The sequence below is a fragment of the Pirellula sp. SH-Sr6A genome (assembly GCF_001610875.1).
GTDB lineage: Bacteria > Planctomycetota > Planctomycetia > Pirellulales > Pirellulaceae > JBKCUI01.
The window spans coordinates 5,580,322-6,041,694 of record NZ_CP011272.1 but is presented as its reverse complement, the minus strand read 5'-3'; the positions used below and the strand labels follow the sequence as shown (position 1 = coordinate 6,041,694).

Here is a 461,373-nt window from a genome sequence, read left to right as displayed (position 1 = left end):
CTCGGTCCGAATGACATTGGGCTTTGAATCTTCGTGCCTTCTCGCCCACCGGGTCGTCGCCTCGTATACGGTTCGTGTACCTCGAACCGAGAGTTTGCCTGCTGCTTCCTTCAGATTCAGAGTTGCCCCTGACACCCTTGCAGTCGACTAGGAGTTCCTGTCATCAAGGCCTCCATCGGGACTTGCACCCGACAAGTTACTTCCTGGTTCACTTTCGCTTGCCAGTTGCGAGCGTCAGTCAATGACGCTCCGCGTCATGCCTGACGCACACGAAAGAAGCCGGCGACAGTGCATTACACCATCGCCGGCTTGTTTTTATAACTCGGCGGTCAGCCTTGGTTCGCCGAGAATTGAAAAGTTGAGTGGAACCAACACCTCACGAAACCCGCCTGTTTTCTCTGGACTGGGTTATGGATATTTGGCTGTTTCCGCGAATAACCTGCAGATTTGATCTCGTTCATTGACTAACTTACGTACTATCAAAATGAACGGGTATGCCAGATTCCTATCGCAACGGTCGCAAACCAAAATGAAAGCATCAATCCCAAGTAGGCAAGGTCTAGCCACGTACTCGGCCTGACTTTAAGAATTTCGCAATAGGAAAGAACGACGAAGGTGCTTGCCGCAATCACAACGCCTATGGCCAAAGCTACGCGAGGCTTCCAAGGCGTAATATTCGCTTTCAAACGTCTAATTTCCTGACGCAGCTCTTCGGTGTCGTTGGTTGTCATAGGGATACAATCGTGTTGCTATCAATAGGTTTTCGGTTATGGTAGCTCGCACTACTTCCGCGAAATCAATGAGTAGAAATAGGAAATTAGAATTCCGAAATGAAAGACTCCTACTACATTGGCTCCGATCGAAACTAATGCAAGCATCAATTCTTGATCGCTAGATGATTTACCGAGCGAGCTAATTCCGTTTGCTGATCCACCAATCATCCAGTTCAGTTGGGTTGCTAATAAGACTGGGAATTCCCGCAAACCTAATTGCTCGGTCGCATATAGCGAGTTCACCACCAAGGTAATTCCACAAAAAACGATAATCCATAGCCCGAACGCGAACAAAATTCGATTCAGGCTGACCAAAAGCACTTCTGCATAAAACAAAACACTGTTTAATGCGATACCTATCAAGCTCCACTGAGCCATCGACTGTAACAGTTCAAGTCGCCTGTTATTCCAACGAAAATGGGCAAGACATGCATCCTGTTCTTCTGACTGGCCTGCATCAGAGTAGATTTTCACAAGTTCGTTGCATATGGTCGCTCGAGCATCAAGCTCTGCATAGCTGCGGACGGATGGATGGTACCAGCGGCAGGTTGCATGAACAAACTTATTGATCTCCCTTAAACGATCCTCAAGATCGAAATGAAAGCCCGCTCCTACGAAACCACATTCCGCGCGGACCTCTGCGGCATGCTTAATTTTAATCGCTTCAAGTGATAGAGCCGGCGTCTTGCCACCAAGTAATTCGCATGCGTCATTCGCCAAAACGGCAGATAGAATATTGTCTGACACTGACAGACCGTTCGAAAGTTTATGCCTCGCGCGGTCGATCAATTTTCGAGCAACTAGAGCCAACTTTCCAGGTGCTCCATGTCCGTCGTAAAGATCCTCCATGATTTCAGCGGGTGGCGAGTCGAATCCATTGGCAACTCCGTCCGGCAACAACTTATCAAGCTTCGCCGTCCGCCATAATTCAAACGGACCTCCAACCGGCTTAGACAAAAGACCTCCAACGCCATTTGACTTGTTCTTGAGAAAACCTTTGTTGGTCGTCCATATGTCGTCAGAGCGAGACTCCTGTCCCGTTGAAATCATGAACCGAAAATCCGAATCGTCATTTTCATCTGCCAATCGATTGCAGTGAATTCCGCGTTCCTCAAGGCGTGAAAGATGTTTCTTGGCTGATTTATCAGCGAACTGCAATCGCATATCTTCGAGTATCACTCGATACTTATGCCTTTTCTTGATCGGCAGTTTTAGTCTAGTGTTGCCTGAATTTGTCTGAGCATTTCCTGTCGGATCGATGTGAAATCGCTCCTCCATTTGAATCCATGAACTTACTACGTCCGTACGAAAACCAAACCGATAGGTGGTGTATGCGTGCATCATTGCATAGTCAAGCTCATCCTCTATCACAGCTGATAACTCACGTCGCCGAGGCAGCTGAAATGGCGCATTTAAATTGCCCGCTTCACTTGACATTCTCTCCAGATCAAGATTGGTCTTTAAGCGAATCCAGTCGCGAAGCCCGGTCGCGTCGAAAAGTGGATCGGACCAAACATGAAAGATAGAGTAACGATTATGCCAACAAAATATGCACTCGACGGTCTTGTCGCCCTCCGTGAAATTTGCTCGATCGAGACAACTCTTGTCCTGAACCTCAGGTAGACCGTCGTAGGCGAATGTCCAGCGAAACTCAGGGAAAGTCACCACCAACATCGCGATCAGTGTTTCCCAAGTAGCAGCGTCACTAACCAGGGACAAGTCGTTAGGTCGCACCGAGTCCACCAAGACGGTGACGCAGCGACCGTGGTGATTTTCAATCCGCGATTCGATTTGATGAATGAAGTAATCATACACAGAAATCTCGGGTAGTAGTCGATGTGAACGTTCGTCGAAGACGATCGGATCTGCAACCGTGTCTTCATAGTCTGGCAGTGCTAACAGTCGAGCCCAAGCTTGTAATGCTCTACCACCCACTTCGGATTGTGACAACAAGATATATTTATGCACGATAGATCTTCGAATCTCCAAGCCTACTACTAAGCTGTCGTCTCATTACTAGGCTTGGTGAAGGCCTTCTTCTTCTCCCAAGCTCTCTTGAACTGCTCTCCAACCGGCCCCTCCACAGACAGGCAATGTGTCTCCACGAAACGGTTGAACTTGGTCGTCTTCACATTCGCATCAACCAATAATTGAATCGTCTTCGCGAAATTGAATTCCAGATTTCTAGCGTCACCCTCAGAAACACACTTTTCCAGCGCCAGCAATACCAGCCGGGTAATCGCCGTATTCGACGCGGTTTCGTATCTACCCAACACATTCCTGCCTGAGCCAAACATCCCTCGCAGTTCTTCATCTGAGTCGGCCGTCAAACGTACGTTTGCGAGAAACTGAATGAAATCTTCAACCGACATTTCGGGGTTGGGTGGAACTGCCACTGACGCTGAAAGAGCCCCGTCCAGTGCAAGAGCTTCATGGACGCCAGGATGCTGTCCGCTAACCTGACCAGCGTTCGGCACATCAGGTGACACAGCGACAGGAAGTGGCATGTCACGTGACAAAAGATGCCGACTTTCTTGATCAAGAACACATGCCCGTTCGACCATGTTCGACAACTCGCGGATGTTGCCTGGCCACGAATAGCTCATCAGATATGGGATCAATCCTGCACCAATTTTGCGTGGAATCGCCTGCTTGTCGAACTTGCGAATCAAACCGTTGACAATCAACTCCAAATCTTCGAATCGCTGAGACAACGGCGGCAACTCGATTGAAACCACGTCTAGTCGGAACAACAGATCGTGTAGAAACTTGCCCTCCTGAACCAATAAGTCCAAATCGGCATTTGTCCCACAGATGACCCGCACGTCAACATTCTTGACCTTGTCCTCGTCTTCCCCGAGTCGAGTGAGCCTGCCATCCTCGATGACCTTCAAAAGTCTGGACTGATTTTCCAAGTTCAACCATGACAATTCATCCAGAAACAGATCGCCACCATCCGCGGCTTCAAGCAGCCCCTTTTTGTCCGAAATTGCGTTGGTGAAAGCTCCCTTGACATGCCCAAATAGTTGCGAAACTCCAGTCTCAGTCTTCAACTTTGCACAATTGAATGAAATTTGTGGACCGTTAGTACTCTTAGCACTCCATTGCATCAAATACTCCGCGAGAGGCTGCTTCCCCGTGCCTGACTGCCCCGTAATCAGAACCGGGCTCCTTGTACGACCGACTTTTCTTGCGATGCGAAGCGCTTTCAAGAGTGGTAGTGAATATCCAAGACTCAACCCTAGTTCATCCGGAACTAGTCCCTCCTCCCATATGTAGTTTTGCAATTCCTCTGCGGTACACTGCTTATCGATAAAGACTTTGACTCCTTGTCCTTCATATCGCTCGCTGATGGCGTCCTGATTCTGCTTATTACTCGAGAGGATCACCACAGGCAGATCTGGGTATTCCGTTTTGATCGCTTCAATAATCTTCAAACCGAAATATTCCGTCGCCGCTTGTCCAATCGGACTTTTGCTGGGCGCACCGGCTTCGTCTCGAGAACTCTCTTCAGTAATGATCCCTGTCACAAACTCCATATCGACAAGTACGAGTGCCCATCGGTCTTCAGGCTTGCATACCCAGCCTTCGCGAACGGTTTGAAGGATTGCAGGCAGATCGTTGGAAATTTCATCGCCAATTCCTACCGGCGACGGAGATTGACCGCTGAAAAAAAACGCTCTTGCAACCGTTTCACCTCGTGGCTTGCTCTTTGAAGCACTTGCGTCACCCGTTGCGTCTAGCAATCCGTGAGTCCGTCGCCACGTGTGCCGAAGATCGTTCTGAGTGCCATCCTTCAAGGATCTGCCATATTGATCATCAATGATCAGAATTCGCGGCAGATAATCCGACTCGGTAGTTCGTAAGTTTGTCATAATCTTGTTTTCATTTAGTCAGGTTGCATCACCAGTGCGCACATTTTGGCAAAATCTCTAGTGCTTCTTTTAATTCATTGCAGGCAGCTTCGAATTTGATCGCCAAAGGCGTACAGCGACGCGTTGATGCCGCCGTAAGTGGAACTGAACAGTGCGACAAACACTTGATCAATCGCCGATAAGTCAGATCAACTTGCCGTTTTGCCTTTTCCGCTCGAAGTCGAACTTTCGCAGTCCGTTGCAGCCATAATTGATGGCAAGCATCAGCTACCGGTTCGCGAACCTCGGCGGGTATCTGGCAGAGCGGCATTTGTTCGAACAGATGCTTGGGGCTTATATTCTCGACGGCGTTATCAACGATCCACGCCGCCTCGATCGACCGGTGTTCCCATTGCTTAAGGGTCTTGTTGACAAATTTCTCCTCGAAGTCAACGTCTCCATCGTCGTCCGTAGCTTCCATTTCGGAAACCCAGTACCGCAACTGATTCAAGTAGTTGTTCGTCAGCCATTGATGGCAAAACGAAGAACGGCATTCTCGCCATGTAGTCATACGCGATTCAATGCCTCAATCTCGTCCATCACTTCTTTTACAGAAACGTCATTCAGCCAGCTTTTGCAGGCAGATGGCTCAAGCAATAGTGACAAAAAAGCCGATAACGTCCTTTTCTCGCGAACCGCTGGGTCGGAGAGAAGGTGCTTTAACATGCTCTGATCAAACACAGTCTGCCAACTCTTTTTATCGTGGAAGTAATCACGGCAGATGTCAGATGAAAAAAAACGCCTTCTAGAACTGCTTGATATCAAATTCTCAATTTCGACTGGGTCCATTTCTGTAAGTGAATACCCCACGCAGAACAGGTGAAGGTTTGCTAACAGGTTGTAACGAGAAGGTGAGCTAAACACTGAAGCCAGTTGTGGATCGACTCCAACCAAACGATTCATAACTATGCTTTTTGCCTGATCTACGGACATTGAGCAAAAGCATGTAAGAAACCCATTTCCTATCGAATACTGGTTTCTCGCATTCAACACAACTGAGAAGATTTGCCCATCAATTCCAGCCTCTGCACGCCACTCATCATGAGGTCGCAATCTCAATTCATCTTCGCCGCCGCGAGAAACACGGAGTACTATTAGATTCCTTCGTCCACTCTTCACCCACGCGGATTGCATTCTTCTCATTTCGTCTTCGTCAGCATGAATTATCGCAAAGTCCGCATCGCAGAGATCAGTAGCCTCAACTGTTCCAGTAGGTAAGCACTTCGACGAGAGCCCCTCAATCCCAGCAACAGGTCGCACCAAGCTTGGGGACTCATCCGCGTGATCTGCAAAAAACACACACTTCATTTTAAACTCACAGGACGAGTACTATTTTGGCACGAGAACGTGATTGATCTCTTATTAAAAAGAACTTCGAAAGTGCATGTATCTGCTGGTAGAGAAGGAATCCGGCAGGACAACTGTCGTTCAGTCTGCGCAATGAATCCCGAGATATTTTGGTCAACACCGCAATGTGTGCTAAAAGGCGAGGAAGCAAATCGACGAATCACGCCACAAGTACCGGTATCCTTATTCTCAGCGATAAACGAATTCATAAGTCGATCTATCGGATTATGAAAGTGGAGTTGAACAGCGAGTGAAGGATCGTCAGACAACGATATTTTGATAACTGGATTTTGAGGCGTCACGTCTTTAAACTGCGTTATCAGATACGTCAGTCTAAACAGAAAACGCGCCCCCCCCGGGACATGAAAGCGAAACCTACCCTTCGTTGAGGTTTGAAAGTCGCAGTTGGCCTTTACTCCGCATGAAGCTAAGATCCTTGCAATTACTTGAGTTGAACAGTCGTATCCTTCGCAGCTTGCGAAATAGAATAGCGATTTGAACGATCTTGTCGGAAACCCGTCATCAAGAAAACTATCGCGGAACGGAAAGTCATTTGGTACATCGGTAGAAAAATCATTTGGGTGTCCTGGGTTCTGGCCAATTGCTTGTGCATTCATTATCGCAGAAAGAATCTTTGCACATGCATTTGCTTCGAAACGATCCCACTCAATATTTGCACTTTTCAATGCCCTTTTGGATCTCGAAAGCATTGCCTGCTCATTTCCAGTAACAGCCTCCAGGTGGATTACCTGAGAGTAAAGCGACGGATGCTGTCTGAGCAAATCCTCTCCATCATGCTCGCTTGAAATCAGACAGACCAAGCAATCGGATTCACGTTGGCTGACTTTGATCAGGAAATCATCGACGAAGTTGCTGTTGTCTTGAATTACAGTGCCTACATGTTTAAGCAAGATATCAAGCAATATGATTGCTGGTCCGCTTGAATTCACTATTTCGTTGCGTATCCTGAAAAAGTCATCTCTGCTGGTCACGAGCTTGACATTGGCCCTCTCTGGCGCTTCATTAAGCAGACGGTTATACTCTCGTTGGTCAAAAACAGCCAACACAAGAACGTCGTCCGGAACTTCCGCTAAATGATCTGCAAAGGCAGACACGTATGCGCGCATCTTCGCAATATCGTCTTCAAAGACATACCAAGTACGACAGTTCATCGGGACGTGTCTCCCTCAAAAATCAACCAAGGGTTTGGTTGCTTCAAAACTAGCGGCAGTTCTAAAGACGCTGTCCAGTGATCGAGATCCGTTCCGTTTTGTGATTGCTTTCCTGGACCGAAATAGGCCGTACCAGGTGGAGAAATTGAACTCGCGCACAACTGCAAAACAGATTCGGTTCCGTACTCCTTATCTGGATGCCCCTCAGAGGAGGAGTTTTTCACCTCAATTACAAGCGAACCGCCGCACAGTATTGCGTTTAAATGTATGACTCCACTCGGAGCATGCTTCATTGCATTCGTCAATGACGCGACAACAGCTCGAACCAGCCACGTTTGGTTCAATGACGACTCGCTTGCGACTTTGGCTAACTTGGGTACAACGATTCTATCAACGCCACCATGGCAAGCGATCTGAACTTGCGAAGCTCGAATGCTTAGCCGCTGAGTCCATTCATGGCGAACATACCTAACGTCGTCAAATGAGGAAATCGCGAGGTTTTTTACGTCAGCTACTGCTGCGACTTTTGCAGCACACTCTACGAGCTTTACAAGAAAGTGCTTGAAGTTAATACTGTGGTTCTCTGCAAAAAGGAAGTCGTCTTTTCGTTCTTTCGATGAACTCCACGTAAAGGCTAACCACTGTATGGCTGTTACTGCTTCGGGAAAGAGAATGAGCAGCCCATTTTCGACAAGTTCGATGTCTTGCTTCCTAGCTTCGCAATCATCACCTATGAGCTCAATTTTGACTCTGGTAAGAATATCCCGAAATCGTGTCCCAAGAAGTTTGTCGAATGCGAATTCAAGAAGCTGATTTCTTTCGTGACTTTCTGCCCGGAAGATGTCTAACGCACGCCGCCTGCTTGCTGACTGTCGATTCGAGAGCGTTGTGAATAGGTTCAAAGAACTCCAAAGTGCGTCGCAGTCTCGCACCGTCGGGAACTCCGCAGTTAACAGGTTGCGATCCGTTGACGTCCGTGCGGTTGCAATAACAGTCAGGCTAGCTGCATCGAGCGATAGTGAGGCAACATCATAAGAACGTGTTGTGCTAACCAATAGCGCAAATCTCTTCCCGCTGAATTGCTCCAAAACAAACCTCAGAAAGACAGAGATCGGCTTGTCACGTATTGAAACTGCGCTATTTCCTACTGAACTGAGGACGATGGGCGGAAGTGGACCAAGCACAGGTGGCGTCGATACAGACTCAAGCCAAAGCGCCGACGTCAATCCAAGAGTTTCAGATGGCTGATCGGAGGCTAGATCGTACCACTCAAAGTAATTGCCCCAATCTTTCCCGACGAATAGCACAAAGTCGTCTGGATGGTCTTGATTCGAAAAAACCGCTTCTGAAAGCGTCATATTCTCTGTCCCGAGAAGTCTGGACAGTTTGCTCCTGTCCATCTCCAAAGCATGCACATGGTCAGGCTTGGGGGTAACGTTTATCATCTTGGCGCCAGAGTCGCCCAACTCAACTTTGCCAACACGGATGTTTAGTGAAAATACTTCACCCAACTCCTTCGGTATACATTCAAGCAAGGGTTCGGCAACATAGTAAACGTCATTGTGAATTTGATTATCAGAGTTTGTACCGTTGACCACACCTTCACGCTGAAACCAAATGCGATTGCCCTCAAATGCTGGTAACTTTTCTCTCAGTCGATTGCGAACTTTGCTGTGCAAGCCGATTTTGACATTTTGCATGACCGCCGGACTTAAAGAGCGACTAGAACTTCTATGTATTATTTGCTGGGCAACTGTCATTTTTAACATTGCCCAAAGCTTTCCGTCATGAGTAGTTGAGGATATGCCCAATTCGTCTAGCCTTGGCTTGACGCATATGGATCGAAAGGTTCTTTCCAAGTCTGTTTGCTGGGCGAGAGTGAAACCACGCATAAATATGTGAGAATTGACCGAAGACCATAATGGCCAGATATCTTCTGCTGGAAACCAATGCCATGAAACGCTTGGCATGACAATCGCGGTTGTAAATGTAGAGCCGGAAGATGCGGCAATATCAGTCGTTAGTCTCAGGATATCTTCAGTGCATTCTGGTATCGTCCAGTGCAGTGCGCGCTTTCTAACATATTCGGCGTGAGTCATCGTTCCGAAGTCAGGGAAGGTTGCTTTCAATGCCTCCAGAGCTATCAGCGTAACTTCAGGCATATTGTTGGAAGTAAATAGATGCTGGATCGCCATGATGCCATTTTCGGTGAGAAGGTGGTCAGCATGATTCAGAATCACTTGCGCTTTGTGGAGTTTGACATGTTCATCTGGGCCCCCAACCAGCCAATGGAATCCATAGAAGCACGTTGCGATGTCGAAGCTTTTCGAACGATCAGAAACGGGTGCTAATGATGTAAGATCCGCCGAGATGTATTCAAATGGAGTCGGCAGTGCATTATTAGAACACGGGGCAAGATCAACTCCAAGAATTGTTTTCGCTTGTTTAAAAAGTCCAGAGTTTGATCGAACTAGTAGCCTTTCCCAAAAAGAGACGAAATTCTTCGGAGCGCCGCATGCGAGGTCAATGATAGAATTGCGGTCAGAAAGTTCGCACTTGCGAAATTTCTCTATCAAATTAATCAGCGAGACACCGCGTGCAGCTCGCAGGTCAAGAGAACGCTCATAGCTGGATGCGTTTACGACCTCCATTACTTATGTTCCATTTCGGGATTCAGCTCGAGTGCTCCATCTTTAATCTGAAAGATGTCATAATTCGCATTCACCCCGCCTTGGCGATTAAATTCGAGGGTGCCCATTGCGGTGGACGTCGAACCAAGATCAGCAAACGCCTTTACTGCATCCGGTTCGTCGCGGGTGTTTAAAGACTTCCAAACTAAGTCCATTGCTGAGTAGGCATAGCCAGAAAGAACAAACGAACCATCAGCTCCGTACATGGCGTCATAATCCGTTAAAAACTTTCTACTGGGTCTAACGCCAACTACTCTTACACCATCTCGCATTCCGTTTGTAGCACTTAAGTAACCTGGGTCTGTTAGACTCCAATCCGTAACGAGCATCCCTTGAAAATCAGTCTCAAGCAGCTGGTTGAGAACCGTGAAGTAGCCTGGCCCATACCCCGCAACAAAAATTGAATCTGGTTTCGATGCCAAAAGCTTCTTCCACACATCGCGATAGTCTTTTTGAGTAACCTCAAAGGTCTCAGATTGGACATTAAGACCTTGCTCCTTTGCGAATCGATCTCGGAATGCAATTTCGCATGATCGACCATAATCGTCATTTACGGTTACGACGATCGCGTTAGCGGCTTTTTCATTGAGTAATGTATCAGCGGCTTTCCAGCTCATTTCGTCGGCCGAAAGAAACACGCGGTAGAGTCCAGCTTCCGGTTTAGAAAGCGAGCTATCAGCTACGCAAGTTGCTACAACGAGGCGGCTACCGTCTAGAAGTGGCATAATCGCGTTAGTAACACCACTCATTGCGATTATAGTGGCGTCAGCTTGTGAAAAATCGGTAGCCTTTTGGAATAGAGAGACAGCCGTTTTAGGATTGGCAGCCGAGTCAAGATACTCAATTTGCAACTTACCGCCGGTCGCCCTAATTTCCTTCGCCTTTAGCTCGATGCCTTTCTTTATTCCTTCCCCTGTGCTTGCAGCCGGTCCCGTCAATGGCAGTAGGGCTACTATGGTCTTCATATCCTCCTGTTTTGGAGCACGTTCGTTTTGTCGTGAAAGTACGATTAGGCTGACTACCACGACTGCACTTGTTATTATCCAAAGAATATGTTTTCGTTGCATGCTTGACTCCAATCAAGGAAAAATGTGTGAAAACTGATTTGCCCAGTATGTAATGGTGATATCAGCACCAGCTCGGTTGATGGCAACAAGCGATTCCCTAGCGAGCCTATACAAATCCCCCCACCCTCGTTCCGCTGTTGCATGAATCATGGAGTACTCTCCACTAACGTTGTACGCGGCAAGAGGCAATTGCGTCCTTTGACGTATCTCGCTGATTATATCGAGATAGTGTATTGCCGGTTTGACCATCAGAATATCTGCACCCTCCAATTCGTCTTGGAGCGCTTCGCGACAAGCGAGTTCTTTTGAGTCATACGGAAGGCAATAAGATTCCATTAGTGGGCAAGAGTTGCGAAATGAGCCTGCAGTCTCTTCGCTAGCACCAGACATCCAAACAGGAAAGGTGTCGTACAAGTTAGAAGAGAATTTTGCCGAGTAGCCCATGACGAGCGTCTCTACAAACCTATTTTCTTCTAAAGTTCTTCGGATTTGGTCGACCTGCCCATCCATCATGCAACTTGGTGCAACACAATCAGCCCCCGCATCTGCATGAGAAAGTGCAATTCGTGAAAGCGCACTGAGCGTTTCATCGTTATCAATCTGTTTTGACTTCGCGTTAAGAATTCCACTGTTTCCGTGCGATGTATAGCCACTGAGGCCAACATCTGACATTACCATCAGATCTGGAAATGTTTTCTTGACGATCGCAATAGATTTTTGTAGTAATCCAGACGAGTCCCACGAATATCGTGCGTCTTCCGTTTTTCGCTTATTATCAATTTTTCCGAATAGCAGAATCCCTCCAATCGGGACAGCAAGGCTCCTAATCTCTTCAACAAGTCGGTCTGGTGAAAGCAAGTGCTGTCCTGGCATACTAGGCACCTCTTGCTTCACGTTACTTCCCTCAACGACAACTACCGGCCAAACCATGTTCGTGGATTGAGGCTTAGCTTTCGCGAGTAGAGTCCGTGTTGCTCCGCTGGAACGAAGGCGACGAAGACGTACTATCGAGCTTTTAACTGTCATTTTCTTCCATGCCGATATATGAGGTTGGCACCATGATGAATGTCGCCATTGAGTTAGTGAATTGTAAAATTCTATGCATTATTTCAATCGAAGTTGATTCGTCGAGTGCATTAAACGGTTCGTCAAGTATTAATACATGCGGTGTTGGTTCAAAATGTATAGCTATATCAAGAGCGAGCATCTTACGTTGCCCACCGCTTAAATCACAAACTCGCTTATTCGAAGCAAGCGAGCCACGTGGAATTAAATTCGCTACACGGTAGTTTTCATTTACTCTGAAAGTAGAGAATAAGCTTGGGTCGGAAAGAACGCCAAACGTATTGCAATCTATTCGATGTAGTTGCTTAAGGAATCTTGGCTGAAAACTAACTGGCATTCGTCGTTGATTGACGCAACCGGAATCGGCTTGAGTAAGACCTAGAACTACTTGGACTAGACTGCTTTTCCCCCAGCCGTTGGGGGCTTCGAGAATTGCGATTTCACCGTCGTTGATACGTAGATTGAAGCCGGTTTCTCGGCCTACTTCGTCGAGACCGATAACGGTGCGTTTGCCACGGCGTATGACGAGTTTTTTGATCTCAAGGGCTGGCTTCGGGACGTAACGTTTGTCGATGCGGAAGCGGGTTAGCTTAGCACCCCGCGGGAGCCGTTCAGTAATTATTTCTTCGGCAACATTGGAGAGGAGCTGGAACCAATTGGATTGCTCTGCAGTTTTTGAATCGCGGGTTATTTGGCTGGACTGTTTTGGTTCGCTAATGGCGATCTTTCCATTGGCTAGCTGCCAGCGGGTGGTAACTAGATCATGGAGATGGGTTTGATTGAAGACGTGTTCAATGATGACTATGGTAAGTTCGTGTTCGGCGACCAGCTTCGACAGCATGCCGAGGACTTCGTCGATGCCATTGCGATCAAGTCCGGCCAGTGGCTCGTCAAGAAATAATACCTTGGCTCCAGCGGCAATGGCGCGGGCGATGGCCACTCGCTTGGATTGGCCAAGTGAAATCATGTCGCCCGATGAATGCTCACGACCTTCCAAGCCAAGTTGGGCAAGCATTTTGTCGGGCGAGCTGGTAATTCCAGGACGAGATCCGTTCGGTGCGTAAGTTGATTTCGAGTGATCCGAATTCCCCGAGGGCTCCGTGGTTCTCGGATTGGCACTATCCCGTGAGCAACTGGGCGCTAGCTTTCGTTTTTTTGGTTCATCCTCAATGATGTCACCGGCGACCAGCGAATTGCCGGCCATGAATCTATTGCCAAATCCAAACAAAGCGAAAAGTGGGTTTTCGCCGCGTTGGTCCTGTTGTCCGACGGCAATGTTGTCGCGCAGCGAGAGAGAATCGAACAAGCGGACGTCTTGCCATGTGCGTCCGAAGCCTTGTCGGGCAATGGTGTCAGGCGAGAAGCGGTTGAAGAGGTTGAAGTTTTGAAGCCATGAACGGGGAAAGTGAAAATCCGTGGCGTGGGAGTTGGCGGAATAGCGGATGGTTCCCGAGTCGGCTTCGAGGTTGCCAGTGAGAATGTTTAACAGTGTGGTCTTGCCGGAACCGTTTTCGCCTTCGAGCAGAACGACTTCGCCACGTCGCAGTTCGACGTCAACACCATCGAGCACAGTCTGACCACCAAACGATTTTCGCAACCCCGAGGCGCGCAGAACGACAGCTGATTGTGAGGGTGCGAGATTTGAAACGGTGGCGCTCAAGATTAACTTTTGGCTCTGGTGGATATACCGGGAGGGAATGACAAGTTGAAAGCCTATTTCAGAAGAAGCATTTTGTGCGCCAATCGAGCGACCTCCGGCGAAATCGGTAGCTTTACTTGCAAGTGTTCAGCTTTTGCTGGGGAAACGAAGCATGGCGATTACGGCTTCAAGAATCGGTCGAGTTGCACCTTCTTCGTTTCCGCAACCTCAGGTATCAAAAATGGTACTGGAAGTGTCAGGTCTCGATTATTCCATTCGGTAGTCGCCCGCGATGCCTTGAGGGCGGAACTGCATCATTACGACCAGCAAAACGCCGTAAATAAGCAATCGCATGTTGGCGGCGATGGCATCAGGCAACGCGATGAAGCGTAGGGCTTCCGGCAAGAGTATCAACAAGGCGGCCCCGACAAACGGTCCTCGAAAATTGCCAAGTCCACCGACGATTACCATGCTGAGCATTAAGATGGATTCGTCCAAGCTCGCAGATGACGGGTCCAGGTAGCGGACGTGGCCGGCGTACAGGGCTCCGGCAATGGCAACCAACCCGCTGGCGATGGCGACGACTTGCAGCTTCACAAGCCGAGTATTTTTGCCTAGGCCTTGGGCGGCTAGCTCGTCATCTCGGACGGCTTTCAACAACCGGCCCCACGGAGAAGCGGTCAATCGCCAAACGATCAACGCCACAAAACCGGCGACCATAGTGGCGAAGATTCCGTAGCTGATTTGATTAGAGATTTGCCAGCCAAGCAGCGATGGCCGTGGAATGCCCGTGATGCCAAACGGTCCATTGGTCAAGTTTCTTAGTGATCCGAGTGGTGCGTCGCTGCTGGTCCAGTTGTAAAGCGTGCCGTAGACGAGCGCTTGCACAGCTAACGTCGCTAACACGAAAAAATCGCCGCGTAGCCGCCACGATGGAAGCGACACAATCAGGCTGAGGACGGCCGCGATGAATGCTCCCACCGCCGCTGCGGGAATGAATCCCCAGCCAAGATTGATGGACAAAAGGGCGTAAGCGTAACCACCGATTGCGTAGAACGCGGCGTGGGCGAGAGTTAACATGCCGGTGTAGCCGACGATCAGGTTCAGGCTGAGTGCGACGATCAGATAGATATCGAAGTAGATCAGCAGGTGGATAAGGTAGTTCATTCATTTGCCTCCAAGCGGGCCTTTCGTCCCAACAGTCCGTGGGGCAGCAGCAATAGCACGGCAGCCAGCAATGCGAACGTTACTGCTTCTTGCCACCGAGCTGACCAGTGCCAAACAACTTGTGCGCGAACTAGACCGAGCAATAGCCCACCCAGGACAGGCCCGACGAACGAACCGCGACCACCGATGATAACGGCGACGACCGCCAGCAAAACGGCATGCAGGCCGGTATGTGGATCAAAGCCGACATCGTATGCGGTGACCAGTGAGACTGCAGCTGCGAGAAGCCCGCCGACAACGAAGGAAAAAGTACGATATAGATGAATGTTGTACCCAAATAGGGCGAACTGAATCGGGTTGTCGGCTAGCGCCCTTAGTCGTAGCCCTAGGTCGGACTTCATCAGCAAAGCCCAGAAGGCAGCGATCAGTGCGGCACCGGCACCGAGGGTGCCCCATTGGGCACCAGTGACGATCACGTTGCCAAAGTGGACGACGGAGTCCACCCCGATTCGCAATGACTTGGTATCATTTCCCCAAATCATCGCCGTGATTTGCACCAGTACAATGGAGGCACCAAGCGAGGCGATCAAATGTGCGGCACTAGAGGCTTTCTTCTTTTCCATCGGCAAATGGATCAACCACTCACAAAGCAGGCACAGCATGACCGCAGTGAGCGTTGCCGCCGGGATTGCAAGCCACCATCCACCACCTGCTTTCAGCACGGACCAAGCGACAAACGGCGTCATCGCGTAAACGCCTGCCATGCCGATGAAGAACACGCGGGTTGGGAGGTAGATGCACTGAAAAGCCAACGCCAAAATGGCTATCGCAGTTCCCGAAATAATCCCATTAACAAGAATCTGCATACGTTCAGTTCAACTATGACAACAGTGTAAATGCGACGAATCCGCTTGGAAATTACAGGAAAGACTATCTTAGCAAACTTCGTGCCCTGGCGGGAGGTTTGATACCTCTACGAGCTATGTCTTGAAAAGGTCTCCTGAGAAATCTCTACGTGATACGTCCGGTATCAGGCGTGTTACTTAAAGTATCGGTGTCGGCAACTTGCTCTCTTGTCCGCTGCATTGCGCCACGTCCGACAAATTTCTCAGCCTGGAAAATAACCTCGGCCCCTTTTGTTTGGCACGATGCTTGCTCTAGGCCATTCATGACGCCGGATCATCTTGGAGCTCGGTTGTCCAAACTCACGACGCAGTGATGCTGCCGCAGTTATTCGCAATGGGAACCGCTAAATGGAAACCCGCGATTGTGGCACCAAATTGAAGGAAGTCAGGAGGTATCTGTTCACCTCCGCGCAACTCGCTTTCGTAAGCACCGAAGATCGTTGATCTCTCGGGTCCTTCAAATCGCGTCTCTCAAAGAGTTTGGAGGTTTTGCCATGACAAACGGCAATGATTTGTTCTCGGACGATGTACTTGGTGCAACGCCTGACGATGGCGAGGCTGGCCAAGAGTCTAGTGACTTTGGTCAGTGGTTTGTTCCTGTAGCGGTGACGGTCGGAATCCTTTTGATGGCAACTGCCGGTGTGGTTTTCTGGCCATCCGGTAGTCACAAATTTGGTACCACCAGTATCACAGTTAGCGGGTCCGATGTTGGTTCGTTAAATCCCGGCTCGCCCGTAATGCTCGAGCAGATTCAAGTTGGTGAAGTGGAGTCTGTTTCGATTCGGCAGGGCATTCCTGTTGCGTCATTGAAGATGAGCAAGGAACACATTGGCGAGATTCCTCCCAATAGTCGCTTTGAAGTCGGTTCATTGAACTGGCTACTACCCGGCAATGTCGGAGTAAAGGTGGTCCCAGCAGACACGGTACAAAAGTCAACGAGCAACCGAGCGGTAGAAATCGCTGTTGACGATTCATTGCTACCAATCCACGTACCCACCAACAGTTACTTAGCAATCGCGGTGCTACTGGGGGCCATTGCGTCTGCGGCGGGTGTGATGCTCAAGATTGCGCGCAGCCAGTGGGTTGGGATAACGCTGTTGGTGTTAGCCACGGCGATTTTTGTCTATCTGTTTTGGACCGGAACGCTGCGTGTTGAGCAGATCCAAGAACTACTCCGCGCAATCCCAACTCAGAGCGAACAAGTAAGTAGCGAATCGGCTGGATCAATTGCTCAGCAATGATCCAAGAAGATTGGTATTCAGCGAAGCGTTCACATCGCGTGGACGCTCGATTGTATTTTCAAAATAACCCCATCACAGGTGTCACGATGAATAAAATGTTTGGAATGATTCGGTATTCGCAATCGTTGTTGATTCTTGTCCTTTTCCCTGCGTTTGCAGTTGCAACAACGCTCGCCCAAGAGGGAAAGTACTCAACGAGTTACTTGGTGGTCATTGATACCTCGCCCTCAATGTTCGAGAAGCCTGTTAGTCCGCTGGCGATTAACTGGAAGGAACCGGCCATGGTGGAAGTGCAGCGACAGTTGGGTGAATTCGTCACGAAGCTGCCTGAAGGTACCGAAATGGATCTTGCAAGTTTCGATACAGCGTACCGCAATGGACCTAGCTTGCACGTACGCACTCAAGCCGAACGCGATACGGCGAAGCAGTACTTTCAATCACTCCGCCCCGTTGGAGGCATGACGCACCTTTGGGCGTCCATGGAATTGGCTCTGGAGCAAGCGAGCGATTGGCTTTCCTCGCATCCTGGCGGCACTATCAGAATTTTGTTCTATACGGACGGAACCGATACAGAACACCTGTCGAAAGACGGTATCAAGCGCGATCCGCAGGCCATACTTGCTAAGTACTCAAATTTATTGAAGAACCAAGTTCGATTCAATCTCGTGACTATTGGCTTTGAACTGAAGTCTGAAGTGCTCGAAAAGCTTGAGGCGGGAAACGTGACGGTCACCAAGGCGATTTCTACGCAACAGAATCTAATTCCGCTGGAATCGGCATTCCGGTTGGCACCAGCAACGCCGTTAGCCGGTGAAGTAGTGCGGCTTCATGACGAAAGCCAAGGCTTGGATATCGTAAAGCGAGAGACCGATTGGGGTGATGGTACGATCAACACAGATCAATCCCACGTGTACGCAGCGGAGGGCGAGTTCGTAGTCCGCCATACCGTTACTACGCAAAACAAGCAGGTCGCTGTTTCCACGCAACGGCTCGTAATCGCTAAACCAGCGGTTATCGAATTGCCAAAATTGCAAGCCTCATTTGAGCTCTTGAATGAGACCGTATTCCTTGGGGAGTATCTCCAGGTCATCGACGAATCCGTTTTTTCGGGAACGGTTACTCGAAGTCTGACTCTAAACGGCGCAGTGGTTTCGAATGAAAGGAATCCACGAGTTACGCCAAATAGTATTGGCAGCCACACGCTGGAGTTAGAGCTTCGGGATGAGCATGGACAGGTTTCGCGTTCGTCGCGAAAGTTTGCAGTCAAGTTGCCAATAGCCCCCCAAGCCAAGTTTAGACTATCAAATTCGCAAATTACGGCCGGTGAGACGGTTCAAGCGATCGATGAATCGATGCGTGCGGAGTCCTGGTCATGGAGCACGTCAGCAGGTCACACTTCCAACGAACGGAATCCGGCCTTCTTGTTCAACAATCCAGGCAGCTTTGACTGTTTCCTTGAGGTCGCTGACAGATTCGGACAGAAATCCAAGGTCGCTGCCAAGTTGACTGTGGCCAAACCTGCTGCACCTCAAGTTGACTTCTTTGCCCCTGAATCTGTGATCGCCGACAGCGAGATCCAAATTATCAACCGAGCAATCGGTTTGATCGACTCTCAAAAGTGGATTGTCGATGGGCTGGTAGCGTCGACGGATCGTGATCTGCAACTGAAGGGATTATCGGTTGGAGAACACGCTGTGGAATTGGTGGCGGAAGGGCCTGGTGGTGTATCAAGGGTTGCCAAGAAGTTGGTTGTCCTTCCGTACGCGTTACCCAAAGCGTCATTCACCATCGGAACTGCCCAGCCGTTCGTTGGCGATACCGTCACATTCACGGATACCTCAACTGGAAAGATTGACCGAGTTGAATGGTGGTTCAACGGATCACAATCGGAGCAATCTTGTGATTACACGAAATCAGGATCGTCACGAACAATCAATTTTACTTGCAAGGCGGCAGGCAAGTTGGTTATTCGGGCAATGGCTTACGGCCCAAGCGGCAGCAGCGAATGCGAGCAGGAGATCAACATAGCCTCCCGAACGCAGCCTCCAAAGACCATTGTTTCCGCCGATTCGGCTAGTGGACGCGGCGAATTGACGGTTCGCTTTACGAATCACTCCGAGGGAACGATCTACAGAACGATTGTAGACTTCGGGGACGGTAGCCCATCACTTGAACTCAATGGTTGTGATGGCGCAGCTCACACATATCGTCCCGGAAAGTTCACCGCCAAATTTACCAGCGTTGGACCGGAAGAGTTCGGTGTTAGCACAAGTACTTTGGACATCGAAGTAGCGAAGCCCATTCCCATGTGGGTTTGGCATAGCATCTGGGCGACGCCGCTGGGAATCGGTTTGTTAGCTGGTGTGGTCTTGGCCTTCCGCAAGCGACAGGACAGTATGCTAATGGATGAAGCAGCAAAGCTCAGTGGGATCTTTTCCTACAAGCCAAAATCGGAGATTGGCACGCAATTTGAATCTGTTCCTTTGGATGGATCGAAGGATCAAGCTGAAATCTCCTTGTCGGATGGAAGCAAAGCCGTACTTCGATCGATGGTCGATGATGAAGGCATTCGCTTTGTCCTGACCATTGATGAAAAAGGCAATGAGTTCACTGGAATCCTAAAGGCGGGAGTAGACGAGACGGTTGGGAGCTATGTGGTGAACTACGTCCAATAGCATTCACCTACGTTTTGGCTTGCGGTAGCCGTTTGGCTACCGCAAGTATCAATGTTGGAATTGTGAGTTAAGTGATTGAGAGACCCAGACTGCCAATACGGTGGTTTGCGACTCGCGAACGATGCGACCGCACAATTGCGGCAAATCGGTCGCCAACGTGAAGAATTACTTCACCGGTTCGGATTCACATTTTCCAAAGGAAACTTAGCCATGATTATGCGCAGTGTAAATTCAACGACGTCGTCTGCTCGTACTACCGCCCGCCGCGAGCTTCGTGAAGCATTGAAGATCATTGACCTTCAACCAACAGTGTTAATCGGTTTGGGCGGCGCTGGCGGCGAGGCGGTACGAAGAGTAAAGCATCAACTCGATCGCCGAGGACTCGAATCCCACGTGATCATGCGAGTGTTCGACACAGACCCCAGCGCCATCAAAGGCTCGGGTGGCTTGCCTAGCTTTGACGATCAAGAGTTCTGCCATGTTTCTATGGATCGAATTCCAACGGTATTGGACGATCCAGCCCGTCACGCCTACTTGGCGAAGCGATTGGGATTGGCCAACCCAGAGCATCGCAGCTTTTTGGAGCGGGTGCTCAATACCGGAATCGATCAAGCGGGCCAAGTGAGGCAGTTGGGTCTGCTGAGTGGACTGACGAACTCAAGCTTGATTGGAGATCGGCTTCGAGGAGCGTTAGCCGAGGTAACGCACGTTTTCCGCAGCCTGATCGCGATGCGCGAACGCGAGAACCCTATTCGCCTGCGACAGCGAACGAAGGTAGTCGTTATCTCCTCTGTTTGTGGCGGCTCAGGCGGAAGCCTGTTTTTGGAGCAGATCGCACTGCTGAGAAGCTTGACGCACAACTTGAATGTAGACATCTGCGCGTATCTGCTCCTGCCGAGCGTTTTCGAAAACGTGGCTTGTGGAAGCCAAGAGCAGCATCGTCGTGTTTACGGTAATGGTTCTGCGTGCTTGACAGAGTTCGACGCCTTTAACAGCGGATTCGGACTCGTAAACGGGATCAAGCTAGGGCCCAGTGAATCGCGCTCATACAGCGCTGATGCCGGAATGGTCAATCAGACATTCTTGATTGGACGCCGACTTGCAGATGGTTCTGATTTGCAATCACCTGATGCAGTATTGGACATGCTGGCCCTCCACATCGTGGCTGATTGTGCTACGGAACTGGGTGATCGATTGAATGTCGATGACGACAATTTGGCAACAATTCGCGAATTGTCCGTCGATCCCAAGACAGGGAAGCCACGCTCCTACAGCACCATTGGTGCAAGCGCGGTGGGAATCGACTTCAACCGAATCAACAAAGTGTGTACGGCTTTGACGCTGCACGGACTTTATGATCAACGGATTATGGGTGCCGGTAGCTCTGCAAAGGATGAAGTTGACAACTGGTTGAACGCTAACCAAATCGGGAGCGACGCCTCGGAATTGGTAAGCGGCTTGAAACGCGGAGCAACGGCCAACCAGTCTGTTTACACTAATGGACTGTTCCAAGTCGCAACTGCTCAGCGAACGGTGTATCACAAGAACTCGTTGTTCCCCGCGAAGTTTGAGCTGGTTCGCAAGCAGTTTCGTGATGTCCACCTCAGGACAGTTGAGAATCGTCTTGAAGATATGGTGACTGCGTCCGCCGATAAGTTGATGAAGGACGCCGAACACCGTGTCGCGAGTATCGTTCGCGACCATGGTGTAAAGAAGGCCGAGAAGTTTGTCCGAGGCGTTCTCGATCGCATCAGCCCGATTGTAAAGGGACTTGAGTCACAATCTAAGGCCCGTCACACGCAGGCACAATCTTACGACCTCGTAGCCGTCGAGGCATTGAAACCTCTTGGCCGATTTCCTCGACGCTGGTTTGGACGAACCGCGAAACTTCAAAATCGGGCCATTGAATCGCTTCGCTCCGCATTCGCGGCCGCCTTGGACAGCCTGCTATGCCGCTCGGCACTAACCGTGTTGGAGAGAATGGCACTTCAACTTGAACAGTTGGCAGCGAAACTTCACCGTGCTGTTTCTGGCGCTGAGGCTCGCTTGAAAACGCTGAAGAATGATGTGGACAACCACCATCGCAGTGGAAGCGTTCACACCAGCTCCAAGGTCGAAGTGGACGTCTCATCGGGGGAACTCGATCGCAAGTTGTGTGATCAATTCGGACCAGAATCGTCTGCGTTATTGGAAACGATGGCGAAAGAGCTGGGTTGCTCCATCGCCGAGGCCATTGTCGCATTGTCCAAGGACGAATCGGCGTACTCCACTGTGGAATCGCTGGTCTACAACGATTTCGCTGAAGCTATTGGCGAGGTCTCGGTCCTCGACATACTTGGCGAACAACTGCAATCGAGTGATGCGAGTGTCCAAGCCAAAGCATTTGCGATGCTTCAAGCCGGCATTCAGGCTTGCTCACCAGCGTGGCAAGCGGACAGCGAACTTTTGGACGTCGACTTCGATGGTACGCTAATTATCGGCGTTCCAGCGTTGGGCACCGAAGCGAACCGCGAGGTGGTAGTCGCTGCCGTCACAGCGATTGCCAAGGCCACCGAAACCAATTCGCGGTACCGCAATAAACTGAACGTGACGACGACAGCGGACTTGCACCGCATCTATGTATTGCGCCGGGTACACGGGGCGCGGCCACACTATTTGCCCGAGATCATGGATGCGTGCGTCGCTTACGACGAATGGATTCAGGATGGTGGTCACCCACTGTTCACCTTCACGTCAGACATTGTCGCCAAGATGCCCTCGCTTCGTCCAAAGCGTGAGGCTGCCGAAGCCGAGTTGGCCCTGGCCCTGGGCTTAGCGATGGGCTTTGTTGCCATGCGAGGCTCGAACTTCTACGAGAACCTACGCCGTGAGTCTGCCGAATCGGCCGCTGATTACTCGGTATGGTTGAATAGTCAGTGGAACGGAATCGCGTTTAGCAACGGGAAGCTCACGGTTGCTGCCGGCCCGCTCAAAACCAGTATCGACGCCGGGAGGATCTCGTACCAAGCTCGCGACGACTTCGATGATAAGCGCCGCTTGGGTAATGGAATGGACGCAACCGCTGAAGCTTTGGAAAAGAATGAGGCGCTTGTACGCACGATTTTAAGCGCCTTCGAGACGATCTGCGAGGTCGCAGGAAATCACAACGTCGCCAACGAAATCGAAGCATACGTGGCGGCGTTGGCTAATCGCTATCAAGCCAAGGACACCTATTTTGGCATCGCTATGCGTCAGGTCGAATTGCTTCGCGCGCAAGTTGATACTTTGCGTCATTCGTAGTTTTGAGTGTCGTTGTGACCATTTGGACTCAGCCCTCGGAATTGCCGAGGGCTGTTTTTCTTAAAAAGGGGAAACTAAAAATGAAGAACGGTGAATCAAGCGTGATCAGTCTGGAGCAGAGGATCGAGGACATTGTCGCACGTCAATTATCTCTCCAACGCGAGTTTGAAGAGGCGAAGCAGCAACTGGAGGCGGCTTTTGAGCAAGAGCAGGAGTCGTCGTTGCGATCACTTAAACCTGGCGATGCTGTTTACATCTTCCATGTCCTGGATATTCCCAAACGCGCTCAAGCGAAGATTGGCCAACAAGCAAGGGAAGCGATTGTGGTTGCCCACGGCGACAAAGCCTGCAAGGTATCTGTCCAAGACGTTGAATTCAGCATTCGATACGGAGCATTGCTACTGCCTGGTGGTGTGATCCCGGTAGCTCGAGCCTATTCAATTTGCAAAGAAATTGAAACCAAGCTGCGCAGTCGGGGACGTAAAAAGTCTCGGTGAGTAGCCTGTAACGGCCACGCAGGGGCATATCGATCGATTGCCCCTTTTTCTCATGTTCAAGACGCCCCGCCAATTTTGGCATCAAGTCAACTCTAACCCATCCTTGATATTTCCAAGGCACTCGTTCATCTCCGTCACGATCTCAGGCGCTGGCTTGTGCTGAGCATCGCCGAAGTCGATTTGGATACTGAAGGTCAGTGGAGCATCACATTTGTTCTTGATCTCCAGCAATGTGGCGACGGCTTCACCGAGCTCTTGCAACTCAAACGCTTCAAGTTGCGAAACAGCTCTGACACCATGTTGTTCACTCACGCTTCCTAAACCGAGGCCCGATGGTCCTTGGTAGCCACCACCGGCGGGATCGCCACCGGTAGCACTACCACCGGCGCTTTTGACAATCGTGAACTTGGCTTTTGATGCCATTGCAAAGTCACACGGCCAGTCGCCTGAATCGTCGGACAACGAGAGAAATCGACCTGTGAGCGCTGCGCTGATCGCTGAAGCGACATTTTTCCATGGCAAAGTCAGTCCGCTCTGATGCGACAAAGCTGTGGCGATTGCCGCTGCATTCGTCGAATCATTCTTCCATGCATTTGGTAAGGTTGCCGGCAATAGAGCCGCAGGGGCTATGTTATCGGGAGGTACTCGTAACTTTGCTGCAGGCGTCAGGATTCCCTGTGGTACTTCCTCGGCCCACAGACTTGAGGGCCCGGAAAGCAACCATACGTGACCTGCAGCAACAGCATTCCGAATTGCAAGCTCAATTGCTTCTTGACTTGCTTTAGGAACGTTGACCGACTCCTTGTAGCTGCCACGATCAACCTCAACAGTGTGTTTGCCGTTGAAGTAGTCGAGAAGGCTCTGAGCTGTGATTTCTTCGCCGGCCCATAGCCCTGGAAGTGAACCCGACGAAAGTAATTTCGCTAGTACGTCTGCTAGCTCGGCATGCTCGGGCAAAACGAGCTCGAGCGATGGGTCAGCAAGAGCGGCTTCGTCCGGTCGATCTCGCCACCAAGTGCGAAACGAGCGATCTGGCCGCGTAACTTTCAGGACGAATGAACCCTGCAAACAACCTTCGACAAGCGTTTCAACGATAGCCGAGGACTTTAGCATCTTCGGAAGATGTGGGAGTTGTGCAAATGCGCCAGCCAAGTCCTTTACCCTTCGGCTCTTGTCTCCATCTTGCCATAGGTTGTACGGGCCATCCGGCAACAATGCATCCGCGGTGATTGCCGTATCACGTACGCGCGATCGCGGATCACTCTTGATGGTCTCAAAGTGGTTTTGATCGCTTATGGATAACTTAAAGGCATGCGGCTCATCCTTTTCTGAGACGGTGACCACGATGCAGTAAGCTTGGCGAATCGCATCAGGAACTTTTTCACGAGCCTTATCGATATTGATCTTGAGCGTCTGCATGCGGGCGACGTCGATGGCGCCTTTCTGTTGCTTCTCTTCATCAGTAGTCGGCGTTAGTTCATCGCGGACCAATTGCCACGCCATCGCATCTCGGACGCGGGCTTCTGCCGCGGTCAGTCCATCGCGAGATGGTGTGAGTAGAATCACTGCGTTTCGATGAACACGCGGTTTGTTGGAGCCAGTCGTCTCATCGAGAAAACGCTTCGCTTCACTACTGGGCTTACCCGATTCCGACGCGGCACTTGGGGGCATCACGGCATAGTGGAATAGTCCGTCGTCCTCGATATCTTTGGGCTTGGTCGGCAAGGTATGAACTTTCACACCGGCGGCACTAGCGCCCGCAGTTAGAGCCTTTAGATTTCGTATGTCCTCCTCCAGTCGAGCCTTCACAATCGCATCGTCAATCGTTGCCGCTGCCGCCGATTGCATTTGATTCAGGTTAGGTCTGTTACCTAATTTCCAATCGGATGGAAGCTCGCCTTCTTTAGTGGGCAAGTTCTGGTCGTCGAGCCAATAGCTCTTCCGTGCCCAACGCATTAGCCCCTTCTCGTATTCGATTTTGTCAGGTCGACAGGGACCAACTAGCAACATCAAATCTCGGGTCTTTGCACTGCGCCCAGTCGGCTGGGAATGCAGAAATGTTGCCATCGCTGCTTGCTCAATCTCGCGCAACTTTAGCCCAACAGATTCTTGCTCGACTTGTCTCGCGCACTCTAGCTCGGTTTCCAGAATGCCAGTCCATCGCGTGGCTGCTCCATCTGACACGATCGTATCCGCAATAGAAACCAGCTCACGAGCAGCTTCCGACAGGCCCTGCGTTTTGGGTGCGCTCAAAAAGACTGCGGGCCCAACAAGCGGGCTTTCATCCCATTTCACTGCCTCACGCAGAGCCAGCGCGAAAGTCCGCAACACGCCACGCGTTTTCTGGAATCGTTCGATCCCAGATGACCATTTGGAGTAAAACACCTCGGTTAACTCAGGATGAAACGGGTAGCTCTTCTGGTAACGCTCTTCAGCAACGGAGCCTTTCTTGGCAGTCTGTTCGTCTAAAGCACTGATACCCTTGAGCGCTGCGATAATGTGCGTTGGCCAGGTCCCTTTATGCTGAATTGAATTAGGCCTCAAACAAGCGAACGCTTGTTCGTCTTAGCTTGATTTTCGCTGCGCAGCGGTCACCGAGCCAGCAGTGCTGGTCGCTTTTTTTCAATTGCTTGCTCTCCATTGTTTTATTTTATCTGGGTTAGGCGTTGCGGTTACGGTTCGCTTTGGACTTACGATGCCCCAAGCTCTTCTTGCTAGCTCGTTTCCGTGCTAGCGATTCGATGCTACAGATTGAGCACAGCACACAATCGGAAGAATGCTGATGTGTAGTCCGTCCAGTTCAGGAGCCGATGAATCGTTTTCCTGGCATGTCGTAGAATTTGGCATGGCACATGAATGAACACGGACAGAAACGTTTTAAATTCCATTGTTAGGAGCCGTTTCTTTTCTGCTTGATGTTCTTGCTCTTGACCAGTCACCACGGGGGTCAGTAGTGCAGACCAGGATTTTAGGTTCCACGCAATACTCGTTATCACCATATACGCCCAGTTGCTTTCCAAATTGTCCACCGGAGCGCACAGCGATCGAACTCCACCGGAGAGTTGTGCTATCAAATTTTCTTGGTCGCATCGGTCATTGCAGCCAAAAACAATGTCCTCGCTCGATACCGAGGGCATGTCGTTGCTGATGTAAAAGAAGTAGCGGATCTCGTCGATGAGCCGAACATCGCCCTGCTCTTTGGAGACGTTCTTCCGAACAACCACCATTCGATACGTTTTCTCGCAGGCGTTGGGTTGGTATTCGAACTCGGCCACTTCCTCATGTAGTAACTCCAGATGGACGTAATTGCGTTCCCGAATGATTTGGCGTTTGACATTGGTGGGTTTGGTACGAGTTTCATTGGTCTTGTTTTTTGGCAAGGCGCGGGTGAGTTTCTTCCATGCCGACGCATCCAAGTTGTCTGCGATTTCCTTCAGATTCGCTCGCGCCTCATAACCGAACTGGAAGCGTACTCCCAGGGCGTCCCATCCGTCGAGATACTCCGTCTGCGAGAACTTGCAGTCCCCTCGCATTCGAATGCGCCGGAAGCCTCCAGCGATACAAGTGCAGATCGCCTTATCTAAGTAGGCTGCCGCGTTGTGAGCGCTGTGAACCGAACCGCTGCGATTCACAATCGCAAGTACTTCTTTGGTGTTGGCTAAGCTGACCAGCAAAGGGTGGTATCCCCAACTCCCCTTGTACGAGATATCCATTCCTTCTTTGCACTCGGCTGTAGTTGCCACGATAACGCCATCGACATCGATAAGGGCTTGGTCAAAGAACGCATCATCCTGTTGTCTCCATACGTTGATCCTGGCTTCGTTAATAGCTTGCATCAGGGAGTCGATGTCGGATTGATGGAATCGACGGCAGAAATCGCCTGCCGTGGTTGGATCAGGAATCGAATCGGCACCGATCGCATCGAGGAATGTCGAATCGTTTCGAAGACGCTCCAAATGCTCCAGCCTCGTTCCGTTGCATAGAACATTCATAACCATCGCGAGGACGTGGTCGGATTCATGATAAGGAGCATGTGACTTTAAGAGTTGGACACGATGATTGATGGCATCGGTCAATCCGACATGCCCGGCGAGCTTGAGCATGGCGGAGACACCAGCGTAGCTGATGGCATGGGTGCGATCAGCAAGTTCGTATTTGACAGAGTTGGTAGCGAGAACGGGATTCGGATTCGAGATACCACGAGAGAAGCGATTCTCCCTTGCTACTGCGAGCCTTTTCAGGATTTGCTTCTTGCGTGCACCGATACGTTTTGCGAAACTTGACTTCACCTGAAACCCTCCGTGTGTGTGGCTTAATCGATTTGTTGTTACTTCGTTAAACCGCAAAAACACCGGGAGGTTTCAGGTTTTTTTACGAAAATCTCAAACGAACTCAACCAAGCTTCGCTTGATCGAGGATTAGGATCAAATAGGCGTCGCCGAAGCACCTCAGCCACATCGTCCTTTTCAACTGGTTGCACGGCCTCTTCACGTTGCCGCTGGAAGATATCGTTCAAAGCCGAAACGATATTTTTGCCAAGTGTGTCGGCTTGATCTTTGGGCTCGCTCGACAACAGTGAAGCCACGATGCAACAACGCTCAACTTTGGCTGCCGCCTGAGTAAGGTACTGGAAGAATGACGTTAGGACATCCAGCCACCCTGGTTCGGCATGCACGCGAACTTTGGCGTAGAGCAAAACTTCGTCAAGCAGAATTAGCGTTCCCATGCCATCCTTGAGCGGAAGGGAGAGTAAGTCGGAGAGGACATTCTCTGCCGGTGGCGTATTGCGCTCCTCAGCCTTTTTGTCAGCGTGCAGAAGTTTCAATCCATCTTCCCCTGCGATTTGGTAAGCAAGCAGGCTCCACGGCTCTCGCAGTCGCCGTACTGAGCCATTTGGAGCACGAACATCGCAGCCGGTTTCTACGTCGACTTTGTCGAAGCAAAGTGCGGCCACGCGAGTCTTGGGCGGGTCTTGTCCAATGTGTCCCACAAATTCTGCAACTGCTGGCACTTCGGGTAATTTGGCGGGATCATGAACCAAGTGCCGCATCGTGATCAACGTATGCGTCTTACCTCCGCCATAGTTCAATTCAAGCTGCCGAACGGCTTTGTCGTTCTTGCCCGCAAGCCGCAGCACGACATCGCGCACGAGTCCACGCAGATTATGCGTAGGGTAGGTGAGTGCAAAAAAATCGTCGGCATTCTCGTAAATGGGACGTTTCCCATTCTGCATCATCACTTCGTACAAGTCCGCCGCGAATAAGTGCAGCGGTAAGTCACCCGTCTCTAAGTCCTTTCTGATCTTGACTACTTCGTGCCAGGCTTTCCAAGGTTGCTTTGCCATTGCTTTTAATCTCTTTCTCTTCGCTTATTTCGTTTGATTTGTATGATTCAATGCTTGCGAGTTAACAGGAGCAAGATCCATTATCCATCTCACTCATCCTCTTCGAACTCAAAGGCGAGGAGGGGGCCGCGATCGGCGATTGCGCCCTTAGCTCCGATGTGGTTACTAATGCTCTCCAGCAGCGAACGCTCACCATTCGCGGATAGCTCGATCAACGATTGCACTACACGTTTGAACAACTCATTTCGACGCAATCCATGTTCATCGAGAAACTCATCAACCTTTTGAACGTCGCCACTCTTCCATAGATGCATAACCCGATGGATGCGATCGATTAGTGGTACCGGGCGACCCTCGGGCGCTTCGATTCCCATACTGCGATGTGTCCGGCGATCCCATGCTTTCAACTTCACCTTGCTTCCGCTTCCCGACGGTTCGGAATCGGGATCGTCATCGTCAGGATTGCTTTCGACGTCCTCATCGCCGCTGGAGGTAGCGCGGCCTCGAACTAGAATATCCCAGGTCCGTTCCAACTCAGTATCTGTCAGTCCGCAAGCAGTCGCGTAGAGGATGCAGGCGCCTATAGGAGCTTCGTCCATACGGAAATCGTAGCGGTGGAGAAGATAGTAGGCTGTTACTTCATCAAGTCGATCCGCGGCAACCGTTTCCTTCTCCCTTGCTCCAGTTAGCACTTGGCCAACTACGTAATCGACGACCATCCGGCGGACATGAGTCAGAAACTCGCCTACCGTCATGATTTCGCCATCGACCAAAGCTTTACGAACAACAGGGTGCTTGCTATACGCCTCCATCGCTGGCCCAGTTGCGGCCCACACAAAGTCGGGACCGCGAATTCCTGCATCCCAAAAGTCACGAAGCTGAGTCGCAATTTTGGTACGCATTTCCTCGAGTACTTTGTTGTCCCAACCAGGCTTAGCTGTTACAGGACGTTTCTTGCACACGAGCCAGACTGATGAAGACAATGCGGCTGCTGATTGTGACCGAGTACGAGCAACTCGCTCAGTTTGTATGGGCCAACTGCCATCAACAACGAAACCGGCACGAATCACAGCCGAAACGAGTGTTTCCCATGCATCAGGATGCTTATGTGCAAATACCAACACTAAGCGTCCATTGCTATTCAACGCTTGCCCGCATGCAACAAAAGCTTTTGCCATACCGTTTTCATAAGCGTCTTTTGAGACCTTCTTGTTCCCGCCGAATCGACTCGCATCGTCAACCAGTTCACCATCATTCGTTTCACTGTTCCATTTTGGAGCTAAAGGCTGATCTGAATCGTAGCTGCCGTCCTTGATAATTCCATGCAGCGCTCTTCGGTGCCAAGTATAGAAGAAATCCATGAGCACCGAATATCCAATCGCATCGTAGTATGGTGGATCAGTTATGATTACGTCATAAAGCCCCGTCCCAGGTGGGTTTATGGCGGAACCACGCAAAACAGAAGGTGGTACTGCTTGAAGCGTGGCATTGCATGTATGCTCGGTCGCACGACAGATCCATTCCACGGCGCCCCGATAGTTACCGCTAGTTCCACCCAGCGGATTGCCTTCACAGTAGTCCCATATAAATGGTAAAGCCCATCGGACAAACGTATGCCCTAAGAACTCTCCGCCGGAGGTCCACGTAACGCACCGGCTGGAGAAATCTGCGAGGCGACCGACCGCCAGCGTGAGTAATCCAACTAGTCCCTCGGTCCATTCAGCGTCGTAACTATACTTTCTGCCTTCAATAGAAATCTCTCGGGTGGACAGCACCAATTTGCCAAGTGCAGCCATCTGCCTCGAATTATAAAGTTTGTGAAACTCATTGATTCCATAAAGAGAGCACCAGGTATTTCCCTTGGCATCCAAAATCACAGGCTCATGGAGCATGCCAAATGGAATGTTTGCAAAAATATTGTCTATCTCGCACTCAATTGATGATGAGGCAGATAGGTCGATATCTGTCGGCTTTCTGTACTCTTTCCCATTTCCACCATCGACTACTACAGCGGTGAGAGTTTGGCCAATACGGTCATTCATTCCCTCAATTTGTATGTCGGCCTTGGTCATGAAAACGCCACATGCTGGACATTTACCGCCGGACTTTGTCACCGTTCCCTCACCAACACGTTTGTCATGTTCTCTCTTTTGTGCTGCGTTGCCTCCCTTTGCCGGTTCGTTTTGAATAATGTTGAAGCCAACAACTCTTGTTGCTTTGTCAACCGTTAGTTCGAGCTTGATGCGCTTAGTCTCGGATTTCGCCAGCCAAAGCGTTTTGATCAAGGGAAATACGACGCGGCAATTCTTGCAAGCAACAGTTCTGGCCCAAAGAAAAGCGACAGTTGGCTTAACAACCCATCGAGGATTACCTTCAATTGCAAGATAATCATCAGAAAACTCATCATTAAGAACTTCTATATCTGGCGTGCCGTCTTCCTTTAGTTTGAGCAACTTTGTTGGTTGATACTCGTAAGCGACACTATTCTTCTTCAACGGCTCAAAATCTGCGTATGTCGGGTAGTATTTCGCTAGGTCGCGACGCGTTTGCTGAAGCACCCACTGCCCCCAAGCGCGAACATGCCAAGCAGGATCTGCTTGCAATTCGCCTTCATCCTCAGCACCTTCGTTTACGAATCCAAAGGTCTGTTGCGGTTGGCTGTTATCATTCCACTTTTTTCGCTTCTTCAATCGCTCGTGCAACTTCGTCATTGCCGCCCGAACCTCCGTCTTGGAGTAACCTTTGGCCTTTTTGAAAAAGTCCGTCATGAACTCATCATTGCGCAAGATAAATTCGGGCAGTGGCCGCGTTTGCCCGGCCAATTTTTGCGGATACTCAAGAGTGCATTTCAGGATAAGCCAAGCCACTGGGTTGATATCCACCGCGGTCGCCTCGCAACCAAGTCGCATCGCTTCCAGTGGGATTGCTCCACCACCAGCGAATGGATCGAGTACCTTGGGAGCTCGCCCTCCATAAGCCTTTCGAATCTCGTCACGAAACCACTGCAGCGTTTCCGCGTTTTCTGTTTCACGTCCCCAGTGCAAAATGCCGCCTTCGGTTTCCTTCTTCACTCGCTCGACGATTTGACCATTGGGCATTTTCTTTCGTTCAATCTTCTTGACGACCTTGCCTGCGATCTTCTCGCACAGCTCACGTCGTCCCTCCGCCGTTCCAGGGTCAGGCAGAAGCGTCGCAATCAGCGCCGCGCGACAAGCAGCCAGCGGCCGGCGCGCGGGCCAGAGGTGAAGTGTCGAAATATGACCATGCCGCACATTCTTCTCATGTACTGAGTCGATACCACCAAGCCGTTTCCAGGAAACCTCCGAGGGTTTGCACTAAATGCCCCGCGGCATAAGACAAGATCAAGAACACCCCCAAGCTGCCGAGTGACATGTCCTTCAACGGCACGGTTTGCGCAATCAGAGTCTCAGCCTGCGCCAAGCCAAAGATCAAGATCGCACCAGGCATAACGATTCCAGCAAACTCATAGAAATCAAAATTCTTGTCTGCTTTCATCGATCGTACTCCGAGTCAATGGTTGGTTGGCTGTATGCAGGGATGTTCACTACGATGTCCCCTTTCCATCGAGTTGACCAAACGTTGTTGCTATACGCTCGGTACTTGTTAGATGCATCCGTAGGTGGTTTCTTGCCCACAGAGACGATCGTGTACTCAGGTTTCATCGCGGCGACCGCAGGTTGATAGTAACCCGAGTCGCGACCATGGTGACTGGCCTTCAAAATGTCGCACTTCAAATTGCTGCCATAGTAGTCATGAATAGACTTCCAGACGTCAGCCTCGGCGTCGCCGCCAAGTATGATCCGCGTGCCATTTGCCACCAGATAGAGAACATAGCTGAGGTTATTGTGATTTTTTGATGTGTTAGCCGTTGTGTTTGTCTCTGCGGTAGGTGCGAGAACATAAATACCGTCTCCACCATCTGTCAAATCGGCGTTTTGGTTGAAGTATGGTCTTTTGGTGCCGCGATAGTACCGCAACACCGTCGCGTCGCCTGGACTGCGCCATTCGCCGTTGCGCAATCGTTGGTAGCGACCCCAGTCGATTCGATCGTTGTCTGTTTTGAAGTCTGGGACTTTGGAGTGCCAAGTATCCCAGACGTTGCGGATCTTAATGCCCTCGCTCCACAATGCGTTGAGCCCGCGCATGTGGTCTAGATCTGGATGCGATTGGATGTATCGGAAAATCTCACGGCTAGGAAAATGTTGCTTGAAGTACTCCAGCGGATTGGTCAGTTGAACTTCGTAACCGGCTGTCTTTAATATGCCTTTTCTCTTGATACCGGCAGCCTCGGCCACCGCCAAGTACATGTCGTCGTAGAGTGACGCGGTCTCTGCAGCAATTTCCTTTGCCGAAGTTTCATCAATATCATCACCGTTGTTGATATCGATCATCGTAATGCGACCACTATCATGCTCGATGATGGTGCAGTCACCGTGGCCAACGTTTAAGAAATGAATCTTCATTCCTTCCCTCCTAACCGTTCTGCCCGGAGGACTTCTGCTCTCTTGATCAACACACTTCCCTTGGCACTCGCTAGTAGGTTCCCGAATGGATCTTGAACTCGGGCAAGCTTAGCAGCCCGTTGAAAAAGTCTGGATTCGCGCTACGTTATATCGATCATCGCAGATGCCATGGAGGAGAGCACGATGGCCCTTGGTCGACGCAAATCGGTTCAGCAGCAAGATCTCTTTATTACAGCGGAAGATCTTCCCCGCTCAGTCGGGCATGTTTTTTATACGAAATTAAATCGACTTCTCGATGAGGCAGGATTCGATTCCTGGATCGAGAAGCTCTGCAATCCCTATTACAGCCAAGCCCGCGGCCGTCCCGGTATTCCACCCGGAGTTTACTTTCGAATGCTCTTGGTAGGCTACTTCGAAGGGATTCAGTCTCAACGCGGTATTGCATGGCGATGTGCAGATAGCCTGTCGATTCGACAGTTCCTTGGCCTTAAATTGACCGATCACTCGCCGGACCACTCCTCGCTGACTGTGATCCGTGAACGCTTACCCGATACGGTACACGAATCTGTTTTCGAATGGGTTTTAAAACTCGCTAGCGAAAAGAAGCTTCTCGGAGGGAAGACGGTAGCCGTAGACTCAACAACTCTCGAAGCCGATGCTGCTATGAAGAGCATCGTTCGAAGGGATACCGGCGAAGACTGGCGTTCCTATGTGATCGGCCTGATGCGAGCTGAGGGCCTCGTGAAGGAGAATGAAGAGCCTTCGGATGAAGAGATTCGTCGCTTCGATAAGAATCGTAAGGGGAAGAAAGTTTCTAATGAAGATTGGGTGAGCAGCACGGATCCGAGTGCCAAAATCGCAAGGATGAAAGATGGAACAACCCATCTTGCCTACAAGGCCGAACATGTCGTCGATATGAAATCGGGAATGATCTTGGGGGCGGAAGTGACCTCTGCTGACAACCCCGATTCTCAGTCGTTGGAAGATAGTCTTCACAAGGCTCAAATCCACTTGAACGAGGCTGGAAGCGATACCGAGATTCAAGAGGTAGCAGCCGACAAGGGCTACCATTCAACAGAAACCTTGTCTGAATTGGCTGAGCACACCAACTACCGAACCTATATCCCAGAGCCCAAACTTCCTGGGGGACGTAAGTGGAGTAAGTACACTTGCCAGCAACGCCAAGCGGTTCTTGCAAATAGACGAAGAGCCAAAGGGAACAAGGGCCGCAAGCTTCAACGGTCGCGAAGTGAGAAAGTGGAAAGGACGTTTGCCCATTTGCTAGAGACGGGCGGAGGTCGCCGGTGTCGGTTGCGAGGAACCGTGAAGATCCAGAAGCGATACTTTCTAATGACAGCGGCTTACAATCTGGGGGTAGTCATGCGCATGCTCTTTGGAGTCGGCACTTCGAGAAGCCTGCAGGGGGTGATGCGGGCTGTTTTTTCCTTTTTTACGGCTGTGCAAATGCTTTATGAAGCCTTCCCAATCGATCGAGGCGCACATTACCGCGCCGATCGAAGAATTAGGAACCGCTTTACAAGTTCGGAATGCCCATTTCAAAAACTGAGCAGGTCACCCGAAATCGCGATATCTTCAACGGGCTGTTAGGCGATGGCGTCGCGCAGTCGTACACTACGTAGAGCCAATACTGATCGCGAAGATTAGCGGCTCGAGCCCATTCGTTTGACGAGACTTCAACATCGCCCGTACTTGCGCGACCTTTCACTTCAATAGCTCGTCGACCTCGTGGATCGGTAGATGGGTAGATCGCTAACAGGTCGAAGCCAGGATTGTCTGATAAGCCTGCCGCTCGAGCGAGTTCGGGTGTAGACACATCCTTTACCTCCGCGCCTTGAGCTTCTTCGTGAGCTCTGGCTACATCCATGGCCACGCGTTCGACGTCGGCGTCGTGTCTGGCCAAGTCATCTGGATCGGACGAGGGGACAATCAGGGCATGAGCGACGAAGACCACCTTGCCTGGTCTAATCAACTCTGGCTCTCGATGGATTGTGTCGATCGCTAGTTGTCATCGCCCAGACAGCGATTTTTGTTGATTTCTTATATCAGTGAGTGCCTTGAGTGCACCAGGATTTCCAGCTCGCGCTTTCTCGGACAGCCTGTTGCGAGCTGCTGCCAACTCGCTTTCTTGAAAGCTGAATCCACGCCGAATAAATTGCTCTCGCTCTGCTAAAGTAGCAAGCATCTGATTGCGACGCCCCATAGCAATGTCGCGGGAAACGCGTTCGGTTAGATAGGCTTCAGCCAGTTCGCACATCTTGCTTGCTTCTGCAGCCAAACGCTGGGCGGTTGCCGGTAGTCCTCTACCTGGACCGAGAAGCATTAAGTGCTCAACTGGACATAGTTCAGTCTCAGCGCCTTCATATTGGCGAATGCCAATCAATCGACACTCCAATCGTTCCGGCGTGGCCAAATCTGGAAAGTCTTTGTCGGCAGCGCGATCAACGGTCGCCAACGCTACATGGAACAGATAAGGTTTGCTGGCTGTAGGATCGACAAACACAGCGCCGTTTAGGGCATCTTGTCCAAGCCGATCGGCGACCAAGCCGCGAAACGCTTCAAAGACAGGCTCGCCGGGATGCACCCACACTGCCGCCCCGCGCTCCTGAGGGCGAACGACGGACAGGCACTGCCGTTGACGTGCGCCGTACAGCTCCAGCGTGGGAAGGATTGGGTCTATCGCGCTGGAATAAAGAGGGGTAAATGAGAAACACTTTTGCATGTCGCCTTCCAGCCCAATTCCAGCTGCCGGTCCAGCGCTTTCAAGGTATTGGCGAACATAGCCTGGTAACAATCTGCGATAAGCCTCCTGCATCAAGTCGGAGCGCAGACGGGGCAATTGCTTCTTTACATCGCCACCATCGCCGTAAAGCATTCGTTCTTGGGCCGCGAGTGCTTGAACTTGTTCGGTAGTCAGCTTGCCAGCAAGCTCGCTTATTGCCTGGTCTGCTCCATCGACCACCGCTTGTTCCATATAGGAACTCAGCGATACACCTTCGAACAAACGGCCAATCGAATCGAAGACCTTCTCGCTCCCGAGCGAATCGCGGATGATCTCAAGTTTCGCAAGCAGCGTTTCGATCACCTTGCCTTCGCGAGTGTCGGGCGAAACCAAGTTAATGATGTGGACTGGGTCGTGCTTCTGTCCGTAGCGGTGAATTCGTCCCATACGTTGTTCGAGACGCGCTGGGTTCCAAGGGACGTCAAAGTTAATCATGATCCAGCAAAACTGGAGGTTGATGCCTTCGGCCGCCGCATCCGTGCAAATCATGAATCGGGCTCCGTCCGCTTGGGTATGATCGCGGCGAAAGCGCTCAACTGCTTCGTGCCTGGCCTTGTAGTCCATTCCGCCATGAATTTGCGCAATACGTCCTGTATGGCCCAATCCGCCTAAGCGACCAACTAAGTATTCGAGCGTATCGCGATGCTCAGTGAAGACGATGAGCTTTTCGCCAGCGAACTTAGGGCTATTAAGGATCTCTTGAAGTTTTTCGAACTTCGATTCGCTACCATCGGCTTGAACACGGCGTGCTAGCTGAAGCAGCCCCGCAACCTGCTCTCGTTCCACGTATAGATCCGTCAGCGATGTCGCGATTACACCTGAAAGGAGCTTTCCTTCGGCCACTTCGCTTTCTTCACGGTCACCAATCGTCCGTTCTTCATCAGCTGTTTTAGTGTCAAAGACGTCTTCTTGATCCGAAGCAAGGCGACGCTGCAGAAGATTGATCTCTTCGCCAGTCAAATTATTGTCCTGAACTCGCTGGATCAACTCGTCTAGGTTTTCAATGCGTCGCTCGAATGATCGGGTTAGTGCGTATGTCGAGCTTGCAAGGCGACGCTGCATAACGCTCATTGCCAATCGAGCCGCCGATCGATTGAGCAGCTTGGCACGATTGTAAACGTGCCTCATGTAGTCGGTCGTTTCGTTGTAAAGAACCTGTTCACTGACGGGCCCTTGGCTGAGGCGGAATCCAAGCGTATCGGAAATGCGCTTGGGATAGAGCGGCTCTCCGGACAACAGCACCATTTCCTCCTTGGTGCGTCGGATGAAGTGGGACTGGCGACGCTCGACAGGATAGTTTTCGAACGCCTCGGGCGTAGAAAGCACATCCGGCTCGAGTAACCGCCAAAGACCATAGTAAGGATAAGGCTTGCCTTGGTGAGGCGTCGCGGTCAGCAACAGCAGGTGGTGCGGAGACCAATTTAGCTGCCAAGCTGGATCAAGTCCTCGGACGCCAGCGAGTGATTCAGCTAACTCATATCGGCCCGTCTTTCGGACACGTAGGTCGGTACTTCGATTCACGGAGAGCTTGTGTGCTTCATCGAAGACAACCAGGTCGTATGGCTCGACATCCGGTTCCTGCAATCGAGCGAACATCTTAGGGCCAGCAAGCGTGTCTACGCTTACGACGACTCGATCACTGCCTGGTCCATTGAAGGGATTTCCAACACGCGTCCAAGTACCAAGGCGGTCAACGAGTCAAAATGCCCATGATGTGGGTGCCAGCGGCTGCCATTCTCGAAACGAAGAACGAAGATGATGCCCGCGTGATTCAGGCGGAGGCCAAGTTTCGCTTGAAGCGTGGTTCGGGTATTCGAATTTTTTCTTCGCCCGGAATGCTCGACGACTGGCTTACGGACCAAGGGATCACTCCCGCTAGCCGAGCACACCTTATTACAAATGCAGGCGAAACCGTTCGGGGCTTCTCGCTTGACGATGATGGAGTCGAGTTTTTCTGCCATTCCCCATTTGCAACGAGGTCGGATGAGGGCAAGCTTCTGGACCGCAACAAGGATTCAATTGCTCTACACATTACATTTCGTTCGGGAGGTACCGAATCCAGAGCGCTGTTCTTGTCTGACCTAACCTATGACGTGATTGCTGACATCGTTCGAGTCACGGAATGGCATGCAAAAAAGGATCCGTCTCGTGCAGAACGGTTAATGTGGGACGTGCAGAAGATCTCACATCACTGCAGTTACACGGCTCTCGGCGCTGAGAAAGGCAATACGAAGACGACTCCTGAACAAAAGGTCGATCGACTCTTTAGGCACTATGGCCAAAAACACGGAGTTATCGTCTCGACCAGCAAACCAATTCCAACAGACGACAGCGACAAACAGCCACCGCACCGTCAAGCCGCAAATTATTACAAGGATGTTGCTCAAGAAGAGTTCCGGGAGTTCAAAGTTACCATGGAGAACCCCAACAAAACCAGCCCGAAGCCGCTCGTCATCAAGATCGACTACCTTGGAATTGCGGTCGAAAAAGCAGTGGTGGTTGGGGCTGGTGCGGCTGCAATAACTTCGTCGCCTACACCGCGCGCAGGGACAGCGGATGAATAACAACTCGAGTGTTATCGCCGATGCCGAGCACGCAGCGCCCGGGGAGACGATAGCGATCAGCGAATTACTTCTTCCCAGAGCCATCGAGCTCGCACGTTTCGTTGAGGACGAACGCACCGCCTACTTTTCGTTGGTTGAGTGCCGACGTAATTGCAACAACGAAGTTCTGGTGGTCGAAATTGAACCTGAGGTACCGCAGAAACCAGCCAACGATATTCGCAGGTTGGAGAAAATCTTTGTGGAGTTTGATCACGAAGATCGCCGGCAACCGCGAGTCACCGCTGCGCGCCGGTCGTTTCCACGCGTCATCCATACGAATGTTGGTCTCAAGGACTGGCCTGTCGACCTGTGCCTGTTTGATCGCCCATTCGACGAGCAAAAACTCAATTGGACAGCGGCCAAGTTTGCGGCCCAACTTCATCATTGGCTGTGCCGCACGGCTCGCGGTGACTTACACAATCCCGATCAGCCACTCGAACAGCTCTTCATTGGAGCCGCTGATCGATTGATTCTCCCGAGTTCTTGCTTTGAGCCTATCGATCGCAATCACGAGAGAGTGCTGGAGGTGCATCGGATCGGCGGCCACGAAGAGGCAATGATCTTGTTAGCGCGACAAGTCTCTCAAGAAAAAGAGCGTAACGCCCGACCAGCATTCACCTTGCTGGTCTTCGAAGCAGAAAGCCGAATGCACAGCCGCATGGAGATCCAGCCAAGAACGCTGGCAGAACTGGAGTATTATGCTGGACATGGCGATACGAAATTCATTGACAGGCTGTCCGATAAACTGCGAAGCCTTCAAGATAACGGGACCATTGACCTTAAACTGCCTCTAATGCTTGTGATTTGGTTTCCTTTGTCTCGCGACGCAAAATCAAGACCAGAAAGCATCGACGTGTGGGCGTTCGGTACTGGCCAGAGTGCCTTGGAAGTCGGTGCCTCAATCGGACTATGGGGAGAGTCGACCGATACCCGTGGCGGAGTTTTGCTCAGTCGTGACACTAGCAAGACCGGCGAAGATGTCGAATTGGTTATGCTCAAGCCATCGTCAGTTCTCACACAGAATGATGGAGCAAAATGCAATGGGAGCCAGCCATGTAATCGCAAATACGTATCGGTAGGAGCAGGGGCTTTAGGATCTCAAGTCCTTGAGTTGCTGGTGCGCGGAGGTCACGGGACTTGGACCTTAATTGATGATGACATTCTTATGCCTCACAACGTCGCCCGGCACGTGCTAACAGGCTGGTCGCTCGGGCAACCAAAATCCGAAGCGCTATCGTATCATCTCAACTCAATCTACGAAGACGAGCCAACACGAGCGATCGTCGCTAATGTGATACTGGACCAGACCGAGGAACTAACCGAGGCGTTCAGCGAAACTGATGTAATTGTTGATTTGTCAGCGTCTGTCGCAGTCTCGCGACGTCTTGCAGTCGACGTCGTCTCAAATGCCCGGCGCGTTGCGTCATTCTTATCGCCATCTGGGAATGACTCCGTCTTTCTGGCTGAACCCCTGGACAGATCCTATCGGCTTGACCTTCTCGAAATGGATTACTACCGAGCTCTAATCCTAGACCCGGACCTAGCTGATCACCTCCAGTCGAGCGGTGAGAAGTATCGATACGCCAATTCTTGTCGAGACGTCTCAGTTCAGCTTCCTCATGATTCGGTTGCCTTGCATTCCGTTCTCGCCTCGAAACAGATCAAGTTGCTCGGTCCTATGGCCGTTGCAAAGATCTTTAGGGCCGATGATGAGCTGATTGGCAGCTGCATCAATGTCAAGTTGGGTGGGTTTCACAGATTGACCGTTACTGATTGGACCATATTCATTTCCGACCCAGTGCTGAGAACGCTCTCTGCGGAACGATTAAGACAACTGCCGAAAGAGACGGGTGGAGTATTACTGGGTACTTTTGATGTTTCGCGACGAATTCTGTACGTCGTGCATGACCTGCCTGCCCCCGACGATAGCCAACGCCAACCAACGACCTTTATGCGTGGCCAAAATGGGCTCGCGGAAAAGGTCGCCGAAATTGGTGAAATTTCGAAGGGGCAAATCAGCTATGTTGGCGAATGGCACTCACACCCAGGAAAATCTACCCGCCCAAGCACCAAAGATCACGCCCTGTTCGAATGGCTCAAGGAATTCCGGCACAACGACGGGGTGCCAGCGGTGATGGCGATAGTAGGGGAGACTTCATCGCGTTGGATTGTTGGCGACATCGCCAATGGAACCGAATCGAAGAATACATGACGATTCGCCAACACTTGAGTACTTGCGGAATGTCAGCTTTCCTTTCTCTTCGCGCTTTCTTAACTTCGACTTCGAGTGGTCGATCGCTCGACGAAGTGTACGCGATGGTCTAGGGACCTTTCACGCGCATCCGCATCCGCCAGAACTCTACTGGTAAGCGTTTAGCTGAGTAGCGGCAGTGTTTTCGTCGGTGTTGACGGGTATCAGATTGGATACCGTTGGTTTCGCAGGGCGAACTTTTCTGCGGGCATCGAGGTGGATTGACCTCGTTTTTTCTATAGTTTCACCGCCCGAATCTGAATATTTGTTTTAAACCATACAACTGGCACGCCGCTCGCAAATGTGTTGCTCTCGTTGGGATGCCGAAGCCCCAACGACCGACGGCTTCAATGGTTGAACCGTGGTCCGGTTGATCGAACTTGCCGGGTAGTCCTGGCCTAACATTGCGAGGTCTTCAGTGTTTCACGTCAGTTGTCCAAATTGCAGCCTTTCTATGCAGTCGCGGCAGTACGAGGGCAGGCTTATCTGTCACTGCACTAATTGCCATGGCCATTGGTTGCGTAAACCGCAGTTAAAGCACGTTATTGAAACACGCATCGTTCGTTTCGATATGACGGTGGCGGTAGCACTTGCGAGGACGGCTCCTAGTCGAGACGTTCCCGTTAACGAGTTCAGCAGAATGTTGAGCTGTCCTGAATGCAAGTTGGATCTTGATCCACGTAAGTATGCCGATGACAGCCCGGTCGTCGTCAATCGCTGTGTTTCCTGCGAAGGGATCTGGTTGGATAAAGATGAGCTCGAATTGATTCAGATGCTGATTGAAGCGTTTGATGAGTTGTTGGATCGATAATCCGAAAACGACAGCGGAATGGACTCCGAATTTCTAATGATTGTTTGGTACACGGTAACTTACTACGGAGTCAGCATATGGTTGCACCTAATTGTCCAGAACTTGCTTTAGAGCTTTGCATTAATCAGTCAGCGGCAGACGACATTCTGTCGCAGAGAGAACGCAAGCAGATCTTGCGAGCGTTGCAAGAAGTCGAGATTTCACCCAAAGAATTAATTGAGTATTCGTTTTATCTTGCAGAGCAGGTCTTCAAGGAAGAGCAGCGCCTTGTCACGAACTGGCTGCGAGACTTCGTGATGCTGGCCAATCAGGCAGATCTCCCGAAACCGTTCTTGGCCAAAGGTGTTTGGTTCTCGCCTGGATCTGGCATTCGAAACGTGCTCTTGGAGGCGATTAAGACCGCCGAGAAAACATTGGATGTTTGCGTCTACAACTTAACCGATGATCGGCTAGCCAATGCATTGCTGTCGGCAATCGATCGTGGGGTACAAGTAACGATCCTCACCGAACGAGCCAGCATGTTCCAACGTGGCTCGGAGATTGCCAGCCTTCGAAACCGTGGCGCCAACACAATCATCGTTGAACGCAGCCAACGCCTAATGCATCACAAGTACCTGATCGTTGATCGGGAGTTGCGTGGGTACGTTCTGAGCGGTAGCTACAACTGGACGAACAGCGCGATTAAGAACGATGAAAATCTCGTCTTAGTGTCCGAGGAGTCTCGAGTACGCCAGTACTGCGAAAATTTCCAAAAGATGCTGGAACGCGGCAATAAGAAGTAATCGCGACTGACGGTCATAATGCATAGGGCCCTTATGCGATCGTTGGATCGCGATGGTGGAATTGGATTCTTCTCACAGGGCAGTAGCTGCACTGTGGGATTTCACTGGTCGAGAGGAAGTCGAGGACCTGGAAGTCCGTGGCGGTTGGCGGACAGGCTTGGTAGTCGCGGAAGCGTTGCCAAGCGGGTTCGTTAGCAAGGTTCAGCTTGCGGGACATGATGGCGTGGTAAGCGAGTGCGGGACATTTCCATAAGCAGGTTTTATAGAGCTGGGTGCAGGACTTTTGGAGACAGATGTTCCAGGCGGCTCGTGGATCGCTGTCGAAGGGCATCGGCTTGCCTTCGATCATGCGGTATTGTTGTCGCCAACCGCGGTGGGATTTGCGGATGTTGATTTGCAGATCTGAATACTCGGTCTGCCATTGGCGAAGGTGCTGGCGGATGATTCGAAACCGCTTCATGTACTCCGGCGCACGTCCATGCTGCGACACATCCATGCGGAAGCGGTTGTCGATCAGAACTCGAGGCAAGTCGGGATGACGATCCAGGAAGAATCCGTTCGTTACGAACAGTCCTTCGGCGTTTGGGAACGACTGTCTTGCAAGCTCGATGATTGAAATCAACTCCGGATTGAGCGTTGGTTCGCCACCGAGAATGGCTATCCGCTTGGGCGCGAGTCGGCCTTTCCACGAGTCGAAGTTTGCGCGTGCCTCATCGAGACTGACGATTCCGCCGGCGTGGAAGTTTGAATAATGCGAGCACTGCGCGCAATAGAGATTGCACGCATGTGCTGCATGGAACTCGAGGTTGGGTAGCTCGATCATCAACATCCTTCCGAATTACCAGAGCCAGCTTCATCTCCCGAGCCTTCGCTGCCTGCGTCGCCACTTCCGCCTGGTGGCTTCGGTGGTTTCACGTCGTGGCCTGGATGCCCTGGGGGCAAGTTGTCTGGCCAGTGGTAGCCAGGAGGCAGATGGTATGGATGATGCGGAGGTAGCCGCGGCCTGATGATGTTGGGCAGTGGAGGCGGTATTGGGTTACCGTGCTCGTCGAAGCGAATTCCATCGAGATAGCGATAACTGTCGAAGGCCAACAGCGGCGATGTAACCTGTTCTGCCTCGACGAGTTTCAGATCGAGTTGAACCGGCGAATCGATTCGTGGGTTACTAGTTAACAAGCCAAACGATTCACCGTCCGACACGCGAGCGAGCCGCATCGTGCGTAGCTTTTCTGCCAGGCCAACAGCATCAGCCCAAGCGAAGAACTCCTGCTCAACAAACCGGTTGGCGAACGCATCCGCAGTTAGCATCTGCAATCGAGGTCCAGTACCAACACAGTCGTTAGCAAGAGTCAGCGAGATGCCACGAGCGTAAGAGTTGTTGGCGATCTCGTATCGCGAACGGTTGCGTAACGTGCGGCGCACTTCAGGGCTATTGGCCGCACTGGCCGATAGTCCGTCGGCGGCCGCCCAGTGGCGAACGTTGTCGATCGTGGTGGTGGCAGCGTCGTAGCGTCCAAGCAATCTCACCAACGACCAGGGGTGTCGGGCCGAGCGTCCACGGACGAGCGATCGATCTTTGCGATCGCCGTTCTTGCTCAGAATCCCTGACAACAACTTAAACATCCGTGACTCAATCCCTTCTGTTAAACCCGACACCCCTGCCTATAGAAACAAGCTCAATCAGGCGCGAACGATTAGTCCGCACCCGGTGGCACGAGCTTGTTAAATCGAAGGCCACGCTTCTTTTGGGAGGCAGCCGCCTTAGACGCCAGATACTTGTCAGCAGCGATCTGCTCGGTGAGCTTGTGCTGCTCGACGCTTCCGGCATCTCCAGATGCCTTAGCAGGTGCTTTCGCACTTTCGCGAATCGTCTCTTGCAAGTTGTCTGACATACTGGAAACCCTCTTCGAGTGAAAAAGAAACTCGATAGCCTCTTCCAGTACTAACTATGCAATTTGTCCGAACGACGTCCCAAAGAATTTTGTTTTGGCTGGCTGAATATGAGCCTGAAATGGCCCAAAAGCCACGCAAACAAGGTGTTTTCGTTACTCGTCGGGATCGCGTGATTTTTTGCGAATACGAAGAGTCACCGATGTGACAACGCGGGATCCTGTAACAAAAACAGGTGTGTATTTGTTACAACATCAATGGACAGGAACAAGGCATCAGAGACGGTCCCGGAGTGGCCCTAACTGGCGATCGCCACGGTTTCGTTCATCAGTAGGATTGCGGGAGATGTCCTAGCTGCCGCTTCGCGAACCAGCTCATTGCGATACATTGGGGACGAGAATTGCTTGGGGGACGCAATCTCCCAAGATCAGGTAAGTCAGGAGGAAAGCCAGTGAGCTGTTGATACAGGTTAGCATCACGCTCATTTGCTAAATCGACGATCCGCATCCACATGACTCGCCAGCTTCGCAGCTTTGGAGAGTCGAGGTCGATCTGTGAAATGATACGTTTCGCATCGAGATTGTCGCTGACCAGAGCACCATCTGGTAGCACAACTACGAAGTTAGATGTCAATATTTTAAGTGGATCACTGATGCCTTGATTTAGTTTGACCGAGTTACAACGACTGCATGCGTAGATCAAATTGAAATAGTCGAGTTCGCGATCCGGTACCACCGATTGCGGTTCGAAGTGATCCAACTCAAACTCGCAAGTGACCTGCCCCCACATTTCACGTTTCAGGCAGTAGACACAACGAAAAGTGAATTCATCTCGCAACCAGGGACGATACGATTCGTACGTCGAGTACCCTGAAGGCCCATGAGTTCTTTCCGTTCGCTGGCTGGGATAGTCAAAAATCATTGGTCTGACCCTGTTTCATGAGACCCCAATTCAGTTAGGTACCGATGCAACTTTTGGGCACCTTTAATCGGAAGGTTGAGTTCCGAATCTACGTGTTCACGCATACGTTGCGTCAGACCCGCCAATTCAAGCCTTTCCTCGCATGTAAGCGTTCCTTGAATGTCGCCGTCGATAAGTTCAAATCGCCGCCTATTGAGTTCTGCGGTCCATTCTGGTCTTCTAGATAAAATGTCTTGTTCAAATGCGACCTGCCCAAAAAGACCAATAACTTGTTCTTCGTTGAGTCCAGAGTCCAGCAAGGTCATCTTTACAGCCTGCAGTGCAGCAAGGCCGTAGTCTGCGGGGGTGGCATCGGAAGGAATTGCTTGTCCGATTTCGGACCAAGAGAGTTCGAGGTGCTTTAGAAATTGGCGAAACCAGTCGTTCGCCCCCTCAGAAACTGTTGCGGATTTGGGATCAGGCTGCTTCTTGACGGCCATCGCTTGAATCTGTGCCCTGAACTGCGGTCGCCAACGTCTGCACGGCGATGGTTGCAGCCTGACGGTAGTGACCAAGAGTGATGACGCCTGCAGAGCCACTTTTTTGTGACAGTTCCTTTGCCTTGACGGCAACTTGCTCGGCAAACAAAGCTTTCCATTCAGCCAACGCCTGAACGGCTTGGGCTTCAATCCTACTTGAGTTGCTCTTTTCCATCACAACCTCCTTGCTGTGGTATCGACCAGTAGTTTAGCGAATTCGGGCCCTGCCGAAAACGTCAGTTTTGCCGACAAATAAAAGCTTGATTGAGGAATTCTCAGCATTTCAGGCGTTTCGAGATGCGGCGTTGTTAGTTGACAGCAATTAGGGAACCTCCGAGATTTGGGGTCTTTGAGCAGTAACGAAAGTCGACAAATCGGAAATAGTATGCCCGATCAGTTTCGTTTTTTTTGTTGCATGTCCTTGAAACTGATACGGCCTCCGTTCGCTACCGCGACGGTGTTTGTGCCAAGTAGAATGCAGCCTTGCATCGATGCCGCAACTGCGGAACCCACAAGGCAGTCGAACCAGTGGTTGTCGGGTTGCTCGGGTCGTTGCTTCCATTCGTCGACAATGCGGCCGCGTCCTTCGGTTTTAATAAAATACTCTGACGTTAGATGCTCGGAGAGCATGCGGTGGGTCTCCGGATTGTTTCCAAAGATCGACAAACATCCCCGATCCCCCATGGCGACACGCAGTCGGGCGTTGAGGAATGATTTCCACCAATTGGTATCGTAAAGAACGTGACGAATTGCTCGCTTGCCGTGGATTGTGGGCACGCGCCAGTTGAGTCCAACTCTATCACCCGGCCTGCGTCGATATTCGCTGAACGGTTGGCTTGAGGCACCCACGAATCGCCCGTGGCTGGGCATGATTACAGCGGCGTGCTTGGATTGCCGGCAAAACTGGTAGATCACATCGGTCGACTGTCCCCAGTTGGCGTCGATCAAACAGCGACCAATGCGCATCGCCGCACCATCGTCACGCTGCCACTCGCGATCAAGCAAGCTCGATGTCAATGATTCGAGTCCAGCATAAATCGCACCCTCGAGCCCCGTTCCAACCGCCGTTGTTGCGAGCGTTTGTCGCGCATCTCGCAGGGTGAAATAGGACCTCTGCTGGTCAGGGTAGCAACCGTAATCCAAAATGTAACCAGTGAAATCGTCCTCCCAAGCCGCCACAAGATAGAAGAGCAAGCTCTGCTGGACGTCAATGAATGCCGTCAGGTGATTAGCGGCGATCGATACGGATCCTCGGTCCAAGCGATTGATTTTGCGTGCAACCTCTACAGCCGTAAGCATACCGTCGGTCACGGTTTCTTCCTGCCGAGGATCGTTTTGATACTCCGCAAAGAAGGCAGCTTCGTCTTGCAGTTTCAGGTTCATCGCGTGCTGAATAGCTGACAACTCATCATGGTTGTAACGTTCGGGCCAAGCGATGACTGCCCCTTGATCCATGGTCTCTTTGTTTTGACGATAGAATTCGGTTGCCGATTCACCACCATCCCCGTTTCGCATCCCTTCGGCCCGGATTTCAGCATAGCGCTGCCATAAGGTTTCGTTGGTGGGAAACGAATAGACCATTTTGGTTCGTTCGCCATTCCATTCGGGATGGCGGTTGCGATCCAGAATGTTGTCTGCCATGTCGCCCGGGCGAATGACTGTGCAGGGCATGATTCCTGAAATCTTCTTCCCAAGTCCGGCCAAGCCGAGGACCGCACCCGCGAGAATGCTCTCACGATTTGCACATTGCGAAAGTGAACGGGCACTCTCATCTGTTTGCGGGTCATCGAGCACCACGAGGCTTGGACGCACTGTCCTGCCATCGGGGCGTTTGAACTTCATCCCTCGGATGCGGCCGGTTAGGCCGGCGACTTTGATAATCGCACCGCTGGCACTGCTACCTTCGATGGTCGGCAGCACAACCTCTTTCGCCGTCCATCCGATCTGCGTGCGTTTGCCTTTGTAAAGTTGCCCGTTCGCGCGATTCGAAATTCCATCTAGGGCTTGGATCGGAAAGCAAACCTCGGGAAAGTCGGCTAAGAGCAATTCGTTGCTATCCAGTTCGGTTTTGATCGAATCGAGCATGTCGCAGGCGTGGCCCTCGTCGCTACCGATCAGACAGACGAAGTTACGATGCCCATAGAGAACGGCCCAGATACAAGCGACTTCGGCAATGGAGCTCTTACCACTGCCTCGGGCCATTGCGAGTGCAAATAGCCCTCCGTGCACAACCGCTTGCTCAATCTTGTTGATGACTTTGATATGGTCCGGCGACCAAGCGAGGTGAAATGTCAGCGGAAAGTACGTCTCACAAAAGTATCGGAAGTCACGCGATGCGCGATCTTTACGATCTGTGTTCTCGACCTCTGGTAGCTCACCGATGTCACGGCCGGCTAGCGCGAGCGCTGCATTGCGTGCCCGAGCTCGCTCCTTCATCGCTTCGTATGAATCGACACCTGAGTTTTGTTTGGGAGTATGGCGTACGACGTGCATCCAGGCGCAGTAGCGAAGCAGATCGACCGTCTTGTTATCACCGATACGGGCGCCGGCGCGTTGCCGATGACGATACAACTGCCGCTCGCTGATTACCTCGCCTAGCGGCGTTGAGTTGAGCAAACGACAAAGCTCGCTCGGTTTGAGTTTTCGAGGATCAGATGGCATCTTTTCGGCCTTTCCCTGTGGATGTATCACCAGATACAATGGGATGAGTCGATTTAAAGGATTCCTGGGAGATGTTTATGGCCACCGTCGAAGAAAGACTTGAGCGATTAGAGAAGGAATTAAATCTCCTCAAGCTCTCACAATCTGGCAAAATCGATCTCGCCGCGAAGAAACCAGGCTGGATCGCGAAGATCGAAGGTTCATTCAGAGACGACCCCGAGTTTGCGGAGATTATACGACTGGGGCGTGAAGAGCGACAAGCAGATGTTCTGAATGGCGAGTAAGATCTATGTTCATTCTCGACACAGATCACCTTGGCATTTTGTAAGGCCCACGGAACGATGCCTGCAGTAATGTGCTCAAAAGAATTGCAGATGTCAGCGATTCGAATGTATTCATAACCATCATCTCTTTTCATGAGATTGTTTCTGGTTGGACAAAGTACGTGAAACAATCGAACGATCCTCGGAAGATCGTTGCAGGGTATGCGCGTCTCGAACAAATATTGAATGACTTCTCTTGCTCTCAAGTTCTTCCGTTTAGCCTCGCTGCATCTGAGGTGTTTGAAGATCTCAAGCGAACGAAGATTCGTGTGGCGACGATGGATCTTCGAATTGCCTCGATCGCAATCAGTCAGCAGATGACTGTTGTAACTCGCAATACAGTTGATTATGCGCGTATTCCGGGATTGGTTCTTCAAGACTGGACCACCGCCGTCTCTTGACGTCGGATTGTTATTCGCCACGGCCCATCTCCTTTGCTTGCCACGCGCTATAGTTCACGAGGTTGATTGTGCCGTCGACGTTCGCAGGCGCACCTTCATGGAGATCCTTTCGGATCTTCTCGGCATCGATCCTTTCTCGGTAGGCAGCTGACAGAAGCTTCGCGGCTTGTTCGATCGAGAGTCTTGTTGGATCGACCGGCTGCTTGTCTTCACTCATCGCATTCCTCCGTGACTTGGTAGTTCAAAACGTGGGGCCACCGTCTTCGCCTGGTCGTGTTTCCCCATCCAGTTCGCCTGGTTATGCGAAGCATGTTTGGACGCAACGGTGGCGTAATGTTGGGGCACCGTTTGCCGCTTCGAAAACATGCGAAATTGCTGGAGAAACATGATGTAATTCGCTGGATGATTCCACCCCCGCATGGCTTCATGTGTGTCGTCGCAAAACATGAAACGCGACGAACTACAAACCTTGCACCCAAGAGGAACATCACCATGAACGCAAACGAAATTTTCTTTGGTCTGGAGTTTGAGACGACTCTTCCAAACAGTGACACTACACCCATCGGCCCGTACCACAACGGATACCAAGTCCCTTGGTTGCCAACCGGATGGAAGGCAGAACGCGACGGTAGCATCCGCCCCGAGAACCCATGCCGCAAAGGATGCGAGTTCGTAAGCCCCAAGCTCAAAGGGTACGAAGGCCTGAAGCAAATCGAAGAAGCGATCGATAAGATCAACGAACACGGAGGAAGGGTCAATCCAAGCTGTGGGCTCCACGTTTCGGTTGAGTGGAATGGCGACGCAGCAGCACTCGCACGATTGATCTCCCTGGTTGGCAACCACGAGAAAGCGATTTTCGCGAGTACTGGGACTCGCCGCCGCGAACAAACGATCTACACCAAGCAGATCAAGCAGTATGGCGACAAAGACGCTGCGAAGAACCGATGCGAAGCGGATCGCTACCACCTGCTGAACCTTACCCACCTGGCTGCCGGCAAGAACCGAATCGAATTCCGGGCTTTCGCCGGAACGCTTAACAAAACCAAGGTGGTTGGATACCTGATGATGGTTTTGGGATTGGTCGAGCTCGCCTTGAATACCAAGCGATGTAGCGATTGGGACTACATCAAGAAGGAAGGTACCAAGAGCTGCTGGGATCGACCAGGTGCCGGCCTCGGAGAAACCGAGCTCAACCGATTGTTCTACCGACTCGGGTGGACCAAGGGTTGGTACAAGGGGGCACTTCGCGACAAGGTCTACGGAGAGATCGCAGGGGAAACCAATCCAGAATGGAAGAAGATCAAAAGCAAACTCCTCGAACTTGCCCGCAAATACGACCGTGCGGCCTAAACCGCATAGACAATTAGCGCTGCCGGCAACATTCCATTGCAATTCTTTGGGACTTCGATCGACCTCTTTTGCATAGATAGTTATCGGAGGGCCTGCAGATGCTTCTTCGCCATCTACGAACTTTTGCAAAAGCCGGCTCGGTGGAGCGAAAGCAGCTGAATCTTTCTCGAATTCTCGCATGCTCGGCTTGAGGTTATCGACACCGCATGGCTCCATGGTGTCATCGCGTAAACGATTTGAAACCGAGTTCCAAAGGGAGACACAAACATGACTAACGCAAGCAACCAACACGCAGCGACCGACGCGACCCTTCGCCAAATATTCAAGGCGATGGACGCCCACCAAGCCCAAGAGATTCGCGAAGCCTACTACAAGGCGATCGAAGGCTTGATGACCTTGGCAGAAACCCTCGAGATCGCCGACGCACAACAAACGCCTAGTGCCGGCCCGCTGCTCACCGAACACTTCCACGCGGTTCAAGCGTTGGATGCCATGAAGAACAGCCGCCTCGGAAAGATCCTTTAAACCGCAATACATAACCACGGAGAAACCAACATGAAGCTCGATACCTTGATCGAAATCCTCAACGACTACCGCGAAGAGTTTGGAGGCGACGCGGAAGTGCGATTGATGACCCAGCAGAATTGGCCCTTTGAAAACCGCATCTGCGGGGTCACCAGCGGGCGTGATATGAACGAAACGGACGATGACGATGACCAAGACGTCGCAGACGACAACACAGTCTACATCGTCGAGGGAGGACAGATCTGCTACGGCAGCAAAAGAGCATGGGAAAACTGCCGAGATAGCTGATTGGTGCATTTCGATGGGTTGAAGTTTCCTAACCACATCCTTTGATCGGAATGGCACATGAAAAGAGTAGGTACATTCCAACGCCGCCGAAGTCGCTTGACTTCGGCGCATTTCCTCTTCCAGCAACGTCAATTGCTTGAATCGATTGCGGAGCTTCACTCGATCATCGACGAGCTCCCATTGCTCGCAGCCACCGACCCAGCATTGATGAAAACCCTCTTTGTCGAACTCACCGAATCGCACGCCGCTGTCGTCCGCATCACGCAGAAGTTCGCAACAAACCAGTGCACTGAAGAAAAGATTCGGGATTTCACATGAAACAGTCTTGATGCTTTTCAAACCGTACTGCTCATGTGTTGTGAGGCGAAGACGATTCGCCAAATCCATAATCCCTTCTCGATTCACATAACGGAGATTGATATGCACATCGGGCAACTTCATTTGGTAACCGACCTCGCAGACGGAGAGAGGGCCTATCCAGAGGCGAACGTCTCGTACGAGCTCGAATCGATTGACGACTCTTCGCTCAATACCACCGTCGCGTATGTCGAGCGACGAGGGGATCGGCTGATTGCGAGGGGATACAACGGACGGGATTACGCCGTCTCGGGCATAGATGGTTACGAACTCTACGAAGTACGTACACCACCACAGCGATGATGATTGCCTGCATCGCAACAAAGCCCCCCGTTTGCGACGTGCGGGCGTTCTTTTTTCGATTGGCGTCATTTCCCCAAGATGCAACGCGACGCGACTGTGGCCAAACAGTTGCGAATAGGGGGCTCGGAAACATTCCCCGAAAAAGCATCGAACAACTTTTTGAATTGCCTTGCTGTTTATCAACGTGCATGGCTCATGTGTGTATACGCCCAAACGAATCAACACCCCAAACAGAGAGACGCATAGATGACCCAACACGACCTCGACCTCACGATCACCAAGATCAGCCACCGAACCCCCGGAGCGGGTGGATCTTGGGTCCAAGGCAAGATCAACAACGAATACCGATTCGACGCGTTGGTGTTCTCGGAGCACGCAGAATGCGAATCGTACGAACTGGGACGCAGCAAGATTTCGAAGCTTTGGATCCAACGCCTTTCCGATCGAACCGTGATGTTCAACTTCGACCGCGGGTTGGATGTCGCCGCGGTCAACACCGAGGTTCAGGTAGTGGTCGACTTTCTTTGCGAAGGACTTTCCGACCTGGTCTTTGGTCAATAAGCCGAAACGCGGTAGCGATCCGCGTCGCCGATCGGTGGTTCGATCGGCCTGACGATGGCAGCCAACCACGGACAAGAATTGGGGGATACAAGCATGAAGAAGGCAGATGTGAAGATCGGCGGAAAGTACTACGCCAATGTTTCGGGCAACCGATGCGAAATCCGAATCGAAGCGGAGAAGCCTCGCGGCGGTTGGGATGCAACGAATCTTGCCACGGGCAAGAAGATCCTCATCAAAAGCGCCCAGCGTCTTCAAGGGGAGGTAGTCACACGCGCCGGACAGGCGAAGGTTACCACCGAGGGTAATGTCACCGTAGTCGAGAATGAGCCGGCAGCTGTCGAATCGTTCGGAGAGACTGCGACCAAGGTTGCCGTTCTGAAGAAGCCTCGTAAAGCCAAACCTGCGGCAACCGAATCGACAGCGACCGAAACGGAGGCGACTGGGGAAAAGCGAATGAGTTGTATCGACGCGGCCTTGAAGGTTCTCGCCGAATCCCCCGAACCAATGAATACGCAGGAGATGATCGCTGCCATGGAGGCGAAAGGGTATTGGTCGAGCCCCGGAGGAAAGACACCCCACGCGACCCTTTACAGTGTGATCCTTCGAGACCTTTCGAAAGGGGACGCGAGCCGGTTCGTGAAGACCGAGAGAGGTCGCTTTACTCTTTCCCAAAAGTAAGCCAGAGACAATCTGACCATGCGTATTCGATTGAGAAAGGGAGACCGTATACGGTTGGTCTCCATGCCACACGATCCGGATCCCATTCCTGTTGGAACACTCGGAACGGTCATCGCAATTCATGAACATCAAGATTGGGCACAAGTCGAAGTCGACTGGGACAACGGCCGCTCGCTCATGTTGACGATGCCCGATGATTGCGTCGCCATCATCGAACCCAACCACCAGGAACCATCGAAGTAAGGAAGCCAACCTATGTCCACAAGAGCAACGATTGCCTGCGAGCAGGAAGACGGAGGCTACGCAGCGATCGATCTTCACTTCGATGGCTACCAAGACCACGCCGGCAGAGACCTCAAAAAACTTGACAAATGGACCGATCATGCAATCCCAATCGACGTAGATCAACTCATTTACAATGACTTGGCTAGCGATTGTTGGTAGAATGAAGCGATATCGCGACACAATCATTATCGAGGGTCTTATGTCTGTATCACCCGACGAGATTCTTAAATCTGCTCTATCGCTTCCAGAAGCAGACCGCGTTATTCTCGCGACCGAGATACTGGATTCGGTTAAGGAACCGATGCCAGGCATGTCGATCGACGATCCGAATCTTCTTGATGAATTGAAACGCCGACGTGCATCGATGGATGATTCCGTTTCCGCATCAGAGCTATTCGCTCGTCTCGATGAGATCCGACGCAAATGATTCGGATTCATAACATTAACCTGTACGCCGTCACTCATGAAAGCCGACAGCCCGGGTATTGGAAAAATCGGATATTCTGATCTCAACTCGTTAGGAAGCACGACAGTGCTCATCTCGTTTTCTCCTCACGCGGCTTCATGGGGATTGGTGAGTCCCCCGTCCGTTCTAAGATCGCCGGCTTGCCGGTAAAGCGCTGGTAGCGATCGACGATCACGTCCGCGTAGAGGCAATCAAGCTCCATCAAGAATGCGTTTCGACCGCATTGCTCGGCGCCGATCAAGGTCGAGCCGCTACCACCAAACAAGTCGAGAACATTCTCGCCAGGCACGGAAGAGTACTGCATCGCCCGCACCGCTAGCTCGACAGGCTTTTCGGTAAGGTGGATCATCGATTGTGGATTGACCTTCTTCACTTGCCATAGGTCGGTCGCATTGTTGGGCCCGTAATATTTGTGCCCCGCACCTTCCTTCCATCCGTAGAACGCCCACTCATGCGCCCCCATGAAATCCTTGCGAGTCAAAACGGGATGCTGTTTGTCCCAGATGATCGACTGCGAGAAGTACAAACCATGCTTGGCGAGGAACGGTGGGTAGTTACCGCAATTGGCGTAGCCACCCCAGATGTAGAAACACCGGCCGGGCAACAAGACGTGCGCAATGTTACCGAACCACGCATCGAGGAGTCGATCGAACTCGTTGTCGCTGACAAAGTCATTTGCGAGGGGGCGATCCTTCGGTCGTAGCTTCTTGTGCGTTGCGGCATGCTTCGGTTTGCCTGTCTCATGATCAATACCGAACGAAGCGGCGTTGCCTTGGCCTTGCTTGAGTTTCCCCGACGCAGCGTCGTTCGTGAACGAGGACAAGCCAGCAGCGATCGCGTTGTTCGATCGAGGTTCCACCTTCACATTGTAGGGTGGGTCTGTGTTACAGAGATGGATGGCATTGCCGGCCAACAAGCGATCCAAGTCTGCCGGCGATGACGAATCTCCGCAGAGCAACCGGTGGTTGCCAAGGATCCAAAGATCGCCTGGCTTCGTGATCGCTTCATCGGGAGGTGCAGGAATCTCGTCGGGATCGGTCAAACCTTCGTTGACTGCGGTGTCCATCAGCTTGGCAAGCTCATCGGCATTGAATCCAAGCAACCCAAGATCGTAGTTGGCTTCCTGCAAAGCCGATAATTCGATCGGCAACAGATCGTAGTTCCATTCCGCGATCTCAGCGGTTTTGTTGTCGGCGATCCGGTATGCGCGAACTTGATCGGGAGTTAGATGCGAAGCAACGACAACGGGCACCCGATCCAGCCCGAGCTTCTGCGCAGCTTTCAATCGCGTATGCCCGACAATGATGACGCAATCGCTGTCGACAACAATTGGCTGCGAGAAGCCATACTCCTTAATCGAAGCTGCGACGGCATCGACCGCCTTGTCGTTGTTGCGAGGATTATTTTCGTAGGGACGGACTCGATCGAGTGTCCACATTTCAATCTGCAAAGCTGTGGTAGTCATGAAGCAATCCTTTTTGCTGGTGGTGATGATTAACTGGGACATCGTCACGGACATAAAAAACAAACTGTGATTGATCGCGCGGCTGTTCCCGCTGCCCAAGAACGTGTGATTTCTGGGGGGAGGACCCATCGTCAGGGGCCATTGAGTGCCAAAGTGGCAGACGCGTCGTGGGGGCCACTGTTGGCCCACTGACGCGACGAACGCGATCGTCGGCATGTTGGGCAAGTCGCTAGAGATCTCGCGACGTGGGGCAACGTCGTGCGAAGGTTGAATGCATGGGAAGATGCGGCGATGCAATTCCAAACGCTAGTTGATGGGCTACATCCGATCGTTTGAAACGACTTGCCTAGGCGTTGGCCGGGGCGCGAAAGATAGCTCACTACCAACTGGCGAAAGCGACGAGTGCGCCGGGTTGCGCTGGGTATTTTGGTTGATTCCCATACGCGTGCGCGCATGGAAGATAATGAAACAACCCTGCGCAACCCGGCGCACTTGCGAAAATCCCAACGTTTTTGAAGGTTTCTAGACACGGCTCGATTACTCCAATTCATCCATTTCTGCGACTGAAATGCCCTCGAAGACACGCTTGTTTCGGAGGCGTCCAAAGGTGCGTTTAACGCACACAAACCGCGCCTGCATCGCGGTCGAAAAACGGGTCTGCGACTGCTCACCACCCCACTGCCTGTAGGCGTGATAGAGGTCGCTAGAGACGACGACTAGCTCTGGTGCGACGTTGCAACAGTCGTCGATGAAGCGACCGATCTCATCCGACTTCCCGCGGTAAGACATCGTCTCGTTGATCACCGATTTCGGCTCGATGAACCCGTTGGATCTCCAGTCTTTAAACCCCTCGAGTAGCCAGTTCAGAATCCCTGGCCCTTCTTCGTGTACTAGAAGCTTGTGATAGTCCGGGATGGGCTCGGTGACTTGCCGGAGGTCGACACGGAATGGGATGAGCTTGATGCGCCGCCAGATACCTTCGTCCGTTCCGTTGATCTGCGGCAGATTGTTGGTACTCAGCCAAAACTTATGAGTACGACGGAAACTCCAATAATCCTCTCGCATCCGTCTCGCGGTAATCTGCTCGTCTCCCGTGAGCTCCTTCACTCGGGCTTCGCGCAGCTTTGATCCTTCATCGGGCTCGCTGATAGCCACCAAACGCCGCTGGTAAAGCGATGCGATAACGGTGTCATGTTCGTTCGTAGTGCCTAGCAATAATTTGCTGGGTGCCAGCATGGCGTAGTCGCCCAGCAACTCAACGATCGCGTTCCAAAGCGTTGACTTACCGTTGGCGCCCGAGCCATAGCAAATCGGCAGGATGTGCTCACCGACATCACCGGAGCACGAGTAACCCAACAATGCTTGGATATACCGCTTCGCCTCATCGTCGCTTCCGAAGATCAAATCGATGAACGCTCGCCACTTGGGACATTGCGCTTTGGGATCATACGCCACATTGGCGATCTGCGTGATCGAATCCGTCTGGCGATGGTCTCGAAATTCCCAGTTTGATAGATCAAGCGTTCCGTTTTGGAGATTCAAAAAGTAAGAGTTCTGGTTCAACTGTTCATGATCGATCGTCGTCCTCCCATCGCAGCGGGCTAGAGACACGACATTCTCGATCGTGGTCTTGCGGTTTGCCCAGCGACAGAAATCCGCCCATTCCTTTTGTTGCTTGTCAGTTGGAATGGCCGACAAGCGATCCCAATAGTTTCGAACAAGCCTCCGCGCTAAGCGAGTCGTCCGACTTTGATCGATGTCGACCTTCCATCGCTTCCCGTCCCATGCAAGCCATTTCTTCCACGAGGGAACGTAACGCAGTTTCGCTTGATTCCCGTCGATGAATTCCACAGCCATCGCATTTTCGGTCTGGTCGCTTTTGAAATCCCAATCGATCGCAGTCTTGGGAAAGCCCAGGTTGGATGGCGGCTGAATTCCTTGTTTGGGTGCGGAAGGACGCTTTGTCTTAGGCTCGTACTGCTTCGTGACCTTGCTAAGAGCTTTGGCGATGGTCCGTTGACCATAACTTTCGCTACCATGCTTCTGATCCCACTTTTCCCGCATCAACTGAGAACGCCTGAAGATACGGTCGATCTGAGCAGCATCCTTCGTGAAATATGCCAAGGTGAAGACCATCGATGAGTCGGCTTCGCTGGCGGAGTTGAAGTGCGAGTTCCAATCGCCATTCCATAGGGCTTGAAATTTCATTCCCGTTGAGCGGCGCTTGCAAGCAAGCGCAATGATCTCGTCGTCGCTCAACAACACCGATTCGCTACCACTCGGCTGCGGACCTCGACTGTTACTGGGAATCGCGCTCGTTCCTGGATCGTCATTGCCGAACACCTGCGAGTAAACGGCATCGAGCGACTCTTGGCGAACGTTGACATCTCCAGGAACACTTGGAAGGCGATTTCCGGTCACTGTGAAGAAGCGATCGCGGTCATAAATCTCGACCTCACCATCTTCGTATGCCTTTCGACACCGAGAGCCTGGCTTATTGGCTTTGATGAATACCTTCAAACCCGAACCCGAAGGACTGATCTCCGTATAGCTATCGAGGCGATCAACGATCTGCTGAGCCCACGGTTTCAACTGCCCCGTTGATTCTTCGACCGAATCGTCGAGATCCACACCGCAGTACGGATCGTCAGCCGTGAATACGAAGCCAACGCCGGCCAAAGAACCGTTGCGCCGGCAAGCCTCGATTGCTTCAGCGAAGGTTCCCCAGGTGGATGCGTCGGTTGATGAAGCTAATGAACCGTTATGCGGATTGAGGGGAGCCTTGGTCGGCTTACCTCCGCGTTCGACATACTTCCAAGCAACCCACTGATTGCGATCGCGAATGCATCCGGGACAATTTCGTTCAATGGCTTCAAGAGGTGGTTGCGGTACAGAACTCAAAGCAATACCTCCCAATATTCAAGATTCGCTTTTGCCCAGCGATCCAGGAAAGTGCGCCGCTCGCTAACACTGTTCTTCTTCACCGCATTGCCGAGTCCCCAGCGATCGCCGACCACGATGCAGTACCGCGAAGCGCGAGTGACCGCCGTATACAACCAGTTACGGTCGGCGAAGAAATGCGACTTATGGCAGAGAACAACCACGCACGGGAACTCGCTTCCCTGAGCCTTATGAGCCGTCATCGCATAAGCGAGCTGAAGATTTAGAATCTGCTCATCCTGGATTGGCCGGCGTCCCTCCCCATCGAAATCAACGATGTATTTCGTTCCGTCGGCGGTCTCAATCTCCGACACGATGCCAATCGTGCCGTTCATGATCCCCAAGCCATAATCGTTGGACGTCTGGATGACCTTGTCGCCAACGGCAAACTTTCGATCAACCACGCCATGCAACAGATATTGCATCATCTGGTTGATCGCTTTGGTACCAAGTTGCCCCAAATGCGTCGGCGTGATGATCTGCACGTCGTTGACCGGATCCAGGCCAAGCCGGCCCGGAATGCGATTCAAAACTAGATCACGCAGGTAAACCTGAATTTGCATCGGTTCTTTGAGTGAATCGATAACGCTCCAGGCGGGATCGCTACCAACCGTTGGCATCACTCTCTGTGAGAGTATCGCCATGCTGTTGGTTTTCAGGACGCCCGCTTGGCGTACGACCTCATCCAGAATGAAGGTCGGTACGAGTTTGTGTTCGATGCAGTCTCGAATTACGTTTCCTGGGCCAACAGGGGGTAGCTGATTGTGATCACCGACGAGAATCAATCGCGTCCTGTCGAGATTGATTCGACGCAGTAGCTCTGCCAACAGTGGTACGTCCACCATCGAGAATTCGTCGATGATGATGACATCGAATCCGTCGGAAGAGGAAACGTCTAGACTCCCGTCGTCATCTGGAGGCGATAGACTTTTTCTCTGATACTCATGTCCGTTGTATTCAAGCAAACGATGGATCGTCTTGGCATCTAGCTCGAGGCCTTGGTTCCTCAATGATTCCTCGATCCGTTTGGCAGCTTTGCCCGTTGGCGAACAGAGTGCAATCCTGAGATTCGCATCCTGAAAAGTCTTCGCCAGTCGCGCTAGAGTATGCGTCTTGCCAGTACCGGCTCCACCGGAAATCACAACAATCGAGTGTCTCATGGCGGCCTCGTAGGCAGCCAATTGCGATCGCTTAAGTCCAGCCCCATGCGCGGGCTCGATTCCGATGGGATCTACATCTTGCCCGTAAAGCTCAAAACATTCGTAGATCAGTCGCTCGGCTTCCACATAGCTAGTAAGAGCGACAGCATCGCCATCGATGATGAGCTGGTTCTGATCAACCACCCTCTTGAGCGCACCCTCAATGATCGAGCGACAATCGAGTGAATCGAGCAACAGCAGATCGATCGCCTTGCGAATCAAATCGTCGTGCGCGATCCACGTATGGCCATCGGACGCCTCTTCGCGAACCAGGTAACACAGCGCGGATTCGATCCTGCCCGGGTGCTCTTTAGGTACACCCATTGAGCGAGCGATCTTGTCGACCCGCTTGAAGCCATAGCCCTTGATGTAGCGGATGATCAAATAGGGATTCGCACGAAGAACGCCAACCACCGAAGCGCCGAATTCCTCGAGTAGCGTCTCCATTTGGTGATGGGAGAGCCCAAAGCCGGCCAAATACGATCGGACTTCGTTCTCGGCACTATTGGCGATCCAAGCTTCACGCAGCGAATGGAGGGTTCGTTTGGGAATCCGTAGGGCTCGGTTCAACTCCTGAACGTCGTGGCGAATCACGCGATCCAGGTGTTCCGCGCTGGCGACATACGAAACGATTTTGCGAGCTGTGGTTTCTCCGATGCCAGTAAACGCAGGATGTTTAGCAAGGTACTGCACCAATCCTTCAGGCGTCTCGGGCAAATCGTAACTCACACTCTTCGCGTCGAATTGGGGACCGTACTTTGGATCGCTTTTCCACTGTCCCGTGAGCGTGATCAGTTCACCTTCACTTACACAGAAAGGCCCACGAAATCGCACGCGCTCGCCGTCGTCGCGAACAAGTGAGCCAGCGGAGAATTTCGCGCTGGTGAAGAAAACACGATCGACCGTACCACTGATACGATTACTCACGGTGCAGATCTCCCCCATTGGAGATCACGCGAACGAACGATCGCAGGTAGGTATCCGTGAATCGAGCGGCCGCAGATCGCGATCCGCACCAGTAGACGGGCACCCGAAATCTGGTGTCAATGTAAGCGGACGCCCCCAACAAGGACTGTGGCGTCACAGCACGAAGAGCGTCCGCGTGTTCCCCACAGAGCACTGCGGTTAGATCGGCTTCGACAACGATACACGCCGATTCCATCGCGGACAGCTTGGCAAGTTCACGAGCGAAGCGATCAAAGTCGTGGATGACGGTACCAACGAAATCACGCAGGCTTTTGCGCTCGACGGCCACTCGCTGTTCGAAGCCAACCACCGAGTAATCACCCGCATCCAGCTTGGCATTCACTACCTCGCACGAAAACTTGTAAGGCTCTTGTTCTCGCGAGTCCACAACGATTCGGAAATCCATATTTTCCTGCTATCCAATCCTAGTGATGAAAGAAAAAGAGCCGAGGCAGGCTCGGGGAGTCTGAACATGGAAACTCGATATGGACCCGGCAAAAGAGACACATCGCTAAGAGTTGCTTCCAAGTCACGCCATCCTGCCTCGGCCGCACCCGTTCACAGAGAACGACTAACGCCGGTCAAGCAACCAGCGAGCTAGAACGGAAGATCCTCCTCCGCCACTCCACCACCTGAAGCATGAGCGATATTCAATCGACGATTGAAATACACGTTCGTGTAATCGCCTCGCGTACGCTTGGTGACTTCGACCGTCCTGTCGAGTATCTCTTCGAGCCGGCCTGACAATTCACTGAACTTGGCAAGCTCCAGCCCAAGTGTCTTCAGATCGCCCTTCACGTAGGGGAGCGAAGCCTGGGTAATAATCGAGTTCTTGAAAATGTGCCGACCGGCTTGCGATCCGGAGATGATCACTAGATCGAACTTGATCATCGGGTCACCCTTTTGACTCGATTCAAGCTTTGCCGTTTGGATCTTCACTTGGTATTTACCGTCGGGCACTTCCTCATAGCTCGGTGCCTCTGCTGTCTCATACTCATTATCAAACGACGAGAGGTCGACGGACGAATCGGAAGGTTCGAATGATTCGTATTCACTCATGACTATTTAGCCTTTCCAGAAAGGGTGCTTGCCGGCGTGGAGCTCTTCGCTGCGCTGCTGGAGCCGGATTCCGAGCCGCGAACGGGAGAATTGAAAGCTTTGACGAACTGCTCGTAGTCGAGAGGGAGTAGTTCGGGGAGGCGACCGGTGCGATCACCTGCCTCGTAGGTAGGATGCGGTTTGGTGCGAACAACGCGTTCGATGGTCACATTGCCAGTCGCATCCTTTTTGGCGATCGAATCGCCAAACAGAATGATGTCCACGAGACCTAGTACAACGTTTCGAGCGCGATCAGGAAGACTTGGCGTCGTCTTGGTGTACTCGCCTGTTCGCGTCTCGATGGTCTTGTCGATCGCATGCGAGATCATGATCAAGCCGTAGGACAAGCTGGCCAATCGCGTTAGTACGCGATGCCATTCGTTCTTGACCAAGGCCCGACCTTTTCCGTGGCCCATGTCCCCTTCGTACTCAATGTTGTGTTTGGCGCAGACATAGTCCGAGCACATCTTGAATGCGTTGTCGACAGTGTCGATAACGATCGTTTTGAATTTGTGATCCCCCTTAGCAACGAGCTTGCAAGCCTCAAGAAACGCCTCCCAGGAGTAGGTGGGTACTTTGAAGACCTCCAAGTGATTGAGCCCAGGTTCGCATTCAAAGAAGAGCGAACCTGGAGCCTTACTCGCGAAAGAGCTCTTCCCAAGTTTGGGACTTCCGTAGAGCAGAATCGTTTGTTTGCCGAGTTCGGTTACTGGCTTGGAAGCTTCAGTGGGTAATACGATGGACATTGGTAGTTATTCCTTTCAAAAAACGGGTGCGTCAGAATCGATTGAATTGAGTTCCTCATGGGGTGGACGGATCTCATAAAGGTTGTCCACCACGTTTGGATTGAAGCCGGATTGGCAATAAGGCAGATACTCACACGGTCTCTGGTAGGAGAAGCAGCTCGATGTGTTGAGTAGCCATTTGCCACGACGACGGGCGTCCAGGTATTGCTGCGTGATCTCCCAAACCTCGTCCTGCAACATGGCGAGACGATCTTCGGATAGGTAAATGAACTCGCGATGAAACGCTTCAGGCTTTGCGTACCAGGCTGCGAGGCGACCTTGAAACTCTTCGTTGGTTTCAGGTAGTTGGCGTTTGGCCGTTGACTTGCCACTCTTGTTCTTAGCGGCGAGTTCGGCGCGGCGTGCCTCGAATTCTTCCTGCGTTTCGCCTTTGCTTTGCTTGAGGCGGCTCTTAAGCAGGACGTTGTAAATCACGCCCACGATCGGATAGCCCAATTCACGCAGGTAGTAGCAGTACAGTGCGATTTGCGTGTCGGTCCACAGCTTGTCGAGATAGTTGGAATCGATCGACGCGGCGGTCTTATGCTCGACCAGGTACATACCATCAGAACGCTGGACAATCGCGTCGGCCTTGCCTGCCATTACGAACGTTTGGCTGCAGCGGCCGGTATCTGGGTTGCGAATGCTCCCGATGAAAGACTTCTCGATCTCGACGATGGTGAAGTCCTCGATCGCGTATCGCGAAGCGTAGCCCGTCATGATCGCGCGAGCCAAGTGCCAGTTCGCCAGCTGATTCTCATCGGTCGAACGTTCAGGAAAGCTACGATCGATGAAGTCCAGTACGATCCACACTCGATTGGCATCGTCCACGGAGCGATACCAAATCTCGATGGCGCTATGGATGACGCTCCCGAACGAAAGTGATTCGACTTTGGTACGGGAACGCAAGTTATCGACGTATCGATGTTTGTATTTGCGAGGACAGTTGCGAAACGTGTTGAGCGCTGAGTAGGTCAGCACGTTCTTGTCGCTCGTGTCAGGTGTTAGAGTTGCTTGAGACATAAGACTTTCGAACAGAATTTGGGGTGCGTTTGGTTGGATTTGCCGGCTTATGAGAAGTTCATTTGGTAGGAGCCCCTCTCATCGATCAGAATGCCATTGATACGCTTCCCGCCTCGTTCAAGAGCCATTTGAGCTTCACTCAACCTCAGCGAGGAATTGATCTGAGAGCACTTCTTGCAGATGCGGTTGGCTGCATTCCTGGAGCGGAACACTTCATTGCACTTCAGGCACTTCCTATCACCGGATTCATGGGGTAGGATTCGCGATAACATGGTCAGCGGATCTTTCAGCAATTGGGTCGAAACGGGATGGGAGCGACAGGTTGTGACTCAGACCGTGTCGATGGGTTCGACCTCGAAGTTGCCTTCGTTGTCGCTGGTCACCAGATAATGCTGGTGCTGGATGTTGGCGACGAATCGGCTATCACGGGGAATCGCCTCTCGAATCGCCTGACAGGATTCGTTGAACTCGTGCGAAGCCGCTTCGAAGCCTTCGACCGCTCGCAGGTATTGCTGCAAGGCGAGCGAGAAGGTGATTCGCTGCTGGATATCCATTGAAGATGCATTCATGCCGATCTCTCCATTTCCGATTCTTGATGGATTTGCAAAACGTTGTTCTCTCCAGAACTAGCTATGCAATTTGGTGAGACGGTGTCCCAAAAAAGTCCGGATTCACTCCAATCAACACTCGAGAAATGCTTCCGAACCCCAGCTAAAAGCTCGGAAACTTTTTTTCTCGACAATCCGAGTTTGTTGGCGATCTCCGATTGGTTGTGCGTCCTGAGAAGCCTCGCGATGCAGCGGAATTGCTCGGGCAGAGTTTGGATCTGATGTTCAACGGCATCAGCCAATTCCAGCTGTTGAAGTGGATCGCGCGAGACGATCTGCCGCCGGCGATCTCGGTCTTTGGTAGAGAGCCCCTTCGAGAGCTCTTCGCTCTTTCGGTGAGGACCTGTCACCGCTTTGGAGAGAGACTCTAGGGTGCTTCCCATCGTTGGGTTGCTACGAACGCGATTCGCATTCCGAAGCAATTTGGCTGTTGCCGTCTGGGTCAGATTCGTTGCGAAGGCTTCGATGCTCCCTTTCGACGGGCTGTATTTGCCAGCATGCTCCCAGACATAGGCAAGGAGCTCTTGCTGGATGTCCTCCGGATCAAGATGCCGGAGCGCCGAGCGGTGCTTTACATGAAAGACAATCCTGCCAGCCAATTTGGTTGCGAACGCTACGATCCGTTCACGGTCATCCAATGAAGTCAATTTGCATCCTCCGGCTGGGAGGACGACACCTACCGAAACCGCCAGCCAATTTCCGTGTTGCAAAGTCGCTCTTTGCACGAGAAACACGGGCTGGTCCGTTTCAGATTCCGTCGCATCCGTCAGCCGAAGACACGGCGACTCAAACCTTGAGTCTTTGGCTCAAAACGTGAGCCGACGAAAATTTTTAGAATTACCGCAGAGCGCAAAACCTATTTGCCTCCAACTGCGACCAGAACACTTCCACCTGCAATTGCGAGAATTCCAAACCACTGAATGCTGGAAAGCCGTTCTCCAAGGAATGCGAAGGCAATTACAGCCAGCATGACAACACTTAGCTTGTCGACCGAGGCTACAAGCGATGCTTCACCCACCTTCATTGCTTGAAAATAGCAAAGCCACGACAGACCGGTTGCAAGGCCCGAAAACGTCAGAATGATCGCGGAACGAAAGTCGATTTTTGCACAACTTTCCCACGATCCCTTCGCGGTCACAATCGCGATCAACAACCCAAGCACAACGCATGTCCGAAACAGTGTGGCCGTGCTTGAATCGAGTGCCACAACTCCCATTTTCGCTGAGATTCCCGTAGCAGCAGCAAAAAACGCAGACAGCATCGCCCAAAAGATCCAAGATTGACTTTCCACGATTTCTCCACTCACTCGGCTTGAGTTTCACAGCAGAAAACGGGGAAACGACTTAGCGTGGTCCCACTGGAAATTCTTCCCAGACAGGTACTACGCCATCCGGATCTATTGGATTCTGCCGTTCGTCACGTATAGGGCATTTCACGATACTAGTATCGCATGAGGGGATTCCAATCGCGAGCCGTGGCTCAACGCTTGAGCCAAACTAACTTTTAGAATTGCCACTGGGGATCGATGGTGGGGCGGTAGCAGAATGCATCGCCTTGGAAGGCGATTCTCAAATGCTCAGCAAGCTCGGGAGCGGATTGTTCGATGCGTTTGATATCGCGCTGGACCTGCTGCCGGATTCTTTTGCGAGCGAGCGACGCGTCGGTGGTCACACGAGCTTTGCCACCCTTGCGCGACCCTTTGGTAACGTGATCCACAATCGCTTGCCGATCCTCTTGCAGTTTTTCTAATCGACCCTGATCATTAAATTCGGTTGCCTCGGCAATCTCCTCTTCAAGCTCGGCGAGTTTTTGAGCATATTGCCGGCGAGCTTCGGCATCGAACGATTCCCCCGTGGGGCTTGTGGAAGAGCGCCCCTTCACTCCACTGCGAGATGCCTCGAGTTCGATCGGGTCGAGGGATTGATTCGGATGCGAAAGTAACTCCCGCAGGAACCACAGTCCCACCGAATTCGGCAAGATAATAGGTTTGTCCTGGAAGTAAATCTGGTAACTTTCCCCTACGAGCCTGAATGAATTCCTAATAGAGTGATCCCCCACACCAAGTCGGTTGCGAAGCTCCTCGAGAACGTAGGGGGCGCACTCCAAACCATGATCGCTTGAGAGCAAGAGATCATCGAGCGCGACCACGATGGTTTGGAATTGCTCAGCGAGCGAATCCACATCGATGCGCGTGTGTTGGAGGGTAGGGACAAGCAGAACAACCGTGGTGGAGGTTGCAATCGATCCACATGCAGCCAGCAGCGAGCCACTGTCGGCGCGCACACATAAATAGAGAGGTGCAGAAGCAAGCCTTGGGGGGAGTCTCCCAATGCGATGCGCTTTAGACTCTGGCAAAGGGGCATGGTAGTCGATACGACCACCGAGAACCTCGGTGATGCGCTCGGCCAGTTTTCGAAGGTTCAGTTTGCATACGACCAACCCTTCACGCTGGACATCGAACGAGTCTCCGTTTTCGATATCGATGCCAACGAACGTACCATCGCTATGCTCAATGACTTGGCAGACAGTCACTCCGTCGCTGGCGAACGTCCATGTTGCCAGCTCGGAGGTGTCTGTGAGGAGGGATTGGCACTCGGGCCAATGCTCACCCAATTCGGCTTGCCACAGAAACCTTGGGGCTCTTCCGCTTGGGATGCGAGAGATGGTTTGCCAAAGGGGATGGTTTTTGCAGGTGGGCGGTTGCATGGTTCGGCACCCTCATACCATGATGAAGCATCCATTGGTCGATCGCTGATACGCCAACTTGGCGACTGAGTCGGATCTTGTTGCCAGAGCAAATGGTTACCGTGACTTCGTCGTTGGATTCCAGGGAAATCCGGAACTTGGCACTGTGCAAGCGCCCCGTGGGAGTCAATTGGCGATTGTGTTCTGCTATCGCTTCAAAGATCGCATCACTTCGAAGGGTAATGTGGAGCACCCTTTCGCCAAAGATAACCTCTTGGATCTCCAGGAGCACAATCTTGCGAATCCCGGGGACCATACCGGGCGATTGAATGTCCGGCCCCAATCGATAGATGGCCTCGAGATCAAAGGTTTCTCCATGTTCGAAGAAGGTTGGATCCCGGAATAATTGCTGACTGAATAGTTGGCAGTAGAACTTGCGCTCGCTCACAAGGTCGGCACGGATACGAAGTTCCCCCGAATCGATGTTGTAGACCACCAGATCGTAGCTCACCGGACGACGGATGTCAGGCCGACATAAGTCGTTGTCCATCACTTCGTCTCGTTGGATCGATCCACCGTAGCGAATGAGGAAGGCAACTTCATTCCCGAACTCGTACATCCACACCGCTGCGCCTCCGCAGCGTCGACGCGAGAGGTTGAAATCATCGATCTCTCCCTCGATACGCCGAAGGGTCGGTTCTGTTGGCATTTCGAACAGTGGGGCTTCGAGCGTTCGATTCATGTAGCAATAGAACGATTGGAAACGTTGGACCACGCGCTGGCAGTTTGCACGGCGCAGCAGGTCGGGATCCTGCAGCCAAACAGCCAACGCAAGGTCGGCGGGACTTAGGTCTCCATCGGGCAGTTCGATGCATCGCTTCGAGGCGAGGACCAGCAAGTCTTCCATGCCGGAATCGTCCGCCAGTTCACTGATGTGGAAGAGGGCCTCCATCATCTCGGCTGGCGTGGAGCCATCGTTGCTGTGGAAGATCTCCACAAGGGCACGGAGTTGGGCATCCGAGAGGTTTGGTTCCTCTGGGATTTCGAATCCTTGCGAATGGAGATAGTGGTCGAATCGCTGGAGAAAAACGAGCAATCGACTGGGTTCGATGGATCGCAATAGCGCGACATCGTTGAAACGAAGGGGGTGAAAACGGAGCATGATTACCTTCAAACAGAGTGCGGCTCATTGGTTGCGTCCTTGAGTCAGACATGCCGCCAGCGATTGCTAGCTATTTTTCCTTTTGGCCCTATATCAGACGGAAGGCAAGTGACACGTTTGGTCAAAGCCTCCGGAAAATCGGAAAAACTCTTACAATAAAAGTGAGTGGACGATGTCAGCTAGTTGGTGCTGTCCTCAAGATTTCAATAGACTTTCTGACTAGACAGAGATCGCAGCTTTACTATGAAGCAACGGACTTGATATCGAGGAATATGAGCGTGGCTTCCAGACAGACTCGCTTGTAACCCTCAATGAACTGATGATTCATTGCCAATGAAGCAAGCTAATACACAGCGACAAATTAGCAGACGTCGGAATTCAAATATGGCTGCCAAATTCAGTCCAGGGTTTGCCGAGTAACAATTCGAGCAGTCAGGGGCTCACAACTAGTCACTACATACGCAGTTTGGCCAGCCTCAATCTCCAACGAGAAAACGCCAACACGACGCTGCTGTAAGGCGATCCACTCACTCCATGTTGTGACGGACTATACTATGGATATTGCCATCACCGGAAGTCCAGAGCATGGTGTTATAGACCATCCTTGCGTCCAGCCTGTTTTTCTTGCGGTTCATGAGCATCTTTTCCCCGCCAATTAGCCATACAAGAACAGAATTGTTTTTAGATAGCATCGAATCTATTGCCATACAATCAAAAAGCGCAAAGCTTGGGCCATCAAACTCAAGCGATGGGTCGAAGAATTCCGTTTGCCCAGATGTATTTGTCCATCGATTGAAATTTTTTCGATCAAAGTCCAAATTAAGCGCCTTGCTAAAAAACGGTGAAGGTAGATAGAGGTTAAGGTTCATTTCGGCTGACTCATCACCGCTGCCTTTCTCCCACTCGTATTGTGCATATGGGACAGCATGCGGTGTCTTGATTTGCCATGCGTCATTAGCACCGAAGTTATCTCGAATGGTTACAGACGGATGCCATGGAAACTCTCGCAGAAAGATTTGGTGTCCGGTTGAAGTCGAAGACACAAAATCTGGAGAAATAAAGCTGACTTCCTTTAACTCCTTTTGCAGACAACTGAGTAGGTCTTTGCTTGTGACTATTGCATTGATACGAAACCAAATTTCTCGAGTGAGCGTTGAATTGTCGCCAGTGATTTCTTTTTCTCGCCATTTCGAAAAACCGCGAAGTGAATACCAGTACTTCTTGGATTCATCGGGAATCCGAACGTAACCATTGAATGCGGGCAGATTAGTCGGGTCTTGGCACCAATGTCGTTTGGAATCGTCAGAAGCTCGTTGGAATTTGTACTCAATTGGTCGCCACCAAATATTTTCCCCCCACTCGCCCCATTCAGAGTCTGATGTCTTTCGCATCCAATGCGTTGGATCAATATCGCGTTGCCAAAGTTGCCATGGCCCACGATATCGAGATGGCTTTGGCGTATCAGCATAGCCAGCGTCGTCTTTGTAATGAACATTATCTGCAAGATGAGCAAGGAATTTGTAAAGCGCGATCATTTGGTACTTTTTTCCAATTCGTTCGATACCAGGCCGGTCACGGCCACTCCACTTCAAAGACTCTTCAAAAGCTCCAAAGAGTTCTTTGTTCCAACCAAGATCAAAGGAATGCTTGCAGACCCAGTTCTTTGCCCAATCGCGATCAAATGAAGCTAGAATTTCTCCGTTACGCCAGAAGCTTTGGGCGCAGTCAAATTGTTCTCTGGTCGCATCGTCCAAGGATTCAGTGAACTGCTTCCAGTCGCTATCCGCGTCCTCTTTACTTGGGCAGTGGCTCTCAATTCCCATTGACATTGCGGGAGCCTCTGATGGTTTTTGGTTAATGTCATCGAGTGGAGCAATAAGCTTGAGTAGGTCATCAATCGATTGGGTCTCCTCATCATCCAAAAGAAATTGCTGGAAATCCTTTATCGAGATTCGCCATCTTTGTTCCTCGTACAATTTTGTGGTTGCAAATGCTTTGTAATACAAATCTTTCGAAGCATCACTTAGCTTTGCAACCAACGAGTCCAGCACTTGTGCCTGGGATTCCGGTGCGGGCTCACTCAATGGTGTTGGTGACCATTTTTCGACAACGTTTATCGTGTAGGTACCGAAATCATCTGAGAAGATAGAGTATTCAATCTTCGTACCATGGTTGTTGCACCTACTATCAATCGGGTTTTCCAACGGCCATTCACTTTGGTACGGAGGACGGCACTTTTCGATCAAGACAGCTTCGTCCATGCAACTTCTTGAGTACGCTAACTCGACAATCCCCCGTGCGTAATCACGGAGCAATAAGTGCGAGGTCGGCTTGTCGCCCTTAAATTGTATCTCAAAAACGAGTGCCGAAACGATCTTGAGGGAGTCGTCGTTAGATGCATTGCAAAGCCCACCGTAGACAACTGCGTAAAGCCTCTCTTGCAAGTAAAGGTCATCGACATCGAGAAACTTTTTCAATAGGCGTGCACTCAGCCAATGGCACTTAGCTAGCAGCCTGACGGCGGCCTTTGTTGCTTGATCGCGAGTTTTTCTATTCGTTGTGGTGGTGAACCAAATGAGCGCAATTAGCGTGAGATATATACGTCCTTCTTCGACAGAAGTTAAGTCTGCACTCGTTGCCCAATCGATTACCGAGCGTATAGGAGTCTCGGGCTCACCATCCTCTTCCTGGAAATCGTTCTTGGCAACGAAAATGGACCACCAAGAGTCTCGTTCTGGCATCGTCTGATTGCGGAGCCGTTCATGAAGTCTCTCTGCGTTCCATGGATGCGACGGTTCTGTTGCGAATTGGATCATTATATCGAACTTACGGTTGTAGAACCCGCCACCAAACGACCGTAGCGAATTGAATAGTTCGGTAGTTTGATCAGAAAAGGAACTCGGGGCGCGGAATGGCAACGACGCAAAGAAAAAGTTGTCTGCTGCTTGCGGAAGGGATTTCATTTTGACTGGAAGTAACTGCCAAAATTCGACACCAAACTTCTCCGGAACGATTATTGAAAGCGATTGAAGAATTCCGTGTAATTTGAGGATCTTATTTTCGCTGATGGCCTTTCCCAGAGGATGATCATCTTTGAAAATGTCTTCTGGTTCTTTGATATTGCGAAGCAGCATTTGAGCTACAAATTGGTCGGAGAATCGTTCGTACGCAAATCGGACAATTGGTGTCCCTTTGTGATTCCCTTCGCTAATTTCGCCATTTTGAATGTCTTCTGCGAGTGCTCCTTCATTTAGAAGCGTTTGCAAAAGCGACTCTGTTGGCTTGACACAGGTGTCAATTTCATTGACTATCTTACTTGCTCTTTCCCAAGGCAATCCAAACAAGTGATCCGGAAACATCGCTTTAGCTACGGCCTCAAGTGCCTTTTGGCCAAGCCTATCGTTGGGTTCCGTATGCCGCTTTCTGGATACGACCATTTCCAATGACGACAAATAGATTTCAAACAACCTTGATGCACCGTGGTATCCCTTGGGCCAAGTTGTTTCCCCTTTCTGCTTTAGTGCGGCAGCGCAGGTTTTTAGAAACATAGGGTTCGAAAACTCAGGTGCTGTGATAGGCGTTGTCGGTTTAGAGATGCCCTGTCTCGACAAGTAGATGGAAGCCGCCTTGTGTTCGTAACCTCGAAAACCTTCGTGCGAAACACGAAGAAGCTCTGTCTCACCGAGGCTTTTAGGAACAAGTCGGTCATCGAATCGCGAGCGACAACTTACTATCGTGCTAACGTGCGGAAAACGTTTCATTTCATCAAGGAAGCCAACAAAACGTTCGCTCCATTCGTCGCGATGGGAGCCCTCGTTAATGGCATCCACTAGAACTATTGCGTTAACTCTTGCAGCTTCCCCTGCGGCGTCGATTGCACCAAGAACAGTTTCGTAGGAGTGGCTATTTAAGTCTAATTGGTCAATAAGTTCCTCGAGTGGATTTCCGCCTCGATAGTGTTGTCCAAGCAATAATACTGCGGGACCGTTCTTCTGAGTGTACTTCTTCGCAAAGTCACACAATAAGTGCGATTTTCCAGTTCCTGCATCGCCAACTACCAATAAGGCCTTCGCAATATTCGCTTTGACAAAGTCGCTATCCAGGAAACTTGATAGCTCCGAGTGTTTCCGATGAATAAAATCGGATACCTCATCCTGAAATGAACGCGAATAATGGTTTGGTCTCTTCGTTGCTTCCTCAGATGCTCGGCAGGTTTTTGCAAAATCCTCCAAAGCAGCGTAGGCGATATCAGATTCTTTGCGCAACGCGTATAGACGATTTCGATCTCTTGTCAACATTACTGAAGTAAGGTTGCGACTGCAGTCCTCAAGTCGACTTTTCGTTTCATCAAATCGCTCGATCAAATCGCTAGGCGCTTTGATGCGAAAAAAGGCAGCGAGTTCGTTACTCCATTTCGAAACAGTCTGATTCATTTCTTGCCAGAACTGATCTCCGTTAACGAGCCCATCCAGAGTTCTTGCAATCGGAAGATCCACATGGAATTCAGGCGTGTAACGTTCGCCAAGCGTTTTTTCCTGCTTTGCGATGCATCGTATTAGCTTTTCATTCGTCAAGGCGACTTCGTTAAACCAGTAAAATGCCCGACCAGAATACCTCGCATCGTCCGATTGCAGCGGAAGTAGAATTTCATGAGCCCCCCAATAAACGAAGTCGATGTCCATACTGCGACTAGATGCCAGAGCCTTCCACTTTGTTACGAAATTGTTCCATTCATCCAAGATCGATACAGTCCGCTTTCCTCGAGGTCCCGTAGCTCGAGTGTCCGTGCGATCTGCTGGTAAGCAGACGTAGTATCTTCGAATCTTCGGGTGCTTCTCGAGTGCTGTTTCAACGGATTCGTTTATCTGCGCCCACCGAGCTGGATTTATTTCGTCGACAAAATACTTTGCTTGCCAGGCGTACTCCGAGCCATCGTTCATTACCCAATAGCACTCAACACCTGCATCTCCACCGGCTCCCTCTTTTCGTACGAACGTTTGAGCCTCAGGTGGAGCGGCTAGGTGAGCCAATTGGCATATAAGTTCTTCAAACCCGCCTTGTTGGCTTCCACCATACGGCCTTATTGTTCGGAAACTATTCTTGTCGAGCATTCTTGAACTATCGAAATTGTTATGGACGAAATACTAGGGACGAGCAACGCGTTTGGTGATTCTACCGCATTTTCGTTATACACTTTCGTTGCTTAATCTGCTTTGTGTGGCGAAATTCATTCAAGTATCCCTGGATTGGATGCAGAGCCAAATTGCTTCCACGTTTTTCGTTGTTCGTCCCAATCATCGAGCATGGTAGTTTGGCGGAGGGACTTTTCGGTGATCTCTGGCTTGCCTCGGGAGAGTCGGGGAAGAAAGAGGAGTTGCTCCTGGATGTCAGGAGCGAGCATCGTCAGGCTGAGGATCTGCGAGATTCTTGCTTGGGTGCCTTTTCCGATTTGTGCCAATTGCGTCATGTCTTGCACCTTCCCAGTTCGAATCAACTCATCACCTCGGATCGATAGTCGATCGTGCTCCTCACCGCTGATGAATCAATTGCGAGGATCTAATCGCTCAGGTAATGATTTCTGAACTCCGATCGAAGCGAGGCTGATCAGCTTACGTCAAGCTTCTCTCTGATTCCGCCAATCGAGCATGGCGGCTATGGGGCGGAGTCGCTTTTCGTGGATCTCTGATTTACCGCTCACAGTTAGTGTCATGCGAAAGTGCCCTCGGTTTGTCGGACCGAAGTATTAAGTGCTGATTGCGATGAGTTCGAGCGTCAATACGCGAGGTAGTTCTAATGCCGGCGATATTCGTTTGACCACGGCCCTCTCGTCCGGGTACTAGCTCTTCTGCCCGCTGAGCTCAACATACTCAGCTTCGATGCCGTCCCACAGAATTACTTTGTGGAATGGCGTCTGCTTGACTGCCGCCAGCAGTTCTTCATTCAAGGCAGCCAGCAGACCGGCACGGTTGCTGGATGATTTTCCGCAGGCGCAGATCAAGAGCCAACATTCCTCCGCACTCGCAAGGTTGTACTTGGGAAACTTTTCCGTCTTCTGCCGAACAATCCGAGCAATCTCTGCCGCAGAGACTCCCATAACCTCAAAATCGTCACAGTGCCAAAGCCACTTGTTGGATTCATAACTCGTACTCCACACAGCTATACGCTTGAAGGTGGCTTGAAGTAGAGGATGATACTCGAAATCACCGTAGCGATAGAATTTTGCTTTGCACCCACCCGTTGGCACACTGGAAAGAAGAAAAGAAGCAAACTCATCGGCTAGAGCGACGACGTCACGTTTCGCGGGCAGGCAACTCGTGAACGATACTGACACGTGTAGCTTCCTGAACGCCGCGGCATCCGAGACGTGGCTAATCATGTCACGCCAGATGTCCATTCGTCGCATGGAGAAAGAGCCGCGAGCATCTGAATCCAGGTAGTAGTCCGTCACCTCGAACGCCACTTCCAGCGAAGTCCCCTGCCAGTCTAGTTTGGCCCAGATATCTGGGCCAGCAACACCAAGGCTATCGTACTCGGGAATACGATGAGCTAGCCGTTCCAATTTGTGAACTATGGCATCCTGCTGATCGAGGAATTCTCGGACGAGGAATTCCTCTTGTTCTTCCTTACTACGCTTGACCAAAATGGCACTCCATTAGACGAGATTTGAAGTGTTATAGCACCATGCTCCGCCATTCGCGTTACAGATTAGACGGCCCAGACTGCTGGCTGGTTCGGGATTTCTCTCCCCTCCCTTCGATGAATTGGTCACATCGACCGATGCGAGTTTGGGCACCTCCTAAGAACAGGAAGTTAGACAAACCGCCCCCCAAATGCCGACGGGCTATTCGGCAAAAATGTAAAAGACCGAAGCATTTTTGTGCCCACAATTCATGTGTTCGGCGTGAAAATTCTAAATAGTTTAGGACGATGAAGCCGACGCAGTTTAGGAAGGCGGCTGCCACAACCGCTAGCGCGCTCAGGTCACGCACACGTTATGTACTTACGAGACCGGTGGGCTGGGCTTCGATCGCAGCTTCGGTTGCGTTGTCAATTTGATACTGCGGCTGATGAAGTCAACCTTGCCGCTGGTAAATTGCAGAATCGACTTATCATTGGAAACCTCGCTGATGTGGAATAACGCCTCGATCATGCCGTCCGGCGTCGAACCATCGTGAGCATTGATGATGCCGATCAGTCGCTACAAGTGGGCGTCTGTGAGAACCGCAACTCAGGGATGGTGAATCCTTGGCTGCGTAGATAGTTGTCGAATCGCAACAGAAATGTTCGGAAGCGATTAAGTTCGATCGATCGTAGAATTGCGATGTCGTTGAAATGGGGAAGATGAAAGCTGGGCATAAAACGCCTGATACAAAATGCGGCTCATTGTGTGCGTCCGTGAAGTCAGACCTGCCGCCAGCGATTGCTAGCTACCTTCCCTTTTGGCCCTATATCAGACGGTAAGCAAGTGCCACGTTTGGTCAAACGCCTCCGCAAAATCGGAAAAATCTACGCAATAGTAGCATCTACGTCAGAGGAAAATGTGCTCGGACGTCCTCTGAGTTCTCCAAGAAGGTAAAGCCGGACGAGGGGACCGGTTATAATTGAGCCTGCACACCAGAAACTATGGCACAACGAATAGTCCATTAAGCAAGGACTTTTGCTAAGATCTTGAATGTTAAACTCAAGGCCCACTCAAACAACATGTCCAAAAAACGACTTTCGACAATTCGCAAAGGCATTCGCTACCAAGACTGGATTGCAGCCGAAGCGATACTTGATTTACTCGCGAGAAAACCTGACTCTCCGATTTGGGTTGAAATTGAAAAACCAAGCTCTGGGAAATTCGACGATGTAGTTGTTGGCTATCCGGGTAAGGTTGTCCATCGACAGGTCAAATGGGCGGCAAATCCTGGAGCCGAGCCATTAGCGATCGATGAGTTTTCCAAAGTAAGCGCAAATCGTAAAGTTCCATTGATCAAGTCGTATGTGGAAAGTTGGGCGTTAATTCAAGGAAACGGACAGGTCTTTGAGCTTGAGTATCTTACCAATCGCTCGGCCGACTCTGAGTTTCAGCAGATACTCAACGGCAGCACGTCAAAAATCAAAATCAAATTAAATAGCAAACAGGACTCGAAGCTTGATATCACATGGCGTTCATTGACTTCGCTTAACAAAACAAGCTTCAAGAGGTTTTGTCGTAGCATTTCATTTCTTGTAGGCTCGCCTAGCATTGAAAAGCAAGAAGAGATCGTTAGAGCAAAGCTTGAGGCGTTGGGTGGTAACCGAGACGATCTCAGCCGATTACTGGATAAAATTGAAGATTGGTCAACGGACAGTAGTGTTGGTCGCTTGACGGCTGGAATGGTAGAAAGGGATCTCCAATTGGTTCCTGAGCTGCCAAATAATACCTTTCAACTGGCATCAATCATTGCCGAACGTAATGAGTTGCGTTCCGAGTTGATACAACGAATAAAGAAAATCAAGTCCGGATACCTTGTGGTACTTGGTAGCCCTGGTTCTGGCAAGAGTACCGCCATTAACACAATCTTTGGCTCAGATCGAGTTGATCATGAACTAGACGTTTGCGTTTACAACTGCTTCACTGGCACTACCGATGAGTTTCTTCGAACTCGCGCGCGGCATGCCAATTTTGTGGCATTTCTGGCAAGCGAACTGCGCAGGCTAAGGCTTACGAACCAAATTAAGACGGACGCAGATAGCCTAGAACGTCTCTTGTTGATTGCCTCAAAAAAACTGCCTGCAGATCGAAAGCTAGTCGTCGTCGTCGATGGACTGGACTACGCGAGGCGTTTTGCAAGCAACAACCAACCAAACCTCATCGATTGTTTGCCGCCCAATTTGCCAAGAAATGTAGTCATCGTAGTAACTGCACAGGTTTCCCAGCAACTTCCTCAGTTTCTTTGGAAAGTCGCACAAAAAACACATCTTCTTATACCACCCTTAGATCAGGCAAAAATCAAAGAGCTAGTTCTGAAATTTGGTTTTGAGAGCAGCGAATCGGACAACCTTGTATTGAAGATTAATTCCGCGTCGCGTGGTCATGCACTTTATGTTAGCTACGCCTTGAAGTACTTTAAATCCAAAGTTGCTTTAGGCGAAGCGTCGGCTAGTTCCATGTCTGTCATTCCACCATTCGATAACGATATTTCTAGATACTATTCATCAATATTTGAAGGGTCAAAGCCTACACTTCGTGACGCAATTGCCGCTATGGCGTCTTGTCCATTTCAATTATCTTTCGCGGAAATTGGCAGTTTGATGAGCCCGTCGGTAAACGCGCGCGAAGTTGAAGGGGTGTTTTTCGAAGCAATGCATTTATTCGAAAGGGCCGGTGACTATCTTCAGTTCACCCATGACAGTCTTCGGGTTTTCGCACTCGAAAATCACTTGAAAGGAAAGTTGTCTGCAACCGACCAAGTAGATTTTCTGCTTCAATTGAAAGACGACCCAAGACCCGGTGAGTTTTTGATCCCACTTCTTGTCGAAACGGCGGATTGCTTCCGCTTGGAGCAAATTGATTTCGACTGGATTGTCTATCAAATAATGAATGGCTCAGATACGGCCTTGATCCATGAGGGGCTGACTGCGGCTGCATTGTTCTATCTTGATAAACTTGATTGGAGAAACACTGCAAAGTTTTGGTGTTTAATGGCGTGCTTGGAGCGAGCCACCTTCGATGGCGAGTTCAACGAGACGACGCTCATAAGAGCTTGGTTAGATTTGGAGCAGATCCATTTGGTAAAACGCTACCTTTTCCTTGGGTCGAGATTTTTATCTGTGATCTACCCAAGCGAACAGGCAATGGACTTACTCGAGGAGTATGGCTACTCGGACGTAGCTGCGCAACTACGCGAGCGCGAGACTACACAAACGCCACCCAATGCAATGCTTGCTGGACATGACCTCGAGTTTGATGACTACGTTCGCAAACTTGCGTTGGTGGCCGATCCAACCGACGTAGTTGATGTACTTGTTGAAAGACAAGAAAAAATGCGAATGCAGCGCACCGGTCTAAATTCCCACTTAATGAAGACTCCAGAGAGTATTAGTAAGCATACGCTACTGGCAGCAGAAACCTGTTTGGAACGGCGCGATCATGCGCGCGTTCAAGCTTGGCTTGACTGTAAACGTGCTGAGTTAGGCGAAAAAGCCAGAGCGAATTTGTTTTTGAAGCTTCATCTTGATCTCGACGATCTTGGGCAATTCAAGTCGGCTGCATCCGCTTTGGAACATGTCGACGAGCGTTGGCTACTGGTCGAAGTTGCGAAAAAGAACATTTTTATTCCCGAACTATCGTCGCAGTTTGACCGATTTTACTTACCTCGACTATTGAGAACTGATCTGAAAGGGCAAATACTATTTGATCAAGTAGGAAACATGATTCATGAGTTGAACTCCGACATTTGGCTCTCCAAGAAGCTAAGAAAAACCGAACGATTGCAATCGCTGCTGAATGGGATAAATTCTTTCGAAGGTCCATGTGCTCGACGTTTTCTTGAACTGGTATTTGAAGTCGCCTGTCTAGATGTAGATTCAGGGACGAATTGGAGGCCAATCTTGGCAGAGTTTTGCGATCAATTGCCAGTACTTCGATTGAATGGAAATGCATTCAATAACCCAGAGTTTGAAGTCACAAAGACTGCCTCTTGTATGATCGGTCACTTAATACGTCCATTGATCAATGCTGCAGCTAGGAACTCAGAGACCGATGAGCTGCAAGCTGTGATCAAGGAGAATTTGATACCAACGTTGGAGCGATCCAGAGTTAAGTATACACAAGCACTGTGGGGTATCGCAGAGACACTTATTGAGGCAAAAGTATCGAAATCACTGGCGATTGAACTGCTTCAGGGGATTGAGAAGGATCTCGTCGAGGAATGGACGTATAAATCAGGTGCATTCATTAGCCTGGTCGGCAGTTACGCCCGACTTAAGGACTATGAGTCTTCCCGTAGGGTCTTCCGTCTTGGATTACGTGCATCGTTCTCCTACGGTTATCGTAAAGACACAACGATCAATGAATTTATCATTGCTTTCGATAAGATCGCACCCCATCTTGATGATTGCCTACAGGTTGCTGAGTTCATTACTCAAGTACTTGTTTTGCTTGATACACTTACGGATCTGGCGATGATCTCTGATGCTGCCTCGTATTTCGTTGCCTTTCTTTCGAAACACAATCAAAATTGGGCTTTGGAAGCGGCGTGTCTTTTCGAAGGCAAATGCCGAAGCCTGAAGTGCCGTTCATTACTTCAAGCAGGAAGCGATGAAGGCATTGAAGTTTCAGATCTTGCGAAGCGAATACGTACGCGGATTCCGAACGTCGAATTCGAAGTCGCCGACCCGGAAGCGAATCATCGTGCATATTTCGTAACGTCTGGGCGGCTTTACTTAGAAACACTTTCAGACCTTAGAAACTCCTGTGAAGGCAAGATTTCAGACAGTCGATATTGCAAAGCGTTTTGGTCGTTCGCGTCAATCATCGAAAACTTGATAGGTCTTGGGAATACGGCGGATGCGGTCAAGGTTTTCCGAGAATTCCAAAATGGACTTATTGCTCTGGTGGACTCATACCAAATGCAGGAGGTTTCGTTAAGCATCCCAAACCACGAGAGCGTCAGCGAGAATACAGCAAAGTGATTCATACTCCGGCACATCAGGATTCAGGATTAGATATAAAACAAATTACTCCCCACACCTTTCGCTGTTCATCCCAATCGTCGAGCATGGTAATTTTGCGGAAAGTCTTTTCGGAGATCTCTGGCTTGCCTACGGTGATACGAGGGAGGAACAGCAGCTGCTCTTGGATGTCGGGCGCCAGCATCGTCAAGCTGAGGATTTGCGAGATGCGAGGCTGGGTGACTTTGCCGATCCGGGCCAACTGAGTCATGTCCTGTACCTTGCCCGTTCGAAGCAACTCTTCACCGCGTATCGCCAAGGCCATCAACCTTGTGATACGAGGCAATCGGCCAGGCAACTTTGGATCGTCACATTCGGGACGCTCTTCTCTGCGTGTGCAGGGGATCTCGATCTTTTTCTTTTTACGAACCATCAGGCTACCTCCTCCACGTTTTCTAACAATGCGGAAATGGCCGTTGGGTGATAGTCGATCGAGAGTGTTCCGTCCGTGCGATCGTACTCCACTTTGGAGATCAGTAACCCAAGAAGCTCGTGCCGCTCTCTGGCCTTCATCAGTCCCCAGAGACGATCAAAATCCGTGATCGCTTCTTCCACATCGGTTCTCTCGAACCTGCTGTCCATCAGCCGCTCCAGCTCCGATTCCAATTCCGACAACCGAGCATTCGTTTGGGCGATCCTGTTGACCAATTCTTGCCGGCGCACTTCATTGAGATCGCCAAACTCTCCCTCTGTGGACATACGCTGCAGTTCGGCCTGGTCGCGCGAGCGTTGCATCTTCGATTGACGCAGTTGGATCTCTTGCCTTTGGATCTTGGACTGCCGCAGGCGTTCCGATTGTTCAAAGATTTCGCGTCTCAAACCCTCGTCCGTCACGAGGCATTTGATTTCTTCGATAACCGCGTTCTCGATGGCTGGGGCGGAGATGGAACCCGTTTGGCAAAGCTCCCGCCCTCGTTTGATCGATGTCTGGCAAACGTAGTAGCGATAAATCTTGCTCTTCTTCTTGGTTGGACAATGAACCATCGAGTAGCCACAGTTGGGACAGTACAAAAGTCCCTTGAGCAGCGCATTGTGACGGTTTGTAAGTCGGTTCCCTAACCCTTTCCCATGTTCCTTCAGCTGCGCTTGCACCCTTTGGAACAGTGCCGTATCGATCAACGGCTCGTGCTGACCATCGTAGACTTGGTCTTTGTGTCGAATCATTCCAATGTAGATTTGGTTGGTGAGCAAGGCGTGCAACGAGCATTTGTCGAATGGACGCCCCCCCTTCATTCTCCCTTGTCGAGTGAGCCAGGTTTTGTTGCTCCAACCAAGCTCACTGAGCTTTTGGACCACGGGAAGAAGAGAGCCCAGCTTCAAATACAAATCGAAGATGGTACGAACCATTTCGGCTTCCTTTGCATTGATCACCAGCTTGGGGCTCGTCGAGGATCGATCGACGTCGTAACCCAACACGGGCTGCCCTCCACACCACAGGCCCCTCTGTCGTTGCAGTGCGATTTTGTCACTGATACGTTCGCTAATGATCTCGCGTTCGAACTGTGCGAACGACAGGAGAATGTTCAGCGTGAGACGCCCCATCGAATTGGTCGTATTGAACTGCTGAGTTACCGAAACAAAGGATACTCCATAGGCATCGAATGCTCTCATGGTCTGCGCGAAGTCGAATAGCGAGCGACTTAATCGGTCGGCTTTGTAGACGATGACACAGTCGATTCCCCCCGCCTCGACATCCTTCATCAATTCATTGTACGCAGGTCGATCGAGGTTTCCGCCAGAAAAGCCTCCGTCGTCATAGCGTTTGGGCAAACAGACCCAGCCTTCGGATTTCTGACTCGCAATGAACGACTCGGCTGCTTCGCGCTGGGCGTCGAGCGAGTTGAGTTCAAGGTCCAATCGCTCTTCGGTCGATTTGCGTGTGTAGATCGCGCAGCGAACGATTCGCCGATCCTCTTCTGGTTTTTTACGATTCATTTGGACTCCGTGACTGAGACAAAGGTTATCCCACAGGCTTCGAAGACGCTCATGATGTGGGCGAGGTCCGATGGAGACCGACTTAATCGGTCAACTTGGTAGACGACCAAGCAGTCGATCTCTCCTGCCTCGATATCCTTCATCAGCTCGTTGTAGGCAGGTCGATCGAGGTTGCTCCCTGAGAAACCTCCGTCGTCATAGCGATTAGGCAAACAGACCCAGCCTTCGGATTTCTGGCTTTCGATGAAGGCCTCGGCCGCATCTCGCTGAGCATCGAACGAGTTGAGTTCGAGATCCAATCGCTCCTCGGTCGATTTGCGTGTGTAGATCGCGCAGCGAATGACTCGGCGATCCTGTTCTGGTTTTTTACGATTCATTTGGATTGTCCTAACTTGAAAAAGAGAAAGCCGTTGCAATGGGAGCCGGTGATCGCACGCGCCACGGCTGTTAGCGACTTGTACTGCTGCCCGTCGTACTCAAAGCCATCGGTTAGAACCGTGATGCACAAGGTCTTCCCCTTGTAGGTTCGCTCGATGACATGGCCAGGGGGTGGGAGCCGTTTGTCCCAATTGGCGGGTCGAGCCACCTCCATGGTCGGTTTCTTTGCTCGAGGCGGGGTAACTCGAAAGAGGGACTCTCCCGCAATCGCGTTGGCTCGGAGAAGCGTACGCTCGCTTAGTCCGCCTTCATCATCGGCCTGCAGCTTCCAAGCAAGTCGGCGGTAGATGTAACGCCTGTTTCTCGAACGGCATTGCTCTCCGAAGTGATCCTCGTACTTGGAAACCAGCTGTCGCATTGGAAGCTCGGACAGCTCAATCAATTTCTTCTTCGTATCAGGACTCATCGGTTACCTCCTTGTTGCTGCTCGCTCGTTGTCGTTGCTGCGACGTGGACTTGGCTGCTGCCGCTATCTCGTCTGCCCGCCTGCTGGCTTGTCGCCAAATGGCTTCGACGATCAAGTTCGCGATCCTCTCTCTTTGCTCCTCGTGCATGGTTCATCGGTTTGTTTGCAGTCGTGGAACTGGTCTGCTGGGGGCCCGTTGCCCCGGGTTTTGGACCAGTCACAGAGAGCGAGGAAACCGAACGAGAATCAAGGCGTTCTGGTAAAGAGTCGGAGAGATTCTCCGAGGTTTCTTCCACGAGTTGTTGTTGACGTTTCCATCGCAACACCGCGTGCCCCAACAACGTAGCCACGCGTGTGATCTGGTCTGCAGGGGAGACCGTCTCGCTCATATAACCTCCTGAGGTGGGTTGAAGTCGTTTAAGAACTCCTCCGAACCGGACTAAACCGCTCCTCAGGACTATCTATGCAAATTGGTAGATCGAGCGCCCCAAAAAATCGATTCAAAGATGCCAGAGAGGGACGTCTTGAGCCGAGCTATGGAGAGTCTCTAGCTATTACCCGGAGCTTATAACCTCGCGGTTCGAGAGGCGAGAGAGTGCCGAGAGGTTTGGGCTAAAGGGACGGAAGAAGGGGGGTGACCGTTTTTGTAGAGAGTCTCTCTGCAGAGACGATCCGTCGCGCAAGAGATAGGGGGCGAGTGCGTTCGGCCTTGCAAAACACTGGGGGAATAAATCGGGTAGGAGGCGGGATTACTCCCGCCGTCCTCCCACACCACCGTACGTACGGTTCCGTATACGGCGGTTCAGGTCTAACGACGATTCAGCTCAGTGCCTTTCTGGACGAGGCTTATCAGCCCAAGTTGCGTGAGGTGGCGAGTAGGCAGGGCCTGATTCATGTGGCTAGCGCCAGCATTCCACCAGGGGCCATGACCATTGCCAGCACAGACCCACGCTCGCACGCGGTCAATGCCAAGGCGAGTCAGTTCGCGGGCTCGTTTGGGCGGACGCTTCCATTGGCGCCAGTAGATGGCGCGTAACTTCCTGCGTAACCAGCTATCAAGTTCCTCGAACGTTTTCTTCACTTCACTCTTCCGGTAGTACGACACCCAACCGATCAGGACCGGCTGCAACTGAGCAAGCACCGTACGCACATTGCGACCTCGTGCCTTGCGGAGTTCCTCGCGTAGGCGACCCTTGAAGCGTTTGACCGATTCAGGAGACACCTTAAACTTCGGTTGGTGATGGTGCGTGAACGTATAGCCCAGGAACTTGCGGTTCCAGGGGCGGTCCACGGCACTCTTGGCTCGATTCACTGTCAGTCGCAGTTTCTCGCTCAGGAAGCGTTCGACACCATTAAGCACTCGCTCACCGGCGCGGTGACTGCGAACGTAAATGTTACAGTCATCAGCGTAGCGAACGAATTTGTGGCCTCGGCGTTCCAGCTCCTTGTCCAGCTCATCGAGCAGGACGTTGGACAGAAGCGGTGATAAGGGACCGCCTTGCGGCGTTCCCTCGCTGCGTGGACTCACGATGCCGCCTTCCATGATGCCAGCTTGCAGATACAAGCGGATCAGTTTCAGGATGCGTTTGTCTTGGATCTGACGTGCAAGGCGACTCATCAGGATGTCGTGATTGACGCGATCGAAGAACTTTTCCAAGTCCATGTCGACAACCCAGCGATGCCCTGAAGCAATGTGTTCCTTGGCACGATCCAACGCCTGATGCGTACTCCGGCCTGGGCGAAACCCAAAGCTAGAATCCGAAAACATTGGATCGTAGAGCCTCGTGAGCACTTGCAGTAAAGCTTGCTGGATCAAGCGATCTAGCACTGTCGGTATGCCCAGCATGCGCATCCCTTTGCCACCGGGTTTAGGTATTTCTACCTTTCGCACAGGGCTCGGACGATACGTTCCGCTGAACAGTTCTTCCCGGTGGCGTTCCCAATGCTCTCGGCAGTAGCCTGGCAGTTCATCGACGGTCACCCCATCAACGCCTGCGGCTCCTTTATTACCGACAACACGGCTCAACGCCTGCAACATATTGCTGCGGCTTAGCACCTCCTCCATCGTGACGGTGACTGAATGTTCAGTGTTCTCATTGCATGCCGGAAGTGTTTGACGCGCGTACGAATTACCCTCAGCGGTTCCGCCGCATACTCTTGTTCGCCGCTCAGGCTTCTCAGCCGTCATCTCTGCGTCTACCTCACATCACGAATACTTTGCACCAAACGGTTAAACTTGTTCGGCCCTTCGTCAGCTAAAGCCTCCGACTACTATGGCCTCTGCTGACTTCTACGGTGACATCGTAACCTCTTGCGAGGCAACTAGCTTTGCAGCATCCCCGTAGATCTCTCAGGGTAAGACGCGTAACTTTCCTCTCGTATATTCGCCGCATATACGCCGACTCGGTCCGAATGACATTGGGCTTTGAATCTTCGTGCCTTCTCGCCCACCGGGTCGTCGCCTCGTATACGGTTCGTGTACCTCGAACCGAGAGTTTGCCTGCTGCTTCCTTCAGATTCAGAGTTGCCCCTGACACCCTTGCAGTCGACTAGGAGTTCCTGTCATCAAGGCCTCCATCGGGACTTGCACCCGACAAGTTACTTCCTGGTTCACTTTCGCTTGCCAGTTGCGAGCGTCAGTCAATGACGCTCCGCGTCATGCCTGACGCACACGAAAAAAGCCGGCGACAGTGCATCACACCATCGCCGGCTTGTTTTTATAACTCGGCGGTCAGCCTTGGTTCGCCGAGAATTGAAAAGTTGCGGGAATCACACTCCTCTCGAACCGGAGAAGAGAACTCTCTTCGGCCCCCTCATCGACGAAAGACGTTGGCTCCGAGAGCCCAAAACCAACAAGCTGCTTGGACTTCCATAGGATGCTCCATTTCGAAAATCCTTCGGCAAGAGCTAGGATTCGAAATTGTCCACAGCTGCTTTGAACGCTACGAGTGCATTCTCGAATGTTTTACGACGACTTTCTGGACCTGCTTTAATAAACTTGGAGAATTCTTTCTCTAGCCCTTTCCGACTTTTGAAGAACGCAGAAACATCAATCGCGGATTCTCCCGATCCACGAGAATCCCTGAAGAATCGCAACGCCTCAATGAAACTCAGGTCGATCACCTTGCTTAGTGGAACAACACCGTCTCGAAGCTGACTCTCGCATATTTTTCGAAACGACCTCAAACGGTGAGCTCCACGGAGTAAAGGCTCAATTCGAGTCCAAAGTGAATTCAGCACCAACCACTTCGCGTACGCTCTCTCTGGCTTACCTTTTGAAGACCAAGATACTTCTCTCATCAACCAATACTTGGGAAGATAGAAGTCAGCATCCGAGTTCGGAAACACAGTATTGTAGTATTGCTCAGAGAAAAGCTTTTCGCGACCAGACCGGATAATCGTAGGATCCAACTCACAGCCGGCCACAGCTTGGGCAAGTTCTTCTTTGGTGATCACTCGATACTGACCGCGACCGATTGCTCGTCTCGTCTCGCCTTTGGATTGCCGTTTACGCAAATACATATACCCAACTTTGCGAAATGCTCGCTCGATCTCAATCTGTCTACGGTCATTTGACATCAAGTCAGATTGCTTGATCGCATTTTGCCAGTTAGTTCCTGCAACAATCGCAGAGATTAGTCCATCAAATCCATCTCTTTGATTATTGTCACGTGGCACGACAATCACCTTTACCAAAACGCTCGCTTTCTCAGCGAGCTTCGCGTGTGCAGCGAGAGTTCGTGTTGTTTGCTGACCGTTGATAATCTGAGGATTGTCTACCCTCAAAAGATCTCTACCCTGAGCTCCTTTTCTCTCGGCGGCATCGCAAACTATGGTAATTCCGTTGTTATAGAAAAAGAATTTCTCTGGCTCCGACTCCAACGTCGCAACCATTCCTTGGTTTACTGATGTCTTCTCTCCCATGTACCCGCGAATGTTTCTTGCAAAAAGTCGTAGGCCGGATTTCTCAAAAATCTCCGCAACTGCGGCACCACGCATTGAAAATACCCAAGACTCGACTCCTGTGTTATGGTCGAACCGCTGGGAAATGCCATTCACTTGGATGCCAGCGCCAGCTTCCATCTCCAGGTCAGCAGACGGAATTGGGGGAGCGACTCCGTCAAGATAATCACGGAAAAGCAGCATTGCTCGATGACTGTCGATAATTTCAATTCGTGCTTTCTTAGAAACTTGCCTGACTTGCGTCATGGCATCATCACGAACCGTCGGGCTCACTTTCCCAGTAGTAACAAAAAACAGTCGCGTGTCGTAGCCATGCTTCTGCACAGCATTTCTGGCTTCGCGAAGTCGTTCTGCGACTGCTTCGTCCGCAGTCTTTAAATACGCCATGCAATCATTGTCTGGCCAGGAGTTCAAAAAAGCGGCAAGGTCCAGAAATGCCATCACCTCACTCCGGGGCTCGCTCTTTGATCCTAGGGCCTGTCTATATTTTCCCTGAACTACAAACACACATTGAGCGGCGTGATCAACCAACAGAGCATCAACTCCTTTGTCGTTGGATCCTCCCGTGATCGCATCAGCGGCCGCCTCCTCCGTTTCTGTAATGTAGGCACGCAGAAACCAGAGTACGAAGAGATCATCATCCTTGAAACGATTAAATCGCGAGCTGAGCTCCTTAATTTCAGATTGCAAATCTTTGAAAGTTAAATCTGCTTGTTTGTTCATGGCAATTGCGTTCTGAGAGGAAACAACCTGAGTCTGTGGCAAAATCTAACTTGAAACCGTATCATCGAGTCCCAGATCTCGAAGAGCCGCCTTTGTTTCGTGCATCTTTGCGTCGGCTTGCTCCCGATCCACCTTCGCCTCAAAAACGACCTCTAGTTTCAAGTCTGGCATAGTTGCATACTTGCTCAGCACTTTCGTGTAGAAATTCATCCACTTCTGAGGTGGTACGGCCCCTCGCCATCGCACGTACCGCTCGCCAATCGGAGTCGGTGGGGGTATTTCTTCACTCGTTGTTACACGAACTTCAGCAAGAGCTTCAGCACCATTGGTTGTCGCTTTAACCGAAAAAACGCCCGAGTGCTCGCCAATTGTCATCAGCCCGTTCGAATCAATCGCTCCACCGGTTGCCGACCAGTCTACTTTGTCCAAGGCAATTGGTTGGCCATACTGGTCAGTACCCGCACAAGTGAACGAAACCTGATCGCCGACTTTCACAACTACATGCTCCGGCCGCACAATCAATTGTGTCAATCTCGGAGGCTCACGAAGCTTTTGCGCCTCCTCAGGCCTCAAAATGAAAACATCCTCAGAGATTTCCACGTCTGCATCGAACAAGCTTTCCTTTAGTCGTTCAAGCTTCAATCGCCCCGCAGAGTCTTTTGTTGCATAACCGATCAGCCCCTGTGTCACACCATCGGCAATTGCTCGCTTGATTTGTTCCGGATTTAGCAATCGAGGAAGCAATGGTGACGAGTAGAATGCGTCTCGAACGGACTTTGTTGACCATTCATTGAGCGATGCAGGCCAAAAGGCTTGTAGCTTGCGAGCAGGCACAGACTCAACAATCTCATCGAGGCCACCGCTCGCCCCCAGTCGCTGGAGATAGGCTTCCGCCAAACTTCCAGCGGAGCTAGAAGTAATGTTGCCCAAATCGATATGCCTCAGTTTATTCTGCTTATCAAGCAAATAGAGGTGCTTGTATGCACGGAAGATCGCTTCGTCTAGATCGCGCTGGGCATTCTTCAGATTGCGTTTTAACAGATTTAGCTGATCTTCTTCGATTCTTTTTTTCGTTTCATCATCATCCTCAATATCCTCCCAAGCGAGAACTTCACGTGTCTTTTCGTGAATGCTCTCGTTGGGATCTGCAGCAGCGAATATTAGTGCGGATTTGAATGTTCGTCCGCTTGAACCACAATCTCGTACGATCGACTCCATGAGATCCATGGTAACCCGCTCTTCAGCGAGATGCTCGATTGACATTACTACCAACGTAACCCGTGGCATCTCCTTAACGTCATTGCTACGCTTTGGAAAGAACTCACGCTCGAGAAACTTGCAGGCATCTGAAGAGTTCTTGCGGAATAATTCCTCGGTTCTTTTTCTGATTCGATCTTCAATCGCTGGAACCTCGACACTGCCGCGCCGACTAACAAGCACTTGATTCAAATTCGGCGAAAGCCCAAAACGATATCGGTTTCGCTCCCATTGTAGATAAAAGCATGAGCCAGCAAGAGCTTCGAGCACAGTATCCACGTCCGCTGTGTTGACGTCGGGACTGCATACATTGGTTTTGATTTCTGGTAGCGATGCTTCTGCACGGGCTTGGCTCTGACCTCCATTCGATTCAAAAAAAATGGTTGTTGCAACTTTGCGATGGAGCTGTGCCTTCTTGATTGCATCAGTCGCTTCTTTGTCGAGCCGCAAGCTATGGGATTCACTCGTCTTTCCTGTAATGTCTGCGGTCACCGGAATTTCGAGCTCGGATGATCCAAGCTGCTCAAAGACTGCAGCACGAAAAAGTGGGTTGTCGAGCGGTGCGAGCCCTAATGTGATAAGGGGCTCTTGGCTGTTTTTGCGGTGCTCCTCCTGGTAGTTGTGAGACACCCAAAGAGCCAACAGCCTCAGTACGCCGCGAGTTCGCTGAAATCGCGGCAAGCTTTGCCATTTGCGTTCAAAAACAGAGATTACGGAGGGGTGGAATGGATAGCAAGACTTGAACTGTTCATAAACAGCATCGCGATCGACTCCTGCTAGCTCCTGAGAATGATCTGCAGCCCATTCCGCATACGCAGAGATAGTCGCAAGAGCGTCCTTAGGTAGTCCATCCCACTCAAAGAGACGACGTCGGATAATCTCTTGCATTTCACGATCAGCAGACATCAGAATAGCCTTGCCCGTACGATCACATAGTTTCTTGATCGAATCATGATCTCGCTGGTCATCAGGATTCATTTCAAGGTCAGAACGTGGGATTGAGATGCACATAGCCAGATTGTTTCGGCCTCGAGCCTCTTCGCACAAGTTCTGAAGAAAGTTGAAGAATTGGTCGCGTAGTCCTAGCCTGCGTCCGCTACTGATGTAATTCAGTAATTCGTCCATCAAGATGAGTGTCGGACCTGTCGGCAGCATCTCTCGAAGAACATCTCCTGCCGGAGAAACGCCTTGGGCATCGTGTTCAGCTACTTTTGCGAATGCTTCTGCGCCGCCCAGCTGCCATGCAATTTCACCCCAGGGCGTTTTCCGAGTCGGTTCCCCATCCCCTTTGCGACCGGTGATCGCATCAAACTCCGTTCCGACGAAGACTGCGGTGCGAGCTTTAGGAATCGTTCTGACGCCCGCTTTCTCGAGAATACGCTCCACTCCCTTCCATGATTTCGATTCTTCACCGTGCCGAGCTAAGTGAAACAGTGTCGTAAGTGAGTGAGTCTTTCCGCCGCCAAATTGCGTTGCCATGTTGAAAACGGCTGAGGTTTCCAATTGGATACCGTTCAACCGACGAACAACCTGAGAAGATAATTCCAATAGACTTGCGGTCAGATAAGTACGCTCGAAAAAACGCGCAGGATTGGTGTAGTCCTTCGACACTGTATCGCGACCTGTTCGAATGTGGTCCAGATGAACCGCAAACTCCGATGCTTCAAGCGGTCGATTATCTCGCAAGTCCTCTCGCGGAGTGACTACTTGGTACCAGGGTTTAAGCTTTGCCATAAAAACGCCTTTTGCCTCACGGCTGTTACTAGATCTTCTCGAACCGCCCCACCTTTGGGTCGAGCAGCCACATCTTGAAATATCCCCAGGGGAAGGTCTCTCCCCCCCCTCGATTGCCAATAACTAGCACAGTGTTACCGGTCACCGCGACTCGTTCCGGGACTGAGAGACTGCCAACTACATCGCGACAAATCGCGTCAACCGAACGACGGCTTTCCTCCCAGTCACGACGAAATGCGAACACCACTCGCAGTTCCGTACGCAAACAGAGTACCTTCCAAAGCGAATATCCGACGCGAGCATCTGTTCGGTGATTCTCTAATTCGAAAGCCGCAATTGGTAGTTTCCAACGACCGATCGCCGGCGAAGATGCGAATGCCATCACATCAATACTTAAATACTCTTGTCCGGCCTGAGGTAGCTCATCAAGCTTGTGTCCTTTTGCTGCAGCGAGCCAACCTGACTTTTGGCAGGAGGTGACAACTGCGGAAGTTAAACAACTCGTCCAATTCTTGAGGTCCTCATTAAGGGAAGCTGCCTTGAGATTCGCAGCAATTTCTTGCTCTTGAACAACGTGCAAAAAGGAAGTTCGCCAAAGATCAAATAGACTGGTTTGCGACATCCGCTAGAGCCCTAACCCTTTCTTCCGAGCCAACACGCCTTCGACCCAGCGGCGTTCGTCGGTTGCTGGCGGGTAAAGCTTATTGAGGTTATCCGCTAACTTCCAAAACCTCTCGTCTTTGCCAACACCGTCTTCTACAAGGAATCGCTTCAGCAGTTCTCCCCGGTTTCCTGCGAAAAGAATCATTGCCTGGTGAACACGATCAAGTACGGTGGTGCCGGGCGTGGGCCCTTTCAGATCGATCCAGCCTGCTTCTGCGGCTTCGATTTCGTCGAGTTCTGCAAACAGAGTTTTCTGTTGCATCTTTTTCCGACGTCCTATCCCGAAATTACCTGCCTGAGCTTCTTGTCCGAACAAGTACGTTTTCCGCTCAGCGACGGGGAGCAATCGGGCTTTGTCGCCTTTGACTTCCACCAACGATTCGCATTGCTCCAAATCCACCCCCAATCCCTGAGCGATCTTGCGAGCCGCATCGAATTCCAGCACAAACCCACCTGTCGACTTGCCTTTGCTACCCGATGACAAATCGTCGTCATCGTCCGAGGCATCGTCTGAATCGTCGGCTTCCTCGCTGTTCGCTTTTGGTTTTTTACCTTCTTTGGAGGATCCACCGCCGATTGTCCAAAGCCACATGGCGGACAGGCGAGCATCGGGTTCCAGCCCGGCCGCATTTGCGTCTTTGAAGATCAATGAGAGAGCTTCGGAAGAAACCGTTCCCCAGACGTGTTCCAGATACTCTCGGAGCGTCGCCGTCTCACCGTTGGCTTTCTCAACGCGAGAATACCGGCTGAAAACTTCCAATGCCGGTCCTAGGCACGCAAAGATCGCATCCGCGCCCACCACTCCTTCGGCTGCTAAGCGAGGCATCCATTCATGGATCCGAATCGGCAATTCCCGGAGCACATCTCGCCATTCACCGACTTTTTGAGTTACCGCTCCGCTAGCGTCCTCACGTGGTCGGCAGATGATATGAATAGACGACTGAAGCGATGCGGACTCGTGCGCTTGCGTGCGGTTTGTCATTTCAGTATCGATGGGCCATGACGAAGTCACCATCCATTCGGCATCGATAATTGCTCCCAATATTGCCTCCCAACCTGCGGTCGTCCCTTCAGCATATACTACTACACCGATACCTGAGGGTAGAACGCAATCTCGTGCAGTCCTCAAGGCAGTTGCCATTCCCTCGCGAAAAAACATGTCATCCTTTTGCCGCCCCCCTGGCCCTTTCTGCGCATTTGTGACAATCAATTCGTCATCTTTTTCACTCAACGACGATTTGAAGAGTTCGCCAAATACGTCGCGAAGTCCGCGACGGAACCAAACGTAAAAGAAATCTGAGAGATCAGCATATGGAATGGCTGCGAAATATGGTGGATCAGTAACGAGTGCTGCCGCTGAATCAGTTGGAAGAATACTTCTCGTCGCAGATGAGCGTACAACAGTACCAGGCGATGAAAGGATACTATTTGCATATATGAACTTTGTAACCCATGCAATCGCGCCATCCCAATCTGCGGATCCACCGGAGAATGGATTTGCCTCGGCAAAGTCCCATACGACAGCAAGAGCCTGTTTTGAAAATGCGCCTTTGATTGTCAGTCGGCTTGCATCCCATCTCGACATTGAAGTGTTTTGGGAGACTGATCGGTTGATCGCAAATGCTAGGGCGACTTGCACAGCCTTGAGTAAGTCAGTTTCTAATCCGTGGTCAAGATCTTCAATCTTTGTCAACGCCTCATACAACGTATGAATCGCAAGCGCTTGACGTCGATTGTACAAGTCGCTGAATGTAATACAGCCGATTCGTGTGACGGCACTCAGCCCTCGTGAATTCTTGTAGGGACGAATTGGGTTAATATTTTCGATAGGAAAAGCATCTGGGTTTTTTCTCAAGACTTCTTCCGAAGCCCGTGTGGCTGAATGAAATAAAGTCAAGTCAGTCGAAGTTGCAGTCCGAAAACCACGCGTACTGCTGCGTTCAACGTACATCGCGTAAAGCCTCGCCGACTGAGCACCACCTCTTTGCGTCTTCAGCTGTTCCTTGACTCGTGCCGCAGAGGTAGTGAAGCCTGAGACGGGACATGTCGCGGAGCCACCTTTGACAGTTCCATTCTCTACCTCTGAATCCGACACTGGAGAAAAGATCTCAAGACGTGGTCTTCGTATGCGTTTTGGTTGGTCGCCACTTTGAACCAATACATCGTCCGTTACGACTTTACCTTGCTTGTCCCGAATCCAACGAAGTGCAAATGCGAACCCTCTACGCTTAGACAGCCACATCGTTCTTAATAGCGGCACCTCCACAGGTGCAAGATTTGCATCTGGTGCCTCCGATAGGATCGTCCGTGCCCAGAGATATGCGATCGGGGTCCCGCCGTCGGGGTCATTGGGATAGAATTCGGCGAGTTCCTTTTCTGCATGTTCCTTAATCCACGCTCCCCATTTGCGTACTTCTTCAGCCAGCCGAATTCCGTATTTGGGGATGTACTCGAGTACGACCTTGTTCAGCAGCACAGGAACTGGGTTGAGGTCACTCGCAAACGCATCGGCACCGACTCGCAATGCTTCCAGTGGAATCGAACCGCCACCTGCAAAAGGATCAACAACTAAAGGCCTTGTCCCTGGCTCTCCACCCAACGCTTCGTGAGCTGCTTGAGTAAGTGTTTGACTTGTCTCCAGATATGCAGGAACTGTCGAGTTATCCCAATTTGCGAAGTCGGCGATGAAGTCGAGCAACGCCATCCGCAGATCGCGCATATCAACGGCATCGTCCGGATTCAGTGACAATTTACCGGCCGCCAGGGCTTCCCACCGTCCTCGCGATTCTTCGGACAGAGTCTCCTGTAGTTGGCGCATCTCGGCGGTAATTCGCTCTGGATTGACTCGCTTGGCAAACGCTGTTAGAGCCTCCACCGCGGCCGTCCGAAAGGAAGGTGGACATAATGGATCTGCCGGGTCCGGCCAAAGGGAGGCACAAATTACGGCTCGACATGCGGCCAAGGGCCGCCTTGCCCACCAAATGTGTAGCGTTGAAATATGACCGTGGCGAATCGACTTCTCCCGACGAGCATGGGCCGAGATCTTTGAGATCGGAAGGTCAACTTCGATCAGCCGTTTAGGAAAAGGGTTGGAAGTCATAGCCCCAATCCTTTCTTCCGAGCCAACACGCCTTCAACCCAGCGACGCTCTTCGGTTCCGGATGGGTATAACTTGTTGAGGTTGTCAGCCAACTTCCAGAACCTCTCGTCTTTACCAACCCCGTCTTCTACAAGGAATCGCTTCAACAGTTCTCCACGGTTACCCGCGAACAGAATCATAGCCTGGTGAACACGATCAAGTACGGTGGTGCCAGGCGTAGGACCTTGCAGGTCAATCCAACCAGCTTCCGCTGCCTCGATTTCGCCAAGTTCTTCAAACAACGACCGCTGCTTGAGCTTCTTTTTACGACTAGGTCCATACGTTGTTACGGTCGTCCCTTTACCGAATAAGTATGTTGTCCGTTCTGCAACGGGAATCAACCTTGCTTTATCACCTTTTACTTCAACAAGTGACTCAGATTGCTCAAGGTGAATACCTAGTCCCTGAGCAATTTTGCGAGCGGCATCGTACTCAAGTACAAGACCACTTGCGACTTTTGATTTTCCTGCTTTCGTAGAATTTTCCTCGTCGTCACCGGTCTCTTCGTCGAGACTTTCATCTACTTCATCATTACCGGACTTCTTTCCGTAGCTACTCGCTCCACCGCCGATCGTCCACAACCACATAGCAGTTAACCTAGCGTCTGGTTCCAAACCAGCAGCACTCACATCCTTGAAGATCAGCGCAAGCGCTTCAGAGGAAACAGCGGCCCAAACGTGTTCGAGGTATTCCCGAAGAGTTGCAGTTTCACCGTTTGCTTTCTCAACGCGGCTATAGCGACTGAACACTTCCAACGCTGGCCCAAGACAAGCGAAAATCGCATCAGCTCCAACGACTCCTTCGGCGGCCAATCGCGGCATCCATTCGTGAATACGCCTCGGCAACTCGGCAAGGATATCCCTCCACTCGCCAATGGATTGAACGAGAGCACCCTCAATTGTTTCCCGAGGTCGGCAGACAAGATGGACGGAGGAAGCGAGCACTGCCGAATTCATTCCACGCAGTCTGGTTGCTAGTTCCGTATCGATTGGCCAAGAGGCCGTAATCATCCAACCGGCGGCTATCAATGATTGTAACTGAGTTTCCCACCCTGTAGTTGTTTTGTGTGCAAATACAATTACTCCGACCCCCTCCGGCCTTAGAACTCTTCGTCCTTCTGCCATAGCAGCGGTCATTAGCCTCTCAAAATTTTCCTTTGTCTTGTATGAATATTTTGGATTGCGTTCGGAGAGCTGGACGATTTCCTGCTTCTTTGGTGTAAGCTCAGTGCAGAATGTTGATGGCATCCAATCGACAAGAATTCGTTTAAGCCATACGTAAAAGAAGTCAGACAAGTCAGCATAAGGAACGGCATCGTAGTATGGAGGATCAGTAACAAATAAATCTACTGAATCGTTAGGTAATGGATGTTTATCGGCGGACGCTGCTTCAGAATGCCCTATATGCCACTTGTTTGAGTACTCTCGCAATACAAATACTGTGTTGTCATGATAGACATCCCAACTGCCTCGCGATGCACCTATTGGGTTGCCTTCGGCAAAATCCCAGACGATTCCCATCGCCTGGCGTCCGAAGAGATGCTGAACTGTTACAACATTCGGTTCCCAAGCGCAGAGGCTGTTTGCCAAGTCGGTCAACTTACTCAAAGTCAATGCAAGACAGCTTATCACAGCTAATCGAAATTCATGGTCGTCCGAATCAATTGCCGCATAGCATTTTTTGATCTCGCGGACAAATGTAAGGAGCGCGAGCAGCTGTCTATTGGAGAACAAGTATCTCCATTTGTGAACACCGAGCAAATGGATATTGAAAATGCTTCGTAAATAAGGAAGATCTTCACTCGGTATCTCTCCTTCGCCTTTGACCTCATCGAGTCGTGCAATTTCATTGCCTGCAGCATCGATGGCCTGCAGGTCTTTGACCGTTGGCAACCGAAAAGATCTTCCAACGACACCTGTTTTGACAGTCACAATGCAAACTAATCTGGCATCATTGGCTCCGCCTCGCCGCAGTGCCAACTGCTCTTTAACATTGTTTGCTGGTGTCGTATATCCGCAGCAAGGGCATGTTGCCGAACTACGCTTCATGGTGCCTTCAAACATCGGATTCAAAACACGCGAGGACGGGGAATCTTGCCAGACCCAGCCGTCACGAGTTTTCACGATGATTCGAAAGTCTATGCGAGAATGGGATTGATTTGGAATCAACTGCAGTGCAACCGGACGGACTCCTTTCTTCGACAACCACATAGACCGGATCAGAGGAATCTCGGCACCACAAGCAGGCCCCTCGCACTTGACTGTCCTTGCCCAGATATATGCAATTGGATTCGCTCCGTCTGAATCGACTGGATAAAATGTGGAGAGTGACTTTTGAACTGCAATCTTTACTCTGGCTCCTTGCTTGCTCACTTCGTCAGCGAGTTTCTCGCCATACTTAGGTAAGTACTCAAGGATTATTTTATTTAAGAGCTGTGGAACCGGATTAAGGTCGCTACCAAAGGCGTCGGCACCCACTCTCAATGCTTCAAGTGGAATCGATCCACCTCCGGCGAACGGATCGACTAACAGCGGTCTCGTCCCTGAAACTCCCCCGAGAGCCTCGTGAGCCGCTTGAGTCAACGCTCGACTTGTCTCCAAAAATGCTGGAACTGTGGAGTTGTCCCAGTTGGCAAAGTCAGCAACGAAGTCCAACAAGGCAAGACGTAGTACTACCATATCCTCGGGACTTGAGGCGTCGAAGCTAAACTTTCCACCTGCGATCCCTTCCCACCGTCCTCGCGATTCTTCGGACAGAGTCTCCTGTAGTTGGCGCATCTCGGCGGTAATTCGCTCTGGATTGACTCGCTTGGCAAACGCTGTTAGAGCCTCCACCGCGGCCGTCCGAAAGGAAGGTGGACATAATGGATCTGCCGGGTCCGGCCAAAGGGAGGCACAAATTACGGCTCGACATGCGGCCAAGGGCCGCCTTGCCCACCAAATGTGTAGCGTTGAAATATGACCGTGGCGAATCGACTTCTCCCGACGAGCATGGGCCGAGATGCGGGCAATAGGAAGATCGACTTCGATGAGACGTTTAGGATATTGATTCACTGTCAGTTTAGTTCCTACTCTAGTGTTACCACGGAAGCGAAGACAGCCTCGTCAATGGTTTGATCGTTTGCGGATCTGGCATCCGTAAGGTCCTTGAGTCGCCGTTGCCACAACACGGCATTGCGTTGATACAAGCTAGTTAAATCGGTGATGTGCTCGTGCCTCGCCATTTCGTTCAATGTGAACACCAAGATTTGTTTCAGGTAGAACTCAAGATTGGCGGAATAGAGTGCGAGGCGAAACCGCACAGGTGAGCCATGCACTAGACAACAGCGAATTCGGTAAAGGCGATCAACATGCCAGTTCAGCCTTTGCAAATGAGCGCTCAACTGACTCTCAGTCTTTACTGGCTCAGTTATCCACTCGGTAACCTGTCGTCCCCGGTCCGCGACGTAGCAGCAGTTTGAGATGGACTCCCAGAGACGCTTAGCAAGCGGCTTGTCCCGAATGATTCGAATCAATCCCGGAACATCGACCTCGGTGAAGCTGTCAACCGGCACTACAGCCTGGAAATCGGAATGCCACTCGATCCGTAAATACTTCAGAGTAATCAGCAGGTCGCGAAGGATGCGAAACAAGTATCCGCACAGCATGACGTGCTTGACATTGTCGGCTACGGTACGGCCGATTCTGACGCCTCCTACGCTGGTCAGCGCTTCCAGGCCCATCCACCAATGTAGAAACTTGTCGGAGTAATTGTGACTGTCTCGACCGAACCGGTATCTCCGAAGCGCGGTCTCAATCCGATTCTTTGATTCGGTATCAATCCTCGACGAGGCGAGCACCGTCGCAAGTCGTGCGGAAAAGCTCTTGAAACTCTCCTCATCCAGCTTGTCGACTGGATTGGGAACTGGATTGTCGACGTGAACAAGCATTCTTTTCGCATCAACGTTTCGCGTCACAAACGCCTGCCGGTCGATGCTCAATAATCCCGGTTCGAACTCGAATCGCAATGAATCGAGAAGGGGCTCAATTGCATCGCGAGCCTGGATAGCTGCCGACAGAAAATCGACAGACATAAACGTTCCTTCCGCAAATACCGTATAGCCATCCTCTGATACGAAGCGTTTTTGGTATTCGTGGTCTGGTTGTATGTGACTCTGCGAAGAAAGGGAAAAGCTCCGAAATTCTGTAAGTTGTCGTAGGTTGTTTCCGCCACTGATACGGAGCGTGACTCTGAACTCAGTGGGTGGTCGTTTTAGGCACTCGATCAAGAATTCGAGGTTTTCTGAAAACGTGCGACCGTCAGCAACCAGGAATTTTCGATGCCATCGAAATAACTCGCCAAGTTCCCATCCGCGTGAGACCAGATCGCTGACCACTGTGCCGGTGAGCGGAGCGATATGCTTTATCTCGGGCTTTGAGAGTGATTCAACTAGTCGATTGCAGGCCGTTGAGAAGTAGCGGGACTCGAGCGCCGCAAGCAAGTCCGTTGCTGCAAACATCATCTCCTTTAGCTTTTTTTGGTTCTCCTGACTCTCCTTTTCCTTTTTGTCGTTGCTGCCGGCGAGGTGGGGCGGTGATTCTAGGAATGGCTTGATTGCGGCGAAACCGCGTGAGAACGAAGGACTAATAGCTGGGTCGCCTTGCAGAATCGCAAGTGCTTCACTGCAAAGACCTTGAAACTCCGGTTGGTCGATGCGCCCTTTCGAGATTTCATCGCAAAGCTCGTGAACAACCGTACGTGCGTTCAAGCATTTGACCCGGTAAGAATCGAGGGACTTTTCGTGCGTAAGCCCATACCAGCAATCGAGAAAAAGCAATTCGTGCGGGTGGAACTTCAGATTCGCGATGGCGTTTCTGGGGACAAACCTCATGGGAAACCAACTTGATTTTTCTTCTGGGATAACCGACAATTAAACCATCAATTCCGAAAGAAACGGGGGTAAAGGGGCTCCGGTGCAAACCTTGCGGTTCACCAGACCAAACACCCCCTTAACTTTTTTCTGCACGGTGCCCTCCAATCTTGTCAGCACCGATCTGATAGTGCTCCACAGCCATCACAGGCTTCCAGCCGAGTTCGACCGGATTCTTAACCGTGTAGAGTTGCGGAGTTCCTACGCAGTTGAACGCGACGTAGAGCCAGTAGTCGTCTTTGAGTCGAACAGCGGTCTGGTACTCATTGGAACTCAGCGCTACAACCCCAACACAAGCCCGTCCCTTGACCTCGATAAAACGCACTTCGATAAAAGTCATTGGATCTTCAGGATGCGGGCGACGGGAGATTAAGTCGAATCCCCTATTCTCAGATTCAACACTTTCTACTACCCAGCCACGGGCCTCTTCGTGTGCGATGGCTAATTGAACCGCAATACGTTCAACGTCATCGTCACGAACCATCGGCGCAACTTGTGGACTAGCGCGGTCAGGATGTGGAACGATCCAAGCTCGCCCCAAGTGTCCTATATCTGCAATTGCACAATGTCGCTCAAGCTCAAGTTCCCTACGCCTTGACTCTAGCCGATTGTTTAGATCATCTAGATGCTGTTCCGCCTGAGAAATGATTCCATCTAGCCCAGTTACAGTCTCGCCTTCGACTTGTCGATTGAGGAATTCACCCAACTGATGGTTTTGTCGGTCTATGAGCGAATTGAGGCTTATCTCAACATGCTTAGCAATTCGTGCGACCTCGTTCTCCCGAATGGCCGCTTCTTTCCTAACCCAAGGTTCAAGGACCTTCGTGTAAAGGTACAGTTCGACTTGGCTGCGATCTGGGATCGTGTCTCCAGGGGCCGGAGTACCGTTTGGAGCTGGAATGATATCGTGAAGAAGCGTTGGTTCATGTACCCTCATCTCACCTGTCGCTAGTGTTTCAACTAGAAATAGTCGCCTGTGAAGGCAATGACCACGACCATCCTTAATTGATGCCGCGAAAACGTCGATGAGCCCTGGATAGCTGCGATGTATATCAAAAAAGACTGTGCCCCGCCGCAACGCGTCTTCCGTTCGGCTAACGACATCCGTTCGCACGGTTTCAAAAAGAGGATGCCCAGGAGTCACCCATTCAAGTGTCGGATCTGTACCAAGCAAAGCCTTGTCAAAGACAATCTTGCCGTATTCTCGACCAAGACGACCAAAGCGAGCTTCCTGTCGATCCCCAATGACAACCAGATGCCTAGGCACCTTTCCGATGCGATAGACATTGCAGCGATCAGAAGTTTTGTCTCTGCCTTCCAATCGCTTTGGGTGAAGACTGGTTTCTGGTGCGGCAGCCACAAAAAACAACTCAATAACCTCTGGTACGAGTCGTCTTTCTTTCGCTTCCGTTGATTTGCCGACGATAGCGGAAAGATTGAGCTCCTTCTTTGCGAGCCCCTCAAGTGTAGATTCCGTGATCTCACGGAATCGCTCGGGGCTTACATCACGAACGATGCGATCTTGGATTTGGTGCTCATTCATTTGGCGAGCGTACATCTCGCGAAACAGTTTCTCCAAAAGGTTTGAAGGGAACACCTCGCCAACAACATCAAATACTTGATCACTACCGAGATCCTCACGGATTTCCTTGAGCCGCTCTATGAGTGTCTGAAGGACGCGGCCTTCTCGGGTATTCTGTGCAACAAAATTAAATACAAGACAATCTTTCTCCTGCCCGTAGCGATGGATTCGTCCAACTCGTTGTTCGAGTCGTACAGGGTTCCAAGGGATATCGAAATTGACCATTAGCCAGCAAAATTGAAGGTTGATTCCTTCGCCAGCTGCTTCCGTTGCCACGAGTACCTGAGCTGACTCGCGAAACTCACGTTCGGAATAGATACGACTTCCGGGCGTATCACGGTCGCCAACTTTCATACCGCCATGGATTTGCGTGAGTGTAAGCCCCCATTCACGCAGCTTTCCCAAGGGTCGGTCATCGCGACCATCCCCTGCAAGGTAGTCAAGGGTGTCCTTGTGTTCGGTGAAAACAAGCAACTTCATCTTTGCGTTATCGAAAATTCCTTCTTCTTTCAGGATGGCTTTTAACTTCTGCAGTTTAGTTTGAATGTTTCGATCTTCTAGCTGTTTTGCTTGGTCAATCAATTGCGTAAGTCGCCCAATTTCTGAACGAAGCGCTGCTGGATCAACCGATAGAACCTCGTCTTCTAGCCTGTCAATAATAGACTGACGTTCTTCATCTGTGAGCTCTTCAAAGTCGTCAGGTAACTTGCGTTCAATCAGTTCCTGCCGATAAGCGTCTGGATCGTCAAGAATCTTCTGACGTCGCGCTCGCATCCGCTCTAGACTGCGGCGAACAGCATAGATCGACGACGCCATCCGCCTTTGTAGCATTGCCATAGTAAAGCCAACCGCGCGAGCGCGAGCCGATTCCTGCCCCGCAGCCGCCATCGACTGATCCTCGACATACCGCGTGAGCTCGTCGTAGAAATCCAGCTCTTCGCCGTTCAAATCGAATGCGGCCGTGCGTACTTCGCGTTTGGTAAAAAGCTTGCGTACTTCGCCTGTGTCTGGCGATGGAAACGTTACGAGCGCTTCTTTAGTTCGACGTAAATAGAACGGAGCCTCGTGATCTCGCAATGCATGTTGGAGGCTTTGGATGCTTCCATAGACGTCTGGGTCGAGCAGCGCAAGGAATCGACGAAAGTGGTCAGCGTCACCTTTATGTGGCGTTGCTGTCATCAGTAAATAATGGTCAGTCATCTTAGAGAGCGATTCACCGAGTCGGTATGCGTACGTCTTACGATCTTCTGCCGGAGCGCTCATCTTGTGGGCTTCATCGACAATTATTAGGTCCCATCGCGATCTCAAAAGGCTTTCGCGGGCGTCTTCGATGATTGAAACCCAAGACACCGAAGTAATGACCTGATCTCGCTCCTGCCAAGGGTTCTGGCCGTAGTTCGCTCGGAGTACGTCACCACGAATTACGTCGAACTTCTCCCGAAATTTATCAGAAAGTTCTCGTTGCCATTGGAATGTGAGGTTTGCGGGTGTAACGATCAATACACGGCGCACCAATCCTCTTGCTTTCAGTTCCTTCAGCAGCAGGCCTGCCATGATGGTTTTGCCTGCTCCCGGATCGTCTGCCAGCAGAAAGCGGATGCGAGGTAATTTGAGAAAATAGCTGTAGACTGCTTCCAGCTGATGGGGCAGCGGGTCAACCCTCGCTATCGAAAGGGAGAAGAATGGATCGTACTCGTAGGCCAACCCTAGCCGTTGAGCTTCAACTCCTAATCGGAACAGTCGAGCGTCTCCATCAAATGGCTCACGTTCGGCGGAAACGACAAGTTGCCCAATCTGGAATGGATTTAGAATTGGATCATGCGTCAGACCAGTTTTTTGTCCCCTGCCAATGATCTTGAGCGAATCACCCATGGGGACCACAGCTAATACTTCGATACGCTCAGGCAACGTTGGTCCGCTTACCAAACTCCCTGGTTTTATCAAATGATTAGTGTTCGCTGTCATGAATACGGTTCTCGTTGAACAAGTGGAAGCTATCTTGGCTTTGACAATTCGTTGGGTTCAGCAGCCCCGCCCGACCGCACCCAATCGTCGACTTCGTTGCGTTTGAATTTCCATAAACTGCCAACTTTGTGGGCAGGCATCTTTTTCCGATCGATCCACTTATAGACCGTATCTCTTTTGATCCCTAGGTAATCCGCGATCTCTTCCACAGATAGCCATCGATCCTCTGAAATCAACTTCATCGTTGCGGCTCCTAACACAGCTCCGATAGGCAGTGTCGAATACGTTTACGATCCAGGACGCTTGTCCAACTCATCGGGATTGAACCGGACGCATCATAACAAGTTTGGTAGCATCCAAAAGCTCTTCATCTGTAGCTTAGTCAAAGTCGCGAAGTAGAATGACGTGAGGTCTACCCCCTAAAGAGGGCCGAAATCGTAACACTTCTGGTCATTCGCCAGTATGTTGTGCCACTTTTGTTGCGCAGAAATCTGCCGCACTAGTCCACTATGGCCAGAGAGTACCGCCGTCGACTGCAATAAGCCCCGTTAATTCTGTAGGCCTCTCCTGAAAGTCTTTTCTTATTCGCAGATAACGTCCCACACTCGCAAGACAGCGGCTTGAGGTTTCTTGCCATCCATCGTAACTCATGGACCTGATACGCGCATTCCAGTCACGCGATTCCGGAACAAGTCCAGGAGGATCCAGACATGGCAAATTGGTGGGAAATTGAAGATTTGAATTCGGCTCCATTTCCAGCAGCGGTACGAGCGATCGCTTACTACCGGCACTCAGCACAAGACAGACAGGAAAACTCGATCCCCATTCAACAAGACCAGGTCCGCGAGTGGGCAAAGAACCATGGTGTTGAGATCATCGAAGAGTTTGCTGACCACGGTCGCTCGGGCCTGACCTCTGAAGGCCGACCTGCGTTCACGGACATGATGGAGAACTGGGTAAAGAAAAGAAATGACTTCCAATACATCCTCTGTCTCGATGTGAGTCGCTGGGGGAGATTCCAAGACATCGATCTATCCGCCCAGTTTAGCGCTGAATGCAAGAAGGCTGGTAAGCAGGTCATCTATACGACGATCGGTAAGCCGAGAGAGGACGATCCGCTCTATCCCGTCTACGTTCAATTCGAGCGATTCCGAGCTGCCCAGTACAGCAAAGAGCTGAGCGACAAAGTCTGGCGAGGGTGCGTCAAGATCTCAGAGCAAGGGTATTGGGCGGGCGGACCACCTCCATATGGACTCGACAGACTTCTCCTCGACGAATCCAAACACCCACTGCACCCTCTCGCTCCGGGCCAACGTAAAAGCATCCAGAATCAGCGGGTTACTCTTACCCCTTCGGCGTCAGACGAGGCACGCGTCGTGGCCCGCATCTTTGACGACTTTGTCAACCAAGGCCACTCTGAACGTCAGATTGCTAAAGCGTTAAATCGAGAGGGAATCCTCTCGCCCGGAGGAATGGGATGGAGCAAATCATCGGTCAAAAGCATCCTGCAAAACGAGAAGTACGTGGGGACGATCGTCTACAACCGAACAACGCAAAAGCTGAAAACTCCCAGGCGGGAGAACCCTGAAGAGAAGTGGGTCAAGACTCCTGACGCATTCGATGGAATTATCGAATCCGAACTCTTCTTGAAAGCACAAGAAATCTTCCAGCGCCGTCGAGACAAATACGAGTCCGAGAACATGCTCGCGGGACTCCAAAAGGTTTTCGAAAACAATGATTTCCTGCGTCCAAGTTTGATGCGAGCGGCAGAACTCCCATCAGCAGCCTGTTATGGCCAGAAGTTTGGATCTTTGGATTTTGCCTTCCAACAGCTTTTTACCCCTCTCAGAAACGAAGCTCGACGCGATGTAGAGGCAAAACTTCAAACAGTACTTGGTGAAGTTCTTTCCTACGCTGACTTTCTGGTTCTTGATCGCAAGCTCACTCTTTCGCTTCAGCCGGTTGTTCCCACTCCGCACGGATACGCGGCGTATTGGCCACTACGACGCGATTCACGTGCGGTGATCGACCTGACGCTTGGTGTCCTACTCGCCGAGCCGGCGCAGCTACGAATTCTCGGATACATCGCTCTGCCCAAGTGGATTCAGACCGATCGATCCTTCCGGGTGTTTTGCTCTTCACAGAACATCGAGCTTCTGGGGCATCGCAACCTGGACTTCTTAACCAACCTAGTCCAATGAGGTGATTATGGAACCAGAATCAAACATCATGTCCTTTAGTGACCGCCGTTACGAGGAGGTCCCAGTCGAGTTGATCAAGGTCATCAATTCACGTGATCGCGACAACGACCAGTTCAAGATGAACGTTAGCAGCATCAGCGAACTTGGTTTGATGAAACCGATTCGCGTCAACGACAAGTTCCTTGAGAAAACAGGTTTCTACGAACTGATTTGCGGCGAAGGTCGTCTGCTTGCCCACAAGGAACTCGGGAAAACGCGTGTACTAGCCGAGGTTGTTACCTGCACACGGAAAGAAGCCTACCTTCAATCACTTGTAGAGAACATTGCCAGGACTAAACCGGGGACGATGGACTTCGCTCGCGAACTCAAGAGACTGCGAGACGAAGGATGGGAGTACACCAAAATCGCCAAGGTTGCATGCAAGACAGCAGAGTACATTCGGCAATACATCCGACTGATTGAGCAAGGCGAAGAAAGACTGATTCTCGGTGTAGAGCAAGGAGTGTTCCCGATCACTTTTGCGTTGCAGGTGACCAATTCGGATAACTCACAACTTCAGCATCTGCTGATGGATGCATTTGATCAAGGGATTGTCACTACAGCGAATTTTGCGCATGCGAGAAAGATCATTACGCAGTATGCCAGCAGCGGCAAAAAACGTGCTGCATCGAAGAAAGACTACACGGTCGATCAGCTGAAACAGGACATCGCAGACGCGACCAAGCAGAAGACGAACTACGTCAAGCAGGCCGAACACAAAGAGAATCGATTCCTTACGCTCCTCACCGGGATCAACGCAATCTGGCGAGACGAGGAACTTCGACGACTTCTAGCGGAAGAAGGGTTGGATCAACGTCCTGAACTTATGGGTGACTTCAAGTATGAATAGCAATAGAAACGAGAGGATTACAAATGCCGCCGAACGATGCGTTAATTAAAGGTCTCGACTTACCGATTGTGCGTCTAAAACCAAGAGTTTCTCGCGAGATTTCAAATCGCGAGTTTCAAAGAATCGCAGCAAGCATTCGGTCGGTAGGCCTGATCGAGCCACTCGTCGTATTCCCAGAGAACGGCGACTATGTGATTCTGGATGGTTACCAGCGATACAAGATACTGCTCGAGATGGGAATCGAGCGTGTTCCCTGCATCATCTGGAATGAGTGTGAGGCATTCACCGGCAACCGAATGGTGAATCGTCTCAGCCACTCCCAGGAGATGCGGATGCTGCGAAAATCGCTCGAGGAATTGGATGAAAAGACGATTGCCGCTGCATTTGGTATCAGCAGCATCGGGCACAGGCTGAATCAATCACTTTTGAAACAACTACATCCTTCGGTTGCGAAAGCCTTTGAGACAGGCAAGGTACCAAAGAATGTGGCAAGGGAATTGAGGTATGTAAAACCCGAGCGGCAGATAGAAATCCTTGAGCTGATGGAATCATGCAACGACTTCAGCGTTCCATTCGTTAGAGGGCTCATTCTTAAAACTCCAGTAGCAAAAAGGGCCAAGCTTCCTGCCAACGGCTTTTCACCATGGGAGAAGTCTGAGAAGAAGAACGACGACCTCCTTAAACGCCTACAAGAGGTCGAGGAAAAACAAGAGTTCTATGCTGGATTGTACCGCCAGTACTCCTACAACCTTTTGAAGCTCATCATCTACGTTCGGTCCCTAATGGCGAATGAACGCGTGCATGCGAAGCTTGCCGAACAACATGCAGGATTGCTTGTTGGGTTCCGAGAAATCGTCGAAGGAAGCGAGGGGTAGTGCGCATGAACTCGATTGATACCCAAAGGAAACAAGTGATTCGAAAAATCCTCGAGATGGAGAGCCTGCATCAAACGCTGACCGAAGAATCTGTCAGTCAGTTGCACAAAGACTTGTTCGAAGAAGCATGCTCTCTGTTTGGAACATGGGAGATAGCCCTCGATTACGCCGGGGTACGTTTGCGACCGGTATGCAACAAGGCACTTGCCCCCGGCGCTGTAGTTGGAAAGATACGCAGCCATGTCGCGAAGCTCTATTCCGTGAAGGCGATGAATGTTCGGCGGTCTGACTCTAAGCTCTATAAGGCCGCGATTGCTACATTTGGTTCGTGGAGAAACGCCTTAAAGGAAGCCGGCGTCGACACGACTCGTCTTTACTATGGACCTACGAGTCCAAAACTGAGTGATGAACAGATATTCCAACTGTTGCGTGATCGGTTTCAGCAGGGGAAGCCCATGCGTTTTATCGACTTCGCCTGCGACAACATGGCGGCTGCGAGACTTTTGGAATTGCGGTTTAAGAGTTGGAAGAAGGCCTTGCGATTGGCAGGCCTCACGGATTCGATCGATTCGATCCAAGAGCAGGTTTGATCGTAAGATGTTGATTCCCCCCACCCGTTTTGATCCACAATTCCATGACCACACTTACGCGCGATGCGCCACGAACATTCCCACGGAGTGCGGGTGATTCGGATCGATATTGAACACGTGAGTCTGGCCTAGAAAGCCGGCCAGTAGGAGATTGTCTTTGCGGCTGTGCCACTCGCCACGGATCCATCCAATGCGTTCCATGAGCCCCAAGGCTGCGAATTCAGAGACGATCAAATACTCGGCTCCCTCGCAGTCCAGTTTGAGTAAGTCGATCTCGTCGATGCCGACATCGCCAAGCTTCTTCCAGAGATCTTTCGGAGAGATACAATCGACCTGCAAACCGAAATCAGAATGCCTCGGCTCAATAGATTCCCAGACTTTGGGGACGTACTCGCTTACACGACTATGCGAAACGGGCGACGAGAGGATGCAGCGACCGCTTTCGGGGGCAACTGCGGCGTTAATGAGTGTCAGATTCTCTTCGGGGATATGCTCCGTGTTGCGAACCAACAGTTCGAAGCTTTCTGGATGGGGCTCGACGGCGACGATCCTAGCTTCGGGCCAATAGTGATGACACAGGACCGTAAAGCTGCCCACATGGGCGCCGATGTCCAAGATGGTTCGCACCTGATGGGATCGCAGCACATCGACTTGGTACTCATCTTGAAAGACGGCGTTCGCGAATTGAGCACTTGCAGGCTCGATGAAGAAGTCTCGACCATAGACTTGGTAACAAGCAGGGAACGACATCGCAGTTACTTTCGGGAGTTAGGTATCGAGAAAGACCAGTTCGATCGGCATTCGCTCGTATTCGAGCCATTGCCCCGTCCACGTTTGTGGGTCTCGCTGCCGGAGATGGCAGGTGGGACGATCCACTCGGGAGAGCGTGAGAACCATGCCGCTATCGACTTGGTTCACATGCCAGCAACGTTCGCACTCGGCAGCACCTTCGCCAATCATTCGGTCGCCATCGAATTGCAAAACCCGTTCGTCGTAACCGACGCGTCTATAGATTGCCTTCTTGCCCTGGATGGACTCGATCAAGGATTGTTCGTTCGAGGTTGGCTGTTCGTTTCTCCAGAGAACACCACTCCACATCGAAGCGAGCGAATGGACTAGATCGAAACAGAACTGCTCGTTGGCCAAAGAATCATTAAAGCGATTACCTCCGAATCGCCATTTGTCTTGGCAACGGTGCTGGAAGAGGATCTGACCGCGGAAGTCGTATTGAACAATGGTGTGGACATTCCACCCAGGGCCGGCGCTCGGCATCGCGTATTCCGAGCCCAATCGTCGCCATCCCAGATGGAAACACTCCTTGTCACCATAGACATGTTGGAACGTGAAGTCGGAATGCTCGGCATAGAGTAGAGATAATCGCAGCTCGCGATCGCATCGACGTTTATCGATGAGGTATTGTCCCGATTCGAACGCGCGTTCATGCTCGGCCACTTCCGGTTCGGCCATGTCGGGCATCCCGAAGATGCGCCACACTCCGGGCTTGAGAGTCCAGCATGCGTAGTCGGGCCAGAACACCGCGCCGTGGCGTTTGTACTCGTCGCACTCGAACAGATACGTGGGATCGCACACGACTCCATTGTCGGCGTCGAGGAAGAGAACTTGGGCGAACGGTGAATGGAGCGTCGCAAAAAGTTTTAATTCCCAGCCACATAGGATCCGGCAGGGGTGTTCTTTTTCAACTTCACGCGCGTCGACGCACTCGACGCCGAGGGGCGCGAGCAGTCGCTTCATGTAGGGATCCATTTCGCCATCTCCCAAATACCACAGTTGGATCGGAAGTGTGCATCCGAAATGGCGGAGGAGATTGACGTTCACCCACACGCTTGGGAAGTACTTGAGTCCTCCCCCTGCGATGACGATGCCCCGCTCTTGGGAGTAGGTCGCGTGACTGGGTTTGAGGTTGTCGATGAACTGATCAACCAACCGCTGGTGGGCTTCGATGGTGTTATCCCAGGTTCCCCATCCATTGGGCCAAGGCCCCGGCGGACACTGTGCAATCAGTTCCATCATCGCATCGGGAGTCATCGCGGGATTGGCGTCCATGCAACTTGCCATCATTCACCTATCTCCAAGTCAGAACCGTTACTGCAGCAATTGGGAATGGGATTCAATTCCAGGTAGCATTCGGCAGGAATACCCAAGTCGGCTGCGAGCTGTCTTGGGTCCGCTCCTTGATACCACGTCAACCAGCTAAAGAAGGGATTCGGAAAGTAACAGTTGGTCGGCGGTACTTCCGAGCAGGTAGCCCAGAAGGAATATTCACCATAGATCGCGGAGCATCCATTCAGCTCATTAACTGCGCCGACTTGGGTTACTTCCGTTGACTCGCCGATGGAACAAAGACCACCAGAGGGTCCATTGAAGAACACACCGATCCACAGATTGGGACAGAAGCCTGATGAACCGGATTGGCTTCCGGAAACACTCCCGCTGGGACCACTACTCCCGGAGGGAGCGGAGCCGGATGGGCCGCTGCTACCACTCGAACCTAGGCTTCCACTGCTACCGCTTGGGCCCGAGGAACCGGATGAACCGGAAAGACCGGACGATGCTAGAGAGCCCTGGCTGCCAGAAGGTCCGCTCGAGCCTGATGGGCCGCTCGAACCAATTGTCCCACTGGATCCCGAGGGGCCGCTTGAACCAGATTGACCGCTGGAACCGGAGGATCCGCTTGAGGACTGTTCACAACAGACGAGGGCATAGACTGGCAAGTCGGCCAATCCAAGATAGCGCATGAGGTAGCGTCCCATGTGGGGAAACTCGCAACTCGATACTGCATACAAAGGGCTACCATCGTTCATACCTAGAAAGCGCCCTAGCTGCCGTTTCGCGTTTTGACCGGAGCGTTTTTGCGCACAGGTTGCGGCATAGACCGGGAGGTCATCGACTTTGCCTTGAACAGCAGTAGCGATGTAGCGGCGCGAAGAGAGGGTCATCGATTAGCATCCACCACTTTGCAGTTAAAGACTGTGTTCCAAGTTTGCGAAGCGACATCGAATCGTTGGACCACGCCTGGGTAATAGCCATTGGCATCCGGTATGTTGCTGGTGATGAAGACGACCTCTTCGTAGTTCGCGTTATCGAAGCGAATCACGGCCCAGCGGATGGTACCGGTCGATTCGATCCACATGACCGACGCAGGACCATGCGGGACATTTCGCAGAAAGCCATGTTCACCAGGCACGGTTTCCACACAGTCATAGACTTGCATGCCAACCGAAACTCTTGCGATGACACAGCCGCTCACCACCGCGGTTCCGATCCTGTTTTCCCCAAGGGGCTCCAGCAGAATCCCGAAACGCGATTTTGTATTAGCAGAGGGAAGGAGCCCCTGAAAGTTCGATTGGTTTTTGAACTCGTTGAGATTGTCCGTCGGGGAAACAATGGGAGAGCCAAGTGCAACGATGGAGAATCGATCCAAGTCGACCCCGGTTTGATTGCGAACCTTGGCAAGCGACGTTTGCCTCGAGGTGCCTTCTGTATCGGAGAGCTGATTGTGTCGCTGATTTCTTTGGAATTGAGAGAGATCCATCAACGCGTTCCAAGCCTCCGCTGGAATCCGCAAAGGATCTCCCGGTTGTACTTTTCGAAATGGCTCCGCCATTGATCAGACTCCAATTCCGAGTGTACTGAAGTCACCATAGGGATAGACTTGCTCGACATACGCAGCCACGGGGCGTTTGATCAACGTCTTGGCTGTTGGATCTTCATCATCGACGAATCGCACCCACAGGTATTGCCAACCTTCTTTGCTGACTAAGAGCCCACCATCACCGATCGGTTGGTTGACGACATTGGGGCTGGCAGCGAATTTGTAGGTAATGGCCCAACGCTCGCGCCCACGCTTGCTCCCTGTAGCCCCCAGAAACAGCAGTTCCCCTTTTGCATAGCCCTTGAAAGGCACGCCGTTGACTTTGCCTGTCAGGATAAAGAGGTTGTATTTGAATGCAGGGGTGACGGTCAGGGCATCGAGGTATTTGGTCTCGGAGAAATTGAAGACCGGAACGGTGATGTCGACACCCTCCACTCGGTCTTCGGTAACACCGATGGCTCCTTGATAATTGGGGGCGACGTAGCCAGGCACTGACAATCGTTGCAATGTCGCCAAGCTCGTTGAAATACGCTGCGTCCCACCGGAAGTATCAAATTCATAGTCGCTTGGAAATTCGATCAGTTGGTATCGAGCGGTGGCATACCAAAGATCTCCACCCTGCGGTTCGGTATCGATCTGCACCAAGCTCAGATCAAAGTAGTTCTCGGGTGCATTGGCCTTCACAAGGCTACGCACTTCTGCTTCGTCGTCCGTGCCGCGCACGACATAGATCAAGTCGGCTCGATTGTCGTCCCCTTCGCTGGAAGGGCGCGAGTCATAACGTTCGGCAATCCAAGCAGTCATAGATAGGTGGTTGCTAGAGACGAGAAGCCCATGGGGATTAGCTGTAGGACAAACGAGAATCTGCGACGACTTGAATCAGTTTCCGAGTGTTGGCAGCAGTTTGTTCTGCGGCTTGAAGCTGACGATCAGACAAGCGATCGGCGCCAAGCCCTCGAATGGCAAAGGCATTGAAGGTTGATTTCGCCTCAGCTGTCTGCTTCTCCATGTTCACAGAGGCTCCCGATGCAGAGAGGGCTTGCTTCAATGCTGCCATCGAGGGATCGAGCGGAGAGGGCGCGTTGTCTTTCGATTCCTCGGTATTGAGGTCTTCGATCGCTTTTCGCCATTCCTGTTTGGCTAGTTCGAGCTCCTGCGCAGCGGCATCGATGGCCGATTGACCTTGCTGCTGCCTCGTCGCCGCGTCTGATTGCTTGGCCTGCTCTAGGGCATCGGCGCGCCCTTGCCGCTCGGATTCGATTTGAGCTCGCTGGTTCTTGCGATCTTGGTCTCGCTTACCGATTGCATCGAGCATCGCTTGGTCGGCGTTGTCGTTTAGGGAGGTCGTTTCCTGATCGATACGCTGCACTTCTGCGTTCACATCGATGTCGGAATCGAACATTCCTTTCAGTCGCGTCCAAGCCTTCTTGATAAAGCCGACCGTCGAGTACCATGTTTTAGTGAGGGTACCAGTGAAAAGAGACCAAGCATCCGCAAGGAATCCAATGGTTTCGACCCACGCAACTTCGATACCGGCCCAACCATCGCTTATCCCTTGGGCGATGCCATAAGTCATGGCATCGGTGACAGCGAGCATCGAATCCTTGAATGCTACCCAATACTCGGTGAGAGCTCGGATCCCTCGCATCCATTCCAGTTTGAGCGTCAACCAAAGGATCTTGGCCGCAGTGCTGAGATCTCCTGCCGTAAGTGCTTTGCCAATGGCACCGAGCGCGGTGGAGACATCCGATCGGAGCGTGTCGAATTTCGTACCGAGCCACTGGATAGCTTGCCCGCCCAAGCCCGATGCATAAAGCAGATAGGTTCCCAGTCCGACGACGGCCATCGAAACGAGACCGATCGGGGAAATAAGTGCGGCGAAGAGGGTTCCTATCGCTGACAGGATCCCCGATACGAAACCGAGAGTGGTTAAGAATCCGCTGATAGAAGCTCCAACAAACGAGAACATCGCTCCCAAGCTAACAACAACCGTTCCCATCGCTAGAATGGCGAATGTTACCTTGGCTACGAGCTTGATCGTTTGATGGTTCTTCTCGATCCAAGCGATGACGCCGGTCAACGTTCCCGAGAGGGCATTGCTTAGATATTGCAGTGAACTGCTGAGCGATTCACCGATCGCGATAGCTAGCCCCTCGATCGAGCTTTTGAGAATCCGGAAGGCGCCTCCGATCCCGGCTTCCATCTCTTTGGCGGTCCTCGACGCAGTCCCACCTGCATTTTTCAGGTCTTCGAGGAGAACCCGCGTATCGGCTGCCGACTTTCCAATCGCGCTTGCGGAGGTGATCCCGAGCATCCCAAACACACGCGCGAACTTGGCAGCTCGTTCCCCTGTGGGGAGTTTGCTTGTTGCTTCCGATACTTCACCGAGGATATCGATCAGACGGCGAGAGTTCCCAGCAGCATCCATGGTTGCGACGCCGAATTCCTCTTGGAAGCTTTGGGCTTCGGCTGCACTCAGAGTCAGAAGGCGACGAAGCGAAGTCCCTGCATCGCTTCCTTGAATCCCCATGTTTCCAAGAGTACCCAAGATGGCGAGCGTCTCTTCGAGAGTCATGTTGGCATCGGCTGCGACGGGGGCCGCATACTTCAGAGCTTCCCCCAGGGCCTCCACCGAATTGAATGTTTTATTGGCTGCTACCGTCAGAGCATCGGCCACCCGTGTGCCGTCTTCTCCGGACAAACCAAATTGCTGGATACTGGCAGCCATTATTCCCGCCGCGCGTGTTGCATCCATTCCGGTGGCACGGGCCAAGTCCATGACCGCACCCGTCATGGCGATGAGCTGATCCGGGTTGAAGCCGGCGCGACCTAACTCTGCCATCAGCTTGGCCACTTCGGAAGCGGAATAGCTGGTCGTTGCACCGAGCTGCTTGGCTTTATTTCTCAAGCGTTCGAAATCGACTTCGGTTGCTTGTGTCACCGCCCGCACTTCGCGAATCGCATCGTCGAAGGAAGCGAAGACCGCCATGCTACCTGCCATAGGGAGTGCTGCGGCAGTTCCCATGCTCATCAAGCGTGTACCGAGCAATTGAGTGGACTGACCGAAACTCTGCAGTTGCTTTTGAGCCTGTTGTAGTCCTTTCAACAATTGTGAATGGCGTGTCGAGATTTCAACGTAGGCAGCGCCGGCTTTGACTTGGGACATCGATTAAACCTCCACCACTTGACTGAGGCTTGCTGTCGGAGCGTTGGGAACGTGAATACGAAGGGTGACCATCCCTTCGGTAGGTCTCCGCACTTGCAGGTCGTAGTCTTGGTCACGCAATAGAAGGAGTGACACCAATCCGTCCAAGTCCGTCGCGCCGCTTGTTAGCGTGTTGATGTTGAGCGTTTCTTCGACGATGGCGTATCCTTTGGGGAGTCTCGCATGCACAGGGATCTGCGCGAGCGAGGTACCGAATTGGTCCGCTATATGGATAGTGACGACACAGGTCTCCGGTGTCGGCACTAGACTCGATGTCGCGAGCGTTAGGCCGATCTCTTGCTGGAGGTCTTCGTTATCCACTGTGATGGCGATCTCGGGAATGTCTTCATATCCAGTCGGAGGAATGAAACGAGCGGTATAGAGACCTGGAGTAAGCCAGACTCTCGCCATACCGTTGGTATCACTAAAGAGAGTGCGGCCGGCGACGCGCAGGGCGACGCCTGAGACCGGAGCATCGTTCGCCACAAACTGAAACTCAATCTGGCGAATATCGGGTCCCGATCCGACGGAGGCATCGTTACCGATCTCGAAGCTGTATCGAGGATACAATCGTCCGAAGAATTCGACCTCACCGTCGAGCAATACATCGCAGCGATACTCGTCTTCAGGTAATGCTTCGTCGATGGAGGCTTCAAATCGACCGGATGCCGTTGGGGACTCGACGAACGAATCCCCTCCTGCATTGACCAATACTCCCGCCAAGGTCCAGATTTTGAGGGTAAGGTTTTCGCCCGAGTAATCAGGTCGATGGAGAGTGAGTGTGATCATCCGGCTGGCCCCGCCCTTCCTGTTTCAATCAAACGGTTCCCGTTTGAAATGAACGTGAGAGTAAAGGTCTTCCCAGCCACCGCTCCAGTATTCACCGCGCCAGCGACGAAAAAGTGGGAGGGATTGAAGTTAACGGTCCGAGAGTTAGTGCCCTGAGATTCAATGATCAGAAAGCAAATGGTCCCCGCAGCAGGTACCGATGACGTCAACGTCAGAGGTGCAGACACGGGTAGTTGCACAACGGTAACCGAAGCAAACGGCATCGCAGTGCTGTTAGGACCAAGGAGGCTATAGCTGCCAGCGATGTGACCAGTTGTTTTTATTCCAGTGCTGTCGATTTTGAATCGTTCTGCGCCCTGGGTGAAGAACTGATGAAGTCCATTAACTCCCTGCGCGTCATAATAGGTTTGGCCCGGCGCCATCCCGTCACAAGACAAAACTAAACAGGTCGTGCCGCCTTTCATAAGGACGATGGCAGGGCGCGACGCAGTGCTCGGCACAGTTTGATCGATGACCAATGTTGCGTTGTCTGAACTGTTGTTGTCCAATCTTGCAGCCGCTGCTGCGTTGGAACTCCGAACATGCAACCTCGCTAACGGCACTTCGGCGCCAACAGCGACGTTCCCGTTACCCGTGACTCGGAGTCTCTCGACGAAAGTTCCGTCACCAACGGCGTCGTTCAAGAGGATTGTGTTTCCTGCCCAAGTTTGGATTCGGAATCCCTTGTTGGAATCATTAGAGTCGCGAAGCGTGATGAACGGCTGGAATCCCGTAACACGTAGCCCATCCTGACCGACCACATCGACCCTTGAGGTTGGGTTGATCATGTTCACGCCAAGATTGCAATCCGATGTGAATATCGCCTTGTCAGTGAACGTTCCAGCTCCCGTGGTATCCACCGAGAACACCAAGCTGCTCCCGACGTTTTTAAGCCGTACCCCAGCCAAGAACGCACTGCTATCGCGCATGGTCATGTACGGTTCAACACCGGTGATGCGCATACCATCTTGTCCCACGATATCCAATTTGGATGTGGGAACGCTGGTGTTGATGCCAACACAGATAGTTATTGGATTGAAGACGAATCCGCTCGTTCCCCCAAACTCTCCGTCGTCGTTGAACTGAATATGCGTGTTCGATCCACCCGGTGAACCACCGCCAACACCAGGATCGCCTTGGTCACCTTTATCACCCTTGGGGCCAGGTGTCCCTTGTCGGCCGATCGTTCCGACAATGAGACTACCCAGCGAAGCCGTGATCACATCGGTTGAATTGACAGACGTTACACGCAGGGAAAGCACATCCGATGGTGCAAGCTCGACGAGTGCCTCGGTCGTGAGCTCGACGAGATTCACATCCGGAGTTGTTGGCGATTCCTTCTCGGATGTGTTGATGGGAGTGCTGTTCTTGTAGAAGATCACCCGAAGGATCTTGTTGGTGCCTTGCGTCAAAACGATTGACGCATGCGCTTGCACCAGCAACGTATCGCTGCTTGTGTTCTGAATAGAGAGTCCCGAAGCCCCAGCAGAGAATCCATTGGCGCCCGTCAAGAGAGTTGGTGTACCCGATAGCGCAACATAGTCTCCGAAGCTCGGTGGAGCTGCTGCGCCGCTCGAAAGAGTCACTTGGCCGAAGTAGGCAATACCATCGCCATCGGCACCGCTTGGTCCGGGGATTCCTTGTGGCCCCTGCGGACCTGGCACGCCAGCGGGGCCGGCTGGTCCTGTTTCGCCTTGGATACCCTGAATCCCCTGCGGTCCGGTAGCGCCCGTCGGACCAGCGGGACCGGTCTCGCCCTGTATGCCTTGCAAGCCTTGTGGCCCCTGAGGACCTGTCGCGCCGGTCGGTCCCGTTGGACCTGGTTCGCCTTGAATGCCTTGTATACCTTGCGGGCCCTGTTCACCCTGAGGCCCGGCAGGCCCTATTGGGCCGGTTGGTCCCATTGGACCTGCGTCTCCCGGTTCACCAGGGATGCCCTGCGGACCTTGGGGACCGGTAGCCCCCTGTGGGCCCGCTTCTCCTTGAGGTCCAACCTCTCCTTGAACACCGGGTTCCCCCTGGGGACCAGTCTCACCCTGCGGCCCGGCTGGACCGATTGAACCGGGATCGCCCTGGGGACCAATGGGACCGGTTGGACCTATGGGACCAACATCACCGGTATCACCTTTATCGCCTTTTGGACCTGGTGCGCCAGGTTCCCCTTGCGGGCCAGTTACGCCCTGTGGGCCCGTATCTCCGGTGTCCCCTTTGGGACCTGCCGGTCCCGGTTCGCCTTGGATTCCTTGAATGCCTTGAGGGCCTGTTGCGCCTGTCGGGCCAGGCTCGCCCTGAAGCCCCTGCGGACCTTGTGGGCCTTCCGGTCCTGCTGGACCTACAGCGCCAGGTTCGCCCGGAATGCCTTGCGGGCCAGTTTCTCCTTTAGGTCCCTGCGGACCGATTGCACCCGCTGGGCCTTCCGGACCAGTCGCGCCCGTTGGGCCTGCAGGCCCCGCTGGCCCAGGCTCACCTTGGATGCCTTGAGGCCCCGTTGCGCCTGTCGGACCGGTTTCACCCTGGGGACCAGTTAAGCCTTGCGGTCCAGGTTCTCCGGGATCTCCCTTATCACCCTTCGGACCAGGTTCTCCCTGGATGCCTTGTGGGCCAGGCTCTCCCTGACTACCCGTTGCACCGGTGTCGCCTTTGTCCCCTTTGGGACCGCGAATGGGACCGACGTTATCCCATGTTGAGCCATTGAATACATACCCTTCTCCATCGGCCACGACAACATATAGGTCACCCGTTGTCGGACTTACAATGTCGTCCAGATCAGCAACCGTAGCGACGCTTCCCTTGAGCGTCACGCTGGTACCGGGATCTCCCTTTTCACCGGGATCACCCTTGGGACCTTGTGCGCCAGTCGCTCCAGGAATGCCTTGGGGACCTGATGGACCGATGGGACCGATCTCTCCGGGATCACCCTTGTCCCCTTTAGGACCTGGTTCACCTTGGATTCCTTGTGGGCCAACATCACCGGTATCACCTTTTGGGCCGGCTGGTCCCGGCTCTCCCTGAATTCCCTGGATACCTTGCGGACCGGGCTCACCCTGCGGGCCTTGTTCGCCCTGGGGCCCCGGCGGTCCCTCGATTGCCAGGTCCCATTCACGATCTTCACTAAGATCGTAAGCGACACCATTGATGGTAAGCTCGCGCGACTTCGGAACGTAGTTCTCCAAGTCCGGAGGCAAAGCATTGATTTCCGCTGCGCTGAGTTGACCCGTTGGATCAATCCACAGGGGCATCGGCTCGTTCGGAAACTCAGGGAGTCCCCGCATCGCTTTGCCACCTCGAATTTTCTGCGCGTTGGTCGAACTCATGACTGCAATGGAACGTTGAGTATCTTGGCCAATTGAGAAACGGAACAAGGGATCGGCTTCGGACGAGCGGAGAACATCGGATTGAACTCCTCGGCTCGAAATGGTCTGCGGCGTTTTTTGCGATCGCGATTGATTTCAGCTAAGAGAGCCATCACATGACTTGCCAAACTCCAATCGTGCTCTCGCTTCCCGCGCACCATCCACACCAACTCACGCAGCGTGAATGGCATCGGATCGATCCCAAAGACTCCTGCTAAGCGGAAGATGAGTTGCTCGGTATCGCTTGCTGAAGTTCTTGCTCGAGTTGCTGCATGATCTGCGCCTCGATGTCGGAACTCTCCAGCTTCGTCTCGATCATCTGGAACGCCTTTGTCTGCACCTGGTGAAACTTCGCCGCCGCTTTCTGCAGCAGACGGCGTCGCGGCTCCGGGAAGAAGTCCACCAACGCTTCGATAAGTGCTTTGGTGGCCTCCGATATGGCTTCCCCTGCCAATCCGGTTCCGAAATCCTCATCGGAGACTCCTTCCCGGTCCGCTTGAGGCTTGCAAACAGAGTAGAGAACATCGCAAAGAAGAATCGGATCCGAACTGAGACGTTCGACCAATTCTCCTTCCACAACTTCCAAGAGATTAATGCCAGCAAGTCCTTTCACCCTTTTGATCGTGGCAACGTTGACATCCACTACCCAAGGACGACCTTGCGAATCGATGAACTTCTTCATGGATTAGGTGCCTCCTCCCCCAGGCGCTGGCGTTCCGACATTCACCCCGGTACCGGTGGAAGACTGGGTTGGTTTGAGTGTCACGTCGGCAGCAATCACCTCTTCGAGGTTCTGATTGACGTTGAACTGCATCACCTCGCAAGTGAGCAAGAGAGTTCCCCCCGCGTCGCTGATCTCCACATCGCAGGGATCCCCCGACATGAAGAGAGATTGAATCATTGCGAAAGTGGTGTCCCCTACTTTATTGAGGACGGTGAACTCGATGGAGGCATCCTTGAGAGTGCCAACGGTGGCACGCCACCCGTTATTATCTCGCGTGCTCGCATCGGCCTCCGCCTTTTCAAGCGACACGGTAAGATCTTTGCAGTTTTTGATCTCGTCACCGTCGATTTTGAGAACGGCATCGAGACCGAGTACGACTTCGGCCATTGAGAATCTTCTCCTTTAGTTCACGCTGTTAGCCCAGAACTTTGGCAGTCTGGAGCGATTGGCATCCAATGCGGGTTTCATGAACGGACGTTTGGGGTAGTTTCGAACTTCGTTCTGTCGTAGGGTGTTCTCTTCTTCAATCAACCGCGTCGCACGATTGGCTTGCGCGGGTGTTTGCAATTGGATACGTGCAAACTTGGTATTGAAGCCTCGCTGTTTGATTCGAATCGGTCCGTATTCGCCGACTTGAAATCGATGGGCTTTGAGCAGCCTGCGCCCCTTGGCTTTGCCACCAAATTCATGCAAGTTCCAAATCTTCCCTGCGAACTCATTCACGGGTCCAATGCGAACGTTGGTCTTGTCGTTGGAGACTTCGTAACGGAAGACCCGCTTCAGGTGACCGGTTGGTGTATGTGGAGGTGTTCCAGGTAGTGATGGTTTTTTGCGTCGGCGGATACTTCGGCGCGCTGTGAGTCGGATCGCGCCTCCAGCATGCCGCAGCGAACGGAACGTCGCTTGCTCCGTCTTGCGCTGCAGCTTCCGAGAATCGAATTGTGTGCGAACACTTAACCGGATCATCGCGAAAGCTCAAAGGTAAGCGTCAGGAGACTGGTGAACTGTCGCAACTGCTCCCAATGCTCGCTGGAATAGAGCACTGTGTGCTCCGCCTTAATGCAGCGAGCTGCGTGAAAGGACAATAGCCTTTTAAGCCGGAACTCATCAGCAATCTTTTCGCCCAGATCCACCAAGGCATCGATCTCTTGGTTCGACCCCTGTGAGAACTTCTTCTGAATGGCGATGTCCACGCGGCAGTGGTATCGATTTTGGGATCGATCATGAGGAAGTATCTCCACATCGCGGGGGACGACGCTGACTCGCAGCTCCTTCATGTCTTCTAGATCGAAGTTCGGTACATAGAGGCGTTCCGCCACGAAGTCCTGATCGAACTCTGCTGCGTTGAGCTGCTCGGTGACGCTGTCGGCAACCTGAAGGATCGTAGTCATGAAGGCTGTGAGTAAACCTGTTTGGCGTGAATGCGTAACTTCAAACGGAAGGGATCGCTGTATCGCCAGGGAGGCTCGCTCCCCATCGACATCACCTCGTAGGTGAATTCGCTCTCGTCATCGATCTCCACAATGGTGTCCCCCGCTTTGGGGAGCGATCCGATGATGGAGGTCGTGAGATCGCGAGTGTTGATCAGAAAGTCTCGAACCTGACTGCGGGTAACGATTCCCTCCCCGTCGTCTTGGTCGTACATGGACTTTCCGATAGTGGCTCGGATCAACACGCTCAGTTCATTGCGCCGGTAGATGATCTCTCGCGACATGTGCTGATAGAGTTGACCGGACAGCCACTTTTGCCCTTCGGCTAAGAGATCTCTCATTTGGGATCAGCTAGGAGCTGGGATGCTTTCTGCCGAAGCTCCGCTCGCCAAGCTTCTTCCGCTTTGCGGCGAAACTCATCAGCGATCGCATCCGCTTCCTCGCGGACTTGGCGCACTCGCAAGCTCGACGAGTCCCATGGGTTTGGCAATCCAGACGAGCTTTGGGAGGTGTTTGACTTCTTGGGATAAATAGCAACCGCCAACAATACCAAGACCACAACTAGTGCAATAATCGACGTCGTCACGTTTAGACTCCTCGTTTGATAAGAATGAAACCCAACAGCAAGACAGCAACGACGATCAAGGCAAGCGTGATCATTTCGCCAGCCGAAGCCCAAAGAATGGCGCTGCGGCCATCGTTCACTTCATCGAACAACCGATCGCGAATCCGGGCCCCTGGTCGCAATCGATCGCTGGTATCGATCGGACAGAATCCGTCGGGACAATCTTGGGAGAAGAGCGTCATCGTGGGAGAGATCATTTCATCCCACGAATACCCAGCCGATCGAATAGCTCCTGTCTTCTCCGCTTGAAGGGCTTGCTCGTAGAGTTGGTATCCATACTGCAGATCGGAATAGAGCTCCTCCGGCGTGGAAGGGATCATGGCTCGCCCCGCCGCGTGAATGTGTCCTCCTTTCGCATCTTGCAGAAGTACCACCGGAAACTGTTCACGAGGAACGATGCTTGCGAAGCGTTCTCGGTAGAGTGGGTTCGATTCGGTATAGATTTGGAATTCACAGAGCTCACGTAGCTTGAGAAGCTTCGGATTCGATTCGAACCACTGGATCAGCCGCCGGCTTTGCGAGTCATCGCCCACGAACAATGCCAGTTGGTACGCTTTGCTCTCTGGTGCTTTCACCGGAGTCACCACGAGAGGTGGCTGGATTGGATCCTTGAACGCAGATCCATCCGGCCCTTTGGGAGGAACGATCACAGGTTGCGCAGAGGGACTATTGCCAGAAGCTGGCAATGGACATTTGCTCGGATCAGTGCAAAGGGGAGCCCTTTCGGTAGTTCTTGGAACCGCATAGACGCTCGGATAAACGCTGGGAGTTCGAACAGGAAAGAATCGCCCTGTTCGATTACCAAAGATCCCTTGCTTGATCTCCTGCTGCGCTTGGATGTTCACAGGAAGCGGCTCATCGAGTTTCTCGATTTGGCCAATGCTCGGTTTGCTGGGACGGAAAGGTGGCTCCTTTAGCAATTCCGTATAGCTATCCTTCGCGGGGGAATCATGCAGCGCCGTGAATACCACCCCGACGAGAATCGCGTGGACAACAGCCACAACGAGCAATCCAAGGCTCAGACGAATTCGTACAGTATCGCTCATGGCTTAGTACACCTCGTAACTTCGATACGTGAGAGAAGAAGCTGGATCGTGGATCACGGTTAGCGCGAATCCACCGTAACCGGCCCAGAGTCGAATGAACTGATCGCGAGGGGTGAGTTCGAATCGACCGGGGTAGTTGTTATCAAGAATGGCTGCGTATTGCTTTCCATCACGCATTACCCAGCCAACGAAGGTGCAGCAGTGGGCTGGCTTCCACCAAAGGATCGCACCACGACGTGTGGCGCTGGCCCAATCGAGGAACCGCGGATCGGCTTTAAGCGTGTAGCTATAGTCGATACCTGCAGCATCGAGTCGGTCCCGCAATCGGGAATCCCATTCCCCATCGCTGTAGGTCGCACGCCATCGCTCACCAAGCTCATATTGATTGAGCCATCGGAAGTGGTTCACCAGGGAAGCGTGAACGCAGCTTCCTTGATTGAGCTTGCCAGTCCAATTCCGTTGATGCAGTTCGACCGGCAGATTCGCAGTCGGTTGCTCGGTGGGCGGAGTCGAAAGAGACCTCACCCGAACTTCCTTGGAATCACAGCCGATCGCGAACGACAACAGCGGAATGAATAACAGCATGTATCGAATCGATGGAATCATCTGGGGAGAATCCGTTAGGAATCGAATCAGTGGGTTAGCAACACGCGTGCGGTCGTAGCCCCCGCAGGGGCTGTCGCAATAGTTTTTCCAACCAACTTGTTCCCCGTTGGGAGCGTTACGACCGCTTGGTCGTCGGCTTTCCAATAGACCTTGGTGCCAGCACTGATCACCGCCGCAGGATCTTTCGCGATATCGAAGACACCCGCCACAGCGAGAGAACCGAGGTTGTTCGCCTTGATCTCTGTCCGCGTGATGCCAATCAAATCGCCGACCGCGACGACACTTCCTGATGCCAGATCCGTCTCTGGCGTGTAATTGATGGCGTCGCCATCTTGAACAAACGTTGCTTTCGCCATTTCAAACTCCGTGATTGAATTTCAGTGAGGGTTGCTTACCAGGAACTACGCTTCGCCCTTGGCCTTCACCCCACCACGTGGGTCTTGCAGTGCCACACCGAAGTCGTGGTAACCACGCATTTGGACACCAAGCACGTTGAAGTCCGCTTCGGCGGTTTCAATCGTGGGGGATTCTTGGCCATTGAGGAACGCGACCTCGATGACTGGCAGGTCAGTGGGGTCGGCCAAGAGGTACCATGCCTTCGCCGAGTTGCCGGTGTACTGCGAGTTGGACAGGTACCGACTCACTTCGACCTTGAACTTGTTCTGGTGGGGGTTCGATACCGGGTACTTATTGCCAGCCGTGTTGTCGCGAAGCTCCATCGACTTGTAGAGCTGCGAACCAAGCGCCGAGAGAGAAGGCGGAACCAACAAGATCAGAGGCATCACCCCAATCGGCTTGCCATCCGAGTCGACTTGTTCCATGAAGGTGACTTCCGCTTCGGTCAATCCATCAATCCCCATCGCGGTCGACGCTCCGCTGATGAAGTTCTTGTTCGCGGTCTTGAAGAAGTCCGAGTTGGCCATGAAGATGGACCAGAACACATCGTTGATCTTGAGTCCGGATCCTCGACCGAGCTTGCGCGGGATCGTGGTAATGGCATCGAGATCATCGTTGATGATGTCGCGTCGATCGACAGCCATCATCAAACCATACGTGTCGGCCCGGTTCGTGTAGCTCTCGTTCCCGAGGTTCCCATGCTTGAGCTCACCACCAGGGGCGACCAACTCGTATTGGTCCTTACCGATCAATCGGTAACTGGTCACCGTTTTGAAATCGGAGACGTTGCGAACCGCGCAGATGTTGCGCCAAGTCCGTTCGACGCTGAAGAAGCCATCCAACAGGAACTTATTCGCCACGTTCGACAGGATACCACCGATGTCGATGGTGCTAACCCCACTGGCTTCGACAGAGCTACCAAACGCAGCACGCATCACCGCTCGGTGATCGCGGAAGTTGCGCCCCGAGTATCCGTTGGCCCATGCGGCTTCGAGGAGGAGTTCTTGCAATCCGATTCCCCCGCGGAATCGTCGCGCCGCGAGATCGAGGGACTGCGAGTCAGCGACTTGCTCGACGTTCGAGAGGCCGGCTGCCAGGAAACAAGCTGCCTCCAGAACGTTCGAGTTGATGGTGTTTTGTTGGACATGGATCGCCGGAACCGCAGGGCGGGTTGCCCGGATCTTCTCCAGCTCAGCCTTTTCCACATTCCAACCTTCACGGATGGCACGGGCCTCCAGGCTTGGAAGCGTTCCATTGTAAATCTGACGAATCGCACCGATCCGTTCGAGCTCTGCTGCATGGGCGACTCGCATCGCTTCAATCGCGGCGTTCACCTCGGGGTGTGTTAGTGCGGGCTCGCTCGGTGCCGGCGATGGCGCGACCGTTGCGGTCGAGGTGGTTTGACTGTCTTCCTGCGTTGAGGCTTGCGAATCGTCCATGGAAACTTCTCCTGGGGTTGCAGATGCCTGAGCGGCAACGCTTGCGCTCGTTGCTCCGTCGGCACCAAGGTCTACAAAACTGATTTCACCAAGCGAGGACTTACGGACGACGTTCACCGGACCGCTGTATTGCGTTCCGTTGACGGTTACCTTTTGACCTTCCTTGACGAACTCGAATTCATCCACGCCAGCGCCCACAGAGGCTTGCCACGGGAATCCGTTTTTCGAACTCACCACGACCTCCCTGGCAGCAGGGGTATCGCGAGAGACGATGCCGGTAGCGATGAGCTGGCCACCTTCGACTCGGATCGCATCCGTGTGACCGACACCCGAGAGGGGGTCATGTCCGAAGCGAATGGGTCGCGATTGTGATGGGATCGCAAGGCCGGCCAAGTCGAGGATCACGGGGTATCGCCAACCAGCGACGCGCATCGGCCCGCCGGTGTAGGCCACCATGCGGAACTTCGGTAGCGCGGCTGCACTGGAGCCGTCTGCCGATGCATCAATATCGAGGACCGCGGTAGCGGAGAGGCTCAATTGGCTTTGGTTGTGCTGGGGCTTAAGCGTCATCGGCAGGGACTTCCTCGTCTTCGACATTCGTGGTTTCCTGTTGAGTGGTAGGCATCAGCGTCTCGGTTGCGAGACCAAGCTCTGACATCAGTGCGATTTCCTTCGCGCGTTGGCGAAGCTGAGTCTCCCAGTCTTGGCCTCGCTTGGCGTATTCATCTGCCAATGTGGTGGTATGACTGGCGAGCCGTGTTGCCTGTGCGTTGGCTTCCTTGGCGGGATCGACATGCTCGTGACCATCCCAAAACCATTGATGGGGCCACTGCGCAAAGGGACCGAGTCCGTCTGGTAGCAAACCAGGGATAAGAGCGGCTTCATCAAGCCAAGCGGCGAGAATGCGATCGAGGATGATTCGCTCGAGATGCGATTGTTCGACTCGAATCGCTTTGTAGTACGTCTGATGATCGAGACGACCTGAGGCATAGTTGTAACCCGAACTATTGCCTGCAGCGACGTTGAAAGGCATGTTCAAGCATCGCGCGATCTCGTTGAGCAGTTCATGCTTAAACTCCCCATACGTGGTCGATGGTTGCTCGGCCTGCATTTGAGCCATCTTCCAACCGCCAGGCATCGTTACCAACGCTCGCTTCTCAAGCTCGATCGGCTCGAATGGCTCGGCTGCATCGGCTTCCCCATTGGCAGGGGCATCGGTGTAGAGGATCCCTGCAAAGTCGGCTGCGGTTTCTGCGGCAGCGAGAACGGCCAACGTGAATCGCCGAAGCTGTGCGAAGAGGGGAAGAGCCGGCATGATGTCCGGAATTCCACGCGTTTGACCGGGGCGATCGGCACGAAACCAGTGGAGTACGGATGTTGCGGGGATACGATCGTATTCGCTGCGAGCCGAATAGAAACGGTCCCCCGGGTGATGCCGGAGGATGTGGTACTCGAGCGGATTCCCAGCGGAATCAAAGACGATCCCATCGACCGCCATGGTGGAAAGTCGATCGAGATCGGGCGTCGTGACCTGGTCTGCCTCGACGAGGCGGAGATCGAGTTGGACCTCCGTATTGAGGCGAGGATTGTTCGTGAGGACAGCGAAAGATTCGCCATCCGTGGCGCGAGCCATCCGCATCGTGCGGAGTTTCTCAGGAAGATGCACCGAACGAGCCCACAGCATGAAGGCTTGTTCGATGCGACGATTGGCTTCAGAGTCGCCAGTAAGCATCTGCAACCGGGGGCCGGTACCGACGACGTCATGCGCGAGGGTCAGAACGATCCCGCGGGCATACGAGTTGTTGGCCGTTTCATACCGAGCACGGTTTCGAAGGATTCGGCGAACTTCGGCACTATTGGATGCGTTGGGCGAAAGCCCATCCGCATAGGCCCAATGGCGCCGATTATCGTCGGTGGTCACCGCAGCATCATAACGTGCGCGCACGATGCGACTCGCGCTTAGTTTGTGCGCTCGCACGGATTTGGGTGACCACCAATTGGAAATCCAGGACAACACGGTTACTCGGCCCCCGGTGGAACAATCTTGTTGAAGACCAAGCCACGACGCTTCGACTTCGTGGCATCTCTCGAGGCTAGAAAGCGAGCTGCTTCGATTTGATCAGTCAGCTTGTGCTGCTCAACACTGCCGGCGTCGCCAGAGGCCTTTGCAGGGCCTTGCGCGTTTTGAGTGATAGCTTGTTTCAAATCTTCTGACATGCTTCTTTGGTTATTCGATGAAAGAGGAGTCCGGTCGAGAGGCACCCGGCGATGAGTAGACTTGCTCGGACCGGTGTGGCTCCTCCTCGATTACCTATGCCGAAGAGCCGTGATACTGCGCGCAGATCGATGCGATTCTTGGTGGGGTGCTAGATGTAGCGATCTATTTCTCAGGAACCTCGTGAGTGATCACTTTTCGATCGCAGTTGCGACAACGCTTTCTGCGGCGGATGCGTCCATCACGTAAAGGCTCCGTGTGCGTCGTGATGAAATGACGGCACCCGCACTTGGGACAGATGATCCCTTTCTTCTTCAATGAATCGCAGTCGTTGTTCATCGGCCCCGTTTCCTTTGGAGCTCCGCGAAGCTCACCCGACCTTGCTTCTTGGCAGCCAGACTTTCGGCACCGGGTAAATTGACACCTTGCATCGATGCCGCAACTGCACAGCCGACCACGCAGTCGAACCAGTGATTATCACCGCGCTCCGGTCGCTGTTTCCATTCGTCGACAATGCGTCCTCGACCTTCGGTTCGAACGCGATACTCTGCCGACAAGTGTTCTGCCAAGAGCCGATGGGTGTCCGGTGTGTCTCCAAAGAGCGATAGGCAACCGCGATCTCCCATCGCGACCGCCAAACGAGCATGGACAAATGTCTTCCAGAAATTGGTGTCGTAGACAACGTGCCGTACAGCTCGCTTGCCATGCACGTTCGGAATTCGCCAGTTGTGGCCCACGCGATCCCCCGGCTTTCGTTTGTATTCCGAAAACGGCTGACTGGAAGCGCCTACGAATCGACCGTGGCTGGGCATGACAATTCCTGCGAACTGGCTCTGCCGACAGAACTGGTAGACAACATCGGTTGACGAGCCCCAGTTGGCGTCGATCAAGCATTTCTCGATCCGCAACATGGCACCATCATCACGCCTCCATTCGCGGGTAAGGCAGTCTGCCGTGAGTCGCTCGAGGCCGGCGTAGATACAGCCTTCCAGACCGCCTGCTTTCGTAGCCAGTGCAAGCGTGGTTCTCGCATCCCGCAGTGTAAAGTACGGTCGCTTCTGATCGGGAAAAGTGCCATAGTCCACGAGGTAACCTGTGAAGTCATCTTCCCAAGCGATCACCGAGTAGAACAACAGCGTTGCTTGAACGTCGACGAACATCGTCAGGTGGTTGGCTCCAATCGGAACCAACTGCCGCTCGATACGATTGATCTTGCCAGCGATCTGGTCCGTGGTCAGCTCGTTGTCACTAGCCTTAACTTCAGGCAATGGTTCGTTCTGGTATTCGGCGAAGAACGCTGCTTCATCCTGTAGCTTGAGGTTCATCGCATGCTGGATGGCCGATAGTTCGTCGTGATTGAATCGCTCGGGCCAAGCGATCTCTGCCCCAGCGTCCATGGCAGAACGATTGGATGAATAGAACTCGGTGGCTAGTCGCGTGTCGCCGTACATGCGAAGGCTCTCCGCCCTCAGTTCGCCGTATCGCAGCCAAAGCTTTTCATCCGTTGGGAACGAATAAACCATTCGCGTTCGTTCGCCGTTCCATTCGGGATGCTTTTCCCTCGAGAGAATGTTGTCTGCCATATCCCCCGGTCGAATGACTGTGCACGGCATAATCCCTGAGATCTTTTTCCCCGGGCCGGCCAACCCAAGAATCGCACCTGCGAGAATGCTTTCCCGCGTTGCGCACTGAGACAGGGATCGGGCAGATTCGTCCGTTTGCGGGTCGTCGATCACAACCAACGTCGGCCGAACAGTCCGTCCATCCGCGCGTTTGTACTTCATTCCCCGTATGCGACCAGTAATACCGGCTACTTTGACAATGGCGCCGCTGGCAACACTTCCTGGCATAGTTGGAAGCACAATCTCTCTCGCGGTCCAACCGATATGCGTACGTTGTCCTTGATAAAGCTGGCCATTGCAGCGATTAGCGATCCCGTCGAGGGCCTGAATCGGAAAGACCACCTCGGGATAATCCGCTAACAAAAGTTCATTGCCATCGAGCTCCATCTTGATCGATTCGAGCATATCCATCGCGTGCCCCTCGTCACTTCCGATGAGACAAACGAACTCACGATGTCCATTGAGTGCAGCCCAAATGCATGCGCATTCGCAGATGGTCGTCTTGCCCGAACCACGGGGCATCGCCATAGAGAAGAGACCACCACTCAAAACAGCTTGCTCAATACGATTGATAACCTTGAGATGGTCGTCTGACCAATTCAGATGAAAGGTTAACGGAAAATAGGATTCGCAGAAGAAGCGAAAGTCTCTTGCAGCGCGAGCCTTCCGCTCCGGATCAGCAACGGGCGGCAGCTCGCCGATGTCTCGGCCTGCCAGAGCGATGGCAACGTTTCGCGCACGAGCACGTTCTTTCAGCTTTCCATACGGATCCCCTTCTGGTTCGTTACGAGGTGTGTGCCTTATCTCGATGAGCCACGCAACATAGCGGAGCAGATCTACAAAGCGAGCGTCACCGATACGCATGCCGGCTCGAGTGCGATGGCGATGTAATTGCCGTTCGTTGATAACCTCACCAAGTGGCGTTGAGTTCAACAATCGACATAGATCGCTTGGTCTTAATTTTCTAGGGTCAGTTGCCACGGCCCATCTCCTTCACCATCCATGCTGCGTAATGCATCAAGTTGATCGTTCCGTCTGGATTCCTTGGCGCTCCCGCCTCGATGTCTTCCAGGATTAATTCCGTCTGCACCCGGATCTTTGCAGCCGCTGAGAGCAGCTTGGATGCCTGCTCGACCGTAAGCCGATTCGGATCGATCGGTTTCTTTCCGTCACTCATGCCAGACTCCATTCTTCAATGCTTCGCACAGTCGCGAACGCGGGCCCCACCGGTGCGTTTTCTTTTGAGGTCCGCCCCCTTGGGCAAGCATGTTTTGCATGCCACACGGGCCCATGTGTGGCGTTTGTGGGGGTGCCTGAAAACATGAAAAAAGACTGGGGAAAACATGCTTTATCGGCTGGATGTTCTCTCTGCGGCAGGGCTTCATGTGACACACGCCAGCAACATGGCGATCGCAACCAACCGACCCAACCAACCCAAACAGAGAGACAAAGATGAACGCAAACGAAATCCACTTCGGTCTGGAGTTCGAAACGACGCTGCCCAACAGCGACACCACACCGATTGGCCCCTACCACCACGGCTACCAAGTGCCTTGGCTCCCCACCGGATGGCGAGCCGAACGGGATGCGAGCATCAAACCCGAGACACCCAACCGCAAGGGATGCGAGTTCGTAAGCCCCAAGCTTAAAGGGTACGAAGGCCTCAAACAAATCGAAGAAGCGATCGACAAGATCAACGAACACGGAGGACGGGTTAATAAAACCTGCGGGCTCCATGTGAGTATCTCTTGGGATGGCGACGCAGCCGCCTTGGCCAGATTGATTTCCTTGGTCGGCAACCACGAGAAGGCGATCTTCGCAAGCACGGGAACACGACGCCGCGAACAAACGATCTACACCAAGCGGATCAAACAGTACGGGGACAAAGACACCGCGAAGAACCGATGCGAAGCCGATCGATACCACCTGCTGAACCTCACGCACCTGGCTGCCGGTAAAAACCGAATCGAGTTTCGAGCCTTCGCCGGAACGCTCAACAAGACCAAGGTGGTCGGATACCTGATGATGGTTCTCGGATTGGTCGAACTCGCGATGAACACCAAGCGATGCGCGGATTGGGACTACGCGAAGAAAGACGGAACGACGAGCTGCTGGGATCGACCAGGAGCCGGCCTTGGCGAAACGGAACTCAACCGACTCTTCTACCGGCTCGGATGGACCAAAGGTTGGTACAAGGGCGAGCTTCGCGACAAGCGATTTGGTGAAATCACCGGCGAGACCCAGCGAGATTGGAAGGCCATCAAGAGCAAGCTCCTCGAGATGGCGAGGAAGTACGACCAAGCTGCGTAGTTCAACCCAGAGATCAACAGCGCCGCTCCCACTCGAGCGGCGTTGTCCATTACTGGAATGATTCAGGGGAACCGGACGCGACAGTGCCCCACAAAACGCCATTCTCGGGTATCGCTTAGTAAACCCCCAACCACGCATCTCAACGCGACACATGCGAACGTCGTTGGTTTGTTGGGGCGCGAATGAATCTTTGGAATTGCTGCTGATGGTTTCGGTAATTGACTTGCTGTGTTTCCAACGGCATGGCTCATGTGTGATGACGTTCGTTGGATATCCATTTTCGAAGACACGGGAGAAACAAACATGACGATCGATGAATTGATTGGACGGCTCGGGGAGTACCGAGATGAGATCGGTGGCGATGCCGAGGTGCGATTGATGACGCAGCAGAACTGGCCCTTTGAGAACTCGATTTACGGGCTCGCATCTGGATTGGAGATCAACGACTACGTCGATGACGACGGTGAAGCCGACGAGGGGGACGACGATGACGATGTGGCCGAGGATGCGGTCCTCTTCATCGTGGAGGGTAGGCAGCTTGGTTATGGAACCAAGCGAGCATGGGACGTCGCTCGGGGCAACTAAATGCCTAGTTGTTTTACGAAGCTCGCTCCGATTAGGGCGAGCTTTTTCGCATGTGGGGGAAACCTGAAAACATTTCTGCAAATGAATGCGAATGCTGCTTGCTGTGTTGCGAACCGCATGGCTCATGTGTGTTAACGCCAAACGATTCACCACCCCTTCCGATACGGAAACGCAAACATGACCCACAACGAGAACGACACCACGGACTTCGACCTCAAGATCACGAAGATCAGCCACCGAACCCCAGGTGCCGGCGGTTCTTGGGTTCGAGGCAAGATCAACAACGCATACCGATTCGATGCTTTGGTTTTCTCCGAACATGCAGAGTGCGAAGAGTACGAGCTCGGACGAACCAAGATCTCGAAGCTTTGGATCCAAGACCTCGAAACGAAGAAGACCCTCTTCAATTTCGACCGCGGGTTGGATGTACCCGCCGCGACCACCGAGATCCAGGTCTTGGTCGACTTCCTCGGAATGGGATTGGCCGATTTGGTCTTCGGGTAATAAGCCGAAATCTCGACGCGATCGAGATCGCCGCTCGGTAGTGCGAGCGGCCTGACGATGGCAGCTAACCACGGTTCCTACAGGGGAGACAGGCAGATGAAAAAGGCAGAGGTCAAGATCGGTGGCAAGTACTACGCAAACGTCACCGGCAAGAGAGTCGAGATCCGAATCGATAGCGAGAAAACCGGGGGCGGTTGGTTCGCCACGAACCTGGCTACCGGCAAGAAAATCATTATCCGAACCGCACAGCGGTTGCAGGGGGAAGTCGCACCCCGCAAGGGTTCGGCCAAGGTCACCACGACCGACAACCTCACCGTTGTCGAGAACGAACCCGCCGAGGTGATCGCGTTCGACGGTCCCCAACAGCCGGCGACCAAACCGAAGCGAGTTCTCAAGAAACCCGATGGCGATCAACCCAAACGGCTTAGCGCTTTGGCTGCTGCCCACAAGGTTCTTTGCGAAGCTACCGAACCGCTGAACGTTCAGCAGATGATCGAAGCGATGACCGCCAAGGGGTACTGGACCAGCCCCGGTGGCAAGACACCCCACGCGACGCTCTACAGCGCCATCCTCCGCGAGATCGGAAAGGGAGATGCTTCGCGGTTCATCAAAACCGAACGAGGGCGATTCGCTCCTGCCAACGCGAGCGCAGAGGTAACCCAATGACCAGCGACCCAAGCAACCGAGCCGTTGAGATCGAGCGTTCGAATGCCGAAGGGCTCGATACCCTTTCTCCATCCCATCGCAAACCCAACATAGATTCCTGACATGCACATCGGACAACTTCGCTTGGTTACCGACTTGGCCGACGGCGAGCGGGCTATTCCCGAACCCGATTATTCCTACGAAGTCCAATCCATCGACGATTCCTCGCTCGACACCACCATCGCGTATGTCGAGCGCCGGGGGGATCGATTGATCGCGCGAGGGTACAACGGCCGAGACTATGCGGTCTCCGGCTTTGATGGTTTCGAAATGATCAAGGTTCGAAATTGGCCTCAGCGCTGAGGATCGCCGGCTTCGCACCAACGCCCCACGTTTGCGATGTGTGGGCGTTCGGTCGTGAAATGGCGTCGTTACCCCAACATGCAACGCGACGCGACCGGGGGCAAACGGTGGCGATTGTGGGGCTTCAAAACATTCTCCGAAAAAGCATCGAATCCTTTTTTGAATTGACTTGAGGCTTTGCGCACGGCATGGCTCATTGGTGTTAACGCCCAACGAAAACAGGTTTCCGAACACGGAGCAACAACGATGAACGACGCGACCAACCCCCAACGCAAGATCGACGAAAAGATCCTCCGCGACGCATTCCGCACGATGGACCCGCACCAAGCGCAAGAGATTCGCGAAGCCTACTACAAGACGGTGGAAGGGCTCCACACCTTGATGGAGATGCTTGAGATCGCCGACGCACAGCAACCACAAACGGCCGGCCCTCTGTTGACCGAACACCTCCTCGCATGCGAAGCGATCGATGCGATGAAGAAAAGCCTCCTCGGCAAGATTCTCTAGACGAAGGAAAACCAAACAATGACAAGAATTCCCAACGTCGGTGATCGGATTCGACTGATCGCGATGCCTGATGATCCCGATCCCATACCACGAGGTTCCGTCGGCACGGTTCGGAAGGTCCACCCCCACCATGGCTGGACGCAGGTCGAAGTCGATTGGGATAGCGGCCGCTCCCTCATGCTGACCATTCCCGGTGACATCATCAAGATCATTACCCCCGAGAACTTCCAATCGTAGAGGGACCAAACCATGTCGACACGAGCAACGATCGCCTGTGCGAACAGCGACGGGGGCTACCAAGCCGCCTACCTGCACTTCGATGGCTACCCGGAACATGCTGGGGTGGTTCTCAACCAATGGTACAACTCCATCGAGAAGGCCTCGGCATTAATCGCCGGAGGTGAGCTGCGAAGTTTGAATGCGAGCGATGGGGCGCCCGAGTACTTCCCTCGGGCGCGGCTCCCAAAGCATCTTTGCGACCGAGCGTCGCTCGTCACGTTCGCACGCAACTGCGATGCGAACTATCTCTACGTCTTTGAAGACGGGCATTGGCACTGCCAGAAGATCTAGCGTTACTTGGCGTCCGCAGCCCGCATTGGGATCGGAGACTCGCCGGTTCGCTCTAGGATCGCCGGCTTGCCAGTGAACCTCTGATAGCGATCAACGATCACGTCTGCGTACAAGCAATCAAGCTCCATCAAGAAGGCGTTGCGACCGCATTGCTCAGCGGCGATCAACGTGGATCCGCTACCACCGAAGAGATCCAAAACATTCTCGCCAGGCACGGAAGAGTACTGCATCGCCCGCACCGCGAGTTCGACAGGCTTCTCGGTGAGATGGATCATCGATTGCGGATTGACCTTCTTCACTTGCCACAGGTCGGTCGCATTGTTGGGCCCGTAGTATTTGTGCCCTGCGCCTTCCTTCCAACCGTAAAACGCAAGCTCAAACGCCCCCATAAAATCTTTTCGTGTCAAAACAGGGTGTTGTTTATCCCACACGATGCTTTGGCTGAAGTACAGGGCGTGGCGACTTAGGAATGGGGGATAATTTCCAAGATTGGCGTAACCTCCCCAAATGTAAAAGCATCGACCCGGCAACAAGACGCGCGCGATGTTACCGAACCACGCATCGAGGAGTCGATCGAACTCGCCATCGCTGACAAAGTCATTCGCGAGGGGACGATCCTTCGGCCGAAGCTTCTTATGCGTTGCGGCATGCTTCGGTTTGCCTGTCTCGTGATCAACACCGAACGAAGCGGCATTGCCTTGGCCCTGCTTGAGTTTTCCTGACGCTGCATCGTTCGAGAACGAGGACAAACCTGCCGCGATCGCGTTGTTCGATCGCGGTTCCACCTTCACGTTGTAGGGCGGGTCTGTGTTGCAAAGATGGATCGCATTGCCGGCCAGCAAGCGACCCAGGTCTGCCGGCGATGACGAGTCTCCGCAGAGCAGCCGGTGGTTACCAAGGATCCAAAGATCCCCTGGCTTCGTGATCGCTTCATCGGGAGGCGCCGGAACCTCATCGGGATCGGTAAGTCCCTCGTTGACTCCGGTGTCCATCAGCTTGGCGAGCTCATCGGTATCGAATCCAAGGAGCGAGAGATCAAACCCGTTGGCTTGCAAGTCACCCAGTTCGATTGGGAGCAGATCGTAATTCCACTCGGCAAGCTCAGCGGTTTTGTTATCGGCGATGCGATACGCCTTGATCTGCTCGGGGGTAAGATCCTTCGCAACATGGACAGGGAGCTTTTCGATGCCAAGCTTCTGTGCCGCTTTAAAGCGAGTGTGACCGCAGATGATCACTCCATCTTCATCGACCACAATCGGTTGACGAAATCCGAACTCCTTGATGCTGCCGGCAACGGCATCGACCGCGTCATCGTTGATGCGGGGATTGTTCGGATAGGGTTTAATGTCCGCAATTGATCTTTGCTCGATTTTCATTTTCGATCTTTCAGAAATCTCGTGAGGTGGTCTTTCAAAACAAGAAGGCAAGTTCGCGCGAGTTGCCGAACAAGCCGAGTCGGCTATGGGGTAGGTTCAGCTGATTGCTGCTCATCGGATTCTCCTTTCTCGATAGGGTGTTGCTTGTTGCGAATGCATGGACCACCAAAGAGCACCATGAGCAAGACGCAAAACCAAGCGAGGCTCCAAAAGAATCGCTCCAATCCCTTTGCTGCTGGCACGACCATCGTGTTCCATCGATCACGTTGCTGTTCTGATTGCGTTGACATAACTTTCTTTCTTTTGTTGTTCTGACCAGAAAATAAAACTGTCTCATCAATGGCGGCTGTTCCGGCGTCCCACTCCGGTGACAGATCACGCGGAAGTACCTATTGGGTCTGCCACATTGGCAGGCGTGCCACGGGCCCACGTGTGGCCACGTGTCGCGTTCATTGCCGGCACTTAACCCAATCCCCACTCAATCGCAACGACGCGAACGTGGGCCAACCTTGGCGACGCGGTGGGGTAATGACCGGCCCTCGAATCCTTCTTTCTTCTTTCTCCACCCCTCTCATACACGCGTGTCTATACGCGCACGCGCGGGCATATACGTGGGTGTGGGTGAAGGAAGAAAGAAGGTGTGTGAATGGATATATCTGCGTGACCGGGTGAAAGAAGAAAGAAGCATTTGGTGCAGTGTTTTTCTTGGTCTCTGACTCGCTTCTTTCACTTCTTTCACTGGCGTTTGGGGTGGTTTGGGTTGGTACTTGTTTCACGGGTCTTTCTCCGATTCGAGGCTTCCTTCACCGGTCTAACTTGCCACTTACGGTGGACTTCTTTCACTTTTCACTCTTGGTTTCACCCACTGCTTTCACCCAGCAATCGGTAGTGCCGCTGTGGTCGGCCGGCTGTGGCTTGGATCACCGTCAGCAGGTCTCCTTGCTGCTCGAGCGTCGTCACCAACTCCTGAAAGGTCTTGGCATCGATCTTCATGCGTTTGAGTAGCACGCTGTGGGCAAGTTGCCGGCTGGGTTCCTCGCGAAGCTTTCGAACAAGCTTGAGGCACTCGGCATGGAACGGGTTCTCCGCGACGTGGTTGTGTGCCATGAAGAGCATGCGGCGAGTTTGGTGGAGCATGAACTCCGTAGCCCATCGCACGGCCGCAGCGTCGATTACCGGTGATTGATGGTTCGCGCTGACGGCATAGAGCAGCGCGAGCTTGCGAACTTGCTCAGGTACTCGGCCCCAGACTGTGGTCCCCACCGGATCACCACGTGATTCTGAATTGGCATACTCGGTCTCCGAGGTCCGCCGAGCCTCGGCAAGCAAACCACGAGCTTCTTCGTTCGCCACGACGGTGATGGGCTGCGGATGAAACGACTCCAGGTTTCCTGAACCAGGATTGAACTCCGACCACCACTGCGCTGTATCGATGATGGAAGCCGGGGGGTTGATGATGCCTGGATCCTGCCCGATCGCTCGAGGCCCACTTTCGACGATCAGCATGCGTGCGAAGAAGCCGTTAGTGAGCATTCGCTCCGAGAGGGAGTCGTAATAGTGCGTGGGTATTGCGGTGCCATAGACCACAAGGCACGGCTGGTCGATCACGCCAGGAACTTCCTTGCCGGCCTTACGTCGCATCGGATAAATGCTGTTGGCTGCAGAGTACATCGTGAGCAAAGTGCCCATGATGTTCTCATGCCTCGCATCGCGTGCCTTGTTGATGGACTGCAATAGTCCATCGATCTCATCCGTTTGAAACAGCATCGATGGGGTGAGGAACAGCGAATCTTGGATGCCTTCACCGGACGCGAACTTCTCCCCCAGTGCTGTCACCATCCCCACGCGATGCATAATGTGGGTGTTGATCTTGCGGGGCCAATCTTTGCCGACGGAGGAATAGGCTAGCGCGAGCAGATAGATATTGGTGCGATTGTCGGCCGGGTCACGAACCTTGCGGCCGGCCAGCACGGCCTGAAGGGACAACGCTCCGCAGAACGCCAACGCGGGATTGGGATACGGCGCAGTCTCCAGGCAATGGTCCATGACATCGGAGACGAATCCGGGAATCCGCAGCAATTCCGCCGGCAAAGGACCGGGATCGGGGTAGGCACTCGATTGTGATGCCGGAGCGGTAATTGGGCCCGGAATGAGATGGGAAAGGTCCACGCCAGACTCGTCCGATGTTTGCCCATACCCCTGCAGTCTCAATGCCGTTGCTGCCGCCGCGAAATCACCTCCATGCTCCAGCAATGCGTAGACTGAAAACGGACCGTAGGCTCGGTCCGGTTCAAATGGCGTTGCATTCGATGAGAACACGAACAGTTGGTTGTTACGAAGCGAAGCGCTCCAGCCATGCTCCTTGCCCGGACGTCGCCAATATTCGTTCTCACCACCACGGACTCGCTGCCATCCATGTCGCTCGAGCAGTTGCCGAACATCTCCTCGTTCGTTGAAATCATCTCCCGGCCGGCCTTCACCAATGAGCGATGTTGGCACTCGCGCAGGAGGAGGCGAGGTTTCTGACAAAGCACATGCGGCTTCGATCAGCACCGATCTCTCGGCGTTTGTCAGAACCGGAATCGACTCAAAGGATCCCTGTTGAATGCAATAATTCGGGGTTGGATCACATAGAAAGAGTCCTCCTTCGCCTCGCGTTTCGATGAGGGTCAGCGTAACTTCGAACCGACCGTTGTTACGGCGAGGCACATAACGCTTTCCTGCGATTGTTACTGTGTCGCCTGACTCGGCGACGATTAATCGTTGCGCCAGTTTCCTATTCCCTGGTATCGACTCTTCGCATCGATAGATCGCATGCCGGCCACCAGACTGCGATTCTTCGATCACCAGCCGGTTTACAACGTGGGGAAGTTCATCCGCGACCATGGCTCGCCAACGATCAAACAGTTCTGGCTCGCCATCGAAGTCAATCAATTCCAGGTGGCCTGAAACTACCCCCGTGAGAATACACGTGGCTGATGTCTCTGCGAACCAAGTGCGAACCTGCCGCTCAGTCGGCAGTCGCAGTTGGTATTGCTTCCACCCCGCCAGCGAGGGACGCTTCTCGGATGCAATCGCGGGAAGGACACATAGGCCGGCTCGAAGGTAGGATATTGCGGTCTCGCTCAAACGCCACACTCCTTTGAATTTGCTCGCAGAACAACGACACAGAGATCAAACGCAGACAGGGAATTCACTAGAAGGGGAGCTCGTCATCTGTGAAGACTTCCGATTCGCTCACCGGAATTCCCTCAGGCATTGGCCCCAGCTCATAATCGATGATCCGCTCGTAGGGATCGCCAGCGACACTGCGCACCTTGATTGCCAGCGTGTTTGCGAGACCGCCTCCTTCGATAATCTCGATGGCTCGCTCGATGCTGTCAGGAACTGGATCGGGAGAACGTTTACGCCACCATGCGATTGCCTTTTGACGTGCGTACCCTTCGTGTTCGAAACAAATCCATTCCGACTTGTATTCATGCCAACCAACTCGATAGTCCACTCGAAGGGTGCGAGGATCATCTTCACTCGCGCCTCGTTTGGTATGGATGCCGTAATAGACGTCCTGGACTTCGTATTTCGTTGTCGTGACTTGGCCCGAGAGAATGCCGGCTTCGCTTGCCTTTGCATCATGCTGTTGGCGATCGGGGGGCGGGAAAACGTAACCACATTGCGGGCACGTCGCAAAACCCGCGGCGATGACCGCCTGACAGTGAGGACATTCTTTTGCGGGCGCTTTGCCTTCTATGCGATCCGACGTGGTAACCTTAATTTCATCCACCGGTCCATGACGTAGCACATTGCCACCGAAGTCGAGGACCAGACAATTCTCTTTGCTTGGATGAAGGCGGAAACCACGACCGACCATTTGATAATAGAGCCCCGGCGACATCGTAGGGCGGACGAGCGCGACGCAATCGATGTGAGGCGCATCGAAACCGGTCGTCAGCACATTGACGTTGCACAAGTATTTCAGTTTGCCTGCTTTGAATCTTGCTAACGTTGCATCACGCTCGGAATTGGGTGTATCACCGCTGACAAAGCCACATTCGACACCATGTTCCTCGGCCAATACATTGACGATGTGATGGCCATGCTGGATGCCGGAGGCGAAAATCAGACACCCCTTCCGATCCACTGTATATTCCACAATTTCGGAGGCTGCCGAACGGACTAGTGACTCTTGGTCCATCAACGACTCCACTTCATCCGATACAAAATCACCGCCGCGAACATGGAGCGATGACATATCCGCCTTCACACGGCCGGCCTTGCTGATAAGCGGACAGAGAAAGCCATCTCGGATTAACTCGCGTACACTCACCTCGTAGCAGATGTGGTTTAGAAAACCTTCCGGTGTGCAGATCGGTCCGGTCTTGAGCCGGTATGGTGTGGCTGTAAAACCGACGATTCGCACCTCCGGATTGATCACCTTGGCATCAGCTAGAAACTGCCGATACATCCCATCGCCTTCCAGAGGAATCAAATGGGCTTCGTCCACCATGATTAGATTGAAGGCGTCCAGTTCGCAGGCCCGTTTGTAGATCGATTGAATACTGGCTACGATCACTGGGTTCTGTGTGTCGCGACGCTTGAGTCCGGCTGAGTAGATCCCAAATCCAATCTCAGGACAGACTACCTTCAGCTTGTCAGCTGTCTGCTCAAGCAACTCTTTGACGTGCGCGAGAATTAAGACCCGGCCTCCCCACATCCCGACGGCATCTTTACAGATACTGGCCATGATTGGGGTTTTCCCCCCCGCTGTCGGCACAACCGCACAAGGGTTGTCATCGCGGGAGCGAAGGTGGTCATAGACTGCTGCTTTTACATCTTCTTGGTAAGGTCGAAGTGTAATCATCCTACGACCTCCGCTGTGCGATTGAGAAAACGCAACCTTCATGAGGTCCAGCATGAATGCACTCGATGCTGTCGCCGTTGAGCCGCTTCGTGCCGCGTTGACGTTGGAGCTCCGATTCGGAAAGATCAATCCTTGCATTAACGCCAGAGCACGGTTTACAGATGCGATTGAATGGCCCCGTCGAGCCGAAGACGGAGTTGCATCGCAGACACGTGCGCGGTTGACAAACTTTGCTCCAACAATCGTCTGAGCAGTACCAGTTACGATTCTCGATGCTCAGCAACTGCTGTCGTGTCGGTTTGGTCTTTCTATTCCGAAAGATACGGCCGCAATGTCCGCATTGGTTTTGCGCTTGGTTCTTGGTCATGGTCACGCCTCTCGAATCTGAACGATGGTCTTTCCGCCTTCGACCGGTTGTCCCTTTTCAATCGAAAGGCGAACAATCTGGCTGTCATCGCTGTAAGCACCGCCATGCTGAAGCGCATCGAGCAATGCTTTCTGGACGTTGTCTATGTCGCGTCGTCGACGATCCGGTGGATACACGACAACATCAACGATCAAAGGGCCGCTCAACGGTTGAATCCCCTGTGACGCGAGAAGCGAGCAAACCGCCGCGCGAAATGCTCGCCCTCCGCGTGAAATGAGCGTCCGAGACCCAACATGTCGCCAGTAGTGGTTCACACTTGGCGGATAGGGAAGATGGAACTCGACCATCACGATCGCTTCCAAGGAGGAGAGCTGCTGTTGACCGGAGCCGCTTGAGCCGGCGACGCAACCGACGTTGGTTGCTCACGCTTTGCGTACCCCTTGATCTCGTTGACAATGTCGCCGGTGTCGTTCCGCTTCTTGCAGCGAACGTTGATTACCAGCGGCAAATTGTGTAGCTCGACCGAATCTTTCGGCGAGGGTACTCCAACAGCCCGACAGATGGCGGACAAGTCCGCACGTGCGATTTGCACTGCAACCGCATTCGGGTTATCGAGGTTCAGTCGAGTCCAAATCAGTCGATTCCTGTACTCCCCTTCGATGATTTGAAACGTCAGCTGGAGCAAACTGCCGGTTCCCGCTTTGTTGGGCTTCATCTCGCTGTCGGTGATGACCGCAAGGTATTTGCCCGCAGGAATCGGATCGAAGTCTCCGGTCGGTTCAACTTGGTTAGCATCGAAACCATTGAGGTCAGCCATTACTTTGAGTTCCTTGTGATTGAGAAATTGCTTGAACAAACGCCGCCCAGGAGAGCGGCAACTCTTCGACGATTCCGTACCTGTTCTTTGCGACACATGAAGGGCCGCCAACACACCGCAAGATTCGTTCACCACCACCTTTGCCGATGGCATGAGCGATGGTCCGTTTGCGATTGAAGCCGGCGTCTTCGGATTGGGTACGAATCTTCCGTGTGGCAAACAGTACGGCATCGCACCATTCGCTCATCAGTGCAGCTGCGTGTTTATGCAGCCGTGGAGAATAACGGTCATAAGGCGATGACTCGGGATCCTCGAATCGCTCAACCTTGCTATGAGCGATCAACAACACGACCATTCCTCGCTGATTCCTCAGCGCGTTGAGATGCTCGATGATCTCTCGCCAATAGGTCAGCGCGAGGGTGTAGCCTTTGCTATATCCACCCGCGACCTGTTCAATCGATGTTGCGTTGTGTTCCGCACACAATCGGTCGAAGACCAATCGCTCAAGCCAGTCCAACGAATCGATCACCACGGTTTCGTAGTCGTGCGACTCTCGCTGCAGATCAGCCAAAGCGGAGATCACCTCGTCGTACCTGGTCGCCAACGGAAACTTGTCGACATTAAGCTCATCCAATCCGTCCTCGCATTGAATGAAGACCGGTTTGGGTGCTTGTGACGCAAAGGTTGATTTGCCGACGCCCTCAATTCCGTAACAAAGAATGCGAGGTGGTTTTGCTGTTCGACCACGCTGCAATTTGGATAGCATGCTCACGCGGCCACCTCATGACTGAAAGAGTCATAGGATGGAAGGTTGGTGATTCGAAATGCCGATTCGCCAAACTCTCGCAAGAGCAGGCCTCCAAAAACCTGCGCGACCGCGACACCAACTTCGGTTTCACCGTGGACATCGATGAAATTGTCGAATGGCTGGATGTCGTAGTGAAACTCCATCGCAACGCGTGGTTTGCCGAACAGGCCCTCGGCAGCGAAGATTGCAAGATGCAGAGTCATTTCGGCCTCTTCGATTGGCACAGACTCGTCGAATGTGAACCGGAAAACACCAGCGAACATAGGTAACTCCGTTAACAGTTTTTCATTTGCTTCCCGTTGGTTACCTATGCCGCTGGTGTCTCCGATTGCGCGCCTCGTTACTCAGACGAGAAACCTGAACGGGTAAACTGCTCCCGTATCAGGCTCATTGCCGCTTGGTACTTGCGGCGAGAGAGTTGGCTGTCTCGTCGAGTATCGGTATGACCTCCAGCCAATAACTGCTTGCAGATGCTTCGCAGATCCGGCGGAAGTTGCTCAAGAACGGACGCGATGTCCATTCGAAGTTGCATCGCTTCCGAGTCCGAGAGAGGACGTGATTGATGCCGTCGATGTGCGTCTTGGTCAGAGATCGTGGTCCAGAGCGGAGCCGGTGATCCATCCGCCTTCTCGACCATCTTTTCCAAGGACTCGATCTCGACGCCTTCGCCACCATTTCGTTTGATCCTACCTCGCTCACGGATCAACATCGCTACGGACGAGTTGACAACGCGTACGAAAAAGGTGTTGATGGAACTTCGGGTTGGATCGAAGCGGTCGAGCTGAAGTAGAATTCGAAGCGTAAGCTCCTGTTCAAGGTCTTCCGCTTCGCAAACAGTGAACTCTGGCCGACGGACCAGCTGGCGGGCCTTTACTCGAATAAGAGTCCGAGCGTAATCAGAAAGTACATCCTGTGGTTGTGCCGACATGGCAACCTCCTGAGGGCGGAGGCTGCAGCCTGGCAATTCCATCAGTGCTACAAGAATCTGTGCTGCGAAAATTGCAGAAACGTCACAGGTAACTTTCTGACCGCCGGGTTATGGGCCTCGAAGCCCTCGGAGGTCAGCTGCCGTGTCGCATCTGACGCGGTTGCGCGTCAGCGTGCGACAGTCGAGATTTGCGAATCTCCTTTCATTTCGTGGGTTTTCCTGTTGCTAGATTTTTTCCTTTCCTGTCGCGGTGGTGCGACGCGACACCACGAACGATCGAATTTGAATCCTCCTCGTTGGCCAGCGAAGGAATACCTCCGTAGCGATCGATCGCTCGTTTCACCCTATCTTTAGTGACTATCGCGTTAGTTTGGTCCGAGAGGAATTCCGCTGCCAAACGAAGTGAACCTAATTGGCGATATGCCCTGACGTAAATGTCGTCCGTCAGTTCCGTCTTGTTCTCTGCTTTGATCTGCCGGCGAATCGTCAGCTTCAATTCCTCTTCTGTAACACCCAGAATCGGAGAATCGCCAACCTTCTTGGTTGCATCCGCAATGCAAGCAGCCACTTCTTCCACATCGATTTCGAATCGATCCGCGAACCAAGCGATATTCCGAAGGACCAATTGGGGCGGAGGTGTCTTCCAGTACTCTTCCGGCATCGCGTACGTGGAGCTGATTAGGATCGGCTTTCGTTGCCGAACAATTTGAGCACGAGGCAGCTCGGCATCCGGCCAGCGGAGGCCTCGGACGAACAGCACGTCGCGAGACACTTTGTTCCAGGTAAGTCGTCCCAAACGCCACAGACGTTCTGAGAATAGCTCCTGTGGCTTTCCTTTGAGATTCAGCGACGACGCAAGGAATCGCATCAGCGATGAGAGATCGGGACGCCATTGCCGTCGGTGCTGCTGGGTAACTTCGATCCGCAAGACTTCAGGGCAACGAATGAACAATTGAGTGGAATCGCCGGGGCCATCCATAGCGAAAATCTCCTCCCAATGTTCACCGCACTCAGGACAACGAATCGAGTCGGCATCTTCGGCCGAGACGAGAATCCCCAGATCCGTTAGAGTTTGGAGTACTCCAGTCGGCCACCGAGAAACTTCGTCGTTACCCACAGTCATTTGCTGCGACTCAATCATCGGCAGTAGATATTCCAATGGGTCAACCATTGATGATCCCCCAGCGAACGAAGCAGGCGCGACCAATCAGCTCCTGTTCCTCTGGTTTGAATTTGAGGTCGCAGGTATTGGGGCAACTCACATTGACCGTCATGGTTTTCCCTTTGCGGTCGCCATTACCCATGAATTGGAATTGGATACCGGCTTGAGTCACGCTGATCTGGTCGAAGCCAAGTTGCATGGAGGCTAGTTGCGCCGCAAGAAATGATCGAATGCTTGAAAGATCGGTGGCTTCACGAAACTTGAATTCGATCTGCTCGATGTTGGGTACCTTCACTCGTGGGACAATCCGTACCCGTCGTAGTTTCACATCCTGGATGCGCTCGTTGGCCTCGGTAACAAAAGCGAAACTTGGATCGAGTAACTGATCAAGCTGATACACCGGCTTGACGGGATCTTCGTCATCTACTTCGATTCCAAGCATCGACAGACAAAACGCACGGCGAAGTTCTTTCTGAACCTTCTTTCCGCCTTTCGCAATCAGCTCGATGGTGCCGAGATTTGGTTCGAACACGAAGGCGTTGCTGAAGGCGTATGCATCTTCTCGAGGTGTTAGTTGTTCTTGCTCATCAAAGCAAAGTCGCTTGTCAGGCCAATCGGGTAGGTAAGCAAAGAAGTACTGCGAACCGTCGTGGCGATCATACTGATGGACCTTGCATACTTCGCCCCGCATCTCTCGACCCCAGTAGTAGGAGCGGATTCGCTGCTCAAGGGAGCTGATTTTGTCTGGGGTGACAGCAATGGGTTCCTTTGGCAGGCTGTTCCAGATGTTTGCTTGCTGGCCGTTCCGGAGAGCTTCGGCGCGAGCAAAGATTGCTGCCGCATCGAACGCGTCGGTGGCATTCTGGTAAGCCCAAAGCGCCTTGTCCGCAGTGCCCAACTGTGCTGAAAAGATCGGCAGCTTGTCAGGGTGCCTCCACTCAAGCTCCTCGATCAGTACTTTCAGCGCTGTCGGCTCAGCTAGGTGCTGGACGTCCTGAAGGATAACTTGGTAGTGCCGTTTCCTGGCGTCGTCCATCGCTTCCCATGCAGCGATAAGTGGCGCGATGTTGTTTTTTGGCATCGCAGCCCACTCGATTGCTTGCATCGAGGGTTCATTTCCCAGAAGCTGCTGAAGCAGGCCACGGTCGTGAATCGTTAGTTGTTTCTTCAAGTCGAATGTTGCCATCTTCTGTAGCTCCTTTTGATCGAATCATCTGATTAGTAAGCAGTAAGCAATTTGGGTAAAAAAATATCAGAACAGCAATCGAGGTCGGTTCTCGACGAACAGTTTGAGTTCTTCTAGTCGAATTCGCATCGCTTCCTTCGAGACGCTGAAGCGTTCTGCAAAAGGGGCAGCATAGTGTTCCTTGATTGCGGCATCTCGCTCTTCCGCTGTGGTGGCCAAGCGACCTCGAAGCGAAAAAGACTTGTCCGCACTCGCTGGACGCAAGGTCGCCATTTCCGCAGGCTGATCATCTCCGTCGTGGTGCTCTGCCCATGCCTGGAAGACGAGGGGCTTTGGCATGAGCAGGTTGGCGGCAAACGCATCGGCCTGCCATTCCACAGGTTTCTTGCGTTCGCTGGACCGGCAGACGACATCGGGCACGCGAACACCATCTTCGAACAACATTGGCTGATTGGGATTCTCTTTGTAGAGATGCCGGTGGAGGCACCAATGCCCAAGTTCGTGGGCCAACGTGAAGTGGTATCGCCCTAGCATCAACGGGTTCTCGTCCGGATTGAGGCTTTGATCGATACCGATGATTCCCTCTTCAAACCAGATCGCCCCATGCACGTCAGCAAACGGAAATAAGGACTTCATGTCCTTAAATTCCAGCGTCAACTGCAGCTGGAATTCGGTGATCTTTTCCAACGGAATCGGTGCTGTGACCTTGCGTTCGAACTTGAGCTCGTACTCATCGAGGAGGAAACGAGCCTCGCGCTCGATTTGCTTCTCATGAAGGTAAGGGACCTGGCGATCAACGAGTGAGAATCGCTCGTTCATGACTTTCCCCCTTTCATCTTCTTGGCTTCTTCAGCGAGTCTTTTCAGTTGTTCAGCGGTAAGGCCATTCGCTTCACGCAGAAGCGCCGGCATCCCGATGGGCTCCTTCTGAATGATTCCTTCTAGGTCATCGGGCACTCGACCAGCCAGTGCGATCCATTCGTCGGCATTCTCACCCAAAATCCCAGCCATCTTGGCCGCTCGTTCGGCCGTTGGCGGATCGATATTCTCCTGCTCCAACTGCGAAATATAGGTGGAGCTCACGCCAACCATCTGGGCAAATTCTCGCAGGCCAAAGCCGCACGCGAGTCGCCGTTCACGGAGAACTTTCCCGAAGGTTTTTGCTGTGGAAGCCATGGTTTTCGCCGGGTACCAGTATGGATTGGACGCGATGGCGTTTAATGCTTAGTAAGCATGACGAGACATAACCCGGCGGTCAAGAGGCACGACCAGAAATCGTGAAAACGATCGGATCTCAATTCATTTGCTTGAACAGCAGCGGGCGAAGTGCAATTGTTGGGACCCCCAATCGGTATGTGCACACACCGCTCTAAGCTTCTTTTCGTGAATCGCCTGCTTGCCGGAGGAATGTGGCGGCAGGTGCAGGAGCTGCTCCTGAATGGACGGACTGAGCAAATTGAGATTCAGGATTTGCGTCATTCGTGGTTGAGTGACTCGACAAAGCCTTGCGAGTTCCGTGATGCCCGCCACTTCGCCACGATCAAGCATCCCCTGATACTTGATCGCCAGTGCCATCAGTCGAGAGATTCTGGGAACGCTGCTGGTTGGCTTCACCGGTTGTTCTTCAGGGCGAGGCTCCAGTCGTCTGCGGCCTCGATGGGTTTTCGTGATCGATAGTTTTTGGTGCACCGTTATCATGCGGCATCATCCTTTCTCTTGACTTTGAGGGAACGGAGTGCATCGGGATAGAACGTTACTGCAATCGATGTGTCTTTGGCGTTGAATTCGATCCGCGAGACCATCAAGCGAATCAGCCGGCTCTTTTCGCGGCTGTTGAACGCCTCCCAGATCGATTCGAAGTCGAGTACCGCTTCGGCGATCTCCCCCTTTTCCGTTGCGCGACGCTCCAATTCCGTGAGGCTCGCAATTATGCGGGAAAGGTCTGACTCGCATTTCGTGATGCGGACATGGAGGTCGGCGATTCGTGAGCTCGTTGCACCAGTAGGATCATGCATCACTGCCAGCTTTCCAATTTCGGCGTGGTCTCGTGAAAGTTGGCGTTCCAACTGACGGCGGTTCGTTTGCAGTTCATCGAGTTGCTTGGATTGGGTGGCCTTCATCTGGGCTGCAACCTGGTTCTGAATCTCCACGTCGGCTCCGACGGCTCGAATCTGCTGGATCACCGCTTGCTCGATTTCTCCTGCTGGAAGATTTGGCGATGGGCATTTACCGCGACCGTTTTTGATGACGTTCGTGCATGTATAGTACCGGTAGACCTTCTCGTCCTTCCTCGTGAAGGTATGGACCATCGCTCGATCGCAGGCGGTGCAATGCAGCAGTCCCTTGAGGATCGCTCCGTGCTTGTTAATCAAGTGGTTTCCCTGGCCACGACCGTTATGCTTCAGTTGCTTTTGAACTGCTTCGAATACTTCGGGTTCAATCAGGTTTTCGTGTTCACCTTTGTGGATCAAATCCTTGTGGCGAATCAGACCAGCGTACAACGGATTGGTCAGCAACGAGTAGATCGAGCATTTGTCGAACGCCTTCCCGCCTCGCGTTACACCCTTCTTTGTCTTCCATACTTTGTTTTGCCAGCCGCGTTTGTTGACCTCTTTGACGACGGGGAGGAGCGATCCGAGCTCTCGGTATAACGAGAAGATGCGCCTAACCTGAACCGCTTCCTCGGCGTTGACTACCAGCTTGGGGCTCGCGTTGGAACGGTCGACATCGTAACCCAAGATCGGAATACCACCGGTCCATTTCCCTTTTCGGCGTTGGGCAGCGATCTTGTCTCGTGTACGTTCTCCAATAATCTCCCGCTCGAACTGCGCAAAGGACAACAGGATGTTCAGTGTAAGGCGGCCCATCGAATGGGTCGTGTTGAACTGCTGAGTGACCGAGACGAACGAGACGCCGTGTTTATCGAAGGTCTCCATAATTCGCGAGAAGTCCAACAGGGATCGACTTAGCCGGTCAACTTTGTAGACGACCACACAATCGATGCGTCCTGTCTTGATGTCCTCAAGGAGACGGTTAAGAGCGGGGCGATCCAAGGTTCCACCCGAGAATCCGCCATCGTCGTATCGATCCGGCAAGCATTCCCAGCCTTCGTGCTGTTGGCTCGCAATAAATGCTTCGGCCGATTCTCGCTGGGCATGAAGCGAATTGAACTCTAACTCAAGTCCCTCTTCGCAAGACTTTCGTGTGTAGATGGCACAGCGGTTCTTTGGGCCTGTGCTTTTGGGTTGATTGGTCATTAGGTGCTCCTCAATCGAAAGAACTGAAATCCATTCACGTGGGATCCAGTGATCGTGTTGGCAACTGCAGTAAGAGATTTGAAGAGTTGGCCTTCGTATTCAAACCCGTCCTCGTGGACGAGCACTCGGATTGGTCTACCTTTGTAATCTCGATGAAGCATCGAGCCGGCAGGAGGTAATCGAAGATCGCGAACTGGTTTCGATTCAACGGGTGCAACGACAATTCGGGATCGTTTGTGTTCGCGAGGTGGAGTAACTCGGACTTCCGAGTCGAGTGCGAGCTCGGCCGCACGTTTCAACGCTCGCTCCGAGAGGCCACCTTCCGCGTTGGCCTGAAGACGCCAAGCGATTCGGCGGATGAGGTAACGTTTGTTTCTACTCCGGCACTTGTCGCCGACGAGCGATTCGAATCTCTCGACCAGCTTGGAAACGGTCATCGTGTCCAGCTTTGCAATCTCGGCTGCTGTTACCGAGTCCATAGGGACCTCCATTGGTTTGTAGTTTCTTTGCGAGTTCACTTGGCCTGACCGACGTCGATCATGTTTCGTCGGCGTCGTCTGGTTCCCCGACGTCGGGTTGAGACACAGAGAGCCTCAAGTCGGAGGAAACCTCAAGGCTGGAATCGCCAGAGTTGGCTGAGATGCGGGCTCTTTGATCGAGCACGCGTTGAAGGCCGATCCCGAGGAGAGCGGCAATCCGCTCACGGCGTTGGCTAACGGAGAGATCCGAGAAAGAAAGATTGGTCATGGCATAACCCACCGGGTTCGAAGAGTGTGAGCTGAAGACGTTTCAGCTCACCCGGGTTATGTATGCCGTCAGGGAGAAAATGGGCGCAGGGGCTCGAATGGGAAAACGACTCAGATGAGCGCGGACCCGCATGCCGTGGTGGTATTGTAAGGATGCCCGGAAACGGGGAGCCTTATCCAATTTATGCCGTTTTTAAGCTGAAGCAGCGATCACCGACACGCTATCGATAATTGCCGTTGCATCACAAGCATAAAGGTCAGCACCACCAAACGGGTTCAATTCTAACAGCCGTAATTGATCATTGCACTCACAGACGTCGAGTATGTATACGGTTTCAGGTTCCGAAATCGACGCTGCCACTCTCGACGCGAAGTTCGCAGCGGCTGAGTCCAATTGCGCGAGCAATAGTTTACGTTTTTTAGGATCATAGGCCGATCCTGTGATGACCGTACGATTTGCAATCACGAAACGCCATTCTTTACCAATAATTTGGATGGGTGCGACGACAACCGGAATTGTATCATCATCGTAGTAGAAACCATGATCGAGCTTAGCAAGGGTAAGATCAGCGATCTCCACGACCCGTCCACTAAACGGTTTAAGCGGGCTATCAGGGCGCACGAAAATGCGATCAGTCGCACCAAGTTGTTTTGCGATAATTGGGGCTCTTGCGACTAGTTCATTGGCAGTGCAAATGTGCCAATCTTTATGGACAAGCCATTGTCGGGCGGATTCGTACCATGAAGAGCAGCGAAAAGATTCGACCGGGCAAAACGATCCCGGCGTCCAGTGAAGGTCGCTGGCGATTCGAGCGGCATTACCAAGAGAGCCATGAAACACAATGGATGTACTGGGTACTTGGGCCGGCACGCCGTCGGACCACCAAGCGTCCGACCATTCAACGAGACGATGCCCACGATCACGGATGGCATTCCGGATCGGCACATGTGTCTCAGGGAAGATATCGGGCTCGAGGACCCATATTACGTCAGACATATACTCTTGAGGCACAACGTTTCGCATCAGCGGGTCGGCGCGATACGCGTTAATTTCAAAACCGGCCCGACCGCCGGCTCTATTGCATGCGAAGGTCACGCATTCTGGTGTTGCTTCAGAACCTTCAGGAGTTGTACCTTGCCTCGCTGCTCGGCGATCTCGGCCGTCCGATTAATTTCATGATCGAACCCACCAATTGTAAGCAAACGTACCACAACCGACGAAGCGTCTGCGTCAACAAAGTCTCTGCTGGCTGCACATGAAACAAGGACTGTCTGCATGTCATGCTCAAGGTAATGGACATCCATACCGTTATCGATCAGGAGATGGGCGATCGATGCGTCGGCAAAGGCAATTGCCCAACCCAGTGTCGTCGTGCCACCAAGAATTGCATTAACGTTCTCGCCATCATCAATGGCAGCACGCACCTTTCCGATGTCGCCTGCATGAATCGCAGGAAACAAATTACGGGTGCCTGATCCGAGCGAGACGACGCCATCGTCCTCCTGCCGGCGGTCAACTTGGTCGAGATCAAGGTAGAAGCTCATATCGTCCAATTCGAGACATTCCCCGACACCATCGGACCAAGTACCCTCGACATAGTTTTGAAGAGCGTCAAGTTCCTCGGCTGTTAACATTCGGATTGATCGAAGCGAGGACTTCGCGAGTAAGCTGTTGTTTCGTGAGTTGGCCAAGATTTGGATGTCGCCCGACCGATCCAGCAGGACTGCCACGGGCACCTCGTCGATCGACTGACCGAAGTAGCGGAGAATGTCTGAGTTCTCGAAAGATCGCCCCACAAATTGACTCAAAATCGACCAGTCGGTAATGCGACGGTCTTCAGTGTCAGTGACGATAAGAGGTGCTGTGAAGTCGATACGAGGCATAGTGCATAACCAAGAATTCCCCCGCGACTAGCGGGGCGATAATAAACGTTCTTCATTCAGGAGGTTATCATAAAGCAAAGTTCAGGTCGATTATGCCGCGCAAAATACAGCGGCAAGTAGTACTGCTCGTTGGATGTGAACGAATTTGTCGCTCCACGCTCCGCCACTCGCGGCTCGATCGAGCCGGCTATAACCCGATACTGTTAGTCAAGAACGCAATGCTTGGGGCATCAGGTCGAGAGGGCTCGATGGCTTGGTGCCATCGCGATGTGGCAACCCGATCAAATGTAACGCTAACGGCAATCGCATCACCCAAGACTCGCTGGGTTCGTTAGCTAGGTTATGAACGCGCGACAGAAAGGCAGTCCAAGTGCGCACGGGTTATGTTCCACTTTCGCGTGCTAACTATCATTTTTCAGGCCAAACTTCGAGTTTCCAAAACAGGGTTATGAAGTTAGAGCGATTTCCATAACCCCAGGGTCAAGAGACTTTGAGAGTCCGGAGAGTTCTGGGCGGAGGGAGAGAAATCAGCCCTAGCCAATGTCGCGCCGGCCGTCGGAGAGAAGTCTCGATGGGGAGAGTTCGAGAGGCGAGAATTTCGCGAATGACTGGGAAAAACAAGGCCAGAAACGCAAACAGGCCGACGTTTTAAGGCGTCGGCCTGTCGGTATAACCGGAGGGTCAAACTGAGTTCGATACCCTTAATTCAGTTGCGGGAGCCGGATTCGAACCGACGACCTCGAGGTTATGAGCCTCGCGAGCTACCGGGCTGCTCCATCCCGCGGGGCAAATAGTACTGATCCTTTCCCACACGTCTAGCCCAATTGTCTCTTTTCTTGGGAATCAGACTCCTTGTCAGCCTTGACCAGCCCCACGTGCCCCAGCCCCACGTGCCCCAGCCCCACGTGACCAGCCCCACGTGACCAGCCCTACATAACCAGGCCTACATAACCAGGCCTACATACCTTGCCACACGTAACTAAACCCACTCCACCAGTACGAATTGACAATCCCACTTCGCCGGAACTTGATCGCAGCAACAAGGGCTTGCCATTGCAGTGACAGGGCGCGACGTGACAGTGACAGAGCGTTACATTGCAGTAACAGGGCGCATACGTTGCAGTGACAGGGCGATAAGTGGCAGCGGCGGGGAGGGGCTTCGCCGTGGCAGGGCCTGCCATAGAGCAAAACTCAGCGTTCGGCGGATTAGCAGCAGGAGTAGCCGGGCGAATGAATCAACAAGGTGTTCGGAGGGAGCCAGAAGACGCGGGGGGGGAGCTGGGGGATTGGAGGACGAGAGTGGGTAGGGGCGGAGGGGTAACGGTTGGACGGAAGCGGGGGGGAATTGTGGGGACTCGCAACTTTGCGGTCTACGGGACTTGTTCGCTCTGCCGGGAGCGAAACGGCCGGCGATTTCCCGAGCTTCCCAGGGAAAAGGGTTAGGGTGGTCTCCCATCGTTCAAGGAATCGTCTAGACTAGAGCGCCTGTCCCAGATCAGTCGGGAGCTTACGGAATGTCGTTTTTTCGGTTCTTTACGAGGCAAAAGCGTGCGGCAAGCGTTGATTAGCGATATCCACGGCAATTTGGAAGCTCTCCAGGCCGTCCTTGCTGACATCGCAGCTCAAAACGTGGACGAAATCATTTGCCTTGGTGATATCGTCGGGTACGGCCCGAACCCTTGCGAGTGTTTGGATCTGGTGATGAAACGCTGCAAACTAACGATCATGGGAAACCATGACCAAGCGGCCCTTTTCGATCCAGACGGTTTCAACCCGGTTGCCTTGCGGGCCATTTACTGGACGCGCGATCGGTTGGATGCGGGGCCGACCAATGTGGTGAACCGGCGTTGGGATTTCTTGAGCGAGCTTCCCAAGCTCTACGTGCAAGAGAAGTTCATGTTCGTGCACGGTTCGCCCCGGGACCCTACGAACGAGTACGTATTCCCCGAATTTATCTACGACAAGGCGAAGATGGAGAGCATATTTGCTCGCATCACGCAGTATTGCTTCCAAGGGCACACGCACATGCCTGGGGTGTTCACTCCCGATTTGGAGTTTATCAAACCTAGCCAGTGCGATTGCGTGTTTCCGCTTGGGAAGGAAAAGCTGATGGTCAATGTGGGAAGCGTCGGTCAGCCTCGCGACGAGGACAATCGAGCTTGCTATGCCATCATCGATCACGACACCAAGAAGCTTATTTACCGGCGTGTCGAATACGATTTCGATGCGACCGCGAAGAAGATTTACGGCATCGCCGATCTCGATCGCATGCTCGGGGATCGACTGAGAACCGGTCGGTAAGGCCTTCCATTCAACATGTCAGGGATTGCAGATTAGTAAGGTCCAATCGGAAGTGCGCACGGCAATAGTTAGCGATATTCACGGTAACCTGGAAGCGTTACTGGCAGTTATGACCGACCTTCGTGCGGAAGGTTGCGAACGGATCGTGTGCCTCGGTGACATCGTCGGCTATGGCCCCAACCCCTGCGAGTGTTTGGACGTCATCTCCAACGTCGATGCGTGCGTGCTTGGTAACCATGACTACGGGGCTCTCATCGATCCCGAGGGTTTCAGCGCTGCCGCGGAGCAGGCAATTTTCTGGACGAGAAGGCAGTTAGAGAATCCAACGACTCCTGATGCCTCGAGGAAGCGGCTGGAATATTTGGCTCGTCTCCCTCGAACGATCGCGGAAGGGAATATCCTTTTCGTCCACGGATCGGTTCGCAACCCACTCAATGAATACGTCTTCCCGGAAGACGTATTCAATCGCCGCAAAATGGAGAAGCTTTTCTCCATGGTGCAGGGCTACACCTTTCAGGGGCACACGCACGCGCCAGGCATTTTTACTTCGAACATGCAGTTTCAGCGCCCGGATGAATTGGGGTATCGAACGCAGTTGCCATCGGACAAGGCGATGGTGAACGTCGGGAGTGTCGGGCAACCGCGCGACGGAGACTGGCGAAGTTGCTATGTCATCTTGGACGGAAAAGATTTGGAGTTCCGCAGGATCGAGTACGACATCGAGACGACGATTAGCAAGATCTTTGCGATCCCCGAGTTGGATAATTTCTTGGGGGAAAGGCTGCGCGAGGGCAGGTAGGACGCGCTGCGCGCGAGAGAGTAGATAGTGGTGAGTAGAGAGTAGAGTGTGGGGAGCGGCGGATACGGGGGGGCTAGAAGGATTCGTTCTCGAGGGCTTGCAGGACTGGGTCGATCTTGGACTGGTTCGGGATGACTTGCGTCACGCTGACTTTCGATTTCTTAAGCTCTTCAATCTGAGCAGCCATGCGTTGAATAAGGGTTGCGATTTCGTTACCAGCCGCTTCACCTAAGTGGACGGTCAATGCTTTCCGAGCGCTGTAGGAGAGGCCGAGATCGTCTTTTTTCATGGTCTTGAGAGAATTGGGTTAGGGGCCGAAACCGGGGGGATAACGCCCGCCGGCTTATCAAGGGTGTGTGTGGTAACCGGGGCCAGGTGCCGGCGGTTGACGGGTTTATTCTACCGTAACGCTTTTGGCTAGGTTTCGAGGTTTGTCGACATCGCAGCCTCGGAAGACGGCGATGTGGTAGGCGAGCAATTGCAGAGGGATCGATGCGACGATCGGTTGCAGAAAATCCTCGGCGTAGGGAATTTCGATGTAGTCATCGACTAGCTTTTCCAATTGCGAGTCCATCTGATCTACGATGGCGATCACGGGCCCACGTCTTGCTTTAACCTCTTGGAGATTGCTCATCACTTTATCGTAGACGGTCGAACGGGACATGATGAAGACCGAGGGCGTGTGTTCATCGACCAAGGCAATCGGACCGTGTTTCATCTCCGCAGATGGGTAGCCTTCGGCGTGGATGTAGCTGATTTCCTTGAGTTTCAAGGCACCTTCGAGGGCAGTGGGAAAATTGTAGTTGCGTCCCAGGTACAGGAAATTGTTCGCCCCTTTGTATTTCTCGGCGATCTTTCGGACAGCGGCATCGCATCCGAGGGCATGTTCCACCAGGGTGGGGAGATTCTCCAGCTGATCGATAATGCGTTGGCCTGCTTCGTAGCTCAAATGTCGGAGACGACCGAAGTAGAGGGCTAGCATGCTGAGGACGCACAGTTGCGACGTGAAGGCTTTGGTGGAGGCGACTCCAATTTCCGGGCCGGCGTGCAGGTAGATCCCTCCGTCGGCTTCTTGCGCGATACTGCTACCGATGACATTGCAAATGGCGAGGGTATGGTGACCTTTTCGTTTCATTTCTCGCAGGGCCGCGAGAGTGTCGGCGGTTTCACCGCTTTGGGTGATACCGAAGATGAGAGTGTCATGATCGACGGGAGGGTTACGGTACCGAAGCTCGCTGGCGTATTCGACTTCGACAGGAAGTCGAGCGAGTTCTTCGATGAGGTATTCCCCGACGAGAGCGGAGTGCCAACTTGTTCCGCAGGCGGTGAGAATCAGACGATTCACGCTGCGAAGTTGCGAGGGGGTGAGGTTGAGGCCACCGAACTTAGCTGTTGCGTTCTCGCGGTCGAGTCGACCACGCATGGCATTGCGGAGCGAGTTGGGTTGCTCGTAGATTTCTTTGAGCATGTAGTGGGCAAACCCGTCGGTAGTGACGTCTTGCGAGCGTTCCTCCAGAACGCGTACTTCTGGTCTCACGCGGCCTTGGTCTTTGTGGACGACTTGGATGGAATCGTGGGTCACGACGGCGAGTTGGTGATCAGCCAGGTATATGATGCGTTCGGTGTGACCGACGAGGGGAGAGGTATCGCTCGCAATGAATTGTTCCCCTTTCCCGACTCCGAGAACGAGCGGGCTGCCGCAGCGCGCTGCGACGAGGAGATCGGGACGATCGCGGAACATGACGACGAGTCCGTAGGTGCCACGGAGTTGGGCGATCGTCTCGCGGACGGCTTCTACATAGACAGCGTTCGGTCCTGTCGCGATGGTTGTGAACGACGGGTTGGTCGGGGAATCGAGAAGATCTTTCAAGCGATCGGCGACGAGGTGGGAGATGACTTCGGTATCGGTGGCCGATTGGAAGACGTAGCCTTTCTCGATGAGAGTTTCTTTGAGCTGTTGGTAGTTTTCAATCACTCCATTGTGAACAACAGCAACGATTCCTCGTCCACCTAAATGCGGATGAGCGTTTTCGGTCGTAGCGGGACCGTGGGTAGCCCAACGGGTGTGCCCGATGCCAATACTTCCGACGATGGGTGATTTGTCGATTTGCTCCGCGAGCCGATCGATGCGCCCGACAGATCGAGAGAGTTGGAACCCGTTGGCTTGGGGGGGCAAGGTTGCGATCCCTGCGCTGTCGTAGCCACGGTATTCGAGCCTGCGGAGGCCGGAGAGCAAGAAAGGGGTTGCTTCTTTTCTACCAACGTATGCGACGATACCACACATGGGACGAGACCAAGGATCAGAGTGCTGGGGGAAGAGTCAATGCGGAGGCGGCGCAGGAGCGCAGCACCCCACATCACATGAGGGAGCCTAGGTTACTGATCTATGGTAATGGATTGGCTGGCGAAGCAACTTCCTGAATTTGGGGGAGCTGGAGCGTTTTTAACCGAAATGGCGGCAAAACTGGTACAGAAGGATGCTGCATGGGATCAATAGTGGGGGGGGCGGTCGTCGGCGAGGGTGCGTGGGGAGCGATCGGATTCGAGGAGCGATTGATAGCCAACATCGAGGCGCAGGAAGTGGTTTCGGAGGGCGTCGAGTTCGGTTTGTTGGCGAAAGACCACTTTATTGAGTTCTTCGTAGAGTTTTTGCATATGGGCAATGAGGAACTCGAGGTGTTCGATGCGCTGAGTGTTGTCGATTGTCATGAAGATGGTTTCGGAAGTCGAGGAGTATGGGTGGCTGATGGTTGTAGTTGGCCTGCTGCGTAAGTACGCCCGGGACTGACTGGCAGACGAATTGGAGGTCTCTTGGAAAGCGGGTCAAGGTCGCGGGAAGTAGATCTATGGCTGCCTGTTGAACGAAATCGGCTTTTGCAGGGAGACGTGTCGAGCCGGCGCAACGCCGGCGCACAGAGTATACCGGAAAGGGGAAAGCGATAAGAGAGCTCGCAAAGATCCAGCATGGCGGAAGCGGCAAGCCTTTCGAAGGTCTTGACGATGTGTCACACTATCGGCCTGCGTTTTCCTAGCCGTTGCACGCAGGGCATTTGTGCTGCCAACACGTATCCCAATGCACTGCGGGAAGACACGACCACCCAAAGAACGAAGTCTAGAAGGAGAGAATGGGTTGACCATAGATTCGTCCCCCCCCCATTTCGATGTTTCGCAAGATGGCAATCCAGAGAATGTTGAATTGCTGAGTTCCTCGCAAGCAGGGTGGCTATTGTTTTCGGTTCTTATTGTTGCGATGTGCGGGATCGCATATGAGTTGATTATCGCGGCCGTATCGAGCTATCTCTTGGGGAATAGTGTTGCGCAATTCTCGATCACCATTGGACTGTTCATGTTCTCGATGGGTATTGGGTCTTATTTGACGAAGTTCATCCAGAAGGACTTGGTGATTCGTTTTGTTCAGATCGAGATTGCCGTCGCGTTGGTAGGAGGATTTAGCGCCACGATACTGTTTTGTATCTTTCCTACCTTCGCGTTGTATCGCCCAACGATGTTTTTATTGATTGGAATCGTCGGTGCATTGGTAGGTTTAGAGATTCCTCTTCTCACGCGAATCTTAGCGAACGAGGAGGGTTTTTCTGAGTCATTAGCACATGTTCTTTCGTTGGATTACTTGGGGGCATTGATTGGTTCGGTCAGTTTTCCATTGGTGCTCTTGCCGAGTTTGGGGCTATTTCGGTCGTCGTTTGCCATCGGGTTGCTCAACATCGCCGTCGCTGCGATTGCATTGTGGGTGCTACGGCGTAGTCATCCTCAGTTGCGACCCTATCGATGGGGGACCCTCGCGGTCACGATGGGGTTGCTCGGAGGATTGTTTGCGTCGACTTGGTTGGCAAAATTCGCGGAGGGGCAACTCTTCGCCGACGAGATGATTTACAGCGAGCAGAGTCCTTACCAACGGATTGTGTTCACCAAGCATCCGAGAAACGGAGAGCTGCGACTGTACTTGGATGGCCATTTGCAGTTTGCGGCGTCCGACGAGCATCGCTATCACGAATCGCTGGTACATCCTGCGATGAGTTTGGGGGGAGTCCCCAAACGGGTGCTGATATTGGGGGGAGGAGATGGGTTAGCGATTCGGGAGGTATTCAAATATCCCGAGGTTGCGGAAATTGACTTGGTCGATATCGATCCCCAGATGACACGATTGGCTCGAGAGTTTGGTCCGCTCCGCAAGTTGAATGGGGATTCCTTGTTTGATCCTCGAGTGCGAGTCCACCATGTCGACGCTTTCAATTATGTGATGGATATGTCTCGGGCCAGGCACGAACGGCAGCCAAACGGGGATAGCGAAGACGAATTCGTTTACGACCGCATTTTGATTGACTTACCGGATCCCCACAGCGAGGTCCTCAATAAGCTCTATTCGCGGGAGTTTTATACGATGGTGTCCAACATTTTGGCGCAAGACGGGTGTCTGGTGACCCAGAGTGGTTCCCCGATTGTGACCCGCGAGGCATTTTGGTGTATTCGAAGGACATTGGAGGCCAGCAGGCTGCGGGTCACCCCTTACCGAACTTATTTGAATTCGTTCGGAGAGTGGGGGTTTCATTTGGCGGTGAAAGAGTCTGGATCGACTGACGTTAGTATGGCGGCCCTTCGCGACGTGCCGCTTCGCTATTTGAACGACGACATTTTTCGGAGTTCGCAGGTGTTCGCGAAGGATGATGGCCCCGTGGAGACTCCGGTCAACTCGTTGTTCGAGCCCAAGCTCTATATGCTCTATGAAATGGGTTTAAGTCGATGATTTCAGAAATTGAAATTCGCGGTGCGAGGACGCACAACCTGAAGGGAATCGATTTGGATATACCTCGCGGGAAGTTCGTGGTGATTACGGGCGTGAGCGGGAGTGGCAAGAGTTCGCTGGCGATCGACACGCTCTTCGCGGAAGGCCAGCGTCAGTACTTGGAGAGTTTGTCAAGTTATGCCCGTCAGTTTGTCGACCAGATGGAGCGGCCGGATGTGGATATTATTCGAGGTCTACAACCATCCCTTTGCATCGATCAGAAGCAGGGATCTTTGAGTCCGCGAAGCACCGTAGGGACCGTCACGGAGATTTATGATTACCTTCGATTGTTGATGGCTCGCGTTGCCATTCCTGCTTGCCATCAATGCGGCCGGCCGATCGAACGGCAATCCCCAAGCGATATTCTGCAGGCGGTTTTAAGGTTTCCCAGCGAGTGCAAATTGGTGTTGTTAGCGCCCATGGTATTGGGGCGCAAGGGTTCGCATGCCGACGTTTTCGATCGAATAAGCAAAGCGGGACTGGTGCGTGTCAAGGTGGATGGGACGTTCTACGAGATGGACGACTTGCCAACATTGGCGGTTCGAAAGGAGCACACAATCTCTGCTGTGGTCGACCGGATGGTGTTGAGGCCGGAGCAGTCGGATCGCATTCAGGAGGCGATGCTTCTCGCATTGCGATTGAGCAATGGTTTGATTGAGGTTCATGCAGAGACACGAGGGGATGGGCGAGCGACGGGAGAAACCTTGGAGCAGTTCTTTTCGACTCGATTTGCGTGTACGTCGTGTGGCATCAACTTGCTAGAGGTTGAGCCGCGCACTTTCAGCTTCAATAGTTCCTATGGGGCGTGTCCGGCGTGCGAAGGATTTGGCAGTCAAGATGGCGGCGATAGCATTTGCGACGTATGCCACGGCAGTCGATTGAAGAAAGAATCCCTGGCCATAAAGCTTGAGGGGATGTCGATTGCCGATCTGTCAGAAATGTCCTTGTCGCGAGCGGCTGATTGGTTTTCCTCCCTTTCCTTGGAAGGGAATCGGGGGGTGGTAGGTTCGCCCATTCGCAAGGAGATCGTCACGCGGATGCGGTTTTTGTGCGATGTGGGGCTTGGGTATCTCACGTTGGCCAGGAGTGCGTCGACGCTTAGTGGAGGAGAGTTGCAACGTGTGCGGTTGGCGACGAGTATTGGCACCGGGATGACGGGGGTCTGTTATGTCCTAGATGAGCCGTCGGTCGGATTGCATCCTCGGGACACGAGTTCGTTGATCGAATCGCTTCGGATGTTGCAGCAAAAAGGGAACTCAGTCATTGTCGTGGAGCATGACACAGACATGATGCGGGCTTCCGACTGGATTGTCGATTTTGGACCTGGTGCGGGGCATCGTGGCGGTCGCGTGGTTGGCGAGGGGAAACCGCAGCAATTCTTTCATCCATCGTCGGTAAAGGCCTTCCCTGAGTCCATCACGTCCAGGCACTTGGCAGGCGCTTTGTCACCCCCAGCTGCCATCGGGAGGGCGATCGACAGCCAGCATCCTTGTATCGGGTTAAAGGGCATCCGATTGCATAATGTGCAAGAGTTGGATGTGCATATACCGATTAGACGACTGGTGGGGGTATCCGGGGTAAGTGGTAGTGGAAAGAGCACGATCGTCCACGACACGTTAGCACCAGCGATGAAAGCGGTTTTGCAGGGAGAGTTGGAACTCCCGAATCACCTCGGCGCAATTTCTGGTTACGAGTCCATCGATAAAGTAATCGAGGTGGATCAATCTCCTATCGGAAGGTCCCCTCGGAGCATCCCCGCGACCTACTGCGGTTTTTGGGATGAAATCCGAAAGCTCTATGCGTCGACCAAGGATGCGAAGCAGCGAGGGTTTTTACCGGCCCATTTCAGTTTTAACTCTGGTAATGGCCGATGCGAAGTGTGCAGTGGGCAAGGTAGACAGAAGTTGGAAATGAATTTTCTGGCGGACGTTTACGTCCTTTGTCCTCGATGTCGCGGAAGCCGATTTCAACGAACGACACTGGCTGTGCGTTTCAAGGAAAAGTCGATCGCACAGGTTCTCGATCTATCTATTGAGGAAGCGTGCGAATTCTTCAGCGAGATTCCCAAGATCCATGCGCCGCTCGAGGCACTGTGCCAAGTGGGATTGGGTTATATGCCTCTCGGTCAACCTGCGACGACGATCAGCGGCGGCGAAGCGCAGAGAATCAAGTTAGCGACGGAGCTATCGCGTGCTGGAACAGGAAATACGTTGTACCTGCTCGATGAACCGACCTCGGGATTGCATACGGAGGATGTGCATCGTTTGATCGGAGTGCTCCAGACATTGGTCGACAAGGGTAATTCCGTGTTGGTCATTGAACATCACATGGATGTTTTGGGTGCGTGCGATTGGGTCATTGATATGGGACCAGACGCTGGGGTCGGCGGTGGGCAGATCGTTGGCAGCGGTCCGCCAGAGGCGATCGCGGCGAAGGAGACCCCGACAGGTAGGGCGCTTCGCGCTGCGAGAGAAAACGGCCGGGATTGACCGGTGGGATTGCGACGGACGAAATAACCACCCCTTCACGGGAGCGGTCGGAGTAGAATTGGGAACCAGTAGAATTGGGAATCAAAAGACGATTCAAAGGGGCTTATTCGCGTAGGACACAGAGGTAGTGGACATGTTTCGAGATCGGAACTTTCTTTCGGTGGGTTGGGTGGTGTTTTGCGTAGGGATCGTTTTGCCGGCTGGCGAGATCGTAGCGAAAGCCCCCGAGGATACGAAAGAAGCAGCCGCATTGCAGCGATTCATCGATCAGGTCCCTGATAGCGGTGGTAGTGGTAAGGACTATCGACTTTCGTTGGAAGACTTACGTCGTTCGCCTCATGAGAACCTACCCATTGGTGTGTTCGATTCGGGGATCGGTGGATTGACTGTTTTGGAAACCATTTTGCGACTGGACGCCTATGACAACAGGAGTGCGAAACCTGGAGCAGACGGCATCCCGGATTTTCAGAACGAGACGTTTATTTACTTGGGTGACCAAGCCAATATGCCATATGGGAATTATGAGAGCAGCGGACGCGAGCTCTTTCTTCGTGAGCTTATTCTGCGCGATGCGATGTTCTTGCTAGGGAATCGCTATTGGCCTTCAAGAGATGCGAGGGAGCCGAGCTTCGACAAACCTCCGGTGAAAGCGATTGTTATTGCATGCAACACCGCGACCGCATTTGGTCTCGATGATATTCGGGATGCGTTGCGTCGATGGGATTTGGATATACCGGTGATTGGAGTCGTAGAGGCGGGGGCGAACACGTTGGTACGGGAGCTTACCAGTGTCGAGTCTCCTGGGGCGGTTGCGGTGATGGCGACCGTGGGAACTTGTAGCAGTCAGGCGTATCCCAAAGCGATCGCGAGGATGGCGGGTCAAGCGGGAAAACGGGTACCGATTGTATGGCAGCAAGGGAGTGTTGGATTGGCAGGCGCCATTGAAGGCAATCCTTCCTTCGTCGTATCTCCGTCCCAGGCCGGCAACGAAGTGGAAGCCAAGCAGGCCGTGTATCAAGGGCCTGCGCCCGAGAGTGATTCGGCCCCTCTCCTTCGTGAGCTTGCCCCCGTCTACGACTTTGAGCCGACGGGAATCTTGTTTTCGAATCGGGAGCGGGGGAGTATGCGACTCAATTCCGTGAGCAATTACGTCAAGTACGATGTGGTGACGATGGTGGAGAACTATCGACGCACGGGGAGCGCATCACCTATTCACAGCGTCATCCTCGGCTGCACCCATTTTCCGTTTGAAGCGGAAGCGATCCGTGAGAATCTTCGGCGGCTACGAGACTGGAAGGGGGAGGATGGCACGTATCCCTACCGGTCGATTCTGGCTGAAGAAATTCGTTTGATTGATCCGGCGGAGTGGACCGCGAAGGAGTTGTTCGTCACTTTGAAGAGGACCGGAAGAAATGCAAAACGAGCGGGTTCGGATCGACCTCGGGTAGAAGGGATGTATTGGTCCGTACCATCCCCTTCGGTGCAGGAGCATTGCGACGCGCAGGGCAATTTATTGAGCGATTACAAATACGGAAGGCGGGTCGATGCCGAACGAGAGGAAGACACGCGGTTTGTTCCGCTCGCGCAAGGGGATTTGCCAAGTGCGTTGGCCCAGTTGCTGCAGGAAAAATGTTCGAATGTCTGGATGGAGTTGGGGCAACTTTCTGGGAAGAGCAACGGCAGGGAGTGAAAACCGGTATCGAAAGAACTGGTGCGGCTCAACAAAGTGGATATCAGGGAGTACAATCCCCGCAGGTTTGCGGTTGGGGCCGCATGGAATTCATGAGTCGTTAAAGGAAATCGCTTCAGGATGACGAATTCGCAATCGGTTTCAATTCAACCGCAGGTAGGGGTGATCATGGGCTCCCAATCCGATTGGAGCACCATGCAGGAGGCTTGCAAGATCCTGGATCAATTCGGAATATCGTATGAGGCGAGGGTGGTTTCGGCGCACCGGATGCCCCATGCGATGATCGAGTATGCGACTCATGCGCATGAGCGGGGAATCGAGGTGATCATCGCTGGAGCGGGAGGCGCAGCCCACCTGCCGGGGATGGTCGCATCATGTACTCCGCTGCCTGTTCTCGGAGTTCCCGTTCAGAGCAAGGCACTGAATGGGATTGATTCCCTGTTGAGCATCGTGCAGATGCCGGGGGGGATACCGGTCGCGACGCTTGCGATTGGCGTGGCGGGGGCGAAGAATGCTGGTTTGCTCGCCGCCAGGATACTTGGCGTGCGAGATGCGACATTGAGAGAAAAGATGTCCACGTTCCTACGCGACCAAACCGCGAGTGTGACGGAGAATCAGGTACTACCACCGATTACGCCTTGATGTTCGCGACAGATCGGGAGTGGTGTGCCTAAATGCATGGCGACTGCTACAGAGAGAACGCCATAAATCGAATGCAAAAGAATGGATAAAGATCACGTGCAAGTCATAGAGCCAGGAGCAACGCTGGGAGTATTTGGTGGAGGTCAGCTCGGGCGCATGTTCACCCATGCAGCTCAGAAGATGGGTTATCGCGTGGTTGTTTACACCGACGAGACCGATTCACCTGCGTCGCAAATCGCCAATGAGACCATCCAGGGTGATTACTTGGATCCCGTGGCTGTTCGTGAGTTTGCCGGGAAGGTCGATGTGATCACGTTGGAGTTTGAGAACATTGCACTGGAGGCGGTCGCGAGAGCATCCGAGATCGTGACGGTCCGCCCGGGCAGACAAGTGTTGGCGGTGGCGCAGCATCGAATTCGCGAGAAGTCCGCGTTATCGCAAGCTGGTTTCCCCGTCACGCCTTATTGTGAAATTCGTTCGCTCGCGGAGGCGGAAAGTGCGGCCAAGCAATTGGGATGGCCCATGGTTTGGAAGACCACCAGCTGGGGCTATGACGGCAAAGGGCAGAAGAAGGTTGCGACCCCAACCGAGGCCAAGGAAGCTTGGGAACTGTTAGGTCCAGAACCGGTGATTGCGGAGAAGTGGATACCGTATCGCGCCGAAGTTTCTGTATTGGTAGCTCGATCTCCGCGAGGAGAGGTTGCGGTCTACCCCACCTTCACCAACGCGCACGCGAATCACATTCTAGACGTGACGACTTGCCCGACCGAGGGAGAGCTGGTTCAGATCGAAAGCGAGGCACGGCGGATTGCATGTGGGGTAGCCGAATCGCTTGAACTGGAGGGTCTATTGTGTGTGGAGTTTTTCGTATCCGAGTCCTTCGGTTTGATGATCAATGAGATCGCACCACGTCCGCACAATTCCGGGCATTTGACCATGGAGGCTTGCCGGACGAGTCAGTTTGAGCAACAGGTACGGGCCGTCTGCAATTTGCCCCTGGGTGATACGTCGCTGATTCAACCCGCCGCGATGGTCAATCTCTTAGGAGATGTTTGGGGAGAGGGTTCTCCGCGGTTTGAAGAGGCGTTTGTGGAGTCGGCGAGCTATCTTCATTTGTATGGGAAAGAACAGGCCCGGGTGGGACGCAAGATGGGGCATTTGACCGTGCTCGATCAAACTGCCGAGGCGGCCAAGTCGCGTGCTTTTGCGATACGAGAACGGATGCGATATCGAGTAAAGGGTTAAGACGGAAGGCGAAGCTGCAACGTGATTGGTAAGCGTATGGGATAGGTAGTTTAGGTTACGAACGAAGCCCAAAATGGAACAAGGTGAATGCGATGCGTACAGGAACGATCCCTGCAAAGAAATGGTTTGTGTCATTGTTGTTTGCCTTGATTGGATGTTCTGTTGTTTCGGCGGACATCCTTTCGAACATCAAGACCGCAGACCCCAAGTTGGTAGGTGATTTTCATAGCACCTTGATCCAGTCCGCCTTGGATGAGGCCAAAGGGCGGCTCGCCCAGGGGGATGTGGCGGGCTGCAAGGAGCGGATTGCGAATATCACAGAGACCTACAAAGATCTTCCCCTCGCCGACTTGTTGATTGCGGGTTGGCTATTTGAGTTGAACCAACCAGTGCCCGCGAACCAGTTGATGCAACAGATCGGGTTTGAATATCCGACGCGTCAGGACACTTGCCTACAGTTGGCACGGTTGGCGATTACACAGGGGAGATTGTACGAAGCCAGTTTGCATGCCAGGATGGCCAGCGAGGCGGTGCCTCAATCGGAGTGGAGCGACGCTTACAAAGGTCATATGAAGGAGTTGCTTCAGGAAGTGAACGCAACGATTGAAGAGCGGCGCGGGAGGTGGGATGAGGCGAGAACTCGGTACAGCGAATTGCTGCAGTCCAATTCGAAATCGGTTGCAGCGCTGCAGGGGTTAGCGCGAGCGGCATTCTATTTAAAGGACTACAACGAAGCAGAGGGCAAGTTTCGCGCGCTGGAGCAGTTGCAACCGGGGATTGCACCTCCGACAGAGTTAGCGATGGCGGCCTTGTTTGAGGCGTCCCAGATGGTCACGGAAGCGGAGGAGTGGCTGCGAAAGGGAGCGGAGCGGGAAGGAGGGGATCTCATTCGTCGCGAGTATGCTCGGTTGCTATTGAGGCAGAATCGCGCCGAGGAGGCGAAGGCCGTCTTAACTAAGACCAAACCGAGCGAGGCGTTGAAGACCGATTTTGTGTTCCATGTCGCGCAAGCCGAGCAGATGCTGGGAAATTTTGCCGCTTCTCGTCCCCTTCTTGAAAAGCTTTGGGAACAGAATTCGGGCAATTTGCCCATCGCTAATCATTACGCCTGGGCATTGCTGGAAAGCGAGGAGGGAGCCGACAAGCAGAAAGGGCTTCAGTTGGCTGAGGTCAATGCGCAAAAGTTTGCATACTCGATTGAAGCGATCGCCACCTTGGGATGGGCATACGCCAAGTCGGGAGATGCACAAAAAGGTGAAGAATCCTTTAATCGTCCCACGGCTAACCGAAACTTGTCCCGCGACGCGGCTTATTTCTTGTACCGGATCAAACAGACTCTTGGGAAATCCGCGGAAGCAGAAAACGTCCGGAAGGGGCTTGAGACATCCAAGGGGGAGTTTTATTTCGCTACCCGATTTGCAGAGCAATCCAAACAACCTTAGCGGCATGACCGAGCAACCTCGCAATCTTGACCGAATCCGCTAGCGGCCGCTATATTTCAGCACCGCATGCGAGCACGGATCATGTTGGAAACCCGTGCGGCCCGGTACCTTTCCATTACCTCCTCACCTCCCCATCGATTGGTAACCTAAGTTGGCCGAAGACAACAGGTTGGTCGGCTCGCAAGCTGCCGAGCCACCCCTTTACCCAACAGACGAACTCTTGTCCGACCTCAAAGCGGCCAGTGAGAAGCTGGAAACCGCTTCACCCGAGGAAATCTTGGAGTGGGCGTGGGAGCGGTTTGGAAGTAAATTCACGATGGCGACGGCCTTCGGTCCCGAGGGGATGGTCATTCTTGAAATGATCTCGCGCATTGCCCCATCGATGTACGTATTCAATCTCGATACCGGATATCAGTTCCAGGAGACACTCGACCTGCGGGACAAGGTCGCTGACAAGTACGGGTTGGTCGTGGATTTGCTGAAGCCCGAGTTGGCGGTTCCTGAATACGAAGCATTGCACGGAGGCCCTCTTTATCTGACGGACTCCAATCGCTGCTGCTTTGATCGCAAGATCAAGGTACTAGAAAGGGCGGCGTCGGGTCGTCACGCTTGGGCGAGCGCCATTCGCCGGGATCAAAGCCCGGATCGGGCCGCTGCCCCGATTGTGGGATGGGACAAAAAGTTTCACTTGGTTAAGGTCAGTCCTTTGGCCAACTGGACCAAGAAGCATGTTTGGAACCGGATCTTCGAAAAAGAGATCCCTTACAATCCGCTTGTGGACCAAGGGTACACGAGCATTGGCTGCTGGCCTTGCACGCGTCCTACGAGTTTCGGGGAAGACGAGCGAGCGGGGCGATGGAGCGGGACGGGGAAGACCGAGTGCGGTCTACATACGTCGGACTGATCGATTGATTGGGAAACTCCTTTCGTAATAGGACAGAATCGTGACGCAAGCGACGAATGGGAGTACTGGGCTCTCGTTGGCCAAGGTCCCCAATGTAAGGTCCGAGAATGGAGCATGGCTTTTTGAGCTCTCGTTGGACGCGTGGGGACATGTTCAGCTGGTGGATGCGGCGGGAGTCACCTATTCGAATATCAATATTATCCCGTTGTTTCCGTTGACCGCTCCGGAACGTGGCATTTCAATCCTCGACCAAGAGTTCGAGGAGTTGCTTTGTATCGACTCCTTGAGCGAACTATCGGAGCAAGCATCAGGGTTGCTCAAGCAGGAGCTCAAGCTCCGCGAGTTCATCCCTGTCATCCAGCGAGTTATCAGCGTCTCGGGCAAAACGGAGCCGTGTGAATGGCTGGTGGAAACCAATCATGGTGTCACCAGTTTCGTGCTCAACGCGGAAGAGGACGTTCATCGAGTTTCCAACCAGGCGGTGAACATACTCGATGCAAACGGAATGCGATTTCGAGTCGAAGATCTTTCGGCGTTAGATCGGCGTTCCCGCGCATTCATCGAATGGTATGTCTAGTCATCGACTTTTCAGTCGAGCGATTTTGCCTTCGAGATTCGATTTGCTAGGAGGTGTGCGATCATCATGACAGAGACTTGCGTATTTCCGCAGGGCTGGGATGGAAGGATGGATCCGTCGCACACGTAGAGCCGCGACACACCGCGAACTTGAAAATCGGGATCGCACACTGTTTCAAGGTCGGTGCCAACAGAACAGGTTCCGATGTAATGGTAGAGAGTGGTAGCGAACCGGGCCAACGACGTTGCGATTTGATCGTCACTCTGCCTTTTGTTTCCCGGCAAGATTTCATCACCGATGGAAAGTTCGCATGTCCGGTGCATCGGATGGTTTCGGATCCATTGGATCATTCTCACGAAAACATCGCGATCATTGGGCTCGGCAAGATAGTTCGGATCGATTTCAACTTGACCTGAGGAGGAAATTCGCAGCGAACCACGGCTTTGAGGATGAAGCGGCGTGACACCGATGCTGATCGCCTGGGTTGGTTGTTCCCGAATCGGGTATTCCAGGTAATGGGTGGGAGTCAGATGAAGTTGTCCTTCGAATCGCATCGCTGGGAGGTCCGTGGTTTCGTTTCTTTGCATCGTCAGTTTCCAATCTTCTGGTTGGGTTGGCGACAGGAAAGACCCCATTTCGGCGATGTTGGAGGTCATGAGACCATTTTTGTCAGACAGCCAAGCGTTCCTTTCGTCTCGTGTGAAGCGACTCGGGAGTGTTGGAAGGTTGGAGCGATAGATCACCGGATAGATCAAATGGTCTTGCAGGTTTTGCCCTACTTGCGGTGATTCGACCCGAGGCTCGATATCCGCATCGGCCAGTTCTTCGCGTCGCCCCACTCCGCTTCGAAGTAGGATTTCGGGGGAGTGAAGCGCACCGGCGCACAGGATGATTCCACGGTTGGCAAGAAGGGAGTGTTGCGAGCCAGAGACTGAGTCGGTGACTTCGATACCGATGGCTGTTTGATCTTTGAAAAGAACTCGCATCGCGTGAAGCCCCCTCAGGACCGTCAAGTTCGAACAAGGGGCTGGATGCTTGTTTGCTTGCCAAGCATTCCGTCGCCGTCCCGATCGAATGGTCCGAGGATAGGGAAAGAATATTGGTTCCCCATCGCGGTCTTTGGCATGAAGGAATGGTTTGAGCGAAGGGTGGACGAAGGGCTCCATCGGAGCAGTCGAAGGCTCCTGGAAATAGGCCTGCTCAAGACGCTTGAGTGCATCGCTTTGTTCTGCGAAACCCCAGTTCCCGCCCGTGATCGATTCCCAATCGGAAAGGTTTCGAGGGGTTGGAGGGGACCAGATCATCGCATTGACGAGGGAGGATCCACCGAGCCCTTTGCCCGCGGGAAGGGGAATGCGGCGCTGGGCCAATTGCGACTGCGGTAGGGTAGCAATCGAATGGCAGAGAGGGCTTTCGCGGAAAAGCCATGGATAGAGGATTGGGGTTCGAGAGTTCCGGTGTGTTGCGCGAGCGCCTGACTCGAGAACTGCGACCGAACCTAGTTCACGGCGTGCTATTTCCCAGGCCAATACCGAGCCCGCGGAGCCAGCTCCGACAACGATGAAGTCAAACGACTTGATGGGATCGATCAACGAATGCGCCTAGGGGTTCACGTGCACGGTGCGAATATCCGATTGAATGGTCCGTCCATCCTCTCCGGGTTGTTGGAGCTGCAATCGAATAGGCCCCGTTCCGACCTGGGGCATCGATAGAGTTAGTTTGGATTCCCCCGTCTGGATCGTGCCGATTTTTTCTCGTTCGTGCCAGACTTCGATATCGCGGGTGGTTGCAAATCCCGTGGAGGTGATTGTGAGTTCCGGAGTTTTTTGTAATTCGATGGAATCGGGGCAGCTCCAAGTAACGCGTTCCTTTTTGGAAGGGTTGGTCGATTCGTCGAAGAGATAGACCCAATGGGATTGTTCGAATCGGTGTTGTAGCGGCCCTTTTCCTTTCGCGATGACTCGTAACTCATGCCACCCCAGGGGCGCGCTCGATGTGTTGATTTGGAGTTCGGGTTCGAAGAGGACTTCATTGATGTAAGCGCCATCAATGGTACAGGTAATCGTATCGATGGGAGGAGCATCGGCATCTTGAGAAAAGCGAAGCCCTATGCTTTGGTTTCGAGCGATTTGTTCGGGAGCTTCGACGATTTGGAATCGTGGCGGCTGGGTGAAAGGTTGGCAGAGAGGATCCCCGACTATCAGCAGTTGATAGGGGCATAGCACCGTGCTATAGAAGGCCTCGGCGGAGGTCAATCCATCGGTGTAGGCATCGTGGATAAGAGGATTTGGGAATTTGTTAATGATCGAGTAGGGTTCGGTGACGGCTCCGCTACTGATTGCAGCACCGTGTCGAATGAATTCGGTAGCTTTGGTCTGGGAGGCATCAGTCATGGCTCCACCAAGGCTAGTCAAGTTGTCAGCGATCGAGCCCGGCATGAGTTCCGCGCCGCTTTGAGTCAGCTGAAAGGTGGGGGTACCGATCATGAGCCCTGCGCATTGGACTCGCTTCGTTGGCAATGCCTCCTCGATGACTTTCGCATCGAATCCCTTTTTCTTTAATCGATTGATGGCGAGATCGAAGTAGGGGAGGCGAGTCGTCGTCCGCACATCACCGGTTTTCGCGAATAAGAAAGCGCCCTCGATCGGCCGATAGTCCGATTGCGCACTGCGTTTCAGACCGTCAATCACTTCGAATCGCGTGATCCCGAAGTCTTTTGAGACACCGAGCATCGTCGATAGCAAGTAGGTGGTACCGAAGTTCGGTTGTTTGGTTGCGAGCGAGTTCGGAGCATATGTCGTTCGTGCGTCAAATCCGCGAAAGGGAGTGAAATCAAAGGTTATATCTTTGCAAAGCTTCAGAATCCGCTTCATGCGGGGATCGTTTTGGAGAGATTGGAAGAGTTCATCGTCCACCAGTGCGGATCGGTATTGCCAACCTCCGAGGGCGGCTTGTTCGAGTCTGGCTAAGGCTTCGTCGGCGTTGTCGTTTTTCATCCAAAGCTGGGCAGCGATGATTTGCATCGGTGGTCGAAGGTCTCGGGGAAGTTTTTGTATTTCTTGGTCGAAGATCTTCGCGGCATTTTCCCAATCCATCGCTTGGCTTTTCGCAACGAGATCTTTCATGATTTCGGTATCGGCAATGAGAGGACGAAGGAGGGAGGAGCCGGGGCGAGACGCGTAGCCGTTGGCTTCAAAGCCGAGGTATGCGGGGGAGCCAGCGACGACATATTTGAAGAAGTAGGTCAGGCCGTTGATAGACGCGACCGGGGTCAGGTATTGCGATTTGTCAGGAATCGAGTTGACTTCTGGTGCGACATCAATGGCAGTGGGAAAGTCGACCGAATAAGCGATTCCTTGGAGATGCCGCCCCAAGCCTCGTTGTTCGATTTGGGTCAAGACAGGGAGAAGGATCGAGTTTCGAAAGAACTCAATCGAGACTTTGTCGGTTTCTGGTATTCCGGTCAAGACGATGATGTTATTAGAGGGGATACCTCGCAGGGAGCAGAAGTGATTGGCAACGGTTCGAGAGGAGATCGAGTCGCCGTTGACGACGACGGCCCAATGGCTCGCGCTGGCGCCTGCATGGGATTTTGAGGGAGCGAGAACGATACAAGCCAGCGTGCAAACGATTCCGAGTACCGCCTGGGTGATTCGATGGCAAGGCCCGTGAAAAATCGATTTCAGCAAGCCGTCCTTCGAGATCGGAAAATCCGAAAAGGAGGACGAAAACGGAGTCTGAAAGTTTTCGGTGATCACGCAAAGCCCCTTTAAAAATCTGGCGACGTTGCTACCATGCTCCGTTACATCAGGGCCGGGAAGCCGGTAGTCGTGGAAGCCCCCCGCATGAGGGTGCTCGGTCTTGAGAAACCCAGTCTAAAGAGAGCGTAGCTCAGTCGGTAGAGCAAAGGACTTTTAATCCTTGGGTCGAGAGTTCGAGTCTCTCCGCTCTCATTAACTTCAAACCCGCGTTTTCCTTGGTTTTTCCAGGCGATCCGCGGGTTTTTTCGTTGGCGGCGGTCCTGGTGTGTCGGGTTGCCATACGCGGGGTGGCTCTGGGACTTAATCGTGTCCTCGCGACCACATCATCGTTTGCATTCCGTCCCCCCCATTATGAGATCGTGTGGCGAGTTCCCAGTTCCGGTCGGAGATGGTTGTCGCAAAGAGGAGTGGGGTCAGACACCGACTTTGCTTTTAAAAACGATGCGGAGCGTGCATCGATACACTGGCAGTCTCTAGGTTGCTGATGCCTCGTTCACCCGCCTGAGCTATCGGGTAGGATTCAAGGCTTCGCAGCCCGATTCCCGAGCCTATGGAACTTGCTTACAGGTGGAGGTTGTTCATGACCAAACGCTCCAAGTTGCCAGGAAGGACCTCTGCTTCCCAACACGAACGTACTGAAGCGAGTGAATGCGCATGTTGAACTTCGAGCGACCCAGCTGTCTGGCACTCATGATTGGGGTCCTAGGATTGCTGAATCCTGCAACTGTGGATGGGCAGGATGCTTTAGAGCGATTGACCGAAGGCAATCTGAAGAGAACGCGTGAGTTCATCGAACGGAATCGTGCAATGCGGACCGAAGTGCCGCAGCGAGGGCCGTTGAAGACGGCGCGTGCGAACCTCCACGTCCATTCCGAGCTTTCTCACGATAGTCGTGGCAAGATCGAAGCGATAGTCGCGGCGGCCAAGAGGGCGAAGTCGCAGGTCTTGATGTTCACCGAGCATCCATCCAAAGAGAAAGATTTCTACCTCGACGGTCATCAAGGGATCATCGACGAGGTTCTCTGCATTCCAGGAGCCGAAATGAAGGGGATGTTGGTCTACCCCACCCTTAGTTTGGCACCCTTTGCTGCTGCAGAACCGAAGGAGATTGCTTCCATAGTTCGCAGCCGGGGTGGGCACGTGTTTTTGTCCCATCTCGAGGAGCGTATGGATTGGCAGTTCGCGGGGATCACGGGAACGGAGATCTACAACACCCATGCGGATTTCAAAAAGCAAATGGGCTTGGTTCAAGCCATGAAGAATCCGCTGTGGTTTGTTCGGATCGCGTCGCTGCTTGAGAAGTATCCTCAGGAGGTTTATTCTGCGTTGCAATCCTACCCGGGAGATTATTTGCGCCGATACGATCAATTATGCCAAATACACCCTCACACCGGCGTGGCTGCGAATGATGCACATGAGAATGTTGGGATTCAGATTCGAATGGGCGATACCGATTCATCGATCGTCGTGACCGATGCTCTCGGAGACCAGATTGTGAAGCTGCCCCGATTGGGTATTGAGAAGCTTCTTTCCATTCCACCGAATGCGGCAACCGGGGACGTGTTGTTGAAAGTCCAACTGGACCCCTATGAGAACAGTCTTCGCCATGCTGGGACGTTTCTCTTGGTGGAGACATTGACGCAGCCTGCCGTATGGGATGCGCTCGACCGTGGGCGATCTTTCGTTGCGTTTGATTGGATTGCCGACGCACAAGGCTTTTCTCTTGCCGCCGTCCAGCAGGTTGAAACCCAATCGAAGCGGCATGAGATCGGGAGTCAATTATCTCTGACGGATGGACCGATTCGACTCGAAGGTTTGTCGCCATTGCCGGCTACTTGGAAGCTCTTTCGCAATGGCGAAACCGTGGAGACTTGGACGGGGAGCGATTGCCGGTTCGACATACGCCAGCCAGGCGTTTATCGTGTGGAGTTATGGCTGGATGGATGGGAGGATCCGCAGATTTGGATTCTCACCAGTCCCATATATATCGAGTAATGTATTTTCCTGTTTGGGTTGCTTGCATTGTTCTGAAAGGAAATTCTTTTTGGCTGTGACCAGACGTGTCCCGCCCATTTCGATGATGAAGTGGAGTCAGGGAGACGAGCCTTCCTGACACCGAAGTCATTCGGACAAAGACAGAGGGGAGCTTCGAGAGCCCCCCGTTTTTTGGGAAGGGAATGGAAACATGGCAGCAGCAACTATCGCAGGTCGAGAATCGGGAAAACTGGTTCAAACTCGATTCGACTTTGATTCGGTGCATTCGGAAACGACGCAGCAAGAGAATTCGTTCCGAGCCGAGTTGGGAGCCTTGCGCGGTCGTCCATCTGTTGGGGCGGCGTCTTTGGGGTCCGATCGCATGCGGAGAGGCGAGTGCCGGCATGTTGGGGGAGCGCTCGTGTCAGTGCTTGGGAAGTATGGATTGACCGTCGACGCATTGTTGGATGAGATTGAGCGTCAAAAGGCACTGCAAACGGCGTCAGGGGCTCTTGTCCAATAGGGCTTGGATCTGGATTGCTTTGCGGCCTTTGAAAGCACCTGCGGATGCAAGGAACTTGACCCGATTGGAGACTTCCACCTCGAGGGGTTCGCCCGTATCTTTCTCGGTGGAGATGATGTCGCCGATTTCTAGATCAAAGAGATCGGATGTTTTGATTTTGGACCGAGCGAGAGTGACGATAACTTCTGCTTCCGAGCCATCGAGTCGTTGTAGCAATTGAGTCTTCGTTTCGACGTTGCTTCGCGCGGAGGCGTATCCAATCCAGCTGTTGCTGGTCAATTTGCTGTTCACCCGTTCGATGGTGTTGTACGGGATACAGAGATTGATCATCCCTCGGACTTGCCCAATCGTCAGTTCGAAGCTGACCATCACGACGACTTCGTTGGGCGGAACGATTTGTACAAGTTGGGGATTGCTCTCCACCCGTTCGACTTCGATGTTCATCTCCACGATATTGAACCAAGCTGTTTGCAGTTCGCGGAGGAATACATTGCTAATGCGAGTAGCGAGTCTCAGTTCGATTTCGGAGAGGGGACGTTTGAGGGTAGAGTCGCCCGAGACGCCTCCCCCCAGCATGCGATCGATGATGGGAAAGAGGAGTGCGGGACTGATATCCAGCACCCAGTTTCCTTCCAAGGGGAGGGGTTTTAGAAGATTGAAGCAGGTCGGGATAGTAAGGCTGTAGACGAATTCGCTGTACGTCAACTGATCGACGCTGATCAAGCGGACTTCGACCATCGATCGCAGGACAGCAGAGAGCGATGCGCCAAGGTTGCGAGAGAAGCCATCGTGCAGAGACTGGAGTGCACGCATCTGTTCTTTGCCGACCCGCTCGGGACGTTTGAAGTCGTATGCCAGGATGCGCATTTTTGGCGCACCGGATTTCTTGGGATCGGACTTCTTGGAATCCCCAGAGGGTTTGGCTTGCGGTTCAAGAGATTGGAGCAGACTTTCCACATCGCTGCGACTCAGTACATCGTCTGACATGAAGGGTATCCTTTCCCTATCTCATTGTGGATTGTGTTCATCGTGGCGAGGGAGCTTTGAGCGTTCCCTCAGTTAGCACGAATATGACCGTTCCCGCGAACGATGAATTTGTAAGTGGTTAACTCTCGCAGGCCGCAGGGGCCTCGTGCATGAAACTTATCCGTGCTGATTCCAATTTCCGCTCCCATTCCCAATTGTCCACCGTCGTTGAAACGGGTAGAGGCATTAATCATCACGGCGGCGGAATCGATTTCCCGCACAAAACGGTCGGCGGACTGAATGCAATTCGTCACGATCGATTCCGTATGTCGCGAGCTGTATTGCTCGATGTGATCGATCGCTTCGTCGAGTGACCCCACAACTTTGACGCTCATCGTAGGGCCGAGATATTCAAGGCTCCAATCCGCGTCCGATGCAGAGATAGTCGCAGGGATCAGCCGGCGGCAGTCCGCGTCTCCTCGGTATTCGATATTGTACGCCCGGAGTCGCTGATCAAGCTGAGGCAGAAAGAGATCCGCAACATCTCGATGCACCAATAATGATTCCATGGCATTGCAAACCCCCATGCGTTGGCACTTGGAATTCTCGACGATACTGAGGGCCATTTCCAAGTCGGCGTGACGGTCGACGTAGACATGGCAGTTGCCATCGTAATGTTTCAGGACCGGCATTGTCGCTTCCGCGACAACGCGTCGAATCAATGCTTCGCCACCACGGGGAATCACCAAATCGATCGCGTCGGACATTTTAAGAAAATGACCCACTGCTTCTCTGTCGGTGGTGGCGACCATTTGCAACGCGTCGAGGGGAAGCTTGCAAACACTTGCCGATTCGCGAAGGCATTCGACGATTTTTTGGGAGCTATGGATCGCCTCCTTGCCACCTCGCAGGATGATTGCGTTTCCGCTTTTGATAGCGATAGCCGCGGCATCCGCCGTGACATTGGGCCGGGATTCGTAGATAAAAAAGAGGACGCCGAGCGGAACACGGGTCTTTTGAATTTCTAGACCGTTGGGTCGTCGAGAGCCTTCTATGACTTCTCCTACCGGGTCGGCTAGTGCTGCGACTTCTCTTAGGCCGGACGCAATTTGTGCGATCCGTTCCTTCGTCAGCTTCAATCGCTCTCGTTCGGCCGAGGTCAATCCATACTCGTCCGCTTTGGACAAATCGATTGCGTTGGCGTCGAGGAGCGCGGACTCGTTAGCGACCAAGGCATCGGCCGCGTGGAGCAACCATTGGTTTTTGATGGCGGTAGAGAGGCTCGCCATCTGTCTCGCAGCTCGCTTTGCCCGGTCCGCCACATCGCGACAGTATGAATCCAGTTGGGGGATAGTCGAGAGAATCGTCATGTCGTCGCGGCAGACTCGGTAAATTGGAAAAACAGGTCGTGGGGAGTATCGGAAAAGTTGGAGTTGGGGTCAATCGCGAAGCGAATGCTAGCGTGGTTCTTTTCGCGAGTTATCCGAGCAAGGAGCAAGGAGCAAGGAGCAGGGAGCAGGGAGCAGGGAGCAGGGAGCAGGGAGCAGGGAGCAGGGGGCAGGGAGCAGGGGGCAGGGGGCAGGGGGTTGGTTTGCGTTGGAGATTTGCGACGGTCGCTTAGATGACCGCCACAGCCGGAGCTACTGATTTCTTTTGTCCCCACAGGGCAGCGCCCATGGCCCCGGCGTCGTCGCCAAGCTTGGCCATTTTGACATCGAACATTCCGCTGTAGCAAGGAAGGATGTTTTTCTTTGCGATTCGGTTCACTTCATCGAGATAAAGTCCTTCGAGCGCTTCGACGAGACCGCCGCCGAGGATAATCACTTCGGGGCAAAGCATGTGGACGAGGTTCACGACGGCATAGCCGACGGTTTGGGCGGCTTGGCGCACGACGTTCTCGACAGCCTTATCGCCATCGCGGATGGAGGCAGCGAGGACTTTGCTGCGGATCTGCGCGATATCGGTGCCGACCGCACGCAGCAGATTGGGGGCTTCTCCGCGGTAGGCGAGCTTGGCGCATTCGGCGGCGATCGCGAGCCGGCTCGCTTCGCTTTCGAGTGTGCCGGGCATATCGACGCCGCTGGTGCGATTGGTGGAAGCGATTTTCGTGTGGCCAATTTCCATGCAGGAAGATCGGCGACCTCGGAGAATTTGGCCTTCGTAAACGAATCCGCCGCCGATACCGGTACCTGGAAAAATACCGGCGACGCTGCGAGCCCCGATTGCGGCCCCGGCGCAGTATTCGCCGTAGACTCCGGCATCGACGTCATTCAGAACGGAAACGGGGCAATCGAGGGCGTCTTCGAGCATGGCGGCGAGCGAGACGTTTTTCCAACCCAGGTTGACTGCGACGTTGACGATGCCTTGGTCCATATCCACTGGTCCGGGGCAACCGACACCGAGTGACTTTAGATCATTGATAGGCAGAGCATTTTCGGCAAACGTTTCGCGGACCAAATCGGCGATGCGCGTCACACCCGCTTGGGCCCCTTCGGTGCCCTTTGTTTTTTTTCGTTTGCGAGCCACGATTTTCTGCTTTTCGTCCATCACGACGCAAAGCATCTTGGTCCCACCTAAATCAAAGCCGCAATAGAACTGAGTCATGTAAGTAATTCGGCGAAGGTCGTTGGAAAGATGGGAAACGGTCCTCAAGACGTCTCCCTTCGATTAAAGTATAGTCTACGAATAGCGAGTGTCGTACAACCCAGGATCAACCGATCGAGAGCGATTGGCTAGTGCAATCCATTGGGAGTGCGGTAACCGCCCCACCTACGTAACCCTCCAGCGCCATTCATTGGCCTTCTACCCATTTTTCCCTCTCACCTCACAGAATCGGAATGGATCGTACAACTGCTACCTTGAAGCGCAGACAATTCGCGAGAGTGCTGTTTTCCTCTCTGATCGCCGCTTTGTTGGCCGGCACCGCATCCGCACAGCGAGAACTGACCGATATTCCCGTTCCTGATGCGAAGGAGGAGTTGGCAACCTTTCAGATGGGGGATGGCTGGACCGCGGAATTGTTTGCCGGCGATGAGTCGCGATTGGCGAAGCCGATTCACATGAATTGGGACAATCGCGGTCGGTTGTGGGTCGCGAGCAGCGAAACGTATCCGCAGATAGTTCCGGGCAAACCCGCCAATGACAAAATCCTTGTTTTGGAAGACACAGATGGCGATGGCCGGGCCGACAAAACGACGGTATTCGCCGAAGGCTTGCTGATTCCGACCGGCGTGTTGCCAGGCAATGATGGTTCGATGGCCAGCGCCTATGTCGTCAATAGCGACAAGCTCGAGTACATGGTCGATCGAGATGGGGATCTGGTCGCCGACGAGAAGCAAGTCATCTTGTCCGGATTCGGAACCGAGGACACGCACCATCTGCTGCACTCCCTTCGTTGGGGGCACGATGGATGGCTCTATATGAACCAATCCATCTATATCCACTCGCACATCGAAACACCTTGGGGAGTGGAGCGACTCAATGGTGGCGGCATTTGGCGCTATCACCCCTCGACCAAGCAATTGGAGGTCGTCGCGCGCGGTTTCGTCAATCCATGGGGTGTGCACTTCGATCGGTATGGTCAGATGTTTGCGACCGATGGTGCCTATGGAGAGGGGATCAATTACGTCTTTCCAGGCAGTGTATTTGTAACGGCGGTAGGGGGAACGCGATTTTTGGGAGGTTTGAATCCCGGCAGTCCGAAGCATTGTGGACTGGAGATCCTCAGCGGCGATCACTGGCCCGAAAACATTCGTGGTTCCATGGTCACCAACGACTTCCGAGCGCACCGGGTTTGTCGTTTTGTTGTCACCGACGATCGATCCGGTTACGAGTCGGTTCAGCAACAAGAGGTCATCAAGACCACCCACGTCGCCTTTCGACCGATCGACGCGAAGCAAGGGCTCGATGGCCACCTCTACATCGCGGACTGGTACAACCCGATCATCCAGCATGGCGAGGTCGATTTCCGCGATCCACGCCGCGACAGGACGCATGGCCGCATCTGGCGATTGACACACAAGGATCAGAAAAAATCGAACTGGAAGCCAATCGATGCCAAACTGTCCTTCGATGAGCTGGCAAGTTTGATGACCGACGAAGCCGATTTGCCTCGTCTATTTGCGACGCAAGCGATGCGACTCAAGGCCCCTACGATGGAGCAAGTGCGTGGAGCTTGGGCCGGAGCGGCCCGAGAAGTGGATCGATTGCAGTGGTTGTGGATGCTGGAAGGGCAAGAGGCATTTCCGAAGGAGATGCAGGAGCAGCTTTTGCGAAGCGAGGATGGTCGAATCCGCGCGGCTGCCTACCATTCCTGCCTCAATCAGTTGAGTCGTGAAATTCGATTGGCTCGCGCGTCGGGGCAACCCCTTGCTCCTGCCCAGTGGGACGCTTGGCTGCAGCGTGCGAAACCGGGACTTGCCGATGCGCACCCGCGTGTTCGGTTGGAGACGTTGCGCATTCTCGCTGAAATCCCAACCGCGGAATCCGCTGCATTAGCGTGTCAGGTTCTCGACCAACCGATGGATCGGTTTTTAGACTTCGCGCTGTGGCAAACGCTCCGCGACCTTAAGGATGCTTGGCTGCCCGACTTCAACACGAATCCGAAGGGTCTTAACGGAAAGCCCAACCACATTGCCTTTGCCATGCGAGCGGTGCAGGACCCATCGAGCGTCGATGCGTTGCTTCAGTTGATCGCGACAGGGAGCGTCACATCCAATACCAACGCGTCGGAATTGCTTCAGTTAGCAGCCGAGCTAGGGACTTCTTCGCAACAGTCGCGTTTGTTGGACGTGCTTCTTCGTCCCGATGCGAAACCAGCGTTGGAACCCGCTGCTAAAGCTTCGATCTTTGCCGCGATTCTCGATGGAAGCAAGGCAAGGAAACAAGTCGTTGCACCATCCGCCGAAGCCAAAACTGTCCTCGCGACCCTCTCCCAATCGAATGCGGCTGGCGATCAAGCGATGAGGAAGTTGGCATTGCGGGCGATCGGGCAATGGAAAATAGGTGACCTGCGAGGGCGCATCGCTAGCGCTTTACAAGACTCGAACTCCGGTGTTCGGGCGGCAGCCATTGTGGGACTTGCGGCGATAGGAGACGTCGATGCAAAGAAACAAGTGATTCAGTTAACCCAAGATCCGGACGCGGTGGTTTCGGTGGCTGCGATCGAGCAAACCCTCGAGTTTGACTTGGGAGGGGCCTGCGAAGCGATCGCATCCAAGATGTCGGCAGGCGGTGTCTCCGATGAAGCATGGAATCAAATCGTTCGACTGATCTTAGGGAAAAAAGGGGGAGCGGATGCTCTCGCCAGCGCCGTGTCAAAAGCCAAAGTTGCTGTCGCACCAGAAACGGGTAGGCAAGTTCGGGCGGCGATTCGCAGCAGTGGCGCGGAAGCGACAAAACTGTTGGAGACGATTGAATCGGCCGCCAAGCTCAAGGAGAATCGATGGGTGTGGTCCGAGTCCCTTCGCGACCAGTGGATTGCCAAAGCGCAGTCGTCTGGCGACCCACATCGAGGCGAGATGATTTACAGGCGGGCCGAATTGCAGTGCGTTCAGTGTCACCGAATCGCCGGAGTTGGGGGGCTCGTAGGTCCTGATCTGTCTTCGATCGGAGCCCAGGCACCTGCGGACTATTTGTTAGAGGCGCTCCTCAATCCAGCTGCGAAAGTGAAGGAGGGCTATAACGCCAAATTGATTCGAACCGTGGACGACGAGATCGTTACAGGGATTCCGATTGGAGAGACCGACACGACGGTCACATTGCGTGGAGCTGATGGGAAAGAGATTCGGATTCTGAAGGAATCGATCGATGAAAGCAAAGACTCGCGGTCCCTGATGCCCGATGGATTGCTCGATTCGCTAAGTGAAGCGGAAGCGATTGATCTGCTTCGGTTCATGATCGAGATGGGGCGCATTGATGGTCCGATGCGTGTGCAAGAGGACGGCTCGCTTCGAGATTGGAAATCGCTCGTCTGGACGCAAAAAGCGCATCAGTTGTTCAATCGAACGAGCCTTGATTCCGTTGCGGGGGATCAATCGGTGTTCACGTGGCAGCCTTCCGCTGCATTGGTGTCTGGGCAAGTTCCTTTGAACGGGACAGCAACGTTTCAGCCCCATGCCGGAATGGAGCCAGTCACTTTCTTGATGACGGAACTCCAAGTCGATCGAGAAGGAACCCTAAGGCTTCTCCTCGGTGAAAACGCGAAGAAGGGGATGCTGTTGTGGGTCCAAGGAGTTCCGACCGCGATCGAAGGGGATTCCGTGCAGTTCGATGTGAAGACCGGAGCATTGAGGCTTCAAGTGGGGATCAAGCGACCTGTGATGGGAGATCGCGTTCAGATCCGTGTCGACCGAGATAAATCCACTGCCCGAGTTGCCCCCTAGAGCTGGTTTGCAATCCAGGATTCGAGGAGTCGAAGTAGCTCGTCCGAGATTGGGGTGTTCTCTTCCGATTCTCGGGTGGAATCGTTCGGTGCGGGCTGAAGCCAGTGGTTGAGACCGCGAAGTTGTTCCAATCGAATCGACTTCGCGGACCCTCGTGCAATCGATTCCTCAATTTTGGGGCGATTCACCTCGGGAACGATTTGCAAGTCTCGTTCCCCCCAAACAGCCAAGACTGGGCAGCGCAACAGCATCCAAGATGGGGCGGGTTCGTTGAACAAGAATTCTTTGCTCCAGGGAGATCGCAGATTCTCGTAGTCCGAAAGAAGTTGCGACTCCAAGTCCTTTCGTAATTGAGCCCACTCGGCGGCCGTCTTGTTTCCTTCGACGGATAGCTTTAGATCTTCCCAGTGCTCGATTACCAATTGCTGCACCTCAGCGATCGCAGCCTCTTCGCTCAAGCTGGCTCGAGCGAGCGAATGGATCCTGCGTTGGATCGATTCCATCAGTGATTGATTTTTAGGGGCCATACCATCGAGAACGGCGAGCTTTCTCGATTGAGAAAGGAGTAGTTCGCTGCCTGCTACGCCGGGAGGCGCGAGCAAAACCAGGAAGGAGATCGCGGGATTGGTGGATGACGCTAGAACCGCTGTGCCGGCACCTTCACCATGTCCCAGCAAACCGATTTTCTTGGCATCAATGCGAGGATTCTTCGCGAGGTAGGCCAAGACGGCTTGCAGATCCTCGATCGATTTTGACGGGGTGAACTGGTTATCCGGGGGCGCGCTCGCTCCGACACCTCGGTCATCGAATCGAAGGGACGCTACACCTTGGTTCGCCAGCCATCGAGCAAGATCGCGATAGGGTTTGAAGGTTCCTCGTGTCCCGTCTCGATCTTGTGGACCATACGTGGAGAGCAAGACCACCGCAGGAACAGGGGCGGACGATTTGGTCTCGGGAAGTGTGAGTGTGCACGCCAGAAAAGCTGGTGGTTCGTCGGATTTTCGGGTGGAGCGAATGCCCCGACCACGGATATCGAGAAGAAAGGCGGATTCGTTGGGAGCGAGGTCGCGAGTGGACGTGTCGGCTCGGGTGGAGTCCATCGTAATACGCACCGAGTCCTGCTCAGCCTTCTTCGTGTTCGCAGGCGCAGAGGATTCCGCCGTTGATGGGGAATTTGGCATGGGCTCTGGAGTCTTCTCCTTTTTGGGAGAGGGAACCGTTTTCCCCTCCGGCTTCCAGAGCTTCATTTCCAATGGATTTGCGAGTTCCTTGCGTCGAAACGTCCCTGCCATCATGTCTTCCGAGGCGAGGATGGCCCGATACTCGGCTTGCAGGGAGGGAATCGAAAACTCCAACGTACCATCCTCGTCTCTTCGAAAGTCGACCGGTTTACCGATTAGGTTTTTAGCTAGGGAATCGAAAAGGATGCGCGGCTTCTGTTCGGTGTAGGGGGGCTTAGTGTAGAACCGAAACCGAAAATCGAATGGATTCGCCGAAGAGCTAGCGCCGAGGGAGGGTAGCGAGTCGGTCCATACGATGTCTGCTCCTAGCGTCTCTTTGGATTCGGCAGGTAGTTGTTCGGCGCGGACGAGAGGAACGGCGATGGTTTGAGGGCCGATCACGAGCAAGCCGGTTACTTTATTCGCGGACTCTTGATTACCGACGTAAGTCCAGACTTGTTTGGTGACCGGATCGGTCCATTCCAGTTTCCAAGCATCCTTGGTGACCTCCAGTTTCGAGAAGGGGGTTGGCTTTGTTTGGACTTCGGGAGTGGAGCTACTCCCCTGCAGAACCCCTTTCGAATCTTTTTGAAACTGGACGAACCAGCGCAGGTGGGTCTCGGGTGCCTCAATCCATCCGACCCAGGTTTCGAGGGGCTGCCTCAATGGATCTGGAGCGTTGGCAGAGCTGTTGGATTCCACAACCGGTGATGCTGGAGGTTGGAATAAGGGGTTCTCCCCCATGGCGACATGGCACAATGGGATCCCTAGGAGATAGCCAGTCATTCCGAACCAAAGCGATCGTGCGACCCATATGCGTCCTCGCGCTTTGCGAATGGAATTGGGTGTCGTGGAGGGGGGGCGTCGAAGATGGTGTGAGTTCATAACGTTTTCAATGCGTTGAGAGTTCTGAGTCCGCTCCCTTACCGATTCAATTGTACCGAATGTAGGGGTTATCCTAGCGGATCAAAGAGAGAGGCGAGTCGATCCGCATTGCGGTCTCAAAAAGATTTGCAATTTTCACCCGTTGCCTTGCGTGCAACCTACTTTTGGAAAACCACTCTGCAAGTTCCGAGCCCCCCGGCTACTTACCTCGCGAAAGGATCCCTCGCCATGACCGTGATCAGTCCCGCAAGCTTTACTGCTTCGGCCCCCCATGGGATCGCCATCCCCATTCCCTCCGCGATTCCGCGTGGTATCGAACGTCCCACCGACGGATCGTCGACCAAGCAATGCGATGCCGTGGGACCATTGCAAATCGATGTGCTGAGCACGACAGCGGAGTGGGAAGAGATTCGATCAAGCTGGGAGCGACTTCATGGCAATCGACTGAACCGAAGTTATCCGTGGTTGCGATCGTGGTGGGATGCTTATCAAGACGAATACAAACTTCATATCCTTCGCGCGCGTTATCAGGGGGAGACGATTGCGATCATGCCTCTGGTTCGAACCAAGAGATGGCTTCTCGGTGAAACGTTGTGTCTATTAGGAAACGGCAAAGCCTGCTCCGATGACTTGGGGATATTGGTCCAACCTGAAAATGCCGCCGCGGCTGCTCATGCGTTCGCAGACTACTTGCTCGAAAACAGCGCGCGGAGCGGGAAGTGGGATCATCTGGACTTCGACGGCATACGAAAAGGGGATCCTGCGATGGAAGCGTTCTACGAGCGACTTCAATCGATCCGTTCTATAGAAATCGAGCGAAGAGCCGGGCTCAGTTGCTGGGAGGCATCCATCGAGCAGGGTTGGGACCCTTACATCAAGTCCCTTTCGCGGCGCGTTCGAAAAATGCTGGAGCAGACGCAGGGTTGGCAGGAGACAGTCAGTACCTTTCGCGTCGCCCAAACCTTGGAAGAGGCCAAAGAGATGGCCCAGGTCATCGCCGATCTTCATCAAGGCCGATGGGCGGAGAGGGGAATCAACGGTTGCTTCGGTACAACGAGTTTTGAGTCCTTTCTACTCAAGGCGATGGAATCGCTTTGGGATGACGAGGATTCAACCCATCGACCGTTGGTAAGCCTGGTAACCGTGCATGGCGAGCCCGCAGGAGGCATGATTGGATTTCGTTATGGGGGGACCCTCTACATCTACCTCACGGGTATGAACACGAAGTACCTCGAATATAGGCCAGGGTGGCAGACCAGTTTCTGTTCCATACGCGAAGCGGCGTTGCACGGGTGTCGCAGTGTCGATTTCATGCGAGGGGATGAGGATTACAAACCGCGGCTGGGGGGATTGCCGAGCGCGCAGGAGAGATGGATTATCGGCGGACCGCGATGGACATCGAGGCTTCGGAATTGGGGCTATTACCAAGCGATTGAAGTGCGAAATCGCATTCGCGATTATCGATCCAAGAGATCGGACGCGAATGCTGCTACGACTCCCAAAGCGAATGCAGCGGATGGGGAGTGATCCAACGATGCGATTGGGTTACAATCTGCTCGCCCGTAAGGATTGATCCCCACCGTATCGATGGAAAACATGAGTCGACGACCAGACCTAGACCTAAAGAGTTTTATCCGCGACATCCCCGATTTTCCGAAACCAGGAATTCTGTTTCGAGATATCACCCCCCTGTTGGCCAACCCAGAGGCGTTTCGCGAAACGATCGAGAGGATGGCGGATCCATTCCGAGGGGAACGTATCGACACGCTCGTCGCAGCGGAGGCTAGGGGTTTTATCTTTGCGGCACCGTTGGCTTTGGAATTGGGCGCTGCGTTTGTTCCGGTGAGGAAGCCTGGAAAACTGCCATACGACAGGCACACGTTCAGCTACGAATTGGAATATGGGAGCGATACCTTGGAAATGCACAAGGACGCCGTCAAGCCAGGGCAGCGTGTTTTGGTTGTGGATGACCTACTCGCAACGGGTGGAACGGTAGGCGCGTGCTGCAAGCTGTTATCTCACAACGACGTCGAGATTGCAGGATGCCTTTTTTGCATTGAACTGAAGGCGTTGGGAGGTCGAGACAAATTGCAACCGTACCAAGTCATTAGCCTGTTGAGTTACTAGGTGAATACTCCGAGCCTATCCTCGAAAGAGTTCGAAAAGACACTCGACATATTTCGGGACGATTCCTCAACGGGGGAGCTTCGCTCTGAGGCTCTTCCCTCGAACGAAGTTCGTCGAAGACGGCCGGCGTGGGTAGTTCCAACGTTTCTATTGGTCACGACTTTGCTATCGATGACATGGGCGGGCATCGTAGCCTGGTCGCCCACGTCGATCCTTCTCCAAGCATCGGAAGAGGGTTCGCTCTTTGTCGTTCGGCAACACTTCTTAGCGAATTGGTATGGCGGACTGGTGTTCGCGCTGTCCCTTACGGCGATCCTTGGCGCACACGAGCTTGGACATTACTTCGCGACGCGATGGTACAAGATTCCCTCGACCCTGCCTCTGTTTATTCCCTTTCCCGTTAGTCCGACCGGCACATGTGGCGCGGTGATCATGATGGATGGGGGGCAAGCGGATCGAAAGCAAATCTTTGACATCGGAATTGCGGGGCCTTTGGCGGGACTCGTTTTCGCCATACCGATCGCCATTGCAGGACTGCTAACCGGAACACCCCCTACAACGACAAGCAATTCGATTCAGTTCGGGCAGCCGCTGATCGTGCAGGTGCTCAATGCGGCCGTGCATGGGGAGGGGAGTGTTCGATTCGATTGGATTGCGAATTCCGCAATGAATCCGATGCTGATGGCGGCTTGGGTTGGATTCTTGGTGACTGGATTGAACATGGTCCCGGTGAGCCAACTCGATGGGGGGCATGTGATTTTTGGCTTGCTCGGCAAGCGTTCCCTTTTCGTTGCTTGGTTGGCGTACGCCGGGGCTGCAGGTTTTGTGATTTATTCCGGGTATCGGTATGGGCAACCTGACTTCGTCATCATGCTCTTACTGATACCTCTGATGGGGATTGGACACCCGCCCAGTAAGAACGACAACGTTTCGTTGGGACTGGGGCGGTCGTTACTGGGATGGGTATCTCTCAGCATTCCCTTTTTATGTATCCCCCTTCGTCCCATCATGTTGCTCGGGTAACTTGTTTGCAGGGGGTGCGGATGTTTTTTTCTCCGCGACCGGCAGCCATTTGCCAGGTTTTCCTTTTTCGCTGTCTTGAACGAGGATGTCCCCGGATTGAATTCCCTTTTGGATTTCAACCCACCCATCGCGGGCTGAGCCGACCAAGACGACTTGTTCCTTGACTTTTCCGTCGACGACTTTCCATACCTTGTCTACACCTGCAAATCGTTGGAGAGTGTTTGTGGGAATCGCTAGGCTCTTCGCTTCAGGGGCAATCTCGATGGTTGCTTCGCCGAAGAGGCCGCTCCGCAGGGATTGGTCTGCGTTGTCGAGGTCGACTTCAAAACCGAGAGATCTATTCATCGGATCGAGGTTTGGACTGATTCGGGAGACAGTCCCTTCGCGAACTTGATTGCTCAGGTCGAATCGGACATCGACACGTTGTCCTACTTTCAATTGATGAGCATATCGTTCGGGAACGCTGGCGCGGAATCGGAGTTTTTGATTTCGCACCAAGGTAAGGAGGGGTTGTCCTGCTTGCACGAATGCTCCGATGGCAACGTTTTTCGACTGTATATAGCCTTCGAATGGGGAGGGAACGCGTGTGTCGTTCAGTCGTTGATGCGCCAGTCCTCGCTGCGCCATTTGGACTCGGATCAAGGCGATTTTTTCTCGGACTGCGTTTTGAGCTGAAGCGAGTCGCGCGGCCGCCACACGTTCCGCTGCGATGGCTAGTTCGAGATCATTTTCTGTGACAACATCGCTTCCGGCGAGTGAATTGATCCGAGCCAAAGCCTTGGTCGCCTCGTCCAAGACCGCCTTTGCCTCCCGAACGGGTGGAGCATTGTCAGGGTTCAATCCATCGAGGGGATCATCGGGTTTCAAGCCGACGGCGGCTCGAGCTTGGGAAAGCTGTGCATCGGCTTGTTCGGCTTGGAGTTGGTATTCTTCGGAGTCGATTTCGACCAGAATTTGTCCCGCCGAGGCGAGGTCTCCAATTTCAAACAGGACCGCCGAGACACGGCCTCCTACCTTCGCGCTGACGGTCGTTGTTTCGTCGGCCATCAAGCTCCCTTGGCATCGGACGGTAGTCGGCCAGTTGACTGGTTCGACGACCATCACGTCTGCTTCGACGATCTGTTCGATCACGGCAGTTTTTTTTGTTTCCTCGTGCGTTTCGTTGCATCCGCTCAGGGGCGCCCAAACGGTCGCGCCGAGGAGGGCATAGCGGAACTTGGCGAAAGGATGGTGAGGATGCGTGTTTTTCATTCGATCGGAGGTGGGGTTGAGGGAGGGATCGATCAAGCTTTTATTTTGATCGAAAGACTACTCGAGGCAATCGATAAAGAGGGAAATGGCGGTTACCCAATGGGGTGTCACCCCTTGAGGCTAGCGAGATCGGCTGACCAGGCCTCCACGAGTGCTGCAGGGGCGACGATCCTATCCACGTGTTCTTTCGCATCCATGCAGCGGCGTATCAGAGAAACTCCTGTCTCGATACCGGTGGCGTTCCCCTGGCGAACCGCATCCATCAGTTTCGCTTGGTAGTTCTGCTGAACAAAGTCAATCAATAATTTTAAACGCTCCCGTTTCGCTTGGGAATCGGCACCAACACTATCCATGTTGGTCAACATCGCCTTGGTAAAGCGTGGGAAATCAAAAGGATGGCCCTCGAGCTGCTGCAGCAATTGCGATTTGAATTCTCGGAGTTCATCGTCCATAAGCACGGAAAACGAAGCGAGCGATCCCTGGGCCTCGGAAGCGATCCGTTTGGCTTCTTCCGGACCATTTGCAATCCCCTGTCGAATTGCGAGCTGAGCGAGATCTTCTACCGAAAGGCCTTGAAACCGAACAACTTGGCAACGCGACCGAATAGTCGGCAGTTGCCGCTGCAGGCTGGTGCTGATGAGGAAGATGACAGAACCCGGAGGTGGCTCTTCCAGTGTCTTGAGCAGGCTGTTCGCACCTTCCACACCAATGGTGTCCGCATCGTCGATGACGGCGATCTTTCTACGCCCCGAATACGGTTTCATTCGAATTTCGTAGCAAAGTCCCGCTCGCATCCGATTGTCTTCTGGGCCGATAAACTGATCGATGGAGAGGGCTGTCCTCCCTTTTTCCCGTTCGATCTGCAGCCAATCGGGATGGGTTCCAGCTTCCACTTGCACGCACGCTTCGCAGAGGCCGCAGGGAGAGAAGTCCTTCGGGTCGTTTCTCAGGCAGAGCAGGGTCTTGGCAATCAATCTCGCAAACGTTCGCTTGCCGATGGCATCCTGACCGACGAGGAGAAAGGTACTAGCAAGCCTATTCGTGCGGATGGCATTGGCAAACCATCCGCGTTGTCGGTGATGTCCCAGAAATGAATTCCAATCCATAGTCGCTTCACCACTGCCATTCGCGAAATGAACTACTGCCTTGGACGATTGGGGGTCTGAAGATCGAAAATGGGAGGTAGCTTCAGACGCAGGCCGTACACGGTAGCACGTCCGACGAAGTCATTTTGCAAGAGTTCGCGTTCTCGATCGAGGCGCATGACATCCAACACGGACTCTGGGAATTCGTCGCTGGAGACAACGTCTTGGGGATGACCGCTATCCCGAACCAACTGCTCCAAGCGATAGAACTTGGGGCTCTGCTGATCGAACTGGGTGACCTTCTTGGCGTCATCGATTTCTCGGCGCAGTGCATCGCGTTGGGATTCTGTCCAAGCTGGGTTGGAATTTATCAACAACTCGTATCGCTCGAACAGCGAAACACTAGCGGCCGGCCAAGCACCTCGGGTTCGTTCCAGTTGCTTCATGATCGTCTGAAACCGAACGGCCATCGAAAAAACGAGCCAGAGCAAAAATAGTACAACAACCGCAAAGGGGATCGCGAAGAGCTTGCCCGGAATGGTTCTCGGCGGGCGAGTGGTGGCAACTTCGCTCATGGTCTTTGGGTGGCGACTTTCGAATGCAGAGAGCTTGAGCTCTAGGGCTGGGTTTCGCAAACCGTGCGAAAGCCGCTCGGTGCCGATCCGGATCAATAGCTCGACGGGCTACTACCTAGCAGCCCGTCGAGCGATGTGGCCGTGTTAAGTTCTACAGGGTCTTTAAGCGGATTGAGTTCCGCCATCGATCTTGTAGTTTCTCATCGCATCCATCTCTTGCGAGACGTTGCTTCCGTCCGGAGTATCGTCCGACTTGACATCGAACCAAGACTCTTCGAACTTGACAAAGCCCGCTTCACCTCGCGCTCCTTTTCGCATCGCCACGTTGGTGGTGAGTGCAATGACCGCGTCGGCCATAGCGACTTCGGGGTAGCACTTAGGACGGTTTGCAGGATCTGGGTTTCGGATGCAGTAAGCCCAGTGTTCGATTTCTTCGGTGTAGCCACGGCTAACGGGCCCGGAGTTGGAGGCCGCTTTGGCGATCGGTGCGGAGGATCCACCACTGGCTTGAGTATCCAGGGCGTACCCACCCTTGGCCGCTTTGACACCTACAGCGGCACCGGTATCGGAGCCTGCATACAGCATGACTTCTTGCTCTTTGTCGATGATCATGGTTCCCTTGGTCCCCATGACGACTTCACCGTACCCGCCATATCCATTACCGTTGATCGACGAGTAGGTAACGACGATCTTCTTGTTGGGGTCGGTATCGTAGCCCGGAATTCCCTTGACGCCTGGAATGGTGTAGCCCGCGTCAAATTTTTCGCTGTACTCGGGTCCGGGGAACTCGAACGAGCAGTACACGTGGTCATCGCATTCGCGATCGAACGGGAAGATGTGCCGTCCGCCTAATGCGTGGACCGTAAGTGGGTGTGCTTTTTTGCCGTCGGAGCGGAGGGCGCTGCAGAAGATGGTAGCCGCATCAAGTTGGTGGCTACCCAGCTCTGCCATCAGTCCGCCACCGGTTCGTTCGAAGATCCGCCAACGGACCAATTCTTCGATCGCGGGTCGATCACGATCGCCCAATTTTTTGTTGATGTAACCGAACTTTTCCGCATCGACGTCGATGTCCTTCATCCAAGCTTCCCATTGGGCGACTTTCTTGGTGAGCAGATCGATTTCGGCGGGCGATTTCGCTTTTTCCAATTCGTTTTTAAACTTGGTGAGTTCTGCCAGAACGCGGCTTTGCTTTGGGTCTAGGCCGATTTCACCACCGGGCAACCAGGGCTGCCAAGAGTCCTTGCCGGGCAAGTTACCTCGGTGCCATTGGGCTCGAATGTGGTGAAGTTGGCCGATCATTCCCCATTTGAGAAGGTGTACTGCATTGTCATAGAGAACGCTGTAGTGCCGTTGGTGACCGGTGGCCAAATGGATGGGGTGACCGTTTTGGTCGGTGCTTTCCTCGGAGATACGCGCCATGACTTTGCACTGCGCGACGTTGTGCGCCATCAGTTTTTCGGTCAAAACGTGCTTTTTGGCCTGCATGGCCTTTACGGCGATGGGAGCGTGCAGGTGAAGAGGCAACGCGATGATGACAGCTTCAATTTCCTCGTCCTTTAGCAAAGCATCGATGCCACCGTTGGTCGCGTCGTAAACCTTTACGTTTTTGCGGGCTTCATCTTCGCTGGAGTACTTGTACTGTTTGATCAATCCAGGTCGAGCGGAATTCGCTGCTGGGGAAGCCCAGTCTCCATGGAATGCTCGATGGATGCCAAAGGGACGAATATCGGCAATCGCCTTCACCGTGACGTAGTCGGGATTGCATCCCCCGATCAACACGTTTCCCTCATCTCCCACACCGATCACACCGACGCGAACGGGGTCGTTCACCTTGTTGTATCCAAAGTACATCGCGCCCAATCCGGCGCCCGAAACGGCACCCGCAGCAACGACACCTTGCATGAACTCTCGTCGAGTGAAGCCAACAGCTTCGTGGAAATTGTTTTGTCCGATATTCTTTTCGTCTGGAGTCAACTGATTCATGGAAGGGATCCCCGTATAGCAAGGGTTGATGGGTGGTGTGGGTTGGGTCGTTTGGTCTTTGTAATTCTACGTAGGTCGAAGCCGAACTGGATTACTCCGCGTCTGCCTTTTTCGTGCCGCGGTTCCAGAAACTCCAAGGAATGAAATCGAGTCCTGCATACCGACCGGCGTCGGTGAATGCGAGGAGAAAGCAAGCCAACATTTCGATACCTTGATAATAGGTCGGTTGTGCGCCGGGGTAACCCGGAAACTGGGTGAGGACCACCGATGCGAGGAAGAGGCCTGCGGCCAGAGCAGCTAACGGCGTCAGGAGGCCAATCATCAGCAGGATGCCAACGGTCATATCGAAAATAGGGATGATCCGGTCCACCATTTTGACATCGATCGGCCCTGCATCGGGCAGTCGTAATTCCGCATAGCGTTGCTTGTTCTTTTCTCCCTTTTGTTCCCCTTTGGCGATTGCGTTGACTTTGGTTTCCAAGTCCGCCAAGATCGAGTCCACATCCGCGAGAGGGGCTTTCACCAATGCGCGCCACTTGCTCTCGATTTCGTCTTTCTGTTTTCGCAACCCTGCAACGTTGTTTCGCATTTCGTCGCGTTGGTTGATGGCGACTCGCTCGAATCCTACGAGGTACTCACTAATTTGAGGGCCCCAATCGTCAGCGACAGCGATCAGTTTTTCTTTCGCTCCGGTTACCTCCTTCGAGCCGTTAACCAATTCGTCTACCTTGTTGCTCTGCTCCTCGGTAAATCCGTAGAGTTCTTTGGCGTTGGCAGCGTACGCATCCAGGTGTTCGAAAAGCTTCTTGTAGGAAAGCAGTTTGTTCGAATCCTCTTTGGTCGGTTTCTGATCCTTTTCCGGCATTTGTTCTCGAAGCTCCGGCAATCGAAAACGGCCGTCGTAGTCGGGAATCAACTGATGAAACTTATCCGCCAAAGGTCCTTTTGCCCCGGCGAGAAATCCGGTCGACGAAAAGTTCCCCTCCTTCACCTTGGTCGCACCCTCCATGTAGAAGTGGAACCCAACAACGAATCGAAGGGCTACAAGGAACAGGATGGCAAGGAGGCTTAAACGTGCTTTTCGGAGAAGCATGGAAAGGGTCTAGCTGTGTGGGGGATTTTGGCGGGTTAGATCGGTACCCCGGGAGAATACCGCAATAACTGATCAGAACTAAACAAAGTATGGTCTAAACTGCCCCGCAAGCCAAGCCACAAGGCCCTGAAGTCGCCTCTATGCTCGGGAGATCGGGAAGAATCCTCCTGCCGGCCCCTCCGATTTCAACGATTCTTTGGAGCCGAAACGGGCTGCCCGCCCCCTCCTGAGGGTATCTTGAAGGGTACCGCTCGTTCTTCCTGAACTGGATTGTGGACGGGATGCCTGTTTTTCCACCTTCGGTTATTCCTAAATGAGTCAGACTTCTTCGAACCCGGACGATCTCGCGGGCTCTTTGAACGGCAGTCATCCGCTGGACGTAACCTGGGATGGCCCCGTTTCAAGAGAAGCCGTTCCGGGGGAGTCTGCCCCACCGGAGGCACAGCTCCCGGAAGTAGAGTCGGCCGAAGCAGATGCCGCGGAAACAACTCCTGCTTGGGTGGTGACCTCGGCTCCTGCTACGCGTACCCAACGAGCTGAGACCTCCCTCCTCGGGAGAATTGTTCCGCCGGTGCTGGGGGGATTGGCGGCGATCCCGATCGCCATCGCGATCCTCTGGTATGGTTTTGGAAGGGACTTAGGGAATGCCGGACCAACTGTCGCGCGGTACATCCCGGCCATTGTACCGAGGCATCTGCGAGGGAACTCTTTCCGCGACGATGGCACCTTTGGCGGAGGAGACGGTCGGTCTCTGCGCGATTCGAACCGGGCCGACCGTCTAGATTGGTCATCCCCATCCGTCGCATCGGGGCCAACAAGCCAGTTACCAAGCCTGAAAAGCTCGTCGTCCTCGGACTCGGACTCAGAAGCCTTCCCACACCCCACCGAAAGATCCGAACAAACCGCTGCCCCCGAGACATCTTTATCCGATGCACCCCCAGCATCGGAAGCGTTTTCCGATGCCACGCCCCTTTCTGACGAACCACGGGGCCTCAACCGCGAGGTCACCGATCCCTCCTCATTGACGCCAGAGAGCCTGCGGGAAATCATCGCAAAATGCGAAGCATGGCAGCTGGAGTTGAAGGAGAACTGGCCCAACGCCGACAACGAGCAGCGACAGGCGATGGCACGCGAGTTTTATAGCTCATGTCTCCGTGTGGCTGAGGGTGTCGTTTCGCAAAAAAGTGTTTCGCTTCAAGCATGGAAGCGAGAGTTAGACACCTGGAGTCGTGCGTTCTTGGCAGAACCGGCCTATCCACGATTGCTGACTCTTTGCTTGGAGGGGAAAATCGAAGGGATCCCTCCTCATCAAAGCGGTGGGGCCGTGGTGCTGGTCGATTCGATTTCGGTTCCTGAGAATACCGAGGGTGAGTGGAAACTGCCGACGCACCTGACCGTGAATGACGACAAGGTCATGGTAGTCGTACCGGAAGAGGTCCACCGGCGGTTTCTCGCCCAGACATCCGACGAGACGAGGCCGGTACTATTCATCGGCGTTTGGCGAAAAATGGGAACCGAGACACCTTGGATCGAAACCGTCTACGCATCGTGGTAGTTGGTGGGGCCCAAAATCGATATACTTCCCGAGCGGTGCGTCCCACCTTTGAGTTTCGAATCCATCCCCTCCCCCAGAGCACGGTTCAACATGGCAAGCGTATTTATCGAAGAGCAAAATCGAACCATCAGCGATCCGGCTGAGATCTCGGCATTTTTAAAGCCATTCGGGATTTGGTACGAGCATTGGCAGGTCGCGGGGCGGCTCAAATCCGATGCGAGCGACACCGATATCTTGACCGAATACCAGCCCGAAATCGATGCAGTCAAAGCGAAAGGAGGTTACGTGACGGCGGATGTCATCAATGTCCACCCGCAAACCCCCAACTTGGATGCGATGCTTCAGAAGTTCAACAAAGAGCATACGCACAGCGAGGACGAGGTGCGTTTCACCGTTTCGGGCAAGGGAGTTTTTCACTTGCATCCGGAAGGTGGTCCCGTTTTCGGAGTAACGGTCGAAAGCGGGGACATGATCAATGTCCCGCGCGGCATGAAGCACTGGTTCAACTTGTGTGACGACCACCATATCCGATGCATTCGTTTCTTCGAAGACGCGACCGGCTGGGCCCCTCACTACGTTGACAATCCGATCCACGAACAGTTCAGCCCCATGTGTTTTGGCGGCAGCTATCTGAGTTCAGAGAACGCGGATGAGTCGAAAGGTGGGATTCCCTCCAAGTTCGAAATGCGATCGGCCCCGAGCAACTAGCTATTCGGCGCCCCGGCTATTTGTTTACCCCGGCCACTTGCAATAGAACATTCGAGAAGCTCTGCGTCGCGGAACGCGGAGCTTTGGATTCGCAAATCCCTGCCAGCCGATCGACTTCGATCGGATCCGTGATTTCAGACAGGGTTTCTGTTTGGCCTGGTTGCTGACTCACCAGGAGAAGCTTGCTCCCGAATCGCACGACCATCATCGACTGCCTCGGTGCAATATTCGTTCGGCCGAGAATTTGGACGATCTCCGAAGGGAGTTTTGCAGCACTCTGGGGTTGCGATTTGCGATAGAGCCACGCGAGCCCGAGGAACATGCTCAGAACAATTCCAAGTGAAAACAGGACAGAAAAGAAGGTTCCTAGCGAACTGGTTGGACGTTCTACTTCCCCTTCTTTCGGCGACTTGGGCGCCTTCAGCGCAATGCCATTGGATTTGGCGCTTGCAGTCGATGACGAAGATTGGGATAGGGCAGGGAGCGAGACGGGTGCGTTGTACGAGGCAGCTTGAACGCTCTGGTCGGGCTGGGGCAGAGAGTTCGGTAGCGAGGTAGGCTGTGAGACCGGCTGGGGGGGAGATTGCCTAGCCGAACTCGCGGGTGGCAGTCCCGTGGCATTGTAGGGTGCAGCCGCTGGTTCGGAGGCAGATCTCGATGGCTGGATACTCAGTCCGCGCGGCTGAACGATCGAAGGATCGCCATAAGAGCGGGGTTCCGTTTGAGCTTGAACGTTAGCTGCGAAGCAGGAGAAGACCAAGACGACAGAGCCTAACCACGTTCGCGCAGAAATCTCGCGCGAGGATCCAACTTGGGGGCTTGGAAAAAAGGGAAACGTCGACAACGGTAGACTAAATAGCATCGCTGCCCACCAATTCCGCCACCCGAACGCAAAAGTTATCATTGAGAACGAGAACTTCGCCGCGAGCGACCAATCTGCCGTTCACAAAGATATCGACGGGATCCCCTGCTAGTTTATCGAGGGTGATGACCGATCCCTTTCGAAGCCTCAGGATTTCATCGAGGCTCATCCGAGTCCGCCCGAGTTCGATTTTCAGTTCGAGTTGAACATCGCGCAGCAGATCGATTGATACTTTTTCTGGCGGGCCATCCGATCCGACGAGTTCTTCTAAGTCGTAACGTTTGACGTTCGGAGCTCGAAGCGATTCTTCGACATCGCGCAGGGCGGCCTCCGCTCGTTCCAGAATATTTTCTGCCTGGGTTGTGGAACGATCGGCGTTGGTCGACGAAGCAGTGGTATCGGACATGGAATCATCCTTGATTCGCGGAATGCCATCAAAGGGAGGGTTACAACGGCCGCTCGTCGCTAATCTTCGATGACTTGGTAGTCATGAAATCCGACGCTGAGCAGGATCGCTTCTCCGAATAACTCTGTACTTGTCGCTAATAGCCGGCGTCGAATCAACCCCAATTGGTTTTCTTCCAATTCTTGAAGCGAGGCATTGCGGATTTCGAGGAGCATGCGATTTCGAAATCGGCCTTGCCGTTCATCGAAGATTGCTTGCAAATGCTCGACATCCTTGGCGTGCAGTTCGCCGTAAAGCCGAAACTCCACGCGGTAGTTCATATCTGCACCGGGAGGAATGAAGGAAATACTGAAGGTACCGAGGTCGAATTCGATGATGTGGTCCTCTTCAGCTTCATGCTCTTTCTCCTTCGCGTCGATTTCTTGCGCGATGGTGATCAAGCGATGCTCGGCCAGCGCGGCGACTTCCTCACCCGATGGAACGAGGAAGAAGAAGACGAATGTCTCCGTGATGACGACGGCGCTGACGAATGCCGCGAGGAGCAGCTTCCCGACGAGTCCGCCACCCTTGGCAGGGCCAGCATCCTTGGATTTATCGCCGTGAGCCTCTTTGACTTGTTTTGCGTTCTCCGCTTTGTCTTTCTTGATTGCCATAATGGATCTTGTCGCTAGGGGAACAAATCACCAGTAAACGGTAGGTTGTTCCCAAAAGAGGAAGGGGCTTTTCGAGATCTTTCCGGAGTGGGAACTTTCCTACGTACCGCGAGATTGTCGGTTGTAGCGGTTATGCTGCCGATCAACGCGAACGGGGGAGTGTCGTTGCGAAAAGGACTTCGAAGCATTCAAATGGGCGTTTTTCGGATCGCAAGCCTTAGGACCGCGCCGTGCGAGTCGACGAACCACCGATTCTTCCTCCCGTCATTTCGCCCGATCTCGATTCGGACTGGGAGCGGGCGCGGCCTGATACCGAGCTTCCCTGTCCCGCGTGTGGATCTCCCCGGCAGCTGGGAGCTCGTTTTTGCACGGCATGTGGTGTTCCCTTTGCACCTCCGTCGTCCGATGGCAAACCCAGTATCCTCGAAGCACCGGTTTTGGATCGAACAGACGGTGAAGCTGCGACGCCTGTGGATTCCAGTGGTACCAGTTTCCATTGCGACAACTGCGGGGCAGATGTGGATGTCCCCACTGGTGGCAACAGCTTGCGATGTCCGTTTTGCGATTCGACATATGTCATCGAATTGGCGGCCGAAAAACGCCGTACGCTCCGCCCCGAGTTCGTCATCGGATTTGCGATCAGCAGGGAGCGTGCCCTCGAGCTCTTCTTCGAATGGCTCGGGAAAAACAGTTGGTTTCGCCCTGGGGATTTGAAAGCCCGTTCGTTCACTGATAAACAGCAAGGGATTTACCTACCCTTTTGGCATTTCTCGATGATCGCGGAAAGCCGTTGGCGAGCTCAGATAGGCGAGTACTGGTATCGTACCGAAACGTACCGAGTTAAGAATTCGAAGGGGCAATGGGAGACGCGTACACGCCAAGTGCGCGAGACAGAGTGGTGGCCCCTCTCGGGCGAGTACCGCAAGTACTATTCAGGGTACATGGTTTCGGCGTCCAAGGGGCTTCCCCATTCGGAATCGCTCAAGATCCAGCCTTATCAGCTGACGCATATGATGCGATACCGCCCGGATTACCTCGCGGGTTGGTTGGTGGAGGAGTACTCCGTCACCAAGGACGAAGCGTTGACGACGACCAGTCAAGAGTTTCGGGATCGCGAGAAGCGAGGCATTGCGAGTTTCCTGCCGGGAGATACGTATCAGAGTTTAGAAGTCACGACCGACTTGGATGTGGGAGGAACGGATCTTGTCCTCCTTCCTGTCCACATTTTGACTTATCGGTATCGCGATCGAGTCTTTCGCTTCCTGGTGAATGGGCAAACGGGCAAGATATACGGCGAAAAGCCGTGGTCGAAGACGCGGGTCACAGTTGCGATCGTTGCAGGTGCTCTTTTGATTTTGCTCCTAATCGTGATCGTGGTCCTTTTGACCCATCCGAGAATAGGTGCGTGATGCTCGAATCGCGATGCGGGGTTTGTCGAAGTTTTCTGGACGAAGAGGATTTATTCTGCTGCAACTGCGGCACCGAGAATCCCTCTGGGTTGGATGGAGTAGGGGTAGGGATTGCCCCGAAAACGGCTCCATCGCAGGAAGGGGTCCTACGCTTTCAATGCTCCCAGTGCGGTGCATCGATGAGTTACGATCCATCGGCTCGCCAGCTGCGATGTCCATTCTGCGGCAGTGAATCCATGCAATCTCGACCGAGTGCGCGCACACTGGAACCGCATGTCGTAGTCCCTTTTCAGATCGACGCGTCGCAGGTCGAAGGGATGATACGCGAATGGTTGGGGCGAGGATTTTGGCGTCCGAATGATGCCGCCCAGGCAGCGGTGATCAGCAAGGTCACGGCCGTCTACGTACCGTTTTGGGTCTTTTCCGCAGAGGTCGAAACCGCTTGGACAGCCGACACGTCCCAGGTTCCCGCTGGGGCGAGGGGGAATTGGCGACCCGTCGCCGGGACATCACAGCGTCGCTACGATTCCATCCTCGTCGGTGCGAGTGGAATCCTCACACCGCAAGAGGTCCAAGAAATTGCGCCCTTCGATTTATCGGCAGGGGTTCGGCCCGATGAAATCGATTTGGTCCATGCGATCGTTGAGGAATTCCGAGTGACCAAACGCGATGCGCGAGCGATGGCACGCGCCGCGATCGATCGCATTGTCGCCGAGGAGGTGCGAGGACGGATCTCAGGATCCACTCGAAATATTCATGTCAACAATCGAGTGCAGGCGATGTCGAGCGTGCCTGCATTGCTTCCGGTCTGGATCATGGCTTATCAGTACAAAGAAAAGCCGTATCGCGTATTGGTCAATGGTCAGACACGGGAAGTGTACGGAATTGCTCCATTCTCCAATGCAAAGCTCGCGTTGGTGATTGTCTTGATCTTCGCGGCCATCCTATTGCTGATTGCTGTCGTCGCTTTAGGCTCGATCGCATCCCATCATTTGTAATAGCGGCCCGACATTCTTCCGTGGTCCGGCAGTACTGCGACCGTCCTCCCTTTCACTAACCCCCAAGTTAACGCGTCTAGAATGGCTAAAAAAGGAACCCAGAACCAACCGATGCTCCTTGGATTCGATGCGATCGAGTCTCGGGCACCGACGTCCTCCCAACCCACGTCGCCAATCCTTTCTGGAACGCCGACTCCTCACGTGGATTCGAGTTCTGGGGTAGTTGCCGAATCGACTTCCCCATCCGCTCCACCGCCGCACGATTCCCCTCGTGAAGGGGACATTGTCGTCTTGATCGACTCGCACTCCTTGATCTACCAAGTCTTTCATGCGCTTCCATCGATGACCAACCCACACGGCCAAGAAGTGGGGGCAGTCCAAGGATTCCTTCGCGATGTGGCAAATTTGCGGCAACAGTGGAAGCCGGAGTTTCTCGTTTGTGCCTTTGATGCTTCGGAGCTCACCTTTCGCAATGAGCTTTACGATCAATACAAAGCCCACCGAGAAGCGATGCCCGACGCGCTGCGAGACCAGATCGGCATGATCCACCGGTGCCTCGAAACGCTTGCCATACCCATGATTTCTCTGCCGGGCTATGAGGCGGACGATATTATCGCGACCCTCGCCAAGCAAGCATCGGATCGGGGGGCTCGCGTGTTGCTGGTCACCAGCGATAAAGATTGCAGGCAGTTGATCAACGATCGGGTGCAGATGCTCAACGTGAGAAAGAACGAACTGTTCGGTGCACCCGAGCTGATGGCGACATGGGGCGTTCGTCCCGAACAAGTTGTGGATTTTCAATCGCTGGTCGGAGATTCGGTGGACAATGTGCCCGGTGTTCCGATGATTGGCCCGAAAGCCGCCCAACAGTTGCTCGAGCAATTCGGTGACTTGGACACCATTCTCGCGAATATTGACCAAGTCGCAGGGGAGAAGAAGAAAGAAAATCTCAGGACGCATCGGGACAAGGCTTTGTTGAGTCGCGAGCTCGTGCGGCTCAAAGTCGATTGCGAACTGCCTCTCGAATGGTCTCAGATGAGGCCAGGCAACTTTGACCGCGATACGGCGGCGCAGCTCTTCCAAGACCTAGGGATGAGGAGGATCGCCGAAGTTTATCTTGCACTTTCCACCGAGTCGCATGCGCCCTCCGAACCAACGGCCACCTTGTCATGCGAAGGGTATCGCACCGTCGACACCGTCGATGCCTTGGCGGAGCTATTAAAGCAGATTGGAAATACCCCAATTGTTTCGGTGGATACAGAGACAACTTCCACGCGAGCGCGCGACGCGGAATTGGTGGGAATCAGTTTGTGCTGGGGGGCAGGGCAGGCCGCGTACATTCCGATCCTCGGCCCTGCAGGGGAGACCATCGTTTGCCTGGAAGACGCGCAAACCCTTTTGGCTCCCTGGTTCGCCGATCCTTCCAGAGCGTTCTTGGGGCAGAACATTAAATACGATGCGGTGGTCCTTCGTTCGCACGGTATGCCGCTCTTCAACATCGTATTCGACACGATGGTCGCGGACTATCTGCTCGACGCAGGGGGGAGAAATCACGACTTGGACGAGCTCGCCAAGCGGTGGCTGGGGCACATCAATATCCCTATCAGCGACTTGATCGGCACCGGCAAGAATCAGATCACGATGGATCAGGTGCCGGTGGAGAAGGTGTCTCGCTACGCATGCGAAGATGTCGATGTTCCCTTTCAACTCTACGAACCGATGAAAGGACGATTGAAGAACGAGAACTTGATCTCGGTGATGGAGGATCTGGAGCTCCCCCTTATTCAAGTCCTCGCGGGGATGGAATACGAGGGGATTCGAATCTCGACGGAACGACTGGGTGCATTGAGCTCTCAGTTCGAATCGCGGCTGTTGCAACTGTTCGACGAGATCATGCAGCTCGCCGGGGAGTCCTTCAATCCGGATAGCCCCAAGCAACTCGCGGGAATCCTTTTCGAACGGCTTCAACTGCGTGTGGTCAAGAGGACGAAAACAGGTCCCAGCACCGATGCAGAGGTGCTCGAGGAGTTAGCGGCCGAACATCCTTTGCCAGCGAAGATCTTGGAATACCGTCAGTTCACGAAACTAAAAAACACGTATGTCGATGCGTTGCCCAAGCTGGTTTCGGCGCGAACCGGGCGGCTTCATACTTCCTTTCGCCAGGACATCGCGGCCACCGGGCGTCTTAGCAGTGTCGAGCCCAATCTGCAGAATATCCCTGTGCGAACCGCCGAGGGACGATCGATTCGCTCCGCGTTCTTGGCGAGAGAGGAGGGCTGGTCCTTGGTAGCGGCGGACTATTCGCAGATCGAATTGCGAGTGCTCGCCCATTTCTCGCAAGACGCGAGCATGACCAAAGCGTTTGTGGAAGATGAGGACATCCACGCGCGCGTGGCCTCCGAAGTCCACGGCATTCCCATCGATCAAGTCACCTCGGACATGCGACGTGCGGCCAAGGCAGTGAATTTCGGAATCCTGTACGGGCAGAGTCCATTCGGTTTGGCGAAAGCCTTGGGGATCGCTCGCGGGGACGCTAGTGATTTCATCGATCGATATTTCGATCGCTACCCGTCTGTGCGAGGATTCATCAGCGACACGCTCGTTCAATGCCGACACGATGGCTACGTCACAACCATGTCCGGGCGCAAACGATATTTGAAAGGATTGAGAGACTTCCCAAGCTTGCCCGACGTGAAGAAGAAACAGCTGCTTGAACCCGAACGGATGGCGATCAACACCGTTATCCAAGGAAGCGCGGCCGACATGATCAAGATGGCGATGATCGAACTCCACCGTGAACTTCAGCATCGCGACTGGCCGGCGAAGATGATCCTGCAGATCCACGACGAGCTGATATTCGATTGCCGAGATGACTATCGGGAGGAGTTAGCTCGATTGGTCCAGAAGACCATGACCACAGTCATGCCGCTTCGAGTACCCCTTAAAATCGACGTCAAGGTGGGGCGCAACTGGGCGGATTGCGAACCGTTCTGAGCGACGTCGATTTGAGGGGGGCACGCACGCCCCCGGCTCAACTCTGTGCATCTTTAGGTCGTCAAAACGCGCGACTGGTCCTTTCTGACGCGCTCAGCGCCACCCTGCTGACGCATGGAGTGCGCCATTTCGGGGCGTGAACTTGAATCTTCCACTCTGGTACGGCTTTCGCTCTTGGTAGCAAGGGAAGTGTGGGAATGAGCGGCGGGAGCGCGCGTCTTATTCCTCGAAGTGTCAGAACACCATCGATGAAGGAAAGAGCATGATACGAGAAGTAAGCGGCGATATTCTCTTGAGCAAAGCACAAGCCATCGCACACGGGGTTGCACCGAACGACCATTTCGATTCCGGCTTGGCGTTGGCGCTGCGAGAGAAATGGCCCTCGATGGCGAAGGACTTTCGGCACTATGCGCACCAAACCCACCCGAAGCCTGGGGAAATTTGGATGTGGGGGGGAGTGGGTGGCGTGCGTATATTCAATCTGCTTACCCAAGAGGGTGAGATCAATCACGGGTCGCGACCGGGGAAGGCGACGTTGGCCAACGTGAATCACGCGCTCAAGAGATTGAAGCATGCAGTCGAGAAAGAAGGGATCGAAAGTTTGGCGCTCCCTGCGATTGCGACGGGGGTGGGAGGCCTGAGATGGGATGATGTTCGCCCGCTCGTTTACGACACACTCGGTGAGCTAGGTATCCCCATCACCATCTATTCCACGTTCCACTCGGGCGTCGAGGCGAATGAAGGCTAAGTTGAATCACTACGCCATTATGTCGTAGCGTGCAACTAATCATCACAAAATGCATTTAATGGCGCCATAACTATCACTACTGTTGACATGGTTGCAAGACACTCCTAGGATGAAGCATGCGCGGAAGCCGCGCATGAGCCTGACTGAAGCACGGGCGTGGGCGATAGATCGCCCATCCTGAGAGCAGCGGGCAGTCATTCATTCATTGAGAGGGAGACTTGCATGAGACGGATTCATTCCAGGGTTGGCTTCACGTTGGTGGAGCTTTTGGTAGTGATCGCCATCATTGGCATTCTGGTGGGCCTGCTGTTGCCGGCAGTGCAAGCCGCGCGCGAGGCAGCCCGGCGGATGCAGTGTTCAAACAACATGAAGCAGCTTGGGCTGTCCATGTTCAATTACGAGTCCGCGTATAAAAAATTCCCCGCACGCATGTACGGGACAACGGGGACAACCGGGACATCGGTCACGACGAATACCGGAAACATTCTCCATAATTCCGGCCGGGTTTGCGGGTTTGTGGCCCTTCTCCCCTTCTTCGAGCAGGGGAACATGGCCAATCAAATCGATGCGGGAGACTTGGCCAACGGGGTGCAACCAGGGGGCCCGCGAGGCGATTTGAGCTGGGCGCCTTGGAATCGAGTTCCTCCGACCTTACGGTGCCCGTCGGATGGTGGGATTAATCCAACCGCCAAGCACATGAGCTATGCGCTGTCGGTTGGAGATCAGGTGACGGGTTTGAATAACAATGGGGCCAATCGGGGAATGTTCGGCCGAATGTTCTGGCGGACGATTGGGCAAATTACGGATGGCACCAGCAACACGGTCGGCATCAGCGAGCTCCTTTGCCAGGGGCCTACAGGCAATGGCGGCCAGAATGGATTTGCAGCCGCTGCAAATAACGTTCGCGTCACGTTGGCTTATGCGAACAATGTATCGGGTCTCGGGGCATCGCCTATCCTTTGCCGAAGCGTCCATAACGGCCGCTTCTTTAACGCTGGGACGATCGTTTATGGACGCCGTGGGATCAATTGGACGGATGGGCCTGCATCGTACTGCGCCTTCAATACCGTTGGTGCTCCTAATTCAGCAGGATGCGCGGAGGCCGGCACATGGGGCGATCAAGCCAACATGGTGCTACCGGCTTCCAGCAATCACACGGGTGGCGTGAACGCGGCTATGTGCGATGGTTCAGTGCGCTTCTTTAGCAATTCCATCGACACCGGGAATCTGGCTTTGGCACAGCCCTCCGGTGGTGCGTCCGTTTATGGCGTCTGGGGTGCGTTGGGATCGGCCACCGGTGGTGATATCTCGGTTCTCGAGAACTAATCCAAACGCCATTGCGAAAGCGAGTTTTTAGTGGCTGGCTTCATCGATTAGGGGGAGCCAGCTCTTCGCTTGCACCGCAGCAACAATTCGGCGAAGGACACCGCGGCAAAAGACACTGCAGAAGCACTGTCATAGTGCCTCTTTATGGATTCGAAAGGAAACCAGGCAACTGAGTTCCTGGCTTGGCTGATTCGTATCACCGTGATCAACGGAAGGATTATTTTGTAATGATCGAATATCTTCGATTTCGCTTATGGGCGACGCTCTTCATCGCGACGCTTCTTTTGTGCGGTTGCACACCTGCCAGTTCCAACCCCAAAACCTATCCTATTACGGGTACAGTAACTAAAGGGGGAAAGGCTGTTTCTGGTGCGCAAATCGTGTTCGTCTCGGTGGAACAGGGTGGTCAAAGCGCTTTTGCGACAACCGACAACGACGGCAAGTACCAGCTCATGACCTTCGAGCCCAACGATGGTGCAATGCCTGGGACCTATGTAATCAAAGTTTCCAAGTACGAAGGGGGGGCTGCACCTTCCGGTGGCGAAACGCGAAACCTTACCCCTGAGGAAGAGGAAAAGCTTTACAATCCGGACGAGAAAGCCCCTCCTCCACCCAAAAACGGGCTCCCAGAAAAGTACGCCAGCGAAGTGACTTCAGGGCTGAAGCACACGGTACCTACGGCGGCATCGACGTTCGACATCGAACTCAAATAGCCTTTCGCTCGACGAAGCGACGAATCCCGATTTGCCAAAGAGCCTTCGTAAAATTCACGGCGAGGGCCTAAGCTGTTGTAACATCGACAATCAGAGCAGTTGTTTTTTTCAACCATTCGCCAAAACGCACCTCCCTCTGCATCAATGAGCCTAATCCAAGGCCCCGCAGAGGCTTCTTGAGGAAAATGCGCTTCCTTCTATTGGCATCGTAACGGCCCTTACAGGATTTTTCCTAAGGTTCTGTGCCCCTCCTCTCCCATGTCTTTGCGTGACATTTGAGGATCAACCCTAAAGGTTGAATATCTCCCCTAGAGATTGACTCTAAGGTACAGAACGCCTAATATATGTAATCAGGCCGGTGCGCGCGAGCAATGAGATCCTCTCAGGATCAGCTGGGGTCCTTCGGTATGGGCATCGCATTCGGTCAGTTGCACTTCATTCTTTTCGGGGAACGCATATGAAACGGATTCACGTCAAGCAGGGTTTCACCCTGGTCGAGCTTTTGGTGGTGATCGCCATCATCGGCATTTTGGTAGGGCTGTTGTTGCCTGCGGTACAGGCAGCTCGCGAAGCAGCTCGGCGCATGCAATGCTCCAACTCGGTGAAGCAGCTCTCGCTGGCTCTTCACAATTACGAAAGCGCCTTCAAGAAGTTCCCGCCTCGCAAGGGCGGAACGAGCGCTCCGTTTGTCGGTTCGAACCGTAACAACAGCAACGGAAACCGTCTTTCCGCATTCATCGCGTTGTTGCCGTACGTCGAACAAACTGCCATGTACGACCAAATTCAGGCTGGCGATCCATCGGGTGCTCTCGGCTTCACCGGAGCAGGTGGTCCGACGGTGGCACCAGGCGGCCCTGCTGCTTGGGCAGGTTGGGCCCCTTGGAACCGTTCCCCAGGATTTATGGTTTGCCCGTCTGACGGGACTACTTTCAATGCGCCGACGGCGACCAACGTTAACAATTATGCGTTGTCGGTTGGCGACAGCGTTGCCAGTACGCGAGACTCGAACAACTTGCGAGGGATGTTCTCAGCATACATCGGAACCACCATCGGTGGAATTTCCGACGGTACCAGCAACACCATCGCTTTCAGTGAGAGGTTAAAGGCCAATTTCGGGGTGACAACCGTAACAGCAAATCAAATTGAGAATGCTCATGGTACCGCGATCAATGCTGGAGACGTGGTTAACTTGCCGCGGATCTGTATGACTTTGAGCAACGGCAGGCACTTTGTTGCAGGAACTCAGGTGAAGGGTCGATTTGGTTCATTGTGGACCGATGGTCAGTCCGAGCGTGTCGCGTTCAACACTGTCTTGGCACCTAACTCTCCTAGCTGCACAAGCGATGCAGACGTAAACGCAGACTCGGTTAACTTGGTGATTTCGCCAAGTAGCCGTCACACCGGTGGCGTGAACGCGGGATTGGCGGACGGATCGGTTCGCTTCATCAGCGCACAAATCGATACTGGCAACACCAACGTGGCACAACCTGCGGGTGGTCCGAGCAACTACGGAGCTTGGGGCGCATTGGGTTCAAAGGCTGGCGGTGACATCACGACAGCGAACGAATAAGATCCGGTCGTAAAATCGTTTACATCCCCTGGCGTGAGTAGCACTCACGCCATTTTCGTTAAAGAAACGAGTAATATTTATGAAGCTACCTAATGTGTTGTTTGCGGCCCTATGTGTAACCCTTTCATTCGCGACCGGATGCGGGGGCGATTCTGGACGACCCAAAACCTATAAGACCAGTGGTTCTGTCAAAGTGAATGGGAAGCCGATCGAGGGCGCCGTCGTCACGTTTCAACTCAGCGGCGGAAAAGAAAACGCGATCGGATCGACGGACGCCAACGGCGAATTTACCCTTTCGATGTTTGTTCCAGGCGATGGCGCTGTCGAAGGGCAGTACAACGTAGCGATTTCGAAGCATACGACGCCACCGCCCCCCCAGAACTCGGCGGGTGCTCCTGGCGTCATTGCTAGTGGTGAGCTTAGTGAAGACTATGCCCCACCTGCGGCCACCGCCTCGGGCGGAGCTGACAAAGGCCCTAAGAGCCCGATTCCGGAGAAGTACTCGAATGATCAAACCTCTGGACTGAGAGCTTCCGTCACACCAGCAGGTCCGAACCGGTTCGATTTCGACTTGAAGTAAACGCTTCCATGGGAATCGTTCGCACTGCTGCCCTGATACTCTCAGGGCAGCATTTGGTAGATGGCGTCACAAAATAAAATTGCCCCAGCTTGTGGACAAGCGGGTTGAATTACCCGAGCGTTCCCTTGGAACTGGGAATTCCTGTCTGTCGGGGGTCGGTTTCGATCGCGGCTCGAATCGCACGCGCTGTGCCCTTGAAAATTGCCTCGGCGATGTGGTGGGTGTTGCGGCCATAGTGAAGCATCACATGGAGATTGCAGCCTGCATTGGCAGCAAACGATTGCCAAAAGTCCTCCACCAGTTCGCTGTCAAAGTCTCCGATCTTGGGAGAAGGCATCGCGGCTTGGAATACCACAAAGGACCTGCCACTAAAGTCCACCGCGGTGGTGACGAGCGTCTCCTCCATGGGCAGCGTCATATGGCCATAGCGGCGGATACCAGACTTGTCTCCGAGGGCCTGCCGAAAGGCCATACCTAAACAAATGCCGATATCTTCGGTGGTATGGTGTGCGTCGATGTGCAAATCGCCCACAGCTTTCACCTTCAGATCGACCAGCGAATGCTTGGCAAACAGGACGAGCATATGGTCCAGAAAGCCAACCCCTGTTTCGATCGTGTTTTTACCCACTCCATCCAAATGAACCTCTAGCTGGATCGCGGTTTCAGCTGTCTTGCGATCGATGGTGGCTACGCGTTGTGACATATCTGCACTTCGAATGAGGACGGAGAAAACGGGAGCGATTTGTGAAGCTGGAGCGAGGGCGGCGGGGAGTGATAACCGGACGCTGACGCGTCTCGGTGAATATTCCATCAAGGATTGGCGTCTAAACGTCGAGATTCCGAACTTCCAGCGCGTGCTTCTCGATGAATTCTCGTCGCGGTTCGACTTTATCACCCATCAGCACCCGGAACATCTCGTCCGCCGCAGCAGCATCCGACAATTGCACCTTAACCATGGTTCGGCAAGAAGGATTGAGCGTCGTATCTCGAAGCTCCTCGGCGTTCATTTCACCCAGTCCCTTAAAGCGAGTGATCGTCAATCCTCGCCGGCCTGATTCGCGAATAGCAGGCAGCAGTTCTCGCAGATCTTCTAGGCCGATGTTGTTCTCTTCCCGAACCAATTTGAACCTCGAATCGGTGGAACCGGTTCGATCTTTCGGGATAAGGTCCTCGATGGAAAACCCGTAGTCCGACAGTTCTTTCAAGCCTGTGTTGATCGTTCGAACCTCGAATAGTTCCGCGATGTGGGCCACAGGGCCGGTTGGGGCATCGGTCGGAGTCTCTGGGAGAATCGCCGGGGCTTCTGGCGCAACCGATTCGTCGACCAAGATCTTCCTGGAGGCCAAAAACTCGTCCAGTTTGTCGCGTGTGACGAACCAGTGATCTTCCACTCCCATGTCGAGATGAAAAACGGGAAGCCGCCCGGTCTCGACCTCCATCCGTTCCGCGTGCATTCGTAGCGAAATTCCGCGTTTTTCCAAGTTCAGTAATGCGTCTTCCATCGCCGAGAGGGTCGCGCAAAGTTTTCGCATGCGGTCCCCTTCAAACACATTGCCGCGATCGTCGATGAACTGGCTGTCGGTGAGCCCACGCTCCTGCAACTGCTGCTTCATTTCATCTTCGGACTGCACGTAGTACTTTTCTTTTTTGCCGCGAACGACCCGATAAAGCGGGGGTTGTGCCAAATAGACGTGACCTCCGGCCACCAATTGGTACATCTGTCGGTAAAAGAAGCAAAGGAGCAGAGTCCGGATGTGGGAACCATCGATGTCGGCGTCAGTCATGATGATGATGCGATTGTACCGGCGTTTGCCGATATCCTGATCCGCCCCGATCCCGCTCCCGATCGCCTGGATCATGCTCATGACTTCTTCGTTCGCCAAGACCTTGTCTTCGCGGCTCTTGTAGGCATTGATGATTTTTCCTCGCAACGGAAGGATCGCTTGGGTATCGCGGAATCGTCCACCTTCCGCGCTTCCACCTGCCGAGTCTCCTTCCACGAGGTACAACTCACATTCTTCCATCTTGTTGCTGATGCAGTCCCGAAGTTTGCCGGGCAGCCCGCCTCCGCCTAACACATCTTTTCGTTTCCGAAGAGCATCTTTTGCTTTGCGGGCGGCTTCTCTCGCTTCGGCAGCAAGCTGCCCTTTTCGAACCAAAAGCTTCGCGTTTTTGGGGTTCTCTTCAAGATACTTGGTGAGCGCTTCACCCACCACCGAATTGACGATCCCTTCGACTTCACTGTTTCCCAGTTTCGTCTTGGTTTGCCCCTCAAATTGCGGATGGCTGACTCGAACGCTGATCACGCAGGTGAGTCCCTCGCGAAGGTCATCTCCGGTGGGAACGAGATCTTTGAAGAGATTCTCTTTCTTCCCGTAGGCGTTCAAGGATCGGGTTAGAGCTGCTCGGAAACCAGAGACGTGGGTTCCACCTTCCCGCGTGCTGATATTGTTGCAGTAGGAATGAAGATTTTCGGTGTACTCCTCGGAGTATTGAAAAGCGATGGAGTAAGAAAAGTCGTCCTTGCTCCCTTGGATGAGGATCACGTCTTTGTGGACCACGTCGCTCGCGCGATTGAGGTGCTCGACGAACTCGATGATCCCTCGTTCGTAATAATACTCGTCGGCTTGGGTCGATCTGTCATCCTTGACCTTGATGCGGACCCCGCTGTTCAGGAACGCGAGCTCCTGGAGTCGTTTGACCAACGTATCGTAGGAATACTTCGTGTTGGGAAAAATCTGGCCATCCGGCTTGAACGTGGTCTTCGTTCCTCGCTTGGTCGTCGTTCCCGCTTCACGAACCGGTCCGGTCGCGACACCTCGCTCGTAGGATTGGGTGTAGATCTTTCCATTGCGACAGACTTCCACTTCGCACCACTGCGAGAGGAAGTTCACGACGGTTACCCCGACGCCGTGCAGCCCCCCTGACGTTTGATAGGCCTTTTTCTCGAACTTACCGCCGAACTTTAAGACGGTCATAACCCCTTCCAACGTCGACATTTCGCGCTGCATCATTTCCGATAGCTGCGCGTGCCGGTCGGTCGGAATCCCACGGCCATCGTCCTCGACCGTTACCGATCCGTCTGAATTGATGGTGACCGAAACGCTCTTCGCATGACCGGCCATCGCCTCGTCGATCGAGTTGTCCACTACTTCGTAGACCAAATGGTGGAGTCCGTTTAGGGTGGTGTCCCCGATATACATCCCGGGACGCTCCCGGACGTGCTCCAAATCGCTCAAATGCTTTAGATCGTCCCCTGTGTACCCCCCCTCGGTGCCAATTCCCGCCAAACCGATGTTTTCTGTCGTTTCCAAGTCGAAGTTTTGGTCGCCGGATGCGTTCATGGGGTATCCAAATCAAACGAGGTAGATCGACCTCTGAACCTCGAAATGGAGGCCTGTCGTCGACCGTTGCAAGAGGGCTGGATTCTACACGAAATTCCAGTTCTTGTCGCTCCCAACTCGAGCTTATCGAAGGGACTTGCACAGGGCCAAACTGCGGTTGAGCAACTCGCGAACCTTGGCCGCTTTGAGCTTCTTTTCTCCGTGCTCTACCAAGTAGGTATTGCCTGCAGCCGAGAACGACTTGATCCCCTCCCCCTGAATCGCCAGGCGTCGAGGGGGCGTGAGGAAGCTGCGAACCTGATCCTCCGGATCGCCAAGAATGCGATAGCGATCGGAAAAGGCAGGATCGTCGGGAAGCTCAATCGATTTCCTGCCGAACCACTTCCCCAGCTTAAGCCCCCAAGTCTTGGGAACGATTTCAAGGTAAGGAGCCTGCACCCCTCGGTCGGTGATCAAGGAAAGGACATAGTTGTGAGTCGATTTGTTCTTTCCACTGCCGCTAACGGTCTGGAAATCGAATAAGACGACTCGGGTTTGCCCGTCGTCAATCGTGATCGTCCATCCTGGCGACTGCCGATCCCCCCTGCGAGACAAGGGAAAGACGCCAAACAATCGTCGATCGTCAACCGGGAGCTCGCTATACAACTCTAGCCCAAGCTCGTCTGCGAAAGCCTGAAGCTTCTCACGGCGCTGCTTCTCGACCCAATATTGAATGAGCCAAACCGCGCCAATCGCAGACAAAACCAGAATGGGAGCAATCCACTGCTGCATACATCCTCATCACTTCCAAGAGCTCATCCACCCCTATCAACCCGGCGGCCAGGACAACGAACGCCCCCCTAGCACATGATAATGAATGTGGTCGACTGACTGACCACCATCCCTCCCAATATTCGTAACGACACGATAACCCGTCTCGTCGATTTGAAGCTGCCTGGCGACCTGCTGGATTACCCGTTGCAGATGCCCGAGCAGCGCGACGTCCGCCTCGGATACATGGGCTAAAGACTGTATAGGCTGCTTGGGTATAACAAGAACATGCACCGGAGCTTGGGGGTGAACATCGTGAAATGCCAAGGCAAGATCGTCCTCGTAGACGATCTTCGCTGGGATTTCCTTGCGGATAATTTTGCTAAACACCGTTTCTGGCATCTTCAATCCCTCGTCTCTGGTTCATGAAGTCGTGAATGGAGTTGGTCCAATCGGAGCGATAAGGGGCCTATATCCCCTCGATAACTCCCGTGCTGTCACCGAATTGCTCGGCATCCAATCCCATCTTTCGAAGCATAGTGAGATACAAATTACAAAGCGGCACCATTCCATCCACCGCGATGTGCTGGCCGCTCTGGAGCGAGCCCCCACCCATGCCACCGAGCAAGATTGGGAGATTGTCGGGATCGTGCCGATTTCCGTCGGACATGCTGGACCCGAAAACGATCATACTATTATCGAGCAACGTCGACTCTCCTTCTCGGATGTCTCGCATCTTCTTGAGCATCCGAGCGAATTGCTCGGTGTGCCAACGATTGATCCGCTGATACTGCCCGATTTTCTCGTCGTTGTTTTCGTGGTGGGACAATTCGTGATGCCCACCCTTGACACCATCGAGGAACGAGAAATTTCTCCCCGACACGTCGTTCGCGAACATCAGCGAGCAGACTCGAGTGGAGTCGGATTGAAACGCAAGGACGATCAAATCCATCATGATGGCGATATGCTCGCGAAAATCGACAGGCACTCCCGGCTTGGCCTGCTGAATGGTCGACTCATCCAAGTGGGGAGCCCAATCCGTTTTCCCTTTTTGCATTGTGAATTCGATCCGCTTTTCGACTCCACGCACCGAATCGAGGAACTCATCCATTTTGAACTGGTCATCTCGGCCCAGTTTCTTCCGAACCGACTTCGCATCCTCCAGTACATAATCCAACAAATGGTTGTACGACTCGGCGCGCTCGCTGTCCGCTGTAATCGATTTGCCAAACAACCGCTCGTAGACAAGCCGGGGATTGATCTCCTTGGCGACCGGTCGCGTCGCCGATTGCCACGAGATGTGGGATCCATACAACCGGGTGTAACCAACGTTGCTATCGATACCGCTGATGACGGGTTCGGTTCCAAGCTCCAACGACGGAAGCGGTGTGTAAGCACTGGTATGTTGAGCGATGAGCTGGTCGATGGATATGCCGCCAGAGCTGATGTCCTTACCAGTCGTTTTCGCGACCGGGAGTCCGGTCAAAAAGTTTGCCGTCTTGGCGTAATGGCCGTCCCCTCCATGGCTGTTTTTCTTGTCCAAGCCACTCAGTACCACCACGCTGTCCTTCACATCCGCAAGCGGCTCCAGGGATGGGCTCAGCGTGTAGTCTTTACCCTTTGTCTCCGGGACCCATGCCTTCTCCCAGACCCCGTTGGGGAAGTAAATGAATGCGGTGCGTATGGGGGGAACGACCGTCGATGCTGCCCGCGCTCGCGATGACACAGAGGACTCCATCCAAGGGAGTGCAAGCGCGACGGAACAACCACGCAGGAATCGACGTCGGGTAGGCATTGGTAGGTTCATGGTGATCTTGTGTGGCTATTTGTTCGAGTTGCTGTAATAACGGTGTTGGAACGCGTAGGACAAGAAAATTTCTTCAAGGATTACCGAGGCCCGAGCCTCCTTGTGAAGTCTTTCGACACTCTTGTCGATCACGCATTGATCGAATTTGCTCAATTCTCTTCCTAACGCAAAACCAACCATCTTTCGGGATACGTGGCGATAGAACTCATCTTTTCGGTTTAGTAGTACCTTCTTCAATCCCGCAGAACCTTGGAACGACTCCCCCGAAGGTAGCTTCCCCTCCGAATCGACTTTCTGACCGTTGTCCTCGGTTCGCCACCGTCCAATGGCGTCAAAGTTCTCCAGCCCAAATCCGAGTGGATCCATGCGATCATGGCACGAGGCGCATTCGGGATTCTCGCGATGCTTTTCCAATCGTTGTCGCAATGTCAAGTTATTGGGTCCATGGTCATTCTCCTCGAGCGCCGGGACGTTGGGAGGAGGGGGCGGCACCTTCGCTCCCAAAACATCTTCGAGTATCCAACGTCCGCGCAGTACAGGGCTAGTGCGCCTCGGGTAGCTCGTCTTGATCAACACCCCAGCCATGGTCGTCACGCCTCCTCGATGCTTGGCCTCGGAAGGCAATTCAACGCGAGCCCAATCTTTTCCGCCCGACCAAGGCAGTCCGTAGTGATTTGCAAGCCGCTCGTTGAGGACAAGGTAATCCGAATCTAGAAGATCCGTGAGCGGTCTTCCTTCACGAAACACACCACTTACAAACCGAATCACCTCTTCTCTGGCTGCCTGGGAAAGCTCCTCATCAAACTGAGGATACACGTCAGAATCAGGCCTGACCTGCGACAAGTCTCGCAGTCCTAACCACTGCATCCCAAAGTTTTCACCCAGAGACCGAGCTTTGTCATCGGAAAGCATTCGGTTCAATTGACTTCGGATAACCTCGGGGTCGAACAAGCGATTTTCATCTGCGAGTTGCAGTAGCGTCGCATCCGGGATCGACGACCAAACCACGAGCCCCATGCGCATCGCGAACTGATGCGGCGTCAGCCTCTGCACACCGGACTCTTCCGGTTCGGGTTCGTTTACGAACAGGAATTGAGGCGATAGCAGGATCGCTTTGAACGCTTGCTGGATGCCTCGAAGATGTTGGCCGGAATCTCCGCCCGAGGTTCCGTACAATCCCATTAGCTTCTCCATGTCCGAATTGGCGATCGGACGCCTCCAAGCGAGCCTGGCGAACTGCCGAAGCGTCTTATCGGCAGCAACACGTTGTGCTTCTGGGGAATCGTCTTGGGGAAGGGAGAGAATCGGAGTGCCCGTCGCCATCTGGAAATGCGACGCGACCTCGCCTATCGGCTTAGAGGAAAAAATCCGATCGATTGAAAATTCGGTGGCTCGAAGATACGCCTCCAGATGGATCGGAGACGTGAAGAGTGAGTCTCCGACCGTGTCAAAGCCCTCGCCTCCGCCCCCGTCTTCAGGTGGAAGCAATTCTTCCGGAAGAGGTTGACCCGTCAGGTCGCGAATGGCATTGGCGTACTCGGTGCGTGTCAATCGCCGACTCATCACATGCCCGCGATACCAAGCCTGCGTCTCATCCGACGCCAGTTTATTGCACAAGTCCTGATCTGGTCGGGTGTCCACCCAACGATGGAAGGCACCTTTTTCCGGATCTGTCAGACCAGGGCTCTTCGGAGGAGGCATTTCATTTAACCGAACACGAACCGCGACCCGCTCCCAGATGTCCCCTCCCTCTACGGCCGCTTGCCCATTCGTGAACTTGGAGAGATCGAATTCGCCGTCCGGATCCTCCCCTTGATGGCACTTCAAACACTTGCTCTGGATGATAGGAAGGATCTTCTCATCAAACGACTCTCGCCACTTTTGCCACTCTTTTTCCTTTTCCATACCAAATGAACTTGGCGAAAGATTCGCAGAGAGAGCTAGCGCGAGCAGCCAAAACGTCGATTGCCTCGAAATCGATTGCAACGAATATTTGTCCATGGCGCGATTGGTATCGCTCATTCGTGTTCCGGTGGGTGAGGGGTGGGGAGGGACGGTTGCATCGAATAACCGCGAACCCAATTGTACACACGACCGCTTCGAATCGGCAAAGCTAGATTTTCTCCGCGACCTCCTTCTTTTATTGGCCGAACTGATACAACATGGGGACCCGCGCCCCTGTTTCATGCCCCTTTTTTGCCGCTCGTCCACCAACACCTACGTATTCCAATCGCATGCCTCCTCATCCCAAGGCCAGTTCGACCGAGCCTCGCAGCGGAGAGACGCCATCGCAGGATCCATCTGTCTTGTTCTTTCGATGGGGAATGCTCGTCGTCGGAGCATTGCTCATCGTGGTGTCGTTCGTTCTCAAACTCGAGCCCTCGATTCTGCCAAAGGGCTCGGCGGCAGCGTCGGAATTGCTTGCCAAGGTGGGGCTCGTGTTCGTCTCGGCTTGGGTGGCATGGCCCGCAATCGCGGCCGTTAAACAAGCGCCAGGGGGGATGCTCGTCTTGGTAGGTGGATTCGCGACGGTGATGCTTTTTGTTATGCGTCCTCGTACGATTTATCTCACGGGCCCATTCATTGTCATCGCGGCGATCCTAGCGATCATCGTCGGATGGATACGCCGGATGCGTCACTGAAATCGATCATTCGTCGTCGAAAATGGGGGCTTGATCGGGAAGTCGCTTGATATAGAGTCCCCATGCAAAAAACAAAGCGGCGACGAGCCCGTAACCTATCGCCATGATCCAAACGCGTTGCAGCAGTTCCGTTGGGATTGTCCAAGCGGATGCATGGGAATCTCCCCAAGGTAGGAAGATTGAGTTGCTCGCAACCGGGGAATGAATAAATCCAAAAAGCGTCCCCACCATGGCTAACATCGTGAACGCGCAAGCAGCGACCATTCGGCGGTCGATTGCCATGGCGAGGATCGAAGCCCAAAGGAGACTGGTGAGAACGAACCCATTCTTCAGCATCAGTACCACCATCAAATTCTCTTGCAAATCAGGGCGGAGAGTTAGTCGCTTCTCCACATTGGCAATGGATTCTTGGAGTACGGTGTTATCACCAACTCCTTCGGTCAGCGTTTGAAGCGATGCCTGTAGATCGCTGGCGCGCGAAGGGCCAGAAAGTTGCAGTCCCACGCCGCCGAGGATTTGGTCGGCAAAAAGGAACGCGAGGAATGCCAAAGATGGAACGCAGGCTAGCACCAAAGCAGGATAGTGACGCTTCGGGGTGGCTAGGAAACTCTGCGATGAGATTTCCAAACCGACGAAAATCAAAATGGGGAAGACGGCCGCTTTGGGCACTAGCATATAAAAATATTCAAATCCGCCCACGATGCCGAGGAGACCGACAGTCAACGCTGTGCCCAGCGTATAAGCGGCTTTGCCCCCCATCGCCTTGTAAGCTGGATGTCCGATGTAAGGGGTTGTTTGAATGACGCCGCCACACAATCCCGCGACCAAAGTCGCAATGGCCTCCACCCCCAAGACTTGAGAAGTGGAGTAATGATCCCCAGCCGCAGCGGCCGACTCGGTGCAATCCAATCCTCCGACTACTGTCGCCAAGGCAAAGGGAATAACGATCGGCAGATAATTCAATGCGGCTCCGAGTTGATGAACCCATTCGAATTGAAATACTTGTAGCCACCCTGCAGGCATCCAGCCCACATCCAGCGACTCCCCAACCAGAAGAGGACGTCCCATGACCGCAGCCGAAAGGAAATGGATGGCGCAGCCGACCACAAGAGCGACCACCGTACCGGGGATCTTACCCGGAAACGGCACGTTACCGATCAGGCTGGTCAAAACAATCGCCAGCGCGACCAATCCAACCAAGGGTTCATGAAGAATGTCGATCAATGGGACGAAGCTGATAATGACCAATGCGATGGAGGTCAGGGAGCCAAACAGCCCAGCCCTCGGAATGATCCGGCGGATACTCGGCCCGAGAATGGAACACGCAAGTTTGAAGATGCCGGAGTAGATCATCGAAGCGATTCCAATTCCCCAAGCCACCCGCGCTGCATCCATCTGGGAAGCACCGCTGGATTGGGCAGCCAGAAAAGCAGGGCCGATCACGAAGATCGTTATCCCGAAGATACTCGGAGTATCCAAGCCGAGCGGCATCGCGGTCACATCGCTTCGCCCCGTTTTTTTGGCGAGCCGAAAGGCCAACCACGTGTAGAGCAGATCCCCAACCATGACCCCAATGGCGGTCCCCGGGACCATGGAGCCGACCACAAAATCGGCGGGCATGCCAAAAACCCCGACCAGTAGCCCCACCGTAAGCAATAGCCCGGCAAGGTTGTCCAAAAGCAAACCGAAGTAAGCGTTGACGTCTCCGGATGCTCGCCAGGGGTACCGGTGGTGCGATTCCATGAATTTTTCCGAAAGGGTTTGATAGCAATCGAAGCCCGGTAGAAGCTACCCATCCAAGGCGTTCTGTCAATCATTTTCCGCTCGGCCCCGTTCGGGCTTTTTTCGTCTCAAAAGTTTGGCGCAACAATTCTTTGACGTCACGGGCCCGCGCGGGCTAGAATAGAGGTCAGCGGTAAGCCAAAGGTTTGCCGCTGGAATTTCCGCTATACCGATTTCCGAAGTGCCCATAAGGGTTTGCAAGAATGAATCGACCATGCAAATACTTGGACAAGGATGGAATGAGAGGGCCTACGCCGGTCTCGGTTCCCGAACAGGATTTGCTCGAACCAACCCATGAGCTTGCCGCTCCGCCGCAAATTGCCGATGAGGACTTGGTCCAGGAGTATCTTCAGAGCCGATCCAGATCGGTCTTCGAACAATTGGTTCGACGTTACGAGCGAGAACTTTACACGTATCTTCGGCGGTTCATCGGCGATGCCCAAGCTGCGGAAGATGTTTTTCAAGCGACATTTTTAAGCGTTCATCTTCGCATCGAACAGTTCGAACCGGGACGCCGTTTTCGTCCTTGGCTATACGCGATCGCGAGCAACAAGGCGATCGATTACATGCGCCGCAACAAGCGCCACCAAATTGGTAGCTTGAACGCGCCTGCTCCATCCTCGGATCGCGATGAGACGTTGATGCACAAATTGGCGAGCCCGGCCCCCCTTCCCGAATCGCGTGCAATTGCGAGGGAAACCGAGGGGCGTGTTCGGGAGGCTCTCCAGCAACTGAGCGAACCCACCCAGCAATTGATCCAACTCGCCTTCTACCAAGGCATGAAGTACTCCGATATTTCCGAGACGCTCCAAATCCCTGTCGGTACCGTAAAGAGTCGAGTTTTTACTGCAATTCGCAAACTCAACGCGATCTGGATGCGTATGAACCAGGAAGATTCACCGAGTGAGTCGAATTCCCCCCAATCCTAATGGATTGGCGGCTTAGGGTGGTCGTTCGTCCACCGCCCCCTGCGATCTTATTGTTTGCAATCCGCTATTCTGATCGTCGCAATGACCCAACCTCAGCGTCAACCGATTTCAGACGAGACACTGTTCGGGTATCTCCTGTCGGCTCTTCCTAAGGAGGAGAGCGACGAAATCGATTCGCGTTTACTCTGGGATCAGGAACTCCAGCAGCGAAGCATCGACCTTCGCGCATTGCTAGCCCCTCTCGCCGAGACTTCTGCGGAAGTCTACGAGCCATCGGGGGACTTGGTGTCCCGGACCATTTCCCAGCTTGATTCTTCCCCTGCCCGGGACGCGGCCCCCTTGCGACAGCCGCATAACGACGTAGCTTGTCCTACGGGGTTCACGTCGGTCATGGAATCGGCGAGTCGACAGATACGGTGGGCTTGGATCGATAGTCTCGCCATGGTGGCCGCAGGGGTCACGCTCCTTTGTGTCTTGCTGCCGAGCGTGTGGTATTCGCGTGAAGAATCGAGACGGTTGGCTTGCTCGCAAAACCTCAGGAAGTTCGGGAATGCGATTCACGAATTCGCGAGCTTCAATGCGAGGGGAGAATTACCGAGTATCGATATTGAAGGACCACTCGCATTTGCTGGATCATATGTATTGAAGCTCAACGAATCCCAATTGCTCGAATCAAACGAATTGGTTTGGTGTCCCTCCCAACAGTCCGCACCAAAACATTTAGGTATTCCCAGCATGCAACAATACCTTGCATCCTCCCTGGAGCAGCAGCGATCCTGGATCAAAACCATCGGTGGCAGCTACGCATACCATCTTGGAAATATCGTCGACGGCCGATACGAAACCCCGCGGATCGCGTCGAATCTTCGAGTCGAGCAGCCCACACATGACTTTGTCCCCATCATCGGTGACCTCGTGGATATTTCGAGGCTGGAGGATGAATCCCAGCCCCTTTCGCACGGCCCCCAGATCAGCAACCTGCTCTACAAAGACGGACGTGTTCATTCAGTCCGCCTTCGGAGTTTGGAAGCCAGTGCAGGATTGGATCATCCCTATCTGAATCGCCATCAAGCGAGGGCGGTGGGAATTGGACAAGACGATACGTGCCTTGCCCCAAGCTTTGTTCCTCCAGTCAGCGTGAACGAAAACTGGATGATCACCACTCCGCTCAAGTAGCCGTTAGGAAACGAGCCGCCCCTTCTTATCGTTGCAACCCTCGCCAGTGCGGAGCGATCTTTGCCAACGCGACTTGGTGCAGCGACTTGTTCGTAGCACAAATACTGCTTGGCCCATCCAGCGGTAACGCTTTTCCGTCGCAATCGGTGCACACACCTCCTGCTTCTTGAACAAAAAGTTGCCCCGCAGCGAAATCCCATGGGTGGAGTTGGTATTCAAAGAAGACTCCGTACTGCCCAGACCCGAGATTGCATAAGTCGAGTGCGGCGGCCCCGAATCGACGCATCCCGTGGATGTCGCATTCAAAAAAAGCGGCAATCGTGTCCAGCGTCGCTCGCATCATCGCTCCTCGGTCATAATAGAATCCGCAAGCGATGAGGACTTCATTCAATCGAGTTGCGTCGCACACCCGCTGGCGACCTTGGGTGGTCCAAGCCCCTTGACCACGAGCAGCGACATACCAATCCTGAGTCACGGGGTTGTGAACGATCGCGAGCTCAGGTTCCCTGTTCCGGTAGTAGGCGATGGAGATCGCGAAGTGCGGAATACCATGTAGGTAATTGCTGGTCCCGTCCAATGGATCGATAATCCAAAGGTGCTCCGATGTGGAAACGATCGAGGTCTGCGATTCCTCCGCTAGGTAACCGTGATCTGGGTAAGAACGGCGCAGAGTCTTCAGAATCGCGTACTCCGCCGCTTTATCCGCTTCGGAAACGAAGTTCGCCGTCCCCTTGGATTCGACATCCATCGATTTGCCAAACCGCTCCATCAATTCGCCTGCAGCGCGCACAGTCGCCTCGAGTGCAGGTTCTAAGCAGGGGTGCTGCGCAGGCATGCGACGAACCGCATCAGGAATATGCATAAAGAAACTTTCGATCGGAGTTAGCTATCCATCGCACTGCGTGTTCGCGTCCACGCAATGGGTGCGAAGATGAGAAGCGGTGTCCAAGCCGCAGCAGCGGGAGTGAGCAAAGTACCGTTGGCTCCTAGCGTCCGAATGCCAATACTGAGGCCGAAAAAAATGGCGTAGCTCACCACGCAAGATGCAATCATACTCACCAGGTTTCGGTTCCGCGTCGACAAGATCAGGGGAATGCCGATCAGCAACTGGGTGAAGTCGAGAAACGGCTGCAGAAATCTCGAATGAACCATCACCTGCATATCGGCGCCAAAAAATGCCGATTGGTTTTTTACTCGCCAAACCAACTCGGCCGTCGATGCGAATTGCTTGGCCCCACCTCCCAAAAGCAGATCGAATTCCAGGTCGCTGGGTACAAAGCATTCCGTCGGAGCCAACCAAGGGGTATCGGATGGCAAGTACAAATAAACGCGGTCGTCTTTGCGAACCGATGGAAGTCCTGAGATTGGTTCGGCCGATTGAAAATTACGAATCAGATAGCCCGATGGATGTTTGTCATTGGAAGCGACGTACTCCGCTTGCTCTCCAAGGATCTGCCTTGTTACCGCGGACGGGGGACCGGTGAATTTAAAAGCGGGATTGATAATCAATCGCTTCGCGGGAATGGTATGCCGTCCCACGACCAAGATACCTCGATCGTGATCCTCCGCGGGTTTCAACGGTTCGATTGTCTCGCCCGTCAATTCCGGTGGTGTCTTGCTCAAGATCTCACTGAATCGCGGGATCGCAGTCTCTCGCAAGATCGCAGCGAATCCGATCATGAGCAGCGAAGCCAGTATAAGCGGCGTTGCGATACGTCCCTTGCTAACTCCTGCCGCGAGAATAGCGGTGAGTTCATTGGTACGGCTAAGCCAGGCGAAAACGAACATCGTGGCCAACAAAGTAATCAAGCCACAGAGCCGGTCAAAAAGACTGATCATTTGGGGCCCAAAGTACGCGAGAAGTCCGCGTGCAAATCCCCCTTGAGCTTTTCCGAACATGACAAATTCGTCCACGTTCGTGAAAAGTTGGACCACGATCAAAAGACCGGAGAGTGTTAGAAAACATACGACGAAGACACGACCGTACAGAAACAAGACGTAACGATCAATCTGAGTCATAAAACGAAAACACTCCCCAAGATGCAATCCGATCGATTCGAGAAAGAATCACTTTCCGAGGGCATAGTCGCTGTAGATCGCTGTCGCTTGAACCTTGGGGATCATGCGAGGGATCGGGACCAAATCAAACGCCACTGTCAGCTTGGAGAAATTCAGAATACGCAGCTTCTTGTCCGCGACCTGAAGCTCTGGAACGATCTTCGAATCGACAATGTCATCCAACAAAATCCTCGGAGTCTGCGAGGTACCAAACTGGGAATGGGTGACTCCCGCAGTACCAGCAAATCGGTTGACGACCGCTAGGATCGCGGGATCGTACGTGAAATTGTTCTGCTTGTCCGTGGTACCAAGGTTTTCGAATCCACCTACGCAGACGATGCTTTGGTTTCGATCGTGAAACTGGTAGGCTTCGTAGCCGGCCAATCGAAGAGTCTTGGTCACCAAATATGCCTTTTCGGCAGCTTGCTCCAATTGAGACGCCTGGGTAACGGGCTCCTCTTTGTCGGCGCTTCGCCCCCACGAGACATAAGAATCGGTTCCCCGAAGTGTCAGGATTTGCACCGTGAACTTTTTATCGCAATGGAGCAAATTGTATTCGTCGAACGGCTTCTCCTGATTCATCTTGCGAACAAACCGGTCTACCTCAGGAGATCGGTAATACTCCGCTGGTAGAAGTGGATTGCGTGTTTTGAAGGCAAACCGCATCGGCCCTGTTCCGACGGTTTTTTCGGCACTCGCCTTGGGCTTCAACAAACCCTGCAGGTAGCTTCGATACTCATTGGTAGAGACCGAGTCATTTCCCTTCGATTTCGCATCAGGGGACATAAAGAATCTAGGTTGGACGTTTTTGATTTTTGTCAAAGTGTCATCGATGGAAACGCCATCCATGGTGTCGAAGTCACCGACCAGCACCGCGCATGTTTCGAGAACACGATCATCACGGTATCGCATCTTGCGTTCTTTTCCGTCTTCGGTGATCCCCGCGCCGGTGACCGACTGCGAGTAATCGAAAGACTTCGGTAGGCAATATGCGTTGAGACCGAAATCTTTGCGAAGCTCGGCAGCCAATTGAACCGCCTTTTTCTTCGCTCCGTCACCTTCGAAGGTGTAGGCCAAAATGAGCCAAGGTCCGTGTTCATTCTTGAGTTCCAAATCCGCTGCGCTAAATGGCTTGGACTGCCCGAGCGCAACCTGGGGGTGCACCAGTGCACAACTCCCCAAGAACACCAACACCAATGCTCGTAACGTCCAGGCTAGCCGACTGCATGATGTCCGACTGCATGCCATGGGAGATCTGCAATCTCGATTCAACATGATTCCATCCTCATCTTGTCAGGTTCTCGGTGGAAACGCCGGAGCTTTGTGGGACCGATCCTACCGACGCTTACCTGCGTCATAGCAATTCTCGTATCGTGTCGGCTAGACCATTTTCTCGGGCTCCCTATAAATCCTGTACCCAAATTCGGTTTCTCGTCAGAATGCCGAGGCCTGTCCCGCAGTGGAAGCTAAGCTCTCCACGAACGCTACCTTTCGCTAGCAATGCCATGATCCGACTTATCTGCCTAACTCTTTTAACCGTTGCATTCCTCACCGCTCTTACAGCGCGCGGAGGAGAAAACGTATTGCTATTACCCGACGCAAAGGATGCGGCAAACCCACCCAAGCTGATACTGCATGGAGGAGGGAAAATCACGGACGATGTGTTCGAGAAATTTATCGAGCTCGCGGGCGGTAAGAACGCGCGGATCGTTTTCGTTCCCAACGCGGGATACAGGCAGGTAGAGTTCGATTCCGAGGAAGAGTTCCTAGAGACCCTGCACGAACGCTTCAACGCCTGGCCGCATCTTGAATCATCCGGGCAGATTGAAAGCTTTCGGTTTCTGTACACCGACGAACCGGATGACGCGGACGAGGAAGATTTTATCCGCCCTCTCCAAGAGGCCACCGGCGTCTGGTTCTCAGGCGGTGCGCAAGGCCGATTGAATTATCGTTACGTCGGCGAGTTTCCAGCCCGAACGAAATTTCAATTCGCCCTATCAGAGCTGCTCGAGCGGGGCGGTGTCGTCGGAGGAACATCCGCGGGGATGGCGGCGCTGCCAGAAATCATGACGCTTTGGCAAGAGGACCACGAGGACGGTAGCCCTGCCTCCGCTGTTGCCGTGCACGGGCTCGGATTGATGCGAGGCGCGATCGTCGAGCAACACTTCGACACCGTCGGGGGACGACTCGAACGCTTTACCGGATTGCTGCGCGACGCAGCGCGGCTGAATCGACTTTCCGGTCGCCCCAATGCCGGTCAGACCATGGTCGGCTTGGCGGTCGAAGAAAGCACGGCGCTGATCGTCGAAGGGAATGTGCTCACCACCCTCGGAATTGGAAATTCTCACATCTTCCTCAGGGAGCCGACTCTCCGCGCCTTGGAATGGTACGAGCTTCCTAGCGGCGAATCGGCTCAATTGGAGCGATCTCCCAACCAAGGCACCGCGTTGATGCGTCTGGAGTTACCCAAAGAAACTCGCAATCCCAACCCTCTCGACGACGGACGTTAGGCGCACCATCGCCCCCTCCCTCGGAGGAATGTGAATGGCGTTTTCACCTCCGGATGCGTATGTGATAGACTGAAGGCTCTCCGGGGCTGTACCACAGCCGGAGATACCCGCCTGATTACCTTCCAGCTATCCCGTTCGTTTCGTCCTTCGCATATGCCATCCACGCGATCCCCCGGGAGTCTTGAATTGTTTCGTATCGCGATCGAACACCGAACGCTCGTGTGCTTCGTTGCAGGGCTCATCGTGTCCTGGATTCCATCCGCACAGGCTCAGCAGCAGTCAGCCCAACAGCAGTCAGGCCAACAGCAGTCAGGCCCGCAGCAGCCTGCCCAACTGCAGCCTGCCCAACTGCAGACGGTGGAATTCAATCGAGATATTCGCCCCATCCTTTCGGACAACTGCTTCTTTTGCCATGGTCCCGATGCGAATCGGCGAGAAGCGGACCTTCGGTTGGATCGGGCCGAAGACGCTTACCTCAGTTCCATCGTTCCGGGTGACGCAAAAGCAAGTGAACTGGTTTCGCGGATCTTCAGCGAGGACGCAGACGAGAAAATGCCTCCGCCCGAGTCCCACAAGACGCTTACCGAGGCGCAAAAAGATTTGCTCAAGCGATGGGTCGAACAAGGAGCCGTCTATCAAAAGCACTGGGCCTACGAGCCCCCGAAAAAATCGGCAATTCCGCCCGGTGTCCATCCGATCGATCACTTGGTGAACCTAAAACTTACCGAACAAGACATTGCACCGACGAAGGCCGCGGATCGCAGGATTCTGATTCGGCGCCTTTACTTTGATTTGCTCGGATATCCCCCTTCGCCCGAGCAAGTCAAGGCGTTCGTGGAAGCCGAAGCACCGAATGCCTACGAACAACTTGTCGACTCGATCCTCAACAGTCCTCACTATGGCGAGCGCATGGCGATCGGTTGGCTCGATGTCGTCCGTTTCGCCGATACAATCGGATACCACAGCGACAATCCCCGCAACATCTGGCCCTACCGTGATTACGTGATCCAGAGCTTCAATTCCAACAAGCCCTTTGATCGATTCACGATCGAACAGATTGCAGGGGATCTCCTTCCTGATGCAAACCAGGAGACCAAGGTTGCTTCGGCATTCAACCGTCTCCTCCTTTCGACCGAAGAAGGGGGCTCGCAACCCAAAGACTACGAACAACGCATGCTGACGGACCGCGTCCGCGCTATCGGGGCGGTATGGCTAGGACAAACAACGGGATGCGCTCAATGCCACGACCACAAATTCGATCCGATCACCATGCGAGATTTCTATTCGCTCGGTGCGTTCTTCGCCGACATCCAAGAGCCTATCATCGGGGCGAGAGAACCAGGGATGATGGTCATGACGGACGAACAAAGTCGTCAGTGGGAGGAAGCCCAACGAGAACTCGATCGCCTCCAACGTGAGCTCGACGCCCCCCACCCCGAACTGGATGCCGAGATGCACCGCTGGGAAGGCGATCAAGTGGCGCGTCTCCAGCGAGACGAGACGTGGTCGACCGTTCGCCCGACAAAAGTTCAGTCGGTCAAAAAGAACATAAACCTTCGGTTGGATAAGGATGGTAACGTTCTTGCGAAAGTAGACGAAAAAAGAGTGACCCGTTCGCAGAGCGACGGGACCGATACTTATATCCTTGAACTTCCTGGCTCGAGCGAACCGACGACTGGACTTAGGCTCGATGTGATCCCAGAGGGTCCCAAAGGAATCGGCCTTGCCCCCAACGGAAACTTTGTTCTGAGCGAAATCACAGCAGAGGTCGATGGAAAGTCTCTGGACATCGAGAAGGCGACTGCCACATACGAACAACCCAACTTCCCAGCAGCCCACGCAGTCGATGGGATCTCCGATCGACGCGACAATGGTTGGGCGGTTCTCGGTGGCGAAAAAGCAGTGCAATCGCTCTATCTCCAATGGAAGTCGCCGCAGGTCGCGAAGACAGGAAATTGGACGATCAAGCTCGTTTTTGGTTGGGGTGGGGAGCACGCGATCGCAAAACTGAGAATCCAATCGACTTCCCAACCTCCACCGATCGAAAGCCCAAACTCCTCGTCTGTCTCTCCGGCCTTGGCCAAGATTCTGCTAACACCGGCAGCAGATCGCACAGAGGGACAGAAGAAAGAGCTGGTGCAAGGGTTCAAAGAGTCGACTGAATCGCTTCGAGAACTCCGGACGAAACTGTCGGAAGCGAAAAAGAGAAAATCGGATCTCGAGAACACGTTCCCCAAATGCCTTGTTTCGATTAGTTCACCCTCTAAACGGACCGTTCGAATCCTTCCTCGCGGGAATTGGATGGACGAGTCAGGGGAAGTGGTTCAGCCTGCATTCCCAGCATACTTGCCTCAACCTCCAGCGGTTGAGGGTGGGTACAACCGATTGGATTTAGCAAAGTGGTTGGTGAGCTCGGAGAACCCACTGACGGCTAGGACGGTTATGAACCGGCTTTGGAAACAGCTTTTCGGAGCAGGTCTCAGCAAGGTTCTGGATGATTTGGGAGCCCAAGGTGAAACTCCTCCCAATCTTCCGCTCTTGGATCAGCTGGCTTGCGAATTCGTGGAACGCGGCTGGGATATGAAACATATGGTGCGATTCATCGTCACCAGCGAAACCTACCGACGATCGTCCAATGCCACTCCAGTCCAACTCGAAAGGGACCCTGACAATCGCTTTTGGGGAAGGCAGACACCGTTTCGAATCGATGCCGAATTGGTCCGCGATACGGCCCTTCGGATATCCGGTCTGCTCGTACAAAAGGTGGGGGGGCCCAGCGTAAAACCTTATCAACCTGAAGGATATTGGGAGAACCTCAATTTCCCGGTCCGTAAATACCAACCGGACTCAGGGAACAATCAATATCGCCGGGGGCTCTACACGTGGTGGCAACGCAGTTTCGTCCATCCGAGTATGCTCGCGTTCGACGCCCCGACCCGAGAGGAATGCGCGGCCGATCGGAACCGCTCGAATATACCGCAGCAGGCATTAGTGCTCCTCAACGACCCGAGCTACGTCGAAGCTGCATGCGCGTTTGCGGAAAAGATCCTGCGAGCGGATTCTTCAGGATTGGAGGATCGTATCCGCCTAGCTTGGCAACTGACCCTTCAACGCGACCCCACTCACTCTGAGTACGATGCTCTCCGAGCGGTTATTAACGATCGGGTGAAGTCGTACTCCGAACGCGACAACGATGCCAAGACGCTCATAACTTCGGGGCATCGCGATGTTCCAGAAGATCTCGATCGAATTCAATTGGCGGCTTGGACACACGTGTGTCGCATACTTTTGAATTTGCACGAGACAATCACTCGTCCTTAATGGCCTCCCGCACGAACCTCAGATCATGTCGGAACGAGATTTGACAATGCACTTGGAAAATACAGAAATGCGACGGCGGCTTTTCCTCGGCCGCACCTCGCAGGGTTTAGGGGGACTCGCGCTGGCGACTTGTTTGTCCCCAGATCTTTTTGCCGAAGGGACCGGCTCCTATACCGAGTCGAAAGGGGTGATTCCCAAGCTCGCCTATCCCCAAAAAGCGAAGCGAGTTATTTGGCTCACTATGGCCGGTGGCCCCTCTCAATTGGAGACATTCGATCCCAAACCCAAGTTGGGGGAGATGGATGGGAAACCCATGCCGGAATCGATGACCAAAGGGCAGCAGCTTGCTCAGCTTCAAGGTCAACCGCTGAAGTGTTTCGCTCCTCAGCACCCTTTCAGCACATTCGGATCGAATGGAACTGAAATCTGCTCGCTCTTCCCGCATATCGGTTCGGTTCTCGATGACATCTGCTTGATCCGCTCGATGACAACAGAAGCGATCAACCATGACCCCGCGCACATGTTTATGAATACCGGTTCCCAAATCGCGGGACGGCCGAGCATGGGGGCATGGGTCACGTACGGATTGGGGTGCGAATCGGAAAACTTGCCTGGGTTCGTCGTGTTGACATCTCTTGGAAAAGGGGGCCAAAACCAACCCATCGCCGCCCGCCAATGGAGCAGCGGCTTTTTGCCAACCAAGTTTCAAGGGGTGCAGTTGCGTTCCCAAGGGGATGCGGTGCTATACCTCAATAGCCCACACGGCATGCGGTTGGAGGACCAAGCACGCGATATCGAGTCCATCAATCAATTGAACAAACAATATGCCCTGACGGTTGATGATCCGGAAATTGCGACGCGCATCGCCCAATACGAGATGGCTTTCAAGATGCAAACGAGTATTCCCGAGTTGATGCAGACCGATCGCGAGTCTGCGGCCACTCTTGAACTCTACGGGTGCCAACCGGGAGATGGCTCTTTCGCATCCAATTGCTTGCTCGCTCGTCGCTTGGCAGAAAGGGGCGTTCGGTTTATCCAGCTCTATCACAAGGACTGGGATCACCACGGCGGGGTCAAAGAGGGAATCGAGTTCAAGGCAAAGGAAATCGATCGAGCCTGCATGGCCCTTATCACGGATCTCAAGCAACGAGGTATGTTCGAGGACACCTTGATCGTTTGGGCCGGGGAATTTGGGCGGACTCCTATGTCACAAGGAGGAAATGGACGAGATCATCACAACAAGGCCATGTCGGTTTGGCTCGCTGGAGCGGGCGTCCGAGGCGGCATCGTGCATGGGGCAACGGACGAACTTGGGTACGCCGCTGTCGAGGATATTGCCAATGTTCACGATCTGCACGCTACGATGCTCTACCTCATGGGAATTGAGCACTCTTCTTTTTCGGTCAAGTTCCAAGGACTCGATGCCAAACTAACGGGTGTCGAAGGTGCGACGGTCATGAAGAAAATACTGGCTACAACCTAAATCGATTGCTTCCCAAACGTCACGGTAGCCTTCATGATCTCGGGCTTGTAGTCCAGATCGGTAGGCAAGCGAAAGGGGCCAGGGTCGAGCGGATCTCGAAGCCTGGGCTCCGAAGGCACGAGCCGCTTGAACTCGATCTCAGCTGACTCTCCCGGTGCGAATTTGCGCAGCTCCCGCCTGAGATCGTCAAAGCTCTTGAGCTCCACGTCGTTGACCTTCATGATCTGATCGCGATATCGAAGGCCTGCGCGGGCCGCCGCTGAATTTTCAATGACTCGATCGATAACGAGCGAATTCGCCTGGCTCAGGACCCCCAAGTAGGCCCCGCGCGAGACGAACAATTCGATATCACTGAGCTGATCCAACGCTTGACGGCCCCCATCGAGGGACATATTCGTTCCGAAGATCCACAGCGTTTGCGTTACAGGAAACTCGCGCAGATGCGGGATCAATTCGTCGCCAACTGGCACGTAAGAAAGCTCCAGAATGTTGAGCTCGGGCCCATCCTTAATGGCGAGTAAATCCTCCGCAGTCAACTTTGCGTCGACAATTTGAAGATGGTTCAAATTAGGTAGCCTCAACACCGCCTTGAGGATTTCCGGCGTAATCTTGGAGCCCTCCAGCCTCGCGAATCGAATCCAGTCGACATGGTCCAAGTCTTGGAGATCCTCCGCGGTTCCCTGGAAACTTTCATTGATATCGAGCGGATCGTTGACTTGAAGCAATTGGGATCGGCTGGGAAAGCTCAACCGCATCTCGGGAGACAATCTCTGAACGCGCGCCCACGCGCTTTGTCCCACCTGCAAGCGAACCGCTTCATGCACTCGAGCTGCCTGCAACCCTCGGCTCCCCGTCGTTTCGTTTGCAAGACGTTTGATCAGCGCGGTAGCTTGCGATTTACGTGGGGGGTGGCTGGAACGAATCAAATCGCAGACGATCTCCAGCATCCGAGTAAAAGCCTCTCCGTCTGCTTTTTTGAGCGATTTCTCGATCATGGGGAACGCGGCATCCGCGTGCCGATAAAGTTGGTCGCTGGCCCATTCTCTCTTGCCGTAACTTTTGTCGCTCAAATTCTCGATCCAACCCAAGATCTCCGTTTCAGAGGGCCCCTCGGACGATTCCCCCTCAATAGCCGAAACCGATGCAGGTGGATCAGACGGGGATTGCGCCCAGCAGGAAACCGGTGCGGTCAGAAAGCAACCTGCCGCGAGGTGGAACACCCCCCATTGCAAGAGTCGGTGCCTCCCACCGTCCGAACAAAAAGCTGCAGTCAGGCAGGTACGAAAACGTCTAGTGCTTCGGTTCATAGGTCGATAGGCTTTGGCAATGGGCGGGCGCATGTCCCGCTGTTTCGATCGATCGCAACATCCTGACGGTTCAACCATGGAACATAGCTTTATCGCCTGGGCAAAACAACGTTCGTCGAAGCTCCCGCAGGTCAAACTGGGGATTGGCGATGACTGCGCGCTTCTGGCCGGTTCAGCCGACGATTGCGTCGTCACCACGGACTCGCTTTGCGACGGTACGCATTTTATCCTATCGGAGTGCGGCGGTCGAAGGGCTGGACGCAAGCTCCTCGGGGTTAGTCTGAGCGACCTTGCCAGTATGGGGGCCACCCCAGTGGCCGCATTTTTGTCCCTTTGCTTACCGCGGGCTTCTGCTGGAGATATCGCCGCCGAAGTTTTCGAAGGGGTTCTCGAAATGGCCAGAGAATACGCCGTCGCCATTGCGGGCGGGGATACCAACGTCTGGGACGGGCCCTTGGCTCTCCACTTGACTGCCATTGGAAGCGTCGCGCCCGATCGGGCATGGAAGCGTTCAGGGGCGAAGACAGGCGATGCCATTGTCGTCACCGGCACGCTCGGAGGAAGCATTCTCGGGAAACACCTCGATTTTGAACCCCGCCTCCGCTTGGCGAACCAACTGGCACAACTCGATATTGTTTCGGCTGCGACCGATATCAGCGATGGCTTGGGGATCGACCTTCTCAATATGACCGTGGCGAGCCGATGCGGTGCCGAAGTGGACTTAAGCAGGATCCCGATCAGCGATGCGGCGCGGCGATTGGCAGAATCCACGGGTCGCTCCCCCCTCGACCACGCGTTAGGGGACGGGGAAGATTTCGAGCTCTTGCTCGCGATTCCCAAGGAAAAAGTCGATCGGTTGCCGGCCGTAATCGGCGGAGTGCCTCTCACACGCATCGGGGAAATTGTGGGCAGGACCGGACTGTGGTCGAAAGAGAAAGGTGGAGTCAAACAGCTTCCTCCGCGCGGCTATGTCCACGGATGACCCACAAAATCTTCAAAAATCACCCCTAATTCCCCCATTCCGTCAGGGGAAAGACGGCTTGCTAGCGACTCTTTTCGCATCATGAGCGCGCTGGCAATGAGATTACCCATGGAAGAAAAATCGGAGCAGATCGATTGGGGCAATGCGATCGATAGACATCGTCGCTGGTTGTCCACCGTCATCCATTCCCGGTTAGCGGACCACCAGGCGGCAGAAGACGTTTTGCAGGAAGTCGCACTTGCGGCCATCACACAACGCAGCCGACCTGAGGATCCCGCAAAGATTGCACCTTGGCTCTATCGCATTGCCTTGCGAAAAGTCATCAATCATCACCGATCCAACGGCAGGCGAAAAAAACTGCTGGTGGGTGCGGCCGACGCGGGAAAAGGTTCCGAATTATCGGACTCTCCCTGCCCGGGAGAGTGGCTGATGAAGTTGGAAAGTGATTCGGTCGTCGCCAGCGCTATCCAAAAGCTATCCTCTCCAGACCGCCAAATCCTACTCCTCAAATACACCGAAGGTTGGGGGTACCAGGATCTGGCTGATCACCTTGGAATTTCAATTAAGACAGTTGAATATCGCTTGCTCAAAGCCCGAAAGGCCTTGAGGGCAAAGCTGTCCACTTATTATTCGTAGTCACTTCGCAATACCGATAAGCACCAGACTCAATAGGTTTCCTTCCTATGATCGACCCCTTGCAACTTCAAGCGTTAGTGGACGGTGAGTGCTCTCCCGGCCAGCGGCGAGAACTGCTCGAGCATTGCGATTCCAATCCTGAAAATTGGAGAGAGATCGCCCTGGCGATGCTCGAAGAGCAACAGTTCTCGAAGCAGCTTCACAACGTGCCCCCTGCGAACCCGATTGCTGCCGTCTCTTCCGAACCTGCTTCGCCCAAGATTTTCAACTCGAATTCACTTGCGAACCTGCCGATCCAAAACCTTTCGACCGCAATCGATCGCCCCGTTCTCCACGATCGCCCCGTTCTCCACGAGCGCCCCGTTCTCCACGAGCGACCCGTTCTCCACGAGCGACCCGTTCTCCACGAGCGACCCGTTCTCCACGAGCGACCCGTTCTCCACGAGCGACCCGTTCTCCACGAGCGACCCGAGGAGCGAGAACATTCCTGGCGACCTTTCCTCGCCGCCGGACTGATCGGTCTCGCCGCCTTTTGGGGCGGCCGCATGGTGCCCTCCTCCAATTCACAGGATTCGCCCTCCAAAGACGCATTGGCCACCAACCAATCCACGTTGTTCAAACCGAGCATCCAATCGCACACCCCTGGCACTAGCGGGCTCGCTGCTACCAATCAACTCGTATCGGATCCAGGCAATCCCTATGAGGGGTTACCTGAAACTGACCTGAGAGTCCAAATTGGCAATCAAGATATCCCTATCTTCGATCCGAACGACATCGATCCTCAATTGGTACTTGCATTGCAGGCCTACGAAGTCCAAAAGGCCAATCAACGACTGCGGCAGCAAGGCTTCGAGATCGACTTAAGACCTGAGTACATGACAGGTCAACTGAACGATGGGCGTCAAGTGGTGGTTCCAATCCACCAAGTTGGATTGAGGCCCTACGGACAATAAATCAGCAGAGTTCATTAAGGATTTTTATTTTTTGCTTAAGGATTGAATGATGAGATCTGTATTTAAACATTTGGTTGCACCTGTGATCGCCGTTTCCGGTACGAGCAGTATTCTGATGCCTCTCGCCTACGCTCAGGAGGAGACGAAAGAGGAAAAGAAGACGACGGCTTTCATCGTGCGAGCGGAAGGTAACCAGCAAGCCGATATCCAAAAGAAGGTGGCGGAAGCGCTTGAAAAAGCAGGTGTAGCCGATGAGATGAAGGCCAAGATTCTCAAAGAGGTCGCCGTCGCCGAAGAGAAAGCTCGGCAAGCTGCCAAGAAGGGAGAATTGTCAGCGAAGAAAGCTGAGGCAGCAGAAAAGATGGCCAAAGATGCCGAAGTTCAAATCATCGAACTTCATGGCGGTGAACCCGGCGATGTCGTCGAACTGAATGTAACAGGAGAAGGCGGTGTTCAACAGAGACTTAAACAACTCCGAGCGCGTGTTCTGCGCGATATGGCGGATCAAAAATACCGTATCGGAGTCGCTTGCCGTTCGGAAATGGCAGAAGACGGCTCCACAATTGAGAAACCCGAAGGCCAAGAAGGGCTGGTTGTCGAAAGTGTATTTCCTGATTCCCCTGCAGCGAAAGCAGGCGTGAAGGAAGGGGACTTGTTGCTGAAGATCGACGAAAAGGCACTCACCGATGTCGACCAGTTGATGAAAGCAGTGCAAGTCGCAGGGAAAGAAAACAAGGCCCTCCATATCGCTATTGCTCGCGACGAAGAAAAACTCACGCTGGAAGTCAAACCAGCAGAGATCAAAGACCTCGATCGCGTGGTAGAGAATATCGAACTGAACATGCCTTCCGGCGGTTGGCTGTTCCAAGGAGCGCCGCTTCAAGAAATGCCAGTACCGGGCGTACAAGGCATGAATGCCGCACGCGCGTTCGCATTTTCTGCCGGCGACAGAGAACTCAAGATGGAGATTGAAAAGCTCCGCAAAGAAGTCGCCGAACTAAAGGAAATGATCCGCGACTTGAAAAAGTAATATCGACCGCACACACGTCCTTCGAACGTCGCAACACCCGATTCGCGAAGCCCCACACGGCTTCGCGTTTTTTTATGCATCGAAGAAGATTCGCTCCATACGATGGAGAAACATCGACCAATCTTTCCCAATCCCTCACCCCCCGGAAGCCCATTCACCTCACCGTTGTGCAAGCTCCCAAATCGTCAACAATTCACGAAACCGCTCCCAGCCTGCCGTATCCTTCCCCTCGCTTCGCCCTGATTCGAAACTAAACACTCGACTCCAGTGCCTGATAGAAATCGCCACGGAGACTCGATGCAACATCCACAACTCCTCCGCCGACAAGGGTAACTTCCACTCCGAGGCGTCGATGTATGCCTGAACTCCCTCACGCCATTGGCCCCAATGAACATGTAAACTTCCGAGCAGCCGGACCAAATCGAAGAAGGGAGCTTCGACGCGAGATGCTCCGAGATCCACAACCCAAATCCGCGCGGAGTCGTTTGAAATCAAAAGGTTTTCTCTCCAGAGATCGCGGACAATCCAGTGCTGACGTACGGGGCGCTGTGTCCATGCGAACAGAAATTTCTTCCACTCGTTTGCATCGCGATTTACCATGCGGACAAACGATGCGTATCGAGCAATGTCGGCTTCGTCGACACCCCGCGTTGGCACGCTCCACTCATCGTTTTGCAATGCTTCCCACCGTTCTCGAATCCCCCGGGAGGGCTCTTCGGTGCATGCAATAGTTCGGCAAAGTCGATGCAAATCGGCAAGAAACCCCATGAGCCGCCCACGCAGTCCGTTCGTCAATGCAGAGATGGATAACGGAACACCCGGAACCCAGGTGGAAAGAGTCCAATACCAATCCGCAGATTGGACCAGAGTGGACGGTAGCCAGCTATCGAGCCTAGTAACTAGCTCGTGCCATCGGAGAGGCCGCGGAATCGGCGAATCCTCTTCATAGCCCGCTTTTGGAAACCTTTCACACGCGTCGGCCCACCATCCAATTTTTTGAATGGTAAGCGATGTCTTTGGCCAGGCCCGGAGGGCATAGGTCCCTCCGTCAGTGATTAACTGAAAGAGGGGCAGCCCACTCATTCCGCGATGATTTGGTTCGACTGCTTGCCAACGCTGAGCACCGAAGTGACATGTTAGTAATGGGCGAAGCGAGTCTGGTAAGGAATGCCTCGCGCCGTTTTCATCAGTTCGGTCCAACGGTGAATCCCATCGCGCTGAGGATGGCTATTTTAGTTTCTCGACCCGGCCACCTTTGAGACGCACGAGCGCATCGCATTGGGCTGCGATCGATTCGTCATGGGTGACCATCACAATCGTGAGTCCTTGCTGCTGATTCAGGTTGCGGAGAATATTGAGAATCGAGGTGCCTGTTTCCTGATCCAAATTTCCCGTTGGTTCATCCGCCAGCAATAAAGCTGGCGACGCAATCAATGCCCGGGCTATGGCCGTGCGTTGCATCTCCCCACCCGAAAGCTGATTCGGCTTATGGTGCAAGCGATGATCCAGGCCAACCGTTTTCGCCAAATCCTTGGCACGCGCGACGATCTCTCGTCGCTTGGACCAATAACCCCATATACCTTGGCCAATCAACGCCGGAGCGAGAATATTTTCCAGCAACGTCAGCTCGGGTAGCAAGTGATAGAATTGGAAGATCATTCCAAGCTTGCTATTTCGAAATTGGTCGCGCTGACGGTTGGGGACATTATCAATTCGATTTTGATCGAAGAAGATCTCTCCGCTATCGGGTCGATCCAATGTCCCGAGCAGATGGAGAAGCGTACTCTTGCCAGACCCGCTTTGTCCGACGATAGCAGTCATCTTTCCTTCTTCGGCTTGGAAATCGACTCCCTTCAAAACATCGACGCGCATGTTATGGCGTATATAGGCCTTGGTGACCTGAGTCGCTTGCAAGATCACACGTTGGGACGAAGGGTCGAGACGAGAATTTTCCTCCGACTCAACGCGAACCACACGGTAGCGGCTTTGCTCGATCGACTTGGATTTGTTAGCGGTCGAGGTGGGGACAACACTATTCATATCGCAATGCCTCAACTGGGTGCATGCGCGCTGCACGAATGGATGGAAGAACACTTGCTAGAACCGCGATCAACACCGAGCCGATACTGACCCATACCAGCATGGTGGGATGGACGATCGTCGGAATCTTATCAAAGTAATACACGGTCGGATCAAAGACTTCTCGGCCGGTAACGAATTCCACAACTCTCGCTATTTCATTGATTTTCCAAACGAACACCAGGCCAACAGCCAAACCAACTCCTGCACCGACGCTTCCGAGCAATACACCGTAGCCGAGGAAAATGGCTGCGATTCCAGTCCCAGGTGCCCCGAGCGATTTGAGGACTCCAATGTCGCGAGTCTTCTCCACAACGATCATGAAGAATGTCGCGAGAATGCCGAAACCTGCTACCGCAATAATCATGAACAAAAGGATGTTCAGGATGGTGGTCTCCATGGCCACTGCAGCCAACAAAGGACCTTGGGTATCTTTCCAGGAATTCACCGACACCATCGACTCCGGTGGAAACTCAGCCCTCAAGGCATCTCGAGCCATTGCCAGATCGACGTTCGGCTTCAGTTTGATTTGGATCGACGTAACAGCTCCCATACCGGTTTGTGGGTCGATCATCCCACGAGCCTTCTGCAACGCCTGAATGGGAACGAATGCAAAGGTTGCATCGTACTCGCTCATCTTGCTCTCGTAGAAATCCACGATGGTAAAGGATTGGTCGATCGCGCGAGGAGGTGTACCTGCATTGGGAAATGCAACACTTACGTCATCACCTGGTCGCAAATAGAAGTGATCCTTGACCTTCCCGTCCTGGTCGCGGCCCCGAATGCTTCCCAAACCGATTCCAAGCACGATTCCTGTATGCTGCTCTTTCTCTCCGTCAAACGCATAACCTTGTGTCGGCGCCGAAGAAATGGACGGATTTTGATTCAATAGATCGAGCGAAGCTTTGTTCTGGCTAGGACTAGTGAGACGTGAATCGACCTCTTCTCCCGTACCTTCGACAACCGTCTCAGCAGCTCCCGCGCTGGCCGATTCCTTTTCGAGAACATCCGGAGTATCCTTCGCTAACTGACTTTCGCGAATTTGCTTCTGAAGCTGTTGGTACCGGTCCATTTCTTCTCGGAATAACCGCTGCTGCTTTGCATTCTCTTTCTTCAACGCTTCGACGTAGCGACGGTGCTCCCAACCAGCCGGTTGAAGCGCGTCACGAGCAGGGTCATAACCACTTTCCTGCAATCGAAAATCTAGTTGCTTCTGATTGGAAGGGTGCAGAAGGTACTTGCTGAAATCGCTAACGTCTGCATAACTCGATTCATCGATACCGATCAAGTTGATCTGCTGGGTATGCGATTGCCCGTTGACAGTGAAGGTCATCATGGCAGGTAAGGTGACGACCGTGGTGACTCCGGATAACGAATCCCCTAATCGTTCATGAATGCGTTTGATGTACCAATCGGGCTGACTCAGTCCTGCTGTCGATCGAGTCTCGACGACGAGATCGCTCAGAATGCCGTGCATCCGATCCTGCATCTGCGATGTGAAACCATCCATGACGCTATTGACGACAATCAGCGTCGCCACTCCCAATGTCACCGAGACAATCGAGGCGAGCGCAATCCAACGGGTTCGCAAATAACGCCAGCAAAGAAGCAACTTGTACATCTGACCTTCCTTGGTCGGTTGGGAATGAACCAACCCACGGAGACCGAGCGATGAGACCCATCACCTACTCTCCTTGGGCTTCCATCGCCCACCTTACCACAACACGATTTGCGAGAGCAAGGCAAGGTTGATGTGGCGAAGCGAAGTAAGGCTAGCGAACCGACTCGCTCAAGACCGATCGCAGCAAAACGAAAAGCCCGGCCAAATCGGCCGGGCTTTTCTCTTACTTTATGCCGCTGGGCTTGAGTTTCGACGACTCAGAAGTTGCGCCAGATCGACTATTTGCCAACGATTTCGACCGCCGCTGGTGCTTTCAGACGATAAACCGCGACGATCTCGATCTCGGGCTTATCCTCGAGGTCAGTCTCAAAGCGAATCGATCCCTTGATCTCTTTCCCAAAGTCCGTTGCTTTCGGTTTCAAAACCAACTGCAGAGGTTGGAGCGACTTTGGCTCGTCTCCGAGAGACGCTTCGACATCGAAAACGTCGCTCGAAACGCTTTTCACGAGAAAGTCCTTGTTCCCCTTGAGCAATACCAGCTGTTTCATCGACTCGTCTGGTAGAACATCCCCCAATGCAATGGAAGAAGGAGAAGCAGAAAGGCCCGCAACCACGTTGGCGACCACCCGGAGCGGAACACGCGTCAAATTGCGATCATTGGTGAGGACCACAATCTCGCTTTGCAACGGACCCGACGGGGCGTTCTCGCTCAACTGGAGCGAAAGGTTATATCGCACACGCCCCGATCCACGCGAAACTTCGGTGGCAGTCGCAGTGAGAAACCCTTCGCTCGAGCTGACTCCCCTGATTTGCCAATCGGCTCGGCCTGCGTACTCCAAAGCCACATCGACAGACTTCGACGCCCCTTGATCGACGGTTCCGAACGAGGCCTCCCCTGGATTGAAGACCACGTCGGTGCGAATGTAACCCTTCACATGGAGCTGGACTTCACCATAAACCGGCTTCGTGAATGTCACAGTGAGGGTCGCTGCCCGCTGGCCTGTGTGCGTGCCCGTGTTGAACTTCGCCAAAATACTGCCGCGCCCCTTCGGTGGGACTTCGTGCGTCTCGACAATTGGGGTGGTGCAACCACACGATGTCCTCACGCTTTGGACATGCAAAGTTTGCGAAAACGGGTTCTCAAAGTAAAAGCGATGCTCGGTCTTCGCAGCTCTCGCGACGGTACCGAAATCATGAGAATGGGACGCGAACATACTCGATAACTGCGTCGCGAACGTGGGGCTAACCCACAAAGCGACAATCGCTGTCGCTGCGGCCAAGGAACGCATTGATCTATCTCCACGGATGATGGAATGGGATGTTTCCGGCTCCCAACTGGACATTTATGTAAACTTCGCCTTCAAAACAGGAGAAGCTATGCTTCGCACAAGACAGATTTGGAGCGGCTTGGCGAGTCCACAGTGCAGTGGGACGTTCGGAGGGGACCGGCGCGAGCAATATCTCGCACTTCGGTTATCAGCGTTTTCAACCTGAAACCCTTATTGGATTGCAAGCAAATTGAGTGAAACCACTCAAGTTCCAATACCCAGCCCGAAAGTGGAGCAATCTTTCACCGCATCGCAAGGGTTACCCAACCGCTTCAAACCGCCTACCCAGTTTGTCTTGCTTTCCCGAATTCTATTTGTTATCCACGCCTTTGAACAAGTGGAAATGGGAGATTCCCCCATCCCGGACGGAGCCATCCGCTCCACAACATGCTCCAAACAGCAAGCCCCGTTCCCGCGTTATAACCCCCAGAGTGACGGTGTTATCTTGATATTCAAAGCCATTCACCTTTCTACAACCGTTCTTGTGTGGGCTTTGTTGATGGGAAGCGTCGGCTGCCGATCGAGCATGGGCCCTAATGGCACCGGGGTCTCCCTCTTTCAACAAGGCAGGTATGCGGAGGCTCTCCAAGTCTTCCAGCAAGCCAAACAAGTAGACCCCGCAAACCCCGACGTCCATTACAACCTCGCATCGACCTACCACCGCCTCGGAGCGAATGCGAAAGATGCCAAGATGATGGAAACCGCCGAAGCGCTCTACAACCAGTGCCTAGACCTCTCCCCCAACCACGTCGATTGCCATCGCGGACTAGCAGTGCTCCTGGTCGATACCGGGCGATCGGACCGAGCATTCGCTCTCTTAAAGAACTGGACGCAGCGAAGCCCAACTCTTTCGGATGCACGTGTGGAATTGGCTCGGTTGCACCAAGAATTCAACCAATCCAAAGTAGCCGAACAATACCTGGATGAAGCCCTTGCGATGGACCCACGGAACCCCAATGCGTGGGCGGCCAAGGGGAAGCTCCGCGAAAACTCCGGCGAACTAATGCAAGCGGTTCAAAACTACCAACAAAGTTTGGCCATCAACGCCAGTCAACCTGATCTCTACCAGCGGATCAGCGCTCTTAACGTTCGTATCGCACAAGGGACACCGAACCCCAATAGCCCAAGCGTGATCGCTGGAAACGCTGGAGCCCCCGGCAACAACACCTCTCCCTCCAGCGAACCAAAACGCTACTAGTCGACGATCAGAACAATCGGTTGTACCCATTCAGCGCCGCGACCCGATACGCCTCCGCCATGGTCGGATAGTTGAATGTTGTATTGATAAAGTACTCGAGTGTATTCAGGGGAGCCGGCTGCTTCATAATCGCCTGACCGATGTGAATGATCTCGGACGCGTTAGGCCCAAAACAATGAACCCCTAATATTTCCAATGTCTCGCGATGAAACAGGAGCTTGAGCATCCCGATCGCACGTCCCGTAATCTGGGCTCTCGCTAAGCTCTTGAATTGGGAATGCCCCACCTCGTACGGAACCTTGGCTTCCGTCAATTCTCGCTCGGTTCGTCCGATGGAACTGATTTCCGGACTGGTGTAGATCCCGGTTGGGATATCGGAAAGCTTGACGTGACTAACCGTCCCCTCAATATGCTGGGCGGCTGACCTGCCCTGCATGTACGCAGCGCTCGCTAACGACGGGTATCCGATAACATCCCCTACGGCGTACACGTTTTCACACGTGGTTCGGAAGTTCTCATCGACCGGAATCACTCCCCGTGAGTTTCCCTGAACTCCGATTGCCTCCAATTGAAGACCATCGATATTACCGGTCCTGCCGTTGGCCCAAAGAAGGATGTCCGTTTTGACCTGCTTGCCACTTTCAAGCGACAAAACAACTCCATCGTCGCGAGGCTCAATCTTGGAGAAGGTTTCGTTGTGCCGAATCACGACACCCGAGTCTCTCATCTGGTAACTCAAAGCATCGATGATTTCATCATCGAGAAACTCAAGCAGCTTGGCGCGAGTATTGACTAAATTCACCTTGATGCCCAAGTTCCTAAACATTGACGCATACTCGCACCCAATCACGCCTGCACCATAGATTGTGATCGACTGCGGCTTGAACGCGAGATCGAGAATCGTATCGCTATCGAATATTCGTGGGTGGGAGAAATCGACTCCCAACGGGCGATAGGGGCGGGAACCAGTCGCGATCACTACGTAATCGCCTCGAAGCCGAGTATCCGCGTCGACTTCAATAGTATTGGCATCCAAAAACCGAGCTTTGCCGTAAAAGACCGGCACATTGTTCCGCTCGTAAAACGTCTGTCGCATCGAGACTTGTTTGGAAATAATCGATTTGCTGCTGGCACGTAGCTGGGCAAAAGTCGGATTCAGATGAACACCGAGCTCTTTTACGATCGGATTGTTCATCGCTTCCATGACGCTGTAAATGGAGAACCGAAGCGCCTTGCTGGGGATAGTTCCCCAATGCGTGCATCCTCCCCCAATTCGATCGTAGGCCTCGACGACCGCCACTCGCTTGCCACCTTTAGCGGCCTGCATGGCTGCACCTTCACCCCCAGGCCCGGTTCCAATCACCACGACATCGAAACTGCGTTCAGTCACTTTGCGATTTCCTTTCCATCGATAGCTTCAGGGAGGCCTGCTTGCCCCCCGGATCCGTCATCCGAGAAAACTTTTCATCGGAGAAAAACTGTGCGCCCACGAAAACACGATTTCCTGAGCCGTACTACCAAGGCCTCGAGGTGATTACCCCCTCTTCAGGACTGCTCGCTGTTGCATACAGTCGCTTCGGAATTCGGCCGGAGAGGAAAGCAAGTCGCCCTGCTATGGCCGCATGCTTCATCGCAGCAGCCATCGAGATCGGGTCCCTCGCGTGAGCGATTGCGGTATTGAGCAACACCCCGTCGGCCCCAAGCTCAAATGCAGTCGCAACGTCGCTCGCCGTGCCAACGCCCGCATCCACAATGACGGGATAGTCTGGATCGTCCCCTTTGAGATATTCGAGAATGATCTTCAAATTATTCGGATTCAATATCCCTTGCCCGGAACCGATGGGAGAACCTGCGGGCATCACGCTCGTGGCTCCCGCAGCCTTCAACCGGACGGCCATGATCGGATCGTCGCTCGTGTAACAGAGGACTTGAAACCCTTCGTCCACCAGTCGCTTGCAAGCCTCCAACGTGGCAATAGGGTCGGGGAGCAACGTTTTGGTATCCCCGAGCACTTCGAGCTTGACCCAGTCAGCACCAGGGTTTCCAAGCGAACTGAGAATCTCTCGGCCAAGTCGGGCTACCCGGACCGCGTCGGTTGCATTGAAACAACCCGCGGTGTTCGGGAGCAATGTGAATCGCGTCCAATCGATGTAGTCGAGCAGATTCTTGCCTTCTCGATCATAAAGCTTTTCGCGGCGAACTGCGACCGTGACACAATCGCTGCCACTGGCCAGCAATGAGTCGCGCATGAGCGCGTTGGTATCGTATTTCCCTGTCCCAACAATCAGCCGACTGGCGAGCGTGTGCTTGCCAACCTGAAAGCCTGTATCCGCGAGCGAGCGCTGGATCGCTGTACTATCCGAGGAGGAACTGCTTCCGGATGCGCTCTCTCTGGAAGCATTGGAGGATGGAGTCGCGGGCGGATCCGTGCGAGGAACGGAATCGGACATTTCAACCACCTCCTACCAAAGTGACGACCTCGATACGATCTCCATCCCGCAGGCAGTAGGTTTCGTAATCCGATTTAGGGAGAATGTCCAAGTTAATCTCGACGGCACAAAACCGACTCTCCACGCCAAATCGCTCCAGAAGCTGCAAAAGGGTCGTATCCGGATCGATCGATTGAGGCTCGCCGTTGAATTGAATTTGAATCATGAGGCAACCAAAGAGTGCGGGGCCTTGCCGCGATGCAGACGGTCAGAACCTACCTGCCCGCGGCCTTGCTCAGGAGTATATCCACCGAGCGGTATCTCGTCACATCCAACTCGAAAGGATCCATTCCAGGATCGAGTGAAAAGAAGATGAAAAGAAGAAAGGGCGAGAATCCTGGCCAGCCCTTGTCGTGGTCCAGCCAAACTTCTCACCCTTCCTTCGCCTGCGTTATGCGAATGGATTGCACGGCTGGGCATGCCACAGCCTATCTTCTCCCGCCTTCACTCCGACCACCAAGGGGATCCGAAGGGAATCGTGCTGTAAACCGGAACTCCATGGTAGGAAGCGTAAAACGTCGGTCCGACGTAATTGCGACGCGGGAATTGAAGGGAAGCAGGCACCATCCCTTGCGATGAACTCAGCACGGGGTGTGCATAGTCGTACCCGATCGACTCGTAGTATCGAGCCACCGCGACCCGGTGGGCTTCTTGCTCGCGAGCCCTTGCGACGATGTATTGATGTGCAGGGTTGGGTTCGAATCGAGCCCATCCCGGAACTAACTTCTTATCAGAGGGCGATCCGCCGGTTAAAGGCTCTTTTTGCTGTCCGTAGACAGCCGAAGAGAGCAGAAGTGGGGCGATGGCAATGGCGAAACGTAAAAGGCGCATGGATGGTTCCTTGAACAACTGGGTCCTCCATCCATGGAATGCCACGAAGACTCTTCGTAGGCTCACGGGTCTACTCCATAGACCCACCAAAAGTCTGATATCGGAAGCTCGACCGGCTTCGCCAAAGCCTTTTTGCCGGCTTCCGAACAATCCCTACCACCCCTACCCTTTACAATCTAGGCCTACATCCCGATCCTGCTAGTCCAACGTTTCGCGGTTGCAGGGTAAGCCCCTGTCGGAAGAATCTTCCCGCGCGCCGCGTTCCCTTGCCCCTCATCTCCAAAAACAAACTGATGCACCAATCGCCATACCGTTTCTTTTTCCAAAGCACCGTTACCCTAGGTAGCATGCTGGGGATCAGCTCCTTTCTTTTCGTCCAAGATCCACCATCTGCCCCCACGCAGCCCAGCTCCTCACAGCCCAGTCCTTCGCTCTCACCTACGACTCCTCCAGTCGACCTAGATAACGATCCTGTCTTTCAAGAGATCAAGAAAGCCTTTATGCCGCGTGAGGGTGTCCCAACCCAACCGCAAACGCCATCGAGCAGATCGATCTCTGACATTCCAGACGCGCAGTGGCACGCCGTAGAGCATCTCCTGAGAGGCGCTCGGGACCTGGAATCGATCGAACGAGAACACATGAAAAAGGGAAACGGCGATCAAGCTTCCCGGGCGCGGTTATGGATTCAGCAGATCCGATCCACGGCCCGATCGCTGCTCGCGGACTAGCCCCGAACGACCCTCTATGTTTGCTTAACGAGGCCGAACGGCCTTTCGGAGGGCATCTAGCAGCGGTCGCTTCGATGCAGGCTCCTCCGTGGTAGTCGCTGGTTCATCAGGCTTCTTCGCGTCCCCCGATGTCTGCTTGCGCCGATCGCGAATCGATTTCAACAATTCGGCAGCAGCCGCTATCGCTTCATCCGCCTGCCCCTCTGCGACGTTTCCGAGGGAACCGACGATATTGCTGAGGATCGGGGCGTCCCCCTCCAACTGCCCGGCCATCATAGCAAGCACCAATCCCGAGTCCTTACGCATCAAATTCCAATCGACTTGAGGCTGGTCCAAGGCACCACCCACCGGAACGCGAAGCCGCGGGACGCCAAGCTCCTTCACCTTCTCCCTCATCGCGATTTGCTCGACAGGTACTGGAACCAACAGCGTCATGTCGAGCGAACGATCCTCGATCCCGACAGAGCCGGAAGACGAGAATTGCAATCTCTCATCGACCTTGGGCAATCCAGCCTCTAAACCACTGTGAAAGACCCGACGATCTTGGATGGCGACTTCGATTTCCGAACCATCGACAAACACAAGCTCCAAAGCCGCCGGTTTGTTACGAAGTCGGGCCAGCAACTCAATTGCATCAATCATCATCGGTTCTGAGGGCCCCGTTCGCACTTGATGAAGCACGATACGTGCCTTGCCCAGCGAGTCGACAGGATGCTCAAGGGGTATTTCGAACTTCTCGCTCGACAAGGTAACACGGCCGTCGAACCAAGCCGACTTCGCCAACAGCGGGACCGCCTTGCCCAGCCCGAGACGGACGAGTTCTTGCGTGAGCTCCACCTCATGAAGCAACGTTGTTGGCTCCACGATCAGACGCGGGTCATCCGCGGCCCCTAAATAGTCGGCGGTTACATCGAACGGAGGGATGACGACCAAGGGACCTTCGACTCCAGCGCGTTCGACATGAACACTGGCCGAACGGATGGCGATTTGCAAATCGAACTTGGGGCGAGACCCTAGAGCCTTTGAGGAATTCGGTGCATCATCTTGTTGGGAGCGTTGCAACGACTGAATCAAGCGTTCGAGATTGGACCCATTTTCTAACAACGAAATATCCATGCGAGGCGCGACGATCTCAATACGCCCTAGTTTCCGCCCTCCGAGGAGGAAGCCGAGTAGCCCTCGATCGGCGCGAATCGACTCAATCGTAAGAAGTGGTCTGTTTGCGGACGCGACGGTGGTCGCCGTGGACAGAGTGGGAGGAAGAAGGGGATCCGGTGCGGTATCCAAGTCGGAGACGACGACGTCGGTGATTTCGATGGGGCGAAACCAACCGAGCTTGACCTGTCCAACCTGGAGTTGCAGCCGGTCTTGGGCGAAGGAGCGAATGAGCGGTTCGTACACCCATTTGCTACCGAAAAAGCTGGGCGCGGCCAGGACGAGGAGCAATCCTATCGATCCGATAGCAATGGTCCATTTCCAACGTCTTCGGAGCATGTGGTAAGTCGATTTCGTTGTGAAAGGCGATTAGAAGCGATGGCCGCGTTTCGGTCCGGCTGGGCACTGCGTCAAGATCTCTGGGCCATCTTCTCGCATCAAGACAGTGTGTTCGAATTGGGCGGAAAGCTTTCCATCTTTGGTTCGCACCGTCCAGTTGTCGGTAGTGTCGAGTTTGGTAAAGCGCGTGCCAACGTTGATCATCGGTTCGACCGTGAAGCACATACCGGGGAGCAAGCGTTCTTGGCGGCTCTTGCGATCGGGAACGTGAGGAATGTTCGGGTATTGGTGGAACCGCTTGCCCAACCCGTGGCCGACATATTCACGAACCACGGAAAACCCTCGCTCGGTCGCTTCAGCAACGACATTGTCGCCGATGACACTTACGGTGCATCCTGGTTCCAAAGCGGCGATGGCACGGTGCATGGCGTCGAAAGCGCATTGGGTGACAGCGCGGGCTTCATCGGAGACCGTCCCGACCAAAAACGTTTCCGACTGATCGCCATGCCAACCATCGACGATCGAGGTGATATCGACATTGACGATATCACCCTCTTTCAAGACGTAGCTGTCCGGGATACCGTGGCAAATGACGTCGTTCACACTGGTGCAGCACGACTTGGTATACCCCAAGTAACCGAGGGTAGCAGGCTGATGTTTGTTCCGGATCGTGTATTCGTGGACGAGGCGATCGATTTCCTCGGTAGAAATACCTGGTTTGACGAAAGGGCGAACGTAATCCATCAGCTGGGCATTGAATTCGCCGGCTCGACGCATCCCGTCGCGTTGGGACTCTGTCAGTTGAAGTTTTCTGAGATTCTGCAGCATGTCCAAGGCAAAAACCTGTTTTGACAAAGTCCGAGTAGGGGAACCGAGAGGAGAAACCTCCCGTAAGCAGCAGTTTACCGCCGAAAGTTTCTTTGAGCAACGAAACGCGAGCCAACGGGGAAAGCGTTGGGATTTGGAGGGCAGCCACGATCTCCGCCTCACTTCAAAAACCCGGAAAACGAGGAGGGGAACTAGAAAAAAAGGAGAAATGGCCTAGCAAACAAAAATGCCGTCGGGTAAATATTCGCACATCGATTGGCTGCGGGGTTCACCCCTCGGCCATCGACCGGGGTGTAGCGCAGTCTGGCTAGCGCATCTGGTTTGGGACCAGAGGGTCGTAGGTTCGAATCCTATCACCCCGATTTTCGCCTAAGGCGAAAATAGAGAGTAGAAAAGAGAAAGTAGAGCAGTAGAGCTTTCACGCCCGAGAGTTTATCAAAGGCGTTTGACTCAACGGACCGATCGACTTTCTCTTTTCTACTTGGTCGACTGCTCTACTTTCTACTCTCTTCTTCTGGAGCGGTAGATGACTTTCCAATTCGAGAAGCTCCTAGTCTACCAAAAAGCGGTTGACTTCGCCGATCAAGTCTGTGCCACCACCGAAGTGTTCACGCGAGGCTACGGTTTTCTTGTCGACCAACTCAATCGTGCCGCTCTATCCGTCTCTGCTAACATTGCCGAAGGAAACGGTCGCTTCACCAAAGCTGACCGCAAGAACTTCTTCATCATCGCACGCGGGTCGGTTCAGGAATGCGTGCCGCTACTCGAACTTGCGCGTCGCCGAAGCTTGATCGATGAAGAAAAGCATATTGAGCTCAAATTGCAACTCGAAGAGATCTCCAAAATGCTCTCCGGCCTAATCAGCGGTTTGGCGAATCGCAAAGTCTTACGTCCAATCCTGAACCGCGTCCCAGAAAAGTTCAACTGGTGTCTTGTCACCCCGATTCGCCTTTGGCGAATAGAGAGTAGAGGGGAGAAAGTAGATAGTAGAAAAACAGGACCGGAGCAGGTTTGCATCGCACTCCTCACACCGATCCAACTACAAAATCTTCTTTCTCCCTCTCTACTCGGTCTACGTTCCACTCACTACTTTCTAAAACCGCAGCGTCGTCAAACACGATTGCTGCAATCCAACGCCCCATCTAGCAGTCTGTCACTTCTAGCCCATCCCTTCTCCACCGCCCGAGAGAACCATGGCCTTCGCATTCGAGAAGCTTCTCGTCTACCAAAAGTCCGTCGACTTCGTTGACGCAGTCTGCACCGCCACCGAACAATTTCTACGCGGCTATGGTTTCCTCGTAGATCAACTCAATCGCGCCGCGTTATCGATTTCATCCAACATTGCCGAAGGCAATGGTCGATTCACCAAAGCCGAGCGCAAACACTTTTTCGGCATCGCACGGGGCTCCGTCCAAGAATGCGTCCCTCAACTTGAACTCGCGAAACGTCGAGGTCTGATCGACGAGCCCAAGCACGTCAAACTCAAATCCCAACTTGAAGATATCTCTCGCATGCTATCCGGCTTGATCAATGGACTCGAGAACCGCGAAATATAAAAACTCTGCACACCCGCCGGAATTGGCGGGCGTGTCGAATGGTGGCTGCTTAGGTGGCTGATTGCGGTTCAAAAACGAAGGGTTTCCCTTATGTTTAGCCTGCCGGGAAAAGCAGAGTTATGTCGGTTGAGCGTGAGGACGATCGAATTTCAAAATGGCTTCCCCGAAGGGAAGCCTGACAACCTAAAGTAGCAACAAGTACACTGCGATTCCCCAGATCGTGCAGTAGATCAGGAAAATCGAAACAGCATGCTGGATGAGTGCCAGCAAGAACTCGAGTTCGTCCTTGCTGCCGACGATTGGTAAGTCACACCACCAGGTTTTCCAGGTTTTCATAACGCATCTCCATGTTACGTAACGCATTGCGCCCAGGCAGGATTGCCTGAGCGAAATACGCTCGCGTTTGGAGTGCGTTTCTGGAAATCGAGGGGGTCCCCTTATCTTTCGCTAGCCGGGGAAGGGCTAATTGAATTGTGGATTGGCTGAATGAATCAGCCATCGGTGGGAGTGTTGTATCGGATGATCGGAGAACAGCCGCGAATCACGCACTCGCGGCGGCACCTACTATACGGGCGTGGTTGGTTGTTGCCTTCTATTTCGTTCAGATCGTGCGGCAATCGGAATCGACACCATAGACCTAGCGGCTAGTGCCAACTTGGCTAATTCTAGATTGTCTGTTCGCCGTAAATCGGGAGTTAATGCTGGAAAGTTGGTAGGTACGGTTTCCCCTCAGTTATTCCCTCAGGTTTGACCTTTCTCGGTAAATACACGGAGTATAAGTAAATCAAACAAACGTCGTTACTCGTCATTTGGACGTAGCTTTAACAACTCTTCTGCTGATATGCCGAGCAACGCACCGACATCTCTCAGTTTGCCTGCCGAGATTTCTTCCGATTTAAACGCGTACAGCGCCAATTGCAACGCGGCAGATCGCTCGTCGTCGCTGATGGCGTTCGGCTCTCGAGTCGCAAGCTCATCCAGCATTTGCTGAAGGGCCGAATCGGAATCCGGCATTCGGCCGGACGGCTCCCCGAGATTCTCATCGAAAACGAATGACCTGATTGGTTGCCGGAACAACTTGGCGAGTTTGGAAAGTTCAAGGGTGCTGACTAGACGCTCACCGGATTCCAACGCAGCGACTTCCTTTACCGAGAGTTGTAGGGCCGTCGCTACTTGGTTTTGAGAGAGTTCAGCGGCAAGTCGAGCTCTCAAGAGCTGACGTGATAGCGATCGCTGTTGTTCGTGAGTAGTCATATTCCAACTGCCTATGCAAAGTACACTTGCTCTTGGTAAGCCTTCCGGATCTATGAACTGCATTTCTCGGATAGACAATCGCCTTATCATGCTTTGAATACAAACGCACAGAGGCCACCGGTTTCCCCCGTGGGTCGAACTTGTAAGTGTTCCTTACAACTTGCTCGGTAAATTGCCTGCTGATTCAATGAAAGGCAATCCCGCTATCTTTCGCTAGCCTGGGAATGGCCACTCAAATCAGAGTTTGTGGTGAAACCCAGGGACACTCATCCAACTGTGTCTAGCGTTTCAACGAGCCGTACGATTTATGCTCCAACTTCCGGACGTGCTTTGATGTTGTGCACTGTTATCCCTTGCCACGTTCGCCAAATCTAGAGACAAATGTACGCGACAACTTTGCAGTCCCATTAGAGAAGCATTCGTTGCGAGGGGAAGGGCGAATTCGCAGACTCGATGTTGTTTCCCATGGAGTATTTGGAAAAACGCGAAAACCCTGATGGAGAAATGCATTTTTGCTAAACTGATCTCCGAACCCCTGATAACTACTCAGAACACGTGAGATGCGCGAGAGAGTGAATGGCTACAAAAGTTCCCCCACAACTGCTACAGCTAATGTGCGACTACTATCCAGACAGCGATCGAGCTCGCGTCCTGATGAATAGCCTTTCCATTCCAACTGATTACCTGGATTTCAGCGGCCCACCCAAAACCATGTGGTTCAAGCTTCTAGCGGAAGCTGGGAAACATACGACGTTCCTCGCTGTATTTCAGCAAGTCAAGCAAGACTTCCCTAATCTCGACTGGGCAAACGTAGAACCGGTTATCCTTGCCCCATTATCAACCATCGCGCCATTTGCAATTCCTCCGGAAAGCTGGAAGGGGAGCACCACCGGGACCGTTCTTGAAAAAATTATTGGGAAGCAATCGACTTTGCTCCCAATAAGCTTTCTCGAAAATGGAATCGACGCTTCCCGAAGTGTCGCAAAAGTCCAAATTCCGGGAGTTGGAAGCGGATCAGGCTTTCTAATCGAGCGAAACGTTTTCCTGACAAATAATCATGTATTGGATTGCGAATCGACCGCCGCGTCAGCGGAAGCACTTTTCAACTATCAAATCACGCGCGAAGGCAGGGATGGAACGGTTGCGACGTTCAAGTTTTCTCCCGACGATCTATTCATTACATCCAAAGAGGATGATTGGACTGCGGTACGAGTTGTTGGTGACGCGAATGCAAATTGGGGGCAGCTGATGTTCGCTAAAGCGCCGGCTGAAAAGGATCAGCACGTTAATATAATTCAGCATCCAGGCGGCCAACCTAAACAGATTGCAATTTATAACAATCTTGTTCAGTTCGCTGACCGAACCTGTGTTCAGTATTTGACCGATACGATGAATGGGTCGTCAGGGTCGCCTGTGTTTAACTCATCATGGGAAGTTGTAGCGCTTCACCGCGCTGGTGGAATGCTACGAGAGCCGAATTCGCCATCGACTCGACAGTACTTTCGAAACGAAGGAACTCCCATCGAACTAATCCGCAATCGGTTAGTCGACGAAGGAGTCATCTCTTGAAATTCGCAGCTTAAAAGGGCAATTCGCGACAAGCAATGTAATGTCTGAATTGGAACCGTAATCACTTAAACATACGCTTAGCAAAGTGTTTAGCGACGCCTCGCCGAAATCTTTTCCTTTCTTCAGGTCGGTAATTAACTTGCTCCATTGCTCGCGACCTGTGGTATGTACTCGAAGATCGCCAACATGTCCGCCAGATCGTTCCCATAGATGTTTGTCTCTCGGTCCCTCGGGATAAAGATAAAGCAACACGTTTTCTATTTCTTCCCACCATTGGTCAATTGACGGGGACTCTCGTGAAAACCCGTATCTAAATCGAGTAAGCCATCCAAAGAGATTGGAACACTCGCAGAGGGCGGGATGCAAATCTTGTCGGCTGTATGCGGAGTAGTCTGAAAGCAAACCATCTGCGCAGTTCCTCCAACCATTCTTTGACAAAAGTGCACCAATCTGTCGGGCCGTCGTTGTTGGCAAATTGCGTTGGGCCGTAAGTAGACGAACACGCCAGTCATCGAAATCGGATTGTGTGAGTTCGGGAAAAACACGAAATGCACTCAAAGCGAAAACGACGGAATCTGCACCAGAAACTGGAAGTAGCTGTTGGCGATTGTTGTTCGATAGAATCTCACTAACTAAGACAGGTTCCGGTCTAGCCAGGGAAGCGATATCGTGAAGTGCACGGTCAATCCATGCTCGAGCAGTCACTTTTAAAAATTCCCCGCAGACATTCGCAGGCAAGGAATCCCAAATCTCCTGCCGATTATTTGTGTAGACAAGGTTCGCATACTTCGTCCCACTGAGTGAGCCAAGTAAATCGATATCAATCAGAGTTCCTTCCACATGCAAGGGCCAATAAGCTTCAATCGCATTATCCAACACGGTCGATTGATCAACATGTTTTGGGGCTAGGTTTATTATTCCTCTTAGAACTCGCCTCCACTCAAAATCGTATATATCAAACATATCAAGCAGCTGAATGTCCTCAATGCAGTCGATGACGACTTGATTAAACAGTGCTGGTACTAATTCTGTCTGCATTGCGGCCCTGACAAAGACACGATTTCCCAGTCGCCTGGACAGCTCGCGAAACCCGTTGTCTGATGCTTTCTGAAAGTGCAGTTGTTCAGCTATCGCGAGTTGTGGATTTGTGTTCGAAGATATAACGATAGCGTGAAGATTGGCCCAATTGTTTCGTTTACAGAATGTCGCCACTAATTGTGATTCAACTTCTGAGAGAGATTTCGGAATTGTATCGATTAAACACCGTTCAAAACGCTGGATTTTTTCACTCGTTTGAACTAGCCACGATTGAACAACTATCTCTGCAGATGTCGCTATTAGTCGCCAACAGAGATCTAAGGCAGATTTTTGCTTCTGTTTGAGTATATGCGTGAATGCGCTTAGTATTCCGACAGCCCAGGGGCGCGATGCGTCTTTAATTGCTTGACGCATCAAATCAAGAGAATTCTCTTCTGCCATTGCAATTGCTTGGGTGAATCTCTGCTGTGTCGCAATTCGGATCGCATCGAACCCTTTAAAAAATTCATTCGCCTCAACATTTCTGAGGTATCCAATGACGTCAAGAGGCCCAGAAGTTATACGGGTCTGCAGCTCTTGAAGAACTCGCTGCTTGATTGCTTTTCCATTGTTTGGAATTGGAGACAATCGGGCCAAATTGCGAAGCAATATCGTTACTTCAAGGCTAGTGATCGAGTTCAATTGCTCGAAAAGTGTCTGCGATTCGGCAAGCAAGGATAGGGTTTCAAATGAATTGACTTCTGCACTGAGCTCGTCAGACCACTTAGACACTGCTATCCGAACACTGTCGTCACAAAAATATCGTTCCGCCTGTCTATTTGGCGTACACTCGAGTGGCGGTTGGATACATATTTGCTGTGTCCACCTTGAACGAAATTGCACTGGCGTGAGAATCAAATCAGTCCCCTGGATTCGACCATCACGCGGAGTGCAACTATAGCGGAAGGTAAAATTGCGCTTCAAAGTGACTGGAAGACCTCGCCACAGGTCGCACACTGATTCACGAAAACCTTCGTCACCAATCCAGACTACTGGCTGAGAGTTCTTGCTTGAAATCAGCGCGCGAATGAGTGCCACTGTTCCCACGGAATGGATTGACCCAATCATGTCTACTGGTTCAAATTCAATCGCCGTACCAAGGGACATATGGTCCAAATCATGTCCGAGGTTTTGAAATACCGAATCGAGGCATTCTATTTTCGAAACTTCCTCAATATTGGTGATCAGTGCAGTTGTCCTCGCCATTCCTCCTCGCGATGCACTTGCGTCACGTAAAGTACTCAAAAAGACGTATTTGCGATCATGCGGGAAACCGCTCAACATTGGCGTGTTCCCTGCGTCGTTAGGCAGATCAAGTGGCAAGTCAGTGACCGCAACTAGGGTTTTTGCGAACTCCGGTATGGATGAATGCAAGATCGAATGAGCTTTACCACTTTCACCAAAAATCGCAGTGTCGAATTTAATTTTCATCAATCAATTCAAGCATTTTTAGAAGTGGGATCGTGAGATCGTCGTCCCGATGGCCATTTGACTGGATGATGTATCCAAAGGACTCTGGCCCTTTGTTTACGTAATCTTCATCATACTTCTCTCTGTTTAGTGGTCGCTCAAGTGATGAAAGCCCTAGGACGAAAACGCTGTCTTGGGTCCAATTTGCACGAACAAACTGTTCAAGTAGCGGCGCACGTTCCCGCAAAAGTTCCGAAGGGGTTGTATTTTCAACACCCAACTCATCCCAACATGAAAGTAGGACACCTAACTTTGGACTTCGCAGTCGACTTGAATTGCCTTTTTGGGCCGCCCACATCAATATTTGTAGCATCTCGACAATTCCAATTTGGGATGAAAGGTCAGGCTCTTGGTGTGTTGCCGATGCGGCTCGTCGTGTTAGCTCGACGTCGAGTGGGTGATCTACGATGTTCTTATAGTCTATGATTTCTTGTAGGCGTAAAAATAGCAGGATGCCTTCAGCTGATTCCAACCGTTTTTTCCAACCCTCATCGACTCCCCGGTTCTCTAATATGAGGCGAATTTGCTCTCCTCCATAGTCTGGCCAAAGTAAGTCAAATGGCTCGCCGTTGGGTCCAGCAATTCGCAAATCGGCATTGTCATACTTGTCTGCATTCGTGTGCTCTGCTGGTAATCCCTTATTCAGCTGCTCTAGACCGACTTTAAACAGCTCTAGGTTTGGCATTTCTCGCAACCTGAGCTTGCAGGAATGGTCGGAAAGCCTCCCAAAAAGCTGAAAAGTAAAGTGCGATTTCCCTGTGTTGGAAGCACCAACCATCACGATTGACTTATTTGCAATCGCCCTATCGCTCATTAACTTACTCCTCGATATGCGAGAAACCTATCGGTTGATACCTGGGGCGATAAATCGACTATGAACGTGTTTTTGTTTCTTCCCTGCTCAATTGCAAATTTGAATGATTTGACTAGCGGAGCTACAACTTCTTCTTGGGCTTCCTGTGTCGCTAATCTGAATCTCGTGTGGAAATGCGTTGCGGAAGGTAGCGTTCGCATCAGGATTTCCTCGATTGACGATTGAAAATCAGTGGCAACTGAGATGTCACTTTTTGCCCACACGATCGCGATTGGTCGCTCCGCGAGATGTTCCGAAAGTCTGGAAGCAAGGGTCTTAATTTGGAGACGTGCCTTTCCTCTTTCCGGACCAACCAACGATTCTCGGTCGATGAAGAAGAGAAAAGTATCGGCATGTTCAATGGTCCAAGTAGCGCCAGGATATTGCGTTGGAGACGGGTTAACTGACCACTCTGTAAACCACTCGCCGGGAGCGTCTGTGAACATGACATTTTGTATCAACTCGTCGTTTTTCCTGAAAGCATAGTGCAGTAGACCAGGGGATCTCTCCGTGGAGATTGGCGTGTGCGGGGGATACGATGGACTCGATTCTTTGGGATACCGCATAAAATCAGCGATCTTCTCCCAGCCCGCAAGAGTCCATGAGCCGCAAAAGCAGAGATGAGGAACTATCTGCTTTCTGAGGCAAAGAAGATGAAGCGCTGCGAGGTACGTGGTTTTTCCAGCGTTATGGGGTCCAATCAACGCGACTACGCGTGGCCTAGCACAAGCAGAGAGCATCCTAATATCGTCTAAGCCCAATGCACTGCCGCTCCACGGAACTGAATTTCGTGAATGCACATGACTGTTAGTTCCAGGTGTGTCTGTATTTTGCGTCCAGTGTTTACAAGCTGCAACGTCGGGCTCCCCAAGAATACAGCCACTATCCGGATGGCAATGTTGCTGGCTGCATGCTCCAATCATGACCATAGTTCCTTATTGATGCATTCAGCACATTTGATTTCACGGAAAACCCATCTGGCCAACGCACTTGCCGACATGGACTTGCTTTTTGGGAACCCCGTGCATTCTATGAACTTCTTAATGTCTGTTTGGCCAGCAGCTAACGCGCCAGCGAATTCCAGTAGTCCTATCCTCTTTGTCCCTTGTATCGGGATGAATAATTGTGTGGGCAGGGCTACTCGAACTGCTGAACCAGAAAGCTCTCGAACAAAAGACTCCAATTTTATTTCGTCACTGGGCAACAATCGGGAGATTTTATCAGCCAGAAAATATTCGACACTTTGAGGGGATAATCCTGTCGCAATCTCCGCAACGTCCGACGTCAGAGAAACGATTGTTTCGTTCGGCGTGAGTTCTCTGTAACCCTTCTTAAGACGAGTGGAATAAAGCGACTCGGATAACCAAAGCAGCTCAGTTCGTCTGCTCTGCGCAGTGTGGCTACGATTCAACTCTGCACTAGTAGCGGTGACTTTCTTACTAAGATCGTCGATAGAAGATTGCACTGATTCTAAGACCGCTTTTGTTACTTGAGCGATCGAATTGGTAATTCCTGAGGATGCGTGCTTTGAGAAAAACGCAGCCCAGTTGCCGTCAGTTGAGGGTTGATGAGTGTTGCCCCCCTCAACCGCACTTCCCGTTGATGGATCAACTGCCGCGCTCGCTTTCAACAGAGGGATTTGCAGCGTATTTTTCACTTCAACCATCGCCACAGCCTTAACCTGCTTAATGGTCTTTGCTGTGTATGGGCTCCACTCAGCAACCGCACGTCTTTCCAACTCGACACCCTGCGATTTGACAAAATCAATCACCAGATTCGAAAGGGGGTCGACTTTCGAATCAAGTAACAGATTTGCTGAACCATACCAGAGTAGTGCACACAGCTCAGTATCCTTTTCTGAAGCCCTTCGAGCGGCTTGCCAACCAACTGCCAAGTTGATCGCCGTCGGACGTTCGCGTTGTGCACTGAGAAATGTCGACCAGTCCTTCTTAATGTGCGCTTCGATCTGCGAGAGTACGAGGGAATTCTCGTCAACGTTTGGTACGAGAGATGCTCTCAAAAACTGCAGTAGAAGCGAATTGTTTTCTATAAAAGCGTCGCTAAGTGATTCGGCCGAAGCCAATAGTTTCTCCAAGCGTTCTTCGTTGTCCGCAATGTTGAAAAGCTGTGCATCGAGGAATTGCTGAATGAAGTTTTCCAAGGGAATTGCTCACTAATTGCTGGGTTTGTTGAATGGAGCAATCATAGCAGGACATCCCCCCGACCTCCATCCTGGTGAGGGATTTTACGGTTGTCATGAGGTTTTCACTAATTGAGAAAACGCACCTTTCGAGAGTGATAGCAGGCTCGGCTTGACCGCAGGAATGTCCAGCCCCCGCTCAGTTCAGCATTTTAGACCGTTCCAACAGTTCCAAAAGCTGCGAAGCACAGACTTGATTCCAGAATTCCTGCCCAAAAAAGTTCAACTGGTGTCCTGTCACCCCGATTTTTTGGGCCGGAAGGCCAAAAAAATAGAGAGTAGATGGGAGAAAGTGGAGAGTAGAAAAGACCAAGATCGGAGAACAGGTGGTTTACACGCCATAAGCCGATCCAAGGCCGCAAGCTACTTTCTCCCATCGACTCGATCTGCTTTCTACTCACTACTCTCTTCTTTTGGAGTAGTCCATGACCTTCGCCTTCGAGAAACTCCTCGTCACCAAAAAACTGTCGACTTTGCAGACTCCGTTTGCGTTGCCACTGAACAATTCCAACGCGGCTACGGCTTCCTCGTAGATCAACTCAATCGCGCCGCCCTCTCGATTTCCTCGAACATCGCCGAAGGCAATGGTCGCTTCACCAAAGCAGATCGCAAACACTTCTTCGGCATCGCACGAGGATCTGTCCAGGAATGTGTACCTCAACTCGAACTTGCCAAACGTCGAGGGCTGATCGACGATGCAAAACACAAACAGATTAAATCACAACTTGAGGAAATCTCTCGCATGTTATCCGGTCTGATCAATGGTCTTGAAAATCGAGAAACATGAACATTTTGCTCCTGCACGTTCCCTGTGCCAATGCTTGGTTAAACAATCGACGTTCGTAGTCGCTTAGCCATGGCTTTTTACGCCCCTTATATAGTTTTTCCGCCGCATAAGGCCTCCATTCGGCAGGGCAAACGCATCATCAGTACAAACTTTGATTATTCGTTTGGGGGTTGTCTAAGCAAATGCTAGCAGCAATAGATTTCAGAAGTTGATCCGATCTTCTTCGTGGAGTCCATGGAATGGCAGCAAAAACCAATCTCGTCGAGTGTATGTCGCTTGTTGAAGATCCACGCATTGAGCGAACAAAGGCTCATGACCTTAAGGATATTCTTGTACTCTCGGTCCTGGCTGTCCTTTGTGGAGCCGATGGATGGGAAGATATCGAGTTGTTCGGAAAGATCCGATTGTCGTGGCTTCGCAAATTCATCAAACTCAAGAACGGTGTGCCGTCCCACGACACCATCAGCCGTGTTTTTCGGATGATCAAGCCGGATGCCTTTCAAGAGGCCTTTTTAGCATGGGTAGAAAGCTTGGACTTTGGTAGCGACGGACTCAATGTTATCGCGATCGATGGAAAATCCCTTCGACGATCGCACGACAAGAAGTCGTTCAAAAACATGTTGCACAGTGTTGCTGCATGGAGTGTTGCAAATCGGCTTGTTCTCGGCTGCGAGTCTGTCGATGAGAAATCCAACGAGATCACGGCAATCCCCGAGTTACTGAAGAAACTCGAGCTTCGTGGTGCCATCATCACGACAGATGCGATGGGAAGCCAGAAAGAAATCGCCAAGCAGATTTCTGATGACGGAGGTGACTACGTTTTGGCAATCAAGGACAACCATCCTAAGTTGGCGAAGGCTATGGGCGAATACTTCGATAACGTGCATGAGCAGGGATTAGCCGAACACAAAGTTAGGCACCACGAGACTTATGACAAAGCACACGGTCGCACCGAGAAACGGTACTACTATCACGCCCCAATTCCTGACTGCCTGCGGGAGTTTACAGAGTCATGGGATGGCGCTAAGTCAATTGGACAAGTGCACAGCATCACGCTTCGCAACGGCAAGGAAACGATTGAGACTCGCTATTATCTGAGCAGCCTTGAAGTAGGCGTGAAACGATTTGCGAGTGCGGTCCGAAGCCATTGGGGCATCGAGAACTCGCTCCATTGGGTGCTGGATATGACATTCAACGAAGATCAAAGCCGGATACGAAAGGGTCATGGCCCTGATAACTTTGCCCTACTTCGACGCTTTGCAATTAATATTCTCAGCTTGGACACATCCAAGGAGAGCACGCGCAAAAAACGCAAACGCGCGGCTTGGGACGAAAACTATCTCCTAAACCGCCTCGCAGCAATCATTTAAGATGCGGTTGCCCTGACAGCGGAGGCGATAATCAATTTGCATACGTTGCTGGAGATCCCGTGATGAAGATTGATCCCTCCGGCCTAGATACTACCGTTTGTGCATACCCAGACGCGCTAATGGGAGCTGGTCACATGGGGTACAAAGTCAGTGGAGAAAAAAGAACCAAAGGCGTATATCCAAATAACGACTATACGGGTTCAACAGCAGTAGTTATCGAAGACCCGCACGACAACGGGATTTGCTACACAATTGAGACGACGAAGAGTCAGGAAGAATGCCTCGTCGAATGTAGAGAGCGATGGGATTACGTAGCAACCTACAACGCCATATTTCAAAACTGCACGCACTTTGTAGTAGACTGCTTTCGGACATGTGGTTTGCCGGCAACCAACGCGAGATTCCCGTTCGAAGTCCTTGATAGCATCGTTGACTACCAACGCGAATTTGGAAAAGTGCGATAATTCTGAGACTGTCCCAATGCAAGATGAGCCTGATACTATCCAAGACTGCGATGATCTAACTGCTTTGGAGTGGGTTGTATATTGTGTCCTGCTCCTTCTATTTGTTGTTTCGGCATTCTATGTGGCGATTGAAGTAGACAACGCCATTTGTTTTCGTTGGGTAACCAACGAATGGTGGTGTGGACCGAGGCATTTGGCAAACAATGCACGTTCGATAGGAATTGGGCTACTCGTTACTGCAGTCCCACTTATCTTAATTTTTGGCTATCTTGCGAATAATTGGGCGTTGAGACTTGCTGCATTTATGAGAAAAAGCAGAGACCGTCGTTGAGTCCGAAATTGAAACGCGAGTCAATGATACATGAAACGAACCGTCCCTCTGTATTCTAGGAAATAGAGAGGGGCGTGACCCTGGTACCCTTCTTCCTTTTAGGCAACAGCCACACCTGCCGTCTCAAGGACGTTCGCCAACATTCGATAGTTCACTTTCATTCGAGTCCATCTGAAAATTCGTGGCTTTAATGGCATTAATCCCCACCTGATTACTTATAATTACGGAAAATCGGCGGGTGATTCATATCGAGCATTAGCGTCCTAGTTAAGCACTAATATACGACTAAGTTAATCGTAATAGCGATGATACAGAACTAGATTGTGTCTTAACTTTAATCACATCAAGCACCAGTTAATGCTCGACAAAGGACGTTATAGTGCATTATTAGATCAGAGGTAAACAACTCACCGGATCGGTAACTCCCGACGAGCCGTGTTGTTGAATGAGTTGCTGCTATTTACAGCATTCGCATGGGTACCACTTGAAAACGTTGAATGCTCAGCCAGACCAGTTGTTACCCAGTCAACTAATTGGCTCAGCGACGTTGCCGGTATTAGCCACCTTCGATCCGAACTTGCCCGTGCTGCTCCAGCAGCAGGGACCAGCGGCACAGTTTGCTTGGGAGGAGTTCATCTTTGCGAAGATTCGCAATCCTCACACACGACTCGCCTACGAGCGAGCGGTCAAGCAGTTCCTGAAGCATTGCGAGCAACTCGGCCGCGAGTTACCTCAAATATCCCCGAGGGATGTTGCGAGCTACCTCGACCAGCTCAATCTAGCGACGGCAACCAAGAAGCTTCATCTGGCCGGGCTGCGACATTTTTTCGACACGCTGGTAACGCGGCACGTTGTCATCCTCAATCCCGCACACTCAGTACGTGGAGACCGGCTACAAGTCTTGGAAGGCAAGACACCCGAGATCACTGTGCAACAGACTCGGCAGCTCTTACAGAGTATCGACACTTCTACCGTTGTTGGACTCCGTGATCGAGCGATTCTCGGCATCCTGAAATACACTATTGTGCGACGTGGGGCGGTTGCTCGCTTACGACGAGGAGACTTTTACGATGTTGGCGATCAGTACTGCCTCCGGTTCACGGAAAAAGGCGGGAAGTATCGGGAGATCCCAGTTCGACACGATCTCCGCCAGTTCATCGCTGAATACATCGCTGCTGCGAAGATCGAGTACTCGGAAAAGAACACCCCGCTCTTCCGCTCCGTCATTCGCCGAACAAAGCAATTGACGATGAACGGAATGACGCCCGGCGATATCGGCCGTATGGTCAAGCGACGCATCAGTGATGCGGGCCTGCCAAGCATTCTCTCACCACACTCGTTTCGAGCAGGGACGATCACAGATTTGCTCAGCCAGGGAGTGCCCCTGGAGGATGTACAGAATCTAGCTGGTCATGCAGATCCACGAACGACAAGGCTCTACGATCGACGACAACGGAAGGTGACAAGAAATGTTGTAGAGCGAATTTCAACCTAAAAGCGACTATGTAAACTTTACACCGAACGACTTTGCCTCAAAAAGCGTGAGGGACTTTTCTTCAACTGTTCAACTGTCGATGCAGTGGCGAATGCTCCCGACTTCATGAAAATCTAGACTATACTCCGGTATCCAATTCATCCTGCCTTGCTGGAATGAAACCACGTCTACCCACGCTACTTCCTGTGAACTTTATCACGTTTGCAACGGCATCAACATCATCCGGCGGAATATCGTTCTCAAGGATGATCACTTGCACAGCCAAATCGCTTGTGGCTAAGGTCCGATAAAACATATCCTTAACATCCGTCGAAAACTCTCCCTCATCATCATCCGGTTCGCGATAAACAACAAGCGGCGAATCAATGGTTAGGGTTGACGGATGTGGCATACCTCGATTTGCACAATAGTTTGCTAACGCAATACTGAATGCCGAATGGGTTATTGCTCGAACTCCTTTTCCTCGACCACCGCGCTTTCGCCCGGAAATCACAACGTCTTGGTCAACTTCACTAAATACAACTCGGTCTAATCCAGGAAACTTCCATTCTCTCAAAAGGTTCTCTACTTCTTGACTAAATTGCTCGGCCTCACCCACACTGACAGAAGGTGCTGCACCATGGGAGGCCGTGGACACTTCCGACTTTTCCACGTCGCTTAGCTCATCTAGTTCAACTAGTTGTTCGTAAAGTTCAATCACTCGGAGCAAAGCCGCCCTTCGTTCTTGAGATTCTTGAATTTGCTGAATGATCTCCTGAAGTCTTGGTTTTGCCTCAAGGTCCAGTTCTTTTCCAATATCGCTCAAAGAGTTTCGAAGACTTATCAAATTGAGTCTTAAAGAAGACAGTTCTCGTTCGTTATCGTTGAGAGTTTTCACCAAATCGGTTTTCAGCTCTCGAGTACGCTCTGCCTCTGCCCGAGAGGCCGTGGCTACAGTCGCTGGCGTTGCATTATCGGAATGGAAATCTGCCGCATGGTGTTCCGGCGGCGCACCACACACTGGACAGCGATTTTCTTGCAATTGATCTAAGCGAAATCCAACCTCTGTTATTGTCTCCAAGAGACGTAGGTCCGAGGTATATTGCTCATCCAATAATACAAATCTAGCTTGTAACTGCTCGATAACCGCGATCCGCGATTCTACACGATGCAGTTCAAACCATCTCGCACGTCTAGAATTCTCTAAATTCGTCGCTGATTGTTGGCTCCGACTTAGTTCGGTGTTTAGCTCCGCTAAGTAAGTATCAGACTTTGCGAGCTGATCACGCAACGCATCGCTCGTGCCTTCGACTCCCATTGACTTTATTCGTGATAGCAGGTTTTCGCGGACCTTATCGATCACCTCGTACTTGGCTGATTCTCTTTGCTTTGCAATCTGTCGATTAGGTTCTTCACGGATTGCGGAATCGTCAACACCTGTCAGCAGCAACCGAAAAACCCCTTTCTCAACTGTGGATGTCGTAAATTGACCGGTCAAAATTGGAGACCGTCTAGTTATAACCGTCTCTTCATCAATTACGACCAGTCGAGCGATATCCCGAAAGCTTACTTGTCGAGTTTTGCCGCGGGCGTTTGTTCGAATTAGTTTTCCAGCTGTTCCCGTTAACCTTAGCAAAAAGTGCGATATGGTATTCTCGCTGTTCGGATCGTGCGTCGCACTCAGGATGACCTCTTCCCGACCTGCGGAATTAAGGGCAAATGCGCCTCCACGCCGTCCTCTCGATAGAACGTGAGTTCTATTGTCATTTCGACTAACCAGTGAAAGGAAAATTTCATCGTAACCTTCCGCTTCCGGTATTTCCTCCGGGGGATTGCTTCCACCGAACATGAAGTCGATACATTGGGAGATGAAGGTTTTCCCGGTGTCGGATGGACCGGTGACAACATTTAGGCCATCGTCAAAGTCGATTGATGCGTCCTGAAGCCCCGCTCCACGCAGCGTTAATTGTTTCAAATAGAATCCAAAGTTGCTCATTCTTTGTCCTCCAGATGCAAGACCGATTCCATTTCGAACTCGGCTCCCCACACCCCTAGATTGGATTGAACAACGGAGTGAAGCTCAACATCCGGCATGTTACCTAGCGTGGAGTTCAACCATGCCGACCGGTTACGCAAATCAGTCACATATTCCGCATCGATTGCGTCTAGGAAGCTTGATGATGTTTCCATTGCGGCATAGCAAACTCCGTTCTTGCGGTATTGAATCTCAATTAAACCTCGACTTTGGAAAAGCATAAGACCTGCTTGAAGCGTATTTCTACGGACCAGTATTTCGCCGCTTCGATGAGGCGTTTTGGGATGGAGACCTAGCGGGCCTTCAGGAAGATCGTCGGAGTGGATAACAAAATAGTCCAGAATTACGAGCCTGTCTAAAGTACAGGCGTCAGGAAAAATGTCCGTCAAAATTACCAGAGCTCTAAGACCAACTTCAACAGGACTATTGAAGAGGTTAAGTCGAGTATCAGTATTGCTCACTTTACCCACCTCAACTTGTTATCGTTTGCGAGTTGATGACAAATTCCTCCGCGATCTCGAACTGTCAAGCGGCTCACGAGAGCATGTGCCGTAAGCTGGAGTGAGCGAGCTACCCTGACTACAGCGAGAACTCGATGGTAGCCGTTACTGTGTTCTCCCCTTACTTCATCGCAGATTCCACTATGCAGCTCATCTTGAAGCACTTCAAATTCACCGGGAGGCAATGTATCGCGAGAAAACGCCCTCAATGATTCCGCACTGTAAAACTCACGTCGAGAATCGAGAAGGTGTGCCTTTAGTTCATCATCCGAGAGATCATCTAGGCGCTCAATTACTCGATTTAAATGGGAGCCATAAGCCTCGAGAAGATGCCGGATATAAGTAATCTCTTCTGCAGTGGGAGTGCTTGGAGGACTTGCGATGGGAGGTCTCGCGGGTAGGCCACCACCGAAGCGTGCGACATGCCATCTTGTCTTCGCATGCCCATCAATTATTCGTAGCGGCGGGATGGCGTCGAAAATCGAAAAATCTAGTTGGCCAAGATGTGTTGTAAGGGATGCATCGAGTGAGATTACGCCTGTACTGGTGATGCCATTCCGGCAATAAGCATCCCAATTCTGAATTAGTTGACTTTTTAGCAGGCTAGGATCTCTCAAGAGTCGCGATAATTTGTTTCCTGCCCCTTGGGGTGCAACAAAAGAGTATTTTCTTGGATACGTGTATACGCCTTGATGTGTGTAATATACGAGTTTGCCAAGTTCTAACCAAATGTCAGTGGGTGTCACAGGATCGCGATAATGCTTGCACTGGTAGTTGTCCCATTGCCCGGTTCCACATTTGCTAATGCCTATGATGTCCCGACCGCAGTCGCCAGCGCCGCCGCAACGTTCTACCCTCTCATACTCGGTTCGCAAGCTATCTGCCCACTCCAACACAAACTCCTCCCATGCCGTGGGCTCAAATAATCGAATTCTCTCAATCGCTGGAATAGGCCTCCCCGCATGAACGAAATCACTTGGTGTCGCGCCGGTACTTGTTGGTAGTGGTAATGTGATTGGAGCTATGCTCGACGCCATTGCCTGTCCTTGATTAGAAATCGCTTCGGTCGTTGTTTAACTTTGGTCATCAGAATTTTCTAGGTTGGCGAAGTTGCCGCCTCGCGAAATGTTAGTTTAATTGCGCGTCGCTCAAGCCGCTTCCTCATATAGATAGTGCTGAAAGTCCGCGAACACTTTTCCAATCTCATTGGGATGTCCGAGATCAGAGACGGCATCGGCGATGCTATTATTGTATTTCAATCGCAAAAGCGGTGTGAGCTTTTCGGTTGCGAGTTCGTGAACGCCTTCGGTAACGTAGTGTGCTAGCACGAAATCGAGAAACGCCTGCTGCTTTGCATTAAAATTGGCGTTAATTTCCAGCCGAGCTTGGTTGGCGCGTTCTTCGCGGGTCTTTGTGGGTAACGCATAAGCGACATAGGCCAGCACGTCGAACAGGTCGCTTTTCTCCGCGTCGATGATCCGTTGCATTTCGGCCATCTGTGCGTTGCCAAATCCCTTTTCGGACAGTCCATCTAGGAGCTTGGCACGCGTATCGGGCACACTCCAAATTGCCCGCAACTCAGATTCATCCTTGAAAAATTCTGGTAGTTTGCCGAAGAGTTGTTCCATGAACTGTTGGGCCGACATAGGAGTTCCATCTGGATGCCAAAAGCTGGTCACCATCATGTGCTGGATGGATCGCGCCTTGCCATCTGCAAGTTTTACAGTTGCCTTCTTTTTACGATTGCAAACACATCGAAACTGTCCGCAATCAGGACACGGTTCTTTTGGACAACTGCAAGGCGAGTTACAGCACGTTGCACATGGTTGAGGAGTGGTGGGCTCGCAAACGCATGGATTTTGACTACATTTTGAACACGGATTGGGCTCGAGCGGCTCACCGTCCCACTCTGGGTCGCTGAAATGGTGATAGGCCTTCACAAAATCGTATATGGTGAAATAGTCTTTGCCGTCGTAGAGACGAGTACCACGCCCGATGATCTGTTTGAACTCAATCATTGAATCAACTGGACGCATTAAGACGATGTTGCGAATGTTTCTTGCGTCTACGCCGGTTGATAGCTTTTGCGAAGTAGTCAGGATAGTGGGAATCGACCGTTCATTGTCCTGAAAATCCCTTAGGTGCTGCTCACCTAGAGCACCGTCGTTGGCTGTTACACGCTGGCAGTAATCAGGTCCCTTGCTTGTTTTGATTTGATTGATGAGATCCCGAACAACGAGTGCATGGAGTTGAGTTGCACAGAAGACTAGCCCTCGATCAAGCGAAGCTTGGTTGAGTTCGTTTGAGATTTTCGTAAAAAAACCTGAAACCTCCCGGTGTTTTTGCGGTTTAACGAAGTAACAACAAATCGATTAAGCCACACACACGGAGGGTTTCAGGTGAAGTCAAGTTTCGCAAAACGTATCGGTGCACGCAAGAAGCAAATCCTGAAAAGGCTCGCAGTAGCAAGGGAGAATCGCTTCTCTCGTGGTATCTCGAATCCGAATCCCGTTCTCGCTACCAACTCTGTCAAATACGAACTTGCTGATCGCACCCATGCCATCAGCTACGCTGGTGTCTCCGCCATGCTCAAGCTCGCCGGGCATGTCGGATTGACCGATGCCATCAATCATCGTGTCCAACTCTTAAAGTCACATGCTCCTTATCATGAATCCGACCACGTCCTCGCGATGGTTATGAATGTTCTATGCAACGGAACGAGGCTGGAGCATTTGGAGCGTCTTCGAAACGATTCGACATTCCTCGATGCGATCGGTGCCGATTCGATTCCTGATCCAACCACGGCAGGCGATTTCTGCCGTCGATTCCATCAATCCGACATCGACTCCCTGATGCAAGCTATTAACGAAGCCAGGATCAACGTATGGAGACAACAGGATGATGCGTTCTTTGACCAAGCCCTTATCGATGTCGATGGCGTTATCGTGGCAACTACAGCCGAGTGCAAAGAAGGAATGGATATCTCGTACAAGGGGAGTTGGGGATACCACCCTTTGCTGGTCAGCTTAGCCAACACCAAAGAAGTACTTGCGATTGTGAATCGCAGCGGTTCGGTTCACAGCGCTCACAACGCGGCAGCCTACTTAGATAAGGCGATCTGCACTTGTATCGCTGGAGGCTTCCGGCGCATTCGAATGCGAGGGGACTGCAAGTTCTCGCAGACGGAGTATCTCGACGGATGGGACGCCCTGGGAGTACGCTTCCAGTTCGGTTATGAGGCGCGAGCGAATCTGAAGGAAATCGCAGACAACTTGGATGCGTCGGCATGGAAGAAACTCACCCGCGCCTTGCCAAAAAACAAGACCAATGAAACTCGTACCAAACCCACCAATGTCAAACGCCAAATCATTCGGGAACGCAATTACGTCCATCTGGAGTTACTACATGAGGAAGTGGCCGAGTTCGAATACCAACCCAACGCCTGCGAGAAAACGTATCGAATGGTGGTTGTTCGGAAGAACGTCTCCAAAGAGCAGGGCGATGTTCGGCTCATCGACGAGATCCGCTACTTCTTTTACATCAGCAACGACATGCCCTCGGTATCGAGCGAGGACATTGTTTTTGGCTGCAATGACCGATGCGACCAAGAAAATTTGATAGCACAACTCTCCGGTGGAGTTCGATCGCTGTGCGCTCCGGTGGACAATTTGGAAAGCAACTGGGCGTATATGGTGATAACGAGTATTGCGTGGAACCTAAAATCCTGGTCTGCACTACTGACCCCCGTGGTGACTGGTCAAGAGCAAGAACATCAAGCAGAAAAGAAACGGCTCCTAACAATGGAATTTAAAACGTTTCTGTCCGTGTTCATTCATGTGCCATGCCAAATTCTACGACATGCCAGGAAAACGATTCATCGGCTCCTGAACTGGACGGACTACACATCAGCATTCTTCCGATTGTGTGCTGTGCTCAATCTGTAGCATCGAATCGCTAGCACGGAAACGAGCTAGCAAGAAGAGCTTGGGGCATCGTAAGTCCAAAGCGAACCGTAACCGCAACGCCTAACCCAGATAAAATAAAACAATGGAGAGCAAGCAATTGAAAAAAAGCGACCAGCACTGCTGGCTCGGTGACCGCTGCGCAGCGAAAATCAAGCTAAGACGAACAAGCGTTCGCTTGTTTGAGGACTAGCGTCTTTTCACGCTGGTCAATTTGACTCATGAAAATCTCGACACGCTTCCTCTCACGTTCCTTGATCTCAATAATCTTGTTGAAGTCCTTTTCTTCGTATCGCTTGCCTGTTTCGATGTCGCCTTCGACTACAGTATCGTCAGCGGTATAGACATACTCGTCCAAAGTCGTTGAAATTTGCTTGACCTTGAATGGCGTGAGGAATCCATCGTTGATTCCGTCTTTCAACGAATAGATGAAAACTGGCTCGCCAAAATACTCGTAGGTATCGATGTTGTTTTTTCGTTTTGGTGTGGCCGTCAATCCAAGCTGCACTGCTGGTGAGAAATATTCGAGTATCCCTCGCCAGGAGCTTTCGTCATTTGCTCCACCGCGGTGACACTCATCGATAATGATGAAATCGAAGAAGTTGGGAGGATACTCTCCGAAGTAAAACTTAGGGGGCTCAGCTGCCATCGAAATGCCTTGCCCAGAACCAGTCAACATCGATGCTGACTTCGTGCCACCTGAGGCCATGAAGGTTTGGAAGATCGTGAAGAACAGACTTCCGTTTTTAGGGACTTTGCCTTTTTTTCGAATATCAGCAGGATCAATTCGCACCAGTGCATCATCAGGAAATACAGAAAAAGCGTTGTACGCTTGATTGGCAAGGATGTTGCGATCCGCCAAGAAGAGTATTCTTGGTCGACGGGTTGGCTCCCTTTTTGCTTTCCAATCCGTAAGGTTCCACCGACTGTGAAATAGCTTCCACGCAAGTTGAAACGCGATAAAAGTTTTGCCCGTGCCGGTTGCGAGCGTCAAAAGGACGCGGTCATTTCCATCTGCTAGTGCAGAGAGAACTCGCTCGATAGCGATGTCTTGATAGTAACGTCCTTGAAAGTATCCACCTCGGTCTTCAAAGGGAACTTCAGCGAATCGATCTCGCCATTCGTTAGACTCGGCAAAGGTTCTGTTCCACAGTTCCTCGGGAGTTGGGAAATTGTCCACTTCCCCCTCAGTGCCTTCTTGCATGTCAACCGCGTAGATGCCTTGGCCATTCGTTGAGTAGGTAAATCGGATTGCAAGTTTTCCAGCGTAGTTTTTCGCCTGAGCAAGTCCTTCTGAAGGGGCTTCCTCCCAAGCTTTTGCTTCGACCACAGCCAGTTTCGTGTTGCGATAAATGAGCACATAGTCCGCAGTGAGTGCCCTACCGCGACGACCAAATCCTTCCAATCGCCCCAAGGTAATTGGATACTCGCGTCGGATGCGACTTCCCTCGACTACACCCCAGCCAGCCTTGGCAAGTGCCGGGTCGATATGCTCGGCTCGGGTTTCAGCTTCGTTCATTGGCTCACTTTATTTTGCATTAAAGCACGTAAGTCCTTCAAATTAGATACATAACGAAAGGTGAGCTGCCTCGGCCAGAATTGCGCTAAAGCACTATCCTTGCTTGGGTTTCTTCCGCTTGGGCAACTTTTTCACTGTGTCTTCTAACTCCTTTACCGCAGCCTGTTCGGCTTGTGTTTCGATGGCAATGCGGCGTCGCTCGTTGAAAATATCATACTCGGAGTTGGCACGCTCATCTGCCGATTCTCGGGAGACTTTGCCAGCGTCCGGCAGTACGCTTCGATCATTGAAACGTAGGAATTCGTCCAACTTGGTTTGCCAATCTGACAGGAAAACTTGTTTGCGGCGTCGGGCTTGATCTTCAGCGAAGTCTAGAAACATGACGACAATGCGATTGAGTCCATCGATCTCATCTTCTCGGAGATAATTCTTGGCTACAGTAACATCACCCTTGCGAACGACGTCACCTTTCCAAGTGGTGAGTCCCATATTCGGCTTAGACGAGTCCACTCGTTCCGCGATTAGCTCCGGTGCTGTCTTGCCAGTTGCTGCAAAGTGTAGCTTGTTTTGAATCACCTGAAAGAAACGTTGCGTTTCTGGTTCAGCTTGAACGTAGTCAGCAGCTAACGCGAAAATTTCGCGAACACGAAGATACATCCGTTTCTCGCTCGCGCGGATGTCACGAATGCGTTCGAGTAGCTCATCGAAGTAATCAGGAACGCCAGGCCCCGGCGGATTCTTCAGACGCTCATCGTCCATGGTGAAGCCTTTCACCAGGTACTCGGTCAAGCGGCTGGTGGCCCACTGGCGGAATTGAGTGCCACGCGGGCTGCGGACTCGATAGCCCACGGCGAGGATCGCCGGAAGACTGTAGTGCAGTAGTCGACGCGAAACCTCTCTGCCACCCTCAATTCGAACTTGTAAGAATTCCTTACAAGTTGCCTCCTGCACCAGTTCTCCCTCCTCGTAAATCGACTTGAGGTGAAGGGTAACGTTTTGAGGCGTTACTTGAAACAGTTCCGCAATAAGTGACTGAGTAAGCCAAATGGTCTCGTTTTCAAATCGGCACTGAATGCGAGTTTCGCCATCTTCAGTCTGGTAGAGAATGAGTTCTGATTGGGGAGTTTCGTCAGTCATCGGAGCCTTTCAAAGTTGCCCTCTAAAGGCCAGATGCAGTAACGACTTCTTCAATTCAGTCAACACCGCTAGTTTTTGCGTATAGAAGCTCTCCAGCCGTTGGGTTTCGGTCGCTAGAGAGGCCAGAGTAGAAACGATCTTTCTCTGTTCGGAAATTGAATTTGGAAATGCAACCATTACGGCGCCAATCTTTTTCGGTGAAGTGTGTCGGACCTTCACTCCGGATGCGCTTGCATGAATCTCCTTTCGAACCTGTAGCGTATTGAAGACGTGGAAGAAAAATTCATTTATCCATGGGACACCGGGCTTCTTGGTCACAAGGCCTAGTCGCTGGTTGTGAAGAAACTTACTGGACTCGGGAACGATAATAGGACTTCCGAGTAGGCCAGCAGCCTGCTCCGTCATCGCCACGAGCAGGTCGCCTTCATTTAGAACGTAGTCACGAGGAATCTCCCCCGTATAGTATTTCTGTTTCTCACCACGGTCACGATAGCCGCCCTTTTCGAAAAAGTTGCCAGGCGTCAGCAAAACGTATTCTCCTTCGTTGGAAAAGAACTCACCTTCAAAAGCATAGCCATGCTTGATATCGCACAATTCGGACAATGGTCTCTCCAACCAATTGTTGCCACTTTGAGAGAACACGCTTTGGAGGTGGCTTTCAAACAGCGCACGGGCGTTAAGGCGGTTTCTTGCGGCGTTGGCCTGGGCGATCCCGATACCGGCAAATGCTTCGTCCAGCACGGCGACGATCCGCTGTTGTTCGGCTGGCGGGGGAAGCGGGAAATCGAACTCCAAAACGTCGTTCATGTCGGCTCGCGGCATCCGTGCGCCAGTGCATGTTTCATTAATCCGTTCAACCGTTTCGTCGGCAAGAAGCCAGTAGAGGAGGTATTCTCGCGAAAGTTGCGGCGCCGGTTTTATTGGGAAGATTTCTGTAGAGCAATGCCCCTCGAAATCTGGAGCAAGCACCTTGTTCAAATATGGGCGAAGCCGCCCATAAAGAACGTGCTCTCGGGTAAACTTAAACGTGGAGCTTTTGACTTCCAGCGGCTCACTTGACCCAATGAAACGACCTGTGTGCGACTCAATGTTTTCAAGTCCGACGTAAGGCAAACCATGATGAATGCCTTGCGATTTGTCGAACCCACAAACGTCGCCGAGTCTCTTCATTGCCCACCCCTTCGTCATACGAGAAGTCCCTTAATAGTTTCCAGCACCGCCGCGCTCTCAGCGTCCAACGCGGCAATCTCTTTCATGATCGTCAGAGGACTGCGGTAAATCACTGACTCGTTACCATTGGGATTCTTGACTGAAAGGTCGAAGCTTGATTGGTCAATCATTTTGGCGTCCACGCTCCAGCTTTTGGGCGAGTCGGCAAACGTTTTCTGCAATTCAACAAACTCGGCGAGGTCTGAGTCGTTGAGCGGGTTGGTCTTGCCAAGATTACGGCCTGGATCGAGCTGGTAGTACCATACCTTCCGAGTTGGTGAGCCTTTCTCAAAAAAAAGTACGACCGTTTTTACTCCCGCCCCTTGGAACGTGCCGCCAGGGCAATCGAGCACGGTATGAAGATTGCAACTTTCCAGCAAGAGTTTTCGTAAGCTCACCGAAGCGTTGTCGGTGTTGGATAAAAACGTGTTCTTGATAACGATGCCCGCTCGTCCGCCTGCTTTGAGGATTTTTATGAAATGCTGGAGGAAGAGGAAGGCTGTCTCGCCGGTGCGAATAGGAAAGTTCTGTTGAATCTCTTTTCGCTCCTTTCCACCGAACGGCGGGTTGGCCAACACGATGTCATAGCGATCCTTCTCCTGAATGTCTGCGAGGTTTTCGGTAAGCGTATTGGTGTGGATGATGTTTGGCGCTTCGATCCCATGCAGGATCATGTTCATGACGCCGATAACGTATGCGAGCGACTTCTTTTCTTTACCATAGAAAGTTTGCTGTTGAAGGAAACGGTCCTGAGCAGTAGTTCGTTTGGGGTTCTGCTTGCGAAGGTAGTCGAAGGCTTCACAAAGAAAGCCCATTGAGCCACCAGCACCGTCATAAATCGTCTCGCCAAGCTTCGGGCGAACGACCTGGATAATAGCGCGCTCTAGCGGGCGTGGAGTGTAATACTCGCCGCCGTTACGACCGGCGTTTCCCATGTTTTTGATCTTGGATTCGTATAGATGAGAAAGCTCGTGTTTCTCGACTTGGGAGGCGAAGCGAAGTTCGTCGATATGGTCGATAATCTCTCGCAGGTTGTAACCACTTTGAATGCGATTCTTGATCTCGCCGAAGATTTCCCCAATCTTGTATTCGATGGTGTCCGGGCCGGTGGCTCGCTGCTTGAAGCCCATCAGATATGGGAAGAGCTTGCTGTTTACGAACTGAGTTAGGTCGTCGCCGGTGAGGGCAGTGTTGTGATCGATCTTGCCATCCTTACCTTTTGGCGCGGCCCAAGTTTCCCAGCGGTACGGCTTGTCGAGAATATATGCGTATTTCTTACCCGAGAGAGCTGCTTCCGTCGCTTTGTCTGCCTCCAGAGAGTCGAGGTATTTTAGGAACAGCAGCCAGGAGGATTGCTCGGTGTAGTCCAATTCGCTGGTGCAACCAGCGTCTTTCCATAGTACGTCGTCGATATTCTTAAAAGCTTGTTCAAACATCTCTTAATGCCTCATGCAGTTCGATCACATCGCGGAAGTAGGTGCAACACTGTAAATCGGGATTGTTATAACCTTTACAATTTTTCCGTTAGCAATCTCATACTCATCCTCTAACTGACGTCCCTTATCTGATTTCCGCCCGTCAAAGACGATCAAAAATAGTTCTGCATTTTCGAATCGCGCATCGTAATAGTCCAACTGATGAAGACCAAGGTCTGATTTGCCTATTCCCCATCCACAACCAACTACTTTAAGTTCCACAATGAAGTGTTTACCATTCGCGAACGAGTGAACGTCAATAAAACCCTCACCTGCAGCAACTTCTTGTCCAACGAAAGCTCTACCGCGAGCGTTACCATCGAGAAAGTTGCCGAGTAACGACCTTCCGATCGCCTCGGGGCGAGGAATAAATTTTGAACCGTACTCTAGCCAGAACACGCGATGGTCATAACGCGCAACCCTAGTGGCAAAGCGAGTAAGCAAGTTGTGAAAATCCTCTTCCTTCTCGATTTCAAGCGCGCGGACACGACGCTCCAAGTCACTAAATTCATTTAATCGCTTCGCTTTCTTCAACTGCTTCAAGCGAGGTCGGACAACATCATCGACAACGCTCTGTTTAAGCAACGCTTCAATAACGATAGCCGTTTCAATCTGCTCGACTTCCTCAACCCAACCTTCATCAAGAGAATTCGAACGCAAAATCCGTCTAACTTGGAACGGTGATAGATAATCTTGCGAAGAGAAATAAGCGTTGGAATCCTCTGTATGCTTCACCGCGTCTGCTATGACGGAATTTAGTGCAGTCAGACTTTCGAAACCCTTGTAGTTCTCGAAAAATGGTATCGTGGTCAATCGCTCTATATTCAACATTGTTGAGATATGAGCATCTTGGATTCGCCGAATCTCCTCAGCTTGTTTTTCAAACGATCTTAAGAAGTCCATCTCGGGATGAAGCAAATCGAAACTTGGTAACCTGATTGTGCTCCGTTCACTGATGCTTTGAGTGATATCCCAAATTGGATTGCGCGAACCAATCATATTAATCAAACTCAGACCGATCGAATTTGCTGGATTCATTAGTTCGAACGATTTCTGCAGTGACTGCGCCGCTTCAATGAAGGGACTGGCTTGCAATTCCATCGACTTTCGGAACTCTTCGAAGCTCTCTTCCGTTTCCTTCCATATTGACGATCCAACAAAACACTTCGCAAACGCTTCAGAACAATTGGCCCCTTTTTCAAGTTGGCTTTCAAATTCCGCTTCTGTATCCAACGTCTTCAAAAAATGTTTGGCGATTACTACCCAGTCATTATCGGAAAGCTGATCAGACGATACTTTGTCTTTATTAACGCTAGCTTCAAGAACAGAACGTAGAATGTTTGTTTCTTCCTCAATCGACGTCGCGGCGGCAGACATGGCTCCTGAAGAGATATAAGGAAAGATCTCAATGGTTCCGTAGTCTGGCAGTTCTAGCTCGATTCGTTTGCAGCGAAATAGTAAGCGATCACGCAATCCATCGCTGATTTCTGTTCCTGCGTCGGATGAGATCTCACTTTCAGGTTCCGTAGTCATCGTGATGTTTTATGTTTGAGCGTTGTTTTTCGACTAATTGGGATCTTCGCCGCCAAGAGTAACTTCTCGACGTCCGACTGTTTATAAAGCCGATAGTTGTTTGCTGGGTGGCGGTACTCTGTAAGAGTGCCCGCAGCACCCCACGCGCGAACAGTGTTCGGAGCAACGTCCAAGATCTTCGCTGCTTCCTTCACTGTCACAAAGCCTTCGTTACGCATCATCGTCGTGTACTCCTGACCGAAAACAGCAAGATTCAAACCTTACCAAACGATTCAGGTGCCGACAATCCCGGGTAATCCATCCCAGAGTATCGCTACAACAAGGCAGCAACACTCCCGATCGTTTCGAAATTGAGCCCTGCGACGAAGATCTCAAGCGAAAAAGGCTTCACGACTTTTCGCCGCAACGGAAGAACCTCGGTCGGTAGCGTGCTTTTCCCTGCCTTTTTGCGTACTCGATTGACCTCTCGAAGCATCATCAGGAGCTGCCTCCGCACCGGAGCGTATGGTACAACGGGGAGATGGTAGAACGCCTTAGCAAGTCCAGTGGCTGTTTCCTTTACAGCATTCGATGCGAACATCGCCTTGAGTTCGAGGTACTGACGACGCTCGATGGCGACATGCGAGTGCCACTTTGGATCGGGTAGCCCCTCCTTGGTCCTACCTCCGCGTTTGTAGCTGAGTGCATAGCCCGCAAACCTGAGCGGCACATGGCGAATGTCTCGGATCTGCTTTGCCTCCTCCGCGAAGAATCGATGCTTCCCTTTGGTGGCAAGGATCACGAACGTTCGCTCGTAACGGATGTATTGCAGGTTTGCATGGCCTGCCTTCTTTCTTCTGGCCCTCGTTGATTCGGAAACATCGATGCCATACTTGCGAATGATCTTCGCATCCACTTCCGCTGGGTCTTTGTCTTCGGGAACCTTCCCAACGACGTAGAACCAGTATCCATGACGGAGGTATGAACAAGCTAACTGCTGAATGAATCCCTCGACTGAGGTCGCGACTGATCGATAGGGCATAAGTCCTTTCCAATGAAATCACCTGTTCTTAGAAATGGAGTTTGTTTTCGTGGCACAAACTCCCAAAAGCCTCCTTCACCCTAAAGAACGGGGGGCGCGAACCAGCGCGTTCGGATTCATCCAACGCACACCATCGCAACAGAATCTTGACCGGCAAGCTCAATTTCTGGCGGGGCGCTACATTCTTCAATAGAGACCCGCCAATCCATAGAACCCACCATATAAACAACCAGGCGACGGCAATGCCGGAGACAAAAAACACTCCGACCGTACGCCGTTGATCCGCCGTCACAGAAGGCTAGTGCTCCCGCACAAGTCTTGTGTAACCGCCTCGCGCCTGACCAAGGACAGCCGAGTTCGCATGCGAACTCGACCGCACAGAACACAGACAGCTTCATATTGCCCGTCAGTCCTTTCGTCGTAGCATTGCCGACAGCACCACCTGTTTCGACGCTAACGAGTCCCCACTGCCTTGCAGGAAACATCGCTCGAACAGAGCTTCAATCTCCCGATTGAAGTCCGCTCGACTTTCTACTCAGACCACACTCCCGCTCTACGGCGTTTGAATCACCTGGTTGACTCTCTGGTGGTGAACACTAAAGACCAGGCACCGGTAACCAACCGGTTGCCGCAGAGCTTCCTGCGTTAGTCAGAACTGTCGTCTTGTGGCTCACGTCGCTATCCCGGTTTAACGGGAGGGACGTTGGTTGTATGTCCAACTCGTCAGAGTCGGCATAGTTTCGCTTGAGAGCGCCTACAGAGGCCTGCACAAGCATTTCTGGGGACCGAACGTAGAAGCATCCCCTTACCCACCAACCAAGGTCTTTCGCAGCTTGGCAGCGTCTTCCACAAGTCTCACCGGCAAGCCCTCGCAGGCCTTTCATGGTTGAGCTATTCGCAGTCGCGAGATTTGCTCGCGATCTCCGGGATTCGTCTCTCCCGGTCCGGCTTGTCACCAAGCTCGGAACTCCCCACGCCGGGCAAGTTGAACGAGGTCGGAGACCTCGAGCCCCTTGCACAGGATTACGCATCTGAATCATCAGAACACCTCACCTGTTTCAGTAATGACAGCCTCAATGCACTTCGCACCGAGGTCTTTCCGCATCGCCCTCGCTCGGAGTTGCCTCCGGGCGTGAAACTCCAAAATCGGATCGAATTGTTGGATTGCTCGTTGACTGCCTTGCTGAGTTACAGAGTCAGCAAGTAGGAAAACGGATTACTCAACAAAGCCTCCGTCGAACTGGACGAGCACCTCTCGATGCATCCAGCTCTACGGGCCAGTTGCGTAGCAGGTGGTTAACTCCTGCTCCCTTAGTCTGAGTGGTAAGCTCAGCTTTACCGGGTGCAACTGTCTGTCTAAGTCTGTCAGCAGCCACCACTGACGAACCGATTTTGCGGTTCGCTCGCAGCAACGCGTTGACGTAAGCAACAGCCGCAGCGGGGATCCGATCCCAACTGCTACAGTTTCCGTTATCAAAAGGAAACAATCTGGCAACGGAATTTTGCCGCGATTCGTGCTTGATCAAGCCAAAATGAGGCATCTTTGGCGGTCACTATGCATTGAGCATCGGACAGCAAGAGAAGAAGTGGAATGTGAGAATAATGTAATACTTCGGCAACGATGCGGTCATTTTTGCTCGAAGTTTTACCAGCATGCACATCAAGAAAAGTGTGGATAACTTCTCGAGTCGTTGTGTCGGTCGCATCGCAAAATAATTCTGACAATGCGTGTCGGAGGCGTCGCTATTCACAGGGTTAGGCGTGTCGGTGTCGTCGCATTTTTGGAAAACAATCTGTTGTCGCTCCTCCTGCAACAGGCCAGAAACGCTTGACTTTTCGGGCTATTTTCGAATTCCCGTCGCTTCCGTACAAAGTACTTGTACAAGAGTACTTGTACAGACAAAGAGATTTGCTTCTGAGGGAACTGTTTTGAGGATCGATGAAAGGCACAACGCAGTGTTGAAACGTCTTGCTTGGAGGTGCGTGTGAAGCAATGGCTACGATGCGATGTTGCGAAGGATCTGGCTGACGCTTGCAATTGGACCTTCGCGGCGTTTTGCTGGTGCTGTTGGTTCGGAAACATCACCGAAGAGTTCAGCTCGAATCTGAGTGAAGACTCGCTGGCTCTCGACAGACATCTCCAACTCTTGTCGCTCTGCTCGTTTAAGATCTTGCCACCAATCGGGACAAGTTCGTGTACCTTGTGCTGCCTTAGTCACGGAATCAACGAGGTAAGCCATTGGCGACTTGTGGAAGTAGCTAACACCGAATCGCTCGATGGCTGCTTGGGTAATGTCAGCCCATTCCGCAAGGAGTCGGGGAGGGAACTTGGCGATTAATCTCGCGGCAGCAGCTTCCTCGAATCCGATGATCTGGAGTGTTTCAAACAACGGCGAATCTTCGGCTGCGGCAATGTATGCACGCTGAGACTTTTGAGCGAAGTAGGGACCTCGTGACAAGCGAACGTAATAGCGGCCAGGGGAGGTCTTGAACACTTCAGCTTCGCTTAGGACATGCAGGTCGATGAGGTTCTGAAGGCACTTCGAGACTTTTACCTTCATATCCCGAGTTGCCACCGAGGAACTGAACCCGAGGATGTTTACCGCGACGTGTTCCAACCGAAGGGCGTTCAAGTGCGAGCGACGGGGAAGAACCTTGCTGACAAAGAGAAACAACCGTCGACTGGCTGCATCAAGTTCTCGGTAGATGGCTAAGTCGAATCGGAAGTGGCCAGCGGCAGATTGAATCATCTCAAAGAAGATTGGGTCCCAGGCGATTCGCCAGCTCCGGCCTGATTCGAGATTCACCGGCAGGCTGTAACTGAAGAAGCGAAAGCTGACTCGACGATGCTCTTCGCGGATCGGATCGTAGAACCCATCGTTCATGTAGGTCACAGCAGACAATCGGCGGATGGCTTCGGCAAATTGCTTGTACTGACGGCCACCACGTTTGTTGGTTTGATTGATCACGCCGAGCTGGCGAAGGCACCAATGCGGAGTTGCGAAGAGTTCTGGCTCGGGATTTGGCTGGAGTAGGGTGAGGGCGAGCAATCCCCAGAGATAAAGCTCATCAGCGGCGGAGAGTCCAAGTGGGCAGAACACTCGAGCGCGAGCAGAACGCTTGGTGTCTGAGTTGGGGTAGTAGAAATACTCGGAGTCAAAGACGAGGTTTTCGGTCAGGGATACCTTTGGGTCGAGTGGACACAAGGCGTGTTCGACCAGCGAGAGTTGGCCGATCCCAGTGGTTCGCTTTGTCGCTGCGTTTTTTGCTGCCATGGATCCCTTTCCTGGTTTAATCCAGTTAAAGGAACTAGCACGGAACGTTTGATCTCGAAACGTACTTTTTCAAGTCAAATCAACTACGTACGACGGCAACCGTGACGAGCATCCTTCACCAGAGCAATGAAGGGTAGTAGGACGGCGATCATGGACCCTATCAGCTAAGAAACGCCGATTGCTCAATGTTCGTAGAGACTTGGCCGGAATTTCCATTGGAAATTGGCAAATCGAGTTCAAAGCATTCTTCCTCGGAAAAATGCGACGCAAACGACACGTACATAGCACCGGCCATTCGTACTACGATCCGGGCCATTGGGAGCATCCGTGGCGGGTAGTTGGTCCGATTTCCATAGACCCTATTAGCTAAGGATCGGTTTTTTGCGAATAATTCAAAAGGGTTGCGCGGAATTTCCATTGGAAATCGACACGCCCAGTAGTTTGGCGGCGGGGTTCGCCTTCTTAGTAATGCCGTTAATCGATGAGCAAATCTTGCTTGTGACTGTTGTCGGTGGCAGGCTGCATTTACGAGTGAGGACGAAAATAGGTTTTGGCGTGCGAGGCATTCCAATCAATGGGTGGAAACGGGCATATCCACTGAGCAGGGATCACCGAGGGACGAAATCTCTCGGTGGTCCCTGTCTTCTCGATGAGTGCTTTATGAAAGGCCGATCCGATGTCCATAGGTACAAATGGAGTCACATCCTTTGCTGTAACCGTGCCAAATGCTGACGAGGTTTCTCTAGGACTGATCATTGCAGAAAAGTATGTCGATACAGACCATCGACTCTTACCAACTGACGAACCACTGAACTCGACGCTTGTATTTGACCGCTTATCCGCTATGTGTCACCGTAACGGAAATGATTTCGGCAACTTAGAAGGAATTTCCATTGGAAATCAAATTGTTGCCTGTAGTCACGTGAGGTCCCATGGCAGCAATCACACTTTGTCTCATCAATCAGAAAGGCGGCTGCGGCAAGAGTTCGACATGCTTCCATCTAGCAGGTGCGTACGCAGCACTTGGCTATTCGGTTCTGCTCGTTGACGCCGATCCACAAGGATCACTTAGCCAGGGCTTTCTCGGATCTGATTTCGTGGAACAGTTACCAGCAAGCGAAACACTTGCCGCATTGTTCGATGAGAACTGCTTCTTCCTCGATCAGCAGTTGCTCATCCGCCCAACAGGATTTGAGAAGATCTCGATCGTTCCTGCGAACCAACACCTCGCCGACTTCAACGCTCCAAAGCCTGCAACCGCAGGCATGACTCAATTCGTCGTCCGTGAATTCCTTGAGCAGCAGGACGCATACGACATCGTGATGATCGACTGCCCACCAAATCTCTATCAATGCAGTTGGAACTCGATGATTGCAGCGAACTACGTTGTGATTCAAGTTCCTCCTGAAGACTTCGGAACCCAAGGCCTGCGTGCCGTGCATCAAGCCATCGATAACGCACGCCAGCTGAATCCATCACTTCGCCGCTTGGGACATCTAGTAACAAGGTATGACAAACGGCTCCTCGTTCATCGTTCCTACGAGGAGCGATTGCGAGAACTCTATCGAGAGATGGTGCTAGACACGATCGTGCCAGAAGCTTCCGCATTCAAAGTTGCATTGGCATGTCGGCAGCCAGTGGAGTTTTACAGTTCCAAATCGGCTGCGGCGGTGACGATGCGAGAATTGGTCGGCGAGATCATGGGGCGAATTGCACAGAAAGCGAAGAAGAGAACGGTGGCGTAGGTAGTTATGACAAGCACACGAAACATCTTAGAACGAATCAAACCCCAGCTCGATGAATCGATGGGAGTTCGTGCCAACGATTCTCGTCCTCAGTTGAGCCCTGTTCCAAATGCCAAGGATGTTGGGAGACGCGCTCTTCGCACGTTCGGAACACTTGCGATTGAAATCCTCATCCCCGATCCCGACCAGCCGAGAACGGAGTTCGATGAGCAAGAGATTGAGCACCTTTCCAAGAGCATCCTGGATAAGGGGCAATTGCACCCCATTCGAGTTCGATGGTCTGAAACGCATGGCAAATGGATCATAATCTCCGGTGAACGTCGCTTCCGAGCAATCAAGCTAGCAGGACTAACCACCGCAGAGTGTTACTTCCAAGAAGGCGAGCTGACCAAAACAGACATTCTCGAACAACAGTTGATCGAGAACTTACTTCGAGCTGACCTCAAGCCAATTGAAGAGGCAACGGCGTTTGATGATCTGATGAAACTCAATGGCTGGACCGCTAAGGAGCTTTCCGAGGCGATACGAGTAAGCCAGCCAAAGATCGCGCGTTCCCTCGCCTTGCTAAAACTGCCTTCGGACATTCGCGAACGCATCGATGCTGGAGAAATTTCAGCACGTGCGGCCTATGAGGCCTCGAAACTTGAGTCCGAAGAACAACAACGTGCCGCCGTTACTGTAGGACCATCGGATCAGGTGCAGCCCTCGATCGACTCGGTGCAAAAGCAGGTTCGGATGCGTGCAGGCAGTACCACTAAGAAGCAGCGAGGTGTGAAGCAGACCTTCGTTCTGGAAGATGGTTGGAAGATCACCGTTTCGGCGGCACGCAAAGCCAACTATCACGAAGTGGAGCAAGCATTGCAGCAAGCTCTCGATGAAGTGCGACTTCGAATCGAGAACAACGTGCAGCTAGGATAAACGCTTTGAACGGAGGCAACGGAAAAGCTGATAGCGAACGTTTTCTACATCCGCTGCCGGTTAAATTATTCTTTGCCTTAGGCGTCGAATACTTGTGTGCAGTAGTGTTTAGCAGCCTGTTATTGTCCGACGTTTACGAAGGCGTCCTTGAAAGCTTGAGTAGTGCGGTTGTTGCCAGCCTGTTTTACTTACCTGCGATCTTAATGACATGGAAATGCAGACAGGTCCCCGTTTCCATCTCATCTGAGAATATCTCGGGACCATCAATCATTTCGCTCACCAAAGTCCCGCAACGCCAATCGATCCTGATCTCTTCGATTGATTCGCAGCGCACAGATATCACTGACCGGTGGTGGAAAGTAGGTTCGTTCAATAGGTACCGTGTGGTCGATTCCCAAGGGAATGAGATTGTAATCTTACGTCATTTGTATTCCAAAGCGGATGTTGAGCTTGTGTTGCGACGTCTGAAAGCCGGAGCACCATCGATTCAAGAAGCTGTCCGGTGACGATTGGGTACTTCGAATTCGAAGCGAGCGAAACATGTCGCTTCGCTAGGCATCGGTGGTAATCGGTTTATCTGTAAGACTCCGACACAAGCGACTTAGGTACGCATTCAGTCTGAGTTCCAACTCGGAGAGCGTGAATCCAAAAATTCTTTGCGCTGCGATGTTGACGGGTATCATGCAGATGCGTGGGTTCGGTCTTGATCTACATCAGAACCGTGTGCTGATGACGAACTAATTGTTAGTCACAACTCATGACGGGCTTAAAGTATTTCACCGCAAGATCATTGCTCTAAGTCGTATTCTCTTGTCATGCTACATCGCGATTATCGTGGTCCCTGAGAGAACACGACACAAGGTGATGGAGATTCCGATGGAGATGATCACTTCCAGTCAAGCATTTCGGAGTACGATACAGCTGCCACCATTACCAACTGCATTAACTTTGGCATCAATCGGATTGGTCTTGGCCGCTTTCGCTCCTCTTAGCGTCGTCGCGGCTTACATTTCGATTCTTCTATGCGTCTTACTCACATTCACCCTCCAAACACTTCACGCATTGCGAGCAACAGAATCGCAACCAAGAATCCTCAAAATGCTTTTGGGGCTTTCTCGCGACCGGGAGATTAGTCAGCTTCACAACGCGCTCGCTGATGCATTGGAGAAAGTCGCAGACCAAACAGATCCAATCTTTCGCAGTCTGGCACACCAGCGTCTGCAATCAATTATTGAGCAAAGCGAACTGATGGGAGCTGCGACAATTGAGTTTCCCTCCACAGAAAGCTGGAGGGTTGTCTATGAGGAGTTGCTCCGCAGTCCTGGCTTGCATCTTTATCGATCGGTCTCCTACATCGAATCCGCCCACTACTGGCAGGACGGTCCAGGGCAACAGAGCACCAAGCTCAATCTGGAATTGCAGGATGCAAGGATCGTGAGCATCGAACGCATTGCAATCATCGCCGACCATCTTTGGCCAGAGGAGGCCTTGTTCCCAATTGAGCCAATTCACTCATGGCTTGATGAGCAGCATCGCCATGGCATTCGCTTGAGATTGCTCCGGGAGTCTGATGTAGGTACGGAGACAGATCTGTTGAATGACTTTGGGATCTACGGAAACCGAGCAGTTGGAATACAGCTTGCCGACCCAGCTGGCCGGACCATTCGATTCGTTCTGAGTTTCGATTTCGCAAAACTTCGCCAGGCTGAAGCCCAGTGGAGTCGACTGACGGTTTACTCAGTTTCTTACGCGGAGCTACTGGATCAGAAGCATTGATCCCACTACGATCGGGGTAGTGGAGGTTTTTGCAGTCGTGTTGAAGCCGTTGTACCTCGATACGGCACGACTAGGACAAATGTCGCCAAGGGCCTGTCGTGCTTCGGTAGATTTCTCTCGGTTTGCTGCTGAGTTCGGTGGCGATCTGTACCTGAGTAAACTGTTATCAAGTGGCTTCGACAGTTGGCCCCAGTGGATGCAAGAGCAATTTGAAGGGCTCTCTGAGTGGCAAGGCATCGCTGGTCTGAAGGCGAATTTGAGAAGCCTATCCCAAGCAAACGAGCAAGTTGAGGTTGCCCTCGCCTCTCGATCAAGCTCGCTGATGCAGTTTGGAGCAAAGCTCCTCTCTGGCCCATGTAGGAACGTTTTGGTCACCGACCTGTCTTGGCCCGGTTATCAAGCAATTCTCCAGCAGCAGAGTCACACAGCCGCGTGCAGGGTCTCCCTGATACCACTTCGCGAAAAGATAATGCGGGACGGGGTTTCTTCGAGTGAAGTCGTCCAGTTAATCACTGCGGCGTTTCACACATTTCGCTGCGATGGGCTGTTTTTACCACTAATCGATAATTTTGGCGTGAAGCTACCTGTGCGGAGAATCGTTCGTGCGATTGAATCATCAGCTGATTTGCGGTTTGTGCTCGTTGATGGTGCTCAAGCACTGGGTCAGATCCCCTTGGAGCTGAGTGAATGCTACTGCGACTTACTTATTGCGAGTACTCAAAAGTGGCTCCGAGCCTATTCCCCGATGGGCGTGGGATTCTACTGCATGCGGCAGAACGGGAGTTATGTCCATTCCACCCTGGAGCGTTGGACAAGGATGGGATACCTCGAAGATCCGCTCCTCCGATTCACCATGGAACTTGAGACCGGTCGATTCAATCGATTCGGCGAAACGGTTTCTATCGCTCCCCTTTTCAACGTCAATGCAGCTTGTATCGACGCCTTGGCACGGATCGATATCCCAAACACCGATGCCCGAACCACAATCGACTCTTACGAGTCGCTCCATGGTTGGACACGGCTTGCCACAGCATCGGACATGGAAAGCAAAGCCTCAGTGTTCAAGGCGGGCACTGCAAGCGTGAGAAAGCTACCAGCGGAAGTTATTCGAAGCCGATTCTTTCGCAGTGGATTGGTGGTCAGTGCTTACGACAAGGGATTGGTTCGCGTATCCGAGCCCACATCCGCTCTGATTGGCGACGAACTCGATCAACTTGTCTTGGGATTCAACGGCGTGCCGCATCATTTGCATTATTCTTGCAGATAGAACTTTACTGATTCGCGAGAACTGTGCTAAACGCTTGGGAATGTTACAAGCCTTCGCAGGAATCATCGACGCAAGCGGACTTCGTTCTCTACAGCAGGACAACGGTCGCATTCAGCCCGACAGCAACGAGTCGGGAACTGCCAGTGTCCCCTTCTGGGCAATTCTTGACACAAACGATGCCACAAGAGTGTTGAAGGAACTGTTGTCGGGAAATCGACGACGGGCACTTCGCTTGCTCGAAGAAGCATCAGTTTCTCTGGGTTCCAATCCTCGTCACCGTTGATTAGCAAACGCCATAGCGCTAAAACGAAAAAGGCCCCTTGCGGGGCCGGGCATGAATGGCAAGTCAGCTGATCATCTCTACGATCGCAATCGTGTAAACGACCAAGAAAAGTAGAAGCTGCCAGTAGAGTCGCTTAAACGCTGCTAGCTGATGTTTTCTGATTTGATGTTCATGCCACTTCTCAATCTGTTGTGCCCTTCTCTGAGCGTTCATCTCATTTCTCCATTGTTACCAGGTATGACTGCCTGATGACTGGCTTGCAGCCAGCCATTCGGAAGCCCGTTGGTGATGGAGTCGAGAAGGGTTTCGGAGTGAGGAGTTCCTCGTATGTTTCTCTAGCCGAGGAAAAGCTAGTTGAGTCGGACCGATTCGGCGTGAACCGATTCGGGAGTTGGATCAAAAAGGTCCCCTTGCGGGAACCAAAAAACCTATCGGTGAAGCGAAACAAACGCGAGGAGCATCACGACGAAGAAAAACATCAGGATAAGTGTTCCCTGTGCCAATGCTTGCCGCAAATATCTACGCTCGTAGTCGCTCATCCATGGTTTTTTCTGTCCCTTCGCATAACTTCGATTTCGCATTCAGCCCTCCTTGGTTGTCACTGCTCTGCACACCCGCCGGAATTGGCGGGCGTGTCGAATGGTGGCTGCTTGGGTGGCTGATTGCGGTTCAAAAACGAAGGGTTTCCCTTATGTTTAGCCTGCCGGGAAAAGCAGAGTTATGTCGGACGAGCGTGATGGCGATCGAATTTCAAAATGGCTTCCCCGAAGGGAAGCCTGACAACCTAAAGTAGCAACAAGTACACTGCGATTCCCCAGATCGTGCAGTAGATCAGGAAAATCGAAACAGCATGCTGGATGAGTGCCAACAAGAACTCGAGTTCGTCCTTGCTGCCGACGATTGGTAAGTCACACCACCAGGTTTTCCAGGTTTTCATAACGCATCTCCATGTTACGTAACGCATTGCGCCCAGGCAGGATTGCCTGAGCGAAATACGCTCGCGTCTAGAGTGCGTTGCTGGAAATCGAGGGGGTCCCCTTATCTTTCGCTAGCCGGGGAAAAGCTAATTGGACTGGTTGTGCGATAGAATCAGGCTAATCTGATTTCCTGATTGTACGTGGACCGGATCAGGCAGTCTCGAATCACGCACTCGAAGTGGCACTTGAACGCGTCTCTTAGCACCGTTGAAACGCAAAGATTCTTGACCAGAAGGGCTAACACGTTGGGATTCTGATAGGAGAATAAAAAGTTGCCGATGATTCATTCGGCGCAGTTTTGATTCAGGATCGACTACGTGCAATCTGCTTCAAAATCATAGAAAATCGTCGTGAAATCGCGACAAGTGATTCCTGAGCTACTAGACAATCGATTTTGCCATTTCTAACGTGTGTCGGTATCTTTGAATTTCGCCGTAGCATTCGACGGTTTATGATCCATTGAAACGCGAATTCGCAGACGGACTCGACCAAGTGATTATGCGGATCCTACCCCTGAAGAAAGGTAATCGTGTCAAAAACCGTTAGATCGCAGAGGTCTCACGCTGCGGCAAAATTTAGTCTGAACATTGCCAGAGTTGTATTCGACGACACTGAGGTCCGCGTCGGGCTATTGCCATATGAAAATGCGGAACAGCTCGCAGCACTTAGAGCTGAATATGGTTCGACACACGTGTTTCGCAGGACGAACGGATCAAAGATTGAGGCGGTAGCCTTCGTTGCGGATGCTCCTTCCATTGGTGACAGCTTCAAGAACATTACGTTCAAGCAAGAACTAGGACTTGCAGCTTCCATGATGCGAAACGCTCTAATAAGCCATTTATACGCCATGCCGCGTAAGGTGTATGACTTTCGGCCAGTTACGTTCCTCGCTGATGAATCACGGGAAAACCTTCTCTCGAAAGCGGTTCCAGATGGTGTCGATTGTCCGAATTGGCTTAATGTTTGCCCGATGTTTGAGGCAGACGTGCGAGTTTTTCATTTTGACCAGCAAGAGCCTTTTGTGGGTCTTTGCCTGAACGTATTCACTCGGCGAAGGATTTCACGTACCTGTAAAGAACTTCTCGCTGATGGTTTTGATATCCAAGGCTATTACGTAGGTCGGCAAGTCCTATCGACTGATTCACGAATCCAACCACGATTCCGATTGGCCGGTCGTGTCGATCGAATTGATGCTGAAAGGTTGATTCTGAGCGATCACCGCGACAACGAAGACAATGTCGCTCCTGATGAAGTCCAAATCGAAGCGGCAGCGTTCGAGCCGCTCGTCCGACACGCTTTAGGAGACTTGGCGGGTGCCACGCTCGAACGATTACGGGGCTTACTTGAGAATTTTTACACCGGTCCATCGCGTTTTGAACGACTTCGAGCGACTTGCAAATATTTTTCCGATCGTCGACTGGAAGTCGCTCCAGGTGTTGGATGCCATACTGGCTCTTTTCTGTCGCAAGACAATGGTCGAAATTTTCCTCGCATCGATAAGGCACCATCGGTTGCGTATGTTTTTGATCCGTCTGGTGGGAAGACTGACACATGGCACGATCGTGGCATGGAAAATTTTGGCCCGTATTCTGCACCAACGTTTACTCCAACACGTCCAAGAATCTGTGTTGTTTGCCAGAGGAATCACAAGGGTCGCGTTGAACAATTTATACGCAAATTTCTACGAGGAATCTCCATTCCGGGATCCAATCGATCGCCATTTGCCAAGGGACTAATTCGAAAGTACGCGCTTGAGGATGCTACGACAGACTTTTACGAGAGTGATGGACCTACTGCCCATGCTTATCAAAAAGCAGTGTACCGCGCTGCCGCGGCGCAAAGTGAGCAGAACTTCCGATACGACCTAGCTCTTGTAGAGACCGAAGAGCGATTTCACGAACTGCGGGGTAGCAATAGCCCCTATCTAGTCACCAAAGCGGAATTCATGAGTCTTCAGATTCCGGTCCAGGAGTTTGAGATCGAGACAACAGAAATTCCCGACAGCAGGTTGCAATATGTACTGAACAATATGGCGCTCGCGACTTACGCTAAACTTGGAGGTGTCCCATGGCTTGTGAGGGCACATCTGCCAATTGCACACGAACTCGTGGTCGGCATGGGTAGTGCGCAAATCACTGAGGGCAGGCTCGGCGAGACTCAGCGTGTTGTCGGGATAACCACAGTTTTCAGTGGAGATGGCAACTACTGTCTCTCAACACTGTCCAGGGCTGTACGATTCGAGGACTACGCAGATGAATTGCTGGTATCGTTGAAAAATACGATCGAGCGACTTTCCAAGAACATGGGATGGCAGCCAAAGGAACACGTTCGACTCGTATTTCACGCCTTCAAGCCGCTAAAGGAAGCTGAGGAAGAAGCAGTCAAAGCACTCATTGCAAGCCTTGGTGATTACGACGTCGAGTACGCATTTTTACATGTCGTTGAGGAGCATCCCTTACTGTTGTTCGACCAATCCCAAGAAGGTGAACCTGCGTACGATGGCAAGAATGGTATGAAAGGAGTCTATGCGCCGGAGCGGGGACGCTTCTTACGATTATCCGGACACGAGATCTTAATGACTCTTACCGGGCCGAAGGATGTTAAACAGGTATCAGACGGAATGCCTCGTCCCGTCATATTGCGGTTGGGTCGAGGATCTACGTTTAACGACATGACCTACCTCACCCGTCAAGTTAACACGTTTGCGTGTCATTCATGGCGAAGTTATTTCCCTTCGCCACTTCCAGTAACGATCCAGTATTCGGAGTTGATCGCACGACTTCTAGGAAATCTTTCCACTGTGCCGCAATGGAATCCCATTCATCTGGTCGGGCGGATCGGAGAAGGAAGATGGTTTCTATGAGTAGCGTTCACACCATCCTGATTGAAGATGCACGTCAAACGCTAACTCGCGAGATCGCAACGGTTGCAGGACGCAGCGATCTGCATGAGGCGTTTGTAGCTTGGCTCTGTCCCAATGCTATTCCTGGAGTAAGCATAGAAAGAGCAGTATCTGATGCGGTTAACGTCGCCGGAGCCGAGAGGAGCTTCGCCCACGTCGCTGTCCTCGGACTGGCAGCACAGGTTCGCGCGCTTTCTCCCCAAGAAAGAGAAGCCCTAGTCGCTGGCTTAAATGTGACGATAAATAGAGAGCCCGTTGTTGCGGGAACGCCGATGGGTTTCTGTATGAACGGCGTGGCGCTTGGATCCTTAGTTCTTGGAGCTAAAGCGACCGGCGACGATGCAATCTGGAAAAATACATGTAATTGGCTTCGCAAGTGTCGCGAGGCAACTGCTGAAGGTTTGGGGCTCGAATCATGGCAAGATTGGCTTCTCGACTGTATCGCCAAACAAACAGCTGCGAGTTGGAACCGAAGGTGTGTTGATTGCCAAGAGGCTGCCGCTGTTCGGGTAGCACTTAGTTCTCGTGGAATCGGAGCGATCAGCTCCGAAGACGAACAACTTGTACTTGACTTCGTTCGCAGTTCGTCGATAACGGGAATCGGAAATGCTCGTGCGGCCATCCGACTTGCCGCATTGGATTGGATCAAGCGAGAGCGTCCAACATGTGATATCCATGCCGTGAACGCCACAGATGTCGCCGAGGTGCTTCGACGAATCCCATCAGGCTTGAAAAAATGGACTTGGGAAAGCAATCCTCGGACCCGAACAGCACCAGCTGCTAGGCAATGGCATATTGAAAATGAATACCACGTTCAGAATATGCTTTGGCTAGTTTTGGCCCCCTTGCACCCTAACCTTGTCGATGAAGACTCAACGCCGAAGGTCGGTCCAGTTCAACCGAGGGCAGACATTGGCTTGCCTTCCCTTCGTCTGATCGTTGAAGCCAAGTTTATGCGCTCGAGCGATCCGCCCAAGAAAATGGTTGAGCAGATAGCGCAGGATGCAAGTCTCTACCTCGTACCAGGCTCGAAGTACGACAAGCTGATTTCCTTCATCTGGGATGACTCACGGCGTACCGAATATCACGAGGAGATGATCCAAGGACTTCGACAGATTAGCGGTGTCGCTGATGCGATTATTGTTTCAAAACCCGGGAGTATGGTGACATTTGAAGCTTGCGAATCAAACATCAATACAGGAGAAATTTCGGACAAAAGTGCATAATCGGTGAATTAGTCGCGAATTGGAAAGCGAGTTCTCAATTCGGTAAATTGGCCCCCGAACCTGGACGACAGCTACTCTATCCGATGTAGAGTAGAATTATTTTTTTGATCTAACGAAGTTTAGAAGGCAAAGCATGGTCAATTTTAGCAAGTTGCTTAGTGAGGACGTCTCACCAGTTCCTGTAGTTCCTTCAGACATTTTCCATTCTTTACCTAGGTCAGACACGAAGTTTGATTATCTTCGCGATGTCCAAGGCGAAGTACTGAAGGCTTGGCATTCTCGCCGTCACGAACGAGACATCGTCATCAAAATGAACACGGGATCCGGAAAGACTCTTGTGGGCCTGTTGATGCTCCAATCGTTATTGAACGAGGAAATTGGACCAGCCCTTTACCTTTGTCCCAACAAGCAACTTGTGGATCAAGTATGTCAGACAGCCCATGAAATAGGTATTACCGCTGTATCCGACGGCGCATCGACTGAGTTACCGCACGAATTCCTCAACAGCGAAGCAATCTACGTAACCACCTTCAAGAAGTTGTTCAACGGCCGATCGGTTTTTGGCATCCCTGGTTCCAATCGACAGCCCGTCACGATTGGCGGCGTTCTTGTTGACGATGCGCACAGTTGCCTATCTCTTGCCCGCGAAACAGTTACCGTCACGCTGGAGGCCGGAACATTGGGTTACAACAAGATTTTTGGATTGTTCAGGTCTGTCCTTAATGAACAGTCTTCCAGCAAAGTTGCTGAGATTGAGCAAGGATATCCATGGACAACCATGCCCGTTCCTTATTGGGCTTGGATGGACCTTCAACAGGACGTTGCTAAGATTCTTGCCAAGCACCGCGAAGATTCGTCTCTGGCGTTCGCCTGGGACTTGATTAAGGACAACCTTTATACCTGCCACTGCTTCATTTCTGGTAGGAAATTGGAAATAACACCTCATATAGTACCCATCGAATCCGTACCAAGTTTTTCGAAAGCTAAACGCCGTTTCTTCCTATCTGCGACACTGATCGACGATTCTATCTTACTAAAGGAATTTGGAATCGCGAAAGCGGCTGCGGCGTCGCCAATCCGCCCTCCTCTTGTTGGTGACATCGGTGAGCGTATGGTTCTGGCTCCAAGTCTGATCGACAACTCCTTGGAAGCTCAAATTCCTTCGCTTTGTAAGTCAGTAGCATCAAAGGGTCACAATGTTGTTGTTCTTGTTCCATCATTCAAGGCCGCTGAGAGATGGACTAAGGCTGGTGCGATCCTTCCACAAGGAGATGAGATCGGAGCAACTGTCGCGAAGCTTCGCACGACACAGGGGAATTTCGTTGTTTTAGCGAACCGGTATGATGGGATCGATCTGCCCGATACTGCTTGTCGCCTCCTCGTCCTCGACGGTGTTCCAACTGGGGAGTCATATTACGAGCAACACATCGCTTCGGTTCGGTCGGACTCTACCTTGGTTACCGGTCGAGTTGCACAGAATATTGAACAAGGGTTGGGCAGAGGTGTGAGGTCCGGAAAGGATTACTGTGTCGTTCTATTGTGCGGATCGCATCTTGTGCAGTTCGTAGGAGTAAAGGAAAGGCTCAATCTCTTCTCACCTGAAACGAAACAGCAGTTCATAATTGGCCAAGAGATCGTTAAACAGTCGAAGGACGAAACAGGCAAGCCCCTCGAAAAGCTTTTAGGTTTAATGAAGAGTTGCCTCAATCGTGACCCAGGATGGAAGGCTTACCATGCTAAAAAAATGGTTGGGCTGACTCCAAATACTCAAGACCCAGTTAAGTTGAACATAGCAGAAGCAGAGCGTGAAGCATCGCTTCTGGTCCACTCAGGCAGCTACATTGAGGCCGGCGAGTACCTTCAAAAGGTGCTGGATCTCCGGAATATTGACGCCGAGTCTGACAAAGGCTGGTTCATGCAGATTGCCGCGTCATACATTCAGCTAGCCGATCCGACCCGGGCTCAAGAAATGCAACGCAAGGCTCACCAATGGAACAGGCTACTTTTCCGCCCTATAGCTGGAGTTCGCTATCAGAAGATAATTGCAAAAACGGGGCTGCAGGCCCAAAACACCCTTTCCTGGGTGCAATCACACACGGACCCGAATGCTATAACGGTTTCAATCGACTCTCTCACAAATAGTCTCGTATTCGGCGTCAATCATTCGCGATTCGAGGAGGCATGGAAGCACCTCGGAAAAATTCTTGGCTTTGCCAGCGAACGCCCGGAGGAAGAACTGGGCAAGGGACCAGACGCGTTGTGGGCGATGCCTGATAATCGCTTCCTTCTAACGGAAATCAAGAACGAGGTCGAACTTGATAGGAAGGAGATTTACCAAAATGAAGCTGAGCAGATGTCAAATAGCCTCAACTGGTTCATCAAGGAGTACGGCAAGGATACACCGGTCGTTTTGCTGATGATACACCCGACGTCCAAGTTGTCGGACTCAGCGTATCCTCCAGCAAGCATGGAAGTAATGACCTTAACTAAATTGGAAGAACTCCACGCTCGATTGCGTGCCTTCGCAGCTGCATTGTCTGCCAAAGCTCCCGAATCCTGGACCGCTGGGGAAATCGGAAGTTTGCTTGCGAGCCATCGACTCGATGCCGGGAGTATTAGATCTTCGTACAGTGTCCCGACGAAGAAATAGTTTTGTCTAACCATTATCCCAGTCATAGGTCGAATGTTTTAGCTATATTTTTTCTCATTTCGGATGAAACAGGACGTGACACGTTGGCCCCTTGGACTTTATTCAAGAGAATTGTTACGCCGCCCACCACGGCCAAAACAACTGGCTCAGTGTCTAAACGTAGTCTTCTGGTGAGTCCAGCGCTCACTTACGGGATCGTACTCGACTAATACTGTGAAACTCGTGCGGACCTTCGCTCCGAATCCATTCTCCGAATCTAAGTATGATTCAACTAGGTAACTACAATCTTCAAGTGCAACGACCAGCAGATCGGCTTTTGCATTTTGGAAGACGGCAGTTGCAGGCGATTTGATCTGTTGCAAAACGAATTTCTTCGAAACGATCCATGCACCAATCTTGTCGAGCTGGCAGGTTGTGTTGGGGGAAGATTCCACTAAATGGCTGATTGGACTGATTCTTTTATTTTCAATCGACGAAGTTTGAGTGATTTCTGGTGCAGAATTTTTTATGGTCTGTTCATTTTCGGCTGCTCCCAAAAATCGTGAAGTGAGTGAAGCGACCAGTAAGAAGCCCGTGAGCGCACCAAATAACCAAATAGCTTTTTCTCTCTCTCCATCGTTGATTTCGACCTCGTCCAAAGATGGAGCTTGCGATCGGGTAATTACAGCTAGACCATCTAGCGGGCGCACTGTTCCCGAAGTTCTCGATAGATTCTTGAAGTTAAGGGTTGGGCTCGGTCCAGGATCTAGTTTCTTTCCTCCGCAGTTTGGACACTGCCAACCGCCAATCTTGATACAAGCGAGAAGCCAGCAGATTAGCCAAAGCCCAATTGTCAAAATGGACAAGAGTAAATGAAGCATGTGGTTAGTTCCTGGGCGTTCTGCGCGAACCTGCTTCTGACAATTGTTGCAGTATCTACTTCTATACTCTTGGCTCATCGGTTGCCCTTGCGAAATAAATAGCTCACATCGCGTGTCGACCAGCCTATGGTTTCTCTTTAGTGAGGACTTGAGCCAGTATGCTTCAGATTTGAACCTATTCGTTCTGTAACCGTTTGAATCCATGCCCCTTACTAGCGAAATCTCTGAGCATTTCGCAGCCAAGGCGTTGAGTAGCTTCCCAAAAAAGTTCAACTGGTGTCCTGTCACCCCGATTCGCCTTTGGCGAATAGAGAGTAGAGGGGAGAAAGTAGATAGTAGAAAAACAGGACCGGAGCAGGTTTGCATCGCACTCCTCACACCGATCCAACTACAAAATCTTCTTTCTCCCTCTCTACTCGGTCTACGTTCCACTCACTACTTTCTAAAACCGCAGCGTCGTCAAACACGATTGCTGCAATCCAACGCCCCATCTAGCAGTCTGTCACTTCTAGCCCATCCCTTCTCCACCGCCCGAGAGAACCATGGCCTTCGCATTCGAGAAGCTTCTCGTCTACCAAAAGTCCGTCGACTTCGTTGACGCAGTCTGCACCGCCACCGAACAATTTCTACGCGGCTATGGTTTCCTCGTAGATCAACTCAATCGCGCCGCGTTATCGATTTCATCCAACATTGCCGAAGGCAATGGTCGATTCACCAAAGCCGAGCGCAAACACTTTTTCGGCATCGCACGGGGCTCCGTCCAAGAATGCGTCCCTCAACTTGAACTCGCGAAACGTCGAGGTCTGATCGACGAGCCCAAGCACGTCAAACTCAAATCCCAACTTGAAGATATCTCTCGCATGCTATCCGGCTTGATCAATGGACTCGAGAACCGCGAAATATAAAAACTCTGCACACCCGCCGGAATTGGCGGGCGTGTCGAATAGTGGTCGCATGGATGGCTGTTTGCGGTTCAAAAACGAAGGGTTTCCCTTATGTTTAGCCTGCCGGGAAAAGCAGAGTTATGTCGGTTGAGCGTGAGGGCGATTTTGGTACATGCTCGTGAGAGCAGCGATCGAATTTCAAAATGGCTTCCCCGAAGGGAAGCCTGACAACCTAAAGTAGCAACAAGTACACTGCGATTCCCAAGATCGTGCAGTAGATCAGGAAAATCGCAACAGCATGCTGGATGAGTGCCAGCAAGAACTCAAGTTCGTCCTTGCTGCCGACGATTGGTATGTCACACCACCAGGTTTTCTAGGTTTTCATAACGCATCTCCATTTTTTGTAACGCATTGCGCCCAGGCAGTATTGCCTGAGCGAAATTCGCTCGCGTCTGAAGTGCGTTTCTGGAAATCGAGGTGGTCCCCTTATCTTTCGCTAGCCGGAGAAGAGCTAATTGGATCGGTGGAGTGATTTTAACGTGTGAACTGCCGAGTACGACGAAAGTCACCTTCGGGACTCGTTAGGCCGGGAAGCAAACTTTTTCGTGCAAAGGGGGCTGTACTTGAGGAAGGATGCTAATAATACGTCAGCCCGAATCAGTGACTAAATTGGAACTACTCCTCCGACGTTTGCTCGATAAATTCGGCGAAACTGCTGAATGGTAGTTTGAATCGATATTCCTCTTCCCAGACCTTCTTGAAGTTGTCGGCCTTTTCGACGGTAAGAATGGCTGCTTTTATCAAGCAGACAGTAAGCTCCGAAGTGCCTATCGTGTCTAGAGTGTAGCCAAGTCGACGTATCTTCTTAATTGCTCGCTTGTCATCAATCGCAATCCTGATCCCTCGATTCAAGGCGACAGCTACCGCCGAACACTCGCCGATGCCAAGACCTTTGGTAGTGAGTTCTGCAAAGAGCCGAACTTCGACAATGTCGGTCACACAGATCTCTTTGATAGAACCCGTTTCGAAGGCAGCGTTTAGTCGTTGTAGCGGCTCTGGAAAATGTTCTGTGACCTCCGCTCGTACATGCTCAGTCACGGAGAAAACAAATTCCGTCAGTTGGGAGAGTACATGAAGCTGATCGAGGACCAAGAAGTTGATCAGAACGCTCGTGTCCGTGATAACGACGCTTGTGCTCATCGTTGCTCATCCTTGGCGTAACGAGGAATCAAGTAGCCTCGGCCAGTTGAAGCAGTTCTTTCGAGGGCACTCCAAGTAGCTTGCTCAGATCTCTCATTTTCCCGGAAGAAATTTCTTCTCTTCGAAAAGCCTCCAGTGCAAGGTGAACGACCTGACTAATGAGTTCCCGGTCTGGAGAGCGGGTTTCCTTGCCATACAGATCGTCCCACATCTCCAACAATTGTAGGAACCGCAAGCCAAGATTCTCTTTTTCTCGCAGCTCCTCAAATTCCGGGGCATTCACGATGGCTAAGCTCTTCAACCTAAATAGAGCAGCTTGATAGCTCACGCCGAAATGGTGCGAGAGTGCAGCCACGTCTTCAAAGGTAAGAACCTGGGAAAAGGCGGCTGCTCGGCGAGAAGCCTTCACTTCACCGCGATCTTCCTCTGCCATCGGATCGTATACAGCTTGGTCTAATACACTGGGGCTTGCCTTAAACCGCGATTCTAGGAATGCGTCGACGCCTGCTCGTGGGAGCAATAGAGAAGCAGCAAAGGCATTGGCCCTTACCTCAGTTAGCTTCCTTCTATCAGCGGCAATGGAAACAGTTGCAGTAGCTTCGCGATCTAACAGCGCGTGCGCATATTCGTGAGCGTATGAGAACCGCTTCCTCGCCCGAGGATGACTGAAATTCACCAGAATGAATAGACCGATCGAGCTGTGATGCAAAAACAGCCCGGACATTTCATCCGGCAAGACGGCTCCGGATGCCCAGATGTTCTGTCCATTGATGAGTTCGGCCATGTCAGCAATTGGATTGTGTCCTAGACTCAACCGGCGGCGCTCATTTTCTGCCACTAGCTCGCCTTGTTCCACAGCTTCCATAGTGCTCTGCGGTTGAGACAACTGATACGATGGCGGACCCGCGTGCGGTGGGCGATCCAACAACCGATCCAATTCGACACCAGCCCGACAGATCTCAAGATATCGAGCAACCTCCGCTTGCCACGGGGCATCGTCACCTTCCGTTTGAGTCGCTCGAAACAACGCAACGAGTGCATCTTCTTCCATCGGAGTGTCGTCGTTCGAAAAAAAGCTGGAGATTGGGCAACCATAAAGTTGTGCAAATTTGCTCAATTCCAGAGTGCTCACGGCTCGGTTTCCCGCTTCGATTTGAACAATCGCCGTTCGTTGAAGTGCAAGGCTTTGGGCAACTTGATCTTGGGTGAGATTCGCGTTTTTACGGGCGTTTTTCAGCCTGGATGCTAGAGCGAGTTGTTCGTTGTGCATGGGTCTCGTCCTTTTTGGGTGGCTTGCAGAGGGAGTCCCCTACCACGACCATTATTCTCCAGTCGACACTTTTTCGCAATTCATTGACAGTTATGTGCGATTATCTAACAATGATAGCATCGTCTCGACGACTGTGGGTCGATTTCTGGCTAATGGCCCTAAAACCAGGAGTTTTTCGATGGTAAAGAAGAATGTGTATGTGGTCCCAAGCGGCAATCGTTGGGCGGTTAAGACAGAGGGGACCCAAAAGCCTCTATCAAACCACAGGCCCCAGCAAGCGGCGTCAGAAGCCGGACGCAAGGTTGCTCAACAAAATCAAAGCGAGCTGGTGATTCACCGTCCGAATGGACAGATTCGCGACAAAGACAGTTTTGGAAACGATCCTTGTCCGCCGAGAGATGGGTCAAAGTAGGATCGAAGCAGTGATTTTTCTCAGTGATCGAGTGAATTGAAACTGCTTAAGTCGCGACCTAGAAAAAGGTGTATTCGCCAATGGGCTTTCGTTTCCAGCAACCGAACAATGAGGACGAATCCGAGCAGATGTGCCTTCGCTACTACCGGAAGCTCTGGTCGAATGAAAGCCTTAAATTGTACGCAGAACGCGGTGAGAAGCAGGACGGTATCGATAGAGAGTAGAGGGGAGAAAGTAGATAGTAGAAAAACAAGACCGGAGCCTATCGGCATCGCACCGAAGGTCACCGATCCAACTACAAAATCTTCATTCTCCCTCTCTACTCGGTCTACTCTCCACTCACTACTTTCTAGAGCCGCAGCCCTGTCAAACACGATTGCTGCAATCCAACGCCCCATCTAGTAGTCTGTCACTTCTAGCCCATCCCTTCTCCTCCGCCCGAGAGAATCATGGCCTTCGCATTCGAGAAGCTTCTCGTCTACCAAAAGTCCGTCGACTTCGCAGACGAAGTCTGCACAGATAACAAGAACTACCAACACCTTCTTGCCATAGGGTTTCGCAGTCCGCTCCCGTCAAGGTTTCGACCGAGTCGATCCACTCGGCCACATGAATGCCGAAGGCATAGCAGCTTGTAGCCGGCGGTTGAGCGCGAGCGACTCCGCCGGTGGCTTTCCCAATGTGTACGCATCCCGACGGGATGCAAGATGGCTCTGTAATCCCTTCGGGAAAGAAGAGGTTGTGGTCGTGACCGGGAGTGTCGCTGCGCTCAACCCCCGGCTACAAGCTTGGATCCTTTCAGGATCGATCTTCAAAGCGAATGCTCGCAGCGAGCATAGCATCGGCGTCTCGTAGTTTCTTCACAATCTGGTCAGCCGAATGCCGATTTCGCTTTCTCGTCAACAAAGTCCTCCTCCCGTTTGCGGCGATAGACTTTCATAACTCCTAGATCAACTTTTGGGGAGCGCTCCAGCATGCTATCGGGTCTGATCTACATTCTTCAAGACCGAGAGACATGATGGCTTGACCGAAAACAAATCTCGCGCCAAGGCGCAAAGGCGCCAAGATTCATCTTGACCAATTTGCGTCCTGGCGCCTTAGCGCGAAGCGGATTTCCAATCGTATAAGCTCCAATTCGCTGTGGTCGAGTCCAGGCTGCGGCGAGAAAGTTTGGTTGCAACACGCATAAACGCGACGACTCATGAATAGTTATTCCACTGGCCGGGCCTTTGGAAACTCCCATGTGCCGTTCAGAATTTCTTGTCGAGGACGATACATTCGGACGACGTAGTTCCATCCCGGGATGATCGGTATGCAATTCAGTGCTTTCTCATCGCCGCCAAATTGGATGGTGACAGAACCGTCTTCGTTGGGCACGGCAGTGACATTGTTCATCGTATAAACGTTCTGCTTATTCTTCTCGAAATATCCTCCTTTGTTGTAAACGCTCACCGACCAAAACCCGTCGACCGGCACGTTCTTAACGGTCAATTGATAAACCGTCTTACCGTCATTCTGCTCCGGCACGTCCCCCGCGTAGAGCGCGGCATTCCGGGGATTGCCACCCCAGCCGGCGGCAGTACCGATGAGATGCTGCACGGTATCGACGTCGCCCTTCCGTCCGAACATACGTGCTGAGTCGATACCGCCGTTGGCAGCGGCTAACGCCAACAGTGCCTCGCGAACCTTTGTGAGGGATGTCGGATCGAAGTTGGAAACTTCGAACTTGCCCACAGATTCCTGTTTGGCCTCGATCGCGTCCTGGAGGGCGTGCACGGCCTTCAAGTCCGCTGGCACATTGGGGTTCACAAACGTCCGAATCGCCAAGCACACATATCGAGAGCCGATCTTTTCTTTCGATACCTCGTATGTTCCAGGCGCGTAAAATACGTCAGGAACGTAATGATCCTGATCAATAATTTGCGCAGCCATGTACCGCTTGCCTGCGTCCGGAAGCTTGATGCTGACCGACCCGGCATCGAGGTCGAACACGCCAAACGAGTACAAAGTATCACGGTTCAGGCGAATTACCGTTTGATTGTCGATTGGGGCCAGTTCACGTTCGTGTTTGAATTTCCCGAAACCGCCTTCCTTGACGAACCGTGCAAAGTACATCTCCGACTCGGCCCGGCGGAAATTATCGACCGTCACCCGCACAGGCGTTCGATCATCGGAGAACGCCGTTGGCGATTTGCTCATCGAGACGAAAAGTGCCACGAGAATTGAAATTAAATTCGCTCGCACGTTGGAGTACCTCATTTCATAGGGAAGTTGGAAACGATAACAAGCCCTCTCGACGAACGAGCAAGCATCACTTCATTGGAAAAGGGATCAGGGTCATAAGCACCTTGCCGTTGAATGCGAATGGGGCCTCGTCGTAATAGGATTTCGACACTAGTGAACCGAGATCCTGTCCAAGATCCAAACATTCGTTGGCCGTAAAAATGCTGGCTGACATCGGCACTTGCCCTTTGTCAACCTCTTTCCCATTCACCCTCATCACGATGTTGAGGAGGACGTTGATGCCCGTCCCATCGCGGGTCGTCTGAAGCTCAACGGTCACTTTCCCATCAGGCACCGTTTCCGAAGCCTTAATGATTGTCCGTTCTATCATGAAAAGGTTGTACTCAAAAAGGAGGGTGCCGTCATCGACGTAGCATGTGAGCCCTGCAGTAGATGCAAATAGCGAATGCGGAAAAGGAAGAGCGGCTCCATCCACCGAAGATCCTCTGATTCCCAACGCAACAGTCGTTTGACCATCTTGAGCCAGCGCATCAATGGTCCACCCACTTGTCGCGACGAATGCAAACACGCAAGCCAGTGCGAATGGATTTCCGATCGCGACTGCTGATGCGTGCGTTTACTCCCTTTTGTTCACCACAAATAGGAGCTGAGTATATCACAAAGCCATTGACGCAACACAAAATGCCGTTGCGATGCTTTTGGCGGCGAATCAACCATGCTCTATGTTCTCTGCCTGGCCAACTTCTCACTATCCACCTTTTCGAAAACGATAGAGATTCCGAGAGCCGTTCGCTCTGAGTTTACTCGCCACTATTCAGTCCAAATGCTTGACGGTCCTACCACAACGGTTACATTCGTGCGTATACTCACGACTTGGGGAGAGCGGAGGACAGGGCGGTGGTGGCGAGTGATGAACTACCTCTGGATCTGAGGACGGTTTGCTACGCTCTTCATCGCCGACCTGATGCAGGGTTTTCGGAGTGGGAGCCTAGAGTTATGACCGATTCCCATCAGCTGCTGGCGATGACTCAGCGCGATCTTGCTGCCCGAATGGAATACCATTCGGTGCGGTGATCGATCCTGCTAACAAACGGAGACTGATGGAATGGAAGGCACCTCTGACGGACGATCCTCCCCACTCGGTGAGCTTGACCAAAGCAAGAGTTCGAACCTTTCCTCGCGCGTTGGATTCCGAGCAGCAGGTTCGGAATCAGAACGTGAAGTCGCATAGTCATTGCTAGAGATTCGCACACTCCTGTCTTTGCACCGTCCATGGAATGGAGCGGAGCGCGAGTGTGTGGCTCACGTGATTACTACTGCAAGTGATTTTCTGGACTGACGTCCTATTCCAGTGAGATTGCCTCTAAGGCTTCATAAAAACAATATCGAATCCGACAAAAGTCTTTCCGGACTCTAAATCCTCTTCTCAAGGAACGTATTATGCGATGGATGGTTTTTCTCGCAGTGCTGTTGTTCATACCGTCGATGCTCAAGGCTCAGGGCGAGCCGAAACAGGAGGCTGAGAAGCAGGTACAGGAAGCAGTTCGACCAAATGCAGGGCTGCAGAATCGTCCGCAGCAAGATAGACCAGGCCCCGGGGGCTTTGGAGGACCTATCGTATTGGGGCCCGACGACCAGCAGATCTATCCGGATCCGTCAGACAGCATTGTTGCCAGGCGAGACGACATTCCGCACGGCAAGTTGGAAATGATTGTTTACGAGTCGAAAACGGTTGGCACGGTCCGAAAGCTGAACGTCTATACGCCTCCCGGATATTCGCCGGAAAAGAAGTATCCGGTGCTCTACCTTCTTCACGGTATTGGTGGAGACGAAACCGAATGGCAGCGATTCGCGACACCGGACATGCTGTTCGACAATCTGATCGCGGATGGGAAGGCCAAGCCGATGATCGTCGTCATGCCAAACGGACGCGCTCAGAAGAATGACCGGCCTGTCGGCAATGTCTTTGAATCTGCTCCGTCCTTTGGTGTATTCGAGCGAGACCTTTTGGATGATGTCATTCCCAAGATTGAATCACGATACTCGGTGCAGGCTGATCGAGAGCATCGAGCGATTGCGGGTCTTTCTATGGGGGGCGGACAGTCGCTCAATTTTGGCCTCGGCCATCTGGATACGTTTGCTTGGATCGGAGGATTTTCCGCGGCGCCCAACACAAAAAAGCCCGAAGAACTGGTTCCTGACGCAGACAAAGCCAAACAACAACTGAAGCTGTTGTGGCTGTCGTGTGGAAACAAAGATGGACTGATCAACATCAGCCAGAATACTCAGCGTTATCTGAAGAGCAAAAATGTTCCGCATCTTTGGAACGTCGATTCTCACGGTCACGACGCGACTCACTGGCGCAACAACCTGTACTACTTCGCCCAGTTCGTCTTCAACGATGAAGCGACCAAAGCGGCTCTTAGTCAAAAATCAACAACCGCACTCCAACCAAGTCCGATTTCCCCTATTAATCCGGAAGCGGAAAAGACAAACACATCCTCGTCACCGCAGAAAACGCCGGATGGAATCACCGATGATTTTAAACCCGCTTTTACCAACCAACCCGGCAAAGAGTATCCGCAGGTGAACTCACAGGGTCGAATCAAGTTTAAAGTGACTGCGCCAGATGCGAAGAGTGTGTCGACGACGTTTCGAGACAGCACGGAATTTATCAAAGGGGACGATGGTGTTTGGACCGGTTACTCGCGGCCACTCGATGTCGGCTTTCACTATTATGAGCTGGTGATCGATGGTGCTCATGTGCCTGATCCCAACAGTAAGTACTACTTCGGAGCCATGCGCTGGGGGAGTGGTATTGAAATTCCAGCTCCAGATGCGGAATTCTACGCGTTGAAGAACGTTCCGCACGGACAAGTTCGTGAAATCTACTTTCATTCAGACAGCACGAACTCGGAACGTCGTGCATTTGTCTATACGCCGCCTGGATACGACAGCGACCCAAACACGCGTTACCCCGTGCTGTACCTCCAGCATGGTTGGGGAGAAAACGAATACGGCTGGAGCGTTCAAGGGCACGCAGGGCTGATCATGGACAACCTTATTGCTGAAGGCAATGCGAAGCCGTTTATCATCGTGATGACGTATGGCATGACCAACGAAACTCGCATCGGCGGAATGCGTGACTTCGACATAAGTCATTTTGAGAAAGTGCTGGTTGACGAATTGGTCCCACACATCGACAACCATTTTCGTACTTTGACCGACCAGCCAAACCGGGCCATGGCCGGGTTGTCGATGGGGAGCATGGAAACTCGACTGATCACGCTACGACATCTCGACAAATTTTCGCACATCGGACTCTTCAGCGGCGCAACCATTGGGAAAGAGGATGCCGAGAAGACCGATGGTTTTAAGGAAAAAGTGAAACTAGTGTTTGTCAGCTACGGTAGCAAGGAAGTCGGCGAGGGACGAGCGCGTCGCGGTGGAGATCCTGCGGACTCGGTGAAGCAACTCCAGGAGTTGGGGATCAATGCTCGCTATTACCTTTCACCCGAAACTGCGCACGAATGGCAGACATGGCGTCGCAGTCTGAAAGAATTTGCACCGCTTCTGTTCCAACCCAAGGATAAACTCGTGGGCACTTGGAAGGTCGACTTTGATACGCAGATCGGTTTGCAGAGTTATATGATGACTTTTCAGCGTGAGGCTGGTGCACTGTCCGCGACGGCGAATGCAGTGCTCGACGGCCGTTCGAGACATGTTGAGTTTCGCGACGTGAAGCTGGAAGGAGATACTGTCAAGTTCATTGAAAACCTGAACTTGGGCGGCAATGAAATCCAGATTGAGTACGTGGGCCGGATCCATGGCGAATCGATCCGCCTTTCGCGAAATGTTGGTCCATTTGCTGAGGAACAAGCCACCGCGAAGCGTTCCCAATCGGTCCATGTCTTGATACCAGAGACTGCAACGAACACTTCGCAACCGCGGTCAGAAGGACAACGTTCAGAAACCCTTGCTGCACAAGATCTTCCAGCCCCATCTCCGAAAGAAAATACGGAGCCTGTTATCAGCGTCAAAATCGATCGCTTCATCAAAGACGCCTTCCAAGAATCGTTTTTGATCGGGATGGCGGGAGACCTCCCTTCGCGTTACTCCGACGACGAATTGAAAGTGGCGGTTGACCATTTTGCTGCCATCACTCCCGAGAACTGTATGAAACCTGAGCGGGTTCATCCTGCGGAGGATCGCTGGGATTTCGACCGAGCAGACGCGTTAGTGGACTGGGCTCAAAAGAACAAATTGACCGTTCACGGTCACACGCTTGTGTGGCATGCCCAGACACCGAATTGGTTTTTTGAAGGGGGCGATTCCGAGACAATCAAAACCCGAATGAGGCAACACATTGAGATGCTCGTAGGACGTTACAAGGGAAAACTGCAAAGTTGGGATGTTGTCAATGAGGCGATCAACGATGGCGGCAATGAAGCAACCGCCAAGACAGAAAATCTGCGGAATTCCAATTGGCATAAAGCACTTGGGCCTGAGTTCCTCACGTTGGCTTTCAAGTATGCGCGTGAAGCGGATCCGAACGCGGTACTTTACTACAACGATTACAACATTGAGTCTGGCCCTAAGCATGAAAGTTCGATGGTTCTTCTGAAACGACTTCTTGCGGAAGGGGCTCCGATAGACGCAGTTGGCATTCAGGGGCATTGGCGAAGCGGGCGAGTCCCTTTTGACGATATCGAAAAAGCGATTACGGATTATGCGTCCTTGGGGCTGAAGGTGAGTATCACGGAATTGGATATTACCATTCGGGGCGAATCGGGCGGTCAGTTCGGTGGGCCTCGTTCGCGAACCATTACTCCTCCTTCGGTAGAAGATTTGAAGGTACAAGCCGAGGATTATGCGAGGTTGTTTGGCATCTTCAAAAAGCATGAGGATATCATCGAACGCATTACGTTCTGGGGACTCAACGATCGCCGTACTTGGCGTTGGGGACAGCATCCGCTTCTCTTTGATGCAGACAACCAACCCAAACCTGCCTACGCGAGAATCTTGAGCACGATCACAAATGGCGATGCGAAAGGAAGCTCGGATTCACCGAAGCAGATCCAATTGGAAGATGGTGGACAGGGACCGTATTCAGCCATTGCGACCGAGTCACCGACGCTGGCTGGCATGACGATCTACCGACCAGAGGATCTATCCCCATTCACCGGCGAACGAAAGCTACCTGTTCTGCTGTGGGGTAACGGAGCATGTGCGAACACAACCGAAGAGCACAAGAACTTCCTCAATGAAATCGCGTCGCATGGCTACATCGTGCTTGGAATTGGATTGCTGAGCGATATCGAACAACGCAGCGACAGGTCTCGCGAACGAACAGATTCAGCTCAATTGCTTACGGCCCTTCAATGGATCATAGCTGAAAATGGCAAAGCAGAGAGTGTGTACTCCGGAAGGATCGACACGACCAAGGTTGCCGCGATGGGAATGTCATGCGGAGGCTTGCAGGCGATCGAGATTTCGAGCGATCCAAGGATCACCACCACAATTGTTTGCAACAGCGGCGTCTTACCGGCCCCCTCTCCCATGATGGCCATGCCGAAACTCACCAAGGATGACCTAAAGAAGTTTCATGGGCCAGTTCTTTACATCATGGGTGGACCAAAGGACATCGCATACAAGAATGCCATGGATGATTTCTCTCGTGTCGATCATGTCCCGATCGTCATGGCCAATCTAGATGTTGGGCACGGTGGAACCTATCGTCGCCCCCATGGCGGAGAGTATTCCCCGGTCGCCTTGGCGTGGCTCGATTGGCAATTCAAAGGAAAGCAAGAGTCTTCCAAAATGTTCCTTGGCGAGAGCGGCCAACGGAAAATAGGCGATCCGTGGACCATAGAGACCAAGAACTTTGGGAATTGATGAAGCCGTAAGAGGCGTCATGCTCGACGATCTGCCATCGCAAAGTTTGGCACAATCAACGTGTCATCAGCATCGTGAATAACATTCGCTGTTCGCTGATGACGCGATGGAGTGTTCCCCAAAAGTGGATCCAGGAGTTATGAAAGTCTATTTCCTCCCTCGCTACTAGACCTCAAACAAGCGAACGCTTGTTCGTCTTAGCTTGATTTTCGCTGCGCAGCGGTCACCGAGCCAGCAGTGCTGGTCGCTTTTTTTCAATTGCTTGCTCTCCATTGTTTTATTTTATCTGGGTTAGGCGTTGCGGTTACGGTTCGCTTTGGACTTACGATGCCCCAAGCTCTTCTTGCTAGCTCGTTTCCGTGCTAGCGATTCGATGCTACAGATTGAGCACAGCACACAATCGGAAGAATGCTGATGTGTAGTCCGTCCAGTTCAGGAGCCGATGAATCGTTTTCCTGGCATGTCGTAGAATTTGGCATGGCACATGAATGAACACGGACAGAAACGTTTTAAATTCCATTGTTAGGAGCCGTTTCTTTTCTGCTTGATGTTCTTGCTCTTGACCAGTCACCACGGGGGTCAGTAGTGCAGACCAGGATTTTAGGTTCCACGCAATACTCGTTATCACCATATACGCCCAGTTGCTTTCCAAATTGTCCACCGGAGCGCACAGCGATCGAACTCCACCGGAGAGTTGTGCTATCAAATTTTCTTGGTCGCATCGGTCATTGCAGCCAAAAACAATGTCCTCGCTCGATACCGAGGGCATGTCGTTGCTGATGTAAAAGAAGTAGCGGATCTCGTCGATGAGCCGAACATCGCCCTGCTCTTTGGAGACGTTCTTCCGAACAACCACCATTCGATACGTTTTCTCGCAGGCGTTGGGTTGGTATTCGAACTCGGCCACTTCCTCATGTAGTAACTCCAGATGGACGTAATTGCGTTCCCGAATGATTTGGCGTTTGACATTGGTGGGTTTGGTACGAGTTTCATTGGTCTTGTTTTTTGGCAAGGCGCGGGTGAGTTTCTTCCATGCCGACGCATCCAAGTTGTCTGCGATTTCCTTCAGATTCGCTCGCGCCTCATAACCGAACTGGAAGCGTACTCCCAGGGCGTCCCATCCGTCGAGATACTCCGTCTGCGAGAACTTGCAGTCCCCTCGCATTCGAATGCGCCGGAAGCCTCCAGCGATACAAGTGCAGATCGCCTTATCTAAGTAGGCTGCCGCGTTGTGAGCGCTGTGAACCGAACCGCTGCGATTCACAATCGCAAGTACTTCTTTGGTGTTGGCTAAGCTGACCAGCAAAGGGTGGTATCCCCAACTCCCCTTGTACGAGATATCCATTCCTTCTTTGCACTCGGCTGTAGTTGCCACGATAACGCCATCGACATCGATAAGGGCTTGGTCAAAGAACGCATCATCCTGTTGTCTCCATACGTTGATCCTGGCTTCGTTAATAGCTTGCATCAGGGAGTCGATGTCGGATTGATGGAATCGACGGCAGAAATCGCCTGCCGTGGTTGGATCAGGAATCGAATCGGCACCGATCGCATCGAGGAATGTCGAATCGTTTCGAAGACGCTCCAAATGCTCCAGCCTCGTTCCGTTGCATAGAACATTCATAACCATCGCGAGGACGTGGTCGGATTCATGATAAGGAGCATGTGACTTTAAGAGTTGGACACGATGATTGATGGCATCGGTCAATCCGACATGCCCGGCGAGCTTGAGCATGGCGGAGACACCAGCGTAGCTGATGGCATGGGTGCGATCAGCAAGTTCGTATTTGACAGAGTTGGTAGCGAGAACGGGATTCGGATTCGAGATACCACGAGAGAAGCGATTCTCCCTTGCTACTGCGAGCCTTTTCAGGATTTGCTTCTTGCGTGCACCGATACGTTTTGCGAAACTTGACTTCACCTGAAACCCTCCGTGTGTGTGGCTTAATCGATTTGTTGTTACTTCGTTAAACCGCAAAAACACCGGGAGGTTTCAGGTTTTTTTACGAAAATCTCAAACGAACTCAACCAAGCTTCGCTTGATCGAGGACTAGATCTACTCTCCAATCACTACTAATACCGCAGCCTCGTCCAACACGCTCGCTGCTGGCCAACGCCCCATCTTGTCTGTTACTCCTAGCCCATCCCTTCTCCTCAGCTAGACAGAACCACGGTCTTCTCATTCGAGAATGCTTCGAGTCTAATTGAATGGAATGTTGAAATCCAATCTGCTGCCGCGAAGGAGGTTCGAGTATGGGAGCCAAATGTGAGTGGGGTTCGCGGATTTGGCTAGCAGCCCCTGCTGCTTGCCTTTCTTCGGCCGATGTTGGATTCACGTTGCTGGGACAACCGACAACATATTGGACGGCTAGCTACGCGACGGTCAACGAGATCAACCCCATCGCACACTTTGCCCTGAATCAAGGTCCTGGATGGTTCATCGGATTGGGAGTCACATGGGTCGTATTGCTTTCGTACGCAGCCCATCAGTGGCAACACCCTTTATCCATCGCGATCGCGAAGGGCGTCACTGTCGCCCACTCTATTGGTGGAGCATGCTGGCTTGCGAACGCATCCCAGTGGTGGATTGTACCGAGCATCCTGTATATCGCAGCGGTAGGCTCAATAACTTGCTGGTGCTGGAACAAGTTCGAATGCAGCATCTCAAAAGACCGCAGTGAGTTGGGGCTGTGAGCGCGGTGATTTCCGAAGTAACCATTTCCCAGGAGAGTCGCAATCACTTCCTAGATGCTCCGCTCCCATAGTGAACGTCAGTATGCTTCCCCTAAACGACGGACATCATGTAGAGCATTTCACGACATATTTGGGCCGAACGTTCGTCGTATCGCAGTGCTTCGAATTCGGTATCGTCGGCGACCTTGGGATCTTCGTAGCGAATGGGCATGCGTAGGTCACACCCCATCACCATCGGGCAAGCGTCATCCGCCTGCGAACAGGTCATCACGGCGCAATAACCCTTTTGCGGATTCGGTGGGTCGCTATAGACCTTCGAGAAGCAAATTTGCGGATTAGAGGAGTCGGAGGTGTACAGGCGGTAATGAGGGTTGGCTACTGTGGGGTCGTCGGCCAAGATCTTCAACCCGCAACGCTGCAAGGCGGCGACAGCGCGAGGATTGAATGCAGTCGCTTCCGTGCCGCCTGAAAACGTTTCAACGCCCTCCAGGCCATAATAGTCCGCTGCGACTTGAGCCCAAACTTGCGAAAGATGACTGCGCCGTGAATTGTGAGTGCAAATGAAAATCAATTTCGCGGGCTCGGATCTCGCAAGCCGTTCGCGTATGTACCCTGCTACTTTCGCTAAGTCGGATCTACGGTCACTCGGAATGGAGTCCCACTGAGCGATCGCATTTTGAATGTACTCAACCAGGGCTGGGAAAAATGAAGTCATCGTAGTCGCCGTAGGATGCTGGGTCATCAGAGTTAAACCTGGTTATCGAACTTGGAAAGATCGCTCAAAGACGCTTTCGTGAATCGAAAAGGAGCATGCTCGCTCAAGTAGATTTCCCCGCAGCGAGTTCCTCATGAGTCAATCGATGGAGGGCATGGAGTCCGATCGGAGGGGCAAGCTGCCAGGGAATGATCGCCACGCGACTGGCGTGAAGATCTTGGACTTCGCGCAAATACTTCTGCTCATGCGATTGTCGCAGTTTCATGTGCGGATCCGTAATTGGAAGGGGACTGAGCACTTGATTTACTACCCATGCAAACGGCTCGATTTCGGCGCGTCGTAGATCGCGTTGCAGGGAAGCCGCTTCATGGACAGGCGTTGCTTCCGGGAGAGTGACGATCAACACACGTGTGAAATTTGGATCTCTTAGGCGCGGAAGTAACTTCTCGACCGCTTGCGGCATCTCGCTGGCCTGTCGCGTTACTTCGCGGTGATAAGCCAATGCCGAATCCAGGAGTAGAACGGTGTGTCCCGTGGGAGCCGTGTCGAGCACGACAAATTGTTTTGCACCCGCGGCAACGGCATCGGCGAAGGCCCGAAAGACGGCAATCTCTTCGGTGCAAGGCGATCGAAGATCTTCTTCCAGTAACGCTTTGCCTTGCGCGTCTAAGTTTGCACCCGCTTTCCCGAGAACTTCAGCAGAGTATTTGGCGGTTTCCGCTTCGGGATCGATGCGACTGATCGTTAGGTTCGGCAAGCTTTCTTCATTGAGTGCTGCCGCGAGATGCGCTGCCGGGTCTGTGGTGGACAGATGCACGTTGTATCCACGTTGCGCGATCGCAACGGCGATGGCTGCGGCAACGGTTGTTTTCCCAACACCTCCCTTGCCCATGGCGAGAATGACGCCGTGCCCCGGCGCTACCAAGTCATCGAGGAGCGCAGAGAGCATTGGCAAACCATCGACTCGATCTACGCTTTCTATTGGAGGCCCGTACGACTCGCTAGGAAGCACTCTTCCGAGATGACGCAGCGAATCGATCCCCAGAACTCCATGTGGGCTAAGTGGAACGATCGTCAACGGAAGGCCTTTTAAACTCGTAGGCATAGCAGCCAGTGCAGCCTCCCCTCGTTGCTGGAGGGCCACCGCATACGGATCGCTAGAATCGATCGCTTGGAACAGACCGTTGACTACGAGATGTTGATTGCGAACGCCAAGCGAAGCCAATTCTCCGCTGGTTCGCGCCGCTTCGCGGAGGGTGCTGGATTCAGCACGGGCAACCAGCACAAGGGTCGTTAACGCAGAATCGCTAAGAGATTTTACCGATTCCTGATAGAGTTTCTGTTGGTTCTGCAAACCGGCCAGGGGACCGAGACAACTGGTGCCTGTGGTGTTCTGCTTCATGTAGCCGTCCCATGCCGATGGCAATGTTAGCAGCCGCAAAGTGTGACCAGTTGGCGCTGTATCGAAGATGACATGATCGAATTTCGCGGTGGCTGTTGGATCTCCCAGAAGGCGTGAGAACTCATCGAAGGCAGCAATCTCCAGGGTACATGAGCCCGAAAACTGCTCCTCCATACTTTTAATGGCAGCCGCCGGTAGTAACCCGCGATAAGGGCCAACCATTCGCTCGCGATACTCGGCCGCAGCCTTCTCCGGGTCTAAATTCATCGCAAATAGAGTTGCGACGGATGGAATCGGAGTCGGATGGTTTCCCAGTTCGACACCCAGAACTTCGTCGAGATTCGATGCAGGATCCGTCGACACCAGCAATACTCGCTTGCCTGCATCGGCTAGCTTTACGGCAACCGAGCAAGCGACCGATGTTTTCCCCACTCCCCCTTTGCCTGTGAAGAAAAGATTTCGGGTTGGCTGTTCTAAAAACTTCATGTTGCGTTCTCCTCCCGGGGGGACAGTTGTTCCGAACCTAGAGGACTAGCAGCAACCGCTGGTACCACAGCAGCCGCCGTTTCCCTGCGCTACTGGGAGCAACTGCTTGACAGGTAAACCGCCGACCAATGCAGAGAGAGCATCTCGATTTGGGTAAACCTTTCGGCTTACGATTTCGCCATCGATTACGACTACGGGTAGCGATTCTGTACCCTCGGTGCTCAACACTTGATGGATAGCTTGGTTCTCAATAAATGCTTGCGGTTGTTGAGCCAAATTGTAACGCTCCACCTTATGGCCCTGACTCTTGAGCCAATCAAGATCCGCTGCGAACTGTGGCAAGACAGGATCGACATCGGGACCGCATACGCCGGTCGAACAACACATCGGTTTGTCGTAAACTTGAATGGTTTTCATGGTCTTTGCCTTCCCAGTGGTTAGGAAATGAGGACGGAACGCTGGCGTGTTTTTACAAGCTAGCAATGAGTTTTTTCAATTTCGCCATCGCATTTTTGTTGATGCAGTAGCAGACCCGTGGCCCGTCGATTTCGCCTTGTACCAAGCCTGATTCCTTCAGGATTTTCAAGTGCTGGGAAACCGTTGATTGGGCCAACGGCATCTCTTCGACAATCTCACCGCATACACAAGAGGTACGGCTTAACAACAATCGAACGATACGAACGCGAGCGGGGTGAGCCAGCGCCCATGTCAGCTTGGCCAAATCCTCCGCCCAAGCGACATCGGGCAGCGACACCTTCTCACCTGTGGTGCAGCAAGTTTGCGATTCTGATTTGGATCGGACCTTCGATTTTGCTTTCACACTGCAACTCGCTTCTGGACACTTAATTGCCTATCGTCGATATACGATACGTCAATTCAAACCGTTTGTCAATGACTACTCGGTATCACCTCCGCGGTTGATTCGCCATCGCCAATCTGCCCAAGAAGGATTCACCGCGGAGATCGCGGAGAGACGCGGAGAGGAAGACAAATGAAGATCCATGCAAGAACACGCCAGATAGAAACTACAGGGCAGTTTACTGATGCGGCAATCAAGGTTTTTCCATCGCTAGGGCCTCCAAGATCGTAGTTCAAGCTGGCCAGACCTCCGGGCGCGAGAAGATGTTGACCAATAGAGATTGGAGGGGGCTGTTTCTCGTTAAGGCGGCGAGGCGCAAAGAACGGAACATAACGCATCAGAAAGCGATCTTTCGACGAGCGTATCGGAAGGCAGATTTCGTCCGCAGCGACTCGGTATCACCTACGCGGTACTCCGCGCCCTCCGCGGTTGATTCGCCGTCGCCAATCTGCCCAAGAAGGATTCAACGCGGAGATCGCGGAGAGACGCGGAGGGAAGGGTAACGGAAATCATGAGCTAACTTTTGGCGAGCAACCCTTTGAGACTTACCCAAGAATCGAGACGCAACGACTACTTTCTCATGCAACATTTTTTGAACTTCTTCCCACTTCCGCACGGACACGATGAGTTGCGTGACGTCCTTTCTTCATTCCGAATCGTTCCTGTCACGGAGAAGCTTGGTGGAGTCGCCTCCAATCCAGAGGGTCTCTGGCCAGTCTCATGTGAAATTGGCGGATCAGATGGTTTTTCAAGAATCGCGGCGATGTCAAACATCCCCCCGAACGAAACGATTTCCAGGATGCTTTGCCGAATCTGAAAGTAATCCTCAAAGATTTCCTTTGCAATTCGGACGTCGGTCATCATATGTCGCAAGTCGTCCTTGGCGATCATCCATTCCACGTCCACCTCTTCGAATGCTTCTTCGAGAAGCAAAGCATGTTCAGTAGGCGACAGACGGGTGAGGTTCTCGGCAAACGGAGCGACCAACGAAGGGGTCTGCGTCAGCGCCTTGCGCAGTCCCTTGGCCAAGGCCTCGATGGCGACTTCGCGATCTAACGTATTGCGAAAACAAGCGTTGGAGTAATAGCCCACCATATCGCGGCGATTTGCATCGCGTCGGTCAGGGTCCCAAATCCATTGCTCAATGATTCCGACGTCCTGGATCGGTGATTGGGCAATGCATTTCACGACCAAACCGAACTGTTGTCCAACAATTTGTTCCAAGCGAGAATCGGGCAAATCCAGGAATGCGTGCAGTACCTCTTGTGGCAATGGCATGCTATTGCTGACGAGGAGAACCAATCCCAGATACACGCTCCTTCCGCACTCCAAATCAGAGTCCAGGTGGGTTTGAGATAGTTCATGGCTTATCAGATCAATAATCGCTTGATAGGCGACTGGGAATTCACGATCCAGTGTGTCGACGGCTTCTCGGGGGTAACTACTTCGTGACGCTGTTCGGAGTTTTTCGACGAAGGTACGCGCTTCGGATTCGCTTATTTTCGAATTCGAACTGCTGCGTGGGTTGGGAAGGTACGTTGCATTGACGGGATCGAAGTCGTAGCTGATAAAGTCATAATACCAATTCTGCAACTCCTCGGCGCAATCCTCCCAAGAACTCTCTTTAGACAAAACCCCATATAGCACGTCCTCGTTATCCCAGAACGCTAGGTTAATGTACGACTCATCAATCTGTTGCCGAGCAAAACTGGAGCGAACGATTGAATCGACCTCTTCCGATCGTCGTTCAGGCATATCGAATAATTCAGATACCACAAACGCAGACACAGTGTCATCTTTCTTGCCGGCCCGCTTCTTCAGTTGCTCCACCAGGAAAGGGACGGCTTCGGTTCGATCCAACCAGCCCATTGCATTGGCGATGGTCACCGCCCGCAAAAGCGGTTGACAGTTTAGTTCCTCAAGATCAGGTTCGCTCATGAGACGGTCGATCCACACAAACACTTCATATGCGCTTCGGCGATGGAAGAAATTGGCGATCAGGCGCGACATCGCTTCCCCGAAGAGATCACCGATCACTTCATCCAGTCTCTTGAGAGAAGCCCTGATCAATGTTTCGATCAGAGGTTGGTCTTCTTTGATGACGATCGGGGGAAGCAAAGCAAAAGCGAAGAATGCCGTGTTGGATAAGCCGCCTATGGGACTTTCGTTCTCTTGGAGCGCGTCACGAATCGATGCAACTACGGAATCATGAATCGCACTGCCACGCGATTGCAATTCCCGCAAAATCGCAACTGGCAATACTTGCGATGGGAAGCGTCCAACATTTCTCAACAGCGTTTCGGTGTCGAATTCGCTACCAGTATTCGAGACATTCGATTCAGTGCTACGCTTAGACATGTCTGTTTGCTCCATACCAGGAAAAGAGTGTTCCGTACGTTTATCCCATTGGTTGGCAATGGCATTCTAACAGGGGCGGTCGCGCGTCACCCAACCGAAGCGCGGCGCAAAGTCGGTACTCAACAATCGGCTCGATCCAAAGAGGCGAACCAAGCTTCAGCCGTTCCGATATCTTCGAAGCCGAATCGTTCGTACAGTTTCAACGCCGGCGCGTTCCGAGTGTCCGCCGCCAGCAGGATTCTGCCAACTCCATGAAGGCGACACCAATCCAATAGAAATGTCATTACGGCGTATGACAAGCCCTTGCCCCGTTCCTCGGGGACGATTCCCAGGTAGAGCAACTCGGCAAGTTTCGGAGAGTGTCGGCAAACTAGCAAACAACCGACGTATTCCTTACCCCGACCGATTAGCCACCAGTCGCGGAACGATTCCCCCCGCAGCCCCGTTCTACTGTACCCCTCGAGCGTGGCGTAGGTGCTCCGAACACCATTGAGTTCCGGTACATCCAAAGTCCCGTCATAAGTTTGATCGACGACGCGTACGAACTCAGCATCGAGTTCTTTCCGCCACGGCACAAACGTCAGCGGAATGGCTGTCGTGGATTGGAATGGGTTCGAAGTAACGGGTTCGCTAGGAGCCTTCGAGAAATCCAGCGCGCACTGCTTCAATACGGCGATAGGCCGGAATCCAGCGCTCTCAAAGCATCTCCTTCTCCAAGCATCAAACTCGACATCGAACTCTGCGGGAAAGGTCACCGCTTGCGTCAATTCAACCTCGCCCCGAACCGAATCTACGAGGGACCGCAACAAGAACGCCGACTCGATTAACTCTTCCTGGGAACGCAGACTCGATGCAGGGGCGACTCCACCAACCATGGCAAGCTTTCCTGGGTAAACCAGGAGATAAGCGACGCACCCGCGGGCGTTGGTCATTACACGAATCGAATCCAGCGCTGCGTATCTCGACGCATGGTCGACCAATTGACTCAGGTAGCCTTCCCGAGAGTCAGCGGACTGGAAGGTGAGGCATCGCTCGACATCGTCCAGCCATTCCCAACGCGGTGCATCCCTTTGGAGCGGAGTCTCCGCCATTTTAAGTCGCGAGCTTTTTATATCGGAAACGGCGAGGTTCGTCGTCGTGAATCCCCAATCGCTCTTTTCGTTGCTGTTCGTAGGTTTGGAAGTTTCCTTCGCACCAGTGAACATAGCCATCCCCTTCAAACGCGAGGATGTGCGTCGCGATTCGGTCGAGGAACCAACGATCGTGCGTGATAACCACCACGCAACCGACGAAGTTCATGATCGCTTCCTCGAGGGCTCGTAGTGTATCGACGTCCAAGTCATTGGTGGGTTCGTCCAATAACAAGACGTTGCACCCGCGACGCAATAATTTTGCGAGGTGCACACGGTTACGCTCTCCACCGGAGAGAACGCCGACTTTCTTCTCTTGGTCGGTACCCTTGAAATTAAACTTCGAAACGTAGGCTCTCGAGTTGAACTTCTTGCCACCCATTTCCAACCAATCCAGTCCCCCCGAGATCTCTTGGTAAACGGTATTGTTGTCATTGAGAGTGTCGCGGGATTGATCGACATAACCGAATTCGACCGTGTCACCAATTCGCAGATCGCCCGCATCAGGCTTTTCTTGCCCTGTCATCATGCGGAAGAGCGTCGTCTTTCCGGCACCGTTTGGTCCAATAACTCCGACGATTCCCCCAGCGGGGAGTCGGAAACTCAAATCCTCGACGAGGACGCGGTCATTGTACGCCTTGGTGATATGCTCGGCATTGACGACCACTTCTCCCAAGTGCTTTCCTGGCGGAATTTGAATTTCCAACTCGTCGGGTCGTTCCTCGAATTGTTGAGCAGCCAAGGACTCGTACGCGTTGATCCGAGCTTTGTTCTTTGCCTGCCGCGCCCGCGGTGACATGCGGATCCACTCCAACTCTTTCTCCAACGTCTTTTGTCGAGCCGCAGCCGATTTTTGCTCGATGGCTAATCGCTTCTGCTTTTGCTCCAGCCAGGACGTGTAGTTCCCCTCGAACGGGTAGCCCGATCCTCGGTCTAATTCCAAGATCCATTGGGCAACGTTGTCGAGGAAGTAACGATCGTGCGTCACGGCGACAACCGTGCCGGGGTAGTGCGCCAGATGCTGTTCGAGCCAGTTGACTGCTTCGGCGTCCAAGTGGTTTGTCGGCTCGTCGAGGAGGAGCAAATCGGGTTGCTGGATCAACAACTTACAAAGGGCAACACGACGTCGCTCCCCACCGGAGAGCTTGGTCACGTCCGCATCTCCAGGGGGTAGATTCATCACGGCCATGGACTGCTCCACTTGCCGATCCAGTTCCCAAAGGTTTTGGGCATCGATAATGTCTTGCAGTTTGGCCATCTCGTCGCAGAGCTTTTCCATCTGCTTGTCATCGGTGACCTCACCGAGAAGATTAGAGATTTCGTTGAAACGATCCAAGACCTTTCGGCGAGGGGCGACCGCTTCCTCGACATTTCCCTGCACATCTTTGTTGGGATTCAATTGCGGTTCTTGGGGGAGATATCCCGCAACGAACCCATTGCTCAGGCGAGCCACACCATCAAAGGTCTTGTCTTCCCCCGCCATGATGCGAAGCAACGTACTCTTTCCCGAGCCGTTGGATCCTAGTACGCCGATCTTCGCCCCGGGATAAAACGCCAACCAGATATCCTTGAGGACTTCCTTTTGTCCGTGGCGCTTGGTGAGGCTTTCGATTTGATAAATAAACTGACGGTTCATTGAACTTCCTTATTCCCATTCAATCGTCGCAGGTGGCTTGCTGCTAATGTCGTAGCAAACGCGATTCACTCCGCGGACTTCGTTAATGATTCGTGTCGAGATCTTTGCGAGCAAGTCATAGGGTAGGTGACTCCAGTCGGCCGTCATAAAGTCGTCGGTGTTCACACAGCGAACCGCGACTGCTCGTTCGTACGTTCGCGCGTCACCCATCACGCCCACGCTCTGCGATTCCAGCAAGACCACGAAGGCCTGGGAGGTTTGACGATACAAGTTGGCGTTCTTGATTTCCGAAACGACGATTTCATCGGCTTCTCGCAAGATATCCAGTTTGTCTTTGGTGACTTCTCCTAGACATCGCACAGCCAGACCCGGTCCTGGGAACGGATGCCTCCATACTAGATGCTCGGGCAATCCTAATTCGACACCCAGTTTCCGGACCTCATCTTTGAAGAGATCGCGAAGGGGTTCGATCAGTTCAAAACCCAACTGTTCAGGCAATCCGCCCACATTGTGGTGTAGCTTGATCGTAGCGGCAGGGCCGTCGAGGGCTGCACCGCTTTCGATAACATCGGGATAGAGAGTCCCTTGCGCAAGGTACTTTGCACCGTTGATTTTCTCTGCTTCCGCTTTGAAACAATCGATGAAGGCATGGCCGATGCGTCGCCTTTTCTCCTGGGGATCTTTGATTCCAGCCAAGTCACCCAGGAACCGGTCACTGGCATTCACCACTCGCAAATCGGCTTGGAAGTGATTCGTGAATTCCGAGATCACCGCTCCTTGCTCGTCTTTCCGGAGCAAACCGTTGTCGATAAGGATGCACGTCAACTGAGGACCGATCGCTTTGTACAGCAGGGCTGCGGTCACCGACGAATCTACCCCTCCAGAAAGTCCGCAGATGACTCGGTCGCTGCCGACCACATCGCGGATGTGCTCGATGGAACGATTGGCAAAGTCGCTGAGATGCCAGCGCCCTTCGCAATGGGCAATGTTGTACAAGAAGTTATGGATGAGCGTGCTACCGAGCGAAGTATGAGATACCTCGGGGTGAAACTGCAGACCATAGATGGGCAGGGTTTTATGGCGAACCGCCGCGTGAGGGCAAGTCGGCGTGGACGCGAGCGTTTCGAAGTCGTTGGCCAAATCGCGGACTTGGTCGCCGTGGCTCATCCAGACATCGATTTCATGTGGGAAACCTGCGAACAGTTTCTCCATCGATTTGACTTGGAGGCGGGCTCGCCCAAACTCTCTACGATTGCAAGGTTCGACGCGCCCTCCCAGGGCTTGGGAGGCGAGCTGCATTCCGTAGCAGATTCCGAGAACGGGAATGCCCAGATGAAAAATATTGGGGTCGCATTTCGGAGCATTCGCTTCGTAGACGCTCGAAGGCCCTCCCGAGAAAACGATCGCAGCAGGCTTGCGTGCCCGGATGGTCTCGGCACTGATGTCGTGGCGAACGATTTCGCAGTATACGTTTTGCTCCCGAATACGCCGGGCGATGAGCTGGGCGTATTGCGAGCCAAAGTCCAGCACGAGAACACGTTCGCTCAGCAGATCCGGAGCCGTGTTGGTATTGCTAGCTGTTGTGGTAGAGGGAGATTCCGATGTCGATCGATTCGCAGTCGAGTTGTTCATGAGATCCATCGAAGGTGTCCGACCGAGGGCCGGAATCTAGAGCAAACCGGTCTCTTCGCCGGAGAAAACGCGAAATTATAGCAATCCCCTGGAGGGTGGCTACCTCGTTTCCTTTCGAATGGACCGGAGGGTTTGGGTAGTCTTTGCCGGTAAATCTTTCCAAAGAAATCGAGTTTGCGGGGGTCGATTGCCGATGACTCCTCAGGTTGTACGTCTACTCAAAGGGAGTTCCGCCGCATGGTTTTTCAGCAAGTTGTCCATCGCTTTCTCGCCGCGTGGATCGTCGCGATTGCTTTCGTCCCCTTCGCATCGGGTGCCGATTGGGCTCAAAAGCTATTTAAGGAGACGAAGCACGACTTTGGCACTGTCAGCCGTAACGCCAAGACCGAGTATGCGTTCGTCCTCGAAAACTGCTTCGAGGAAGACGTTCATATCGCTTCGGTTAGGAGCAGCTGCGGTTGCACCAAACCGATCATTACCAAGAACACGCTGAAGGCCTGGGAAAAGGGAGAAATCCTCGCCCAATTCAACACGAAGTCCTTCTTAGGCGCCAAATCGGCGGCCATCACCGTGGTCATCGATCGCCCTTACTACGCGGAAGTGACTCTGTTGGTATCCGGAAAAATCCGGTCCGACATCGTCGTGGAACCGGGCGAGATCTCCTTCGGGGACGTGGATGTCGGCGCAACCAAAACCGTCGACCTCAAGATCTCCTACGCAGGACGCAGGGACTGGGCCATTCAAGATGTACGGGGTGATACCAGCCATCTGGAAGTTCGATTGGACCCAGCAACCCGCCAAGGAAACATGACCGACTATCGAATGCGGATCACCTTGAAGGACACTGCTCCGGCCGGCGATTTCATGGAAGGGATCACCGTCGTCACCAACGATTCGAACGAGGGAATGTTCACTCTCCCGGTCAATGCTCGCGTGGTCCCACCGGTTACCATCACGCCGAAACTCGTCTCGGTAGGGGACGTCAAAAGCGGACAGCAAGTCCAGCAGAAGCTGATGGTTCGAGCCAAGAAACCTTTCACGATCGTCTCGGTCGAATGCCCGGACCCCCGATTTAGCTTCTCGATTCCACCTGGAGAAAAGCCACTTCACTTGATCCCAATGACCTTCACAGGGGAATTGGTAGGAGACGAGCGATCGATCAAGCAAGAGATTGTGGTGAAGACATCCCTTGGGGAACAAATCACTTTGGAAACCACCGTCGCGGGCCGTATGGTCGACTAGCAAGGCCGCCAGCCCGAGCGAGCCAGTCCGAGCGGGCCAGTCAAGAATATTGCCGCCGTACTCTTGGGTGCGGCGGTTGCCACCCCGTCGAATCCACCGACAATAGCAGTCTGTCGGCGTGCTCTTTCTTACCTCTGTTCGATGCTTCGAAATGACTGCTCCAAAAACCGCCCCACTTTTCGATTTGGATTGCTCTTATCAACCTGCAGGAGACCAACCCCAAGCCATCGAAGCCTTGGTGCAAGGGCTGAACGAAGGACGAAAGCATCAAGTCTTGATGGGGGTGACCGGATCGGGCAAAACGTTCACGATGGCCAATGTGATCCAACGGGTCCAGCGGCCGACGTTGGTGCTCAGCCACAACAAGACCCTCGCGGCACAACTCTATGCGGAGTTCAAAGAATTCTTTCCGCGCAATGCCGTCCACTACTTCGTCAGCTATTACGACTATTATCAGCCCGAAGCCTACATACCTCAACGCGATATCTACATCGAAAAGGATGCGTCGATCAATGAAGAGATCGATCGACTGCGATTGGCTGCGACCAGCGCCCTGGTCAGTCGGCGCGACTGCATCATCGTCGCGAGCGTTTCTTGCATCTACGGCCTCGGTTCTCCTGAAGACTACCGTCGCATGGTGGTCGCGATCCGTTGCAACGAATCCATCCACCGCGAGACGCTCCTGCTCCGGCTGATCGACATCCAATACGAGCGCAACGACATCGCATTCGAACGAGGCAAGTTTCGCGTGCGCGGCGACACGATGGAGCTTTGGCCCGCGTACGAAGAGTTCGCCTATCGCTTTGAATTCTGGGGAGACGAAGTCGAGCAGATTTCGATCATCAATCCATTGACCGGCGAAGTCGTTTCGCGATTGACCGAGGTCTATATCTTCCCTGCGAAACACTTCGTGACATCTGAGGATCGAATTCAAAAGGCGATTCACGTCATCCGCAAAGAACTGGAGGAGCAACTAGCGAAGTTCAATGCCGCAGGCAAAATTCTCGAAGCGCAACGACTGTCGGCGCGAACCAAGTTCGATATTGAAATGCTGGGTCACACAGGACATTGTCCCGGCATCGAAAATTATTCACGTCCTCTCTCGGGGAAACAGCCTGGAGCGACTCCCGACACACTATATGAGTTCTTTGACAAGGACTTTTTGCTCCTCGTCGACGAGTCGCACGTGACGATTCCGCAAGTGAGAGCCATGTACGCGGGTGACAAAAGTCGAAAAACAACCCTCGTCGAGCACGGCTTTCGGCTCCCCTGCGCGCTGGATAATCGCCCCCTCAAGTTCGAAGAATGGGAGGCGAAGATCAATCAAGTCATCTTTGTTTCCGCCACGCCGGCCGAGTACGAACTGGACCAAACCGGAGGCGAAGTGGTCGAGCAGGTGATTCGGCCCACGGGATTGCTTGATCCCGTTATCGAAGTGGTCCCAGCTCGTGGGCAAGTCATGCATCTGCTCGAGCAAATACGAGAGCGGATCCAGATGGGAGATCGCACGCTCGTCACGGCTTTGACGAAGCGACTAGCAGAGGACCTTGCGACCTTCTTTGTGGAGAACGATTTGAAGTGCCGGTGGCTCCACAGTGAGTTGGACGCATTCGAACGCGTGGAGTTGCTGCGAGAACTTCGAGACGGTCGCTGCGATGTGTTGGTGGGGGTGAACTTGCTCCGAGAAGGCCTCGACTTGCCCGAAGTCAGCTTGGTAGCCATCCTCGATGCCGACAAAGAGGGATTTCTACGAAGCGAAACGTCCCTGATTCAAACCATCGGTCGCGCAGCTCGCAATGCGAACTCCAAGGTCATCCTCTATGCCGACACCATGACCGAGTCGATGCGCACAGCGATCGACGAGACAGGGCGGCGACGCAAAGTGCAGGAGGAGTACAACCAAGAACACGGGATCACGCCGGAAACGGTTCGCAAGCAAGTTACCGCTTCGATCCATCAGGCGGCCGAGAATCGCAAGAGGGCTCGAGAAATCGTGCGTCGCGATCCGCAGGCCGAGAAGATCACCGAGGCCTACTTGAAAACACTGGAGGAGGAGATGTTGGCCGCTGCAGAAAATCTCGAGTTCGAGCGAGCCGCCGCCCTACGCGACAAGATCTTGCGGATGCGAGACCGAATCGGTGAACCCATCGAGTCCGAGGACGACGACCAACGGGTGGTGGGAACGCGACAGAGAAAGCGATCCAAACGAAGGTAAACCTCAGGAGCATGATGATGAATCACGACGAACGAATCGCGACGATGATCTTTGGAAAAGTGTACCCGCTCTATCTCGCCAAAGTGGAAAAAAAGGGGCGCACCAAAGACGAGCTCAATGAAGTCATTCGATGGCTAACCGGTTTGACCGAAGAGCAGGTTCAAACTCATATCGCTAACGGATCGACCTTCGCCGACTTCTTTGAATCTGCGAATCTGCATCCGAACGCTAGTCTCATCACGGGAGTGATCTGCGGCTATCGAGTGGAAGAGATTTCAAATCCACTCACGCAGAAAGTGCGTTATCTCGACAAGCTCGTCGATGAGCTTGCCAAGGGTCGCAAGATGGAAAAGATTCTGCGGTCAGACGCCCCGAACACTTAAGTGTCGTTCGCTCTCTGCTCATGCGCGATGCAAAGCTCGTTTGAAGAAAAAGTTCAATCCCGTTCCGATCGTGAGCAACCGCTCGCAAACGAATTTCCATACAATGCGACGAGCGTATCGAAACGAAGAGGTTGATGCCCTGGATACACCGATGCAAATCGCAATCGGATGGTGCTAAGTCATTAAGATTTGACTTCGTTGGAGCCCCCATCGTTATTCATTTTGGACGACACTCCTTTCAGGACGGTGCAGCCAAGGCTCGGTAAAGGGTTCATTGTGATAAAAGGTGACCAATGTTAGCATCATCGAAGTACAGCCTTTTGCTTCTTCTGACTTTCTGGGTAGCGGGTCGTGCAGAAGCACAAAGTACTACCCTAACGGCGAAGCAAATTAGGACCGCCATGCAGTCGGAAAGGAATAAGATTACAGACGGCATTCTTACTGCGGTGGGCTCTTATTCACAGGCCGAGGGGAGAGGGCCGGTCAGAAAGACGGATATTCGTTGGTCGTACGAATTTGATTTTCCCAATGGCAAGTTTCTTTTCGATCGGTCAGAAACATGCTTCGCCACAAGCGACACTCGCTCCGGTGAACGTGATGAATTGCGAATCTTTTTCTGCGAAGATCCAGTCACTAGATATACCTATCACGATTTTATAATCCCAACGGCTGCATTGTTCATACATCCGCGAATCGCTCCGGAAAAAGAGCTTTCGTCCCACTTCAAGAGATTCGACATTCGAGGCGTCGGTTTTTGTAATTCCTCCAACATCTATAGCAGGTCCCACGATGGAGATGAATTCTTTTTCGAGCCGCTGGGGGTCAATGTTATGGACGACATTCGGGTCGACGAAGAGAGCGGAGACATTTTGAAGCTCTCGTATAAGAGAGATGTACCGCAGAGAGCCAACCTTCCCAAAATACCAATGGACATGAAGCTATGGGTCGACAAAAGCCGAGGATTCACTCCGATTCGAGTAACCTCAGTCAGAGGGGGTGAAATCGAATTGGATTGTCGAACTGACTGGAAGCAAATAGGTGGCGTATGGGTACCGTCAAAACTATCGGGAACCTTTCGCAGTCGGTTCTTACCCGAAGGGAAAGAACCCAAGGAGGAAAACATCGAATATCGAACCGAAGACTTCCAACTTGAAATCAAATGGGTTTTGCTGAACGGACCATCGGAACTGATCATGTACGATTTCAAAGAGTTCGACTTACCGAATGGAACAGCAGTTTACAAGGACGGAAAGTCCATCTACTTCTACTTGAACCAGCCCAAGTAGTAGCCCTTCGCGACGTTCGGACGCGGCGGAGCAGTCACGATGTTCCATGAGATCTCCCCAGGGGCAACGTCGCATCGTGGAGTTGGATTTGCTTGGCTCCCGACTTCTGGCTAGAATCCGTCTTGCTCAGGGCAATACTACTTTGCTACTGAGACAGCCCGCGACGTGAACGCGTCGTTGGGATTGACACTTTCTGGACCGCAAAAAGTGTCAAAATGTGGAATGGCAGGACTCGGATTTTGCCAGCGACACACAAAACCCAATAAAAACATGGGTCGGATGGGTGGCAGAGCGGTTTAATGCACCGGTCTTGAAAACCGGAGTAGTCGTAAGGCTACCGTGGGTTCGAATCCCTCCCCATCCGCTTTTTTGTGCTAGGCTTAGTCGGGTGGCTGGCTTATCGAGGTGGGAACGCATTCCACCCTAAGCTAGAATCTTGAAAACATCGTTTGGTTCGTTGGCTCACGGTGGCGCTCAGTTTCAGCATCGCAGGTTGGATTGTTGGGAACGTTCTAGCAGTGCTTCCGCTATAGAAACAAACGCAGGCAACTTGGATGACGGAATCGATGAGCAATAACTGTCCCCACCCCCACCCTCACTCCCACTCCCACCCGCGCGCGCGACTCGTGTCCTTTCGTTTTGGCTTGGCGGTCCTCGTTCTTGCGCTGGGCTTGGGACGAAACTCGAACGCTCAGTTTGTCTCGGGGGATCTTGAGAAGGAACCGTTTCGCTATTCCGATACCGAAGCGAACAATCGAGTCTCCAAACTGATTGCAGCGATGGAGAAAGGGGACGTTGCTCTCGAGCAGGATGGCGAGCGAGGGTATCTGCGATCGCTGTTGAAGCATCTTGAGATCCCCGAGAGTTCGCAAGTGCTCGTGTTTTCGAAAACGAGCCTGCAGGTTCAGCATATTTCCCCTCGTAATCCTCGCGCCATCTATTTCAACGACGACACCTATGTCGGCTCGGTTCCCGGCAGCTCCCTTGTCGAAATATCCACCAACGACCCAAAGCTAGGAGCCACCTTCTATTCATTTCGGATGGGCTTTCGACTTCCTCGAATTCGTCAAGAGACCTATCAGTGTTTGGGGTGTCACGCGACGAGTATGACCAAAGGAGTGCCCGGCCATGCGGTCCGCAGTGGGTACCCCAACTATGACGGCGATTACGATGTGAAGCGAGAGGCTTTCGTTACCGATGAAACGAGCGAATTCTCCAGGCGCTGGGGAGGATGGTACGTGACAGGCCTTCACGGGTCCATGCAACACATGGGGAACGGCTATTTGCAAGGCGGGATGCTCGATACGACTCGGTTCGCGAATCTTTCGTCGCTCGATAAGCTGTTCGATGTTAGCAAGTACCTGACGCCCCACAGCGACATCCACGCGTTGATGGTCCTTGAACATCAAACACAAACTCACAATACAATCACCCTAGCGGATTTCCGTGTTCGGACGTTGGAGCATGAGGATGCGAACCAAGATCCAGCGGAGCGTTCGGTGCAATTGGGCATGATTGCGAAGGAAGTCGTGGATCGTCTTCTTTTCTGCAAGGAGTTCGCGTTGACCTCCAACGTGTCCGGCACAAGTGGCTTCGCTCAAGACTTCTTGAAGCGCGGCCCCAAGGATTCGAAAGGGCGTTCATTGCGGGAATTCGATATGCTATCGCGGATGTTCAAGTACCCCCTCAGTTATTTGATCTACTCCGATGCTTTCGACGCGATGTCCCCCTCGCTTCGCGATGCCATCGGCGGGCAGTTGAACGCGATTCTCCAGGGAGACAATCAAGATGAAGAGTACCGCCATCTGACCCCTGAGCTACGTCAGCAAATACGGGAAATCGTTCAAGAGACCAAACCGGATCTCCTTCGCTAAGCGACAACGACCACGTTTTCCTTCGGCGGATGCGTTGCATTTCCATTGCGAGAAACGGTGGCGATTGATCAGTAAAAGAGGTTGAAAGACAGGATGTGATTCATCCGATCCTCGGCCCCTTGCCGGTTGAGGAATAGGTTTAAATATCCGATCTCTGTGCGAACTCGGGAGTCGGGTGATCGTTTGAACCCAACCCCGAGGAAGGCTCGGTTCTGGTCAAATCCTCCTTTGGCACCCCAGTCGGTGTCGTTGAATTGCATGAAGGCTTCGTCCCATCCGATCAAGGACCATTGAGGTGCTCGTGTGAGGGTTCGTTGTATTCGATGCATTTGACGCCACCTATGCCCGACGTCGTCCCCCGTTTCGACCCATCGTTGCTCGAGTCGGCTTCGGTGTAGGAGCTTCCAATCGCCGACTCCAGGGGATGCGGTCCATTGCTGCCAAGAACGATGCTCATCGAAATCCTGGCCGAGGACTGGCGAAGTCCGTATCCAAGCGTATCCCGCCCATACCGTTTGGTTTTCCACTACGTCATATCCGACCCCTGGACGCAGAATGCTCTGCTGGAAGCCGTCCGTATCGTCTGCCAATCGAAGCTGACTGTCGAACCACCATCGGAAAGGCGACTCCGTCTCCATCGGGCGGATCTTCCCACTTCCGAAAGCCGCGAACCACATTCCCGTGTCATCCAAGGTCTGCGCTAAACACCGTCCAGACCCCAGGATCGTGAGGATCAGACCGATCGAAGTTAGCACGAGATGTCGAAGCATACTTTCCTCGGCTGGGTAGGGAGAATGAAAGGGGCAAACGGTGCTTTTGGTTTCGTCAGTATCGCTGCGTAAGGCCAGACCGTAACGCGAAGTTCGGTTGCTCCGGTTCGGGAGGATGTCTGGATATTCCGAGAGAAGGAGCATGGAAAACAAATCCTGCCCGCGACCCAAACGCTAGCATTCGCCACATGTTCATACGGGAGCTCAGTGGGAGTCATGCATGGATATTTTCGTACACAACGGGTGCAAAAAAGAAGTGGGTTGGTATATTGGGTCCACACACTACTTCGGTGCAACGATTGTCAATGCGTTGCGATCGATAGCGAATGATTTGCATCTTTTCAAATGGACAAGAATGTCCCCATCACGGAGGAGTGATTCGAATGACTCGGGTACCGATTAGCCAGGCCGAAGAACAAGCCCGCCTTCTCAAGGAGCGACTGGACCTCAGCACAGCGGAGATAGGGCTTCAGGTTCGCACGACAAATTGCTTGGAAGAGAAAGGGATCTTCACCGTGCGGGATCTACTCAACAGCACTCCGGAGACTCTGCTGAGCATAGCGAATTTTGGTGAGAAGACGTTGGAAGAGGTTTATCAGTCTCTAGAGCGGCTCGGTTACCATCGAACTTGGCGAAAGCCTCGGTAGCGATTCCTCAAGCTTTGGGGTTCCACTCCGGGAACTTTTCTAATTGGGCTTTGAGGGCGAATCGAGCGCGGTTGAGTCTTGAGCGAACCGTGCCGATGGAAATGTCGAGGACTTCGGCGATTTCTTCGTACGCCATGTCTTCCATTTCGCGGAGGACCAGAATGGCGCGATGGTCTTCGGTCAGCAGGGCCAGAGCATTGTGCACTAGTTTGGCGTCTTCGAAGCGAGTCATTCGGTTATCGGGGGCATCCAATTCCGATTCAGGCTCGTGGCCGACGTTCTCCCGTGCTTCGTCGAGCGAAACCAGGTTCCTCGCCTTGCGTCGGCGGGCCAGTGCGAAATTGAACGCGATACGGTACAGCCACGTGAAGAATCGGCTGTTTCGTTGGAAAGTATCCAGCTTGAGGTATGCCTGGATGAAGGCTTCTTGAACCACATCCTCGGCTTCTTCGGCCCCGCCGACGACGCTGATCATCGCGGTAAAAAGCCTGTCCTGGTAGCGAAAAACCAGAATTTCAAAGGAACTGCTGTCCCCGGCCAATGCCGACTCGATCAATTCGTCTTCGTCGTTCACTAGAAGCCGCGCCTCAATTTACTCAGGCAGTGCTGGCCCATCGAGCCAGCCGCAGATGGGTACCCTGTTGCGGTAAATGGGGCCCAAGCAGCCAACGGTAGCGAAAATCGCGAATGGAGTTGGCGAGGAGCGGGGGAAGAGCATTCAGGCACGATTTGCGGGGGCGAGGATTCGAATTCGGAAGGAACCGCGAGGTTCCGGCCAATATTCTATACATGACGCCCGAGAAATTGCCGTTGCAAAGCTTAAAAAAATAGCTAGGATTCCACGATCTTATGGTTTAAAAACTAGGATGTACTGGTGTTCGGAACATGTCGAACACCGCTGGACCCAAGGTAATTGGTTGGCGAATGACCGTTAGCAAAGAACGAAAAGAAGAACTGATCAAGGCGTTTCAGAAGAGCGGAGCTGATAGCGGTTCCGCGGATGTCCAAATCGCTCTTTTGACCGAGCGAATCAATTCGATGACCTCGCACATGCGAGCCGCCCCTCGTGACTATTCCAGTCGCCGCGGCCTCCTTCGCATGGTTAGCAAGCGTCGATCATTGCTCGATTATGTCCGAAAGCATGATCCGCAGCGATATTTGGAAATCATCGGTAAGCTGAACATTCGAAAGTAATGAATTCATCGCGACAAGGGCTGGTTCTCACCAGCCCTTGCTCGCTTTTCCAAGTGATTTGACGTTGAACGCGGACTTGCATGGGATGGTCCGCCTGAAGTAGTGACTGGTTTCTGGTGCCGTATTGCTTGGATGGTTATCCGCTGGGTTAGCGTGCTCTGACGCGTTGACATCGCCGAGCTTTCTTGTCCCGCGATCGGTTGGTTTCACAGTTTTGCGTGGAATGTCAGGCAGGATTGTTGTTTGGAAGGTGTTTTTGCAGCGGCGTCGACAAAATGCGCTGCAAAAGACGCAGTGGAATGCGTTGTCGTGAAGACGCTTGGTGTGTTTCCCGCTTGAGTGGCGGGTTTGGATGGCTTGCGAGCTCTCGGTTCGGAGCCCGTAGTTGGTCCCGGCTGCTGTTGCATTTCGGGGAAGAAGTTTCGGCCGTCTTGCGGTCGCTCGATTGTTGACTTGATTTTTGCAGAAGCCACTCCCGGTCTCTTGAGCATCGCGCGAGCGGCATAGGTTTTTGGAAGGAAAGAAATTCGTGGTAAAGATTCGTGTAGAAAAACAAATTGGCGATTCGGTTCTCTCGTTCGAGACAGGGGCTTTGGCCAAGCAAGCCACTTCCAGCGTCGTATGCCAATACGGCGATACTGTCGTGTTCATCGCGACGACGACCGGCCCGTCCCGTCCAGGAACTGACTTCTTCCCGCTCACATGCGATTATCGCGAACGATTCGCAGCAGCGGGTAAGTTTCCCGGCGGTTTCCTCAAAAGGGAAAGTCGCCCGACGACCAAAGAAACGCTCACCAGTCGCTTGATCGACCGTCCTATCCGCCCCCTCTTCCCAGACGGGTTCATTGACGAAGTCCAAGTCCAGGCGATTGTGATGAGTTCGGACGTTCAAAACGACGCTGACGTTCTCGCCATGAACGGCGCTGCAGCGGCTTTGTTTATCAGTCCACTTCCTTTCCAAGGCCCGATCTCTTCATGCCGAGTTGGCAAAGTGGAAGGCAAGCTGATTGCGTTCCCCACCCACGCTCAACTCGAAGAGAGCGAACTCGACATGATCGTTTCGGCAAACGAACGAGAAGTCATGATGATCGAAGGCTTCGCGCAAGAAATGCCTGAAGCGGAGATGTTGGAAGCGATCAAGTTTGCACATGATGTCTGCAAGCAAGTGATCGAACTTCAACGCGAGTTCTTCGATAAGGTCAAACCGACCAAGACCACTTTTGATTCGCCAGATACGACCGAACTGATGGCGAAACTGCGAGCGGATTACTACGAACGCTTCAAGGAAGCGAAGCAAATCGAAGGCAAACAAGCTCGCAACGAAGCTTGCTCGGCGCTCAAAGCAGAAGCGGTCTCGGCTTTGATCCCCGACCCATCCGCCGAAGGGGCCATTTGTACCAACCAACTCAGCCACGTTTGGCACACTTTGGAAAATCAAGTTGTTCGCGATTTGATTCTTTCGGGGCGACGTTCCGATGGTCGCGACGCGAAGAGTTTGCGACCCATCCACTGTGAAACCGATTTGCTTCCTCGCACGCATGGTACGGCTCTGTTCCAACGGGGTGAGACCCAAGCGTTCATTACGGTGACTCTTGGTACACCGCGAGACGAACAACGCGTCGACGGATTGGTGGATGAGTACAGCAAGAAATTCATGCTGGACTACAACTTCCCGCCATTCTCCGTGGGTGAGTGCCGTCCTATTCGCGCACCGGGCCGCCGAGAAATTGGCCACGGGATGCTTGCAGAACGATCCTTGGAAGCCGTGCTTCCCGACCCCGAAGATTTCCCTTACACAATTCGTGTGATCAGCGACATCCTCGAGAGCAATGGTTCGTCGTCGATGGCCAGCGTTTGCGGTGGCTGTCTCGGATTGATGGCAGCCGGGGTTCCCATCACCAACCCCGTCGCAGGGATCAGCATCGGTCTTGTTCGTGAAAAAGACCAGCATGTACTGCTCACCGACATCATCGGTGACGAAGATCACTTCGGCGACATGGATTTCAAAATTTCGGGAACGCAAAACGGAATCACCGGAATCCAGTTGGATCTGAAGATCCCAGGCGTTAGCGAAGAAATCATCCGTGGCACGCTCAAGCAAGCGCGTGAAGCTCGGATCGAAATTCTCCGCAAGATGCTGACGTGTATTCCTCGTCCGCGCAGCGAAACCAGCCGTTTCGCACCTCGATTGCTTCGAACCAAGATCGAGCCCGACAAGATCGGCGCGTTGATCGGTCCTGGTGGTAAGAACATCCGAGCGATCCAGGAAGAAACCGGAGTGACCATCGACGTCGATGATGAAGGCAATGTAACTGTCGCTTCGGCAGACGCCGAGTCGGCGAAGCGAGCCATCGGTCGCGTGGAGGCCTGCACGGCAACGGTCCAAATCGGCAAGATCTATGATGGGATCGTCTCGAGCGTACGGGACTTCGGCGCGTTCGTCGAAATCCTCCCCGGTAAGGACGGACTCTGCCACATCAGCGAACTCTCCAGCGGCTATGTCGCGAGTGTCGACTCGGTATGCAAGGTCGGGGATGCGATGAAGGTAATCGTCATCGACATCGATGATCACGACCGCGTGAAGCTCTCCCGACGCCGAGCATTGGAAGAGCTGGGTATGGAAGATGAATTCGCAGCACCATCGGAAGAGTCAGACGATCTCGATGACTTCGGTGGCGATGATCTCGGCGATGACATTGGCTTTGATGAAAAGCCAGAGCGAGCCGATCGGCCAGAACGGACCGAAGCACGCACGGGAGATCGCGGAGGTCGCGGGCGAGGCGGTGACCGAGGCGGTGACCGAGGCGGTGATCGTGGAAGCAGCGGTGGCAGCGGGGGAGGCGGAGGCGGATTCCGACGCGGTGGCGGACGGGGCCGAAGCCGTGGCGGTAGCGGTGGTGGCAGTGGCGGTGGCGGCGGCCGGTCCAGCGGTGGAGACCGCGGTGGCGATCGCGGCGGGGACCGCCGGTAGCTCGTCGACGTTTTATCTGCATCGAAAATGACTAAAAAAAACCTCCGCTGGTACAGCGGAGGTTTTTTTATTTGTGCGGTTGCAATGCCCCGACTTATACAAGTTCTTTCTTCGCACCGATCAAGGTGCGGAGACGCTCTGCCAAAAGACGTGCGTCAAATGGCTTCTTGAACGTCTCGTTGATGCTCGACCGATCGAAGCTCATCGTATTGCCGTCGTCGGGAAGCAGAGCGATCAGAATGATTTCAGTGAAATCTGAATTCTTGCGTAGGTTTTGGCAGATTTGCAATGCTTCTAGCTTGCCGACTGAGAAGTCGACAATCATGCAATCTGGGTGAAAACTTTCGGCTTGAATGCCTGCCTCGAAACCGCTAGCAGCAACCGATACTTTGAAGCTTTTCTCAAGTGGGAGTTCTCGCTTCAAGTTTTCGATCAAGACCTGATCTTGCGCAACGATCAGGACTTTGGCCATGGCCTCATCTTCCAAGTCTCCGAGGGGCATACCATGCTCCTTCAAAAACTTGATGAGATATTCTCGCGGGATACGTCGGTCTTGCGAGCCGGGGATGCGATATCCTTTGAGACGGCCGGAGTCGAACCACTTGCTAACGGTTCTCGGGGCCACCTTGCAGATCTTCGCGACCTGGCCTGTGGTGAACACCTTCATATTTTTGGTCTCCGTTACCTTCCAATAGTGAGTGAGTCCGCACAGTCATGGTGATGTTCTGTGCTTGACAGTATTCGCCCTAGCTAGACGCCGGAGCACGTGGCCTTAGTAGGCCGAACGTACCTCCCACGCCCAACAACTGGGTCTGGGCTTAACAATCGTGAACGACCACTTTGCGTTGCAATCGTTAGAACTCCGTTCCCAACGATGACGGTGCAAAGCTTTCCTGTGAGGACAAACAGTTCGCCAATGAAACGTTCGCGAGCGACCGCACCCCTACGACGGTTCGATTCCGTTCCGCTTGCAGAGTTACCTGTCTGTATGGCAGACCAAGCTTTGGTCAGGGCAGAAGATGAGCGGCTGACTAATCCACTTGTTCGCACACGAAGTTCGTACGTTCAAATCGATAGCCGCCTCCGCACAAATTGCGCGGATTGCATGCACTTTCCCCCCTAATTCAGCCCGGTAGCTTCCCCGTACTGGTATTGACTCCTGCGAGTCGTCCAGAACAGAAAAGGCCGTTCTGAACCTAGTTTCGATTCAAACCGGGGGATTACTTTAGAAAGAATCTTCGGTTGTTTAACTACGAGCGATTTGTTGCTCGCAACTGATCGCAACAACGTATTTTTCAACCTTTCTTCACATTCTTCACGGAATTGATGAAGGGATTTCGGTAGGGAGGCCTCCGAAAACCGCACGGAGGAGCCCAAAACTGCTCTCCGCACCGTGTTGGGAAATTGGTAGTCTTCCAAGGTTCGCGTCGTCTCCATTTCGCCATCGCTCCGGTCCATGTTCCCTTTTGCCATACGAACCCTCTCGATCACTTGGCCAGGTGCGTTCCGGACTTGGAACCGTTCCGAGTCGTCCGCGTTGGTAACCGCCATCGCGTTCGCGTGGTTCGTTTGCTTCCTCTTGATCGCTACATTCGTTTGGCCAGAGTGGCTCCACGTGTGGCTCGTCCGGATTCTTTGGCTGACGGTCGCGGCCTGCATCCTCCGCTCAGCGCTCACCAGCGCATGGTTAGGGGAATTGCCAGAGCAAGACACTCGGAAGCATCGCGACCAAAACCTGCTCCTCGCCCAATCGGCCTACCTCCAAGCTTCCTACTTCGAGTCCGAAAAGTGCCTTTTGGAAAATTTGGCCAAACATCCCTCGGACATCGAATCGGCTTTGCTTCTGGTTTCCGTCTACCGACGAACCGGACGATGGGACCCTGCGCTCGAAGCAATTCAACAGTTGCAACGAAGGGATTTAGCAGCCCGTTGGTCCCAGGAGATCGCGACGGAAAAGGAGCGATGCTTGCGAGGGAAACGACAATCGAAGCCTCTCCCCCCTCCCACTCCCTGACAAAAGAGTTACGATCGCTACCATGCGGGTTCGCTGTTCTCTCCGCAATGCGAGAAACTTCCGCTTTTTCGGAAAATGCGGATGAATCGAACCGATAAAGGACTGCTTCTGATTCTTCACAATGGAGGTCGGGGTGGATGGCGTCAGATCGTGAGGCAAGCTTGCGCGCTTGGCTCGGAGGTGCGACGCGACCAAATGACAAGCGATCGACGCGTCGACTGCCAGAATGGATGGAACGGCGTTTGCATTGCCCAGTCGCATCTGGGCGATACACGATTGCAATCGTCGGTTAAACGTTGCAGGCTGGTCTCGCACGATCGCTAGGTAGTACCGGACGATGGTAGCTGGACGATGGTAGATAGCCCCTTGCGGTCAGTCCTTGACGCATGGACAGAGTCTATTCGACGGCAACAATAGAGACAACGAATCACCCCTAGGCCAGGCTCCGATGCTCGCCAGCGCGGAGGCTTGGGCAACCTACGAAAGGTTTTGAAATGTACGAAAGATTTACTGACCGCGCTCGCAAAGTGATGCAGCTTGCCAACCAAGAGGCACAACGATTCAACCACGAGTACATCGGAACCGAACACATCCTTTTGGGTTTGGTGAAGGAAGGAAGCGGGGTTGCAGCGAACGTTCTCAAAAACCTAGATGTCGACCTTCGCAAGATTCGTCTCGAAGTCGAAAAGCTCGTCCAAAGTGGCCCGGAAATGGTCACCATTGGCAAGCTCCCCCAAACTCCTCGCGCGAAAAAAGTCATCGAGTATTCCATGGAAGAGGCTCGCAACCTCAACCATAACTACGTCGGCACCGAGCACATCCTGCTCGGTTTGCTCCGAGAGCAAGAAGGGGTCGCCGCTCAAGTCCTGATGAACTTGGGCATGAAACTAGACGACGTGCGAGAGGAAGTCCTCAATCTTCTCGGCCATGGTATGGAAAGCGCCGAAGTCGGAGAGCGCGGCGGACGAGAGGGGAACAACCCCTCCGAACCCGGCGCATCGTCCAAGGGTGGAAAGAGCAAGACGCCGGCTCTCGATAGCTTCGGTCGCGATCTCACCGAACTCGCCCGTCAAGGCAAACTGGACCCGGTCATCGGCCGCGAACGAGAAATCGAACGCGCCACCCAAGTCCTTTGCCGACGCACGAAAAACAACCCCGTTCTTCTCGGGGAAGCAGGGGTAGGGAAAACGGCAATTGTCGAAGGCTTTGCGCAACGTGTCGTCAACGGCGAGGTCCCTGAGATCTTGGCCGACAAACGCATCGTTGTGCTCGACTTGGCCATGATGGTCGCCGGAACGAAGTACCGAGGACAATTCGAAGAACGCATCAAAGCGGTCATGAACGAAGTTCGCCGCGCGAAGAACACCATCCTCTTCATCGACGAACTCCACACCCTGGTGGGTGCCGGTGGGGCCGAAGGTGCAATCGACGCTGCCAACGTTCTAAAGCCTGCCCTCGCTCGGGGCGAAATCCAGTGCATCGGAGCGACCACCCTCGATGAGTATCGAAAATACATCGAGAAGGATAACGCCCTCGCGCGACGGTTCCAGGAAATCATGGTCGAACCGACCGGTACCCAGGAAACCATTCAGATCTTGAAAGGTTTGAAAGAGCGATATGAGGAGCATCACCGTGTTCAAATCACCGACGATGCGATCGCTGCTGCCGTTGAGATGAGCGAGCGATACATCACCGCTCGATGCTTGCCAGATAAAGCGATCGACGTCATCGACGAAGCTGGGGCTCGTGTCCGTCTCCGCACGATGAGCAAGCCGCCCGATCTGAAGGATATCGACGACGAAGTCGAACGTCTCAACAAAGAGAAGGAAGACGCCGTCGCGAATCAAGACTTTGAAAAGGCAGCCAGCCTTCGCGATCAAGCGGATAAGCTGCGACGCAAGAAAGAGCAGATCACCCGCGATTGGCGAGAAAAGAGCCGCGAAACGGATGGCGTCGTCGACGAAGAAGTCATTGCCGAGGTTGTCTCGAAGATGACCGGTATTCCTCTTACCCGTCTCACCACGGAAGACTCCCTCCGGTTGATGAACATGGAAGAGGAGCTTCACAAACGCGTCGTCAGCCAAGATCAAGCGGTTAGCGCGGTGGCGAAGGCCGTCCGACGCAGCCGTTCCGGCCTCAAGGATCCGAAGCGTCCTACCGGCTGCTTTATCTTTGCGGGTCCAACCGGGGTTGGTAAAACGCTGTTGGCGAAAGCCCTCGCGGAATCCCTGTTCGGTGACTCCGATGCGCTGATCCATATCGACATGAGCGAGTACATGGAGAAGCACAACGTGAGCCGGCTCATCGGTGCACCTCCTGGTTATGTTGGTTACGAAGAAGGTGGCCAGCTGACAGAAAAGATACGTCGCCGCCCTTACGCAGTCGTCCTTTTGGACGAAATTGAAAAGGCTCACCCCGACGTGTTCAACATGATGTTGCAAGTGATGGAAGAAGGACGTCTGACCGACAGCTTTGGTCGCAACGTTGACTTCCGAAATACCATCCTCATTTTGACTACCAACGCGGGTGCGGAAGCGATCAAGAACGAGTCGGCATTCGGTTTCCAAAAACCGGATAACGATGCGTCGTACGATAGCATGAAGGCACGTGTGATGGACCAAATCGAACGAGTCTTCCGTCCCGAGTTCCTCAACCGTCTTGATGACGTCATCATCTTCCGGCACCTCAATAAAGAGGATCTGAAGAAAGTCATCGATTTCGAAATGTCGAAGGTCAAAGAGCGATTGCGAGATCGTGGATTCGACCTCATCCTCACCGATGAAGCGAAGGAATTCATTATCAAGCAGGGTTCGAACCTCGATTACGGAGCTCGACCACTTCGCCGTGCAATTGAACAACGTGTCGAAGATCCACTCTCCGAAGAACTTCTCCGCGGCACCTTCGAAGGCAAAAACACGATCATCGTGGAAGCGTTCAAGGATGCGGACGGCAAAGTCACACGGCTCGAGTTCAAGAGCGAGAGCCGAGAGACTCCCGCTTCGGAAACCGCTACCGCCGCCTCCTAAAGCGGGACCTTCCTTCGCAGCAATAGGCCAACGCTCCCAGAACAGTTCGTTGCAATTGTTCTGGGAAATGCCTTGCGAAATGCTTGTGATGCGACGGTCGTCTCGGACCGTGCGGATGGATTAATTCGATTCTCTGTGGCGGCCTTCCGGCCCGCTCTCACCATCGGTCCCTTCCATCCGGATCGTATTCGCGAGCCATCCCGATCGCAACCTATGCGTTCAAGCGGGTGCACGATGGCCATTCTCACAGCGGCGATTCTCACAGCGGCGATTCTCACAGCGCCGTACGCTTCTCCGCGATCGTTGCGAGGAGTTGCTTCTGGGGAGCCACGAACTTGGCAATTCCTTGTTCCATGAGCGTCTTCTCCAAATCTTCCACGTCCACGGCGGCATCGAGCTCCTGTTGAATCTCGGGAGCAACCGAAGCCGCAACGCGGGAAACAAATCGTTCCTGGCTCGCAGCTACCGCCATATTGGTCTCGGGTGGATTGGTTTGAATATCCGATCCCGCTAACGCCGAGACATACTTCCAAGGAACATCGGATGGATTCTTTGTGCCGGTGCTGGCAAAGATGATCTCCTGCTCCAGTGGCGTGGAATGTTGGCTCCAGAACGACTGGTTGTGTTGCCAAATACGTTTCGCATTGAGGATTCCATACTCCCCCTGGGCTTGGGCGGATAGTTGACGGCACTTTTCGGACGTGTACTGGTCGATTCGTGAAACGAAGATGCTGTAGACACTCTTGAATCGATCCAATTGAGTACGCCTTTTCGCACCGCGCCAAACAGCGTCTCGCGCCTGCTCATACTGCCGACGAGTGAAAATCAGCGTCACGTTCAATGTCACGCCATGGGCAGCCAACTCTTCCAACGCGTCGATACCCGCTGGTGTGGCTGGAACTTTGATCATGCGATTCTCGTGTCCCTGCGACCACTTTTTTCCCAGTTCGATATAACGCGCTACCCGAGTATCGTGCGACATCCCCAAGATTGGGTCTTCCAAAAGCGGATCTAGTTCAAAACTCACCCAACCCGCGTTGCCGCCCGTCTTTTTCCAGACGGGCAAGAACGCCTCTTGGGCATCGCGAACCAATCGATCGGTCACTCGCCAGCAGATCGTCTCGTCATCTTGTCCTTCTGCTATAAAGGATCGGATCAAGTCATCGAATCGTCCTGAACGAACTAACCCTGAAACGATAATCGGATTGCTGGTCGCGCCAACGGCCCCCCACGCGATGTTTTGCACGACGAGGGCAGGGTCGATTGAGTCCAGATAAAGCTTGGTCCCAGCTTCGATCAGCGATGCGATTGGTGCATTGGTCATATTCAGTTTTCCTGTTTGCGTGAACGCGAGATTACAATCGGAGTATACCTTGAAACGGAATGACTCGGGGGATGGAGTGCCGAATGCCGATTTAGCGAAACCGGTCGCTTGGGTGACGGGCAGCGGTGCGAAACGTGTTGGTCATTCGATTGCGCACGCGTTCGCCCTCGCAGGTTACCGGATCGTTCTCCATGCCAATCAATCGATCGAATCAGCCAACGCGTACGCAGACGAGCTGCAATCGCGAGGAACTGACGCACTGGTGGTGCAAGGACCTGTAAACGATCCAGAGTTTGCCCCACGAGCCGTACAGCAAATAGTCGAACGCTTTGGGCGGCTCGACGTCCTCGTGAATTCGGCCGCAATCTGGGACTGGACAACTTTCGAGGAGATCTCGGAAGGAGACATTCGCCGGCAATTCGAAGTCAACACATTGGGAACTTTCCTCTGCTCCCGGTCTGCAGGGTTGCACATGGCCACGCAACCCTCGGGAGGGGCAATTCTGCTCATCGGAGATTGGGCGGTGCATCGCCCCTACTGTCATTTTGCACCTTATTTCGTCGGAAAGGGAAGCATCGAAACCATGACCCGCTCCCTCGCCGTGGAATTGGCAACGCGCAATCCTAGTATTCGCGTCAACGCTATCTTGCCCGGTCCCGTCATGCTGGACGCGAGTATCTCCGCGGACGCGGCAGAAAGAATTCGTCAACAAAGTTTGCTGAAACGCCATGGCACCCCAAGCGATGTCGCGAATGCAGCGGTCTTTCTCGCGCAGCAACCCTTCATCACGGGCGTCGCCCTACCCGTCGATGGAGGGCGATCGATCTACTCCGGCGACCAATGGGACGCCGTCGCTCATCCGACCTTTTCCCAGCTTCAAAACCCATAACATTGCCGTTCGTTTATTCGCAATGCGTTACCTCGCACCACTCTAGCAACCTATCACTCTGATTCGCCATGGACCATCGTTGTCTCAAACCCTGAGACCGTTTTCGCACTGGGAGCCACCGGCCCCCCGTTCGCGACAGGACTGCTTGGTGCACTCGGCCAAGAACTTCGTTGTACATCGTCTCCGTGCGACACGTCGCGTTCGTGACGACTTTCCCGTTCATGTTGCAACCACCAAGCCTCCGCCTTCTCTCGACACCAATCGTCGTTCGCTGCGACCAGTTCGAGTTTGATCGCCAAGTCTTTGGCCGTCTGAGGACGATTGGCTCGACTCTTTTCCAGACAAGCCATTATTGCGCCTTCTAATTGCGGGTCGACGGAAACCCCGTTCCGCTGGGAAGGTGGGAGTGGAACCGAATCGATATGATGCTGGAAAAGCTCGCCAAGCGAGGTGGCCTGAAAGAGAGACTGTCCAGTCAGCAAAAAATACCCTACCGCTCCCAGCGAATAGATATCGCTTCGAACGTCAATCGACTTGGGATTCTGGATCGCCTCGGGAGACATGTACATGGGAGTACCCGTCATTGCTTTGCTCGACTCTCCATGTGAATCTTCCTCGAGCGACCTTACCAGACCAAAATCAAGAACCTTCACCACATCGCATTCACCACCTCTTCGGTTCAGCATGATGTTCGCAGGCTTGATGTCACGGTGAACCAGCCCCAATGAATGGGCTTCATAAAGTGAACTGCAAATCTGCTTGAGTATTTCCACAACACGTCCCGCCGGCTGGGGGCCATAGCGATCAACGAGCGACTGGAGATTAATCCCATCGAGGAACTCCATTGCATAATAGAAAACTCCCTCGGGTGTTCGCCCATAGTCATAAATCGCGATGGTATGGGGATTGTTTAACTGACATGTGATTTGAACTTCATGCTCGAACCGTTCGATAGCTGATGGGCTCACATTTTCCGACTTCAATAGTTTGATCGCCGTGGGACGGCGCATCATGGAATGATGCCCCTTGTATACCACTCCCATTGCCCCGGTACCCAGTAGCGTCTCTAAACGATACTGCCCCAACTCCTTTGCTTCGATCGCCGCTTCCCGAGCTTCCTGTTGCATTCGGGCGACGACCAAGGTGAAGACAAAAATAGCCACCGCGGTGAGAATGAGAAGAAAGAACAATGAAAAGAATACCCAGCGCAAAATACTGAGTGGCTGAAAGGCTTCTTTCGCATCGATTTCCGTGATGATTCCCATATCGTATTTGGGTAACCACGTCCAAGCGGATACAGCGGGAACACCACGATAATTGCGATGTCCTTCGAGACTGACACCCGTTTTGCCTTCTAGCGCAGAGGTGCATGCAAACGTAAAAGGTAAATCCCCTCGTCTTACTTTAGGGCGGTATCCATCGATCAGACTCCCACCTGGGTCGCGAGCTTGAACATTTAATATCGATACAGCTCCCTCCCGGTCTGGAATCAAGCCAGATATGATCAATTGCTCGTCGAAACGACTGTTCGATACCATCAACCCATTCTTGTCGACCGCGTACGTCTCCCCAGACTCTCCCATCTGCCCCAGCTGAAGAATTTCCGTGAACTCCCGTTCGGGCCGAATACGGAATCCGATGCATGCCACCGTTTGAAAGTCCTCGTTTCGGACCGGGGACAATGCAAACATAGTCGGCACCTCGGCTCGCAAGACTCCGTTCGGATCTCGCAAGAGCACGGCACTCGGAAACGGGACACTTACGGTCGATTCTCCCTCCATAACTGTGTTTAGAAATGTGGAGTATTGCGGGACAACTTGTCCGATGAGCTCTTTTGTTTGCGCGGCGATCACGCGCTGTTCGCGATCAACGACGATGTACCCGACGAAATGATGTGCCGACATGCCGGGTAACAAGAGTTGCTTTAGCTTTCCATTCCATTCGTCAATTTCCTCCGACCGAGGTTTTTCACCTGCCCCGATCCCCTTGCCTGCTGCGATCGCTTCGTGGTGATCCAACATTTGGAGCACGGCAGTTCTCACGCCAGGAAGACTCGCCAGAGAGATCGCGTTGGACTCCTGATTTTGAAACCACTTTTCCATCATCGATCTCTCGACGTGCAGTAACGTGGATAGTTCGGATTGAAGACTCCCCTCAATGGAGTGCTTGATGGAACGATTCACAAAGTATCCCAGGGTCGCCAAGATGACGAACGCAACCAGCGGCCAAATCCACAAATGCTGGCGAAAGAACTGACCCGTCGAGCGGAACGTCTTGGAAAACGTGGTCTGGCCAAAAGTCAAATTGCCACGAAGACTCTTGTCTTGCCGATTCGAATGCTTGAAGTAACCAGTTAACCACGAAACCATGAACGGAGAGCCCGGAGAGGTGCAAAAATGAAAGTGGATCTTATTGTACTTCTCCGAGGACGAGGGTGAAATAAATGTTCCGAGTCCCTCCACTGTTCGGTTTCCAAAGCTGAAAGCGCCCTACTTGCTTCCATCGTTATGGATGGTGCGCAAGGGCTAAACACGAACGACCGTTGGCCAGTTCCTGATTTTCTGGAACCGATTCCAACTCCGTTTCGTCTTCGAAGTATGCTATTTCATCCCCTCTGCGGACAATTTCCCTCTCCGTTTTCTAGGCAAACGAAAGGCTCGCGAAGATGATCCTGCGACGCAATCCAGTTTGGCACCTCCTGTCGACAGCGGGCTTATTTGCCTGCTGGTTAGGTTGGCTTCCCGTTCCGTCCCTGTCGGACGACCGATCGGAGGAGAGATTTCGAGAGCGTTTTGCCTTGTCAGAAGACCGAGCCAAACTTCTGAGCGAGCTGATTCCGGGCACGGAAAACTATTTCTTTTATCATTGCCTCCACTTGCAAACTTCGGGACAACTCGATGCCAGCCGCACCTACCTCAACGAATGGGGAGAAAAGCTGGGATCGACACCCCTTCGGAGCAAGCTGGAGTTTCGACAGTACTTGCTCGAATACTCTCGCAATACCGAAGCAACCAGAAAATATCTCGAACAAAATCATGGCTTGCAATTGAGCCATCCCGCCCCGCAAAAGGATGAAGCGGCAAAACTGGCAACTGCGTTGAATGAAGGGGAGTTGCAGCTGGCAGAAAGATTGAAACGGTCGTACCAAGAAAGCCGTTATACGCACATCGAAGACCCGACTCCTCTTCTTTCGCTCGGTTTGCTTCGATCGCAGACGGACAAGGCCGAGTGGATTGGAGCATTGCAACGAACCGACATTCCTGGTCTGGTCGATGTCATCGCAGAAGAATTGGCTCATCCCCAGTCGCGTGGTTTTGGGTGGGCATCTATCCATGGTGTTCTAAGCGCCGAACAACTCGATGCCCTTTTGCAGCTTGTTCCAAAGCTGCAGGAATCCTCCGCATTTATCGAGGCACGCTTGCGCCGCATCCGTCCGATCGATTACGAATCGCTAGAAAACCCTCGAGTTCGCAGCAAACATCTTAAGGAACTATGGGAGTTCGTTTCCAAGCTTCCTCCTTCTCAAAACAGCCTCAAGGCCAATGTCCTGTACCAGCAATTGCTTTTGGACGAGAAGACAGAAAACTATGACTTGGATCGCTTTTTGGCCTACTTGGCTATTCCGAATATTCGGCCCATCTCCAGGGTGGATCTGCGAGAGCGAAACCAGAACTCCTTTCCCGTTCGGTTCGACGTGGACTTTCGCGAATCTTGCGCTCTGCCCCCCATCGGTGAGGACATTTCTCTCATCGAACGATATTTGCAACAGTTCTATCGAAAAGGAGAGTCGATCGAACCATTTTCGAAATGGCTAGATCGAGATTATCTCCAAACGATTCAAGCTCGCACATCGATCTTATTTGGAATTGGCGACAGCAAGGTTCACTATGCAAAGTTTACACCTTCGCAACAACGTGAACTTCAAAACAGGATCGAGCTCCATTTTGCGGAAAACAATCCGAATGCATTTCGAGGGACAGATCAGGTTCGGCTCAACGTTTGGTTAAAGAACACACCTAAAGTCACGATCAAAATCTACAAACTCAATGCGAGAGAAATATTAACGCGAACTTCGGAGGGTATTCATGCTGGTATCGAATTGGATGGACTGGCCCCGAATGCAGAAAAGTCCTTGAGCTTTTCCGAGCCTACCGATCGATTGCATCGCGAAGAAATTCTTCTTTCCGAGCTCGAAAGCGAAGGGATTTGGGCTGTCGATTTACTCGCATCCGGGCGTCGTTGCCGAGCGTTAATTCAAAAAGGTGGATTGGTTGGACTGCATTCCTCGAGCGATTTAGGTCACGTCGTTCGTGTTTACGATCAAGACGGAAAACATGCACCCACCGCAACGGTTTGGTTCGGAGAACGCGAGTATAGCCCAGGCAAGGATGGGAGCATCGTTATCCCCTTTTCGAATGAAGATAAGGTTGAGCGTCTGATTTTGTCTCGAGGGGATTTCGCGACACGGGAGTCGTTCCGACATGCGGCGGAAAACTACTCGTTAAGATGCGCACTGCTGGGGGATCCCCAGCAGATGTTAACGGGCGCGAAACCGCGACTCGCCATCCGACCAACACTTTATTGCAACGGGCAATTGTCGACTGTTTCGCAACTTGAACAAGTTCGATTGGTCATTCGTTCCACCGACCACGATGGTATCGAGTCGGTGCAGGAGCTGGCTATTTCGCAGCTTTCCAACGATGAAGAATGGCTTCCATCCCTCATGATTCCTCCGAGACTTGCGAAGGTGGAATTGGAACTGAAAGGGAGAATCAAAAAGCTTTCGAACGATACATTTCAAGATGTTTCCAACCGCGTGGAGTTGTTGCTCAACCAAACCTCGGAGCTCGCACAGATTGCCGACGGATTTGTTCGCCAAACGCCTGAAGGTTATTTGCTGGAGGTCAAAGGTCGAAACGGCGAGCCGATCGGCCGGCAACCGCTCGACGTGCTTTGTAAACAATCCGGTGTCACTCAGCCCGCGCGATTCCGAGTGGCGACCGATGAGAATGGAATCGTTCGACTCGGAACCCTTCCGAATGTGACCTCGATTCAAGCTTCTATGCCTGGAATGGAAATACGGACTGTCCCGATCGGACCGATTGCGCCAGATTGGCCCTCCGTATTTCACTTAACAACCCACGACACCTTGGAATTGCCTCTCGTTGCGGAAATACCGATCGTCCCCTTCGGCATATCCGATATTCCGAGATTCGAGTTGAAGGAATTTCGACAGGGGCAATCCATTCGGCACCTTAAGGGAAATCTATCGCTCGACAAGAACAAGCTTGTGGTAAAGTCACTTCCACCCGGGCGTTATCTCCTTACCGACCATATTGCGAAGCAATCGATAGAGATCACCGTTAGCTCAGGAATGGATCAAGATGGTGTTGTCGCTTCCTCGGAATGGATCGCGGAATCGACAGCCCCCAAGCTTACTTGCATCCAGCCCCCTTCAATTGATCAGGAGCGACTGCGACTCCATGTGGATAATGCGACCCCTGGGGCTCGAGTTCACATCCTGGCGTCGACCTATTTGCCATCGTCGAATCCACTCTCTTCTCTTCGACGCATTGGAAATAAGCCCCAATCACAAATCCTTCCTTATGGAACCAGCCTTTTTCTTTCGTCACTGAAGCTTGATGAAGAATACCAATATGTTCTGGATCGCAGGAACTCAAAGCTTTATCCAGGGAGCTTGTTACCGGCGCCGAGTATGCTCCTGCAACCTTGGGAACTGACGAAAACGACCAACGAAACACAGTTACCCGAGGCAGGTCAAGACTTACCATCGCTCGCACCTGCATCACCGAAGATGGCCGCCGAAGATGCGAGAAATCAGGCTTCGGGCTCCATGGCGGTCGGGAGAACCGCGGAGTACGAGTTTCTCAAGTATCCGAGCTACTTAGCAAGTAATTTGAAATTAGGCGGGCAAGGCGAATTGGACTTGCCGTTGGACGCGATGAAAGAATTCAGTCAGCTTACGATTGTGGTTGTCGACGAATGGAATACCGCAAGCGTGACGATTGCATTGCCTCAACCCAATGTTGCGACAATCGATCGTCGGCTGGCGGGCCCGCTGCCAACCAGCCATCGATATGCAGAGAAAAAGTCGACGCAAATTGTGAATGCCGAGGAAGCCGTCAAGATTGCCGATGCACAAGGAACTCGTGTCAAGCTAGTTGCTTCCCTCCAAGATGTCGCCAGTATCTATCATGGTTTACTCGGGAATGATGCTGTCTTGAACCGTTGGTCACCACTCTTGGGCTGGGACAAACTTTCGCTGGAACAAAAGAAAAAGCACTACACAGAGCTTGCCAGCCATGAAGCCAATTTGTTCTTGTATCGACACGACCGTCCTTTTTTTGATGCCGTAGTCCGTCCATTCATTCGAAACAAGTCAGTGCACCAATTCGTCGACGACTACTTGCTCGAGAAGGATTTGTCAAAATACCTCGAACCTTGGCGGATGATGCGATTAAACGCCGCAGAGAAGGTGCTCCTCGCTCATCGCATTCCGGAGGTGAAGCCTCGGTTGCTGCGTTGGATGCGAGAATGGGTCGAATCGCATCCAATTCCCGCTGATCATTTGGACAGAATTTTCATGACGGCAATGCGATTGGAGAAGTCGGATTTATTAGAACGAAACTCGCTGCATATGGACTTCTCCGATGCAGGGAAGCAATGGGCCAACGGTCCGATGGGAGGGTTCGCTGGACGAAGCGATATGTATTACGAGTTGGATGAAAAGTTCGCTATCGAAGCTGGCGGAGCGGTGGACAAAGAGATGAGAGCAAAGCGTAGCCGTTCGGCGCTCCGCGGTCTGGCGGAAACCGAATTGCTTTTCAAGGATCGATTCGCACGCGGATACGAAACGATGGAATCGACGCGCAAATGGGCTGAGACTCACTATCTGCAGATTCCGCTACAGGAGCAAAGGCCTTCACTCATCCCACCAAACTCCTTTTGGATAGAGCTTCTTTCGAAGCCCTCCGATGGAGCAAACACGCTACCACTATATTTTGAGCAGGCAACCGAGACCGGCACGTCGGCTCTCATGGCCTTGGCAATGCTCGATTTACCGTTCGAACAGACCGCCGCGACCGTACAAGTTGTCGAGAACGAATGGCGAGTCGAATCTCCAACTCCCGCAGTCCTGTTCGCGAAAGGAATCCAATCGATTGAAAGCGGGAGCGAGGCTGAGAGCGTGTTGTTAAGTCAGCAGATTTACTCCGTGTCCCAAACGGCGGATCCCAACAAGCCCTGGGGCGATAAGCCGTTGGTGAAAGGTTGGATTTATCGATTGAGAAGCGTCGTTTCCAATCCCAATCCGACTCCTTGGAAAGGGCAGATCCTACAGCAATTGCCAAGTGGTGCGTTACCTTTGGCGAAAGCAAAGTTTCTCACCGCGAGCGATGTAGAAATCGCTCCGTTTGGAATTCAAGAAGTCAACTCCCTGTTTTACATGCCTGCGTCCGGTGACTTTAGCATGCTGGGAGCTCAAATTAGCCAAGATGAAAAGAGTAGCGGAGCGGCAAAGGGTATGAACCTGCGGGTTGAAGCGGTTCCGAGCGACATCGATCAATCCGAATGGTCGTATGTCGCGGCTTGGGGAAGCGGCGAACAAGTCCTCGCGTACCTCAAGGATTGCAACCTTCAAAAAACCGATTTGCAGCTCATCTTGTGGAGACTAAGCGATAAGGAATTTTATTCGAAGTGCATCCGAGTTTTGCAGGAATTGGGTAGCTTTGACCCAAGGGTTTGGGCTTATGGATGGAAGCATGATGATCGCGATCGAATTCGCGAGCACTTGAGCGGAGCTACCGAATGGATCTCGCTTGGATTCCCCTTTTTCCATTCGGATCTTGTCGATATCGATGCTGAATCCCGAATGGTATTTGAGCACTATGACTTCCGTCCCCTCGTTTTGGCTCGATTTCATGCGCTAGGAGATAAAACTCAAATATTGAACGATGCGTTTCGGGTTCAATATGATCAGGTCTTGGAGAAGATCACCTACCAACCGAATCTCGCCCCCATGGATCGCTTGAACATGGTGTACTACCTCCTTTTGCAGAATCGGATTGACGAAGCCATGGCGATGTTTGAAAAGGTCGATCGCGTCGCACTGGCGCAAAAGGAACCTCGAGCCGAAATGCAGATCGACTACATGGACGCTTATTTGGCTGTATTGAATAGGAACTACGAGTCGGCGAGCAAAACTGCAGCAAGGTATATCGACTATCCCCACGGTCGATGGGAGAGTCTGTTTCGACAGTTGCGCCGCCACATCGCTCAACGAGATGCCCTGGAATCCGGTGTCGATCTAGCGAGGGACTCCGATCCGACGGACTCTGAAAGTACGTCCGAACGCATTCTCTTTGGAGACCGTGAAACAGCCCTCGCCACGCAATCCGCATCCGAGCCTTCGTTGGAATTGCTTGAGGATGGCAATGCCGTATCGGTCCAATATCGAAACGTGGAATCTTTCGAGATTCGCTACTATCCCATCGATGTCGAGTTGCAGTTCAGCCGCTACCCGTTTCAAAGCGGGGAAAGCAAGCCATGGAGTCGAATTGAGTCGAATCGGAAAGATCGCATCACCGTCAAAAAGGAATCTCGGTTGGGAACGCATGCTCTCTCTATTCCCAACGAATTTCGAAATACCAACTTGATGCTCGAAGTTGTGACGGGAGGCATCTCGCGTAACTTGCTCCTGTATTCTCATTCGCTGCGAACTCAATTCGCTAGCAATTCCGGGCAAATCCAAGTGCTCCAGAAGGGTGGAACACGTCCGGTCGAGGGAGCTTACGTCAAGGTTTATGCTCGAGGAATGGACGGAACCGTCCGCTTTTATAAGGACGGCTATACCGATTTGCGAGGCCAGTTCGACTACACGACGGTGAGTGTCGGGGAGCTCGAAAATGTGGAACGGTTTGCCATTTTGGTTCTTCATCCTGAATGGGGAGCGGTCGTTCGGGAGGCTGCTCCGCCCAAGCGATAAACCATTGCTATTGGCGTTCATGCAGCAATTTGCTATCGACGATGCCGAGTGCAACCATAGCACGAATTGATCCGTTTCACCGTTCCGACGGGACGATAGAGAAGGGGAGTGAGCAAGGATGCTCCTTGGCAGCGTTAGATTTAGACAAGTTCTTTCGAAAACTCTCCTATCGATTGCGTATCGGTCGCTGGTATTTGTCATGTTGGTATTTGTCACGTTGGCATTTGTCAGGGTAGCCCGTGCGCAGGACAGTCCCCCGCAGACTTCACCACCTTCCACATCCGCGTCCCCTTTGATTCCGTCGTTGGAGAGTCCGGGCAGCGTTCGGCCGAGCGCTGCGCCGAAAGCATTGCAAGAATTCTCGCTTCCGAAAAATGCAGGTCAACAATGGGTGGAATATGACATTCGGCCCTTTACGAAAAACGTCAAGGGAATTGATAAGCCGCAGCAGTGGCTAGTCGATTGGATCCTCCGAGAAACGGGTAGCGATGCTTGGTTTCAAGAGCCTTTCGGGGTTTTGAACAGCGACAAGGAAACGTTGCGTGTGTACCACACCCCGGAGATGCAAAAGAAGGTTGCAGCGATTTACGAAAAGTTTGTCAATGGTACGAGCGAACCTCAGATCTTTGGACTTCGCATCATCACCATCTCCAATCCGAACTGGCGTTCCCGGGCGTTCGGCCTCATGCGCTCCGTACCATCGGATTCGGCTGGCGTCTCCGCTTGGTTGATGCCCAAGGAAAATGGAGCGATCTTCTTAGCCCAGTTGCGTGAGCGATCCGATGCACGCGAATTGCAAGCGGTCGAGATCCCACTTTACAACGGTCAATTGCAGCATATGGAACAACTCCGCTCTCGCAATTACCTCAAGGAATTTGTCCGCAATCCCGCCGTCGCCTTTCCACCTTACCAACCAGTCACCGATGAAATTCGCGAGGGATTCAAACTCCAAGTAAGTCCCCTCCTCAGCTTGGATGGGCGTTCTGCGGATCTGTTGCTTCAATGCGAGATCGACCAAGTCGAGAGACTGAATTCGGTCAAAATCGACCTTCCCCTAAGTCCCAATCAAGTCCAAAGCGTGCAGATCGAGGTGCCACAAGTCGTCTCGTGGCGTCTTCGAGAACGATTTGTTTGGCCGACCGATCAAGTCCTCTTGCTATCGTGTGGTGTCGTAGCAACGCCATCTGGTCCAGTTGACAACACCTTGGTGGGAAATCCGCCCACCTTGTTCGGACTCAATCGCATCATCCCACCGGTCGGACAAAGAAACGATGCATTGCTCTGGATTGAGTACAAAGGGACCGCGTCGAACCATCTATCCGCGCCTGCTCCGACGGGTCAAACACCTCAGGGAACCAACCCTCAACAAGCCTCCAATCCTTTGTCGCGAGGCCGTTACTAGCGAACCACCGCGTCCGAACCCACACCGCTAGACGAGGAACTTCCATTGACCATCAACCCTTATCACTCCCAATCATCGGGCTCGGATATTCCCGAGTTCCCATCTTCAGAAACGAAAGAGTTACGGGACACTTTCGAGTCCCTTTCGCGATGGCAACTACTCGTCGCCATTCTAGGGGTGCTCATTACGGCTTTTTGGACGATCGTTCCAATGGTTCAATTTCTAGCCTACCGATTCTCCAACGCACGAGGGATACGTAGTCTCTTGTTGGTGACGATCTACTTCGGGTTTTCGATCCTGATGTACGCGATTCCCACGTGGAAACTTTTTCAAGCCATCCAATCGCTAAGGCGTTACCGCAGCAGAAGTTCGTCTGTCCTAGAAGTCGTCCAAGGACAGTTGTCTTTCTGGAGGACAGTCGGATGGATCGCAATGCTCCTGGTTGCCTATTACTTGTTCGCGATTCTCTACTCGCTATTTTATGGATTCGGTGTCCGACCGTTTTAAGCACAACGATGAATCGAATTACATTCATTGCTCTCCTCGGTTGCTTGCTCTCGTTAGGCGTTGGCTGCAAGATGTCGGCACCTATCTACACGTGGCAGGCCGCAATGGTCCCTCGTCCGGGCCCAGTGAAGGTAGCGGTCGGCCCAGTGGGAATCGCATCGCGCGCACAACGAACGAGCGATTTGCTCAACGCAGACCTTCAAGAAGCTGCATCGAAACTGCAGTTCGCTCTGCAATCAACCGAACCAGATCAAGCTGCCAATCTTCTCGCGATCCATCCGCCCGAATTGGAGCGAGTGAGCTTGATCCAACTCGTATCCTATGACGCTCAGCCCAACGATTCCGCGACCATTGGCGCTGCGAGAACGGTAGGAGCCGACTTTATCTTGCAGGGGAACATCGTCAATGCGAAGCTAAAACAAGACGAAGCACCGAAGCGCAAAACACTGAAGACCATGCTTTTCGGCGAAAAGAAGATTCCCGAGTATGTCGTGACTCATTGGACTATTACCGACGTCGCATCGGGACAACGGGTTGCGGAAAAAACGCTCCACTTCGATTTACCATCCGCGGAGAAGCGGTACTTTGATCTGGGATACCATATTCCAGGTAACGACGGCCGAGTTTTGATGGCATCATCGCGCGCTGCCTGGGAATTGGTGGCCTCCACTCCCGTTCGCACCGAAGCGATGCTCGATCTTCCGTGGTTTTGGATCGGCTCATCGCAAGTGCGCAAAGGAAATGGGTTTGCCAAGCAAGGACGATGGGATCTCGCAGAACGGGAATGGCAGGAGGTAGCCGATCGCCATCCCACCAACAAAGCAGCTTGGACGAATCTCTCCATCGCTGCAGCTGCTAAAGAAGATTTCGAATTAGCGAGAAATCGTGTCCGACATTCTGACACATATTGGCCGGGTGACTCGACATTCAAAACAAAATTGTGGATAGAAAAGCATCAGCGAGAATACCATCAGGCGTTTGGGATCGCACCGCCTCCGGACGGGTGGGAGTTCCCCGATGCGACCATTGCGACTCACGATGGCTTGCCCGATTCAAAAGACATTTATCGATAATCCCGTGGCACGACAATTTGTCATCTTGGTAATACATCCTCTCGTTGAGCGCGCACCGCAAGGGTTGTCTGTGGCCCCTCAGCCTGTTATGGTTGTTTGACATCATTCGTTTTAAGGTTGTGCTTAAGACTTACGTTTCAAACAAAGTCGCGATGGACATGTCGTGGCATGAACCAGTTCCAGGACGATGACGAAACTTGAGCAAGTTAAGATTTCACTGATAAGTTTGCATGGCTTGATTCGAGCGCACGATCCCGAGTTGGGACGGGATGCAGACACCGGTGGCCAAGTGAAGTACGTATTGGAGTTAGCTGCAGAGCTTTCTCGACATCCACAAGTGCGCGAAGTGGAATTGATCACGCGACAAATTATCGATCCGCGCGTGGGCCCCGAATATGGGATAGTAGAAGAACCGATAACGGAACGCGCTAAGATCATTCGAATTCCGTTTGGACCTCAGCGGTATCTGCGTAAAGAGTTGTTATGGCCGTATATAGAACTGTTTGTGGATCAAGTTCTCGCCCATTTCAAACGAACAGGATTGCCAGACATCCTTCATGGTCACTATGCAGATGCGGGGCTTGCTGGGGCTCAGCTCGCGAGGCTTTTGCATATCCCCTATGTTTTTACCGGGCATTCCCTTGGACGTGTCAAGCGTGAGAGACTGTCGGTAAATGCGAAAGACTTGGAACAACTCGACAAAAAGTACCACTTCAAACCTCGTATCGAGGCGGAAGAGATAGCCCTCGAAACTGCGACCATGGTGGTCACGAGCACCAATCAAGAGGTCGACGCGCAATATGCGGTGTACGATCATTATGTACCAGGTCGCATGGAGGTTATCCCGCCTGGAGTCGATCTTCATCTGTTCTCGCCACCTACCGAAGCGTGGGAAACTCCTGCGATCGATGCTAGGATTCGCGCATTCCTTCGCGAGCCTGAGAAGCCTATGATTTTGGCGATGTCACGACCGGATGAGCGAAAGAACATCCCCACGCTGGTGCGAGTATTTGGTGAAAGTCGGGAGCTGAGAGAGCGTGCGAATCTGGTCTTGATCCTAGGCACCCGAAGCGATCTCGACAGTCTTCCGTCGAGTCAACAAGATGTGTTCCTAGAGCTTTTAACACTCATCGACATGTACGATCTCTACGGACAAGTTGCCTATCCGAAATGGCACTCACCGAATGAGGTTCCAGACCTTTATCGGCTAGCAGTCCATCGTCGCGGATTATTCATCAATCCAGCGCTCACAGAACCATTCGGCCTCACGTTGCTCGAAGCGGCTGCGACGGGATTGCCAGTCGTCGCGACGAATGATGGCGGTCCCAGGGACATTCTTGCCAATTGTCAAAACGGTTTGTTGATCGATCCTCTCGACCAGAAGAATATCGAGAAATCGCTGCTCCGGGTATTAACCGAGCCTGTTCCATGGCAGGAATGGTCCGAGAACGGAATCCGTGGAGTTCATCAACACTACACCTGGAAACAACACGCAGATCGATATCTGAGAGATTTGGCAGACATACTCGAGAACTCACCATCCCCGGTCTTATGCAAACTCTCCGCCAATCGACGTCTCCCGAGTTTTGATCGTTTGTTGATTACCGATTTGGACAATACGCTAACAGGTGACGACGATGCGCTGCGTGAATTGGTCGATCGGGTTTGCAATCTGGATTATGTCGGTTTTGGAATTGCCACCGGCCGTCCCTTGAAGAGCGCGTTGGAGTTGATCGAATCGTTAAGGCTCCCAAGGCCCGATTTGATTCAATCGGATGCGGGGACTCAATTGCATTATGGAAAAGGATTAGCTCCCGATGTGAGTTGGCAGAAGCAGATCGGCTATGCGTGGAGACCAGACGAAGTTCGATCGATTCTCGATGCACAACCGGGATTGTCCTTACAGCCTGATGAACACCAATCGCATTACAAGGTGAGTTATTTATGGGATAGCAAAAATGCTCCCAGTATCGCAAAAATCAAAAAAATCCTGCGCGAAGCGGGTGTGCGGGCTAAGGTTCTATTGTCTCTCGGAATGTATTTGGATGTTATTCCCGTCCGGGGCGGGAGCGACCTTTCCTTGCGGCATGTTCTATGGAAATGGGGATTCTCGCCGGAGAATGTCTTGGTGGCCGGAGATTCGGGAAACGACGAAGGGATGCTCACCGGGCGAACCCTGGGTGTGGTTGTTTCGAATTACAGCTCAGAGCTAGAGCGATTGCGAAACAGGCCTCGCATTTACTTCGCATCAGCACCGCATGCACGAGGGATTCTCGAAGGTGTTGACTACTATCACTTCTTAGACCAAATCGTCATTCCGAATGATCACATCGACTGACCCGCTATCCCTCGACCTAGCCTTGGAGGCTGAACTGTCCTTGAGGCGATTGGCACGGCGATTGGATGCGTTTTGGATGCGATTGAGGGTCGAAGAGACGAACATCGTCCGAGTGGAGTTCGAGGAACGCCTCCAGGAATACTGGTCGACATTGTTTCAACTGTTGTTCGAGCTCTATGGATCTCGATATGACTTTATCTATCATTTGGAATGTACCCTAGAGATTCTGATTGAAGCGTGGGTTTCTCGCGATCCAGCTCTTCAGAAAGTGGATCGCCAAAGGATCAATCACCCCGATTGGTTTGAGAGCGAGCGCATCGTAGGAGGCGCGCTGTACGTCGATTTATTCAGCGAAAATCTTGGCAAACTGAGGCAGTGTATACCCTACTTTCAGGAGCTTGGGATTACCTATCTGCACCTGATGCCTCTCTTCGCCGTTCGACCGGGAAACAACGACGGTGGTTATGCGATCAGCAATTACCGATCGGTAGATCCTCGCCTCGGCACGATTGACGATCTCAAGGCATTGGCCGCAGACTTGCGCGAAGCAGGTATATGCCTCGTTCTTGACTTTGTATTCAACCACACTTCCGATGATCATCAATGGGCGCGTGCCGCACAGGGAGGAGATAGAGAGTTTGAACAGTACTACTACATCTTTCCTAACGCAGAGATCCCCAGTCAGTATGAACGGACCTTGCGAGAGATATTCCCTGCCGTGCGCCGTGGTAATTTCACGCGTCATGATGGAATGGGAAAATATGTCTGGACGACATTCAACAGCTTCCAGTGGGATCTCAATTACAGCAATCCGAGCGTATTCAACGCGATGCTGAATGAAATGCTATTCATTGCGAACACAGGGGTGGACATTCTGCGGCTGGATGCCGTCGCCTTTATCTGGAAGCAAATGGGAACAAGTTGCGAAAACTTGCCGCAAGCCCACACATTGGTTCGCGCGTACAATCTTTGTGCTCGAATCGCAACACCTGGATTGTTATTCAAGTCGGAGGCTATCGTTCATCCCGATGAGGTCGTGCGATATATCGATCCGATGGAATGCCAGATTTCTTATAATCCTACTTTGATGGCATTGCTGTGGGAGTCACTTGCAACTCGCAAGACGGATCTACTGGTACGATCTCTCAGCCATCGTCATCGCCTACCATCTGGAACGGCATGGGTCAATTATCTTCGATGTCACGACGATATCGGATGGACGTTTGACGATGCCGATGCAACGGCCATCGGTATCAACGCTTACGACCACCGACAGTTCCTCAACGCCTTTTATACCGGTCAGTTTCCTGGTTCGTTTGCCCACGGAATTCCTTTTCAGCACGATGTGAAGACGGGAGACATGCGGATCAGCGGTACGCTCGCATCGCTCGCGGGACTCGAACAAGCCATCGAACGAAACGACGAACGTCTCAAGGAATTGGCCATCCGACGGATGTTACTTTTGCAGGGACTGACGCTCAGCATTGGAGGCATCCCTCTCTTGTATATGGGTGAGGAGTGGGCGACGTTGAACGACTACGATTTTGTGAAAGACCCTGCGAAGGCGGGAGATACACGCTGGGTCCATCGCCCCAAGATGCGTTGGGAATACGTGCAGGAACTCGATGAATCAATGAGTCAGGATACGTCGCTCCGAAAACGCGTTTTCCGTTCATTGCAACGTATGATCCGGCTTCGGAAGGCAAATCCGGCGTTTGCGGCCCAGGAAATGGAATTGATGCAGCAACCCAATTCTCATCTTTTCGCGTTTGTTCGACGTCACTTGGGAAATCAGACGATCGTCATCGCGAATTTTTCCGAGGACGCGCAAACCATGTCGGGCAATGTACTACGAACGTTTGGATTCGGACGTTTTTTTCGAGACCAGTTGACCGACCGAACCATCGGTACTTCGGAGTCCATTTCGATCGATCCCCTTCAATTGATGTGGTTGGTGAGAGCTTAACCGATGGAAAACTTACTACCTTACGCGCCAGCGTTGCCCAATCCTCGCGCTTTGGCTACGGATTTGGACGGTACTTTGATTCCATTGCCAGAGACCGAAACGCATCAGGCGGACCTACTATCCCTGAAGCAGTTGCTCGAGAAGAATCGAATTCCCCTGGTGTTTGCAACGGGTCGACATCTCGCATCGATCATTACGGCGATCGATGCCTTTTCACTTCCCATTCCCGATTGCATCATCGCCGATGTTGGCACGACTATTTATGAACGAACCGAAAAAGGTTGGGCGCCAATCATTTCCTATGCTCATCATCTCGCAGCGAGCCTAGATGGCGTGTCACTCCTCGAGATCGAACAACTCTTTCAAAAGTATGATGCATTGACGTTGCAATCATTCGAGAACCAATCGCGATTCAAGCTCAGTTATGAATGCTCTCAGGATTCAACCTTCGAATTAGCGAAACATCTGCAGCTCGAATTGGATTCGATCGCCGCCCCGTATGCAATTACTGCAAGCCTAGCTCCATTTGCAACACATGGGCTCATCGATGTATTACCCCGATCCGCCTCGAAAGCATCGGCGTTGCGATGGTGGGCACAGCAGATGGGGTGGGATTTTGGATCGTTACTTTTTGCTGGGGATTCAGGCAACGACTTGGCCGCTCTCACATCAGGCTTTCGATCCATTCTTGTGGCCAACGCGGATCCTGAGCTTGTCGAACAAGTGAAAGCGTCACATCAGATTGCGGGCTGGAACGATCGACTTTATATCGCTAAGCAATCAGCGACCAGCGGAGTCCTGGAAGGCTGTAGATGGTTTGGTGTCATCTAGTCCGAGCCTTTCCCCGCCATCGCGGGCGACCGATCTCGTATGGGTTAGGGCCGTGAACTATAATCGCAGCGATCTTTTCAAGGTTTTACCCTCCTTGCTTTGCGAAGAATGTCATGAAGAAACTTTCTCATTCACGTCGCGGTTTTCTTGCTTCGGCCGTGGCAGGTGCCGGTTTCACTCTTGGAGCGAGTGTTCAATCAGATGCTAGTCCCATTCTGCCCGAGGGATTCCAGGAGCCCCCTCGATCCCTCCCTTTGAACTCCTCGTTCGATGTGATTGTTTGTGGCGCAGGACCGGCAGGCGTAACAGCTGCGATCCATGCGGCGAGGGGTGGCGCCAAAGTTCTTCTGCTGGAGGCCCATGGCGCATTGGGTGGAGTCTGGACCTCCTCCCTCTTAGGATTCTTGTTGGATTTCGACAAACCAGGATTCAACGTGGAATTGGTGGAACACCTACGACGCCACAATGCGATTCTCGGCGATGGCATGAATTGGCTCAGCTACCACCCGGAGGAGATGAAATGGATACTTGAAGAACTCTGCATGTCGACCGGGGTGAGCGTTCGTTTTCATACGCGGGTCGTCGCCACGCATTTGGATGGCAAACGATTATCAACGGTGATCACCGAATCCAAAAGTGGTCGCGAGGCTTGGAGTGCCGCCGTCTTTATCGATGCAACGGGGGATGGCGATGTCGGGGCATTAGCGGGTTGTGAATTTGAAATTGGGGAGGCCAAAGATTGCCCCTGTCAACCGATGAGCATGAACGCATTGATCCTTGTGAAGGACGCGTCGGCCATCCAAGAATGTATCCATAGCACAGGGATAACTGCGAAGGGATCCAACATCGCCAACAAAGCCTATCTTGCGGAAATACGACGAGCGGGTGTGGAGCCAAGCTATGGTTCTCCAGCTTTGTTTCCGATCCGGGACAATCTTCTTTTGACCATGATCAATCACGAATACGGGGTCAATGCGACCGATGCAGATGCGGTTAGCAAAGCAACGATTCGTGCTCGGAGTGAATTGCATAAAATTGTCCGGGCTCTGAGGAACCTGGGTGGGCGTTGGGAAGGTGTTCAGATTGTCGCGACGCCAGAACAAATCGGGATACGAGATGGTAGACGAATCCGTGGCCGATATACCGTTCAAAAGGAGGATTTGCTCAAGGGGTCTCGTCACGCCGACGCAGTGGTCCAAGCGACTTTTCCTGTCGATATCCATGCCTTGTCGAAAACGGACAAACCATTTGGCAATCAAGGTGTTCGAGCCCTTCCCTACGATATTCCGCTGCGTGCGTTGATCGCCAAGGAGGTCGACGGATTGATGATGGCGGGACGATGTATTAGCGGAGACTTCATCGCTCACGCGAGTTATCGTGTCACCGGCAATGCGGTCGCGATGGGGGAAGCGGCCGGTACTGTTTCTGCCCTGGCCGCCCTGACACGACGGGCTCCGCATGAGATCAGTTGGAAAGAGGGCAAAGAGGCACTAGCGAAGATGCGTCAGACACCATGAGCCGTTTTATCAGCTCGATTCCAGCCCCTGAGTTCGCCAGCGTTTAGGGGGCGAGGCGCTCGATGGTCCAAGGGCCGTTTCCTTCGAAGCGCTGATATCGGAAGCGATCGTGCAATCGCGAGGGTCGGCCCTGCCAAAACTCTATTTCTCGAGGAATGAGCCGATAACCACCCCAATGGGCCGGACGAGGAATCGGGCGTCCTTCATATTCTCGTTCCAATTGATCCACATGCTCTTGGAGATCCTGAGAAGGAGGGAGAATTTTGGATTGCGGCGATGCGATCGCCCCTAATTGGCTCGATCGAGGTCGCGCTGCAAAGTATTGGTCCGACATCTCCACCGATGTCTTCGACACGGTGCCACGAACCCTGACTTGCCGCTCGAAACAGGGCCAGAAGAAATGGAGTGAAGCGTTTGGATTCTCTGCCAGTTGTTGGCCTTTCTCCGATTCGTAGTTGGTAAAGAAGCAAAACCCCTCATCAATCCCTTTTAGCAATACAGTTCGGGAAGCAACCCCCCCGTCCACGGCGCGCGTCGACAGGGTCATGGCATTGGATTCAAACCACTCAGGCAACTCCGCAGATTGCAACTCTACCCACCAATGTTGGAACAAGGTGAGCGGGCAATCTGGCAACTCTTCGCGTCGAAGCGAGCCGAATGTGTAGTTTCGTCGAAGATCTTGCAAGTTCATTCCAATTCCTTATCTCACTCTTCGAACTTGAGTACTGAGGATCGAGGTTGCGTCATGGGGCTCTCCCGATAGTAAAGCTTAACGACCTTCGTTGTTTCCTCAACCGAGACCACCTTTTGCCATTCACCGGATTGGCACATTTTTTGCTTCATTTGAGAACCCTAGTTGGCTTTCGGTTGTCATTCTGACAATCGCAACAGTTGCCAGCTTGAAAATTTGCCGAAACCATACCGACCATCTCGGGGGCTGAAGAGAAGGGGGATTCACTATGAGTCGTTGGAAAGAACAATCCGCTGGCCCTGAGGTCTCCCGCATCTCGTTAGCCGGAACCGTACTTGTCGCTGCGCCAAATTGGACCGATGCAATGTTTGGCAGGTCGGTTTGTATTGTGGTCGAACATTCTGCTCAACAGGCTATCGGGATTGTCCTGAATAAGCGTCTGGAGATGGACATCAGTCCTGTCTGGAATTTCATTATGGAGGGTGCGAACCATGAAATGGCAATCGCCGCTCCGCACATCAATTTCGGAGGTCCGCAGAGCGGTCCGATTGTTGCCCTTCATCAAGACAAAACGCTGGCCGAAGGGGGGAACGAATTCGGAGTGTATTTGGCCGCGCAAGCCGATCACTTGAAGCAACTGTTCACCGCGAGCCAAAACCCATTTCGCCTTTATATCGGTCACGCGCACTGGGGCCCCCTTGAGTTGGAACAACAAATCGTCGACGGAGCTTGGCATGTTCTCCCTGCGGTCCCTGAGCTAGTCTTCGACGATGAATCGACGATGTGGCACCGGGCCGTTCGAACGATCGGCAACAATGTCCTCGAAAGCATTACGGGACTTCCTGCGTCTCGCGTGGTGGGACTGCTGAACTAGTTAGATCGGGTGGACGCTAGCCGGTATGCGATTGGCGTTTTCCATTGGCAAGAATTCCGCTTCTAGACGGGCCAGCATATCGTCGTCGAGAGCGTGCTCGAGCATATCGGCTCCCCGATCCAGCGCGGTCGGGGAGAGATCGGCTAAGTTGGAAAAGTAGATCTCTAGCAACCGATGCCGCCGCACGGCTTTCGTCGATTCTTGGATGCCGCGAGCGGTCAAGACAATGTCCCCTTGGCTGTTCCGATTTCCCAGCCCCTTTCGGCACAAGATATCGATCGTGCGTCGCAATCGGCTGCCTCCCCAAGAACCCATCTGGATAAGTGCACTGGGTGAGACTCCTTCGGACCGAATCTGACCGTGCGGCTGCGGCGCAACACCTCTGGATTCAAGCACTTCGAAAACAGCGCGAAGCAGGTGCTCCGTATCCGCTCGATGTTGAGCCAAGTAATGCGACCAAGCCTTCCACAGAATGCCTTTCTGTGTACCAAACAGAAAGCTGAGTAGGAAAAAAAATGTCGCGGCAAGGACAATCGACGGACCTGTCGGCAATCGCTCCAACCAGAGGCTCCCCAGTGACCCCATCACACCTGCCATGCCACCAATCGCCGCACTCAACCAAACCGTACGCCCCAGCTGCTCGGTCCAAAAGCGAGCGCAGACCGGCGGAATCACCATCAAAGCCACAACGAGAATGACCCCTACAACATTCGCTCCGACAATGACAACCAGGAGCACCGAAGTCATCAAAAGAAGGTCAAGCCAGGACACAGGCCACCCGTTTGCGGCGGCGAAAGCACTGTCGAAGCAGAGGAGTTGCAATTCTTTTCGAAACAAAACCAACATGCCAAGCACTAAGGTTGTCGCGATCCAAATCATGTGAAAGTCGAGTGTCACGATGGAGGCGGTCTTCCCGAGAATGAAATTCTCAAGGCCCGCGGCGTTACCGTCTGGCAGCTGCTGCACAACACTGAAAAGCACCATGCCGAATCCAAAGAAGACGCTTAAAACGATGCCGAGAATTGCATCGGGTTTGAGTTTGGTATACCGCCCCAACACCAAGACACTCAGCGACCCCATCCCTCCGGAAATCGCGGCTCCCAATAATAAGAAGAGTAGACTTTTCCCATCCCCTCCCGCGAGAACTTGGAGGAGAAACGACAACGCGATGCCAGGCAAAGCAGCGTGACAGATGGTGTCGCCGATCAGGGACTTGCGCCGCAATAGCAGGTAAACGCCGACGGCGCCGGCTAGACAGCCGAGCGTCCCAGCGCTGATCGTAACAAGACGGGTATTGAAGTCGAACATGACGCCCAGTATACGCGCGACCGGTAGGATCGGTCCATCACAGCCCAGCACGTTCATCGTCCACAATATGGCGGTAGACTTGCCAAGTCTCCTCGGCACAACGTTTCCAGGAGAATTCTCCCGCTCGCTGCTCCCCCAAACGCACAAATTCCGATCGCAGGGACTCGAATTCCCAGAGGGAGTCGATCGCGTGACTAACTTCCTCTGGACGTTCTGGATCGACGAGAAACCCAGCCTCCCCCACGACTTCTGGGAGTGAGCTACGATTCGATGAGATCACAGGGCAGCCCAACCCCATCGCTTCGAGCGGGGGAATACCAAATCCTTCGTACAGCGACAGGCAGACAAAACAAAACGCATGGGAATAAAGCGCTGCCAGCGAAAGATCGTCCGCGTTGAGGGAGTGGATGGGGAATTCCGCTCCCAGTTCGTTACCATATCCCGCGCGTTCCGCTGGGGTAAAGGGCTCTCCCCCGACACAGACGATCCCTTCGATTTCCTTCTTGTAGCGAGACTGATTCAACGCGTGAATGAGTCCCTGAAAATTTTTGTAACCATGCCGTGCACCGACCCATAGGATGAATCGACCACGCGCAATCGGGGTCGTTTTCGTCAACAACTCCCATCGCTTTGAGATGGCTTCCTGGGTGAAACGGCAGTGCAAATCGGAGGCGAGTGGGACCACGGTGATGCGATTTGGGGAGACTTGAAGCCACTCCACCATGTCGCGTTTCGTACACTCGGAAATCGCGATTAGATGACTCGCATTCTCCGCGCAGACTTTTTTGATTGGTAACAGCTTTTGCTTGTTCGCAATCTTTTCATGGATCATGTCGTAGAAGGTAACGACATTGGGAACCGACCAATCTACGTCAACTTTGGGGTAGTACGTCCAGTGCCGTATATCCACCCGCTGATTGCGCAGTGGGCGGCTGACTCGGTTCAGGAAACGCAAAACATTTCCCGCTCCGCGAAACTTTGGGAGGTAGTAAGGAGCAATTCGTGGGTGCAACAGGCTGGTTTTATCTCGCAGGTTCGCTTTATCTCGCAGGTAGGTGCAGCAGTGCACCCAAGCGTCGACAGTCGCATCGCAGTCGGAACGTTGCTGGAGCTGTGCGAACAATTCCGAAAAGTAACGCCCTATCCCTCCCTTGGCTTGGTATTCGAAAATATCGCTGGTGAATGAAACCCGAATCGATCCCAAATTACCCTCCATGGCTACACTCCTCGCGACAGTGTGCGCGTCACGCGATTGGGAGATCGGGTTGTTGCCAAATGCTCATCCCTCCATCAATGAAAATGGTTTGACCATGGATGTGCTCTGCCTCATCGCTTAAGAGAAAGACAGCGAGACCACCGCAAACTTCTGCATCGGGAACTTGACCATTCGGTGTATGCAATTCCATCCATCGCAACACGTCGGGTCGTGCGTCGAGGATTTGATTGGTCAGGGGCGTTCGCACCAATCCTGGCGCGATGGAGTTCACTCGGATTCGGTGTGGAGCGAGCGCGACGCAAAGCGATCGAACCATTCCACCTACCGCAGCTTTCGAGGCATCGTAGGCCGTATGCTCAGGCTCCGCTAACAGTCCGTTAATGGATCCCGTGAACAAGACGCGGCCGGCGGTGCCGTCTGTGATCCAGCGTTTGGCGAAGGCTTGTGTGAGGAAATACCCGACTTCGACGTTGATCCGAAACGTTTTGCACCAAGTCGTCTCGTCCATTTCCAAGAAGGAGGAATCGAGGAACACACCTGCGTTATTGACGAGAAGAGAAACCTGCGACAATGCTGGGTGAGACTCCGGGGAGAGGACCCGCAACGTGTCTTGTATGGGAAGCGTGAGATCAGAACAAATCAAGGTCGCCTCGACTCCCATGGCCCTGCATGTGTCCACCGTCTCGTTCGCAAATCCATCCTCGGACTTGCCATGAATGACGACGTTTCCTCCCGCCTTCGCTATCCTCTTAGCCATTGCAGCTCCAACCCCCTGCGATCCACCGGTGATCAGCGCTGTTCGTCCCCTTAAATCCATTTCCATCCTTATCGAAGCAAAAGACATCAACCCGCAGCAAGCTGCGGAGTCAATGCAAAAAAGGTCTCCGAAATTGCCTCTCCAACCGTATTGAGCTGAAGTTGCAAATCGTCGATCGATTCATGCAGTCCAACGCTCATGATATCGTCGATGTGCATGTAATCCAATTCGCTCCGCAGACGCCCAAGCAATTGTTCGGGACGATTATTGAAGTTGCCAGGAGTACCTCCCGTTATGTTGAGAAGCGATTGCTCGGCGCGAATGATGCAAAAGCGTACCGCCCGCGGGAAGTTGCGGTCCAACAACAAGAACTGAACCACATTCTTAGGTGAGAGCCGTCCGAATCTTTTTCGATACATCTCCAACGCGCTGGCACTTTTGAGCAACGTCCCCCATTGGCTGATATCCAAGGGAGTCCCTACCAATTCCACACCGGGTAGGAGCAAGTAGAACTTGACATCCAGAATTCTGGACGTTTTGTCTGCGCGTTCGATCAAGGTCCCCAGGCGTCCAAAGTTCCATGCCTCGCCGTGCGACATCGTCCCGTACGTGACCCCTTCCAACAAATAGCCTGCTTGCTTGATGCGTCCGAAGAATTCAAAAGGGGACGCGATGGCCCGCGAATCATTGCGAGCATCCCGAACCAATAAATAGAATTTATTCAACTCCTCCCACATCTGGCTGCTGATCATCTCGCGCGTGGTGCGGGCATTCTCACGAGCCTGCTGCAGGCAAGACATGATCGAATTCGGGTTCTCATCATCGAAAGTGAGAAAGCGAATAACGTTCTCTTGATTAGCAACCGGGTACCGCTCGAAAAAGAGCTCGTGGTCTCCGGTCGTGTAAATCAACGGTTCCCATTGCAATTGACGATCGAACCCCATGTCGATCGTCAAGTTGAGGGTCACGTCAATGAAGCGTGCTACGTTTTCTGCGCGCTCGGTGTAGCGGCTCATCCAAAATATCGAATCGGCAACTCGTGATAGCATCTCAATCCCTTAGCCTTTCGATCTCAAAACCCAAGTATCTTTGCTGCCGCCCCCTTGCGAGGAGTTGACCACGAGCGAGCCTTTCACCAGCGCGACGCGTGTTAACCCACCGGGCACAATGTAAATCTCTTCGCCGTACAGAATGTAGGGGCGAAGATCCACGTGGCGACCATCCAATCGATCGCCGCATAGCGTTGGCACGGTCGATAGCGCCAACATGGGTTGCGCTACGTAATTGCGAGGATTCGCGAGAATCAGTTCGCGATATTGATCGTGTTGCTCCTTCGTTGCCTTCGGCCCGAGCATGATCCCGTAGCCTCCTGATTCGTTCGCGGGTTTGATGACCAAATCCGCGATGTTATCCAACACGTACTGACGCTCTTCTTCCTCCGCGCACAGATACGTCGGCACGTTGGGGAGACTCATCTCTTCCCCTAAGTAGTATCGGACCATCTTCGGTACATATGCGTAAACGGCCTTATCATCTGCCACCCCTGTCCCGGGAGCATTGACCAGCGCCACACGCCCCTTTCGGTAGACATCCATCAACCCTCGCACGCCCAAAGTCGAGTCGGCTCGAAGACAATCCGGATCGAGGAACGCGTCGTCGATGCGTCGGTAGATGACATCGACCCGTTTTAAGCCCTTGGTCGTCTTCATATGTACGAAGCCATCATGGACTAACAAATCGCTCCCTTGCACCAGTTCCGCTCCCATTTGTTGGGCGAGGAAGCAGTGTTCGAAGTATGCGGAGTTGTAGATACCTGGCGTTAACACCACCACCGTCGGATCTCTGACTCCCTCGGGGGCAACATATTGCAACATTTTGAGCAAGTGCTCGGGATACGTCTCGACGGGCAATATCGACTGACCGTCAAACAATTGAGGAAATGTCCGCTTCATCACCTCCCGATTCTCGATCACATAGGAGACTCCGGATGGGCATCGCAGGTTATCTTCCAACACATAGACTTGACCATCGGCTCCACGAACCAAATCGGTGCCGGTGATGTGACACCAAATCCCTTTCGGCGGATTCATCCCTTGGATTTGGTGTAGGTATCCCTTGCTAGATTGCACCATGTATTCAGGGAAGACGCCGTCCTTCACGATCCGTTGCTCGTGGTACATGTCATCGATGAACATGTTCAATGCACGGATACGCTGCTTCAGGCCCAATTCGATCGACTGCCACTCCTGTTCCTCGATAATCCGCGGAATCAAGTCAAAGGGCCAGACCTTTTCGGTTCCTGCGGCATGCCCATAAACATTGAACGTGATGCCCATGTTGAGCAGCTCATGATCGGCAGCCTTCTGGCGAAGTTGCAACTCCCCCGATGCCAATCCAGCCAGCTTATTTACAAGAAACTTTGCAGCAGCCCGAGCCTCTCCGCGCTCGTTGAACATCTCATCGAAAAATCCGCTGGTTTGATAAGACGCGATACCCAAAGGGTCATGATTCGAGGAATCTACTCGATACTCGATACCGTCCATCGACATTCTCTGCACGTGCATACACCTAACTCTGGTTTCCGAGCGTCAGCCATTGATTTTCTGTGCCTAGAGAGAGGATTACGAGGCACTCCCATTCTTACAAGAAATTTCACTTCAGTGGCAACCCCGCCGCCGATTTTGAACAAAGTTTGGGGTTTTCTGGATGGCCAAATCTCGAAGAATAGATGGTCCCCGCTTTCGACGGGCCTCGCCATTTCCAATCTCGTATCATGCTAGGCAAAGGGTTTCTATGAGCGATTCCACCTCCTCTGCTCCCAGCCCCTCGAAGTTTGCAAAACCTTCCTACCTTCCACTTCTGCTGGCAGCACTTTTCATGACCGTTGGGATCACGGCTCTTGTCTACCTCGGAAGAGAAGAAACCCGGTTGCGTGGAACGCCCATCGGGGAACTCGATCTGCAGCCACTCCTGTTTCCCGAAAATGCAGTCGACCCCGCAGAGCTGCGAGGCAAAGTTGTCGTGCTGCACTTTTGGGGCTTTTGGTGCGGGCCCTGCCTGATGGAGTATCCGGAGTTTGCAAAACTGCAGAAAGAATACATCGACTCCGCCGATGTGGAGTTCGCGAGCATCGCCTGCGGGGATCGATCTCCTGACACCAAGGATGACTTGGCTTTCTACACGAAAAAGTACTTGGATCGAGAAAAGATCGAAGACATGCCGATTTATTGGGATCCAGCCGAATTTTCCCGTCAGCAGGTCAGTCTATTGTTCAAGTCGGGGGGATTCAGCTATCCCACCACAATCGTCCTCGACAAACAAGGAAAGATCGCCGACATCTGGCGTGGCGCCATCAACGGCAACACGCTCAAGAATTCCATCGAAGCCGCGAGAAAGCAGTAATCCTTTGCATTTTGAATCCCCTAAACGCCCGGTCGTCGCAATCACGCTCGGAGACCCCACCGGCGTCGGTCCGGAAATCACAGCAAAGTCCCTTGCAGATCCAAACCTGCAACAAGCGGCTCAGTTCGTTGTGATTGGATCGCCCCAGGCTTTGCGACTCGCGTGTCAGGTCACTCATGCCGACCTGGACATACACGTCATATCGGATCCCGAATCGATTCCTCCCCACCACAACCGGCCTTCCAGCCGGCAAGTTTATTGCATCGCCGCCGGGCCCGATGATTGGAGGGGCCGAATCGAACCGACCATTCAGGCGAGGGGTGGCCAAGCCGCATACGAAGCTTTGGTGCTCGCGACCGAACTCGCTCTCGCAGGACGAGTCGACGCCATTGTCACCTCCCCGCTCCAAAAGAAATCGCTTCAGTTGGCTGGCCACGACTGGCCGGGTCACACCGAGCTGCTGGCCTATCTGTGTAAAGTGACCGATCATGCGATGATGCTTTACCTTCCCCCAGGACCTCCTAAACATGGGGGCCCAGCAGGATTAGGTGTCGTACACGTCACGCTCCACATGGCGCTTCGGGAGGTGTTCGAACACATTACCGAAAGCAACATCATCGAAAAGATTCAACTGGCGCACCGCGTTTTCGCTCGTATCCGTCTCGCTTTGGGTTTGGATGGTAATCCCAAAATTGCTGTCACAGCGCTCAATCCCCACGCGGGTGAATCGGGTCGATTCGGCGATGAGGAATTGCGTATCATCGCGCCCGCGACCGCAAAAGCTGCATCATCTGGGATCAATGTCTCGGGCCCCTATCCCGTCGACACCCTTATGCCAAAAGCGGCGGAGGGGGAGTTTGATGCCGTCGTTGCCATGTACCACGATCAAGGTCACATCGCACTCAAGCTGCTCGACATGTTCGACGCCGTGAATATTACCCTCGGCCTCCCTATCGTTCGAACCAGCGTGGCGCACGGAACAGCCCATGACATCGCTTGGAGAAACATCGCGAAGGCGACGGGGATGTCCCAAGCTATCCTGACAGCTGTTCGGCTTTGCGGTGTCGCAAACGAAGCGAGCCGTCCATGAGCACGGAAGAAAAATTGCTAGGGCGTCATTGGTTTCTCGATCTATCCGGTTGCCTCAATATCCCGGACACACCGGAGCAACTAGAGCAAATCATTTGCGAGGCCGTCCTGCTTTCCGGAGCCACCATCGTTCAGCGATGCTTCCATGCTTTCTCACCCTACGGATTGACCGGTGTTGTTGTCATCGCGGAATCGCATGTCGCCGTGCACACTTGGCCGGAACATCAAGCTATTTGCATCGACTACTTCTCGTGCTCGGAACGGATCGGAGTACAGCGCTCCTTTGATTACTTGATCCGCGCTTTTCAACCACACAGCGCAAAGCAATCGACATCCGAACGCCGCGTCGCTTTCGGTCCCACTCTCAAACAATCCTAAACCAATTATTGATTGGGAATCAAACGCTGAGCAGGACAGGCACGTCCTCCCCGATGCTCCATTCTTTGAAGTCATTCGGATTGCGATGCACTCGCCGGTAAACGGTATCACGCTCAACGGGCTCGCGTCCTGCCTCTACAATCAATTGCTTGATCTGATCCACGCTCAAGATCTCGGGAGTCGTCGCCCCCGCATCGTGGTAGATCAGTTCGTGACGAACCGTACCATCGATATCGTCCGCGCCGTAAGCTAAAGCGGTTTGAGCCGTACCAATTCCCAGCATGATCCAATAAGCTTTGACGTGCGGAACATTGTCAAGCATCAATCGCGATACAGCCATCGTCCGTAGATCCATCAGCGCGGAAGGCTTCTTCAAATGTGAAAGCTTCGTATTCTCAGGATGGAATGCGAGTGGTATGAACGTTTGAAAACCTCCGGTCTTGTCCTGCAACCCTCGCAGCTTCAGCAGATGGTCTATCCGATGGTAGGCTTGCTCCACATGCCCATACAGCATTGTGCAATTGGTCTTCAATCCGATTTCATGCGCAGACTGATGAATCTCCAACCACTTGTGGGTGTTCGCTTTGTGTTCGCAGATCTGATCGCGAACCTCTGGGTGAAAAATCTCGGCCCCTCCGCCAGGCATGCTTCCAAGCCCTGCGTCTCGCAGGTCCTCCAAAATGTCTTTGGAACTCATCTTGGTTAGAAATTCAAACCAATTGATCTCCACAGCCGTCCACCCTTTCAAGTGAATCTGCGGATAAGCTCGGTGCAGGTTTTCGATGATCCCACGGTACCAATCGTATCCGAGCTGATGATGAAGCCCGCCCACAATGTGCATCTCGGTACAGCCGTTTTCAACCGCTTCTTGGCCCCGAGCGAGGATCTGCTCGTCGCTCATCACATATCCCTTCGGATCCCGCAAGTCCGAACGGAAAGCGCAAAATCGGCAGCGATACACGCAGACATTGGTTGGGTTCAAGTGGGTATTGATGTTGTAATAACCAACATTCCCGTTGATCCGCTCCCGAACATAGTTGGCCAACTCACCCACGGCCTGCAGCGGTGACTCTGGAGACGAGAGGAACAAACCATCCTCCATGGTCAGCCTTCCGCCTTGCTCCACTTTGTCGCGAACAACTCGCAATCGGTCTTGTATCTCAGGTGCTACCATTGGCTTATCACTCCTTCATCGGCACTAGTCTCGCGTAATCTCGACTACCACCAGACGTCCACCGTACCGACAACTAAAAAGATAACGCTTATCACAGCATTCAATTGAAAGAATGCCAAGTTCATTTTTTCGAGAGATTGCTCGGAAACCGATCGATGTTCGATCGCGAGCAATACACCCACCAATCCGACCGCCGAACTGAAAATCCATCCCAGTCCCAGCGAAGGGAATACCCAGGGCATCAAGATGGCCATAATCCACATCACTGCATGACAAAGCTTGGCAATACGGAGAGCATTCGCGATCCCCAGCTTGGCCGGGATACTGTGCAAGCCTGCGTCCCGATCAAACGCGTAATCTTGGCAAGCGTAGATGATGTCGAATCCCGCGACCCAAAACGAAACGATGCCCCCGAGCCAAACAACGGGCATGATGTCACCCGGGGCACGATCGATGATCTGACCGCGAATGGCGAGCCAAGCGCATACGGGTGCGAGCATCAACGCAAAACCAAGCCAAAAGTGGGCGAAGCGAGTAAACCGTTTGGTCAGACTATAACCCGCCAAAATGAAAAGGACCGGCAATGCCAAAAGGAGGGGCCAACGATTGGGTAAAAAGAGCGCGCAACACGCAACAAAAGCAATCGCGCATAACACGCAAAACCCTGCGACTCCCCGGCGGCTTAATGCTCCGCGCGGCAGGTGCCTCGTCGCAGTTCGAGGATTGGCCGCGTCGATGCGATGATCGAGCAATCGGTTGATCCCCATCGCGAAGCTTCGTGCGGTAATCATACAGAGCAAAACGCCCAGCAAATCCTGAATGCGAAATGGGACGTAACCACCTCCGGCCGCATCCGGGACCGGAGTGAGATACGACCAAGCAGTTGCGAGCAGGGCGAATGGCAAGGCAAAGATGGTATGGCTGAATCGCACCATCTCCAAATAGTTTTTGACCTGGTGATAGATCCCCTGCCGTGCAGGTGCGGTCGTGGAAGTCAGCATGGGGTACCCCACCGACGTATCAAATCGTGTTGGATTTGAAGATGGTCTAGAATGCGCGCCACCACAAAATCAATCAAATCGACGACCGATTGAACACCGTGGTACCAACCAGGCATAGCAGGCAATACGACTGCTCCCGCTTTTGCAGCCCTATGCATATTTTCAAGCTGAAACACCGACAACGGAGTTTCGCGGTTGACCAGAATCAACTTTCGATGCTCTTTCAAGTGAACATCCGCAGCGCGCACCACCAAATTTTGGCTCGTCGCATGGACGATTCCGGAGAGTGTCGAGCCCGAGCAAGGACAGACGACCATCCCTCTCGTCAAGAACGATCCGCTCGCGATCGGAACCATGAAGTCGTGGTAATGAAACACCCTGACAAGCTTCTTCCCTGCCTCCACCGCCATAGGAGTCGGTTTGGCCCACTTATCATCCCCCCAAGAGTAGCCCAGCAAGGCGGATAAGTCGCGATCAGAGCCGCCGATTTGCAATCCGAGCTCCTGTCGGACCACTTCCGCACCGGACGGACTGACCACCGCGTGAACTGGAATGCCTGAGGAAACAAGCGTCTGAAGCAACCGGGCGGCATACACCGCTCCACTCGCGCCAGTGATTGCGAGGACCAATGGGGCAGACTGCGCGTCGCTCATCATTACCCTTTTGTCCCTACATAAAGCGTCACTACACCCAATGTCATGGGTGTGAGTCGAACATCCACCAACCCCGCCTCCCGCATCAAATTCGCTAAAGCTTCTCCACATGGAAATTGCTGGACGCTTTGAGGGAGATACTCGTACGCCGATTTGTCATTGCTCGCGAGTGCTTGGCCGACGCGCGGCAATACTTTCAAAAAATAGGTGTTGTAGATTTGCTTGAGCCCTGGAGCGGTCGGTTTGGAAAACTCGAGCACAGCCACCTTTCCGCCACGCTTGGTGACACGGACCATCTCTCTCAACCCGCGCATGGTATCAGAGACGTTTCGCAATCCGAATGCGACCGTGACGCACTGAAACGTATCCTCTTCGAAAGGGAGCGACTGCGTATCGGCTTCGATGAACCGTAAATTCGAACCTTCAGGAACCGTCTTCGCCTGCTTGACCTTCGCAATGTCAAGCATCTCCGAGCAGAAGTCCGTGCCGACCACTTCCGTCTCCGGTCCAAGTTCTTTGGATATCGCGAGGGCCAAATCTCCAGTGCCGGTACAAACGTCCAGAACGGGTGATCCGGGCGTGAGTCGAAGCAGCCGGAGGGTCTTGCCTCTCCATCGTTTATCGATATTGAGGGAGAGGATGTGGTTGAGTCGATCGTATCGGGGGGCGATTTGGGCAAACATCGCACGAACCCGGTCGCCCGACTTATCCACGACCTGCGTCATCATGATCCTCACCCGTTTAGCGTTGCCTTGAAGACTCGCGTTGGCCGCCTAGAAAATGGCTTTCCAACCATCCGATTCGAGATAACCGCACCGACAGCCCAGGTTGTAACTGCCGATAGTGCGGTTTGCTCGCCAATACCTAAGGAGTGCTTGGATCTAGAACTTCAGTCCGAAAAGCTCGCCACCGTTATTTTTGCCGGTGCCACCTTTAAGCGGTCCCTCGAACTTTTTAACCGCTGGGGCTCGGCGCACGTCTTCAACCTCGGGCTCCGGAGCCTTTCCACCCGATTCCTTCTCGGGCTTGGCTTGGGTCGCACGAAGCGAAAGAGCGATTCGCTGTGTTTCCGGTTCAACGGTCAAGACCTTCACCTCGACCTCTTGCCCCTCTTGCAACACTTGCGAGACGCTGGCAACGCGACGATGTGCCAGCTCGGAAATATGGATCAATCCCTCGATTCCTGTCGCCAATTTCACAAAGGCACCGAAGTTCGCAAGCCGAGACACGGCACCTCGAACGACCGATCCAGGAGGGAAACGCGTTTCAACATCATTCCAAGGGTTGTCTTGTGCCGATCGATAAGAGAGGCCAATTTTGCCGGTAACGGGGTCGATCTTGTCGATCCGAACTTTGATTTGATCCCCTTCTTTCACCACTTCACTTGGATGCTTGATCTTATCCCAGGAAAGCTGGGTGATATGGATCAACCCATCGAGCCCGCCAATGTCGACAAAGGCCCCGAACTCCAACACCTTCCGAACGGTTCCGTCGCAATGGTCGCCCACCTGGATGGAAGCCAAGCGTTCGCTCCGTTTCGCCTCTTTTTCTCGTTCCAATACTGCGCGGTGACTCAGTACCAAGTTGCCGCGACGAGGATTGGCTTCGGTGATCACACAAAGGAGTTTTTGCCCGACGAAGTCCGCTGCACTTTCGACCCGGAACTCGGAGAGCTGGCTCATCGGGATAAAGCCTCGGACATTACCGACCTTGCACTCGACCCCGCCGGTGTTAGCCGATTCCACTTTTGCTTCGACGACTCCGCCCTCGGTCAGATCGTCCCAATCGTTGACCGAGATGGTCTCGCCCGGAATCGACAACTCATAGAGGCCTTCTTCGTTGTTGAACGAACGAATCAAGACATCGACGGGCAGTCCTTCCGCAGGAGGCTCGTCAAATTGCAGGAGATTCACGACACCTTGGTCCGGTTCGCCGAGGCTGATGAAAACGTTCGCATTGTGAACTTTCAGGACTTTACCGGGGTGCCTAGAACCATCCTCCAATCGACGGCCGACTTGAACCGATTTGTCCCCGATCATGAGCTGATCCAGGTTTGCGCCGCTCAAGGCATCTTCGAGCGCTGCGTCTTCGTCCGAGAAACGAACTCGGGCACTCGGAACCGGGACCTTAGGAGCAATGGGGACGGATTGGTCTTTGTTTGATTTATCTTTGTTCGATTTGTAGCGAGGAGCCTGTGCCTCCGCGTCGATCGATTCGGCGGGAAGATCCGATGCTTGCGATTCAGACTCCGCCTTGGGAACAGAACCAGGAGTCGAAGCGGCTTCTCGTTTTGGTCCTCTCTTTTCGGGTCGCGGTGACGCTGCCCCCTGCTGGTTTTCCCTCAATCGGCGAATTGCATCCAGATTGATGGGGCCACCTGCAGCGGGAACCGGCTGAGCAGGAGTAGAAGCAGCCGGCGCGGCCTGGGAAGAAGACGCATCCTGAACAGGTTCTGGAAGAGAGTTCGCGTCGCTCATAGTCGGGGGGGTTAGAGATCGTTGAATCCAATAATGTGACCGGAGTAGTTTAGCAGCGAGCGCGTTATGTGCCCAGGTGCTGCAGCAACAGTCGCAGGGGGCTGTTTTTTTGGTATCTTGATACCCCGAGCCTGTTCTCACTGCGAGAGTCGGCTATTCTTTGCATTCGCAGACCAGTCCCGCAACCGCTACCAGGCCATCTGAAATCTCCATGTTCGATTTGCCGATCGCTGTCGTACTTCTTGGACAAGAAGTTGTACCTGCCGACCTCGTCATCGTTGGTCTGCTGATCGTCTTGGAGGGTCTCCTATCGATCGACAATGCGCTCGTGCTCGGGATGCTAGCCAAAAGACTCCCCAAGCACATGCGGGCACGTGCACTTTCGTATGGCTTGATCGGCGCATTCGTTTTTCGGGTCATCGCGATCCTGACGGCTGGCTTCCTTTTGAAGTACACGTTCGTCAAGTTCCTAGGGGGGGCTTATCTTGTTTTCATCGCAGTGAAGCACCTTTTTCTCGAGCAATCCGACGGCGGTGAAGAAAAGATGGTTCTCGATGAAGACGGGAACCCGAGACTGGTGGATGCCGAGACAGGTGAAAGCCTGGATATCAATCGCGAAAATATCGAAATTGAGCAGCGGGTCCCGGTTGCAGCAGCCTTGGTCACACAGGACGGAGTGGACCCCTATGGAAAGACCTACCCCGTTTCGGCGGCGTGCGATGTCAATAAACACTCCATGGGGCTGTTCTGGAAAACGGTGCTGGTCATTGAGTTGACCGATATCGCATTCGCCGTGGACTCGATCTTAGCTGCGATGGCCCTCGCAGGGTCCCGACAAGAAAAACTATGGGTCGTAATCACCGGGGGTGTCCTCGGTGTCGTTTTAATGCGTTTTGCGGCGGCGTTGTTCGTCAGATTGCTCGAGCGATTCCCCCGATTCGAAATCTCGGCCTATCTGTTGGTCAGTATCATCGGCATTAAGCTGCTCGCGGACTGGGCCTTTAATAGCAACTGGAGCTTTGAAGGAAGTACTTGGTTGGGCAGTTGGCAACCGTGGTTTGCATCGCTCGAAGAATCACGAGTGGAGCTAGTTCATGCTTACGAAAGCTGGTTGATCGGTAGCTGGCCACTGGGTATGTCGGAACATGCGGAAGGTCCCATCAAGGCTGCGCCGAAGCTTCTCGATTTCCACGACTTCCGCAGGCCGGAATGCTCTGGATTTTGGATTGTGATGCTTTCCTGTTTCTTCGTCGGCTTTCTGCCCAAAGGCAACACAGCGAACCCGAATGCAACCTGACCGACAGAGTTCGAATTGTGAATCTCTGTAATACGCGATGAATTACTTCACTTCGTCGTCATGCGGAACGAGAGATTCCGGCAATCGATCTTGAGCAAAAGGACTTTGCGCCGGTGCCAGGGACTCGCGCGTGATTTGCGTCAATACCCCAAACGGTAATGTCAACGCATAGCACAGAGCAAAGAGCGCGAAAGTGAAAAGTGGTACGGCGATCACACACAGGAGCACTCGCAATGCAGTCCCATCGCTTTGAATGATGGCCAACCTCAGCAGCATCATTAGTCCCGCGATCGCCGCGATGCTCGCTAATAAAGTGCGAAGGGAAATGCGATCCGACATGCAGCTGTCTCCTTGTGTGATCCGATTGTGTGATCCGATACCAAATGGGATGGACGCTGGCCTGCGAGCAAAATCCCCGGATTCCCCAAACGGCGACGTATTGTAACGTATTTTGATGGAGAAAGCCGAAACGCTCCAAGTGCAGCCACGTCCCCCTAATTCAGCCGCCCAACAACCTATTTCGAGTTGGCAAGAACTTGCAAAATCGTGAAACTGATGCAGCGATTGGGAGTGACAAAATAAGTGGGGGGTTTCGGTGAAGGTACTACTTAGTGAAGATCGAATCCATGCAGGCGTAGATCGTTTGGCCAAGGAACTCAACGCCTTCTACGGCGAGTCCCCTTTGACGGTCGTATCGATCATGACGGGGAGCATCGTCATGCTAGCTGACCTCATCCGAAGGCTCGAGATGCCCGTGCGAATCAGTCTCATCCAGGCAAGCTCTTATCGGGGTGGAACTCGTTCAGGAGAACTCGTTGTTCAAGATCAAATGATGCTCGATATTCGGGATCGAGACGTCTTGCTTTTGGACGATATTTTCGACACCGGGAAGACGCTCTTTGAAGTTTCGAATCGGCTTCGACAAATGGGACCGACGAGTTTGAAAACCGCTGTGTTCTTAAACAAGCTCGGGCAAAGCACCGTCCCTATGAACCCGGATTTTGTCGTCTTCGAAATCCCCAATGAATTTGTCGTTGGGTATGGGTTGGACTATCAGGATCTTTATCGCAATTTACCGTTTGTGGGCGTTCTAGAAGAATCTGACCTCGCGAGGCATTCCACCAATTGAACCAGCGTGTCCCCGAGCATAATGAGCAAAACCTTGTTGTGATCGCGCGTCGGTACTGGCCGTATTGCGATGACGCGTCCCTGCGACTGATGCACTGGCTGGATCACCTCCAAAACGCAGGTATCCGTAGCACGGTTCTTACCTCGCGTTGGCACCCTAGCTGGCCCGACGAATTCGAATTACGAGGAGTCCGAATTCACCGCTTGCAACCTGCAGCCAATACCAATTGGAACGAATCTCACTTCCAACGAAACGTGCTTCAATGGCTGCAATCGCACCTTGATCGCATCGGGTGGATCTATGTTGATCGCATCGATCCTCTGGCTTCGGTCCTGCTTTCGAAAAGCAATCGACTGGATCGCCCAATCCTGTTGCGAGCCGGCTTATCGGACTCTCCTGTTGGATTGGCGCCCGCGGTCCGAAGTCCTCTCCCCATGCAAATCGACATCGCCAATCGAGCCAAGACCGTCGTCGTACCGTCTGCGTCGGTCCATCGATGGATGATCCAACACGGTGTTGCCTCCCAGACCATGGTGAGGATCGATGATTTCATTCCCCCCCCTACCCGTCGCAGCCCAGAACTTCGCAAAGAGACTCTCCACGCGTTAGCGAAGATCAACAGCGACTTTTTATTGCCCGACTCAACGCCGCTGGTCCTGCATCTAGGACATTGCCAGATTTCGACCCTTCAAGCCACGCTTCAGGCTATGTGCGATCTCTTGGATTCCGGGGCCATGTTTCGGACATGGATCATCAACCCGGGCCTCCCCTACGATCAGCTTTACGAGTTCATCAGGGACCGCGGATGGCACCGAGAACTTCTTCTATTCGATAGCTTCGACGACGTCGATTCTCTCCTCCAAGTCGCTGATTTGGTTTGGTTCAGCAATCCCGAGGAAGCACTTCAATTCACTCTACCTGCAACCGTTTCGTCTTGCATTCCGTGCCTCATTCGAGAACATCCCGATCTCGAACCCTTGTTTGGCCTAGGGATTCACGATTGTGTTTATGATTCACCGACGAGCCTGGCCCTTCAATTGCATCGATGGTACGCCCAACCTCGAGCTCTCGCACACGCCATCGAGACTCTTCAAACCGAACTCCATTCGCGTCATCCGACCACTCAACTGCTGAAACAGTGGCTGTTGGTTTTGGAAAACAGCCGAGGAACAAACGGTCATGAAAACTAAAATCGCGCTCGTCATCCCAACGCTCGATCAAGGGGGCGCAGAAAAACAGCTCTGCCTGCTGGCGGAGGGCTTACTCCAGGAACACTTCGACGTTCATGTGATTGTCCTGACCCACACAGGCCCTCGCGAAAACTGGCTCAGGGAACGGAACATTCCGTTGCACTTTATCAACAAGCGAGGAAAGCTAGACCCCTTTGCTTGGTGGAGACTATACCGCCTATTCCAATCCCTCCGGCCGGATCTTGTTCACACCTGGATCTTTGCTGCGAACGCTTATGGACGGAGCGCAGCGTGGCTTGCAAATGTACCGATCGTTGTAGGATCGGAACGCTCTGTGGATCCTTGGAAATCGGCATGGCAGTTTTCGATCGATCGATTTTTAGCGAAACGCGCTCCACGAATCACCACCAATAGCAGCGGTGTGGTCCAGTTCTATGCAGACAAAGGTATCCCGAAGGAGTATTTTTTCCTCATCCCTAACGCGGCGATTGCGGCACCTGTATCGGACGTTACAAAAGAAGAAATCGCGGATCGATTGGGGGTTCCGGCCCGCTTGAAGTGGATCGTCTCTATCGGCCGACTGTGGCACCAGAAGGGATACAAAGACCTGATATGGGGAGCGGAAATGCTTCGCATGCTTCGGGAAGACACGTGCTACCTCATTGTCGGCGAAGGGCCTGAACGGAACCGATTGGAGCTATACCGTGACAACATCCGAGCGGGTTCCCAAGTCTATTTGCTAGGCGAACGTACCGATGTCCCCGAGATATTGAAACACGCCGACGTTCTTTGGAACGGCAGTTTGTACGAAGGGCAGTCCAATGCGATTCTGGAAGCTCAATTCGGTGGCGTTCCTGTCATCGTGACGGATATCCCTGGAAACCGCGATCTTGTGCAAGATCGTGAGACAGGTCTCCTCTTCCAACCTGGTGATGTCCATCGATTAACACGACTCACCAATGAACTCTTTCGCGACGCCGAACTGCGCGATCGAATCATTCGGAATGCCAGACGACAAATCGAACTAGAACATAGCTGTGAAGCCATGGTACAACGGCACGTCGAACTCTATCGAAATTGGTTGCAAGGGAAATGAATAACCAACCCATGATTGAAGCACGCGCAGGCTCGTTGAAAGTGACGCTCCCCGTTTCCGAAAACTTGCTCCCATGGAGCCATGGCCGTGCAGCTTCGCGCGACGACTACGCATCCATGGTTCGGGAGCGGTTGGAAAATCCAATCGAGTTTCCACCGTTGATGCTGGCGGTGATCCCGGATGACCGTATCGCAATCGCTCTCGAAGAAGGTGTTCCGGATGGGATCGCGATTGCTTGCGAATTGATTCGCTATCTCCTGGAACATGGATGCTCTGCGGACAATCTAAGTTGGGTCATTGGGACCACCTCACCATCGATCCTGGACGGGGCAAAGAATGCGATGGCCTCGCATGGACTCGATGGTGTACGACTCGTAGCGCACGATCCGCAGGACCAGGAGAATCACGCGTATATCGCGGCGAGCGAGTCCGCAGATCCCATTTATGTCCAACGCGAATTGATCGACGCCGATGTCGTCCTGCCGATTTACTGCATTCGCACTGCAGAATGCCCTTGTGCGAGCGACCTTTTCGGTATCTCGCCTGGGTTCACGGATGCGGCCACACAGCAACGTTGGGGATTGGCGTGGCTCGACGACAACTCCACTCATCTCCACCAACATGAAAAGCTGAGCCGCGAAGCAGGTTGGTTGGCAGGTGTTCAATTTGCTCTCGCTGTCGTCCCATCTATCGATGGAAAAGTCGCCGAGATCCTCGCGGGAAAACCCGAAGCGGTCTTTCGTCAAGGTGTAGAGCAACTCAGCCCGCTCCCGAATGAAACCTACGATCTGGTTATCGGTATCGTCGATGGTGCTCCCCAGCAACAGACTTGGCTCTCGGTCGCGAGAGCTGCGGTCCTCGCGGATAGCATCTGCCACCCGAACGGCAAAGTGGTTGTGTGCTGCGATGTCCATAAAGCAACTCCCGGAATCCGCGATCTCCGCTCCGATGCACCCGCCGAGCAAGCGAACAAACGATTGCTAAGGTCGCACGCCGAAGACGCGTTTCCCGCCGCGGTGCTTCGTTCGATCTGCGTACATCGCAGTGTCTATTTGATGTCATCCCTTTCATCTACTGACACCGAATCGCTCGGATTCGCTTATGTCGATGGCCTCCACTCTCTAGAGCATCTCATCGAACAGTCGGATAGCGTGTGCGTGATACGCGGTGCTCAGTACTAGACGTCCGAGAGGAATCGTCCAGTATGGATCGCCCCAACCATCCATAGGGCGTCATTGGGTCTGAAAACAACTCGAGCCCGCTGAAGAAGCAGGCTCGAGTCGATTCAATTCTGGGATCTATCGGTTACAGCCACGACGAGTCGGAGAACAATTCATCGACCGCCTCGTCGCTCTCTTCGTCCTCACCGATCCACATCGCTAGGTAATCCTCCAACGACTCGGAAGACATTCCCTCTCCTTCTACCAACGGACCGTACAGGCCAGCATCCATGCCTAAATCCGATTCGTTTAGAGTCAAAACCTCTAGCTCCATCGCCGTTTGCTTCTCTCGTACCAACTCGAGATAGCGTGCATTCGACAGGATCTCGACATTGATCGGTGTCCAAGCAACCGGCGATTCCCCTTCTCCACCTGAACCGGCATTACCACGGTTGTTGATGAAGTTGATCACGTCGAGAACGTCGAGCGGATCGGTTCCACCACTTCCATTGACATCTAAGAACGGTGGTTGACCAAAATCATCGGGCAACGTTCGTGCTCCGTTGAAGTTGATGTCGTTGACGATCAACAGAACATCGATCGGCGAAACAAATCCATCATCATCGACGTCGTATCGATTCGTTGGGTTTTGGTGGAGGGATGAAACAACCCGAAGAGTGACCGTTGCGAGATTGCTGGGCTGACCAGTTCTATCCGAAACGAAGTATTGGAAGGTCGCGACACCTGTGAACCCGGTCGGCGGGGTGTAAAGGATATCGCCGTTCGGTTGCACCGAAGCGCCCCCAACATCGGGTCCCGATGCAATCGTTACCGTCGCTGGATCGAGACCACCAACAGTATCAGGATCGAAATCGTTACGTAGAACGTTGATGGTTGCCTGGCGATTGCGAACGATTGTCAACGTATCGTCCACGGCTACCGGCGGAGTGCTCGAGTTCACCGTTACCGTCGCTTCGTTCGAGAATGCCCCGAGCGAATCACGGAATCGATAGGTGAAGGTATCGGGCCCTACATATCCCGCGTTGGGTCGGTACTCGACACGCCCGGTCGAGAGGACTGTCACCGTTCCGTTTACGGGCAAGCGGCCGATTTCGATTGTCCGGACATCGATACTGGAATCGATATCCGTGTCATTGGCCAAGACATTCAGCGAGGTTGCCTGACCTGCAGCGATCGAGAACGAATCGTTCACAGCGATCGGCACATCATTGATACCGGTCACCGTCAGAGAGACCGTTCCTAGATTGCTGGTCAAGCCGGAAGCGTCTCTTACCGTGTACGTGAACGTATCTACGGCTGCTTCCCCGACTGTCAGCCGCTGCAATTGCTGCGCTCCACGGGGATCGTAAACGAAACCACCGTTCGCACTGAGGGTGACTGTCGCCCCCAAGGCTGTCGTGATCGAGCCGCTGGACAAGACGATCGATAAGGTATCGTTCGGCAAATCGACATCGCGATCGTTCGCCAACACACCTGGGGCTGCAATGTTCAACACAGCATCCTCCGTGGTCGTGTAGCGATCGTTTACCGCGAACGGAGCATCGTTCAGCGGTTGAAGATCGATCGTAAAGGTCTTGGGCAAGGAACGGTTAACGTTCGGCGACGTACTTGGTCCGTTATCCACACCCACTACGAAGACTTGCACCGCTCCAAACGCATCGGCCGCAGGCGTAAATGTAAGGCGACCAGTGGCGTCGACCGCGGGTTGGACGAGGAAGAGGGAATTATTGCTATTGGTCACTTCGAAGGTGACGCTTTGCCCTGCTTCGTCCGTTCCGGTTGGCGTCGCCGAGTTCATGCCTTCGGCGCCGACAATTCGCCCCACAAACGGCCCACTGAACGGTCCGAGATCTTCGTCATACACGATGGTTGGACCAAGCTCAAATCCTGGGGCATCATTCAATGCACCCACGGAGATAGTCAATCGATGCATCGACGAAGTGTTGACGTTCTCACCACCTGTAGCACCATTGTCGACCGCTAAGACATCAACGGTGACAACGCCGTTCACGTCGCGAGCAAGAGTAAACGTCAAGACGCCGTTTGAATCGATCGCGGGCTGCACTGCAAAGAACGCAGGGTTCGATGGGGTTGCCGTGAACGAAACTTGTTGTGCATTGGGACCGCTCCACTCGTCTGGAGCATTGATTGGTCCTGCCAAAATCTCGGTTGCCCATGACTGGCTGTAAGGTACAGAATCCTCCAATACGCTCACATCCGCTCCAGGAGCAAACTGAGGAGGATCATTTACCCCGGCGGTTCGAATGATGATCGTACCAGTCGCACTTCGCTCCGGCGAACCGTTATCGGTCACGACGTATCGAACGATATCATCCCCGACCAAATTGGAAGGTGGTGTGTACTGGAACGAAGTGATGACGCCACCGGAGAAGACCGGCACTACCGACCCGCCTCGTTCGCTGGTTCGTTCGATCTGAGTGATTCGAACGGTTTGACCTTCTACGACGCGTTCGTCTTCGGGACCGGGTTGGTCCAAATTCAGAACGTCGACCGCTTGTACGGTAACCACTCGGTCTTCCGTTCCCGCGACGACGAACACATCAGGAATCGGGGGATCGTTCACCGGTGCAATGTTCAAGGTGAAGGAACGGATCACCGACAAATTGGTATTCGGTGATGGACCAGCTACTCCTCCATCCTGCAGTTGAAACGCGACGACACGGCTGATGTTCGCTGTGTTCGAATTGATGTTCGCACGTGTGCGGAACGAAAGCGTACCGTCTGCTTGCAGGGTCGGTGGAATATCGAATACGTTCGTGTCAAATTGAACCAAATTGAAGGCCAATGTCTGGCGTCCTTCGTCGGCAGCCGTGGTTGGACCAGGTCGAATGGCGGTCGCGAAACCGGGCAGCGAAACGACACCTTGATCCTCGACGACATCCAAACTACCAGGGAGCGTGAACTCTGGCGCGTCGTTGATCGCATTGGCAACGATGGTGAAGGTCACGATCGGCCCAAGATTCGTATTGGGAGCTGGCGAATTCGCTCCGTCATCGATGAGTCGAGCAGTCACCACCGAAGTTCCGTTCTGATCCGGAGCCGTTCGGAAAGTTAGTCGACCGGCAGCATCGATTTGCGGTGCCTGAGCGAACAAAGCAGGATTGCTGAAGTTCATGACAAAGGACAGCGTTTGCGTCGCTTCATCCAGTGCCGTGATCTGACCAGCAACTGTATTGGTCGCAGGTCGAACATCTACTGCAAAGTTTGGAATCGACACTAACCCGGCGTCTTCGATGACTTCAACGCGATTCGTGCTCAACGCCGCGAACGGTGCATCGTTCACAGGCGTGACATTCACCACCAACGTCTTCGTAGTTGATTTCGGCGCCGGCAATCCATCTTCTTGACCATTGTCGGTCGCCGTGATGATGATATTGAGGAGACCAGGTACACCGCGAAGCGCTGCAAAATTGCTGTTCACATCCTGCCGATACTGGAACTCCAAGTCTCCGTTTGCATTGAGACGAGGGAGAACAGCATAGAGATCGACGGCCTCCGGCGGAACGCTCACCGAACGCGTGACGGTTTGAGCCGTCGACGACGGTGGCAATTCATCCACAGCTGTCGACGGGCCCGCCAGCTCGTTGAGATAGAAAGCAGGGAAGGTTTGTAATGGTGCGTCTTCTTCAATCGTCAACGTATTGAAGGAAAGATCGAATTGAGGCGGATCGTTTACTTCGGTGACCCGAATGGTAATGATCTGGCGTGGTGAACGATTAACATTCGCAGGGGGTGTCGTCGAAGGGCCGTTATCGACCGCATAGACTTCTACCAAGATATCTCCGTTCGAGTTCAATCGGTTCACATCGGGAGCGAGTTGGTACTCGAAAACTCGATCGGTTCCCGTTCCCACAATTCGTGGATTTACGGCGAATCGACCTGCGGGTGCCAAGACAATGAAGTCGAATGCCACCGACTGCGACAACAACTCGTCGATCGCCGTGGAACGTGCTCCGGCCACGCCGTTGACAATCGAGTAGGAACGCAACGCGGGTGTCGGGTCCTCGGCATGCTGAATCAGCGTCTGCGACAAGGAGTATACCGGTGCATCATTTACGGGGTCAGCCGTGATCGTCAACGTATGTACCGTGGATCGATTCACATGATTGACAACACCACCCGAAGGTCCGTTGTCGATCGCTACCACTTCGACAATCGCTGAACCGTTTGCATCTTGAGCCAAAGTGAACGTAAGCGTTCCATCCGCCGCAATCGCTGGTGCTACTGCGAAGAAGTTCGGGAAGTTCACAGGAGGTGTGACCTGGACGGCAAACTGTACCGTTTGCGCTGACTCGTTAGCAGGCCCAGGCGAAACATTCGTTGCCCACGCTTGCGAGTATGCCGCAGCATCTTCCAAGACGACGACATCGGCACCGGAGGTGAAAGTCGGAGCGTCGTTGACATCCAGTACGCTTAGCGTAATGGTTCCAACGGAACTCAACTCGGGGTTGCCATTGTCCGTGACCGTGTACGTCAGCGAATCCGGTCCGAAGTAATTTGCAGGCGGCGTGTAGTCGAAGGAAATGATCCGATCGGTCGTGCCATCGAACAGAGGTACAATCGTTCCCCCTTGAGCGGTTACCAAATCGACACGCGTAATGCGCAACTGTTGAAGCTCGATTCGATCTTCGTCAATCGGACCGGATCTATCCCCAGCCAGCACATCGCTCGATTGGATCGTGAGAACAACATCTTCGACAGCTTGAGCGGAGTGTGCGTCTGGGACTGGAACGTCATTCACCGGAGTGACAACGACTTGGAACGACTTGCGAACCGATCGGTGTACGTTGCTTCCCCCTTGCGGTCCATTGTCAACCAACTCGATCTCGATCAAAGGATTGACTGCAGGCGTTACGGTAGGATCACTAACCGGCGCGTTGTAGTTGCTGTTCAAATCCGGACGAACTTGATAGGTCAAGGTACCGTCGGAACTGATCGTTGGGATCGAAACAAAGAGATTCGGGTCCCAGCCAACTACTTCAAACTGAACGGTTTGATCCCGACTCTCGTCTTCCGAAGTGACCGTCCCTGGACGAATTCCCGTGATGAATCCGGGGACCGTGACCACGCCCGCATCTTCCAGTGACGTGTGGGTCGCAGGAACCGTGAACTCAGGCGCGTCGTTGACCGGTTGGATCTGAATAGTCACTCGTTGAACGACCGAACGATTGACATTCCCGTTTGCATCATTCAATCCGTCGTCGATCGCGACCAATTCCAGAACAATATTGCCAAGCCCATTGGTATTGAGGAAGTCGCCTCCCGCATTCGCCCAGTTGATATCGGGGGCTAGCGTGTATTGCAGAGCACGGGAAGATCCCGTACCCACCACGGCAGGTGCCACTGCGAAGAGACTTGCTGGGTTGGGATGATTCGCGACAACGTTTACTTCGAAGCTCGAAACCGTTTGCGCGGTCGCTCCCGACAACTCATCCAGAGCCAAGACCGGACCAGCAACAACGTTCTTCACAATGCCATACGTTCGTGCCGAAGGAGTGGGATCTTCCACTTCAGCGATCAAGTTCGTATCTAAGGTGAACAAGGGACGATCGTTGAGCGGGTTGATCGTGATGGTCAACAAACTCGTCGAAGTCAACGGATTTGCATTGATAAGAGGATTAGCTTCCGAGAGTTCATTAGGCCGAACTACCCCGGTGCTTCCATCGTCCTCGATGGTCAGCGCGATCACAACCTGACCGTCGATGAGATCGTTGTAATGATCACCCGGATTGAAGGTGATCGTGTTATTGACCAAATCGACGCTGATCCCGTCACCCGATTTACGTGGCGTTACGAATGAGGCCGCGATGACTCGCAGGTTCTGGGCTGCTTCGTTTGTTGCGATGGTGCCATCGCCATGGCGACCGCGAATGTCGTTCCCCGTAAAGAGCGACGCATTCCACGTAACGGTACGTGTCGGATTGGTCTCGACATCCGCGATATCCTCACTGATGGTGACTTGGTCATCGACTCCGACCGGTACATCGTTTACCGGTAGCACATTGATCGTCACCGTCGCGGGCGTATTGGAGATCATTCGTGCATCGCGAACTTGATAAACGAATGTATCGATACCAAAGAAATTGCGATTTGGGGTATATCGGAACGCACCCTTGAACTCGCCTGCATCGGGACCCGATGTCTCAGGTAGAAACTCAAGCGTCCCGTTCTGGGGCGCTACCACGGGATCGATCGTTGCCGTGAATGGATCCACGTCGTAGACCCAAATTTCATCAGCATCGACGTCATTTGCCAACACGCCGTCCGCTCGCGACACGTCGAGTGCAGTGTCTTCGAGAACGCGGTACTCGCGTGACGCCGTGCTGGGATCGTTGGTCGCCACCGGGGGCAATCCCGGCAGGACCTCGATGATGTAATCCTCCACTTCACCGCCGAGCGCCAGCCCCGAAGGAGACAGCCCTCCGGTCGTACTCAAACGGAATCGAGCCGAGGTGTAACCAATCGCTGCACCGGCTGGAGTAATGAAATTGCTAAAGGTGTTTGCCCCTGCAACTACTGGCACCGAGTCGAGCATTTGCTCGCCCGGGTCATTGAAGTCGTTATCCTGATTCCAGTCGATCCAAACATCGAGAAACCCAGCACCAGAAGCTGTTACCGTTGCGGTGACAGGGGTTGCCGACGCGTTGAAGTAACCTTGGAATCGCACGCCATCTTCGTCGTCCGCCAAGATCCGCAGTTCTGTTCCGGTGAGGGTAACCTGCGGGAGATTCAATCGGCGCGCGGTGATCGCGGCATTCATAGCATCGCGGAACGTCGCAGCGATCACAGTATCCGAATCGGTCAACAAGTTGACACGAACTGCGATATTTCCAGCCGCCAAGGCGGTGGGGGTTCCAGCAGACGTATCGATCACCTGGAAAGCAACAACGTTTCCGGAACCATCGGCCAACGTCAATGTTTGGCCATCCAAAAGGTTATTTCCGGAACTGTTGGTTTTTTGCACGACGACAGAAAGTGTTCCTGTGCTGTCACGGCGAATCAAACCGGCAACGTCCGACAGATCAAAGCGATGATTGAGGGTTCCGTCGAGCGAAATCACATTCGCACTTCGGCGTGCGATGATGTTGAACAAACGCCCTGTTTCAATCGCTTGAGTGTAAATCGCAACTCGCAATGATTCCGCAATCGTATCGGCGGAATCAGCAGGAAGAACGGTTACGCCGACCTCGCCCGCTCCGAGGGTGACGGTACCATCTGTGAATCGGAAGACGACTGTGTTGTTCAGGTTGTCACGGATGGTAATGGCCTTTCCGACCAACGCCGCGCCACTCGCAGTGGTTACCAAACGAGCAGGTCCCGATTGACCTATCTCGAAGGGTAGTCCCGTCGAGAAGGTGACGCTTGAGTCGTTGTCATCTCCATCGGCCCCCGGACTCGTTACTCCATTTGCGTCTGCATCAACATACTGCCCCAAAACCAAGAGAGGCTCGTCGATCGGATAGATCGCATGACGGGCTCCATTGAGCGCGAGCAGTGTGGCACTGTTCGCACCCGTCCCAGCGCGTTCGATGGCGTCTCCGTAGTCCAACGAGACTTCGGGCATCGCGATGGTAAACTGCGTGAGGGAGTTGGCGCGATTCGCACGGAGCTCGTTTCCTGCTAGATCGCGAATGGGAGCGATCGCCAGGACTGGGATCGGAGACGTCACCGAGGTGGCCCCAGTGATCATCAACGTATCATTCGCGAGTGCAAAGGTGGCAACCCCAGCATTGACGATATTTGCAGCAGCCAAGGCTTGCATGATCCGACCGGTCAATACGGTCGCACTCGTCGTATTGCTGAATGGAATGGGGGTCGCCCCTCCCGTAACTCCATCTCCAGAATCAAACTCCAATACAAAGGTGCTGGCGCCGCGCACAACCCGAATTTGCTGACCATCGGTGATGGCGCTTCCTGCAGGGACCGTGAGTCGGTTCGCGGATTGGTTCACCAGCGTCACCTCGTAAACGCTATCACGTCGCCAGAACCCACCCAACGGAGTCAAGCGAATCGTTCGGCTGTTGACGCTGTAGCCGAAAACATAATCGGCGCCCGATACCAAACGACGCCCGTTTTCGGTCACGATTACCGTCGCATCCAAAGCCGTCGAGGGATCGACTCCCGTTCCAGAGCTCTCATCGAGCAATATCTCGAAGAAGTCATAAGTACCCGATCGAAGAATCAAATTCGTCGGAGACAAATCGCCGTCGTTATTGGCCGCATCGTTGTCGAGCGGATTGAGAAGAACAGCAGACGGTCCAACGAAATCCACGCGGTCGATCGCACCCCGATCGATAAAGACGTTTTGGCCCAAACCGGCAGGGGTATTGACTGCTGGATCGTCGCTGCGGCGCAAACCATTGACATCCAAACTCGGAGCCAAGATCGAACTGGTGGGAAGCCCAATTGCCGCCTTCACTTGTTCAATGCTCGAACGGTTCTCCAAGGACGCAACCGACGAGTCGATCGCTTGCGACAATGCCTGGAGATAGAACCGACCGTTGGCAGGGTCATTGAAGAGGGGTTCGGTTGCACCAAGGCTAATTTGGAAGGATTGTACCAAGCCAGCTGGCGATGTATTTGCGCCGTTGAGCTTGTAGATGTTACCACCCACTTCGGTGCCGCTTTGGCTATTTGCCGAAACAGATATGCCTACTCCGAAGTTCGAAATAGCGTTGTTAAGGATCGTGGGAACCGCTCCATCGTTCACATTAATACCCGTGCCGGCACCGGTCCCGTACAGAGTGTTATTGAGAACGCGAGCTACGGTGCGAGGTGGTTCGCCATTGTTGTTATTGCCTGTGTCACCGCTGATGCTAATGCCACCAGCCACGTTGCCATAAAGCACGTTGTTCATCACCACGACGCCAGGCGCGACATTCGAGGAGTTGAAGTTGACCAAGTTTCGAACCGCACCAGGGTAAGGCTTGGTCCCGGTCTGCGTCGACCATAGCGATTGTTGCTGGGCGGCTGCATCCACATTGATCCCGAAGTTCTGGGAATTGCGGACCACGCTTGAGGAAACGATGAACTGACCTTGATCCCGAACAGAGTTCGAATCGCCGAGATCTTCCCCAAATCCAGTTTCTTGACCGAACCGAATGAAGGATAGCTGGGCTCCCCCATTCGTGAATCCGAGAATCCCGCCAGCTGTATCGGCAGCGGCCGAACCATTTAGGAAGATGACCAAGGAACGAGCTGGGTATTCGCCACCAAATCCGCTCATATCTCCGCCAGTTGATGCGGTGATCTTCAAGACCGATTGGGCCTCGGGGCTGTTGATGGCATCTCGGATAGCACGGACGATCTCTACCGCCGTCGCGTTCGGCAATACCGTTATCGGAATGCTGCCCGATGTGACACTGGCCGCAGGGTCCGAAGTCGACGTGATCACATTGAACTCGAAGCGAGCGGTGCTAGAACCGTCGCTCAGGGTGAAGAAGGCTCCGTCTCGTAATCGGCTCGCCGAGTTGAACTGCAATGCGTAGCTCTTGCTCAAACGATCATTCGTATTGAAGGAACGACCATTGGGGCCGTCGATAAGTAAACGGGTCCCTGGAGGCGTTGTGCCGTAGTCGGCAGCTGCTCGAATCTCCAATTGATAAGTTCCCGTTTCGACTTCGTTTGCTCGTAGTCGAGTTACAGGATCCAGGATGGGCTCGTAGAACGGCGTGGGAACAAAGGTGGAGTTGCTCGCGGGGGCGTTGTACATCACCTCTCCTCGCTCTGCAAAACCGATGATGATGTCATCGATTTGCAGTCCTTCGAAGTTGTTCTGCTGTGCCCGGAACGAAGAGGTGAACCGAGGATTCGGAGTGTCCGCTGGCCCAAATCGATCGCCAATCCGACCATCGGTAATGACCAATCGACTGGAATTCGAAACCGCGGTTTGCAATGAACTATGGAAGAGGATGGTATTTCCTCGAACACGGTAAATATCAATATTGTTTTCTTGACCAGCAATATTGAAAGCTAAGGCCAGCGAAGTCCGTACGGCATCGCGAACTTGAATCGCGGTCATCGCATTGGTGATATTGACCGGCTGGGCACCTGGTGTAACAACCCCTGGCTCGCCAATGATGATCGCTTTGTCGGCGCCGAGGATGTCGTAATCCCCAATGGCTGTTGGAGCTGGCAACGGATTTCCAGCCCGGGCAGTCACATTCAACACGTTCCGCGTTGTGGTGTGGCGTGCGACCGTGTACCCATTGGCGGTCAATACCGCGAGCACATTGTCGGCGACCTGTTCCGGCGTCTGCGTCGCAGAGAAAGGAATATTCTGCGCCCCTGCAGCGTTGGAAAATGTTAGTAGCTGCGTCCCGATCTTGATCTGATCGCCCGTTTTGAGACTTGCTCCGCTGGGCAGATTCAGCACCAATCCCAAATCGAACTCGAACACCGTTCCGCCGAGGGTGAAGGTATTCGCATTCGCACCGATCACACCATCGACACCGCCATCAAAGAACCGATCCCCTGAAACCGCAGTGATCTCAATCCCATTGCGAGTTGCATCGGGTTGCAGGGAAGCATCCAAGGTTCGGAAATCGCCACCCGTTGCGAACTCGAAGCGGAGCTTGACATCCCTCAAACCCGCTACGGTTGACAAGCTGACGCGTGCCTGCCGCCAGCCTTGGTTATCGAAGAACTCGGAAGTGATGGGCGGCTTGCCAAACGGGTCGACGTTCGGAAAGTTCACCCCGGTATTACTTACATCGAATTCGTCCGAACCGTTCGTGAGGAAGTTGTCCGCGAAATCGGTACGTGTGCTATTGGTCTGCGGTGCATTGTTGGTACCGAGCAGCGTCCATTGTCCGTCTTCCGCCGATACGTATACCCGGAATGTGTCCAACGCAGCTTGGTTGTCTCCAATCGCGCTATTGCTGTCCTGCGTATTCAAACGGTAGTTGAAGTACAAGTAGGGCTGATCGTTGGCGGAGTACTCCCGCAAGTCGATCAATGCACTTTCAATTGCCCCTCGCGCTCCGCCTGGTGCAGCAACTGTATTGTACTGAAGCGGGGTGTTGTAAATACCGCTGTAGTTGCCTGACTGAGTTCGTTGGTTTGCGTTCGGATCTGCATAACCGAAGCGAAGCGAGACGTTGGTACCTGTTTGGGCATCGCTCGACTGGTTGAAGATGGCTGGACGACCATGGCCTGCCTCGGCCGTGTTTCGCTCGGTCAAATGCCACAAATTGGTATCCAACGAGGAGAAGCTAATGCCGGAAACATTGGTGAGCCCAGCGGATTCCACATAGCTCCTAGCTCCTGGGAAAATGTTTTGCAACACTCCATTGGTATTGAAAGCATACATCCGTCCGTTGGAACCAACGCCGAACAGAAGCTGTGAGTAATTGATCGCGCCTTCAACCAAATTGCGCGGCCCAGTTGTCAAACTTGTGAATTGAATCGGTTGATTCGAGTCGGGATCGTTGATCACCACATAGGAATCGGAGAAGACGTGTCGCTGGGTCAAGGACGGGGTCATACCCATCAATTCGCCCGCGTTTGTCACCGCGTAAAGCCTATTTCCGATTGAAGCAAGACCGGAAACGTTTCCGATCGCTTCGGTGTATCCGACGACGTTGTTGTTGATGTCCGTCGTTCCTGCTTGTTGAACGAAGAAACCGGATGCCATTTGATTGGTCCCAGCCCCCCATCCTCGCTGCGCTGCATTCAAAGCATTGCTGCCCGATGGATTGATCGCGGCGCCCAGAGTCCCGTCGTACGAGCTCAATCGGTAGAGGATGTTCCTCGAGACAACAGGTTGCCCGATCCCAACTGCAGTCGGTGTCCCGTTGACGATTCCAATGATCGGCTGGAATCCACCTCCGTTTCGAGACGCAACCCCCCAGAACGAAGCAGCCTGCGCTCCACCACCCAGATCGGTCGCGCCTAGGGTTGAGAACGCAAGACCGTCGAACGTCAATCCGACCCCGTTGTTACCACCGTTGTTCGGGACTTGGACGACCTCGAACGTCGGTGGATTCGAATTCGGTGTGACACGCGTGGTGGTCGTGGTAAGACCGCTATTCCCGACAGCGGGTGCGCCGTTGCCGATGTCCAAACCGATGAAGTTACCGGAGTTGGCGTCAGTCAAGACGCCTCCCGTGGCTTGTTGATAAGCGATCCCTTGTCCGGAAGGAGTAACCGCCATATCCAACATGGTCGTGTTGGCACCGTAGTTCACGGCACTCGTACCGTTCGTACTATAGGTGGCTTCAATTACTCCCGTTAAAGGATTATTGAAGTTGACGTTTCGTCCCGTCGCAGTGAAAAGGGTGACGTCCGAGAAGTTAAACGGAACGGCCGATGATGCGGAGAATGCAACTTGTACGGGTGCCGCATTGGTCGATGGCCTAGCCGCAGGCAAGGTATCGAATCGATCCTCCGAGATACGACGGACGGAATCGATGGGCTCGACTCGCACGTTCGCAAAGCCGCCTCCATCGACATCGCTAAACTGTCGCATGCTTACATGGCTCTGGCTCTTGTTCGTTACAGCGACGATATAGTCGCCTGGCGGTAGCTCGATAGGACCGATATATGCATCGCGTGTTCCCATCGAACCTCGCGTCAGATCCGAAGTGTCCGCACCCTTCTGTGCCGCCGGTTGATCGTCGTGAATATTCGAGTCGTCGGCCATGAGGACCAACGTCCCATCCGGACGGAAAACCCACAGTTGCGTGTTGGCTCTTGCCAAACCATCGGCGTAGTCGACGTCGAAGATCACCGAAACGTGGGCCGACGGTGTCGTGCTGACTTGTTGAATCGAATCGCGAGCCGCTGTGAATCGGAAGAAATCGATGTCATTTGCAGACGCAAACTGCCCTGCAATCGACATGCTCGCCCGGTCCGACGAAAGCAAATTCCCTAAAGTCTGTGCGGTTGCGAGAGCATTATTGGTCTCAGGATTGGTCTCTCCATACTCGCCTACCAACGGCGAATGGATACCTACACCACGTGCTTCGATACCGGTCGAAGCAAAACGAATGTCGGCATAGCGAACCGTCGAACCGGAGATTTCTTGCGTTTGTTGCAATCGCAAATGGAGCTTGTATTGCCCCACGGTAATCCCCGATCGTACCAGACTGGGGTCCGTCAATCGGGCAGTGCTCGTTCGATCCACTCCCCCGGGTCCAGGCACCGGCGACACGTTGCTGCTGCGAACGCGCACAAAATAGTTATTGATGCTGCCGGCCGATCCAGGCAATACAACCCGGAATCCTGCATCCAGTGGGTTTATGCCCTGGAAATCTGCATCGGTTCCAAGGAACGAATTCGTCGGTGCGCTCACCTCTTGATCCATCGGATTCGCTCGGCCCACTGGAATCAACGCAGGGTTCGAGTAAACGGACGAAGCAAGCGACTCATTGAGCGAGTTATTGCTTTGGGCGATGATCTGCCCATTGGCATCGATGATCTCAACCACCGAATCCAATGTTCCAGAAGTTTGATCCATATCGAACCAAACAGTGGTCCCCGCGGTACCGATAAATCGATACACGTCCAGATCGCTCGGCGAAGCGATCGCACCGGTAAGAGTCACCCCGAGCCGGAGATTCTCATCGCCGCTCGATAGATTGGGGGCGATGGTTCCAACATCTTCGGCTGTCGCAGGGAAGTCGTTCGAGCCAACACTCGCGAGCAAATCAGGCTCTCGCTCGTACGACTGATCGACGTTGCGATCATTCGAGAACGGTTCGAATCGTACCGACCGCCAGCTGCCTGGCGTTGGAACGGTCGCGCTGCCATTGTTGTTCGTGTCCAACATCGAACGCCCAGCGAAATCGAAACCAGCTCCGATCGAATCATCGGCAAGACTGGTAAGCACAACCGGGAAGCCTGGGCTGCCCAGCAACTGCAAGGTTCCGCCGATTCGATCGGTGATATCCAGGGGTCGACCTGCTGCCGTGAACCCTGCGTTCGCCCCATTGAGCTTCACAACCAAGCTTTCGTCGGCGCGACTTGTGAGCCGCAAACCGCCATAAGTGTGGAAATCAGGAATCACAATCTCATTTTGCAGAACGTGGACGATATCGGTATCGTCCCAAACGCTCTCGGTGGTCAATGTTCCGCCGCGCACGGTCATCCCATTGATCGCGTTGCCTCCCAGTCGATTGTTGCTAACGAGCGGACCGAAATTCCCCAATCCAATCGGCTCACGGGAGTTCGAACCCGTCGAGCGGCCAAAATCACGAACGGATTTGAAATTGAGCGAGTTGGCGTCGATGCTGATCGCCGAGGTACTCGCCCCCAAATTCCCTGTTCCTTGAGAATTATTACGGATCACATTGTTAATGATGACCGGCTGGCTCGCCAAGACGAATATGGCAGCTTCGTCGTTCTCCCCACGTGCATCCCGGTTGGTTGTTCCAGGTGTTCCAAGGCCCGACGCATTGTTCTCAATCAAGGAATTCGCGATGCGGGCTGTCGACTGATGGACTTCGATCGCATTGAAGGAGGCGAATCCCCCAGGCACACGCGAATTGCCACCACCAAAGGTGATGACCGTGTTGTCCAGACTCAACTCACCCAAATGCCTAGAGATAATACCTGCCCAGTCCCCGGGTAACCCAACACTACCATTTCCGTCGTTGTTGGTGTCTAAACTACCGCCTGCACCGAAGCGATCGTCAAGTCGAGAGGTGAAGACAATCGGTTTCGCCTCGGTTCCCTCTGCGAGCAATGTCGCGCTGATACCGACTTCAATCCGTCCCCCTAGCGCCTTGATCACGGTGCCTGGATCGATGACCAAACTTGCATCGCGTCGCGATCGACTTACGGAGGTCAAGCCTAAGGTCTGCAATCCACCTGCGATCGTGCCGCCATTGTCGAAGTATTGATTGTCATCTCGGTTGAGATTCGCGACCAACCGATACACCGGGGCTCCACTCCCGTTCACTTGATTGTTATCGCGCCGATAGAGTTTCCGCCCTACATAATCCAGAGTCGCTGTGGGCAAATTATCGAGACGGATGGTTTGGCCTGCCGCGACCAATCCGGTCGTCACCGCACTGGTGAGGCTTTCTTGCCCAAATCGGTCGACGTAGGTCATCAAATACTCGACCGCAGTCGCTGCAGCAAATCCAGGTGTCGCCAACGAAACAGGATTGAGCGTTACCAACGAGATGTTGGGCCGGAGCGCTTCGCTCCCCGCTCCGCCTGGCGTGCCTTGGATAATCAAGTTTTCGCCAAGTACGATCGTGATTTCGGAGTCGTCGATCCGACCTGGAACCGTGAGTTGCTCCAGACCTCCACCAGCGGTCGTATCGATCTTGATAAACAATCCGTTGATGGAGTTATTTTGAACCACGTTGGACCGGATGTCAGGCCCGACCCGAGTGTAGTCCGGGATGAACGCACCGACATGCTGGTAACGAGGCTCGGTGAAGAGAGTCTCTTCGAAGCTGTTGGGATCCGCGCTGATCGCGGCGTCGCCGCTTCGGGTGATGATGTTGTTCAGAATCAGAGGGCGAGCTTCCGACAAATCGATCGGACTGACCACACGGGCCAATGCACCTTGCCCAACCTGTCCACCACCATATCGAATATCGGCGTTGGAGATTGTGTTCAGGAAGACTCCCTCGCGTTCCCGGTCAAATCGACCCTGCGCGCGATCGAAATCGTTGCGAATCTCAATCCCTCCCCAATTTCCCGCGGACGGATTGGTAACCAAGGGATTGGTGTCTTGCCCCAACGACTGGTCGTTGTAACTGGTCATGTACACAGGGAGCCCCGGGACCCCGAGCACTTGAATGGCAGAACTAGAGCGATCGGAGGTGGAGTCATTGCTACCCACCAAAATGCCGGATCCACCAAATTTAAGAATCGCGCCCGCGTCGATCATCAAGGTCACGCCGCGGGGGACATTCAAAGTCGCGCCATCGGAAAGCGTTCCAACGGCAGCTCCACCATCGCCAATCTCATAGGCTCGATCATCCGTCAAACTGTTGGGCGTACGGTTATCACCTACCAACCGGATGATATCGCCCGGTCGTGCAGCAGCCGTCGCATCGGAAATTCGTGTAAAGGGCTGCGTCAACGAACCGACTTGCGCCACCCCGAGATACGCTTTGTCCACGTACAGAGTCCGCGCGGGACCGGAGGCTGGAGGAGCGACAATGCCTGCGTACGGGGCCGCCGAGCGGAACCAGAAATTGAAATCGCCACCCGCGACTCCGTCCCCATCTCCATCCAATGCGCTCCCCATCGCGGTCGAGCCTGTCTTCTGCTCAACCATTTGTCCAATGATCGTCGATTTGAAATCGAACCGAAGCTGGTATTGGCCTTGGCTGACAGCCCCACTCCCCGTGTTCGAAGCCAGAGGATTGTTGTCCTCGTTTCCTTTGCCGGTAACCGAGATGAAATACTCGCCCGGTCCCAAGTCGGCTTCAATGAAGGAATCGTCGCTGAAATAGTTATTGTTGGCATTGACGATCGACAATGAGCCGTCCGCCTCCCGTTTGAACAAAGTCAAATAGGTATCGAGATTGCTCGAGTTGTTCAGCCGTTCCGCAAAGGTCTCGATGCGAACCGTACCCGCTTGGGTTACCGGAACTTCGAATCGATAGAGATCGACGTCTCGATTGTCTGGTCGATACAAGTTCTGTCCGTGAATCACATCGGCGTTGGCGGGGTAAATTTGTTCCAGAACACCACCGGTGCTGGCGGTGCTATAGCCCAGCACGTTCGCGGAACCCATGATGGTTCCAGGAGGCAGATCATAGGTATGCCCATACCCCATCACGTGTCCTACTTCGTGCATGGTCGTTTCAAAGAAACTTTGCGTACCCGGGATATTGGAACCTTGTCCAAAGGAGTTGTCCCATTGTTCCGATGCATCCATGATGGCCAAATTGCCACCCGCAACACCAATCACGTCGCCAGGACCACTCACGATACCCAGCGGGGCCATATCCCCCACGACAACTTGAATGTCCCCGCCTTGAACAGCACCCACCCTCTCAACGAAATCGATACCAAGTTGAGCGGAGAAAAACTCAAAAACCTCGCGAACACGCTGGCGCTGGTCGGAGTTGATGGATGAGAAAAGAGGTCGCCCCTGAACGTCCACACCGTAGGACTGGTTGTCCATGAAGCTGTAGAAACGCGTCGTGATCTCTGGATTGCTATCCGTACCGTTGAGGTGGCTTTCATCTTGGATATCCCGGTGCCCAGGTTCCAAATTGTTACCGGGGAAGTCCAGCAAAAGCTGGTTGCCTGCCAGCGTGCGAATTTCCTGGGTGATAATGGTCGAAAACGATCCGTTCAGAGTGCCTGTTCCCAGACCCGTCACGTTCACGGCACCATTGAGCGTACCCGCAGGATCAGCTCCTGGGGTTAACGTATTGGGAGCGATGGGCGCCAAGACATTCGCGACCGGAGCATTGGAACCAACTCGCAGGCGGAACGTACCTCCTCCTGAAGAACTCGGAAGGGAATCGATATCTTGCGCGAACGTGAGCGTCGCTTTCTTGAGAACCGGATCATACGAAATGGAGGTCGGCTCGAAGACTTCATCGTCGTTCGGGCTCACGGTGTCCTTCGTCAAAATCAATTTATAGAACTGCCGATCGACAACCGAAGGATTCGCTCCCAACCCGGTCGTGATGGCTTGGTCGTAGAGCTCGTTGTCATTGAAATAAACTTCAATGTCAGCTCGGCGCTGCGAAATCGTTCCATTTCCTGCGCGATCGATAGGCTGCGGCACGACGGCGATGATCTTTGTTCCCAGTTCCAAATCGAACGAGAAAGTATCGCGATCGGTCCCCGCAATGCGAGGCAGCAACGCTTGCCCCGCAGTGTTCTGAATAGGTGTCGGGCTCCCTACTCCGAGAACCTGCACGGTGTACAAGTCATCCGGAAGGGGCTGAGAGAACCTGGCAATCACGATTCGGTTCGATTCACCGAAATTCAGAAAGGCAGGAATCTCGCGAATATCCGCAATGGGATTCGAAGCTCCAACGGAAGCACCAAAGGCACGATCCCCTCCGGAGCGAATGATCTGGATGCCGTTGGCAATCGACCCCAAAGTAACGTCCGAATCGAATCGCAGTACCAACTCCCGCGGAGATTCGCTTAATGTGTTTTCGCGCGTGACCGATAGAAGTTCGCCAGCGTTCGGAGCGACCGATAGGAGACGCGGACCATCTGCCGCCATGAGATCTCTTCGTTCCAGACCTTCGCAAACCATCCGGCGAAATTGCTCTCGCTTGGTTTGTACGAAGGATCGAATTCGGTTTGCGGACTTCGATGCGTCAATACCCATGTTGACCTAACCTTTGAAGGCTTTTGGAATAGAGATTTGGTAGGTGTGTGAATGGAATCGAGGCGGGTCGCTCCGAAGAACGCCCGCCTCTCATTTCGTCTGTTGATTAACCGTTGAACGCTTCAGCAAAGAAGCCATCCAGCGAGTCGATATCGGGGTCTGAAGAATCGACCAGAACGGTGGCAATGTCTTCTTCTTCCTCGTCGGAAAGGCTGGCCCAGTAATCTGCGAGGCTCATGCCAACCGACTCATTCTCACCGTCACGAGGAGCTCCTGCAACTCGCACATCGGTCATCCCGACAGTTTGGTTCGAAGAGGTCTGCGTAACCGATGAACTCCAAGCAGCCCGAGCTGCTCCCTCGAGTCCGATTCCAACCATCATCGAGCCAGATCCTTCTCCTTCACCTTCGCCAGATTGATTGCTGCGAGCGTTGATAAAGTTGATGACTTCTAGCACGTCAAGCGGCGAGATGAAGTTGTCGCCATTGACGTCTCGATAAGGAGGTGGAGCTTCCAGTCCAGCAACCGGAATGCTCGAAGCACCCGCAAAGTTGAGGAAGTTGACGATGATCAACACATCCAGAGGCGAAACGCTTCCGTCTGCATTAACATCCAAACGATTCGACTGATTTTGATGAAGCGGTGGTGGAGGATTGCCGATGGTGATCGTCACGGTACCTCGCGATCCCACTGCACCGAACTGATCGACTCCTTCGTATTCAAAGGTATCGGTCGAGCCGACGCTGATCGTGTTGTTCGATCGGTAGGTGAACGTGCCATCTGGATTGAACGAAAGGGTTCCAAACGCAGGCTGGCGCGTTACCCTCGCGGTAAACGCGTTGCCTTCGGGATCACGATCGTTCGCTAAGACACCATCGTCGTTCCGCGAAGATGTCAAATTGCCAGTTGGATCGGTTGTGGTAAACGGAGCCCCACGCGGAACCGTGTAGCTGTCGTTGACCGCTCGTGGACCATCGTTCGTAGCCGCTACGACCAGATCGAAACTATCGCTGATCGTATTGCCAGCCAAGTCGGTGGCACGAACCGTGACCGTTGCGATACCAGACGCATCCGGCAGCAATACCAAGCTCAAGCTTCCATTGATGATCGTTGCCGACACCAAGTCGGTGTTGTTGACATCGACGGTGAAGGAAAGTTGATCGCCATTGAGCAAGGAATCTGGATCAAAGAAGTAGGTCGGCGACAGTGTGATCGGCGAAATCGCTTGATCCTCACTGACATTCAAATTCGGCAGTGGTGTCGCCAAACGTGGAGCATCTCCCACTGGATTGACTACGATGTTCAACGTATTGGTGACCAATGCTCCTGACAGGTCGCGTGCTTCAACGACGACCGTTGCATTGCCATTCGCATCAGCGAGCGGCCGGACAAACATGGTGTTTCCAACGAAGTTGATTTGCACCAAGTTGTTGTTCGTGTTGCTAACGATCCGATACTGAACCTCGTCGCCGTTGGGCAACACGTCCGGATCGAAGAAGTACTGCGTCAAGTTCAACGAGACTTCTGGATCGTCTTCGTTCAACGTCAAAGTGCCCATCGGTGCAACGACACGAGGAGCATCATTCACTGCCGACACAGTAACCGTGACCGTTCCTCGCGAGGTTTGCGGATCCAACACCCCTTCGCTCGTTCCATTGTCGGTCACCAAGTAGAAGAACGTGTCGGTTCCGTTGAAGTCCGGTCGCGGGGTATATCGCACCACACCATTTTCGAAAACAACCGTTCCCCCTTGGGTGCTCACTGGTTCGACGCCCGTGAACGTCAGCGTTTGGCCTGCCTCACCGGCGGTGTCCCCATTGGTGAAGAAAGCGATGTTATTGGAGTATTGGGTGTCCTCATCGATCACCACCGACTTTGGCACCGTCACCGGTGGATCGTTCTTATCGCGGACCGTGATGGTCGCTGTGCGCGTTACCGATCTTGGATCCGCCAGCGTACCAGTCACTCCATCATCGGTGATGGTGAAGGTGAACGTGTCGATTCCTGCAAAGTTCAATGGTGGGGTGTAGGTCAATACACCGCCGACAACCGACAACGATCCATTTTGTGCTGAAACGTTATTCGGCACGGACAATCGCAACGTTTGGGCCGACTCGTTGGCAGGACCAGCAACCGCACCCGACAACGTAACGACTTCACCGGTTGTCAATCGCAACGGTTGGTCTTCGTTGATGGTTCGCGAGAAATCAGCCGCCAAGGGAGTGTCGTTCACGGGTCGAACGTTGATCGTGACCGTTGTGTCTGTGGTCGCTTCAATGATCTCCCCAAGACCCGCATCAATGGTCACGAACGATCGATAGACAAACGTATCGGTACCAAAAAAATCGGGGTTCGGGACATAGGTAAACAAGCCGTTGCTACCCAGAGTGAAAGGAACCGAGGAATGCTGCGGTCCCGAAATCAATCGTCCCGAGATGACTCGGCCATCGGCGCTGGTATCGTTCGCGAGAACTCCATCATCGACGACAAATCCAGGTGTCAATTGACCATTGGCATCGATGGTCACCAACCCACCGACTTGGTCCTCATCCATGGTGTAGACGTCGCTGTTTCCAACGGGTGGTACACCGGGAATGATGCGGACCAAATAGTCTTCGACTTCTCCATCCAAAGCCAATCCTGTCGGCAAGTGATTTCCTGCAGAAGAGGTTCGGAAGCGAGCGTACGAATTGATGCCCGACGCTGGGATGGGTGATGTCGCTGGAACTCGAATTTGGAACGTCTGGGTCAGATTGGTTCCGCTGAATTCGACGTTGCGTACGATGTGCTCACCTGGATCATCCCAATCGCCGTCGCCATTGAAATCGATCCAGCCATCGACAAAGCCGTTGGTGGTCAACGTAATGGTGACGCCGGTGTCGATATTGTGATTGAAAATCGGGCGAGCCAAGTTCTGGAATTGGAATCCGACGCCGTCATCCCCTGCATCCCCGTCGGAGAGCGGCGAGCTGCGTCCATCCAATTCCGAATCGATGTTGACTCCCAATCGCAATGCGGTCGCATTAGAAACGTGCCGAGCCCCGTCAAACGCGAGCAGCGTTGGATAACGACCTGGTGTGGTCGTGATTGGATCCGGTGCATCACCAAAATCGAGCAGAGTACCCGGCATCAAGATCGTGAACTGTGTCTCGTTGTTGATGCGGTTGCTTCGCAGGAAGTTGCCGGCGTTGTCCTGAATGCCTCGGAGATAGAAGTTCGCAACATCGGTGCTGATGTTGACCGCTTCCTCAACAAACAAAGTCGAACCGCCGCGCACTTTCGCGAACAAGTTGGTTCGACCATCCGCATTGGCTTGGTTGATGGCTCGAACAATTGCGTCTCGCATGTCGGTAGCCGAGAACGAGAGGTCTTGTACAAAGCTGACCGGTACCGCCCCACCAGGCACTCCCGAGATCTGCAGCGATGGAGCATTGTCGATATTGGTCGTATACCGAGCGTTGTCCAACAACTTAAGACCGTTGGGGGTGATCTGTGTCTGCAGACCTAAGATCGAGGACTCGATCGCGGCCTTCATCGCTGCGAAAACGTCGGCTCGAGAACTTTGGTTGTTGTACCGAATCGGGGTGTTTGCGGGATTTCGCCCGTTCCCGATGCTGAGATTCTCAAACTCGAACGATACAGCAACCGTTCCGTTGTTAACGATGAAAACATCTCCGTCGGACACGTTTCCTCGCGACAAGGTAATTCCGGAATCACCTACGTTCACCGAATTATTCGGCAGCAAGCCCACATCGATCCTACCACCCCCTGCGTCGCGTGGGTTAATACCCAGGCCGGCGTTCGCAATGATTGGAAGAATGGTGGTGACGAGATCCGCAGCGGTTGAAGCCGCTCCGTAGCGAATCACGATGTTACCGGGCAAAGATGGGCCGCTGAAGTTGCTATCGAACTCGAACACGACCGATCGATTGTTCGCCGAAATCGTGAAGGTGGAGTTGTCGGCAATATCGACACCACCACGGGTAGGAATCTGAAGCAGCAACGTGCCGAAGATGTCCAAAGTGGTGTTGTCTTGAATACCTGGTCGGCCGAAAAGTCCAACCGTCGGAGCATTGGTGACCGAGATCGAATAAGCTTCCGTACCGCCAATGAAGATATTCCCGTCTCCAACATGACGCGGCTGCAATCCGATATTGGCGTCCCGAATCGCGAGCGCCAACTTCGTCCCAATGTCACTTTGCGTGTCCGCACCGGTGATCAAGACAGGTAGATTACCTGGCTGAATATTTCCGTCGAATGTGAACTCAAAGACGCTCGTTTCAACGCTCGTTCCCAAATCTCGAGTGATGGTGATGGATTGACCATCGACCAGCGACCGTGCCACACCCACTCTCTTTAAGTTGGTGTTGACGACATCGATTCGGCCCGCGATCGGAAGCGACAAATGGACCTTGTCCGAATCGACGATCGTTGCGTTGACTCCCAATCCAGAGCCATCCAATGCAAGCTTCAAGGCAGCAGATACATCGCTAGGCGTACTCGCTGCGGAGATGTCGATGCGGACATTTCCCGGTGCTGTATTGCGATCGCTATCGAACTCGAAAATCAAACTGGTTCGACCATCGGAAACTCCGAAGGTTTGACCGTCCGTTATTCCACCAGGCCTGGTTCCCAAGGCAGGTACCAAGAGAGCCAATGTGGAATTGGGTTGAGGCAATGCGGGGGTGTCGGTAGTGTCGACATAGCCTCCCAATGGTGCGCCGATGAACACGTCATCGTTATCCAACACCCGGACACTAATCGTCGGGATCGTCGACAAGGCTGCAACGATCGCATCTGCAATGTTACGCTTGGTCGACAAGGACGAGAACGGAATGCGAGTATTGCCTGCGATGGAGTTGTTGTTCGAGTCAAACTCGAAGACATAACTCTGATTCCGATCATTCACAATGAAGGAATCTCCATCTCCAATACCACCCGCTCCACCGCCTGCGATCGGAACTTGCAGCTGGATGCCTTGGGGCACTTGCAATCGGAATCCGCTGTCGTACTCAAAGTAAACCGTTCCACCCAGCGTGTCGCGAATGGTGAAGGTATCACCATCGTCGACGATATCGCCCGAGGAGGCATCGATAACAAATCGATCCTTATTGTTCAGACTGATATCGTAGACGCGATCGTTTCGCCAAATACCAGCCAAAGGCTTGAGAACGATTTCGTTCGTCGTCGAGTTGTAGGCGAATGCGTAATCGATTCCCTCCACGAGCAGACGTCCGTTTTCAGTCAACGTGATCACCGAACCTGGAAGGCGATTTCCACCTTCTCGGCCGATCACAGAGTCATCGTTGATTCCGGTGCCAGCTTGCAGATTTGCGGTTTCGAAACCATCCTTCAGTTGGATTCGGAATTCTCGATAGACGCCATCTTGCAGTCGCATCACCGACAACGTGTTGTCGATGTCGATGCCTTGCGCGTCGTTATCGATCGGTGTCAGAGCAACCGCGGTTGGGCCCACAAAGTCCGCTCGGTCGAGCGCACCGCGGTCCTTGAAGACGTTACCGCCCAAGCCGCTTGGTGGTGAAACTGCAGGGTCGTCGGCACGAAGCTGACCGCTGTGGTCTCGATCCGGAGCAAGCACCGGCGAAGGGGATATTCCGACAGCGCTCTTCACGGCTCGGAACGCTTCTCGCTCAGGGAGCGAATCGACCGAACTGTCGATCACTGGGGACCCTGGTGCCGGCAGGAACCGACCCCCTGGGGCATCCACAAAAGCCCTTACGTTGTTCGGGATTGTCGTGTTGAAGTCGAGCGACGTGTTGGGAACGTTGATCGGTCCCGTTTCGACACCCACATTCAACGCGGCCAGCGACTCCGCCGTTTCCCAATATTGCGAAATCGTTCCCGATACAATCGTCGGAGAAGGTCGAACGGGGGAATTTGGACCTGACCCGAATCTACCATTCGTCATGCTGGTGACCGGTCGACCGTTTTGCTGAGCCAAGAACCCGTTGATCAACCTCGCTTCTTCTTGAACGATCGGGGTTTGAATGTTGACAAACGCGTTGTTAAGCAGCGTCGGAGACGCTCCGCCTGTTACCAGGATCCCCGTCTCAGAAATGATCTGATTGAGGTTGTTGTTCGCATCGAAATCCGGATCGACTTTGATATTTCCGTTGCTACGAATCGTCGAAGCATTTCGAATCACGACGTACTTCTCAGTCGTTCCGTTCCCTTGGGAGGTCGGGCCGGCTGATCCCGAATTCGAACGGTCGGTACCCAATCCAATCGACGAGTGCGTTGGAGAGACGTCAAACGGCGATTCGTCGTTGTTCCATCCCGGATAGATCGCCAGCCCCGCTTGAACTTGAGCCCCTCGGATATTCCCCGAGTTCACACCTACATCCCCATGTCCTGCTGGGATGCGAGAGTTAGGTTGGAAGCCGTTGATACCCCCAACAGCCACCGCCGAAACGGGAGCCAGAGGATTGGCAGAACCAAAGTCACCGTTCGGGAGCTGTTGGGTATTAAACATACCTGCTGCATTGACGGCGCCCGCAATCGCCCGAGCGACGTCGGGAACTCGATAATCGGCACCGATGAACACGGGAATATTCCCCGCCGAGACGGCACCCGTTCGAGTGAACTCGAAGGTGCGAGAACGGGAACCCGTCGTACCAAAATCGGCAACTTGGTCGATCGTAAATGTCTCGCCATCGGCATACGCGCTCGGATCATCGACGCTGATGACAAACTGCTGCGCCTTGAGAACTTGCAGCGTCATCGTGTAATCGCCACTTGTTCCACCACGCTGACGTCCTGCCAACGACAAGGGATCGTAGGTCGAATTGCCTGCTGCGGAGATTGCTGCGTAGTAAACGCCCGGCACCGTCGCGGTAAAGTCGACATACGGATCGCGCCCTACACTGGTATCGCCAGGTCCGAGGCCGAAGTCATTGGTGGTGGGATCGATCAACCCACGCACATTCATGGCTCGCCCCTGCGCATCGAAAATCTTGATGGTTGCGTCGAGGCTCGCGGTATCGAGCGTATCCACGTCGATCAGAACGCGTTCACCGATTCCCAACGTGAATTTGAACAAATCCACATCGGACGAACCCGTTGACAATGGGTCTGGATTGAGGGTCGCGTTGACGGTGTAGCTAGTTGGGTTGGTCGCGATACCTTGCCAAGTTTCGATTGCACCAGCGATCGTGTCGTTGGCGGTCGTATCCGTCGTGCTCGCATTGAAAGGAGCCCGACCATCGTTTCCGAAGACGGTGTTGTTCACCGCACGCACGAACGGTGAGGCGGTGAACTCACCCACTTGTTGGATGGAAAGCGGGCCATTGCCACCGAAGACGCTGCGATTGGTGATCGCCTGCGGTCCCTTCACATAGATCGATGCGGATCCCGTGGTCGGCGCTGCCACCCAAGTCCGAATGTTATGCGTGGTGAGATTCGTGACCAGCGCACTGCCGTTGATCGCATCTCGAATCGCTTTGACCACTTCGTCGTCCGCGTAACCCGATACCCCATTACCGGGTCGCAAGTAGGCTTGGCCACCATCTTCGCGATAGTAAATAGGAATGTTGTCTTGGAACCAACCGTTTCCTTGGACTACGCCGCTGCCGAAGTTCGGGGCTCCCGTCGGTGCACCGGCCACATCCTCGAATTCGAAGTTCACCTTCTGACGGCCAAAACTGATCGACAGGATATCGCCGTCGTCCACAAACGAACCAGAGTGATCTCCATCCGTGTTGGCGGTTTGAACATCATCCTGACCGCCTGGGAGCGCGGTGATCTGCCACATGGGGGTATCCCCTTGGATATGGAGACCACCCAAACCATTCCCATCGAAAATGTTGTTCGAAACGATCATACCGGGTGTAAGTCCGGCATTCTCGGCTCGCGATCCTGCCCCCACTCCGAATGGAACCAAGTTTTCTTGCGGCAGGTTGCGTGCATACGCTCCCCCCAGTGTCGGGGGCGCTCCGTAAGCCGTCGACAAGGTTGTTCCGTCTGCAAAATATTTGTCCGCAGGCGCCGAGAGAACACCAAAGTCCCTCGCATCGGTCACTCGCGTCGAAGTGACAACGAATTGTCCTTGCTCTCGCGGTACGTTTTGATCGCCAAATTGATTGAAGTTGATGATCGCATTGCCGAACAGCGACGCTCCGCTCACAAACTCGACTTCACCTGACAAGTTGACAATCGTATTGCCGCGGGCCGCGCCGCTGATGATGCCATTGCTATTCGCGGCGGTGATACGAAGCCGACTTTGAGCGAAGGTGGTGTTGATTGCATCGCGAACCGCCACCGCCAATTCTGCCGGCGTCGACGTCGCACTCACGCGGATCGGCGTATTGCCGAAATCGAACTGACCATCGTAGGTGAACTGGAAATTGACGCGCGAGGCACCGTCGCTGAGCGTGAAGACCGCTTTGTCAGGCATTACCATGCCTGGCATGAACATCAACGATGTGCTGAAAGATCCTCGATCGTATCGCTCCTTCGGTGCGTTCGCATTGACTGCATCCGATTTTCGGATTTCGACTTGATACTGCCCCGCACCAGCCCCGCCCGCTGTGAAGGCACGCGAGGAGGTGGTGTTCGTCGCAAACTCGCCGCGCGAGATCATACCGATGACAACGTCGTCCATACGGACATAGCCGGTGCTACCGGTTCCCGTCGCGTTCGCTCCATTGGAATCGTATCGGAAGACCAACTGAACGGATCCCCCCTCAAACCGATCCAAACTGATGCGAGCTTGATCGTATTGCCCCAACGTTCGATTCAACGACACAGGTGCAGCGCCCGGCAAACTGCTTGCGAGCAAGACATCGGGCTGCCCCGCGACACGACCGTAAATCTCGAAGCGATCGTTCGCGTCGTGCGGTACGAAATCGTAGGTCACGTACAAACGAGTCCCGTTGGCTTCGTTGCTGAGGTCCAGGGTATTGGTGACCAAATCCTGAGCCACGTCTCCATCCGAAACAAACTCGAGCTGTCGCGAGCCACTATAGTTCGGATTCGAACCGACAAAGGACGTTTGCCACTGGTTGGTGCCCGGTGCCGCAGGCAATGCAGGGAAGAGATTGGGGATGGAAACCCCCGGTCGATTGTTGAAATCAAACCCTTCGTGTGCAATCCACCGATACGTATCTACCGGCGTATAACGCGGCGTCCAAATACCAAGATAGAAATCGTCAAACTGAACTCCTGTAGGGCCTCCGGTGATTGCACCGTTGGCATCGCGATAAGAAAACTCAAAGACGAACGTAGCGCCGGGATTCGCTGCGAATACCGATGACAGGTCGGCTTCCAAGGTACGCCACAGGTTGTCGCTCGAACCCAATCCGGAGCTGTAGACCGGCGTGCCCGTCGCGGCCGCGTTGTTGTACAAACGCACTTGCAAGTTGCCACCCGGGGCAGTCGGATACCGATACTTCATCGAGAAGTGAACTCGGTCGTTTGCATCCCAGTTTGCTGGGGCGGTGAAGGCCGTGGAGTAGAGTGCATCAGGCGTTACCGCCGTATTCGCTTTCGGATCCCCCGGATTCCAACCGAACACCTGTGTTCCACCGTGACCACCTGCATTCGTGGTCGCTGGCCGCCACTTGTAATCGGGATCGGAACCGAACGATCCGTTCGATCGTGCAACGTCAATGAACGATGGGAAGACAGGGTTCGAAATTCTGGAATTGGAGAACAAGTTCTCAAAACTGTCGTCGAACAACACGGTGTTACGCGACAAAGCTACCGGAGCGCCGCCGTCGCCGCTGATCCCCAAGTCGTAAGTACCGCGAGGCAAAGCAATCGAGCCGATATACGGATCTCGAGAACCTACCGAGCCTCGCGTCAGATCCGCAAATTCGGAGCCCGAAAGAGGACGAACCGGATTTATCAAATCGTCGGCGATGCTGCTGCTCGTTCCGACATAAATGCCGTTGTTCGAGAACAAGTAGGCCGAGGTATTCGGACGATTCAATCCGTCCGCATAATCAACATCGATCGCGATCGGGTAGGTTGTGCCAAAGGATGGTTGAAGGAGATCGGTATCACCCAAAGTGAACCGAATCAAATTCGGCGCACCACCCGTCAACTGACCGGCGACGCTAATCGCACCCGCATCGGTATAGTGGAGATTGCCAACTTCTGTGATTCCGTCATTGCTTCCATCGAACATGTTGACATGCGCTTCCCCCGTCAAAGGCGAATGCGCCGGAAGCCCGGTTGCATGAACCCCGTTGGTGGCGTAGCGAATGTCTGCGTAGCTAACAATCGATCCAGCAAACTCTTGCTGATCTCGCAATCGAACTTGAACGGTGTACGAACCGCTGGTCAAACCAGCAGCCGAATTGTCGATGTTTGTGCTCTTCGAGCGAACTCGGAAGAAATAAGTACTGATAGTTCCGCTGATTCCTGGTAGCAACACTCGGAGCGCCGCGTCCTTGGGATTCGTCGTAAAGTCATCCTTCAACAACCCTGACTCGTTGCGTCGCGAAACAGCATTGTTTCGCTTGACGATGGGATTGACCGACGTGCTATCTACCAGAGACGTTACTTCGATCAACGATGGATTGAGTTGCTCGTCCGTGCTGTTGTCGCTCCGTGCCAGCAGAGCTCCGTTCGCATCGAGAACCTCAATAACGCTATCAAGCGTGTAACTCGTCGCGTCGATATCAAACCAAACTTCCGTTCCTGCCGTTGCAGAGAAACTAAAGATGTCCTGATCGTTCGGCTCGCTGATCACACCTTCCACGACAAAACCAAGAATACGATTCTCGTCGCTCGCTTGCGCATTAGGAGCTAGAACACCCAGGAACTGAGACAGGGTCACGGAATCATTAGTACCCGGAGCGATGGTCGTCGGCGACTCGACCTCCATCACCGTCTGAACATTGCGATCATTGCTGAACGTGTCGAACACCAAACTACGCCAATCACCAGGTCGTGGGACCGTCGCGATTCCGTCATTGTTCGTATCGGTCTGAGGACGTCCATCGGGCTGCGTCCCCGCGCCGACGGTGTCATCTCGCAAACTGGTGAAGACAACAGGGAATCCTGGCTGCCCAATGACTTGGATCGTTCCGCCGACTCGATCGGGAGTGCTGCTGTAGGTCCCCGTCGCTGTGAAACCTGTTCCACGCTCTTTGTCAAAGTTCGAGCCTTGCCCCTCCATCTTGATCACGAGCGACTCATTGATCGCACTTTGCAACCGAAGCCCATTGCTGTGCTCCAAGTTGGAAACGACGACCGAATCGAACAAGACGTGCACAATATCGGTGTCGTCCCAAACGCTCTCCGTCGTAAGATAATTGCGTGGCAAATCTCGAACGGAAAGAACGTTCGTGTCCGTGCTATTGGTCGCGGCATCGGCACGGATTTCCAATCCATTGATACCATTGTTAAAGAGCTTGTTGCCCCGGAACAACGGCCCGCGATTGGCATCGAGAGTGAGATCGCGATCAATCTGCCCGGATTGACGCCCCGAGTCCCCTCGCAACTCCGCGTCCATCGAATTCACGTCGATGGTCATTGCGGTCCCTTGGTTGTTCTGGAAGACGTTGTTCAACAGAACCGGTTGTGTTCCACGGATGAACACAGTTGAGCCGCGGCTCGCATTGTTTCCAAAGGGATAGTTCTCGTTGGCTGGTCTTCCCAATCGATCGATCGGGCCTTGTCCGCCCATGCCGTTGGCGTTTTCTTCGAAGATGGTGTTGGCAATGCGAGCCTCGGCCTGCTGAAGCTCGATTGGGCTGAACGCTTTCAATGTACCTTCGATACGCGACACGCCACCGGCAAAGGCAAATACGGCATTGTCCAGTTGCAGCGTGGAGCCCGGCGAAGCATAGACGCCGCTCCAATCGCGTGGGTTTGCATCGTTGTCCGCATTGCGGCCATTGTTGTTGGTGTCGAAGGTCCCGCCAGCACCGAATCGATCATCCTGCTTGCTGGTGAACACAACTCGACCATCCACGGTCCCTTCTGCCAACAGCTGCGCACTGTGCCCGATCTCGATACGAGTCCCCTCGAGCTTGATCACCATGCCTGGGTCGATCGCCAAGGAAGCATCCAGTCGCGGCCGAACATTGCCAAACGCAAGAACCGATAGAGGAGCCCCCGAGAGACTTCCATTGTCGGTGAAGGTGGTAATCCCTGTCGCTGTGATCTCTCCAGCCAATACAAAAGTCCCAGCACCGCCTGGCGCACTGCGATAAATCCGACGCGTTACGTAGCCTTCTTGCAGAGCCGGTACGTTCGTAAGACGAATCGTTCGGTTTGCCGCGGTGGTGGAAACCGTTGCGGTGGCATTGGAAGCGAGGCTTTCACGACCGGCGGCATCCACCATCACTACGCGATACGTGTAAGTGGTCGACGCATTGAGATTGCCCGCTGGCAACGTCGAAAGTCCTACACCCGAGACATTCGGGCGGTCGCGCAGCAAGGTTGCGGCACTATCGGCAGGCTGCTGCCCTCGATCCAAGAACGTTGTGGTGCCCCCATCCAGTTCGGCGACCAATCGATAGGAACCACTCCCCGAACTGTCGCTTCGGTAAATACGCCGTGTGACATACTCGCCACTCACTCCCGGAATGCCGAAGACGCTCACGGCGGATTGCCCAGGGGCCACGATCACGCTCTGAGTCGGATCCGAGGGCGGGGTTTCGTACCCATACCGATCCACAAACGTAATCTTGTAGTTATAAGTACCGGGCAGCAACACGCCTCCAGTACGAGCCTGGAGCGAGACCAAATTCGACGAGACCAAGGTTGCGTCGAGCAATCCTGCCCCCGGACGACCTTGGATCAAAATATTTTCTGCAATGACGTGCGTCACATCGGTATCGTCGAATCGACCTGGCACCGTCAGTTGCTTCAGTTCCCCACCCGCCGGCGTCGAAACCTTGATAAACATCCCATTGATCGAGTTGTTGACCAAGATGTTATTGTGGATATCAGGACCAACCCGATCGTAGTCCGGAGTGAACGAGCCTTTGCGCTGGTAAATCGGCTCGCTAAACAGAGTCTCTTGGAAGCTGTCCGGAGTCGCGCTCAATGCCGCGTCCGCCCCACTCGTAATGCGATTGTAGGAAATGGTCGGACGCATATCCGCGATCTGAATCGAATTAACAACTTGTTGCACCGAATCGATCACAACCGAACTAGAACCACCATATCGAATGTCGGCATGGTTCACATACTGAAGGAAGATTCCTTCATCTTCGAGATCGAATCGCCCTGCGGCTTTGTCCAAATCCCGCTTGAACAGCAACCCACCCCAATTTCCTGGCGCAGGAGACGTGGTGGGAGTGTAGTTGTCCAAACCGATGGATTCGTCGAGCCACGAGGTAAAGAAAACACTTCCCGGTGCCGTCGAGCCATTACTGAGCTTGATCGCATTCCCTGCATTGTCGAGCAAGACAGGTGCCCCCAGTACCTGCAACGCACCGCCGCTGCGGTCCACGCCCAGGGTCGAGCTTCCGACCCCGATGCGGGATCGGTTCGACTTGAAGATGGCCCCGGCATCCACCATGACGGTGACGCCCCGAGGCACATCCATTGTCGGTCCGTCCGATAGGATCGAACCAGCCAACAATCCAAATCCAATTTCGTAAGCGACGTTGTCGTTGACCGTTTCCAACCGACCGTCGTTACCACCGTTCCCAACGATCCGGACAATGTCCCCAGGGAACGTTGCTCCAAACGCATTGGGAACGCCGATGCCAGCGATGTTATTGAATGGCTTTGCCAAGGATCCATCGGCGCTCGGTCCAGCCGACTTGTCGACGAAAATCGTTTTGCCGAGAACGTCGATTACGGTGAGGTCCGGCGAGAGTTGCAGGTTCCGTTCTCCCTGCAATGTCACTGTCCCACCTACCGCCGAAGCGGTAATGCCAAGCTCTCCTCGCGATTGAATCGCAGCGACAACTGCAGCCGCTAAATCAGCCTCCGAGCTGGAGTTGGAATAGACGATTCGCGTGTTCCCTGTCCCAACCGTTGCATCGGAGCTGAACTCAAAGCGGCGCACTACGCCATTGCTTCCGGTCAAGGTTATCAACCTGCCTTCCAAGGCAGGAGAGCCCCCAGCATTGAAATTGAACGATCGATTAAGTTGACGGGTTTCAAACCAGAAGTTGTACACACCGCCAGGTGTCCCATCTGCGTCCCCATCGAGCGCGACCGAAAGGCCATTCGCATCCGCAATGTCTTGAATGGAATCCGCCGAATCCGTCTGAGCTCGGAAACTCAATCGCAAGTCATACTTGCCCTGCGTCCGCCCGCCGGTACCCGTTCCTGGAATCACAGGGTCATAGCTGTCGTTACCCGACGCAGACACTCCGATGTAATAAACACCCGAGTCCAAATTCAATCGAATCAGCGAATCGTCGCTGAAGTAGTTATCGTTTTGCGCGATCAAGTCCACGCGCCCACCCTTCAAGGTGATCGGCGAATAGGTGATGTCGCGATTGCCCAGCAACGTCGAAACGCTACCGGCCAACAATTCCACCTTCACCAAACTTCTCGCGGCAGGATCGTTGTCCAACGCAGAGATGAAGTCCCCCAAGGTCGACTCGCTTCCCACGGTCGAATTCAAATCGATGGCGATGGCGTTCGGGAAAACTTGCACCAACGGCGATGCCCCGACACCGCGAGGACTTCGGGTTACGAAGACTTGAAGATTGTTCCCCAACTTGCCCGACTGAACCGCCGTGAACTTCACTTGGACCGACTGACCCAGATTCAAGGTGGACAATGCGGACGCCTGCACTTCTTTGTAAAGCGCCAGCCGCGTGTCCAAGTTGCTGCTGCTCGCCGCTCGCTCTGCAAATGTCTCGGCAACAAACACGCCCGTTCTCGAAGCTCCATTCGGCCCAAAGTCGATGTCGAATCGATACAGATCGATGTCGCTACCTTCAGGTCGATGAATGTATTGCCCGTGAAGAATGTCCTGATTGCCTGGGAAGATCGGCTCAAAGTTGCGATTGGATCCAGCCGGGGGAAACGTGATGAAATCGGTGTCGAAATTCATCAGATTGGAAGCATCCAAATTACCCGCATTGGATAACCCAAGCATCAGACCGACGCTCGCGGCAACCGAACGAGTGAAATCCTCGGCGTAGTTATCTTCCCACGCGTTGCTCGCAGAAAAAACCGCCAGAGAGTTTTGATACGCAGGGTCGATTCGGACGGCAAAAGAAGGCCCTTGGCGAACCTGCATGCCAAAACCCGATGCCGCTGCCAACTCGCCCAATGCAAAGGTCAATCCGCTGTTCGCTGTCTCCACAAACTGAACACCGAGTTGATTGCTCCACAAGGACAATGCCTCGCGAACACGTTCCTTCTGCTTCTCGGTGATCGCGTTGGTAACAGGACTACCGTTTACTGTTCCATAATTAGAACGGAAATTGTAGAAGAGGGTGCGAATGCCAGGAAAATCATCGCCGCCAAACGAAGGATTGATATGGTTCTCGAATGCCTCCGGAACAACTCGCTGCCCCGGGTCGTTTGCCGCCCCGATCAAATCGAGCAAATGGGTCTCTGCGTCGATCGTCGAAGTCATCAACAAACTGGTCATCGGAACAGCCGACGAGCCGATCGTGCCCAAATTGGTCGAGGTCTGGAATGTGCTTCCCATCCCAACCAACGTCGCAGAATAATTGATCGGACGATTGCCGACGACGAAGCTTCCGTTGGAACCTGGCTCCAACGAAGTTCGGATTAAAGAAGCCGCTGCGGATGCCTCCAATGCCTCGATGACCTGAGTCACCGTCGCCGTGGCTGATCTTAAGTCAACCGTGACCACATTGCCTGCAACAGAGACGGTTGGAAGTCCACCGGCATTGCTATTGGTGAATCGAACGGTCGTTCCCGATCCAGCCTCTCCCAACTGCCGCGCCGTAAATCGGACTTTGGCGGCACCGTTGGAGTTCATGTCGATAATAGCGGTAGCTGCCCCTTCGTTGGCGACGGGTGCCATGGGCGCCGACTCGCGCGTTCCGATCCGCAAACGGAACGAACTGGCTGGAGCGAATGGACCGGCCAATCGATCGATGTCGTCATTGAATTTGAGAGTTGCCGTGTTCGCCGAGGCGTTATACCGAACGGACACCGGCAGGAACGATGCGAGATCATCGGTGTTGCGAACCGTGTCCGCCGTATAGATCAATTGATAGAACTCGGGGTTCTCAACGCTTCGCTGAGTTGGATTTCCTGCGCCGTCATTTTCCACCAACAGCTTATCGTTGTCGAAGTACACCACGACCGTATCGCGCAACTGCTCCAACTGTCCTGACGCGTTCCGAACGACAGGTTGCGGCACCACGCCGGTGATCTTCGCTCCAAGATCCAATCGGAAGTCAATCGTGTCCTGGCGAGTATTCGCAATAGACGGAACAAAGAATTCACCGTCGGTGTTGCGCAATCCTCGAATCCCTTGACCGGGATCGTCAAAGCCAAAGATCTCGAGACGGTAGACGTCGTCTGGCAGGTTCTCTGCGAAACGGAGCGTTACCTCGTTCTCGTTCGGACGATCCCCAATCACCACCGCCCCTGGCTGAATGATGACATCATTGTTGGTACGCATGACGATTGGCGAATACGACGCCGCAGGCGCGCTGCCAAGACGAGTCGACGCCAAGCCACCATTGACCTTCGCACTCATTCGTGGCGACACGACCGATGAAGCATTGATCGCATCCACCAACCCCTGTGCCGTCACAAGAGCCGTCGGATTCGAATTCAAAACAATGCTGACGACGTTCCCACTGACACTGAAGCTCGGACCGACCGATGGCCCCAAATTCGATGCAGTGACCTGTATCGTCAAGACGTCCGACGCGTTGCGACTGGTGAACTGCAAGTCGACGGCCCCAACCGTCCCGAAGTCACTGGAAACCGATGGCAGCGAGAAGGAACCATCGCCGCCAGCGCGGGAAACACGTATCCCACCGACTGTCGCTGCGTCGATAATCTGTGCATCGTCAAAACGGAACGTCAACTCTTTCGGCGCAATCTGCCGAATGACTCCGTTCTCGATCAAGTCGCTATTGTTCGGCTGTACACCGATCAATCGTGGCCCCACTGCCATCAATTGCCGCGACTCGAGAGTCTCGATCAGACTCTTGCGGAACGCAAAGCGCTTGCCCTGCTTGGCTTGACTCGATTCATGCTCGCGCGAAGCATTGCCTTGGGCTTGCGAAGAATCGTTTTGGGGGGCTTGGGAAGAGAACTTGTTGCGAAGCCGGCGGATGGTCATCACCAACCCTCAGTGCAAAGGTAGCTTGGAACCCTACAACAAAATGCCTGCTGCAGGGAAAGGACTAGTTGGTCGCCTCAAAGAGAGCAGCTAACGGCGTTTGATTTCACCTTGCGCATCGCCCCCCCATGAGAACTCACGGTTTCGAGTATAATTGGACCGATTTGGGATGCAAATTTGTATGCGATACGCGAACTATTCCGAGCTCACTCATCCGTAAATTGCCCCCCTGTTGGGGGAGTTCCCGACCCTCATGCCGATCAAAAATCAAGCCATTTGGGAAAGAATCGACCGCGAACTACTCGGCCAAAACTGCGTAACGTGCGGGTTATGCAGAGTTTGACGTCGATTTGGATGCAGGGGAGGACGATTAGTTCCCCCTGGAATGCTTGGAAATCAACCAGAAAACATTTCGAGAAAAATTTTGACGCAATTTGTAATCCTCCGGCACGAGTACCCGGCCGGCAATGAACGGCAAGACCACTGGGACCTACTCTTGGAGCCTCCAAAATCGGCAGGAGAAGCTCCACTGCTACTCTGTTTTGCCATTCCGTCGCCGATCAAGGACTGGGCCGGTGCCGTGGTTCAGAAACTTCCCGACCACCGTCGCCTCTACCTGCACTACGAAGGCCCTATCAGCGGCGATCGAGGATTGGTCAGAAGGATCGCGACCGGGGAAATCGAGTGGATCGAACACTCTTCGGACAGGGTCGAATGCATCCTCACTTCCATGCACCCGCCTGTTTTGCTGCACGACACCCCTCTCGACGCAGCACCGACGGAAACAGAAGAATTCGAACGGACATCCCCATCCCTGATGAAAACACTTCCCTACGAATGGAGCGCCCAACCGATTCGCTGCCGTATCGATCGACTCGCTGCGGAGAGCCGAGCAGATAGCGGAATCGGCAGCTTCCACCCCGCCGATCCAGAGCTGGATTCGTGGCGACTAACGTGGCAACCCTAAGTTTTCGTCCAATCGCGACGCTGGCGGCTGCTAGGAATTCCCATTTTTTTGCGGTACTTGGTAATGGTTCGGCGAGCGACACCCAAGCCATGTTTCTTGAGCTGCTCGACCAAATCGTCATCGCTAAGAGGATTCGATTTGTCTTCTTTGTCGATAATCTCTTGGAGCTTCATCCGAATCGTCTCGTACGCGACGTCTTCACCGTCCGCACTGGTTGTCCCAAAAACAAAGAATCGACGCAAAGGGAAAATACCGCGAGGAGTTTGTATCCATTTGTCATCGACCGCGCGGGAAACCGTGGTGACGTGCACTCCTACTTTGTCGGCAATCTGCTGCATTTTGAGCGGCTCAATCGCCTCGGGACCTTCGTCCAAAAACTTCTTCTGGTAATTGACAATCTCCTGTGAAACCTTTGTCAATGTCCTTTGCCGTTGCTGAATGGACTCGATCAACCACTGGGCGCTGCCAATCTTGCGCTTGATAAACTCCCGTTCCTCTTCCGTCGCTGTAGGATCCCCCAGCCTGCGTCGGTAGTACTCGCTGATACGAAGCGGGGGCAAGGAATCGTCCACCAATCGAACGGTGTACACTCCCTCTTCGTTCGGTTCCACAATCACATCGGGGGTCACCAACGGAACAATCACCTCCATGAAAGCCGCGCCCGGCTTCGGATTGAGGCGATGCAACTCTTCGCGGATCTCCTTGATCAGCTCCAACGAATACCCGGTCTTCTTTTGAATGACCGGCAAGCGATTCTCCGCGAGATCATCCAAATGCTGAGAAATGACCGTTCGCATTTCCTCCGACAAATAATCATCGGGACGGATCTGGTTGAGCAAACACTCCTGAAGCGTTCGAGCCGCAATCCCCGCAGGCTCCATCGACTGCACCACGGCCAAAGCGCGCTCCGCCACCTGCAAGTCCGCTGGCTTGTGGTCCGGTGGCAGAATGTCGGCCAGCGAGGTCTTCAAGTAACCACCGTCGCGGGCGTCCAAACAAGAAATAATCCGCTCGGCAATCCGCTCGACCTCCTCCTCGATATCCAACTCCGCCAATTGGTGAAGCAAGTAATCGTTGAGGGATTCAGGACGCTCGGCAGCGTTGGCCATCAAATCATGCGCTCGGTCCGCGTCTTCCTGCACCCGATTGCTCGAGCGACGAAAATCATCGAACGTGTCGGGCATGTCCCCGTCCATGTTCGCTAAACGCTCGAAGTCCTCGGCGTTAGACTGCCCGTCCTGAACCACTAACTCCTTCTCGTCCTCCGTCCGCGATGCGTTCGGATTGACGGTGTCGTCGTGCTCCTCGTCAGGCAAACTCTCATCCCGCTCCTCCACTTCGAGCATGGGATTCTCGTTCATTTCCTGCTCGATCCGCTCCTGCAATGCCAGAATCGGCAATTGCAAAATCTCCATCGACTGGATCATCCGTGGAGCCAGCTTCTGCGTTTGGATCTGGCGCGCTTCGAGTCCGAACGAAAGACGCATAATTCAGTTATGTCCCACTGATATAAAAGGAGTTGTACCCCTACACTGTACCACTTCAACAGCCGCAAGTGCAGACTTGTTCCGCAAAAAGTTCATGGGCGGAACGAAATTTGCTGCGTGCCACATGGCCCGCGGTAGCCTGGGAATCGATGTAGCAGATCGAACATGGAACCAAAACCTCAATTCGACTCCTCCCCAATCGAAGCCCCATTCGCCGAAGAAGATTCTTCACAGGTTACATTGCAGGACCTGCAGCAGCGCGTCGATACGTGGATCCGTACCATCGGTGTCCGCTATTTCAGCGAAATGACCAATTTGGCAGTCCTCATGGAAGAGGTGGGCGAACTCGCGCGGTTGATCGCCCGAACCTATGGCGATCAGAGCTTCAAGAAGTCCGATCTCGAGCGCGACCTCGCAGATGAAATGGCCGACATTCTCTTCGTTTTGGTCTGCTTGGCAAACCAAACGAATGTCGACCTCACCCAAGCCATCCTGAAGAACTTGGACAAGAAAACCAACCGAGACGCCGACCGCCACAAATCGAACCCAAAGCTTTCCAGCGGCGGATAATACTCTGACAATAAATACACGATCCTCCCTACACCCAGGAATTGAAAATGAGCCTCACCATCATGCGTCGGATCAAGTTCTGTGCCGGCCACCGCCTTTTCAAGCATGGTGGAAAGTGCGAGCACTTCCACGGCCACAACTACGTCGCGGATTTTTTTGTCACCGGGGAATCCCAAGACTCCGTTGGACGAGTCATGGACTTCTCCCACCTCAAATCCAAATGCAAAGGATGGCTCGACGAGCACTGGGACCACAGCTTTCTGGTTTACGAGAAAGACCAAAACGCCATCGAAGCACTCCAAATGGTCAAGCCATCGCGATTGTTCTTGATGCCCTATAACCCCACTGCCGAGAACATGGCCAGATACCTGCTCGAGGAAGTCTGCCCTCAACTGCTTGCCGACGTCGGAGCCATAGCGACGCGAGTCCGCATCTGGGAAACGGACGAGTCGTTCGCAGAAGCCGCGATCGATACCCGCGGCGATCTGGTGATCTCCTCCTTCGACGCCGATTCGACCGACCGCTAACGAATCGACTCGCCCACTTCCATTCGCCGGCTAGGTCTCCATTGCCTCTGTGAAACTCTTCTACACGGACCACTTCGAACTCCCGCTTCCCGATGGGCATCGGTTTCCGATGTCCAAGTATCGATTGCTGCGAGATAGAGTCGTGTCGAATCCCGTCCACGCGTCCGATGTGCTCCTTGTCCCCAACGCCGTATCCCGGCATCAACTTGGGCTTGCCCACTGCGACTCCTACATCGATCGCGTTCTCGCCGGCAGTCTCAGCGAACAGGAAATGAAACGGATCGGATTCCCCTGGTCCGAGAAAATGGTAGAACGCTCTCTCCGAAGCAGCGGGGCCACACTGGCTGCCGCCCGCGCCGCGATGTCGGAGGGATTGGCGGTGAATATGGCGGGTGGTACGCACCATGCAATGCGCGACGCGGGCGAAGGGTTCTGCGTGTTCAACGATGCTGCCGTCACCATCCGAACGTTGCTTGACGAACAAACGATTGGAAGCGCTCTGGTTGTCGATTGCGATGTTCACCAAGGAAATGGCACTGCACACATCATGGGAACAGACCCAAATGTCTTCACCTTTTCGATCCACGGTGCGAAAAACTTTCCACTCCGCAAACACCCGAGCTCCCTGGATGTCGATCTCCCCGATGGCACCACCGATCAGCCGTATCTCGACGCCCTCGAATCGGCTCTCCACCAATGCGACGCCGCTGGCCCTTTCGATCTCATGATCTACCTCGCAGGTGCGGATCCTTTTGAAAACGATCGACTCGGAAGACTCAAATTGACCAAAGCGGGACTATCCGCGCGCGACCAAATGGTCCTCGCATTTGCCAAAGAACGCAAAATACCAACTGCGATTGCAATGGCGGGGGGGTATGCTTTCGACATCCACGACATTGTCGATATCCACGCTCAGACCATCGCGATCGCATCGCAACTGTCTCGATCCTAGCCCTTTCCATGCCACCCATTTCCGGATCTCGCCTTGCCTGTTTACCCAAACTCATTCAGACTTTGGTGCACCCTTTTGTTCATCGCTGCGTTCGCGTTGCGATGCTCTGCCATCTTCCTCTCTTCCGATGCGCTGACAGACGATCCTGACGCATATCGCGCCCTTGCGATCACCTGGAGGACGACGGGTACCTTTGGTCTGACACATTCATCGGGAGTACGCCCTACTGCTTTTCGCCCTCCCTTGTATCCCGCGACGCTCGCTTTACTCGTTCGTCGAGGGTCCTCCCCCGATGCAGAGCTCCCATTCAACTCCGTCGCTCTTCTTCACGCTGCCCTCGGTGCTCTCACCTCGCTAGGAACAGCGATTTGTTTTTACATCTGGACGGGACGATGGGGGAGCGATTCTAGGCTGAGTCGATGGCGAATCATCCTGAGCCTCTCCGCAGGATTGTGGGTTACTCTCGATCCAATCCTCGTGAGACAATCGCAATTGATCATGACCGAAACATTGGCGACTTTCCTAACCGTTTTGACGATGCTCGGGATCCTCGTACGCTCGTCCCTTCCCATCTCGACCTCGGTAACGTGGCCATTCGTATTCGACTTGAGCCTGGGGATTCTCTTCGGTCTTCAATCTCTCTGCCGGCCAACGGCCATCGCTTGGTTACTGCTCTGGCTCGCAGGAGTTGCCCTGATCTCTCTTTCGAATGCCGAAAGATCGGAAAACCCGTCGCGCATCGAACGTTTCGACAACCTTCGTGGCGGAATGTCGATGATTCTTGGATGTTTGACAGGTTGGATCCTCGTGTTGCTCCCTTGGGGCCTACGAAACATGGACCAAAGCGGAGTTTTTCGAGTAACCACTACCCATGGTGGTTACACCCTGTTGCTGGCGAACAATCCATCGCTGTACGATCACTTTCAAACCAGTTGGTCTCGCTCCTGGGATGAAGCCCCCTTCTTCGAAAAGTGGGCCATTCAAAAAGCAAACGTACGCGGCGAACAATCCGAGGACGAACTTGCTCAGTCCATCGTTTGGCATACCATTCGCAACCGTCCCGCGGAATTCGCGAGGGCATGCGTGATAAGAATAGGCTGGCTGTGGGCGCTTTGGCCCAATCAGTCCAACACGATGGTCCAATTGGGGATCGGCATCTGGTACGGCATTTTGTACTTGTTGGCCTTGATAGGATGCTACCGATTGCTTGGTAATTGGAAGCGTGCTCCGTCCACTCGGCACGGCACTTGGTTGATGGCGTCAATTCTCCTTAGCGTCACGTTGGTCCACTCCGTCTATTGGAGCAACATGCGCATGCGATCGGTCTGCGTTCCCAGCCTAGCGATACTCGCGTCGCTCCCGTTTCTCCCCACGCGCTTAAACGAAAACACCACACCCGGTCGGAGTTAGCGATGGGGTGCGGTGCATCGATTGGTTTTATTCTCTTTCGACATCCGGTCGGAGCATCGATCAAGCGACTTGCTTCAAGAAACCTTCCAGCATCTTGGCGCGCACAGGGTTTTGCAGTTTAGCCACCGCCTTGGCCTCGATCTGACGAACACGTTCCCGGGTCACTTTGAAAATGCGACCGACTTCTTCCAGGGTGTAGGAGTATCCGTCGGTAAGGCCGTACCGAAGTCGAATAATCTCGCGTTCGCGATACGTGAGGGTCTTCAGCAACGAATCGATTCGATCGCGAAGAACCCCGTTGCTTGCATTGCGAACCGGATTGTCGCTGGCGGGATCTTCGAGAAACTCGCCAAACGCATTGTCTTCCCCTTCACCGACCGGACGGTCCAAACTGATAGGGCTGCGTCCAATATCCAGTACGCGTTGCACTTCCTCTACTGCCAATTGAGCGACTTCGGAAATCTCCAACATAGTCGGTTCGCGTCGGAGCTCTTGCGTGAGTTGCTTTTGAATATTCCTGAGCTTGCTCAACACATCGATCATATGAACGGGAATTCGAATCGTTCGCGCTTGATCGGAAATCGCTCGCGTGATGGCTTGGCGAATCCACCAAGTTGCATAGGTAGAGAATTTGAAACCGCGACGGTATTCGTACTTGTCCACGGCTCGCATCAAGCCTGTGTTGCCTTCTTGAATCAAATCCAAGAAGCTCAGCCCGCGATTGCGATACTTCTTCGCGATCGATACGACCAGACGGAGGTTACCGCTGGAGAGCTGCCGCTTGACGTTCTCATACTCTTTGAAGTTTCTGCGAAACTCTTCACAACGCGTTCGTAAAGAACGAGGGCTCTCCTGCGTGGTCATGATCAAGTGCCGGAGCTCGGAAACAAACCGGCTGAGCTCCATCGGATTGGATCCGGTACTGCGAAGGAACTGAATTCGGTTCTGCAGAAAGTCCATCCGTTGCGAGTACTGTTCCAACTGACGCATCAATGGAATCACACGGCGTGATCGCAGCGACAGCTCTTCTACCAACACCAAAGACTTGAGCCTGCGTCTCTGGTATTGCCGCCGTGCTGTCCCTTTTTCCTCTTCGCTGGTGCTGCGGCGTACAATGGTTTGGAAATCGTGACGATTCTCATCGATCAGCGCATCGAGAGTTCTCAGATTGTGGGGCATTCTCGCACTGATCTGCTCCTTGGTAAGCCGTTCGGTCAATGAAACCTTGATGGTTCGATCGAATGGTAGGGCTCCGTCGGCAACCTTGCGGAGGATCTCGACGGTGTGACGAAGTGCAAAGTCATTTCCCAGAACAGCGCGTCGGAACTTGCGACGTGTGATTTCGATCTTCTTAGCTAACGAAATCTCTTGCTCGCGGGTGAGCAAAGGAATCTCGCACATCTGGCTCAGATAAAGTCGAATAGGATCGTTGGTCAACCGCGGGGATGGTTCGTGACCAGTCGGTGCACCCGGGCCGTCTGTAACCTTGTCGGCGGCACTCTTGGCGACGGCAGATTCGACGTCGTCGACGATCTCTACCCCTGCTCGCTCCAGAGCAAAGAGAAGTTGATCCAATTTGTCGGCACTATTGGCTTCGTCAGGGAGATAATTGTTGACTTGATCGTAGGTCAAGAAACCTTGCGTACGACCGAGATCCAACAATTGCTGCAAATCAAACGCTTGCACTTCCACGGCATCAACTCCTTTTGACAGTGGTCTTCGTTGTCGACGAAAGAAGCATCCGCTGCTCTTTCGTTTGGGTCAACAACGCTGGGTTCTTACGGGGTATCTGTCTCGACCAACCCATGCTTCAATCGAGCTTGTTGCACGATTTGTGCAAGAAGATCGATTGCGGTATTGTCGTCGATGTGTTTGTTCTCCAACATGCTTATCTGCTGACGGCGATGAGCTCGATCCTCTTGACCGCTCAATCGTTCGCAAAGCGAGTGGAGCCGTTCCTCGGGACTCAACTTCGAATAAGACAACTTTTCAGCTGCCTTCGATTCGACGCTGACCAAGACGCTTTTGACTCCTGCGTCTTCGACTGCCGAGAGAACACTTTCAAAGTCTAACGTGTGTCCGGCGAGTTCCAAGTCTAAATAGGTTTGAAATATCGTTTTTGCTGTATGACAGCTCAAGTTCGCGACGGGGAATCGTTCGATGGCCATGGGTACCAAATCGGCGTACAAAACCATCACCTCGAACAACTCGCATTCGATAGCATTCATCTCCGAATAACGGCATACGGCGGCCTCGTTTTCGAAACGCGAGCCGCTGCTATCGATCGCCTTTCCACTGTTTGGCGCAGCGAGTTGTTCGGAAACACTCGCGCCTCGCTCTCCGATGATCCGTTCGTTCGGTGTAGAGGTCTTGGCAAAGTTTTGGCGAAACTCCTGCCGCTGCTTGGCTCGCTCGGCTGCACTTCGCCGGATGGACTCCATCCGCATGCGAATCTCAGACGGCTCGATACCAAACTGGCGTCCCAATCGTGCAATTAGCTGATCGTGCCGAAGACGCAGTGCTTCATTTGAAAGCAAGGAATCCTTGCTAACCCGCGACATGGTTTCCAAGACATCTTCCAAGGCGGTATTGGCCCGGTGCGTGTCGAGCAATGGATCGAATCCCTGGCAAACGACCCGCAATTTGTGTTCGAGCGCGTCGACGGCACCTTTGACCAGTTCCTGCAACTCGCCGCCCGATCGCTTCAGCAGGAAGTCGCAGGGGTCCATTCCATCTGGCAAAGTTAAGATCCGCAAATCCATTTGCTCGGTGACAAAGAGTTCAAGGATCTCGCGCGTTCTGCGCTGCCCGGCTTCGTCTCCGTCCAACAGCAATACCACCGAATCGCAATAGCGTCGCAGCAGCTTGATCTGATGCTCGCCGAGCGCCGTACCACAGCAGGCGACTGCATTGCCGATGCCGTGCTGCACCGACATGATGACGTCGGTGTAGCCTTCCATCACAATCGCTTGCTTCGCTTTCACGATGGAGTCGCGAGCCAAATCGAGGCCGTACAATTGATGGCTCTTGTGATAGAGCCGCGTCTCGCTGCAGTTCACATACTTGGCGACATCTGCACTTGCCCCAGGGAGCACGCGCCCCCCTACGGCGATCGGACGGGACTGAACATCGCGAATCGGAAATATCGCTCGATTGCGGAATCGATCGTAACGGGAACCTCGCTCCCCTCGTGCCGCCAATCCCACATACTCGAGCAAATCGGCTCCAATCCCTTTGCTGCTCGCCCGATCGATCAACCAGGACCAGCTCTCCGGTGCAAATCCCAGTTGAAACTTGCGAATACTCTCGTCAGACAATCCCCGGTCTTGTAGATACTGGCGGGCCGCTGCCCCTTCGGGGGCGTGCAACAAGCACTGCTGGAATTCTTGGACCGCCCAAGCCATCGCGTCATACAAACGCTTCTTGTCGTCTCGGTTTCCTTTCCCTTTGTCCTCTTCCAGCACGATACCAACGCGGTCGGCTAGCATACGTAGGGCTTCGGGAAAACCGACATTCTCCCGCTTCATCACCCAACTGAAGACGTCCCCCCCGATGTCGCAAACCCAACACTTCCAAGTCTGACGCTCAGGATTGATCTGAAGACTCGGGCGGCGATCGTCGTGGAAAGGACAAGCCGCCACAAACCCGCGGCCCTGCCGACGGAGCTCCGTGTAGCTGCTAATCAAGTCAACAATGTTGACCGATAGGCGAACTCTGTCTTTGACTTCGTTGTCTATCGCGAAGGACACTGGTATCTCCTAGCAAACCAACTCGATGCCATGCAGCAAGCTCGATTCGCGTGTCTCTTCCAGGTGCGGGGCCTGTGCCCGTTGCCATCGCCCAGCCTCGACGTTCCGGACGTCGGAGCAATTTTGGGTCGGCGACGCAAGAGCAGTTGAGTCATCCGTAACTCGGGGGAAGAGTATGGTGCGATTCGAATGACCGAGTCAACATCAGTTTCTACAATTCGTAAAGATTACGCACTCCTCACGAAACCGATTTCATAGTACCCTTTTTGCTCGCAAATAGAAGCCTTCGATCTTCCCTCTACAGAACCTGATGAAGCATGTTCGAACACCTGCCGATCGCTCCTCCTGATTCCATCCTCGGACTCGCCGATGCCTTCGCAAAGGATCCGCGCCCTGGGAAAATCAATCTCACCGTCGGCGTCTACAAAACCGAAGATGGCGCGACGCCGATCTTGGCAACCGTCAAAAAGGCGGAGGTGAAGCTTCTCAACACGGAAAACACGAAAGGTTACATGCCGATCGAAGGCCACACCGAATACCTTCGCGGGGTCGTCGACTTGGTCTTCGGTTCCGAACTGGACCACGCTCGGGTGGCCGCAGCCCAAACCCCAGGTGGAACAGGTGCCCTCCGCGTCGGTGCCGATACCGTGGCCAAACATTTTCCCGGAACTCGTATTTGGCTAAGCAACCCCACTTGGGCGAACCACGGCTCCATCTTCCAAGCTGCGGGCCTCGAACCAGTCGTCTACTCCTACCTTTCCTCCGACAAAACCTCGCTCGACTTCGCCGCCATGGTCCAAGACCTGGAATCGAACGGACGACGCGGCGATCTGGTCTGCCTCCACGCCTGTTGCCACAACCCAACCGGCATCGACCCCACCCTCGCACAGTGGGAACAAATCGCGGAATTACTCGCTCGCAAAGGGATGATCCCCTTCGTCGACTTCGCTTACCAAGGCTTCGGAGATGGACTGGAGGAGGATGCAAAGCCCCTGCACACCCTGCTCAAAAAGAACCCGGAGGCCATTGTTTGCAGCTCCTTCTCCAAGAACTTCGGCCTCTACTCCGAACGCGTCGGGGCCGTCATGCTCGTTGGGTCCGAGGCATCCAAAACGGAAGCTGCCTTGAGCCAAATTCGACAGGCGATCCGCTGCAACTACAGCAATCCGCCTCGCCACGGTGCCTCCACCGTGGCCACCATCCTCTCCGATCCAGCCCTCCGCACCGAGTGGGTCGCGGAAGTCAATGGAATGCGTAATCGCATCTCGCAAATGAGAACCATGTTCATCGAAGGAATGAAAAAGACAGGCATCGACCGCGATTTCTCCTTCCTCGCGAGCCAAAAAGGAATGTTCTCCTACAGTGGCCTGAACAACATGCAAGCGGATTGGCTCAAAAGCGAGCAGGCAATCTATATTGTCGGCACCGGTCGTATCAACGTCGCCGGCATGGCCCCCCAAACCATGGATACACTCTGCAACGCTATCGCGGACTGCCTTCGCGCAACCCGATAGCCACCAACGATCTTCCGATCACGTTCCGCCCCCCGTCACTCGGAGATCGTCTTCCTCGACTCGTGGGGCCATTCCGAGGAAGGTGCATTCGCATCATTTCGGGGAAGGACGAATTCAAATGTCGTCCCTTCCCCCACTTGCGATCGAACGTGAATCGTCCCCCCGTGCTCTTGAGCAATCTTGAGACTCACCGGCAACCCTAGCCCCGTCCCTCGGCTCCCCTTATTCGACTCAAACATCGAAAAAATCCGCTCGAGATCGCTTTCTGGAATTCCGATGCCATTGTCGGTCACCAGCACCGCGACATTCTCTGCATCGGATTGGAGCGCCAGCTGCACGCGGCCCCCCTCCTTCTCCTTGCAAGCATCGATGGCATTGCTCACCAAATTGAGAATGCCCCGATGAATCGCTTCGGAGTCCAACATGAGCCGTATCTCGGACTCGGGACGCTCCCACGCCACCTCGGTCCCCGAATCGACCGCAGCGGAACGTGCCAATTCGACGACATCATCAAGTAACTCTCGCAAATCGATCTGCTGCCGGACGGGTACTCGATCCTTGCTCATCGTGAGCATGTCCATGACGAGAGACTCGATCCGTTCGTGATTCCGGCCACAGATTCGCCAACCCTTCAAGATGGTCGATAAATCCTCGCGTTTGACCCCCTCGTCGACCAAGTAACTCCCGCCCTTGAGGCCCTGCACAATATTCTTGATGTGATGCGAGAGGGTCGCGATGGTTTGCCCCATCACCGCCAACCGCTCCGCCTGGACCATGTTCTGATAAAAATGCGTGTCCTCGATCGCCAAGGCCGCTTGATGGCCTATCGCCACCAACAGTTTCAAATGCTCTTCATGGAAAACGCGGTCTGTCCGCGACGCGTACTTGCCCGCCGAAGTTGTCGTGTCGATATAGATGATTCCGACCACTCCGTAACGCCCCTTCATGGGAACGCATATCGCCTCGCGGATCCCTCCCGCTGAAATACTGACGCTTGGGTTCCAACGATCGTCTTCGCAAGCGTCGCTGGTGAGCACCCCTTCGCCATGCTTGGTCACGTATTCCAAAATCGTCTTGCTGATCGCCATCCGCGACGAAATTCCCGATCGCCGATTCTTGCGACAACTAGGACGCAATTCTCCGGAATCGCTATCGAGCAGCATGATGCACCCTCGATCGCACTGCACCCACTGGAAAATCAATTCCAAGATCTGATGCAAAAGCTGGTCGATATCCATCGTCCTGCTCACCGCGAGCGATGTGCGGTACATAATCTCCCACAGACTGCGGGACGTGGCGTCGTTACCGGGCGATGGCGGCCCCGGCAGGATCTCATTGGATGATCCCTCCGCATTCCAATCCGCCGTTTGATCGGCGAGCGGAGCGTCCGCGAAAAGCCGCCCGACAATTTGAGAAGCGTCTTCCACCGAAGGCGGGACGATTGCGACCTCACCGTCCAAAATCTTGGATCGGCGAATCTTTCGAACAAACAACAACATCTGCTTGCCGATCTGAATCCGATCCCCACTGGTCAGTTTGCTTTCACTGACCCGCTGGTCGTTTATAAACGTGCCGTTGCTGCTCCCGAGATCCCGGATCCAATATTGCCCTTCCCGAAACTCGATCACCGCATGATTGCGCGAGGTTTCGGAGTCGCTGAGATGAATCTCGCACTGGCTATCCCGACCAATGCGTTTGGCCCCCTCTTGGAGCGTGAATTGATGCCCCGCGCGAACTCCTCGAACGACCGTAATGACCGCCATGCTGCTCTTCGATCTACTGCTTGCGTGTGATGTATGCAAGAAACCTCCAGGAGACCGCCCTTGCTTCAATCGGCCGAATCGTCCCCATCATCCCCCGACATGATACATCATCTGACCCTTGCAAGCTTTGCGTCCCCTTTTTTCTCGTACTCCTAGAGAGCGGAAGAGGTTTCTCGCAAAGGCGCAAAGACCGCAACGAAGAGTGGGAGCAGGGGAAGGATGGATCACAGACTGGAAATCCCAATTCGCAGGGACATAAAAAAAGATTTATAGGTCCAATGTTAGGTGGCACTCTCCCCATCTCTCATTCCCACCCCCAATCTTCCCTCTGCGAGCTTGGCGCCGTGGCGCGCCACTTCCCCCCAGCAGAACCGAAGAGGTTTCTCGCAAAGGCGCAAAGACCGCAACGAAGAGTGGGAACAGGAGAAGGATGGATCCAAGATTCAAAGGGCAAATGTTAGATGGCACTCTCCCCATCTCTCATTCCCACCCCCTGTCTTCCCTCTGCGAGCTTGGCGCCGTGGCGCGCCCCTTCCCCCAGCAGAACCGAAGAGGTTTCTCGCAAAGGCGCAAAGACCGCAACGAAGAGTGGGAGCAGGAGAAGGAAGGATCCCAGTCTGAAAATCCCAAGCCGCTGGCATATCAAAAACGATTCATAGGGCAAATATTGATCAGAGACCATGCCCATATCTCATTCCCCCCCTCTTCCCTTTGCGGGCTTGGCGCCTTGGCGCGCCACTTCCCCCCGCTTCTAACGATTCACCATATTAAACCCTGCTGCGGTCGCCATCTGCGGGATTTCTTGGCAGCATCCGGACATGGCTTCCAGCAGACTCTTCTGATCCAAGTAGTTCAAGATGGCAACTCGCAAATCCACCGGAAGATGCGACAGCTTGAACATGTTGTGATTGGTGCCCGATCGATAGACCAGGGTCTCATACCAGTTCTGGGGAATATTCGGCTCGTAGATATCGAGCTTCGCACCCAACTTGTGAAGCGGCGTTGGGAAACTTTTTTGCTCAATCGCGCTAGCATACATGCGAGCATACGACGCCAGCCGTTGCTGCTGTCTCGCATACTGGGTTGCCGCCCCCGCAGCATGCTCATCGTATTCTTGATACATGGCCACCACAAACTGCTGAACCGACAAAACTCTCGGACGCTTCGACGCCGGAGTATCCAGCCCTACAGCTTCGATCGTGACATCCAACAAATCGGCACGCCATGACGAAGGGACTTCAAAAACAATCCGAAACGGCCGCGCTCCCTCAAGAGTGCTTTGCGAGGATTGCTTGACCTTAAAGTAAACACCTCGTCGCCGATCCAATGTCCCAGAAGCAGTCGACAATTCCATCGCTGGCTTCTTCGCATAGATAACCGTTTCATGCGCATTGTCATGGCCGTACGCGTAACCTTGAATCGTTCCAGCCCCCGGATAGCCACCCATCCCCCGAATTGCCGCTTCACGAACTCGATCGGAGTCTTGCGTGATCTGCATCGGCCCCAAAATCTCGCTTTGCAACTCTGTCCGCGGCGAATAATCCGCAACCTGAACATCCTCGTGACGGCTCACCATCTTCACCGTGAACTCGGTCACACGCGAGGAATCTCCCGGCGTAAACAATGCCGAAACGTCGAGCTGGACTTCCACCATCCTCGAATTGGGCATCTGCCCCATGATTCCGAGTTGCCCCACCTCCCGAGCCGCAACCACTGGGTTCACATCAAAAGCGACTTGACCCCAAGCCCGTTGGGCTTCGGTCACCAGCCACATCATTACGAACGAAAGAACAACCGACCGAACCCGTGCAACCGTATTGTGAACGACGCGTTTCATACCATGCCCTCCTTGACGATCAGCCTGACGCAACCATCGCGCCCCTGCCATCGCTTCGAACTAGTGTGTTGGATCAATCCTGAGGATCCCTGCACATCCGACACTCTTTGCAACCGGAATAAGCCCGCTTATCGTTTCCGTTGCAATTGCCGTTCCATCCTGGAAGGTAGCATCCAAATTATTCAAGATCGCGTGTTTGGACTTCGCTGTTTTTCCCAAGCGTTAAATCTTTCCACGCACTCGCTTCACGTGCATGGAAATACTAACAATGGCTTACCAAAAGACAATGAAAAGTGTCTCCAATTGCAACGCAACGATCGTTTGAAACCCAAAATGGCAGGGGGTTGATCGCAGGTGCGATAGGCTATATCGTCCATCTTTCCTAATTCATCCAGACCGAGCCCGCTTGCATTCCCCAGATGTCACATCTTTACCGAACCGTAATTGGACTTGAAGTCCATGTCCAACTGAAGACAGCGACGAAGTTGTTCTGTCGATGCCGCACCGATTTTGGAGCCTCGCCAAACACCCAAGTCTGCCCGGTTTGCCTCGGCCTCCCCGGCTCCCTCCCGGTTCTGAACGATACCGCGATCCGATACGCTCTTCGCGCCGGAATCGGTCTTCACTCCGAAATCGCACGTTTCACGAAATGGGACCGAAAGAACTACTTCTATCCCGATCTCCCAAAAGGCTACCAAACCAGCCAGTTCGATCTGCCCATTTGCGGGCCCGGATATCTCGAAATCGAATCGCTCGATGACACAGGGGCTCCTTGCCCAAAGAAAATTCGCATCCTCCGCGCTCACCTGGAAGAGGACGCTGGCAAGAGCCTACACGATGAAGTAGCCGGTAAAGCGGACACGCGAATCGATCTCAACCGGGCCGGAACTCCTTTGCTCGAAATCGTATCGGAACCCGATCTCCGAAGCGCAGAAGATGCCAAAAACTATCTCGTTGAAATGCGCCTCCTCATGATGTACTTAGGTATCACGGATGGCAACATGCAGGAAGGCTCGCTCCGCGCCGATGCGAACGTAAACCTCCACATCCAACGCGACGGAAAGTGGGTCGCCACCCCGATTGTTGAAATCAAAAACCTAAACAGCTTCCGTTCCGTTGAACGCGCGATCCAGTACGAAAGCCAACGCCAATACGAACAATTCCTCGCCGACGGGAAAACGATTGGTGAAGCCCCCAAGCAGACGAGAGGGTGGGATGACGACGCGGGCGTGACCGAAATGCAACGCGAGAAAGAAGATTCAGCGGACTATCGATATTTCCCTTGCCCAGATCTCGTTCCTGTTCTGATCTCCGATGCCGATATCGCACGCGAACAACCCGCCGCGGCGATCACTCCACGCTCGGCTCGCGAAAATCTCGTCGGCTCCCTCGGACTCCGACCCGCCGACGCGGAAATTCTTATTCAACAAGGCCGTGAGACGGTGGAGTACTTCCTCGCTGTTGTCAAAGCTGGAGCAACTCCCAAACGCGCGATCGCTTGGATGCTCCAAGACGTGCTGCGGATCCTGAATGATCGTGCCATCTCTGTCGCCGAATTCCCCATCCCAGCCTCCGCCTTGGCCCTTATCCTCATCGCCATCGAAAAAGGAACCCTCGACACAGCCCGCGGACGCGAAGTGTTTGCAAAACTTCTCGATGCACCGGAGCAAGCGGTCGAAGCCCTGATTCAAGCGCACGGCGTGGTGGCCGTCGATGCAGGCGAGCTGGAGTCTCTGTGCCGGGAGCTCTTAAACGAGAACCCCGATGTGATTGCGAAGGTCAAATCAGGGAATGCGAAAGCCATCTCGGCGTTGATCGGTCAAGCCCGCAAGAAGAACAAGAATGCGGACCCGAGGCAGGTCCAAGAAACCTGCCTCCAACTCATCGAAACGTCCTACTAAGCTGAAATCAGACCGCGGCGTCTAAAAGCAACCGCGGGATTGCAAGGCAGTCCTTTAGGCGGCATCGTAGATCTTTAAGACGGGTCGCTGAGCAGCCTCTGCGTTCTCGGCCACACTTGCTGCTGGTGTCGGATCGCGATCATCCCCTAACTCTCGTAGGACTCGCTCGGCCACGTCGATATCCGACTTGGACTCCTCGCTCCGGTTGGTTGTCCAGCGCCCCGAACCCCAGCCCGCCAACAAGATTTGATCGGTCGGCTTGCTGGAGCGAATCGCTAGCTCGATCGCGGTCTCGCGATTGGGAACGATTTCAATGGATGCCGGCACGTCGCACCCGTCGAGGACATGCCATAGAGATCGCTGCCCACTGAGAGTCGATTCACGCGACTGAGTGAGAATTACCTTCGACGCCACGCGTTCCAACACCTTCCCATAAGCCATCAATTGCTCGGCGGTTGCTGCCTCGGGAACCTCTGCCACGCAAACGATCGGAGCATCGCTATGGCAGGAAAGACTATGCATGGAAACGGCCAAGCGGTCCGCTTGATCGGCCAAGTCGATTGTGACGCGGCGATGGGGGCTCGGTATGCATTGCATTCTGCCTGGAACCCGTTGCAATCGCTCAATGCCTCCGATGATTTCATCGACCTCCAATCCAAAGGCATATCCAATCGCTGCGGCCCCGAGAATATGACGTGCGCTCGGATCCCCTAACAATTTCGTGTTCACCGGTGCAATCGCACGCCCCATCTGGATCATCAACGATTGATGGTTCGCCCCTCGCTCCTTCCGCTTGCCCATAACGTCGCACGCGGCGTCCAATCCATATCCAATCGCATGCGGCTGGTATCGCTCGATCCAACGATGCAGGCGAGCATCGTCCGCGTTGTAAACAATCACACCGTGCTTCTTGACTTGTCCCATCAATCGCTGCAACGCATTTTCTACTCCTCGCGATCGCAATTTGTCGAGCCGCTGGCTCTTCCGCAAACTCGTAAAGAGCAACACGTCGAATTCCCAACCTGATGTGGCGCGCGAAAGTAACATTTCGTCGGTGATCTCGACGACCATCGCGGGGCATCCATTCTCAACCGACGCAGCTGCGAATTGCGCCAAATCGATGGCGCTGGCATCCGCGACACACCTCATCCCGGACTCCGCGCCGTTGCTCCCCCCGAGGGTGCAGTGATATCCAACCCGATTCCCAACATGCTTGAGCATCGAAGCGGTCAGCAGGGCTGCGGTCGTCTTGCCATGGGTACCGACGACTCCGATCGTCAACACCTTGCGGCTCGGATGACCTGCCACCGCATTGGCTGCGCATGAAAGCGCCTCATGAACATCTGAAACAATACATTGAGGAATGGGAGAAGGAAGGAACTGCTCGGTCACGATCGCCGACGCTCCTCGCGATACCGCTTCCAATACCTCGCGAGCCAAATCGAGCGAGTCCCCGGCTCCTGCGAACAAAACCCCACCGGGCTGCATCGTCTCTGCATCGGCATGGCAAGACCCACACTGCACATCGGAAGCGCCCAAGATCTGAGCATGGGGAAACACCTCACGAAGCGAAATACCGTGGCTGGGTGCGCAACGACTCATAGAAAGGCCTCCTTGCCCAAATTCAATGTCCGTAAATCATTCCAATGCTGCTGGACCGAAGGCCTCCATCCTGGAGTTTCGATCGTTGTCAGGGACTGGGTTCCCCTCCAACCGCAACATGCTCAACGTGATCGATGTCGCACGACAGGTCAAGCCGAAACACCCGGCTGCACCATCTAGAAGCCCAAGAAAAAACAACCGCAAGCAATGCTAGCAAACAACCCCCTGCACCTCGGCTGCATCTTTTCCGTATTGACGGTTTTCCAAACGGTGTTCCAGTCCGCTTTCAGCGCATCGATCACCAACAAACTAAACACCGCACCGAGAGCGGTTACTACCTTCACACCACTCCGAGAGCTGGTACACTGCCTCGCTCGGAGAGCGCTTACTATGTCGCGGTGCTTCGTATGTAGATTCGTATACCCGGTGAAAGCCTTGCCAGCCTCGGCAACTCCCGGTCCACCACACCGACCTCCGCCAGCCTCTCAAGCTGCTCCATTTCCACTGCCGCCCCCTCTGGCCATGGACAGCTCTTCAGCAAGCACACTTCCTCTGCTGAGATTCTCCAAGCCAAATACCAAGCCAGTGCATCGGTTGTCGTATCCCAAGACTCCGCCGGCCGCACTTCTGCGATCTCCATTTCAGCCGGCGTTCTCTCGTTGTAAAACGACTGAATCCGTACCAAATAAACACCCTCTCTTCCGCTGACTAGCAGTGCCGACAATTGCGTGGACGTGGTGACAGGCTCCCAGGTTGTCACCATCTGCCTGCTTATAGCAAAGGTACTATCCAACAATCGCACACATTCCCAATGAATCCAGCCCATATCCAGCTCGGGTCGCAACCGATGCAACTGCCGCATCGCTTCTACAATTTCTCCCCCTCCGACAACCACAAAGACTTGGCAACCCCGATACTCTTTTTGGAGCGCATCGACTTGTTCAGAAAGCGACTTCTCAGAAAAAAGAATCGATCCGCCGATCTTTAAGACAACAAGCTTCAATCTCGCCCCCACGCTAGGTTAGAATCCCACTAGTCGCTGTTGCAGCAATGCGGCCGACAGCCTCCGTCAGGAGCCCTCCAGCCCATCCCGCAAACCTTCAACCCACCACCGGAAACATAACGAGATGCGACCAATGAGAAAAGCCAAACTCCTCTTCGGCCTTCTCGGATTCCTTATCCCTCCCTGCGAGACAAGCCGGTCAAGTGCACAGGATGTTTCCTGGCTGGCCGATGTTCAAGTCGCCATTCCCGCCGTTCAGAACGGGGCTTCGAAACCTCTCCCCACCCTGGCCCCCATTCCATCCTTGTCTTCCGAAGACGATTTCAAGAGATTCCGCGAACGTACGCTCCGGGACTGGCAACGGTATCTCGGAGCGTTCGACCTCTCTGACGCGCGCACGCCACCCGCTATGGAGGTGCTGGAAACCGAACGGGTCGATGAAGGCCTCTTGCGTCGGCTTGTCCGCTACGAAACCGAACCAGGCCAATTCGTGGAAGCCTATATCCTCGCACGCGAAGACCTTCCGTCCTTCAGCCCGGCGGTCGTCGTTTTCCACTCCACCGTCCAACACTCGATCAGGCAATGCGTCGGGCTGGGGGATCCAAATAAAGGAAATGCACCCACCGAAGATGAGCTTCGCAAGGCTTATGCGCTCCACCTAGCGCGTCGTGGCTTCATCACTTTCTCCCCTCGCAATTACCTTTGGATTCATAACACCAAACTGGATGCGGTCGGCGAAGCGAAGCAATTCTTAAGTCGCAATGGCGATAGGAAAGGGATGGCTCGGATGCTTTACGATTCCATCCGCGCCGTCGATGCCCTCCTATCGGTCGAAGGTGTGGATCCTAAACGGATCGGAGCTGTCGGCCATTCCCTCGGGGCTAAGGAGGTCCTCTACCTCGCCGCCTTCGACGAACGGATCCGAGCATCGGTCAGCAGCGAAGGAGGCATCGGTATCGCACAGTCAAATTGGGAAGCAGATTGGTATCTCGGTGCACCCTGCAAAACTCCTGGCTTCCCTCGCGATCACCACCAATTGGTCGCTTGCATCGCCCCCCGACCCTTTCTCGTCATCGGCGGAAACGCCTCGGACGGCATCGAGAGCGTCCCGTATCTCGCCGCTGCCAAGCCCGCTTACGAGGTCTTCCATGCCGAGAAACGACTAGGTCTTTTCAATCACGGGCTCGGGCATGCCGTCCCCGAATCGAGCCTAGAAAGAACCATCGAATGGCTGGAAACCTACTTGGCGGAGTAGGGCGAAGGCCGATACACTCGATCAAAATCTATCCATCTCGTCTTGCTTCACCGCCCTCGCCCAACGTCCCACTTATGCCTATTCAAATTTTGCTGATCGATTCCCAAGAAGTCACCCGGCTCGGAATCCGAGCAACCGTAGCGGAGACCGACATCGTCGTCGCTGCAGACGCTGCCTCGCTCAGCGAAGCGCAATCCCATGCCGCGAACAACGCATTCGACTTGATCCTAACCGATATCCGCGTGGGCAATGTGGATGTGCTTCCCTGGTTGGCGAAGCTAAAGCTCGAACAATCCCGACAGAATATTCTGTTTCTCACCAATACGGAAAACGCCACGCACATCGCCAGGATCTATTCGATCGGGGCCAATGGAATCATCTCGAAATCCACCTCGCCCGAGCAGCTCCTAAACGCGATGCGTTCGGCGGCATCGGGTGAATCGCTCTGGACCAAAGAGGAACTCAAACGGATGAGCTGTGGCCTGGGAACCGCGAAGGCGTTCGTCGAAACCGATGTCCCCATCACCGCCCGCGAAGCCGAAGTGCTCAAGAAGATCGCGGCCGGTTGCTCCAATCGCGAAATTGCCCAATCGCTCGGCATCAGTTTTGAAACGGTGAAGGAACATATCCAGCACCTCTTTCGAAAGTTAGGTGCCGGAGATCGAACCCAAGCCGCCATTTGGGCCGTACGACAAAATATCGTCTAGCCCTCGCATCGCGCGATGCACCAGGACCTCGCTAGCCGACGAGGCCAAATGCCTTTTCCATCTGCTTCCGGACAATCGTCAACCGCTCGACGTCACCACCACCCACTTCTGCGGTCGCCCATCCGGCGAAGCCGATCTCCTTGAGTCCCGCCTGCACCTCTCCCCAAGGCAAATCGTCGTCTTCGGAAGTGATGTCGACAAATTTGTTCTTCGCGCGGCTAAAACCCTTCACATCAAGCTTCACCGCTCGATGGCCGAACTGGCGAAGCCATTCGCGAGGCTGCCCATACTTCCAATGGTTGCCGATGTCGTAATACATCCCAACCCAACGGCTGTTGAAACTATCGACGAACTTGACAAATCGTTCGGCCGATTGCTCGGGTGGCTTGTCGTGATCGTAATGGATCTTGTTCCAAACATTCTCGATCAATATCGGCTGTCCAAGGGACGCTGCAAGCGGGATCAGTTTGCGGATCTCGCTGGAAGCGCGCTCGTCGCACTCTTGGGGAGTTCCATCCTCCCCTTTACCGATCACGATCAACACGCCGGATCCTCCGATGGCATGCGAAACGCGAATACAATGCTCGATGTTCGCAACTCCCTTCGCACGAATCGCGGGATCTTGGTTCGTCAGCGTGGCTTGCCAATGGGCATGGTTGATGGCGTTGTGGCAAAAGACTCCCGCCTCCCATACCGCCGCCTTCGCTTGCTCGACCGTGTATGCCCCCGCTTCATCAAAATCGACGCCATCAAATCCAGCGTCCGCCGCCATCTTGAGCCGCTCGACCAAGCTCAATTCTTTTCCACCTGCTTTTTTTGCAATCATCCCGAGCTTGCACGATAGCAACACTCGCTTCCCTTCCGGCGGCACTATCGTCTTCGGCACTTCGGCTACCATAGCTCCTCGCGCCGGAGCAGCAACCAATGCGGTTGCGACCGCAGCCGCACCCAAAAAACCGCGTCGGGGCAATCCGGAACGACCCGGTGCACCGGAGAGCGATTCCGACCTGGAGCCGGCTGATAAGCAGGATCCGGAGTCGGGGTACGATGGAGTAGTTTCGATTTCGGATCGGGATTCATGTTGCATGGTGGGTCTCTCTTGGGAATCGGAGGGTAGGTTGGAGAGAAAAAGGGTTCGAGGAATGGCTATGGAGCGAATGTCTTCTGGGTAATGCGTTCGCAAGCCTCGATGTATCGCTGGCGTGTTTGCTCGACGATGGCGTCCGGTAGAACCGGCGGGGGACTGTTGCGATCCCATGTCGTGCTCATGAGATATTCGCGGACGAATTGTTTGTCGAATGAAGCTTGAGGACGCCCTGGCTCCCAACCATCGAGCGGCCAAAAACGAGAACTATCCGGCGTGAGGACTTCATCGACCAAGATGAGTTGCTCGTGGCAGCAGCCCCATTCCAGTTTGGTATCGGCGATGATAATGCCCCGGGAACGAGCAATCTCGGTCCCCTTTTGATAAACCTGAAGCGTCTTGGTTTTCAGTTCCGTCGCCAAGCCTTCACCGATCGCATTGGCCATGTAATCAAGGGAAACATTTTGATCATGTCCTTCCTGCGCTTTGGTGGAGGGGGTGAACAACGGTTCAGGGAGTCGATCGCACTGCTTCAATCCAGCGGGAAGATTGATTCCGCAAACTTGCCCCGTCGCTTGATAGTCCTTCCAGCCACTCCCTTCCAAATATCCCCGGACCACGCATTCGAATGGGACCACCTTGGCTTTTTTGACGACCATGCTGCGACCGACGAGCAATTGCTCAGGATCGTGCGCTCTTACTTCGTCCGGGAGCTCGGAACTAAGGAAGTGATGGTCCACGCCGAGGACATCGAACCAGAACAAACTAAGTTGCGTGAGCACCTTTCCCTTGTCGGGAATACCGTTGGGCATCACCCAATCGAACGCACTGATGCGATCGGTACTCACAATCAATAGTCGATCATCCAGATCGTAAACATCGCGCACTTTCCCCTGCCGGCGAGGAAAGGGCAAATTGGTTTGAAGGACGACGCGGCTCATTTCACCTCTTCTGCGGTCATTTTGTAAACGGCGTAGTGGCCACCATCGTCAGGATACTGGAACGACTCAGTGTCGATTTCCAATTTTCCCTTCACACTGACCACGCGCGTGGTGTAATTGATGGTTTTACCGGGGACCATCTTAACAATGATACAATCGTACAGCGCGGCACCAGGTCCAAAACAACACTCTTGATTGTCCCGAACCAATACGAATTCGGTGATCCCGGTCTGACTAAAAAGCGTGGTAGGGAGAATAAACCCTCGTATCTTCCATACTTTTTCGTGGAGTTCCCAGTTCGAACTCCCCAACATGTCGTTCTTGAATTCTGCCCCCTTCTCCATCTCGAACTTGAGATCATCGAAGGTGATTTCCCCTCGCTTCTTGGCAGCCTCGCGCGCTTTGCGATCCTCGACCGTTGCCTGCGCCGTCTTGGCTGATGGATTCGCTGTCTGAGGATTGCGATTTGGGGGTAGAAATCGGTTGCGAGGAGATGCAGCCCCTTGGCCGGTAGAAGCCGTTTCGCTGCTGGAATCGGAAGAAGTCGCTGGTTCGGAAGTCCGCGCCGGTTCGGAAGACGGAGCCTGTGGCACCGTCTCATCCGCCTTCTCCAGAATAGCCTCTTTCGGAACCGCTTTTCCATCCGAGGAGCCAGCGTCACCAGTTGGTTCCGCGCCCCCGATTGGTTCCTGGCCGCTCGATCGCACGGGAGCAGGTTCGGGGATGGGAGGTTCCGGTGGCGAAGGAGGTTGAGCAGTAGCCTCGGAGGTCGCGAGCTCCTGCGATGTCGTATCGGTAGCTGTCCCACTCCCCGAGATCTCGTTCTGCGTTTTGGTGGGCTCGCAGCCGACAATCGACAGCAACGCCAAGGCGGCCAAGGCGCACGCAATCCGACGCTGGCCACCCATCCCGGGTTGGCCGAGAACTGGAATGGTTTTGCGGCTCGATTGCAGAGAGCGTATCCACCGACTGCATCCGGTCGAAGATTGGGTCATCGTTTTCCTGTGAGGGTTTTGGGAAGGGGGAAGCCCATCGTGCAACCGATCATCTTACCTCTCTTACCATGCCCCTTGCTAGGCTCGCCCCTCCGATTTCTAGCTCGGATGCCAACAGTAGGTCTCGACGCGACTACAATAACTTTCGTCTATTTCCTTATCACGCACGAATCGACAATGAACGAACAGCCCTATGGCGTGCCTTGCGAACATTGGCCGCCGAAACTTACGCCCTGGTGGTTCCGTCTCTGCAAATGGTTTCGAGACCGAGATCTTCGAAGCCAAAAAATGACCGATATCACACTCCTCGGCTGCGACGCGATCGCCCGAGCGGTCGATCGAAATGCAGGAATCTTGCTAGCACCGAACCACTCGTTCCACTGGGACTCCTATTGCTTGCTCCGCGCGGCCGAACAACTGCGTGTCCCATTCTATTTCATGACGGCTTGGCAAGTCTTCGAGGTCAGTTCTCGATTCACACGCGAATCGATGCAGCGATGCGGCTGCTTTAGCGTCGACCGAGAAGGAACGGACATGCAAGCATTGAAGACCGCCGTCGATATTCTCAAGACGCGTACCAATCCGCTTGTGGTCTTCCCAGAAGGGGACATCTATCACACCAATGATCGGGTCACTCCGTTTCGCGAAGGTGCCGCAGCGATGGCGCTGATGGCAGCCAAAAAATCGGATCGCCCGGTGGCTGTCATTCCCGTCGCGATCAAACGGTGGTACCTCGATGACCCCACTTCCAGCCTTCAACAAACTGTCAGCCGAATCGAACGGTCTCTGCACTGGACCGAGAAAGCGCACCGCTCCCTCCGAGAACGCGTGCTCCATATCGCCGAAGGTTTGCTGGCCCTCAAAGAAACCGAATACTTGAATACGACGCAACAAGGATCCCTTCGCGCTCGCATCCAAGGCCTCATGCTCGCTCTCTTGAACGAATGCGAGGCCAAATACTCGATCGCAAAAAAGGACACCCTCCCTCCGGAACGGATCAAAGGGGTACGGCAAGCGATCATCCAGCAACGCGAGTCCCAACGAACCACCGCGACAGAGCGTGCGCGGCGCGAATGGGACGAAGACATGAACAAAATGTTCATGGCAACACAGCTCTACAGCTACCCAGGCACGTATCTCGGAGACGCCGATTCGATCGAACGCTTGGTAGAAACGGTCGATAAATTAGAGGAAGACGTTCTCGGCTGTGCCTATCCCACTGTGCACGGCGCCAAACGGGTCACCGTGCAGTTCGACACCCCGATCTGGTTGGACAAAAACTCGAGCAAATCGAGCAGTGCATCGACGTTGACAGCCGAAATGCAGCATCGCGTTCAAACTTTGCTCGATTCGCTCAACGCCACGCCTACACCTTGACCGCACCCTCTCACAGATCCCCACGTCCTCACAGATCCCCCCATCCGATCTATGTTTACATTAAGCAACGTCAGTAAATCCTTTGGCGATCATCAAGTCCTACAACCTACGACACTGACGTTTCGAACGGGCGAGTCGACCGTCTTGATCGGGCCCAGCGGTTGTGGCAAAAGCACCTTGCTCCGCGTTCTCATCGGCCTGATTCCGGCCGATTCAGGGACCATCGAGTTTGACGGTCAAATCTTGAATCAAAACAATGTACTGCACCTGAGACAACGAATGGGATACGTCATCCAAGATGGCGGGCTCTTTCCTCACCTGACAGCGAAACAGAATGTCGGGATTCTCGCTCAGCATTTGGGTTGGGGGGCCGAGCGAATCAATGCCCGCGTGCAGGAGTTAGCGGATTTGACCCGTCTCCCTCGTATCGCGCTCGATCGTTATCCGCTTCAGATGTCAGGGGGGCAAAGACAGCGAGTTGGAATCATGCGAGCGCTGATGATGGATCCCCCCGTGATTCTTCTAGACGAACCGATGGGGGCCCTCGATCCTCTGGTGCGGTATGATCTCCAAGAAGACCTTCGGGGGATTTTTCAAACTCTGAAAAAGACATCCATCATGGTAACCCACGACATGGGAGAAGCTGGATTTTTCGGCGATCGTGTGTTGCTTCTCTCCGATGGTCAAATCGTTCAAGACGGAGTGCTGGACGACTTGATCCACAAACCCGCCAATGATTATGTAACCCGCTTTATCAACGCCCAACGAATCCCAGGTGCATGATGCAAGTCGCAGTCCGTCGGATCACCATGAATTTGGCTTTCCTCGTTTCTCTACTCCTCGCTCCGACAACCCGCGCCGAGACGGAGGTCAAAGTAGGGTCCAAGGGCTTCACGGAATCGGTTTTGCTAGGTGAATGCCTGGCCCATCTCGCGCGCTCGACCGGCGCTCGCTGCGAACACAAAGCGGAGTTGGGAGGGACACAAGTCCTCTGGAAAGCGTTGCAAGCAGGGGATGTCGATGCCTATGTTGACTACACAGGTACCATTCGAGAAGAGCTTTTGTCGGATGCGATTCCCGAGGGAAATACGATCCGCAGCGAGCAAGACATGCGGGAAGCGATGGCCAAAAAGGGGATCCTTATGTCGGATCGACTGGGATTTAATAATACCTATGCCTTGGGAATGCGAGAGGCGGATGCGGCTAGGCTTGGGATTACCAGAATCAGCGATCTACGAAATCATCCCAAGCTGGAGATTGGTATCAGCGATGAATTTATGGAGCGGCAAGATGGCTGGAAACAACTCGCTGAGAAGTATCGATTCCCTGATTTCCGCATCAAAACCATGGACCACAACCTTGCTTATCGAGGGCTGGAAAAGGGAGCCATCGATGTCACCGATATATACACGACCGATGCGGAGATTGACTTCTATAAACTACGGGTTCTAGAAGACGACTTGGGATACTTCCCTACTTACTATGCGGTCATCTTGATGCGTCAAGAGTTTGCCGACCGCAATCCACCTATCGCCGCAAAGATTTTGGAATTGGTAGGCAAGCTCGATTCCAAAACGATGTCTGCAATGTCGGCCAAGGTCCGGTTGGATCGAGAGCTGGAGAGCAACGTGGCTGCGAGTTTTTTGAACGAAGTGATGCAGCTTGATGCGCCCATGCTGGAGGTGGGGAGAAAGGATCAGTTCGCTCGAATGGTGCAGCGATTGATCAAGACAACACGGGAGCACGTGCTGTTGGTGGCCATATCATTGTTGCTGGCGATTATGTGTGCCGTTCCGTTGGGAACACTCTCGGCGAAGAACGAGCATTTTGGGAATGTGATTTTGGGGGTGGTGAGTGTGGTACAGACGTTGCCTTCAATGGCGCTGCTGGTGTTCATGATCCCGATCTTTGGCTTGGGGGCATTGCCGGCGATTGCGGCGTTGTTCTTTTACAGTTTGTTACCGATTGTGCGGAACACGTATTCCGGTTTGACGCAGATCCCAACCAACACGATGGAGTCGGCGGTGGTGTTGGGATTGCCGCCAGCGGCGCGATTGAAGTTGGTCGAGATCCCGCTTGCGATGCCCTCGATCTTGGCAGGGATCAAGACGGCGGCGGTGATCAACGTAGGGACGGCGACAATTGGAGCGTTGATTGGGGCGGGGGGATATGGAGCTCCGATTTTGACGGGAATTCGGTTGATGAGTTTGCCGCTGATTTTGCAAGGGGCGATACCGGCGGCAGCGATGGCCGTTTTGGTGCAATATGCGTTTTCGTTTGTCGAAAAACGGTTTGTTTCGCCAGGGCTGCGGCTGCGGTAGCGGTGGGTTGGCGGGTGGCGACGAGCAAGGAGCAGAAATGCCCCCAAACCGAGCTTGCATCGGGCGCAGAATTCGGCACAATACGCCTGTATTGGAGAGGTGGCTGAGTGGTCTAAAGCACCGGATTGCTAATTCGGCGTAGGGTTAACTCCTTACCGCAGGTTCGAATCCTGTCCTCTCCGTTGTAACGACTGGCCCTAATTGGGCCAGTCGTTACAAAGAGATGAGAAAAAAGAGCACCGGATCGGCGCGTTGAGCGTTCTTCCCCCCCTGACGCTACTTGGATCGGTGTCTGTAGAAATCGCTCTTTTTTCGCATCGATCTCCTATCTACTGCTCCACTTTCTCGTCGGAGCATATCCCCAGGGTTTTTTGGATTTCTAGGTAGCTCCTTTGGCTTCCGTGCCGATCCATGCCTGCAGGTGCTGCGTCGTCTTGTTCGCTGCCTTGCCCTTTGGTGAGTCGCCTTGTGAGTCGCCAGAGTCGTCTCAAAACTTCCGCTTTCCCAGGGATAACTCGTGGTTTCATAGTGGTGGTGCAGGATTCGAACTAGGGGATCAATGTTTTGAACTGCAGTGGCGGTGAGAATAGAACGCACAGCCTATCACCCGATCTAAAAGTTGGCACGCTCGTGGTCTTCCGGTATCGTTAAACCTAACTTTTTGCTGTCTTGGTTAATTGGCTGCATTGTTGCAGACTTCAGGTAGGCCCATCTATCGAAAATCAATCCGAGCCAGAGACGGCTATTGCGTGGAGATGCTGAATGACAACGCCTGCTTGGCGAAGCTTCGAAAAGCTGGTTAGCCGCATCGAGCATGCACTGGCTGGCGAACACGTGACCGTCAAGTCACCTGACGTCATTCCTTGCATTACAACTGGTACGTCCCGAGAGGTAGACGTGTCAATCCGCACTCGGGTCGGCAGTGCGGAAATCCTTTTGACGGTAGAGTGCCGTGACCGCGTTTCAGTGCAAGATGTAACTTGGATCGAACAACTTGCGGCGAAGAAAAAGAACATCGGTGCGGCAAAAACCATTGCTGTGGCTGCATCGGGATTCTCATCGGAAGCCAGACGTATCGCCTGTGAGAACGCAATTGATCTACGCATTCTTGACGAGATCACAGAGGAGGACATTAAGAGCTGGATGCCGTTAATAGGCATGGTTCACGTTTTCAAAGACTGCGAGCTTACCGGACCTCCAGATATTGTCTTCTTGGCCGAGCAAGGCGATGAGCCATCGGAGACGACGTTCCCAAACGTGGGGTCAGATTTACTATCCGCCCATCGCATCTTCCGTGGACCAGGTGACGAGCCGTTGTCACTCAATGACATCTGGCTTCGCGCTGATGATCAGATGAAAATCTTCTATCAAGTGCCCTGTGATAACAAGGACCATTTCTTTAAGGTCAACATCATCCCGTCCGACAAATTGCTGCTCTTAACCCAAAAAGGTAACCGTCAGGTCAAATCAATCTCGTTACCCCTGAGACTGCGGTGGAAGCATGAAAACATTCCTCTTTCCGAGGCTAAGCTCGTTCGGTACAGGCCAGCGGATGCAGCCGATCCGTTCCCAGAACTGGTCCTCGCAGAGTTTGAAACCAAGCAGGCCATCAGCAACAATCTCAGAATGGGTTTTCAACTGCAGCAAGATGGACCAATGGTTCATATTTCAGCCGAGATGGTCCAATCCGAATCAGTCGCTGCAGCAGAGCCGGTCCGCAACTGCGGTTCAAAGAGTTCATAGCTATGCGTTTCCATCACCATCTTTCTTTTCACCCCTTCACCATCACCTTCGCCACGCCAGCGGCTCTAGCAAAATCATCCTCGGTAACCAACAAGTGTAGCTCTGTTGAGTAATCCGAGGCGAGTTACCCAACCAAGAGCAAACCACATGTAAAGGAAACTCGCGTTGCAGTTCCGTCTGTCGGCTGACCCGCATCGAATGGAACAATCGTAGCCAGCCCGAAACACCGGCTCGTCGCAACAAGCGTAACAGCACCCTGTATAGAATGCCTATCCTTCCATCATTCGCTTCGCATCGCGAAGACTTGATTACCAATCCTAGCGATCATCGTCGAGCCTGCGAGGGCGGAACCATAGAGGGTCGGACCGCTGAGCATCGCGGCTGCCCGGCGACGTTCCTCTGTGCCTTCCTCGCCAAGGGTGGTTGTCTCTGGTGGTAGGGTTTCCAAGTCGAAGAGGGTGTTCTCTGCAAGAATCTTGAAGGCTCGCCCGGCTTGGATTACCGTAGTGATTCCTTCTTTACCAAAGAAGTAGATGCGATCGTCGATAGCAATTGGGGTAGCCCAGCAAGCCTGTTTTAGACGACCGGTGTAAACCACTTCGCCATCTTTTGTGTCCAGACAATGGACCACACCGACGCGATTCACCCAATAGGCTAAGTCCTGGTGGATGATTGGGGAGCCCCATGTAGGACTTACTTTGTCGTTCCACCATACCAGTTCTGGCTTCCAAACCCCATCAACCTTCTTTACTTGAACCATACCGTTCGATTTCTTGGCGGATTCGGCATTTTCGCCTTGCCGACCGGGAGATGCTCCGATCAAGAAGCGACCGCTTCCATTGTCGATGGGGGATACATTGGTATTACCACCCAATCCCGTTAGCTCCCAAAGTACTTTTCCAGTCGCACAATCGTAAGACATCACAGAACCATTCGAACTGACGACTACTTGTTCGATTCCGTCAATCTTGAAGTATGCAGGCGAACTCCAGGATCGACCTGCTGCACGCTCTGCTTTCCAAACCGTTTGCCCGGTTTTCTTCGAAAGTGCAACCAACGCTCCTGGGGCATCATGCTCCATCAAAACAAAAACATGATCTGCATTCTGACAAGGCGATGCGCCCAAGCCAAACTCTGCAATGAAGGGGCCATAGTCTTTGCTCAAGTTCCTGGACCACAGATTCTCTCCCTGGTGATCGACAGCAATGCAATCGCCGCTTTCAAAGAACACAACGACGCGATCGGCATCGACAACGGGCGTCGGTGCAGCTCGACTGACGTAGACGCTGTTTTTCACAGGATTTTCGTTTGGGACTTCATGGGTCCAAAGGATTTGTCCGTCTTGCAGGCTCATGCAATGGACCAACTGTCGCTCTTTGTTTGGACCATCCACTGTCGTCACGAAGATTCTCTTTTCCCACAAAATGGGGCTCGATTGGCCATGCCCCTTCAGCGCCATCTTCCATGCAATGCTTTGCTCGGGGCTCCATACTATCGGCAGTAGAGCAGCTTCGGGAGGAGTACTTCCAGCACCCAGGAATGCTGGCCAGCGCGGGTCCTGACCAAGCAGGCTCCCGGAGAGCGAAAGAATACCTATCAGAAAATATCTAAAATGCATGTTGCACCACTACAAGATTGGTCAATTTGGAATGATAAAAATCACCATCAGCGAGCCGCAGTCACTGTACTGCGGCTCATGAGAGACTACCGATACGAAAGGTCCGAATGGATCATTTTCTATTGAAGTGGTACATGCGGGATCGGCAAAACCAACGTAGCGCCGTAGTGGGTCTTGTCGTATCCCTCTCCCCTTTCATCCGTCGCAACGTGATGGACGACAGCCAGAAGATAATTCCCTTCCATTGGACGGAACGAAACGAATCCGTTGGCATCCGATGTCTTCTCGTACGTCGAGTCCTTACCTTCTGCCAATGTGGCTCCTCGAGGTACGAATGCGACGTCCGCCTGAGGAAGAGGCTTGCCATGCCAAAGCACACGGAGCTTTACGTCGCGATTGGCCGCGATGGACTCCAGCGATCCCTCCAGAACGAGTTCCAGTCCCTTGTTAAGTGGTTGAATCTGGTCCGATCCCGCTTTGGGGACAGACCCGAAAGAATTCGACGCGATAAAATACGTTTTCCCCGTCTTGATCGCTCGTGTTGTTCCGTGCAACATGTCGAGCGTGTGGACCACTTGATGGACACCTAATTGCTTCGTCACAAATCGAGAGCTCCAAAACCCTTCTTTCGGAGCAGACCCCATGTCGATCGCTGAGCCTTTGAGATCCATTTTGGAGCCATCCGGCTGAATCAGCTCGAGAGTGCAAGGGTCGAGCGTAATCTTGCTCGCAAGCTTGAAATCCCGGTGGTTGTTTCCATGATTGCCAAGCATCAAATCGATGTGCACGACATCTTGATAGCGAGCAACCAACGGACCGCTTTGGACCCAAGTATCATGCGCGCCGGCAAAAGGAACCGCTCCACTTACCATCAACCAAACTGCCAAAAACAACTTTTTCATTTCCATTCTCCCGTCGTCTGATTGTGCTTTTAAAGTTTCTTATTCGTTGACTATTCATCGATACCGGCCAACACTTCGCCGGCGGACCGAGTTCCAAGTGCCCGCCACGCGCGGAGATCTAAGTTCTGAGAGATGAAGCTGACGCTTCCGTCGCAGCGAGCGACTTGAACTCCCCCGGTGTGATTGCTTCTCGCTCCAAAGATACCGTAACCGCATGTGTTCATATCCATCCAGGCGGAATTGGGTGGCAGGTAGTGGTTGTAGGCGCCGTAATACTCTCGTCCGTGAATCCATCCCCCCCCTCGTTGTCCGTTGTACCCCCGAGACATACCAACGACTTGAGCTTCATAGCCCGCAGGGTCGTCGGGTGCTAAAAAGCCATTCGCAAGTCCTGCGACGGTAGGGGGAGTTGTCGACGAACGCCAGACACAGGCGACATTCACCATCGTCCGAATCTTGTCGTTTCGCGATGTGGGAGCAGAAACATTTGTGGGAGCAAGTCCTCGTAGCGACTCTGCGAAGGCAGCCGTATTACTCAATCCATCACTTATTGAACCAAAACGAACTTTGGCATTGGTCCAAAGTATTCCGTCGGTCATCAATCGAGAGTCGTAGTTGGTCCCGACCCCTGAGCCCAGATTCATGTGATAGTTGTTGCCTGCATATTGATTGAGTGGTCCAGAACCACTCAGCGTGACAACTTCGAAAATCGATGGTCCATTGTCGCTCGGGCAAGAAAGAATTGGCATGACGGTCCGAGCTGGCTCGACAAATGCGGGAGTCAACGTCCCCGGGCAACAACCGTTTTGCATTCGCTGAGAAAAGTCGAGCTGCGAAAACAAGTTTCCTTGCTCATAGAAAGGCAAGAGCGCAGCTTGCACCGAAAAGTTTCCTGCGTTTCCGGAGTTGATCCCGTAGAGGGATGGCAACTGACGGAATGCCGACTCGTAATTGTGCGTTGCCAAAGCCATCTGCTTGAGATTGTTCGAACAACTCATGCGACGAGCAGCTTCGCGCGCTGCTTGGACAGCCGGCAGCAATAGACCGACCAGAATGCCGATAATTGCAATGACGACGAGAAGTTCTACCAAGGTGAAAGCAAATCGATACTTGCTGGACTTTCTTCCGGAAAGAACAGCCCGAAAAAAGGGCAAGCCTAGGTTAACTTTGAATCTTTGTTCCATAATGATCAGTTGGGGATGATGTTTAGAATGTTAAATGTCGATGCGCACAAGCCTTGCGAGAGATCTAACGGCACGTGCTAAGCACGCTTTTGCTTGTTCGCCGTTTCAAGTTGGAGATTGATCCGACGAATCGATACAAAAGCGTGCCAGTACGGGCCGGACACTCTACACTTAGACTCGTGCTGTATAGCGGCGAACCAACGAGGGAAACTATCCCTGCATTTGCTGAATATAGGTCCGCATCACGAACCGAACGCGAAAGAGTATCGGCGCGAGAATCCAACAGCGAATCAGACTACGCGACATTAGAACGCGGAGGTGGATGAGGGACGTCCATGTGAACTTCCGCTAAAGATTGCATGCGGGGAAGCTGCCGTTCAAAACCAGATGCATCCTCGATGAGGGCAAATGGAATAGAAATGTCGCTCACAGAAAGTTTGGTCACGTCGAAACTCAATCCGCGACACTTAGCGGCTTCCATGAAAACAATCCACCTTGATTGTTTCGACAGAGCCTTTCTATTTTGATTCGGCTTAGCCTTGCAACAGGACCTTACGCTGTCACCACAAGACGCATCCGACCCGCAATATGAATCCTTCTCCGTTGCTCCGGAGCAACATGATCGCTTTCGGGGGGGGCAGGACGTTGCTGACGCATCGATCTGTACTGTACGCACCAACAATCGATCTTTCCCGTGCTCCTCCCAATTAGCGACAATCGCGTAGATCGGCGGCTCAATACCATTTTCAGCTGCCCACTCCGATCTCTCTTCGGGAGTTCTACAACAACAGTTCGTCCAGCAGGTTTTAGCATCCCGGCAACCACACGCCCCACCCTGGCACGGATACGGAGTTGGGTCTGTTGCCGACTCAAAGGACTGCTGTGTCGTGCAGAAAGGAAGTGGCAGCGAAGCAAAAGTATATAACGCGGCCATCACCCATAAGAGAAACTTACGGCGTGTCGGGCCAATCTGCCTTTCAGCCAAGAACATTGCGTTTCACACGCTTCCTAGAAGGTCAACCGCCGGACCACTCTCCACACGCTAAGTTTAGCGGGCAAGTTTCGCGATGTCACGCCGAAGATGCGATCTGCGACATTTTGTCCGAGAATTCGACAATATCTACCGACCTGAAGTGCGATTCGCAACTGAACTGGTTTCGAACCAAGCCAATTTCTCTCCATTCGAGCCGACTTTTCTAGCTGACCCTTGAGAGAGCAGTGCAAAGCGAATCATAGCCCAAACGCTAATTCAGCTCGTAAATGCTTGGAGCTATTTGTATGATCATTCAAATCTGCTTTACAGCCATCACCTTCTTTGCTCCAGCCGCTCTCGCAAAATCATCCTCAGTAACCAGCGAGTAACTCTGCTGTGCGATGCGTGGCGAGTTGCCGAGCCAGCTACAAACCACATGCAGCGGAAACTCTCGTTGCAGTTCTGCCTGCCGGCTTGCTCGCATGGAATGAAACAATCGTGGCCAACCCGAAACGCCGGCGCGTCGCAGAAGCCGCAACAACTCGTAGCGTAGGTTCGCGTTCTTCCTGCCCATGGCTGTGTTCGCTGCTGCGTGATACTGCAGAACGGCGACCACGAGTTCTCTTATGTCCCCTAGGATCAAAGAACCACGGAACACGCCGAACACACGGAAATAAGTCCACTCCCATCCCTGGTTTCTATTCCGTGTATTCCGTGTCGTCCGTGGTTAAAAAAACACTGTAATGACTAAGCCCCAAGATGACTCTCAAAACGGGATTGGCCTTCTTCATCAGCTTGTCGACTATCTCGCGAGTTACGAATTCATTGACCTTCAACGAGTTTTTCTGCGTCTTGACCTTGCAGAAGGGATTCTCGTCGAGGAAGGGATCCAAGACGCTTTGTATCTCTCACCGTGTATGCTCTTTCAAACCGATGAGATCGATGGAATGCTCCAGTCGATGAGCAAGTCGCGCGAGGGAACGGTCAAGACGCAAAGGTCCTGGAAATCCTCCAGCGTGCTCACGACCGCGAAATGGTGGAAGGACCTGATGACTGGTCATGGGAACCTTCAGTCCTGGCACCCAGTTCCGACGGAGATATAACCAAATGTTGGGTTCTGTGAATTGAGAAAAAGGTGGCGTATCCTGCTGGTGTAAATGTCAAGTTTCACTAGCGGCCCAACGAGGGCACAAGGAGTATGCCGAGATGACAAATAAGATACTCGATGCTTCTGAACCAGTGGGTGGGAACGAAGTTTTGAAGTTTGGACCTGTTGAGAACGCCAGAAGCGTCCTTGACCAAATCATCCAAGACGGGGCGAGACGGATGCTGCAAGCTGCTTTGGAAAACGAGGTCGAAGCGTTCCTCGAACGGCATTCGAACAAGGTCGACGATGAGGGAAGGCGACAAGTCGTCCGAAACGGATACTTACCTTCCCGCGAGTTGGTGACGGGTGCAGGAACTCTCGAAATCCAACAGCCTCGTGTTCGCGATAAATCACCCGAGGCAGATGATCGCGTTCGATTCTCCTCCAGCATCCTTCCTCCCTACCTTCGTCGATCGAAGGCGATCGATGAGCTCATTCCCTGGCATTACCTCAAAGGCATTGCCACCGGCGATTTCTCGGAAGCCTTGCAATCTTTGACGGGCGCTCCCGTGGATTCGGTGAACGCCTCGACAATCGTTCGCTTGAAGAAAGCTTGGTCGAAAGAGTATGAAACGTGGAGCAGCCGTGATCTCTCGGAAAGGCGTTACGCATACATCTGGGCAGATGGCATCCATGTCAACGTTCGATTGGAAGACCAAGAAAATCAAAGGCAATGCCTCTTGTTCTTGATGGGGGCAACTGCGGAAGGAGAGAAGGAGCTGATTGCCGTGAGGGATGGATATCGGGAAAGCGAATCAAGCTGGATGGAACTTCTCAGCGACCTTAAAAGCCGCGGCCTCACGGTGGAACCGCAGCTTGCCATCGGTGATGGAGCGTTGGGCTTTTGGGCCGCCGTACGCAAAGTGTTTTCCAAGATACGAGAGCAGCGTTGCTGGTTCCACAAGAGCGGCAACGTCTTGAACAACCTCCCCAAAAGTGCACAGCCGCGTGCCAAGGAAGCCCTCCACGAAATTTGGATGGCAGAGACACGAGAGAATGCTTACAAGGCGTTTGATCGCTTCGGAGAAATGTACAAAGCGAAATACCCGAAGGCATGGGAATGTCTTTCCAAAGACAAGGAAGAGCTCCTGGTATTTTATGACTTCCCTGCTGAGCACTGGAAGCACCTTCGCACGACCAGTCCGATTGAGTCCACCTTTTCAACGATACGGTTAGGGCATCGCAAGACGAAGGGAAGCGGAACGCGTCAAGCGAGCTTGGTGATGATGTTCAAGCTTGCCGAAGCAGCTGTAAAGAAATGAAGGCGACTCGATGGTCATCAGCACATCGTATCGCTGCTCGAAGAAAAGAAATTCGTAAATGGAATCCTGCAGGTTGCCGCCTAACTCCAAATCCTAGAACACAACAATTGACAATACCTCCTTCCGGTATTTGCGGTAAACTCCGAGTCTTGTGTTTGCAATTATCCTTAATTGGAAGGGTCCGGCTACATCACCTATTCAGCATGAGCTTTTCTCGTCTCCGGTATAGCCTGCTTTTTTGGGCTTTGAGAAAGACGGCACTCTTGAACACTAGCAACGGTCCTTGGTGCCAGACGTTCCTTCAACTAGTAAATCGTATGGGTTTTCGTAGGTGTCTTGTATTTCTCGATTGCTCTGGGCACCCCGCAGTTGGCTCGTCTCCATATACCGACGGAATCGCCTAGTCGAGCCCAAGTTCATTCTTGTCGAGCCATTTTATGATGTCCTGGTAAGAGCAATTGGTTTCCTCCGCGACCTTCCTTGCGAAGGACCGGGATGATGCACCAACCATGCGGGTGCTGTGGGAAGTGGCCTCCCCGAGTAGGTCCTCACACCCTCTACGAAGCTGCAACCAGGATCGCTTTGTCTTGCGTTTAATTGAAATTATTACCTCATCGGCTATTTTGGCGCTCTTTGCCATGAGTTACATCCCTTCGTGATGAGATCTTTCTCAGTTCGCGGTTGATCGTACGCGTTCTTGTCATTTTTGCTGCTGCAGCAGTGGGCCCCGACGCTGCAGGTACTCATCGACAGCGCGACGGACCACCCAGGCAACCGACACCTTTTGTTGTTCTGCCATGACTTCCAGTTCGGAGTAATTGTCCCGTGGAATGCTGACGGTTGTCCTTACGGACGGTTTTCGACGCGAGTTTTTTTCGCTGAGCATTCGTTTTTCTCCCACAGTTGACCGCATCGTTGTACATCACAGTGATGCACTTAGCAATCCCCCGAAATTGCCCTTCCGGCAATTAGTCTCGAGCAGGAAAAACGTTTTATGATGCCACTGAAACGCGCGGCAATGTGGGGGCTGCACTTGCGATGGCACCTCTAGACTTTGCCGTCCACACCAGCCAGTTTTTGCTGCGTGCCCAAATCAGCGTCGAGAATTAGCTGACGGGCATGCCCCCCGGATAATCCGAGAGGTCGCAATTTAAAAAATCGTTGAGTTCGACATCGTAGATCACGGTAGGCCCGAAAACCTCCTTGCAAAGGACGGACCCATTTATGGCGCGGCTGAGAGCGAGATCGGTTCGTTAAGACAGCCTTTAGCTACGCATGATTCAGTCCGAGCGATGCTGTACAGCGTCGCAGCATCACACACCTGAGCGAGTCGCAACGCCTGCTCTTTCGTCTGCGCACGACTGGCTACGACAGGAGTATTGTAAACCACTGCCAAGGGGCACTCGACGACGATTTTCTCTTCCATTTTTGGCAGCCCTCGTATCGCCCTAAAAGCCAACGAGGTAAACCTCGAAAACGTCGGCCAAGGCAACTCGACCGCAGAACCTATCGATTGGTTACGCAACCGAAGGGATTCGGGACGATTACTTGTATACGGCGAAGTCGCCTACATACCGAGACCATCAAAAGCGAGTTTCGGAGCTGTGTAAGAACCATAAAGAAAGCATTTCCGTAGACCGACATGTATTTGCATTGGCTGAGCTCGATGCTTGTGAAGAGTGTGGCATCGCCCTGCAAAGAACAAGGCATTTGCAGGAGTCTTTGGGAGATAACTGAAGACTTGCAAATTGATCTTCTCGTTTTAGCAGTACCGAGAGATACCGAGACTTGATCGTCGAAAGCGATAGAAGCGTGAATCCCATTGCTGGGCTTTGGGAGTATCTCGCGACATGTTCAGTGTTCCATCGGTTGAGCGCGGCAGCATCCATTGCCGCCGCTACCCAAAACCACAATCGAATTCAAGACGACACGCAATCCGCAGCGACTAGTGCTGACGCACGCTTAAGCTTGAAATCCCCTCACTTCTCGCGAGTCATTTACTTCTTGCCTTCACCATCGCTTCACTCCCTTTGATGACGAATCAACGCAAATTTACTATGCTAAGAAAACATCGCTTCGCCCTCGTTTTACAAAATTTCTAACTACCTATTTTATTCTGCTTCTAATCTCGGAATTAAATTTTTTGGCAAGTGTCGCATCAGCCTCAACAAGCTGATTAATTCGAACATCAATCCGCCTTTTATCTTTAGTCTCGAGCGTAACCTTTGAGTCAGAGTAACGAATAAATTTTGCCTCGACCTTGTTACCCTTACGGTCGCTCCAAATTCGGTAATCTTCTAATCTTTCTTCGCGTGCTTCTTCATGAGCTTTCTCCGGAGCGGCTGGAGCATCTTTTTTAGAATAACTCTCAAGTATTGCTTGGCGGTAGGCCTCGGGAAACAGAACTGGATCGGTAGGATCTATGCAGACAGAATTTATACCCTTTATTTTGTTTTCATCGACTGCAATTATGCAATGCGGCAGGTCTTTGTATTTCCAGTGCTCGAATGAAATTATCGACTCTGTTGCAGAAACCGAGTAGAAAACACCCTCAACAAATTCATTTTTCGGCCATTTAACAAAATGTGTTGTCTTAGAAGATGGGAATCCCAGCTCTTCGATGACAATATCGCTCTCCATGCCAACTTCAAATGGGAGCTGCACTACCTCGATTGGGACTACAATAGTATCATCACCCAGAACGACAATTAACTGAACTGATCCTGGTTTGGAGAAAACCAATTCGGCAACTTCGCCAATTGTGTTTTTCGTATATGCTTCAGATTCTCCGATGCGAACCTTGATTGGCTTCGGTTTTGTATCAAAAAAGCCATTTGTCTGGTCGACATCTTTCCCATCCTTCATCAAACCCACTTTCGCAAAGCTCGTGATTCCTGTCTTTCCGCTTTTAGGAAGATAAACGATAGGGCTTTTGACTACTATCGTGATCTCTCCATAAGGTGTTTCTGCGGTAAAATTATTAGGCTGGTCTACATTCTGAGAAGCAATGATTTCACTGCCGCCGAATTTTTCCTGAGCATATGCGATTGAAGCAATTGGTAGTAACAGTAAGAAAGCGATTCGATGCATGTGAATTCTCCTCGGGAAAAGTATTCGTCTTTTTGAATATGTTTGTTGCGCTCAGACGGTTCGCCCCGTCGTGTGTTCCGCAAGAATATACTAAGCACATAGAGCACTTGTAAACAACCAAGCGATTTGCAAGTGTGGCCCGAGGCTCAAGTCGGAAGTCGGTGCAACGTATCTCGAGACTCGAGCGAAAACACCAATCGACTAGACGCAAAACGCTTGACTTCAGTCGAAGCGAATCGACAATTCGACAAAGGCCTTCGGGGACAGCAGTATTTCGGGCGTGATGCTCTTCCTCGGGGGCCTTTCTTTTTTGGTGTCGTTTAAGTCCCTTCGACCGTGCACTTTCGCAAAGAGTTTAAGTTGCGAGTGTGCAACAAACACAGGATGTCTTTTCACTTGGGGCCGTCACTGCGATAACGGAAATCAGAGCCATGTAGCTACCCACGGTGTAATGCTCATGATTGTGTTGGCGTCAGCGAGTTGACGCTCTTGAACACCCTGGGCTCGTAAAAAAGTAGGCCACAATTCTCCATTTTCTCCCTCGAGTGACCTAACGTGTCCAAGCCTCTGCGACAGTGCTAGCAAACATTGAGTTTGCAGTTCGTAACGATTGTAGAGGTACAACATGGATCATCATTTCAGCTCGCACCGCATTCGGTGCATCGCCATCATCGGAGGCTTTCTTGACGGAACCAAGTTCGAATTGGCCGATGGCCTCAATTGCTTCATCGGAGCTCGCGGAGCCGGTAAAACCACCATGCTGGAGTTCGTTCGCTATGCGCTCGACGCTCTTCCGAGCCGCGAAGAACAACCCGTCGAGCGTCGACGCATCGAGTCCCTCGTGGAGAAGAATCTCGCCGGTGGACGCGTCGAGGTCACCATTGAAACCAAGGATGGAATGCAGTACATCGTCAGCCGATCCTCCGGTGACGAACCGATCGTCCTAACGATCGATCGACAGCCGACGGACATTTCATTCAAAACTGGGATGGTTTTTGGAGCGGACATCTATTCCCAAAACGAAGTGGAGACGATCGCTGACTGCAAGGCATCCCAGCTGGCGCTCCTGGACAAATTCCAAGCCGACTCGATCGCGGATATCCAATCGCGCATCGATCACATCACCAGCCAATTGGCTGCCAATGCCAGCCAGATTGTCCCGCTCCAGCAACGGATCGTAGCCCTCACAGATGAGTTGGCGACCATTGCCAGTGTAGAAGAGCAATTGGCTCGATTCGGCGCAGCAGGAGGCCAAGACGCCGCGACGATCAACAAGGCTCACACCTTAAAAGCCTTGCGTGACCGCGAACATCGGATTGCTCGTTCGGGATACCAAGCCCTCGCGCAATACAACGATGATCTTACGACCTTCAAAGGACGCTTGGTCCAAAACGCGGCGGCTCTGATCGATAAGGAGGTCACCAGCGGTCCAAATGGCCCCATGGTTCAAGACCTCCTAAATGTCGTAAGCCAATGCGGAATCGCGATCGACCAGGTAATCCAAGACGCGAAATCCAAAATCGCAGAGGCGATCAATCAAGTCACTGCAATGGGGACCCGTCTCACCACGACGCATCGTCAGCAGGAAATGGATTTCCAAGCATTGATTGAAAAGCATCAAGAGGCGCAAGGCCAAGCTGCCGAACGGGCTAAGCTGGAGCGGCTCCGTAACGACCTTCTGGCCAAACAACGTCAGAAACAACAGTTCGTCGAACAATTGGGGGAACTGGAGTCCGAACGTCAAAACCTGATCCGGCGATTATCGGAACAGCGAGACGAGCGATTCGCCGTTCGGGAGGCGATTGTCAAGAACATCAACTCGCACTTAGCTCCGGCGATCCGAGTGAGCATCTCCCAAAACGGCAATCCTGATCGCTACCAAAAGATCCTCGAAGAGGGGCTCAAGAACGCACGCGTCAAACACGGAGTCGTTGCCCAAAAGATCGTTGACGTCTTTGTCCCTTGGGATCTGGTTGTTGCTCTGCGTCGCCGCGATTCGGGAGTGCTGATCGAACGAGCCGAGCTGAATCCCGACCAAGCCGAGAAGGTGGTCACCGCGATGGCAAACTCTCCGGCACTGTTCGAACTGGAAACGGTCGAACTGATGGATCTGCCGACGATCGAACTCAAGGATGGAGAAACTTACAAGGAGTCGCTCTCGCTATCGACGGGACAGAAGTGCACCACCGTTCTGCCGCTGCTGCTCCTAGAGAGCGCAAACCCTCTGTTGGTCGATCAGCCCGAAGATAACCTGGACAATCGATTCATCTCCGAAGCGGTCGTCGAAGCGATCCTCAAAATGAAATCGCGACGTCAGATGATCTTTGTCACGCACAACCCGAACATCCCAGTTCTTGGCGATGCCGAAAGGGTCTTTGTACTCGACTCCGATGGCGCTACATCGCGCAAGTCCAACGAAGGGACGGTCGATGAGTGCAAACGGGAGATCGTTAATTTGCTCGAAGGTGGTGAGAACGCGTTCAAAGTAAGGAAGCACCGCTATGCGTACTGAGACGATCGTCGAAAGCTCTGAGGCAAGCTTGCGCGAAGCGTATCAGCAGCTTCAAGGAGGAGCCAATGCGATTCCCTGGTGGGAACGACGGGACCTCGCACAGGGATTGTCTGAGGGCTTCGTTGTTGGCACAGCGTCCGAAACGGCGTTCCTGCTCTTGGAGCGATTGGCAAGAGATCCGAAATGGGAGGTTCGGGCTGCGATTGCGGATCTGCTTCCCGTTTTACCCGAGGCAGAAAGGAAGCGATTGACCGAACTGCTCTTAGGTGATTCGAACACTCACGTGCGACGGACGGTCGAACATGCGATCGAACGGCGAAAGCGCGAGATTCGAGCCACTGGTAAGGCTCGCAAGTCGGCCGACCAAGTTTCTGCGCAGCTGCAAGCCATCGAGGATGAGTTTGGTAAAACCGCAGCGACGAAAGCGCTTCGCTTAGCGGAGCGTTACAGCGAAATGCTGGTCGCTTCGATCGTCCACGATCTGCGGAGCATCATTACCCATCTCAAGGTGAATTGCTTTTCGCTCATCGATGAGGTGAGCGTCGATGCGGGGAACCAAGCCAAGCGGTATGGAAACCGGGTTCGAAACGACCTGCAGCTGCTGGAATCCTCCGTGGAAGACATGGTCACTTTCACCCGACCGGTCCCTACGGAGCGATTGCCGGAGCGATTGGCGGTCTTGGTCGCCGAGGCGCTAGAACTGACGCGTGATAACGTACGCAAATCCAAGTTTGAGCCGGATATCGTATCGGTCCAACATGACGTGCCAGAATCGATCGTCGTGCCCCTGGCGCGGCATCAAATCGTGATTGCCTTGGCCAACGTTCTCAAGAACGCCTACGAGGCGTTCCAAGCCAATGGAGCGATGCGACCGGGGGCGATCCGCATTGCGGCTTCGACGTGCCAGAAATGGGTCACCCTTACGATCGAAGATACAGGCCAAGGTATCTGTGACGAGGAGCTTCGAACTCCCCTATTGTTGACGCCTGGCCGGCGCAACAAATCCAAACGACAAAGCACAGGCTACGGGCTGCCCATCGCGGCACGCAACGTAGCAGCACATGGAGGAAGTCTACGACTGGAGAGTCGCGAAAACGAGGGGACCACGGTAACGATCCTCTTACCACGAGAATGTCAGTAGGTGATCCGGATGAAAGCATTAGTAGTAGAGGACGATCCCACCATCGTCGAGATGGTTGAGGATGTCTTGTTTTCGTTGGGCCACGAATTTGAGGTGGCCACCAATCAGCAGGATGCCAAGCAACTCTTGCAGAGTACGGACTTCGAGTACGTCCTGCTCGATCTTCAGATCCCTGCGAAGGCGAATCGAGGTGGTGCCGACAAACAGTACGGTATCAACTGTCTCAAAGACATCAAGCGAATGAAAGCACCGAGTCCACCGCCGGTGATCATGATGACCTCCCACGTTGTCGACTATGCTAATCTCTCGGGCGAGCTGCAACGTAATGGTGTCCGAGAGTGCATTACCAAACCGTTCTCGGATGCGACGCGGCCACTTTCGGCAGTGATCGAGGGCGTGCTGGAATCCGCGAGCGATCGCACGAAACCAGCAGAACGATCGAAACCCAAACGGGCCGGCGCGGTGCGCGAGCAATCGGCAATAGAAACCACGCGATTTACCGGGGGCGAGTTGGTCTTTGAATTGGATCGCGTCACGCTTTGCGGTCAAACCGTATTTCATTACACCCGATCGAAACAGATCACTCAGATCCTCGAAGCGATCAACGAGCGAACACGAGCAGGAACCTGGGTTGCGAAGAGCGGACCTGAGCTTGCGAGCGCGATCGGAAGCACGACAGGCCAAAACTCCATCACCTGTTCGATCCGTGCTTTCCGCGAATCGGCAGCAGACATTCTCCAATCGCAGCTTGGGCTCATTTGCGAGAAGCAAGACATCATCCGCAGCGGCGGCCCAGGGTATCGATTCCACGAATGGATCACGGTCCGAGACAAACGTAACGAAGAGCAAGAGGAGGATAATCATGAAGACTCCCCTTTGAATCGTCGCAATCGCATCTTGGAACTGCTTCGCGATGGTGCAAAGCTCCGTTCGAACAGCATTGCATCAGAACTTGGCTGCAGCCTCAAGACCGTCAAGCGAGAGCTCGATGCCCTCCGCCTCGCCGGCCGGATCGAGTTTATTGGCCCGAACAAAACAGGGACATATCAGTTGGTTGACGATTAGAATGTTTTGGGTGCTCGATGAAGAATCCTTGCAATCCAGCATGTCGCCTCCATGGCTTGAGACCCCTCAAAGGACGTCAACACTGAGCGTCAGCAAAGCATCTAGTTGCACCGCATGGTGCGATTGGCTACAACGAACGAGTGTTCTCGGAGGACGGGGCTCTGCAGAGGTGCAACCCGAGTGTTATGAGGTCCAATGTTGGAATGCGGAGAAGGTTTTACAATGGGCTTCTTCGTCTATTCCGGCTTTGGACTTAAACTATTACCCTTCGCCGTACGGCACGGCGAGGTTACCCTATAGGACGCATTCACCCCGCGTTACTCTTCAAGTAACAAACACCATTGCCGGTGCCGCGGTACAAACTAATTCCGTGCTAACTTTGAATTAACGAATTTGAATCATGCTCAACTCCAAGTCTTTTTGCGTGGCGTTTCTCTTTGTTTTCTTGTCGGGTTCAGTGGGATTGACCCAAGAAGGGAACAGTCGACTGATTGATGAATGGGAAACAGCCAAAAAGGTTTACTTTGCCCGAGTCGAGCAATCAATCAAGGAGGTGACAAATCAGCTTGACCAACTCGAGAAATCGATCCGTGAGGCAGGCGATTTACAGGAACTTCGGAAGCTCAAAGACGAACGCAGTAGTTTTGCGGAAAGTGGCACTTTACCAACCAAGGTCAGCCGTGCCTCCTACGATTCACTAAGAAAAACAGCATCCGAAGATCTGACTAAGACCAAGAAGAGCCTAATACTTCGGCTACTCGAAGCCAAAGAAGATGACCTTGCGCAACGAATCGATATGGAGTTTCAAGAATTGTCGGATGTACTCATGTCCGACATTCTTGCTCGCTGGAATACAGCAAGGATGCAACATGAAGAGGAGGTAGAGAGCGCGAAGTCACTCATTTTGGTTCAGCTTGCAAAGAAGGAAGATCAAGCACGAGAGAACGCGGCACCGAGTGTCGTGGAAGAAATCAAGACATCACGCCAGCTCTTTCTGGAGAAAGGAGTAATCCCGCGAGGAATCTCCCCTGCGGCTTACGAAGCTCAGCTAGCCAAGGCGAACGAAAAGCTAGAGCAGGTAAACAAGGCTCTCGTTCGTACGCTTCTGATTGCGAAAAGAGACGACAAAGCAAAAGAAGTGTCCCAACTACTGGACAAATCTACTGCAGGCCCCGCTAAAGCGGGACAAACATCTTCGCCGCAGCAAAGGCGAGTGTGGGATAACCAAACATACTCAACGAAGATCAGCCAGCAGAACGGCGATAATTGGGTAGAAGTTCGGTACTCGGGAAAACTGGAGAGAAAGGTACGGAAGGTTGCTGAGACAGATCAGTACATTGAGATTTTGCTTTTAGACCGTCAGCATCTCATGCGCTTGTATAAAGACCATGCAGACATCTACATAAACGGGAAGTGGGGATGGGTTGCGAACGGGAAGTGGGTTGATTAGGAATTCGATCGCGAGAATCGCGATGCTAGACAGTGTAAGGCTTTTTACCGCGTACCTCAGCGGCAAGGGTCGAGTCAATCGAAACCGAGACCTTCATGAGCAGTGCAAGGATTGGAGGCGAATCGGGAGGCACTTGAAGAAGAACGATCCCGTCGCGTCTCGAGCTAGATTGTGACCCTATATTTTTTCAGGGGTTTTGGATGTGACCCTATAAACTCCGAACGGGCTAAGAGTCGTGACCCTATAAATCGGCGCATTGATTGGAGCGTTGGTTTTGCTCGTGCGCTGCCTGTGCGCTGCCCGTTTTTCGGCGCGCGTCGGATTCTGCGCCGCCACGTTTTGAAACCTCGATTTTCCCAGGGATTTCATTGGTTGTTCGGTTCCTGTCCTCTCCGCTCAAAAACCCTGGTTTTCCCAGGGTTTTTCGCGTTTCTGGGCAATTGCATGGGTATTCTGTAGCGTCCATGCTGGTTCGGAATATTTTCCTGCATCGAGTTGAAGGGGCCATTTTTTAAGGCATCCGAGCTTTGTGGTGCACTTGGTGAGATCGGCAGAGGCGAAAGCAGCCCCCAGACATTGAAGGCCCACAAAATGTTTGAAGATGACTTCAACATCGAGGATCTTGACCGACTCATTCCTATTGTCGACCGTCTAATGCAGTCGGGAACGCTCACAGAAGAAGAGAAATGGGCGGTCGATCAATCATGCCGAGCCGCCAGTGATCTCCTCTTCATTCGCCACTCAGAAACTGCCAAGGCGTTCTATGCTCACCCAGATATCGAAGAACGATGCGCAAGTTCAATTCGTGAATGGCTTGTAGAGAACAGCGGCGCGAAACCTGGGACAGTCACTGCAATATGCGGGAGGATGCACGTTGCATCGTATGACCTTGACGGAAACTTAGGCTTGTATCCATTCAGAGATTCGTGACAAACGAACTAGTCGAAGGTTAGAGCCGTTACATGAACAAGGCCTCAACTATGGCTCCGAACTCCAAAACGGCTCGAAAAACTCAAGGTGCCATTTCTTGAATCCTCGCTTCCCTCGATTTGTGCTCCTGCTGGCGATCAGCTGGGTGGCTATGACAACGATCCACGAGATGGGGCACATCATCGGTGGAGTATGCTGTGGTGGATCGCTGATATCGGCAGATCTGTGGCCGTGGCATCTTCCTTATAGCATCTTTGAACCCGATCCGTATCCGTTGGTGACACTGTGGGCTGGATTGATTATTGGTGTCTTAGCTCCCGCCGCCCTGGCGATGATTGTTCAGCGTGAATGGATGTGGTTCATTGCCAACTTTTGTATTCTCGCAAACGGAACCTACATTGCGACTGCTTGGCTTTCTGGTGACCGCTACCTCGATACCCCAAAACTACTCGAACATGGAGCGAGCCCGATCGCGATCGCGTTATACTGCTTGCTGACCATCGTATTCGGCTATGTTGGTTTTCGCCGATCGTGCATTATAGCGCTAGCCGTGGCAAGACCGACCAATGCCAAGGACTCAAAGACCGAAGACAACCCACGCGATGCACCCAAGTAGCCGATCGGCCGCAAATTTGAACAATAGTTTTTTTGTTAGCGACGGTGCGATCGTCGCCGTACCGCCAAATGACCAAGGAGACACTCATGCGTGTCGTAATTGCAATACTCGTCTGTGCAGTTGCGATGATCATCGCGGGGTTCGTCGTAAACCGGTCGTCAATCTTATTTGAACATCAACTTTCCGCACGGCACCGACTTACAATTCGGCAAAAATCGCGGTCAGCGAATGAGATTGTTCTTGGTATCACTTACCACAACCCACCAGCAATTGGGATGTATGCCGTGGCCGAACAAACCATCGCTCGTCCTTCCAAGCCGTTGTCGTTTTCCGCAATCAAGGACGCTAGCTCCGGTATCATTTGCGTGTTTGACGACAACGGTATCGGATTTCTTTTGCTTTACGATCCAACCGAAGACGATCTATGGGATTCGACAGGTCATTCCGGCGGATGGCACGGCTCGAAATCCAGCAAATGGGAAGCTCGACTTGCCCAGTTAGTAGTTCGAAATCCGACGATACCCTACACTGAGCTGCCGGGGACCCCAGTGAGGGTCGCAGAACCAAGCGATACAGACTTAGTCCTTGAACAGCCGTTTTGAACTGTATTGACTCAACTCGTCGCCCTCTGTCATCTCAACCGTTCGTAACTTAAAATGAGACTGATCGCACAACAACGAGATCGGCGATTCTGGTTCCTACGGTTGGAGCCACCCTACGAAACACAGATTCCAGCTTTGGGCTCACCTTTTGTTGCAATTGTCGTTTCGTGAGATTCATCGGTAACCCCTGAGCAACAATCCAACTTAAGTGCACAGCTCGTGGTAATGGACTGTCGCTACATGCTAGCTTGGGGAACCAACGCCAGCTCATGGGACGATTCCGTTGACATGGCTTTCATACTTACTGATCCGAATTT

General features: G+C 53.0%; 351 protein-coding genes, 5 tRNA genes, 1 other RNA gene and 7 pseudogenes. 150 read left to right on the top strand and 214 right to left on the bottom strand.

What is annotated here, in order from left to right; translation table 11 throughout:
• Positions 1-479: 479 nt before the first annotated feature.
• From VN12_RS23435 to VN12_RS23380, 12 genes are all read right to left on the bottom strand, one after another.
• Positions 480-731, bottom strand: coding sequence for a hypothetical protein (locus VN12_RS23435; RefSeq protein ID WP_146679220.1), 252 nt, complete (start codon positions 729-731; stop codon positions 480-482).
• A 51-nt stretch (positions 732-782) separates the two neighbouring features.
• Positions 783-2,741 (bottom strand): hypothetical protein, encoded by a 1,959-nt coding sequence (locus VN12_RS23430; RefSeq protein ID WP_146679217.1) that lies wholly within the window; start codon positions 2,739-2,741, stop codon positions 783-785.
• A gap of 29 nt (positions 2,742-2,770) precedes the next feature.
• Entirely contained in the window at positions 2,771-4,648 is a 1,878-nt protein-coding gene (locus tag VN12_RS23425; protein WP_146679215.1) for a sigma-54-dependent transcriptional regulator, read from the bottom strand.
• Between the two features lie 28 nt (positions 4,649-4,676).
• Positions 4,677-5,198 (bottom strand): hypothetical protein, encoded by a 522-nt coding sequence (locus VN12_RS23420; protein ID WP_146679214.1) that lies wholly within the window; start codon positions 5,196-5,198, stop codon positions 4,677-4,679.
• The gene (locus tag VN12_RS23415) at positions 5,195-5,995 is read right to left on the bottom strand and encodes a hypothetical protein (RefSeq protein WP_146679212.1); all 801 of its coding nucleotides are present in this window, start codon (positions 5,993-5,995) and stop codon (positions 5,195-5,197) included. Before VN12_RS23415 ends, VN12_RS23420 begins: the two co-directional genes overlap by 4 nt.
• Positions 5,992-7,206, bottom strand: a complete 1,215-nt coding sequence (locus VN12_RS23410) for a hypothetical protein (RefSeq protein WP_146679210.1) — start codon at positions 7,204-7,206, stop codon at positions 5,992-5,994. Before VN12_RS23410 ends, VN12_RS23415 begins: the two co-directional genes overlap by 4 nt.
• Entirely contained in the window at positions 7,203-9,857 is a 2,655-nt protein-coding gene (locus VN12_RS23405; RefSeq protein WP_146679208.1) for a hypothetical protein, read from the bottom strand. Before VN12_RS23405 ends, VN12_RS23410 begins: the two co-directional genes overlap by 4 nt.
• Entirely contained in the window at positions 9,857-10,963 is a 1,107-nt protein-coding gene (locus VN12_RS23400) for an ABC transporter substrate-binding protein (RefSeq protein ID WP_146679206.1), read from the bottom strand. Before VN12_RS23400 ends, VN12_RS23405 begins: the two co-directional genes overlap by 1 nt.
• Positions 10,964-10,975: 12 nt before the next feature.
• On the bottom strand, positions 10,976-11,989 hold the full coding sequence (gene hemB, locus VN12_RS23395) for a porphobilinogen synthase (protein ID WP_146679204.1): 1,014 nt from the start codon (positions 11,987-11,989) through the stop codon (positions 10,976-10,978).
• Entirely contained in the window at positions 11,979-13,688 is a 1,710-nt protein-coding gene (locus tag VN12_RS26285; RefSeq protein WP_146679202.1) for an ATP-binding cassette domain-containing protein, read from the bottom strand. Before VN12_RS26285 ends, hemB begins: the two co-directional genes overlap by 11 nt.
• Positions 13,689-13,934: 246 nt before the next feature.
• Positions 13,935-14,834 (bottom strand): branched-chain amino acid ABC transporter permease, encoded by a 900-nt coding sequence (locus VN12_RS23385; protein WP_146679201.1) that lies wholly within the window; start codon positions 14,832-14,834, stop codon positions 13,935-13,937.
• Positions 14,831-15,700 carry a branched-chain amino acid ABC transporter permease gene (locus tag VN12_RS23380; protein WP_146679199.1) on the bottom strand — a complete coding sequence of 290 codons (870 nt, stop codon included), beginning with the start codon at positions 15,698-15,700 and terminating at the stop codon, positions 14,831-14,833. Before VN12_RS23380 ends, VN12_RS23385 begins: the two co-directional genes overlap by 4 nt.
• A gap of 533 nt (positions 15,701-16,233) precedes the next feature.
• Here VN12_RS23380 and VN12_RS23375 point away from each other — a divergent pair.
• The 4 genes from VN12_RS23375 (at position 16,234) to VN12_RS23360 (ending at position 23,431) form a co-directional block, all read left to right on the top strand.
• Positions 16,234-16,980, top strand: a complete 747-nt coding sequence (locus VN12_RS23375) for an MlaD family protein (protein WP_146679197.1) — start codon at positions 16,234-16,236, stop codon at positions 16,978-16,980.
• An 86-nt stretch (positions 16,981-17,066) separates the two neighbouring features.
• Positions 17,067-19,655 carry a hypothetical protein gene (locus tag VN12_RS23370; RefSeq protein WP_146679195.1) on the top strand — a complete coding sequence of 863 codons (2,589 nt, stop codon included), beginning with the start codon at positions 17,067-17,069 and terminating at the stop codon, positions 19,653-19,655.
• Positions 19,656-19,865: 210 nt separating this feature from the next.
• Positions 19,866-22,934, top strand: a complete 3,069-nt coding sequence (locus tag VN12_RS23365) for a tubulin-like doman-containing protein (RefSeq protein ID WP_146679192.1) — start codon at positions 19,866-19,868, stop codon at positions 22,932-22,934.
• Between the two features lie 80 nt (positions 22,935-23,014).
• On the top strand, positions 23,015-23,431 hold the full coding sequence (locus VN12_RS23360; protein ID WP_146679190.1) for a hypothetical protein: 417 nt from the start codon (positions 23,015-23,017) through the stop codon (positions 23,429-23,431).
• A gap of 81 nt (positions 23,432-23,512) precedes the next feature.
• Here the strand turns inward: VN12_RS23360 and VN12_RS23355 are convergent, their stop codons facing one another.
• From VN12_RS23355 to VN12_RS23330, 7 genes and pseudogenes are all read right to left on the bottom strand, one after another.
• Complete coding sequence (locus tag VN12_RS23355; RefSeq protein ID WP_146679188.1) at positions 23,513-25,975, bottom strand: hypothetical protein; 2,463 nt, start codon at positions 25,973-25,975, stop codon at positions 23,513-23,515.
• 200 nt (positions 25,976-26,175) lie between these two features.
• Positions 26,176-27,720 carry an IS1380 family transposase gene (locus VN12_RS23350; protein WP_146674927.1) on the bottom strand — a complete coding sequence of 515 codons (1,545 nt, stop codon included), beginning with the start codon at positions 27,718-27,720 and terminating at the stop codon, positions 26,176-26,178.
• Between the two features lie 38 nt (positions 27,721-27,758).
• Positions 27,759-28,775 (bottom strand): DUF499 domain-containing protein, encoded by a 1,017-nt coding sequence (locus VN12_RS23345; RefSeq protein ID WP_146679186.1) that lies wholly within the window; start codon positions 28,773-28,775, stop codon positions 27,759-27,761.
• A gap of 89 nt (positions 28,776-28,864) precedes the next feature.
• Complete coding sequence (locus VN12_RS23340) at positions 28,865-31,846, bottom strand: DUF1156 domain-containing protein (RefSeq protein WP_240491246.1); 2,982 nt, start codon at positions 31,844-31,846, stop codon at positions 28,865-28,867.
• Between the two features lie 153 nt (positions 31,847-31,999).
• Positions 32,000-32,047: pseudogene (locus tag VN12_RS26920) on the bottom strand (hypothetical protein); the annotation flags it as partial.
• A 7-nt stretch (positions 32,048-32,054) separates the two neighbouring features.
• Positions 32,055-32,291, bottom strand: coding sequence for a hypothetical protein (locus tag VN12_RS23335; protein ID WP_146679182.1), 237 nt, complete (start codon positions 32,289-32,291; stop codon positions 32,055-32,057).
• Entirely contained in the window at positions 32,288-33,259 is a 972-nt protein-coding gene (locus VN12_RS23330; RefSeq protein WP_146679180.1) for a ComEC/Rec2 family competence protein, read from the bottom strand. The genes VN12_RS23335 and VN12_RS23330 overlap by 4 nt, the downstream gene beginning before the upstream one ends.
• Positions 33,260-33,442: 183 nt before the next feature.
• On the opposite strand from VN12_RS23330, the gene VN12_RS23325 reads away from it, so the two are divergent.
• Positions 33,443-34,867, top strand: a complete 1,425-nt coding sequence (locus tag VN12_RS23325; protein WP_146679179.1) for a transposase — start codon at positions 33,443-33,445, stop codon at positions 34,865-34,867.
• On the opposite strand, the gene VN12_RS26915 is transcribed toward VN12_RS23325, so the two are convergent.
• Together VN12_RS26915 and VN12_RS23315 are read right to left on the bottom strand one after the other, a co-directional pair.
• Positions 34,794-35,150, bottom strand: a complete 357-nt coding sequence (locus VN12_RS26915; protein ID WP_409994291.1) for a DUF3883 domain-containing protein — start codon at positions 35,148-35,150, stop codon at positions 34,794-34,796. The two genes, VN12_RS23325 and VN12_RS26915, sit on opposite strands and share 74 nt — an antisense overlap.
• Positions 35,151-35,285: 135 nt before the next feature.
• A complete protein-coding gene (locus tag VN12_RS23315; RefSeq protein WP_146679175.1) occupies positions 35,286-37,655 on the bottom strand; it encodes a helicase-related protein in 2,370 nt (789 codons plus the stop codon).
• A gap of 113 nt (positions 37,656-37,768) precedes the next feature.
• Here VN12_RS23315 and VN12_RS23310 point away from each other — a divergent pair, with 113 nt between their 5' ends.
• From VN12_RS23310 to VN12_RS23295, 5 genes and pseudogenes are all read left to right on the top strand, one after another.
• Complete coding sequence (locus tag VN12_RS23310; protein WP_146679173.1) at positions 37,769-38,623, top strand: hypothetical protein; 855 nt, start codon at positions 37,769-37,771, stop codon at positions 38,621-38,623.
• Positions 38,616-40,874, top strand: a complete 2,259-nt coding sequence (locus VN12_RS23305; RefSeq protein WP_146679171.1) for a ThiF family adenylyltransferase — start codon at positions 38,616-38,618, stop codon at positions 40,872-40,874. Before VN12_RS23310 ends, VN12_RS23305 begins: the two co-directional genes overlap by 8 nt.
• Before the next feature lie 457 nt (positions 40,875-41,331).
• Positions 41,332-41,451: pseudogene (locus VN12_RS26910) on the top strand (zf-TFIIB domain-containing protein); the annotation flags it as partial.
• Between the two features lie 102 nt (positions 41,452-41,553).
• Complete coding sequence (locus VN12_RS26030; RefSeq protein WP_168164101.1) at positions 41,554-41,724, top strand: zf-TFIIB domain-containing protein; 171 nt, start codon at positions 41,554-41,556, stop codon at positions 41,722-41,724.
• Between the two features lie 77 nt (positions 41,725-41,801).
• Entirely contained in the window at positions 41,802-42,506 is a 705-nt protein-coding gene (locus VN12_RS23295) for a phospholipase D-like domain-containing protein (protein ID WP_146679167.1), read from the top strand.
• A 31-nt stretch (positions 42,507-42,537) separates the two neighbouring features.
• Here the strand turns inward: VN12_RS23295 and VN12_RS23290 are convergent, their stop codons facing one another.
• From VN12_RS23290 to VN12_RS23260, 7 genes are all read right to left on the bottom strand, one after another.
• Positions 42,538-43,329 carry a radical SAM protein gene (locus VN12_RS23290; RefSeq protein WP_240491245.1) on the bottom strand — a complete coding sequence of 264 codons (792 nt, stop codon included), beginning with the start codon at positions 43,327-43,329 and terminating at the stop codon, positions 42,538-42,540.
• Positions 43,329-44,129, bottom strand: a complete 801-nt coding sequence (locus VN12_RS23285) for a phage portal protein (RefSeq protein WP_205855129.1) — start codon at positions 44,127-44,129, stop codon at positions 43,329-43,331. Before VN12_RS23285 ends, VN12_RS23290 begins: the two co-directional genes overlap by 1 nt.
• 71 nt (positions 44,130-44,200) lie before the next feature.
• Entirely contained in the window at positions 44,201-44,398 is a 198-nt protein-coding gene (locus VN12_RS23280; protein WP_146679162.1) for a hypothetical protein, read from the bottom strand.
• Between the two features lie 325 nt (positions 44,399-44,723).
• The gene (locus tag VN12_RS23275; RefSeq protein ID WP_146679160.1) at positions 44,724-45,317 is read right to left on the bottom strand and encodes an HNH endonuclease; all 594 of its coding nucleotides are present in this window, start codon (positions 45,315-45,317) and stop codon (positions 44,724-44,726) included.
• Positions 45,314-45,796, bottom strand: a complete 483-nt coding sequence (locus VN12_RS23270) for a hypothetical protein (RefSeq protein ID WP_146679158.1) — start codon at positions 45,794-45,796, stop codon at positions 45,314-45,316. The genes VN12_RS23275 and VN12_RS23270 overlap by 4 nt, the downstream gene beginning before the upstream one ends.
• The gene (locus tag VN12_RS23265; protein ID WP_146679157.1) at positions 45,774-46,010 is read right to left on the bottom strand and encodes a hypothetical protein; all 237 of its coding nucleotides are present in this window, start codon (positions 46,008-46,010) and stop codon (positions 45,774-45,776) included. The genes VN12_RS23270 and VN12_RS23265 overlap by 23 nt, the downstream gene beginning before the upstream one ends.
• 218 nt (positions 46,011-46,228) lie before the next feature.
• Positions 46,229-48,496: a terminase gpA endonuclease subunit gene (locus tag VN12_RS23260; protein WP_146679155.1), complete on the bottom strand. Its 2,268-nt coding sequence runs from the start codon at positions 48,494-48,496 to the stop codon at positions 46,229-46,231.
• Between the two features lie 71 nt (positions 48,497-48,567).
• Here VN12_RS23260 and VN12_RS23255 point away from each other — a divergent pair, with 71 nt between their 5' ends.
• The gene (locus VN12_RS23255) at positions 48,568-48,780 is read left to right on the top strand and encodes a hypothetical protein (RefSeq protein WP_146679154.1); all 213 of its coding nucleotides are present in this window, start codon (positions 48,568-48,570) and stop codon (positions 48,778-48,780) included.
• Positions 48,781-48,851: 71 nt separating this feature from the next.
• Positions 48,852-49,220 carry a type II toxin-antitoxin system VapC family toxin gene (locus VN12_RS23250; RefSeq protein ID WP_146679151.1) on the top strand — a complete coding sequence of 123 codons (369 nt, stop codon included), beginning with the start codon at positions 48,852-48,854 and terminating at the stop codon, positions 49,218-49,220.
• Positions 49,221-49,230: 10 nt separating this feature from the next.
• Here the strand turns inward: VN12_RS23250 and VN12_RS23245 are convergent, their stop codons facing one another.
• A complete protein-coding gene (locus tag VN12_RS23245; RefSeq protein WP_146679149.1) occupies positions 49,231-49,437 on the bottom strand; it encodes a hypothetical protein in 207 nt (68 codons plus the stop codon).
• A gap of 275 nt (positions 49,438-49,712) precedes the next feature.
• Between VN12_RS23245 and VN12_RS23240 the strand changes: the two genes are divergently transcribed.
• The 11 genes from VN12_RS23240 to VN12_RS23190 all read left to right on the top strand — a co-directional run bounded on the left by VN12_RS23240 (position 49,713) and on the right by VN12_RS23190 (position 53,994).
• Positions 49,713-50,570 carry an amidoligase family protein gene (locus VN12_RS23240; protein ID WP_168164606.1) on the top strand — a complete coding sequence of 286 codons (858 nt, stop codon included), beginning with the start codon at positions 49,713-49,715 and terminating at the stop codon, positions 50,568-50,570.
• 267 nt (positions 50,571-50,837) lie between these two features.
• Complete coding sequence (locus VN12_RS23235; RefSeq protein ID WP_146679146.1) at positions 50,838-51,095, top strand: hypothetical protein; 258 nt, start codon at positions 50,838-50,840, stop codon at positions 51,093-51,095.
• Positions 51,096-51,125: 30 nt separating this feature from the next.
• Complete coding sequence (locus VN12_RS23230) at positions 51,126-51,383, top strand: hypothetical protein (protein ID WP_146679145.1); 258 nt, start codon at positions 51,126-51,128, stop codon at positions 51,381-51,383.
• A 57-nt stretch (positions 51,384-51,440) separates the two neighbouring features.
• Positions 51,441-51,701: a hypothetical protein gene (locus VN12_RS23225; protein ID WP_146679142.1), complete on the top strand. Its 261-nt coding sequence runs from the start codon at positions 51,441-51,443 to the stop codon at positions 51,699-51,701.
• A 102-nt stretch (positions 51,702-51,803) separates the two neighbouring features.
• On the top strand, positions 51,804-52,043 hold the full coding sequence (locus tag VN12_RS23220; RefSeq protein ID WP_146679140.1) for a hypothetical protein: 240 nt from the start codon (positions 51,804-51,806) through the stop codon (positions 52,041-52,043).
• A gap of 246 nt (positions 52,044-52,289) precedes the next feature.
• A complete protein-coding gene (locus VN12_RS23215) occupies positions 52,290-52,604 on the top strand; it encodes a hypothetical protein (protein ID WP_146679138.1) in 315 nt (104 codons plus the stop codon).
• An RNA gene (locus tag VN12_RS23210) (hammerhead ribozyme type II) lies at positions 52,604-52,671 on the top strand. The genes VN12_RS23215 and VN12_RS23210 overlap by 1 nt, the downstream gene beginning before the upstream one ends.
• Complete coding sequence (locus VN12_RS23205; protein WP_146679136.1) at positions 52,659-53,282, top strand: winged helix-turn-helix domain-containing protein; 624 nt, start codon at positions 52,659-52,661, stop codon at positions 53,280-53,282. Before VN12_RS23210 ends, VN12_RS23205 begins: the two co-directional genes overlap by 13 nt.
• Before the next feature lie 18 nt (positions 53,283-53,300).
• The gene (locus tag VN12_RS23200; RefSeq protein ID WP_146679134.1) at positions 53,301-53,525 is read left to right on the top strand and encodes a DUF4314 domain-containing protein; all 225 of its coding nucleotides are present in this window, start codon (positions 53,301-53,303) and stop codon (positions 53,523-53,525) included.
• Positions 53,526-53,537: 12 nt separating this feature from the next.
• Positions 53,538-53,726: a hypothetical protein gene (locus tag VN12_RS23195; RefSeq protein WP_146679132.1), complete on the top strand. Its 189-nt coding sequence runs from the start codon at positions 53,538-53,540 to the stop codon at positions 53,724-53,726.
• Between the two features lie 40 nt (positions 53,727-53,766).
• The gene (locus VN12_RS23190) at positions 53,767-53,994 is read left to right on the top strand and encodes a hypothetical protein (protein ID WP_146679130.1); all 228 of its coding nucleotides are present in this window, start codon (positions 53,767-53,769) and stop codon (positions 53,992-53,994) included.
• 109 nt (positions 53,995-54,103) lie between these two features.
• Here VN12_RS23190 and VN12_RS23185 read toward each other — a convergent pair whose 3' ends face one another.
• The 15 genes from VN12_RS23185 to VN12_RS23115 all read right to left on the bottom strand — a co-directional run bounded on the left by VN12_RS23185 (position 54,104) and on the right by VN12_RS23115 (position 74,604).
• On the bottom strand, positions 54,104-55,498 hold the full coding sequence (locus VN12_RS23185; RefSeq protein WP_205855128.1) for a DNA modification methylase: 1,395 nt from the start codon (positions 55,496-55,498) through the stop codon (positions 54,104-54,106).
• Between the two features lie 537 nt (positions 55,499-56,035).
• Positions 56,036-58,399: a phage/plasmid primase, P4 family gene (locus VN12_RS23180; protein ID WP_146679128.1), complete on the bottom strand. Its 2,364-nt coding sequence runs from the start codon at positions 58,397-58,399 to the stop codon at positions 56,036-56,038.
• Positions 58,396-60,564 (bottom strand): AAA family ATPase, encoded by a 2,169-nt coding sequence (locus VN12_RS23175; protein ID WP_168164604.1) that lies wholly within the window; start codon positions 60,562-60,564, stop codon positions 58,396-58,398. Before VN12_RS23175 ends, VN12_RS23180 begins: the two co-directional genes overlap by 4 nt.
• Entirely contained in the window at positions 60,557-61,009 is a 453-nt protein-coding gene (locus tag VN12_RS23170; RefSeq protein WP_146679124.1) for an ERCC4 domain-containing protein, read from the bottom strand. Before VN12_RS23170 ends, VN12_RS23175 begins: the two co-directional genes overlap by 8 nt.
• A 191-nt stretch (positions 61,010-61,200) precedes the next feature.
• Positions 61,201-61,662 (bottom strand): DUF669 domain-containing protein, encoded by a 462-nt coding sequence (locus tag VN12_RS23165; RefSeq protein ID WP_146679121.1) that lies wholly within the window; start codon positions 61,660-61,662, stop codon positions 61,201-61,203.
• A 2-nt stretch (positions 61,663-61,664) separates the two neighbouring features.
• Entirely contained in the window at positions 61,665-62,447 is a 783-nt protein-coding gene (locus VN12_RS23160; protein ID WP_146679119.1) for an ATP-binding protein, read from the bottom strand.
• Positions 62,448-62,462: 15 nt separating this feature from the next.
• On the bottom strand, positions 62,463-63,509 hold the full coding sequence (locus VN12_RS23155) for a PD-(D/E)XK nuclease family protein (RefSeq protein WP_146679117.1): 1,047 nt from the start codon (positions 63,507-63,509) through the stop codon (positions 62,463-62,465).
• A gap of 329 nt (positions 63,510-63,838) precedes the next feature.
• A complete protein-coding gene (locus tag VN12_RS23150) occupies positions 63,839-64,078 on the bottom strand; it encodes a hypothetical protein (RefSeq protein WP_146679115.1) in 240 nt (79 codons plus the stop codon).
• Positions 64,075-64,764, bottom strand: coding sequence for a sigma-70 family RNA polymerase sigma factor (locus VN12_RS23145; RefSeq protein ID WP_205855127.1), 690 nt, complete (start codon positions 64,762-64,764; stop codon positions 64,075-64,077). Before VN12_RS23145 ends, VN12_RS23150 begins: the two co-directional genes overlap by 4 nt.
• Before the next feature lie 209 nt (positions 64,765-64,973).
• On the bottom strand, positions 64,974-65,408 hold the full coding sequence (locus VN12_RS23140; protein ID WP_240491244.1) for an EamA family transporter: 435 nt from the start codon (positions 65,406-65,408) through the stop codon (positions 64,974-64,976).
• Between the two features lie 212 nt (positions 65,409-65,620).
• Positions 65,621-66,730, bottom strand: coding sequence for a hypothetical protein (locus tag VN12_RS23135; protein WP_146679111.1), 1,110 nt, complete (start codon positions 66,728-66,730; stop codon positions 65,621-65,623).
• Positions 66,723-67,964 (bottom strand): hypothetical protein, encoded by a 1,242-nt coding sequence (locus VN12_RS23130; protein WP_146679109.1) that lies wholly within the window; start codon positions 67,962-67,964, stop codon positions 66,723-66,725. The genes VN12_RS23135 and VN12_RS23130 overlap by 8 nt, the downstream gene beginning before the upstream one ends.
• A 527-nt stretch (positions 67,965-68,491) precedes the next feature.
• Positions 68,492-72,703, bottom strand: coding sequence for an NACHT domain-containing protein (locus tag VN12_RS23125; protein WP_146679107.1), 4,212 nt, complete (start codon positions 72,701-72,703; stop codon positions 68,492-68,494).
• 488 nt (positions 72,704-73,191) lie between these two features.
• Entirely contained in the window at positions 73,192-73,431 is a 240-nt protein-coding gene (locus VN12_RS23120) for a hypothetical protein (protein ID WP_146679105.1), read from the bottom strand.
• A 369-nt stretch (positions 73,432-73,800) separates the two neighbouring features.
• Positions 73,801-74,604, bottom strand: a complete 804-nt coding sequence (locus VN12_RS23115; RefSeq protein WP_146679103.1) for a hypothetical protein — start codon at positions 74,602-74,604, stop codon at positions 73,801-73,803.
• Between the two features lie 1,061 nt (positions 74,605-75,665).
• Here VN12_RS23115 and VN12_RS23110 point away from each other — a divergent pair.
• The gene (locus tag VN12_RS23110) at positions 75,666-79,625 is read left to right on the top strand and encodes an ATP-binding protein (protein ID WP_146679101.1); all 3,960 of its coding nucleotides are present in this window, start codon (positions 75,666-75,668) and stop codon (positions 79,623-79,625) included.
• A gap of 16 nt (positions 79,626-79,641) precedes the next feature.
• On the opposite strand, the gene VN12_RS23105 is transcribed toward VN12_RS23110, so the two are convergent.
• The 17 genes and pseudogenes from VN12_RS23105 to mads1 all read right to left on the bottom strand — a co-directional run bounded on the left by VN12_RS23105 (position 79,642) and on the right by mads1 (position 102,620).
• On the bottom strand, positions 79,642-80,037 hold the full coding sequence (locus VN12_RS23105; RefSeq protein ID WP_146679099.1) for a hypothetical protein: 396 nt from the start codon (positions 80,035-80,037) through the stop codon (positions 79,642-79,644).
• The gene (locus tag VN12_RS23100) at positions 80,037-81,599 is read right to left on the bottom strand and encodes a recombinase family protein (RefSeq protein ID WP_146679097.1); all 1,563 of its coding nucleotides are present in this window, start codon (positions 81,597-81,599) and stop codon (positions 80,037-80,039) included. Before VN12_RS23100 ends, VN12_RS23105 begins: the two co-directional genes overlap by 1 nt.
• Positions 81,596-81,976, bottom strand: a complete 381-nt coding sequence (locus VN12_RS23095; protein ID WP_146679095.1) for a recombinase family protein — start codon at positions 81,974-81,976, stop codon at positions 81,596-81,598. Before VN12_RS23095 ends, VN12_RS23100 begins: the two co-directional genes overlap by 4 nt.
• A complete protein-coding gene (locus VN12_RS23090) occupies positions 81,973-82,443 on the bottom strand; it encodes a DUF2924 domain-containing protein (RefSeq protein WP_146679092.1) in 471 nt (156 codons plus the stop codon). The genes VN12_RS23095 and VN12_RS23090 overlap by 4 nt, the downstream gene beginning before the upstream one ends.
• Positions 82,440-82,832 (bottom strand): hypothetical protein, encoded by a 393-nt coding sequence (locus VN12_RS23085; RefSeq protein ID WP_146679090.1) that lies wholly within the window; start codon positions 82,830-82,832, stop codon positions 82,440-82,442. The genes VN12_RS23090 and VN12_RS23085 overlap by 4 nt, the downstream gene beginning before the upstream one ends.
• A gap of 419 nt (positions 82,833-83,251) precedes the next feature.
• Positions 83,252-84,508 (bottom strand): group II intron reverse transcriptase/maturase, encoded by a 1,257-nt coding sequence (gene ltrA / locus VN12_RS23080; protein ID WP_205855087.1) that lies wholly within the window; start codon positions 84,506-84,508, stop codon positions 83,252-83,254.
• Positions 84,509-85,350: 842 nt separating this feature from the next.
• Positions 85,351-87,129 (bottom strand): AIPR family protein, encoded by a 1,779-nt coding sequence (locus tag VN12_RS23075; protein WP_146679088.1) that lies wholly within the window; start codon positions 87,127-87,129, stop codon positions 85,351-85,353.
• 45 nt (positions 87,130-87,174) lie between these two features.
• Positions 87,175-90,120 (bottom strand): ATP-binding protein, encoded by a 2,946-nt coding sequence (locus tag VN12_RS23070; protein ID WP_146679086.1) that lies wholly within the window; start codon positions 90,118-90,120, stop codon positions 87,175-87,177.
• A 28-nt stretch (positions 90,121-90,148) separates the two neighbouring features.
• Positions 90,149-90,742: a hypothetical protein gene (locus tag VN12_RS23065; RefSeq protein ID WP_146679084.1), complete on the bottom strand. Its 594-nt coding sequence runs from the start codon at positions 90,740-90,742 to the stop codon at positions 90,149-90,151.
• 3 nt (positions 90,743-90,745) lie between these two features.
• On the bottom strand, positions 90,746-93,658 hold the full coding sequence (locus VN12_RS23060; protein ID WP_240491243.1) for a DUF1156 domain-containing protein: 2,913 nt from the start codon (positions 93,656-93,658) through the stop codon (positions 90,746-90,748).
• A 48-nt stretch (positions 93,659-93,706) separates the two neighbouring features.
• Positions 93,707-93,883, bottom strand: a pseudogene (locus VN12_RS26905) (DUF1156 domain-containing protein); the annotation flags it as partial.
• The gene (locus tag VN12_RS23055; protein WP_240491242.1) at positions 93,880-96,699 is read right to left on the bottom strand and encodes a DUF1156 domain-containing protein; all 2,820 of its coding nucleotides are present in this window, start codon (positions 96,697-96,699) and stop codon (positions 93,880-93,882) included. The gene VN12_RS23055 and the pseudogene VN12_RS26905, both read right to left, overlap by 4 nt.
• 105 nt (positions 96,700-96,804) lie before the next feature.
• Positions 96,805-96,975, bottom strand: a pseudogene (locus VN12_RS26900) (DUF1156 domain-containing protein); the annotation flags it as partial.
• Positions 96,976-96,989: 14 nt separating this feature from the next.
• Complete coding sequence (locus VN12_RS23050; RefSeq protein ID WP_146679079.1) at positions 96,990-98,792, bottom strand: hypothetical protein; 1,803 nt, start codon at positions 98,790-98,792, stop codon at positions 96,990-96,992.
• Between the two features lie 118 nt (positions 98,793-98,910).
• Complete coding sequence (locus VN12_RS23045) at positions 98,911-101,301, bottom strand: helicase-related protein (RefSeq protein ID WP_240491241.1); 2,391 nt, start codon at positions 101,299-101,301, stop codon at positions 98,911-98,913.
• Positions 101,302-101,496: 195 nt separating this feature from the next.
• Positions 101,497-102,285 (bottom strand): annotated as a pseudogene (locus VN12_RS26895) (DEAD/DEAH box helicase); the annotation flags it as partial.
• 122 nt (positions 102,286-102,407) lie between these two features.
• Entirely contained in the window at positions 102,408-102,620 is a 213-nt protein-coding gene (gene mads1, locus VN12_RS23040) for a methylation-associated defense system helix-turn-helix domain-containing protein MAD1 (protein WP_146679075.1), read from the bottom strand.
• 468 nt (positions 102,621-103,088) lie between these two features.
• Here mads1 and VN12_RS23035 point away from each other — a divergent pair, with 468 nt between their 5' ends.
• Genes VN12_RS23035 through VN12_RS23020 form a run of 4 tightly spaced genes read left to right on the top strand, consistent with a single transcriptional unit; the run spans position 103,089 to position 106,933 of the window.
• On the top strand, positions 103,089-104,579 hold the full coding sequence (locus VN12_RS23035) for a recombinase family protein (protein WP_146679073.1): 1,491 nt from the start codon (positions 103,089-103,091) through the stop codon (positions 104,577-104,579).
• A 28-nt stretch (positions 104,580-104,607) separates the two neighbouring features.
• Positions 104,608-105,468 carry a ParB/RepB/Spo0J family partition protein gene (locus VN12_RS23030; RefSeq protein WP_168164602.1) on the top strand — a complete coding sequence of 287 codons (861 nt, stop codon included), beginning with the start codon at positions 104,608-104,610 and terminating at the stop codon, positions 105,466-105,468.
• Positions 105,469-105,491: 23 nt separating this feature from the next.
• On the top strand, positions 105,492-106,343 hold the full coding sequence (locus VN12_RS23025) for a ParB/RepB/Spo0J family partition protein (protein ID WP_146679069.1): 852 nt from the start codon (positions 105,492-105,494) through the stop codon (positions 106,341-106,343).
• Between the two features lie 5 nt (positions 106,344-106,348).
• The gene (locus VN12_RS23020) at positions 106,349-106,933 is read left to right on the top strand and encodes a hypothetical protein (protein WP_146679067.1); all 585 of its coding nucleotides are present in this window, start codon (positions 106,349-106,351) and stop codon (positions 106,931-106,933) included.
• A gap of 54 nt (positions 106,934-106,987) precedes the next feature.
• Here the strand turns inward: VN12_RS23020 and VN12_RS23015 are convergent, their stop codons facing one another.
• From VN12_RS23015 to VN12_RS22905, 23 genes are all read right to left on the bottom strand, one after another.
• The gene (locus tag VN12_RS23015; protein WP_146679065.1) at positions 106,988-107,683 is read right to left on the bottom strand and encodes an FkbM family methyltransferase; all 696 of its coding nucleotides are present in this window, start codon (positions 107,681-107,683) and stop codon (positions 106,988-106,990) included.
• An 18-nt stretch (positions 107,684-107,701) separates the two neighbouring features.
• Positions 107,702-109,012, bottom strand: a complete 1,311-nt coding sequence (locus VN12_RS23010) for a hypothetical protein (RefSeq protein ID WP_146679063.1) — start codon at positions 109,010-109,012, stop codon at positions 107,702-107,704.
• Positions 109,009-109,890 carry a hypothetical protein gene (locus VN12_RS23005; RefSeq protein WP_146679061.1) on the bottom strand — a complete coding sequence of 294 codons (882 nt, stop codon included), beginning with the start codon at positions 109,888-109,890 and terminating at the stop codon, positions 109,009-109,011. Before VN12_RS23005 ends, VN12_RS23010 begins: the two co-directional genes overlap by 4 nt.
• Complete coding sequence (locus VN12_RS23000; RefSeq protein ID WP_146679059.1) at positions 109,887-110,558, bottom strand: hypothetical protein; 672 nt, start codon at positions 110,556-110,558, stop codon at positions 109,887-109,889. The genes VN12_RS23005 and VN12_RS23000 overlap by 4 nt, the downstream gene beginning before the upstream one ends.
• A 3-nt stretch (positions 110,559-110,561) precedes the next feature.
• Complete coding sequence (locus VN12_RS22995) at positions 110,562-111,350, bottom strand: hypothetical protein (protein ID WP_146679057.1); 789 nt, start codon at positions 111,348-111,350, stop codon at positions 110,562-110,564.
• 37 nt (positions 111,351-111,387) lie between these two features.
• A complete protein-coding gene (locus VN12_RS22990; RefSeq protein ID WP_146679055.1) occupies positions 111,388-113,712 on the bottom strand; it encodes a phage tail tape measure protein in 2,325 nt (774 codons plus the stop codon).
• A gap of 3 nt (positions 113,713-113,715) precedes the next feature.
• Positions 113,716-114,540 (bottom strand): hypothetical protein, encoded by an 825-nt coding sequence (locus tag VN12_RS22985; protein WP_146679053.1) that lies wholly within the window; start codon positions 114,538-114,540, stop codon positions 113,716-113,718.
• The gene (locus VN12_RS26720; protein ID WP_146679051.1) at positions 114,537-117,893 is read right to left on the bottom strand and encodes a collagen-like protein; all 3,357 of its coding nucleotides are present in this window, start codon (positions 117,891-117,893) and stop codon (positions 114,537-114,539) included. Before VN12_RS26720 ends, VN12_RS22985 begins: the two co-directional genes overlap by 4 nt.
• The gene (locus VN12_RS22975) at positions 117,890-118,123 is read right to left on the bottom strand and encodes a hypothetical protein (protein WP_146679049.1); all 234 of its coding nucleotides are present in this window, start codon (positions 118,121-118,123) and stop codon (positions 117,890-117,892) included. Before VN12_RS22975 ends, VN12_RS26720 begins: the two co-directional genes overlap by 4 nt.
• A 23-nt stretch (positions 118,124-118,146) precedes the next feature.
• Positions 118,147-118,614, bottom strand: coding sequence for a hypothetical protein (locus tag VN12_RS22970; RefSeq protein ID WP_146679047.1), 468 nt, complete (start codon positions 118,612-118,614; stop codon positions 118,147-118,149).
• A gap of 3 nt (positions 118,615-118,617) precedes the next feature.
• Positions 118,618-119,043, bottom strand: a complete 426-nt coding sequence (locus VN12_RS22965) for a phage tail tube protein (RefSeq protein ID WP_146679044.1) — start codon at positions 119,041-119,043, stop codon at positions 118,618-118,620.
• Between the two features lie 15 nt (positions 119,044-119,058).
• Positions 119,059-119,622: a hypothetical protein gene (locus VN12_RS22960; protein ID WP_146679041.1), complete on the bottom strand. Its 564-nt coding sequence runs from the start codon at positions 119,620-119,622 to the stop codon at positions 119,059-119,061.
• A complete protein-coding gene (locus tag VN12_RS22955; protein ID WP_146679040.1) occupies positions 119,619-120,047 on the bottom strand; it encodes a hypothetical protein in 429 nt (142 codons plus the stop codon). The genes VN12_RS22960 and VN12_RS22955 overlap by 4 nt, the downstream gene beginning before the upstream one ends.
• Positions 120,044-120,427: a hypothetical protein gene (locus tag VN12_RS22950; protein ID WP_146679038.1), complete on the bottom strand. Its 384-nt coding sequence runs from the start codon at positions 120,425-120,427 to the stop codon at positions 120,044-120,046. Before VN12_RS22950 ends, VN12_RS22955 begins: the two co-directional genes overlap by 4 nt.
• Positions 120,424-120,672 carry a hypothetical protein gene (locus tag VN12_RS22945; RefSeq protein ID WP_146679036.1) on the bottom strand — a complete coding sequence of 83 codons (249 nt, stop codon included), beginning with the start codon at positions 120,670-120,672 and terminating at the stop codon, positions 120,424-120,426. The genes VN12_RS22950 and VN12_RS22945 overlap by 4 nt, the downstream gene beginning before the upstream one ends.
• A gap of 2 nt (positions 120,673-120,674) precedes the next feature.
• The gene (locus VN12_RS22940) at positions 120,675-121,757 is read right to left on the bottom strand and encodes a hypothetical protein (RefSeq protein WP_146679034.1); all 1,083 of its coding nucleotides are present in this window, start codon (positions 121,755-121,757) and stop codon (positions 120,675-120,677) included.
• A gap of 3 nt (positions 121,758-121,760) precedes the next feature.
• The gene (locus VN12_RS22935; protein WP_146679032.1) at positions 121,761-122,363 is read right to left on the bottom strand and encodes a hypothetical protein; all 603 of its coding nucleotides are present in this window, start codon (positions 122,361-122,363) and stop codon (positions 121,761-121,763) included.
• A 26-nt stretch (positions 122,364-122,389) separates the two neighbouring features.
• Entirely contained in the window at positions 122,390-122,719 is a 330-nt protein-coding gene (locus VN12_RS22930) for a DUF2190 family protein (RefSeq protein WP_146679030.1), read from the bottom strand.
• Positions 122,720-122,764: 45 nt separating this feature from the next.
• The gene (locus tag VN12_RS22925; protein ID WP_146679028.1) at positions 122,765-124,795 is read right to left on the bottom strand and encodes a hypothetical protein; all 2,031 of its coding nucleotides are present in this window, start codon (positions 124,793-124,795) and stop codon (positions 122,765-122,767) included.
• Positions 124,758-126,143, bottom strand: coding sequence for a phage portal protein (locus VN12_RS22920; RefSeq protein ID WP_168164601.1), 1,386 nt, complete (start codon positions 126,141-126,143; stop codon positions 124,758-124,760). Before VN12_RS22920 ends, VN12_RS22925 begins: the two co-directional genes overlap by 38 nt.
• Before the next feature lie 74 nt (positions 126,144-126,217).
• Positions 126,218-126,415: a hypothetical protein gene (locus VN12_RS22915; protein ID WP_146679024.1), complete on the bottom strand. Its 198-nt coding sequence runs from the start codon at positions 126,413-126,415 to the stop codon at positions 126,218-126,220.
• Positions 126,416-126,748: 333 nt separating this feature from the next.
• Positions 126,749-129,016: a terminase gpA endonuclease subunit gene (locus VN12_RS22910; protein WP_146679022.1), complete on the bottom strand. Its 2,268-nt coding sequence runs from the start codon at positions 129,014-129,016 to the stop codon at positions 126,749-126,751.
• Positions 129,006-129,212 carry a hypothetical protein gene (locus VN12_RS22905; protein WP_146679020.1) on the bottom strand — a complete coding sequence of 69 codons (207 nt, stop codon included), beginning with the start codon at positions 129,210-129,212 and terminating at the stop codon, positions 129,006-129,008. The genes VN12_RS22910 and VN12_RS22905 overlap by 11 nt, the downstream gene beginning before the upstream one ends.
• Before the next feature lie 275 nt (positions 129,213-129,487).
• Here VN12_RS22905 and VN12_RS22900 point away from each other — a divergent pair, with 275 nt between their 5' ends.
• The 8 genes from VN12_RS22900 to VN12_RS22865 all read left to right on the top strand — a co-directional run bounded on the left by VN12_RS22900 (position 129,488) and on the right by VN12_RS22865 (position 133,519).
• Entirely contained in the window at positions 129,488-130,345 is an 858-nt protein-coding gene (locus VN12_RS22900; protein WP_146679017.1) for an amidoligase family protein, read from the top strand.
• 303 nt (positions 130,346-130,648) lie between these two features.
• Positions 130,649-130,930, top strand: coding sequence for a hypothetical protein (locus tag VN12_RS22895; RefSeq protein WP_146679015.1), 282 nt, complete (start codon positions 130,649-130,651; stop codon positions 130,928-130,930).
• Between the two features lie 177 nt (positions 130,931-131,107).
• Positions 131,108-131,434, top strand: coding sequence for a hypothetical protein (locus tag VN12_RS22890; protein ID WP_146679013.1), 327 nt, complete (start codon positions 131,108-131,110; stop codon positions 131,432-131,434).
• A 96-nt stretch (positions 131,435-131,530) separates the two neighbouring features.
• Positions 131,531-132,100 (top strand): winged helix-turn-helix domain-containing protein, encoded by a 570-nt coding sequence (locus VN12_RS22885; protein WP_168164599.1) that lies wholly within the window; start codon positions 131,531-131,533, stop codon positions 132,098-132,100.
• Between the two features lie 102 nt (positions 132,101-132,202).
• Positions 132,203-132,442, top strand: coding sequence for a hypothetical protein (locus tag VN12_RS22880; RefSeq protein ID WP_146679010.1), 240 nt, complete (start codon positions 132,203-132,205; stop codon positions 132,440-132,442).
• Positions 132,443-132,688: 246 nt separating this feature from the next.
• A complete protein-coding gene (locus tag VN12_RS22875; RefSeq protein ID WP_146679008.1) occupies positions 132,689-132,949 on the top strand; it encodes a hypothetical protein in 261 nt (86 codons plus the stop codon).
• An 18-nt stretch (positions 132,950-132,967) separates the two neighbouring features.
• Positions 132,968-133,186: a DUF4314 domain-containing protein gene (locus tag VN12_RS22870; RefSeq protein ID WP_146679006.1), complete on the top strand. Its 219-nt coding sequence runs from the start codon at positions 132,968-132,970 to the stop codon at positions 133,184-133,186.
• A 12-nt stretch (positions 133,187-133,198) separates the two neighbouring features.
• On the top strand, positions 133,199-133,519 hold the full coding sequence (locus VN12_RS22865) for a hypothetical protein (RefSeq protein WP_146679003.1): 321 nt from the start codon (positions 133,199-133,201) through the stop codon (positions 133,517-133,519).
• Between the two features lie 2 nt (positions 133,520-133,521).
• On the opposite strand, the gene VN12_RS22860 is transcribed toward VN12_RS22865, so the two are convergent.
• From VN12_RS22860 to VN12_RS22845, 4 genes are all read right to left on the bottom strand, one after another.
• Positions 133,522-134,895 (bottom strand): DNA modification methylase, encoded by a 1,374-nt coding sequence (locus VN12_RS22860; protein ID WP_146679001.1) that lies wholly within the window; start codon positions 134,893-134,895, stop codon positions 133,522-133,524.
• Positions 134,896-134,978: 83 nt separating this feature from the next.
• The gene (locus VN12_RS22855; RefSeq protein WP_146678999.1) at positions 134,979-135,185 is read right to left on the bottom strand and encodes a hypothetical protein; all 207 of its coding nucleotides are present in this window, start codon (positions 135,183-135,185) and stop codon (positions 134,979-134,981) included.
• A 568-nt stretch (positions 135,186-135,753) separates the two neighbouring features.
• Positions 135,754-138,024, bottom strand: coding sequence for a bifunctional DNA primase/polymerase (locus tag VN12_RS22850; RefSeq protein ID WP_146678997.1), 2,271 nt, complete (start codon positions 138,022-138,024; stop codon positions 135,754-135,756).
• A gap of 67 nt (positions 138,025-138,091) precedes the next feature.
• The gene (locus VN12_RS22845) at positions 138,092-139,753 is read right to left on the bottom strand and encodes a DEAD/DEAH box helicase (RefSeq protein ID WP_168164598.1); all 1,662 of its coding nucleotides are present in this window, start codon (positions 139,751-139,753) and stop codon (positions 138,092-138,094) included.
• Positions 139,754-139,805: 52 nt separating this feature from the next.
• Between VN12_RS22845 and VN12_RS26025 the strand changes: the two genes are divergently transcribed.
• Complete coding sequence (locus VN12_RS26025; RefSeq protein ID WP_168164597.1) at positions 139,806-140,003, top strand: hypothetical protein; 198 nt, start codon at positions 139,806-139,808, stop codon at positions 140,001-140,003.
• Between the two features lie 119 nt (positions 140,004-140,122).
• On the opposite strand, the gene VN12_RS22840 is transcribed toward VN12_RS26025, so the two are convergent.
• The 16 genes from VN12_RS22840 to VN12_RS22765 form a co-directional block, all read right to left on the bottom strand.
• Positions 140,123-140,467, bottom strand: coding sequence for a RusA family crossover junction endodeoxyribonuclease (locus tag VN12_RS22840; protein WP_146678992.1), 345 nt, complete (start codon positions 140,465-140,467; stop codon positions 140,123-140,125).
• Positions 140,467-140,937: a DUF669 domain-containing protein gene (locus VN12_RS22835; protein WP_168164596.1), complete on the bottom strand. Its 471-nt coding sequence runs from the start codon at positions 140,935-140,937 to the stop codon at positions 140,467-140,469. Before VN12_RS22835 ends, VN12_RS22840 begins: the two co-directional genes overlap by 1 nt.
• On the bottom strand, positions 140,930-141,703 hold the full coding sequence (locus VN12_RS22830) for an ATP-binding protein (protein ID WP_205855126.1): 774 nt from the start codon (positions 141,701-141,703) through the stop codon (positions 140,930-140,932). Before VN12_RS22830 ends, VN12_RS22835 begins: the two co-directional genes overlap by 8 nt.
• Positions 141,704-141,705: 2 nt before the next feature.
• The gene (locus VN12_RS22825; protein WP_146678987.1) at positions 141,706-142,008 is read right to left on the bottom strand and encodes a hypothetical protein; all 303 of its coding nucleotides are present in this window, start codon (positions 142,006-142,008) and stop codon (positions 141,706-141,708) included.
• Between the two features lie 77 nt (positions 142,009-142,085).
• Positions 142,086-142,673, bottom strand: coding sequence for a sigma-70 family RNA polymerase sigma factor (locus VN12_RS22820; protein ID WP_168164595.1), 588 nt, complete (start codon positions 142,671-142,673; stop codon positions 142,086-142,088).
• Positions 142,674-142,875: 202 nt separating this feature from the next.
• Positions 142,876-143,844, bottom strand: a complete 969-nt coding sequence (locus VN12_RS22815; RefSeq protein ID WP_146678982.1) for a hypothetical protein — start codon at positions 143,842-143,844, stop codon at positions 142,876-142,878.
• Complete coding sequence (locus tag VN12_RS22810; protein ID WP_146678980.1) at positions 143,837-145,021, bottom strand: hypothetical protein; 1,185 nt, start codon at positions 145,019-145,021, stop codon at positions 143,837-143,839. The genes VN12_RS22815 and VN12_RS22810 overlap by 8 nt, the downstream gene beginning before the upstream one ends.
• 66 nt (positions 145,022-145,087) lie before the next feature.
• Positions 145,088-145,840, bottom strand: a complete 753-nt coding sequence (locus VN12_RS22805) for an ImmA/IrrE family metallo-endopeptidase (RefSeq protein WP_146678978.1) — start codon at positions 145,838-145,840, stop codon at positions 145,088-145,090.
• Positions 145,837-146,196, bottom strand: a complete 360-nt coding sequence (locus VN12_RS22800; RefSeq protein WP_146678976.1) for a helix-turn-helix domain-containing protein — start codon at positions 146,194-146,196, stop codon at positions 145,837-145,839. The genes VN12_RS22805 and VN12_RS22800 overlap by 4 nt, the downstream gene beginning before the upstream one ends.
• Before the next feature lie 123 nt (positions 146,197-146,319).
• Positions 146,320-146,718 carry a hypothetical protein gene (locus tag VN12_RS22795; protein WP_146678974.1) on the bottom strand — a complete coding sequence of 133 codons (399 nt, stop codon included), beginning with the start codon at positions 146,716-146,718 and terminating at the stop codon, positions 146,320-146,322.
• Entirely contained in the window at positions 146,715-148,277 is a 1,563-nt protein-coding gene (locus VN12_RS22790; protein WP_146678972.1) for a recombinase family protein, read from the bottom strand. The genes VN12_RS22795 and VN12_RS22790 overlap by 4 nt, the downstream gene beginning before the upstream one ends.
• Positions 148,277-148,756: a DUF2924 domain-containing protein gene (locus tag VN12_RS22785; RefSeq protein WP_146678970.1), complete on the bottom strand. Its 480-nt coding sequence runs from the start codon at positions 148,754-148,756 to the stop codon at positions 148,277-148,279. Before VN12_RS22785 ends, VN12_RS22790 begins: the two co-directional genes overlap by 1 nt.
• Before the next feature lie 58 nt (positions 148,757-148,814).
• Positions 148,815-149,024, bottom strand: a complete 210-nt coding sequence (locus tag VN12_RS22780) for a hypothetical protein (RefSeq protein WP_146678968.1) — start codon at positions 149,022-149,024, stop codon at positions 148,815-148,817.
• A 192-nt stretch (positions 149,025-149,216) separates the two neighbouring features.
• Positions 149,217-149,864, bottom strand: coding sequence for an ATP-grasp domain-containing protein (locus VN12_RS22775; protein WP_240491240.1), 648 nt, complete (start codon positions 149,862-149,864; stop codon positions 149,217-149,219).
• A gap of 251 nt (positions 149,865-150,115) precedes the next feature.
• Positions 150,116-150,907, bottom strand: coding sequence for a hypothetical protein (locus VN12_RS22770; RefSeq protein ID WP_146678966.1), 792 nt, complete (start codon positions 150,905-150,907; stop codon positions 150,116-150,118).
• A 710-nt stretch (positions 150,908-151,617) separates the two neighbouring features.
• Positions 151,618-151,691: transfer RNA gene (locus VN12_RS22765), tRNA-Met, on the bottom strand.
• A gap of 764 nt (positions 151,692-152,455) precedes the next feature.
• Between VN12_RS22765 and VN12_RS22760 the strand changes: the two genes are divergently transcribed.
• Both VN12_RS22760 and VN12_RS22755 read left to right on the top strand, forming a co-directional pair.
• Positions 152,456-153,208: a metallophosphoesterase family protein gene (locus VN12_RS22760; RefSeq protein ID WP_146678964.1), complete on the top strand. Its 753-nt coding sequence runs from the start codon at positions 152,456-152,458 to the stop codon at positions 153,206-153,208.
• 52 nt (positions 153,209-153,260) lie between these two features.
• A complete protein-coding gene (locus VN12_RS22755) occupies positions 153,261-154,007 on the top strand; it encodes a metallophosphoesterase family protein (protein WP_146678962.1) in 747 nt (248 codons plus the stop codon).
• Positions 154,008-154,080: 73 nt separating this feature from the next.
• On the opposite strand, the gene VN12_RS22750 is transcribed toward VN12_RS22755, so the two are convergent.
• The 3 genes from VN12_RS22750 to VN12_RS26890 form a co-directional block, all read right to left on the bottom strand.
• Positions 154,081-154,296, bottom strand: coding sequence for a hypothetical protein (locus tag VN12_RS22750; protein ID WP_146678960.1), 216 nt, complete (start codon positions 154,294-154,296; stop codon positions 154,081-154,083).
• A 105-nt stretch (positions 154,297-154,401) separates the two neighbouring features.
• Entirely contained in the window at positions 154,402-156,291 is a 1,890-nt protein-coding gene (glmS, locus tag VN12_RS22745) for a glutamine--fructose-6-phosphate transaminase (isomerizing) (protein WP_146678957.1), read from the bottom strand.
• Between the two features lie 206 nt (positions 156,292-156,497).
• Positions 156,498-156,662 (bottom strand): SlyX family protein, encoded by a 165-nt coding sequence (locus VN12_RS26890; RefSeq protein ID WP_409994290.1) that lies wholly within the window; start codon positions 156,660-156,662, stop codon positions 156,498-156,500.
• Between the two features lie 475 nt (positions 156,663-157,137).
• Between VN12_RS26890 and VN12_RS22735 the strand changes: the two genes are divergently transcribed.
• From VN12_RS22735 to VN12_RS22700, 8 genes are all read left to right on the top strand, one after another.
• Positions 157,138-158,769, top strand: coding sequence for a polyamine aminopropyltransferase (locus tag VN12_RS22735; RefSeq protein ID WP_168164594.1), 1,632 nt, complete (start codon positions 157,138-157,140; stop codon positions 158,767-158,769).
• Entirely contained in the window at positions 158,766-161,297 is a 2,532-nt protein-coding gene (locus tag VN12_RS22730; RefSeq protein WP_146678950.1) for an excinuclease ABC subunit UvrA, read from the top strand. The genes VN12_RS22735 and VN12_RS22730 overlap by 4 nt, the downstream gene beginning before the upstream one ends.
• 133 nt (positions 161,298-161,430) lie before the next feature.
• A complete protein-coding gene (locus tag VN12_RS22725; protein ID WP_146678948.1) occupies positions 161,431-162,987 on the top strand; it encodes a glutamate racemase in 1,557 nt (518 codons plus the stop codon).
• Positions 162,988-163,131: 144 nt separating this feature from the next.
• Positions 163,132-163,629 (top strand): 5-(carboxyamino)imidazole ribonucleotide mutase, encoded by a 498-nt coding sequence (purE, locus tag VN12_RS22720; RefSeq protein ID WP_146680050.1) that lies wholly within the window; start codon positions 163,132-163,134, stop codon positions 163,627-163,629.
• Between the two features lie 81 nt (positions 163,630-163,710).
• On the top strand, positions 163,711-164,874 hold the full coding sequence (locus VN12_RS22715) for a 5-(carboxyamino)imidazole ribonucleotide synthase (RefSeq protein ID WP_146678947.1): 1,164 nt from the start codon (positions 163,711-163,713) through the stop codon (positions 164,872-164,874).
• A gap of 92 nt (positions 164,875-164,966) precedes the next feature.
• Complete coding sequence (locus VN12_RS22710) at positions 164,967-166,316, top strand: tetratricopeptide repeat protein (protein ID WP_146678945.1); 1,350 nt, start codon at positions 164,967-164,969, stop codon at positions 166,314-166,316.
• A 151-nt stretch (positions 166,317-166,467) separates the two neighbouring features.
• Positions 166,468-167,220 carry a phosphoadenylyl-sulfate reductase gene (locus VN12_RS22705; RefSeq protein WP_146678943.1) on the top strand — a complete coding sequence of 251 codons (753 nt, stop codon included), beginning with the start codon at positions 166,468-166,470 and terminating at the stop codon, positions 167,218-167,220.
• A 40-nt stretch (positions 167,221-167,260) separates the two neighbouring features.
• On the top strand, positions 167,261-167,797 hold the full coding sequence (locus tag VN12_RS22700; protein ID WP_168164593.1) for a DUF1854 domain-containing protein: 537 nt from the start codon (positions 167,261-167,263) through the stop codon (positions 167,795-167,797).
• 11 nt (positions 167,798-167,808) lie between these two features.
• On the opposite strand, the gene VN12_RS22695 is transcribed toward VN12_RS22700, so the two are convergent.
• Entirely contained in the window at positions 167,809-169,389 is a 1,581-nt protein-coding gene (locus VN12_RS22695) for a GMC family oxidoreductase (protein ID WP_146678939.1), read from the bottom strand.
• 9 nt (positions 169,390-169,398) lie between these two features.
• The gene (locus VN12_RS22690) at positions 169,399-171,555 is read right to left on the bottom strand and encodes a hypothetical protein (protein WP_205855125.1); all 2,157 of its coding nucleotides are present in this window, start codon (positions 171,553-171,555) and stop codon (positions 169,399-169,401) included.
• A gap of 122 nt (positions 171,556-171,677) precedes the next feature.
• On the opposite strand from VN12_RS22690, the gene VN12_RS22685 reads away from it, so the two are divergent.
• The 3 genes from VN12_RS22685 to VN12_RS22675 all read left to right on the top strand — a co-directional run bounded on the left by VN12_RS22685 (position 171,678) and on the right by VN12_RS22675 (position 174,055).
• Positions 171,678-171,750 (top strand) — tRNA-Lys (locus VN12_RS22685).
• A 462-nt stretch (positions 171,751-172,212) separates the two neighbouring features.
• Positions 172,213-173,553 carry a PHP domain-containing protein gene (locus tag VN12_RS22680; protein ID WP_146678936.1) on the top strand — a complete coding sequence of 447 codons (1,341 nt, stop codon included), beginning with the start codon at positions 172,213-172,215 and terminating at the stop codon, positions 173,551-173,553.
• Positions 173,554-173,743: 190 nt separating this feature from the next.
• On the top strand, positions 173,744-174,055 hold the full coding sequence (locus VN12_RS22675) for a hypothetical protein (RefSeq protein ID WP_146678934.1): 312 nt from the start codon (positions 173,744-173,746) through the stop codon (positions 174,053-174,055).
• Here VN12_RS22675 and fliM read toward each other — a convergent pair.
• The 3 genes from fliM to VN12_RS22660 form a co-directional block, all read right to left on the bottom strand.
• Positions 174,035-175,042, bottom strand: a complete 1,008-nt coding sequence (fliM, locus tag VN12_RS22670; protein ID WP_146678932.1) for a flagellar motor switch protein FliM — start codon at positions 175,040-175,042, stop codon at positions 174,035-174,037. The two genes, VN12_RS22675 and fliM, sit on opposite strands and share 21 nt — an antisense overlap.
• Positions 175,043-175,110: 68 nt before the next feature.
• Positions 175,111-176,391 carry a glutamate-5-semialdehyde dehydrogenase gene (locus VN12_RS22665; protein ID WP_146678930.1) on the bottom strand — a complete coding sequence of 427 codons (1,281 nt, stop codon included), beginning with the start codon at positions 176,389-176,391 and terminating at the stop codon, positions 175,111-175,113.
• 247 nt (positions 176,392-176,638) lie between these two features.
• On the bottom strand, positions 176,639-177,625 hold the full coding sequence (locus tag VN12_RS22660) for an ROK family protein (RefSeq protein WP_146680049.1): 987 nt from the start codon (positions 177,623-177,625) through the stop codon (positions 176,639-176,641).
• A gap of 233 nt (positions 177,626-177,858) precedes the next feature.
• Between VN12_RS22660 and VN12_RS22655 the strand changes: the two genes are divergently transcribed.
• A complete protein-coding gene (locus VN12_RS22655; protein ID WP_146678928.1) occupies positions 177,859-181,404 on the top strand; it encodes a PVC-type heme-binding CxxCH protein in 3,546 nt (1,181 codons plus the stop codon).
• Here the strand turns inward: VN12_RS22655 and VN12_RS22650 are convergent.
• The gene (locus VN12_RS22650) at positions 181,401-183,509 is read right to left on the bottom strand and encodes an alpha/beta hydrolase (RefSeq protein WP_146678927.1); all 2,109 of its coding nucleotides are present in this window, start codon (positions 183,507-183,509) and stop codon (positions 181,401-181,403) included. The genes VN12_RS22655 and VN12_RS22650 overlap by 4 nt on opposite strands.
• A gap of 228 nt (positions 183,510-183,737) precedes the next feature.
• Here VN12_RS22650 and VN12_RS22645 point away from each other — a divergent pair, with 228 nt between their 5' ends.
• The 3 genes from VN12_RS22645 (at position 183,738) to VN12_RS22635 (ending at position 186,659) form a co-directional block, all read left to right on the top strand.
• Positions 183,738-185,036, top strand: coding sequence for a GNAT family N-acetyltransferase (locus tag VN12_RS22645; protein WP_146678926.1), 1,299 nt, complete (start codon positions 183,738-183,740; stop codon positions 185,034-185,036).
• Between the two features lie 69 nt (positions 185,037-185,105).
• Complete coding sequence (locus VN12_RS22640) at positions 185,106-185,636, top strand: adenine phosphoribosyltransferase (RefSeq protein WP_146678925.1); 531 nt, start codon at positions 185,106-185,108, stop codon at positions 185,634-185,636.
• Positions 185,637-186,659 (top strand): site-2 protease family protein, encoded by a 1,023-nt coding sequence (locus VN12_RS22635; RefSeq protein ID WP_146678924.1) that lies wholly within the window; start codon positions 185,637-185,639, stop codon positions 186,657-186,659.
• Here the strand turns inward: VN12_RS22635 and VN12_RS22630 are convergent.
• The 5 genes from VN12_RS22630 to VN12_RS22610 all read right to left on the bottom strand — a co-directional run bounded on the left by VN12_RS22630 (position 186,621) and on the right by VN12_RS22610 (position 192,646).
• Positions 186,621-187,910 (bottom strand): efflux RND transporter periplasmic adaptor subunit, encoded by a 1,290-nt coding sequence (locus VN12_RS22630; protein ID WP_146678923.1) that lies wholly within the window; start codon positions 187,908-187,910, stop codon positions 186,621-186,623. The genes VN12_RS22635 and VN12_RS22630 overlap by 39 nt on opposite strands.
• 107 nt (positions 187,911-188,017) lie before the next feature.
• Positions 188,018-189,016 carry a DNA polymerase III subunit gene (locus VN12_RS22625; protein ID WP_146678922.1) on the bottom strand — a complete coding sequence of 333 codons (999 nt, stop codon included), beginning with the start codon at positions 189,014-189,016 and terminating at the stop codon, positions 188,018-188,020.
• A gap of 32 nt (positions 189,017-189,048) precedes the next feature.
• The gene (locus tag VN12_RS22620; protein WP_146678921.1) at positions 189,049-189,570 is read right to left on the bottom strand and encodes a hypothetical protein; all 522 of its coding nucleotides are present in this window, start codon (positions 189,568-189,570) and stop codon (positions 189,049-189,051) included.
• Positions 189,571-189,732: 162 nt separating this feature from the next.
• Complete coding sequence (locus VN12_RS22615; RefSeq protein WP_146678920.1) at positions 189,733-191,553, bottom strand: Gfo/Idh/MocA family protein; 1,821 nt, start codon at positions 191,551-191,553, stop codon at positions 189,733-189,735.
• Positions 191,554-191,644: 91 nt separating this feature from the next.
• Positions 191,645-192,646: a hypothetical protein gene (locus VN12_RS22610; RefSeq protein WP_146678919.1), complete on the bottom strand. Its 1,002-nt coding sequence runs from the start codon at positions 192,644-192,646 to the stop codon at positions 191,645-191,647.
• A gap of 313 nt (positions 192,647-192,959) precedes the next feature.
• Here VN12_RS22610 and VN12_RS22605 point away from each other — a divergent pair, with 313 nt between their 5' ends.
• Together VN12_RS22605 and VN12_RS22600 are read left to right on the top strand one after the other, a co-directional pair.
• Positions 192,960-194,201 (top strand): hypothetical protein, encoded by a 1,242-nt coding sequence (locus VN12_RS22605; RefSeq protein WP_146678918.1) that lies wholly within the window; start codon positions 192,960-192,962, stop codon positions 194,199-194,201.
• 90 nt (positions 194,202-194,291) lie between these two features.
• Complete coding sequence (locus VN12_RS22600) at positions 194,292-194,909, top strand: 1,2-dihydroxy-3-keto-5-methylthiopentene dioxygenase (RefSeq protein WP_146678917.1); 618 nt, start codon at positions 194,292-194,294, stop codon at positions 194,907-194,909.
• Between the two features lie 16 nt (positions 194,910-194,925).
• On the opposite strand, the gene VN12_RS22595 is transcribed toward VN12_RS22600, so the two are convergent.
• Genes VN12_RS22595 through VN12_RS22585 form a run of 3 tightly spaced genes read right to left on the bottom strand, consistent with a single transcriptional unit; the run spans position 194,926 to position 196,830 of the window.
• Positions 194,926-195,771, bottom strand: coding sequence for a FliO/MopB family protein (locus VN12_RS22595; RefSeq protein WP_168164592.1), 846 nt, complete (start codon positions 195,769-195,771; stop codon positions 194,926-194,928).
• Positions 195,761-196,177 carry a flagellar motor switch protein FliN gene (gene fliN / locus VN12_RS22590; RefSeq protein WP_146678915.1) on the bottom strand — a complete coding sequence of 139 codons (417 nt, stop codon included), beginning with the start codon at positions 196,175-196,177 and terminating at the stop codon, positions 195,761-195,763. The genes VN12_RS22595 and fliN overlap by 11 nt, the downstream gene beginning before the upstream one ends.
• Before the next feature lie 59 nt (positions 196,178-196,236).
• Positions 196,237-196,830, bottom strand: coding sequence for a dihydrolipoamide acetyltransferase (locus tag VN12_RS22585; RefSeq protein ID WP_146678914.1), 594 nt, complete (start codon positions 196,828-196,830; stop codon positions 196,237-196,239).
• A gap of 230 nt (positions 196,831-197,060) precedes the next feature.
• Here VN12_RS22585 and VN12_RS22580 point away from each other — a divergent pair, with 230 nt between their 5' ends.
• The 8 genes from VN12_RS22580 (at position 197,061) to VN12_RS22545 (ending at position 207,168) form a co-directional block, all read left to right on the top strand.
• Positions 197,061-198,239 carry a zinc ribbon domain-containing protein gene (locus VN12_RS22580; RefSeq protein WP_240491237.1) on the top strand — a complete coding sequence of 393 codons (1,179 nt, stop codon included), beginning with the start codon at positions 197,061-197,063 and terminating at the stop codon, positions 198,237-198,239.
• 236 nt (positions 198,240-198,475) lie between these two features.
• Positions 198,476-199,237: a hypothetical protein gene (locus VN12_RS22575; protein ID WP_205855124.1), complete on the top strand. Its 762-nt coding sequence runs from the start codon at positions 198,476-198,478 to the stop codon at positions 199,235-199,237.
• Between the two features lie 81 nt (positions 199,238-199,318).
• On the top strand, positions 199,319-202,231 hold the full coding sequence (gene polA, locus VN12_RS22570) for a DNA polymerase I (protein ID WP_240491236.1): 2,913 nt from the start codon (positions 199,319-199,321) through the stop codon (positions 202,229-202,231).
• A 262-nt stretch (positions 202,232-202,493) separates the two neighbouring features.
• The gene (locus tag VN12_RS22565) at positions 202,494-202,979 is read left to right on the top strand and encodes a macro domain-containing protein (protein ID WP_146678912.1); all 486 of its coding nucleotides are present in this window, start codon (positions 202,494-202,496) and stop codon (positions 202,977-202,979) included.
• Positions 202,980-203,201: 222 nt separating this feature from the next.
• Positions 203,202-204,305 carry a DUF1559 domain-containing protein gene (locus tag VN12_RS22560; RefSeq protein ID WP_146678911.1) on the top strand — a complete coding sequence of 368 codons (1,104 nt, stop codon included), beginning with the start codon at positions 203,202-203,204 and terminating at the stop codon, positions 204,303-204,305.
• 227 nt (positions 204,306-204,532) lie between these two features.
• Positions 204,533-205,018, top strand: a complete 486-nt coding sequence (locus VN12_RS22555; protein ID WP_146678910.1) for a carboxypeptidase-like regulatory domain-containing protein — start codon at positions 204,533-204,535, stop codon at positions 205,016-205,018.
• 457 nt (positions 205,019-205,475) lie between these two features.
• Positions 205,476-206,588: a DUF1559 domain-containing protein gene (locus VN12_RS22550; protein ID WP_146678909.1), complete on the top strand. Its 1,113-nt coding sequence runs from the start codon at positions 205,476-205,478 to the stop codon at positions 206,586-206,588.
• Positions 206,589-206,667: 79 nt separating this feature from the next.
• Positions 206,668-207,168 (top strand): carboxypeptidase regulatory-like domain-containing protein, encoded by a 501-nt coding sequence (locus tag VN12_RS22545; RefSeq protein WP_146678908.1) that lies wholly within the window; start codon positions 206,668-206,670, stop codon positions 207,166-207,168.
• Between the two features lie 109 nt (positions 207,169-207,277).
• On the opposite strand, the gene hisB is transcribed toward VN12_RS22545, so the two are convergent.
• The 6 genes from hisB to VN12_RS22515 all read right to left on the bottom strand — a co-directional run bounded on the left by hisB (position 207,278) and on the right by VN12_RS22515 (position 215,091).
• Positions 207,278-207,871: an imidazoleglycerol-phosphate dehydratase HisB gene (gene hisB, locus VN12_RS22540; protein ID WP_146680046.1), complete on the bottom strand. Its 594-nt coding sequence runs from the start codon at positions 207,869-207,871 to the stop codon at positions 207,278-207,280.
• Between the two features lie 121 nt (positions 207,872-207,992).
• Complete coding sequence (locus VN12_RS22535) at positions 207,993-210,512, bottom strand: DNA gyrase subunit B (RefSeq protein WP_146678907.1); 2,520 nt, start codon at positions 210,510-210,512, stop codon at positions 207,993-207,995.
• A 123-nt stretch (positions 210,513-210,635) separates the two neighbouring features.
• A complete protein-coding gene (locus VN12_RS22530) occupies positions 210,636-211,283 on the bottom strand; it encodes a hypothetical protein (protein ID WP_146678906.1) in 648 nt (215 codons plus the stop codon).
• 36 nt (positions 211,284-211,319) lie between these two features.
• A complete protein-coding gene (locus VN12_RS22525; RefSeq protein ID WP_146678905.1) occupies positions 211,320-211,664 on the bottom strand; it encodes a histidine triad nucleotide-binding protein in 345 nt (114 codons plus the stop codon).
• A gap of 67 nt (positions 211,665-211,731) precedes the next feature.
• Entirely contained in the window at positions 211,732-213,069 is a 1,338-nt protein-coding gene (locus VN12_RS22520) for a DUF1552 domain-containing protein (protein WP_146678904.1), read from the bottom strand.
• 15 nt (positions 213,070-213,084) lie between these two features.
• A complete protein-coding gene (locus tag VN12_RS22515) occupies positions 213,085-215,091 on the bottom strand; it encodes a DUF1592 domain-containing protein (protein ID WP_168164590.1) in 2,007 nt (668 codons plus the stop codon).
• Between the two features lie 212 nt (positions 215,092-215,303).
• Here VN12_RS22515 and VN12_RS22510 point away from each other — a divergent pair, with 212 nt between their 5' ends.
• Complete coding sequence (locus VN12_RS22510) at positions 215,304-215,711, top strand: hypothetical protein (protein ID WP_146678902.1); 408 nt, start codon at positions 215,304-215,306, stop codon at positions 215,709-215,711.
• A gap of 6 nt (positions 215,712-215,717) precedes the next feature.
• Here the strand turns inward: VN12_RS22510 and VN12_RS22505 are convergent, their stop codons facing one another.
• Positions 215,718-217,454, bottom strand: a complete 1,737-nt coding sequence (locus VN12_RS22505; protein WP_146678901.1) for a permease — start codon at positions 217,452-217,454, stop codon at positions 215,718-215,720.
• 242 nt (positions 217,455-217,696) lie between these two features.
• Here VN12_RS22505 and VN12_RS22500 point away from each other — a divergent pair, with 242 nt between their 5' ends.
• Complete coding sequence (locus VN12_RS22500) at positions 217,697-218,422, top strand: RNA polymerase sigma factor (protein WP_146678900.1); 726 nt, start codon at positions 217,697-217,699, stop codon at positions 218,420-218,422.
• A gap of 81 nt (positions 218,423-218,503) precedes the next feature.
• Positions 218,504-219,598, top strand: a complete 1,095-nt coding sequence (locus VN12_RS22495) for a hypothetical protein (RefSeq protein ID WP_146678899.1) — start codon at positions 218,504-218,506, stop codon at positions 219,596-219,598.
• A gap of 25 nt (positions 219,599-219,623) precedes the next feature.
• On the opposite strand, the gene VN12_RS22490 is transcribed toward VN12_RS22495, so the two are convergent.
• From VN12_RS22490 to VN12_RS22480, 3 genes are read right to left on the bottom strand one after another with little or no spacing between them, the layout of a single operon-like run.
• Entirely contained in the window at positions 219,624-220,460 is an 837-nt protein-coding gene (locus tag VN12_RS22490; protein ID WP_240491234.1) for an inositol monophosphatase family protein, read from the bottom strand.
• A 20-nt stretch (positions 220,461-220,480) separates the two neighbouring features.
• A complete protein-coding gene (locus VN12_RS22485; protein ID WP_146678898.1) occupies positions 220,481-221,617 on the bottom strand; it encodes an LptF/LptG family permease in 1,137 nt (378 codons plus the stop codon).
• Positions 221,618-221,665: 48 nt separating this feature from the next.
• Positions 221,666-222,931 carry a hypothetical protein gene (locus VN12_RS22480; RefSeq protein WP_146678897.1) on the bottom strand — a complete coding sequence of 422 codons (1,266 nt, stop codon included), beginning with the start codon at positions 222,929-222,931 and terminating at the stop codon, positions 221,666-221,668.
• Between the two features lie 230 nt (positions 222,932-223,161).
• Between VN12_RS22480 and VN12_RS22475 the strand changes: the two genes are divergently transcribed.
• From VN12_RS22475 to VN12_RS22465, 3 genes are all read left to right on the top strand, one after another.
• A complete protein-coding gene (locus VN12_RS22475; RefSeq protein WP_168164589.1) occupies positions 223,162-224,166 on the top strand; it encodes a cyanophycinase in 1,005 nt (334 codons plus the stop codon).
• 186 nt (positions 224,167-224,352) lie between these two features.
• The gene (locus VN12_RS22470) at positions 224,353-227,487 is read left to right on the top strand and encodes a PSD1 and planctomycete cytochrome C domain-containing protein (RefSeq protein ID WP_205855123.1); all 3,135 of its coding nucleotides are present in this window, start codon (positions 224,353-224,355) and stop codon (positions 227,485-227,487) included.
• A gap of 25 nt (positions 227,488-227,512) precedes the next feature.
• Positions 227,513-228,970 (top strand): DUF1501 domain-containing protein, encoded by a 1,458-nt coding sequence (locus VN12_RS22465; protein WP_240491233.1) that lies wholly within the window; start codon positions 227,513-227,515, stop codon positions 228,968-228,970.
• Here the strand turns inward: VN12_RS22465 and VN12_RS22460 are convergent.
• Positions 228,967-230,277 (bottom strand): PDZ domain-containing protein, encoded by a 1,311-nt coding sequence (locus VN12_RS22460; RefSeq protein WP_168164588.1) that lies wholly within the window; start codon positions 230,275-230,277, stop codon positions 228,967-228,969. The two genes, VN12_RS22465 and VN12_RS22460, sit on opposite strands and share 4 nt — an antisense overlap.
• A gap of 76 nt (positions 230,278-230,353) precedes the next feature.
• Between VN12_RS22460 and VN12_RS22455 the strand changes: the two genes are divergently transcribed.
• The 4 genes from VN12_RS22455 to VN12_RS22435 all read left to right on the top strand — a co-directional run bounded on the left by VN12_RS22455 (position 230,354) and on the right by VN12_RS22435 (position 233,878).
• The gene (locus VN12_RS22455; RefSeq protein WP_168164587.1) at positions 230,354-231,259 is read left to right on the top strand and encodes a thiamine-phosphate kinase; all 906 of its coding nucleotides are present in this window, start codon (positions 230,354-230,356) and stop codon (positions 231,257-231,259) included.
• 108 nt (positions 231,260-231,367) lie between these two features.
• Entirely contained in the window at positions 231,368-231,895 is a 528-nt protein-coding gene (locus VN12_RS22450) for an RNA polymerase sigma factor (protein ID WP_168164586.1), read from the top strand.
• A 47-nt stretch (positions 231,896-231,942) separates the two neighbouring features.
• Entirely contained in the window at positions 231,943-232,848 is a 906-nt protein-coding gene (locus VN12_RS26020; protein WP_168164585.1) for a hypothetical protein, read from the top strand.
• Positions 232,849-232,894: 46 nt separating this feature from the next.
• Positions 232,895-233,878, top strand: coding sequence for a PDZ domain-containing protein (locus VN12_RS22435; protein ID WP_146678889.1), 984 nt, complete (start codon positions 232,895-232,897; stop codon positions 233,876-233,878).
• Positions 233,879-234,037: 159 nt separating this feature from the next.
• Here the strand turns inward: VN12_RS22435 and VN12_RS22430 are convergent, their stop codons facing one another.
• The 4 genes from VN12_RS22430 to VN12_RS22415 all read right to left on the bottom strand — a co-directional run bounded on the left by VN12_RS22430 (position 234,038) and on the right by VN12_RS22415 (position 238,867).
• A complete protein-coding gene (locus tag VN12_RS22430) occupies positions 234,038-234,961 on the bottom strand; it encodes a phosphotransferase (protein ID WP_146678888.1) in 924 nt (307 codons plus the stop codon).
• A 144-nt stretch (positions 234,962-235,105) separates the two neighbouring features.
• On the bottom strand, positions 235,106-235,918 hold the full coding sequence (locus VN12_RS22425; RefSeq protein WP_146678887.1) for an ABC transporter ATP-binding protein: 813 nt from the start codon (positions 235,916-235,918) through the stop codon (positions 235,106-235,108).
• The gene (locus VN12_RS22420) at positions 235,911-237,578 is read right to left on the bottom strand and encodes an ABC transporter permease (RefSeq protein WP_146678886.1); all 1,668 of its coding nucleotides are present in this window, start codon (positions 237,576-237,578) and stop codon (positions 235,911-235,913) included. The genes VN12_RS22425 and VN12_RS22420 overlap by 8 nt, the downstream gene beginning before the upstream one ends.
• A 278-nt stretch (positions 237,579-237,856) precedes the next feature.
• Complete coding sequence (locus tag VN12_RS22415; protein WP_168164584.1) at positions 237,857-238,867, bottom strand: DUF1573 domain-containing protein; 1,011 nt, start codon at positions 238,865-238,867, stop codon at positions 237,857-237,859.
• Positions 238,868-239,096: 229 nt separating this feature from the next.
• Between VN12_RS22415 and VN12_RS22410 the strand changes: the two genes are divergently transcribed.
• Positions 239,097-240,104, top strand: a complete 1,008-nt coding sequence (locus VN12_RS22410) for a tetratricopeptide repeat protein (protein ID WP_146678884.1) — start codon at positions 239,097-239,099, stop codon at positions 240,102-240,104.
• A gap of 7 nt (positions 240,105-240,111) precedes the next feature.
• On the opposite strand, the gene sthA is transcribed toward VN12_RS22410, so the two are convergent.
• From sthA to VN12_RS22390, 4 genes are all read right to left on the bottom strand, one after another.
• Entirely contained in the window at positions 240,112-241,494 is a 1,383-nt protein-coding gene (gene sthA, locus VN12_RS22405) for a Si-specific NAD(P)(+) transhydrogenase (protein WP_146678883.1), read from the bottom strand.
• A 124-nt stretch (positions 241,495-241,618) separates the two neighbouring features.
• Entirely contained in the window at positions 241,619-242,554 is a 936-nt protein-coding gene (locus VN12_RS22400) for a thiazole synthase (RefSeq protein ID WP_146678882.1), read from the bottom strand.
• A gap of 1 nt (position 242,555) precedes the next feature.
• Positions 242,556-242,759, bottom strand: a complete 204-nt coding sequence (gene thiS / locus VN12_RS22395; protein WP_146678881.1) for a sulfur carrier protein ThiS — start codon at positions 242,757-242,759, stop codon at positions 242,556-242,558.
• A 278-nt stretch (positions 242,760-243,037) separates the two neighbouring features.
• Positions 243,038-243,424 carry a hypothetical protein gene (locus VN12_RS22390; protein ID WP_146678880.1) on the bottom strand — a complete coding sequence of 129 codons (387 nt, stop codon included), beginning with the start codon at positions 243,422-243,424 and terminating at the stop codon, positions 243,038-243,040.
• A gap of 293 nt (positions 243,425-243,717) precedes the next feature.
• Between VN12_RS22390 and VN12_RS22385 the strand changes: the two genes are divergently transcribed.
• Positions 243,718-244,152 (top strand): hypothetical protein, encoded by a 435-nt coding sequence (locus VN12_RS22385; RefSeq protein ID WP_146678879.1) that lies wholly within the window; start codon positions 243,718-243,720, stop codon positions 244,150-244,152.
• Positions 244,153-244,176: 24 nt separating this feature from the next.
• On the opposite strand, the gene VN12_RS22380 is transcribed toward VN12_RS22385, so the two are convergent.
• The gene (locus VN12_RS22380; protein WP_146678878.1) at positions 244,177-245,646 is read right to left on the bottom strand and encodes a hypothetical protein; all 1,470 of its coding nucleotides are present in this window, start codon (positions 245,644-245,646) and stop codon (positions 244,177-244,179) included.
• 30 nt (positions 245,647-245,676) lie between these two features.
• A complete protein-coding gene (gene map, locus VN12_RS22375; RefSeq protein ID WP_146678877.1) occupies positions 245,677-246,474 on the bottom strand; it encodes a type I methionyl aminopeptidase in 798 nt (265 codons plus the stop codon).
• A 287-nt stretch (positions 246,475-246,761) separates the two neighbouring features.
• Between map and VN12_RS22370 the strand changes: the two genes are divergently transcribed.
• The 3 genes from VN12_RS22370 (at position 246,762) to VN12_RS22360 (ending at position 248,030) form a co-directional block, all read left to right on the top strand.
• Positions 246,762-246,836, top strand: a tRNA-Pro gene (locus tag VN12_RS22370).
• Between the two features lie 164 nt (positions 246,837-247,000).
• The gene (locus VN12_RS22365; RefSeq protein WP_146678876.1) at positions 247,001-247,723 is read left to right on the top strand and encodes a four helix bundle protein; all 723 of its coding nucleotides are present in this window, start codon (positions 247,001-247,003) and stop codon (positions 247,721-247,723) included.
• Positions 247,668-248,030, top strand: coding sequence for a four helix bundle protein (locus tag VN12_RS22360; protein ID WP_146678851.1), 363 nt, complete (start codon positions 247,668-247,670; stop codon positions 248,028-248,030). The genes VN12_RS22365 and VN12_RS22360 overlap by 56 nt, the downstream gene beginning before the upstream one ends.
• Before the next feature lie 183 nt (positions 248,031-248,213).
• Here VN12_RS22360 and VN12_RS26015 read toward each other — a convergent pair whose 3' ends face one another.
• On the bottom strand, positions 248,214-248,366 hold the full coding sequence (locus tag VN12_RS26015) for a hypothetical protein (RefSeq protein WP_168164578.1): 153 nt from the start codon (positions 248,364-248,366) through the stop codon (positions 248,214-248,216).
• 462 nt (positions 248,367-248,828) lie between these two features.
• Complete coding sequence (locus VN12_RS22355) at positions 248,829-249,284, bottom strand: helix-turn-helix transcriptional regulator (RefSeq protein WP_168164583.1); 456 nt, start codon at positions 249,282-249,284, stop codon at positions 248,829-248,831.
• 576 nt (positions 249,285-249,860) lie between these two features.
• Here VN12_RS22355 and VN12_RS22350 point away from each other — a divergent pair.
• A complete protein-coding gene (locus tag VN12_RS22350) occupies positions 249,861-250,853 on the top strand; it encodes a trypsin-like serine peptidase (RefSeq protein WP_146678874.1) in 993 nt (330 codons plus the stop codon).
• Here the strand turns inward: VN12_RS22350 and VN12_RS22345 are convergent.
• From VN12_RS22345 to VN12_RS22335, 4 genes are all read right to left on the bottom strand, one after another.
• The gene (locus VN12_RS22345) at positions 250,827-253,361 is read right to left on the bottom strand and encodes an effector-associated domain EAD1-containing protein (RefSeq protein ID WP_146678873.1); all 2,535 of its coding nucleotides are present in this window, start codon (positions 253,359-253,361) and stop codon (positions 250,827-250,829) included. The two genes, VN12_RS22350 and VN12_RS22345, sit on opposite strands and share 27 nt — an antisense overlap.
• A complete protein-coding gene (locus tag VN12_RS22340; protein ID WP_146678872.1) occupies positions 253,351-254,214 on the bottom strand; it encodes a hypothetical protein in 864 nt (287 codons plus the stop codon). Before VN12_RS22340 ends, VN12_RS22345 begins: the two co-directional genes overlap by 11 nt.
• Positions 254,214-254,993 (bottom strand): TRAFAC clade GTPase domain-containing protein, encoded by a 780-nt coding sequence (locus VN12_RS26885; RefSeq protein WP_409994289.1) that lies wholly within the window; start codon positions 254,991-254,993, stop codon positions 254,214-254,216. The genes VN12_RS22340 and VN12_RS26885 overlap by 1 nt, the downstream gene beginning before the upstream one ends.
• Before the next feature lie 179 nt (positions 254,994-255,172).
• A complete protein-coding gene (locus VN12_RS22335) occupies positions 255,173-256,414 on the bottom strand; it encodes a GTPase-associated system all-helical protein GASH (protein WP_146678871.1) in 1,242 nt (413 codons plus the stop codon).
• Between the two features lie 163 nt (positions 256,415-256,577).
• Here VN12_RS22335 and VN12_RS26510 point away from each other — a divergent pair, with 163 nt between their 5' ends.
• From VN12_RS26510 to VN12_RS22320, 3 genes are all read left to right on the top strand, one after another.
• Positions 256,578-257,240: a four helix bundle protein gene (locus tag VN12_RS26510; protein ID WP_240491232.1), complete on the top strand. Its 663-nt coding sequence runs from the start codon at positions 256,578-256,580 to the stop codon at positions 257,238-257,240.
• A gap of 239 nt (positions 257,241-257,479) precedes the next feature.
• Positions 257,480-258,610 (top strand): ISAs1 family transposase, encoded by a 1,131-nt coding sequence (locus tag VN12_RS22325; RefSeq protein WP_146675687.1) that lies wholly within the window; start codon positions 257,480-257,482, stop codon positions 258,608-258,610.
• Between the two features lie 1,279 nt (positions 258,611-259,889).
• Complete coding sequence (locus VN12_RS22320; protein WP_240491231.1) at positions 259,890-260,900, top strand: tyrosine-type recombinase/integrase; 1,011 nt, start codon at positions 259,890-259,892, stop codon at positions 260,898-260,900.
• Positions 260,901-261,018: 118 nt separating this feature from the next.
• On the opposite strand, the gene VN12_RS22315 is transcribed toward VN12_RS22320, so the two are convergent.
• The 4 genes from VN12_RS22315 to VN12_RS22305 form a co-directional block, all read right to left on the bottom strand.
• Positions 261,019-262,875 carry an AAA family ATPase gene (locus VN12_RS22315; RefSeq protein WP_146678869.1) on the bottom strand — a complete coding sequence of 619 codons (1,857 nt, stop codon included), beginning with the start codon at positions 262,873-262,875 and terminating at the stop codon, positions 261,019-261,021.
• Positions 262,872-263,375 (bottom strand): ABC-three component system middle component 2, encoded by a 504-nt coding sequence (locus VN12_RS22310; protein WP_146678868.1) that lies wholly within the window; start codon positions 263,373-263,375, stop codon positions 262,872-262,874. The genes VN12_RS22315 and VN12_RS22310 overlap by 4 nt, the downstream gene beginning before the upstream one ends.
• Positions 263,372-264,451: an ABC-three component system protein gene (locus VN12_RS26880; RefSeq protein ID WP_409994264.1), complete on the bottom strand. Its 1,080-nt coding sequence runs from the start codon at positions 264,449-264,451 to the stop codon at positions 263,372-263,374. Before VN12_RS26880 ends, VN12_RS22310 begins: the two co-directional genes overlap by 4 nt.
• A 111-nt stretch (positions 264,452-264,562) precedes the next feature.
• Positions 264,563-265,432: a type I restriction-modification enzyme R subunit C-terminal domain-containing protein gene (locus VN12_RS22305; RefSeq protein ID WP_205855122.1), complete on the bottom strand. Its 870-nt coding sequence runs from the start codon at positions 265,430-265,432 to the stop codon at positions 264,563-264,565.
• Between the two features lie 381 nt (positions 265,433-265,813).
• On the opposite strand from VN12_RS22305, the gene VN12_RS22300 reads away from it, so the two are divergent.
• On the top strand, positions 265,814-267,358 hold the full coding sequence (locus VN12_RS22300) for an IS1380 family transposase (protein ID WP_146674927.1): 1,545 nt from the start codon (positions 265,814-265,816) through the stop codon (positions 267,356-267,358).
• Positions 267,359-267,533: 175 nt separating this feature from the next.
• On the opposite strand, the gene VN12_RS22295 is transcribed toward VN12_RS22300, so the two are convergent.
• From VN12_RS22295 to VN12_RS22260, 8 genes are all read right to left on the bottom strand, one after another.
• On the bottom strand, positions 267,534-268,895 hold the full coding sequence (locus VN12_RS22295; RefSeq protein ID WP_205855121.1) for a DEAD/DEAH box helicase family protein: 1,362 nt from the start codon (positions 268,893-268,895) through the stop codon (positions 267,534-267,536).
• A 93-nt stretch (positions 268,896-268,988) separates the two neighbouring features.
• Positions 268,989-270,032: a virulence RhuM family protein gene (locus tag VN12_RS22290; RefSeq protein WP_146678866.1), complete on the bottom strand. Its 1,044-nt coding sequence runs from the start codon at positions 270,030-270,032 to the stop codon at positions 268,989-268,991.
• Positions 270,033-270,041: 9 nt separating this feature from the next.
• Positions 270,042-271,202 carry a restriction endonuclease subunit S gene (locus VN12_RS22285; protein WP_168164582.1) on the bottom strand — a complete coding sequence of 387 codons (1,161 nt, stop codon included), beginning with the start codon at positions 271,200-271,202 and terminating at the stop codon, positions 270,042-270,044.
• Between the two features lie 14 nt (positions 271,203-271,216).
• Positions 271,217-272,677: an N-6 DNA methylase gene (locus VN12_RS22280; protein WP_146678864.1), complete on the bottom strand. Its 1,461-nt coding sequence runs from the start codon at positions 272,675-272,677 to the stop codon at positions 271,217-271,219.
• Between the two features lie 24 nt (positions 272,678-272,701).
• The gene (locus VN12_RS22275) at positions 272,702-274,249 is read right to left on the bottom strand and encodes a hypothetical protein (protein WP_146678863.1); all 1,548 of its coding nucleotides are present in this window, start codon (positions 274,247-274,249) and stop codon (positions 272,702-272,704) included.
• Positions 274,246-274,470: a helix-turn-helix domain-containing protein gene (locus VN12_RS22270; protein WP_146678862.1), complete on the bottom strand. Its 225-nt coding sequence runs from the start codon at positions 274,468-274,470 to the stop codon at positions 274,246-274,248. Before VN12_RS22270 ends, VN12_RS22275 begins: the two co-directional genes overlap by 4 nt.
• A gap of 92 nt (positions 274,471-274,562) precedes the next feature.
• Complete coding sequence (locus VN12_RS22265; protein ID WP_146678861.1) at positions 274,563-275,270, bottom strand: hypothetical protein; 708 nt, start codon at positions 275,268-275,270, stop codon at positions 274,563-274,565.
• 1,997 nt (positions 275,271-277,267) lie between these two features.
• Positions 277,268-278,545 (bottom strand): hypothetical protein, encoded by a 1,278-nt coding sequence (locus VN12_RS22260; protein WP_146678860.1) that lies wholly within the window; start codon positions 278,543-278,545, stop codon positions 277,268-277,270.
• A 932-nt stretch (positions 278,546-279,477) separates the two neighbouring features.
• Between VN12_RS22260 and VN12_RS22255 the strand changes: the two genes are divergently transcribed.
• From VN12_RS22255 to VN12_RS22235, 5 genes are all read left to right on the top strand, one after another.
• The gene (locus VN12_RS22255; RefSeq protein WP_146678859.1) at positions 279,478-280,290 is read left to right on the top strand and encodes a ParA family protein; all 813 of its coding nucleotides are present in this window, start codon (positions 279,478-279,480) and stop codon (positions 280,288-280,290) included.
• A 6-nt stretch (positions 280,291-280,296) separates the two neighbouring features.
• Positions 280,297-281,208 (top strand): ParB/RepB/Spo0J family partition protein, encoded by a 912-nt coding sequence (locus tag VN12_RS22250; RefSeq protein WP_146678858.1) that lies wholly within the window; start codon positions 280,297-280,299, stop codon positions 281,206-281,208.
• A gap of 5 nt (positions 281,209-281,213) precedes the next feature.
• Positions 281,214-281,714: a hypothetical protein gene (locus VN12_RS22245; protein ID WP_146678857.1), complete on the top strand. Its 501-nt coding sequence runs from the start codon at positions 281,214-281,216 to the stop codon at positions 281,712-281,714.
• A 442-nt stretch (positions 281,715-282,156) separates the two neighbouring features.
• Positions 282,157-282,984 carry a hypothetical protein gene (locus VN12_RS22240; protein ID WP_146678856.1) on the top strand — a complete coding sequence of 276 codons (828 nt, stop codon included), beginning with the start codon at positions 282,157-282,159 and terminating at the stop codon, positions 282,982-282,984.
• 322 nt (positions 282,985-283,306) lie between these two features.
• Positions 283,307-284,251, top strand: coding sequence for an aminotransferase class V-fold PLP-dependent enzyme (locus VN12_RS22235; RefSeq protein WP_205855120.1), 945 nt, complete (start codon positions 283,307-283,309; stop codon positions 284,249-284,251).
• Positions 284,252-284,597: 346 nt separating this feature from the next.
• Here the strand turns inward: VN12_RS22235 and VN12_RS26010 are convergent, their stop codons facing one another.
• From VN12_RS26010 to VN12_RS26000, 3 genes are all read right to left on the bottom strand, one after another.
• Positions 284,598-284,747: a hypothetical protein gene (locus tag VN12_RS26010; RefSeq protein WP_168164580.1), complete on the bottom strand. Its 150-nt coding sequence runs from the start codon at positions 284,745-284,747 to the stop codon at positions 284,598-284,600.
• Between the two features lie 215 nt (positions 284,748-284,962).
• Positions 284,963-285,115 carry a hypothetical protein gene (locus VN12_RS26005; RefSeq protein WP_168164579.1) on the bottom strand — a complete coding sequence of 51 codons (153 nt, stop codon included), beginning with the start codon at positions 285,113-285,115 and terminating at the stop codon, positions 284,963-284,965.
• Positions 285,116-285,318: 203 nt separating this feature from the next.
• Positions 285,319-285,471: a hypothetical protein gene (locus tag VN12_RS26000; protein WP_168164578.1), complete on the bottom strand. Its 153-nt coding sequence runs from the start codon at positions 285,469-285,471 to the stop codon at positions 285,319-285,321.
• A gap of 851 nt (positions 285,472-286,322) precedes the next feature.
• Here VN12_RS26000 and VN12_RS22230 point away from each other — a divergent pair.
• The 3 genes from VN12_RS22230 to VN12_RS22225 all read left to right on the top strand — a co-directional run bounded on the left by VN12_RS22230 (position 286,323) and on the right by VN12_RS22225 (position 292,289).
• The gene (locus tag VN12_RS22230; RefSeq protein WP_146678854.1) at positions 286,323-288,374 is read left to right on the top strand and encodes an argonaute/piwi family protein; all 2,052 of its coding nucleotides are present in this window, start codon (positions 286,323-286,325) and stop codon (positions 288,372-288,374) included.
• A complete protein-coding gene (locus VN12_RS26505) occupies positions 288,320-289,639 on the top strand; it encodes a hypothetical protein (RefSeq protein ID WP_315850193.1) in 1,320 nt (439 codons plus the stop codon). The genes VN12_RS22230 and VN12_RS26505 overlap by 55 nt, the downstream gene beginning before the upstream one ends.
• A 133-nt stretch (positions 289,640-289,772) precedes the next feature.
• Complete coding sequence (locus tag VN12_RS22225; RefSeq protein WP_146678853.1) at positions 289,773-292,289, top strand: DEAD/DEAH box helicase; 2,517 nt, start codon at positions 289,773-289,775, stop codon at positions 292,287-292,289.
• Positions 292,290-292,435: 146 nt separating this feature from the next.
• On the opposite strand, the gene VN12_RS22220 is transcribed toward VN12_RS22225, so the two are convergent.
• Positions 292,436-293,149, bottom strand: a complete 714-nt coding sequence (locus VN12_RS22220; RefSeq protein WP_146678852.1) for a hypothetical protein — start codon at positions 293,147-293,149, stop codon at positions 292,436-292,438.
• A 542-nt stretch (positions 293,150-293,691) separates the two neighbouring features.
• Here VN12_RS22220 and VN12_RS22215 point away from each other — a divergent pair.
• The gene (locus VN12_RS22215; protein ID WP_146678851.1) at positions 293,692-294,054 is read left to right on the top strand and encodes a four helix bundle protein; all 363 of its coding nucleotides are present in this window, start codon (positions 293,692-293,694) and stop codon (positions 294,052-294,054) included.
• 654 nt (positions 294,055-294,708) lie between these two features.
• Here the strand turns inward: VN12_RS22215 and VN12_RS22210 are convergent.
• The 3 genes and pseudogenes from VN12_RS22210 to VN12_RS26875 all read right to left on the bottom strand — a co-directional run.
• A complete protein-coding gene (locus VN12_RS22210) occupies positions 294,709-295,233 on the bottom strand; it encodes a hypothetical protein (protein ID WP_146678850.1) in 525 nt (174 codons plus the stop codon).
• Positions 295,234-295,261: 28 nt separating this feature from the next.
• The gene (locus VN12_RS22205; protein ID WP_240491229.1) at positions 295,262-296,098 is read right to left on the bottom strand and encodes an ImmA/IrrE family metallo-endopeptidase; all 837 of its coding nucleotides are present in this window, start codon (positions 296,096-296,098) and stop codon (positions 295,262-295,264) included.
• A gap of 216 nt (positions 296,099-296,314) precedes the next feature.
• Positions 296,315-296,503, bottom strand: a pseudogene (locus VN12_RS26875) (helix-turn-helix domain-containing protein); the annotation flags it as partial.
• On the opposite strand from VN12_RS26875, the gene VN12_RS26715 reads away from it, so the two are divergent.
• From VN12_RS26715 to VN12_RS26280, 3 genes are all read left to right on the top strand, one after another.
• Complete coding sequence (locus VN12_RS26715; protein WP_315850179.1) at positions 296,502-296,915, top strand: DUF2188 domain-containing protein; 414 nt, start codon at positions 296,502-296,504, stop codon at positions 296,913-296,915. The pseudogene VN12_RS26875 and the gene VN12_RS26715 overlap by 2 nt on opposite strands.
• A gap of 80 nt (positions 296,916-296,995) precedes the next feature.
• On the top strand, positions 296,996-297,139 hold the full coding sequence (locus VN12_RS25995) for a hypothetical protein (RefSeq protein WP_168164576.1): 144 nt from the start codon (positions 296,996-296,998) through the stop codon (positions 297,137-297,139).
• A 382-nt stretch (positions 297,140-297,521) separates the two neighbouring features.
• Positions 297,522-297,767 (top strand): hypothetical protein, encoded by a 246-nt coding sequence (locus VN12_RS26280; RefSeq protein ID WP_146678847.1) that lies wholly within the window; start codon positions 297,522-297,524, stop codon positions 297,765-297,767.
• 354 nt (positions 297,768-298,121) lie between these two features.
• Here VN12_RS26280 and VN12_RS22190 read toward each other — a convergent pair whose 3' ends face one another.
• The gene (locus VN12_RS22190) at positions 298,122-299,111 is read right to left on the bottom strand and encodes a DUF1254 domain-containing protein (protein ID WP_205855119.1); all 990 of its coding nucleotides are present in this window, start codon (positions 299,109-299,111) and stop codon (positions 298,122-298,124) included.
• A gap of 112 nt (positions 299,112-299,223) precedes the next feature.
• Complete coding sequence (locus tag VN12_RS22185; RefSeq protein WP_146678845.1) at positions 299,224-299,526, bottom strand: hypothetical protein; 303 nt, start codon at positions 299,524-299,526, stop codon at positions 299,224-299,226.
• Positions 299,527-300,596: 1,070 nt separating this feature from the next.
• Here VN12_RS22185 and VN12_RS22180 point away from each other — a divergent pair.
• The gene (locus VN12_RS22180) at positions 300,597-305,051 is read left to right on the top strand and encodes an endo-1,4-beta-xylanase (RefSeq protein WP_240491228.1); all 4,455 of its coding nucleotides are present in this window, start codon (positions 300,597-300,599) and stop codon (positions 305,049-305,051) included.
• A 376-nt stretch (positions 305,052-305,427) separates the two neighbouring features.
• Here VN12_RS22180 and VN12_RS22175 read toward each other — a convergent pair whose 3' ends face one another.
• Positions 305,428-306,972, bottom strand: coding sequence for an IS1380 family transposase (locus tag VN12_RS22175; RefSeq protein ID WP_146674927.1), 1,545 nt, complete (start codon positions 306,970-306,972; stop codon positions 305,428-305,430).
• 332 nt (positions 306,973-307,304) lie between these two features.
• On the opposite strand from VN12_RS22175, the gene VN12_RS22170 reads away from it, so the two are divergent.
• The gene (locus VN12_RS22170) at positions 307,305-307,745 is read left to right on the top strand and encodes a hypothetical protein (RefSeq protein WP_146678844.1); all 441 of its coding nucleotides are present in this window, start codon (positions 307,305-307,307) and stop codon (positions 307,743-307,745) included.
• 91 nt (positions 307,746-307,836) lie between these two features.
• On the opposite strand, the gene VN12_RS22165 is transcribed toward VN12_RS22170, so the two are convergent.
• The 8 genes from VN12_RS22165 to guaA form a co-directional block, all read right to left on the bottom strand.
• On the bottom strand, positions 307,837-308,460 hold the full coding sequence (locus VN12_RS22165; protein ID WP_240491227.1) for a protein-tyrosine-phosphatase: 624 nt from the start codon (positions 308,458-308,460) through the stop codon (positions 307,837-307,839).
• A gap of 103 nt (positions 308,461-308,563) precedes the next feature.
• Positions 308,564-310,348, bottom strand: a complete 1,785-nt coding sequence (arsA, locus tag VN12_RS22160; protein ID WP_146678842.1) for an arsenical pump-driving ATPase — start codon at positions 310,346-310,348, stop codon at positions 308,564-308,566.
• A gap of 45 nt (positions 310,349-310,393) precedes the next feature.
• Positions 310,394-310,765 carry an arsenite efflux transporter metallochaperone ArsD gene (gene arsD / locus VN12_RS22155; protein WP_146678841.1) on the bottom strand — a complete coding sequence of 124 codons (372 nt, stop codon included), beginning with the start codon at positions 310,763-310,765 and terminating at the stop codon, positions 310,394-310,396.
• Positions 310,766-310,817: 52 nt separating this feature from the next.
• Positions 310,818-311,102: an ArsR/SmtB family transcription factor gene (locus tag VN12_RS22150; RefSeq protein ID WP_146680042.1), complete on the bottom strand. Its 285-nt coding sequence runs from the start codon at positions 311,100-311,102 to the stop codon at positions 310,818-310,820.
• A gap of 675 nt (positions 311,103-311,777) precedes the next feature.
• On the bottom strand, positions 311,778-313,565 hold the full coding sequence (locus VN12_RS26275; RefSeq protein ID WP_205855118.1) for a YecA family protein: 1,788 nt from the start codon (positions 313,563-313,565) through the stop codon (positions 311,778-311,780).
• A 119-nt stretch (positions 313,566-313,684) separates the two neighbouring features.
• Entirely contained in the window at positions 313,685-314,656 is a 972-nt protein-coding gene (locus VN12_RS22140) for a GNAT family N-acetyltransferase (RefSeq protein WP_168164575.1), read from the bottom strand.
• A gap of 1 nt (position 314,657) precedes the next feature.
• On the bottom strand, positions 314,658-316,331 hold the full coding sequence (gene ettA / locus VN12_RS22135; protein ID WP_146678839.1) for an energy-dependent translational throttle protein EttA: 1,674 nt from the start codon (positions 316,329-316,331) through the stop codon (positions 314,658-314,660).
• Positions 316,332-316,340: 9 nt separating this feature from the next.
• Positions 316,341-317,963 (bottom strand): glutamine-hydrolyzing GMP synthase, encoded by a 1,623-nt coding sequence (gene guaA, locus VN12_RS22130; protein ID WP_146678838.1) that lies wholly within the window; start codon positions 317,961-317,963, stop codon positions 316,341-316,343.
• 237 nt (positions 317,964-318,200) lie between these two features.
• Between guaA and VN12_RS22125 the strand changes: the two genes are divergently transcribed.
• The 6 genes from VN12_RS22125 to VN12_RS22100 all read left to right on the top strand — a co-directional run bounded on the left by VN12_RS22125 (position 318,201) and on the right by VN12_RS22100 (position 324,963).
• Positions 318,201-319,205 (top strand): DUF1573 domain-containing protein, encoded by a 1,005-nt coding sequence (locus VN12_RS22125; RefSeq protein WP_146678837.1) that lies wholly within the window; start codon positions 318,201-318,203, stop codon positions 319,203-319,205.
• A 151-nt stretch (positions 319,206-319,356) separates the two neighbouring features.
• On the top strand, positions 319,357-321,420 hold the full coding sequence (uvrB, locus tag VN12_RS22120; protein WP_146678836.1) for an excinuclease ABC subunit UvrB: 2,064 nt from the start codon (positions 319,357-319,359) through the stop codon (positions 321,418-321,420).
• Positions 321,421-321,431: 11 nt separating this feature from the next.
• Positions 321,432-321,803 carry a DUF2200 domain-containing protein gene (locus VN12_RS22115; RefSeq protein WP_240491226.1) on the top strand — a complete coding sequence of 124 codons (372 nt, stop codon included), beginning with the start codon at positions 321,432-321,434 and terminating at the stop codon, positions 321,801-321,803.
• Positions 321,804-322,096: 293 nt separating this feature from the next.
• On the top strand, positions 322,097-323,089 hold the full coding sequence (locus tag VN12_RS22110; protein ID WP_146678835.1) for a hypothetical protein: 993 nt from the start codon (positions 322,097-322,099) through the stop codon (positions 323,087-323,089).
• A gap of 277 nt (positions 323,090-323,366) precedes the next feature.
• Positions 323,367-323,453 (top strand) — tRNA-Ser (locus tag VN12_RS22105).
• A gap of 202 nt (positions 323,454-323,655) precedes the next feature.
• Positions 323,656-324,963 carry a hypothetical protein gene (locus VN12_RS22100; RefSeq protein WP_240491225.1) on the top strand — a complete coding sequence of 436 codons (1,308 nt, stop codon included), beginning with the start codon at positions 323,656-323,658 and terminating at the stop codon, positions 324,961-324,963.
• A 68-nt stretch (positions 324,964-325,031) separates the two neighbouring features.
• Here the strand turns inward: VN12_RS22100 and VN12_RS22095 are convergent, their stop codons facing one another.
• Positions 325,032-325,733, bottom strand: coding sequence for a DUF2490 domain-containing protein (locus VN12_RS22095; protein WP_168164574.1), 702 nt, complete (start codon positions 325,731-325,733; stop codon positions 325,032-325,034).
• 383 nt (positions 325,734-326,116) lie between these two features.
• On the opposite strand from VN12_RS22095, the gene VN12_RS22090 reads away from it, so the two are divergent.
• The gene (locus VN12_RS22090) at positions 326,117-326,380 is read left to right on the top strand and encodes a DNA-directed RNA polymerase subunit alpha C-terminal domain-containing protein (RefSeq protein ID WP_146678833.1); all 264 of its coding nucleotides are present in this window, start codon (positions 326,117-326,119) and stop codon (positions 326,378-326,380) included.
• 7 nt (positions 326,381-326,387) lie between these two features.
• On the opposite strand, the gene VN12_RS22085 is transcribed toward VN12_RS22090, so the two are convergent.
• Positions 326,388-326,954: an RNA polymerase sigma factor gene (locus VN12_RS22085; RefSeq protein ID WP_146678832.1), complete on the bottom strand. Its 567-nt coding sequence runs from the start codon at positions 326,952-326,954 to the stop codon at positions 326,388-326,390.
• Positions 326,955-327,304: 350 nt separating this feature from the next.
• Between VN12_RS22085 and rpsO the strand changes: the two genes are divergently transcribed.
• Together rpsO and VN12_RS22075 are read left to right on the top strand one after the other, a co-directional pair.
• The gene (gene rpsO / locus VN12_RS22080) at positions 327,305-327,574 is read left to right on the top strand and encodes a 30S ribosomal protein S15 (RefSeq protein ID WP_146680038.1); all 270 of its coding nucleotides are present in this window, start codon (positions 327,305-327,307) and stop codon (positions 327,572-327,574) included.
• 529 nt (positions 327,575-328,103) lie between these two features.
• A complete protein-coding gene (locus VN12_RS22075) occupies positions 328,104-330,545 on the top strand; it encodes a polyribonucleotide nucleotidyltransferase (RefSeq protein WP_146678831.1) in 2,442 nt (813 codons plus the stop codon).
• 94 nt (positions 330,546-330,639) lie between these two features.
• Here the strand turns inward: VN12_RS22075 and VN12_RS22070 are convergent, their stop codons facing one another.
• A complete protein-coding gene (locus VN12_RS22070) occupies positions 330,640-331,212 on the bottom strand; it encodes a response regulator (protein WP_146678830.1) in 573 nt (190 codons plus the stop codon).
• Between the two features lie 789 nt (positions 331,213-332,001).
• On the opposite strand from VN12_RS22070, the gene VN12_RS22065 reads away from it, so the two are divergent.
• Both VN12_RS22065 and VN12_RS22060 read left to right on the top strand, forming a co-directional pair.
• Complete coding sequence (locus VN12_RS22065) at positions 332,002-332,559, top strand: hypothetical protein (RefSeq protein ID WP_146678829.1); 558 nt, start codon at positions 332,002-332,004, stop codon at positions 332,557-332,559.
• Between the two features lie 494 nt (positions 332,560-333,053).
• Complete coding sequence (locus VN12_RS22060) at positions 333,054-335,585, top strand: ATP-dependent Clp protease ATP-binding subunit (RefSeq protein ID WP_146678828.1); 2,532 nt, start codon at positions 333,054-333,056, stop codon at positions 335,583-335,585.
• 274 nt (positions 335,586-335,859) lie between these two features.
• Here VN12_RS22060 and VN12_RS22055 read toward each other — a convergent pair whose 3' ends face one another.
• A complete protein-coding gene (locus VN12_RS22055) occupies positions 335,860-336,909 on the bottom strand; it encodes a transaldolase family protein (protein ID WP_146678827.1) in 1,050 nt (349 codons plus the stop codon).
• A 49-nt stretch (positions 336,910-336,958) separates the two neighbouring features.
• Between VN12_RS22055 and VN12_RS22050 the strand changes: the two genes are divergently transcribed.
• Positions 336,959-337,798 (top strand): SDR family NAD(P)-dependent oxidoreductase, encoded by an 840-nt coding sequence (locus VN12_RS22050; protein ID WP_240491224.1) that lies wholly within the window; start codon positions 336,959-336,961, stop codon positions 337,796-337,798.
• A 53-nt stretch (positions 337,799-337,851) separates the two neighbouring features.
• On the opposite strand, the gene VN12_RS22045 is transcribed toward VN12_RS22050, so the two are convergent.
• On the bottom strand, positions 337,852-340,167 hold the full coding sequence (locus VN12_RS22045; RefSeq protein ID WP_146678826.1) for a serine/threonine protein kinase: 2,316 nt from the start codon (positions 340,165-340,167) through the stop codon (positions 337,852-337,854).
• 296 nt (positions 340,168-340,463) lie between these two features.
• Here VN12_RS22045 and VN12_RS22040 point away from each other — a divergent pair, with 296 nt between their 5' ends.
• The 8 genes from VN12_RS22040 to VN12_RS22005 all read left to right on the top strand — a co-directional run bounded on the left by VN12_RS22040 (position 340,464) and on the right by VN12_RS22005 (position 356,436).
• A complete protein-coding gene (locus VN12_RS22040) occupies positions 340,464-346,802 on the top strand; it encodes a hypothetical protein (RefSeq protein ID WP_146678825.1) in 6,339 nt (2,112 codons plus the stop codon).
• Positions 346,803-347,001: 199 nt separating this feature from the next.
• On the top strand, positions 347,002-348,204 hold the full coding sequence (locus VN12_RS22035) for a hypothetical protein (RefSeq protein ID WP_146678824.1): 1,203 nt from the start codon (positions 347,002-347,004) through the stop codon (positions 348,202-348,204).
• 45 nt (positions 348,205-348,249) lie between these two features.
• Positions 348,250-348,711: a hypothetical protein gene (locus VN12_RS22030; protein ID WP_146678823.1), complete on the top strand. Its 462-nt coding sequence runs from the start codon at positions 348,250-348,252 to the stop codon at positions 348,709-348,711.
• Positions 348,712-348,719: 8 nt separating this feature from the next.
• Positions 348,720-349,784: a tetratricopeptide repeat protein gene (locus tag VN12_RS22025; protein ID WP_146678822.1), complete on the top strand. Its 1,065-nt coding sequence runs from the start codon at positions 348,720-348,722 to the stop codon at positions 349,782-349,784.
• Between the two features lie 187 nt (positions 349,785-349,971).
• Positions 349,972-352,122, top strand: coding sequence for an HAD-IIB family hydrolase (locus VN12_RS22020; RefSeq protein WP_146678821.1), 2,151 nt, complete (start codon positions 349,972-349,974; stop codon positions 352,120-352,122).
• Complete coding sequence (locus tag VN12_RS22015; protein WP_146678820.1) at positions 352,106-354,088, top strand: alpha-amylase family protein; 1,983 nt, start codon at positions 352,106-352,108, stop codon at positions 354,086-354,088. Before VN12_RS22020 ends, VN12_RS22015 begins: the two co-directional genes overlap by 17 nt.
• A 3-nt stretch (positions 354,089-354,091) precedes the next feature.
• Entirely contained in the window at positions 354,092-354,919 is an 828-nt protein-coding gene (locus tag VN12_RS22010; RefSeq protein ID WP_146678819.1) for an HAD-IIB family hydrolase, read from the top strand.
• Positions 354,920-355,032: 113 nt separating this feature from the next.
• Positions 355,033-356,436, top strand: coding sequence for an FAD-dependent oxidoreductase (locus VN12_RS22005; RefSeq protein ID WP_146678818.1), 1,404 nt, complete (start codon positions 355,033-355,035; stop codon positions 356,434-356,436).
• Between the two features lie 43 nt (positions 356,437-356,479).
• Here VN12_RS22005 and pdxH read toward each other — a convergent pair whose 3' ends face one another.
• Positions 356,480-357,127, bottom strand: a complete 648-nt coding sequence (pdxH, locus tag VN12_RS22000; RefSeq protein WP_146678817.1) for a pyridoxamine 5'-phosphate oxidase — start codon at positions 357,125-357,127, stop codon at positions 356,480-356,482.
• Positions 357,128-357,395: 268 nt separating this feature from the next.
• Between pdxH and VN12_RS21995 the strand changes: the two genes are divergently transcribed.
• The gene (locus tag VN12_RS21995) at positions 357,396-358,001 is read left to right on the top strand and encodes a YqgE/AlgH family protein (protein WP_146678816.1); all 606 of its coding nucleotides are present in this window, start codon (positions 357,396-357,398) and stop codon (positions 357,999-358,001) included.
• Here the strand turns inward: VN12_RS21995 and VN12_RS21990 are convergent, their stop codons facing one another.
• From VN12_RS21990 to VN12_RS21970, 5 genes are read right to left on the bottom strand one after another with little or no spacing between them, the layout of a single operon-like run.
• Positions 358,002-359,408 (bottom strand): metal ABC transporter permease, encoded by a 1,407-nt coding sequence (locus VN12_RS21990; protein WP_168164572.1) that lies wholly within the window; start codon positions 359,406-359,408, stop codon positions 358,002-358,004.
• On the bottom strand, positions 359,347-360,525 hold the full coding sequence (locus VN12_RS21985; RefSeq protein WP_146678814.1) for a glycosyltransferase family 4 protein: 1,179 nt from the start codon (positions 360,523-360,525) through the stop codon (positions 359,347-359,349). Before VN12_RS21985 ends, VN12_RS21990 begins: the two co-directional genes overlap by 62 nt.
• 28 nt (positions 360,526-360,553) lie before the next feature.
• A complete protein-coding gene (locus VN12_RS21980; protein WP_256388110.1) occupies positions 360,554-361,342 on the bottom strand; it encodes an SDR family NAD(P)-dependent oxidoreductase in 789 nt (262 codons plus the stop codon).
• 26 nt (positions 361,343-361,368) lie between these two features.
• The gene (locus VN12_RS21975; protein ID WP_146678813.1) at positions 361,369-362,331 is read right to left on the bottom strand and encodes an alpha-E domain-containing protein; all 963 of its coding nucleotides are present in this window, start codon (positions 362,329-362,331) and stop codon (positions 361,369-361,371) included.
• A gap of 9 nt (positions 362,332-362,340) precedes the next feature.
• Positions 362,341-363,738: a circularly permuted type 2 ATP-grasp protein gene (locus VN12_RS21970; RefSeq protein ID WP_409994288.1), complete on the bottom strand. Its 1,398-nt coding sequence runs from the start codon at positions 363,736-363,738 to the stop codon at positions 362,341-362,343.
• Positions 363,739-364,075: 337 nt separating this feature from the next.
• Here VN12_RS21970 and VN12_RS21965 point away from each other — a divergent pair, with 337 nt between their 5' ends.
• Genes VN12_RS21965 through speD form a run of 3 tightly spaced genes read left to right on the top strand, consistent with a single transcriptional unit; the run spans position 364,076 to position 366,151 of the window.
• Positions 364,076-364,684: a TlpA family protein disulfide reductase gene (locus VN12_RS21965; protein ID WP_168164569.1), complete on the top strand. Its 609-nt coding sequence runs from the start codon at positions 364,076-364,078 to the stop codon at positions 364,682-364,684.
• A gap of 4 nt (positions 364,685-364,688) precedes the next feature.
• Positions 364,689-365,774, top strand: coding sequence for a 4-hydroxythreonine-4-phosphate dehydrogenase PdxA (gene pdxA, locus VN12_RS21960; RefSeq protein WP_168164568.1), 1,086 nt, complete (start codon positions 364,689-364,691; stop codon positions 365,772-365,774).
• Positions 365,771-366,151, top strand: a complete 381-nt coding sequence (gene speD, locus VN12_RS21955) for an adenosylmethionine decarboxylase (RefSeq protein WP_146678810.1) — start codon at positions 365,771-365,773, stop codon at positions 366,149-366,151. The genes pdxA and speD overlap by 4 nt, the downstream gene beginning before the upstream one ends.
• Positions 366,152-366,170: 19 nt before the next feature.
• Here the strand turns inward: speD and mqnE are convergent, their stop codons facing one another.
• The 5 genes from mqnE to VN12_RS21930 form a co-directional block, all read right to left on the bottom strand.
• Positions 366,171-367,325, bottom strand: coding sequence for an aminofutalosine synthase MqnE (gene mqnE / locus VN12_RS21950; protein ID WP_146678809.1), 1,155 nt, complete (start codon positions 367,323-367,325; stop codon positions 366,171-366,173).
• A gap of 44 nt (positions 367,326-367,369) precedes the next feature.
• A complete protein-coding gene (locus VN12_RS21945; protein WP_205855117.1) occupies positions 367,370-368,326 on the bottom strand; it encodes a UbiA-like polyprenyltransferase in 957 nt (318 codons plus the stop codon).
• Entirely contained in the window at positions 368,320-368,979 is a 660-nt protein-coding gene (locus VN12_RS21940; protein ID WP_146680033.1) for a UbiX family flavin prenyltransferase, read from the bottom strand. The genes VN12_RS21945 and VN12_RS21940 overlap by 7 nt, the downstream gene beginning before the upstream one ends.
• A gap of 2 nt (positions 368,980-368,981) precedes the next feature.
• On the bottom strand, positions 368,982-369,707 hold the full coding sequence (ubiE, locus tag VN12_RS21935) for a bifunctional demethylmenaquinone methyltransferase/2-methoxy-6-polyprenyl-1,4-benzoquinol methylase UbiE (RefSeq protein WP_146678808.1): 726 nt from the start codon (positions 369,705-369,707) through the stop codon (positions 368,982-368,984).
• A gap of 153 nt (positions 369,708-369,860) precedes the next feature.
• The gene (locus VN12_RS21930) at positions 369,861-371,456 is read right to left on the bottom strand and encodes a 30S ribosomal protein S1 (protein WP_146678807.1); all 1,596 of its coding nucleotides are present in this window, start codon (positions 371,454-371,456) and stop codon (positions 369,861-369,863) included.
• Between the two features lie 211 nt (positions 371,457-371,667).
• Between VN12_RS21930 and VN12_RS21925 the strand changes: the two genes are divergently transcribed.
• The gene (locus VN12_RS21925) at positions 371,668-372,753 is read left to right on the top strand and encodes a TerC family protein (RefSeq protein ID WP_146678806.1); all 1,086 of its coding nucleotides are present in this window, start codon (positions 371,668-371,670) and stop codon (positions 372,751-372,753) included.
• 42 nt (positions 372,754-372,795) lie between these two features.
• Here the strand turns inward: VN12_RS21925 and VN12_RS21920 are convergent, their stop codons facing one another.
• Positions 372,796-373,092: a hypothetical protein gene (locus tag VN12_RS21920; protein ID WP_146678805.1), complete on the bottom strand. Its 297-nt coding sequence runs from the start codon at positions 373,090-373,092 to the stop codon at positions 372,796-372,798.
• 256 nt (positions 373,093-373,348) lie between these two features.
• Between VN12_RS21920 and hpt the strand changes: the two genes are divergently transcribed.
• The 4 genes from hpt to VN12_RS21900 are packed head-to-tail and all read left to right on the top strand — an operon-like array spanning position 373,349 to position 377,349.
• Positions 373,349-373,882, top strand: coding sequence for a hypoxanthine phosphoribosyltransferase (gene hpt / locus VN12_RS21915; RefSeq protein ID WP_146678804.1), 534 nt, complete (start codon positions 373,349-373,351; stop codon positions 373,880-373,882).
• Positions 373,879-375,072: a hypothetical protein gene (locus tag VN12_RS21910; RefSeq protein ID WP_146678803.1), complete on the top strand. Its 1,194-nt coding sequence runs from the start codon at positions 373,879-373,881 to the stop codon at positions 375,070-375,072. Before hpt ends, VN12_RS21910 begins: the two co-directional genes overlap by 4 nt.
• Positions 375,062-376,168, top strand: coding sequence for a glycosyltransferase (locus VN12_RS21905; RefSeq protein ID WP_146678802.1), 1,107 nt, complete (start codon positions 375,062-375,064; stop codon positions 376,166-376,168). Before VN12_RS21910 ends, VN12_RS21905 begins: the two co-directional genes overlap by 11 nt.
• A gap of 11 nt (positions 376,169-376,179) precedes the next feature.
• The gene (locus tag VN12_RS21900; RefSeq protein WP_168164567.1) at positions 376,180-377,349 is read left to right on the top strand and encodes a lactate racemase domain-containing protein; all 1,170 of its coding nucleotides are present in this window, start codon (positions 376,180-376,182) and stop codon (positions 377,347-377,349) included.
• A gap of 124 nt (positions 377,350-377,473) precedes the next feature.
• Here the strand turns inward: VN12_RS21900 and VN12_RS21895 are convergent, their stop codons facing one another.
• Together VN12_RS21895 and VN12_RS21890 are read right to left on the bottom strand one after the other, a co-directional pair.
• Positions 377,474-395,638, bottom strand: coding sequence for an Ig-like domain-containing protein (locus VN12_RS21895; RefSeq protein WP_146678800.1), 18,165 nt, complete (start codon positions 395,636-395,638; stop codon positions 377,474-377,476).
• A 106-nt stretch (positions 395,639-395,744) separates the two neighbouring features.
• Positions 395,745-412,691, bottom strand: coding sequence for a tandem-95 repeat protein (locus VN12_RS21890; protein WP_409994287.1), 16,947 nt, complete (start codon positions 412,689-412,691; stop codon positions 395,745-395,747).
• Between the two features lie 592 nt (positions 412,692-413,283).
• On the opposite strand from VN12_RS21890, the gene VN12_RS21885 reads away from it, so the two are divergent.
• Positions 413,284-413,826: a hypothetical protein gene (locus VN12_RS21885; protein WP_146678798.1), complete on the top strand. Its 543-nt coding sequence runs from the start codon at positions 413,284-413,286 to the stop codon at positions 413,824-413,826.
• On the opposite strand, the gene rpoN is transcribed toward VN12_RS21885, so the two are convergent.
• Positions 413,823-415,313 (bottom strand): RNA polymerase factor sigma-54, encoded by a 1,491-nt coding sequence (gene rpoN / locus VN12_RS21880; protein ID WP_146678797.1) that lies wholly within the window; start codon positions 415,311-415,313, stop codon positions 413,823-413,825. The genes VN12_RS21885 and rpoN overlap by 4 nt on opposite strands.
• 165 nt (positions 415,314-415,478) lie before the next feature.
• On the opposite strand from rpoN, the gene VN12_RS21875 reads away from it, so the two are divergent.
• Genes VN12_RS21875 through VN12_RS21860 form a run of 4 tightly spaced genes read left to right on the top strand, consistent with a single transcriptional unit; the run spans position 415,479 to position 418,772 of the window.
• Positions 415,479-415,883, top strand: coding sequence for a nucleotide pyrophosphohydrolase (locus tag VN12_RS21875; RefSeq protein ID WP_146678796.1), 405 nt, complete (start codon positions 415,479-415,481; stop codon positions 415,881-415,883).
• A 47-nt stretch (positions 415,884-415,930) separates the two neighbouring features.
• Positions 415,931-416,410, top strand: coding sequence for a 6-pyruvoyl trahydropterin synthase family protein (locus tag VN12_RS21870; protein WP_146678795.1), 480 nt, complete (start codon positions 415,931-415,933; stop codon positions 416,408-416,410).
• A gap of 49 nt (positions 416,411-416,459) precedes the next feature.
• Positions 416,460-417,362, top strand: a complete 903-nt coding sequence (locus VN12_RS21865) for a histone deacetylase (protein WP_146678794.1) — start codon at positions 416,460-416,462, stop codon at positions 417,360-417,362.
• 33 nt (positions 417,363-417,395) lie between these two features.
• Complete coding sequence (locus tag VN12_RS21860) at positions 417,396-418,772, top strand: hypothetical protein (RefSeq protein ID WP_146678793.1); 1,377 nt, start codon at positions 417,396-417,398, stop codon at positions 418,770-418,772.
• 60 nt (positions 418,773-418,832) lie between these two features.
• Here the strand turns inward: VN12_RS21860 and VN12_RS21855 are convergent, their stop codons facing one another.
• Together VN12_RS21855 and dnaG are read right to left on the bottom strand one after the other, a co-directional pair.
• Positions 418,833-420,464 carry a sigma-70 family RNA polymerase sigma factor gene (locus tag VN12_RS21855; RefSeq protein ID WP_146678792.1) on the bottom strand — a complete coding sequence of 544 codons (1,632 nt, stop codon included), beginning with the start codon at positions 420,462-420,464 and terminating at the stop codon, positions 418,833-418,835.
• An 86-nt stretch (positions 420,465-420,550) separates the two neighbouring features.
• Positions 420,551-422,521, bottom strand: coding sequence for a DNA primase (gene dnaG, locus VN12_RS21850; RefSeq protein ID WP_168164566.1), 1,971 nt, complete (start codon positions 422,519-422,521; stop codon positions 420,551-420,553).
• Positions 422,522-422,838: 317 nt separating this feature from the next.
• Between dnaG and VN12_RS21845 the strand changes: the two genes are divergently transcribed.
• Positions 422,839-424,035, top strand: a complete 1,197-nt coding sequence (locus tag VN12_RS21845) for an amino acid aminotransferase (protein ID WP_146678790.1) — start codon at positions 422,839-422,841, stop codon at positions 424,033-424,035.
• A gap of 35 nt (positions 424,036-424,070) precedes the next feature.
• Here VN12_RS21845 and VN12_RS21840 read toward each other — a convergent pair whose 3' ends face one another.
• Both VN12_RS21840 and VN12_RS21835 read right to left on the bottom strand, forming a co-directional pair.
• A complete protein-coding gene (locus VN12_RS21840; protein ID WP_146678789.1) occupies positions 424,071-425,798 on the bottom strand; it encodes an ATP-binding protein in 1,728 nt (575 codons plus the stop codon).
• 751 nt (positions 425,799-426,549) lie between these two features.
• Positions 426,550-427,635 (bottom strand): hypothetical protein, encoded by a 1,086-nt coding sequence (locus VN12_RS21835; RefSeq protein WP_146678788.1) that lies wholly within the window; start codon positions 427,633-427,635, stop codon positions 426,550-426,552.
• 419 nt (positions 427,636-428,054) lie between these two features.
• Here VN12_RS21835 and gatB point away from each other — a divergent pair, with 419 nt between their 5' ends.
• On the top strand, positions 428,055-429,536 hold the full coding sequence (gene gatB, locus VN12_RS21830) for an Asp-tRNA(Asn)/Glu-tRNA(Gln) amidotransferase subunit GatB (RefSeq protein WP_146678787.1): 1,482 nt from the start codon (positions 428,055-428,057) through the stop codon (positions 429,534-429,536).
• Positions 429,537-429,590: 54 nt separating this feature from the next.
• Here the strand turns inward: gatB and VN12_RS21825 are convergent, their stop codons facing one another.
• Both VN12_RS21825 and VN12_RS21820 read right to left on the bottom strand, forming a co-directional pair.
• Positions 429,591-431,138, bottom strand: coding sequence for a Mur ligase family protein (locus VN12_RS21825; protein ID WP_146678786.1), 1,548 nt, complete (start codon positions 431,136-431,138; stop codon positions 429,591-429,593).
• 388 nt (positions 431,139-431,526) lie between these two features.
• Positions 431,527-432,153, bottom strand: coding sequence for a hypothetical protein (locus VN12_RS21820; protein ID WP_146678785.1), 627 nt, complete (start codon positions 432,151-432,153; stop codon positions 431,527-431,529).
• Positions 432,154-432,274: 121 nt separating this feature from the next.
• On the opposite strand from VN12_RS21820, the gene VN12_RS21815 reads away from it, so the two are divergent.
• Complete coding sequence (locus VN12_RS21815) at positions 432,275-433,396, top strand: alpha/beta hydrolase family protein (protein ID WP_168164565.1); 1,122 nt, start codon at positions 432,275-432,277, stop codon at positions 433,394-433,396.
• Positions 433,397-433,470: 74 nt separating this feature from the next.
• Positions 433,471-434,103, top strand: a complete 633-nt coding sequence (locus tag VN12_RS21810) for a LuxR C-terminal-related transcriptional regulator (protein WP_168164564.1) — start codon at positions 433,471-433,473, stop codon at positions 434,101-434,103.
• 31 nt (positions 434,104-434,134) lie between these two features.
• Here VN12_RS21810 and VN12_RS21805 read toward each other — a convergent pair whose 3' ends face one another.
• Genes VN12_RS21805 through VN12_RS21795 form a run of 3 tightly spaced genes read right to left on the bottom strand, consistent with a single transcriptional unit; the run spans position 434,135 to position 437,123 of the window.
• The gene (locus VN12_RS21805; RefSeq protein WP_168164563.1) at positions 434,135-435,190 is read right to left on the bottom strand and encodes a sugar phosphate isomerase/epimerase family protein; all 1,056 of its coding nucleotides are present in this window, start codon (positions 435,188-435,190) and stop codon (positions 434,135-434,137) included.
• A 59-nt stretch (positions 435,191-435,249) separates the two neighbouring features.
• Complete coding sequence (locus VN12_RS21800; RefSeq protein WP_146678781.1) at positions 435,250-436,128, bottom strand: phosphoribosylaminoimidazolesuccinocarboxamide synthase; 879 nt, start codon at positions 436,126-436,128, stop codon at positions 435,250-435,252.
• Positions 436,125-437,123, bottom strand: a complete 999-nt coding sequence (locus VN12_RS21795; protein WP_146678780.1) for a DUF3299 domain-containing protein — start codon at positions 437,121-437,123, stop codon at positions 436,125-436,127. Before VN12_RS21795 ends, VN12_RS21800 begins: the two co-directional genes overlap by 4 nt.
• 288 nt (positions 437,124-437,411) lie before the next feature.
• On the opposite strand from VN12_RS21795, the gene VN12_RS21790 reads away from it, so the two are divergent.
• The 4 genes from VN12_RS21790 (at position 437,412) to VN12_RS21775 (ending at position 441,003) form a co-directional block, all read left to right on the top strand.
• Positions 437,412-438,500 (top strand): lysophospholipid acyltransferase family protein, encoded by a 1,089-nt coding sequence (locus VN12_RS21790; RefSeq protein WP_168164562.1) that lies wholly within the window; start codon positions 437,412-437,414, stop codon positions 438,498-438,500.
• Positions 438,501-438,551: 51 nt separating this feature from the next.
• Positions 438,552-439,283: an ATP-binding cassette domain-containing protein gene (locus VN12_RS21785; protein WP_146678778.1), complete on the top strand. Its 732-nt coding sequence runs from the start codon at positions 438,552-438,554 to the stop codon at positions 439,281-439,283.
• Positions 439,280-440,821 carry a glycine betaine ABC transporter substrate-binding protein gene (locus VN12_RS21780; RefSeq protein ID WP_146678777.1) on the top strand — a complete coding sequence of 514 codons (1,542 nt, stop codon included), beginning with the start codon at positions 439,280-439,282 and terminating at the stop codon, positions 440,819-440,821. The genes VN12_RS21785 and VN12_RS21780 overlap by 4 nt, the downstream gene beginning before the upstream one ends.
• Before the next feature lie 93 nt (positions 440,822-440,914).
• Positions 440,915-441,003 (top strand) — tRNA-Ser (locus VN12_RS21775).
• Between the two features lie 147 nt (positions 441,004-441,150).
• Here the strand turns inward: VN12_RS21775 and VN12_RS21770 are convergent.
• The gene (locus VN12_RS21770) at positions 441,151-441,348 is read right to left on the bottom strand and encodes a hypothetical protein (protein WP_146678776.1); all 198 of its coding nucleotides are present in this window, start codon (positions 441,346-441,348) and stop codon (positions 441,151-441,153) included.
• A gap of 409 nt (positions 441,349-441,757) precedes the next feature.
• Between VN12_RS21770 and VN12_RS21765 the strand changes: the two genes are divergently transcribed.
• Positions 441,758-442,564: a hypothetical protein gene (locus VN12_RS21765; protein WP_409994263.1), complete on the top strand. Its 807-nt coding sequence runs from the start codon at positions 441,758-441,760 to the stop codon at positions 442,562-442,564.
• A gap of 280 nt (positions 442,565-442,844) precedes the next feature.
• Here the strand turns inward: VN12_RS21765 and VN12_RS21760 are convergent, their stop codons facing one another.
• The 4 genes from VN12_RS21760 to VN12_RS21745 form a co-directional block, all read right to left on the bottom strand.
• The gene (locus VN12_RS21760; RefSeq protein ID WP_146678774.1) at positions 442,845-444,182 is read right to left on the bottom strand and encodes a PQQ-binding-like beta-propeller repeat protein; all 1,338 of its coding nucleotides are present in this window, start codon (positions 444,180-444,182) and stop codon (positions 442,845-442,847) included.
• A 119-nt stretch (positions 444,183-444,301) separates the two neighbouring features.
• Positions 444,302-445,084 carry a DUF4198 domain-containing protein gene (locus VN12_RS21755; RefSeq protein WP_146678773.1) on the bottom strand — a complete coding sequence of 261 codons (783 nt, stop codon included), beginning with the start codon at positions 445,082-445,084 and terminating at the stop codon, positions 444,302-444,304.
• A 50-nt stretch (positions 445,085-445,134) separates the two neighbouring features.
• Complete coding sequence (locus tag VN12_RS21750; protein WP_146678772.1) at positions 445,135-446,268, bottom strand: DUF1559 domain-containing protein; 1,134 nt, start codon at positions 446,266-446,268, stop codon at positions 445,135-445,137.
• A gap of 1,286 nt (positions 446,269-447,554) precedes the next feature.
• On the bottom strand, positions 447,555-447,815 hold the full coding sequence (locus VN12_RS21745) for a hypothetical protein (RefSeq protein WP_146678771.1): 261 nt from the start codon (positions 447,813-447,815) through the stop codon (positions 447,555-447,557).
• A 169-nt stretch (positions 447,816-447,984) separates the two neighbouring features.
• On the opposite strand from VN12_RS21745, the gene VN12_RS21740 reads away from it, so the two are divergent.
• Complete coding sequence (locus VN12_RS21740) at positions 447,985-448,344, top strand: hypothetical protein (protein ID WP_146678770.1); 360 nt, start codon at positions 447,985-447,987, stop codon at positions 448,342-448,344.
• Positions 448,345-448,447: 103 nt separating this feature from the next.
• Positions 448,448-449,734, top strand: a pseudogene (locus tag VN12_RS21735) (IS256 family transposase).
• 616 nt (positions 449,735-450,350) lie between these two features.
• Here VN12_RS21735 and VN12_RS21730 read toward each other — a convergent pair.
• Both VN12_RS21730 and VN12_RS21725 read right to left on the bottom strand, forming a co-directional pair.
• Positions 450,351-450,536 carry a ribbon-helix-helix domain-containing protein gene (locus tag VN12_RS21730; protein WP_146678769.1) on the bottom strand — a complete coding sequence of 62 codons (186 nt, stop codon included), beginning with the start codon at positions 450,534-450,536 and terminating at the stop codon, positions 450,351-450,353.
• A 1,220-nt stretch (positions 450,537-451,756) separates the two neighbouring features.
• The gene (locus VN12_RS21725) at positions 451,757-452,740 is read right to left on the bottom strand and encodes an SHD1 domain-containing protein (protein ID WP_146678768.1); all 984 of its coding nucleotides are present in this window, start codon (positions 452,738-452,740) and stop codon (positions 451,757-451,759) included.
• Positions 452,741-453,365: 625 nt separating this feature from the next.
• Between VN12_RS21725 and VN12_RS21720 the strand changes: the two genes are divergently transcribed.
• From VN12_RS21720 to VN12_RS21690, 7 genes are all read left to right on the top strand, one after another.
• Positions 453,366-455,252: an AAA family ATPase gene (locus tag VN12_RS21720; protein ID WP_146678767.1), complete on the top strand. Its 1,887-nt coding sequence runs from the start codon at positions 453,366-453,368 to the stop codon at positions 455,250-455,252.
• Positions 455,242-456,393: an ATP-binding protein gene (locus VN12_RS21715; RefSeq protein ID WP_146678766.1), complete on the top strand. Its 1,152-nt coding sequence runs from the start codon at positions 455,242-455,244 to the stop codon at positions 456,391-456,393. Before VN12_RS21720 ends, VN12_RS21715 begins: the two co-directional genes overlap by 11 nt.
• Before the next feature lie 9 nt (positions 456,394-456,402).
• Positions 456,403-457,458 carry a response regulator gene (locus VN12_RS21710; RefSeq protein ID WP_146678765.1) on the top strand — a complete coding sequence of 352 codons (1,056 nt, stop codon included), beginning with the start codon at positions 456,403-456,405 and terminating at the stop codon, positions 457,456-457,458.
• A gap of 400 nt (positions 457,459-457,858) precedes the next feature.
• Positions 457,859-458,908: a hypothetical protein gene (locus tag VN12_RS21705; protein WP_146678764.1), complete on the top strand. Its 1,050-nt coding sequence runs from the start codon at positions 457,859-457,861 to the stop codon at positions 458,906-458,908.
• Positions 458,909-459,499: 591 nt separating this feature from the next.
• On the top strand, positions 459,500-459,838 hold the full coding sequence (locus tag VN12_RS21700; RefSeq protein ID WP_146678763.1) for a hypothetical protein: 339 nt from the start codon (positions 459,500-459,502) through the stop codon (positions 459,836-459,838).
• A gap of 97 nt (positions 459,839-459,935) precedes the next feature.
• A complete protein-coding gene (locus tag VN12_RS21695; RefSeq protein ID WP_315850178.1) occupies positions 459,936-460,454 on the top strand; it encodes a hypothetical protein in 519 nt (172 codons plus the stop codon).
• Positions 460,455-460,540: 86 nt separating this feature from the next.
• Complete coding sequence (locus tag VN12_RS21690; protein ID WP_146678762.1) at positions 460,541-461,056, top strand: hypothetical protein; 516 nt, start codon at positions 460,541-460,543, stop codon at positions 461,054-461,056.
• Positions 461,057-461,373: the final 317 nt, after the last annotated feature.

Coding starts and splice junctions, on each gene's coding strand:
- VN12_RS23070 (WP_146679086.1), bottom strand. CDS start 90,120: ATGGCAAAGCTTAAACCCTGGTACCAAGTAGTCACTCCGCGAGAGGAC.
- VN12_RS22210 (WP_146678850.1), bottom strand. CDS start 295,233: ATGAGCACAAGCGTCGTTATCACGGACACGAGCGTTCTGATCAACTTC.
- VN12_RS22505 (WP_146678901.1), bottom strand. CDS start 217,454: ATGGAATCGCACCACCGGTACCCCTGGCGAGCATCCGGAGACGTCAAC.
- VN12_RS25995 (WP_168164576.1), top strand. CDS start 296,996: ATGGGCTTTCGTTTCCAGCAACCGAACAATGAGGACGAATCCGAGCAG.
- VN12_RS22885 (WP_168164599.1), top strand. CDS start 131,531: ATGAAAAAGGCAGAGGTCAAGATCGGTGGCAAGTACTACGCAAACGTC.
- VN12_RS22810 (WP_146678980.1), bottom strand. CDS start 145,021: ATGGCAACATTCGACTTGAAGAAACAACTAACGATTCACGACCGTGGC.
- VN12_RS22350 (WP_146678874.1), top strand. CDS start 249,861: ATGGCTACAAAAGTTCCCCCACAACTGCTACAGCTAATGTGCGACTAC.
- VN12_RS21800 (WP_146678781.1), bottom strand. CDS start 436,128: ATGAGCCGCGTCGTCCTTCAAACCAATTTGCCCTTTCCTCGCCGGCAG.
- VN12_RS23365 (WP_146679192.1), top strand. CDS start 19,866: ATGATTATGCGCAGTGTAAATTCAACGACGTCGTCTGCTCGTACTACC.
- VN12_RS23055 (WP_240491242.1), bottom strand. CDS start 96,699: ATGCGCCAACTACAGGAGACTCTGTCCGAAGAATCGCGAGGACGGTGG.
- rpoN (WP_146678797.1), bottom strand. CDS start 415,313: ATGCGTCTTTCGTTCGGACTCGAAGCGCGCCAGATCCAAACGCAGAAG.
- VN12_RS22900 (WP_146679017.1), top strand. CDS start 129,488: ATGAACGCAAACGAAATCCACTTCGGTCTGGAGTTCGAAACGACGCTG.
- VN12_RS22645 (WP_146678926.1), top strand. CDS start 183,738: ATGACCGTGATCAGTCCCGCAAGCTTTACTGCTTCGGCCCCCCATGGG.
- VN12_RS23270 (WP_146679158.1), bottom strand. CDS start 45,796: ATGGCCGTCAAGAAGCAGCCTGATCCCAAATCCGCAACAGTTTCTGAG.
- VN12_RS22955 (WP_146679040.1), bottom strand. CDS start 120,047: ATGACTACGATCCTTCAGGTTGCCGACAGCGTCACCGAGCAGCTCAAC.
- VN12_RS22170 (WP_146678844.1), top strand. CDS start 307,305: ATGGGAGCCAAATGTGAGTGGGGTTCGCGGATTTGGCTAGCAGCCCCT.
- VN12_RS22390 (WP_146678880.1), bottom strand. CDS start 243,424: ATGCGCCTTTTACGTTTCGCCATTGCCATCGCCCCACTTCTGCTCTCT.
- VN12_RS22545 (WP_146678908.1), top strand. CDS start 206,668: ATGAAGCTACCTAATGTGTTGTTTGCGGCCCTATGTGTAACCCTTTCA.
- VN12_RS26025 (WP_168164597.1), top strand. CDS start 139,806: ATGAATGCACTCGATGCTGTCGCCGTTGAGCCGCTTCGTGCCGCGTTG.
- mqnE (WP_146678809.1), bottom strand. CDS start 367,325: ATGGTAGCACCTGAGATACAAGACCGATTGCGAGTTGTTCGCGACAAA.
- VN12_RS22490 (WP_240491234.1), bottom strand. CDS start 220,460: ATGCATATTCCTGATGCGGTTCGTCGCATGCCTGCGCAGCACCCCTGC.
- VN12_RS23215 (WP_146679138.1), top strand. CDS start 52,290: ATGACCCAACACGACCTCGACCTCACGATCACCAAGATCAGCCACCGA.
- VN12_RS22260 (WP_146678860.1), bottom strand. CDS start 278,545: ATGGCAGCAAAAAACGCAGCGACAAAGCGAACCACTGGGATCGGCCAA.
- VN12_RS26720 (WP_146679051.1), bottom strand. CDS start 117,893: ATGAGTTCGACCAACGCGCAGAAAATTCGAGGTGGCAAAGCGATGCGG.
- VN12_RS21895 (WP_146678800.1), bottom strand. CDS start 395,638: ATGGGTATTGACGCATCGAAGTCCGCAAACCGAATTCGATCCTTCGTA.
- VN12_RS22020 (WP_146678821.1), top strand. CDS start 349,972: ATGACGAAACTTGAGCAAGTTAAGATTTCACTGATAAGTTTGCATGGC.
- VN12_RS21770 (WP_146678776.1), bottom strand. CDS start 441,348: ATGAAACCACGAGTTATCCCTGGGAAAGCGGAAGTTTTGAGACGACTC.
- VN12_RS22205 (WP_240491229.1), bottom strand. CDS start 296,098: ATGGAAGCTGTGGAACAAGGCGAGCTAGTGGCAGAAAATGAGCGCCGC.
- VN12_RS22895 (WP_146679015.1), top strand. CDS start 130,649: ATGACGATCGATGAATTGATTGGACGGCTCGGGGAGTACCGAGATGAG.
- VN12_RS23415 (WP_146679212.1), bottom strand. CDS start 5,995: ATGAAGTGTGTGTTTTTTGCAGATCACGCGGATGAGTCCCCAAGCTTG.
- VN12_RS23230 (WP_146679145.1), top strand. CDS start 51,126: ATGAAGCTCGATACCTTGATCGAAATCCTCAACGACTACCGCGAAGAG.
- VN12_RS21920 (WP_146678805.1), bottom strand. CDS start 373,092: ATGTCGGATCGCATTTCCCTTCGCACTTTATTAGCGAGCATCGCGGCG.
- VN12_RS22140 (WP_168164575.1), bottom strand. CDS start 314,656: ATGGCGGAGACTCCGCTCCAAAGGGATGCACCGCGTTGGGAATGGCTG.
- VN12_RS22520 (WP_146678904.1), bottom strand. CDS start 213,069: ATGAACCTACCAATGCCTACCCGACGTCGATTCCTGCGTGGTTGTTCC.
- VN12_RS23240 (WP_168164606.1), top strand. CDS start 49,713: ATGAACGCAAACGAAATTTTCTTTGGTCTGGAGTTTGAGACGACTCTT.
- VN12_RS22815 (WP_146678982.1), bottom strand. CDS start 143,844: ATGGTTGACCCATTGGAATATCTACTGCCGATGATTGAGTCGCAGCAA.
- VN12_RS22455 (WP_168164587.1), top strand. CDS start 230,354: ATGGAACATAGCTTTATCGCCTGGGCAAAACAACGTTCGTCGAAGCTC.
- VN12_RS22950 (WP_146679038.1), bottom strand. CDS start 120,427: ATGAGAGATCTCTTAGCCGAAGGGCAAAAGTGGCTGTCCGGTCAACTC.
- VN12_RS23310 (WP_146679173.1), top strand. CDS start 37,769: ATGATGTGGGTGCCAGCGGCTGCCATTCTCGAAACGAAGAACGAAGAT.
- VN12_RS23185 (WP_205855128.1), bottom strand. CDS start 55,498: ATGACTACCACAGCTTTGCAGATTGAAATGTGGACACTCGATCGAGTC.
- VN12_RS22725 (WP_146678948.1), top strand. CDS start 161,431: ATGTTTCGAGATCGGAACTTTCTTTCGGTGGGTTGGGTGGTGTTTTGC.
- VN12_RS22800 (WP_146678976.1), bottom strand. CDS start 146,196: ATGGCTTCCACAGCAAAAACCTTCGGGAAAGTTCTCCGTGAACGGCGA.
- VN12_RS22785 (WP_146678970.1), bottom strand. CDS start 148,756: ATGGACTCGGTAACAGCAGCCGAGATTGCAAAGCTGGACACGATGACC.
- map (WP_146678877.1), bottom strand. CDS start 246,474: ATGCTGCAGAATCTCAGAAAACTTCAACTGACAGAGTCCCAACGCGAC.
- VN12_RS22680 (WP_146678936.1), top strand. CDS start 172,213: ATGTTGAACTTCGAGCGACCCAGCTGTCTGGCACTCATGATTGGGGTC.
- VN12_RS22870 (WP_146679006.1), top strand. CDS start 132,968: ATGACAAGAATTCCCAACGTCGGTGATCGGATTCGACTGATCGCGATG.
- VN12_RS22040 (WP_146678825.1), top strand. CDS start 340,464: ATGATCCTGCGACGCAATCCAGTTTGGCACCTCCTGTCGACAGCGGGC.
- VN12_RS21840 (WP_146678789.1), bottom strand. CDS start 425,798: ATGGCGGTCATTACGGTCGTTCGAGGAGTTCGCGCGGGGCATCAATTC.
- VN12_RS22605 (WP_146678918.1), top strand. CDS start 192,960: ATGAGTCAGACTTCTTCGAACCCGGACGATCTCGCGGGCTCTTTGAAC.
- VN12_RS26280 (WP_146678847.1), top strand. CDS start 297,522: ATGAATGCCGAAGGCATAGCAGCTTGTAGCCGGCGGTTGAGCGCGAGC.
- VN12_RS23205 (WP_146679136.1), top strand. CDS start 52,659: ATGGCAGCCAACCACGGACAAGAATTGGGGGATACAAGCATGAAGAAG.
- VN12_RS22450 (WP_168164586.1), top strand. CDS start 231,368: ATGGAAGAAAAATCGGAGCAGATCGATTGGGGCAATGCGATCGATAGA.
- VN12_RS23330 (WP_146679180.1), bottom strand. CDS start 33,259: ATGAAGATTCATTTCTTAAACGTTGGCCACGGTGACTGCACCATCATC.
- VN12_RS23265 (WP_146679157.1), bottom strand. CDS start 46,010: ATGGAAAAGAGCAACTCAAGTAGGATTGAAGCCCAAGCCGTTCAGGCG.
- VN12_RS23275 (WP_146679160.1), bottom strand. CDS start 45,317: ATGATTTTTGACTATCCCAGCCAGCGAACGGAAAGAACTCATGGGCCT.
- VN12_RS26030 (WP_168164101.1), top strand. CDS start 41,554: ATGTTGAGCTGTCCTGAATGCAAGTTGGATCTTGATCCACGTAAGTAT.
- VN12_RS22115 (WP_240491226.1), top strand. CDS start 321,432: ATGATGATGAATCACGACGAACGAATCGCGACGATGATCTTTGGAAAA.
- VN12_RS22650 (WP_146678927.1), bottom strand. CDS start 183,509: ATGAACTCACACCATCTTCGACGCCCCCCCTCCACGACACCCAATTCC.
- VN12_RS22255 (WP_146678859.1), top strand. CDS start 279,478: ATGGCAGCAATCACACTTTGTCTCATCAATCAGAAAGGCGGCTGCGGC.
- VN12_RS22860 (WP_146679001.1), bottom strand. CDS start 134,895: ATGAAAATCGAGCAAAGATCAATTGCGGACATTAAACCCTATCCGAAC.
- VN12_RS23160 (WP_146679119.1), bottom strand. CDS start 62,447: ATGTCCATCGTATTACCCACTGAAGCTTCCAAGCCAGTAACCGAACTC.
- VN12_RS23050 (WP_146679079.1), bottom strand. CDS start 98,792: ATGAGGTTTGTCCCCAGAAACGCCATCGCGAATCTGAAGTTCCACCCG.
- mads1 (WP_146679075.1), bottom strand. CDS start 102,620: ATGAAGTTGATTTCAGAGGATCGATGGCTATCTGTGGAAGAGATCGCG.
- VN12_RS22565 (WP_146678912.1), top strand. CDS start 202,494: ATGATACGAGAAGTAAGCGGCGATATTCTCTTGAGCAAAGCACAAGCC.
- VN12_RS23025 (WP_146679069.1), top strand. CDS start 105,492: ATGCCGCCGAACGATGCGTTAATTAAAGGTCTCGACTTACCGATTGTG.
- VN12_RS22530 (WP_146678906.1), bottom strand. CDS start 211,283: ATGCAGCAGTGGATTGCTCCCATTCTGGTTTTGTCTGCGATTGGCGCG.
- VN12_RS22970 (WP_146679047.1), bottom strand. CDS start 118,614: ATGAAGAAGTTCATCGATTCGCAAGGTCGTCCTTGGGTAGTGGATGTC.
- VN12_RS22715 (WP_146678947.1), top strand. CDS start 163,711: ATGGATAAAGATCACGTGCAAGTCATAGAGCCAGGAGCAACGCTGGGA.
- VN12_RS23020 (WP_146679067.1), top strand. CDS start 106,349: ATGAACTCGATTGATACCCAAAGGAAACAAGTGATTCGAAAAATCCTC.
- pdxH (WP_146678817.1), bottom strand. CDS start 357,127: ATGAACTTGCAAGATCTTCGACGAAACTACACATTCGGCTCGCTTCGA.
- VN12_RS22070 (WP_146678830.1), bottom strand. CDS start 331,212: ATGAAGGTGTTCACCACAGGCCAGGTCGCGAAGATCTGCAAGGTGGCC.
- VN12_RS21710 (WP_146678765.1), top strand. CDS start 456,403: ATGAAAGCATTAGTAGTAGAGGACGATCCCACCATCGTCGAGATGGTT.
- VN12_RS22805 (WP_146678978.1), bottom strand. CDS start 145,840: ATGAACGAGCGATTCTCACTCGTTGATCGCCAGGTCCCTTACCTTCAT.
- VN12_RS23035 (WP_146679073.1), top strand. CDS start 103,089: ATGGCAAATTGGTGGGAAATTGAAGATTTGAATTCGGCTCCATTTCCA.
- VN12_RS23045 (WP_240491241.1), bottom strand. CDS start 101,301: ATGGCGGCTGCGGGGCAGGAATCGGCTCGCGCTCGCGCGGTTGGCTTT.
- VN12_RS23335 (WP_146679182.1), bottom strand. CDS start 32,291: ATGAAAGCAGACAAGAATTTTGATTTCTATGAGTTTGCTGGAATCGTT.
- VN12_RS22235 (WP_205855120.1), top strand. CDS start 283,307: ATGCAGTTTGGAGCAAAGCTCCTCTCTGGCCCATGTAGGAACGTTTTG.
- VN12_RS23100 (WP_146679097.1), bottom strand. CDS start 81,599: ATGAATCGTAAAAAACCAGAAGAGGATCGGCGAATCGTTCGCTGCGCG.
- VN12_RS22535 (WP_146678907.1), bottom strand. CDS start 210,512: ATGAACGCATCCGGCGACCAAAACTTCGACTTGGAAACGACAGAAAAC.
- VN12_RS22925 (WP_146679028.1), bottom strand. CDS start 124,795: ATGTCGAAGACGAGGAAGTCCCTGCCGATGACGCTTAAGCCCCAGCAC.
- VN12_RS21925 (WP_146678806.1), top strand. CDS start 371,668: ATGTTCGATTTGCCGATCGCTGTCGTACTTCTTGGACAAGAAGTTGTA.
- VN12_RS21815 (WP_168164565.1), top strand. CDS start 432,275: ATGAGAAAAGCCAAACTCCTCTTCGGCCTTCTCGGATTCCTTATCCCT.
- VN12_RS22575 (WP_205855124.1), top strand. CDS start 198,476: ATGCAATCTCGACCGAGTGCGCGCACACTGGAACCGCATGTCGTAGTC.
- VN12_RS22640 (WP_146678925.1), top strand. CDS start 185,106: ATGAGTCGACGACCAGACCTAGACCTAAAGAGTTTTATCCGCGACATC.
- VN12_RS26010 (WP_168164580.1), bottom strand. CDS start 284,747: ATGAACGCTCAGAGAAGGGCACAACAGATTGAGAAGTGGCATGAACAT.
- VN12_RS22215 (WP_146678851.1), top strand. CDS start 293,692: ATGGCCTTCGCATTCGAGAAGCTTCTCGTCTACCAAAAGTCCGTCGAC.
- VN12_RS22380 (WP_146678878.1), bottom strand. CDS start 245,646: ATGCTCCGAAGACGTTGGAAATGGACCATTGCTATCGGATCGATAGGA.
- VN12_RS21705 (WP_146678764.1), top strand. CDS start 457,859: ATGCTCAACTCCAAGTCTTTTTGCGTGGCGTTTCTCTTTGTTTTCTTG.
- VN12_RS22795 (WP_146678974.1), bottom strand. CDS start 146,718: ATGATAACGGTGCACCAAAAACTATCGATCACGAAAACCCATCGAGGC.
- VN12_RS22820 (WP_168164595.1), bottom strand. CDS start 142,673: ATGTCGGCACAACCACAGGATGTACTTTCTGATTACGCTCGGACTCTT.
- VN12_RS22840 (WP_146678992.1), bottom strand. CDS start 140,467: ATGGTCGAGTTCCATCTTCCCTATCCGCCAAGTGTGAACCACTACTGG.
- VN12_RS23380 (WP_146679199.1), bottom strand. CDS start 15,700: ATGCAGATTCTTGTTAATGGGATTATTTCGGGAACTGCGATAGCCATT.
- VN12_RS22230 (WP_146678854.1), top strand. CDS start 286,323: ATGATGCGAAACGCTCTAATAAGCCATTTATACGCCATGCCGCGTAAG.
- VN12_RS22290 (WP_146678866.1), bottom strand. CDS start 270,032: ATGACTGACGAAACTCCCCAATCAGAACTCATTCTCTACCAGACTGAA.
- VN12_RS22485 (WP_146678898.1), bottom strand. CDS start 221,617: ATGACTCAGATTGATCGTTACGTCTTGTTTCTGTACGGTCGTGTCTTC.
- VN12_RS22510 (WP_146678902.1), top strand. CDS start 215,304: ATGCCTCCTCATCCCAAGGCCAGTTCGACCGAGCCTCGCAGCGGAGAG.
- VN12_RS22630 (WP_146678923.1), bottom strand. CDS start 187,910: ATGAAAAACACGCATCCTCACCATCCTTTCGCCAAGTTCCGCTATGCC.
- VN12_RS23010 (WP_146679063.1), bottom strand. CDS start 109,012: ATGATGGCAAGTTGCATGGACGCCAATCCCGCGATGACTCCCGATGCG.
- VN12_RS23425 (WP_146679215.1), bottom strand. CDS start 4,648: ATGACAAACTTACGAACTACCGAGTCGGATTATCTGCCGCGAATTCTG.
- VN12_RS22015 (WP_146678820.1), top strand. CDS start 352,106: ATGATCACATCGACTGACCCGCTATCCCTCGACCTAGCCTTGGAGGCT.
- VN12_RS22340 (WP_146678872.1), bottom strand. CDS start 254,214: ATGAGCGATAGGGCGATTGCAAATAAGTCAATCGTGATGGTTGGTGCT.
- VN12_RS21890 (WP_409994287.1), bottom strand. CDS start 412,691: ATGGCAGTGGGGCCACGATTGATCGGTGTACAGCCGAACAATAGCGAC.
- VN12_RS26510 (WP_240491232.1), top strand. CDS start 256,578: ATGTCCAGCCCCCGCTCAGTTCAGCATTTTAGACCGTTCCAACAGTTC.
- hemB (WP_146679204.1), bottom strand. CDS start 11,989: ATGACAGTTAAAAGCTCGATAGTACGTCTTCGTCGCCTTCGTTCCAGC.
- VN12_RS22975 (WP_146679049.1), bottom strand. CDS start 118,123: ATGCCATTCACGCTGCGTGAGTTGGTGTGGATGGTGCGCGGGAAGCGA.
- VN12_RS22625 (WP_146678922.1), bottom strand. CDS start 189,016: ATGGATTGGAATTCATTTCTGGGACATCACCGACAACGCGGATGGTTT.
- hisB (WP_146680046.1), bottom strand. CDS start 207,871: ATGTCACAACGCGTAGCCACCATCGATCGCAAGACAGCTGAAACCGCG.
- VN12_RS22825 (WP_146678987.1), bottom strand. CDS start 142,008: ATGTTCGCTGGTGTTTTCCGGTTCACATTCGACGAGTCTGTGCCAATC.
- VN12_RS23200 (WP_146679134.1), top strand. CDS start 53,301: ATGCGTATTCGATTGAGAAAGGGAGACCGTATACGGTTGGTCTCCATG.
- VN12_RS21900 (WP_168164567.1), top strand. CDS start 376,180: ATGATTGAAGCACGCGCAGGCTCGTTGAAAGTGACGCTCCCCGTTTCC.
- VN12_RS21875 (WP_146678796.1), top strand. CDS start 415,479: ATGGAACCAAAACCTCAATTCGACTCCTCCCCAATCGAAGCCCCATTC.
- VN12_RS22415 (WP_168164584.1), bottom strand. CDS start 238,867: ATGCGTTCCTTGGCCGCAGCGACAGCGATTGTCGCTTTGTGGGTTAGC.
- VN12_RS21785 (WP_146678778.1), top strand. CDS start 438,552: ATGTTTACATTAAGCAACGTCAGTAAATCCTTTGGCGATCATCAAGTC.
- VN12_RS23305 (WP_146679171.1), top strand. CDS start 38,616: ATGAATAACAACTCGAGTGTTATCGCCGATGCCGAGCACGCAGCGCCC.
- VN12_RS23170 (WP_146679124.1), bottom strand. CDS start 61,009: ATGGATTTCCGAATCGTTGTGGACTCGCGAGAACAAGAGCCTTACAAG.
- VN12_RS22305 (WP_205855122.1), bottom strand. CDS start 265,432: ATGATTGAGTTCAAACAGATCATCGGGCGTGGTACTCGTCTCTACGAC.
- VN12_RS21975 (WP_146678813.1), bottom strand. CDS start 362,331: ATGCTATCACGAGTTGCCGATTCGATATTTTGGATGAGCCGCTACACC.
- VN12_RS22095 (WP_168164574.1), bottom strand. CDS start 325,733: ATGCTTCGACATCTCGTGCTAACTTCGATCGGTCTGATCCTCACGATC.
- VN12_RS26000 (WP_168164578.1), bottom strand. CDS start 285,471: ATGAAAACCTGGAAAACCTGGTGGTGTGACTTACCAATCGTCGGCAGC.
- VN12_RS26275 (WP_205855118.1), bottom strand. CDS start 313,565: ATGTCTAAGCGTAGCACTGAATCGAATGTCTCGAATACTGGTAGCGAA.
- VN12_RS22480 (WP_146678897.1), bottom strand. CDS start 222,931: ATGTTGAATCGAGATTGCAGATCTCCCATGGCATGCAGTCGGACATCA.
- VN12_RS23385 (WP_146679201.1), bottom strand. CDS start 14,834: ATGAACTACCTTATCCACCTGCTGATCTACTTCGATATCTATCTGATC.
- VN12_RS22960 (WP_146679041.1), bottom strand. CDS start 119,622: ATGATCCGGTTAAGTGTTCGCACACAATTCGATTCTCGGAAGCTGCAG.
- VN12_RS23245 (WP_146679149.1), bottom strand. CDS start 49,437: ATGAGTGAAGACAAGCAGCCGGTCGATCCAACAAGACTCTCGATCGAA.
- VN12_RS21930 (WP_146678807.1), bottom strand. CDS start 371,456: ATGAGCGACGCGAACTCTCTTCCAGAACCTGTTCAGGATGCGTCTTCT.
- VN12_RS22995 (WP_146679057.1), bottom strand. CDS start 111,350: ATGACTGCTTGGATTGCCGAACGTTATGACTCGCGCCCTTCCAGCGAA.
- VN12_RS22915 (WP_146679024.1), bottom strand. CDS start 126,415: ATGTCAGAAGATTTGAAACAAGCTATCACTCAAAACGCGCAAGGCCCT.
- VN12_RS22180 (WP_240491228.1), top strand. CDS start 300,597: ATGCGATGGATGGTTTTTCTCGCAGTGCTGTTGTTCATACCGTCGATG.
- VN12_RS23155 (WP_146679117.1), bottom strand. CDS start 63,509: ATGTCTCAAGCAACTCTAACACCTGACACGAGCGACAAGAACGTGCTG.
- VN12_RS23295 (WP_146679167.1), top strand. CDS start 41,802: ATGGTTGCACCTAATTGTCCAGAACTTGCTTTAGAGCTTTGCATTAAT.
- VN12_RS22005 (WP_146678818.1), top strand. CDS start 355,033: ATGAAGAAACTTTCTCATTCACGTCGCGGTTTTCTTGCTTCGGCCGTG.
- VN12_RS26880 (WP_409994264.1), bottom strand. CDS start 264,451: ATGGCGTCGAGCATAGCTCCAATCACATTACCACTACCAACAAGTACC.
- VN12_RS23000 (WP_146679059.1), bottom strand. CDS start 110,558: ATGGCGGAGCCATTTCGAAAAGTACAACCGGGAGATCCTTTGCGGATT.
- VN12_RS22265 (WP_146678861.1), bottom strand. CDS start 275,270: ATGCCCTATCGATCAGTCGCGACCTCAGTCGAGGGATTCATTCAGCAG.
- VN12_RS23095 (WP_146679095.1), bottom strand. CDS start 81,976: ATGAATCGTAAAAAACCAGAACAGGATCGCCGAGTCATTCGCTGCGCG.
- VN12_RS22420 (WP_146678886.1), bottom strand. CDS start 237,578: ATGTACAAGTTGCTTCTTTGCTGGCGTTATTTGCGAACCCGTTGGATT.
- VN12_RS23165 (WP_146679121.1), bottom strand. CDS start 61,662: ATGAGTGAATACGAATCATTCGAACCTTCCGATTCGTCCGTCGACCTC.
- VN12_RS23190 (WP_146679130.1), top strand. CDS start 53,767: ATGTCTGTATCACCCGACGAGATTCTTAAATCTGCTCTATCGCTTCCA.
- VN12_RS22790 (WP_146678972.1), bottom strand. CDS start 148,277: ATGACCAATCAACCCAAAAGCACAGGCCCAAAGAACCGCTGTGCCATC.
- VN12_RS22475 (WP_168164589.1), top strand. CDS start 223,162: ATGATCCGACTTATCTGCCTAACTCTTTTAACCGTTGCATTCCTCACC.
- VN12_RS22360 (WP_146678851.1), top strand. CDS start 247,668: ATGGCCTTCGCATTCGAGAAGCTTCTCGTCTACCAAAAGTCCGTCGAC.
- VN12_RS23360 (WP_146679190.1), top strand. CDS start 23,015: ATGAAGAACGGTGAATCAAGCGTGATCAGTCTGGAGCAGAGGATCGAG.
- VN12_RS21725 (WP_146678768.1), bottom strand. CDS start 452,740: ATGCATCGAATCGCTTTCTTACTGTTACTACCAATTGCTTCAATCGCA.
- VN12_RS22295 (WP_205855121.1), bottom strand. CDS start 268,895: ATGAACGAAGCTGAAACCCGAGCCGAGCATATCGACCCGGCACTTGCC.
- VN12_RS21985 (WP_146678814.1), bottom strand. CDS start 360,525: ATGGAGGGTAATTTGGGATCGATTCGGGTTTCATTCACCAGCGATATT.
- VN12_RS22845 (WP_168164598.1), bottom strand. CDS start 139,753: ATGATTACACTTCGACCTTACCAAGAAGATGTAAAAGCAGCAGTCTAT.
- VN12_RS22610 (WP_146678919.1), bottom strand. CDS start 192,646: ATGCTTCTCCGAAAAGCACGTTTAAGCCTCCTTGCCATCCTGTTCCTT.
- VN12_RS21715 (WP_146678766.1), top strand. CDS start 455,242: ATGCGTACTGAGACGATCGTCGAAAGCTCTGAGGCAAGCTTGCGCGAA.
- VN12_RS22365 (WP_146678876.1), top strand. CDS start 247,001: ATGACTTTCCAATTCGAGAAGCTCCTAGTCTACCAAAAAGCGGTTGAC.
- VN12_RS22780 (WP_146678968.1), bottom strand. CDS start 149,024: ATGACCAATCTTTCTTTCTCGGATCTCTCCGTTAGCCAACGCCGTGAG.
- VN12_RS23255 (WP_146679154.1), top strand. CDS start 48,568: ATGTTTATGGCCACCGTCGAAGAAAGACTTGAGCGATTAGAGAAGGAA.
- VN12_RS22855 (WP_146678999.1), bottom strand. CDS start 135,185: ATGTCAACGCAATCAGAACAGCAACGTGATCGATGGAACACGATGGTC.
- VN12_RS23280 (WP_146679162.1), bottom strand. CDS start 44,398: ATGTCAGACAACTTGCAAGAGACGATTCGCGAAAGTGCGAAAGCACCT.
- VN12_RS21755 (WP_146678773.1), bottom strand. CDS start 445,084: ATGAAAAAGTTGTTTTTGGCAGTTTGGTTGATGGTAAGTGGAGCGGTT.
- VN12_RS21810 (WP_168164564.1), top strand. CDS start 433,471: ATGCCTATTCAAATTTTGCTGATCGATTCCCAAGAAGTCACCCGGCTC.
- rpsO (WP_146680038.1), top strand. CDS start 327,305: ATGACCGTTAGCAAAGAACGAAAAGAAGAACTGATCAAGGCGTTTCAG.
- VN12_RS22400 (WP_146678882.1), bottom strand. CDS start 242,554: ATGTCCGATTCCGTTCCTCGCACGGATCCGCCCGCGACTCCATCCTCC.
- VN12_RS23220 (WP_146679140.1), top strand. CDS start 51,804: ATGCACATCGGGCAACTTCATTTGGTAACCGACCTCGCAGACGGAGAG.
- VN12_RS23235 (WP_146679146.1), top strand. CDS start 50,838: ATGACTAACGCAAGCAACCAACACGCAGCGACCGACGCGACCCTTCGC.
- VN12_RS23085 (WP_146679090.1), bottom strand. CDS start 82,832: ATGAGCGAGACGGTCTCCCCTGCAGACCAGATCACACGCGTGGCTACG.
- VN12_RS26885 (WP_409994289.1), bottom strand. CDS start 254,993: ATGCTCTCTGCTTGTGCTAGGCCACGCGTAGTCGCGTTGATTGGACCC.
- VN12_RS21790 (WP_168164562.1), top strand. CDS start 437,412: ATGACCGATATCACACTCCTCGGCTGCGACGCGATCGCCCGAGCGGTC.
- VN12_RS21825 (WP_146678786.1), bottom strand. CDS start 431,138: ATGAGTCGTTGCGCACCCAGCCACGGTATTTCGCTTCGTGAGGTGTTT.
- VN12_RS22985 (WP_146679053.1), bottom strand. CDS start 114,540: ATGATCACACTCACTCTCCATCGACCTGATTACTCGGGCGAAAACCTT.
- VN12_RS21995 (WP_146678816.1), top strand. CDS start 357,396: ATGAGTCGTTGGAAAGAACAATCCGCTGGCCCTGAGGTCTCCCGCATC.
- VN12_RS22045 (WP_146678826.1), bottom strand. CDS start 340,167: ATGGTTTCGTGGTTAACTGGTTACTTCAAGCATTCGAATCGGCAAGAC.
- VN12_RS21780 (WP_146678777.1), top strand. CDS start 439,280: ATGATGCAAGTCGCAGTCCGTCGGATCACCATGAATTTGGCTTTCCTC.
- VN12_RS23405 (WP_146679208.1), bottom strand. CDS start 9,857: ATGGAGGTCGTAAACGCATCCAGCTATGAGCGTTCTCTTGACCTGCGA.
- VN12_RS23075 (WP_146679088.1), bottom strand. CDS start 87,129: ATGAACAAACAAGCAGATTTAACTTTCAAAGATTTGCAATCTGAAATT.
- VN12_RS22600 (WP_146678917.1), top strand. CDS start 194,292: ATGGCAAGCGTATTTATCGAAGAGCAAAATCGAACCATCAGCGATCCG.
- VN12_RS22280 (WP_146678864.1), bottom strand. CDS start 272,677: ATGTTTGAACAAGCTTTTAAGAATATCGACGACGTACTATGGAAAGAC.
- VN12_RS22315 (WP_146678869.1), bottom strand. CDS start 262,875: ATGAGCAACTTTGGATTCTATTTGAAACAATTAACGCTGCGTGGAGCG.
- fliN (WP_146678915.1), bottom strand. CDS start 196,177: ATGTCCGATACCACTGCTTCGTCGACCAACGCCGATCGTTCCACAACC.
- VN12_RS26890 (WP_409994290.1), bottom strand. CDS start 156,662: ATGCAAAAACTCTACGAAGAACTCAATAAAGTGGTCTTTCGCCAACAA.
- VN12_RS22550 (WP_146678909.1), top strand. CDS start 205,476: ATGAAACGGATTCACGTCAAGCAGGGTTTCACCCTGGTCGAGCTTTTG.
- VN12_RS22990 (WP_146679055.1), bottom strand. CDS start 113,712: ATGTCCCAAGTCAAAGCCGGCGCTGCCTACGTTGAAATCTCGACACGC.
- VN12_RS22275 (WP_146678863.1), bottom strand. CDS start 274,249: ATGACTACGGAACCTGAAAGTGAGATCTCATCCGACGCAGGAACAGAA.
- VN12_RS26020 (WP_168164585.1), top strand. CDS start 231,943: ATGATCGACCCCTTGCAACTTCAAGCGTTAGTGGACGGTGAGTGCTCT.
- VN12_RS23435 (WP_146679220.1), bottom strand. CDS start 731: ATGACAACCAACGACACCGAAGAGCTGCGTCAGGAAATTAGACGTTTG.
- VN12_RS22220 (WP_146678852.1), bottom strand. CDS start 293,149: ATGCTTCATTTACTCTTGTCCATTTTGACAATTGGGCTTTGGCTAATC.
- VN12_RS21690 (WP_146678762.1), top strand. CDS start 460,541: ATGCGTGTCGTAATTGCAATACTCGTCTGTGCAGTTGCGATGATCATC.
- VN12_RS23325 (WP_146679179.1), top strand. CDS start 33,443: ATGGCCCTTGGTCGACGCAAATCGGTTCAGCAGCAAGATCTCTTTATT.
- VN12_RS21980 (WP_256388110.1), bottom strand. CDS start 361,342: ATGGATTTAAGGGGACGAACAGCGCTGATCACCGGTGGATCGCAGGGG.
- VN12_RS22010 (WP_146678819.1), top strand. CDS start 354,092: ATGGAAAACTTACTACCTTACGCGCCAGCGTTGCCCAATCCTCGCGCT.
- VN12_RS22110 (WP_146678835.1), top strand. CDS start 322,097: ATGTTAGCATCATCGAAGTACAGCCTTTTGCTTCTTCTGACTTTCTGG.
- VN12_RS23400 (WP_146679206.1), bottom strand. CDS start 10,963: ATGCAACGAAAACATATTCTTTGGATAATAACAAGTGCAGTCGTGGTA.
- VN12_RS26505 (WP_315850193.1), top strand. CDS start 288,320: ATGGAATCCCATTCATCTGGTCGGGCGGATCGGAGAAGGAAGATGGTT.
- VN12_RS22270 (WP_146678862.1), bottom strand. CDS start 274,470: ATGATGCGTAACGAAGGCTTTGTGACAGTGAAGGAAGCAGCGAAGATC.
- VN12_RS21965 (WP_168164569.1), top strand. CDS start 364,076: ATGAGCGATTCCACCTCCTCTGCTCCCAGCCCCTCGAAGTTTGCAAAA.
- VN12_RS26715 (WP_315850179.1), top strand. CDS start 296,502: ATGGGTCTCGTCCTTTTTGGGTGGCTTGCAGAGGGAGTCCCCTACCAC.
- VN12_RS21745 (WP_146678771.1), bottom strand. CDS start 447,815: ATGGGCAGGAAGAACGCGAACCTACGCTACGAGTTGTTGCGGCTTCTG.
- uvrB (WP_146678836.1), top strand. CDS start 319,357: ATGACTGCTCCAAAAACCGCCCCACTTTTCGATTTGGATTGCTCTTAT.
- VN12_RS23420 (WP_146679214.1), bottom strand. CDS start 5,198: ATGACTACATGGCGAGAATGCCGTTCTTCGTTTTGCCATCAATGGCTG.
- VN12_RS22285 (WP_168164582.1), bottom strand. CDS start 271,202: ATGAAGAGACTCGGCGACGTTTGTGGGTTCGACAAATCGCAAGGCATT.
- VN12_RS22495 (WP_146678899.1), top strand. CDS start 218,504: ATGACCCAACCTCAGCGTCAACCGATTTCAGACGAGACACTGTTCGGG.
- VN12_RS23110 (WP_146679101.1), top strand. CDS start 75,666: ATGTCCAAAAAACGACTTTCGACAATTCGCAAAGGCATTCGCTACCAA.
- VN12_RS21970 (WP_409994288.1), bottom strand. CDS start 363,738: ATGTTCAACGAGCGCGGAGAGGCTCGGGCTGCTGCAAAGTTTCTTGTA.
- VN12_RS21870 (WP_146678795.1), top strand. CDS start 415,931: ATGAGCCTCACCATCATGCGTCGGATCAAGTTCTGTGCCGGCCACCGC.
- VN12_RS23225 (WP_146679142.1), top strand. CDS start 51,441: ATGAAAAGAGTAGGTACATTCCAACGCCGCCGAAGTCGCTTGACTTCG.
- VN12_RS22165 (WP_240491227.1), bottom strand. CDS start 308,460: ATGACTTCATTTTTCCCAGCCCTGGTTGAGTACATTCAAAATGCGATC.
- VN12_RS22585 (WP_146678914.1), bottom strand. CDS start 196,830: ATGGCAATCAAGAAAGACAAAGCGGAGAACGCAAAACAAGTCAAAGAG.
- VN12_RS23290 (WP_240491245.1), bottom strand. CDS start 43,329: ATGATCGAGCTACCCAACCTCGAGTTCCATGCAGCACATGCGTGCAAT.
- VN12_RS26015 (WP_168164578.1), bottom strand. CDS start 248,366: ATGAAAACCTGGAAAACCTGGTGGTGTGACTTACCAATCGTCGGCAGC.
- VN12_RS23065 (WP_146679084.1), bottom strand. CDS start 90,742: ATGTCGCAAACCAGTCTATTTGATCTTTGGCGAACTTCCTTTTTGCAC.
- VN12_RS21760 (WP_146678774.1), bottom strand. CDS start 444,182: ATGCATTTTAGATATTTTCTGATAGGTATTCTTTCGCTCTCCGGGAGC.
- VN12_RS22660 (WP_146680049.1), bottom strand. CDS start 177,625: ATGACTCAGTTCTATTGCGGCTTTGATTTAGGTGGGACCAAGATGCTT.
- VN12_RS23130 (WP_146679109.1), bottom strand. CDS start 67,964: ATGCTCCGTTTTCACCCCCTTCGTTTCAACGATGTCGCGCTATTGCGA.
- VN12_RS22555 (WP_146678910.1), top strand. CDS start 204,533: ATGATCGAATATCTTCGATTTCGCTTATGGGCGACGCTCTTCATCGCG.
- VN12_RS22090 (WP_146678833.1), top strand. CDS start 326,117: ATGACTCGGGTACCGATTAGCCAGGCCGAAGAACAAGCCCGCCTTCTC.
- VN12_RS22880 (WP_146679010.1), top strand. CDS start 132,203: ATGCACATCGGACAACTTCGCTTGGTTACCGACTTGGCCGACGGCGAG.
- VN12_RS22250 (WP_146678858.1), top strand. CDS start 280,297: ATGACAAGCACACGAAACATCTTAGAACGAATCAAACCCCAGCTCGAT.
- VN12_RS21805 (WP_168164563.1), bottom strand. CDS start 435,190: ATGCAACATGAATCCCGATCCGAAATCGAAACTACTCCATCGTACCCC.
- VN12_RS22060 (WP_146678828.1), top strand. CDS start 333,054: ATGTACGAAAGATTTACTGACCGCGCTCGCAAAGTGATGCAGCTTGCC.
- VN12_RS22665 (WP_146678930.1), bottom strand. CDS start 176,391: ATGACGATTCTCTCGACTATCCCCCAACTGGATTCATACTGTCGCGAT.
- VN12_RS22035 (WP_146678824.1), top strand. CDS start 347,002: ATGTTGGTATTTGTCACGTTGGCATTTGTCAGGGTAGCCCGTGCGCAG.
- VN12_RS22460 (WP_168164588.1), bottom strand. CDS start 230,277: ATGAACCGAAGCACTAGACGTTTTCGTACCTGCCTGACTGCAGCTTTT.
- VN12_RS22770 (WP_146678966.1), bottom strand. CDS start 150,907: ATGCCTCGTATCGACTTCACAGCACCTCTTATCGTCACTGACACTGAA.
- VN12_RS22100 (WP_240491225.1), top strand. CDS start 323,656: ATGAGCAATAACTGTCCCCACCCCCACCCTCACTCCCACTCCCACCCG.
- VN12_RS22830 (WP_205855126.1), bottom strand. CDS start 141,703: ATGCTATCCAAATTGCAGCGTGGTCGAACAGCAAAACCACCTCGCATT.
- VN12_RS22750 (WP_146678960.1), bottom strand. CDS start 154,296: ATGAAAAAAGACGATCTCGGCCTCTCCTACAGCGCTCGGAAAGCATTG.
- VN12_RS22730 (WP_146678950.1), top strand. CDS start 158,766: ATGATTTCAGAAATTGAAATTCGCGGTGCGAGGACGCACAACCTGAAG.
- VN12_RS23345 (WP_146679186.1), bottom strand. CDS start 28,775: ATGGCAAAGCAACCTTGGAAAGCCTGGCACGAAGTAGTCAAGATCAGA.
- VN12_RS22125 (WP_146678837.1), top strand. CDS start 318,201: ATGGTTTTTCAGCAAGTTGTCCATCGCTTTCTCGCCGCGTGGATCGTC.
- VN12_RS21835 (WP_146678788.1), bottom strand. CDS start 427,635: ATGAAACGCGTCGTTCACAATACGGTTGCACGGGTTCGGTCGGTTGTT.
- VN12_RS21795 (WP_146678780.1), bottom strand. CDS start 437,123: ATGACCCAATCTTCGACCGGATGCAGTCGGTGGATACGCTCTCTGCAA.
- VN12_RS22525 (WP_146678905.1), bottom strand. CDS start 211,664: ATGCCAGAAACGGTGTTTAGCAAAATTATCCGCAAGGAAATCCCAGCG.
- VN12_RS22930 (WP_146679030.1), bottom strand. CDS start 122,719: ATGGCGAAAGCAACGTTTGTTCAAGATGGCGACGCCATCAATTACACG.
- VN12_RS22615 (WP_146678920.1), bottom strand. CDS start 191,553: ATGAATCAGTTGACTCCAGACGAAAAGAATATCGGACAAAACAATTTC.
- VN12_RS22355 (WP_168164583.1), bottom strand. CDS start 249,284: ATGACTACTCACGAACAACAGCGATCGCTATCACGTCAGCTCTTGAGA.
- glmS (WP_146678957.1), bottom strand. CDS start 156,291: ATGTGTGGTATCGTCGCATACGTTGGTAGAAAAGAAGCAACCCCTTTC.
- VN12_RS26005 (WP_168164579.1), bottom strand. CDS start 285,115: ATGCGAAATCGAAGTTATGCGAAGGGACAGAAAAAACCATGGATGAGC.
- VN12_RS21720 (WP_146678767.1), top strand. CDS start 453,366: ATGGATCATCATTTCAGCTCGCACCGCATTCGGTGCATCGCCATCATC.
- VN12_RS22620 (WP_146678921.1), bottom strand. CDS start 189,570: ATGAGCGAAGTTGCCACCACTCGCCCGCCGAGAACCATTCCGGGCAAG.
- fliM (WP_146678932.1), bottom strand. CDS start 175,042: ATGTCAGACGATGTACTGAGTCGCAGCGATGTGGAAAGTCTGCTCCAA.
- VN12_RS22055 (WP_146678827.1), bottom strand. CDS start 336,909: ATGACCAATGCACCAATCGCATCGCTGATCGAAGCTGGGACCAAGCTT.
- VN12_RS23410 (WP_146679210.1), bottom strand. CDS start 7,206: ATGAACTGTCGTACTTGGTATGTCTTTGAAGACGATATTGCGAAGATG.
- VN12_RS22425 (WP_146678887.1), bottom strand. CDS start 235,918: ATGAATAGTGTTGTCCCCACCTCGACCGCTAACAAATCCAAGTCGATC.
- VN12_RS22935 (WP_146679032.1), bottom strand. CDS start 122,363: ATGATTCCATCGATTCGATACATGCTGTTATTCATTCCGCTGTTGTCG.
- guaA (WP_146678838.1), bottom strand. CDS start 317,963: ATGAACAACTCGACTGCGAATCGATCGACATCGGAATCTCCCTCTACC.
- VN12_RS22025 (WP_146678822.1), top strand. CDS start 348,720: ATGAATCGAATTACATTCATTGCTCTCCTCGGTTGCTTGCTCTCGTTA.
- VN12_RS22430 (WP_146678888.1), bottom strand. CDS start 234,961: ATGAGTGGGCTGCCCCTCTTTCAGTTAATCACTGACGGAGGGACCTAT.
- VN12_RS22225 (WP_146678853.1), top strand. CDS start 289,773: ATGGTCAATTTTAGCAAGTTGCTTAGTGAGGACGTCTCACCAGTTCCT.
- VN12_RS23150 (WP_146679115.1), bottom strand. CDS start 64,078: ATGAATGCATCTTCAATGGATATCCAGCAGCGAATCACCTTCTCGCTC.
- VN12_RS22595 (WP_168164592.1), bottom strand. CDS start 195,771: ATGCTATTTAGTCTACCGTTGTCGACGTTTCCCTTTTTTCCAAGCCCC.
- VN12_RS23315 (WP_146679175.1), bottom strand. CDS start 37,655: ATGTTCGCTCGATTGCAGGAACCGGATGTCGAGCCATACGACCTGGTT.
- VN12_RS21905 (WP_146678802.1), top strand. CDS start 375,062: ATGAAAACTAAAATCGCGCTCGTCATCCCAACGCTCGATCAAGGGGGC.
- VN12_RS22675 (WP_146678934.1), top strand. CDS start 173,744: ATGGCAGCAGCAACTATCGCAGGTCGAGAATCGGGAAAACTGGTTCAA.
- VN12_RS22500 (WP_146678900.1), top strand. CDS start 217,697: ATGAATCGACCATGCAAATACTTGGACAAGGATGGAATGAGAGGGCCT.
- polA (WP_240491236.1), top strand. CDS start 199,319: ATGGCTAAAAAAGGAACCCAGAACCAACCGATGCTCCTTGGATTCGAT.
- VN12_RS22385 (WP_146678879.1), top strand. CDS start 243,718: ATGCACCAATCGCCATACCGTTTCTTTTTCCAAAGCACCGTTACCCTA.
- VN12_RS23195 (WP_146679132.1), top strand. CDS start 53,538: ATGTCCACAAGAGCAACGATTGCCTGCGAGCAGGAAGACGGAGGCTAC.
- VN12_RS22940 (WP_146679034.1), bottom strand. CDS start 121,757: ATGAGCGATACTGTACGAATTCGTCTGAGCCTTGGATTGCTCGTTGTG.
- VN12_RS22655 (WP_146678928.1), top strand. CDS start 177,859: ATGGATCGTACAACTGCTACCTTGAAGCGCAGACAATTCGCGAGAGTG.
- VN12_RS21730 (WP_146678769.1), bottom strand. CDS start 450,536: ATGCTCAGCGAAAAAAACTCGCGTCGAAAACCGTCCGTAAGGACAACC.
- VN12_RS22345 (WP_146678873.1), bottom strand. CDS start 253,361: ATGAAAATTAAATTCGACACTGCGATTTTTGGTGAAAGTGGTAAAGCT.
- thiS (WP_146678881.1), bottom strand. CDS start 242,759: ATGATTCAAATTCAATTCAACGGCGAGCCTCAATCGATCGATCCGGAT.
- VN12_RS22065 (WP_146678829.1), top strand. CDS start 332,002: ATGTTCCCTTTTGCCATACGAACCCTCTCGATCACTTGGCCAGGTGCG.
- VN12_RS23030 (WP_168164602.1), top strand. CDS start 104,608: ATGTCCTTTAGTGACCGCCGTTACGAGGAGGTCCCAGTCGAGTTGATC.
- VN12_RS22875 (WP_146679008.1), top strand. CDS start 132,689: ATGAACGACGCGACCAACCCCCAACGCAAGATCGACGAAAAGATCCTC.
- VN12_RS21945 (WP_205855117.1), bottom strand. CDS start 368,326: ATGCTGACTTCCACGACCGCACCTGCACGGCAGGGGATCTATCACCAG.
- VN12_RS23105 (WP_146679099.1), bottom strand. CDS start 80,037: ATGGTTCGTAAAAAGAAAAAGATCGAGATCCCCTGCACACGCAGAGAA.
- speD (WP_146678810.1), top strand. CDS start 365,771: ATGAGCACGGAAGAAAAATTGCTAGGGCGTCATTGGTTTCTCGATCTA.
- VN12_RS21940 (WP_146680033.1), bottom strand. CDS start 368,979: ATGAGCGACGCGCAGTCTGCCCCATTGGTCCTCGCAATCACTGGCGCG.
- gatB (WP_146678787.1), top strand. CDS start 428,055: ATGTCACATCTTTACCGAACCGTAATTGGACTTGAAGTCCATGTCCAA.
- VN12_RS23015 (WP_146679065.1), bottom strand. CDS start 107,683: ATGTCGTTCCCTGCTTGTTACCAAGTCTATGGTCGAGACTTCTTCATC.
- ettA (WP_146678839.1), bottom strand. CDS start 316,331: ATGAACCGTCAGTTTATTTATCAAATCGAAAGCCTCACCAAGCGCCAC.
- ltrA (WP_205855087.1), bottom strand. CDS start 84,508: ATGGAGGAGGTGCTAAGCCGCAGCAATATGTTGCAGGCGTTGAGCCGT.
- VN12_RS23090 (WP_146679092.1), bottom strand. CDS start 82,443: ATGAGTCCTGATACGAAGAAGAAATTGATTGAGCTGTCCGAGCTTCCA.
- VN12_RS21845 (WP_146678790.1), top strand. CDS start 422,839: ATGTTCGAACACCTGCCGATCGCTCCTCCTGATTCCATCCTCGGACTC.
- VN12_RS22190 (WP_205855119.1), bottom strand. CDS start 299,111: ATGAGCAAATCGCCAACGGCGTTCTCCGATGATCGAACGCCTGTGCGG.
- VN12_RS21740 (WP_146678770.1), top strand. CDS start 447,985: ATGACTAAGCCCCAAGATGACTCTCAAAACGGGATTGGCCTTCTTCAT.
- VN12_RS22890 (WP_146679013.1), top strand. CDS start 131,108: ATGACCCACAACGAGAACGACACCACGGACTTCGACCTCAAGATCACG.
- arsD (WP_146678841.1), bottom strand. CDS start 310,765: ATGAAAACCATTCAAGTTTACGACAAACCGATGTGTTGTTCGACCGGC.
- VN12_RS22560 (WP_146678911.1), top strand. CDS start 203,202: ATGAGACGGATTCATTCCAGGGTTGGCTTCACGTTGGTGGAGCTTTTG.
- VN12_RS23260 (WP_146679155.1), bottom strand. CDS start 48,496: ATGCCATCTGATCCTCGAAAACTCAAACCGAGCGAGCTTTGTCGTTTG.
- VN12_RS21700 (WP_146678763.1), top strand. CDS start 459,500: ATGTTTGAAGATGACTTCAACATCGAGGATCTTGACCGACTCATTCCT.
- VN12_RS22435 (WP_146678889.1), top strand. CDS start 232,895: ATGATGAGATCTGTATTTAAACATTTGGTTGCACCTGTGATCGCCGTT.
- VN12_RS22965 (WP_146679044.1), bottom strand. CDS start 119,043: ATGGCCGAAGTCGTACTCGGTCTCGATGCCGTTCTCAAAATCGACGGT.
- VN12_RS23120 (WP_146679105.1), bottom strand. CDS start 73,431: ATGACGCAATTGGCACAAATCGGAAAAGGCACCCAAGCAAGAATCTCG.
- VN12_RS22905 (WP_146679020.1), bottom strand. CDS start 129,212: ATGAGTGACGGAAAGAAACCGATCGATCCGAATCGGCTTACGGTCGAG.
- arsA (WP_146678842.1), bottom strand. CDS start 310,348: ATGAAGTTTTTAGAACAGCCAACCCGAAATCTTTTCTTCACAGGCAAA.
- VN12_RS22865 (WP_146679003.1), top strand. CDS start 133,199: ATGTCGACACGAGCAACGATCGCCTGTGCGAACAGCGACGGGGGCTAC.
- VN12_RS22465 (WP_240491233.1), top strand. CDS start 227,513: ATGTCGGAACGAGATTTGACAATGCACTTGGAAAATACAGAAATGCGA.
- VN12_RS22185 (WP_146678845.1), bottom strand. CDS start 299,526: ATGATAGAACGGACAATCATTAAGGCTTCGGAAACGGTGCCTGATGGG.
- VN12_RS22835 (WP_168164596.1), bottom strand. CDS start 140,937: ATGGCTGACCTCAATGGTTTCGATGCTAACCAAGTTGAACCGACCGGA.
- VN12_RS22710 (WP_146678945.1), top strand. CDS start 164,967: ATGCGTACAGGAACGATCCCTGCAAAGAAATGGTTTGTGTCATTGTTG.
- VN12_RS23285 (WP_205855129.1), bottom strand. CDS start 44,129: ATGTTTAAGTTGTTGTCAGGGATTCTGAGCAAGAACGGCGATCGCAAA.
- VN12_RS23005 (WP_146679061.1), bottom strand. CDS start 109,890: ATGACCCTCTCTTCGCGCCGCTACATCGCTACTGCTGTTCAAGGCAAA.
- VN12_RS23375 (WP_146679197.1), top strand. CDS start 16,234: ATGACAAACGGCAATGATTTGTTCTCGGACGATGTACTTGGTGCAACG.
- ubiE (WP_146678808.1), bottom strand. CDS start 369,707: ATGATGACGCAGGTCGTGGATAAGTCGGGCGACCGGGTTCGTGCGATG.
- VN12_RS23370 (WP_146679195.1), top strand. CDS start 17,067: ATGAATAAAATGTTTGGAATGATTCGGTATTCGCAATCGTTGTTGATT.
- VN12_RS22325 (WP_146675687.1), top strand. CDS start 257,480: ATGGCAGCAAAAACCAATCTCGTCGAGTGTATGTCGCTTGTTGAAGAT.
- VN12_RS22515 (WP_168164590.1), bottom strand. CDS start 215,091: ATGAGCGATACCAATCGCGCCATGGACAAATATTCGTTGCAATCGATT.
- VN12_RS21750 (WP_146678772.1), bottom strand. CDS start 446,268: ATGGAACAAAGATTCAAAGTTAACCTAGGCTTGCCCTTTTTTCGGGCT.